Origin of the sequence: Bradyrhizobium sp. IC3123, assembly GCF_020193625.1 — a bacterium.
In the GTDB taxonomy this organism is placed as follows: Bacteria; Pseudomonadota; Alphaproteobacteria; order Rhizobiales; family Xanthobacteraceae; genus Bradyrhizobium; species Bradyrhizobium yuanmingense.
The window spans coordinates 220,614-672,565 of the sequence record NZ_JADYVF010000001.1; the positions used below are offsets into that span (position 1 = coordinate 220,614).

The following is a 451,952-nucleotide window of genomic DNA, read 5'->3' on the forward strand; positions in this document are numbered from 1 at the left end:
GAGCGCGGTCATCGGCTCCTGGAAGATCATCGCCATCTTGGTCGCGCGCAGCTGGCGCAGGCGGCGGTCGGTGGCGGTGAGCAGCTCCTCGCCGACCAGCTTCACGCTGCCGCCGGTTGGCACCAGGGTGCCCTTCGGCAACAGGCCCATCGTGGTGAGCGAGGTCACCGACTTGCCCGAGCCGCTCTCGCCGACGAGGCACAGCGTCTCGCGCTCGCGCACCTGGATCGAGATGCCGTCGATGATGTTGGCGCCTTTCGGCTGCTTGCCGATGGAGACGACGAGATTGTTGATGTCGAGGATGGTGTCGGTCACGTCAATTCTCTCCGTCATTCCGGGGCGCGACAAAGTCGCGAGCCCGGAATCCATCGGGCCGCAGCACGCGTGGTGAAATGGATTCCGGGCTCGCGCTACGCGCGCCCCGGAATGACAACGCTACTTGTTTCACTTCCCCTCCCGCTGCTTCATGCGCGGATCGAGGGCGTCGCGGGCGGCGTCGCCGATCAGGTTGATGCTGAGGATGGCGATGGAGAGCAGCAGGCCCGGCCAGAAGATCAGCGACGGCTTGATCTGGAAGTACTGGCGGCCCTCGGCCATGATGTTGCCCCAGGTCGGCGTCTCCGGCGAGATGCCGGCGCCGAGGAAGGAGAGGATCGCCTCGGTCAGGATGGCGCTGGCGCAGATATAGGTGCCCTGGACGATCAGCGGCGCGATCGTGTTCGGCATCAGGTGGCGCCACATGATCTTCGGCAGGCTCGAGCCGACCGAGATCGCGGCCTCGACATAAGGCTCCTCGCGCGCCGACAGCACGACCGAGCGGACCAGGCGTGCAACGCGCGGAATCTCGGGGATCGTGATCGCGATCAGCACGGTCCAGAGGCTGGCGCCGGACAGCGACACCACGGCGATCGCGAGCAGGATGCTCGGCATTGCCATCAGGCCGTCCATGACGCGCATCATCACGGAATCGACCAGCTTGAAGAAGCCGGAGACGAGGCCGATCGCCAGCCCGATGGCGATCGACAGGATCGCCGCACCGATGCCGATCAGAAGCGAGATGCGGCCGCCATAGATCACGCGCGACAACACGTCGCGGCCGTAGGCGTCGGTGCCGAGCAGGAACTGTGCGGAAGATGGCTTGAGCCGCTGCGACGGGGCGAGCTGGATCGGATCATGCGGCGCGATCAGCGGCGCGAGGATCGAGACCACCACGATCAGCGCGAGCAGGCACGTCGCGGTGGCGATGATCGGGGTCGAGGTGAGGAATCCGAATCGCGGCCGCAGCGGCGACGTGATCGGAATGGAGGACTGGGGAAGGGTATCGACCGACATTTTGTTCTTGTCCTTGCCTCAGTACCGGATCCGGGGATCGAGCAGGGTGTAGGCGACGTCGATGAGAAGATTGACGACGACGTAGATCAGCGAGGTCAGCAGGATCATCGCCTGGATCACCGGATAGTCGCGCGCCAGCACCGCATCGACGGTGAGACGCCCGATGCCGGGGATGTTGAACACGCTCTCGGTGACGACGACGCCGGAGATCAAGAGCGCAAAGCCGGTGCCGATCACGGTGATCACGGGCACGGCGGCGTTGCGCAGAGCATGGCGCATCATCACCGCAACCTCGTTGATGCCCTTCGCGCGCGCCGTTCGCACGTAGTCTTCGCCGAGCACGTCGAGCATCGCCGCACGCGTCATGCGCGCGATCAGTGCGACGTAGATGAAGGACAGCGCGCAGGTCGGCAGGATCATGCGCTCGAAGAACGGACCGAAGCCGTTGAAGATGCTACGGAAGCCCTGCACCGGCACCCAGCGCAGCTCGATCGCGAAGACCTGGATGAGGACATAGCCGACCACGAACACCGGCACCGAGAAGCCGAGCACGGACAGACCCATCACGAAACGGTCGATCCAGGTGCCGTGCTTCCACGCCGCGATCACCCCCAAGGGAACTGCGACGATGACGGCGAGGATGATGGTGCACAGCGCGATCGAGATCGACGGCTCGACGCGCTGGCCGATCATCTTCATCACCGGCAAATTGGAGATCAGCGACGTCCCGAGGTCGCCGTGCAGCAGCTTGTTCACCCAGGTGACGAACTGCACGATCAGCGGCTCGTTGAGGCCGAGCGATTCGCGGATGCGCTCCAGCCGTTCCGGGGTCGCGTTGTCGCCGGCGAGGATCGCGGCGGGATCGCCGGGGGTGAGGCGGAGCAGGAGGAAAACGAACAGCGCGACCACGCCCATCACGGGCACGGCGGCGAGAATTCGGCGAAGGAGATATCCGAGCAAGTTGGATCCGTCAGTTTAGAGTCAAATTGGGCAGGGCTCTTCGGCCAGCCTGCCATCAGCCTAACATTTCAGCAATTCCCGTGCCACGAGGGCCACAGTTTTTGCGGTGCAGCCAATCTTCGTAGGGTGGGCAAAGCGGAGCGTGCCCACCTGCTTTCGGTCGGGAAAACGGTGGGCACGGCGCTTTGCGCCTTTTGCCCACCTACGGGATCGCTTCGCGATCACTCCAGCGTCGCCAGCAGCCCCGCCATCAGCCGTCCTCGCTCAGCGAGACTCTCGACTTCGATATACTCTTCGAGCGTGTGGACATTGCCGCCGCGCACACCGAGGCCGTCGAGCGTGGGGATTCCCATCGCGCCGGTGAAGTTGCCGTCCGAGCCGCCGCCGGAGCTTGCATGCGGTAATTCCATGCCGAGAGATTTGGCAATGCCGCGGGCCTTCTCGTACAGCGCCATGGTGCCGGCATTGGGCTCCCAGACCGGCCGCGTCACGCCGCGCGTGACCTTGAAGCTGACGTCGTTGCTGGTGCCGGACAACGCCAGCATCCGCTCGACGCCGCGGTCGAGATCGGCCTGGCGCTTGGCCATGGAGAGCGCCTCGCCCGTCGCCGTGGTAGCAACGCAATTGACCCATTGGCCGCCATGCACGACGCCGACCGAGAAGGTGCAGTCCTCCGTCGTCATGGCGTCGATCGCGAGGATCTGTCGCGCCATCTCGCGGATCGCCGAGCGTCCCGAGGACAGCGTCGCGCCGGCGTGGCTCGGCCGGCCCGTCGCTTCGAGGTTGAAGCGTGCGATGGCGTAACGTCCGGTGGTGACGCCGTTGTCGGCGCGGCCGGGCTCCGGCACCAGCACGTATTTGTTGCGCGCGGCTTCCGCCTCGATGATGTCGCGCGTGGAGGGCGTGCCGACTTCCTCATCCGGCGTGAACAGCACGGTGATCGGCAATGGGGTCGTGAACGAGGCGCGTGCCAGCTGGCGGATGGCTTCCAGCGAGAGGTAGTTGCCGCCCTTCATGTCGTAGATGCCGGGGCCATAGCACTTGTTGCCCTCGCGCCGCCATTTCAGCTTCTCGATGGTGCCGACCGGGTGGACGGTATCCATGTGCCCGGCGATCAGGATGCCGGGCTCGCCCTGCTTCGGATGGGGGAAACGCGCGCGGATGACCCCGCCGAAGCCCTGGCGGCCGGCGATGCGCTCGATCGTCGCACCCATGATCGCCATACCTCGCGCTGCGATATCGAGCATGCGGTCCACGGCACCGGCATCCCAGGTGGGGCTTTCGCATTCGACCCAGCCGCGCAGGCCTTCGAGCATTGCCTCGGAATCAAAGGGAAGATTGGCAGGATTCATCTCAATGTCTCTCAAGCTTGGAAAGATGGAACGCGCATTGCATTGGCGCGGACGGGACAAGCGGAGGGTGTTGTAGAGCCAAACCGATCTTTGTGGAGCCCGTGCGCGCGCCGCAAGGGCTTGCACCGAAACCGGATTGACGCGCTTCACCCTGTCTGCAAGTCTCGAAAGACGAAGGCATTGCATGAGGTTAGTTCGCCCAACGAACGAACCTCATGCTCAACCAATAACCTGCCTTTGAACAGTTTCACGTCAGGAGAACTTTCTATGTTCCACTTCATGCGCCGGGGGCCTCGCGCGTTCGCCTCCACACTTGCGCTGTCGGTCGTCGCGCTTTCGACCGCGCTGGCCTCGCCGGTGCTCGCGGCCGGCAAGACTCTCACGGCGGTGCTGCATTCGGATTTGCGCATCATCGATCCGATCTTCACCACGGCCTACATCACGCGTGACCACGGCTACATGGTTTACGACACGCTGGTGGCCACCGACTCGAATTTCAAGGTCCAGCCGCAGATGGCGGACTGGAAGGTCTCCGACGACAAGCTCACCTACACGTTCACGCTGCGCGACGGCCTGAAGTGGCATGACGGTGCGCCGGTGACGGCGGAGGACTGCGTCGCTTCGCTGAAGCGCTGGGCTGCGGTCGACGGCATGGGACAGAAGCTCATGGACTTCACCGCCAGCATCGAGGCGACCGACCCCAAGACCATCACGCTGAAGCTGAAGGAGCCCTACGGCCTGGTGCTCGACTCCATCGGCAAGCCGTCCTCGCGCGTCGCCTTCATGATGCCGAAGCGCCTTGCGGAGACGCCGCCGGACAAGCAGATCCCCGAGCAGATCGGCTCTGGTCCGTTCAAGTTCGTGCAGGGCGAATTCCAGCCCGGCGTGAAGGCGGTCTACGTCAAGAACACTGACTACGTGCCGCGCAAGGAGCCGGCGAGCTGGACCTCCGGCGGCAAGGTGGTGAAGGTGGACCGCGTCGAGTGGATCACCATGCCGGACTCGCAGACCGCGGTGAACGCGCTGCAGTCGGGCGACATCGATTTCATGGAGAACCTGCCGTTCGACATGCTGCCGGTGCTGGAAGGCAACAAGGAGCTCACCATCGAGGTCCTGAACAAGTTCGGCTTCCAGACGCTCGGCCGGATGAACTTCCTGCATCCGCCGTTCGACAACGTGAAGGTGCGGCGTGCTGCCTTGCTGGCCCTGAACCAGAAGGACGTGCTCGACGCGCTGGTCGGCAACGCCAAATATCAGAAGATCTGCGGCGCGTTCTTCATTTGCGACACGCCGCTCGCAACCGATGCGGGCTCCGAGACCCTGGTCAAGGGGAACGGCATGGCGCAAGCCAAGAAGGCGCTCGCCGAGTCCGGCTATGACGGCACGCCGATCGTCATCATGGCCCCTGGCGACGTCACGACGCTGAAGGCGCAGCCGATCGTTTCGGCCCAGCTGCTGCGCGAGGCCGGCTTTAAGGTCGACCTTCAGGCGACCGACTGGCAGACCGTGGTGAGCCGCCGCGCCAGCCAGAAGCCGCCGAAGGAAGGTGGCTGGAACATGTTCTTCACCAACTGGGTCGCGGCCGACGTGTCCAACCCGATCGCCAATCTCTCGATCGGCGGCCAGGGCAAGAAGGGCTGGTTCGGCTGGGCGGAGGACGCCAAGATCGAGCAGCTCAAGGACGCTTTCGTCCGCGCGGCCTCGGTCGACGATCAGAAGAAGATCGCCGCCGATATCCAGAAGCAGGCCTATGAGCAGGTGATCTACATTCCGCTGGGGCAGTATCTCATCCCGAGCGGCTGGCGCAAATCGCTGACGGGCGTGCTCGACGGCCCCGCGACGCCGGTGTTCTGGAACATCGACAAGAAGGAATAAAGCATGATCCGGAAAAGTGCGAAGCGGTTTTCCGGAAAGATCACGCGCAAACAACAACCTAAAGCGCGATGACGATCATCCGAATCTCATCGCGCTTTACGCGCCGCGCGCCTTGCAGGTGAATACGAACGGCGCCGCAGTTTCCTGCGGCGCCGTTTTTCTATGAGGCGGTCTGTGATCGCGCTCGTCTAGCAGTGGCTGTCGCGCAGCTGCTCGATCCCTTCACTCATGAATGCCAAGCTCGCGTCCATTCGTTCATCGGAACGAGGCTGCGAAATCGGCTGTTCGATCTCGGACGCGGGCTGATCCGATCTGTTCTCTTGTTCCATCTCGCCAATCCTCTGAATTGCTGCAGTACAACATCGCGAGGGGCGGGAAGTTCCTAGCTGATCGGGCGATGATGCGGCCTGAACAGCCGCCCTTTCTCCACCACCAGCACGATCGCGAGCGCGGCGAGGGTGGATAGGAAAAAGCCGATCGAGAATGGCAGCAGCGTGCCGTCGAAGCTCTGCCCGATTGCCATGCCGACCACGATCCCGATCAGCGTGGTGATCGAGCCGTACAGCGAGGAGGCGGTGCCGGCGATGTGGCCCTGCGGTTCCATCGCCAGCGCGGTGAAGTTGGCGACCATCATGCCGAACGAGAACATCATCAGGGCCGAGAGCACCATGAACAAGGCGAGCGGCAGCACGCCGAGGCTTTCCGTCAGCAGCATCACGCCGGCCACGGCCGTGTAGAGCGTCAGCGCGCCGTGCGAGATCACGCGCATGCCGAGCCGGCCGACCAGCCTCGCATTGAGGAAGCCGGCGATGGCTGTGCCGGCGGCAATCGCGGCGAAAGCCAGCGGGAAATATTGGCCGAGATGATAGATGCCGGTGAAGACCTGCTGGGCGCAGAAGACATAGGCGAACAGCGCGCCGATGACGCTGCCGGCGGCGGTGGCATAGCCGACGGTCTGGCGATGGGTCAGGGTCTGCCGGAATGCCGAGAGCACGTCGGAGGGCGCCAGCGACCTGCGCTTCGACTCGGGAAGCGTCTCGGGCAGCCGCAGCACGCACCATGCGAGCGCGAGCAGGCCGTAGAGCATCAGCACGACGAAGATGCCGCGCCACGCCGTCACCAGCAGCACCGCCTGTCCGAACGAGGGCGCGACCACGGGCACCGCGATGAAGATCATCATGGCGAGCGACATCACGCTCGCCATGCGGCGGCCGACATAGCAGTCGCGCACGATCGAGGTCGCGATCACGCGCGTCGCCGCGGTGCCGAGCCCCTGGAGCGCACGCGCCAGCAGCAGCGTCTCGAACGAGGGGGCAATGACCGCCAGCACGCTCGCCACCGCATAGACCGCCATGCCGCCGAGCAGCACCGGTCGGCGCCCAAAACGGTCCGACAGGGGACCCATGACGAACTGACCGGCGCCGAAGCCGATCAGGAAGGTCGACAGCACCAGTTGCAGGTGGTTCTCGACGGGAATCTTGAAGGCGGCGCCGATATTGGGCAGCGCCGGCAGCATCATGTCCATCGCGAGCGGGTTCAGCGCCATGATGGACGCGATCACGATGACGAACTCCGGAAAACCCATTGGGCGGTGTCCCGAGGACACCCAACCGTCGGCATTGACGTCGGACAAGAAGCTTACCCCTGCAATCAAGCGACTTATCTAGCCCTGGTGCTGCGTTGCACAACCCATGTTTCGGGATGGCTGGCAGGCGGGGCAGGAGCGTCAAAAACGGGTGAGGGCCCATCGCCGGCCTGATGGCCATCCGCGACCGCGTCGCCGCGCACATCGAAGAGTTTTCGGAAGCCGCATCGCCGGAGGGTTGGGCCTGCAACCAGGGATTCACCATAAGATCGGCGCGGCACGCCGGGGAGATGAATCGGCAACCCGTCCTGTCCATTGTGGTCGGACCGGCTGCCGCAACGGCGCCGCGAGAAGCCAAACAGGGTATCGCCCGTGTCCGACATATCAGGTGCAGCACGATGGTTGGCGCCTGCGGCCAAGGCTGCCAGGCGCAACGTCTGGCTTGCCGGCGTGGTCACGCTGACCGCGCTGCTGGTGCTCGGTAATCTCGCCAACGATGCCTCGCTCGACCTGCCCTATGGCTGGGACGTCCGGGTCAATTGCGCGGCGGTCGATGCGCATGCCGACGGGCTCGATCCCTACTTCGTCAAGAACCTGAAGGGCACCACCTATTCTTATCCCTATCTGCCGGTGACGCTGGACGTCTTCCGTCCCCTCTGCGCGGGCGGCGTTCTGCTCGATCATTACCGAAGCATCTTTCTCGTCCTCGCCGTGCTCTGCGCGCTGCTTCTGCCCGGCCTTGGCCGGACGCGTGCCAGCGCGCGCGATGCTGGCTTGAAGGTGCTCTGCGCGCTCGGCGCGTTCGTCGGTTTCGAATTCGTGGTGGCGTCGGGGAATTTTGCGCTGCTGAGCGGAGTGCTGACCGCGATCGCGCTGAAGCTCCTGCTGCGCCCGCTCGCATCCGAACAGAATTCGAACTTTTCCTGGCGCATCGCCGGCGCTGCGCTGCTCGGCCTCGTGACCTCGTTCAAGCTGGTGTTCGTCCCGGTGCTGGCGGCGCTCTATTTCCTGCCGCTGCCGCGTGGCCGCAAGCTGGCCTTGATCGCGGTGGCCGCGTTCGCCTTCGCGTTGCCGCTCGCGCTGTCGCGGTTACTCTATCCAGATCTGTTCGCGAGCTGGCTGCTCGCGATCGCAGGACAAATTCCCGGCCAGCATGCCGTCGGTCTCGTGGAGACCAATCCGTCGCTGTTGCTGCTGGCGCGCGACCTCATGGCCCAGGCCGGCTTCGGTGACGGCAAGCCGTCAATGTTGGCGGCCTACGCGTTCGCGGCACTCGCGCTCGTGCTCGTGCCGTTCGCGCTGTCCGTCCTGCGCGCGGCCGCGAGCGGACCGGTGCGCGAAGGGGCATCGCTGCTGACGCAGCTCGATCGCTGGCTGATGGATCACCCGCGCACGGGCATGCGCATCACGGTGCTCGCCATGTTCGCGCTCTATCTCAGCTCGCCGCGTCTGAAGGAATATGCCTTCTTCGAGCTCGCGCTTCTTGCCGCGATCCTCATCGTCGATCTTCCGTCCCTGGCGCTCGCCGCCATCCTCGGCATCGGCCTCGCCTTTCCGGCACTGGTCTCGCTTCTGGGCGCGCCGATCGAGGGCACCTTCATCCTCCTCGTCACCGCGCTGATCTGCTTCTGGATCGTGCTGCTCGATTTCCGCGCAGAGCCCGAGCGCCTCGAGCAAGGGTGATACAAGCTAGTGGTGCGGGCAGCCGGGGTCGAACCGGCACAGCGCTTGCGCACCGAGGGATTTTAAGTCCCTTGCGTCTACCAATTCCGCCATGCCCGCTTGATCCAACGAGATCAAACACTTAAGTCCGTTCCGGCGGTCTGGAATTGGCGCGTTCGCCGCCGGAGGGACGGTTCTTCCTTAAGCGAGCCGGGGGCACAAGGCAAAGCCTCAATCCGGACATCTGTTGCTGCTTTAGGCATTCTCAATCCACGGGGGCTATTCATTCGGCATGGCTGCTTCGTTTTCCTTTTCGCTGCGCGGCTTTGGCGCGCTGTTCGCGCTGCTTGCGGCTGGCCTCGCGCTGTCCGGCTGCGCCGGCGTGAGCGAGACGATCGCACCGGCTTTTGCCGATCCCGCCAAATACGAATTGTACGATTGCAAGCAGCTCGAGACCGAGCGCAAGGACCTCGCCAAGCGCACCGCCGATCTGCAGAGGCTGATGGAGAAGGCCGAGACCGGGGCCGGCGGGGCCGTCGTGTCCGAACTCGCTTATCGCAACGATTATATCGCCGTGCGCGGGCAGGTCCAATTGGCCGAGGATGCCTGGCGCCGCAACAGATGCCGGGAGACGCCGCCCGAGGCGCCGCCGCCTCCGGCATCGCCCGCGGCCAGCGCCAAATCCGCGTCGAAATCCGGCAAAGCGGCCCGCTGAGGCGCCGCGCCGGCGGCGCGCCGCATCAAGGCCGCCAGCCGTAGATCCAGTCCTGTCGCGCCAGCATGCGCTGCGGGCCGAGCGCGCGGATCGCAAGATCGCGTGCGAGCGCGAGCGGCCCGCTGAGATGATAGATGCGGCCCTGCTGCCGCGCGGTCCGCTGTACCCGCCGCACCCGCGCCTGGCGGGCACGGCCGTATTGCGTCAGCGCGGCGGCAACCGCTTTGCTGCTCTCGGCGGCCTCCAGGCTCAAATGCCGGGCGAGCACGGCGGCATCCTCGATCGCCATGCCGGCCCCTTGAGCTGCGAACGGCAGCATCGCGTGCACGGCATCGCCGAGCAGCGCCACCGAACCTTTGCTCCAAGGGCAGCCGTCCGGCACGCCAAACAGCGCCCATTTGCGCCAGCTGTCGACCGCGGCGAGCAGCATCCGCGCCGTCGGCGGCCAGCGCGGGCCGGCAAAGGCGTCCATCACCTCGCTGATATCGCCGGGCGTGCTCCAGCCCGGCCGGTTCCAGGTGCCCGGCAGCACCGCGACCACATTGATCTGGCGCCCGCCCGCAATGGGATAGGCGACCAGATGGGCGTTCGGTCCCATCCAGAGCTGCACCCGGCGCGCGGTATAGTCCTTCGGCAATTGCGTGGCATCGAGCGTGCCGCGCCAGGCGATCAGGCCGGAAAAGCGCGGCTGCACCTCGGGAAACAGATGCTGGCGCACCGTCGACCAGATGCCGTCGGCGCCGATCAGCGCGCTGGCGAGATCGCTGCGGCGGATCGTGCCGCTGCGATGGACCACGGTCAGGCCCTTGGCGTGAGGCGCGACGTCCTCGAAGGTCGCGCCCAGCTTCAGGTCGATGTCGGGATGGTCGGCGACGGCGCCGGCGAGGGCCGCTTGCAGGTCGGCACGGTGCACCACCCAATAGGGCGCTCCGGCGCGAAGCGAGGCGGCTTCGCCGAGCGGCATGCGCAGCAGCTCGCCGCCGGCGCGCGCGCTCATGATCGAGAGCGCTTCCGGGGTGACGGCGCGCAGCTTGAGGCGTTCGGTGAGGCCGAGCTCGACCAGCACGCGGCTGGCATTGGGCGAGAGCTGCAGGCCGGCGCCGACCTCCTCGAGGCGTTCGGTCTTCTCCAGCACGACGATGCGGAAGCCGCGGGCGGCGAGCGCGAGCGCGGCCGTCAGGCCACCGATGCCGGCACCGGCGACGACAATCGTTCGGGAGAGCGCCACCCCTTAACCGATGGACGCGGTCAGGCCACCTTGTCCTTCAGCACACATTCCGGCGGGCGGGCTTCGCCGGGCTTCAGGTCGGCCGCGAAGCGGTACAGCGTCGAGCAATAGGGGCAGATGATCTCGTTGTCGTTGCCGAGGTCGAGGAAGACGTGCGGATGGTCGAACGGAGGATTGGCGCCCACGCACATGAACTCTTGCGAGCCGATCTCGATGACGGGGACACCGGCATCGTTATGGAAGTGCGGGACGACATGGTCGGACATCGAAGTTCATCCTGGAGTGGCAATGGCGGCAGATACAATCACGAACTTACGCGGCATCTTTGAGGCGCTGCGGACCATACTGGCGGGTACAGGTGATTGCTAGTCCAGCGGAACCGAAAAGCTTCGCAAGCGCCCCATGCTCATTTGCTCATGCAAATTCGACACAATCTTGCGCCCCTAGAGAAGCCCTTCTTTCGTCGGGGACGTTGTGTCGCAATTTTGGCATACTATCTCTGTGGTTGCGTGAAACCGGGACGAAAGACGTAGTGTTCCGCGCAAGCGATCTCAGGGCATCCGGGCTTTTCCACATGAAGTGGCTGCGAATCAGTACGGCGTTGGCGGGAATGGCCGTGTGCGGCTTCGTGCTCGCGCAGGTGGCGCCGCATGCCCGCGAGGCCGGCGCGATCCTGGCCGCCCAGGATGATCCGGTCGCGCTCTCCGAGCTGAAGCTCGATGCACTGCTCCGGCACAACGACCGCCTGGTTCAGGACAATATCGAGGCCGCGCTCGCCGCCGGCGATGCCGATCTCGCCGACAGTTTCGTCACGCTGGCGCGCGAGCGCAACATCGCGCTTCCCGACGACCTCTTGAGCCGCGTCGCTGATGCCGTGAAAGCGGAGAATTCCACCGCGCATTTCGCCAAGCGCTTCGCCACCGGTCTCGTCACCGGCAACGCGGACGATGTCGCCAGCCTGTCCGGGACCGTGGCCGGCGATCTCTTCGTGTTCGGCGACATCAGAGACGTGGTGCGCGAAGGCAAGCACCTCGCCATGGGCGAGGACACCGACCGCCTCGTGCTCTCCCTTGCGGCGGCCGGCCTTGCGGTGACGGCGGCAACCTACATCTCCGTCGGCGGTGCCGCGCCGGTGCGCGCAGGACTGACGCTGGTGAAGGATGCGCGCAAGCTCGGACGGCTCGGCGAGGGGCTCGCCGCATGGGCCGGCCGGTCCGCGCGCGAGGTGGTCGACGCGCCGATGCTGCGGAACGCGGTGGCATCGGGCTCGGTGCTGCGCCCTGGCCAGACCGTGAGCGCGATCAAGGCCGCGTTCCGGGCCGAGAAGGCCGGTGCGCTGGTCCGGCTCGGCAAGGACGTCACGCGCGTCGCCGGAAAGACCGGCACGCGCGGGGCCATGGATACGCTCCGCATCGCCGAGGGTCCCAAGGACGTCGCGCGCGCCGTGCGACTTGCGGAAGCGCAAGGCGGCAAGACGCGCGCGATCATCAAGCTGCTCGGCCGCGGCGCGCTGCTGCTCGTCGGCGGCGCGTTCGATCTGGCGATGTGGCTGTTTGGCGCGGTCGTGACGCTGTTCGGCCTGCTCTCCTCCATCAAGGCGACGACCGAGCGCCTGACCCAGGCCTGGTGCGATCGCAGGCGGGCGCGGCGGCTTCGCCGCGCGCAGATGGCGGCCGACGCTGCTTTGGCCAACGCGGCCGCGACGGCCTGAGGCGCGATCCGCTTCGGGCTATTGTTTGAGCATGATGTTGCCGGAAAACCGCTGCACACTTTGCCGGATCGTGCTCTAAGATCGCGTCATTCCCCTCAACACCTCACGGAACTGCTGATGCCGAGCTTTCACAACGGCGCCGTTGAAATTGCCTATCTCGACGAAGGCGAGGGCGATCCGATCATCCTGGTGCACGGCTTTGCCTCCAGCAAGAACGTGAACTGGGTCTATCCGACCTGGGTGTCGGAGCTGCGCAAGAACGGACGCCGCGTCATCGCGCTCGACAATCGCGGCCATGGCGAGAGCGCAAAGCTCTACGAACCCGCGCAATATTCTATACCCGTAATGGCCGGCGACGTGCTCGCACTGATGGATCACCTCGCCATCCCGCAGGCCGACATCATGGGCTATTCGATGGGCGGGCGGATGACGGCCTGGCTCTCCCTCAACGAGCCGCAGCGCCTGCGCTCGGCGATCCTCGGCGGCATCGGCATCGGCGGCCTGATCGAGGGCAGCGGTCCCGGCGAGAACGTCGCCAAGGCGCTGGAGGCGCCCGCGCTGGACGACGTCACCGATCCCGTCGGCCGCACGTTTCGCGCGTTCGCCGACCAGACCCGCTCCGACCGCCGTGCACTCGCCGCGTGCCTGCGCGGCACGCGCGATCTCATGACGAGGCAGGAGGCCGCGCGCATCGAGGTGCCGGTGCTGATCGCGGTCGGCAGCGCCGACGATGTCGCAGGAAGCGCCAGCGCGCTCGGCGCGATCATACCGGGTTCCGAAGTGCTCGATATTCCCAATCGCGACCACATGCGTGCAGTCGGCGACAAGGTTTACAAGACCGGCGTGCTCGACTTCCTGTCACGCCGCGGCTGAGGCGACAAATCCCTAGGACCTTTAGCTGAGTCTCTTGGCGCGCCTCAATTTCGGTGACGACCGCTGCTTCACACCGCCTTGTCGCTGAACGCGGCGGGAAGCGTGTTGAGGAACGATATGACGCGCTGTGTGCGCAGGGGCGGGCGGCGGCCCGAGGTGCGGAGCATCCATAGGGGGTCCCCAGGCGCGCGCCAGGGCGCAAGCACCTCGACCAGCCGGCCGGCGCGAAGGTCTTCGTTCACCAGCCACGCCGGCCCCCAGCCGATCCCAAACCCATTCGCGATCAGAGCCAGCGAAGCGTGCGCGTCGTCGCAAATGTGCTTGGGCTTGGGCGTGATGCGAATGGGGCCTTTGCCGCGCAGGTCGGCGAAGCGCCAGGTCAGGATCTGACCGCTCGCGGGATTGCGGAAGCCGACGTGCTCGTGCGCGGAAAGCTCGAAGGGAGTGGCCGGCGCGCCGCGCGTTTTCAGATAGGCAGGCGAGGCGCAAGCGATCCAGGAGAAGGTGCAAAGCCGCCGCGCCTGATGACCGGGCGCGCGATCGAGCGGCCCTGTGCGGATCGCGACGTCGACGCCTTCCGCCGCGAGATCGAGAATCTCGTTGCGGAATTTGACCTCGATCTCGATTTCCGGCCGTTCCCGCAGGAACGCGGGCAATCGCGGCAGGATGCAGGCGCGCGCGAACGAGGCGGGGGCGGTCACGCGCACCCGTCCGCCATCGTCGCGCGCGACTTCGCCGAGCGCGGATTGGACACGGGCGAGGCTTTCGGCCAACGCGCGTCCCGCCGACATCAGCCGGTCGCCCTCTTCGGTCAGCGCCAACGAATGGGTGGAGCGATGCAAAAGCCGCAATCCGTGAGCCTGTTCGAAGCGGGCGACCGCCTTGGACATCGCCGATGTGGTCGTCCCCGCCCGCCGCGCGGCTTCGGCGAAGGAGCCTGCCTCGACGACGCGGACGAAGGCGAGGAGGCGCGAAAGGTCGGGAGGCAAAGTCGTTGTGGACATGAAGTCCACATAGCCATGGCCAGACGGTCACTACAAGCCCCATTCGAGAACGGCTAATCGGGGAGTATCAGCACGCATTCTGCGGCGCTGGAAATGCGGGACGTCCGATGAACCCTATCGAAATTACGCTGCAAGCCCTCGACGCCGCCGAGCGCGCGATTCCATCCGGCCAGCCGATCTATATGCTCAATCTGCTGCGCTACCGCGCGCAGGCGCGTTACGAGGACGGCTTTGACGCCGCGCCCTGCTCGGGCCGTGAAGCCTTTCATGAGCGCTACAGGCCGGCATTCCGGCGCCTTGCGGCCGGCAAGCCGATCGCGCCGATGTTTTCCGGGCCGATCCTCGCGAGCCTCGTCGGCTCGCCAAGCGAACGCTGGGACGAAGCGGCGCTCAATGAGTACGGTGACTTTGCCACCTTCCAAGGCGATGTGAAACTATGGCGACAGTGCCAGGCGCCGTCGCTCAACGGCGTCACCGATCTCGGGCCCTATTGTTTCGGTGCTCTGATTTCCCGGACGGTGATTTCGGCCAGAGCGACAGCGTCAGTCACGCCGCGCATGTGAATGTCGATCATCCTCTTGGCGAGAAGATCACAGATCGGATCGCTTCGATCCACCAGGTCGAGCTTGCGCAAGGCATGGTTGAAGGCGAGTTCAAGAACATGTTCCTGTTCGCGGGTGAGATCGACATTCGCAATCAGCCGTAGAATCGGCATGACGCTGCTCCCTGTTGGAGTAGGGCGGGAGCACAACCGGTCTCTCTGTCACCGATTGAAGCCACGGACCGGGCGGTGATGGAACACACTGTTCCTCAACGGCTTGGCAGTCAATGCCGTCAGAGTGCCAAGCAAGCGATATTGCAACTTAATCAGCAGGGCTGCGCTTTTGAGCTTCGAGGTAGTCGGCGCGCAAACGGTATTCTTCGGCGATCTCTAGCAGCGCAGCCTTGGTGCGCCCGTCAGCCGACAGTGCTGCTTGCTCGCGGGCGGCATGTTCGAGGCGGCGGAATTCTCGGTCCATGCGAACAGCCTACCTGACCGAGACGGCTGCCGCATTAAACTGTGCAAATGTGTACACATCGTCCACTCCCTCAGGAGATTGGGAGCGATGAGGCTTCACCCCGATCTCATCCTGCTTTGCCGTCCTCGCCCAGCCGCCGCCCCACGGCCATCAGCACCACGAACGTCGCGACCCACACCATGCGCGCGCCGTAGCGGTCGTGGGGCCCTGAGATCACGCCGCAGATGAAGGCGTTGCCGAGCAGCGCCAGCGTCACCGTCCCAGCCAGCAGCGTCAGATCGTCCAGCCGGCGCCTTGCCAGCGCATGGCCGAGCAGCGCGAGCAGCGCCAGCATCGAGGCCAGCGCGACCGGGACATGCAGCCAGTTCACGACATCGAAATTGACACCCCAGTTCTGCTGCCGCGCCGCGCGCATCGGCGCGGCCTGTGCGGGGATGTAGCGCTCGATGATGCCGCGGGTGTGCGGGATCCAGCCGTTGGTGCCTTCGCCGGTCGCCACGTGCAGCAATTGCTGTCCCATCGCGCGAAGCGCCGCGCCGGCCTGCCAGGCTGGATAATCCTTCAGCGACTGCACGACGATGGTGCCCATCTCCTCATTCATGCCTGCGAAACGGCCGAGCGTGTTGAACACGCTCTTGCCCCACAGGAATTCGTCGGCGCTCGCCGGCAGCTCGTTGCGGTAGGGACAAAGCTTGTAACGTTCGCGCGGGCAACGGTCGTTCAGATATTGCGCGACGATGCCGTCCTGCATCATGCGGCCGAAGGCGACGCCGTAGCCGCCGGGCGTCCAGGCCAGCTTGCCGGACAGCGCATAATTCGCCGACACCAGCATCAAGCCGCCCGCGACGATGGTGAGGCTCGCCTGCAGTAGTCCGGCCAGCGGCAGGCGCGCGCCCAGAAACGGCCGCGCCATCCAGCCCGCGGCGCACAGTCCGAGCAGCACGCCGAGCGTGGCGCTGTGGGTCGCCGCGGCAAAGGCGGTGAAGACAAACAGCGAGATCTTCTCGATCGCCGAGGTGCGGTTTGCGCCGATCACCAGGAGGAACAGCGACAGCACCGCGAGCCCGGCAAAGATGTCGGTGAGCAGCATGCTCGCAAGCCAGGGCAGCGCGGTCGACAGCATCAGGGAGAGGCTGATTGCGACGAAGCGGAAGGTCTGCATCAAACTCAACACGCGAAGAGTGAGCTGCAGCAGCCATAGCGTCGCCAGCGACTGGGCGGCGAGGTTGATCCAGAAGCCGAAACCCTCGCCATAGTGCAAATAGAGGCCGAACACCGTGGAGCGGCTGGGGACGAGATAGCCCTCGTACCAGCGGGCGAGATAGCCGCCGGTATCCCATTGCAACAGCGGATAGCCGTTCCAGACCGCCGGCGCGATCATCAGGAGGGGCAGGGCCATTGCGGCCAGCCGCAGCCAAAAAGAGCCCGCGGCGCGCGCGCGCAGTTGATCGGTGGTGATGGTCAAATCGGCTCTGCCCCCGCTCGGATCATGCCCGCAATAACGGTTGGAGGCGAATTCACCAATAGTTTGACGCCGCCCGGCTTGAATTTGGCGAAACTCTGACCACCTTGAGCCGACCTTGCCGCTCGGGGCGTCAGAAGAAAGTCTTGTTTATCAATGGTTTGGCTTGATCTCCGAGGCAGGGCACTGTTCACTCTCAGGCAAGCCCGTCAGGACTTTGTCGCCTAGACTGTGCTATAGAGCCAACAAAATCAGCCAATTCGAAAGAGCAGATCCCATGGCAGTGCATCAGGTCAATCCGGGAGGAAAGCTCGCATCGCTCGATCCGATCTGGGACCGGATCCGCAGCGAAGCGGAGGACATCGTCCGCCGCGAGCCGGAGCTTGCGACCTTCATCTATTCGGCGGTGCTGCATCACGGCCGGCTGGAGGATTCGGTGGTCCACCGCGTTGCCGACCGGCTCGATCATTCCGCGCTGTCGGGCGACCTCGTGCGCCAGGCCTATATCGAGGCGCTGCGCGACGACCCCGATCTCGGCAACGCCTTCCGCGCCGACCTCGTTGCCGTTTACGACCGCGATCCCGCGACCTCGCGCTTCATCGATCCCTTGCTCTACTTCAAGGGCTTTCATGCCATCCAGACCCATCGCCTCGCGCACTGGCTCTATCTGAGGGGCCGCAAGGATTTCGCCTATTACCTTCAGAGCCGATCCTCGGCGGTGTTCCAGACCGACATCAATCCCGCCGCGCGCATCGGCCGCGGCATCTTCCTCGACCACGCCACCGGCTTCGTCTGCGGCGAGACGGCTGTGATCGAGGACGACGTCTCGATCCTGCACGGCGTCACGCTCGGCGGTACCGGCAAGGAGAACGAGGATCGTCACCCCAAGATCCGCCACGGTGTGCTGATCGGTGCCGGCGCAAAAATTCTCGGCAATATCGAGATCGGCCATTGCGCGCGCATCGCCGCCGGCTCAGTCGTGGTCAAGCCGGTGCCGCACAACGTCACGGTTGCGGGCGTTCCGGCCAAGATCGTCGGCGAGGCCGGCTGCGCCGAGCCGTCGCGCACCATGGATCAGATGATCAACGCGATGGGGCTCTGAGCGGGCCCTTGATGCTGCGAAGGGCCGGATTCTCCGGCCCTTTTCTTCGCCAAATTCTTTGACAATTCGTGCTGGCGGTTCGCCGCATCTCGTCCTAAAACCCGCCGACCATTTTCGATCGGAGACTTGCCGTGGACGTCAAAGAAGTCAGAAAGTTAGATGCGTATCTGAAGCGCGTATTCGGCAATCCCAAGATCCGCGTCGTGCCGCGGCCGAAGAAGGACGATTCCGCCGAGGTCTATATCGGCGAGGAATTCATCGGCGTGCTCTTCGTCGACGACGAGGACGACGATCGCTCGTTCCAATTCCAGATGGCGATCCTCGAGGACGACCTGGTCGATCAGGAGTAGTTGGTCGCGAGCGAAGCGGAGTCTTCGCTCGCGCGCGGCGTTCTCCGTGTCCCGGACGCACTGCAACGCTCCATAAGCGCGTTCACGCGCGTCTTCGACACGCTGTGGCGTTGCAGTGCAGAGCCGGGACCCAGAAGCCACACGGAATATTTCTGCGACATGGGCCCCAGCTCAGCAGAGCATCGTCACTGGACGATGCTTCGCATCGGCAGGGAGACGCTGCGCTGTATCCGGGGTACGCGTCGAGGTTCGAGGCGCACTCTCTCCCCATCGTCATTGCGAGCGCAGCGAAGCAATCCAGGAATTCTTCCGCGCAGGGATTCTGGATTGCTTCGCTGCGCTCGCAATGACGCCGTTAGCTTCGCGATCAAAGGCGAGGGTACCAAGCAGTCGATTCGGCGCAAGGCTTCGTGGTGCTGATGCCATTGGCAACAATCTGTGAGTAGGACGCGCGATCGCGCGCCTCTAGAGTGGCACGTCCCAAGATCATTGCTTCGATATGTTCGGCAAGATGCGGGTCATCATGGCGTACGAGCTGCCGCATCATTCCGATCGGGTACGATCAAGCTTTCATAGTTCTGCTTGGGGTTCTTTCGGCAACACACGCCTCGGCGGTAGCATTGCTGGAGCGGCATCCTGATCAGCTTTACGGGCTCAATTGCAGATTTCAGCGCTCCAGCACCGACGAGGCTGGTCCTCCCAATTGACCTCACCTCCACGCGACAGCCGGGCCTCACCTGCCGACAACCCGTTTGGCTGCAAGCAACCTCCCCTGTGGCCGGCGGCTTCTTAGTTGCAGACTTCAACGAGCGAAGTACCAGTTATTCCGCCTCGCCTCCCCGTATCTTCGAGCCGGCAGCCAGAACGAACTGGACGACAACCGACAGAGTTGCAATAGATCTGACCCGTCGCCTGCGGCTTCGCGGGTGTGGTTTCGACCTTCTTCTTTTCATTGTCTTGCTTGTTGGCATCATCGCGGGTCGCGACCGGCTTCTTGTCCTGCGCCTTCTCGCATTCATTGTCGTCGTTGATGCGATAGCCGGCGCGGCAGGTGATCTTGACGCAAGTGTCGCCGTCCGCCTTGAAGCCGTGATTGCACACGAGCGGGCAGACGCGCCCCGGCTTGGTCTTGATGGCATCGAGCGCTTCGAAGCTCGCGAATTTGGCGTCGAACTTCGTGCCGGCATATTTGTTGAAGAGGGTGAGCGAACGCTGCGAGGTCGCATTCCAGTCGCCGTCCGCATTGCTCGCGAGACAGCCGACGCGGCGGAGTTCTGACTGCACCAGCTTGGCTGTCTCCTGCGGCGACAGACTCGGCGGCGATTGGGTGGGAGCCACGGCCGCGACCTTCTGCTCAGCGTCACGCTGAGCCTTCTCTTTGGCGGCTAGCTCAGCCGCTGCCTTTTCGCTGGCGATTCTCTCGGCCAGCGCCTTCTCGGCAGCCTGCTTGTCGGCCAGTGCCTTGGCAGCTGCTTCTGCATCCTTCCTGCGCTGCTCGGCGGCCGCCGCCTTGGCCTCTTCGATCCGTTTGGCCTTCTCCGCGGCGATCCGAGCATCTTCGGCAGCCTTGGCCGCTGCTGCGGCTTTCTCCTGCTCGGCCTTCTTGGCCCGTTCGGCGGCAAGCTTTGCCTTCTCCTCCTCGGCCGCCCGCGCCTTCTCGGCCGCTGCAGCGCGGGCGTCTTCGGCGGAAATCCGGTTGAGTTGAGCCTTGGCGAGATCGGTATAGAAGCCGCTGGGATAACGATTGAGGAATGCGGTCCAAACGTCGCGCGTGCCGAGCTGGAGCGCCAGTTCGTAGTCGCGCCGGATTTCGCTGTCCGGGTTCGCCTGCGGTCCGGTCGCGACCGGCTTGGCCGGAACCAGGCCACGTCGTCGCCGCCGAGCGAGCCGTACACAAATGGCTCCTGCTTGTAGCCGGTATTCTTGAGCACGTCGTCGCGCACGAAGCCGAACGCCTTGCGCAGATCGAGCCCGGGCGTCGGCAGACGTTCGACCAGAGCCGCCGCGAACGGGCTGTTCTTGGAGTCGCCGTCGGACGCCGTCGAACCCGCTTTCGCCGCGAACGCGATCATCGTATTCGGGCTGGTTGGCTCGACCTTGGCGAGGCCGCGGCCGATGGCACGCGAGGCGATGGTACGCTTCATCGTCTTGGCAAACGGGTTGTCGCGACATGCATCGAGGATGATCAGGCGCAGCTGCTTTGCAGGTTCGACCGCGAACAGCGCGCGGTCCAGCGCGATCGTTTCGTCGAGCACGTCGCTGTCGGTCTCCAGCGTCGCGTCTGTCGGGATCAGATAGTTGACGCCGTCCAGTTCAATGCCATGACCGGCGTAATAAACCACCGCGACCCCAGCATCCCGCGCCTTGCCGCCGAAGTCACGCAGCGCCCGACGCATCTCCGAACCGTTGAGGTCGAGCTTGATGTCGACGGTATCGAACCCGGCCTTCCTGAACATGCCGCCGACCAGGGTGGCATCGTTCGCCGGGTTCGCCAGCCGCGCCACGTTCTTGTAGGCCGAGTTGCCCATCACCAGCGCGACGCGCTTCTCAGCCAGCGCCGGGCCCGCTCCCACGCAGATCGCAAACATCAACAAAACAAACAGCCGAAGCCGCATTCCAGCCCCCGAATGCAATAGCGTCAGATTATTCGCAGCATGGCCAATCGCAATCTGTGCTCAGTGATATCAGTCACACATCCATGCGCCATCCGGGCAACCCCGTGCCAGGCATCACGGCCATCATGCCCTGTTTTGGCCCGATGGGTCAATCGTTATTCGAAAAAAACGAAAAGACTCGATGCTGCCAACGCTTGGCTACTGTGCATGGGGTTGTTTTCGATTTTTTGGTTTGGAGGCTCCAGCCTACAGTAAGCCGACCGCCCTTAGCCACGCGGCCCGCGCAGCTGCGCGGTCAGCCTCTCCATCGCCTCCGCCACTTCGCGCCACTGCGACAGCCAGCTGCGTGGAAAGCGGAAGGTGAGGTCGGCGCCGCCGACGCGGCGCTCGGAGAGGCACATGCCGGGGGTGGCGGCATCGCGCGTGCAGCGCGCGGTGAGCGCGGGGCTCGCAGCCGAATAGAGGTCCTCGCTGCCGTAGGGCGTGTCGGTGCGGAACATGCGCATCGTCAGGCCGTCCGCCGGGCTTGCCGCGGCCTGGTCGAGATAGCGCGGATAGATCGTGGCCGTGCGCTGCTCGGGCGAGAGCGCATCGTGATGGGCCGCGATCGACAGGAAGATGCGGTCGATCGACTGCAGCGCCGCTTCCGCCGTGTCGGAGGTGACGTGCTTGGGCGCGCCGGGCGGCTCCAGCGAGGGATAGAGGAAGTCGAGATCGATGCGCTCCTGCGGCCCCGAGTGCCGCTGGATCTTCATCCGGATCGCAGTCACCGGCAGGTTGAACAACGTGCCGCCGACGCTCACCGGCAGCTTGTCCGGCGCGTTCGCGCCCCGGCTGCCCCAGGTCGGCCACAGCAGATAGGCGACGAGCGCGACAGCTGCGACCGCCGCCGCGCCGCCGAGCACGATCGGCACGACATGCGCCCGGGTGCGCGTGCGGGGGGACCTGAGGGGAGCTGCCGAGAACAATGCCATGAATTGTGCGAGGTCGACCGGAGGTCGGCCGATGGCCGACGAATCAGCGGCGAATATGCCATGCGACGGCGCTTTCGCGCAGCGTTCCCGGCCGCTTGAATCGGGGACGGCCCCTTCACGGGACGGCCGGCCGCGTTAACCTTTCCTTAAGGATAATGTAGCGTTAACGGGCTCTGTTTGTCACAGGAAGGCACGCGCGTTGTGTAAGGGCGGAGCACTTCCGATGACACCTGAAGCTCTCAACACCTTCTTCTCGATCGGCATCGGTTTCGCGCTCGCGGGCGCGCTCGTGAACGGATACCAGGCGCTGGCGCAGCGGCCCGCCGGCTTCGGCCTGCTGCAGGACGGCGTGGCCCCGAAAACCTTCGCGGCAGTTCCCTTCCTGGTGTTCGCGGCGCCCTTCATCATCATGCGCAACACGCTGCGCGGCGTGCGGGTGGAAAGCCGCCGCATGGAATTCGTGATGATGGCAACCGTCATCGCCGCCTTTTGGAGCATGATGAGCGGCACCTTCTTCCTGATGACGCTGCGCGCTGCCGGCATTCTGGTCTGATCCGAAGTGCCTCGAGCGCGGCCGGCCCTTTGCGTCGCGGCTGCCGTTTGGCTATGCCAGTCGTCAATGCGACAGGAGACAGCCAATGGCCATCTACGAGCTTGACGGGCAGGCGCCCGACCTTCCCGCCGACGGCAATTATTTCATCGCCGAGACCGCGACCGTGATCGGCCGGGTGCGCTTGAAGCCGGGCGCGAGCGTTTGGTTCGGCGCAGTGCTGCGCGGCGACAATGAGTGGATCGAGGTCGGCGAGGGCGCCAACGTGCAGGACGGCTCGACCTGCCACACCGATCTCGGCTTTCCGCTTGTCATCAGCAGGAATTGCACCGTCGGCCACAACGTCATCCTGCACGGCTGCACCATCGAGGAGGGCGCGCTGATCGGCATGGGCTCGATCGTGATGAACGGGGCAAAGATCGGCCGCAACAGCATCGTCGGTGCCGGCTCCGTCATCACCGAGGGCAAGGAGTTCCCCGAGCGCTCGCTGATCATCGGCTCGCCCGCGCGCGTGATCCGCACCCTCGACGACGCCCAGGTGCAGAAGATGGGGAGCGCGGCCCGGTTCTACGTGGCAAACGGTCCGCGCTTCAAGCAGGGCTTGAAGCGGATCGGCTGACCGGCCCGCCCGGCCGCGCTTCGCCTCAGCCGTGCCACGGCTCCATACCGTAAAAATACAGCCTGACGCCTTAATCCTCTGCTAGCGCGATCACGCTTATCATCCAGCGTTTTCAACCAGGAGGAGCGGCGCCATGGGAGCTGCGGCGCTGGAATCCGGCTTCAGTGCCGGAACCAAATTCTTGAAGAAATTGGTCCGTTTCGTGCGCGGCGCCGACACGCTGACGGTCGCGGAGAAGGTCTACAGCATCGCCGCCTTCCTGGCGATCGTCACCACTTTCCTGCTGGTGATGTCGGTCCAGTCAGTGCGCCTGCAGACGACGTATCGCCACCTGCATGCCACCTCCGCCGACGCGGCGGTCGGCGTCGGGCGCATCAACGCCCTGATCTACGCCGTCGTGATGGAATCGCGCGGCATCTACATGTCCGCCGATCGTGCCGCGATGAAGCAGTTCGCGGACGGGCTGGTGCGGCGCAACCGCGAGCTCGCCGAGGCCGTGAAGAGCATGGAGCGCACGGTGGGCGACGACGACGCCGAGCTGTTCTCTTCCTTCCGCCAGCGCATCCAGCAATTCATCGACTTCCGCCAGGAGCTGGTGCGCCGCGGCGTCGAGATCAGCCCGGCCGCGGCCCGCGAGTGGGGCGACAACGACGCCAATCGCACCCTGCGCAGCAAGCTCAACAGCGATCTCGAAGCGCTCGAGCGCATCTACGAACAGCGCGCCCGCGAGGCGGACGAACTCGCCGACAGCCACCGCTACGCGGCCGCCTATCTGTTCGCGCTGGGGCTCGTGGCGCTGATGCTCGCGGCGTTGAACGTCGTCGTCATGCGGAACTCGGTGATCGGCGCGCTCGCCGATATCACGCAGGCGACCGACCGGATCGCGCAGGGCGACGTCAAGAGCGAGGTGCCGCATCTGCGCCGTCACGACGAGATCGGGCGCCTTGCGCGCGCGGTGCAGAATTTCCGTGACGCGGTGGCGCGCATCTTCGAGCTCGAGGAGCTCGAGCTCGGCACTGCGCAGGCGCGCGACGCGGCGATGACCGAGCGCGACAAGTTCAACGACAAGTACCAGGCCAAGAAGTGGCAGCTTTCGGCAGCGATCAACAACATGCCGCAGGGGCTGATCATGCTCGACGGCAAGGCCAATGTGGTCGCGATGAACGCCAATTACCGCAGGATCTACAATCTGCCTGAGACGATCCAGACCGGGTCGAGTCTCGAGGAGATCCTCCAGCACAGGGTCGAGAGCGGATTGTTCAGCGGCGACGTCACGAAATACGTCGCGGCGGTGCTCGACCGCATCGCCAAACGCCAGCCGACGTCGTACGAGATCGCGCTGAACGACGGCCGCATCATCAAGATCTACGAGCGCCCGATGGACGGCGGCGGCTGGGTGTCGGTGCAGGAGGACGTCACGGAACAGCGCCACCGCGAACGCATTCTCGAACGGATGGAGCGCTTTCTCGCCACCATCATCGAGAACGTGGCCGAGGGCATCATCGCCAAGGACGCGCGCAATCTGCGCTACGTCTTCGTCAACAAGGCCGCCGAGAAGATGATCGGCATGTCGCGCGGCGAGATCATCGGCAAGACGGCGCGGGAATTGTTCTCCGTGGAGGCTGCCGAATTGATCGAGCGGCGCGACCAGCAGTTGCTCGCACAGCGGCAGCAGCTCGAGCCGATCATCGATACCATCGATAATCCCGTCCGCGGGCGCCGCGTCATCTGCGCCCGCCGCATCCAGGTGGGGGGCGCCGGTGAGGAGTCCCACATGTTCGTGACCATGGTCGAGGATCGGACCGAACGGCCGGCAGCGGCGGCATAGCGGCCGGCGGCAGCTCGCATCTGCCGCGGGCTGCCGATGCTCGCGCGGAAGTGAGACAGTGTGGCTGTCACGAATGACCGACTGACGGTAGCTTGGTCCTGCTTTGAAGCGTGGAGCAACCTCCACGCGGAGGATCGAGTGATGTTACGCAGGATGATGATGACGGCGCTGGCCGTGGCGGCGGTCGGGCTGTCGGCGCCACAAAAGGCCGAGGCGGGCGGCGGTTTCGGACGTGGCGGAGGCTTTCACGGCGGTGGCTTCCATGGTGGCGGCTTCCATGGCTGGGGGTACCGTCATTGGCATGGCGGCGGCTTCTGGCCAGGGATCGGGATCGGGGTGGGTCTCGCCGGCGCCGGCCTGTACGGCGGTTATTACGGCTACGGCTACCCCTATTACGGCGGCCCCACCCTTTATGGCGCCGGCTACAACGACGGTTATGGCGGCTGCTACGTCGTGCGCAAGCGCGTCATGACCCCGTCGGGATGGCGCTACCGCCAAGTCGACGTCTGCGAGTGAGGCGAAATAGCTGTTAAAAAACAAGGTCGTTGACGCAGTATACCGTCAACGACCTTGCCAGCCCCGGATATTGAAATCGGCTCACGCCATCCGGTAACGGCGAGCATCGCGCGGAATCATACCGGCGAATGTGATCCAGTTCACAAGTGGCGAAAATAAAGTTCCCGCACCGTGCCCGGCTCAGCCGCCCGAGCGCTTGCGGGCGCTGGCGTGGACGCGCCGCGCCGGTTTCCTGCGGGTAACCGATGGAGTCTCGACCTCGGTCGCCCGTGCACTGGCAAAGGACTGCCGCAAGCCGTCGATGGATTCGTTCAAGGCCGTCACCTGCTCCGACAGGCGCTTGGTGTCGGCCTGTTGCGCCGCCAGCAGCCGCTTCATCGTCTGAAGCTGGTCCTGCACCACCTGAAGCTGGTCGATCGATTCCTGCTGGGTCGCCTCCAGCCCCTTGGTCTTCTCGACCAGTTGCTCGGAGGCCTGGGCGGTGCGGGCCTGAAGCTGCCGCGAGGCCACCACCCGGTCGCTCTCGGGGGCGGCACCGGTATAGGCCCGCCAGATTGCGATCGACGTCACGCCCGCGATCAGCAGCAGGAGGGCTGCAGCAGTCAGCGCGATCGGCTGGGCGCCAAGGCGAAGGAGGGTGTTGGACGGCCTGTCCTGGGCGAGATCGATCATCGCTGACAAAACCCAAATTGAAACTTGGTGAGTGGCGAAGACCGGCAACCCAGAGGGGTCACCGGGGCGTCCCGAAAGCCTTACGTTTCGGCAAGGAATGGGACCAAAAAGAGGCTGAGCGGCAAAAAACCAGTGATCAGCGGCTCTTGCAGCCCGGGAGCGCCGCGCAGGGGGCAGGGATCAAGGCTGAAATTGCGAGAACGGCCCGGAATAGCTCTTTGCGCGCGGTGCCGCATAGGGCCCGAGCCGGGAGGTCTTCAGTCCAAGTCGCACCAGTGATTCCGCCAGCGTCACCGCGGCCGCGACGCCGTCGACCACGGGAAGGCCGTGCGTGGCGGCGAGCTCGCCTGCGAGATCGGCCATGCCGGCGCAGCCGAGCACGATCGCTTCTGCCCGGTCGTCACGGATGGTGGCGGTGATCTCCGCCGAGATCTTGCCGAGCGCATCAATGTTGCGCTCTTCCAGCGCCAGCACCGGGACCTCGGCGGCACGGACGCGGGCGCAGCGTTCGGCCAGGCCGTACTTGCGCAGATTGTGCTCGAGCGGCACGATGGAGACGCCGAGCGTGGTCACCACGGCAAAGCGCGCCGCGATCAGGCTCGCGAGGTGGAAGCCGGCCTCGCCGATGCCGATCACCGGCGCCTTGGCGGCGGCACGCGCGGCATCCAGGCCGGTGTCGTCGAAGCAGGCGATGATGTGTGCGTCCGCGCCGTCGCGATCGGCCTCGCGGATGCAGCCGAGCATGCCGGGCACCGCGAAAGCTTCGTCGTAAAACCCCTCGATCGAGACCGGGCCCATCGCCGGCTGACGCGCATCGATCACTGTGCCCGCGAGGGCAACGCTGCGCGCGGCAGCGGCGATCTTCGCCGTCATCGACGCCGTTGTGTTGGGGTTGACGACGTGAAGCCGCATTGGAACAGACGAGTCCTTATCTCAGACGAGTCCCTTGCCGGCGTCCGAGCCCTTGGCCGCCTGCCGCTTGTTGAGCACGTGAATGGTGCCGAGCGCAAGCGTGATGACCGTGAACGAGACCGCCGAGATCACGGTGCCGAGCGCGTAGATGTCGGGGTTGGTCACGGTGGTGGTGAGGCCTTGAAGATCCAGCGGCAACGTGTTCACGGCGCCGATCGCCTGGCTGGAGCGTGCGAGCTCGTCCCAGGACAGCGTGAAGCCGAACAGGCCGATGCCGATCACCGAGGGCAGGATGATCGGCAGCACGACATGACGAAAGGTCTGCCACGGTGTCGCGCCGAGATCGCGCGCGGCCTCTTCCAGCCGCGGATCGAAGCGGTTGAAGATCGCGAACATGATGAGCAGCCCGAACGGCAGCGTCCAGGTCAGGTGCGCGCCGAGCCCGGACGTCAGCAGGCCCATCGAGGTCTCGAAATTCTCGTTCCAATGCGCCTTGATCAGGTCGTCGATGATGCGGAACTCGAGCGAGATGCCGAGCGAGGTGATGATCGAGGGCACGATGAGGCTGGCGATCGCCGAGTAGAACAGGATGCTCTGCGCCTTGAACTTGCGCCGGAACGCCATGCCGGCGGCGACCGACAGCACGACGGTGACGATCATCACGACGATGCCGAGCAGCAGCGAGCGGCGGAAGGCGGCACCGAGATCGACGATGCCGGTGCCCTGGAACAATTTTGCGATCCAGAAGGTCGATACGCCGTTCATCGGGAAGGTGAGGCCGCCCTGCGGCCCCTGGAACGACAGCACGTAGATCGCGATCATCGGCCCATAGAGAAACAGCACGTAGGCCGCGAAGAAGATCGCGAGCACGTAGAACGAGCGCGGGCGTCCTTCCTTCATGCTCTAGAGCTCCTTCTTGATGTCGACGATGCGCGACATCATGGTGATGATCAGGAAGGTGATTGCGAGGAGGATCACGGCATTGGCCGCGGCGGCGGGGAATTGCAGCGCGTTGACCCGCGTCTCGATGATCTTGCCGGCGGCGGCGATCTGCTGGCCGCCCATCACGCCGATGGTGATGAAGTCGCCCATCACGATGGTGATGACGAAGATCGAGCCGATCACGATGCCGGGCTTGGCCAGCGGAATGATGACGTTGACGAGGGTCTGGAAACCGCTGGCGCCGGCGTCATAAGCGGCCTCGATCAGCGACTTGTCGATGCGCACCATCGAGTTGAAGATCGGCACCACCATGAAGAAGGTGAAGAGGTGCACCAGTGCCAGCACCACGGAGAACTCGGAGAACAGCAGCCATTCGATCGGATGGTTGATCAGCCCCGTCTTCATCAGGCCGGTGTTCACCAGGCCGTTGCGCCCGAGCAGCGGGATCCAGGCGATCATGCGGATCACGTTGGAGGTCCAGAACGGGATCGTGCAGAGCAGCGACAAGCCCATCTGCCAGGTCTTGGACTTGACGTGGAAGGCGAGGAAGTAGGCGACCCAGAAGCCGATGAAGAGGGTGATGGCCCAGACCAGGAAGCAGAGTTTCAGCGTCTTCAGATAGGTCTTGGCGATGGTGCAGAGCTCAGGGAGCTGCGCAATGCAGCCTTCGAACGTGTCGGTGTAGCCGCGGCCGGAGAAAGCCGGCAGCAGCTGGTATTCGTTGTAGTCCCAGAACGAGACGATGACGACGAAGACGAGCGGAATGAGGAAGAACGCGAGAAACACCAGCATCATCGGCCCGGCCTGGAGCCAGGAGATGAAGGACGGCGACAGGCGCGTCGGCTTTGCGGCGCGCGCTGTGCCCGACCCCGGGATCAAGCCCGGGGCTGCCTGTTGCAGGACCTCTTCCGACATGTCCGTTACGCCGCGATGAACTCGTTCCACTTGCGGACCATGTAGTCGTTCTCGTCCATCACGGCGTTCCAGCACGCGACCCCGCCCATGCGATCCTCGTAGGAGCCGCCGTCACGCACCGCGCCGGCCTTTTCAAGCAGCGAGCCGTCGGGCGCCTTGATGTCCTTCTCGGCCGGTTTGCCTTCCATCCAGTAGGCCCATTCGTAGGGCTCCATGTGCGCCTTCGCAGTGGAGAGCACGGCGGAGTAATAGCCCTGGCGGTTGAGATAGGCGCCGGCAAAGCCCGACAGGAACCAGTTCACGAATTCATAGGCCCATTCGAGCTTGGCACCCGAGACGCCCTTGGACACGCAGAAGCCGGAAGCCCAGGAACGGTAGCCTTCCTTCAGCGGCTGGAAGGTGCAGGGGATGCCCATCGAGCGCACCTTGGTGACCGCCGGCGACCACATCGACTGAATCACGGTCTCGCCCGAGGCCATCAGGTTGACGCTCTCGTTGAAGTCTTTCCAGAAGGCGCGGAACTGGCCGGCCTTCTTGGCCTCGGTCATCACCTTCATGGTGAGATCGATCTCTTCCTTGGTCATGTTGCCCTTGTCGGCATATTTGTACTTGCCGGAGGCTTCCACGACCATCGCGGCATCCATGATGCCGATCGAGGGGATGTTGAGGATCGAGGCCTTGCCCTTGAACTCGGGGTTGAGCAGCTCGGCCCAGGTGGTGATCGGACGCTTGATCAGGTCGGGGCGGATGCCGAGCGTGTCGGCGTTGTAGACGGTCGGGATCAGCGTGACGAATTCGGTCGCCGACGTCGCGAACTTCTTGGAGTCCTTGCCTTCGAGATAGAGCACCTTCCAGGGCGCGGTGCCCTGGCCGCCGATCTTCTTGCCGCCGGGCGTCTCGCCCTTGGTGAAGACGGGCGTGATGTTGCCGAACTCCTTGATCTTCTTGGCGTCGAGCGCAAGGATGTTGCCCGACGGCACCAGCTTCTTCAGCGAGAAATATTCGGTATCAAGCACGTCGAAGGAATTCGGCTGGGTCATCACGCGCTTGGTGACGTCGTCCGTGGTTGCGGTGATGTATTCGATCTTGATACCAGTGTCCTTCAGGCATTGCTTGGCGATGTCGTCGCCCTCGTTCACGGCCGTGCCGAGATAGCGCAGCACCTTCGCATCGGCCGACTTCACGTAAGGAAAGCCGGTGATCGCGCCGGAGCCGGCGGCGAGGCCGGCGAGACCCGCGGTGCCCTTCAATAGCGTGCGGCGGCTGACGCCGGTCTTCCTGGTCGTCTCGGTCATTTCGCTCACTCCTCTGTGTTGCGCATTCCGTGGTGAAGGGTGCTATTGCAGGCGTTGCGCCTTGGCGGGATCCCAGGTCGCCAGCACGCGATCGCCCGGACGGAACGGATGCACGTCGAAGGCGCCCTCGGGAACGTGGGAGAACAGGGCGGTGCCGTCGTCGAGCGTGAGCGAGACGGCGATGTAGGAGCCCTGGTACTCGGTCTGGGTCAGCAGCGCCGGCGCGCCGAAGGCGCCGTCGACGAACGGCACGATGCCGAGCTGATCGGCGCGAACGGCGATGAGATTGCCGGCGTCGCTGAGCACGTTGTGGCCGCCGATGAATCGGGCCACGAATTCGGTGCGGGGACGATGGAAGATGTCGCGCGCCGTGCCCTGCTGCTCGATCCTGCCGTGGTTCATCACCACGATGTGGTCGGCGAGGGCCATCGCCTCTTCCTGGCCGTGGGTAACCTGGATGAAGCTGATGCCGAGCTCGCGCTGCAGCCGCTTCAGCTCGCCGCGCATCTTGACGCGCAGGAACGGATCGAGCGCCGAGAGCGGCTCGTCGAGCAGGAGGATCTGCGGCTCGGTGATCAGCGCGCGCGCGAGCGCGACGCGCTGCTGCTGGCCGCCGGAGAGCTGCGCCGGAAGACGGCCTGCATATTGGCTCATCGCGACCAGCTCGAGCAATTCGCCGGCGCGCTTGTGCCGCGTCGGCTTGTCGATGCCGCGCATCTTCAGGGCGAAGGCGACGTTGTCGAGCACGGAGAGGTGCGGAAACAGAGCGTAGGACTGGAACATCATCGCGGTGCCGCGCTTGGCGGGCTCGAGGTCGGTGACGTTCTGCGCGCCGAGGATGATGTCGCCTTCGCTGACCGCCTCGTGACCTGCGATCATGCGCAGCGTCGAGGTCTTGCCGCAGCCGGAGGGGCCGAGCAGGCAGCAATAGGTGCCGGCCGGGATCTTCAGGTTGACGTTGTCAACGGCCAGCGTGGCGTCGTAGCGCTTGGTGACGGCGACCAGTTCGAGAGCGGCGGGAATGGCCATGGCGTGTCCGAGGAGGGGCGTTGCGTCCCGCCTCTCTCCGCAAGGTCCGTGCCAACAGCCCGCGACGATGCGAATTTCAAAAACTGTGCAGCGGAGTCAGATCGTTAGATCGATTCCGTCCCAATTTGTCGGGCCGTCACCCGTGCAGCCAGCTGCACACAAAACGGGCGAAGATTGTATAAAGTTTCGCCTGTGATTGGATACAGCTCGTCGACTAACATTGCAGGCCGAACGTTCGTCGATCGAGCCCTCACAATCATGGCCGCCAAGACCCGCCAGAAATCCGATGCGCCAGACGCGAGCGATCGCGTCAGCCGTATCCGGGAGGGTGTGACCGCCGCGATCCTCGAGCATCGCCTGCTGCCGGGCACCAAGCTCGGGGAGGACGAGATCGGCGACATCTACGGCGCGAGCCGGACGCTGGTGCGCTCAGCGCTGCAGCAGCTTGCGCATGAGGGCATCGTCAACATCGAGAAGAATCGCGGCGCTTTCGTTGCGCGCCCGACGCCGGCTGATGCCCGTGAGGTGTTCGAGGCGCGGCGCCTGATCGAGCCCAGCATCGTGGACCGCGCCATTGACGCGATCTCGCCGGCCTGGCTCGATCGCCTGCAGCACCATCTCACGGAAGAACGCGAGGCCGAGTTGCGCGGCGATGCCCGCGCCTCCGTCCGTCTATCCGGCGAGTTTCATCGTCTCGTCGCCGAGATGAGCGGCCACAGCATCTATCTTGGCTTCCTGAAGGAGCTGATCGCGCGCTCCTCGCTCATCATCCTGCTGTACCGCCGTCACGACACGCCCGCGTGCGGCACCGATCATCACGCCGGGATCGCCGCCGCGATCCGCAAGCGCGACAAGGCGCGCGCCGGCGCCTTGATGCTGTCGCACCTGAACGAGATCGAGGCGGAGCTGTTCCTGAAGGATCCCGCCGCCGACGAATTGCGGCTGGCGGACGTGCTGGGGGCGTGAGAAGGGCGTCGCCAGCGCACGGGATCGGCGGGTCCGGACGCTATTGTGGCTCCAATCCGAGATTCTTGATCGACTCCAGCCAGACCGGCCCTTCTTTTTCGTAGAGGGCGACCGAGGATGCGCGGTCCATTGCCGGCGCATCGACCCCGAAGGCCTCCAGCAGCTTCTGGACACGCTCGGTCTTGCCGCCTTCGACCATCAGCTTGGCGAGCAGCTCGATCCGGTCGGTCGGCGTCGCAGCGGGCGCCACCAGGGTCGTGAAGCTGGTCAGCTGGAAGACCTTGCCGGTGACCCCCTGCTCGGTGAACGTCTTGGTGTCCGGCAGCTTCTTCATGCGAACCAGTGACGGAACAGCGATCGCGCGGCCGACGCCGGTATCAAGGACCGGAAGCGCGGCTTGGTAGCTGCCGGTCGCGGCCTGGATGACGCCGGCCGCCAGGTCCTGCCACATCGGCGCTTCGCCGCGGTAATGCACGATGGAGATGTCGAGGCCGTATTGGCGATTGAGCTCGGCGATCGCGATGTGCGCGAACGAACCGATCCCATACGACCCGGCCGTGACCTTGTTGCGGCGCGCATAGGCGACGAAATCTTCGATGGACTTTGCACCGGTAGCGGAATGGACGACCAGCGGCAGATGACCCGATGGCGTCATCGCGACGATCGTGAAATCCTTGTCCGGATCGTAGGCGAGCGACTTCAGCAGCAGTCGGTTTCCGAGCAGCGTGGACGAGATCGTGTACATCAGCGTATGGCCGTCCGCCGGCGAATCCTTGACCGATTGGGCTGCCAGCGCGCCGCTCGCTCCCGTCTTGTTTTCGACGACGACCGGCTGTCCGAGCTTCTGAGAGATGTAATCGCCATAGGCGCGGGCGAACGCATCGGTGATGCCGCCGGCGGGCGTCGACACGACGATTTTGATTGCTTTGGTCGGCCAGGCTTCGGCCGCAGCCCCGTCAGCCGTGGCCAGCACCAGGCCTGCAATCGCAGCGCCCAGCATTGCGACGAATGTCCTCACTTGCCCCTCCCGTTTTCTTGCGTCTTTGGGCGCCCTTTGGCCGCCGGGCAGAGATGTCACACGAGCAGAGTCAAATAGAAACAACATTTCATTGTGTGAAATGGTTAGCTCTTGGCGGCCGCGGACGGGCCGGCCGCAGCAAGCCTGGCGCTGAGCGTCTCGGCCAGTGCGGAGGCGACTTTCTTCATCTGAGGCACGAAGCGCCTGAGACCTTCCTCGGTGCTGACGGCCTCGCGCAGCATCATCACGTTCATGCTTGCGAACAGGCGGTTCGGAACAGCGACGGGAACGCCGATCGCCCAGACGGCGCCGCCGAAGATGCGGCGGCTGTAGCTCTCGTCCATCACTGCGAATCCGGCTTTCCGGATCGCGCGCAGCACCTTGGTGAGTTTGGCGGGATTGCGGGCGAGGTCGTTCCAGGGCTCCGGGCTGAGGGCAAGGCGCGCCGCGATGCGCTCCTGCTCGGCCGGTTCGCAAAACGCCAAATAGGCGCGCCCCATCGAGGTGCCCAGCACGGGAAAGCGAAAACCCGGCGGACGGTAGAAGAGCAGCGAACCGCCGATCCGCGTCGTATGCGCGATCACCATGGATTCCTCGTCGAGCACGGCCACGTCCGAGGGCCACTGAATCTGTTGGCGAAACTTGTTGAGCATCGGTTCGGCGATACCGCCGATCCAATTGGGTTCGTCGTAGCCGGCGCTGAGCAGGAGCGCCCGTCCGGTCGGGGCATAGCTGGGCGGCTCGGCGCGCCGCACTACATATCCTTCATGCTCCAGCGTTTCGAGCATGCGGACGATTGTTGCCTTGTTGAGGCCCGTCGCCTTATGCAGCGAGCCTACGGTCGATTGCCGTTCCTGGTTGATGACGCGCAGGACCTCGAGGCCTCTCGACAACGCGATAACGGGACGGAACGAGGGCATGGCAGCTCTTTGTGAGGACCGTGCCGCTAGTCAATGATGTAATCGCCGGATCAGTCAACAGGCCCGACTCCCGGCCGGGAATTGGACGGTGCCGCATCGGCTCCTCAGCGACCGATTTCGCTTTCGGCGGCAAGCTGCCCCTCTGCCGTGATCTCGTATTCGCCGTCGTGCTTGGTCATCCATCCTGACCTGACCATCTCTCGTGCAAGCTGTATCGAGCAGATCGGATGATTGCCGCCCGGGTGATACAGCCTGTCGTTGCGGACGAGCAGGTGCCCGTACAATCGCGCCTGGCGCAGCGCCCTGCGCATCCCCGGTGATGGACTTTTCATGCCGGTTCAAGCGCGAGCACGATGAAGGTTCCTAATGAATGCGGCCATCTCATCGGTCGATAGCGCACATAGGAACCGTCATTCTGCTGCATCGTTTGTTCTTCCGAGGAGTAGCGCCATGAATGTACGGGATGAGCACACGTGGTCCCTCTGGATGGACGTATCTGTCGCCGAAGCTCCGGTGCTGTCGAGTACGGTCGGCGTGGACGTTGCCGTGGTCGGCTCCGGAATAGCCGGGCTTTCGGTCGCATATGAACTTGCTTGCCATGGACGTTCGGTCGCAGTGATCGATCGCGGCCGCATCGGCAGCGGGATGACGGCGCGCACCACGGCGCATCTGGCGACCGCGCTTGATGATGGTTATGAGGCGTTTGTGCGAGTCCGCGGCCCTGACTGTGCGCGGCGTTACTATCAGAGCGTCGCTGCCGCGATCGATCGCGTCGAGGCCATCCAAGGCGCCGAGCACATCGATTGCGGTTTTAAGCGCGTCGATGGCTATTGGGTACTGGCATCCGAAACGTCCGCATCCGAGCTGGATAGTGAATTGGACTGCTGTCGCAAGCTGCAGATTCCGGTCGAAAATTGCATCGAGCGGACACCATTCCATGACAGCGGTCAGACGCGTTCGCTGCGCTTTCCGCGCCAGGCGCGCCTGCATCCGACTAAATATCTCGCCGGTCTGGCGAGCGCACTGCAGCGCCGGGGCGCCCAGCTCTATGCTGACACCTGCGTCGAGAGCATCCAGCAACGCCAGGGTAGCATGGTCGTCACCACCGCCTCAGGCTACGAGGTTCACGCCGCCGACGTGGTGGTTGCGACCAACTCGCCCGTCAATGTTCAGGTGGCGATCCACACCAAGCAGGCGCCTTACCGCACTTATGCACTCGCCGCGAAGATTGCGGCCGGCGCCGTGGAGGATGCGCTCTATTGGGACACGCTCGATCCTTATCATTATGTCCGCCTCCACCCGTTATCTGCCGACGAGGACATCGTGATCATCGGCGGCGAAGATCACAAGTCGGGTGAGGCGAATGATGGCGCACAGCGCCTTGACGCGCTCGAGCGCTGGGCGCGCGAGCGATTGCCGGATTTGCGCGAGGTCACCCATCGGTGGTCGGGTCAGGTGCTGGAGCCGGTCGATTTCGCCGGCTTCATCGGCCGCAGCCCCGGCGAGGAGCATGTATTCGTTGTCAGCGGCGACTCCGGGCAGGGGATCACCAACGGGCTCGTGGCCGGCATGCTGATCGCGGATCTCATCACCAGCGGCGCAAGTGCCTGGGAGGACGTCTACGCTCCGTCGCGGAAGATTCAAAGGAACATCGGCGAGTTCATCAGCGAGAACATCACCCCTATCAAGAATTTCGCGGAGTATCTCACCGCAAGTGAAATCGCGAGCGCTGAACAACTGCGGCCCGGCGAGGGGCGCCTCTTCCGAAGCGGACTGAAGAAGATCGCGGCGTGCCGGGACCGAAGCGGACATTTGCATTTGCATTCGGCGAGCTGCACCCATTTGGGCTGCGTCGTGCACTGGAACTCACTCGAACAGTGCTGGGACTGCCCATGTCACGGATCGCAGTTTGCACCCGATGGCACCGCGCTCAACGGCCCGGCGGTTTCCCCGCTCGGCGAGGCTGAAAAGCCGGCCAATCTTGAAGCGGCAGAATGAGCGGCATCTCTCGGCGTGTCGTAGGGGGCTTGGGCCGGCGGCTGCAGCTTTTACCTGGCGAGCTACATGTGAATCATGATGCGCGCCGATCTGATGTGACTATTCCTCGCAGGCTGTACAGGCTATATCCCTGTCGCCTGTCATTGAACTGTCATGTTACCGCAAATGCTAAAGTCAGATGCTGCGCCGGCTCGCAAGACTCCGGGCGCACCGGAAGCCAATCCTGCTGTTGGGAACACCAAGAGAGCGCAGCTCCTTACCGGCTTCCCGGGGCAACGCGAGGACGTCAGCGTGGAACCCGCGACGGTCGAGGAGCGCGCTGCCATTGAGCAGACGCCATCGCAGGACGTGACGCCCGCGCCGAGCCCGACCCAGCCCGCATCTCCCGCCGCCGAAATCGAGCTCAAGCTGCTCGTTGGTGCCGATCGCATGGCGCATTTCGGCGCAGCGCCCGTCATCGCGGCGAACGCACGCAACAAGGGCACGCGCAAACGTCTCAAATCCGTCTACTACGACACGCCCGAGCGGGCGCTTCGTCGCGCCGGCCTGAGCTTGCGCGTCCGCCAGAGCGGCACGCGTTTCGTGCAGACCGTGAAGACCGAGGTTGCGGACGATCCGTTGCGTCGCGGCGAATGGGAAGCAAGCGTGCCTTCGCTTGCGCCCGATCTCGCTTTGGCGATGCCGTTCATTCCCGAGAAGATTCGCGAGCGACTCAAAGCGCAGCCGCTCGAAGCGGTGTTCACGGCCGATGTGCATCGTCACACGCGCATCATAGACCTGCCATCCGGCACGGTCGAGGTCGCCTGCGACCAGGGCGAGCTGACGGCCGGTGACCGGTCGGTTCCTGTCAGCGAGATCGAGCTGGAGCTGAAGAGCGGCAGCACGAGCGTGATCTACGAGATCGCCCTGCGCCTTGCGGAGCACGGAACGGTGAAGCCGTCCATCCGCAGCAAGTCGGCGCGCGGCTTCGATCTTGCCGCGGACCTGCCGCCGTCGGCTCGCCGGCCGCGCAAGCTTCGTCTCGATCCCTCCGTGACGCTCGACGAAGCCTTCGCGACCATCTTGCGCACCTGCTTCCTTCACCTGCTGCAATCGCTGCCGGCGGCCGAGGACGGCCGCAATCCGGAAGGCGTGCATCAGCTGCGCGTCTCGCTGCGCCGGCTGCGATCCGCGCTCGACCTGATGCGTTCGGTCGGCGCGCTCAGCAATCTCGAGGCGCTGCGTTCGGAGGCCAAATGGCTGGCGCAAGGCCTGTCCGCCGCGCGCGACTGGGACGTGTTCCAGCTCGACACCTTGCCGGCGATCGCAAGAGCCTGTCCTTCGGTCGCGGGCTTCGATGCGCTTGGGCGGGCCGCGGCTCAGCGTCAGGCGGAAGCCTATCGCAGCGCCCGCCACGCGCTCGATGATCGCCGCTGCGCGCTCTTCCTGATCGGCCTCGGTGGTTGGATCGAGACGCGCGGCTGGCGCAACGGCGTCGCGCCCGAAGATCTCGGCCGGCTCGCCGAGCCCGCCCTCAATTTCGCGCAGCGCGTCCTATCGGAACAGCACGCGAAGGTGCTCAAGCGCGGCCGCCGCTTCAAGTCGCTGACGGTCGACGAGCTGCACCGCGTGCGGCTCGCCACCAAGCGGCTGCGCTATCTCAGCGAGTTCCTGCTGCCGCTGTACGAGGATCGCAAGTCCGCGCGAAAATTCGCGCGCCGGCTCGCCGGCTTGCAGGAGGAGCTCGGCGTCTTCAACGACATGGCGGTGACGGCCTCGTTGCTCGACGGGCTCGGCGCTGACGATCGCGACAGCGCCATTGCGGCGGCCGCGATCGCCGGCTGGCAGGCGCGGGCATCGATCGGCGTGCAGCAGGGCTTGCAGGATAGCTGGCGGGATTTTGCCGCCGCACGCGTGCCCTGGTCGCGCCAGGGCCAGCAGAGCTGATCGCGCTTTCCCAAAAAAGTTGCGGCCAGCCATTGGGGGATGGCTGGCCGCGCGCGAACCGGTCTGGGACGGGGAGGGGTGGGGATGTGACCGGGTCGCGTAACCTGTTGTCTCGTTCCTACTGATCTTTCGCGCTGGCGGTGGAGACCGCCGGCTTGGTATCGCCCAGCGAGACCCAGACGTTGGGATCGCTCTGCGACTGGCGCTTGACGAAGCGGTAGCCGGTCTCCGTCCAGGCGAGGACGTTCTCGTTCTGATTGTCGAGAATGAACTCGCCCTTGTCGGTCTTCACCGTCAGCACCGCGTGGCCTTCGCCTTTCTTGTCGCGCACCACGGTGATGAGCAGGGCCTGGCGCGGCCAGCCGGCATCCATCAGCATCTTGCGCTTCAACAGCACGTAGTCTTCACAGTCGCCGTAACCGTCTGACGGCAGCGACCACTTCTCGATCACGCCCCAGTGCTCCTGGTCGGTCAGAGGCTTGACGGTCTCGTTGACCCAGCGATTGACCTTGACGAGGTCGCGCCATGCGGCCTGCGACATCACGATGTCGCGCGGCTGCAGCGGTGCGCCCTGGCACTGGGCAGCATTGTCCGCGCAGAACTCGACCCAGCCGATCGGCGCACGCGTGGTGTCGCCGAGGCTCGCGTAGAGCAGACGGCCTTCGCCGGCCTGCGCTGCCGCGCTGATCCCGAAGAGCATGGCGGCCAGCGCCAGTCCCTTCCCCCGTCCCCTGAAGTCAAACATTGCGGCCCCCGTTTCTTGTTGGGACCACATTTCGCACGGAGCTTTTGAGTTGCCGCTAAGTCGACCAAGTCAAGTCGAGACGAATGCAAGTAAAAGGCGCGGCGAATTCGATCTATACTTGAATAGAATTCGCGTAAAATTGGATATGACTGCAATTGATTCAAATTTTATCTATTAACGCGGAAGCGCTGGGAGGAGCGTTGTTTGCGCTCATCTGCAGCCCCTCCGTTAACCGCTGGCCATTCGCCGCGGGACATGAAAAAGGCGGCGTCCGCATCGCGGAAGCCGCCTTCGAGCCTGGAAATATGGAGGTTTTCGCGTCCTTGCGCTTTACCGCGCGGTAACGCTCTCTTCGAGTGTCTCTGCCGGCTGCTCGTGCATGAACTCCAGCGCGAAGCCGTCCTCGAGGTTTCGGACCACGCGGCCCTGGACCCGGCCGAGCAGAACCGTCGATTTTAGCGGTGGCCGGTTCTCGGCAGCGATCGCCGCGCCCGACAGCGAGAGGTCGATGATGCGGCAGGTCATCTTGGTGCCGTCCTCGAGCGTCAGCACCGCGATCGGGTTGCGCGGCACGATACGGTCGTGGCGGCGGTCCTCCGGCAGATTGAGGATGTCGCGGTTGGCGAGCCAGGTCAGCTGCGCGGCGAGCTTGTCGCGCTTGCGCGGCGTCGCACCGATGGTCATGGCGAAGCCGTTGTCGATGATCCGGGTGATCTTGCCCTCGACGCGGCCGATATGGTCGAGATAGGCGACCACGCGGTCGCCGACATTGCCGATGCCGGGGGCGAGCAAGGCGAGGCCGCCCGGCGACATGTTGATCACCTGGCAGGGGAATTCCCGGCGGTCCGGCAGCATGTAGCGGCCGAGCAGGTGCACCTTCACCCGCTGGAAGCGCCTGCGCTCCTCGGCGGCCGGAAGAAATTTTTTGTTCGCCAACGCCATTTCCAACACCCGACCCCCCGCCCGGGCGGAGTCCTTGCGACCCTAAGGTGCACAGGGTTAATGCCGCGTTAGGATCGGGCGCGCTGGACACGGACAGACACGATGCGCTCGAAAAGCCACACCTTCAGGCGGGGCTCGGCTTCCTCGCGGCGCGCCCATAAAGCAGGCACAGCAGCGCCAGCAGCACGGCGGCCGACAAGCCGAGCGACCAGTGGATGCCGATCGCCGCGCCTGCCACCCCGACCGTGATGCCGCTGAAGGCGCGCATGCCGAGCCCGGCCATGTTGTAGAGGCCGACGACGCGGCCGCGGATGTCGTGCGGGGCGTTCAGCTGCACCAGCGCCTGCGCCATGGTGTTGAACGACAGCTCGAAGAAGCCCGCGAAGAACAATAGCGCGATCGCGACCGGATAGACCGGCACGAGCGCGAAGCCGAGCAGCGCCACGCTCCACAGCATCGCCAGCGTGATCGCGGTGCGCGGGGTGCCCTTCAGCCGTCCCCAGGATTCCAGCGCGATGCCGGCCAGCAATGCGCCGGCCGCGTCCGCGGCGAGCAGCACGCTGTAGGAGACGCCGGGATCGCCATGGCCGAGATCGCCGGCATAGCCCGGCATCTGGGCGTGATAGGCGTTGCCGATCATGAAGGAGGTGAGGCCGGCGAGCCACGTCATCGCCGACAGCACGGGCTGGGTGCCGATCGCGCGGATGGTGAGCACGATGTCGGCGAGGCCGCGCACCGCGAAGCGGCGCGCCGCCACGCTCTTGTCCCTGATCGGGGCCCAGAACAGCCAGAGCAGCATCGGCAGATAGAACAACGTGTTGAAGATGATGCCGTGCGAGGGACCGAGCGTCAGCATGATGAGCCCGCCCACCGCAGGTCCGACCAGGATGCCGAGATAGCGCGCCATCGCGTTCAGCCGCACCGCGCTCGGCAGGTCGGCCGGGCCGACCAGGTCGTAGAGCAAGAGCTGGTTCGGCGTCTGCCAGAGCACGCCGGCGCAGCCATGGATCACCAGAAGCAGCATCGCGTGCCACATCTGGATCGTATCGGTCAGGAAGAAGAAGCCCCAACCGGCGGAGGCGACGATGAACAGCAGCATGCCGCACTGGATGATGCGGCGCGGATCAAAGCGGTCGGCGAGGCCGCCGACCGCGACGGAGAACAGCAGGAACGGCAGCCAGTGCGACAGCACGGCAAACCCGCCCAGCGTCGGCGAATGGAATTTCTGGAACACCACCCAATAGCTGATCACATGCTCGATATTGTCGGCCATCATCGCCAGCACGTAAGAGGCGAACTGGAGACGGTAGGGCACGGACCTCATCGCCGCGAACGATCCGGACGCGGCCACGGGATTTTGGGGAAGGGGATTCACGGGATGACCTGAGGTGAGACTCGTGGCGAGTTACACGCTCGCCGGCCGGCGCTCAAGACAATTGGGCGTGCTGGAACAGCAGCCATGCATGCTTGCCACGAGGCCCCGTGATCTCAGATGCAAGCCTTGTGAGCTCCGGCTCGCTCTCGTCGAGCCGGGGCAGCGACGCAATCCAGACTGCCCCTGTTGAGGGATTCTGGATTGCTTCGTCGCAACAGCTCCTCGCAATGACGGCGCCTGTAGTGCATCGACGTCACCATCGCGATCATCACGCAGCATCGGCGACCCCATCGTCCCGTTTCGCCTCGGTCAATCGCCGCAAGCCGGGCCGCTCCGGCAGGTTGTGCGGCGTCCTGACATTCCAGACCAACCCGATCGCTTCGAGTGATCGGATCAGCCACCAGCCGGGATCGACCTGTCCCGGCAAAAGTCCGAGCTTCGCCGAGCCCGGATAGGCGTGATGGTTGTTGTGCCAGTTCTCGCCCATGCTGATCAGCGCGGCGAGGCGGACATTGTAGCCTTGGGCCGCGACGCCATCGACGCTCCAGATCTGATCGCCGCTTGTGTGGGAGAAGTGGCCGACCAGCCAGCGGCCGGTGACGCAGACGCTGACGCGCACGCAAATGCCCCAGACCAGCCAGTCCAGCCCGCCGATTGCAAAGAAGAGGAGGGCCCAGGGCAATTGCTGCAACATCCATGTGCGTTCGATGAAGGCATAGAACCGGTCACTGGCAAGCGGCGGCTCGAGCCGGAATCTTGGCGGATGGCGCAGCACCAGCCGGCAATGCAATTGCCACCAGGCATCGCGCCAGAAGCCGGCGCCGTGGCGGGAATATTCATGGCACGCGGGCTGGCGCTGCGCCCAGTCGCGGAAATCGTGCAGGCGGATCATGCCGAACGGCCCGGCCATGCCGACGAGCGTGCCGAGATAGACGAAGAGATGTTCCAGCCAGAGTGGGCAGTCGTAGCTCGCATGGATCAGCTTGCGGTGCATGCCGACGGAGTGCCCTGCGCAGAGCGTGACGGCGCTCGCTGCGAGGAAGAGTGCGAATGCCGACCAGGAGAAGCAGAGCGGCGCGAGCGCGATGGCGGCCGTCGTCATGCCCGCGAGCCACAGCGACTTCTGCGGCGCCCATTGCACATATCCGTCTACCGGATCGGTGTCAGAGGCGACAAAAATTCGTTCCGAACCCGGTCGCAAATCCATCTGATGATCCCGGCTGACCGCGGCGCGAGGAGCCGCGCAGGTCCGAAGCAGGCATCGCTCCGGCACACGCAGCCTGCTCACACAACTGCGGCGTGTCAACGCGCCGCGTTGGTATTTCCAATGTCGCAGGGCTGTCATAGGTTGATCGCAGGCCCGCACGATCAAAACACAACAAGCGGGCAGCGAGGAAACAGCCATGCAACAAATCCGCGTCTGCACCCACGCAGGTCCCGGCTCGGAGCCCGTGATCCGCACCGTGCCGTGGCCGAAGGTCGGCCGCAAGGCTGCGCTGATCAAGGTCGGCGCCTGCGGGGTCTGCGGCACCGATCTGCATATTCTGAAAGGACATTGGCCGAAGCCGCTGCCCTGGCCGTTCACGCTGGGACACGAGCTCGGTGGAATCATCGTCGAATGCGGCGACGAGTTCACCGAAGATTTCATGAGCAAGCCGCTCAAAGTTGGATCGAAAGTGATGATCCCGCCCTTGATGCCGTGCGGCCGCTGCTACTATTGCATCCACTATCCGCAAACCGCGAACAAATGCCTGACGCCGGTCTATTACGGCCGCTATCTCGGCTTCGACAAGGCGCCGCATCTGTGGGGCGGCTGGGCTGAATATGTCTATGTCGATCTCGAGATGCTGCCGGGCACCAAGATCTACAAGCTGCCGGACGACATGTCGTTGCGTCTGGGTGCGCTGTCGGAACCCCTGACCTCCTGCATCCGTGCCTTCAATCGCGCGACGCGCGCCGGCGGATTCAGCTGGGGCGACACCGTGGTGATCCAGGGCTCCGGCCCGATCGGCATTCTGGCGGTCGCGGCCGCCAGGGAGATGGGAGCAGGGCGCGTAATCTGCGTCGGCGCGCCGGAGGAGCCGCGGCTCAAGCTGGCGCGTGAGTTCGGCGCCGAGGCGACCGTGAACATCGAGGAGCTGAAATCACCGCAGGATCGCATTGCGCGCGTCCGCGAGATCGTCGGCGGCTTCGGCGCCGATCTCGTGATGGACTGCTCGGGCCACCCCTCAGCCGGCCCCGAAGGCATCGAGATGCTGCGCGACGGCGGCACCTATGTCGAGATGGGCCAGTTCACCGACGCCGGCTCGATCGAGACCTCCTGGCACCGCATCTGCACCAAGGACCTCAACGTGCTGGGGTCGTGGGGCTTCACCGGCAACGACCTCCCGCTCGGCGTCGACATGCTCTACCGCACGCGCGACAAATATCCTTGGGCGAAGATGCAGACGATTTACCCTTTCACGGAAGCAGGCGTCGCGCAGGCGGTGAAGGACGCGGTGGCGATGAAGACGGTGAAGTCGACGATCGTGCCGTGGCCGGAGCTGGTGGAGTAAGAACGTAGCCGAGATGAGCGACCAAATGAAAAACGAAGAGACGGCCGACCCAAACCGGAGCTCCCCCTTCAACGCCATCCGCGCGATCGACTACAGCGTCATCTTCGTGCGCGACATGGCGGCGATGCGCTGCTTCTACGAAGACGTCCTCGCGTTCCCGCTCTCGCGCGAGCTGTCGCCGAACTGGATCGAGTACGGCCTCGGCAGCAACACGTTGGTGCTGGCAAGGCCGAGCCGCACCGCCAGCGATGCACCGACGCCAGCGGGCAGCGCCTCGCTGCAGCTGGCCTTCAAGGTCTCTGCTGCAGAGGTCGACGCGTGCGCCGATGAACTCGTGCGGCAAGGCGTGGCGCTGCTGTCACCGCCGACCAACCAGCCCTTCGGCCATCGCACGCTGTTCTTCCGCGATCCCGACGGGAATCTGCTGGAGGTGTACGCCGAGATCTGAGAAATTCTATTTGACGTATCCCGACAACATGGCGTGCGCCCAGTCCGGACGGTTGTTGGCGAGCGCGCGCGCCGAGGCGGCCTCCCAGTCGTATTCGAGGGCCAGGAGCTCGACCTGCCAGCCCCTTTTGCCCTTGGTGAGGATCGCGTAGCGGGCGTGAGGCGAGCGGTGTTCCAGTTTCGCGGCAAAGGGAATGTCAGCGAAAACAGGGCATCCGACGCTGCCGGGATTGAGGACCAGACATTCGCGCGGCCCGTGAACGACGGCCGGGCGGTGGCTATGGCCACACAGCACCACGCGCGCCGCCGGCTCGCTCGCAAGGCGTGCTTCCAGCACCTCGCGGCGTGCCGGCACGAAGCGGCCGTCGTCGAGTGCGTCCTCCAGCAGGCACGCCGTATCGCTGTCGGGCGTGCCATGGCAGGCCAGGATGCCGTCGTCCAGTCGCAGCTGGGAGGGTAGGTTGTGAAGTGCACGACGCTGCTCTGCAGTCAGTGCGTTGCGCGCAAACAGACCTGCCGGCGAGAGCTTGTCGTCTGGAAACTCCTCGATCCAGCGATCATGATTTCCGCGCACGGTCGGCAACGCCAGCGATTGGAGGAATTCGAACGTTTCCCTCGGCCACAACGGGCTGGTGACGCAGTCGCCGAGGTTGACTATCCGATCGACGCCCCGCGTCTTGATATCCGCCAGCACCGCCTCCAGCGCGGCGAGATTGCCGTGGATGTCGGAAATGACCGCCAATCGCATCTTTATTCCCCATATCGCCAGACGTGAGCGTGGCTCGGCTATAGGCCGATCCCGCCGCGCCAAGGTTAATCGAGCTGGCCGCAAAAATCCGCTGCAAGCTTCAGGCGCGGCTCGCCGTCAAGCCATGCATCACGGCTATGGTGATTTCCGGGCGCTTGGCGTAAAGAGCGCCCAGATCAAATCAGCGTGCGGTCGGGCCGTTTGCCGCGCACGCAGCTCGGGGCGCCGGTTCACCGTTTGCGCGCCTGAATCAAACAAGGTTTCCCATCTCGTGTCTCTTCCGGCCCTGACCCCGCCGCTCGCCCGCGCTTTGGCCGAGCGGAACTATGATTCACTGACGCCCGTCCAGCTCGCGGTGCTCGCCCATGAAGCCACCAGCCGCGACCTCCTGGTCTCGGCCCAGACCGGTTCCGGCAAGACCGTCGCTTACGGCTTGGCCATCGCAAAGAACATCCTCGATGACGCCGAGCAGTTCGCACCAGCGGCCGCGCCGCTCGCCTTGATCGTGGCGCCGACCCGCGAACTCGCGCTCCAGGTTCAGCGCGAGCTGGCCTGGCTCTATGGGCATGCCGGCGGGCGTGTCGTCTCTTGCGTTGGCGGCATGGATCCGCGGCGCGAGCAGCGCGAGCTCGCCGCCGGCGCGCATATCGTCGTCGGCACCCCCGGGCGTCTGTGCGATCATCTGCGGCGCGGCCGTCTCGACATTTCCGAGCTCGCCGCGGTTGTGCTCGACGAAGCCGACGAGATGCTCAATCTCGGCTTTCGCGAGGACATGGAATTCATCCTCGAGACCACGCCGCAGACGCGCCGCACCCTGTTGTTCTCGGCGACGTTTCCCCGTGGCATCGTCGCGCTGGCGCGGCAATATCAGCGCGACGCCTTCCGGATCGAGGTCGCCGGCGACGAGGGCGGCCACGCCGATATCGAATACCGCGCGATCCGCATCGCGCCCGCCGACGTCGAGCATGCCGTCGTCAACGTGCTGCGCTTCTACGAGGCGCCGAGCGCGCTGGTGTTCTGCAGCACGCGCGATGCCGTCAGGCATTTGCAAGCCGCGCTCCTGGAGCGCGGCTTCTCTGTGGTCGCGCTGTCGGGTGAATTGACGCAGAACGAACGCACCCTGGCGCTGCAGTCGCTACGCGACGGCCGCGCCCGCGTCTGCGTCGCGACCGACGTTGCCGCCCGCGGCATCGACCTGCCGAGCCTCGACCTCGTCATTCATGCCGATTTGCCCAACGACGCCGAGGTCCTGCAGCATCGCTCGGGCCGCACCGGGCGCGCGGGCCGGAAGGGGACGAGCGTCCTGCTGGTGCCGCCCGCGCGGCGGCGGCGCGCCGAGCTGCTGCTCGATCTCGCAGGGGTCGACGCGGTCTGGGGCACGGCGCCGCAGGCGGAAGACATCCGCAAGCTCGATCATGCGCGCATGAAGGACGTGCTGTTCACGGAGGAGACTGGTCCCGACGATCTGGCTTTGGCGCAATCGCTATTGGCCGAGCGCTCGGCCGAGGACATCGCCGCCGCGCTCGCGCGGCTTTATCGCGCGCGCCTGCCGTCGCCAGAGGACATCATCGATCCCGGCGAGCGAAGCGGCAGGCCGGAACGCGGGCGTGATAGGTCCGAACAGGGCGAGGACCGCGCCAAGCCGCGGTCGAAGGCTGGGAAATCCTCGAAGCACGCCATGGCGGATGGCAGCGTCTGGTTCCGCGCCGCCATCGGGCGCCGCAAGAACGCGGAAGCGCGCTGGCTGCTGCCGATGATCTGTCGCCGCGGCGGCATCGACAAGCGCGACATCGGCGCCATCAGGATCATGGACACCACCACCGAGTTCGAGATCTCCCAGCGGGTCGCCGAATCCTTTGCGGCGAAGATCAAGCGTCCCGACAAGGAAGACAGCATCCGGATCGAGCCGATGACGGATGCGCCTCACCGGCAAGACGCTCCTCAGGAGCGCCCCCGCGCGCCGCAGCGCGAGGCCGGCGCTCATCATGAACGGCGCGAGAATCGCCCGCGCGAGGCGAGTGGATTCAAGTCGCGCAGCAAGCCTCAGGGCGAGCGCGCGTCGAAATTCGGTGATGCGCGTTCTTTCGCAAAGAAAAAGAAGCACAAGAACAAGCCCGGCCATGCAGAGCCTTCGGTCACGCCGTGGCCTGCGAGGGGCGCGCCCGAGAAAAACGCGAAGAAGAAGCGTCGGGGCTGATCTGCCGCTTTCCGGCCCCGGCCAGACTAACGCCGCCGAAGGCTCGCGCGGTGCGCTATGGCGCAATCAATCAGTAACATGGTGCCATCCGGACGCGCCTGCGAGCCCGCGCCTTCTCGAGTTGGCAGAATCCTTTTCGGCAAACTCAAAGCGGCAAGAGCGGCGCCTGCGGCGAGGCGTCGCTTGAATCGAGTTTAATCAAGTCGAGAGTCTGAAAGCGAACTGAAGGTCCGATCCTGGTTGGTCATAGTTGGCATCGGCAGGGGGGCGAGAGCAGCTCATCAGCAGCATCCCTCCATTTTGAGAGTAGGGGCACTGGTTTCCCGGTGCGGCCCGCACCCGGGAGCTTCTGAGAGTCTTCAATCCAACATCTGGTTTCGCGTGAAAGGATGGAATGACGATGCATGATGCCAATGTGAAAGCCGAGACGAATGCCACTCCCGCGGGTGGGAATGGTGGTGCAAGGCTCAAGTTCGACGTGCCGTTTTTCAATATCCAGGAGATCTTCGGTGATCTTGCCGAGCAGGGCGCCGCGCGGGCCAAGGCAAATCTCGAGCAGATGAAGGCGGCTTCCGAGGAGATCACCGACGCTTTCCGCGAAGTCTGTGCGACCAATGCCACGCGTGCCGCCGACTACGGCACCAAGGTCATCGAAATATCGAAAATCAATACCAGCTCCACCCTGGAATTCCTGTCCCAACTGGCCGATGCGAGGTCGTTTGCGGATGTCGTGAACCTCTCCACCACCCACAGCCGCAGGACCTTTGAAATGGCTTCCGGGCATAACCGGGAGCTTTGGGACCTTGCTCAGAAGGTTGCGACCGAGACGGCCGAGCCGATCAAGAAGAGCTTCAACCGGGTTCTGCACAGGGCAGCTTGAATCGAGGCTATCGGCCGCGTGAATCGGCGGACGAGCGTCTTCGCCAGAAGAGACGCCGTCCGGCTGATGGCGGCGACGCCCTTCCGTGAAGGGATGCCGAGCTGGAGGAAATCAGATGGGTATGGTGATGATCAAGTGCCCGGAAACGGGCCGAGCCATTTCGACCGGCATCGAGATGGACCGCGAACGATTTCGGTGCAGTGCAGTGTTCTTCTCTCGCACCTATTGCGAGATGTGTGCGGCAACGCACGAGTGGTTTGCCAAGGAGGCCTGGGTCTACGAAACGGGAAGTCCGGGGGTAGGCAGTCGTTCCGCGCGGGGGCGGCGTGAAGAAGCAGCCTGACGGCGTCCTGCGAAGCAATCCGATCAATTTGCCCGGGGACGGGCATTACGTCGCGGCGAGGTCGCGCAGCATGTAGGTCGCGCCGTCGCCGTAGGATGCGAGCTTTGCGTGCAACTCGGCGTCCGCCGTCACGGTCCGAAAGCCGACGCGTTCCCATAACGGCGGCGTGCCGTAGACCGAGACCAGCGCGAGCGTTCTGATGCGTGATGCACGCGCCAGCTTCTCGATATCACCGACATAAGCGCGCACGCCGCCGCCGCGGAACTCCGGCAATACGGCGACGTCGTGGATGTAGAGACAGTCGGCGCGATCGGGCAATGCTTGCAGAAAGCCGTCGAGCGGCGGAATTCGGTACCGCATCCAGGGATGTGCCAGTCCGTAGCCGATGATGCCCTGGTCCGTATCGAGCACGCCGCAGCCCTCCGGGCAAAGCCTGATCTTCTCCGCCAGCACCTCTTCGCGTTCGGGCAACGCCGGATGGATGCGTGCCGCAATCGCGCTTATCGCAGGAAGGTCGGAGGCGCGCGCGGGACGCCAATGCGGCTTGCTCATGTCGATCCGTCGTTCCGTGGTGTCCTTCCAATCTATTCCGCCGCGGCGCTGCGCGCAGCGGGAAAGATCCTGGCGGTCGTTATCGCGGATATTCCAGCTGCATCGCCACGAAGTCGGCCGTGCGTGCTCCATAGCGCGTCTCGATCGCGCGCAGCGTTTCGTCCAGCGCCCGCGCCGGCGGCGAGGCGCCGGAATCCGGCACAGCCTGCTCCGCCGGCCAGCTCCCGGCAATGCGGTCCGGCAGGATGCGAAGACCGCTGCGGCTGGTCCGCGCCTCTGCCGTGGCGGCGAAGGTGAGGGCGCGCGAGCGGTAGGTGCGCGACCACGCATCGGCGATCAGGGCGAGCGAGACCTCGTCGACATCAGGCGTCAACGCGATGCCGAGTTGCTCGCGCTTCCAGAATGCGAGCGTGTTTGCGATCGCCGTCAGCGCGAAGGGGCGTGTGAAGCTGAACGCGTCGCTGCGGTGGCGTGCGTCCCATCGCGCAAGGCCGATGTCGCCGGCGACCGCCTCGGCCTTGGCGCGGCCGGCGATCGCCTCGATCAAGGTGAGGGCCATCGGCATGGATGCGGTGATGCCAGTGGTCGTCGCGACGCCCTGGTCGACGACCAGCCTGCGGTCCGCCGCGTAGCGGATCGTCGAATGCTTCTTCAGATCGCCCACGGAATACCAATGCGTCGTGGCCCGCTTGCCGTCGAGCAGCCCGGTGTTGGCAACAACCGTGGCACCGACGCACACGCCGATCACAATCGCGCCCTTGCCGGCTTGGCTCCTGATCCAGTGCAAGACCGTTGCGTCGTCGTCGCGGCTCATCGCCGGCACGATGACGTAGTCGGCGCCATCGGGGTGCGCGGCATCGAACTCGGCGATGGTCGCATGCGGCTGCACCTTGAGGGCGGGATAGAGCGTGACGGGCCCTGGCTGCGTCGACAAGGTGAGGACGTCGGCAATGTCGGCGCGGGCGAGAATGCCGTAGGGCATCAGGTAATCGGTGGTCTCGCTCATGTCGTTGATGCCGACGATGGCGATCAAGGGTCGCTTGCGTTTCGGCGGTTTCAGCGCCGCCAGGGTCGATTCGGTTTCGTCTCTGGAAATCGCAGGCGCGGTTCCCGAGGCTGGCGCGGCTGGCAGCAGGAGCAGCCAGGTCGCGCCGATCCCTGCCAGCAATGTCATGCCGCCGAGGGCAGTCCACGCCAGATTGCGCCAGCTCATCATGATGTCACCCGCTCGTCTCACGCGGCGCGGAAGCTATCCGGTCGCATCGACGTCAGGAATGACGCAAATCCGGCAAAAACGGTCACGCTGCGCGACGATCCATCGCAGGATCGCCGCACGTCTGCAGGGGCTCTATCGCAGCCCCTCATACACCATCAGCCCGCGCGCGATCTGCAATTTGCGGATGGCGCGCGGCAGGAGTTTCTCCGGCTGGTGCAGGTAGCGCCAGGAAGTGAGGGTGAAGGCGGACAACGTGCCGCATTCGTCGTCGAACGGCGCGAGCACGCCGGTGACGCTGACCGGCGTATGCGGGCGGGCGTTGAAGGGCAGCAGCAGGAGCTCCAGATGCGCCTTGCTGCCGTCCTCGCGCGCGGCGGTGACGCCGGCGATCGCGCCCAGCGTCTCGTCGGCGACGATCGTCGTGATCTCCTCGATCTCGCTGCGGCTTGCTTCTGTGAACAGCGCCGCAAAGCTGCGGTCCTTGAGGTCGGTTCCTGCGAGCGCGCAGACGCGCGTGCCGGCGACGCGGAACGGGAAGCCGAGGTTCGGCTCGCAGGACAACACGAAGATGTCGCCGAGCAGGCCGCGGACCGCGGCCGGGTCGATGTCGGCCCGGTCAGGAGCCCGTGCAGTGCCGCGCTTCTTGTCCCAATACGCGAAGAACGCGCGGCTCGACGGATGTTTCATGACTGAACGCTCGCCCCGGGGTGCAACCTCGAAGGGACAGACTTGTCCCGCTTCAGTGCACCCGCGATCCCTTCTGTTGTTGTGCAGGAGGGGATTTGCAGCGTCCATGCCGCCGGCGCGTTTTCAGGCTTCTTGGGCCGGCCTTTACGCCGTTAACGTTAAATTAACTATGAGCTTCGTGCCGGCCGCGCGCCTGCTATGGTGACCGCGGTCGCAAGCCTCGCCGCTTTTCTCCAGGTTCTCGGCGGGGCCTGTACAGGGCGTCAAACAGTTTGGTCACGGGCCGCGGGAGGCGGTGGGGATACGCCTTGTCTCTCCGGCCACCGGAAGACCGACACGGACAGGCAGGGCTTCGGCCCTGCCTTTTCCTTTTGTGCACTTGCGCAGGGACGGCAAAGGCGCCTATCTCCAAGTCTGTCGCCCCGATGTCGCCCGAAAGCGAAGCTGCCTTGGATTCCCCGCAAGATTCGTCGCCGCAAGGTCCTGAGCCGGGCCCGCCGGCCGTCGTGGAGGCTCCGCGCGAGCCGATCCTGACGCTGCCTCCGGCGCTGACCGCCTATATCCTGCTGCTGGCGGTGATCCATCTGCACGTGCTGCTACCGCCCGAGCTCGAGAACTGGACCATCGACGTCTTCGGCTTCATCCCGAAGCGCTACGATTCCTCGCTGCTCAATCTGCAGATCCCGGGCGGGGCGGGGGCGAAGGTCTGGACCTTCGTCACCTATTCGCTGCTGCACGCCAATCTCACCCATCTCGGCTTCAACGTGCTGTGGCTCTTGCCGTTCGGCAGCGCGTTGGCGCGGCGTTTCGGCACCGTCAGGTTCTTCGTCTTCCTGGCCGTGACGGCGGCGGCCGGCGCGCTCGCCCATCTCATCACCCATGAGCATGCGGTGGCGCCGATGATCGGCGCCTCGGCCTCGGTGTCGGGCGCGATGGCGGCCGCAATCCGCTTTGCCTTCGTCCGCGGCAGCTTCCTGTCGTTCAGCCGATCGGATGCCGATACCGCCGCGAAAGTTCCGGCGCTGCCGCTGTCGCGCGCGCTACGCGACGGGCGGGTGGTCGGCTTCCTCGCCGTTTGGTTCGGCATCAACATCATCTTCGGCGTGGGCGCGATCGGGGTCGATGCGGAAACCACGAGCGTGGCCTGGCAGGCGCATATCGGCGGCTTCTTCGCCGGCCTGTTGTTGTTCGCGCTGTTCGATCCCGTGCCGCGCGTGCGAAGCGATGCTGCGGATGCGTCATCACGGGACGTTTCAGACCGTATCTGAAGCGGCGCTTGCGACGCGGCCCGAATTCATCCATCATTCCCGCGAAGAATGTTCCGAAGCGACACGTCCTTAGCGGCGATGCTTCGCAAAGCGCACGAGCGTGAAACCGGCGCTGTAACTGTTAGTTGAAGACTCGCGAACAAGTCCGAACCGCCAAAGGCGGACGGCTCGGATTCAGGGAGGCGACGATGACGGTACGTTCCATTCTGAACACCAAGGGCCACCAGATCATGAGCGTCGAGCCCGACGCCAAGCTGGCGGACGCGATCAAGCTGCTGGCTGAGAAGAAGATCGGCGCGGTGCTGGTGATGAGCCAGAGCCGGCTCGAGGGCATCCTGTCGGAGCGCGACATTGTGCGCGTGCTCGGCGAGCGCGGCGCCGGCGTGCTGGAGGCGCCGGTCTCGGAGGTGATGACCCGCAAGGTCGTGACCTGCAAGGAGACCGACACCGTCGCCGAGCTCATGGAGATGATGACGACCGGCAAGTTCCGTCATCTGCCCGTGATCGACAACGGCAAGGTGGTCGGCCTGATCTCGATCGGCGACATCGTCAAGCGCCGCGTCCAGGAATACGAGAGCGAGCAGGAAGCCCTGCGCGACTACATCAAGACTGCCTGATCAGGCCAAGTCTCCCGCTTTCGGCTCGTCCGCTTTCGGCGCGATGCCCGCGGGCGCCGGCGCCAGCACGTGGATCGCCTCCTGGATGGACTCCAGTGCACGCTCCGCAGCGCGCGTGCCATGTGCGATCAGGTCTTCGGAGCGGTGGAAGTCGAACCAGCCGAACTGACCGACCCGCGGCGTGATCAGCATGTCGGGCGGATCGCCGGCGAGACGGGCGCGGGTGATGCGGTCCTGCATGATGTTGAAGGCGTCCACCATCACCGAGGAGATGCCGGGCCGGCCGTTACCGCCGAAGAACTCGCGCTTCATCGTCTTCTCGGGCGAGAACAGGCGCGGGAAGCGCCGCTTCGCCGTCGGCTCCTCGGCCACCGGTACGACCGGGGCGGGCACTGCGCCGTGCGAATAGATCGTGGTGGAATGGGTGAAGATGTCGCTGGAAAGATTTGCGGCGATGACGATTTCGGCGCCGAGCGCGCGGGCGGCCGAGACCGGTACCGGGTTCACCAGCGCGCCGTCGACCAGCCAGCGGTCGCCGATCAGCACGGGCGCGAAGATGCCGGGCAGGGCGTAGGACGCGCGCATGGCATCGACCACGCGGCCGCGCGTCAGCCAGATCTCGTGGCCGGTGCGAACCTCGGTCGCGACGCTCGCGAACTTGATGGGCAGGTCCTCGATCAGGATCTGCCCGATCGCCTCCTCGAGCCGGGTCGCGAGCTTCTCGCCACCGAGCAGGCCGGAGCCGTTGAGACGGATATCGAGATAGCCGAGAATGTTGCGCATCCCTTGCAGGCTGCGTCCCCATTCCTCGAACGTATCGAGCCGGCCGGCCGCGTGGAGGCCGCCGACCACGGCGCCGATGGACGTGCCGACCACGACATCGGGCACGATTCCATTGGCAATCAGGGTCCTCAGGATTCCGATATGGGCAAAGCCGCGCGCCGCGCCGCCGCCGAGGGCAAGGCCGATCACCGGCCGGCGGATGCTGCCCAGGCCAACTTTTTCGCCGACTTTTTCGCCCACTTTCTCGCCGTTCGAGCCGTTCGCGCCCCGGCCTTTCAATCTGTCCAGCACCGAAACTCTCCTACGCCGGGCCAGCCCGCATCGTCAGACTAGGCATCGCACTTGCGCTTCGCCATATCAGGCGCGAAGCATGGTTTATGCCGCTTTGGAAAGGGCACGGGGCAGGAATATGGCGAGGGCCGGTTGCCACGGGACTAATCACGCAGCCGTCAAGCCGGTTCCACCGAAGGTCCAGGGCCGTATTTCCTGGGGTTTCAGAGGCTTGAATTTGCCGCGTTTTCGGTGAAAAGCAGGAAGCATGACACGCGGGGGTGACGGCATCGGCGGATGGCGGCGCAGCAGCAGGCTGCTGCCGGCGCTCGTCCTTGCCGTATGCCTCTTTACTTCCGGCCGAAATGCCGCCCAGGCGCAGCTTTTCTCGGATCGTCCGCCGCCGGTACCGCCGGCCTCGGTGCCCGACCCAGGCAACGCTGTCAGCCTGGCGCCGCCCTCCGGGCTGGGCGCGGGACCGCCAAGCCTGCCGCCGACCCTGATGCAGCCGGCGACCCCGAGCATGCCACCGCCCGCTGTCTCGACCGTGCCGCCCGCCGCCCCGCTGAATGCGGCCGTGCCCGGACAGGGCGTGCTGTCGCTGACGGCGAAGTACGGCAAGGACTCGGCCCCGATCACCAGCGGCCTGGTCTGGCGCGTGTTTGCCGACCGGCCCGACGAGAACGGCACCTTCAAGCTGATCCGCGAGGACCGCAGCGGGACGCCGAACATCGTGCTGCCGCCCGGCAATTATGTCGTCCACGTCGCCTTCGGCCTCGTCAGCGCGGTGCGCACCGTCAGCCTGAAGTCCGAGACCAATCGCGAATCCTTCGTGCTGCCGGCCGGCGGCCTGCGCATCGAGGGCCGCGTCGGCACCAGCCGCATTCCGCAGAACCAGATCTCATTCGCGATCTACAAGGGCAGCCAGTTCGAATCCGGCGAGCGCGCTTCCCTGGTGCCGAACGTCGCCGCCGGCGACGTCGTGCTGATCCCGGAGGGCACCTATTACATCGTCTCCAACTACGGCGATGCCAATTCGGTGGTGCGCTCGGACATCCGCGTCCAGGCCGGCAAGCTCACCGACGTCACCATCACCCACCGCGCCGCCGTCATCACGCTCAAGCTGGTCAGCGACAGGGGCGGCGAGGCGCTCGCCAACACCGCCTGGTCGGTGCTGACCCCCGGCGGCGACGTCATCAAGGAATCGATCGGCGCGTTCCCGCGCGTCGTGCTGTCCGAAGGCGAGTACCGCGCCATCGCCAAGAACGAGGGCAAGGTCTACGAGCGCGGATTCAACGTCGTCAACGGCGTCGACGGCGAAGTCGAGGTCATCGCGCGCTAAGGGCAGCCGGCGGCGAGAGGCTCCGGCACGACGATTCTCATCGCGCGCACGGATGTGCATCTTCTGTTACCGTCACCGTCAGTGGGTTTCTGCCAGGTAACCTCGGACCCCTCTCTGTGTTCTGTTGTGAACACTGGTAGCGTCATCATTACGTGCAGGGGCCAGCAAACACCGGCGGCATCGGCTTATTCCAGCAGCAGCGCGTCTTGCTTACGATCGTGGACGGTACGTATTTCCGATAATCAATTTTATTCTCTTTCCATCCTGCTGCGCTATATGTCTGGCGTCCGTCCAACGGGGGAAGCCGGAGCAGGCTCATGCCTTGCAGGACCGGCATGGAGCAGGGGACCAGGCTTGTCGACATGTTCGAAGTGATCCTCACCAGGCGCAAGCGGTTCGGCTGGCGGTGGCAGGTGTGCGACCAGTCCGGCAAGATATTTGCCGACGGCTTCGAGCGCACGCGCCCGTCCGCCAAATATCAGGGCGAACGCGCGTTGTTCTTCCTGCTGTCCCAGGCCTATTTGCGCAACCGCTCGGCGGCCTCCAGCGAGGATTAGCGGGGTAGGCCACCATCCCTTGCGTTGCCCGACGGGCAAAACACGCGAGCGCTAGGTCAACGCACGCGGCCCAAATATTTCGCTTTGCCGAAATTCGGAAATCGCGTATGTCTCGCGCAACCCGGCCCAAGGAAGAGGGGCGTATCGCGATCGTCACGAACGCGGGCCGGGGGGCGGTGGACGCTGATGGCGTTGGCGCGAAAGGGTTTGCAGGGCGGAGAGCCGTGAGCAAAGACCTCGCGCATACGACCAGTGTCATCGGCGGACGGCAAAATCGTGTGGTCCTGGCGCCCGGGGTCTGTGCGCCAAGTCTTGCGGTGATGTGGTTGCCCGACCGGGCGATGCGCGTCAGCCATCCGCAAGGCGACGGGGGCAATAGTGCATCGCTCCCCGGGGAGAGCACGACATAAGCCGTAAAGCCACTGCGCAGGGAAGGCCGGATGTTTGGCTTCACCTGTATGCCGCTGTGCAAATTCTTCGTTGCCACCTTTCGCACAGTGGACCGTGGGTGCCCGGCCGGCACCCGGTCTTCCCTGCGCCCTCTTTCAATTATGAGGGTGAGCGAGAAGCAAAGCTCGGGCGAAATGCGCCGCGAGGATGCGGCAGCGTGCCTGCGAGTCACGCGAATTGGAGAGACGCGGTGTCGCAACTTGCTCCGTCATTGCGAGCACAGCGAAGCAATCCAGGAATGCATCCGCGGAAGATTCTGGATTGCTTCGCTGCGCTCGCAATGACGGTGTTGAGGCAGGTGCGCGCCAAAGCTCCGCTCTCGTGCCCCGGCTCTGCGCCGCACCGCTTACGCGTCACGTCCGGGACACGAGAGCAGCTTCGCGCAACCGTCACAGTCTCTAACGCCCACTAACCAACACCTGACTTAAAACTGTCATAATCGCTGAATGGAACCCGCGCCTGCGCGCTTTTTACACGTCGTTAAGCGCGCCTGCATTGGATGCGGCGGGAAAGTGCGTTGGGGACTGCAATGACTGCCGCGAAGAAGATGCCGGGAAAACCGGCCGCCGAAATGTTCGACGACATCCCGGTGCTTCAGCGCAAATGGCGTGCGGCGTTGAAGCCGGGCGAGCGGTTGCCGCGTTACGAGGACGTCATGCTCGGCAGTCTCGGACGGCTCGCCGACCACATCGCGCTCTTAAAGAACGATGGCGTGCTCGAACTGTCGCGCAGCGGACGCTACGTGCAGAAATGGCTCGGCGAGGAGCGCTGGGACATTCCCCTAGCCGAGCTGTCGCCCGATTGCGCCACGGCGCTGTCGGAAGCGGCGGCGAGCGCGCTGGCGGCCGGACGGCCGCACCGGGCGAGCGCGCATTGCGTGCGCGACGGCATGGTCAGGACCTACGACGTGCTGGCGCTGCCGACGTCCTCGCGCTGGGGCGCGACGCTGATCGGCGCCTATGTCAACGAGCGCGGCGCGCAATACAATCTCCTCGACGCCATCTTTTCCGCGACCGACGACGCCGTGGTCTCCCTGGCGACGCTGCGCGATGCCGCCGGCAAGCCGTTCGACTTTCAGGTCGTGCACCACAACAAGAGCGCGGGTGAGCTGCTGAAGGTTGCAGGCGCAAGCCTGTTGTGGCGGCGGATCGGTGAGGGCGGCACGCTGCTGGCTTTGCCCGAGGTGATGGAATTCCTGCTCAAGGCCGTTGCGGGCAGCCGCTGCGAGCAGCTCGAGCTGGAGAGCGAGGGGCGCTACCTCAGGCTCAGCGCCACGGCCTTTGCCGACGTGGTCTCGCTGACCATCTCCGATGTCACTGACCTGAAGCGGCGCGATGCTTCGTTCCGCCTCCTGTTCGACAACAATCCAATGCCGATGTGGGTGTTCGACGCAGAGACCAAGGAGTTCCTCAGCGTCAACGACGCCGCGGTCCAGCACTACGGCTACAGCCGCGCGACCTTCCTGCGCATGAAGCTGCACGAGATATGGCCGGAGGACGAGTGGGACAGCCACGCCGCGGCGCTGGAGCGCCTCGGCGACGCCTACCACTCCTCGCGCAATTGGCGACACTTGCGCGCCGACGGCAGCGAGATCGAGGTGCTCACCTTCGGCCGTCGCGTCGCCTTCGACGAGCGCGACGGCTATCTGGTGGCGGTGGTCGACATCACCGAACGACGCAAGGCCGAAGCGCGCATCGCCTATATGGCGCATCATGACGGGCTCACCGACCTGCCGAACCGCGAACACTTCCAGGAGCGCCTGAAGCAGGCGCTGGACCAGGCCGCGGGAAAACGGGTCGGCGTGCTCTACATCGATCTCGACCTGTTCAAGAACATCAACGATTCGTTCGGTCATCCGGTGGGCGATCGCCTGTTGAAGCAGCTCGCCGAGCGCCTGACCATAGCGGTCCGCGGCACCAATCTCGCCGCGCGGCTCGGCGGCGATGAGTTCGCCGTCATCTTGGCTGCCGACGTCTCGCCGAACGAGGCCAGCGCCTGTGCCTCCCTGCTGATCGACATGCTCAAGGCGCCTTACGACGTCGACGGACAGGAGATGGTGATCGGCGCCAGCATCGGCATCGCGCTGTCGCCGGGCGATGGCACCACGCCTGAAGAGTTGATGCGCAATGCCGACATGGCGCTGTACCGGGCCAAGGCCGACGGCGGCGGCGTGCACCACTTCTTCGAGCGTGAGATGGACCTCCAGGCGCAGAGGCGTCGCGACATGGAGCTGGATCTGCGCCGGGCGTTCGCCAACGGCGAGTTCGAGCTGCACTATCAACCGCTGGTGTCGATCGCCTCCGACCGCATCTCCGGCTTCGAGTCGCTGCTGCGCTGGCGTCATCCGGACAAGGGCATGATCTCGCCCGCGGAGTTCATCCCCGTCGCCGAAGACATCGGCCTGATCACCCAGCTCGGCGAATGGGTGCTGCGCGAAGCCTGCACCGAGGCGGTAAAATGGCCCGTCGACGTCAAGGTCGCCGTCAACCTGTCGCCGGCACAATTCCGCAGCCGCAACCTGGTCCAGGTCGTGATCTCGGCCCTAGCGCAGTCCGGCCTGTCGCCGAAGCGGCTCGAGCTCGAGATCACCGAGTCGATTTTCCTGGCCGAGACCGACGCCAATGTCGCCACCTTGCACCAGTTGCGCGAGCTCGGCGTCGGCATTTCCATGGACGATTTCGGCACCGGCTATTCCAGCCTGAGCTATCTCCGCAGCTTTCCGTTCGACAAGATCAAGATCGACCGCTCCTTCGTCAAGGATCTGGCTGAGCGGCCCGACTGCGGTGCGATCGTGCGCGCGATCTCGGGTTTGGGGCGCAGCCTCAACATCACCACGACCGCGGAGGGCGTGGAGACCGAGGATCAGCTCGACTGGCTGCGCGCCGAAGGCTGCAACGAGGTGCAGGGATTTCTGTTCAGCGCCGCGCGGCCAGCGGCCGAGCTCGGAAAGCTCCTCGCCGATTTCGGCCAGCGCACCTCACGGGCGGCGTAACGCGGGCGGATAGCAATCGTAGACCAGCGCCTTGAACGCGGGGGTGATGCGGCCGCGCTCGTTCTGGGTCTGCTGCATCATGACGTAGACCATGTCGAGCTTGGGATCGACGCCGAAATAGGTGCCGCTCCCCGAGTCCCATTTCAATTCGCCGAGCGAGCCCGGCGGCGGCGGTTTTGCATTGCCGGGATCGGTGCGCACCGCAAGGCCGTAGCCGTAGCCGAAGCCGTCGCCTGGAAAATAGAAATAGTCGCGTCCGACGCCGGAGCCCGGCCCGATCTGATCGGTCGTCATGGCCTTGAACGCGGCGGGGCTGAGATAGCGCCTGCCCTCGAGCTCGCCGCCGTTGAGCAGCATCTGCGAGAAGCGCTGATAGTCGGTGATGGTCGAGAGCAGGCCGCCGCCGCCCGACTGCCATTCTGGATGGTCCAGGCGGTCGCGCTCGCCGGCGAGCAGGATTGTGTCACTCGGCAGCGGCCGCGCCATCCGCGCCAGCTCGTCCTCGGTCGCGAGCGTAAATTTGGTGCTGTTCATGCCGAGCGGATCGAAGATGCGTGCTTTCAGGAAGTCGTACAGCGTCTGGCCCGAGATGATCTCGATGACGCTGCCGAGCACGTCGGTGGAATGGCCGTAGCGCCACAGCGTTCCGGGCTGCCGCGCCAGCGGCAGCTTGGCGATGCGATCGGCGAATTCCCTGTTGTCGAAATGGCCCGCGAAAATGTTGGCCATCTTGTAGGCGTGCTCGACCCATTCGCTGCCGATGTAATCGTAGCTGATGCCCGAAGTATGCCGCAGCAGATCCTCGATGTTGACGGGGCGGTCCGGTGGGTCGAGGTCCAGCTCGACCGTGCCGTTGGGCAGGGTCACCTCGCGGCCCACCTTGGTCCCGGCGAACAGCGGGACGTATTTCGAGACGGGGTCGGTCAGCGCGAGCTTGCCCTCGTCGATCAGCATCATCGCGCCAAGGCACGTGATCGGCTTGGTCATGGAATGGATGGCGAAGATCGTGTCCGGCGTCATCGCGACGCCGCTCCTGGTGTCGCGCACGCCGAAGCACTTCAGGTAGACCGGCTTGCCGTGCTGCTGAACGAGGATCACCGCGCCCGGCAGCCGGCCGCTTGCCACCTCATTGTCGAAGTACGCCGTGATGCGGTCGAGGCCGTCGGGCGAGGGGGCGGGGATGTCCGCGGCCCGGCTTCGCGCCATCGTGCCGGCGAGCATCGCGGCCCCGACCAGAAATTCACGGCGTCTCATCCGCACCTTCCTCCCTCGGCGGGATCAAAGCCGCAAGAGGCTCGATGCGTCAACACAACATCGATTAAAATCGCGTCACGATGTCCGAAAGTGACGGGCGCGGACGGTCCTCGTTCGGCTTGGTCGGCGTGCCGATATGAATGAAGCCGGCGAGCTTCTCATCCGGCTTGAGGCCGAGGCCGTCGAGCACGTCGCGGTCGAAAGAGAACCAGCCGGTCAGCCAGCAGGCGCCGTAGCCGAGTGCGGTGGCGGCGGTGACGATGTTCATGGCGCTGGCGCCCGCCGACAATTCCTGCTCGAACGCCGGCACCTTCGGATGCGGCTTGGTGAAGCTGACGATGCCGATCACCAGCGGTGCGTCCATTAGGCGCTTGCGCTCGGTCTCGACGTCGGCCGCCGGCGCCCCCGGATTCTTCCTGGCGAAGACCCGCGCGATCACCTCGCCGGCACGTAGCCGGGCCTCGCCCTCGAAGATGATGAAGCGCCAGGGCGCGAGCTTGCCGTGATCGGGCACGCGCGCCCCGATGGTGAGGATGGTCTCGAGCTCGGCCGCCGACGGGCCGGGCCCCGTCATCTCGCGCGGCTTGACCGAGCGGCGGGTCTTCAGGAGTTCGATGGCATCGGGCACTGCGATATCCTCTTCAAATGGTCGGCGGGCGTGCCATGCCGAGATAAGCATGCACGCCCGCAACCGGAAGCGAATTTAGATCGATTTCAGGATCAAGCGGCGCCGCGCATTCGCTTCACATCCGGCGGCGTCGCCTCGTCGACCAGGGCGGCGATCGCCTCGGCCGTGGTCATCACCTTCTGGCCGTCGCTGCCGAGCCGGCGGACCGAGACCGAATGCGTCTCAGCCTCTTTTTTGCCGACCACAAGCAGGGCCGGGATCTTGGCCAGCGAGTGCTCACGGACCTTGTAGTTGATCTTTTCGTTGCGCAGGTCGATCTCGACCCGAAGCCCGGCGCGCCGCGCCTGCTCCAGCACCACCTTGGCGTATTCGTCGCCTTCCGAGGTGATGGTGGTGACAACCGCCTGCACCGGCGAGAGCCAGAGCGGGAAGTTGCCGGCATAGTGCTCGATCAGGATGCCGATATAGCGCTCCATCGAGCCGCAGATCGCGCGGTGCACCATCACCGGCGGTTTCTTGCCGCCGTCATGGTCGATGTAGAAGGCGCCGAACCGCTCCGGCAGGTTGAAGTCGACCTGCGTGGTGCCGCACTGCCAGTCGCGACCGATGGCATCGCGCAGAACGTATTCGAACTTCGGCCCATAGAACGCGCCTTCGCCCGGATTGATCTCGGTCTTGATGTGATTGTTCTGCGACTGGATCTCGCGCAGCACCGTCGCCATTACGCGCTCGGCGTGATCCCACATCGCATCGGTGCCGACGCGTTTCTCCGGCCGGGTCGAGAGCTTCACCGTGAGGTCGCCGGTGAAGCCGAAATCGGCATAGGTCGACAGGATCAGATCGTTGATCTTCAGGCACTCCTCGGCGAGCTGATCCTCGGTGCAGAAGATGTGCGCGTCGTCCTGGGTGAAGCCGCGCACGCGCATCAGGCCGTGCATGGCGCCGGAGGGCTCGTAGCGGTGCACCACGCCGAACTCAGCGAGGCGCAAGGGCAGGTCCCGATAGCTCTTCAGGCCGTGCTTGAAGATCTGGACGTGGCCAGGGCAGTTCATCGGCTTGAGCGCAAACCAGCGCTTGTCCTCGGCCTCGTCGCCGGCCGATTGCGCCGCGAACATGTTCTCGCGATACCAGCCCCAATGGCCCGAGGTCTCCCACAGCACCTTGTCGAGGATCTGCGGCGCGTTGACCTCGTTGTAGTCGCCGGAGAGGCGCCGGCGCATATAGGCGATCAGCTGCTGGAAGATGGTCCAGCCTTTCGGATGCCAGAACACGACGCCCGGACCTTCCTCCTGGAAGTGGAAGAGGTCGAGCTCGCGCCCGAGCTTGCGATGGTCGCGCTTCTCGGCTTCCTCGATCTGCTTCAGGTAAGCGTCGAGGTCCTCCTGCTTGGCGAAGGCTGTGCCGTAAATGCGCGTCAGCATCGGGTTGTTGGAATCGCCGCGCCAATAAGCGCCGGCCACCTTCATCAGCTTGAAGGCGCCTCCGACCTTGCCGGTCGAGGTCATGTGCGGGCCGCGGCAGAGGTCGAACCAGTCGCCCTGGTAGTAGATCTTGATCGGCTCGGTGCCGGGAATCGCGTCGACCAGCTCGACCTTGAAGGCCTCGCCCTTGTCGCGGAACACCTGCTTGGTCTTTTCGCGGTCCCAGACTTCCTTGGTGAAAGGCTTGTCGCGCGCGATGATCTCGCGCATCTTCTTCTCGATCGCGGCAAAGTCTTCCGGCGTGAACGGCTCGTTGCGGAAGAAGTCGTAATAGAAGCCGTTCTCGATCACAGGGCCGATCGTGACCTGGGTTCCCGGCCACAGCGTCTGCACCGCTTCGGCCAGCACGTGTGCGCAGTCGTGCCGGATCAATTCGAGCGCGCGCGGGTCGTCGCGATTGACGAATTCGATTCCAGCGTCGGCCTCGATCGGATCGTTGAGATCGGCAAGCGCGCCGTCGAGCGCCATGGCGACCGTGCGCTTGGCCAGCGACGGCGAGATGCCCTTGGCGATATCGAGGCCGGTGATGCCCTTGTCGAACTGGCGCTTGGCGCCGTCGGGGAAGGTGAGGGTGACTTTGGCGGCGGGGGTCACGGGCTTCAAATTGGAGAGGCTGTACTGGAAGCCGGACTCGGATTTGGGCTGGTCGGACATTGCTTTTCTCCTGGGGCTCACTCCTGCGAACGAGCGCAGGTAAGCGGGAACGAGCGATATATCAGGCGATTCGGCCTGCGCAATCCGGCATTTCCAAGAAAGTGGCGCGCAAATCCGGGGGCGGAGCCCGCAACTATTTGACGTTGTACCCTTTAACCGGTCGCAGGCCGCCGCTACATGCGTTTGCATGAAAAGCGCCCCAGCCGCCGGCCGTTTCGCGCCAACCGCCCTGATGCTCGGCAATCTCGTGACCGGCTGCTCGGTGTTGGCACCGGCGGGCATGCTGCCGGAATTGTCGGCGGGGCTCGGGATCAGCATCCACGCGGCCGGGCTCCTGATCACCTTCGGCGCGGTGACGCTGTGCGTCGGCTCGCCGCTGACGGCGTGGCTGACCAGCCGCATCGAACGGCGGATCCTGCTCGCCACGACGCTGGCGGTGCTCGCACTCGGCAATCTCGCCTCCGCGCTTGCGCCCGATTACACCAGCCTGCTGATCATTCGGCTCGCCATGCTCGCAGTCGGCTCGCTCTATACGCCGCAGGCGGCCGGCACGGCTGCGCTGATCGTGCCGGCGGAACGGCGCGGCAGCACCATTGCGTACCTCTTCCTCGGCTGGTCGCTCGCAGCCGCCGTCGGCCTGCCGCTCATCACCTTTATCGCCAGCCGCTACGGCTGGCGCGCGGCCTATGGCGGGGTCGGCGCGCTCAGCTGCGTCAGCTTGCTGCTGTTGCTGCTGCGTCTGCCGGCGGGCCTGCAGGGCGCACCGGTCGATCTGAAGACATGGGCCGCCGTCGGCCGAAGCAGGACGATCCTGCTGCTGCTCGCGATCACGATGCTGCAAATGTCGGGGCAGTTCGTCGTGTTCACCTATATGGGCCCGCTGCTCAACAAGCTCACTGGCGCCGGCCCCGATGCGATCGGCTTGGTCTTCGCGCTGTACGGGATCTGCGGCTTCCTCGGCGTCGTCGTCGCCACCCGCATCGTCGACACTGCGGGGCCCTATCGCACCTCGTTGCTGTTCACCTGCCTGCTGCTTGCCGGGATAAGCGGGTGGGCCCTCGGCGCCGGCTCGCTCGTCATGATGGCGGGCGCGGTGACGATCTGGGGCCTTGGCTTCGCCTCGACCAATTCGATGCAGCAGGTGCGGCTGGTCGCGGCTGCGCCGCCGCTGGCGTCGGCCACCGTCGCCCTCAACACATCCGTCCTCTATATCGGCCAGGCGGTCGGCTCCGCGGTCGGCGGCTTGCTGTTCGCCCGCGAGCTCCTGCACACGCTCGGCTTCGTCGCGGTCGGTTTCGTCGTGCTGGCACTGATCCTGGTGGTCGTGACCCGGCCCAGGCGGGCGGCTGCCGCCACCGCCTGAACGCAGCAGGTCGTGCGCGCAAGGCGCTTGGCAAACCTCGCGCGGGAGCGGTAGAAGGCCGGCGTGGGGATCAAAGAGAGTTGACTGAGATGAGGATGATTCTGGCGGTTGCCGCGGTGCTCTATTCAGCCTCCGCATTTGCGCAGACCGAGAAGCCACCCATGGTGGGGGACAAGCCGCTGGTGCAGGTCAAGCCGAAAGGCGCCAAGGAGGCTGTCGCCGCTCCAAAGGGCAAGCCGCAATCGATCGCGGTCCGCCTCCAGACCTGCCTCGACATCGACGACGGCACCAAGGATCGCCTCAACTGCTACGACGCGGTGATCCCGCCGGCGCCGAAGCCGAAGCCGGCCAAGGCCAAGGGCTATGCCGACTGCCGCTTCTTCAAGGAAGAGGACGAGCGGCTGGCCTGCTTCAACGGCTTTGCCGAGAGCATTCCGAAGCTGCCCAGGAACTGATATTGGGAACTGATATCCCGGCTAGGGATTTGTGGAGGCGACGCGCGTCAGCGCGAGCGACGGCGTCGCCGCCATCTTCACCAGCACGTCCTTGAGCGGATCGCGCGTCCAAGCGCGCGTGACGTAGTCGCGATGGGTGATGCCCTCGCCGGTCTCCACGAACACCACGCTGCCGGGTCGTAGCGGCCCGTCCATGTCCTCGGCGACGCTGATGCCCTTCTGGCGGAGCATGCTCATCAGCTCGCGGTCGCGCCGCGCGGTGTGGCGGGTGTAGGCGCTGACGAAGAAGCCGGAACGGTGGTTCTCGATCCAGGACGCGAATTTGTCCATCTCGCCATAGACCGCATCGAGCAGCACCACGCCGCGCACGCGGTCGCTGATGCCGCCGACCTCGAGGCTCCACGCCGTCGGCAGGAAGCCGCCGCTATAGCCGACGATCACGATCGGCATGTTGGCGAAGGCGCGCGCGCTGTTGGGATCGCCGGTGAGGCGCGCAAGATGGTCGGCCGATTCCGCCATGAAGCGCTTGAAGCCGCCCGGCTGCCAGAATTTTCCGGCGCTGGAATCGGCGGCGTCGACCGCCATCTGCGGCGCGAGCAGGATCGCATTGGCGCCGGAATCGGTGACCTGTTTCGGCACCATCTGCCGGTCGCGGACGTCGCGCTCGAGCGTTGCGCCATTGCCGTGGAAGAACACCACGATCACGCCCGGCTTGCGCAGGTCGAAATGCTCGGGCACGTGCACCAGCACGCGGCTGTCGCTGTAGGTCTCGTCCTGCCAGTAGACGCGGCCGGAATAGCTGCGGTGGCCGCGGCGGTCGCCCTTGGAGATGTTGAGGAAGGGCGCGTCGGAGGCGGGGTTGTTGCCGAAGTAGGGAAAGGCCGACGACTTCATGCTGACGAGTGTCGTCAGATCCTCGCGGGCGGGGCGCTTGTACGGCACTTGCGGCTCGAGCGAGGCCACCTTGTAGGACGCCTGCTCCGGCTGAGACTGCACGGCGCGCTTGGGCGAGAAGTCCGACATCTGCCGCTGCAGGAAGCTCTCACTCGCCGAGGGAAAGCGCTCCTTAAACTGCGGGGCAGGGAAGCGATCCTCGAACCTGTCGCCGCTTGCCACGCGCGCGTTCGAGCTCTGCGAATTGGTCTTGGCGACCACCTGGACATTCGCCTGGGAGTTCGCCGCCAGCGCCGCCGGATCCGGCGCCTTGCCGCATTGAACCAGCGTCAGCGACAACGGCACCATGACTGAGATTAGACCGGCCCGGAGCGCACGATCATGCCGACCGGACATTGTCCGATCGGCACGATCATCAGCTCTCAGTTTAGGAGCGGCCCCGGCCATCCACCCATGACCCCAAAGTCACGACCCAAGTCTTACGTCCCAGGTCACACGTCCAAGTCACACGTCCATCGGCAAACTTGAAACAATTGAGCCGACTGGCGTTTAGGCGACGTTAAGCGTCCGGAGAAACTTCCCCACATCCGGAACGCTCGAAAGGACCATGCAATCGTGTCCTGATTGTGGGGGAGCGGAACGGACAATCCCGGGTGCATCCAGAGACATCGTCCAAAGAAGCGCCTAGGCGGTGGTCAGGTACCTACCTCCGTTGCCTCATTTAACCCTTGTTAACCCTGCTTGAATTGACTGGGCCAAAGTGCACGATCGGCCATTAGGCGAAGCGCCTGAGGTTAAGGACCCCGATGACGGCATCAGATGCGGGTACCCCGCCCTGGACGGACCGGCTGACCGGGAGGGGGGCCGGGGTCTCCGTTCCGGTCGCCACCGCCATCGTCGTCGCCGACATGATCGGGGTCGGCGTCTTCACCAGCCTCGGCTTCCAGGTCAAGGACATCCCGTCCGGCTTCTCGATCCTGCTGCTCTGGACGGTCGGCGGCGTCGTCGCGCTGTGCGGTGTGTTCGCGTACAGCGAGTTGGGCGCGATGTTTCCGCGCTCGAGCGGCGAGTACAATTTCCTCGGCCGTGCCTATCACCCGGCCTTCGGCTTCCTCGCCGGCTGGGTGTCGGCCACGGTCGGCTTCGCGGCGCCGGTCGCGCTCGCCGCGATGGCGTTCGGGGAATATGCCAAGTCGGTCGTACCCGATCTGCCGGCGATTCCGCTCGCCATCGGCGTGGTGTGGCTGGTTTCGCTGGTGCAACTGACCGGCGTCAGGCACTCATCCACGTTCCAGTTGATCTCGACCGTCCTCAAGGTCGTGCTGATCGTCGGCTTCCTGGTCGCCGGCTTCGTCATCGCCGTGCCGCAGCCGATCAGCTTCACGCCGCAGCCCGGCGATATCGCTCACATCGTCAGCGCGCCGTTCGCCATCGGGCTCGTCTTCGTGATGTATTCGTTCTCGGGCTGGAATGCCGCCACCTACATCATCGGCGAGATGAAGACGCCGCAACGGAACCTGCCGCGCGCGCTGCTCGCGGGCACGCTGATCGTGCTCGTGCTGTATGTCGCGCTGAACGCGGTATTTCTCCATTCGGCGCCGGTCAGCGCGCTCGCCGGCCAGCTCGACGTCGCCAGTGTCGCCGGCACGGCGATCTTCGGCACCCTCGGCGGTCGGATCGTCGGCGCCATGATTTGCTTCGGTCTGATCTCTTCGATCAGCGCGATGATGTGGATCGGGCCGCGCGTGATGATGACGATGGGGGAGGACATTCCCGCCTTGCGCGTTTTCTCCAAGCGGTCCGTGAGCGGCGCGCCGGCCTATGCCATCCTGTTCCAACTGGCCATCGCCAATCTTCTGTTGTTCACGCGCAGCTTCGAGGCGGTGCTCGATTTCATCCAGTTCGCGCTGTTGTTCTGCTCGTTCTTCACGGTCGCAGGCGTCATCAAGCTGCGTATCACCGATCCCGATCTGCCGCGGCCCTATCGCACCTGGGGATACCCGTTCACGCCGCTCGTGTTTCTGCTCGTGACCGCGTTCATGATGTACTACCTTCTGACGGAGCGGCCGCTTCAGTCGCTGTCGGGAATGCTCGTCATGCTCTCCGGCCTTTTGATTTACGCTGTTTTCCGCAGGCGGCCCGTCGTCGCTGCCGCATCACCGCATCGCGAATAGACATGCTCCGCCCCCTGAGAATTGCGGCCGTTGCTTTCGTCCTCCTGGCTGCGGCCGTCTCGTCCGCGCGTGCCGCAGACGTCACCTTCGATGACACGGCGCGCTTCCTTGCGGGCATGCAGCCTTCGGCGGACTCGCCGCTGGTGCCGCTCACCAGGGACCCGGCCTGGCAGCGTCACGCCAAATTCTTCGACGGCGCCTTCGCTCAGCTCGAGCAGCGTCAGCTCTCGAAGATCCGCAGCTGGGCCGACCTCAATCTGGCCGCGCCCCGACCGACCATGTTCTATTTGTTCAGCGGCCCCGATTTCCTCTACGCCAACACCTTCTATCCCAAAGCCAGCACCTACGTGCTCGGCGCGCTGGAGCCGGTCGGCGCGGTCCCCGATTTGACGCGGCTGCCGCGCGGTTCGGTCGGCGCTGCGCTCTATAACGTCGAACGCTCGCTTGGCTCGATCCTGAGCTTCTCGTTCTTCATCACCAAGCAGATGAAGGTCGACCTGAGCGCCAACCAGGTCAACGGCACCCTGCCGATCCTCTATGTCTTCCTCGCCCGCTCCGGCAAGACCATCCGCAACGTCGAGATGGTCGCGCTCGACGACAAGGGCGGGCTACATGTCGGCGGCGACAATCCCGGACGGAACGCGACGCGCGGCGTCCGCATCAGCTTTGCCGGCAGCGACGGGGAAGCGCGTACGCTGTATTATTTCGCAACCGACCTCTCAAATTCCGGCGCACGTGCCACGGGCTTCCTGAAATTCTGCGAGACGCTCGGGCCCGGCAACAGCCTGCTCAAGAGTGCGTCCTACCTGTTGCACTCCGGCAATTTCACCGTCGCACGCGACTGGTTGCTCGCCAACAGCGCCACCATCATCCAGGACGATTCCGGCATTCCGCTTGCGAACTACAATGCGCGGCAATGGCGGTTCTTCCCGTTCGGCCGCTATCTCGGCCCCATCGACGAATTCCCCGGCCGCTACCAGGAGCGCTACGCCGAGCTGTTCACGCGCGCCCAGCCGATCGATTTCGGCGTCGGCTATCGCTGGCGCATGCGTGAATCGAATTTGCTGCTGGCGGTGAAGGTGCCGGGCAGCGAGACCGCACCGGCTGCAGAGACCACTTCGGCCGCCGAGCCGGCGCCAAAGGCGCCGCGCCCGAAGCGGCTACGACCGCCGGAGTCGATCCCTCCGTCACAGGGACGGTTCTACTGGTTCCGGTGACTACCAATGCACGCTCTGGCTCGGCACGATGAACGTCGTCGTGCTCGGCTGTGTTGCAAGGCTCCTCTCAAGATACCAGCCTGAGCCGAGGACGAGCGCAAGCAAAGCGATGATGGCGAGCAGGTCGATGGTTCTTGGATCGTGTGCCCTGTGATCGAGATTCGGACCGGGCTTGACGTGATGCGGGCTGATTTTCCAGCGCATTGTTGTTTCCTCCCGTGGGGAGCATCAAGACAACGCGGGCGGAAAGTCTAAGGTTCCGGTCAGGGCGGCGCTGTTCAGAGCACCGCAGGTCAGGACGCGTTAACTCCGCGCCAGCGGCCATAGCGCCAGGGGAGATACCAGCGTGCGCCTTTGGGCGCCGTGAGAGGCACGTTGTCGATGCCGGACGTGCCGAAGGGATGGCAACGGAGCAGGCGCGCGAGCGTCATCCAGCCGCCGGCCCACAGCCCGAACCGTTCGATTGCCTCATCGCCATAGACGGAGCAGGTCGGCAGGTGCCGGCAATTGTAACCGACCAGAGGTGACAGCGTGTGGCGATACAGCCAGATCAGTGCACGGCCGAATCTGCGCGGCAGCCGGAGCACACCATCGACGGAACTGGAACAATGCTCGCAAGCTGAATGCTTCATGTGCGTTGTGCTGCGATGTTGAGCGAAGCTTTGCCCGGTTCCGATGCAGGGAACCATAAGTTATTGTTTCCACGCCATATTTTGCGTGTTTTTTGGGAGCAGTGCAGCAAGAATCTGTGGACGATCTGTATTCGCCCGGATACCATTTTTATGACGGTCGTGTGTAGAAACATACGCCTGTATGATGGACTCAGGTAGCGCCACCGGGGATTGTTTGGGGACCTTGGGGCTTTGGGGCTTGGGGAAGGAACCAGATTGAGACTTCTGAACTCCCTTAAACTTCGCGGCTGGTTGCTGGTGGGAACCGCCGTCTGCGGAGTCGCGCTGGCTGGCGCTGTCGCAACATTCGGATCGTCGGCCCGCGCCGGCGCTGCCCTCGAAGAGCGCAAGCTGCCGATGAAGTTCAGCTGGGTCGCCTGCGAGCCGAACTGCCGCGGCTGGATCAGCGCGGTCGGCATCATCACCGCCGATACGCCCAAAGAATTCGAAGAGTTTTCGCGCGGCCGCCAGCTCGGCGGCGCCACCGTAGTGCTCGATTCCAGCGGCGGCTCCGTCAATGACGCGATCACGCTCGGCCGGCGCTTCCGCAATCTCGGGCTTTTGACCACGGTCGGCGTGAGCCTCCGCGGCGGGCCGTCGACACGGCCGGCCGTCGCGCCGGAAGCGTATTGCGAATCCATGTGCGCCTTCCTGCTGCTGGCCGGCAAGAAGCGTTACGTGCCGGAAGCCGCTCATGTCCGGGTTCACCAGATCTGGATGGGCGACCGCGCCGATGATGCCAAGGCGGCGAGCTATAGCGCGCAGGACCTGATGATCGTGGAGCGCGACATCGGCCGCCTCGCCAAATACACCTTCGATATGGGTGGCGCCGGGGATCTGTTGTCGCTTGCGCTCAGCGTCCCGCCTTGGGAGGACCTGCACGAGCTCGATGCCGGCGAGCTCAAGCTCACCAATCTGGTTACGACCGATCTCGTGGCTGACGTGCTCCCGCACGTGGATATCTCGGCGCCGGCAATGGCGGAGCTTGCACCGAAGACGCAGGCGAGGTTCGGCGCGGAACCGGAGCAGGCTTCCAAGTCGACCAAGACGGCGGAAGCCCTGGTGCCGACCGGTAGTGTTGCCACACCGGCTGCTGCGGCGGCGCCGAAGTAAGCTCTTAAATCTCGGTAGTCATCCCGGGGCGCGCGTCAGCGCGAACCTTGGTGAGCAAGTGCGTACCTGGGGTGCGCAAGTTCGCCCGGAATGACGGAGAGGGGGTCAGCCTTGCGCTGCGGCCGGCTGCTTGGTTCTGGCCTCGATCTGGCCGATGGCATCAACCACGGCATCGAAGGTGAGAAGCGTCGAGGCATGGCGCGCCTTGTAGTCGCGGACCGGCTCGAGGAACTTGATCTCCTCCCATTTTCCTTGAGGAGGCGCACCATTCTCCTTCAGCATCTTGCGAACGGTTTCGCGTAACTCACGGAGTTCGCTCGCAGTCGAGCCGACTACGTGACTTGCCATGATGGATGAAGAGGCCTGGCCCAAAGCGCAGGCCTTCACGTCATGGGCGAAGTCGGTGACGGTATCCCCGTTCATCTTGAGATCGACCTTCACGGTCGAGCCGCACAGCTTGGAATGGGCGGTGGCGGAGGCATCGGGGTCCGCCAACCGTCCGAGCCGCGGAATATTCCCGGCCAGCTCGATGATCCGCTTGTTGTAAATGTCGTTCAGCATGTGATGGAGTCCAACGCGTCACACCCGCTTCCAAGCCGGATCGGCCTTGGCGGGCGCCGCCCACGGTCCTATATAGGGGCGGAACTGGTGGAAAAACAGTCCAGCGGAGCGGTGGCGGTGATCCAGATCTGCGCTGCCGGCTTTGTGACCTTGGGACTTTTGCACCGAAACTGTTCTGTTCAGGCGTCCGGCGGCTTGGCCGCCCCGTCTGCCGGTGACACTCCGGCCGTTAGGCCGTCGAACGGAGAAGATATGGACGCTGCAATCAAATCCATCCGCCCGGGTAAGCCCTCCGACCGGCAGCCCGAGAACCGCCCGGCCGAGCTTGATCCTGCCGAATTCCTCGCGGCCGCCGTCCGCGCCGACCAGCCGCGTCCCGCGCGCGCCGAGGCGGAAGCGGCGGTGAAGACGCTGCTCGCCTATATCGGCGAGAACACCGAGCGCGAGGGCCTGCTCGACACGCCGCGCCGCGTCGTCGAGGCTTTCGACGAGCTCTATCAGGGCTACCACCAGTGCCCGGCCGAGGTGCTCGACCGCACCTTCGGCGAGACGGCGGGCTATGACGATTTCGTCCTGGTGCGCGACATCGAGTTCACCTCGCAATGCGAGCACCACATGATGCCGTTCTACGGCAAGGCGCACATCGCCTATACGCCGGTGGAGCGCGTCGTCGGCCTGTCCAAGCTGGCCCGCCTGACCGACATTTTCGCCCGCCGGCTCCAGACCCAGGAGCACCTGACCGCGCAGATCGCCGCCGCGATCGACGAGGTCCTCAAGCCTCGCGGCGTTGCCGTGCTGATCGAGGCCGAACATACCTGCATGTCGGTGCGCGGCGTCGCCAAGCATGGCGCCTCTACTTTCACCAGCCGCTTCACCGGCATGTTCCGCGACAATCCGGCGGAGCAGGCCCGTTTCCTGTCCCTGGTGCGAGGCACGACGCGCTGACCTCGCGACAAACCGGCGAGAGTTGCTGTGTCCGCTCATTCCCATGAGATCGAGGAGGGCCTCGCCTTCCTGCCCAGATTTGATGCCGCTGGCCTCGTGACGGTCGTCGCCACCGACGTCGCCACCGGCGACGTGCTGATGGTCGCGCACATGAACGAGGAGGCGCTGCGCAAGACCATTGCGACCGGCGAAGCCTGGTATTTCAGCCGCTCGCGCAATGCGTTGTGGCGAAAAGGTGAGACGTCGGGTCAGACCCAGCGCGTGGTCGAGATGCGCACCGATTGCGATCAGGATGCGGTCTGGATCCGCATCGAGCAGATCGGCGCGGCCTGCCATACCGGCCGGCGGTCGTGCTTCTACCGCAAGGTCGAGGCCGAGGGCGGGGGAGCGAGATTGGTCTTCACTGAGGCGGACCGGCTGTTCGATCCGAACGACGTTTACAGGAAGTAGCAGCCTGTCATTCCGGGTTCGCGCTGTCGCATGCCCCGGAATGACGCGGAGCGTCAGTTAACCCCGCCTTAACCATACCTGTCCCACGGTGAGACGATGGGCGCCGAATTGCCGGCGTCGCTCAGCGCCGCGCGGGGCGGGCCCTCCACCATGTCGATCGACAGTTTCAGTGCCACGCAGACGGCCGGCCTTGATCCGTCGCGCGCGCGTGTCGCCGGTGCGATCAAGCAGGCCTCGAACGTCACAGGCGTCAGCTTCCAGTACATGCTGACCACGGCCAAGATGGAATCGGACTTCAATCCGACGGCCGCCGCCACCACCTCGTCCGCGCAGGGGCTCTACCAGTTCATCGACCAGACCTGGCTCGGTACGGTGAAGGAAGCGGGTGCCCAGCTCGGCTATGGCAGCTACGCCGACGCCATCACCAGGACGTCATCGGGGACCTACACCGTCGACGATCCCGTCAAGAAGCGGTCGATCATGAAGCTGCGCGACGATCCCGAAGCCGCTTCCGCCATGGCCGCGGCGCTGACGCAGTCGAACAGCTTCAAGCTCACCGGCCTGCTCGGGCGCAGGCCGAGCGACAGCGAACTCTACATGGCCCATTTCATGGGCGTCCGCGGCGCGGCGAAATTGATCGCCAATGCCGAGGACAATCCGCAAGCCGTCGGCGCGCGGCTGTTTCCCAACGCGGCGGCCGCCAACCGCCCGATCTTCTACGCCAAGGACGGCCGCGCCCGCAGCGTCTCCGAGGTCTATTCGGTCCTGGACAGCCGCTATGCCAGCGCGGCCAATTCAAAGGTAACCCGCAGCGCGATGGCGATGTATGGCGCCACGCCTTCGACCACGCAGGTCGCGAGTGCCAATGCAGTGGTGCCCACTGCGCCTGTCGTGGACAACGCCGCCTATCTCCAGACCTTCCCGAATGCCCGCACAGTGACGCCCGTCAGCGCGACGTCGTCGACACATGTCGCGGACAATCCGACGGGCACGCCGGTGTTTCGTTCGATCTATCAACCCGGCGATGCCACGCAGCCGGTCTCGACCACGGTGCAGAAACTATGGGGCAACAATGCCTCGCTCACCTCGGTCGCAGCGGCGACGCCGGACGTGCGGCCGCCGCAACCGCTCGATCTCTTCAGTGATCGCAGCGGCACGTTCTCGAGCTAGCCGAGATCTCGTGTCCCGGACGCGCTGCGGCGCAGAGCCAGGACCCATGCAACAAAACTGCTCTCGATCATCTGGGCCCCGGCTCAGCAGCGCATCACTTGCGTGCTGCGCTGCGTCCGGGGGCACTCCTGCCAGGCGGCTTTGTTCCCTTAACAAATCATCAATAAAACCAGCCAGTTATGGTGAACGCTTTGTTAAGCGTCGTGGTTTATTTTGTGTTGCAGGTGACGAGCGTCATCGTTTTTCGTTTGTTGTGTAAGCCGGAAGCAGCATGATTGTTCGGCAGTTCATTCATTGGATCAGGACGGCACCCGCAGGCGAGCGGGCCGAGGCAACACGGGCGCTGGCCCGGGCCTGGCTGATCTCGGACCTTTCTGCAGACGATCGCATCGCCGCCGAAGGCGCGCTTCTGATGCTGCTTGACGATGCCTCGCCGCTGGTGCGGCAGGCGATGGCTGAAGCTTTTGCCCGCAGCCTCGATGCGCCGGCCGCAATCGTGCGGGCGCTGTCGGCCGATCAGCCGACGGTCGCGCTGCCGGTGCTCGAACATTCCCCGCTCTTGATCGACGCCGATCTCGTCGACATCGTCGCGACCGGCGGCGAGGAGGTGCAATGCGCAGTCGCGCGCCGCATCGCATTGCCGGTGTCGGTGTGCGCCGCGATCGCCGAAGTCGGCTGCGCGGCTGCCGCGCTGGAGCTGATCGAGAATCCCCATGCCGAGCTCGCCCCGTTCTCCTGGGACCGGATCGTCGAGCGTCATGGCCATCTAGCCGCGATCCGCGAGGCGATGCTGGTGCTGGAGGATCTGCCGGCTGCAACGCGTGCTGCGCTGGTGGCAAAGCTCTCCGAGACGCTGGCGCAATTCGTCGTGGCGCGGAACTGGCTGAGCGCCGACCGCGCCGACCGCATCACCATCGAGGCGCGCGATCGCTCCACCATGAACATCGCGGCGCGCTCGCGCGGCGATGACATGCAGGGCCTGGTCCGGCATTTGCGCATCACCGGCCAGCTGACCGCGGGCCTGATCCTGCGCGCACTACTGTCCGGCAATCTGGGCTTGTTCGATGCGGCACTCGCCGAGCTCGCCGATCTGCCGCTCGCGCGCGTCTCGGCGCTGCTGCACGAGCGCGGCGGCAACAGCGTGCACGCGCTGCTCGGTCGCGCAGGGCTTCCGGAGGCGACATTTGCGGCGTTCCAGGTCGCGCTCGATGCCTGCCACGAGCAGGGCTTCGTCGATAGCGACGACGGCGCGGTGCGGCTGCGCCGGCGCATGGTCGAACGCGTGCTCACCCATTGCGAATCCGATCGCGGCGCCACCGAGCCGCTCATGGTCCTGCTGCGCCGCTTCGCCACCGAGTCCGCGCGCGAAGAGGCACGGCTGTTCTGCGACGAGATTGTCGCGGATGATGTGGTCGATCCGCTCTATGACGATCTGATTGCGGCGTAGTTCGAAGCTCGCGACAAGGCGGGCCGGAAGAGAGACAGGCTCCGTCATTGCGAGCGCAGCGAAGCAATCGAGAATCCCTCCGCGGGGACAGTCTGGATTGCTTCGCTGCGCTCGCAATGACGAGAGGAGAGAGTTCGGCCTTATTCCGCCGGCGCGATGCTCGGCGCCAGGATCACCTCGAGATGCTCGGGGCGGTCGCGGTTGACGTAGGCAAGATAATCATCGGCGACCTTGCGCAGGCGGCGGCTGAGCTCGGCCGAGACGCTGATCCTGTCCAGCCTGGTGTTCTCGTGCACGATGGCGAGAATGGCGTTGATGTGGTGCGTGAACAGCTCGGCCGGCACCTTTTCCAGGTCGGGCGCGTGCTCGATGACGCGGCACAGGCTTTCGGCGATGCCTGCGGCTGAAGGAAAGCCGAATGTCGCCGCATCGCCCTTGATGTCATGCGCGGCGTGAAACAGCTCGTCGCGCAGTTTCTTCGTGAAGCCGTCGTTCTGCACGGCCGTCCAGGCGGCGGACAGTCGCTGGACCTCGATCACCATCCAGTCCTTGAACTCGTTGGAGAGGCGCGCGAGCGCCTGCTCGGCGCGGCCGACCGGGTCGTCCAGGTCTTTTTCTTCGACGCGGCGCAGGACCTTGCGCAGCGGATTGGGCTGCGTGATGACCTGGTGCGTGGCGAAGGCCTTGACCTCGATGTCCTTTGCGCTGTTCTTCGCCATGATGCCTGCCTCGTCTGAAGCGGTTGCGCTAGATGGTGGAGCGGGCCTTGTCGAGCAGCGAGGGCTGCTGCAGCACCTCGTGCTTTTCGCCGACGCGGCGCTCCGGGCCCATATAGGCGGAGTTGGTGTTGCGGCGCCGGTCGGGGCCGAAATAGGTCTTGGTCTTGATGAAGGGGCGGGGATTGGCGACGACGTTGAGGATACGCTGATAGAGCCCCTTGGCCGAGATCGGCTTGGCCAGAAATTCGGTGACGCCGGCATCGCGCGCGACCGTGACGCGACGTTTCTCCGAATGTCCGGTCAGCATGATGATCGGTGCATAGGGATTGCCCTTGGATTCCGGCTGCCGGATCATCTGCGCGAGCTCGAGCCCGTCGAAGATCGGCATGGCCCAGTCGGTGATGACGATGTCGGGCACGTAATGGCTGTACATTTCGAGCGCCGTGGCGCCGTCCTCGGCCTCATAGACCTCGCGCGCGCCGAACGAATGCAGCAGCGTCCGCAGGATGCGGCGCATGTGCGGATTGTCGTCGCAGACGAGGAAGCGCAGCTTGTTGAAGTCGATACGGAACATGACGCCCGGGCCAAAAGCGGGTCAACCTTCGTTAACCATATCGTGCCGGGAGTTAACGAAGGGTTGCGGCCAGGGGTGGGCCGGCAGGACACTCAGTAGCCGAACTGCTCCCGCAGGATACGCTCTTCCAGGCTGTGGCCAGGGTCGAACAGCATCCGCATCGAGATGCTCTTGTCCGAAAGCACTTCGACGCGCCGGACCCTGCGCACCTCCTCGTGGTCGGCGACCGCTGCGACGGGGCGCTTGTCGTCTTCCAGCACCTCGATCACGACATAGGCGGTATTGGGCAGGAGGGCGCCGCGCCAGCGCCGCGGCCGGAAGGCGCTGATTGGCGTCAGCGCCAGCAGGGCGGCGTTGATTGGGAGGATGGGTCCTTGGGCGGAGAGGTTATAGGCCGTCGAGCCTGCCGGCGTCGCGACGATAATGCCATCGGCGATCAGCTCCGGCATGCGTTCGCGCTCGTCGATAAGTATCCGCAAGCGCGCCGCCTGGGAGGTCTGGCGGAATAAGTAGACCTCGTTGATCGCGTGGTGCAGGTGAACGCGGTCGTTGACGTCGGTCGCGCGCATCAGGAGCGGATTGATCTCGGATTCATGCGCCGTCTCGAGCCGTTGGCGCAGATCATGCGTCGAGTACTCGTTCATCAGGAAGCCGACCGTGCCGCGGTGCATGCCGTAGATCGGCTTTCCCGTACGCATATGGTGGTGCAGCGTCTGCAGCATCAGCCCATCGCCGCCGAGTGCGACGACCACGTCGGCCTCATCGGGATCGCAATTGCCATAGTCCCTGGTCAGCTGGCCAAAGGCGGCTTGCGCCTCGTTGCTCGGGCTGGCGACGAAGGCGATCCGGTCGTATCGCGCAGGCTTGGTCATGGCTTCTCGGCAGGGCCGCTGGGTCGAGGAAGGTTCCGCCGGGCTCGTCTATACGAGGTAGGCCCGTATTGTCGAGGATGACCGCCCACCAAAGCTAATGGGGACGGTCCAACCGGACTTAAGCACAGAACCGGGCAATTTGAACCCGGCCGGCCGCTTCAGGGCCCGCACCGCCAATGATTCCCCAAACCGTCGTAATTTGGCGCTACCTTTCTGACTCCCCGGCGGTCACGGCCGGACACGGAGGATGATCATGGTCACGACTTTGCCGGCGCTCCGCCGCGCGGGCCTGGTGTTGGCGGTGTCGGCTTTCGCGTTCGTCGGCCTTGCACACGCAGATGATGCGCCGCAGCCGCGCTCCGAGGCGGCCGCGCCGGCCGGACAGAAGGGGGGCCGCGGCGGTGGCGCACAAGGCGCGCCGCAGACGTCGTCGTCCGCGGCCGAGCCGCACCGTCTGCCGCCGGATTCGACCACGAAACAGACGCTCGATCTGCCCGGCCGGACCCTCAACTTCACGGCCACCGCCGGGTCGATCCGCGTGTTCGATGGCAAAGGCGAGCCGTTGGCCGACATCGCCTATACGTCCTACCAGCTCGACGGTGCCGAGCGCGCCACGCGTCCGGTGACGTTCCTGTTCAACGGCGGGCCCGGTGCGTCCTCGGCCTGGCTTCAGTTCGGCGCGGCCGGACCGTGGCGGTTGCCGCTCGATGGCGAGGCCCTGTCGCCGTCGGCCTCGCCCGAGGTGAAGCCCAATGCGGAGACCTGGCTCGACTTCACCGATCTCGTCTTCATCGACCCCGTCAGCACCGGCTACAGCCGCTTCGTGGCGAGCGGCGAGGATGCCCGCAAATCGTTCTACTCCGTCGATGGCGACGCCAACTCGATCGCGCTCGTGATCCGCCGCTGGCTCGAAAAGCACGAGCGGCTGACTTCGCCGAAATACGTCGCCGGCGAAAGCTATGGCGGCATTCGCGGCCCCAAGGTCTTGCGCCAGTTGCAGCTCCAGCACGGCGTCGGCGTCAGGGGCTTGATCCTGGTCTCGCCGCTCTTGGATTTCCGCGAGTTCACCGGCACGAGCCTCCTGCAATATGTCGCGACGCTGCCGAGCTACGTGGCAGTGGCGCGCGAAGCCAAACGTCCGGTCAAGCGCGCCGACCTCGCCGACGTCGAAGCTTACGCGCGCGGCGAATTCCTGACCGACCTCGTCAAAGGCGAGGCGGACAAGGAGGCAACCACGCGTCTGGCCGACAAGGTCGCCGAACTCACCGGCATCGACCAGGCGGTGAGCCGCCGCCTCGCCGGCCGCTTCGACGTCGGTGAATTCCGCCGCGAATTCGACCGCAAGAACGGCAAGGTGACCGGACGCTACGATGCCTCGGTGCGCGGCTTCGATCCCTATCCGGATTCGAGCAGCTCGCGCTTCGGCGATCCCTCCGGCGATGCGCTCCAGGCACCGCTGACGAGCGCCGCGGTCGACGTGCTCTCGCGCAAGCTCAACTGGCGGCCCGGCGGCTCATATGAAGTCCTGAACGGTGCTGTCGAAGGGCAATGGGATTTCGGCCGCGGCATCAACCCGCCGCAATCGGTCTCCGAGCTGCGCCAGATCCTCGCCACCGATGCGAAGCTGAACGTGCTGGTCACGCACGGCCTGTTCGATCTCGCCACGCCCTATTTTGCAACGAGGCGGGTGCTCGACCAGTTGCCGGCCTTCGTGACGCAGCGCGTGAAGTTCGTGGTCTATCCCGGCGGCCACATGTTCTATTCGCGCGACGGATCGCGGCAGGCGTTCCGAAGCGAGGTCGAGGCGCTCATTCGGGAGTAGGCCGGCGCTTGCGCGGCGGATACCGGCGCGCGATCTCGCGTGCGACGACTTTTTTTGGCTTCACGTTCGCGCCGGCAATCCAGATGTCGCTGATCTTGCCGCGCTTGTCACGGACCCGGCGCACCGGCTCGCCGTGGCTGGAATAGCCGGCAGCCCAGGCGAGCTTGCCGGTGTCGCGGCCGGTCACTTCGATTTCGGCGGCATCCATAAACGGGTTGTTGAACTGCGGGTTGGCGACGAGCACGCGGTTGCCGGCGGGGACGAGATCGGTCGCGCCCCAGATCGTCCACCAGCGCCCGGTCCAGTCGCGCACGCGCCGGTCGGGGGCGCCGCGGGTCTGGAAGACGCGCAGGATCTGCATCGCGCCGTCCATCCAGAACGGCGCCGCGCCGTCGATCGAGTTGCTGAGGATGCTGATTGCAAGCTCGCAAGCGGGAATGGAGCAGGTCCGCGAGATATAGCCCTGGAAGCCGCCGCCATGGCCGAACCAGTCCCAGCCATCGGTCTTGCCGGCATTGACGCCCAAGCCGTAATAGGCCTCGAAGCTCTGCGGGATGCGCCAATGGTTTCGCGTCATCTCGCGGCGGCTGGCGACCGACAGCACGCTCTTCTTGGCGTTGGGCGCCAGCTGCGCGAAGAAGCGGGCGGTGTCGGCGGCGGTGGCGACGAAGCCTGCGGCAGATGCCATTGCATGGGCGGGATTGTCGCCCGGGATCACGCAACGCTCGCCAAAGGGCACCCTGCGCGTGTGGCCGCGCGCGAACGCTGCGCCCTTGGGAAACGGTGCGTCAGGCTCCGTCTCGCGCAGGCCGGCGGGCGCAATGATCTCGCGCTTGATCCAGACGGAGTAGGGCTCCTTCGCAACAGCTTCGATCACGAGGCCGAGCAGGCCAAAGCCGTGATTGGAATATTTGAAGCGTGTGCCGGGGTCAATCGCGGTCGGCAGCTTCAATTCTGCAAGCAGCTCCTTGGCATCGAGATAGGGACGGCTGTCGATGAACTGGCCGGAATCGGCGCCGTCGCGCGTCAGCCCCGCGCTGTGCGACAGCACTTGCGCGATCGTGGTCTCGGCGACGCACGGATCGAGGCCGCCGACATATCGGCCGACATGGTCGTCGAGCCGGAGCTTGCCCTGCTCGCGCAGCTTCATGATGCCAGCCGAGGTAAAGCTCTTGGAGTGCGAGGCGATGCGGAAGCGATGGCGCGGGGTGAGCTTCTCGCCGGTGTCGAGATTGGCGAGGCCGAACGCATGCTCGGCGACGACCTCGCCGCGATGGGCGAAAGCCACGATGACGCCCGGCTGCTGGATCGTCGTCAGCTGGTATTCGATCCAGGAGCCGATGTAGTCGATCGCGGATCGCAGCCACGTGTCCATTGCGCTACCGGTTTGCGAGGGAGGTCGGTGCGAAAGGCTAGCCGAGAAAGCAGAACGGGCACAACCTGAAAGGTTGTGCCCGTTTGCGTCGTTCGGAGATGCGATGTCTCCAGTCTATGCCTTCAGTAGACGAGCGTCGCGCCGGTCGGCTTGTCGAGCGCTTCGGCCAGCGAGCGATATTCCGAGCTGCCGGTGCCGGCGAGCGAGGCGATCTTGTCGAGGTGGTATTGCGCCTGCTCGCGGTTGCCCTGCTCGAGCTGCCAGAGGCCGTAATATTGCCAGGTGCGGACGTGGTTCGGATCGTCCTTCAGCGCCAGCTCATAATAGGCCTTCGACGACTGGTAGTCGCCGAGCTTGCGATAGGAGTAGCCGATCAGGTTGGCGACGTCCGCGACGTCGTTGCGCTTGAGCGACTTCAGCTGGTCGATCGCGCCCCTGTAATCGTGCTTGTCGTAGATCGCGGCGTAGGCGGTGCGGTAGGCCGCGAGGAATTTGGGGTCGCTGACGGAAGAGCTCTTCTTCTTGCCCTTCTTGGTCGAGGTGTCCGATTTCGGCGGCGACGAAGGGTCGTCGCCGGCGGCGGCATACGCGCTGGACAGCACCGGCGCGGCCGCCAGTGTCATAGCGACGAGTCCCGGCACAACGAGCATTGAGAGTTTGCGCATCTAAGTTCTCCGGTATGGAACGTGGCGATCCTACACGATTGCCCGAAGACCGGAACACCTCTCGGGCAAAAACATTCCCGCGTCGCACGATCTATTCGCCCGGCCGTGGATGACAAACGTGTCATCGAGATGAACGGAAGCCTGCAAGGGGCTTCAGATTGGGTTCAGTGCACCCCGCTTATGTTCCTTCCCACGATCGATGGGGGCGAGAGGGCGCCGCCTGATGATCCTTCCAAGAGGAGACCACCATGTTGAAGACCATTTCTGCAGCCTTGCTCGCAACCTCCGTGATCGCAGCCCCGGCGTTCGCCGCCGAGGCCGGCAAGACCACCACAGCCGCGCCGGTGATCAAGGCCGACCAGAGCCAGACCAAGGCGGCGACCACTGCCGCAAAACCGGAAGCCGGCGTCAAGGCCGACGCCAAGACGGACGTGAAGACGACGGACGCGAAGGTTTCCGATGTCAAGACGGACGCCAAGGTGGACGGCAAGTCGAAGGCAATGGACGCGAACGCCGCGGTCACCGCCGACCAGCACAAGAGCGTGAGCAAGCATCGCCATCACGACAAGCAGGTCACGGCCAAGGAGTCGCAGAAGGCGCGGCCGGATGTGACCAGGCCCGCGACGTCTGACAAGCGCAACTGACGACTGATCCCGCGCGGCGGCATCCCTGGCATTGCCCGCCGCCGCGCGCGGACGTCAGGCCTGGCCCGTTGCCACGCCTCGGGCGGAAGCCCGAGATGTCGGCGGCTGGCCGGTGCGCTGTTTGCGCCGCTGCAAGCGAATTCCCTTCATCCCGGCTTGGGGCTAGAACGTCTCCTGATCTGTTCGAGCGGAGAGCGGGGCCTGTGGGGCGATTGGCAAGATGTGCGGTGATCCTGGCGTTGCCGCTGGCGCTTGCGGCATGTTTCGGCAGCGACAGTGACCGTCCGACTTTCATGGGCGGGACCCAGGCCGGCGGGCCGCAGCCGTTTCCCGACAATTTCCGGAACGACACGGTGGCGTTGATGCGGGCCTATCTCAACAATCCGGTCGGCGTGCGCAATGCCGCCATGGCCGAGCCGGTGCAGCGCGAGGTCGGCGGCCGGCAGTTCTATGTGAGCTGCCTGCACTTCACCCCGCGCGAGACGGATGGGAGCTACAAGGGCATGCGCGAGCGGGCCGTGATCTTCGTCAACGGCCGGGCGGACCGCGTGGTTGACCAGACCAGCGATCTCTGCGCCGGTGCGGTTTACGCACCGTTTCCGGAACTGGAAAAGATGATGCGGTAGCGCAAAGGCAGCCTTTATCGCCCGGTGTTAGACAGAAGGAGCCGGAGCCGCTGGATCACATTTCGGCGAGCTTTGAACGGGGTGGTTTCGTCTTGCGACAAATCGTGGCGGCGGCCTTGCGCAGCCGAATTGACGGAACAAATTCGTGTTGTTGCCGCGCCGTCACAGTCACGAACGATCAACGTTCCGGCATTGCCGCGAAGCAACCCAATTCACGCCACGTTGTTTCCCGAGTGTCGTAATGAAAGAACGGGGATGATCATGAAGTCGATCTTGCTGGGTGCAGCAGCTCTGCTGGCGCTGGTTGCGCCGGCCGCAGCGGCCGACATGCAGCCGCGCGCCTATACCAAGGCTCCGGTCACGCCGCCGCAGGTGATCTATAACTGGACCGGTTTCTATATCGGTGGCCATCTCGGCGGCGCGTTTGCCGGCGACAACAGCTTCCAGTCGAGCGACGCGCGTTTCCTGGGCGGCGTGCAGGGCGGCTTCGACTACCAGTTCGCGCCCAACTGGGTGGTGGGTATCGAGGCCCAGTATTCCTGGCTGCCGACCAACAACAATGGCGCCATCTTCCCGCTGGGCACGCAGGTGACATCCAACACCGACCAGATCGGGTCGGTGACCGGTCGCATCGGTTACACCTGGGGACCGACGCTGCTTTACGCCAAGGGCGGTTATGCCTGGCGGAATAACGGCCTTGGCGTGAACATCGCCGGGGTGCCGCAGGCCTTCACCACCACCGGCAACAACAAGGACGGCTATACGGTCGGCGCCGGCCTCGAATACATGTTCGCGCCGAACTGGTCGGCCAAGGCCGAGTATCAATATTACAATTTCGGCAGCACGACCTTCACCTCCGGCCCGGCTGACATCGTCGGCGTTCGTGGCCGGGAGGACGAGCATACCGTCAAGGCCGGGGTGAACTATCGCTTCGGCTGGGGCGGCCCGGCCGCCTCGCGGTACTGACGGTCAGCGCCGACCCAAGACCTGAAGATCCAAGACCTGAACATCCAAGACCTGACAAAGGCCGGCTCCGCCGGCCTTTCGTTTGCCGGCCTGCCGCCTCCGGCGCCTGCTTTCTTTGCATTCCGTGAACCATTTGGCGCGTCATTTGCTTGCAAACGATGCTGGCGCGCCTTCTCACGCGCGTCATGGGGCTGGCGTAAAGCAAAAATAATTTTTGCGGTTTACGGAACTCGCGCTCCGGAACGCGTTATATGACAATTACCGGGCAGGTGGGACGACGGACATGCGTATCTTGGTGTCGGCAGTGGTGCTCTCGTTCTTCGGCTGCCTGCCGTGCTCTGCACAGACAATCCTCAGATCCGAGCCTCTGATGTTGGCACCGTACGAAGTTGCCTTCGTCAAGGACGCTTCATGTCCGTCGGGCAAGGTCATGAAGGTCACCGGCGCCATCCGCGGGCTGCACCGCCGCAAGGCCTGCGTGACTATGCCGGGCGAGCAGGCCTCGCTTGTGGCGGCCACTCCCTGAGCTTTCGCTCCGGCTCCGTGCCGGAGCTCAGGAATTCAGCTCGAGCTCCATTCTGGACTGCCGATCAGCCTCCGCCTTGTTCTTGGCGGGGTCCTCGCCTTGAGCCGCCTGGCACGGCTCGATCTTGTAATCATTGTCGAGCACCCGGCGCGGTCCCGGCCGCTCGTCGTCCGCCGTCACGTCCACGACGAGACCACTCCGCTCGGCGAGCTTCCAGACGTCGGCCTCGCTCGGATAGGACTTGCTGATTTGTGCGTCATTGCAGAAGAGGGCGTAGGGCATGCATCCCGACTCCAGGAATGCCCGTTAACGAGCTTACGGGGGGAGGGTTCCGGCCACCCGCCCGATCACGCGCCCGTGATCGTCGTGGACGGCCCTTGAGTCCTTAACGAGTCCTGAATCCCGGAAAAAAGAATCCCTGGGACTCTTCGGCCGGAATCAGCGGATGTTTTCGGCCATGACGAGCGACCTGAACACATCCTGCGGGCACATGCTCCTGCCGCTCACGCTGGCGCTGTTCGGCGCCTGCGCGGCCAATCTCTGGCTGGTCTGGTCGTGGTTGTAGGGTCCTGGCTGTAGGGCCCTGGCCGGGCCTTATTCGGCCGGCGGACCTGAGGCGTCGCGGATGGCTGCACGCAATTTGGTCAGGGTCGCCGCACAATATTCCTCACGTTCGCGCTCGAAGCGCTCCTGGTGCTTGCGGAAATTGGCGATGCGGGCCTGCATCTCGGCACGGAATTCGCCGCTCGTCCGCGTCGGCAGAGGCGCGGGCCGCGGCGGAAAGGGGGCTTGCGGCGGTTCGATCTCGACGGTGACCGCCTCCACGGTGACGATCTCCATCGCGACGGCCGGGCCAGATGCGGGCGCCTCCGGCTGAAGGACGTCATCCTTCCTGCCGGTCACCGATTGGACGAAAGCCAGCGTCTGCGCGATCAGTGCGTCGCGCTCCCTGATCCATTTCATGATCCACCTCAGCCGCGCGTATTCCAGCAAAGCGGCTGCTTCGAATCAAGGCTGTTTGCAAGGGTTGCATATTTTTCCCGGTAGCCCGACACTGGGCAGATGGATGCATCGAAAGAAAGACCGAACGAGGCGGAGGGCCTGAGGCTCATCCGCGCGTTCCTGACGCTGCCGCCCGACAAGCGGGCGGAGGTGATCGCGTTTGTCGAGGAATTGGCGCGTGTCCACGGCCGACCCGAGCAGGGCGCCAAGGCCTCGCCGAGGTAAGCAAGACCTCGTCGAGGTGAGCGCTACCGCTCGCGCGGATTGACGTTGGGCTCGAACGGCGCGCCGACCACCCGAACCGGGATCTGAGCTGGCGTGCGCGGAGTGGGCTCGATCACGGCCCTATCGGCGACCAGCTTATCGGGCGTCCGTACAGGCGCCGGCTCGAACAGCGCCAACGTCCCGGCCACGGCGCTGCAGCACAGCGTCACCGTCGCCAGCAGAATCATGTTTCGGTTTTCTTCCCGGATCCGCATGCGCCGACAACGGCTGGCGCCGGAGCCGGTTCCAGGCCGGCGATTTTCGATGCGAAAACGGGGGTTTTAGATCAGTGCGACAGCACAAGGCCGAGCGCAAGCACGAACAGCATGGCCTTCTCTTTGGGAGCGGTGGAGCGCATGGTCTCGACCAGACGAATGACGTGCGTAAGTTCGCTGCCATACAATTTCGAACAGTTCGGGTGGATTGTATCGTGTACCCGCGCCGCAAAAGGCTCGCCCAATGACCGCCGATCGTCCCTCCGTGCTCGCGCACGAGCGCTTCGTTGCCGACCGTGACAATTTCTCAGGGCTGGATCTCGCCGCACGGTTCGCGCGGATTGAGCGGACCAACCTCTGGGGCGCGACCACTTCGGTGTCCGGCCTCGGCTCCGAGGATGTCGCCACAGCCGCGATCCAGCAGGCGCTGCCTCCATTGCTGCTACGGCTCGGCGTGCGCTCGCTGCTCGATGCGCCCTGCGGCGATGCAGGTTGGATCGGCCGGCTCGAGCTCGATATCGATTACACCGGCATCGACATCGTACCGGCGCTGATCGAGGCAAACCGCTGGCGTGTCGCAGCTGACGGTTCGTCCGGTCGGTTTCTCGTTGCTGACATCACGCGCGATGCGCTGCCGCACGCCGACGTCATTCTCTGCCGGGATTGCCTGGTGCATCTGAGCTTTGCGAACATCTATCGCGCCCTCGTGCAATTTCGGATGAGCGGCGCGCGCTTCCTGCTCGTCACGACCTTTCCGGAGTGGGACGACAATCACGATTGCGAGGATGGCGACTGGCGCGCGCTCAACATGGAGAAGCCGCCGTTCGGCTGGCCGGCACCGCAGGCGCTGATCAACGAGCGTTGCGAGGAGGGCAATGGCGGCTGGCGCGACAAGAGCCTCGGCCTCTGGCGGATGGATGGATTGCCGGAGAACAGTTGCGCGTCAGAAGCTGGTGCCGGCTGAGGGGATTGAACCCCCGACCTTCGGTTTACAAAACCGCTGCTCTACCGCTGAGCTAAGCCGGCAAGCCTCAAGAGGCAGGGCAGAGCTCGGCTCGCGCCGGGCCCCGTCTACCCGTGCGCGCCGCAATACCAGACTTGATCGGAAAGTGCCAGAACCGGGAGGTCGTCGTCGCAGGACGTGAATCGGGCGGCCGCGCGGGCCGCCCGATGTGTCGCGTTCGGCTCAAGCCGGCTTACTGGCAGAGCTGCCGGCGGCCGTCTGCGCCCTTGAAGTACGTGCCGGGCGTACAGACGAAGCCGTTGCGCTGGGCATAGGTGCGCCTGTCCCAGCTACGATTGTCCCAGCCGCGGTCCCACGAATTGTCATAGGCGTAGGAATTGTCCCAACCTCGGAATGGGGCGGTGGCAATCGCGCCGGCGGTGCCGATCGCGGCGCCCGCGACGCCGGCCGCCGTCCCGACAGCGCCCGCCGCAACGTCGGTCGGCCAGAAGCCAGTGGGGCTTCTGTTCCAGTCGTTATTCCAGTCGCGGTTGGTCTGGCGATAGGCCGCGCGGCGGTGGCGGTAGCCGCTCTCGGTGGTGGCCTGTCCCGGTCCGAAGGTCTGGCAATTGGCGTTCGGGAATTGCGCCGAGCAGCGGCCCTGATTGGTGACGACGGTCTGCGCCATGGCAGAGCCTGCCAGCATGGTCGCTGCGATCGCCGTGGCCCCGAGAAGCTTGATGGTCATGGTTGTTCGCTCCCATTTTGTGGACAGGAGCTAAACGCTGACGGCGCAGGACGTTCCGATGCAACCTTGGGATTTTTCGGATGCGAGCCGTCAAACCGATGTGAGCAGTACGCTGTTCCAGCCGCGGGGTTCCGCGCCGTTAACACTTCACTAGCTCGCCGTGCAACATTTGAGCGGCGCGCAATCCTTGCACGTTAGGCTTACCGGAATTTGGTGAGCAGGCCTTAACTCTCTCTGCGTCGCGATCGGTTAGGTTGCGCCCGGATAACCGGGGTCTCCTCATGCGTGCCGTGGCGCTCGCCGCCTTTCTGATCGGACTGCCTGCAACCGCGTTTGCAGCCGGCTTCGAGATCGTCGTTCCCGGCCGTCCCGGCGTGCCAGTAATCATCAACAACATCGATGCGTCCTACGCCGTCGTCGAGGGCACCTGGGGCCTCGGCAAGGGCCAGCAGGTGCAGCCCACGATCTATGGCGGACGCTATATCGCCGAGCGGCAGCCCGACAACGTCGGCCATTATTATCCGACGCTGGGCCTGCGGCCAGGCTACGGCCGGCTCGAGGTCGAGCCGCCGGCGAACCGCAAATTGCCCAAGCCCGCCGAGAGCTACCACCAGAGCTGGGGTGCCTCGTCCGCGCCGCTGCCGGCGCAGATGGATCCGCCCGTCGATCCGCCGCCGGTGATCTACGCGCCCGAGATCAACGACCGTCCTCGGCCCCCGCGGCCGCGGCCGCGCACAGAGATACCCGGCAGGCCGCCGGGTTGAGAAACGTGAAAACCAAAAACGGAAATCAACAGGAGAGAGTAATGCGTCAAATGATTTCGGGACTGGTCGCGGCAACTGCCGTGATGTTCGCCGCCACCGTGCCGGCCGCGGCCTGCGGCTTCAGCACATGCGCGCCCGTTGCGCCGGTCTATGCCGGCTGCAACACCGGATGCGGCGGATATGGTTATGGCTACGGCTACGGCTACGGCGCCTATGAGCGTCTCGCCGAGCCGACCACGCAGTATTATTACGTCAACCAGGGTCCGACCTATACCGGTCCGGGCGCCTTCGCGCCGTACCCGACCTATCGCGAGGACGCGGTCGTCGCGCCCGCCAATTACGGCTATGGCTATGGCTATCGTGCCGCTGCGGTCGCGCCGCCGGCCGCTTATCCCTATCGCCGCCCGTACTTCCGTCCCTATCGCTACGGCTACGGTCCCCGCTACGGCTATCTGCCGCGCGTTCACTACGGCCATGCTCACCGCTACGGCTACGCCCACCGCCATGCGCCGCGCTATTATGGCGGTCACCGCGTGCTGCGCCGCTATTACTGATCTCTGATCGGTTGAGATTTGCGAAGCGCCCGTTCGCGTGATGCGGACGGGCGTTTTGCTTTCTCTTCAAAACAACCCCATGCACAGTAGCCGGGAACAGTGAAATCAAGGACTTGAAGCGCAATGTGCCCGAGATGAGCGAGCATCGCTCATTAGCTCATTGTTCGAACCCCAAATTTCGGAAAAACAGAGACTTAGATTGATCCGTCGGGCAAAACAGGCGTAGTCTAGCAATCGTCCGGATATGCGCGGCGCCTAAAGCGCTAGCGCTTCATCAGCCCCAGCCGGCTCGCGCCGACATAGAGCGAGAGTACGGCCGCATTCGAGACGTTGAGGCTCTTGATCTCGCCGGGCATGTCGAGCCGCGCCACGACGCTGCAGGTCTCGCGCGTCAATTGCCGCAAGCCTTTGCCTTCGGCGCCGAGCACCAGCGCGAGCGGCTCGCGCAGTGTGACGTTCGAGAGGTCCTCGGTACCTTCGCTGTCGAGACCGACGGTCTGGAAGCCGCGCTCGTTCAACGCCGTTAAGGCGCGGGCGAGATTTTGCACCGTGACGACAGGCACAAGCTCCAGCGCGCCGGAGGCGGCCTTGGCGAGCACGCCCGTCGCCTCGGGGCTGTGACGCGCGGTGGTCACGATCGCCTTCACCGCGAAGGCCGCTGCAGAGCGCAGAATGGCGCCGACATTGTGCGGATCGGTGATCTGGTCCAGCACCAGCACCATGCCTTCCTGCTTGAGCGTCTCGATGTCCGGCGAGGGCAGGGGATCGGCCTCGGCGAGCAGGCCCTGATGCACGGCGTCGGGCGAGAGCAGGCGGTCGATCTCCTGGGGACGGACGATCTCGGGCGCGATGCGGGTCGCGATGTTTTCGTCCGCCAGCCGCCGCGCGGCGTTCTCGGTTAGCGTCAGCTTGCGGATCCGCCGCTGCGGGTTGGCGAGGGCCATGGTGACGGTGTGCCAGCCATAGAGAATGACGGGCCCGTCGGGGTGCGAATCGCGTTCGCGCCAAGCCGGCCGGCCGGTCGATTTCCCTGGTTTGTTGAAGGGCTTAGCCCCCCTGCGGGGGCCCCTCGGGGCGAATTTTTTGTCCTTCATGGGCTCGCTTGTGTCACGGGGACCCCAATATGGCAATTTGAGTGGCTTCGAGGGCGATTTTAGCTGCTTGCCTCGGTTGACTTTGCCCCACCGCTTCGCCCATAAACGCGCCCGGTCGCGCCCCGATACGGGTTGCCGCGGCCTTCACGTTCCATGGCCGTCTTCGGTCCGCCGGCAAGGTCCGGCCCGATTGTGCTGCCGTCGAGCGGGGGAGTGTCCCGAGTGGCAAAGGGAGCTGACTGTAAATCAGCCGCCTCATGGCTTCGCAGGTTCGAGTCCTGCCTCCCCCACCAGCCTTCGCTCGCTTCGAGAGCTACGGCTAGGCAAGCCAGCATAAGTGCTCGTGGCGCGAAGTGAGCGAAGGCTGTCGCGCCGTAGCCCGCAGGGCGTAGGCGGACTGGGACTGTTTCTCAAGCCCGCTACCCCATCATCTCCCGCACCATCGGCACCACCTTCCGCCCGTAGAGCTCGATGCTCCGCATCAGCTTCTCGTGCGGCAATGGCCCCGCCGAATACTTCAACTGAAACCGCGAAAGCCCCAGCGCCTTCGCGGTCTTCGCGATCTTGCGCGCCACCGTTTCCGGCGCGCCGACATAGAGCGAGCCGTGCTCGGCCTCATGGACGAACTCGTCGCGTCCCATCGGGGGCCAGCCGCGCTCCTTGCCGATGCGGTCGCGCATCGCCTTGTAGTCGGGCCAGAGCTCCTCGCGCGCCTGCGCGTCGGTCTCGGCGACGTAGCCCGGCGAATGCACGCCGATCGGCTGGGCCGGGCGACCGAACTCCCTGAAGGCCCGATGATAGAGCTCGACATAGGGCGCAAAGCGCGCTGGATCGCCGCCGATGATCGCCAGCATCAAGGGCAGATCGTAATGCGCGGCGCGCACCACCGATTGCGGACTGCCGCCGACGCCGATCCAGGTTTTCAGCTTGCCGTTCTCGACCGGCGGATAGACCAGCTGATCTTTCAGCGGCGGACGCAGCTTGCCTTGCCAGGTGACCGGCTGCTGCGACAAGAGCGCAGCGAACAGATCGAGCTTCTCCTCGAACAGCTCTTCATATTTGCGCAGGTCGAAGCCGAACAGCGGGAAGGATTCGGTGAACGAGCCGCGGCCGAGGATAACCTCGGCGCGTCCGTTCGAGACCGCATCCAGCGTGGCAAAGCGCTGGAACACGCGGATGGGATCGTCCGAGGACAGCACCGTCACGGCCGAGCCAAGATGGATGCGCCGGGTGCGCGATGCGATCGCAGCGAGCACGGTTTCAGGCGAGGAGATCGCGAAATCGGCGCGGTGATGCTCGCCGAGACCGATGAAATCGAGACCGAGCTCGTCCGACAGCACCGCTTCGTCGACGACGTTGCGGATCACCTGCGCATGCGGAATCATGTCGCCGGACGCATCTCTTGTGACGTCGCCAAAGGTATCCAATCCGAATTCGAGCGGTGGGGTCATCGATCAAGTCTCTGTGGGAGGATCGGCCACATCTAAGGGACCGCAGCCCGGTCACAAGCGCACGTGCGGAAATGCTCGGTTTCCGTTTGTGGATCTTATCGCCCGATGCGCACCACCATCTTGCCGAGCGCAGCGCGCGTCTGCATCGTCTTGAATGCCGCGCGGAAATCCTCGAAGGCGAAGACTTGGCCGACCACGGGCTTCAACTGGTCATCGGCAAGCCAGTCCGTCAATTGTGACATCAGGCGCTTCTGCACATCGGGCTCGCGCGTTGGAATCTGCGCAAGATCGACACCGAGTAAGGCGCCGCCTTTCAGAAGCGGCAGATTGAACGGCAGCGCGGGAATGGCGCCGGCGGCAAAGCCGACCACGAGATGGCGTCCGCGCCAGGCGATGGATCGAAATGCCTGCACCGAGATTTCGCCGCCAACGGGATCGAAGATCACGTCCGCGCCACGTCCTGCCGTCAACTCCGTGAGCGTGTCGCGCCAGCCCGCCTGCGTATAGTCGATCACCGCATCGGCGCCATGCGCCTGCGCAAACTCGCGCTTCTCTGGTGTTGATGCAGCCGCGATGACGCGAGCGCCGAGCAGCTTTCCAATCTGGACGGCCGCAATCCCAGTGCCGCCGGCGGCACCCAGCACGAGAAGCTGCTCGCCTGCGGCCAGCGAAGCGCGCGCGCCCAGCGCATATAGGGCCGTCAGGTAATTGGCGCGAAACGAGGCGGCGACCTCGGCTGCGACGCCATCCGGCAGGGGATGGACCGCTTCAGGCCTAACGACGATCTCTTCGGCCAGTGCGCCCGATCGCGTCATGCCCATCACGCGCATGCCGGGTTGGTAACCCCCCGGTGCGCCGGGCGCGTCCGTCACCACCCCCGCGAACTCCGTCCCGGGAATGAAGGGCAGGGGGTCCTTGGTCTGGTAGCGTCCCTCGATCTTCAGCCCGTCGACGAAGCCAATCCCGGCAGCTTCCACCCGGATGCGCAGCTGTCCCGCCTCCATGGACGGCGGCGGTACGTCCTTCAGCTCGATCTGATCGATGGGGGCGTATTGCTCGACGACAACGGCTTTCATGTCGGACCTCTGTTGTTCCAGTTATCCTGACAGGTCTCGACACTAGCCTCTTGTGTCTACCGCCACATCCCCCGCATCCGCGCCCCGATGTCGATCTTCGGCCCCTGCGCCGCGGTGCGCGCGGCACCGCTTGCTGCCTTCGGCCAGGCGGTGCGCTCGAACAGGTAGACCAATTGCTCCGGGATGAACCGGGTGCGCGAGGCGTAGACGTGGCGGTCGCCCCTGGCGGCCTGACCGTGCACGAAGAAGCGCTGCGGCACGACGAGATGCAGATCGTCCTTGGCGCGCGTCATCGCGACATAGAGCAGGCGGCGCTCCTCCTCGATCTCGGCGCTGGTGCCGGCGCCGAGATCGGACGGCATGCAGCCGTTGACGACGTTGAGCACGAACACCGATTTCCACTCCTGGCCCTTGGCGGAGTGGATGGTGGAGAGGATCAGGTAATCCTCGTCGCGCAGGGGTGGCCCTGATTTGTCGCTGGTCGCATCCGGCGGATCGAGCGTGAGCTCGGTCAGGAATTTCTCGCGAGAGGCATAGCCGCTCGCGATCTGCTCGAGCTGCATCAGATCGGCGCGGCGCGTCTCGGCATCCTCGTGCATGCGATCGAGATGCGGCTCGTACCAGAGCCGCACCCGTTCGAGATCGACGGGCCATTCCGAATAGCGCAGGTTTTCGACCGTGCGGACGAAACAGGTCCAGTCCTCGCCGGTGCGCGCCGGCCCCGGCAGCCGGCCGAGCGCGGCAAGCGGGTCGGTGCTCTCCGCCATCTGGTCCAGCACGCGCTGTGCGGTCGCAGGCCCGATACCCGGCAGCAGGTGCAGGATGCGAAAGCCGGCGACGCGGTCGCGCGGATTCTCGGCGAAGCGCAACACGGCCAGCACGTCCTTGACATGCGCGGCATCCAGGAATTTCAGGCCGCCGAACTTGACGAAGGGGATGTTGCGGCGGGTCAGCTCGATCTCCAGCGGACCCGAATGCGAGGAGGTGCGGAACAGCACCGCCTGGTGCTTGAGCAGCGCGCCTTGCTCGCGGTTCGCCAGCACCGCCTCGACGATGTAGCGCGCCTGGTCGGCCTCGTCGTGCACGGTGACGAGCTGCGGCTTCTGACCTGAGGTGCGGTCGGTCCAGAGGTTCTTGGTGAAGCGCTCGCGGGCGAGGCCGATCACGCCGTTCGCCGCCGACAGCACCGCCTGCGTCGAGCGGTAATTGCGGTCGAGCGTGATCATCTCCGCGCGCGGCGAGAAGCTCTGCGGAAAGTCCAGGATGTTGCGCACGGTGGCGGCGCGAAACGAATAGATCGACTGCGCGTCGTCGCCGACCACGGTGAGGCCGCGGCCGTCGGGCTTGAGCGCCAAGAGGATCGAGGATTGCAGACGGTTGGTGTCCTGATATTCGTCGACCAGCACGTGGTCGAAGCGGCCGCCGATCTCCTGAGCGATCAGCGCATCGCCCATCATCTGCGACCAATACAGCAGCAGATCGTCGTAATCGAGCACGTGCTGGGCCTGCTTGGCCTCGACATAGGCGGCGAACAGACCCTTCAGCTCGGCGGCCCAGCCCGCGCACCAGGGAAAATGCTGGGCGAGCACCTTCTCGATCTCCATCTCGGCATTGACGCAGCGGGAATAGATCGACAGGCAGGTGCCCTTGGCCGGAAAGCGGCTCTCGGTCTTCGACAGGCCGCGCTCGTGCCGGACCAGGTTCATCAGGTCGGCAGAATCCTCGCGGTCATGGATGGTGAAGGCGGGATCGACGCCGATCCGCTCGGCATATTCGCGCAGGAGCCGCGCGCCGATGCCGTGGAAGGTGCCGGCCCAGGTCAGCGCATCGCGCATGATTGCGGCGTTGTTCTCGCCCAGCACCTTGCGCGCGATGCGCTCGACCCTTCCGGCCATTTCCGCCGCGGCGCGGCGGGAGAACGTCATCAGCAGGATGCGGCGGGGATCGGCGCCTGCGACGATCAGATGCGCGACGCGGTGGGCGAGCGTGTTGGTCTTGCCGGAGCCGGCACCGGCGATGACGAGCAGGGGGCCGCCCACGGTTGCGCCGTCGGCCACGCCATGCTCGACGGCGCGGCGCTGCTCCGCATTGAGCGTGTCCAGATATGTCGCCACGAATCGCCCCGGTGAAAGGATGAGACTCGGCGATCCCGGCGCGAATCGCAATGCGGCTGGACGGAACTGGAATTAGGATTTAGGGGGATGACGGCCCTTTGGTTCCAGCACCCCATGGCGAGATGACCGAGCTCAAGCCCGAACAATTCGAGATGCGGCGGCTGGAGTCGCTCAGCAACACCATTTTCGGCGTCGCCATGACGCTGCTGGCCTACGACCTGCCGAAGGCGGCAGTGTTCAGTGGCGCACCCGACTGGAACGATCTCGCGCGGGTGTATTCCGGCAAGCTTGCCGGCTTCGCGCTCAGCTTCATCATCGCCGGGGTGTTCTGGATCAGCCATCACCGCCGGCTGGCACGTCAGCCCGTCGGCAGCCGCGGCATGGTGGTCCTCAACCTTTTCTTCCTGCTCTCGATCGTGCTGCTGCCGGTCACCAATGGGCTCTACACCAACTACGCCATGAGCAGCGCGGTGGCGGTGCTCTACGGCCTGCACCTGACCACGATCGGCGGCCTCAATGCCTTGCTGTGGTGGACCATCCTGCGCGGCTGGGGCCGCGAGATCATGGCTTCGCTGTTTCCGGTCGCCGTGTTCATCCCGGGCACCATCGTTGCGGCGTTTGCGCCGCATATCGCGCCCTACATCTGGTGTTTTGCCTTTGGCGGCCTACTGATCCAGCGCTTCTATGTCGCGCCGAACCCATCGGCCGGCACGTAAAGCTTGACCGGGCGGATCTCGTACACCGCCGTCGGATTGACCGCGCGCAGCTTCCGCGCCGCTTCGATCGCCTCCTCCTCGGTGGCGCATTGCATCAAGTGGAAGCCGAGAAGCTGCTCCTTGGTCTCGGCAAACGGCCCGTCCAGCACCATTCCCGCGCCGGGGCCGCGCAAGGTCCGGGCCTTGCGGGTCTCATCCAGCCGGGCCGCCGGACCAAACTGCCCGCTGGCCCGCAGCGGCGCCTGAACCTCGATGACCTTGGCGACGACCGCGGCGTCCTGCTCCGCCGTCCAGGACAGGACCTCGTCTTCCACGTGATAGGCCAGGATGGCGTACAGCATCGTCACCTCGTTCTTTTCTGCTTTTGTTTCTGCGCAAGTCCTGAGGACGTGGCACGGCGGCCCGTGCCGACACTTCCGAAGCAAAATATTGCGTGGCCCGCAAGCGGCGAAACCGTCCTGAAACCCGATTGCGTCCTCGCCCATGTGAACGCCGCCGGAACTGGTCGCGACTGATGGACCATAAACAACAAGTTCTTTGCTGGAGGCGGCAATGTCGGGTCATACCATCAAGATCATCTGCGACGCGCGGCGGGCAGGGCAGTCGGAGCCGGCCGATCTGCACGACCAGGCCGGCCATCACCGCTATTACGGCAGCTCGGCTGAGAACGGCGGTGAGCGGATCGTCGAGAGCCGGCGCGGCAAACTGCGGCGCGCGTTCAACTTCTTCGGCTTCTGAAGCCTTGCGGCGAGGCGGGCGTTCGAAATGGACGTTCCGCAGATATCGATCGCGGCGATGCCGTTCCTGCTCGCGCTGATGATCCGGACCTCCAAGGCCATCGTCCCGTGCCTTCTGACCAGAGGTTATGTTTGAGCATGATCTTTTCGGAAAACCGCTACACACTTTCCGGATCATGCTCTGGTCACGGTGCTGCTCGGCGAGGAGCCGCACCGCGCGGTCGTGGCCTGGTGCGTCGGCATGCTGATCGCCGCCGTCGCGCTGCGCGAGCGGCTTCGCGCTGGCTGACGCAGCATTCGTCATTGCCCGCTCAAGACCTGCTTGACCAGCGCCTCGCGCAGCGAGGCCAGCTCGCCGCTCGCCTGCATCTGGGCGATGACCTTGCCGACCTCAGGCACCAGATCGCGATGACGTTCATGCAGGTAGTGGTTGCAGGCGATGCGCGCCAGCCGGATCGTGTCCTGCGCCAACGCAGGGTCAGTGGCGAGCAGCGACAGGCAGGCGACGGCTAGCCGCCAAAGTTGGCGCCTGCACACCCGGTCGCAACGATCATTGCGCGCTCGTCCCGCGAGCCATACCGGACTTTCACCGATGACATTTTAGCACGAGCAGTGATAATTTGCCCAGCAGTGCCGCTGCGGGGGCGGAAGACGTGACTTGCCGACTTCGAGCTCGCGGGCCGACGGGACGTCGCTTGCATCGGGTGACGAGACGGGCGCGTCTCAGCCCATGGATTGCTCGAGACTGCAACCGCTCGACCGCAGCAGCGAGCCGCCATTTCGGGAACATGGTGCATGGCCAACGCAGCTGACGAGGACGCCAAGCGCAGCCACGCCATCGCGCCGACGGCGGCGAAGCCTGGTCTGACCGACATCGAGACGCTTGCGGCCATCGCCGAGTACGTCAGCAAATACAGCCTGACCCGGCCCCCACCGCCGTTACGCCTGGAGCGCCGGCCGCCCTCCGATGCCGACGAGCTGGACAAGGTGATCGAGGCTTTCAACGCGATGTGCGCGAACCTCCAGCAGGCCTATGGCGAGCTGCGCGAGGCCAATGCCAATCTCGAGCGCGATTTAACCATCCGCCGGCGCGCCGAAGCGGAGGCGCGGGCGAGCGAAGAGCGTTTCCGCGACTATGCCGAGACCGCGTCCGACTGGTTCTGGGAAACCGGGCCGGACCACTGCTTCACCTACCTCTCTGACCGGGTGATTGCCTTCGGCATGGATCCCAAAGTGCGGATCGGCACGCGTCGCATCGATACTGCGCTCGATCGGGATACCGAGTCTGAAAAATGGCGCGCGCATCTGGCGACGCTGGACCGTCACGAGCCGTTCCGCAAATTCGAGTATCGCGGACGCGACACGCGCGGGCGGATGCATCATTTCAGCGTCAACGGCAAGCCGGTTTTCGACGACGATGGACGCTTCCTCGGCTACCGCGGCTCCGCGACCGACCTCACCGCGCAGCACGAGATCGAGGAGCGGCTGCGTCAGTCCCAGAAGATGGACGCGATCGGCCAGCTCACCGGCGGCGTGGCGCACGATTTCAACAACGTGCTCACGGTTATCACCGGCACGATCGAGATCATCCAGGAGGGGCTTGCGGACAAGCCCGAGCTGGCCGCGATCGCGCAATTGATCGATGATGCGGCCGCGCGCGGAGCGGAGATCACCTCGCAACTCCTGACCTTCGCGCGCCGCCAGCCGCTGGAGCCGCGCGAGATCGACGTCAACGCGCTCGTGGTCGAGACCGCGAAGCTGCTGAGGCCGATGCTCGGCGAGCAAATCGAGATCGAGACGCGGCTCGCCGACGAGGCCTGGTCCGCGATGGTGGATCCGTCGCAGCTGTCCTCCGCGATCGTCAACCTCGCCGTCAATGCGCGCGACGCGATGCCGGGCGGCGGCAAGCTCACCCTCGAAACCGCGAACCGCGAGCTCGACGGCACGGGGACCGCTGGTGAGGGCGTGCGCGGCGCCTTCGTGATGGTTGCAGTCGGCGACACCGGTCACGGCATTCCGGCCGATATCCGCGAGCGTGTTTTCGAGCCGTTCTTCACCACCAAGGGGGTCGGCCGCGGCACCGGTCTGGGGCTGAGCATGGTCTACGGCTTTGCCCGCCAGAGCGGCGGCACTGTTGCGATCGAAAGCGAGGAGGGGCGCGGCACCGTGATGCGGCTGTTCCTGCCGCGGGCAAAGGGCGAGGCGGTGGCCAGGACGGCGCCGGTTCAAGCGCCCGCCACGGCGCGCGGGCGGGAGACGATACTCGTGGTGGAGGACGATCCGCTGGTCCAGGGCTATGTCATCGCGCAACTCGGCGGCCTCGGCTACCGCACGCTCGCTGCGAGCGACGGCGCGTCCGCGCTGGCGCTGGTCGACCAAGGTGCCCGATTCGATCTGCTGTTCACGGACATCATCATGCCCGGCGGCATGAACGGGCATGAATTGGCCGAAGCCGTCAGGCTCCGCCGGCCGGGCGTGAGGGTGCTCTACACCTCCGGCTATACCGACAACACCATCGTCCACGACGGACATCTCGATCCCGGCGTGGCGCTGCTGTTCAAGCCATACCGCAAGGCGGAGCTGTCGCAGAAGATTCGCGAGGTGCTTGCCGGCGAGCCGCCCGCCTGAGCCGCGGCGACAGACGAAAAAGGCGCGGCGGGGAAGCCCCGTCGCGCCCGATTTCTTGCTCGCTGGTCCAGGGCTGAGAGCGCCCCGATGCCAAGCCCTACTCGAAGCTTAGCGGGCGATCCCAGCGAGGTGACAGCGCTTGAGATAAGACACTGGATCACCTCCTTTCGTTGGTTTCGGAAGTCTTCAATATAGGCGGCGATCCCGCCGCTGTTAAGGGGCGGCGGGTCCGCAGGAACCCGGGTGGTTCGCAAGGCCGCCGAAGACGCCGGAAAGCGACCTCCTGGGCAGTTGAGACCGCAGCCCGGCCGTGTTAGGGAGCCCCCAACGCGGGTGTAGCTCAATGGTAGAGCAGCAGCCTTCCAAGCTGAATACGAGGGTTCGATTCCCTTCACCCGCTCCAGAACCTGTTGGACGCGATATCCCAGCAGGGCGTTTCCTCGATAGCCGCCCGTAGCTTGACGGCCGATCAGCTATTCCTCGTCCCGTCGCTCGCGTTCCTTCCGTGCGCGATCGAGCGCGCCGCCTTGAGGCTGTCCGCTGACCTTCACGCCGGGGAGATGATCGACCTTGTCGGCCTCGTCGCCGCGCTGAAGTTCGCGATCAATGATGTCGCGTGATCCTTCGGCCGGTTCCTGTCGAATGGGCTCTTGCTCTCGATGCTCATGAATGATCCTGCTTGACCGCGTTGATTGCTAGGGCAAACCCAGCTCTGCGCTATCGTTCCTGTCCAAAGCAGCCGCTTCGTGCAGGCTCTATCCCCTGTGGTTATCGATTTCGGCGGCGACCTGTCCGTAGTTCAGCAGCGCAACCAGGGTCGTTCCGCCGATAATATTGCCGAGTAGCGTGGGTATGAAGAAGTCGGAGGCATATTGGCTGAACGAGGCCAGGCCGCTCTGCACCAGAAAGGCGCACTCGATCGAACCCGCGACGATGTGCAAGAACTGGCCGAGTGCGACCACATAGGTCATCACTACGATGATGTGTGCGCGCGAGCCTTTGGCAGCCGGAAGAAGCCAGGCCATCGAGGCGATCAGCCAGCCGGCGAAGATGGCCCTGACGAAGGTGCTCGAGAACGTCCCCTCGATCGTCGGCCGGCTGAGATCGATGAAGGCGTCCACGATGCGAGGTTCGAAGATGCTGGTGCGAGCGAGCACGGAGGCGGCTGCCCAGGTCCCTGCGATATTCGAGGCGAGAACCAGGATCCAGAGCTTGAGCACGCTCGCCAAGGTGCCGAGATCCCTGTTGTGCAACAGCGGCAGGATCGGTGTCAGCGTGTTCTCGGTAAAGAGCTGTTGTCGTCCCAGCACGACGACCAGGAAGCCGACGGTGTAGCCGAGCGGAGCAACCAGGCGGCGGGTCGCCTCATCCGAGATCAGCGCATGCAACTCGCCCTGAACGATTAGCGACAGGCTTATCGAAAGGCCGGCAGCAAAACCGGACAGCACGATGGCCCACCATCGCCGCTCCAGCTCCTGCTCGCCTTCGGCGCGGATCGTCTCATGGATCAGCGCGGCGCTTGGCCTGCTCTGGGATTCGATCTGCCTGGTCTGGCGCCGCGACACGCCGTCGAGCTTGGATGCTGGGTTGAATGAGGCGCCGTCGCCAGACTGATCCACGCTGCGGTCTCCGAAAGGCTGATCCAGTCAAGACTTCCGGATGTCCCATTCAGTTCCCCTTGCGCGGTGCAGCCTCGCTCCAGGCGCGGTGCAGCACGCGGAGGAACCTTCGTCATGAGCAGGAGTTCGCCGTGGGGGCAAGGGTGAAAGTCACGAGGCCAACCGTGCAAGACGACGTGCGCGTGCGTTCCACCGCGCAGATCGCGGGTCATCCGATTCATCCGATGCTGGTGCCGATCCCGATTACGTGTTTCGTCGGGGCGCTGCTGACCGACATCGCCTATGTCGCCAGTGCCGAGATCATGTGGGCGAATTTTTCGGCCTGGCTGCTGCTCGCCGGAATCGTCTTCGGCGTGCTGGCGGCGATCGCGGGCCTGATCGACTTCCTCGGCAATCGGCTGGTGCGGGCGCAGGCGCCGGCCTGGCCGCATCTGATCGGCAATGCCGTGGTGCTGATCCTTTCGATCGTCAATCTGATGATCCACATGCGCGATGGCTGGACTTCCGTGTGGCCGAGCGGGCTCGCCTTGTCCGCGCTCACAGTGCTGATCCTGCCGATCACGGGGTGGCTCGGCTGGGCTCTCGTCTATCGCCACGGCGTGGGAGTTGCACGATGACGTCTGCGATGATCCGCGCGCTGTTGTGCGCGTCGCTGCTGGGGCTGGCCGGCTGCAATGACGGCAGCGGCGATCCCAACGCGCAGGTCGGCGCCAATCCGGCACTTCCCGAAATCCAGCAATATCTGCTGCCGCCGGTCCACATTGCCCGCATCGTCGGCTGGAAGAAGGACGAGACGCCGACGGTCGCGCAGGGCCTGCAGGCCAAGGCCTTCGCCACCGGCCTGCAGCACCCGCGCTCGCTCTACGTTCTCCCCAATGGCGACGTGCTGGTGGTGGAATCCAAGGCGCCGAAAGGCGCTCCGATCAAGCGGCCCAAGGAACTCGTGATGGGCGTCATCCAGTCCTGGGCGACCTCCGGCGGCGACAGCGGCGCGAGCAACCGCATCACGCTGCTGCGCGACAGCAACGGGGATGGCGTGGCGGAGACGCAAAGCGTCTTCCTCGACCATCTCAACTCGCCGTTCGGCGTCGCGCTGGTCGGCAACGATCTCTATGTCGCCAACACCGACGCCATCGTCAGATATCCCTACACCGAAGGGGACACGAAGATCACCGCGCCGGGCACGGTGCTGACGCCGCTGCCGGGCGGTCCGATCAACCATCACTGGACCAAGAGCCTGGTCGCCAGCCCCGACGGCTCGAAGCTTTACGCCGGCGTCGGCTCCAACAGCAACGCCGCCGAGAGGGGCATGGAGGCCGAGCACAATCGCGCCGCCATCCTCCAGGTCGATCGCGCCAGCGGCCGCTGGCGCGTGTTCGCAAGCGGCCTGCGTAATCCCAACGGCCTCAGCTTCGAGCCGCAGACCGGTGCACTCTGGGCGGTGGTCAACGAGCGCGACGAGCTCGGTCCTGATCTCGTGCCTGATTACATGACCTCGGTGAAGGACGGCGGCTTCTATGGCTGGCCCTACAGCTATTTCGGCCAGCACGTCGATCCCCGCGTCAAGCCGGAGCGGCCGGATCTCGTCGCCAGGGCGATCGTGCCTGACTACGCGCTGAGCTCGCATGTCGCCCCGCTCGGGCTCGCCTTCAACACCGGCACCAGCCTGCCAGCCGCCTATCGCAGCGGCGCCTTCGTTGGCGAGCACGGCAGTTGGAACAGGCAGGTGCTGAGCGGCTACAAGGTCGTGTTCGTGCCGTTCACGGACGGCAAGCCGAGCGGCCCGCCGCAGGACGTCGTCACCGGGTTCCTCAACAGCGACAATAAGGCGCGCGGCCGCCCCGTTGGTGTTGCCATCGACAAGACCGGCGCGCTTCTGGTTGCGGACGACAGCGGCAACACGGTCTGGCGAGTGAGCGCGACCCATCCGCAGCTGACGCAACGTTAAGCGCGCAGGCGCGTTGTCGTGCAGACCTTTTTTCTGAAATCTAGAGCCAGGAGTTTGGACAATGGGCCTTGCGCAATATGCCATCGTGCCGGTGCGGGACGAATGGGGCGTGCTGCACGACGGCGACGTCAAGAACACCTACGCCACCAAGGAAGCCGCGTTCGAGTCCGCAGTCGCCGCCGCATCCCTCGCGCTGCGTGAGGGACATGAAGTTCAGGTCAGCGTGCCCGGCCGCGAGGCGGGAGGCAACGCGCTCGGCGTCCGGGACAACGCTTGAGAAGGAAGACGCGATGACCAAGCCCCGTGAGCCCAACGGCGTCGAGCCAACCCGCTCCGAGGACGACATCCAGCGCGACCAGCTCGGCCCGCGCGGCGTGCCGGGCGCGCCCGATCCGGCCAAGATGACGCCGCAGCGCGAGAAGAAGACGCCGAAGCACGTGGATCCCGGCCACACCGCGTGAGGGGCTCCGCTGCGGCCAACCGGCCAGACGATCAATCGCCCGCGGCGGGCGGCACTCCTCCGTCATTTCCGTAGCGGCCTTTGAATCGAGGTAGTCGCCTCGAGGTCATCGCGCGCGCCGCCGCCAGCCGCACGGCTACAGCAGGCCAGGCGACCGCACTTCCGACCTGATTCGGACGAAAAGGCCCTGTCGCTGCGATCGACGAATGTTGCGGCGACAGGGTTTCACTTGTAGCAAGACTGGCCGAACGTTATGCGCGCGAGCGCAAAGATCATGAGGTCGCTGGATGAACCCCGCTGTCATTGCCGTCGCCATCACCGGCTCCGTTCCGCGCAAGAAGGACAATCCGGCGGTGCCGATCCTGCCCTCGGAGCAGATCGAATCGACGCACCAAGCCTTCGAGGCGGGCGCCACGCTTGCGCATATCCACGTCCGCAACGACGACGAGACGCCGTCCTCCGATCCCGAGCGTTTTGCCCAGGTGCAGGAGGGGATCAAAAAGCATTGTCCTGATATGATCGTCCAGTTCTCGACCGGCGGGCGTGGCCGTGATCCCTCGGCGCGCGGATCGGCGCTCTACCTCAAGCCTGACATGGCCTCGCTCTCCACGGGATCGGTGAACTTTCCGACCATCGTCTACGAGAACAGCGCCGCGCTGGTCGAGACGCTCGCCACTAGCATGAAGACGAACGGCATCCGGCCGGAAATCGAGATCTTCGATCTGTCGCATCTGCATGGCGCCCGCCGCCTGATCGATGCGGGCCTCATCGACGCGCGTCCGCACGTGCAGTTCGTCATGGGCGTTAAGAACGCGATGCCGGCGGACGAGCATGTGCTCGACATTCTCCTGGGCGAGCTCAGGCGGCTGATCCCGAAGGCAACCTGGACCGCAGCCGGAATCGGCCGCCATCAGGCCGAGGTCATGGGGTGGGCGCTCGCCCGAGGGGCGGACGCGGTCCGCACCGGGCTCGAGGACAATATCCGCATCGACAAGACGCGCCTTGCTGCCAGCAACGCCGAGCTCGTGACCCTGGCCTGCGAGGCGGTCGCGCGCCACGGCCGGCGCGTTGCGACCGCGACTGAGGCGCGATCGCTGCTCGCCATGGCAGGGTAGGGCGACTTCCTCGTCCTCACATGCTCCCGGCTGCCGCCTGCCATTCGGCGGCCGGCGTTCCCGTGCGCCGTTTCTCCGAGTAGACAGGTGCTACAGGCGCAATCTGCGCCTGCCGGGCAGGCGACGTTTGGAATGCAGTTCTTGAAATATGACGGCAGGCTCATCGGGGTCCTGCTGATGCTTGCCACCACGCAGCTGGTCGGATGGGGCACGATCGGGCTTCCCGCCATCGTCGGGCGCGATCTCGCCGCCGATCTCGGCATGAGCCTGCCTGCGGTGTTTGCCGGCACGTCCGTTCTCTACGTCTCGATGGGGCTGTGCGGTCCGTTGCTCGCCAAGTCGTTTGCGCGGCATGGCGCGCGGACGGTGATGATGGTCGGCACGATCGTCACGGCGCCAGGCTTCGTGCTGCTGTCGCTGGCGCGCGAGCCGATGCTCTATTTCGCCGCGTGGATCGTCCTCGGCATCTCCGGCAGCGCCACGCTGTCGACCGGCGCCTATATCATGCTGAACGAGATCGCGGGGCGGCAGGCCAAGAACGCGATCGGCGCGCTGATGCTGGTGACGGGCCTGTCCAGCAGCATCTTCTGGCCGACGACCTCGTTCCTGAGCGGTCACCTCGGCTGGCGGGGGACATGTCTGGTCTATGCGGCGATGATGCTCCTCGTCAGCCTTCCGCTCTATGCGTTCTACGCGCCGCGCCGACAGATCGCAAGGGACGAAGGCGCCGCGCCGGCCACGCGGTCGCCGCCGCCCGCGATTGCGCGGAGCACGTTCGGTCTCGTCGTCGCCGCGATCACGCTGAACGCCTTCGTCAATTTCGGCGTCAGTGCGATCCTGATCGAGCTGTTGCGGGCAGAGGGGCTGGCGCCGGCTCAGGCGCTTTTGTTCGGCTCCATGCTGGGCGTGATCCAGGTCAGCGCTCGCGGACTGGATTTCCTCGGCGGCGGACGATGGGACGGCATCACGACGGGGCTCGTCGCCGGCAGCGCCTTGCCGGTGGCCATGCTGCTGCTGATGACGGGCGAGGGTGCCACCTGGGCGGTGGCGGTCTTCATCCTGCTCTATGGCGCCGGCAGCGGCGCGATGGCGGTGGCGCGGGCGACCATCCCGCTGGTGTTCTACGACCAGGCCGAGTTCGCCAAAGCGATGTCGATGATCGCGCTGCCGCTCAACTTGGCCTCCGCGATATCGCCGCCGCTCCTCGTCGGCCTGCTCACGGCGTTCGGCAGCCGCGGCGCGCTCGGCCTCACGCTGGTGTTCTCCTGCGCGACGGTGCTGATCCTCGTTCTGCTCGCTCGGCGCCGGCCGCGGCTGCCGGTTGTTGTGACCTGAGCCGATCACGCAATCTTCGCCGCGCGGAAAGTTGCTGACGGCGATCACCTCCGGCCCGGCCGGAGATAGCCGTATGCCGCCAGTGCAGTGCTCAGGGCGCGAAAATGGTGGTATCGGCAGGGAGCGCGGCCTCGCGATCCCGCCGCCGCGCCAAGATCCAGTTCTCCGGAGGAAATCGACATGTCTGCCCTGCCGCTCTCAGGCATCAAGATCCTTGATCTCACCCGCGTGCTGGCCGGGCCGCTGTCGGCCCAGATGCTGGGCGATCTCGGCGCCGAGGTGATCAAGATCGAGCGGCCCGGCACCGGCGACGACGCGCGCGCCTTCGGCCCGCCTTACCTGACCGACCCCGAGGGCAAGGCCAACAACAACAATTCGTTCTACCTCTGCGCCAATCGCAACAAGAAGTCGGTCACCGTCAACATCGCCAAGCCCGAAGGGCAGGCGATCGTCCGCGAGCTCGCCAAGGATGCCGACGTCTTCATGGAGAATTACAAGGTCGGCGACCTCAAGCGTTACGGCCTCGACTACGAGACCATCAAGGCGATTAATCCCGGCATCATCTATTGCTCGGTGACCGGCTTCGGCCAGACCGGCCCCTATGCGCCGCGCGCCGGCTACGACGCCATCCTGCAGGCGATGGGCGGCCTGATGAGCGTCACCGGCCATATCGACGGCGAGCCGGGCGAGGGCCCGATGAAGGTCGGCCCGTCGATCGTCGACTACATGACCGGCATGAACGCCTCGATCGGCATTCTCTCGGCGCTCTACCATCGCGACGCCAATGGCGGGCAGGGACAGCACATCGACGTCTGCCTGTTCGATACGGTGATCGCATCGCTGTCGCACTGGCTGCAAATCTATCTCGTCAACGGCAAGATCCCGCCGCGCCGCGGCACCTGGGGCAATGGCGGCATGCCGGCCGGCGTGTTCCGCTGCACCGACGGCGAGCTGATGGTCGTGGTCGGCAATGACGGCCAGTTTCAGCGCACCTGCGCCGTGCTCGGCGCGCCCGAGCTCGCAAGCGATCCGCGCTTCGTCAAGAACAACGACCGCGTCGTGCACGGCAAGGAGATCATGGCGATCTTCGCCGGCCTGTTCCTGAAGCAAAAGGTAGCCTACTGGCTGGAGAAGCTGGAGGAGGCGGGGGTGCCCTCAGGGCCGATCAACAATTTCGAGCAGGTGTTCTCCGACCCGCACGTCCAGTCGCGCGGCATGCGCGTGAAGGTCAACCATCCCTTCGAGCCCGATCTGTCGCTGGTCCGCAACGCGCTGACGCTCTCGGAGACCCCGATCAAGGACTACCGCGCCCCGCCGCTTCTGGGCGAGCACACCCAGGAGGTGCTCGGCGGCAAGCTCGGCTATGATGCCGGCAAGATCGAGCAGCTGAAGCAGCAGGGCATCATCTAGATTCGACGAAGCGGCGCCGGCTTTCCCTCTCCCCTTGTGGGAGAGGGTGGCTCGCCGCAAAGCGGCGAGACGGGTGAGGGTTCTCTCCGCGTGCAAAGCTGCAGTCGAGTTCGTCGAGAGAACCCCTCATCCGGCGCTTCGCGCCACCTTCTCCCACAAGGGGAGAAGGGAAGAGGGCCGCGCTTGCGGAAACGGCGAGAAAAATCGGGGCGCCATGCCGGGGCTTGCGTGAAGCTTGCCCGCAATCCCCAAGTAATCCCGGTCCGTAGTCGCACAGGCTTCCGCTTTGCCTCCGACTCTGATTCGATCTCTCCACTTGAGTTCGGGGAGGGAAGTGAATGTCCTACACGATCGGGTTCCAGGCCAAGGACCAGAAAGCCATTCTGGCGACCGAGGCGGCCACCGCCAATCAGGCCGTCGCCATCATTGCCGCGCTGCGGCAGAGCGCCGACGAGATCAAGTTCATCCGCTCGCCGCAGGAAGGCGAAATGGGCATCGAGATGCTGCTGCTGCTCGCCAAGGAAGAGGCCGAGGAGATGCCGCAGCGGGCGTAGTCCCGCCCACCAATCATTCTTCGACCAGATCGACTGCATCGCCTGTTGTGAGGTGAATGGCGCTGACTTCACCTCTCCCCGCTTGCGGGGAGAGGTCGGATCGCCTCGGCGATGCGAAAGCATCGTCCGGTGCGATCCGGGTGAGGGGGTACAGGTCTCCCCGAAGACCGCACGTGTGGAGAGAGGCCCCTCACCCCAACCCCTCTCAGCGCGAGCAAAGCTCGTCGCGGCCCCGTAAGAACGGGGCGAGGGAGCGCACCGCGAATGCAGCTTCCAGCTCCGTACCGTCAACGCCCATCCGCGCTAACGCGCCGCCACCTTTGAAGAGACCTTCGGCTCCATCCGTCCCGCCGTCAGCGCCATCGTCGCCACGCTGACGACGCGCGTGACCACATCCTCGACGTCGTCGAGGTCGCATTTGCCCTCCGAAAGCTTGGTCAGCCGCTCGCTCTCACGGATGGTGTGATGCGCCATGGCGAGCGCGAAGTTGAGGCCCCAATAGATATCGACGTCACTGCGGTCGGGCAGGGACCGCCGCATCGCGCCGACGAATTTGCGCAAATGGTCGATCTCGCGGTTCTTGATGCGCCGGATCGGCGGCACGGATTCGATCGAGGCCCGGATCATGTAGCGCGCCGCGGTCGAGCGCTGGTTCTCCGGCCCCAGGCAGCCGCGCAAGGTCGGCCCGACCAACGCGCGCAGGATGACCTCGATCGGCGCGCGGCCGCCGCCTTGCTCCTCCGCCGCCTTCAACTCGTGCAGGCGCTCGCGGTTGGTGGCGATCGACCGCGTGACAAACAGTTCCGCGATCAGCTCGTCCTTCGAGCCGAAATGATAGTTCACCGCGGCGAGGTTGACGCCCGCCTCCGCGACGATGTCGCGCAGCGTCACGTCGCCGAAGCCGCGATCGGCATAGAGCCGCTCGGCGGCGGCGAGAATGGCAGACCTCGTATGATCGCTGGCCATGGATGCCCTCGGGGAGGGGAGTTGCAATTCAAACAGTTGTATGAAACTATCGTTTGAAGGTCGGGAAAAGTCAATCCGCAATCGGGACTCGTTCGCAACTGCAGCCGGGTTTCGACAGGTCCGCAAGGACGCGCATTCGCGCTTGCGGGCCGCGCAAAGCGGGAGGACAGTCCGGCGCAAAAGGACCAGTGAGAGAGAGGAGCGTCGCATGGACTTCGATATGTCGCCCAAGCAAAAGGAATGGCTCGACCGCGTGCGGTCGTTCATGGCCAAGCACGTGCGCCCGGCGGTGCCGATCTACGATCAGCAGGACAAGAGCGGCGACCGCTGGAAGGTGATCCCTGTTCTCGAGGACCTCAAGAAGAAGGCGAAGGCCGAAGGCCTCTGGAACATGTTCATGCCGCCGTCCGAGCATGAGGACGATGAATTCCGCGGCGCGGGACTGACCAATCTCGAATACGCGCTTTTGTCGGAAGAAATGGGCCGCATCACCTGGGCCTCGGAAGTGTTCAATTGTTCCGCGCCCGACACCGGCAACATGGAAGTGTTCATCCGCTACGGCACCAAGGAGCAGAAGCGGAAATGGCTGCGGCCGCTGATGGACGGTGAGATCCGCTCCGCCTTCCTGATGACGGAGCCGGCGGTGGCCTCGTCCGACGCCACCAACATCGAGACCCGCATCGAGCGCGACGGCGACCATTACGTCATCAACGGCCGCAAATGGTGGTCGTCCGGCGTCGGCGATCCCCGCTGCAAGATCGCGATCCTGATGGGCAAGACCGATTTCAAGGCGGCCAAGCACCAGCAGCAGTCGCAGATCCTGGTTCCGCTCGACACGCCCGGCATCAAGGTCGAGAAGATGCTGCCGGTGTTCGGCTTCGACGACGCCCCGCACGGCCATGCCCAGGTGCTGCTCGAGAACGTGCGCGTGCCGAAGGAGAACATCCTGCTCGGCGAAGGCCGCGGCTTCGAGATCGCGCAGGGCCGCCTCGGCCCGGGCCGTATCCATCACTGCATGCGAACCATCGGCAAGGCCGAGGAGGCGCTGGAGAAAATGGTGAAGCGGCTTGCCTCGCGCACCGCGTTCGGCAAGAAAATCGTCGAGCACAGCGTGTGGGAGCAGCGCATCGGCGAGGCCCGCACCAACATCGAGATGACGCGTCTTCTGTGTCTCAAGGCGGCCGACATGATGGACAAGGTCGGCAACAAGACCGCGCAGGCCGAGATCGCCATGATCAAGGTCGCTGCGCCCAACATGGCGCTGAAGATCATCGACGAGGCGATCCAGGCGTTCGGCGGCGGCGGTGTGTCGGACGAGGCTGGCCTTGCCAAGGACTATGCGCACATCCGCACGCTCCGCCTCGCCGACGGCCCGGACGAGGTGCACAATCGCGCCATTGCCAGGCTCGAACTTCGGAAGTATGCAAACTCTCCCAATCACTAAGCGGGGGAGCCCTGCGGCGCTCCCGACTTGAAGAAACGACGGGACATGATCCAATTGCGGTAACCGCTTGACGCAAGTGCGTTAGCGGTTACCGATTAGGATGATGTTCGGACTGAAGAGGGAGCGTGACCGTGGCTGACGGCGTCAGGAAAGACGAGGAGTTTTCGGGCACCAAGCCGGTCGAGGAGCGGCATCGCTTCGACGAGATGCGGCTCGAGGCCTGGATGCGCGAGCACGTCGAAGGCTTCGAAGGCCCGCTTGTGGTGCTGCAGTTCAAGGGCGGGCAGTCCAACCCGACCTATCGCCTCAACACACCGAACCGCTCCTACGTGATGCGCCGCAAGCCGTTCGGCAAGCTGCTGCCCTCGGCGCATGCAGTCGACCGCGAGTATCGCGTCATCGCGGCGCTTGGCAAGCAGGGCTTTCCGGTCGCGCGCGCCTATGCGCTGTGCCAGGACGACGGCGTCATCGGCGCGGCCTTCTACATCATGTCGATGGAGGAGGGGCGCGTGTTCTGGGATCCGACGCTGCCGAGCCAGGACAACGATGCACGGCGAAAGATCTTCACCAGCAAGATCGAGACGCTGGCGAAACTCCACATGTTCGATCCTGTTACCATCGGGCTCGGCGATTTTGGCAAGCCCGGCAACTATTTTGCCCGGCAGATCGACCGCTGGACCAAGCAATATCGCGCGTCCGAGACCCAGCACATTCCGGAGTTTGAGAAGGTGGCCGAATGGTTGCCGAAGACGGTGCCGGAGCAGGCGCGCGTCTCGATCGTCCATGGCGACTATCGTCTCGACAACATGATTTTCCACGCGACGGAACCGCGCGTGCAGGCGGTGCTGGACTGGGAGCTGTCGACGCTCGGCGATCCCATGGCCGACTTCACCTATCTCTTGATGCAATGGATCATGCCGGGCCTCGACGGTGCCGACCTCAAGGCGCTCAATATCCCGAGCCTCGAAGAGGCCGCGCAGATCTATTGCAACGTCACAGAGATGACGGTGCCCGATCTCAACTGGTACTTCGCCTACAATTTGTTCCGTCTCGCCGGCATCACCCAGGGCATCGCCGGCCGCGTCCGCGACGGCACTGCCGCCAACGCCAAGGCGCTCGAATCCGCCAAGCGCACCGTGCCGCTGTCGAAGGCTTCCTGGGAATACGCGCAGAAGGCGGGGGCGGTGTAGGAAGAACAAAGGCGCGGCTGATGGCCGCGCCCTTTTTTGTTTTGGTAAGGCGCTGCTCCACACGCGCCGTCATTGCGAGCGCAGCGAAGCAATCCAGATTCTTTCCGCGGTGGCCCCCTGGATTGCTTCGCTGCGCTCGCAATGACGAGGAGGCGGAATCCAAGACTCGCAATTCACACCGCGCAAGTGCCTTTCGCAGCGACCGAGTCCTTGTATCCCTTTGCCCAATCCGCCCCGGGAGACCCGCGCATGATCGACCACACTACTCTCATCACCTACGTCCTCATCGTGCTCGGTTTCGTCTTCATCCCGGGACCAGCGACGCTGCTCACGATGGCGAGGGCGGCAAGCTCGGGAACGAAGGTCGGCATCGCCACGGGTGCGGGAATCGCCGCTGGAGACCTGGTACATACGGGGATGGCGATCGTCGGACTCTCGGCGATCATCGCGACCTCGGCGCTGCTGTTCAGCATCGTCAAATATGCCGGCGCTGGCTTCCTGATCTATCTCGGCATTCGGGCCATGCTGGACAAGGCGCCGATCGCGCTGAACGGCGGCGCCCCTCCGATCGGCGCGGGCCGTGCCTTTCGCGAGGCCGTGCTGACCGAGGTGCTCAATCCCAAGACCGCACTGTTCTTCCTGGCGTTCCTGCCACAATTCGTGAAGCCGGAGCACGGTGCGCCTGCACTTCAGCTTGCCATTCTCGGTGTCGTCTTCGTGCTGCTCGGTCTCGTCAGCACTGTCGTGTTCGCCGTCGGCGCGGGTCGTCTCGGCAACCTGCTGCGCCGCCATCCGGCGGTGGTGAAGTGGCAGGGCAAGGTGGTCGGCGCCATCTACTGCGCCGTCGGCGTGCGGCTGGCCCTGCAGGAGCGCTGAGGCGCGGTGAGGCCGTAGCGGCAATGAGTACAGGCTGACTCTCGTAGGGTGGGCAAAGGCGCGCAGCGCCGTGCCCACCATCTCTCAACTACACGAAAACGGTGGGCACGCTTCCGCCTTCGCTTTGCGAGCTGCGGCGGACAAGTCGCTTTGCCCACCCTACGGCAGCGCCGCCTGAGAGGCGCCCTTCGCACAATGCGCGATCAGCCGCTCCACGAACGCCGCGCATTTCTCGAGCTCCGCCATCTCCACGAACTCATCAGGCGTATGCGCTTGTGCGATCGAGCCCGGGCCGATCACCACGGAGGGAATGTCGGCGATGTCGGCGAACAAGCTCGCCTCGGTGCCGAACGCGACCTTGGCGTGGTCGTTGCGTCCTGCGAGGCTCTTGGCCAGCGTGACGATGGCGGCGTCGGCGGCGGTGTCGAGCGCGGGATAGTCGAGGATCTCCTCGAAATCGATGCCGCAATCGGGATGTCTCGCCTTCATCGCCGGCTCAATCTCGGCCTTGGCCCAGGCGACGATCGCATCGGTCACCTCCTTGGACTCGGTGATCCCGATGCCGCGGCATTCGAAATCCACGGTGCAGGTATCAGGCACGATGTTCAGCGCTGCGCCGCCGTGCACGATGCTGGTGAGCAGCGTCGAATGCGGGACGTCGTAGAGGCTGTCCGTCAACCGCACGGCCGCCAGCGCCACTGCGCGGCGGCGGATCTCGACGATCAGCTCGGCGGCATATTCGATCGCATTGACGCCGTCGGGCGCGATCGAGGAATGACGTGCAAGCCCGTGGAATGTGGCGCGCACGCCGTGCTTGCCCTTGTGGCCGATGATGACCTGCATCTGGGTGGGCTCGCCGATGAATGCGCCGAGCGGCCGGACCCTCTTCTTCGCGACCTCGTGCAGCATCGGCCGCACGCCGACGCAGCCGATCTCCTCGTCATAGGAGATCGCCAGATGAATCGGCGTCTTGAGTCTCGCCTCCACCATCTCCGGCACCATGGCGAGGCACACCGCCACATAGCCCTTCATGTCCGTGGTGCCGCGGCCGTACAGCTTGCCGTCACGCTCCACCAGCTTGAACGGATCATGGCTCCAGTCCTGGCCCACGACAGGCACCACATCGGTATGGCCCGACAGCACGAAGCCCGGCCGATCCTCCGGTCCGATCGTGACCCAGAGCGAAGCCTTCTCGCCGGTCTCGTCGACGATGCGCTCGCCCTTGATCCCGAACGCGGCGAGATAGCTCTCGATATGGGCAATCAGGGGCAGGTTAGTGCGGTCGCTGACGGTGTCGAACGAGACGAGGTCGGCGAGGAGTTTTCGGATACGGTCGGGTCTTGAGCTTGGCATTGTCATGTTCTGTTGGAGAGCAGGAAGGCTGAAGCGCCTGCAGGAACCATACCAACGTGACGGCCGGTCGGGCAAATTAACACCGCAGCCGTCATTCCGGGGCGATGCGCAGCATCGAGCTATGGTGCGCAATTGCGCACCTGAGAATCCATCGGGCCGCATCACCCGCTGCGAAATGGATTCCGGGCTCGCGACTTCGTCGCGCCCCGGAATGACGAGGGGAGGTCTGCGAAACCTTGCGTTGCCCGACGGGCGCTTTACCGAAATTCGGAAATCGCATATTTTTCGCGCAACCCGGCCCAAGGAAGAGGGGCGTATCGCGATCGTCACGAACGCGGGCCGGGCGGCGGTGGACGCGGGTCACACCGGCGCGAAAAGCTTCGCAGGGCGGAGAGCCGTGAGCGAAGACCTCGCGCCAACGACGGGTGCGGTTCGCGTACGGCAAAATCGTGTGGTCCTGGGCGCCCGGGGTCTGTGCGCCAAGTCTTGTGGTGATGTGAGCGGCCCAACCGGGCCACGCGTCAGCCATCCGCAAGGCGAGGGGGGCAATAGTGCATCGCTCCCCGGGGAGAGCACGACATAAGCCGTAAAGCCACTGCGCAGGGAAGGCCGGATGTTTGGCTTCACCTGTATGCCGCTGTGCAAATTCTTCGTTGCCGCCTTTCGCACAGTGGACCGTGGGTGCCCGGCCGGCGCCCGGTCTTCCCTGCGCCCTTTTCATATGAGGGCGAAGCCAAAAGGCAAAGCTCGGGCGAAATGAGCCGCGAGGATGCGCAGGTGTGTCCGCAAATGAGATGCCCGTCGCAGAACGGCGCCGGCGCCACTTGCTCCGTCATTGCGAGCGCAGCGAAGCAATCCAGAGTCTCTCCGCGGATGCAGTCCTGGATTGCTTCGCTGCGCTCGCAATGACGAGGGTGGGACACTGTGCACCAAACGACCGATCGTGTCCCGGACGCAACGCAGCGCCTCCCTGGCGATGCGAAGCATCGTCCGGTTCGGCGGTGCGCTGCAGAGCTGCGGCCCATGTCACAGCGAGCCGTGCAACTAAACCGGCTTGCCCGTATACGGCATCGATGCCGTCAAGCCGCCGTCGACCGGGAACGCCTGGCCGTTCACATACGAAGCCTCGTCGCTCGCCAGGAACAGTCCCATCGCCGCGAGCTCGTGCGGCTGTCCCGGCCGCTTGAGCGGGTTGAGCTGGCCGATCTTGTCTTGGGTGCCGCGCTCCTTGGCGCGGTCGAAGATCGGCTTGGTCATGCCTGTTTCGATCAGGCCGGGGCAGACCGCATTGATGCGCACGCCGGTGCCGGTGAGCGAATACGCCGTGGTCTGCACCAGGCTGATCACGCCGGCCTTGCTCGCGGCATAGGGATGCCCGCTCGCGCCGGCCTTGAGGCCGGCGACAGAGGCGGTCAGCACGATCGCGCCGGACTGCTGCTTGACCATGTGCGGCATTGCGTACTTCACCGCGAGGAACGGCCCGATCAGGTTGACGCGCAGGATTTCCTGCCAATGCTCGACGGTCTGCTCGGCGAGCGGAACGAGTCCGCCGGAGACGCCGGCATTGGCCCAGATCACGTCGAGCCGGCCGTGCGTCTTCACCGCCTTGTCGATCACAGCGATGACGTCTTGTTCGGAGCCGGCATCCGCAACCATCGCTTCCGCGACGCCGCCGGCCTTCTTGATCTCCTCGACCGTCTCCTTCACCGCCTCGGTGCGATCGACCGCGATCAACTTGCCGCCCTCCTTGGTGAACAGCAGCGCAGCCGCGCGGCCGATGCCGCTGCCGGCGCCGGTGATGATGACGGATTTGCCCTGCAGGCGACCCATGCGTTTCTCCCTTTTGTTCGTGCACGACGCTTGCCGCGCGACGGAATTTCAAACAAGATTTCAAACGGCAAAGTGTCTTGAGACGCGTTCACTACTCACGTACAGCGACAATAGACGGGATGGAAGGGTTTCGATGGCAGGTGCAGACAAGCCGAACGTGGTCATCACGCGGTGGTGGTGGGTCCGTCACGCGCCGGTGCGCAACGACGGCGGCAACATCTACGGGCAGAGCGACATCGCCTGCGATACCAGCGATACCTACGTGTTCAACGCTGTTGCCAAGGTGCTGCCACGCGAGGCGGTCTGGTATTCGAGCAATCTGATGCGCACCCATCAGACCGCCGAGGCGATCTGGGCTGCGGGTTTTCCAAGGCCGGCAGCGCTGAAATGGGAGGCGGATCTCGCCGAGCAGAACCTCGGCCGCTGGCAGGGCATGAACCGCGCCCAGTTCATTGCCAGCCGCCCCGTCGGTGCGAGCTGGTTCGCCGACATCAACGAGCCCGCGCCCGGCGGTGAAAGCTTCATGGACCTGTACAACCGCACGCGCCGCACCATCGAGCGGATCAACGCCGAGGCGGCCGGGAAGGACATCATCGCAGTCGCGCATGGCGGCACTATCAGGGCGGCAGTGGGGTTCGCGCTCGGCGGGCAGCCGGAACGCGGGCTGTCGTTCGACATCGATAATTGCTCGGTGACGCGGCTGGATTATTTTGCGAGTCCCGATCGCACGGTCTGGCGGCTGCCGATGGTCAATCAGCAGCCCTGGATCGCCGATCCCGCGCACGCGGCGATGCATCAGCCGGCGGGACCGGAAGTCAAGAAGCTGGCCTGATACTGAATACGAAAATCAAATCTGGGAGAGAAACATGACCTTGTTCGACATGAAGGGGAAAGTCGCCGTCATCACGGGCTCGACGCGCGGCATCGGGCTTGCGATCGCCGAGCGCATGGCCGAGCACGGCGCCAAGGTGGTGATCTCCTCGCGCAAGGCCGACGTGTGCGAGCAGGTGGCGAAAGGCATCAACGACAGATTCGGCAAGGGCACCGCGGTCGCGGTCGCCGCGAACATCTCCTCGAAAGAGAATCTGCAAAACCTCGTCGACGAGAGCAACCGCGCCTTCGGCAAGATCGACGTGCTGGTCTGCAACGCCGCATCGAATCCATATTACGGCCCGCTCGCCGGCATCTCCGACGATCAGTTCAGGAAGATCCTCGACAACAACATCGTCGCCAACAATTGGCTGATCTCGATGGTGGTGCCGCAGATGATCGAGCGCAAGGACGGATCGATCATCATCGTCTCCTCGATCGGCGGCCTCAAGGGCTCGACCATCCTCGGCGCTTACGCCATCTCGAAAGCCGCCGACATGCAGCTCGCGCGCAACCTCGCCTGCGAATACGGCCAGCACAACATTCGCGTGAACTGCATCGCGCCGGGCCTGATCAAGACCGATTTTGCCAAGGCGCTGTGGGACAATCCGGAGAACCTGAAAGCCTCGACCTCGCGCTCGCCGCTCTTGCGCATCGGCATCCCCGACGAGATCGCCGGCGCGGCGGTGTTCCTGGGCTCGAAGGCCGGCGACTTCATGACCGGCCAGACCATGGTGATCGACGGCGGCGCGACGATCAGTTGATGCGTTTGTCGGAAGGGAAAGGGCACGTAGTCCACCCATACACAGCGGTCATCGCCCGCGAAGGCGGACGATCCAGTACCCCGCAGCCGCAGTTGTGTGAACGAATGACCGCCGCGGCGTACTGGATGCCCCGCCTTCGCGGGGCATGACAGTGCGGATGATGATACGGCGTCGCGCGTAAGCGCAGGGCCTCACTCCACCGCCGCGTACACCAGATCCCGCACAAGGGTCCGCGTGTGGTCGCGCTGTCCCGGCCCCTGGCTCATGAACACTGCGAACAGATCCTCCTTCGGATCGATCCAGAAGAACGTGCCGGCAATGCCGCTCCAGAAATACTGGCCGACGCTGCCGGGGAAGGGCGCGATGCCGGCCTCGCGGCGCACGGCAAAGCCGAGGCCGAAGCCATGGCCCGGCGATAGCAGCGTGCCGTTGGTCGGCACGCCTGGCCCGAGGTGATCGGAGGCCATCAGCTCCAGGGTCTTGCGGCCGATGATCCTGTTGCCGTCGAGCGTGCCGCCATTGCGCAGCATGAGGCAGAAGCGGGCGTAGTCCATCGTGGTCGAGACCAGGCCGCCGCCGCCGGACTCCATCACGGGCTGCTCGAGCATGTTGAACAGCGCGACCTTGTCGCCGGTCCACGGGTCGGCCGCGAACGGCTCGGCAAGGCGGCCGGCATTGGCTTGGCTTGTCGAGAAGCCGGTTTCGGCCATCTGGAGCGGCGCAAGCACGCGCTCGGTAAGGAACGCGCCGAGCGATTTGCCGCTGACGACTTCGATGATGCGGCCCAAAATATCTGTGGAGCGGCTGTAGTTGAACTCCGCGCCGGGCTGGCAGACGAGCGGGAAGCTCGCCACCAGCGCGGCATGTTCGGCGTTGGTGATCTTGCGGCTGCGGACGCGGGACTCCTGGTAGAGCTTGTGCACGGGGCCGTCGCCCTGGTGCTCGTAGGTGAGGCCGGAGGTGTGGCGGAGCAGGTCCTGCACGGTCATGGGCCGCGCCGGCGGTACCAGCTCCAACCGGCCGTCCTTGACGGCGCCGACCTGCTGGCTCGCGAACTCCGGTATGAACTTTGCGACGGCATCGCTGAGCAGGAGCTGTCCGTCCTCGACCAGCGCCATGATGCCGACCGAGACGATCGGCTTGGTCATCGAGAAGATGCGGAAGATCGAATCGCGCGCCATGGGCGCCGCGCCTGCCGGGCTCTGCTTGCCGAGCGCCTCGAACCAGCCGATTTGGCCGCGCCTCGCCACCAGCACGGTGACCCCGGGAACGGTTCCCTTGTCGATTTCGCGCTTGAAGGCGTCCGACATGGCCTGGAGCCGCGGCCGCGACAGCCCGAGCGTCTCTGGGCGCGCTTCCGGCAAAGCTGGGGTGTGGGGCGCGTTTGCGGCCTGCGGGGCGGCAGTGGCGGTCGCTGTAGCGGTCATGGGCACTCCCGATTGTTTTTCGTTATGGCCGATGGACTGTGGCCCAGAACCCCCGGCACAAACAAGCGAAGCCGGCGCGGTTCACCCTTGCAAACCGGCCGCTCTCTGTGCTTGAAAGCGCCCCTGATCCGCGGCGACGCGGGTTCGTAGGAGTGTAGCTCAATTGGTAGAGCACCGGTCTCCAAAACCGGGGGTCGCAGGTTCGAGCCCTGCCACTCCTGCCAGCCAAATCAATCACTTAGACTAGATTGCGGCGGGAGGGCGTCCCGCGCGCGCCCGTGCTCTCGCAGCCGCTGTGCTGGAGGTGCCGTGTCGTGGTCCGGCGAGCCCTAGCGCGCCGGGGTCCGTTCCGCGTCGGCGGGAATCTGCCTGAGGTTGACGTTCCGGATGGGAACGCGGCGCAGCAGGGAAAGGATGGTCCCGCCGAGCTCGAGATAGGTGCGCAGCCGCAGCGCGCGCGACGAGCCCTTCAGCTCCGCGTTCAGGCTCACCGGAACCTGGACGTAGGTGAGGCCGAGCTGGAGCAGGGAGATCAGCGCACAGATCTGGTAGCCGTAGCCGTCGGCCTTGACCGCGATCTGGCGCAGCCATTTCACGGGATAGACGATCATGCTGTGATAGTCGGACAGCCAGAAGCCGAACAGGCAGTTCAGGATGAACCGCAACGAATGAGACTGCAACGAGCGGTTGACGGAGCGGTCCGACTGGTTGTCGCGATAGGTGATGACGAGGTCGGCGGCGCCCGCCGCTTTGAACATCCGGGCAACACCCTCGTTCTGGAAGGCGTGATCGCCGGGGATGAGCGTGATGGCATCGAATTTCGCGCGCGACAGCGCATATTCGAAGCCGGCACCGACACCCCGCGGTTCGGCATTGTGATGCACGATGATGCGCGGCTCGCCGGCTGCGAACTCGTCCATGATCGCGCCGGTGGCATCGGTGCTGCCGTCGTCGATCAGGAAGATCTCGAAATCGTCGAGCAGGTCGCGGGCGAGCGGCAGCACGCCGTCGATCGTGTCGGCAATCTTGTCCTGCTCGTTCAGTGCAGGAATGACGATCGTAAGCCTTTTTGCCGCCCTGGAAGGTGTCATTGTATGCGCCCGTTGGCGGGGCCACTCTGTCCCGGTGACCCCATGCAAGTCTAGGTCATCTGAACCGGGCGAACAATGCGGCTCGCCGGTATGCCCACAAGACCGGCGCGAAACCTATGATGTGTGTGTTCCGCGCAACTAGTCGGAAAAATCATAGAGGCTGGTGTCGCCAATGCCGAAGGCGCGGCGCAGCCGTCCGACGTGGCCTGCCATATTCCGGCCCGCCGCCGTCGCCGCGAAGTGCGAATCGGTCCGTTCCACCAAGCCGCCATCGACCAAGTTCCCAATTCGTCCGCGGAACAGATCTGGAACCTGCCCGTCAGCGATCTCCGATAGCGGTGCCCTGCGATCGGGGCGATCGACGAGGCTGAGCAGGATGCCCAGCGAAACCGATTTATACACGGCGCCAAAGGCGAACACGTAAGCCATGACGCAAAATCCGAAAATCGATGCGGCGTCCCAGTACTGAAGCTGCGGGACGAAGAGAATTCCGAGCATCACCCCGAGACCGTGCGAGACAACCGTGGCAATCGCCAGCAGGGTCACGGGTCCGAGCGGCCAAGCGCGTGCGCGGGCCATGAATTGCAGGGCAGGCGCCAGCAGGGCGAACACGGCGACGGCGGCAAGTCCGACAGCAAAGGACATCGACTCACCCAAGGCCTGTCGACAGACGAACGAGCTTGACGAGATGCGCTACCGCAACCCCCTTGGAGGTGGGGGCAAGCCGGCCGTCCGCCGTGATGACCATCCCGGCCCCGATCAGGAGCTTCAGGCGGTTGTGCGTGAAGGTGCCGAGATCTCCACCTTGCATGTAGGCTGTCGCCCATTGCTCCAGGGTGAGAGGATGTCCAGCCTGAACGAGTGCGGTGAGCAGCGTCAGCGTGAAGCCCCAGGCCAGCAGGCTGAACAGGATGTAGCAGAGCATCATTGCGGTCCCGAGCAGGAAGAGACCGCCAAGCACATCGCCGACGTGGCGCTGACCTGGAAGGGCGATACAGGCGACGGCGTAAAGGATGACGACGCTGATGCAGCCCAGCCGGAAGCGACGGCCGGCTCCGCCGGTGGCGGCGATGCGCGCGTAAAGCAGCAACAACAGTGGAAAGGCGAGGCTGACACCAATCGCAGCAGCTTGCGCCGGGCCCGGTAGCAGGTTCATTGCGGAAAATCGTCCCGGACGCCTCTCAGGCCAGTCAGAGCGAAAGTCTATAGGGGGTCGTATTTTTCAGGTCAAGGCAGCCCGGCGCCTTTGACTGGCGATTGTCACGCGGACTCGCGTGTGTCGCGATGGACACGGCTGGCTGCGCAAACTTCCGCATCATGCGATGCCGTCAGCCCGCCGCTTGTAGACCATCTCCGCCAGTGAGATGTCGGTCACCGAGTCCTTGCCGGAGGCGAGGGGGGTGCGTCCCTCGGCGATATCGGAAACGAAGGCGTCGGCCTGGCGCCGAAATGCCCAGCTCTTTTCACCCGTCAGATGCGTGCTTTGACCATCGTGCTCGACGATGACCTCCGCCTCTTGCTCGGCAAAGGGCGGGGGCAGTTTCAAGGTCACCGCGCCGCGCTCGAAATCGATCGTCAGACCCTCGCGCCAGGCTCCCTCGGACCCGTTCACGAGATCCAGCGTACAAGCGATGCTGTCGAAGTCGAGGGTGATGCGCGCGGCTCCCGAAGTTTCGACGGAGCTGTCGGCGAGCGTTGGCGATGATCCGAGCAGGTAGCGCGTCAGATTGATGATATGGCTGAAGACGTTCAGAAAGTTGTCGTAGCCGGCCCGCATCGTGCTCGGCATCCAGTCGGGACCGTCCTTCCAGAGTTCGATCCCGTCCGGCCGTGTTTCGCCGGTCATCACGAAATTGTCGCGCGACCGGCCGGTGTCGCCGCCGAAGCACCAGCCCTTGGCGCGGACCACGCGTCCGAGCGATCGGTCGTTGCGCAAGCGCGTCAGCACATCGAGCGCGCGCGCCACACCGGCATCGTGACGCTTCATGTAGCCGACGCTGTAGACGAGGTTTCGCTGCCGCGCCGCTTCGACCAGCAACGTCGCCTGAGCCGTCGTATAGGCCATCGGTTTCTCCGACAGCACGTGGCGGCCGCTGTTCAACGCGTCCAGCACGATCGGACCGGTGGCTCGCCGCTTTGTCACGACCACGACAGCGGACACCGCAGCGTCCGCGAGCAGCTCCCGATGCGTGCCGTAGACCTGCGAGATGCCGAACTTCTGCGCTGCGGCGGCAGCGAGATCCGGCCGGAGATCGGCGATGGCGACGACGCGGCAGGCGGGATTGGCCACGAAATTGGCGAGGTGGCACATCTGGCCGACCATCCCCGTTCCGATGATGCCAATGCCTGGCCTCACTGGCTATGATCCCTTGAAGCGCTTCCGGATGACGAGGAAATGCGCCGGCTGTCCCCAGGTGTTGATGAATGCCGGATCTGTCTGGGTCAGGGCCGTGACCGCAGGCGCATCGCGTCGCCCGATCGCGGCGAAGATGCGGTGGAAACTGTCGAGCGTCGCAACGATGGTTTCGATGTCGGAAGCATCGTCCGCGAGAATGTCCGTCGTTCGGATCGCCTCGCGTAAGGACGCAAGGCTTGCGATCACGCGCGGCAGGCTCTCGCCGAAGGGGGCGTCGATCATCGCGTCGACGTCGAGAACCAGCGTCTCGATCGATGCCGAAATCGCCGCCACGGCATCGGCCTTGCCGACCAGGTAGAGCTTGCGTCCGCCGAGGAAGCTGAGGCGGCTGCGGTGGAGATGGCGCGCCGCACGCCGCAGCTTCTCGTCGGCGGAGAGAACCTTCTTGTGCCAGTAGACGTCCAGGCTGTCGCGATAGGCTGGCCACGCCGAATGGATGTCGAATCCCTGCTCATGCGCTGCCGTGCACAAGGCGGCTGCGTCGAGGAAGTACCGATGCCGGACGAACGGGTTCTCGAGCACGTCCATCAGCCAGGATTCGAAGCTGCGGGTGTGCGGAATGCTGTTCCATTTCGCGTCGAAAAGCGTCTTCGCGGTTTCGAGTGCGGGACGGCCTGACAAAGCCTTGCCGGCGGCATGGATTGCCTTGAGCGCGAGCTCGAAGAAGCCGCCATAGCGCTCGTAATAGGATACGACGGCGAAACCGTCCGGATGGAGCAGCCGGTCGAAGACGCCGAGCCAATTTTCAGTCGGCTGCACGGTGTAAATGAAACCTTCGGCATCGATGATGTCGTAGCGGCGCTCGCTGCGAAATCCCTCGACATCGGCCAACGCGAGTTCGCGCAGGCGCTCGGTCAGGCCAAAATGCGCGAAATAGGCCTCAATTTTCGGATGCGCATGCCGGTTCGGTTCGGCGAGCGTCATGTTTGCGCCCCAGCCGGCAAACACCAGCGCGTTCTCACCGGAATCAGGACCGAATTCGAGCACCTCCGCATCGCGGAACAGCCGCGGCGGCAGCACGAGCTTGTCTGAAAACAGCTCGCGCCGCTGGCTGGCATATGCATCGAGTTCGGCGGCCGATTTGAAATTCCCGAACGTCGGTAGGACGTCCTGACGTTCGTAGTAATTGAAGAGCTTCTCGTCAGCCATGCCGCGTCCCTAACCCAAGGCCGCCTCGAGCCGGTCGAGCTCGCTCCAGATGTCGGAGGGCGCGAAAATCGAAACGATGTGCAGCGGCCGCTTCACGTTCTCGCGCAGCCGGCTGCTGACCTTGGCTTCGTTTTCCTGGTTCACGGCGAGAAGGCAGACGAGCGGCTCCGACTTGCCGGCGAGTTCGTCCGGCGAACGGATCGGTATGCCGGTGCCGGGCAGGAACAGCCCCTGGCGCTCCTTCTGGTCGTCGACGGAGAGATCGACGAGCTCCGCCAGCTCATGCGCGTTGGTGAAGGTGCAGGCGCGGCAGCCCGCGCCGTAGATGGCAATCTCGGCGCCGTTCGCACGGGCCTTGGCGAGGATCGGCCGCAGGCGCGCGCCGTACTCCCTTGCGCGCTGGCCGAATTTCTCGCCGACGCCGGAGGGCGCAGGCGGCGGCGTCACGTCGCGGGTTGCACGACGGGCGGCGATCGCGAGGCTGCCGCCGCTGAAATTGTATTTCTTCACCGAGACGGCCTCGAAGCCGTGGCGGACCAAGAGCGCGAGTAGCGTCGGCTCGGTGAAGTAGCTGACGTGCTCCTCCCACAGCACGGAGAGGTCGCCCGCCGTTGAACCGGGATCAAAGTCGGGCACGTCGATGAACAGCAGTCCGTCGTCGCTGAGCGCGATCTTCACGCAGTCGAAGAAGTTCTCGAAATCGACGATGTGCTCCAGCACCTGGCGCGAGACCACAAGATCGAACTTGCCGGACTGGGCGACTGCGTCGTGACACAGGGCCGGGCTGATCATGTCGGAATAGACCTTGATGCCGCGTTCGCGGGCAATCTTGCCCGACACGGGGTTGGGCTCCACACCCACCAAGACCTTCGCGCCGCGTTCGCGCAACTTATCCATGAACAGGCCGTCGTTGCATCCAATCTCGAACACGGATTGGTGCTTCGAGAATTTCGCGATGGTGTCGAGCTCGTCGACCTGGTGCGGCTCCGGCTTCCAGCTGCTGAAATTGTAGTTGAACTGGCGATAGAGGATGTCTGGATCAATCGGCTTGACGATCTGCGGCAGGCCGCAGTCGCCGCAGGCGAGGACCTCGAACGGATACCGCTCCTCCTGCTCGTTCCGGCTGCGCCGAAGTCGATGCGCGATTGGCATTTGCCCGAGGTCGATGACCGGTCGCAGGTTGGTCGAATGGCAGAGGCGGCAATGATCGGTCACTGATTATTCTCGCATTTGAGCAGGTCTGACGAGGCGACCTTCAATGGAAACCGGCGTGGCCGGCAACGAGACGCTCCCGGATACATCATAACCGGGTTACGCGGGGCATTCCTCCGGCCTGTGCGTTCTCGGCCAAAGCAGGTAGCAGCCGTGGATAGGTCTTGCAAGACGTGCCGCCGTCCCTCAATTGGAGGTGGATGCGGCCGGCCATGTACGCGCGCGACGACTGCGAGCACGGTCGACGTCAAGGCCGCCGCCGCTCGTAGAGTGTCAAATTACCCCGGGTCTCCACGGCCACGAAATCCCGCTTGATCCGCTTCATGACCTCTTGAACATGGTGGTACTCCGGCCTGCGCTCAACCATGCTGTCGTAGAACAGCCGGTCCGCCGGGTTCATCGAGCGATCCAGGAACCGCGCGTCAAAGGACACCAGGAACGGCATGAAATAGGCCATCGGCGCCCGATGGGCCTGGGCCAGATAGGCCCAATCCCTGAGGGCGATGACCAGAACCCTCTCGTCTGGCCTGGTTTTATCCTGGATGAACTTCGCATCGGCCTCGGTGATCTGATCCAGGTCCTCCTGCCACGTGACCGCCGGGCTCGAGACGAACGGCCACCGCAGAAGGCTGGGATAAGTTGCATACGATCTCAGGCCGTAGAGGTGGGGATTGTTCTTGTCCTGGACGAACAGCAGCGCAAGAACGGTCGCAGCGGCCGTTATGGCGCCGGCGGTTCTTCGGAACGACGGTTGCCACCCCGTTGAAAACTGGCGGATCCACCAGGCCGAGACCATCACCAGCGGCAACGCGTTCTGGTGCCAGACAGCGTCCAGCGTCCGGTTGACCCATTTGATCATCAGCGCCATGCCAATCATCGACAGCGTCAGCAGAATCCCGGTCACGAACCGGTCATGCCAAGAATCGGAGGGCCGTGACAGCCGGATCGCGGCCCAGCCGACAGTGATGCATCCGACGATCTGGAGCGGCAGATTGTAGATGATGCCCCAGCCCAAGTCCCATTTGATGGGCGTGCTTCCCCACCCGGTCCCGTAGAGTACGAGCGGGCGAAAGCATTCGATCAGAAACTCCAGGGAGAAGGCTCTCGTGCCGAACAGCACCAGGCACATTAGGATTGCGGCACCTATCGATGTGACTGCGAACACGAGGGCATTGCGATAGTTCGGAAACCCTCCGGCGATCGCCGCGACGAAGGTACCCGTCACAAGGAAGAACAGCCCGATCTCGGTCTGCCAGAGCAGCGAGACGGCGCACATGATGGCCGATAGGATTAGCCATGTCAGGCGCCCGGGAGCGGTGCAGTGCAGGCTGATCGCGAGCGCAAAGACGATCAAGAGCGGAAATCGCGTCGGGTAGGCAGATGGCGAGTAGAACTGGCCGGTCGTAGAGAAAGCCAGCACGGCGAGCGCCGTGATGACGGCGATCGCGGCAAGCTTCGAGCGGATCAAGTAATACAGAAGAAAGTAGGCCTGGACGTAGGTCGCGAGCGTGACCGCGATGTTCAATCCGACCGCTCGCATCGCCGCCGATTTCCAGTCATCTCCCATGATGAGATGAAAGAACCAGCCGAGCGCAGGGCCGTAATGCGAATGGAAGTCCAATCCGGGAACGAGCCCGGGGGCGTAGCCATAAAGCGCGGGACCGATGAAGTAACTTACCTTGTGCGCTTCGTCCCTCACGGCCGCGGTCAGGCCTTCGAGGTCGGAGGGGATCAGCAGCAGAGCGAGGAATATGATCGCGAGCAGATCGCCGGACCCCACGCTGAACCGGGTGTCGGTCGAGGGTTTTGCAGCAGGAAGGTAATTGTTGGCGTCTCGATTGAGCGCGACGGTGATAGCGGCGACCGCCAGCAGGGCGATCGCGATCCCGGGGCTCCTCCAATCGTTGGCAGCGCCGAGGGCAAGATAGACGAAGCTCGCCGTGATGGCGCTCAGTGCGAGCGAGCCCGATGATCGATACGTCGCGTACAATGCCGCTGCTGCCGCAATCGGCCCGGACAGGAAGAACGAGCCGTAGAACGCCTTCTTGCAGAAATCGCAATTCCTGTCTGCCAAGGCCATGTCGAAGCCTTCGACGAAATTTGATTGAAATGACGGAAGGTGATTTTTCACCAGCAGCAGCACCACGTAGGCGACGGCGCATCCCAGCAGGGCGGCCACAACAGCTCTGGCGGCGATCGAGAATTCCCTTGTGTACTCCACTAGGAGGTCTCGAGGCTAGCTACGATCGAAGTCGGGGAGGAGGCTGCGTCGAACACAGCAGAAAATCTAACTTTCTCTGAAATCACGTCCAGTCCCCAATTGCCTGAACTTCCCGTTGCGAGGCGCTTCTACCACCACAGCGTTCCCTGAACAATCCCGCGAAGCCCGTGGTTGCCTCCGGCATGGCAATGTTTGTGTCTGGACGATGGGCGCTGGAACCCTCCATGGCTGACGCATGCTCTAGCGAACTCCAGAGGCAGCACCTTCACATGCCGGGGCCGGCAGCGCCAGCAACCAGGCTGCGCCTCGGACGCCAGGCCGATTGCAAGGCGGCCGATACTCGGCTCTCGCCACAGGGGCCGGCTCTCCATCCTTCAACTGCATCAGTTCACCGCGGCCCTCCGTGGCCGAGGAGTTATTTCCGAGGGTCGCCGTCAGAAGCTCGATGAATCCAATGTCGTCGGGTCGTGGAATTCCCGGGGCGGCGCGATAGCGCCAGGTCTCGCGACGGGGTGGGCAAGGAAAGGTCTCGAGGTAGGAAACCGGGCAGTTGCCGTTCACAACGAAATGAGGATCAGTAAAATCCCCGCAGTAGTCCGTGTAGATAAACGACCGCTCGCGATTTTCATCCCGCAGGATCGTCTGTGCCACGTTCATGTCATTGCCGCCGAGGCATCGTGAGCGGAACGAGAAGACGTGCGAGTTCTCGAATTGGAGCTTAACGACCTTTGGCTCGGGGTCCGCGAGCAAGGCTGCTCGGACTTGCCGCAGCATGTCGCTGCTGAGCAACCCGTCGTAGAGCAGCCATTTGGAATCGTGAGCCGACGACAAGGCGAAGATCGCGACCAAGCCCCCCGCGACGGCTGCGCGGACGCGCGATCCCGGAATCGCCTGCACAACGGTCGCCATCAGGATCAAGACGCCGAACTGCGAGGGAAAGAGTAGCCTGGACTCGCCCCGCGTCACGTCGCCATAAATTCCGGTAAGAGCGTAGGGCAGCGCGCCGATGAGGGCAATCGCGGCTCCCAGCACCAGCAGCAGAAGCATCGCATTCGTGGTCGAGCGGCCGTTCAGCAGCCAGGGCGTCCACAATGCTGTCGATGAGAACCGGGCAAAGACGGCGATCGTGGCCAATGTCACTGCCGCGGAAACAGGAAGCCCCAGCAGCGCAACCCCGTGAGAATATGCGTAGCTCAGGCCGCTCGGGAAGGCCATGAGGTGCGCATAGAGCGCATTGGCTATGATCGAGAAATCGTTCGCGAAACTGTATTGTCCGGCGTAGTGGCCGCTCTTCCCCAGAATTGTCAGTCGCAGAACGATCATGGCTGCAACGGCCAGCCAGAACGGTACAAGACGCGCGAGTTTCTGCCTCCACCGCTCGGGACCAGACCAGGCGAGCACGACGCGAACCGGTTCGAGGGCGATCAGAGTCTCGAGCGACAACGCGAATAACAGACAAAAAGGTGCGCTCCATCGAAGCGCCCGCACCTTCGAATAGGACAGCTCGTAGGACAGCAGATAGAAGAGCAGGAAGAAGTCGTAGACCGCGTTGAGTGTCAGGCGAATTGCATAGAACGGGCTGAGCAGGAACAGAGCCGTGACAAGACCGGCGATCCGTCTGGTATAGGATGATCGCGACAGGACGGAGTGAAGCAACACGCCGTTGACCAGATGGCAGGCTAGTCCCGCGAGCCGCGCAGAGACATCGGGAGTATCGTTCAAAAGCGCCACAAACAGCGTCATCGGGATTGCGAAGCCGGCGTGTGCCGACTCCCACAGCACGCGAGCGACGCCGGCGGCACCTTGAGTCCAATAGATGTAGTACACAGTCCAATCGTCGCCGAAGACCTCACGCGCGAACAGCGCGGGCACGGCCGTAACAAAGGCGAGAACCAGAGCGACGTAGACGTATCCAATGCCCGCCCGCTCCCGTTGTCGGAGAGCCGCAGCTATCGGGTCTACATTCGTGCGAGTATCACCGAAACCGACGGGCGTGGCCATGGTCCTAAGCTTTGCCTCGTCTCTCCAAATACTCCGTAGCGAGGGTGCCAGTTCTCATCACGTAGTCCTGCACCGCGGCAGCGTCGCTGCCATCAGGCGCCCAATCGGGAAATGCCGTGCGCGAAGGATCGAACGGGCCGGCGGTGGTTTCGTGAAATACCAGCCATTCCGAGGTGATCAGGATCGAGTGGAAGACCTGTTCCGGCATGCGATAATAGCAGCGTTTGCCCTGACCGTAGGGCGCCATCTCGAGCACCTCGCGAATGCCGCCGTCGTCCTCGAAGATCACGACCTGCGCGGTCCCCTCGATCACGTGGAACGATTCAGGTTTGCCAAGGTGCTTGTGCGGCCGCACATAGGCTTCGCGATGGTGCACGATCAGCATCTCGTGCAGTCCGGACGAAGGATCGGGATGCGTGCACAGCCGACTGCGCAGGCGCGGGTTGCCGGCGGCGATGCGCTTCAGCTCCGCGATCGTGGCATCGTCCGCGGTGACGATGGCATCGTCCGAATAGTACACTTCCGGATTTTGCGCGCGCAACGAGGTCGGCCGGTGCAGGCCTGCCTCATTCGAAGAAGATGAACCCATGGTCGCCCCGATACCCGCATTTGTCGTAGATCCAGGCCCATGTTTGCGGGCCGTGGAAGCTCAGGCAGGTGAGCTGCCAGTAAAGCAGATTGGCCTTCTCGCGCTCGTTGCGGAAGGATTCGACCATCAGATATTTCGAGGTGCCGCGTCCGACGCGCTCGATCTCGGGCACTGCGCGGAACACGTCCTCGAGCGGAAGGTTGTGCAGCACGCCGAGCGAGACGACGAGGTCGAAGCTGTGGTCGGGGTAGGGGAGCTCGACGGCGCTGCCGACCTTCAAATGCGGCCGCACCTCCTCCTTGGCGTTGGCGATGCCATACTCGGAGATGTCGATGCCGGCGATCCTGAGATCGGGGACGAGCTGGGTGAACTCATAGAGCAGGTAGCCCTTGCCGCAGCCGACGTCGAGTACGCTCATGCCCGGTTTGATGCCGTAGCGATCGATCAGGGTCTGGGCGAGCGGGCGCCACCGTCCGTCATAGCGATAGCCGCCGTAGCCGTAGCGCCGGTCGCCGTCCCAATAGTCGCGTCCCCATTGCCGCGCCACAGTGGCGGATTCCGCCTTGTCGTGCTCGACCACGCGCTGGACGTAGTCCCGCCTCGTCGATGCGTGCATCGGCTGGAGCAGGTTGATCTCGGTCATGGGGGCCAACCGGTCCGCGGCATCATCACAGGATAGTCGCGAACCTGTTGACGAGCAGGATGTCCTCGACGGCCTGGATGTCCTTCTGAGACGCCAGCGTGATCTCCTCGACCGCTGCATGGAGATCGCAGCCCTCGCGCAGCACGCGGTCGTAGATCTGCCGCCGCCGAGCCTCGTCGGGCGGCAGCATGAAGATGCTGTAGAGGATCAGGCCACGCAGCTGCGGCAGCTCGTCCAGGATGTCTTCCAGCACCATGTAGCTGCCGGGCATGGTGTGCTCGGCGGCGCTCAACAGATAGTGCAGGTTCTTGCGCCGCGCATAGTCGCGGATCACGATGTTCTGGACGTGCTGCGGGGTGCGGCTGCCGTTCAGCGGCCTGGCGCCGATATAGCCGCGGTGGCCGGCTCGCTCAGCCATGGAAGCCTCCCGGCAGCTTGTACTGCATCCCGACACGGGTTGCGGGGCGCAGCAGGATCGGCTCGAAGAACTCGCCGAAGCGCTTGTCCGCGTAGGGCGACATGATGCTCTTGAAGCGGCAGTTCATGCTCCAGCGCGTGCCGGCTTCCTCGTTGACGCGATTGCCGTGCATCAGGGTCTGGTTGAACAGCATGACGTGACCGTAGGGAATCTCGATGAAGGTCGCGTGCGGCTTGATGGTCTTGTAGAGCTCTTCGGCGCTGCGCAAGGCCGCCATCCGGTCCTGCATCTCGCCGTTCAGGGACGGCGGCAGCAGATACATCGACTTGGTGCGGTGGACATCAACCAGCGGCACCCACACCACGACCTCGAACGGCGAGTCGCCCGACCAGACGTCGGAATGGGTGGCGAGCAGCGAGGAGCTGTCGCCGGGAAGCTGGATGCTGAGATTGACGCGGCGCTGCATGCAGAGCTCGTTGCCGACGATGGTCTCGATCGTCGAGCGCGCCAGGCGGAAATAGGTCGGCCGGAACCAGGGCTCGGCGTTGAGGCCGTTGAAGACGTGCAGCCGCAGGCCGTTGAGATCATCCACGCTCACCCGCGTGTGGATGGTGTCGAGCATCGCGTAGGGATCGTTGCTGTGCGGCAGCTTCAGATAGTCCGCCGCGAGCTCGGCAGCACGACGCTGGATCCGGTCGAGCCCGGCGCGATCGTCGGCGGGGGTGGTGACGAAGCCATCGTCGATGAAACGCTGCGCCAGCGCCTGCTCGTCGGCGTGCAGGAAGTCCGTGTCCGTCATGCAAAATACTCCCGGGCGGTCGCGCAAATATAGCTGATGTCGGCGGCCGACAGGAACTGGTTGATGGGAAGCGTGAGGATCTGGTCCGCCTGCCGTTCCGTCACCGGGAACGCGCCGCGGCCATGGCCGAGATGCGCTGCTGCCGGCTGCAGGTGGATCGGGACCGGATAATGGATCGCGGTCTCGATGCCTTTGTCGGCAAGATATTTCTGGAAGTCGTTGCGACGCTCGGTCTGCACCACGAAAGTGTGGAAGGTGTTGAACTCGATGTTCCGGCAGGGCGGAATGAACAGGGGCAGGCCGGCGAGCTCGGCGCGGTATTGCGCGGCGTTGCGCCGCCGGCGTTCGATCACGGAAGAAAGGTGGCGCAGGCGGATGCGCAGCACCTCGGCCTGGAGCGTGTCGAGCCGCGACACGATCCCCCATTCCTGGACGTCGCTGCGGTTGATCAGGCCGTGATTGCGCAGCCGTCGGATTCTTGCGGCAAGCTCGGCGTTGGCAGTGACGAGGAAGCCGGCATCTCCGGCGGCATTGAGATTCTTCAAGGGGTGGGCGGAGAAGCAGCCGAAGGTGCCGATCGTGCCGCTCATCCGGCCGTCATAGGTCGAGCCGACCGCCTGGGCGCTGTCCTCGATCACGGCGAGCGCGTGCTTCGCAGCGATCGCCATCAGCGGAGCCATGTCGGCCATGCGTCCGGTCAGATGCACCGGCATGATCGCCTTGGTCCGCGGCGTGACGGCGGCCTCGACCGCGGCCGGATCGATGTTCTGGTCCGGCAGCACGTCCGCAAACACCGGCGTGGCGCCGACCGCGATGATCGCGGCGGTCGATGCCACGAACGAATTCGGCGGCGTGATCACCTCGTCGCCGGGACCGATGTCGAGCGCCCGCATGGCGAGGATCAGCGCGTCGGTGCCCGAATTCAGCGTCACCACATGCGGCGAGCCGAGATAGGCGGACAATTCCTCCTCGAGCCTTCCGACCGCCGCCCCGCCGATGAAGTCGCCGCGCTGGAACACGCCCTCGACCGCCTGCAGGATCTCGGCGCGCTCTTCCTCGAACTGCGCGGGAAGATTGACGTAGCCGATGCGCCGGCGGCCGGTGTCAGCGTCCATGGCAGAACTTCCTGACGGTCTCGATGACGCGGTCCTGCTGGGCGCGCGTCAGGTGCTGGTCGACCGGGAAGCTGATGACTTCCTTGGCGTGGCGGTCGGTGACCGGAAACGTGCCCGGCGCGTAGCCGAGATGCTTCAGGCCTTCCTGCTGATACAGCGGGATGGGATAGTGGATCTTGGCCTCGATGCCGTTGTCCAGGCAATATTTGTAGAGCTCGTCGCGACGTTCGGCGAACACCATGTAGAGATGGTAGACGTGCTTCACGTTGGGACGGCGCGGCGGGACGCGCAGGCCGGGCAGGCCGGCGAGACCCGCATCGTAGTAGGCCGCATTTTCGATTCTGCGGCGCGTGATCTCGCTGGTCTGGCCGATCAGCCAGTTGCCGACCACGGCCTGCAAGGAATCGAGCCGCGAGTTGCAGCCGAGGATCGCGATCTCGTCGCGGTTCTTCATGCCGTGGTTGCGGATCAGGCGGAGCTTTTCGTTCATGCCGTCGTCATTGGTGACGACGACGCCGGCATCGCCCCAGACGTTGAGGTTCTTGAGCGGATGCAGCGAGAAGCCGGCCGCGATGCCGTGGGTGCCGGAGCGTTTTCCCGCGAACTCCGACAGGATGCCCTGGCAGGCGTCCTCGACCACCGGCAGATTGTGGCGTTGCGCGATCGGCATCAGCTTGCCCATGTCGGTGACCTCGCCGGTCAACTGGACCGGCATGATCGCCTTGGTCTTCCCGGTGATGGCAGCCTCGACCTGGTCCACGTTCATGCAGAAGGAATCGTCGCAATCGACAAGAACCGGCGTCGCGCCGGTTTCCGCGATCGCGCCGACCGTGGCGATGAAGGTGTTCGCGGCGGTGATGACCTCGTCGCCATGACCGATGCCGAGCGCCTTGAGCGGCAGCTTGAGCGCGTCGGTGCCGGATCCGACGCCGATGGCGTGCCGGACGCCGATCAATTCGGCGAAGCGCTTCTCGAACTCGGCGACGGGCTTGCCAAGGGTGAAGTCACCGGTCGCAACCAGCCGGCCGATCTCGGCGAGGATCGGTGCGGGATCCGCGAATTGCTCGAGCAGATAGGAATATCGAACGTCGTACATGTGACCCGTCAGGTGGAATGAAGTTGAGGTGAGGGGGTGTGCGACGCCGCGAGCGCATGCTCGATCGAGGTCGCAATGGCGCCGGCGGAGAGCCCGTGCTTCTTCAGCAGCGAGTCCTGAGAGCCGTAATTGTGCATGAAGCGGTCGGGCAGCGACAGCCGCAGCATCGCAGGGAAACCGGAGCCGAGCTTGTCGATCAGCGCCTCCGCGACCGCGCTGCCGAGGCCGCCGGAGGGCACGTGCTCCTCCAGCGTGGCCACGAGCCTGGTGCCGCGGATCGCCTGCAGCAGCGCTGCGGTATCGAGCGGCTTCACGGTATGCATGTGCAGGATGCCGGCGCGAATGCCTTGCGCGGCCAGCAGGTCGGCTGCGGCGAGGGCGCGCTGGAGCATGATGCCGGTGGTCACCATGAGGACGTCGCCGGGCGGCCGCATCAGGATGGCTTTGCCGATCTCGAAGCCGTGCTCGGCCTTGGACACGATGGCATCGCCGCCCTTGCCGAGCCGGATGTAGATCGGGCCCTTCCAATCCAGCGTCTGCTCCATCATGCGCGCAGCCTCGTCGGCGTCGCACGGGCAGATCACCGTCATGTTGGGCAGCGCCCGCATGATGGCGATGTCCTCGATCGCCTGGTGCGTGGGACCGAGCGGCGCATAGACGAGGCCGCCGCCATTGGCGATCAGCCGTACCGGCAGATTGTGCAGGCAGAGATCGACCGCGACCTGCTCGTAGCAGCGGCGGGTGAGGAAGGTCGCGATGGTGTTGACGTAAGGCACGAAGCCCTCCATCGCGAGACCGGCCGACATGCCGATGATATGCGCTTCCGAGATGCCCTCGATCAGGTGGCGCTTGGGAAACTCCTTGCTCATCGCGCGCAGCGTGCCGGCACCCGGATCGGAGCCGATGTAAAGCACACGCTCGTCGCGCGCGGCGAGCTTGTGGACCATGTTCATCGCGGTGTTGCGCATGGGGAGCCGATCAAAAATCGCCGACGGCGACGCGAATGGCGTCGAGCTCGCTGTCGGTCAGCTTGTTCTTGTGATGCCAATCGGCATTGGATTCCGCAGCCGGAAGACCCTTGCCCTTGACGGTATGGCAGATGATGGCGGTGGGCTTGCCGGCAACGGCCGGGAGCTGCTTCAGGACCGTGCGCAGTGCGCCGACGTCGTGGCCGTTGACCTCCTGCACGGCGAAGCCGAAGCTGCGCCATTTGTCCGCGAGCGGCTCCAGCGGCAGCACGTAGTCGGTTGGGCCGTAGCTCTGCAGCTTGTTGTAATCGATCAGCGCGACGAGGTTGTCGAGGCCGTGCTTGGTCGCGCCCATCGCCGCTTCCCACACGGATCCCTCGTTGATCTCGCCGTCGCCGAGCAGCACGAAGGTGCGGTAGCTGCGCTCGCGCATGCGGGCGGCGAGCGCAAGGCCGACGCCGATCGAGAGGCCATGTCCGAGCGCGCCGGTCGAGGCCTCGACGCCGGGCACCATGCCGTATTCGGGATGTCCGCCCAGAATGCTGTCGGGACCGCAAAAGCCGTCCAGCTCCGACAGCGGGAAGAAGCCGCGGTCGGCCAATAGCGCATAGAGCGCCAGACATCCGTGTCCCTTGCTGAGGATGGCGCGGTCGCGATCGGGATCGCCCGGGTTCTTCGGGTCGATCCGCAGCACGTCGTCGTAAAGCACGCGGACCATCTCGATCAGCGACAGGGCAGGCCCGACATGGCCGCGTCCCGCGGAGCGGACAGAACCGAGGACCAGGCGGCGCAAATAGAGGCTCCGCTCGTCCAGCGTGCAGGTGAGAGCAGCTTCAGCGTGGGGTGAGATCTGGATCACGTTGGCAAATCGTTTGGTGGAGCCGACGGGCTTTGTCGAGCTGGCCGGCAAGGCGGACCGTCAGATCGCCACCTTGCGCAGCCAGGGCACGCCGGGAGCGGCTTTCCGGCAAATAGGCATTCAGGACAATCAGGCACCAAATCGCCCCGAACACAGGATACAGTACGTCAAGGCGGACCGCAAACGCGTCATCCCCAGCCGCGAAAGCGCGCGAGAGCCGCTCGATCAATCGGTTCGCATCGGCCACGGGCAGACCGCTGCCGGGGTGAATCGCGGTGTCGGACACGAGCTTGACCGGGTCGTCCCAGCCGAAATACTCGAAGTCGATGAAGCGCAATTTGCCGTCGTCGGTGCGCAGTGCGTTGTGTAGTCCGCAATCCGACGGGCTCAATGCACGTTGGGCGGGCGCAAGGTCCGCGGCGGGATCCAGGCCCCGTTCCGCATAGCGCCGACGGAGTTGCCGGATCGCGACGGCAGCGGTGGGAACCAGGCTGCCGTCCATGAACGCGCGCAGATCCGGATGATCATCCGAAGTCCGCCTCAGGTCGTCGAGGCGTTGCTCGTACTGGGCGATGGCCGCCTCGGCCGAGAAGATGCTGGCCGACGCATTCCGCAGAGTCTGCGCGCCTTCAGCGTCGTGCAGCTTTTGCAGCTCGATCAGGAAATCGGCCAACTGGTCGGCGTCGTCGGGCTGCGGATGCAGGACCGCGGGTTCACCGTCTAACCATTGATACAGCGCACAGAACGCGGCCGGATCCTTCGCGATCGGCCGCGGCGTCGCATTGATGCCGTGGCGCGAGAGAAACGAGAGCGCGTCATATTCCTGTCCCAGCCGATCGCGCCCGTCGGACGGATAGTGCTTGAGGGCGAGGGGCGGGCCTTCCGCCATCTCCAGCCGAAACACCCGGTTGTTGCCGCCGGCCCGCGCCGGTTGCGCCGCCGCGACCCGCGCCCCGGAGAGGCGGCTGCCGATCGAGACCGCATCCTGTACGCTGAGGTCCGGCTGGCTCATGCCCCGAATACTCCGCGGTGGATATCGGCCCAGGTCGCGAGCGGCTCGCAATGCGCGGGATGCGGCGGCCGCGACTGCGTGAACAGGATCGATCGCGTCGCCTTCGGAAAATGCGGCTGCTCGAAGACGTCGACGAGATCGTCAATGAAGATGTCGAGCTGCAGGCTTGCCAACCGCTCGACCTTGGCCGCCAGCGTGTCCTCGAAATAGACATTGCCCGCCGAGATCGCCGCGTCGGCGGTGTCGATGAGGCCCACGCTCTTCAGCCAGCCACGCGCAGCCTCGCGCAAGTCGACCCGATCGGGATCCTGATGGCCGAACTGCGTCTTGTGGCTGACGATATGGACACTCGCGCCGGCCTTGCGGCACGCGGCAAGGAACTCGCGGACGCCAGGGTTGATCTCGGCGCCGCCGATTCCCTTGCCGTAGACGAAGCCCTGCAGCCCCTGCCAGGCAAGCTCGCCGCCGGCGCGGGATCGCAAGAAATCCCGCACGTCGGTCTTCAGCCCGTCCCAGCCCTCCGGCACCAGCCCGCGCTGGCGCGCGGCCGCGGCAAAGACCTTGTCGTAGCAGATGATCGTGTTGTCGAAATCGATGCCGATCCGCACGCCGCTCACTTCAGGCTGATGTTCTGCATCATCTTGATGTTGAAATACCTGGGATCGTTGAGTGAGTTCGGCAGGCGGCCCGCCCTGAAGGCGTCCACGAGCCCTGACACGGCCTGCTCGATCGTGTGCGTCGGCGCAAAGCCGAGCTCGCGGCGGATCTTCTCCGACGACACGTGGTAGGAACGGAGATCGTCGGTCGGCTCGACGGCCACGTCGACATTGTTGCCGACCACCGATTTGACGATGTCGGCGATCTTCATCAGCGAGTGGTTTTCGTAGCCGATGTTGTAGGTCTTGCCGTCGATCTTCGCATCATCCTGCTGCAGCAGGAACAGATAGGCCGCCGTCATGTCCTGGATGTGCAGATTGGGCCGCTTCTGCGTTCCGCCGAACACGCGGATGCGGCCGGTGTTGACGGCCAGATTGGTCAGGATGTTGACGACGACGTCGAGCCGCTGCCGCGGAGCGTAGCCGCAGACGGTGGCGGGGCGAACCGTGCAGGTGACGAAGCCGGACGCGGCCTCGTCGGCAAGATCGGTCTCGCACATCGCCTTGAACTTGGAGTAGTCGGTGAGCGGCTCGCAGGACAGCTCCTCGGTCACCTCGGCCTCATCCTTGATGCCGTAGACGCTCGAGGAGGAGGCGTAGATGAAGCGCTTGATACCCGCCTTCTTCGCGGCGCGTACCATCGGACGGAAGCAGTCGTAGTTGATGGACTTGCCGAGTGCCGGGTCCAGCTCGAACGAGGGATCGTTGGAGATGCAGGCGAGGTGGATCACCGCGTTGTTGCCGCGCAGGGCCTCGTTGACCGCGGCCTCATCGCGGATGTCGCCCTTGATCAGGCGGAGGTTCGGATTGTCACGAACGGCGTCGAAGACGTCCTCGCCATACATGAACAAGTCGAGCACAGTGACCTTGTGGCCCGCGGCAAGCAATTGCGGAACCAGCACGCTGCCGACGTAGCCGGCGCCACCGGTGACCATCACATTCCATTTCCGATCAATCACTGTCGTTCTCCGGATTCTTCGATCGCGCTACTTCAACAACGCGGTGACGAACTTGACCAGCGGCGCCTTCTCGACCGAGTTGCGGTGACCGACGATGCCGACCTTGATCGCGCCCGCCGCATTGCCAATGAAGGCGACGTCCTCGATGTTGCCGCCGGCCGCCACCAGCGGCGCCGTGATTGTCAGGAAGGCATCGCCCGCACCGACGGTGTCGACGACGGTCTTGGTGAAAGCAGGGACGCGCGCAACACCGGTCTTCGACGAGAAGGGGTAGCAGCCGAAGGAGCCGTGCGTGATGATCATGTTGTCGCAATCGATCTTGCGATGCAGGCCGCCCTCGATCACCGATGCGATGTCGTTGAACTTGTCGGTGGCGGCCAGGCGCGCTTCCGGTGCGTCGATGCAGATGTAGTCGGCCCGCGGATACTTTGTGATCAGGTTGTAGCCGTGGTTGCCGCTGTTGCTCTGGGCGTTGACGGCCAGGAACTTGGAATTCGCGATCAAGGCGTCGATCGTGCTGGATGCGATCATGCCGTGTCCGAAATCGGTGACGATGACGACGTCGGCCCCGCGGACGCGCTCGGCGGTGACGCGATCGATCTCCGTGCGCGCGGCCTCGTCGAGCGGCGTATCGTCCATCGTGTAGACTTCGAACAGCTTGTGCAGATAGCCCATCTCGACGTACCGCAGCTTGCGGGTGGTCGGACGGCCCTGAACGCGGATCGGCGTGAGCTTTACGTTCGGGCGGACATGCGCCCGAATGAACTCTTCGGGGTAGTCGTTGCCACCCAGCGTCGTGACGATCTCGACCGACTTGCAGAAGCTCGCGACGTGATTGGCCGCGGCAATGACGCCGCCGGCAAACTGCTCGCCGTTCTTGAGCAGGGTCGCGACGATGTTCTCCTTGGAGGCCTTCCCGAGCGCCGTGACGTATTGGTATTCGTCGATGATGGTGTCGCCGACCAGCACGACGTGCATGTCCTGGATCTTGTCGATCAGCTTCAGCAGGCGTTCGGCGCCGCCGCCATCGCGCACCTTCTGGAGGTAGTCGCGCAGCGGCGGATCGTAGATGTCGAAATAACGGTTCAGCAGCGACGACGAGCTGAACGTCACGTCCCGCGTGAAGACGATGCGCCCGCCGTGACGCTCGACCGCCTCGCGCTCCACTGCGATCTTGCCGGTCACGTCATCCTCGGGATTCTCGTAGTCCGAGCCCTTCACGTAGATGTCAGGGCGCACGGTATCGAGGACCGGCTCGGCGCTGGAGGTCTGATTGATGCCGACCCAGTCGACCGTGCCGAGCGCGGCCAGCATCTCGGCGCGCATGTTCTCCGGAAAGATCGGCCGTCCCGGGCCCTTGTTGACGTAACGGTCCGCGGTGATGGTCACCACGACGACGTCGGCCTCGTTGCGGGCTGCCAGGATGTGCCGGACGTGACCGAGATGCACCAGATCGAACACGCCGTGGCAGAGCGCAACCGTCAGGCCCTCAGCCTGCGCGGCGCGCGCAATCTCGCCGAGCTCCTCGATCGTCTTGATCTTCTCGTGCGGTGCCGGATGGCCGGCCGGCCTGTCTGTCGCAGCATTACCCATGTGAATGACCCAAGGCGCCGGTCGGTCTCAGTTGGCCGGCCCGGACGTGATCGGCTGGCGGCAAAATTGGGGGGTGAACGAATCTGCTCAACGGCTTGCCTTCTGCGGGGTGACCTTGTCGTCACCGAGATATTTGAACCAGTCCTTGGTGGCGTCGGCGATCTTGTCCACCGTCCAGAGCGGAGCGTCCTTGTACTGGTCCATCGACCTCAACATCGTCGCAACGCCGTCCTCGAACTTCACCTTCGGCGCCCATTTCAGGACCCGCTTGATCTTGCTGATGTCGGCGTAGGTGCAATCGGGCTCGCCCGGGCGCTTGGGAATGTGGACCTTGTCGCCGCCGAGGAGCTCGACCAGGCGGTTCACGCTGTAGGTGTTGTCCGAGCCGACATTGAAGATCTCGTGCGAGACGTCGGAGCGCGCGGCGGTCACGAAGGCATCGGCGACGTCGCTGACGAAGGTGAAGTCGCGCGTCTGCTCGCCGTCGCCGACCACCGTGAAGGGCTTGCCCGCCAGCTTCTGTGCCATGAACACGCCGAACACGGCGCCGTAGGTGCCGGTGGTGCGATGGCGCGGTCCGAACACGTTGAACAGGCGCAGCGCCACGGCGGGCAGCTTGTAGACCTGGCACCAGTGCATGACGCATTGCTCACCGAGATTCTTGGTGAGCGCGTAGGGATACATCGGCCGGATCTCGGAACTCTCCGGCGTGGGATAGACATCCGGAATGCCGTAGCAGGAGGAGGAAGCCGCATAGATGAAGCGGCTGGCGCCCGCGTGCCGCGCCGCTTCGAGAACGTTGACCGTGCCGTCGACATTGGCGCGATGATAGGGGATCGGCGATTCGATCGAGGGTACGATGTCCGCCAGCGCGGCGAGATGGAAGACCCAATCCACCCCGTGGAAATACGGTTTGATCGCGTCCAGATCGGTGACGTCCGCCCGCACGACCTTCAACTGGCTCGAACCGGCGCGTGCGGCGAGGTTTTCAGCGCGTCCGATCACGAAATTATCGAGCGCAATGACCTCATGGCCGTCATCGAGCAGGCGATCGACGAGGTGACTTCCAATGAACCCGGCGCCGCCAGTAACAATGCATTTCATAGGGAACATCCGTGACGCGAATGCCCAGCGAAATAGGCTCGCCAATGTTGAGTGAAACCCGAAAAGCCGACTATCAGCCGCCCGCAAACTTTGCAAGTATTATACCTTTGCAATCCTTGGTAATAGCCGGTATCACCCGGTAATGTTGCAATCGAGCCGTCAGCCCATGCCTGCCGAATCCGTCGATCCCGACCACAAGGCTTTCCTCGACGATTACGTGGGGCGCCTGCATCGCGCGACGGCGGTCGACGACGGTATTTTTGCGAGGATCTCCGCGACGCGCGCGTCCTGGTTACGCACGCGCAAGCAGGGCGGTCGCGTCATCTTCATCGGCAACGGCGGGTCGGCCGGCATCGCTTCGCATTTGGCGATCGATCTGGCGAAGAATGCGTCGGTGCCCGCTCTCTGCTTCAGCGATGCGAGCATGATGTCGTGCCTTGCCAACGATTACGGGTTCGAGGACTGGATCGCGCACGCCGTGCGGCTGAATGCGCGCGCCGGCGATTGCCTCGTCGCGATCAGCTCGTCGGGGCGTTCGAAGAACATCCTCAACGCGGTCACGCAGGCGCGCAAGATGAAGCTCGACGTGATCACGTTGTCGGGCATGAACGCGGACAATCCGCTGCGCAATCTCGGCGACGTCAATTTCTGGGTCGACAGCCGCAGCTACAACATTGTCGAGACCACGCACCAGTTCTGGATGATGGCCGCAATCGACCTCGTCATCGGTCGTGCGGAATATCCGGCGTCCTGAGGCGGGCATCCGATGCAGTCGCGATTCAAGCATGCGGCCCTGTTTTCGGTGAAGCTGCTGCTGTCGATCGCCGTGCTGGTCTACATCGCGCGCGGTCTCGACCTGCGCCAGCTGCGCGACCATCTCGTCTCGGTCGATCCGGTCCTGTTCGTCGTCGCGCTTGCGCTGATCTTCGTCCAGACCTTCGTGCTCAACGGCCGGTGGGAGCTGATCATGCGCGCGCTCGGCGTGTCGCTGGATTGGCTCGCCGGCTGGCGGATACTGATGACCAGCCTCTGGTTCAATCAGGTGTTGCCGTCATCGGTCGGCGGTGACGCGGTGCGGATCTGGCTGCTGCGTCAACGCAGCGTGCAGTGGCCGGAGGCGGTCAAGGGCGTTGCAGCCGACCGCTTCACGGCATTGATCGGACTGGTCGTGCTGATGGTGGCCGGATTGCCGTTTCTGTTGTCGCGCGTGTCGAATCACGCTGCGATCCTGGCGATCGGCGGACTGACGGTGGCCGGCGTCGCCGGCACGCTGGTCCTGTTGACGCTCGACCGTCTGCCGAAACGCTTCATTGCGCTTCCCGCGATCGCGAGCTTCGTGCGGTTCGGAACGCTGGTCAGGTTTTTGCTCCTGCAGTCCGAGCGCCGTGCGCTGCTGTTCGGATCGGCGCTCCTCATCCATCTCGTCACCGCTGCGGCCTGCTACACCTTGGCGCGCGGCGTCGGAGCGCAGCTCTCTGTCCTCGACGCCGGCATTCTGATTCCGCCGGTGGTGCTGTTGACGGCGGTCCCCATCTCGATCAGCGGCTGGGGCGTTCGCGAGGGAGCGATGGTCGCCTGCCTGGGTCTGGCGGGTGTGTCGTCCGAGCAGGCGCTGTCGGTATCGCTCCTGCTGGGCGCCATTAGCGTGATCATCGGGCTCGTCGGTGGCGTAATCTGGCTGGCAAGTCCGGAGCGCGGCTCGTATTCGGCCGACAAGGTGGCCAAGGCAGCGGAGGACGCGCCCGGCTACGGGCTGGGCAACGAGGCCTCGAGCCACCCATGACCCGCTTGAGCCCGTTGCCGATCTGGTCTTCACAGGGTGGGATTATTCCACTCGCGCGCGTATCTCATTCTTCGGTTGCACGATGAAAAACCTGTTCTACGTCCGCAATACTTGCCGCCTCTGTCATTCCGACAAGCAAGAGCTGGTCGTCCCGATGGCAGGCATGCCGATCGGCACGCCGAACTTCCAGGTGCCGAACGCCAGCGTCGACGATCCCGTGTTCCGCGCTGCGGTGCCGATGGCGCTGCATCTGTGCCGGGACTGCGGCCACCTCCAGATTCTCCATGTCGGCAATCCGGAGATCCAGTACCGAAACTATGTCTATACCACCTCGCTCTCGCTCGGCCTGCGCGAGCATTTCGCTACCTATGCCGGCGACGTCGTCAGCCGTTTCGGCATTGCGCCGGGTTCGCTGGTGGTCGAGCTCGGCAGCAATGACGGATCGCTGCTCGGCTTCTTCAAGGAGCGGGGGATGCGGGTGCTGGGTGTTGATCCCGCCGTCGACATCGCGCGGCGCGCCACGGAGGCGGGCATCGAGACCATCGGCGATTTCTTCACCGATGTCGTCGGTCGCCGCATCCTGCAGAGCCATGGCGCGGCGAGCGTCGTGATCGCCAACAACATGATCGCCAATGTCGACAATCTGGATCCGCTGGTGATCGGGGTTCGCGACGTGCTCGCGCCGGACGGATTGTTCGTCTTCGAAACGCAATACGGCGTCGACGTCACCGAGAAAAACCTGCTCGATACCGTCTATCACGAGCATCTGTCGTATTTTAACATCAAGCCGCTGATCCGTTTCTTCGCCCGGCTGGGCATGGAGCTGATCGACGTCCAGCACATCTGGACCAAGGGCGGTTCGATCCGCGTGACCGTGCAGCGCGCCGGCGGCGCCAAGAAACCGTCGGCCGAGGTCGCGCGTTTCGTTGCCGAGGAAGACCGGCTCGGCGTCGATCAGCCGGCCTATTATGTGCCGTACGTGAAGAGGATCGCCGCCATCCGTGACGAATTGGTCGCGATGGCAGATGCCGCCCATGCGCGCGGTGAGCTGGTCGCCGGCTATGGCGTCTCGGTGGGCACCACGACGCTGCTGCCGCAGTTCGGCCTGGAGAACAAGATCGACTTCCTGGTGGACGACGATCCCAACAAGGGGAAGGTGATGGCGGGCCCCGGCTATGACATCCCGATCCTGCCGCCTGCCGCTCTCTACGAGCGCAAACCCGCGTTCGTCGTGGTCTTCGCCTGGCGCTATGTCGACCCGATCCGGGCCAAGCACGCCCGCTATTTCGCCGAAGGCGGGAAGTTCGTGGTGCCGCTGCCGGGGATTTCCATGGTCGACCGGGCCGACTGACGGCTCCCGATAGCCTTGCCGGGGATGGGATGGCGCGTTCCGGGCGGTCGACAAGTCCTTGATCCACATGGCCTCTGCACGACCCTCGGGGGGAGGGCGGCCTGCCCGGGCGAACTCTCTCTACCTTGACCTTTGGCCGCATCCGCAGTAGATACCCGGCACTCGCAGCCGGCCCGTTAGACGCGGATTTCCGGCGCGGCCTTGAAATCCCCGAACAATCGAGCCCGGTTTCCGGCTCATCCTTCGAGACAGAGGGCTGGGCCAACGGCGGCTGTTCGGATCCCTGAAATTCATTTGCGTCTGTCGACGGACGCTGGACCTCAAGCGATGGCAGTCAGCCCGTTCAAGTTCTTGCAGGAAGTGCGCTCGGAGACTGCCAAGGTCACCTGGCCGACCCGCCGTGAGACCACGATCACCACCATCATGGTGTTCGTCATGGTCGCGGTGGCTTCGATCTTCTTCTTCGCCGCCGACCTGATCATTCGCTACCTCGTCACCTTCCTCCTGGGCATTCAATGATGGCAACAGCAACCGCTCAAGTGTCCGACAAGCGCTGGTACATCGTCCACGCCTATTCGAACTTCGAGAAGAAGGTCGCCGAATCGATCCGCGAGCAGGCCAAGCAGCGCGGGCTCGAGGAGCTGTTCGAGCTGGTGCTGGTTCCGACCGAGAAGGTCACGGAAGTGCGCCGCGGCCGCAAGATCGACGCCGAGCGCAAGTTCTTCCCCGGCTACGTGCTGGTGAAGATGAAGCTGACCGACGAGGCGTTCCATCTGATCAAGAACACGCCGAAGGTCACGGGCTTCCTCGGCGCCGAGAACAAGCCGATGCCGATCTCGGAAGCCGAGGCCATGCGCATCCTGCACCAGGTGCAGGAGGGCGTGGAACGGCCGAAGGCGTCGGTGTCGTTCGAGATCGGCGAGAACGTGCGCGTGGCCGACGGCCCGTTCGCCTCGTTCTCGGGTGTGGTCGAGGAGATCGATGAGGCGCGCTCGCGCGTGAAGGTCGCCGTGTCGATCTTCGGCCGCGCGACGCCGGTCGAGCTGGAATTCGGTCAGGTCGAGAAGGTCTGATCGGGTAACGCGGGAGGCTTCGGTCTCGCGCAACAAGAGGCCGTGGGAGGGAGGGGCGGTTGCCAGCCGCATCCGACCCAGACCACGAACCTGAAACCGCCGGTCCTGCCGGCACAACAGGAGTGATACATGGCAAAGAAAGTGACCGGATACCTGAAGCTTCAGGTCCCGGCCGGCGCGGCGAATCCCTCGCCCCCGATCGGTCCCGCGCTCGGTCAGCGCGGTCTCAACATCATGGAGTTCTGCAAGGCGTTCAACGCCCAGACCCAGAAGGAAGAGAAGAACACCCCGATCCCGGTGATCATCACCATCTATGCGGACCGTTCCTTCACCTTCGAGATGAAGACGCCGCCGATGTCCTACTTCCTCAAGCAGGCTGCAAAAATCCAGTCCGGCTCGAAGGCGCCGGGCCGCGACAAGGCCGGCAAGGTGACCAAGGCGCAGGTGCGCGAGATCGCCGAGAAGAAGATGAAGGACTTGAATTGCGACACCATCGAATCGGCCATGAAGATGGTCGAGGGCTCGGCCCGTTCGATGGGTCTGGAAGTTGCGGGGTAAGCGGCCATGGCAATCGGAAAGCGTTTGAACAAAGCCCGCGAAGGCATTGACCGCGAAAAGCTTTACCCGCTCGCGGACGCCATCAAGATGGTCAAGGAACGCGCGAAAGCGAAGTTCGACGAGACCATCGAGGTCGCGATCAATCTCGGCGTCGATCCGCGCCACGCCGACCAGATGGTCCGCGGTGTCGTGACCCTGCCAAACGGCACCGGCCGTACGCTCCGCGTCGGCGTGTTCGCCCGCGGCGCCAAGGCCGATGAAGCCAAGGCCGCCGGTGCCGACGTGGTCGGCGCCGAGGACCTGGTCGAGAAGGTGCAGAACGGCACGATCGATTTCGACCGCTGTATCGCCACCCCCGACATGATGCCGCTGGTCGGCCGCCTCGGTAAGGTGCTCGGCCCGCGCGGCCTGATGCCGAACCCGAAGATCGGTACCGTGACCATGGACGTCACCGGTGCGGTGAAGGGCGCCAAGGGCGGCTCGGTCGAGTTCCGCGTCGAGAAGGCCGGCATCCTGCAGGCCGGCGTCGGCAAGGCCTCGTTCTCCGAGGAGAAGCTGGTCGAGAACATCAAGGCTCTGGCTGACGCGGTCTCCAAGGCGAAGCCGGCCGGTTCCAAGGGCACTTACATCCAGCGCGTTGCAGTGTCCTCGACGATGGGCCCGGGCGTGAAGGTCGAGCCGGGCACCATTCTCGGCTGAGGTTTGGAAATTGCATGAGGCGAGGGGCGGGATCGGGCGACCGATTCCGCCCCTCGTCGTTTGTGGCGGCGCTCTTCGGAAACAACAACAATGGCTGACAAGGTCCTGATCTACTCGCGCTTTCCCAAGTCGATGATGGCGCGCTTCGCCGAGCGGTTCGAGCTGCTCGACACCGGCGGCAAGCCCGTGCGGGAGGTGTTTCCGGCGGAGGAGCTGGGCGGCATCCGCGCACTGCTGACTGCTGGCGGCTCGCCACTCGGTGCGGAGGCGATGGACCTGTTTCCGAAGCTCGGCGCCATCGTCTGCTATGGGACTGGCTATGATGGCGTCGACTTGAAGGCGGCGGCCAGCCGGAACATCGCGGTCGGTCACAGCCCAGGTGCCAACGCGGCTTCTGTCGCCGACATCGCGATGACCTTGATGCTGGCGACGACGCGGCGGATTTTGGTGGCCGACCAATATGTCCGCAGCGGCGATTGGGCGGCCTCGAAACAGTCGCCAATGATGCGTCCCCAGACCGGCATGCCCGGCCGCCGCATCGGCATCTACGGCATGGGTGAGATCGGCCGCAAGATCGCCGCGCGCTGTGCTGCTTTCGAGAGCGAGGTCGGCTATTTCAGCCGCACCCGGTATGATCTGCCCTATCAGTACTTTCAGACCCTGGAGGCGCTCGCCGATTGGTGCAGCGTCCTGATGATCGCGGTGCGGGCAGGGGCCGAGACCCAACATGCCGTCAACGCCGATATCCTCAGGCGCCTCGGGGCGGAGGGCTACGTCGTCAACATCTCCCGCGGCTCCGTCATCGACGAGAAGGCCCTGGTCGCGGCGCTCACCGACAAGACCATCGCGGGGGCGGGCCTCGACGTCTTCGAGAAGGAACCGCACGCGCCTGACGCCCTGACCGAACTCCCCAACGTGGTGTTCGCCCCGCATATCGGCGGCCACACCCTGGATTCGCACGTCGCCATGCAGAACTGCGTGCTGGCCAACCTGACCGCATTCTTCGAGGGCAAAACGCTGCCGTACCGGATCAAATCGGCCTGAATCGGCCCTTGTTGGGCCATCTCAAGGCCAACCGCCAATCGATTGGAACTGGTGTGAATTTTGCTCTTGGCAAGCAGGCTCCGAGCGGTTAAAGAACCGCCTCCGGACGTGCCGGCCTCGGCTGGCGCGTTCGTGCACGCATTCCGAAAACCCGACACGACAGGAGATCATTCCTTTTCAGGACGTCCGTGAGGATTTGCCCGAAAAGGAAGGAAGATCCGTCTTTTGGCAGGGATGCGGGCAGAGGTCGGGCGGTTCGCCGGCTGACCTCGTCCTGTCCAAGACTGCAGGCGCCCGCGGGGAATCTCGATTCCTCAACGGCTTAATCGCATTGCCTGCATAGACGGGTGAAGACCGGATTTCACTTCGCATCCAGCTTTAAGGGCTGGTTTTGCGAAACGGGTCTGGTTCGGACCTCGACACGCCGTGGGCCCTTGGGCTCCCGGAGGGCAGGCTTTGAATGTCGTCTTGCCCGGCGTGTCCGATGGGTTTTTGACCCGGAGGTTCAGGTTTGGGCGGGACGATGGGTGCAACCCGGCGGTCCCGCTTCTCGCGATGACCGCCAACCGGAGAGAGCTTGCTGTGGAACGAGCGGCAAAAAAAGAAGCGGTCGAACAGCTCAACGAGGTCTTCAAGACCACGAGCGTCGCGATCGTTGCTCAATATTCCGGCCTCACCGTCGCCCAGATGCAGAAGCTGCGCCAGCAGATGAAGCAGGCGGGTGCCGCGGTGAAGGTCTCGAAGAACCGTCTCGCCAAAATTGCTCTTGAAGGCACTGACGTCGTTGCCATCGGCCCCATGCTGAAGGGGCCGACCGTGATCGCGACTTCGAACGATCCGGTAGCGGCGCCAAAGGTCGCCATCGAATTCGCCAAGGCGAACGAAAAGTTCGTCATCGTCGGCGGATCGATGGGGAAGACCGTCCTGAATGTCGACGGCGTGAAGGCGCTTGCCTCGCTGCCGTCGCTTGACGAACTGCGCGGCAAGATCGTCGGCCTCATCGTGGCCCCGGCGACCAAGCTGGCCCAGCTCGCCAACGCGCCCGCGGGCAAGCTCGCGCGCGTCATCCAGGCTCATGCCTCAAAGGGCGAAGCGGCCTGACGCCCTTCGCAAAACTCAAACCCGAACCAGACTTACAGTTAAGGAAACTGAACAATGGCTGACCTGCAGAAGATCGTTGACGACCTCTCGAGCCTGACCGTGCTCGAAGCTGCCGAACTCGCGAAGCTCCTCGAAGAGAAGTGGGGCGTTTCGGCTGCCGCGGCTGTCGCCGTGGCCGGCCCGGCCGCTGGCGGCGGCGGTGCTGCCGCTCCGGCGGAAGAGAAGACCGAGTTCACGGTCGTTCTCGCCAGCGCCGGCGACAAGAAGATCGAGGTCATCAAGGAAGTCCGCGCCATCACCGGTCTCGGCCTGAAGGAAGCAAAGGACCTCGTCGAGGGTGCTCCGAAGCCGCTGAAGGAAGGCGTGAACAAGGACGAAGCCGACAAGATCAAGGCCCAGCTCGAGAAGGCTGGCGCCAAGGTCGAGCTCAAGTAAGCACTGCTTACTGGCGGGATCCCGGGCGGGCAACGGCTCTGCCCGGGATCCTGGTCCCCCTTCGAGAGGGTGGACCGGAATGCAAAAGGCGTGCGACGGAACGATCCGACGCAGGCCAAACACGAAAAAGTGTGGGGATTTGAGGGTTTGACCCTCGAATCTGCACTATTGTCGCCCCATATCGGGTCGGCAGCACGAAAGCGCGGTGGGCAGGGATGCCGGATTTCCCTGTAAGCCGTTGGGAGAGCAGGCTATTTCGGGCTTTTGCAGTCCGTGAAGATGATCGTTGTGACGGGCGGGCGCGCATCTGCGCCCCGCGCGTCGTTTTGCGTTTTGAAGGTCTGAAGAACAGATTCAGGACATCGGCGCCTGAAACTGCGTCTCCGGCCCCCCAAGACGGGTTCGAAAATTCAACCCGGAAAGCGGTGGCAGCCGCGGTCCGGACGGTGCGCCCAGGGCGGGCGACGAAAATGAGAGGCCACGATGGCGCAGCAGACATTCACCGGTCGCAAACGCGTTCGCAAGTTCTTCGGACACATCAAGGAAGTCGCCGAGATGCCGAACCTCATCGAGGTTCAGAAGGCGTCCTATGACCAGTTCCTGATGGTGGACGAACCCCAGGGCGGACGTCTCGACGAGGGTCTGCAGGCGGTGTTCCGCTCGGTGTTTCCGATCTCCGACTTCTCCGGCACCTCGATGCTGGAATTCGTCCGCTACGAGTTCGAGCAGCCGAAATACGACGTCGACGAGTGCCGCCAGCGCGGCATGACCTTCGCTGCGCCCCTCAAGGTGACGCTGCGCCTCATCGTGTTCGATATCGACGAGGAAACCGGCGCGAAGTCGGTGAAGGACATCAAGGAGCAGGACGTCTACATGGGCGACATCCCGCTCATGACGATGAACGGCACCTTCATCGTCAACGGCACCGAGCGCGTCATCGTCTCGCAGATGCACCGTTCGCCCGGCGTGTTCTTCGACCACGACAAGGGCAAGACCCATTCCTCGGGCAAGCTGCTGTTCGCCGCCCGCGTCATCCCGTATCGCGGCTCCTGGCTCGACATCGAGTTCGACGCCAAGGACATCGTCTATGCGCGTATCGACCGTCGCCGCAAGATTCCGGTGACGTCGCTGATGTTCGCCCTCGGCCTCGACGGCGAGGCGATCCTGTCCACGTTCTACAAGAAGATTCTCTACAAGCGGACCAAGGAAGGCTGGCGCGTTCCGTTCGACGCCAACCGCTTCCGCGGCTACTCCACGGTCAACGACCTGATCGATGCCGACACCGGCAAGGTCGTGCTCGAGGCCGGCAAGAAGCTCACCGTCCGCGCCGCCCGCCAGCTCCAGGAGAAGGGGCTGAAGGCGCTGCGCATGGCCGACGAGGAGCTGGTCGGCAACTACGTCGCCGAGGATCTCGTCAACCCCAAGACCGGTGAGATCCACGCCGAGGCCGGTGAGGAGATCACCGACAAGCTGATGAAGGCGCTCAACGAGCAGGGCTACAAAGAACTGCCGCTGCTCGACATCGACCACGTCAATGTCGGCCCCTACATCCGCAACACGCTCTCGGCCGACAAGAACATGACGCGCGAGGACGCGCTGTTCGACATCTACCGCGTGATGCGTCCGGGCGAGCCGCCGACGCTGGAATCGGCGCAGGCCATGTTCCAGTCGCTGTTCTTCGACGCCGAGCGCTACGACCTCTCCGCGGTCGGCCGCGTCAAGATGAACATGCGCCTCGACCTCGATGCGCCCGACACCCAGCGCACGCTGCGCAAGGAGGACATCCTCTCCGTCATCAAGACGCTGGTGGATCTGCGCGACGGCAAGGGCGAGATCGACGACATCGACCATCTCGGCAACCGCCGCGTGCGTTCGGTCGGCGAGCTCATGGAGAACCAGTACCGCATCGGCCTGTTGCGCATGGAGCGCGCGATCAAGGAGCGCATGTCCTCGGTCGACATCGACACGGTCATGCCGCAGGACCTGATCAACGCCAAGCCGGCCGCCGCCGCGGTGCGCGAGTTCTTCGGCTCCTCGCAGCTCTCGCAGTTCATGGACCAGACCAACCCGCTCAGCGAGATCACCCACAAGCGCCGCCTCTCGGCGCTCGGACCGGGCGGTCTCACGCGCGAGCGCGCCGGCTTCGAGGTGCGCGACGTGCACCCGACGCATTACGGCCGCATCTGCCCGATCGAGACGCCGGAAGGTCCGAACATCGGCCTGATCAACTCGCTCGCGACCTTCGCGCGCGTGAACAAGTACGGCTTCGTCGAGACGCCGTATCGCAAGGTCAAGGATGGCCGTGTCACCGACGAGGTCGTGTACCTGTCGGCGATGGAGGAAGGGCGCTATTCCGTGGCCCAGGCCAACGTGCCGGTCGACGCCAAGGGCCGCTTCACCGAAGACCTCGTGGTCTGCCGTTCGAGCGGCACCCGCGACGTCGTGCCGATGACGCCCGACAAGGTCGACTACATGGACGTGTCGCCGAAGCAGCTCGTTTCGGTCGCCGCGGCGCTGATCCCGTTCCTCGAGAACGACGACGCCAACCGCGCGCTGATGGGCTCGAACATGCAGCGCCAGGCGGTGCCGCTGGTTCGCGCCGAGGCGCCGTTCGTCGGCACCGGCATGGAGGGCGTGGTTGCCCGTGACTCGGGCGCTGCGATCGCGGCGCGCCGTTCGGGCGTGATCGACCAGATCGATGCGACCCGCGTCGTCATCCGCGCCACGGAAGATCTCGATCCGACCAAGTCGGGCGTCGATATCTACCGCCTCATGAAGTACCAGCGCTCGAACCAGTCGACCTGCATCAACCAGCGTCCGCTGGTGAAGGTCGGCGACGTCGTCAGGAAGGGCGACATCATCGCCGACGGTCCTTCGACCGATCTCGGCGAGCTCGCGCTCGGCCGCAACGTGCTGGTCGCGTTCATGCCGTGGAACGGCTACAACTTCGAAGACTCGATCCTGCTCTCCGAGCGGATCGTGAAGGAGGACGTCTTCACCTCGATCCACATCGAGGAGTTCGAGGTGATGGCCCGCGACACCAAGCTCGGACCTGAGGAAATCACCCGCGACATTCCGAACGTCTCGGAAGAAGCGCTGAAGAACCTCGACGAAGCCGGTATCGTCTACATCGGCGCGGAAGTGCGCGCCGGCGACATCCTGGTCGGCAAGATCACGCCGAAGGGCGAAAGCCCGATGACGCCGGAAGAGAAGCTGCTGCGCGCCATCTTCGGCGAGAAGGCCTCCGACGTCCGGGACACCTCGCTGCGCGTTCCCCCGGGCGTGCAGGGCACCATCGTCGAAGTGCGCGTGTTCAACCGCCACGGCGTCGACAAGGACGAGCGTGCGCTGGCGATCGAGCGGGAGGAGATCGAGCGCCTCGCCAAGGACCGCGACGACGAGCAGGCGATCCTGGACCGCAACGTCTACAACCGTCTTGCCGAGCTGCTCGAGGGGCGGCAGGGCATTGCAGGTCCCAAGGGCTTCAAGAAGGACACCAAGATCACCCGTGCGGTGCTCGAGGAGTATCCGAAGTCGCAATGGTGGCTGTTCGCTTCGCCGAACGACAAGCTGATGGCCGAGATCGAGGCCATGCGGAAGCAGTACGACGAGTCGAAGAAGGGACTGGAACAGCGCTTCCTCGACAAGGTCGAGAAGCTTCAGCGCGGTGACGAATTGCCGCCCGGCGTGATGAAGATGGTCAAGGTCTTCGTCGCGGTGAAGCGCAAGATCCAGCCCGGCGACAAGATGGCCGGCCGCCACGGCAACAAGGGCGTGGTGTCGAAGATCGTGCCGATCGAGGACATGCCGTTCCTCGAAGACGGCACGCATGCCGACATCGTGCTCAATCCGCTCGGCGTGCCTTCGCGCATGAACGTCGGACAGATCCTCGAGACCCATCTCGGCTGGGCCTGCGCCGGCCTCGGCAAGCGTATCGGCCAGACCGTCGATGCGTACCTGTCGAGGCAGGACATCAAGCCGCTGAAGGAGACCTTGAAGAAGGTCTACGGCGAGGACGAGACGATCAAGTCGCTCAACGACAACGAGCTGCTCGAACTCGGCCATAACCTCAGCCGCGGCGTGCCGATCGCAACCCCGGTGTTCGACGGTGCCAAGGAAGCCGATATCGAGGAGATGCTGAAGCTCGCCGGTCTCGACGCTTCGGGTCAGTCGACCGTCTATGACGGCCGCACCGGCGATCCGTTCGATCGCAAGGTGACGGTGGGCTACATCTACATGCTCAAGCTGCACCATCTGGTCGACGACAAGATCCATGCGCGTTCGATCGGTCCGTACTCGCTCGTCACCCAGCAGCCGCTGGGCGGCAAGGCGCAGTTCGGCGGCCAGCGCTTCGGCGAAATGGAGGTGTGGGCGCTCGAGGCTTACGGCGCGGCGTACACGCTCCAGGAGATGCTGACGGTGAAGTCGGACGACGTCGCCGGCCGTACCAAGGTGTACGAGGCGATCGTGCGCGGCGACGACACGTTCGAGGCCGGTATTCCGGAATCGTTCAACGTGCTGGTCAAGGAAATGCGCTCGCTCGGCCTCAACGTCGACCTGCACAACTCCAAGATGGGACCGGCGCCGACGTCGGAAGCGGCCGAGTAATTCGACCTGTCATGCCCGGCCTTCGCGGCCGGGCATCGGCGCCCCGCCCGAGGCCTTGAGGGCAGGGCGCCATGCAGAAGTGATTTTCGAATTTGCGGCCGGAGGCGACCGGCACGCGAGGAGAAGACGATGAACCAAGAAATTATGAATCTCTTCAACCCGACGACGCCGGCTCAGGTCTTCGACCAGATCCGGATCTCGATCGCGTCTCCAGAGAAGATTCTGTCCTGGTCCTACGGCGAGATCAAGAAGCCGGAGACCATCAACTATCGTACCTTCAAACCCGAGCGCGACGGCCTGTTCTGCGCCCGCATCTTCGGGCCGATCAAGGACTACGAGTGCTTGTGCGGCAAGTACAAGCGCATGAAGTACAAGGGCATCATCTGCGAGAAGTGCTCGGTCGAGGTCACGCTGTCGCGCGTCCGGCGCGAGCGCATGGGTCATATCGAGCTCGCAGCCCCCGTCGCGCACATCTGGTTCCTGAAGTCGCTGCCCTCGCGCATCGGCCTCCTGCTCGACATGACGCTGAAGGATCTCGAGCGGATCCTCTACTTCGAATATTACGTCGTGCTCGAGCCGGGCCTCACCGCGCTAAAGGACCGTCAGCTGCTGTCGGAAGACGAGTATCTGAAGGCGCAGGACGAGTACGGCCAGGACAGCTTCACCGCCATGATCGGCGCCGAGGCGATCCGCGAGCTGCTCAAGGGCATGGACCTCGAGAAGCTCGAGGCCTCGCTGCGTGCCGAGATGCAGGAGACCGACTCCGACATCAAGCACAAGAAGCTCGCCAAGCGTCTGAAGATCGTGGAAGCGTTCCGCCATTCCGGCAACAAGCCGGAATGGATGATCATGACCGTGATCCCGGTGATTCCGCCGGATCTGCGTCCGCTGGTGCCGCTGGACGGCGGCCGTTTCGCGACCTCTGATCTCAACGACCTCTATCGCCGCGTCATCAACCGCAACAACCGCTTGAAGCGGCTGATGGAGCTGCGCGCGCCCGACATCATCATCCGCAACGAGAAGCGCATGCTTCAGGAAGCGGTCGATGCGCTGTTCGACAACGGCCGCCGCGGCCGCGTCATCACCGGCGCCAACAAGCGTCCGCTGAAGTCGCTCGCCGACATGCTCAAGGGCAAGCAGGGCCGCTTCCGCCAGAACCTGCTCGGCAAGCGCGTCGACTATTCGGGCCGTTCGGTGATCGTGGTCGGTCCCGAACTGCGCCTGCATCAGTGCGGCCTGCCGAAGAAGATGGCGCTCGAGCTGTTCAAGCCGTTCATCTATTCGCGGCTCGACGCCAAGGGCCTGTCCACCACCGTGAAGCAGGCCAAGAAGCTGGTCGAGAAGGAACGGCCCGAGGTCTGGGACATCCTGGACGAGGTGATCCGCGAGCATCCGGTGCTGCTCAACCGCGCCCCGACGCTGCACCGCCTCGGCATTCAGGCATTCGAGCCCGTGCTGATCGAGGGCAAGGCGATCCAGCTTCACCCGCTGGTCTGCTCCGCGTTCAACGCCGACTTCGACGGCGACCAGATGGCCGTGCACGTTCCGCTGTCGCTCGAAGCGCAGCTGGAAGCGCGCGTCCTGATGATGTCGACCAACAACATCCTGCATCCCGCGAACGGCCAGCCGATCATCGTGCCGTCGCAGGACATCGTGCTCGGTCTGTACTACGTCTCGATCATGCGCGAAGGCCTGCCCGGCGAGGGCAAGGTGTTCGGCGACATGGCCGAGCTCGAGCATGCGCTGCACGCGAAGGTCATCCACCTCCACACCAAGATCAAGTACCGGTGGGAAGGCATGGACGAGACCGGCAAGGTCTCCAAGCGCTGGATCGAGACCACCGCCGGCCGCGTCATGCTCGGCAATCTGCTGCCGAAGAACCCGCGCATCTCCTACGAGATCATCAACAAGCTGATGACCAAGCGCGAGATCTCCGGCGTCATCGACCAGGTCTACCGCCACTGCGGCCAGAAGGAGACGGTGATCTTCTGCGACCGCATCATGGCGCTCGGCTTCTACAACGCGTTCAAGGCCGGCATCTCGTTCGGCAAGGACGACATGGTCGTGCCGCACGGCAAGTGGAAGATCGTCGACACCACTCGTACGCTGGCGAAGGATTTCGAGCAGCAGTACAACGACGGCCTGATCACCCATGGCGAGAAGTACAACAAGGTCGTCGACGCCTGGTCGAAGGCCACGGAAGAAATCGCCAAGGCGATGATGAAGGAGATCTCCGCCACCAAGAAGACGGCGAGCGGAGCCGACGCCGACATCAACTCGATCTACATGATGGCTCACTCCGGTGCCCGCGGTTCGCCGGCCCAGATGCGCCAGCTCGCCGGCATGCGCGGCCTGATGGCCAAGCCGTCGGGCGAGATCATCGAGACGCCGATCATCTCGAACTTCAAGGAAGGCCTCTCGGTGCTCGAGTACTTCAACTCGACCCACGGCGCCCGCAAGGGCCTCGCGGACACCGCGTTGAAGACCGCGAACTCCGGCTACCTGACCCGTCGTCTCGTCGACGTGGCGCAGGACTGCATCATCACGCAGAGCGACTGCGGCACCAAGCTCGGCATCAAGATGCGCGCCATCGTCGACGCCGGTACCGTGGTCGCCTCGCTCGGCTCGCGCATCCTCGGACGCACGGCCTGCGAAGACGTGCGTGACAGCTCGGGCCAGGTGATCGTCAAGCGCGATACGCTGATGGAAGAGAGCCACGTGGATGCCATCCATCAGGCCGGCATCCAGGAGGTGAAGATCCGCTCGGCGCTGACCTGCGAGCTCGTCAACGGCATCTGCGGCAAGTGCTACGGCCGCGACCTCGCCCGCGGCACGCCGGTCAACCACGGCGAAGCGGTTGGCGTCATCGCGGCGCAGTCGATCGGCGAGCCGGGCACCCAGCTCACCATGCGCACCTTCCACATCGGCGGTGCGGCGCAGCTCAACGAGCAGTCCTTCGTCGAAGCCAACTTCGACGGCAAGATCGTGATCAGGAACAAGGCCATCGCCCGCAACAGCGAAGGTCACCTGATCGCGATGGTGCGCAACATGGTTGTCGCGATCGTCGATGCCGACGGCACCGAGCGTGCGACGCACCGTATCCAGTACGGTTCGCGTCTGCACGTCGACGAGGGCGACATGGTCAAGCGCGGCCAGCGCATCGTCGAATGGGATCCCTACACCCGTCCGCTGCTCACCGAGGTCGAAGGAACCATCGGCTTCGAGGATCTGGTCGAGGGGCAGTCGATCTCGGAAACGCTCGACGAGGCCACCGGTATCGCCAAGCGCGTGGTCATCGACTGGCGTTCGACGCGCGGCGGCTCGGACCTGCGTCCGGCCATCGTGGTGAAGGGCAAGGACGGCAAGGTGCTCAAGCTCGCCCGTGGCGGCGATGCCCGCTACATGCTGTCGGTCGACGCCATTCTCTCGGTCGACATCGGAGCCAAGGTCCAGCCGGGCGACATCCTCGCCCGTGTCTCGACCGAAAGCGCCAAGACGCGTGACATCACCGGCGGTCTGCCGCGGGTGGCGGAACTGTTCGAGGCTCGGCGCCCGAAGGATGCGGCGATCATCGCCGAAATCGCGGGCACCATCCGGTTCGGGCGCGACTACAAGAACAAGCGTCGCATCTCGATCGAGCCGATGGACAAGACCGACGAGCCGCGCGAGTACCTGATCCCGAAGGGCAAGCACATCCACCTTCAGGACGGCGACGTCGTCGAAAAGGGCGACTTCATCGTGGAAGGCAACCCGGCGCCGCACGACATCCTCGCGGTCAAGGGCATCGAGGAGCTCGCTGCCTATCTGGTCAACGAGATCCAGGAGGTCTACCGGCTGCAGGGCGTGCTCATCAACGACAAGCACATCGAGGTGATTGTCCGTCAGATGCTCCAGAAGGTGGAAATCACCGACCAGGGCGACACGGACATGATCTCCGGCGAGCAGGTCGACAAGATCGAGTTCGACGCGCTGAACGTGAAGGCCAAGGAAGAGGGCAAGAAGCCCGCCACGGGAACGCCGGTTCTGCTCGGCATCACCAAGGCGAGCCTCCAGACCCGCTCCTTCTTCTCGGCGGCATCGTTCCAGGAGACCACCCGCGTCCTCACCGAGGCGGCGGTCAACGGCAAGATCGATCCGCTCGAAGGCCTCAAGGAGAACGTCATCGTCGGCCGGCTGATCCCGGCGGGCACCGGCGCCTCCATGGCCAAGATCCGCGAAGTCGCCATGAAGCGCGACAAGCTGATCCTGGACGAGCGCGAGAAGCAGGCCGCCGTCGTGTCGCCGGCGCCGGAAGCCGAGCTTCCTGCGCTGCCGCCCGCGGAGTGATCGTTCATCCGTAGGAATACCGAGGACAATGAAAAGGCCGGCTTTTGCCGGCCTTTTTGCTGCTTTATTGCGATGCGGGATCAAGCTTTGTTCATCTTTCCTTCAGCCGCAAAAGCGCTTGTGCTATGGCGCCTTAGACCGGTGGTCCCGCCAAGGGGGCAGGGCCGGAAGACCACGGAACTCTCATGCTTGATCTCGCAATCGTAGGCGGCGGCCCCGGCGGGCTGATGAGCGCCTGGTACCTGAAGCGCAAGCTCGGCGACCTCTGCCGCGTTACCATCTACGAGGCCTCCGACAGGCTTGGCGGAAAGATCGCCACCCGCAAGTTCGATTCGGCGCCCGCGATGTACGAGGCCGGCGTTGCCGAGATCTACGACTACTCGATGACAGGCCCGGATCCGCTGCGCGAGCTGATCCAGCATTTCGGCCTTCAGACCATTCCGATGGATGCCGAGCAGGTGCAGTTCGGCGGTGAGCTGCTCAACGACGTTCCCGGCATGCGCCGCAAATACGGCGCCAAGACTGCCGCCGCGATCGAAGCCTTCCGCAAGCGCTGCGCCGAGGTGATGTCGCCGGTGGAATATTACGAGGGCGTCGGCGCGCACGACAACGAACATCCCTGGGCCTACAAGACCGCCGAGCAGGTGCTCGACGAGGAGGTCGAGGACGTCACCGCAAAGCGCTTCTTCAAGGTGATGGCGCGTTCCGACATCGCGACCGAGAGCCACAACACCAACGGGCTCAACGCGCTCAAGAACTATCTGATGGACGTCGACGGCTATATCGGCCTCTATTCCATCCAGAACGGCAACGAGCAGCTGATCGAATGCCTGCAGTCGGAGGTCAATGCCGACATCCAGCTCAATCACCGCGTGCTCACCGTCGGCAAGGCGCCGACCGGCCGGTATCAGCTCAAGATGATGAACGGCAAGGGGCCGGAGACCCGTGACTTCGATCTCGTGCTAGTCTGCCTGCCGCATTCCTGGCTCGCCACTCTCGGCTGGGAGGGCGAGCAGCTGCGCAGGTCGATGGTCAAGCACGTGGCCTATTTCGACCGGCCCGCGCACTATCTGCGCGTCTCGATCCTGTTCGACGAGCCGTTCTGGGGCGACAAGATTCCGGGCGCCTGGTTCATGTCGGAAGCCTTCGGCGGCTGCTGCGTCTACAACGAGGGCGCACGTCACGACGTCGGCAAGCATGGTGTTCTGAATTGGCTCATTCCCGGCTCCGATGCGCTGGCTTTTGCCAATCTGTCGGACCAGGAGCTGATCGAGGCCGCCCTGAAATCGCTGCCGGCTTCTCTCGGCGATGCGCGTCTGCACTTCATGGAAGGCAAGATCCACCGCTGGCTGTCCTCGGTGAACGCGCTGCCTGGTGGTTTGCCCGCGCCCGACGTCATGACCAATCACCGGCCCGAGCCGAAGGAGCACCCCGGCATCGTGGTGGTCGGCGACTATCTGTTCGATTCGACGCTGAACGGCCTGCTGGATTCCTCGGACGCGGCGACCGACATCATCCTGACCGAGATGATGCGCCTGCGCCGCCAGCGCGCGCAGGACGACAAGCCGCTCTCGGACAAGATCGATCGCAAATATTTCGAGAATTATCGCGGTCTCGGCCCCTATCATCAGGCGTGGCGGCACTTCACCGATCCCGACTACCTGACGAAGCTGATCGGCATCGTCTGGGGCAGGGCGGCGCGCGCCAAGCTGCTGGTCGCGGGCTCCGCCAGCGGCGAACTGGTCGGCGCCCTGCGCGATCGCGGCATCGATGCATGGGGAATCGAAAACAACCGCGCGATCCACGCCAGGACGCCGAAAGCGTTGAAGAAGTACAACAAGCTCGGCACGATCACCGACATGCCGTTCAAGGACGGCACCTTCGACTTCGTGTTCGAGACCAGCCTCTGCCACGTTTCCCCGAAGCAAGTGGTCCGCGCGATCCGCGAGCTCAACCGCGTGGTCAAGACCGGCCTCGTGTTCGGCTCCATCACCTCGGACATGGCGCCGGCATTGATCGACCGCTACGACCTCTTGCGCGGAGTCAAGAAGCTCGGCACCTGGTGGGAATGGTCCGAACTGTTCTTCGGCAACGGCTTCGACCTGTCGATGCACCGCAAGGATTGCACCGATGCGCTGTGGGAGGCGACGCTCGCCGCCAACAAGGGGCCGGGGCAGTGGTACGCCGACGCGGACAGCTTGCGCTACTCCTTCTTCGACAAGGTCGAGGACGAGGACTAGCCCGGGGGACGCCAACCGAATTCGCCAATTGTTTTGCCGAATTCATCTTGATCGCATAGAATCGGTGCAATAGCGGTTGCCGCTATTTCCTGCGTTCTCTGCGGTCATGCCGGCCGTCAGCATCGGTTGGTTTCATGGCATCCAAGCCTTTCTTGCCTGGCGACAAGCCTCTATCTCCCGATCAACAGAAGCTCGCCGCGGAGGAGGCGGCCGGGCTCGATGGCAAGCTCGCCGACGCTGCCAAGCCGGATCTCAAGGACGACGAGGACGCCGAAGACGAGGGGGATGACGAGCTGGAGCTCGACGAGGACGATGAGGACGAGGACCTCGTCGTCTTTACCGCGCGCGAAGCCGCCGGGGCCCTTGCGACCATTGTCGGGTTCGTCAAGCCCTATCTCTCCAACTACAAGCGGATGCTGTCATTCGTGGCATTCGGCGTCGTGGTCGAGACGTTGTTCAACGTCATCATGCCGCTCAGCCTCAAGTTCCTGATCGACGATGCGCTCGGCGAGGAGGATTTTCAGGCGCTCTACAAGATCCTCGGCGTGCTCGCCGTCGCCGGCATTTTCACCTCGATCGTTGCAGTCTGGTACGAACGCTGGGACGCGCGACTTGCCGCTTGCATCATCTCCGATGTCCGCACACGCCTGTTCGAGCACGTCCAGGACCTGCCCGCCGCCTATTTCGGCCGCACCAGGCGCGGCGAGATCCTGTCGCGCTTCTCGGTCGATCTCTCGGCCTTCGAAGGCTCGGTCAAGACGTTCGCCAACAGTGCCGCGCTGCCGTTCCTGGAGCTGATCGCCGGCATCATCCTGATGCTGTTCCTCAACTGGCAGCTCGCCGTCGTCGCGCTGCTGGTGTTCCCGATCACGCTGATCGGCCCGCGGATCCTGACGCCGAAGGCGGTGCAGGCCAATTACGAACAGAAGCTCAATGAATCGGCGTTGCTGGGCCAAGTCCAGGAGAACGTGGCCGCCCAGGCGGTCATCAAGGCGTTCAGCCTGCAACGCAAGATGTTCGGCTTCTTCCGGTTGCGCAACGACGAGACCCGCAACAAGATGGCCTCGGCCACATTCCTCTCGACCATGGTGGAGCGGACAGTCACCATCTCGGTGCTCCTCCTGCACCTTGTGGTGCTCGCGATCGGCGCGTATCTGGCGACCAAGGGCCATATCACCATCGGCACCTTCGTCACTTTCGAGAGCGCGTTCTGGGAGGTCTCCTACAACATCGCCCATGTGATGCATTTCATCCCGGTGTCGATCTCCTCGGCCGCCGCGATCCGCCACATTCAGGAATTGCTCGACGAGCCGACCCGCAGCGCCGATCGGCCGGGCGCGCCCGATCTACCGCGCATCACCCACGACATTACATTCGATCACGTCACCTTCCAGTACGAGGGTGGTCAGACGCCGGTGCTGGACAATCTCAGCCTCAAGCTCGATGCCGGCAAGCGCATCGCGATCGTCGGTCCGAGCGGCTCCGGCAAGAGCACGCTGCTCAATCTGATCCTGCGGCTCTACGTGCCCGACGAAGGCCGCGTCACCATCGACGGCGTCGACGTCCGCAAGGTGACGCTGGACTCGCTGCGCCGGAGCATGGCGGTGGTGTTCCAGGAGAACATGCTGTTCAACATGTCGATCCGCGAGAACATCCGGCTCGGCAAGGAGGGCGCAACCGACGAGGAGGTGGAGGAGGCGGCCAAGAAGGCCGAGATCCACCGCTACATCATGAGCCTGCCGCAGCGCTACGACACGCCGGTCGGCGAGCGCGGTGACACACTGTCGGGCGGCCAGCGCCAGCGCATCGCGATCGCGCGCGCGATCATTCGCAACCCCTCCGTGCTGCTGCTGGACGAAGCCACTTCGGCGCTGGACCAGACCACTGAGGCCGCGATCAACCGCACACTGCTCAAGGTCGCCAAGGGCCGCACCATGATCTGGTCGACCCACCGCCTGACCTCGGTGGTCGAGATGGACGAGATCATCGTGATTTCAGGGGGCAGGGCGATCGAGCGCGGTTCCCATGCCGAGTTGCTCGCCAAGAATGGCACCTATCGCAAGCTGTGGAACGACCAGATCCACCAGCCCCATGGCGCGGCAGCTCACGCCGACGCCGACCGCAATGATGACGACGAGGACGAAGACCTCGATGACGATGAGGACGACGAGGAGGAGTAACCGCGGGCGGTGAGCTTCGAGCGGCCGCGTCTGATCGTCTCGTCTCACGGCAACGCGCGGTTCAGCGTCGACTCGTCGATTCTCTGATGCAAGGCGTTCGGCCGCCGCGCGCCGCGTTTTTTCGCACACATGGTTTGGGGCAAGAGCCATTCGCGGATCGACCAGTCCGGGCTGAAGCCCCGTCACACCGGGCATCGCGGCGGGCCGGGAAAAGCTGGCAGACCGGCCACCAGCCAGCAAACTGAGCGCAGGCAGGAAAAAAGCCCCTCAGTTTGGTAATAAAACTACATTAAACCCGGGTATAATTGTTCTCAGATCTGGCAGGTCAGTCGCCTCGGTCCTATATCAGGCAGGCGCGGGGAGGCGGCGAAGAGGCGATTTTTTGCAGGCGCATGAAGCGCTTTGTGACTGTCGTTTCACCTTGACTTGACCGATTCCCACTTATAGAAAGCGCCTCACTTAACGACAGGCGGTGAGCATCGCCAGCGTCGGAACGGGCCACCCGTTGATCCCCAAAGACTAGATCTGCCAGGGGTCGCAAAGACGGGCACCAACCTCGACGAATGCCGCTCAAACGCTGTCGATCATAGCTAGGCAATGCCAGTGCGACTTTAGTTCTCTCGAGCACGTTCTCTTGAGATCGAATTCGGATGCATGACCTCAGTGCGCGGGCCGCGGCGTTACGCTGAACGGCTTCGAGACTGCGGTCCTCTGTGGCGTCGAAGCGCTTTCCGCTCGTTGATGGAGCGGTTGGCGCAATTTCGCTTTGCGCGGGTCTTTCGCGCCAGGCGGCCCGTTCGGGCGGGTAGCTCGAGCAGAATTTGCGGACCCGGTGACGGGCCGCGGCAAGACAGCGGACCCGAGAGGGGCCGCAGCAGAAAAAGGGTGAAGGCCAGAATGCCGACGATCAACCAGCTGATCGCTCAACCGCGGGAAGTGCAGAAGTCGCGCAAGAAGGTGCCGGCGCTGCAGCAGTCGCCGCAGAAGCGTGGTGTTTGCACGCGCGTCTACACCACGACCCCGAAGAAGCCGAACTCGGCGCTTCGTAAGGTTGCCAAGGTGCGCCTGACCAACGGCTTCGAGGTGATCGGCTACATCCCCGGCGAGGGCCATAACCTCCAGGAGCACTCGGTGGTCATGATCCGCGGCGGCCGCGTCAAGGACTTGCCGGGCGTGCGCTATCACATCCTCCGCGGCGTTCTGGACACCCAGGGCGTCAAGAACCGTAAGCAGCGTCGTTCGAAGTACGGCGCCAAGCGTCCGAAGTAAGCGGGAACCAAGCCTATGTCTCGTCGCCACTCTGCGGAAAAGCGCGAAGTTCTTCCGGATCCGAAGTTCGGGAACATCATCGTCACGAAGTTCATGAACTCGGTGATGTACGCCGGCAAGAAGTCGGTTGCGGAAGGCATCGTCTATGGTGCGTTCGGCATCATCGAATCCAAGACCAAGCAGAACCCGCTCGGCGTGTTCGAGCAGGCGCTCGAGAACGTCATGCCGACCATCGAGGTCCGCTCCCGCCGCGTCGGCGGCGCGACCTACCAGGTTCCGGTCGAGGTCCGCTCGACCCGCCGGCAGGCGCTCGGCATTCGCTGGCTGATCGCGGCTGCGCGCGAGCGCAACGAGAAGACCATGACCGAGCGGCTCTCGGCGGAGCTCTTGGACGCATCGAACAACCGGGGGAACGCCGTCAAGAAGCGCGAAGACGTGCACCGGATGGCGGAAGCCAACCGCGCCTTCTCGCACTATCGCTGGTAACGGCGAAACAAACGGACTCGCAAGGAACACCCTATGCCCCGCCAACATGCCATCGAGGACTACCGTAACTTCGGTATCATGGCGCATATCGACGCCGGCAAGACCACGACGACCGAGCGCATCCTCTATTACACCGGCAAGAGCCACAAGATCGGCGAAGTGCACGAAGGTGCCGCGACGATGGACTGGATGGAGCAGGAGCAGGAGCGTGGCATCACGATCACCTCGGCTGCGACCACCGCGTTCTGGAACGGCAAGCGCCTGAACATCATCGACACTCCCGGTCACGTCGACTTCACCATCGAAGTCGAGCGTTCGCTCCGCGTGCTCGACGGTGCCGTCTGCGTGCTCGACTCCAACCAGGGCGTCGAGCCTCAGACCGAGACCGTCTGGCGCCAGGGCGACAAGTACAAGGTTCCGCGCATCGTCTTCGCCAACAAGATGGACAAGATCGGTGCCGACTTCTTCAAGTGTCTGGCGGACATCGTCGACCGTCTGGGCGCCAAGCCCGTCGCGATCCAGCTTCCGATCGGTGCCGAGAACAACTTCAAGGGTCTCGTCGACCTCGTGAAGATGAAGGGCGTCGTCTGGAACGATGAATCGCTCGGTGCCAAGTTCGATTATGTCGATATTCCGGAAGACCTTGCCGACCAGGCCAAGGAATACCGCGAGAAGATGGTGGAAGCCGCCGTCGAGCTCGACGACGATGCCATGGCCGCCTATCTCGATGGCAAGGAGCCGGACGAGGCGACCCTGAAGCGCCTGATCCGCAAGGCGGTGCTGACCGGCGCGTTTTATCCCGTGCTGTGCGGCTCGGCCTTCAAGAACAAGGGCGTGCAGCCGCTGCTCGACGCCGTGGTCGACTATCTGCCGTCGCCGCTCGACGTGCCCGCGATCAAGGGCACCGACGACAAGGGCAACGAGGTCGTGCGCAAGGCGGACGACAAGGAGCCGCTAGCGCTGCTCGCGTTCAAGATCATGGACGACCCGTTCGTCGGCACCATCACCTTCTGCCGCATCTATTCCGGCATCCTGCAGAGCGGCACCGGCGTCGTGAACTCGACCCGCGAGAAGAAGGAGCGGATCGGGCGCATGCTGTTGATGCATGCGAACAACCGCGAGGACATCAAGGAAGCCTATGCCGGCGACATCGTCGCGCTGGCCGGTCTGAAGGAAGCGCGCACCGGTGACACGCTGTGCGATCCCGACAAGCAGGTGATCCTGGAGAAGATGGAGTTCCCCGAGCCGGTCATCGAGATCGCGATCGAGCCGAAGTCCAAGGCCGACCAGGAGAAGCTGGGCGTGGCGCTGGCCAAGCTCGCCGCGGAGGATCCGTCCTTCCGCGTGTCGACCGACCACGAGTCCGGCCAGACCATCCTCAAGGGCATGGGCGAACTCCACCTCGACATCAAGGTCGACATCCTCAAGCGCACCTACAAGGTCGACGCCAACATCGGCGCGCCGCAGGTGGCGTTCCGTGAGCGCATCACCAAGCGGGTGGAGCACAGCTATACCCACAAGAAGCAGACCGGCGGTACCGGCCAGTTCGCGGCCGTGTCGTTCATCGTCGAGCCGAACGAAGCCGGCAAGGGCTTCGAGTTCGAATCGAAGATCGTCGGTGGCGCGGTGCCGAAGGAATACATCCCGGGCGTCGAGAAGGGCCTGGAGAGCGTGCTGTCGTCCGGCGTGGTCGCGGGCTTCCCCGTGGTCGACGTCAAGGTGCAGCTGGTCGACGGCAAGTATCACGACGTCGACTCATCGGCGCTCGCCTTCGAAATCGCCTCGCGCGCCTGCTTCCGCGAAGCGCTGCAGATGGGCAAGTCGGTCCTGCTCGAGCCGATCATGAAGGTCGAGGTGGTGACCCCGGAAGACTACACCGGCTCGGTCATCGGCGACCTGAATTCCCGGCGCGGTCAGATCCAGGGGCAGGACATGCGCGGCAACGCCAACGTCATCAACGCGATGGTGCCGCTCATGAACATGTTCGGTTACGTGAACAATCTGCGCTCGATGAGCCAGGGTCGCGCGACCTTCACCATGCAGTTCGATCACTACGCAGAAGCGCCGGCCAACGTGTCGGCAGAAGTCCAGAAGAAGTTTGCCTGATTGTCGTCGGTTGAAAGCTGACGATTGAACGGAGAGTCAAATGGCCAAAGCAAAGTTTGAACGTACCAAGCCGCACTGCAACATCGGCACCATCGGTCACGTCGACCATGGCAAGACGTCGCTGACCGCGGCGATCACCAAGGTTCTCGCCGAAGCCGGCGGTGCGACGTTCACCGCGTACGACCAGATCGACAAGGCGCCGGAAGAGAAGGCCCGCGGCATCACCATCTCGACCGCGCACGTCGAGTACGAGACGCCGAACCGCCACTACGCCCACGTCGACTGCCCCGGCCACGCCGACTACGTAAAGAACATGATCACCGGCGCTGCCCAGATGGACGGCGCGATCCTGGTTGTGTCGGCCGCTGACGGCCCGATGCCGCAGACCCGCGAGCACATCCTGCTCGCCCGCCAGGTCGGTGTGCCCGCGCTCGTCGTGTTCCTCAACAAGTGCGACATGGTCGACGATCCGGAGCTGCTCGAGCTCGTCGAGCTCGAAGTCCGCGAGCTGCTTTCCAAGTACGAATTCCCCGGCGACAAGATTCCGATCATCAAGGGTTCGGCGCTCGCCGCTCTCGAAGACTCCGACAAGAAGCTCGGCCACGACGCCATCCTCGAGCTGATGAAGAACGTCGACGAGTACATCCCGCAGCCGGAGCGTCCGATCGACCAGCCGTTCCTGATGCCGGTTGAAGACGTGTTCTCGATCTCGGGCCGCGGCACCGTCGTGACCGGCCGTGTCGAGCGCGGCGTCGTCAAGGTCGGCGAGGAAATCGAGATCGTCGGTCTCCGCGCCACCCAGAAGACCACCGTCACCGGCGTCGAAATGTTCCGCAAGCTGCTCGATCAGGGTCAGGCCGGCGACAACATCGGCGCGCTGCTCCGCGGCACCAAGCGCGAAGACGTCGAGCGCGGCCAGGTTCTGGCCAAGCCGGGTTCGGTCAAGCCGCACACCAAGTTCAAGGCCGAGGCCTACATCCTCACCAAGGAAGAGGGCGGTCGCCACACCCCGTTCTTCACCAACTACCGTCCGCAGTTCTACTTCCGCACCACCGACGTGACCGGTGTCGTGCACCTGCCGGAAGGCACCGAGATGGTGATGCCGGGCGACAACATCGCGATGGAAGTGCACCTGATCGTGCCGATCGCGATGGAAGAGAAGCTCCGCTTCGCGATCCGCGAAGGCGGCCGCACGGTCGGCGCCGGCGTCGTCGCCTCGATCATCGAGTAACAACGCGAATAGGGAATGGCGAGTGGCGAATAGTTTCTATTCGCTATTCGCTACTCGCCACTCACTAAGAAAGATTCGGCAATGAACGGCCAAAACATTCGTATCCGTCTCAAGGCGTTCGACCATCGTATCCTCGATACGTCGACCCGTGAGATCGTGAACACGGCGAAGCGCACCGGCGCGCAGGTCCGCGGACCCATTCCGCTGCCCACCCGCATCGAGAAGTTCACCGTCAACCGTTCGCCCCACGTCGACAAGAAGAGCCGCGAACAGTTCGAGATGCGCACTCACAAGCGCCTGCTCGACATCGTCGATCCGACCCCGCAGACCGTCGATGCTTTGATGAAGCTCGACCTGGCCGCCGGTGTCGACGTCGAGATCAAGCTCTAAGATTTTGGATCCCGTTCGCCAAAAGCGGACAAAGAGAACAGGAAGCAAGCCGATGCGCTCCGGAGTGATCGCACAAAAGGTCGGGATGACGCGGGTCTTCACGGAGGCCGGCGAACATATCCCCGTGACCGTGCTGAAGCTCGGCAATTGCCAGGTCGTAGGCCACCGCACCGAAGAGAAGAACGGTTACGTCGCGCTCCAGCTCGGTTCGGGCAGCCGCAAGACCGTTTACATGCCGAAGGCCGAGCGCGGCCAGTTCGCGGTCGCCAAGGTCGAGCCGAAGCGCCGGGTCGAGGAATTCCGTGTCACCGCGGACGCCATGATCCCGGTCGGCGCCGAGATCCAGGCCGACCACTTCGTCGTCGGCCAGTTCGTCGACGTCACCGGCACTTCGGTCGGTAAGGGCTTCGCCGGCGGCATGAAGCGCTGGAACTTCGGCGGTCTGCGCGCCACGCACGGTGTGTCGATCTCGCACCGCTCGATCGGTTCGACCGGTGGCCGTCAGGACCCCGGCAAGACCTGGAAGAACAAGAAGATGCCCGGCCACATGGGTGTCGATCGCATCACCACGCTCAACCTTCGCGTCGTCCAGACCGATGTCGAGCGCGGCCTGATCCTCGTCGAAGGCGCCGTTCCCGGCTCCAAGGGCGGCTGGATCCGCGTGCGCGACGCCGTCAAGAAGCCGCTGCCGAAGGAAGCCCCGAAGCCCGGCAAGTTCAAGGTTGCTGGCGACGCGGAAGCCGCTCCGGCTGCGCAGGAGGCGTGAGATGGAATTGAAGGTCACCACCCTCGAAGGTAAGGAAGCCGGCTCCGTCCAGCTCTCCGACGCCATTTTCGGCCTCGAGCCGCGCGAGGACATCATCGCGCGCTGCGTGCAGTGGCAGCTCAACAAGCGCCAGGCCGGCACGCACAAGACCAAGGGCCGCGCCGAGATCTGGCGCACCGGCAAGAAGATGTACAAGCAGAAGGGCACCGGCGGTGCTCGTCACGGCTCGGCCCGCGTGCCGCAGTTCCGCGGCGGCGGTCGTGCCTTCGGTCCGGTGGTGCGTTCGCACGCCACCGACCTGCCGAAGAAGGTCCGTGCGCTCGCTCTGAAGCATGCGCTCTCGGCCAAGGCCAAGGACGGCGATCTCGTCGTGATCGAGAAGGCCGCGCTGGAAGCCGCCAAGACCAAGGCGCTGCTCGGCCACTTCTCGGGCCTCGGCCTCACCAACGCGCTGATCATCGACGGTGCCGAGCTCAACAACGGCTTCGCCGCTGCGGCTCGCAACATCCCGAACATGGACGTGCTGCCGATCCAGGGCATCAACGTCTATGACATCCTGCGCCGTCAGAAGCTCGTTCTGACCAAGGCCGCCATCGATGCGCTGGAGGCGCGCTTCAAATGAGCAAGAACATCGAGCCTCGCCACTACGACGTGATCCTGTCGCCGGTCGTGACCGAAAAGGCGACGATCGCCTCGGAGCACAACAAGGTGCTGTTCAAGGTGGCCGCCAAGGCGACCAAGCCGCAGATCAAGGAAGCGATCGAGAAGCTGTTCGACGTCAAGGTCAAGAGCGTCAACACGCTGGTCCGCAAGGGCAAGGTCAAGGCCTTCCGCGGCACCATCGGCTCGCAGTCGAACAGCAAACGCGCGATCGTGACCCTCGAAGAGGGTCACCGGATCGACGTCACCACCGGTCTGTAAGGTCGTACGACGATGGCACTGAAGACATTCAATCCCACGACGCCGGGCCAGCGCCAGCTGGTCATGGTCGATCGTTCGGCCCTCTACAAGGGCAAGCCGGTCAAGGCGCTCACCGAAGGCAAGAAGTCCTCGGGCGGCCGCAACAACACCGGCCGCATCACCGTGCGCTTCCGCGGCGGTGGTCACAAGCAGACGCTGCGTACCGTCGACTTCAAGCGTGAGAAAATCGACGTGCCCGCGACCGTCGAGCGTCTCGAGTATGATCCCAATCGCACCGGTTTCATCGCCCTGATCAAGTATCAGGACGGCGAGCAGGCCTACATCCTGGCGCCGCAGCGCCTGGCGGTGGGTGACACGATCATCGCCGGCAATTACGTCGACGTGAAGCCGGGCAACGTCATGCCGCTCGGCAACATGCCGGTCGGCACGATCATCCACAACATCGAGGTCAAGATCGGCAAGGGCGGCCAGCTGGCGCGTTCCGCCGGCACCTACGCCCAGCTCGTCGGCCGTGACCAGGATTACGTCATCATCCGCCTGAACTCGGGCGAGCAGCGCCTCGTGCATGGTCGTTGCCGCGGCACGATCGGCGCGGTGTCGAACCCGGATCACATGAACACCTCGATCGGCAAGGCCGGTCGTAAGCGTTGGATGGGCCGCAGGCCGCACAACCGCGGTGTCGCGATGAACCCGATCGACCATCCGCACGGCGGTGGTGAAGGTCGTACCTCGGGCGGCCGCCACCCGGTCACCCCGTGGGGCAAGCCGACCAAGGGCAAGAAGACCCGCACCAACAAGTCGACCAACAAATTCATTCTCCTAAGCCGCCACAAGCGGAAGAAGTAAGGAACGCCGGACATGGTTCGTTCAGTCTGGAAAGGCCCGTTCGTCGAGGGTTCTCTGCTCAAGAAGGCAGATGCCGCGCGCGCGTCCGGCCGTCACGACGTTATCAAGATCTGGAGCCGTCGCTCGACGATCCTGCCGCAATTCGTCGGCCTGACCTTCGGCGTCTACAACGGTCAGAAGCACGTGCCGGTGGCCGTGAACGAGGAAATGGTCGGTCACAAGTTCGGCGAGTTCTCGCCGACCCGGACCTTCCATGGCCACTCCGGCGACAAGAAAGCCAAGAAGGCTTGAGGATTAAACGATGAGCAAACCTAAGCGCGAACGGAGCCTCGCCGACAACGAGGCCAAGGCGGTCGCCCGGATGCTGCGGGTGAGCCCCCAGAAGCTCAACCTGGTCGCCCAGCTCATTCGCGGCCGGAAGGCGTCTGCCGCGCTCGCCGACCTGCAGTTTTCGCGCAAGCGGATCGCGGTCGACGTGAAGAAGTGCCTGGAATCGGCGATCGCCAACGCCGAGAACAACCACGACCTCGACGTCGACGATCTCGTCGTGGCGCAGGCCTTCGTCGGCAATGGCCTCGTGATGAAGCGCTTCGCCGCCCGCGGCCGCGGCCGCTCGGGCCGTGTCTACAAACCGTTTTCGCAGCTGACGATCATCGTTCGTCAGGTCGAAGCTGAAGCCGCCGCTTAAGGGCGCAGGAGAACACGATGGGTCAAAAGATCAATCCGATCGGTCTGCGTCTCGGCATCAACCGGACCTGGGATTCCCGCTGGTTCGCCGGCAAGCAGGAATACGGCAAGCTGCTGCACGAGGACGTCAAGATTCGCGAGATCCTGCACAAGGAGCTCAAGCAGGCGGCCGTCGCCCGCATCGTGATCGAGCGTCCGCACAAGAAGTGCCGCGTCACCATCCACTCGGCCCGTCCGGGCGTGGTGATCGGCAAGAAGGGCGCCGACATCGACAAGCTGCGCAAGAGGGTCGCGGACATCACCTCGTCCGACGTCGTCATCAACATCGTCGAGATCCGCAAGCCGGAGCTCGATGCGACGCTGGTGGCCGAATCGATCGCGCAGCAGCTCGAGCGCCGCGTGGCGTTCCGCCGTGCCATGAAGCGCGCCGTGCAGTCGGCAATGCGTCTCGGCGCGGAGGGCATCCGCATCAACTGCTCGGGACGTCTGGGCGGTGCGGAAATCGCGCGCATGGAGTGGTACCGCGAAGGCCGCGTGCCGCTGCACACGCTGCGTGCCGACATCGACTACGGCGTTGCGACCGCGTTCACGACCTTCGGCACCTGCGGCGTCAAGGTCTGGATCTTCAAGGGCGAGATCCTCGAGCACGATCCGATGGCCCAGGACAAGAGAATGGCCGAAGGCGAGACCGGCGGCAGTGGCGATCGCGGTGGCCGTCAGCGCCGCGAGACGGCCGCTGCCTAAGGCCAGACAGGAATTTGAGGGCTTAAAGCCATGATGCAACCTAAGAAAACGAAGTTCCGGAAGGCGCATAAGGGCCGCATCCACGGCGTTGCGTCTTCGGGCGCGACGTTGGCGTTCGGCCAGTTCGGCCTGAAGGCGACCGAGCCTGAGCGCGTCACCGCGCGCCAGATCGAAGCCGCCCGCCGCGCGCTGACCCGCCACATGAAGCGCGCCGGCCGCGTCTGGATCCGCGTGTTCCCCGACGTTCCGGTGTCGAAGAAGCCGGCCGAAGTCCGCATGGGCTCCGGCAAGGGTTCGCCGGAATTGTGGGTCGCGCGCGTCAAGCCGGGCCGGGTGCTGTTCGAGATCGACGGCGTCAACACCCAGACGGCGCGTGAGGCGCTGACCCTGGCGGCCGCCAAGCTGCCGATCAAGACGCGCTTCGTCGAGCGCATTGCGGAGTAATGGCCATGGCACAGATGAAGATCGAAGACATCCGCGCGATGAGCCCCGACCAGCAGGATGAGGCCATCCTGAACCTGAAGAAGGAGCGCTTCAACCTGCGCTTCCAGCGCGCCACCGGGCAGCTCGAGAACACCTCGCGCCTGCGCGAGGCCCGCCGCGACATCGCCCGGATCAAGACCATCGCCGCGCAGACGCGCGCGAAGAAGAAGTAAGAGGCTTACGAAGATGCCGAAACGTACTTTGCAGGGCGTGGTCGTCAGCGACAAGCAAGCCAAGACCATCGTGGTGCGCGTCGACCGCCGCTTCACGCACCCGATCTACAAGAAGACGATCCGCCGTTCGAAGAACTATCACGCGCACGACGAGAGCAACCAGTTCAAGCCGGGCGACATGGTGTGGATCGAGGAAACGAAGCCGATTTCGAAGTTGAAGCGCTGGGTCGTGATCCGGGGCGAACACAAGAAAAGCGCCTGATCTGTTGGCTTTAGCCGACTGACTTCAGGGAAATGTTGAGCGCCGGCTGGGCTGGCGCAAAGAGAAAGAGGACGAGGTGCATCAATGATTCAGATGCAGACCAACCTCGACGTGGCCGACAATTCTGGCGCACGCCGTGTCATGTGTATCAAGGTGCTCGGAGGCTCCAAGCGCCGCTACGCCACGATCGGCGACATCATCGTCGTGTCGATCAAGGAAGCCATTCCGCGTGGCAAGGTGAAGAAGGGCGACGTGATGAAGGCCGTCGTGGTGCGCGTCCGCAAGGACATCCGCCGCGCCGACGGCTCGGTCATCCGTTTCGACCGCAACGCCGCCGTGCTGATCAACAACCAGTCCGAGCCGGTCGGCACCCGTATCTTCGGGCCCGTGCCGCGCGAGCTGCGCGCCAAGAACCACATGAAGATCATCTCGCTCGCGCCGGAGGTGCTGTGATGGCTGCGAAGATCCGCAAGGGCGACAAGGTCGTCGTGCTGACCGGCCGCGACAAGGGCCGCACCGGCGAAGTGTTCGAGGTTCGCCCCGACGCCGGCACCGCGCTGGTGCGCGGCATCAACATGGTCAAGCGTCACCAGAAGCAGACGCAGGCCCAGGAGGGCGGCATCATCTCGAAAGAGGCGCCGATCCAACTGTCCAACATCGCGTATGTCGGCAAGGACGGAAAGCCGACCCGCGTCGGATTCAAGATTCTGGCGGACGGCAAGAAGGTCCGCATCGCCAAGAGCTCGGGAGCTGAGATCGATGGCTGAGGCCGCTTACACGCCGCGCCTGCGCGCGGAATATGACGCGAAGATCCGCACGGCTCTGACCGAAAAGTTCGGTTACGAGAATGTCATGCAGGTTCCGCGCCTGGACAAGGTTGTGCTGAACATGGGCGTTGGCGATTCCGTCAACGACCGCAAGAAGGCCGAGACCGCCGCTGCCGAATTGACCCAGATCGCCGGCCAGAAGGCGATCGTCACCTATTCGCGCATCGCGATCGCGACCTTCAAGCTGCGTGAGAACCAGCCGATCGGCTGCAAGGTCACGCTGCGCAAGGCCCGCATGTACGAGTTCATCGATCGCCTGGTGAACGTCGCGCTGCCGCGTGTGCGCGACTTCCGCGGCCTGAACCCGAAGAGCTTCGACGGCCGCGGCAACTACTCGCTCGGCATCAAGGAGCACATCATTTTCCCCGAGATCGACTTCGACAAGGTCACGGAAGCCCGCGGTATGGACATCACCGTCTGCACCACGGCCAAGACCGACGAAGAGGCGAGGGCCTTGTTGACCGCTTTCAATTTCCCGTTCCGGCAGTGAGACGCTGACTTAGAGCCTCTCAAACGCGGATACCCAGGAGCCAAGCATGGCAAAGAAGAGTTCAGTCGAGAAGAACAACCGGCGCAAGCGGATGGTGAAGAACGCCGCCGCCAAGCGCGAGCGGTTGAAGGCGATCATCGCCGACAAGACGCTGCCGATGGAGGAGCGGTTCGCCGCGACCCTGAAGCTGGCGGAAATGCCGCGCAACTCGTCGGCGACCCGCATCCGCCTGCGTTGCGAGCTGTCGGGCCGTCCGCGCTCGAACTATCGCAAGAACAAGCTGTCCCGTATCGCGCTGCGCGAACTTGGCTCCAAGGGCATGGTCCCGGGCCTCGTGAAGTCCAGCTGGTAAGGAGGGTCGTTTAGATGTCTACGCACGATCCAATCAGCGATCTGATCACCCGTATCCGCAACGCGCAGATGCGTTCGAAGACCAAGGTCTCCACGCCTGGCTCGAAGATGCGCGAGAACGTGCTCGAGGTTCTGAAGGCCGAGGGCTACATCCGCGGTTACGCCACGCTCGAGCACTCCTCGGGCCGCAGCGAGATCGAGATCGAGCTGAAGTATTTCGACGGCGAGCCCGTCATCCGCGAGATTGAGCGCGTTTCCAAGCCCGGGCGCAGAGTCTACGCCTCGGTGAAGAACCTGCCGCGGGTGAACAACGGTCTCGGCATTTCGGTGTTGTCGACGCCGAAGGGGATCATGGCCGACCACAGCGCGCGCGACGCGAATGTGGGCGGTGAAGTCCTCTTCACGGTGTTCTGAGAAGGATTTTTCATCCATGTCACGAGTTGGCAAAAGGCCTGTGGCGGTTCCGTCGGGTGTGACCGCGACCGTCGATGGGCAGACCGTCAAGATGAAGGGGCCGAAGGGCCAGCTTCAGTTCGTCGTCCACGACGACGTCGAGGTGAAGCTCGAGAACGGCCAGGTCAAGGTCAAGCCGCGGACCGAGACCAACCGCGCGCGGGCCCTCTACGGCACCGCTCGCGCCCAGGTCGCGAATCTGGTCGAAGGCGTCACCAAGGGTTTCGAGAAGAAGCTCGAGATCACCGGCGTCGGCTATCGCGCCGCGATGCAGGGCAAGAACCTGCAGCTCGCGCTCGGCTACAGCCATGACGTGATCTACCCGATCCCCGAGGGGATCACGATCACCGTGCCGAAGCCGACCGAGATCACGGTGGCGGGCAGCGACGTCCAGCGCGTCGGTCAGGTCGCCGCCGAGATCCGCTCCTATCGTCCGCCGGAGCCCTACAAGGGCAAGGGCGTGAAGTATGTGGGCGAATTCATCTTCCGCAAGGAAGGCAAGAAGAAGTAACGGAGCCGGTCATGTCGAAAGCCAAGGTTACGAATGCCCGGCGCAAGCGGAGTGTGCGGCTGAAGCTGCGCCGTTCCGCCGGCGGCCGTCCGCGCCTGTCGGTGTTCCGCTCGTCCAAGCACATCTACGCCCAGGTCATCGACGACCTGAAGGGCGAGACGCTGGCCTCTGCTTCGTCGCTCGAGAAGTCGATGCGCGACGGCGGCAAGACCGGCGCCGACATCGATGCGGCGAAGGCGGTCGGCAAGCTGCTGGCCGAGCGCGCTGCAGAGAAGGGTGTCAAGGAAGTCGTGTTCGATCGCGGCAGCTATCTCTATCACGGGCGCGTCAAGGCTCTTGCCGATGCAGCGCGTGAGAGTGGGCTGAGCTTCTAACAGAATTTGAGGATTGAGGCGTAAGTCTCTGAAGGATTAGAAAAATGGCAGAACGCGAACAACGTGGTGGACGCGATCAACGCGGCGGCGGACGTGAACGCAGGGAGCGCGAGGAGCGCGACAGCGAGTTCGTCGACAAGCTCGTCCACATCAACCGCGTGGCCAAGGTCGTCAAGGGCGGCAAGCGCTTCGGTTTCGCAGCGCTGGTCGTGATCGGCGACCAGAAGGGCCGCGCCGGCTTCGGTCACGGCAAGGCGCGCGAGGTGCCCGAGGCGATCCGCAAGGCGACCGAGTCCGCCAAGCGTAACCTGACGCGGGTGTCGCTGCGCGAGGGCCGCACGCTCCATCACGACATCGCCGGCCGTCATGGCGCGGGCCGTGTCTATCTGCGTGCAGCTCCGGCCGGTACCGGCATTATCGCCGGCGGCCCGATGCGCGCCGTGTTCGAGACGCTCGGCGTCCAGGACGTGGTGGCGAAGTCGATCGGCTCGTCGAACCCGTACAACATGGTGCGCGCGACCTTCGACGCGCTGAAGCACCAGGATTCGCCGCGTTCGGTCGCAGCCCGCCGCAACATCAAGGTGTCCACCCTCCAGTCCCGTCGTATCGGCGGCGATGCCGAGGCGGCCGCCGACTAACGGAAGCTTTTCGGAGTAGACTCCCATGGCCAAGGCCGCAAAGACGATCAAGGTCGAGCAGACCGGCAGCGCGATCCGCCGCCATCACTCGCAGCGTTCGACCCTGATCGGGCTCAAGCTCAACAAGATCGGCCGCACCAGCGAACTGCCGGATACCCCGGCGGTCCGCGGCATGATCGAGAAGGTTCACCATCTCGTCCGCATCATCGACGAGAAGTAAGCAAAGGCGCACGGTCCCGGAGAGCGGGAAGCGGTTTTCGGTGAAGATCGTGCGCAAGACACAAGGAGAAGGGCGATGAAGCTCAGCGATATCGCCGACAACGCCGGCTCGCGCAAGAAGCGTATGCGCGTCGGCCGCGGCATCGGTTCCGGCAAGGGCAAGCAGTCCGGCCGCGGCGGCAAGGGCCAGACCGCGCGTTCGGGCGTGCGCATCAAGGGTTTCGAAGGCGGCCAGATGCCGATGCATCGCCGTCTGCCCAAGCGCGGCTTCAACAACATCTTCCGCGTCGAGTTCGCCGAGATCAATCTCGACCGGCTCCAGGAAGCGGTCGACGCCAAGAAGATCGACGCCGGCAGCGTCGTCAATGTCGAGGCCCTGGTGAAAGGCGGCGTGCTGCGCCGCGCCAAGGGCGGCCTGCGGCTGCTCGGCCGAGGCGAGCTCAAGTCCAAGCTCAACATCGAAGTGCACGGCGCCAGCAAGACCGCGATCGCCGCGGTCGAGAAGGCCGGCGGTTCGGTGAAGATCCTCGCCCAGCCCAAGGAAGAAGGCGAGGCGGCGTAACAACTGCGTCATTGGCCCGCGCCTCGCGGGCCTTTACGCATGCGGGACGTGGACTTATCGAAGCCGAGCCCCAGATAATGTCCGGCGTCCGCTAATTCAGCCCGGCCGCGGGCATCAACGGCGCAATAGGCGGCGGGAGAAAGTCCAAGATGGTCTCTGCAGCGGAACAACTGGCAGCCAATCTCAATTTCGGCGCGTTTGCCAAGGCCGACGAACTGAAGAAGCGCATCTGGTTCACCCTGGGTGCGCTGCTCGTTTATCGGCTCGGGACCTACATTCCGCTGCCCGGCATCGACCCGAGCGCCTGGGAACAGGTGTTCCGCTCGCAGGCCGGCGGCATCCTCGGCATGTTCAACATGTTCGCCGGCGGCGGCATCAACCGCATGGCGATCTTCGCGCTGAACATCATGCCGTATATCTCGGCCTCGATCATCATCCAGCTGTTGACCACGGTGTCGCCGCAGCTCGAAGCGCTGAAAAAGGAAGGCGAAGCCGGCCGCAAGACGCTGAATCAGTATACCCGCTATCTCACGGTGATCCTGGCCGCGTTCCAGTCCTACGGCATCGCGGTAGGACTTCAGGGCGCCGGCAATGTCGTCAGCGAACCTGGACTGTTTTTCCTGCTCTCGACCTCTATCACGCTGACCGGCGGCACCATGTTCCTGATGTGGCTCGGCGAGCAGATCACCTCGCGCGGCATCGGCAACGGCATTTCGCTGATCATTCTGGCCGGCATCGTCGCCGAGTTGCCCGCGGCACTCGCCGGCATGCTCGAGCTCGGCCGTCAGGGCGCGATGTCGACCGGCCTGATCCTGGTCGTCATCATCATGGCCGTCGTCGTGATCGCCTTCATCGTCTTCATGGAGCGCGCCCAGCGCCGCCTCTTGATCCAGTATCCCAAGCGCCAGGTCGGCAACAAGATGTTCGAGGGCCAGTCCTCGCATCTGCCGCTCAAGCTCAACACCTCCGGCGTGATCCCGCCGATCTTCGCATCCTCGCTGCTCCTCTTGCCGACGACGGTTGCGAACTTCAACACGGGCAGCGGGCCGGAATGGTTCCAGTGGATCACCACACAGCTCGGCCATGGCCGTCCGCTGTTCCTGATCATGTATCTGGCGCTGATCGTGTTCTTCGCCTTCTTTTACACCGCGATCGTGTTCAACCCGACCGAGACCGCGGACAATCTGAAGAAGCACGGCGGTTTCATTCCCGGCATTCGCCCGGGCGAACGCACCGCGGAATACATCGACTACGTGCTGTCGCGCATCACCGTGCTGGGTGCGATTTATCTCGCCATCGTCTGCTTGATCCCGGAAATCCTGATCTCCTACGCCTCGGTGCCGTTCTATTTCGGCGGCACCTCGCTGCTGATCGTCGTCAGCGTCACCATGGACACGGTGGCGCAGGTCCAGGGCTATCTGCTGGCGCACCAGTATGAAGGTCTGATCCGCAAGTCCAAGCTGCGGGGCCGCCGTAGATGAGCAGGGAGCTCGCGCGCCGAATCGCTTTCACGATCGGCGCGCTGCTCCTTTTCAGGCTCGGCACGCAGATCCCGATTGCGGGACTGAATCTCTCCGACGTCTCGCCGGCGCTGGATCTCGTCTCCCGGCTTTCGATCTTTGCGCTCGGCCTCATTCCCTATCTGACTGCGGCAATCTTGATCCGGCTGCTGTCCATGGTGTGGCGCGGCCTGAGTTCGCTCGAACGATCCGGCGAGGGCGGACGGCGTAAGATCGCACGTGCCACGCTCGGGCTCACACTCGGAATTGCGGCCTTTCAGGCCTACGGCATCGCCTCGGCACTGACGTCGATCCCGGGCCTCGTCAAAAATCCCGACGGCTGGTTCGTGACGACGGCTACGGCCTCGATGGTCGGCGGCGTCGTCGTGCTGGTGTGGCTCAGCGAACAGATGACCCGCTACGGCATCGGCAATGGCTTGGCGCTGATCTTGAGTGCCGGCTTCATCGTCGCCGTTCCGCAAAACATTGCCGGTATCGCGGATCTCGTGCGGAGCGGGACGATCTCGGGCAATCTCGTGCTCGGCCATGTCGTGTTTTGGATCGCGATCGTCGTCGTGATCGTGCTTGTCGAAGGTGCGCGGCGAAATATCCGGGTCCAGTTCGCAGCACAAAGCGTCGGTACGCGGCAACTGCCTGTGCGCGATGCAGTACTGCCGATCAAGCTCAACAGCGCCGGGTTCGTGATTCCCGTCACCGTGGCGCCGTGGATATTCTATCTGCCGCTTGCCTTTGCGGGCTTCATCCTGGGAGGCGATCATCCCCTGGTTGCCGCAACCTACCGGCATCTCCAGCTGGGGCAGCCGGCGCACCTCATTCTCGTGTCGATCGCCGTGTTCGTGCTCGCCTTCGTCTACACTGCTTATGTGATTGATCCCGAATACACCGCCAAATCCCTGACCCGCCATGAGGGCGCAATTCCCGGTGTCGCTCCCGGCGAGGCCACCGCGGATTATCTCGATCGCGTCGTGTCATTGACGACAGTCGTCGGAGCCGTCTACCTGACGGCGTTGCAGTTGATTCCGGAGGTGTTCGAGCTTTACGGGATCGGGCTGCCTTATAGTATGGTCGTCAATGGTGGTGCAGTGCTGGTTGTGGTTTGCACCGTTCTTGATATCAAAACGCAGGTGCGCGAGGTGTCGCTCACCAATCCGGGGGGCGTACGCCGATGAGAATTATACTTCTGGGACCGCCGGGGTCGGGCAAGGGGACCCAGGCCCAGCTCCTGGTGCAGCGCTATGGCATCGTCCAGCTCTCGACTGGCGAGATGCTGCGTGCCGCGGTTGCGGCCGGCACCCCGGTCGGGTTGAAGGCCAAGGAGATCATGGCGAGCGGCGGCCTCGTGCCCGATGACGTCGTGGTGGGAATCATTTCCGACCGCATCGAGCAGCCGGACGCCAAGAGCGGTTTCATCCTCGACGGTTTCCCCCGCACCGTGCCGCAGGCCGAGGCGCTGGACGAGCTGCTCAAGCGCAAGCACCTCAAGCTGGACGCGGTGATCGAGCTCCGGGTCAATGAGAGTGCGCTTCTGAGCCGCGTCGAGACCCGCGTCGCCCAAATGCGGGAGCGCGGCGAGGAGGTCCGGCTCGACGATACCCCGGAGGTCCTGACCAAGCGGCTGGCCAGCTATCGCAGCCAGACGGAACCGCTGATTCACTACTATTCCGAGCGGCGGAAACTCTCGACCATCGACGGCATGATGACCATCGACGAGGTCACCCGCGCCATCCATCGCCAGCTGCTGGCTCTGGGGGCGGTCGAGCCCAAGACGCATGCCCGGAGCGCCGCCAAGGCGGCGCCGGCTAAAAAGGCCCAGGCGGGGAAGAAGGCGGCGGCAAGGCCGGCAAAAACGGTCAAAAAGGGCGTCAAATCGGCTAAAAAGGCCGCCAAATCGGCGGTGAAAGGCCCAAAGAAGGCGGCCAAGAAAGCCTCCAAGAAAGCCGTCAAGAAAGCAGCCAAGAAGTCGGTCAAAAAGGGTGCCAAAAAGGCCGCAAAAAAGGTCACGAAAAAGCGAGCCAAGCGCTAGCAGCGGTTGACGAAAGCCCCCGGAATCCCTTAATAAGCCCCGCATCCAAGTCGGATAGTTTCAGACGATGCCGGGCCCCAGGAAGACCGGGGGTGGGCGTCGTGTTCGCGTTTGTGAACACCTGCCCGAGAAAGCAAGCACTTAAAGCCCGATCCCTGACGAGGGATCGGCAACAGGAGAGAAGGCCGTGGCCCGTATTGCCGGCGTGAACATTCCCACCAACAAGCGCGTGCTGATCGCGCTCCAGTACATCCATGGCATCGGCCAGAAGATCGCTGGTGAGATCCTCGAGAAGGTGAAGATCCCCGTGGATCGTCGCGTCAATCAGCTCAGCGACGCCGAAGTGCTCCAGATCCGCGAAGTGATCGACCGCGACTATCTCGTCGAGGGCGACCTGCGTCGTGAGGTCGGCATCAACATCAAGCGTCTGATGGACCTCGGCTGCTATCGCGGCCTGCGTCATCGTCGCGGTCTGCCGGTGCGCGGTCAGCGGACCCACACCAATGCGCGCACGCGCAAGGGCCCGGCCAAGGCCATCGCCGGCAAGAAGAAGTAAACTGGCGAATTGGACGTGGCGAGTGGCGAGTAGGGGGCTTCCCTATTCGCCACTCGCTACTCGCTATTCGCTTCCATAGGTGTAGCCGCTGGCATTACGGCGGCGTTTGAGATCTTCAGGAAAGGGACTCAATGGGCAAGGAAGCCACCCGCGTTCGTCGTCGTGAGCGCAAGAACATCGCCTCCGGCGTCGCGCATGTGAACTCGTCGTTCAACAACACGACCATCACCATCACCGACGCGCAGGGCAATACGATCGCCTGGTCCTCGGCCGGCACGATGGGCTTCAAGGGCTCGCGCAAGTCGACCCCGTATGCCGCGCAGGTTGCCGCCGAGGACGTGTCCAAGAAGGCGCAGGAGCACGGCATGCGCACGCTGGAAGTCGAGGTCGCCGGTCCCGGTTCGGGACGCGAATCGGCGCTCCGCGCGCTCCAGGCTGCCGGCTTCACCGTCACCTCGATCCGCGACGTGACCACGATCCCGCACAACGGCTGCCGTCCCCGCAAGCGTCGGCGCGTTTGATTTTGACGAGCTGCGGGCGCGTCGGCGCCCGCGGCGACTTTGCAAGAAGCCGCGGGAATGATCTGCGGCCTTTCTCCAACGCCAGTATTTGCACCGTCAAATTGACTGGCCTGTATGGGTGAAACAGTGACGATCCAGAAAAATTGGCAAGAACTGATTCGGCCGAACAAGCTCCAGGTCACGCCCGGCAGCGATTCCTCGCGTTTCGCGACCATCGTCGCCGAGCCTCTCGAGCGTGGCTTCGGCCAGACCCTCGGCAATGCGCTGCGCCGCATCCTGCTCTCCTCGCTCCAGGGCGCGGCGGTGCAGTCGGTGCACATCGACGGCGTGCTGCACGAGTTCTCCTCGATCGCGGGCGTCCGTGAGGACGTCACCGACATCGTGCTCAACATCAAGGACATCTCGATCAAGATGCAGGGCGAGGGCCCCAAGCGCATGGTCGTGAAGAAGCAGGGCCCGGGTGTCGTCACCGCGGGCGACATTCAGACCGTCGGCGATGTGGTCGTGCTCAACCCCGATCTGCAGATCTGCACGCTCGACGAGGGCGCCGAGATCCGCATGGAGTTCACGGTCTCGACCGGCAAGGGCTACGTGCCCGCCGAGCGCAACCGTCCCGAGGATGCGCCGATCGGCCTGATCCCGGTCGACAGCCTGTACTCGCCGGTCCGCAAGGTCTCCTACAAGGTCGAGAACACCCGCGAGGGCCAGATCCTCGACTACGACAAGCTGACCATGACGATCGAGACCAACGGCGCGATCACGCCGGATGACTCGGTGGCCTACGCCGCCCGCATCCTGCAGGATCAGCTCAACGTGTTCGTCAACTTCGAAGAGCCGCGCAAGGAAGTCGCCCAGGAGATCATCCCGGACCTCGCCTTCAACCCGGCCTTCCTCAAGAAGGTGGACGAGCTCGAGCTGTCGGTGCGTTCGGCCAACTGCCTGAAGAACGACAACATCGTCTACATCGGCGACCTCGTGCAGAAGAGCGAGGCGGAAATGCTCCGCACCCCGAACTTCGGCCGCAAGTCGCTGAACGAGATCAAGGAAGTGCTGGCCCAGATGGGTCTGCACCTCGGCATGGAAGTGCCGGGCTGGCCGCCGGAGAACATCGACGAGCTCGCCAAGCGCTTCGAGGATCATTACTGAGCGAATGGCGAGTAGGGAGTGGCGAGTAGGGGAAGAAGATCTATTCGCTACTCACCATTCGCCACTCGCAGCCTAGGGCGAACGCAGGAAGCCCACCTGAAAACCAGTCGCTGAACCACCGCGACACAATCGAAGAAGGACTACACACATGCGTCACGGCAAGGTTCATCGGAAGCTCAACCGCACGGCCGAGCACCGCAAGGCGATGTTCGCCAACATGGCGGCCGCGCTGATCAAGCACGAGCAGATCGTCACCACGCTGCCCAAGGCCAAGGAGCTTCGCCCGATCGTCGAGAAGCTCGTCACCCTCGGCAAGAAGGGCGGCCTGTCGCTGCGCCGTCAGGCCATCTCCGAGCTGCGCGACGTCGACATGGTCAAGAAGCTCTTCGACACGCTGGCGACCCGCTACAAGGACCGCCAGGGCGGCTACACCCGCATCATCAAGGCCGGCTTCCGCTACGGCGACAACGCCGCGATGGCCGTGATCGAGTTCGTCGATCGCGACGTCGATGCTAAGGGCCAGGATTCCGGTCCGGTGCAGGAGAAGGAAGCCGAGGCGGCGTAAAGCCCGATCGGCATGACGTTTCAAGAGCGGCGCCTTTGGCGCCGCTTTTTTGTTGGAACGGTCGGGTGGACAAAGGCCCGCTCTTAGCGCGCCGTGCCCACCATTCACGCTCCTCACGCGTCGGTGAGCCCCGATTGCAGCTGAGGGAGCCGCTTCCGATATCTCCATCCGCATCCATGGAGATATCGCATGAAGATCGACCTTTCCGGAAAAACCGCTCTCGTGACCGGCTCGACCGCCGGTATCGGCCACGCCATCGCCAGGGGTCTCGCCGGCTCCGGCGCCAGCGTCGTGATCAACGGCCGCGGCCAGGACAAAGTCGATGCGGCGGTGCGCAGGCTGGAAGGGACGGGCGGGAAGGTCCGCGGCATCGCGGCCGACGTCTCGACCGCGGCAGGCTGCAAGGCACTCGTTGCGGCGCTGCCCGAGGTCGACATCCTCATCAACAATGCCGGCATCTTCGAGCCCAAGGATTTCTTCGATATTCCGGACGAGGATTGGAGCCGCTTCTTTGAGGTCAACGTGATGAGCGGCGTGCGGCTGTCGCGCGCCTACATGAAGGGCATGCTCGCACGCAATTGGGGCCGCATCGTCTTCATCTCCTCGGAATCCGGGCTCAACATTCCCGTCGAGATGATCCATTACGGCATGACCAAGACGGCCCAGCTTTCGGTGGCGCGCGGCCTGGCGCAGCTCACCAGCGGCACCGGCGTCACCGTCAATTCCGTGCTGCCGGGCCCGACCATGTCGGAAGGCGTCGAGACGTTCGTCAAGGATCTCGCGAAGCAGAACGGCCAGTCCGTGGATGAAGCCGCCGCCAACTTCGTCAAGCAGCATCGTCCGAGCTCGCTGCTGCAGCGCTTCGCCAGCGTCGACGAGATCGCCAACATGGTGGTCTATGTCGCCTCGAAGGAGGCATCCGCCACAAACGGCGCAGCGCTGCGCGCCGAGGGTGGCATCGTCAACACGATCGCCTGAGGCGATGCGCATGGCGGCCTATGTGATCTCGGAGGTCGAGGTGCGCGATCCCGCCGCATTCGAGGCCTATCGCGCCCTGGCTGCCAAGACGATCGCGCAGTACGACGGGCGTTATCTCGTCCGCGGCGGCAAGGCCGAGCTTGCCGAAGGCAATTTGCCGCCGAAAGCCATTATCATCGTCGAGTTCGCGTCGATGGCGCGGCTGAAGGAATGGTACGCCTCGCGGGAATATGCCGAAGCGCTCAAGGTGCGGCAGACGGCGCTGGAGCGGCGGCTGTTGTTCGTTGAAGGGACGCCGGTGCCGTAGGGTGGGCAAAGCGAAGCGTGCCCACCATTGTCGCGACTAGAGAGAGATGGTGGGCACTGCGCAAGTGCGCGTTGCCCACCCGACGAAAGCTACCATCCCTCCAGCACGATCTTGCCGCGCGACTTGCCGCTCTCCAACAGCGCGTGCGCGCGCTTGAGGTTGGCTGCGTTGATTGTGCCGAAGGTCTGGTCCAGCGTGGTGCGCAACACGCCCTTGTCGATGAGGTCGGCGACATCATTGAGCAGATGATGCTGCGCGATCATGTCAGGGGTCTGGAACGAGGAGCGCGTGAACATCGATTCCCAGTGCACCGAGATTGCCTTGCCCTTGAATGCGGCAATCGTGAACTCCGGAGGATCATCGATCAGGCCGAACTTGCCCTGCGGTGCCATGAATTCCGCAATCGCCTTGTAGTGCTGGTCGGTAAAGGTGAGGCTGGCCACGAGTGCGACCGGCGGCAGGTTCAGTTTCTCGATCTGCTCCTTCATCGGCTTGCCATGGTCGATCACCGCATGCGCGCCGAGATCGAGGCACCATTTCTGCGACTCCGGCCGTGTCGCGGTGGCGAGCACCGTCAGCCCGGTGAGGCGGCGGGCGAGCTGGATCAGGATCGAGCCGACGCCGCCGGCGCCGCCCGTGATCAACAGCGTGCGCGGATCGACGCTCTTGCCCGGCACCGCGCCGAGCCGGTCGAACAGCAGCTCCCAGGCGGTGATCGAGGTGAGGGGAAGAGCGGCGGCTTGGGCGAACGACAGGCTCTTCGGTTTGGCGCCGACGATGCGCTCGTCGACCAGATGGAATTCGGCGTTGGTGCCCTGGCGCAGGATCGAGCCGGCGTAGAACACCTCGTCGCCCGGCTTGAACAGCGTCACGTCGGGCCCGACCGCATCGACCACGCCGGCCGCGTCGTAGCCGAGGATTTTCGTCTCGCCCTCGGGTGGGGCGGCGCGCTTGCGCACTTTGTAGTCGACCGGATTGGCCGAGATCGCTTTCACCGCGACGCGGATGTCGCGCCCTTTGGGGTCGGGTTTAGCGGTCTCGAAATCGAACAGTGATTCCGCGTCCTCGATCGGAAGCGATTTCTTGTAGCCGACGGCCTTCATGGCTTGTCTCCATCAGATGGGCTGTTTGCCTGCCGCTCTAACTGTCGCCCTGGCTTCAAATTGGCAAGTACTGTAAATTCGGGGATATAGTCCCTGTTTGGATACTATTGGGAAAATACGCATGAAACGGCGCGATTTTGCCCGGCGCCCGGGCTGCGCGGTCGAAGCGACGCTGGACCTGATCGACGGCAAGTGGAAGGGCGTGATCCTCTACCACCTGCAGAGCGGCACCCAGCGCTTCGGCGAATTGCGCCGCCGGATGCCTGGCATCACCCAGCGCATGCTGACGAAGCAGCTGCGCGCGCTGGAGGAAGACAAGCTCGTCATCCGCAAGGTCTATGCCGAGGTGCCGCCGCGCGTGGAGTATTGCCTGTCTGAGCTGGGCGAGAGCCTGAGGCCCGTGATCGACATCCTGAAGGCCTGGGGCGAGAGCCACCAGGAGCGGTTGTCCTGCGCGCCGCCGCCCGTGGTCGTGAAGAAGAAGCGCGCGGCGTGATTTGGAGAACACAGGCGGTGCGGTTCGTTACCTCTCCCCGACGGGGAGAGGTCGAATTGCGAAGCAATTCGGGTGAGGGGGCGCCGTCATCCTCGATGGAACGTAACCTCTCACCCGCGCCTTCGGCGCGACCTCTCCCAATGGGAGATGTGTAGAGTCTCAGAACGCGAACTGCGTACGCATCGCGACCGCGTCGAACTTCGAGCCGACGTCGGCGGTCGAGATCGGCGAGGCCTGTCGCGACACCGTGCCGTGCAGATAGTCGAGCATGAAGCGCACGTTGCCGTTGACGTACCAGTTGAGCGCGAGCGTATAGACGGTCTGCCGGCCGCCTGCGACGCCGCTCGCGGTCGCGAGCTGATCGTTGAGGTCGATCGTCGAGAACCGTCCTGCGATCTCCCACGCGCCCCAGCCGCCGCCGTCGAGCGAGAACGGGTGCGCCGGCTTGACGCCGCTATAGGCCGCGTTCGCCGCATTGTATGAGCGGCCTTCGCCGGTCAGCACATAGCCGGCCTGCGCGTAGCCGCCTTGGAATTTCAGGCTCGGTGCACCCGTCAGCGGCACGGCCGTGTTGGCGGTACGATCGACATTGTACCAGAAATACTCGCCCTGGACGATGAACGGACCGTAGGTCGCCGCCGCCTCGACGCTGTAGACCTGCGCGCCCGAGGCATTGGCGATAGCGCCGGTCGAGATCAGCGTGGTCGGGTCGAGACGCAATTCCGGACGATCGCTGAGCGTGACCGTCTGGGTGTTGGCGATGAGATTGCGCGGCGGCTGGATCAGCCATTGCGCATTGGCGCCGATATGCACCGAGTAGTCCTTGGTGCTGATCGGATTGCCGGCGACGCGCGCCACGGCACCATATTGCTCGCTGGTGCCGGGCGGCGCCGCGCTCGAGGCGGAATGGATCGCACCGGTCGTCGGTCCCGTGACATAGCCGCCGATCCAGAGCTGGTCGTTGAACCAGCGCGCACCGGCTGCGGAACGGAAGTCACCGGCGGCGATGTTGGTCGCGATCACGCCGGGCGAGGCGCGCTCCATGAACATGATGTCGTTCGAGCTCGTGGCTTCATCCATGGTGTAGGGCAGGTCCATAATGCCAGCCTCGATCGCCATCTTGCCGCCGAACGGCTTCAGGCCGGTATAGCTGATATAGGCGTTCTCGACGCCGGAGACGCCGCCGCCGGGCAGCGATCCCGGCGCGGCGCCGCCAAATCCGTCGGACGAGCCGCCGAAATCGTAGACCAGTGCGAAATTCCAATCGTGGAAGAACTTGCCGGTGACACCGATGCGCGCGCGGCGGACGTTCTGGCCGCTATCGAGCTTTTGCGGCACGGTGGCCGCGGTGTTGGGACGATAGTCATAGCCGCCGACATCCCAATGCAGGCGGCTGGTGATGGCGACGCAGTTGGCCTGGTCGGCGGTGCAGATCGTCGGCCGGTTGTTCGGCATCGTCACGACGACGCCGGACGCCGGCGCCGGCCCCTTGACGGGGATTGCCGCGTTGGCGTTGGCCACCGCGGCCTTTGCCTCCGCGCGCGCCTCGGCCTTTGCCTCTGCCTTGGCTTCGACTTTCGCCTTTGCTGCGGCTGCCGTGTTCGCCGCGGTCTGGCTCTGCAGCTTGTCGAGCTTCTGCTCGAGCATCTTCAACTGCTGCTTCAACAGCGCGATCTCCTGCTCGCTGCTGCTTGCCGACTGGGCCTGGGCCTGCGAGGCCGCCAGCGCGCCGGCGAGACCAATCGCGGTGGCCGCAATTCTTGTTCTGCTCACGTTACGCTCCATCATCTGACTGTTTTCCCCAAGTCGCGAACGGAGAGCCTAGGTGTGATCGATGACTGCCCCGCGACGCTGCGAGCGGTTGCGTCGGTTCCTACTGATGCAAATTCGCCGCAACCGAATCCGCCTCACACCACCATGCAAGATGACGCACATCATGCCAATCCGCCGCCGGGCAAATGGCCGATTCGCACGGCACCCTTGCATCCCGGACACGGCTTCGAGGCGGCCGAATATTGCCCTCCGGCGCTCTTCTATTGGGGGGCGAACGCGCCTATATTCCGGCGTCATTTCCAAGAGGTAGGAATGTTTCGAGCGACCTGGACTGCCGCCCTTACGGCGCTGTGCATAGCCTTTTCGGCCACCTTCAATCCGACTGCAGCGCAGGACCGTCGGGTCCCGTCGTCGCCGGCCGAGCTGCGGATGTCCTATGCGCCGATCGTGCAGCGGGTGCAGCCGGCGGTCGTCAACGTCTATGCCGCAAAGGTGGTGCAGAACCGCAATCCGCTACTGGACGATCCGATCTTCCGCCGCTTCTTCGGCGTGCCGGGCCAGCAGCCCGAGCAGATGCAGCGCTCGCTCGGCTCCGGCGTCATCGTCGATGCCTCCGGCCTCGTCGTCACCAACGTCCACGTCATCGAGGGCGCCGACCAGGTGAAGGTGTCGCTGTCGGACAAGCGCGAGTTCGAGGCCGAGATCCTGCTCAAGGATTCCCGGACCGATCTCGCCGTGCTGCGCCTGAAGGACAGCAAGGAGAAGTTCCCGACGCTGGACTTCACCAATTCCGATGAGCTCTTGGTCGGCGACGTCGTGCTCGCGATCGGCAATCCGTTCGGCGTCGGCCAGACCGTGACCCAGGGTATCATTTCGGCGCTGGCGCGCACGCAAGTGGGCATCACCGACTATCAGTTCTTCATTCAGACCGATGCGGCGATCAACCCGGGCAATTCCGGCGGCGCGCTGGTCGACATGGGTGGCAAGCTCGCCGGCATCAATACCGCGATCTATTCGCGCTCCGGCGGCTCGCAAGGCATCGGCTTTGCGATTCCCGCCAACATGGTGCGCGTCGTCGTCGCCTCCGCCAAGAGCGGCGGCAAGGCGGTGAAGCGGCCCTGGCTCGGTGCGAAATTGCAGGCGGTGACGCCCGACATCGCCGAGAGCCTCGGCTTGCGCTCGCCGACCGGTGCGCTGGTCGCGAGCGTGGTGTCGAACGGTCCGGCGGCGAAAGCCGGCCTGAAATCCTCCGACCTCATCACCGGGATCGACGGCCAGATCGTGGATGATCCCAACGCCTTCGACTATCGCTTCGCAACCCGTCCGCTCGGCGGCACCGCGCAGCTCGACGTGCAGCGCGGCGGCAAGTCGGTGAAGCTCACGGTAGCGCTGGAGACCGCGCCCGACACCGGGCGCAACGAGCTCGTCGTCACCGCGCGTTCGCCGTTCCAAGGCGCGAAGGTTTCGACCATCACGCCGGCCGTCGCCGATGAGCTGCGTCTGGATGCCGACACCGAAGGCGTCGTGATCACCGATATCGGCGGCGATACCGCGGCTGCGAGTGTCGGCTTCCAGAAGGGCGACATCATCCTGGCCGTCAACAATCAGAAGATCAGCAAGACTGGCGACCTCGAGAAGGCTGCAGGTGAACGGGCACGGATCTGGCGCATCACGCTGGTGCGTGGTGGCCAGCAGATCAACGTCACGCTGGGCGGATGAGTCCGAAGCGACCAACGGAGACACCGACTCTCTTTGCTGCGGCGGGGCTCGATCACGATGCTCCGCATCCGCTGCCGGACCGGCTGCGCCCGCGTGCGCTGTCGGAGGTCGTCGGCCAGGATCACATCCTCGGCCCGGATGGTGCGCTGACGCGCATGCTGGAAACGCGCACGCTCGGCTCGCTGGTGTTCTGGGGCCCCCCCGGCACCGGCAAGACCACGGTGGCGCGGCTCCTGGCTGACGCGACGGATCTGCATTTTGAGCAGATCTCTGCGGTGTTCTCTGGCGTCGCCGACCTCAAGAAAGCGTTCGATGCCGCGCGCGCCCGTCGCGAGATGGGCAAGGGCACGCTGCTCTTCGTCGATGAGGTGCACAGATTCAACCGCGCCCAGCAGGACTCCTTTCTGCCGGTGATGGAAGACGGCACTGTCGTCATGGTCGGCGCCACCACCGAGAACCCGTCCTTCGAGCTCAATGCGGCGCTGCTCTCGCGTGCGCGCGTGCTGGTGTTTCGCTCGCTCGATGCCGCCGCGATCGAAAAGCTGTTCGTGCATGCCGAAGCCGTCGAGGGCAGGAAGCTGCCACTCGATGCGGAGGCGCGCGCGGTGCTGGTGCGCATGGCCGACGGCGATGGCCGTGCGTCGTTGACGCTCGCCGAAGAAGTCTGGCGTTCGGCGCGGGCGGACGAGATTTTCAATGCCGCGCAGCTGCAGGAGATTCTGCAGCGCCGCGCGCCGATCTACGACAAATCGGCCGACGGCCACTACAATCTCATCTCGGCGCTGCATAAATCGGTGCGCGGCTCCGATCCCGATGCCGCGCTGTATTACCTCGCGCGCATGCTGGACGCTGGCGAGGACCCGCTGTTCCTGGCCCGCCGCGTCGTGCGCATGGCGGTCGAGGACATCGGGCTGGCCGATCCGCAGGCGCTCGTCATCGCCAATGCCGCCAAGGACGCCTTCGACTTCCTCGGCCATCCCGAGGGCGAGCTCGCCATCGCCCAGGCCGTGGTCTATCTCGCCACCGCGCCGAAATCGAACGCGGTCTACACCGCCTTTGGCAGCGCGATGCAGGTCGCCAAGCAGGCCGGCTCGCTGCTACCGCCAAAGCACATCCTCAATTCCCCGACCAAGCTGATGAAGTCGGAAGGCTACGGCTCCGGCTACGCATACGACCACGACGCGCCGGACGCCTTCTCCGGCCAGGACTACTTCCCGGAGGCCCTGGGACGTCAGACCTTCTACGACCCGCCCGAGCGGGGTTTTGAACGCGAGATCAGGAAGCGGCTGGATTACTGGGCCAAGCTGCGCAAGGAGCGGGGCGGCTCGCCCTAGAAGCGGCCATTTCGTCGTGACGGAAGGCCGCTTTTAGGGTACGCAGGCAACCATGAGCCGCCGCATCAAGAGAATGAACCCAAAGCCGCGCTCGCGTGACGAGCGCGACGACTCGCGGCCGCATCAGGCGCGTAGCGCGAAGAAGGCCGGACCGCGTCCGGGTGGCAAGCCCGGCGGTAAGCCGCCGCGCTTTGTTGGCGAGCGCGCCGAGCGGCGTCCGCCCAAAGCGGTCCAGGAGAGGCCTGCGCCTGAAAAGTCCGTCGAGGCGCTGCTACCGACCAAGGTGCAGACCGTCACGGTCACGGCCGACGAGAACAACATGCGCGTTGACCGTTTCCTGGAAGCGCGCTTTCCCGGCCTGTCGTTCTCCCACATCCAGCGTGTCGTCCGCAAAGGCGAGCTGCGTGTCGACGGCAAGCGCGTCGACAGCAAAGACCGGCTGGAGGAGGGACAGAGCGTCCGTATCCCGCCGCTCAAGCTCGATGCGCCGAAGGTCGTCGGCGAGCTCTCGGAGGCCGCGCAGAAGACGCTGAAGGCGCTGAAGGAGATGACGATCTGGGAGGACGACGACGTCCTCGTCCTGAACAAGCCGGCCGGCCTTGCCGTGCAGGGTGGCTCGGGCATGACGCGGCACATCGACCAGATGCTTGAGGTGATGCGCGATGCCAAAGGCCAGAAGCCGCGTCTCGTCCACCGTATCGATCGCGAGACCTCGGGCTGTCTCCTGATCGCCAAGACGCGCTTCGCTGCCTCACACCTGACCGGCGCGTTCCGCTCGCGCTCGGCGCGAAAGGTCTATTGGGCCTTGGTGCCGGGCCTGCCGAAGCCGAAGCAGGGCCGCATCTCGACCTTCCTTGCAAAGGAGGAGGGCGAGGACGACACCATCATGCGCATCGCCCAGCATGGCGATGAGGGCGCCAGTCACGCGGTGACGTACTACGCCGTGGTCGAGACCGCCGGCAACAAGCTGACCTGGGTGTCGCTGAAGCCGGTGACGGGCCGCACCCACCAGCTGCGCGCCCACATGGCCCATATCGGCCATCCCATCGTCGGCGATCCCAAATATTTCAACATCGAGAACTGGCAGCTGCCCGGCGGCTTGCAGAACCGGCTGCATCTGCTCGCACGCCGGATCGTCATCCCGCATCCGCGCGGCGGCGTGATCGACGCCACCGCGCCGTTGCCGCCGCACATGCAGCAGTCGTGGAACCTGCTGGGTCTGGACGCAACCAGATTTGATCCGATCGAGAACGCGCCTGAAGAATAGTGAGGTTGAATAGGGGCGGCTGGCGCACGACATGTTCCCCCATGAGACGATTGTCGATCTGCTTTGCGCTCTTGGCTACTCTGTTGGTAGAGCCGGCCGCCCGCGCGCAATATGTCTCGCCGGACGCGCGCGGCTCGCTCACCGCTGCCTGCGCCGCCACCGCCGCCGAAGATCGAGGTGCCCAAGGTTCCGCAGTTTGACGCGCCGCCGCGCTACAATTACCAGCCGCCCCCGCGCAATTCGTTCAGCGATCGCGTCATGAAATGTCTTCACGACGGCGCAGCCGCAGGACTGGGGCCGGCCGATCGCGGCACGTACGCGCGCATGTGTGCGAACTAGCAGCACTCCTGGTCCTACTGGCGAGGTCGTGACGACACTGGTAATTCGACTGACGACAGGAACAAAAAAACGACATGCGCGAATTGTTCGAAGAAGCTGCGGGGCAGCCCCCGCCTGATCCCCGGGAATCGGCGCGCGCGTCCGCGCGCACGCCGCTGCGCAAGCGCTTCTACAAGGAGGCCGGCGTCGTCGACGCCGAGGGCGGCTTCGCCATCACTCTCGACGGCAAGCCGATCCGTACGCCCTCCGGCCGCCAATTGGTGATCCCGACGCGCGCGCTCGCAGATAGTGTCGCCGCAGAATGGTCCGCCCAAGGCGAGGCGATCAATCCCGTGACCATGCCGTTGACGCGCATCGCCAACAGCGTGGTCGAGGGCGTTATCGATCGCGTCGAGCTCGTCAGCGACGACCTCGCCAAATATTTCGAGTCTGACCTGCTGTTCTATCGTGCCGGCCATCCTGAGGGACTGGTCGCCCGGGAGGCCGCGCATTGGGATCCTGTGCTGTCCTGGGCGGCGCAGACGCTGGGTGCGCATTTCATCCTGTCCGAAGGCGTCATGCACGTGAAGCAGCCGGACGAGGCGGTGAAGGCCGCACGGGCCGCGCTGCCCGGCGATCCCTGGTCGGTCGCCGCGCTCCACATGGTGACCACCCTGACCGGATCGGCGCTGCTCGCGCTGGCGCTGGACCAGGACGTGCGCGATGCCGACCAGGTCTGGGCCGCCGCCCATGTCGACGAGGACTGGAACGTCGAGCAATGGGGCTTGGACGAGGAGGCGGCCGCCCGCCGCGCCGCCCGCCTGAAGGATTTCCAGGCCGCTGCGACGGTTCTGGCGGCGGTGAAGCCGCCGGCCGTGCCAGGTTAACGAGAGGTTTACGAGGCAGCGGTTACGGTAGCCAGCATTCCCCTAGGGCTGCCGAGATGCCGACGCCGGTCACCCCCATCGCTCCCGTCAACGCTGCCAGCCGCCCGGCTGATGCGGCGACGCCGGATCTCGTGCTGCAAGCCGGCAGTGTCGTCGATGCCAGGGTGGTCAGCGTGCTCGCCGACAATCTGGTGCGGATCGCGATCGCCAACCTGGCGATGGACGTGATGTCGGAGGTGGCGTTGACGCCGGGGCAGAATCTCCAGCTCGCGGTCTCGCAGAGCAACGGCACCATTCGCCTCGCGGTCATGGGTGGGGCAGGCGAGGCGGCGGGAGATCAGGTCACGCTGACGCCGCGCGCGGCCTCGCTGGTGGAGAGCCCGCCGCTGGCGCCGTCGGTGGCCACGGCACGGAACACCCTCACTCCGTCCGAGCAGGTCGCCGTCCAAACGGCCTCTGCCGACGCCGCGACCAAACAGGGCAGCCAGGCAGCGCTGTTCGCCAACCTGGCCTCCGTCGTGACGAACAGCAAACTGCCCGCAGGGCTGAAGCAGGCGGTGCTCGATGTGCTGGCGCAGCAGACGCCGCTCAACACCGCCCTCGACGGCGGTGATATCGAATCCGCCTTCCAGAAATCCGGATTGTTTCTCGAGTCGTCATTGGCCGCAGGCACGACACCGTCCTCCGGCGCGATCCCGGACTTGAAGGCCGCACTGCTGGTGTTGCGCCAGACCCTGGCATCGACCTCCGGCGCGCCGCAAGCAACTGCGCCAGGTGTGGCGCTGCCGGCGAGTGCTGCGGCAACGACGCAGACCGCAGCCTCCGCGCTGGCGGGCGAAACGGCCCAAGCGGCGTTGCCGGAACTCGCCCAACCGGCGCAAGCGTCGCGCGGTGCGCTCGCTGTCGCCGTGCTGGCCCATGCGGCGGGGAACAATCCTCAAGCCTTGGTGTCGCGCACCATGTCCGGGGGCCTTGCCGCGAGCCTGCTGCAGGAGGTCACGGAAAACCTGCCGCGCCTGACCGGCAACGTGCCGGGCTCCAACAAGTCCGTGCCGGACGCCCATATCTTCGAGGCGGCCGCACACCCGACACCTCCACCGGTCCGCGGTGCGCTGCCGGCGCCTCAGTCCATCGCCGCGCCGTCGCTCGCACCGGATACGCCGCTGGCTGCGACCGTGCATCGTCTGCTCGATGACACCGATGCCGCGATCGCGCGGCAGACGCTGTTGCAAATTGCCTCGCTTCCCGATCGCACCGACGCCAGCGGCCACCGCATCGATCCGGCCGTGCTGCAGTGGAATTTCGAGATTCCGTTCGCGACCCCGCAAGGTACCGCGATGGCGCAGTTCGAGATCTCGCGCGACGGCGGCAATGAGTCGGACGATCCCGCCAAGCGCGCCTGGCGCGCGCGCTTCTCGCTCGATGTCGAGCCGGCCGGACCCGTGCATGCGCTGATCACGCTGAACGGCGACAAGACCTTCGTTCGGATGTGGGCGGAGCGGCCGGTCACGGCGCAGCAGCTCCGCGCCGGCATCGGTGAGCTCAGCCAGGCATTGACGAAGGCCGAGCTCAAGCCCGGCGATATCGTGGTCCGCGACGGCACGCCGCCGGCTCCGGCGCCCGCTCGCGCCGGCCACTTCCTGGATCGCGCCACATGAGCGATCCCTCCAAGCTCGCGATCGCGCTGCATTACGAGAAGGGATCTGGCGCGCCCGTCGTCGTCGCCAAGGGCAAGGGCACGATCGGCGAGAAGATCGTCGAGATCGCCAAGGCCCACGACATTCCGATCGAGGAGAACGAGGTTCTGGCCGGCGCGCTGTCGAAGGTCGAGCTCGGCGACGAGATCCCGCCAGATCTCTACAAGGCCGTCGCCGAGGTGCTGGTGTTCGTGCTGCGGCTGTCGGGCCGGGGGCGGTAAACACAACCTGTCATCGTTTCAACACTTAGCGGCTGCATGGTCGCGCTGGTTTTCGCTGCTCACGGATATCGCTTTTGCTGACCCGCCGTTCCACCCTCGGCCTCCTCGCCGCAACCGCGATCCTGCCTCGACGCGCGCGCGCCCATGTCGCGCCGCCGCGCAATGAAATCCGCGACGCTCTTGCAAAGCGCTTCACCGACCTCGGCACGTCGGGCACCTTCGTCGGCTACAAGGTCGAGGACTATCTGATCGTCGCCAGCGACAAGGAGCGCTCGGGCGAGGGCAAGTTGCCGGCCTCGACCTTCAAGATTCCCAACTCGCTGATTGCGCTCGAGGCCGGTGTCGTCACTGACCCCGACAAGGACGTGTTTGCCTGGGACGGCGTCAAGCGGCCGATCGAGACCTGGAACAAGGATCACACGCTGCGCAGCGCGATCGCGGTGAGCGCGGTGCCGGTCTATCAGGAGATCGCGCGCCGCATCGGCGAGGTGCGTATGCAGCAATATGTCGACGCGTTCGACTATGGCAATCGCGACATCGGCGGCGGCATCGACCAGTTCTGGCTCACCGGGGCCTTGCGCATCGATCCGGTCGAGCAAGTCGATTTCGTCGACCGGCTGCGCCGCCGCGCGCTGCCGATCTCGAAGCGCAGCCAGGATCTCGTCGCCGACATCCTGCCGGCGACCAAGGTCGGCGACGCCGTCATCCGCGCCAAATCCGGTCTCCTGGGCGCCGAGCGCGGCGAGCCGTCGCTCGGCTGGATGGTCGGCTGGGCCGAGAAGGGCGAGGCACATACCGTGTTCGCGCTCAACATGGATTTCAAAGAGCCACGGCACATCGAGGCTCGCATGACGCTGACGCAAGCCTGCCTTGCCGAGATCGGCGCGATCTAGCGCGACCGTGTGGTTGATGGAGAAGCAACCCGATCCCACACGGTCAGCTTAAGCGCGCGGTTGCAGATCAGCCGGCACCTGAACCTCGGTCGTCGCAATCAGGCGCCAATCGGCGAGCGCGGCCAAACGGTGGGGCTCGGCCTCACGCCGGTAATCGGAGTTCAAGACGATCGCTCGAAAGGTCGCGAAGTCAGGGTAACGGACGATTGCGGCGTCGTGCCAGGCTTCGCCTTGCGCGGCCACCAGCAGAGCTCCGACAGATCCAAGCCAAGTTGGCCTGACCCCTTGCGGAGTCGCGATCTTGCGAAATGCGGGGACATAGCGCGTAAAATAGGCTTCGCGGCCGCTACAGGCCGGAAGCTCGGACTTGTCCCGGTACAAGGCCTCATTCCGATAACGGAGAAGATTGATCATGAAGATAGGTTGATCTCCGGGCAGGCTCGAGCCTGCCATCGCGAGTGATGCATTATCGATATCGACGAACATTGTTCTCTCCGGTCGCGGGGTCTTGCTGCGCTGATATCGCTTTCGAACGCCCGGCCTTGTAGTGGATTCGGTGTCACCGCTATGATGACGTCATGGCAACACCACGCAGCCATCGGCAACTCCTCGGCTATTCTGAGCGCCAACCCGGCGGTCCAGCTCGAGCTGAAAGTCGACGATTTCGGGGACGGAGTTCAGGCGTTGTCGGGTTTTGCCGTGAGCGCCCGGTCAATCGCAAAGCCGCCGATCTCGCTCATGGCCTGCGAGATCGGATCACCGCGCCGGGCAAAGCCGCTGGAGAGATAATCGAACTGCGTCCGCGCCAGCCGCAGCACTTCGATCGGCACCGAGACCGCGGTCTCGTTGAGGCTGTCGACGGAGGCGCGCAAGCTGTCGAGCTCCGTCGTGAGCTTGCCGATATGTCTCTCGGCATGCTGCATCAGCTCGAGCAGCTTGCCGCGCTCGGCATCGAAGGCGGCGCGCTCGGCTGCGGTCGCGGCGGTGAACTCGGCGAGCTGTGCCCGCAGCGCCGCGATCTGGCCGACCATGGCGTCGGAGGCGAGTTCGGCGGACTCGCGCAGCACGGCGCTGCGCGTGCTCTCTTCCTGCGCCTGATGATAGAGCCGCTCGGCCGACATCGCCCGCTGGCTCAGCGTCTCGATCATGCTGGCTGCGCGCAGCAGCATCTCGCCGTTCCGCCCCGACACCATGCCGGCCATGCGGCGCAGGAAGTCGATCGTTTCGGACGCTGGGTTCGGCGGCAAGGGGACGACCGTCGCGGACATCTCGGTGATGCCAGTAGGTAGATGCTGGAGCTAGGGCATGATGATCACCGCCGTACCGATTGGGCTCACGCAACATTCGGCGCCTGATCTGACTCGGAGCAAGCCTGAATCGGTCGGCCCGGTCAACCTGCCGGGCTGCCAAATGTGAGGTCAGGAGTCCCTCTGCCGCCCGATCCGCCCCAGGTGGGTGAAGCCGAACCCGGCGGAATATTTCAAGCCGTAGCCGAGCGCCCGGTCGATGCCGATATGGGCAAGCCAGATCAAGGCGATGGAGAGGGTGAGGGGCGAGGCGAGGGCGAAGCCCAGCGTCAGCAGCGCCACCGGCGCCAAGTAGCTGTGGGCGGCGTTGTAGACCATCGCACCGAACCTAGCGTCGGACAGGTAGGCCAGGAAACTCAGATCGGGTACGAAGAACAGCAGCGCAAACACCAGCCACGACCCGTCCCAGGCGCATAGAGCGTCACCATTCCTGCAAACAGGGTGAGGCCCTCCAGCCGCAGCAGGATGTTGACGCCGCCTGTTGCAGCGCCCGTCTCGGCCGTTCCTTCGCTCACGCTCGCCTCCCGGGCAAAACTTTGTAATTCCTTGCGCTTTCCCGCTACGGCAGGGCAGCCCTGCGACGGCGAAAGCGGCTTTCCGGGCCGCAAAATGCCGTGTTAGAACCCGCCCATCACTTAAGAACTGGCGGGAGCAAATGAAACACATCCTGGACGCCCTTGAAGATCGTCGTGCCGGCGCAAAGCTCGGCGGCGGGGAGAAGCGCATCGAGGCGCAGCACGCCCGCGGCAAGCTGACGGCCCGCGAGCGCATCGAGCTTCTGCTCGACAAGGGATCGTTCGAGGAGTTCGACATGTTCGTCGAGCACCGCTCCACCGAGTTCGGCATGGAGAAGAGCAAGGTGCCGGGCGACGGCGTCGTCACCGGCTGGGGCACCGTCAACGGCCGCAAGACTTTTGTGTTTGCCAAAGACTTCACGGTGTTCGGCGGCTCACTCTCGGAAACGCATGCGCTGAAGATCACGAAGCTCCAGGACATGGCGATGAAGGCGAGGGCGCCCATCATCGGCCTCTATGACGCCGGCGGCGCCCGCATCCAGGAAGGCGTCGCCGCGCTCGCCGGTTATTCCTACGTGTTCCGCCGCAACGTGCTTGCCTCGGGCGTGATCCCGCAGATCTCCGTCATCATGGGCCCCTGCGCCGGCGGCGACGTCTATTCGCCTGCGATGACCGACTTCATCTTCATGGTGAAGAACACCAGCTACATGTTCGTCACCGGCCCGGACGTCGTGAAGACCGTGACCAACGAGGTCGTCACCGCCGAAGAGCTCGGCGGCGCCTCGGTGCACGCCACGCGCTCCTCAATCGCCGACGGCGCCTTCGAGAACGACGTCGAGACCCTCTTGCAGATGCGTCGCCTGATCGACTTCCTGCCCTCCAACAACACCGACGGCGTGCCGGAATGGCCGAGCTTCGATGACATCGAGCGGGTCGACATGTCGCTCGACACGCTGATCCCCGACAATCCGAACAAGCCCTATGACATGAAGGAGCTGATCCTCAAGGTCGTGGACGAGGGCGACTTCTTCGAGATCGCGGATGCCTTCGCCAAGAACATCGTCACCGGGTTTGGCCGCATTGCGGGCCGCACCGTCGGCTTCGTCGCCAACCAGCCGATGGTGCTGGCCGGCGTGCTTGACAGCGACGCATCGCGGAAAGCGGCGCGCTTTGTTCGCTTTTGTGATGCCTTCAACATCCCGATCGTCACCTTCGTCGACGTGCCGGGCTTCCTGCCCGGCACCGCGCAGGAATATGGCGGCCTGATCAAGCACGGCGCGAAGCTCCTGTTCGCCTATTCGCAATGCACCGTGCCGCTCGTCACCATCATCACCCGCAAGGCCTATGGCGGCGCCTTCGACGTCATGGCCTCCAAGGAGATCGGTGCCGACATGAACTACGCCTGGCCGACCGCCCAGATCGCGGTGATGGGCGCCAAGGGCGCGGTCGAGATCATCTTCCGCAGTGACATCGGCGACCCCGACAAGATCGCCGCCCGGACCAAGGAATACGAGGACCGCTTCCTGTCGCCGTTCATCGCCGCCGAGCGCGGCTATATCGACGACGTCATCATGCCGCACTCGACAAGAAAGCGCATCGCGCGGGCGCTGGCGATGCTGAAGGACAAGAAGACGGAAATGCCGGCGAAGAAGCACGACAATTTGCCGTTGTAATAGGAGGTAGCCCGGATGAGCGCAGCGAAATCCGGCCCTTTGCCGAGGTCCCGCATGTCGCTTTGCTCATGCGGGCGACAGGCTCCTTCTGATTTGGCACGCTCGATCCAATGACCGAAGACGATCCTTCCGACGAAATCTCCGACATCGAAGATCGCATCGAAGAGCTCGCCGAGATCGCTGAGCGGTGCCGCAAGTACATCCTGGCGTCCAAGATCGCGATCGGTGGCGGGGCGGCGCTGCTGCTGGTGACGATCCTCGGTCTGTTCGGATTTGGTCAGACTGCCGCGCTCGGATCGATTGCGCTGGTGCTCGGCGGGATCGTCTCGCTCGGCTCGAATGTCTCGACGTTGCGGCAGACGGACGAGGCCATCAGTGCTGCGGAGGCGCGGCGTGCGGCGTTGATCGGCAGCATTGACCTCAGGGTCGTTGCCGATGCGCCGCTGAAGCTGGTGTGAGGTGTAGGGTGGATTAGCGAAGCGTAATCCACCAAGGTGTGCGTCATCGGATGGAGAAGTGGCGGATTACGCTATCGCTAATCCGCCCTACGCATCAGACGCCTCCAGCGCCAGCAAGCCTCACGCGGCCTGCTTGACTGTCAGCTCCGACAATTCGGCGCGGCATTCGGCGGCGTAGGCCTGGAGCCGGTCGGCGGTCTGCCGGTCGAGGATGGCCTTGGCCAACCGCTCGGCGCGGGCGATCTGTCGCTTGAGATATTCGATGCGGACCATGGGTCACCTGTCGAATTGAATCGTTCCGATGCCGGCGACTCTATGCCAAGCACAGCATCGATTATGTGAGGTGCATCACGCCCCGCGCGCCTTATCCGCCGCGGCGAAATGCGCCAGCTGGTCGGCGTGGGCCTTGGCGAACGCCGGACGTCCGGTGGCGCGCGCGACGTAAGCGCGGCAGGCAGGACTATCCGTCAGCCCGTTGAAACCATCGACGACGCGCAGCACGTCCGCCATCAGGATGTCGGCGACGGAGAAGGAGCCCGCCAACCATTCGCGGCTGGCCAGCACCGCCTCGAGATGCTTGAGCCGAAGCTTGAGGAAGTCGTCCACGAATTTCCATGCTGCCGTGTCGGTCGGATGTCCCATGAAGTTGGACATGCCCCAGGGCAGGCTGGCCATCTCCACCGAATTGAGCGCCGCGAACACCCACTCCGCCGCTTCAGTGCGGCCGCGCTGGTCCTTTGGCATCAGCCTCTCGCTGAGGCCGCCGAGATGCAGTAGGATCGCGCCGGTCTCGAAGATCGAGAGGTCGCCGTCGGTCAGCCACGGAACCTGGCCGAACGGCTGGTGGGCGAAGTGCGCGGGCCCGCGGTCGTCGAATGGCACGCTGGCGACGCGATAGGGCAAGGCGGCTTCTTCCAGCGCCCAGCGCACGCGGAAGTCACGCACGAAGCCTCGCGGCGCTGCGGGAACCCAATCGAAGGTGGTCAGGGTGAGGTCGGCCATTTCCTGTCTCCGTGTCCTGGTTCGATGCAAAGGACGAACGAAGGGCGCCCGTTCCGACACCGGAGGCAACTCTTTTTGTCGCCGGCGGCTTGAGCGGTTAGTCTCGCGTCAAACAACAGGAGGAAACCCGATGCCAGCAGCCTTCTTCGTCGTTCGCGCCATCGTCTCCGACGCCGAAAAGCGCGCTGCTTTCGACCGATGGTACGAGACGGAACATTTGCCCGACGCGGTGCAGGCCTTCGGCGTGAGCAAGGCGTGGCGATTCTGGAGCCTCGACGATCCCTCGCTGCACCAGGCGATCTATCAGTTCGATGACGAGGCCAAGCTGAACGCGATGCTGAAAGGTGACGCGCTGAAAAAGCTCGTCGCCGATTTCAACCGCGACTGGCCCGACGTGAAGCGCTCGCGCGAGACGCTGGTGCTGGCGCAGGAGTTCGCGACGTAGCGAGGTCCTGTAGCCCGGATGGAGTCACGAATTCTTCATCTCGGCTCGCATGAATCTGAACGCCGGCTTCAGCTTCGGTTCATGGCGTTGCAGCGACATTCCTTCCGCATCACGGGTACGATGATCCAAGAAGGAAGAAACGATGGAGCGCCGGAACTTTTTGAAACTTGCTTTGGGATTGACGGCGGGCGCCGCCGCCTTCGCTGCGACGGCCGCGCAGGCCGCGCCGCTGTCACCGCAGCCGCTCGCTGATCCCGCCCGCACGCCGCAAGGCAATCCCGACGCTCATCCCGCCGTCACCACCAGCGAGGAAGCTGCGCAGCTCGCTCCCGAGCAGGTTCACTGGCGTGGGCGTGGCCGCCACTGGGGCTGGCACCGCCGTCATTGGCGCCGGCATCGCCGGCGCTGGCACCGCCGCCATTATTGGTAAGCTCGCGACCATTCGCGGACTCGACGGGGATCGCCGCTGGCGGTCCCCGTTTCGATTTGGGACGTGCTCCGGTTCCGCGGCGGACAGACCGTCAGCAACAAAAATGGCCGCGCAGGCTTTCGCCGCGCGGCCATTTTGTAGCGGAATAGAAGATCAGTACGGGCGGCAGCGGCCGGCGTACCAGCGGAAGCCGTAGGGGCACACGCGCGCACGCGGCACGACGACGACCGGCGCCGGGGCGACTACCACGGGAGCGGGGCGAACCACGACAGGGGCGCGCATCGGACGGCAGCTACCATAGGGGCCGCGATACCAGCCCGGGCCGCAACCTCCGGCGGCGCTGGCCACCTCGCTGAAACCGACGACCGCACTGGCGAGCGTGACGGCGGCTAACAGGTATTTCATTTTGATCTTCCTTCTTGTCCTTAGGGGCAGGCTTCGGGGGATGACGCTGGTGACGCACAATGAGTCAAGAGACACGATTCGACACGTTAAATCTGGGACGTGCCGACACGTCGCGATCCAAACCTGCCAATCATGACCTGAATGCGGCATGAACGTTCGCCGCATTTGGCCTCGGACGACACGCAGCTGTCGCTAGCGGCCGAGAAAGCCCAGCACCAGTTCCTTGTACGTCTCCGGCGCCTCCAGGAACACGAGATGGCCGGTGTCGGGGATCACCTCGGCCCGCGCGTTCGGCATCTTCGCGGCGAGCTGCTTCGCAAGCTCTGCGTTCTGCCCCATCTTGGCCCGCAGCGCCTCCGGCGCGAGCGGCCGGCCCGGCGCGTTGTGGTCGTCCGCACCCATGATGAACAGAGTCGGTGTCGCGATCAGCGGGATCTCGTGCGCCACCGGCTCACGATAGATCATCTGGCCGGAAGAGACGAAGGCGCGCAGCCAGCGCGGATAGTCCGGGCTGCCCTTGATATTGAAGCGGGCCTCGATGAACGGCGTGATCGCCTCGGCCGGCAGCTTGATTGCGTAATTGGTCTGGAGCTGCTTGCGATAGCCGTCGGCGGTGAGCTTGTCCTCGGTCTCGATCATCTTCTCGGTCGGCGTCGGCGGCACGTAGAGGCGGTAGTCCTCGAGCCCGATCGGCGCGGTCAGCACCAGATGGACGAGGCGGTCGGGATAGGCCCGGGCGACGCGCACGCCGAGCATGCCGCCGAGCGAATGCGCGACGATCTCGGCCTTGTCGACTTTGAGGTGATCGAGCAGCGCAATGGTGTTGCGCGCCAGATTGTCGAAATGCAGCTCGCCCGCCGGCTTGGAAGACTTGCCGAAACCGACCTGGTCCGGCACCACGACACGAAAGCCGGCCTCGCTCAGCATCTTGATCACGGGCGCCCAATAGCTCGACGGAAAATTGCGCCCGTGCAGCAGCACGACGGTGCGGCCGTTCGGCCGTGCCGCGGCGACATCCATATAGGCCATGCTGAGCTGCTCGCCGTCGTTGACGACGGGGAGCAAGTGCACGGGGTAAGGATAGGCAAAGCCTTCGAGCGCGATGCCATAGGGCTCGCGGGGCGTGGCATCGGCGGCGTAGGTCGATGTGAGTTGGAAAGTAAGAAGGGCGGCGGCGAGCGCGGCCAGGAAGATGCGGTTCATCACAGTCTCCGTCATGCCCGGGCTTGTCCCGCCTGCGCGGCCGAAGCCGCTTCGGCGAGGCGAAGGCCCGGGCATCCACGTGCCAGCCGCAATAAAGACGTGGATGGCCGGGTCAAGCCCGGCCATGACGGAAGCGAGAGGGCACACGCAAAAGTGTGATCAGTCCTTCCCACCGCCGAAAAGCGCGGCGAACTGCTTCTCGCCGGTGCGGGTGAAATTCACGACGCGGCTGCCGGGCGTGGGATCGCGCGCGGCCCATTTCAACTCGGCGAACCGTTGCATCATGGCCGCGCCCAACGTGCCGGCGAGATGGTGCCGCCGCTCGCTCCAGTCGAGGCAGGCCTTGCAGACCGGGCGGCGCGGATGGCTGAGCATGTCGGGCGAGATCTGCAGGTGCTTCACAAGAAAGCGCTCGCCCTCGGCGGTCAGCTCGATCTCCTGCTTCTTCTGCCTGACCAGATGCCGCTCGCGCAAGGAGTCCAGCATCTGCACGCCGAGGTCGCCGGCGAGATGGTCGTAGCAGATCCGCGCGCGCCGCAGCGCAGGGTCCTTCGGCCCGGTGCGCACGCGCATATGGCCGGTCCGCGCGGCAAGGCCGGCGAGCCCCTCGAGCACGCCGGCGACGTCGTCGTCGGTGAGGCGGTAATAGCGGTGGCGGCCCTGTTTCTCCGGCTCGATCAGGCCGCCGGCCTCGAGCTTCGACAGATGCGAGCTTGCGGTCTGCGGCGTTATGCCGGCCTCCTGAGCCAGCTCGCTCGCCGTGAGCGCACGGCCGTTCATCAGCGCCGTGAGCATATTGGCGCGGGCGGGGTCGCCAACCAGCGAGGCGACCATGGCGATGTCGGGTCCTGATTTCATGCTTCGATGGTAACCGAAGCGTTGGTGTCGGGCAAGGGCGTATCGTGTCACCACGTCGTCATTGCGAGCGTAGCGAAGCAATCCAGACTGCGTCCGCGGAGGGACTCCTGGATTGCTTCGCTATGCTCGCAATGACGGCGAAAACAAAGGAGCCCATCATGTCCGTCACCGTCTTCATCCGCTACCAGCTCGATCCGTTCAAGCGCGCGCAGTTCGAGGAATATTCGAAGCGCTGGCTCACCATCATCCCGAGATGTGGCGGCGAGTTGATTGGCTACTTCATGCCGCATGAGGGCACCAACAACATCGCGTCCGCCCTGATCTCGTTCGAGAGCCTAGCCGCCTATGAAGCCTATCGCAAACGGCTGCGCGCCGATCTCGACGGTATGGCAAACTTCAACTTTGCCGAGGCGGAGAAATTCATCCTCGCCGAAGAACGCACCTTCCTGCGCAAGGTGGTATTGTAGGCCGACCAACAGCAGGAGACGCCCATGATCGCCGTGATCTTCGAGGTCTGGCCCAAGCCGGAACACCGCCAGACCTATTTCGACCTTGCAGCCGATCTGAAGCCGTTGCTGCAGACCATCGACGGCTTCATCTCGGTCGAGCGCTTCGAGAGCCTGACGGAGAAGGGCAAGATCCTGTCGGTATCGTTCTGGCGGGACGAAGCGGCCGTCCAGGCCTGGCGCAACACGATGGAGCACCGCCGCACCCAGGCCAGGGGCAGGGCGCAGATCTTCGCCGATTATCACTTACGCATCGCCAGCGTCATCCGCGACTACGGCATGAACGATCGCGACGAGGCGCCGAAGGACAGCCGCGCCGTGCATGACGCGCACTAGCGGACTCGAAAACGCAGCCTTATCTCTGCGCGGCTAACAAGGGAGAGAAACATGCACGTGACGACCGCTGACAAGCGCGCGACGTTCAGGAAAATGCACGAGAGCGGCTGCTTCATCCTGCCCAATCCGGTCGATGTCGGCAGCGCGAAAGCCTTGCAGCATCTCGGCTTCAAGGCGATCGCGTCATCGAGCGCGGGCTTTGCCTGGACCATCGGCAAGGCCGACAACCACGTCACCGTCGAGGACGTCTGTCAGCATCTGGCAGCATTGAGCTCGGCTGTCGACATCCCCGTGAACGCCGATTTCGAGGGTGGCTTTGCGGTCGAGCCCGACAAGGTCGCGGACAATGTCGAGCGCGGTGTGCGCACCGGCGTTGCGGGCCTCTCGATCGAGGATTCCACCGGCGACAAGGACAAGCCGCTCTACGATCGCGCGCTGGCCGTCGAGCGCATCAAGGCCTCGCGCAAGGCGATCGGCGACAGCGGCACGCTGCTGGTCGGCCGCTGCGAGGCCTATCTGTGGGGCGTGACCGATCTCAAGCTCGTCATCGACCGGCTCACCGCCTATGCCGATGCTGGCGCCGACTGCCTCTATGCGCCGGGTCTGAAGAGCCGCGAGGACATCGCCGCGGTGGTCAAGGCGGTCGCACCGAAGCCGTTCAATCTTCTGATCGGCGGCTCCGGCCTGTCGCTGCAGGAAGCCCAGGATCTCGGCGTGCGCCGCATCAGCGTCGGCGGCTCGCTCGCCCGCGCCGCCTGGGGCGGCTTCATGCGCGCGGCCAAGGAGATGGCGGAGGAGGGGACCTTCACCGAGCTCGGCGGCGGCTATCCCGGCGGCGAGCTCAACAAGATGTTCGGCTAGAGCATGATCCGGAAAAGTGCGTGGCGGTTTTCCGAGAAGATCATGCTCAAACAATAACCTAAAGCGCGATGACGATTCATCCTAATCCCATCGCGCTTTAGCCAAACGAAGAGCGGCGGGATGTTGCATCCCGCCGCTCTCGCGCATCATTACGAAATGTTACTTCGCGCCGTCGGACGGAGCTGGCGTATTCGGGGCCGGCCTGTTCGGCGCTGCACCCGTGGTCACGCCCGGCTCGGTGTTGCTGCGCGGCGTCACGTCACGCATCCCGGGAGGCGCGGCTGGATTGGTCGGCTGTGTCTGCGCCGTCTGCGAGGCCGGGGTGTTGCTGGCCTCGTTGGTTGTGCTGGAATTGTTCAAGCCGTAGAACACTGCGCCCAGCACCAGGGCGACAGCGACCGCAAACAGCGCGATCTTGCCGCTGGAGGCGGGGCCTTCCCCGAGCTCGGGATCGGCCTGCAGGTCGGCATCCCGGCGCGCCGCGCGAGAGTACTCATCGTCGGCGAGGTTCGGGCGGTACGGATCGTTGGGAAAACGGTCGTCTGCCATCGATTTGGTCTCCTCGGTTATGACCCCGGGACAACCCTCAGGTGCGAGATTCTGTTCCGCCGCCTTGGTGCTTTCGTCGCATGTTGCCTCGGCGTGGGGAATCGGGAACCTGTTCCATGGGAACCCACGCCTGAGTTCGAGGGCCATGGAGGAGGGAACACGCGATGTGGAGCCTGCCGCCTACCGATAGCGTGCTGCATTTCCTGTCCCTGGCCGCGGTGGCGGCGCAGGGCATGACGGCTGCGCTCGCTGCCGGACGCCGCAGCATGGATTGGCTGGGCGTCTGCTTCCTCGGCTGCATCACCGCGCTCGGCGGCGGCACGTTGCGCGATCTCTTCCTCGGACATTATCCGCTGGCTTGGGTGCAGAACCCCATCTATCTCGCGCTCGCCGGCGGCGCCGCCTTCCTCACCATCCTGTTTGCGCGCCTCGTGCACCGGCTGAAGGTCGCCTTCATCGTGCTCGATGCCATCGGTCTCGTCGTCTTCACCATGACCGGCTGCGACGTTGCCTGGCAGATGGGTGCTTCTCTGCCGATCGTCATCGTCTCGGGCATGGTGACGGGCTGCGCCGGCGGCGTGTTGCGCGACGTGCTCTGCAATGACGTGCCGCTGCTGTTTCGCTCCGAGCTCTATGCCAGCGTCTCGGTGGTGACGGGACTGTTCTATGCGACCGCGTTCGGTCTCAAGCTCAACGCGGAGCTCTGGACCATTTTGACATTTGTCCTCGGCATCAGCTTCCGCCTGCTTGCGGTGCGCTACAAATGGGAGATGCCGAAATTCGTGTTCACGGGGGATGAAGAGCGGTGAGCGCTGTCGCGCGCGAATGGCGAATAGCGAATGGTTCTGGGCCATTCGCCACTCGCTATTCCCCATTCGCCTCTCGCTTCCTTGCTTTTGCCACCTGTGCCGGTGTCACCAGCGGGCCTGCATTGCCCCAGGAATTGCGGATGTAGTTCGTCACCGCGGCGATCTCGGCGTCGGACAGCTGCTTGGCGTAAGCCGGCATCTCGCCGGTGTTCGGCGCGCGCGGCGTCGTCACGGTGTGGGCACCGTCGAGGATGATGCGCAAGGTCGAGGACGGATTGATCGATTGCAGCAGCGCATTGCCCGGCAGCGGCGGGTAGATGCGCGGGCTGCCTGTGCCGTCGGCCTCGTGGCAGGCGATGCAGAGCTTTGCGTAGACCGCCTGGCCGGCCTTCATCTCGGCTGCGTCCGGCGGCGCCACAATGGTCTCGCGCCGGGCCGGCGGCAGGCTCTTCAGATAGATCGCGATCGCGCGCACGTCGGCATCGCTCATCTTCGAGGTCGAGTTGACGACGACCTCCGCCATCGGCCCGCCGGCGTGGCTTTTGGCGTTGCGCCCGCTTTGCAGGTACTCCGTGATATCGGCCTCGCTCCAGGATTTCAGCCCGGTGCGGGCGGCGCCATCGAGCCGCGGTGCGAACCAGCCGCCGACCGCGTTGCCGGACAGCGCCTGCGCATCCCGGTCGGCGCCGAAATAATTCTTGGGCGTGTGGCAGGCGCCGCAATGGCCGAGCCCGGTGACCAGGTAGCCGCCTCTGTTCCAGGCCGCGCTCTTGGTCTGGTCCGGCTCGAACAGGCCGGGCTTGAAATACATCGTGTTCCAAAGCCGCATCAGGCCGCGATAGCCGAATGGCCAGCGCAGCTCCGGCGGCTTGTTGCGGCTGGTGACGGGCGCCAGCGTGGCGAGATAGGCGCGGATCGCCAGCGTGTCGTCCTTCGTCATCTTTGTGAAGTAGGGGTAGGGAAACGCCGGGTAATAATTCGAGCCGTCAGGCGCGATGCCGGTGCGCAAGGCGCGGGTGAAATCGGCATCCGTCCAGCCGCCGATGCCAGTGTCACGGTCCGGCGTCAGGTTCGGCGCGTAGATCGCGCCAAAGGGCGTGTCGATGCGCTTGCCGCCCGCGGACGGTTTTGCCGGATCCGCAGTGTGGCAGCCCGCGCAGTCGCCGGCCTCGACCAGCGCCTTGCCATAGGCGATCAGCTCGGGCGATGGTCCGGCGGCGCCGGCCGCGCTTGTGACCGTACTTGCAACCGCACTGCACAATGCCAGGCCCACAAGCGCCAGGCCCGTCAGAATCGTCCGCATCGACAGCCTCTCCTGCGACCCATCGACCCTACCTGCGAGAAGGGAAGCGTCGATTCATTTCGCAACGATGGGGGTATGGTGACACAAACTGAAAATCGCCAACGTGTTTCAGGCCACGAAATTGCGATTTTTACCCGAGGCCTCCTTTGGTCCAGAATTGTGATGCGGAGCATGAAATATCCGACATAGAGTGGCGGAGGTGGTCGGCGCGCCCTAGCTAAAACCAACGGGCAGGCAACGACTTAAGTCAGCAAGACCTGAACAGGGCGCGAAGCGAGGACAGCATGGGCATCAACCAGGGTCCGATCAGTCTCGATCAAAAGTACACCCAGCAGACCGGACACGTCTTCACCACGGGCATCCAGGCCCTGGTCCGCTTGCCGATGGCCCAGATCCGGCGCGACCGCGCCAACGGCCTCAACACCGCGGGCTTCATCTCCGGTTATCGCGGCTCGCCGCTCGGCGGCTACGACCAGCAGCTGTTCGCCGCGCGCAAGCATCTCGAGCAGTACAATATCAAGTTCCAACCCGGCGTGAACGAGGACCTCGCCGCGACCGCGGTATGGGGCTCGCAGCAGCTCAACCTCTCGCCCGGCGCCAAATACGATGGCGTGGTCGGCATCTGGTACGGCAAGGGCCCGGGCGTCGACCGCTGCGGCGACGTGTTCCGTCACGGCAATGCCGCGGGCTCGGCCAAGAACGGCGGCGTGCTGTGCCTTGCCGGCGACGACCACGGCGCGAAATCCTCCACTGTCCCGCATCAGTCCGACCATGCTTTCATGTCGGCACTGATGCCGTATCTCTACCCGTCGAGCATCCACGAGATGATCGAGATGGGCCTGCTCGGCATCGCGATGTCGCGCTATTCCGGCTGCTGGGTCGGCATGAAGGTGATCACGGAGACGGTGGAGACCACCGCCGAGATCGACCTCACCGACGAGATGAAGCCGTTCATCATTCCCACCGATTTCGAGCTGCCACCCGGCGGCCTCAACCTGCGCTGGCCCGACGACCGCTTCGAGCAGGACCGGCGCCTGCAGGACTACAAGGGCTTTGCCGCCATCGCCTTTGCCCGCGCCAATAAGGTCAACCGCGTCACCATGGATTCGCCGAACGCCCGTTTCGGCATCATGGCCTCTGGCAAGAGCTACGAGGACGTTCGTCAGGCGCTACGCGAGCTCGGCATCACCGAGGAGGTCGCCGCCAAAATCGGCCTTCGTCTCTACAAGATCGGCATGCCCTGGCCGCTCGAGCCCGAAGGCGTGCATGAATTCGCCGTCGGCCTGGAGGAGATCTTCATCGTCGAGGAGCGGCGCGAGATCGTCGAGAACCAGGTCAAGCAGGTGTTGTTCAACTGGCGCGACGATGTGCGCCCGCGCATCGTCGGCAAGATGGACGAGCACGACAAGCGCTTCCTGACCTTCGCCGCCGAGCTCAGCGTCGCCTCGCTCGCGACCTCGCTGACCGAACGCCTGCTTCGACTTGATCTCAACCCCGAAATCGCGGAGATGCTCCGCGCCAAGGCCGACTGGTTCAACGGCCGCCAGGCGACCCAGATGCAGGCGGTCGCCCCTGTCTCCCGAACCCCGTATTTTTGCTCCGGCTGCCCCCACAACACGTCGACGAAAGTCCCCGAAGGCAGCCGCGCGCTTGCCGGCATCGGCTGCCATTTCATGGCGCTGTGGATGGACCGCTCGACCGAGACGTTCACGCATATGGGTGGCGAGGGCGTGCCCTGGGTCGGCATCGCGCCTTTCACCAACGAGAACCACATCTTCGCCAATCTCGGCGACGGCACCTACTTCCACTCCGGCATTCTCGCCATCCGCCAGGCGATCGCCTCCAAGGCCAACATCACCTACAAGATCCTCTACAACGATGCGGTAGCCATGACCGGCGGCCAGCGTCATGACGGCGATCTCTCGCCGCAGCAGATCACCCAGCAGCTTTACGCCGAAGGCATCCGCGAGCTCTATCTGGTCTCGGAAAACCCCGACGCTTACCCGGCCGATACCATCGCGCCCGGCGTGAAGAAGTATCACCGCGACGAGCTCGACAACGTCATGAAGATGTGCCGCGAGTTCAAGGGCACCTCGGCGATCGTCTTCGTGCAGACCTGCGCCGCCGAGAAGCGCCGTCGCCGCAAGCGCGGCCTGATGGAGGACCCGGCGCGCCGCGTCATGATCAATCCAACCGTCTGCGAAGGCTGCGGCGATTGCTCGGTGCAGTCGAACTGCATCTCGGTCGAGCCGCTGGAGACCGAGTTCGGCCGCAAGCGCGCTATCAACCAGTCATCCTGCAACAAGGACTATTCCTGCCTGAAAGGATTCTGTCCGTCGTTCGTCACCATCGACGGCGGCGCGCCGCGCCACCGCGCGCCAGCCGAGCTCGCTGAGATCGGCACGCTGCCCGAGCCGGCCTCGCGCCCGACGCTCGACAAGCCCTATAACATCGCCGTCGGCGGAGTCGGCGGCACCGGCGTGCTCACCATCGGCGCGCTGCTCGGCATGGCCGCCCACATCGAGGGCAAGGCCTCGATGATCCTGGATATGTCGGGCCTCGCGCAAAAGGGCGGGGCGGTGCTCAGCCATGTGCGGCTATCAGATCATCCGGCCGAGGTGACCTGCTCGCGCATCGTCACCGGCACGGCCGATCTCGTGCTCGCCGCCGACGAAGTCGTCGCAGTCGCCAAGGACACGATCACCCTTTGTGACACCAGCCGCACCCACGGCATCATCAACAGCCACGTCATTCCCACCGCCGATTTCATCCTCAATCGCGATTTCAATTTCCAGACCCGCAAGCTGAACGGGCTCCTGGAAACGGCGCTGCACAAGGATTCGGTGTTCTTCGACTTCACCAAGCCGGCCGAGCAGCTGCTCGGCGATGCCATCGCCACCAACATGATGATGATGGGCTATGCCTATCAGAAGGGTCTGTTGCCGCTCTCCGCGGAAGCGATCGAGCAGGCGATCGAGGTCAATGGCGTCTCGATCAAGATGAACAAGGAAGCTTTCCGCCTTGGCCGTCTCGCGGTCGCCGACCCCAAGCGCCTTGCCGACATGCTGAAGGGCGGGGACGAAGTGGTCGCGCCGAAGGCGCTCGATGCCATGACGCTCGACGAGGTCATCGAGCACCGCGCCAAGCATCTGACCGCCTACCAGAACGCTCGTCTCGCCAGACGCTATCGCAAGCTGGTCGACCAGGTCCGCGATGCCGCCGCGAAGGGCGGCTATGGCGATGCGCTGCCGCGCGCGGTTGCCGTGAATTATGCAAAGCTCCTCGCCTACAAGGACGAGTACGAAGTCGCGCGCCTCTACACCGACGGCGCCTTCGAGCAGCAGCTTCGCGACCAGTTCGAGGGCGACTTCAAGTTCAACTTCAATCTCGCGCCGCCGATCCTCAGCAGCGGTGTCGATGCGCTGGGGCGCCCCAAGAAGCGCGCCTTCGGCCCGTGGATGCTGAAGGTCTTCCGCGTGCTGGCCAAGTTCAAGTTCCTGCGCGGCACGCCGTTCGACATCTTCGGCCGCAGCGCCGACCGCAAGCTCGAGCGCGATCTCATCGCCGGCTACGAGAAGGACGTCGCCACCGTGCTCGGCCTGTTGTCGCCGCTCACGATCGACACCGCGGTCGAATTGCTCTCGCTGCCCGACCGCATTCGCGGCTACGGCCCGGTGAAGGAGAAGGCCGTACACGACGCCAAGGCCCGCTACGCCCAGCTCGCCGCGGACCTCGCCAATCCGCCACCCGCGCCAAGGCAGATCGCGGCGGAGTAGCCGGTCCCGTAGGGTGGGTTAGTCTTGTGAATGCGCGAAGCGCGTTCGCGAGGCGTAACCCACCGCTTTTGCCGCCGCTGAGAGCGAAGCGGTGGGTTACGCCTTCGGCTAACCCACCCTACGACACCACCCCTAGCACTACACGTCGGGCAAAACATCCACGCCATGGTCAATCCGCGCGCGCAAAAACATTCCGCTTTACCGAAATTCGGAAATATCGTATCCGTCAGCCACCTCATCCCTCTCAGAGGGGCGTATCGCGATCGTCACGAAACGCGGGGTGAGCGGCGGTGGACGCGGGCTGCGTCGCGCGAGTCTTTCGCGCGCACGACGGGCGCGGTCTCGCGTACGGCAAAATCGTGTGGTCCTGACGCCCGGGGTCTGTGCGTCAAGTCTTGCGGGTCTCTCTCGCAAGGCGACGGGGGCAATAGTGCATCGCTCCCCGGGGAGAGCGCGACATAAGCCGTAAAGCCACTGCGCAGGGAAGGCCGGATGTTGGGCTTCACCTGTATGCCGCTGTGCATCTGTTTTTCGCGCAATTCGCGCACAGCGGACCGTGGGTGCCCAGCCGGCACCCGGTCTTCCCTGCGCCCTCTGTCTTCGGAGGGAGCAAGACGGGAGCAAAACTCGGGCGAGATGTGCCGCGAGGATGCGGGCGTGTGTCTGCGAGCGAGTCTTGAGTTGAAGCAGCGCCATCAGTGGCAACAAACTCCGTCATTGCGAGCGTAGCGAAGCAATCCAGAATTCCTCAATGGAGGGGCTCTGGATTGCTTCATCGCAAGGGCTCCTCGCAATGACGACGCGGCGGGCAGGTTCGCTTGCTATCTAGGGCGGATTTTCGGATGTGCTCCCCTTGCGCCAATCCGCTACCCTCTCGCGGGGCGGAATATTTCCGCGCTTGCCAATCAGCCCGGTGCGGTTCAGAAAAAAGAGCCAAAAAAAGAGCCACGAACGAGACGCGAGCGGAGACTGAAGTTTTGACCATCAAGGGCAAGGCCTACATTGCCGGGATCTACGAACACCCGACCCGGCATGCGCCGGACAAATCCACCGCCCAGCTCCACGCCGAGGTCGCCAAGGGCGCGATCGAGGATGCCGGGATCAGCAAGGATGATATCGACGGCTATTTCTGTGCGGGCGACGCGCCCGGCGGCGCCTGGCCGATGGTCGATTATCTCGGCCTGAACACCAAGAAGCTTCGCCACATTGATTCCACCGAGACCGGTGGCTGCTCCTACATCATCCATCTCGGCCATGCCGCCGAGGCGATCGCCGCGGGCAAATGCTCGATCGCGCTCGTGACGCTCGCCGGCAAGCCGCGCACCGGCGCGATGCCGCCGCGCGCTTCCGGCGCCGAGGTCGATTTCGAAACCGCTTACGGGGCGACCACGCACAATGCCTATGGCATGTGTGCCATGCGCCACATGCACGACTATGGCACCACCTCCGAGCAGCTCGCCTGGATCAAGGTCGCGGCCTCGCATCACGCGCAGTACAATCCACATGCGATGCTCAAGGACGTCGTCACTGTCGAGGACGTCCTGAACTCGCCGATGATCTCCGATCCCCTGCATCGCATGGATTGCTGCGTCGTCTCCGACGGCGGCGGCGCGCTGATCGTGACGACGCCGGAGATTGCCAAGAGCCTGAAGAAGCCGCTGGTGCGCCTGATCGGCCATGGCGAGGCGATGAAGGGCCCGCGCGGCGGCAAGGATCTCGACCTCACTTACTCCGCCGGCGTCTGGTCCGGTCCGCGTGCGTTCGAGGAAGCCGGCATCACGCCGAAGGACATCAAATACGCCTCGATCTATGACAGCTTCACCATCACCGTGCTGATGCAGCTCGAAGACCTCGGTTTCTGCAAGAAGGGCGAGGGCGGCAAGTTCGTCGCCGACGGCAACCTGATCTCGGGCGTCGGCAAGCTGCCGTTCAACACCGATGGTGGCGGCCTCTGCAGCAACCACCCCGTCAACCGCGGCGGCATGACCAAGATCCTCGAGGCCGTCAGGCAGCTGCGCGGCGAGGCGCATCCGAAGGTGCAGGTCAAGAATTGCGATCTCGCCATCGCCCACGGCACCGGCGGCCTCCTCGGCGTCCGCCACGCCGCCTCGACCGCCATTCTGGAGCGCGTGTGATGAGCGAAGTGAAAAAGTATCCGGCCCCGGTGACGAATCCCGAGACATCAGCGTTCTGGGACGCCGCGAAAGAGGGCAAGTTCATGATCAAGCGCTGCACCGCCTGCGGCGAAGCGCATTACTTCCCGCGCTCGATCTGCCCGTTCTGCTACTCCGACAAGACGGTGTGGGAGCAGGCCTCGGGCGAGGGCACGATCTACACCTACAGCTTGATGCGGAAATCGCCGACCGGTCCTTACGCCATCGGCTACGTCACGCTGAAGGAGGGGCCATCGGTGCAGACCAATTTCGTCGACTGCGATCTGGAGAAGCTCAAGATCGGTCAGAAGGTGAAGGTGGTGTTCAAGCCGACCGACGGCGCCCCGCTGCCGTTCTTCACGGTGGCTTGATTGCTTTCTTCCTTCCCCCTTGCGGGGGAAGGTGGCGCGAAGCGCCGGATGAGGGGTTCTCTCCACGGAGAGAATCTTCAACGTGGAAGCAACCCCTCACCCAAACGCGTATGTGGCCGGCACCTCGGAGCCCTCTCCCGCAAGGGGAGAGGGCGCATCAGTAAGCGCCGGTGAAATCCCGGGAGAAACCAGAAGAATGTCCGCCAGATACGAAGAGCTCAAAGGCCTGAAAAATCTCGGCCAGAAATACGCCTACACCGATCGCGAAGTCATGCTCTACGCCTACGGCATCGGCCTCGGTGCCGATCCCATGGACGAGAACGAACTCGCCTTCGTCAACGAGGGCACGTTCACGCCGCGGCCGCTGAAGGTGGTGCCGACCTTCGCCTCTGTCGCGGCCTGGGGCTCGGGCCCGGGCGAGATGAATCTCAACCGCGTCATGGTGGTCGACGGCGAACGGGACATCACCTTCCACCAGTCGCTGCCGGTCGCCGCCAACATCACCGCCGACTCCTCGGTGCTCGAAGTCTACGACAAGGGCAAGGACAAGGGCGTGGTCATCGTTCACCAGACCGTGCTGAAGAACGAGAAGGGCGAGAAGCTGGCAACGCTGGTCGCCTCGCGCTTTGCCCGCGGCGATGGCGGCTTCGGCGGGCCGAACCTGACCCAGCCCGATCCGCACAAAATCCCATCGCGCGAGCCGGACAAGACCATCGACATCACCACGCGCCCCGACCAGGCGCTGGTCTATCGCCTCTGCGGCGACCGCAACCCGCTGCACTCCGATCCCGAGTTCGCCAAGAAAGCCGGCTTCCCGCGTCCGATCCTGCACGGCATGTGCACCTACGGCATCACCTGCCGCGGCGTGCTCCAGACCTATGCCGACTACGATGCGAGCGCCTTCCGTCAGCACGTCGCGCGGTTCTCCTCGCCGGTCTATCCCGGCGAGACCGTGACCATGGACCTCTGGAAGGACGGCAACGTGATCTCGTTCGAAGCCAAGGTGAAGTCGCGCGGGGTGACGGTGATCAAGAACGGCAAGACGGTGCTGGGTTAGTGGGCACCGGCGTTTCACTCCCTCGCCCCGCTTGCGGGGAGAGGGTGGGGTGAGGGGCTCTCACCACGAGTCGGGACGGTATTGAGACCTGTACCCCCTCACCCGATCGCTACGCGATCGACCTCTCCCCGCAAGCGGGGAGAGGTGGAAGAAAAACAAACAGGGAGACGCCACCATGGGACTACTCGACGGCAAGGTCGCGCTGATCACCGGCGCGGGCGGCGGGCTCGGTGAGGCCTACGCAAAGCTGTTCGCGCGGGAAGGGGCCTCGGTCGTGGTCAACGATCTCGGCGGTCCCCGCGACGGCTCCGGCGCCGACAAGTCCATGGCGCAGCAGGTCGTGGACGCGATCAGGGCCCAGGGCGGCAAGGCGGTCGCGAACGGTGCCGACATCTCCACCATGGAAGGCGGCCAGTCGGTGTTCGACGACGCCATCAAGCACTTTGGCCGCGCCGACATCCTGGTCAACAATGCCGGCATTTTGCGCGACCAGACCTTTCACAAGGCCAGCGAGGCCGACTGGGACAAGGTCATCAAGGTCCATCTGAAGGGCACCTTTTGTTGCACCATGCCGGTGTTTCGCTGGATGCGGGAAAACGGCGGCGGCGTCATCGTCAACACCTCCTCGACATCAGGGCTGATCGGCAATTTCGGCCAGACCAATTACGGCGCGGCCAAGGGCGGCATCTGGGGCCTGTCCAACGTGCTCGCGATCGAGGGCCGCAAGTACAACATCCGGATCTGGACGCTGGCCCCGGGCGCCCTGACCCGCATGACCGCAGACCTGCCCCGCTATAAGGAGAACCCCGGCGCCGCGCTCGGGCCGGACGGCATCGCGCCGGCCGTGCTATACATGGTCAGCGATTTGTCGGGCGACCAGACCGGCAAGGTGCTGGGCGTGTCCGGGCCCCGCGGCGTGCGCGAAATGCGGATGATGGAAATGGAAGGCTGGAAGCCGCCGCACTCGGGCTGGAACGCCCAGGACATTGTCGATCATGCCAAGGAGATCTTCTTCTCCGAGGAGCAGATCAAGATGGGGGCACGGCGGTTTTAGAAGGCCGTCATCTCGGGGCACGCGAAGCGTGAGCCCGGGATCCATACTCCGGATCGTGGTTATGGATTCCGGGCTCGCGATTGCGTCGCGCCCCGGAATGACAGATTAGAGAAAGACGAGGACCGATGAAACTCACCGCCGACGCCAAGGGCACCTTCGCAATCGCGCCGACGCCGTTCCACGACGACGGCCGGATCGACGAGCGCTCGATCGACCGCCTGACCGATTTCTACGAGGAGGTCGGCTGCGACGGCGTCACGGTGCTGGGCATTCTTGGTGAAGCCCCCAAGCTTGATGCCGTCGAGGCCGAGCAGGTCGCGGTGCGCTACGTCAAGCGCGCCAAGAAGATGCAGGTGATCGTCGGCGTCTCCGCGCCGGGCTTTGCCACCATGCGTTCGCTGGCCAAGGCTTCGATGGATGCGGGCGCGGCCGGCGTCATGATCGCGCCGCCGCCCTCGCTTCGCACCGACGACCAGATCATCGGCTATTTCAAGCAGGCGGCGGAAGCCATCGGCCCTGATGTGCCCTGGGTGCTGCAGGACTATCCGCTGACCTTGCAGGTGGTGTTCACCCCCGCCGTGATCCGCAAGATCGTCATGGACAATCCGAACTGCGTGATGCTCAAGCACGAGGACTGGCCGGGCCTGGAGAAGATCTCGACACTACGCGGCTTCCAGAAGGACGGCTCGCTCCGTCCGCTCTCGATCCTCTGCGGCAATGGCGGCACCTTCCTGGACTTCGAGATGGAGCGCGGCGCCGACGGCGCCATGACCGGCTATGCCTTCCCGGAGCTCCTGATCGACGTCGTGAACCTCTCCAAGGCCGGCAAGCGCGACGCGGCACATGACATCTTCGACGCGCATCTGCCGCTGATCCGCTACGAGCAACAGCCCGGCGTCGGCCTCACCGTGCGCAAATACGTGCTGCAGAAGCGTGGTATCATCGCTTCCAGCGCGCAGCGCAAGCCCGGTGCGACGATGACGGCGACGGCGAAGGCCGAGGTCGACTATCTCTTGTCGCGGGTCGCCCGTTTCGACAAGCGCGCCAATCTCGGCCCGCAATCCAGCGCCGCAGGCTAGTTGCATGGCCGAGACATCAGCATCACGCCCGGCCTCGACGATCCTCCTGCTGCGCGACGGCACTAAGGAAATCGAAGTCTTCATGATGGTCCGCCATCATCAGATCGAGTTCAACTCGGGCGCGCTGGTGTTTCCCGGCGGCAGCGTCGATGCCGGCGACAAGGAGATCGTCGCCCGCGCTGATCTGTATTCGGGCGGAGAGGGCCTGAGCGAATCGGACCGCGGTTTTCGGATCGCCGCAATCCGCGAGACTTTTGAGGAAAGCGGCATCCTGCTGGCGCGGTCGAAGCAGACTGGCCAACCGGTCGATGCCAACCGCGCTGGCGAGATCGCCGACGCGCACCGCGTCGCCCTCAACGAGCACAAGATCAGCTTCCTGAAGATCCTCGACGACAACGGCCTCCAGCTCGCGCTCGACACGCTGGTGCCCTACGCGCACTGGATCACGCCGGAGGGCATGCCGAAGCGCTTCGACACCTGGTTCTTCCTCGCCGCCGCACCGCCCGACCAGCTCGGCGCCCATGACGGTCGAGAATCCACTGATTCGATCTGGATCACGCCGCGCGAGGCGGTGGAGGGCGGAGAGAGCGGCCGCTTCAAGCTGCCGTTCCCGACCACGCGCAACCTGATCCGGCTCGCCAAGCAGGGAAGCGTGAGCGCGGCGCTGGAGCACGCCCGCGGCCTCTCGATCGTTACGGTGATGCCGGTGATGACCAAAACCGAAACCGGCCGTCAGCTCCGCATCCCCCGCGAGGCCGGCTATGACGGCGAGGTGTTCGAGGTCGGCCCCGTCGGCTAGCACACTTCGACAGGCGGCGAAGTATCGATGAATCCCGGCGCGCGGGGCAGCCAGCGTCAAACTGTCGTAAAGCTGAAGCGGGCGGCAAGTCCTGATATTAACGATATTCCGCGTCCCGAGGCATGTTCCCCCCGGGCAGGAATACGTCGTATATTGGACCTCCAGCAGTCCGGTCCTCAAACCACCAATGTCCGCCGAATTGACGCCGCCCCCTGAGAAAAGGCGAACCTTCTCGCTCTCCATCGGCCAGCTCACCTTCGGTAGCTTCCTGTTGGTGCTGGCGGTGATCATTGTCACCTCGACTGCGAGCGTGATTGCGATCCGGCACATCGATTCGACCTTCGCCGAGCTGCAGCGGCTGCAGAGCGTCGGTGACCTCGCCGAGGACATCGATCGCCGCATGAACGAACTGCGTCTTGCCGCGCGCGACTTCGTCACAGATCCCGGTGCCGGCATCCAGTTCCAGCAGGTCGGCGAGGCGGCCTCGACGCTCAGCGACATCCTGAAGAAGACCCGCATCGAGCTCGCGCCCGAGCAGCAGGACATGCTCGACGGGGTCACCGAGCGGCTCGCAACCTATCGCTCCGGCCTCGAGCGGATCTCCACGCTGATCGACCGCCGCGCCCAGCTGCTCGCCGGACTGCCGCCGCTGCGCGAACAATTCGACGCAGCGGTTGAAGGCACCGCGGACCGCGAGCTGGCGTCCCGCCTGTCCGAGGCACAGGGCCGGATCGCGATCGGGCTGCTCGCGCGCAACCCGTCCGCAGCCGAGCAGGCTGCACAGGGAATGCGGGGGCTCGATATTGCCGATGCCAAGCTGAACTCGGCGGTGAACGACTATGCCGAGGCGATCATGGCCGTCGCCGTCCGCGAGCGGCAGATCGCCGACATCGATCGCGAGGTGCTGGGAACGGAAGGACGGCTGATCGGCCGCGTCACCGAATTGCTGCGCGAGGTCAGCTCCCGGCGCGGTCACGTGCTGTCGCGCGACTTCGCCCGGACACTGACCGAGGCGCGATGGCAGAGCATCGTGCTCGGCACGGTCGGCGTGCTGATCGGCATCGGCGCTGCCTGGTTCGTGGTGCGCAGGACGGTGCGTCCGCTCGCCCAGATCGCGCGATCCATTCGCGCGCTCGCCGCCGGCCGGAAAGACGTCTCAATTCCGTCCGCCGACCTTGGCAACGAGATCGGCGACATTGCGCGGGCGGCCGAAGTGTTTCGCCGCGCGCTGGAGGAGGCCGACACCGCGCGCGAGGCGGCGGTGCGCGCGCTCACCGAGCAGCGGCTCGCCGAGGAGAGCTATCGAAAACTGTTCGAAGGCTCCATCGACGGCATCTACGTGACGACCCCGGCCGGTGACCTCCTCAACGCCAATCCCGCGCTGGCGCGCATGATGGGCTACGACAGCCCGCAGCAGCTGATCGACAGCATCAGCGACATCGCCCACACGATCTACGTCCACCCCGAGGCGCGCGCCGAATACCAGCGGCTGATGGCGCGCGACGGCATGGTGCGCGAGTTCGAGTATCAGGTGCGCCAGCGCAGCGGCGACATCCTCTGGCTCTCCGACAGCGCCACGGGCGTGCGAGACGAAGCGGGCAACATCATCCGCTACGAGGGCACGCTGCGCGACATCACCGACCAGAAGCGGGCGGAGGAAGCCATCGCCGAAGGCCGGCGCCTGCTCCAGCAGGTCATCGACACCGTGCCGGCGGTGATCAACGTCAAGGATCGCAATCTGCGCTACGTGCTGATGAACCGCTACATGGCCGGCATCTTCGGCATCGAGCCCGGCGAGGCGCTCGGCCGCACCACGGCCGACCTGATGTCGCGCTACGGCGCATCCAAGTCCGACGAGAGCGACAAGCGGGTGCTCAAGCTTCGAAAAGGTCTCGGTTTCTACGAGGAGGAGTATCAGGACGCCTCCGGCAACATGCGGCAATGGCTGGTCAACAAGTTGCCGCTGCTCGACGCCGAGGGCGAGATCGAGCGGATCGTGACCGTTGCGCTCGATATCGGCGAGCGCAAGCGGGGCGAGCAGGAGATGCGCAAGGCCAAGGAAGCCGCCGAAACCGCGCTGCGCAATCTCCGCGAGACCCAGGCCTCCCTGATCGAGGCCGAGAAGCTGGCCGCGCTCGGGCGCCTCGTCGCCGGCGTCGCCCACGAGGTCAACAATCCCGTCGGCATCAGTCTCACCGTCGCCTCCGCGCTGGAGCGCAAGACCGCCATGTTCACCGCCGAAGTCGAGCGCGGCGAGCTGCGCCGCTCCACGCTCAACGACTTCCTCAGCACCAGCCGCGATGCTTCCTCGCAGCTCGTCTCCAATCTCAACCGCGCCGCCGAGCTGATCCAGTCGTTCAAGCAGGTCGCCGCCGACCGCAACTATTCGGATCAGCGTACTTTCGATCTCGGCGACCTCACCGAGCAGGTGGTGATGAGCCTGCGGCCGGGCCTGCGTAAGCACAATCTGACGCTCAACGTCGAGTGTCAGCCGGACCTGACCATGAACAGCTATCCCGGCCCGTACGGCCAGGTGCTGACCAATCTGTTTCTGAACTCGGTGGCGCACGCCTTCCCGGACGGCCGGCCCGGGACGATCGAGATCCAGGTGCGCGAGTCCGGCAAGGACAACGTCGAGATCATCTTCTCCGACAATGGCTGCGGGATGTCGCTCGACGTCCGTCGCCGCGCCTTCGATCCGTTTTTCACCACGCGGCGCGACCAAGGCGGCACCGGCCTCGGGCTGCACATCGTCTACAGCATCGTCACCAACCGGCTCGGTGGCCGGCTCGATCTCGATTCCGAACCGGGTGGCGGTACGCGCATCCAGATGATCCTGCCGCGTGTGGCGCCGCTCGAACAGGCCGCGGAATAGCTAATCGACGTCTGCAAGCTTGTGCAGCGTCGCGCCGAAGATCTGGCTGGCCTTGCCGACCAGCGCGGTGCCGGTCATCTGTCCGCGCGTGTCCGTGAACGTGCCGGTGACGCCGATGCCGACCGGGGCAGGGCCGCCGAACAGCGGATTGTCATCGCCTCGAGGCGAGGTGTGCCGTTGCACCAACACCTCGCCCTTGAAGCTGTTGTTGTCCTTCACCGTGTAGCTGCCGGTGTAATACAGGTAGGCATCGCCGCCGAGAATCTTGCCGTCGCGGAAGAGAATCACGCCGCTGCCCTTGCCGACTCGACCATCGAGCAGGGTGACGTGAATTGAATAGAGGCCGTTTTTCATAACGTCCCGTAGGCCGGCCGCCATCGCCCAATGGCGCAACCGGTCCCGCTTTTATGCCAAAGCCCATCCCTCCGCGCAACGAGGCAGTTTGCCGGCCGGTCGCGGCGGCCTGCGAGCCGTAGTTGTTCCGGCTTGTCCATGACACCGTCATGACGCTCTGATGGTGAGGCGAGGCCCGACGTTGCGAATCAGAGTTGGCCCGCGAAATGCATAACCATTGTTGCACTGGCCGCGGGGTGCTGGAGCAAGACGAACGTGACCAACTGGATCGATTCCGGCGGCGATGAGCCGCGTCTGTACGGTGCGCGTCCCACGAATTGCAAAAGCGAACAACGGCGGATTGGCGATGCGATACGCCGGGCAAACCTCACGAGGCTGGCGCCCGCGTTGGCTTTGATCGCGCTCGCAGCCCCCTCGGGGCACGCGCGCGACCGCGGGCAGTTCGCCAACACCAATCCCGAATTGAAGGCTTGGTTCGACAGTCTGCGCAGCGGCGAGGGGCCCTGCTGTTCCGATGCCGATGGTTCGGCGCTCTCGGACTCCGACTGGGACAGCAAGGACGGGCATTATCGCGTCCGCGTCCCGCGCTATGGCTATGCGCTCGATGGCCAGCAGCAGGAGCTCGTCTGGGTCGACGTGCCCGCGGAGGCCGTGATCTCGGAGCCGAACCGGGTGGGACGCACCATGGTCTGGCCGATCTACGGCTACATGGGTGTCACCATCCGCTGCTTTATGCCCGGTAGCATGACTTAGCCTTCGGGCGTGACGTCGTCGCCGGCTCGGTGCCTGGACGGCGGGGCGCCCCGTCGCGTCAGGTATATTTCTTGTCGCGCTCGAGCAGCTCGATCGAGATGCCTTCGGGCCCGCGGATGAAGCAGATGCGTACGCCGGGACGAATGGTCGTCGGCTCGCGCGTGAACGTGACACCCTTGGCCTTGATCTCGGCGGCGACCGCGTCGATGTCCTTCACCGTCAAGCCGAAATGGTCGAGGCCCTGATGCGGGTGCGGAGGTGGCGGGCTGACGGCGCTGTCGCCCTCGAGTGGCGCGATGAAGATCCTGGCTCCGCCGAGGTTCACGTCGATTCGTCCCGGCGCGCGCACGATCTCGCCACCAAGGATGTCCTGCAGCCAGGCCGCGGTGGCCTCCGGATCGGGGCTGCGCAGATGGACGTGATCCCAAGCGACGGCGAACGGCATTTCATAATCTCCCAACGGGTCTTTTCGATGCTATGGCGCATGCTAGCAGTATCGCCGGTGGCCACCACCGCCGTTGCCGACTCGCATGACGTTGGGGGAACCTTAGTTCGTCGCCCGAATTAAGGTAAGCTGTGACTAAATCCATCTTCGATGGTGCTGCGGTCGCGATCGGTGTGCAACCATGAATGCGAGGCTCGACCGACTCGGATTGGGGCGCTTGGCCGGCACCGGCGAACGACTGGCGCGGGCGGTGACGATTGCGAGCGTCTCATTTGGCCGAAGCCTTCTATGGCTGCTGGCGGCAATCATCGTCGGTTGCGGCATTTGGATGCTGCTACCTCTCTCCAAGGGCAACAGTGCTGAGCCGGTGAGGCCTGAGCTGGCGGCTGTTGAAGCGCCTCCCTCCGGCGATGCGTCCAAAGTAGCCTCGCCAGTGTCCGAAGCTCAGGTGCCGGCGACAGCAGAACTTGGTCGTCTCAGGATTTCATCACAGACCTGGCGTCGCGGCGGCCTCGGCTCCAAAGCCCTGGTGACGTTCACGCTGCGAAACGACAACGACTATGCCGTAAAGGATGTCGAGATCGTCTGCGCCTTCACGCGGCGCGATGGAAGTCATCTGACCGACCGCAGCCGCGTGCTGGCGGATCCGGTCAGCATGAAGAGCCGCAAGACCTTTGTGCGTATCCCGATCGGCTTCGTTAACGTGAATGCCGATCAGGCAAAATGTTCCCCGGTTGCAGCACGCCGTGCTTGAAGGCGACTTGTCCCGGTAGCTGAAAAGTTACCTTCTGCGGTCCTTGGCCGAAAACTATGCATCACCATTTGAACCGAACGGCTGGGCCAGGAACCAATTGGAAGATCGCCTGTTGAGGCGAGCAGAGCCCACGCGGGGATGCGGGGGGCGGAGCGCGGCCAATGCCCATCTTTAGGTATTTCATCTTTGTCGGTGGAGCTTTGCTCACACTGCTGTTCGCGGCGGATTTCGTTTTCCCGGCGGCGCCCGTAGCGCAGGCCGTCGCGACCGCAAGCAACGACCAGCCGCTGATCCGAATCCGGTCCGACCGCCATCTGCCTGAGCGCGTCGTCCTCGACACCAGCCAGCCGACGATTGTCGCACCCGCGGTTCAGACTGCCGCAGTTGCGGCTCCCCAGCCACCGGTACAGGAGAGCCTGTCGCCGGCTTTGGCCGAGATGTCTGCCAAGACGCGGGTGCGCGAGACCTTCGCCCAGTTCACGCCAGAGCCGAGGGCCGGGACCGCCGCAGCGAGGAAGTCCGACGCGGGCCAGCCCCAGACGTTCCAGGCCCAAGCGTCTCCTGTCCAGGCTCAGCCCAAGCGTAAGATCGTCAGGACGCAACCGGCGCATCAGCCGGGCCGCCCCATGATGCTGGTCGCTCAGCAGCCGCATTTCGGCCTCTTCAACACGACCTGGTAACAGCGCCTTCGGCTGCCTCGATCGAGGTGGGAAGGGCTTTTTATTGGCCGGCCTCTCTGCTAATTCGAACCAATCCGACCGCCGTCGGGTGTACTGGCTCCTCGCCAGTGCCGGCCGGCGGATCTCGGTGGCCCGCTACTCGGGCCAGGGCGCTCGTAGCTCAGCTGGATAGAGCATCGGATTTCGATTCCGAGGGTCGGAGGTTCGAATCCTTCCGAGCGCGCCAGTCCTCTTTGTTCCATATATGTTCTAAAGCGGCGAGGATGCCGGGTCACCGCCGCGAGGGCCTGCGGCGTCCATCAGCCTGCCGGGACACCGCTTTGCCGGCCGCGTGCCAGCGTGTCGGAGGGCGCCTCGTGGAAGATCGCGCGGTAGGCTGCGGTAAATTCGCCGAGATGATGGAAGCCTTGGGCACGTGCGCAGGTGGCCACGGTGACGCCACCCTTGAGGAGGCGGGCGCGGGTCGCCCACAGCCTCTTCAGGCGAATGTACTGGTGCAGGCTCATGCCCCGCACCTTGCTGACGGCGCCGCCGAGCGTACGGATCGAGACGTCGAACTCGCGGGCGAGATCGGCTGTATAGATCGGCGCGGTCGGATAGGTAGCGACGTAGTCGTCGATGCGCTGCACGAGCTTGATCGCCCGCTCGCTGTGGACCGAGGTGCTCCGATCCGACGTCGAATCGATTCGAAACAAATCGTCGAGCGCGAGCAGCAGGCCTTCCTGCAGATGGGCCGCAACCTCGGTCGTCTCGAACAGGTCTGGCTGCACTGACGCGGTGCGCAGGATGTCGAGCAGGAGCTGTCGGGTGTGGAGCAGGGCGGGCCGGTTCGCGACATGGGCGCGCAAATGGTCGGCGCGGTCGAACCAGCCCCGGTCTCTCAGCTCGGGGGAGAAGATGATCATGGCGTGATGATTGGTCCGGGGCTCGACGAAATGGCACTCATCGTTGCCGTGGAGGGCAGCGAAGAAGCGGGCGTCGAGATCCACACCTTTGAAGTTGACCTGAAGATCGTCGCTCATCGACAGGATCACCATCCCGCTCGACATGCGATAAGCGGTATCTAGGATCCGCGCGAACGATCTCATCACGATGATGCGGCACGCCGGCAGGGAGACGATGGCTCGGGCCGCCGCGAAGTTCGGGATGTCGAGCGGAATGCTCCTCGCATCCTCCATCGTCTCAATCGGCCGAAACGCATCGACATCGGAGAAGCCGATCAGTTGAAGGGCAGAGGAGGGAGCGAGGTCGTCGAACAACATGATTCTGGCCGGCCGCTGAAATGAGACAATCAAAGGAACATCGCTGCATCATCAATGGCGAAGCATCGAGTTTCAGTAAACCGAATTTCAGGGCCGTAGTATTGCGGACATCATGCCATGAGGTACGTTGGATCATCGCCGTTTCTCAACGCTCTGCACCTTCATGTTGACAGCACCGAAACACGATCGGTTAAATCGTCATAAGTGACCTTTTCGGCTGATCTCATCTTTGATCTAGATCAAACATGAACGGCTTGGGGCCAGTGATCCACTGCGCAAGACATGATCTCGCAAAAGCGAAGGGGCCCGAAGGCCCCTTCAAACGTCACCAGCGGCGATAGCCGTAGTACCCATAATGGCGCGGCCCGTAATAGCGCGGCGGCCCATAGTACCGCGGGCCGTAATAATATGGCCGCGGCCTGTAGTAGTAGCCATAATAGTTCGGCCGCCACCAGCACCGTCCCCAGGCGTCGCAGACCATGCGGACCTGCTCGACGCCGGAGACCTGCGGTGTCGCAGGTGCAGGCGCGATGGGCATGGCGGATGCCGTCGACGATGCAACGAGGGCGCCGAACAGGAACGCGGCCAATCGGCCAGTCGTGAGGTTCATGATGTCTTCCTTCGCTTACGCGATGCAGGATATCGAGGTTGTTCTGATCAAATTGTGGCCGAACCGAAATGTAATACAGATGAACAGGCGAGCTGACCCTTACGTCACGGCTCGGCAGCGGGCCGTAGGCCGGGCAGGCCGTGTCGTGACTTGAGCTTGATCCTGCGCAATTCGCAAGTTTGCCTTGGCTCTTACTGTCGCCGTCATGGCAGCGGCGTGGTGCCTGCTGCCGGGCAAGGTGAGCTGAATGCGAGTCATTCCAGATCTGTCGATCTCGCCGGAGAAGGTGTTCTTCGTCATCTCGAAATCGCGCCGGTCCGACAGCGAAGCGGGCGGGGGTGGCGTCATCCTGGACTTCGGCGACGACGACATGAGCTACGGCCGCGGTGGGCGCGGCGAAACAACCGACCGTGCCGAGCTCGCGGGCTTCATCCGCGCTCTCAATGTTGACGAGCAGATCGATCTCGTGGCGCTGACCTGGCTTGGCCGCGGCGACGGTGATCTCTCCGATTGGCGTCAACTGCGCGCCCAGGCCGCCCAGGCGCACAACCAGCGTACCGCCTCATACCTGATCGGTACGCCAATGCTCGCCGACTATCTGGAGGAGGCGATGACGCAATTCGGCAAGTCCTTCGAGGAATTCGAAGAACAGCTCTGATGCCGGATGCGGCGTCTGCAAGTGAAGGAGAAGTTGCGATGGACAAGATGAGAATGGACAAGGGTGACTGGCTGGTCGTGTGCGACGGGCGCAAGGCGCTCATTCTGGAAAACCTCGGCGACGAGATGTTTCCGAACCTCCACACCAGGGAGGTGCACGAGCAGCCCAATCCCGCGACCGCCGCTCAGGGGGCCGACGCGCCGGGCCGGTTGCATGGCGCGGTCGGCGGCGCACGCAGCTCGGTCGAGCAGACCGATTGGCACGACGAGGCCGAGCGCGCCTTTCTGCGGAGCCTAGCCGGCCGGCTCGATGCCGCCGTCAGCTCCGGTGAGACGACGGCCCTGACCATGGTGGCCTCGCCACGTGCGCTCGGCATGATCCGCGCCGACTATTCGGACGGGCTGCGCAAGGCGCTTCAGGGGGAGGTCGGCAAGGACCTCGTCAAGCTGCCGGTCTACGAGATCGAGAAGCAATTGCTGCGGTCGGGCGCCGCCAAATAGAGGAGCCGCAGCGGCCGCGGCGCCTCAGTAGCAGGGGTGCCGCCGGCCGTCCTGACCAATATAAGCGGCCGCGCTGCGGTAGCAGTGGTTGGTCGCCGGGCCGTCATAGTAGGCGAAGGTGCCGGGGGTGATACCCGGGCCGTAATTGTGCAGGTAGCTGATCGGGTAGGGCAGCGGGCTCGCGTAGGAGCGGTGGTACCGGTGGCGGCCGTTCGCCTCCGCGAGGGCGGGGGCCAGGACCGCAGCCGTCAAGGCCGCAACCGCGGCGACACGCGTCAACTTGCTCATCTCGATTCTCCGGAACCCGCTCGAATGGGTCAGCCTGTTATAGCAATTTCGAGCGGCCAAGCATCGCTCCGGAGGCCAGAAATCAAGGCCAATCCCGCAGATTTCCGGGTGGGTGTGACAGAATTGCCGGACATGCGGCCAAAGCTGCCCATTTTTGGCCTTTTCGGGATGCTTAACGAATTCCCCACACAAGTATGACCAAAGACTATTCGGTTCAGAATTCTTCCGCCGGCCCGGGGGGCATTTGCCGGCCCCTCGAGTCCGGTACATTCCTGAAGGCCTTCGCCGTCATCTCGCCATGCGCATCACGCTTCCGAGTCTGCTGTTGCTCTGCCTCGCCGCCGCCACGCCGGCGCGCGCCGAGCTGCACATCACGCGCGACCACGGCGGCTATGTCGAGGAGTACAAGGCCAAGTACAAGCGGGTGCGCGAAAAGGGCGAGCGGGTCATCATCGACGGCATCTGCAATTCGGCCTGCACGCTCGTGCTCGGCATCGTGCCGATGAACAAGATCTGCGTGACGCCGCGCGCGAGCCTCGGCTTCCACCAGGCCTATTACGACAAGGCGTTCACCTTCGGCATCAAGGTCACCAGCGCTGAGGGTACCTCCGATCTCATGTCCTACTACCCCGACACGGTGAAGGACTGGATTCGCCGCAATGGCGGGCTCACCACGGACATGAAGAAGATCAAGAACGGGGTCGAGCTCTGGAAGATCGTCAATCCCTGCCCGGACGAATGGTGAGCGGCTGAGACGGACCGCGATCCTCCGTCGCAGCGCAGCATATCGTCACCACGAAATTCGCATTGCCGCATGGCCGAGGGTCGGGCAATGAGGGCGGCAATGAACCATAATCAAGAAACCCTGACCGCCCGCGCCGCGCCGATCCTGTTCGTGCTGCTCTGGAGCACCGGATTCATCGGGACCAAATACGTCGTCAACAATGCCGATCCCTTGACCTATCTCGCCATCCGCATGGCGATCGTGGTCGGGCTGATGGCAATCATCGCAGGAATCGCTCGGCCGAAATGGCCTGATAGCGCCGGCATCGCGCACAGCGCGGTCGCCGGCATCCTCGTCCACGGCTTCTATCTCGGCGGCACCGCGATCGCGATCGCGCATTCGATTCCGGCCGGCCTTTCCGCGCTGATTCCGGGCCTGCAGCCGATCCTGACCTCGACCATCGCCAACCGTTGGCTCGGTGAGAAGGTGACGCCGCTACAATGGGCCGGGCTCGTGCTCGGCCTCGGTGGGGTGGTGCTGATCCTGCACAACCGTCCGATGACCGGCGAAGCCGGGCTCGGCTGGCTCGCCTCGGTGGTCTCGCTGGTCAGCATCACGCTCGGCACGCTCTATCAGCGCCGCTATTGCAATCACATCGACTGGCGCGCCGGCAATCTCGTGCAGTACGTGGCAGTCACCATCTTCTTCGCGGTCGGCGCCTTCCTGTTCGAGGATCGCGTGGTGCACTGGACGCGGGAGTTTGTGCTTGCGCTCGCCTGGCTCGCGGTCGCGCTCTCGATCGGATCGATCGGGCTGTTGTACTGGCTGATCCGCCACGCCGCGGCGACCTCGGTCGCGAGCCTGTTCTATTTGGTTCCGGCCGTCACGGCCCTGATGGCCTATCTGCTGTTCGGAGAAAAGCTGGATGCGATTGCCATTGCTGGCATGGCGCTCTGCGCCGCGGCGGTCTTTGTGGTCAATTGGCGGTCCTGACGGCACGCAGTTCGGCTCGCCGGAAACGCGGAAGTGCTTCAACGCCGAGCAAGCGGCGAGGATAGATGCGGGCTGTCTCCGGGCGCGCCCGCACCCGGAGACGTCTTCCGGTGCGATCAGCGCTTGGCCTTCTTGGCCTTCTTCTTCGACTTGCCGGCTTTCTTGGTCGCCTTTTTCGCAGACTTTTTCGCCGCCTTCTTGGACGACTTCTTTGCGGCCTTCTTCGTCGTCTTCTTCGCAGCCTTCTTGGCTTTCTTCTTGGCCGCCTTCTTCGGCGCTACTTTCTTCGCGACCTTCTTGGCGGCTTTCTTCACCTGCTTGACTGCGGTGACTGCCGCGTCCTTGGTCGTTTCCACGGCGCTGGTGATCGTCTCCATCGCCTGTTCGGTGATCGGCTTCTCGTCGTCCATATCGTCCCCCACGGTTTGCATGGAGCGATGACGATAGCGGGTTTCGAAATTGTGTCAAAGCGACGCTCAACCTTTGCGGATCTTTGCGTAGGCGGCGAGCGCGCGTTCGCGTGCCCTGGCATGATCGACGATCGGTTGCGGATAGGTCTTGCCGATCGTGATGCCCGCGCTCGCAAGCTCGATCGGCGTTGCCTGCCAGGGCCGGTGGATCAGCTTGGCGGGCAGGGCCTTCAGCTCCGGAACCCAGCGTCGAACATAGGCTCCATCAGGATCGAACTTCTCGCCCTGGAGCTGCGGATTGAACACGCGGAAATAGGGCGCAGCGTCCGCGCCGCAGCCGGCGACCCATTGCCAGTTGGCAGGATTGCTGCCGGCGTCCGCGTCGACCAGCGTGTCCCAGAACCAGGCCTCCCCCTCGCGCCAGTCGATCAGGAGGTGCTTGACCAGGAAGGAGGCCACCACCATCCGCACCCGGTTGTGCATCACGCCGGTGTGCCAGAGCTCGCGCAGGCCGGCATCGACGATGGGGTATCCGGTGCGCCCGCGCTGCCAGGCGGCGAGCGCTTCTTTTTCGGGCTGCCAAGGGAAGGCATCGAAGTTCGTCTGCAGGTTTTCGGCGGCAAGGTTGGGGTGATCGTGGAGGAGGTGGCGGCAGAATTCGCGCCAGCCGAGCTCGCTCAACAATTTTTCGACGCCTTGCCCGCGTGCCGGATCTTCCGCCGCGGCAAACCGGGCGGCGTGCCAGACCTGACGGGGGCTGATCTCGCCGAAGCGCAGATGCGGCGACAGCCGTGAGGTGCCCTCTCGGTCTGGACGGTCGCGGTCGCCCACATACATTCGAACAGTGTGCTTGAGGAAGTCGCGCAGGCGCAGATGGGCAGAGGCGGCACCGGGGCTCCATGCCTCGCGCAGGCCGCCCGCCCAATCGGGCGTGGTCGGCTCGAGCTTCCAGCTCTCTAGTCCATCGCTCGCGATGCTCGGTGCAGGGCGCAGCTGCTTCGGCGCGGGCAGGGGCTTTGGCGGGTCGCCGAGGGCCAGTACGCGGCGCCAGAACGGGGTGAACACGCGCAGACCCCGGCCGTCCTTGGTGCGTATCGCCGCGGGCGGGACCAGCAGGTCGCCGGGAAAGCTCTGCGCGTGCATGCCCAGCTTTGTCAGGGCCGCTTCGAGCTGTCGTTCAACCGCCTGATGCGGCGCCTGCGCGATCTCGTTCCAGTAGACGGCGCGGGCACCGCTCTGTCGCACCACCTCAGGGATCACCTTGGCCGCCGGTCCTCTGCGCAGGACGAGCGAGCCGCCGCGCGCGGCGATCTCGGCTCCGAGCGCCCGCAGCGACTGCGCCAGCCACCAGCGTGCCGCGCCGCCCGGCGCTCGCCCCGCCGCCTCGTCCAGTACGTAGAGGCAAAGCACCGGCGCTCCGGACTTGGCGGCGGCGTGGAGGGCGGGATGGTCGGACAGGCGGAGATCGTCGCGAAACCAGACGATGACGGGCGGGGTCAGGGAAGGCCTCGTTTACCAATTGGAAACCGTACGGCGTGCGGCGGTGGGAACCCGTCGTTAATGCGGCTGTAAGTCAATTGCACCAATATGCAGGAATTACGGGGGTCATTCCATCCATGTCCAATCTTCTAACGGCGAAGTTCCTGCCGCGGTTCAAGCTCGGCACCAAAGCGGTCCTGTGCGCGGTGCTGCTGATCGCAATGAACACGGCGCTCGTGGTCGGCGCCGGCTATTGGTCACTGACATCCGCCTTCACTGACCGCGCCCTGCGCGACATCGAGGTCAATCTGCGCACGCTGGGGCTGGCCTTTGCGGAGACCGTTCCCGAAGCCAAGATCACGATCCGAGACGGCGCGGTGGTCCGCGCCGAGATCCCCAAAATGCCCGACTTCAGGGATCACGCCATCGTCGACCGGGCGGTGTCCTATGTCGGCGGCAACGCGACCCTGTTCGTGTTCGACGCGGCGAGCGGACAGTTCATCCGCCGCTCGACCAACGTGAAAAAGGAAAACGGCGACCGCGCCGTCGGGACCCAGCTGGCCGCCGATCATCCGGGGCAGGCCCCGCTGCGCCGTGGCGAGGCCTATAAGGGGCCGGCCACGCTGTTCGGCAAGACGTTCATGACCGCCTATTTCCCGATCGCCGATGGCACCGGCAAGGTCGCCGGCATTCTCTATGTCGGCATCCCCATGGTGCAGTTCGAGGGCATGCTGTCCCAGGCGATGGAGAGCATGGCGGCCGCTGCCGGGCTTGCCGCGCTTCTGGTGCTGGTCCTGACCCTGCTGGTCGTCCGGCGCATCACCCGGCCCCTGACCTCGGTGACGCATTCGCTCACCGCGCTTGCCAACGGTCAGAGCGACATCGCGATCGAATGCGAGGACCGTGCCGACGAGATCGGCGAAATCGCCCGCACGGTCGCGGTGTTCAAGAGCAACTCGCAGGAGCGGGCGCGCCTGCGCACTGAGCAGGCAGCGGCAACCGCTGCCGCAGCCGAGCAGCGCAAGGCCGAGCTGCGCAACTTCGTCGAGGGGTTCCGCGGCAGCGTCGGCGGCATTCTCGACAAAGTGCTGGCATCGTCCGGCGAGTTCGAGCGCGCCGCGCGACAACTCACCGACGCCGCGCGCTCCACGGCAGATCTGTCGGCGCAGTCGGCGGGAGCTTCCGAAAGCGCCTCCGAGCATGTGCGTTCGGCGGCGTCCGCTTCCGACGAGCTGTCTCAATCCATCTCCGAGATCACCCGCCGGGTGCAGGAATCGAACGAGATCTCCGCCGAGGCGGTGCGGCAGGCCGAAGCGACGGACCAGCGCATCGCGCAGCTCTCGGAGGCCGGCTCGCGCATCGGCGACGTCGTCAAGCTGATCACCTCGATCGCCGAGCAGACCAATCTGCTGGCGCTGAATGCGACCATCGAGGCTGCACGCGCGGGCGATGCCGGCCGCGGCTTCGCGGTGGTGGCTCAGGAGGTCAAGACGCTCGCCGGCCAGACCGCGAAGGCGACCGACGAGATCTCGAACCAGATCGAGAGCATGCAGCTTGCGACCGAGGAATCGGTCGCAGCCATCAAGGCGATCAGCCAGACCATCGAGCGCATCAGCGGCATCGCAGGCTCGATCTCGGCGGCGGTCGAGCAACAGAAAAGCGCGACGCACAACATCGTGGCCAGCGTGCGCGCCGCGGTGTCAGGCACGGCCGATGTCGCGGTCAATGTCCGTCACGCCGCCAAGGGCGCCAGCGAGACGGGCGAAACGTCGAGCCGCATGTTTGCTTCCGCCCAGGCGCTGTCGGGCGAGAGCCTGCATCTGAAGGCCGAGGTCGAGAGCTTCCTCGACCGCGTGCACGCGGCGTGATTCTGGGTCATCATCCCGGGATGGTCCGAAGGACCAGCCCCGGGATCTCGAGATCCCGGGTTCGATGCTGACGCATCGCCCCGGGATGACTTTTTGGGGCCGCTATCCGCGACCGCCAAAAGTCATCTGGGCTGCGGGACGATGCGGATGTAGGGCTTCGGCTCCTTCCAGCCCTGCGGATAGATCGTCTTGGCCTCGTCGTTGGAGACCGAGCCCGCGATGATGACGTCGTCGCCCTGCGACCAGTCGGCCGGGGTGGCGACGCGATGCTTGGCGGTGAGCTGGAGCGAGTCGATGACGCGCAGGATCTCCTGGAAGTTCCGGCCCGTCGTCATCGGATAGACCAGCACCAGCTTGATCTTCTTGTCCGGGCCGATGATGAAGACGTTGCGGACGGTTTGGTTGTCGGCCGGCGTGCGGGTGAGGGGATCGCCAGAGGTCGAGGCTGGCAGCATGCCGTAGAGCTTGGAGACGTTGAAATCGGTGTCGCCGATCATCGGGTAGTTCGGCGCGGCGCCTTGGGTCTCCATGATGTCTTCCGACCATTTGGCATGACGGTCGACCGGATCGACCGATAGGCCCATCAGCTTGACCCCGCGCTTGTCGAATTCCGGCTTCAGCTTGGCGAGGGCGCCGAGTTCGGTGGTGCAAACCGGCGTGAAATCCTTCGGGTGTGAGAACAAGAGGGCCCAGCTGTTGCCGATCCAGTCGTGGAATTTGATCTTCCCTTCGGTGGTTTCGGCTTCGAAGTCAGGGGCGGTGGCGCCGATCGGAAGTGTCATGATCTTACCTCATCTCATTGAATCTAATCGAGAATTCGTCTCCGGCCGTCACATCCATTATAAGGGCTTCGCCGGCCTAAGTGAACGCCAACTGAACCGGCTCAAGTAAAATGTGAATTCCTTCTTTGAAGAGCCGATTTTCTAGCAACTTATTGTTACAGCGGCAGCTGCGGCGAAACAGCTCCACCCGGGGTCACACGGTCTCGCTCGCCCCGATAATGCCTTTTATGACTTTCATCACGCTCGCCCGGCGCGTTCTAGAACCAGATTGGTCCTGATAGCGACCAATTGGCAACCATCTAGAAAAGTCGCGATCCCCGTATCGAATCGTTAAGCACCCCTTTACGCCGGCATGGAAATGCTGGTCGATCAGAAGAAGTCTGGAAGTGAACTATGTCCGCCGCTGCGCCTAAGCCCACCGAGCCGTCGTCCCTCGTGCCGTCCTGCCGCGATACCGCAGCTCATGCCCTTTCCGTCGTGCGGGACGGCGTGATCACGGGCGAAGGCCCGACCACCAAGGGACGGGTGCATTTCTCCCGTTCGCTCGACGCCGATGACACCGCCTGGTGCGTGCGCATCCTCACCGCCACCGCCGTCAACGACCAGCCGGTCAGCCGCGCCGAGGCCGAAGTTCTGTTCGAGATCAACGAGGCCGCGACGGAGCGCACCGATGGCGGCCGGTTCGACGACCTGCTTGCCAAGGCGGTCGCCCATTATGCCGCGAGCGCCTCGGGCCTGAAGGTGCCGCCGCGCAGCGTCGCGCTGTCGGCCGACACCGAGATCGAGAGCTGGGCGCCGTCCTATGCCTCCAAGGTCAACAGCGAGATGCTGGAGTGGATCGCCGGCCAGATGCGTGGCAAGCGCCAGAACAACCGTCGCCTGATGGCGATGGTGGCGACCTTCCTCGGCGCTACCGCACTGCCTCTGGCGGGCCAATTGCCGAACGTGTTCGACATCGGGATGTAAGGCAAATGGGCCGCGGTCGCGGCTCGCAGCTCGTGTCACGCTTGCGTCCGGGGCACGAGACTACCGTATTGTGACACCGCTGTCTCAACAGCGTCATTGCGAGCGCAGCGAAGCAATCCAGAATCTTTCCGCGGATACATTTCTGGATTGCTTCGCTGCGCTCGCAATGACGGGGCAAGTTGCGACACCGCGTCTCTCCAATTCGCGTGACTCGCAGGCACGCTTCCGCATCCTCGCGGCGCATTTCGCCCGAGCTTTGCCTTGTCGTCCCACCCTCAATTGAAAGAGGGCGCAGGGAAGACCGGGTGCCGGCCGGGCACCCACGGTCCACTGTGCGAAAGGTGGCAACGAAGAATTTGCACAGCGGCATACAGGTGAAGCCAAACATCCGGCCTTCCCTGCGCAGTGGCTTTACGGCTTATGTCGTGCTCTCCTCGGGGAGCGATGCACTATTGCCCCCGTCGCCCCGCGGATGGCTGATGCGCTTGCCCGGTTGGGCCGCAACATCACCGCAAGACTTGACGCACAGACCCCGGGCGTCAGGACCACACGATTTTGCCGTACGCCGATGACACCGGTCGTATGCGCGAGGTCTTTGCTCACGGCTCTCCGCCCTGCAAACCCTTTCGCGCCAACGCCATCAGCGTCCACCGCCCCCCGGCCCGCGTTCGTGACGATCGCGATACGCCCCTCTTCCTTGGGCCGGGTTGCGCGACACATAGGCGATTTCCGAATTTCGGTAAAGTGGAATATTTTGGGCCGCGTGCGTTGACCCATAGATTGGATGTTTTGCCCGTCGGGCAACGCAAGGGATGGTAGCTGCAACCATTCAATCCGGCGCGGTCTGCGCCGCCGGTGGATTCGGTGCAAGCGCCTGCGCCGGCTTCGTCGCGGCCGGATAGAGCTCGGTCTTGGCGAGATCGCGGCGGAGCGACGATGGCGCCGCGTGCAGGGCAAAGGCGATCGCGATCTGCGTTCTGTTCTGAAGCCGGTACTTGCGCATGATGTTGCCGATATGCGCCCGCACCGTGTTCTCCGAGATGTTGAGCTCGTAGGCGATGTTCTTGTTCTGCATTCCCCGCGCGATCAGCGTCATCAGCTCCCGTTCGCGCGGCGTCGGTGCGATCAAGTCCTTCGGATCCGAGCTCATGGCTGATGCCTCCCTGGCCTTTGCGAACATCCCGGCATGCTCTCACTCCGTCTTGAGCGCCTCGATCGGGCTCAGCTTGGACGCCTTGTGGGCTGGATAGAAACCAAAGACGAGGCCGGTCGCGATCGAGAAGACGAGAGACAGGCCGATCGCCTGGCCGTCGATCGAGGTGACCCAACCGGCCATGCGGGCGACCGTCATCGAGAGCGTGATGCCGCCGGCGACGCCGAGCAGGCAGAGGACGAGCGCTTCGGAGAGAAACTGCAGACGGATGTCGCGCATTCGCCCACCGAGCGCCCCGGGCGACGGTCACACCACAATGGTCCAGGACGAGAACGGCACGTCGGTGATCACGCAGAGCGGTGATCCGGCGGAGACCGAGGTCACGATCGAGAAGGAGCCCGGGCGCACGACGGTCACCCGCCGCAGCGGCGGCAACACCGCGATCGTGACACAGGGCAGCGCAAGCCCGCAGGACATGCTCGACTGGCTGCGCAAGCTGCAGGGCCACTGACGCGTGAAGCCATTGAAATAAGAGAGGAATTCCGGGCGTTCTGCCGCACCTTGTTCCCGGCTATTCGCGTGCCTTAACCAATAATTAATTATACGTTTGCGGGTGGGCGACAGCCCGGCCTAGCCTCCTTTCGGGGGGCCGCTATCGCGAAGCCAAACGAGTGTGGTGCGTATCATGATTGCCAGATCATATGGGGCGTTGTTCGCCTCGCTCAGCGCAGCTGCGCTGCTGCTTAGCTCCAGTGACAGTCCTGCCAGAGCTGCTGGCGCCACAGCGTCCGGCGTCGCCGCAGTTGCTGCCCCGCCGGCTGCGGCACGTCCGCCGATCGGGCCGGGCGCCAGGTTCCATCGCCGCAGCGCTCCCTGGGTCTATTGGCCGGGCGGCGGCAGCTACTTCTACGACGGCGCCGGCTACAGCCAGCCCTTCGCCGATGTGAACCAATCGCTCTCCGCCGATGTGCGCTACACCTACACCTATGATGTGCCCTGGGACTGGACGCATCGCTATCCGCCGAACGTCGTGCCGTCCAATCGGCCCTACGTGCCGAGCTGCCCGACGGAGCAGGTGACGGTGCCCGGCCGCGGCGGCAGCGAGCACACCGTCAACATCATGCGCTGCTATTGAGCTAGCCGAGTTCGAAGCTGGTGACGCCGAAGACGCGGTCGATGCGCAGCGGCGCGATCGGCCCCGTATACATCCGCGCCGTCTCGAACACCGGCTCGAGGCCGAGCGCCTCGGCGAGCGCGATCGCGACGGGATTGACGGCGGGGACGTCGAGGAAGACCTCGCCGGCGCCCGCGCTTCCGAGCAGCGACTGCACGACTTGATCCGCGGCGGCGCGATCGTCGGCGACGAGCGGGCCGATCTTGTAGCCCGTCCGGCAGGTCCGGATCACACCCCATGCAGCGAGCCTGCCCTCGCGCAGCAACGCGCGGCCGACATGACCTCGCGTGTTGATCCAGGCGCGCAGGAAGGCGCTACGCGCGGCGGGGAATACGCTGGCGTCATCGGCGTCCACCAGCGCAAACGGGACCTTGTCGAGCGCAACGACATCGGCAGACGGCTTGACGGATCCCGCAACGGTGCCGCCATAGCGGATATTGGCGTAAGCGAGCTGGAAACCCGACTTCTTGTAATTCTCCTGCTGCGCCACCACGCCGTCGAGGCCGATCACGCGCGCGCCTGCATGCGCAATCGCGGCATTCCAGATGCGCAGGCCATGGCCCGCGCCGCGAAAGCGCTCGCGCACGATGTAGAAGCCAAGGAAGGCGAAGCGGTCGTCGTAATTGACGCAGGAGACGGTCGCGACCGGCTCGCCGTCGATCTCGCCGACGAAGAAGCCTCGGGCATCGGGGATCGCGAAGCAGGCCGCATCCGCCAGCCCCGGATTCCAGCCCTCTGCAGCGGCCCAGTCGACGGCGAGGGCGATTTCGTCGGGGCGCAAATTGCGGATCTGCAGATCACTCATTTCAAGCGCCTCATGATGGATGTCTTCGGCCATGGACCTGCCGACGGGTCTGGCTGTAGAAGGCCTCATGATAGGCCGAGCCTGCGGCTCGCCTCAACTAAAGGGATCATCGGATCATGGCAGTAGAGAAGGTTGCGCTCGTCACCGCCGGCGGCAGCGGCATGGGGGCGGGGGCTGCGCGGCGGCTGGCGGCGGACGGGTTTGGCGTCGCGATCCTGTCGTCCTCGGGCAAGGGCGAGGCGCTGGCGGCCGAGCTCGGCGGGCTCGGCGTTACCGGCTCGAACCAGTCGAACGACGACCTGAAGCGCTTCGTCGAGGCTGCGATGGCGAAGTGGGGACGGATCGACGTTCTCGTCAACAGCGCCGGGCACGGGCCGCGTGCCCCCATCACCGAGATCACCGACGAGCAGTGGCACACCGGCCTCGACACTTATCTCTTGAACGTGATCCGTCCGACCCGGCTGGTGACGCCGCTGATGCAGGCGCAGAAGGGCGGCGCCATCATCAACATCTCGACCGCCTGGGCGTTCGAGCCCAGCGCGATGTTCCCGACCTCGGCGGTGTTCCGCGCAGGGCTCGCCGCCTTCACCAAGATCTTCACCGACGCTTACGCGGCCGACAATGTCCGCATGAACAACGTGCTGCCGGGCTGGATCGACAGCCTGCCGCAACAGGACGCGCGGCGCGACAGCGTGCCGATGAAGCGCTACGGCAAGGTCGAAGAGGTCGCGGCGACAATCTCGTTCCTGGCCTCCGACGGCGCCGCCTACATCACCGGCCAGAACATCCGCGTCGACGGCGGGCTGATGCGCTCGGTCTGAGCGGCGGCCTCAATGTGAGGCGATGAGCCGCGCCAGCTCCGGCAGGATCTTGTAGCGGGCGATCTCGTGCGGATACTCGCCGCGATTGGCCAGCAGGACGATGCCGATCCGCCGCGCCGGCACCAGGCCGATATAGCCGGAGGCGTTGTTGAGGCCGCCCGGCTTGTCGACGATGGTGACGCCTGGAAGGCGCACGGTCTCCCAGGCCAGGCCCTGTCCGAATCTTTCGTCGACGCGGAAGGCCTCGCGCTGCGTCAGCCGCAACGCCTCGCGCAAATGCGGGTCGATCGCGCGGCCGTCGACGCAGGCGGCCGCGAAGGCGGCAAGGTCGCGGGCGGAGGCGAACATCTGGCCCGTGCCGGGAAAATCGAAGTAGCTCTGCTGGTTGCCGATCGGCCCGATCGCCATGCCCTGGTCGGAATAGCCCTGGACCACGCGCTGCATCGCCGCCGCGTCCATGACGGCGCGATGGTCCGGACCGCGCTCGGGGAGGAAGGTGGAGCCCATGGCGAGGGGGCGGAGAATGCGGCGCTGGATCAGCGCATGGATCGGCTTGCCGTAGCAACGCTCGAGCACGAGCTGAAGCAGCACATAGCCGGCATGGGTGTAGACGCGTTGCCGGCCGGGTGCGATGCCGGGTGCCGGCGTGAAGGCGTTCAGCAGGGCGATGAACTGCTCGCGCGTAAACTCTTCGTTCGGCCAGGGCGGATGGTCGGTCGGCAGCAGCAGGCCCGACGTGTGCGTCGCCAACTGGCCCACAGTGACGTTGCGGATGTAGTTGCCGCTCAGCTCGGGCAGGTATTTCGGCAGACGATCGTCGAGCCGCAGCTCGCCGCGCAGCACGCCGAGCGCCACGAGCGTGGCCTCGAACGGCTTTCGCAACGAGGCGAGGTTGAACAGCGTGTCGGGCGTCACCTTCCGTCCGGTCGCATCGTCGGCGAACCCATAGCTGAAGAACTCGATATGGCGGCCGGCATAGAGCGCTGCGGCGAGGCCGCCCGCATGGTCCGCCGTCGCGGTCGGCGCCAGCGCGCCGGCGACGATGTCGCGCATTTGCGCAATCATGTCGGAATCGGCCGAGGCGCGGCGCTGGCAAAGCGCCATCGCCATCGCAATGGACGCGGCCTGGGCGAAGACTCGCCGGGTGATCGGGGATGAGATGACAACGGGCGCCACGTGCTCTGATCGATCATGCTGATGCGCCCCGGATGGTTCTAGCGAGGAGGGCGCGAGGTCCCAATTCACGATTGCGCGTTGTGGGTTCCCGTCATCCGGGCTGCGAAACTGAGCCGTTCGGCTAACAATTGTTGACGTCCGCGATCCTGCGTGTATAGTTAGCTTCATGGCTAACCAATTATCCAACCTCGACCAGATCTTCGCCGCGCTCGCCGATCCGACGCGGCGGGCGATCGTGATGCGGCTGTGCGCGGGCGAGGCGTCGGTCGGCGAGCTCGCCGGTCCCTTCGACATGGCGCTGCCGAGCTTCATGAAGCACATCCATGTGCTGGAGACGAGCGGGCTCGTTCAGTCCGAGAAATCGGGACGCGTGCGCACCTGCCGTCTCAGCGCGGATGCGCTGGTCGGCGCCGAGGATTGGTTCCAGCAGCAGCGCGCGGTCTGGGAAGCGCGGCTCGACCGCTTCGAGGCCTATGTGATGAAGCTCAAGAAAGAAAGGGCGGCCGTCAAGCGGCCGTCCCGAACAACCAAACGGAAAGGTTCCTGACAATGACTGGTTCTGCCAACCCCGCTCTGTCGCAATGGTCGCTCGACCGCGAGATCGTGATGTCGCGCGTGATCGACGCGCCGCGCGATCTGGTGTTCGAGGCATGGTCCGACCCGAAGCATCTGCCGCAATGGTTCGGCCCGAAGGGATTCAAGGTCGAGACCTTCGAGATCGACGTGCGCGTCGGCGGCGTCTGGCGCTTCAACATGATCGGGCCCGACGGTACGGTCTATCCGAACCGGATGCGCTTCCGCCGCATCGAGCGGCCTTCGCTGATGGAGATGGATCACGGTACAGACCAGGATGACGATCCCCGCATGTTCCGCTTCACCGTCACCTTTGCCGAGCAGAGTAACGGCAAGACCGTGCTGATGATGCGGCAGCTGGCCTCGAGCACCGAGCAGCGCGATGGCATGATCGGTTTCGGCGCCGTCGAATACGGCTACCAGACGCTCGACAAGCTCGCGGCCTATGTGGCGGGCATGAAGCGGTGAAGGCAGTCCCGCCATTCCCGGGCCCTGAGATGGCGAGCCGGAAATGGCGGCGTGCGCGAACACATTTTGATCAAGCCGCCGTCGAAATGGCGGCTTGCCTTGTACAGGTCAGGTCAGCGCGTTGGTGACCGGCGGCTCCTGCATCTGCTCCACTTGCGCGGCGCTGTCGGGACGTGCGGGTCCAAGCACGGGCTCGTCGCCGAGCGGCTCGAAGGCGGGGCGGAAGCTGAATTCGCCGCGGCCGTCGAGCGAGGGGCCTTCATTGTAGCGGCCCGGCTGGAGCGGCGCACCATTGCGCTCGGTCCCCATGAACATGTAGCTGAACTCGGTCGCTTCCTTGCTCCGGTCGAAGCTGTTCGGAATCGGCAGCGCGGCATCTCCACCCATCTCCTCGATCACGGCGAGCCATTGCTGCTGATGCATGGTGTCGCGCGCGATCAGGTAGCTGAGCATGTCCTGCATGCCCGGATCGCTCGTGGAGTTGAAGAGGCGCACCGCCAGCGTTCGGCCGGTGGCTTCGGCGGCCACGTTGCAATACATATCGGCGGCGAGATTGCCGCTGGCGTAGATGTGCGAACAATCGAACGGGACGCCGTCGGCGTTGGCCGGGAAGGCCGCCATGCCCGTCGACAGGATATGCCGATGCAGCATGCCCTCGATCACGTGTCGCGGCCGCTCGCCGCCGGACATCACCGCGCCGACGATCGGATTGCCCTGCATGCTGCTCTCCTGCATCGTCGCCGGTGCATTTTCCAGGTTCAGGGCGACCGCGGTCGAAAGCATCTCGATGTGGCTGATCTCCTCGGTTGCGGTGTTGAGCAACACGTCGCGATATTTGGCCGGACCGCGCGCGCCCCAGGCCTGGAAGAAATATTGCAGGCAGACGCGGATCTCGCCCTCCACGCCGCCGATCGCCTGCTGCAGCTGGCGGGCGAAGATCGGATCGGGCTTCTCGACCCTGACCGGGTATTGCAGTCGCTTGTCGAAATAGTACATGCGCAACTCCTTTTTGTTCTGTCGTATTGGCGCAATGAAGCCCGTGGGGTTGCGTTCCTAATCATCTGCAATCGCGGTTCAGATCGCTTCGAAATTCGCGGACCGCAAAGCCGAAATTGACGCGGTCCCCCACCACCACTTCTATGCGCGTCGATGGGAAGGTACGGCGACCTCGTCGAACAACTCGGCCAGAGCATCGAGCGCAACGCGCATCGCCGGTCCTTGCATCGCCGCGCCATGGCCGGTCACGACGATCTCGGGAGCAAGCGCGGCAAGTTCGCGCACCGAGGTTTTTGCGCTGGCCCAATCCGGCGTGAAATACATCGGCGGCCCGTGCATCTCTGGCGTTTGCGTCATTGCCGCGTAAACTGACTCCTGCCGGGTGGTGATGAAGGCGTCGCCGGCGATCAGGACGCGGTCGCGCTCACGCCAGAGCGAGACATGACCGGGCGTGTGGCCGGGCGTCGGGATCCACCGCCAGTCTTGCATGAAGGGCACGCTGTGGTCCGAGGGCAGATCATAAAGGCGGGATGCGACGTTGACGGGTCTTGTCGGAAACAGCGGAGAGAGCAGGGCGAGCAAGCCGCCACCGACACTCGGATCGGCTGGCGGATAGGATTGCGTGCCGTCGAGATAGGGATGCTCGGCGTGATGCGCATAAACCGGGACGTCCCACTCGTTCGCCAGCGTCTCGAGCACACCGACGTGATCGAAATGAGCGTGTGTCATGATGATGCAGGCCGGGCGGCCGTGGCCGCCGAACCGAGCCTTGGCGGCGGAGCGAATCGCCGGTGCCGCTCCGGGGATGCCGGCGTCGACCAGTACCCAGTTGCCGTCGCCAGCACCTTCGCGGCCGACAAAGATCACGTTGACGATGGCAAGCTGCCGGTAAGCAACGTCGGCCACGATCTGTCGTGTGTTGTCGTTTCGCTCGAGGTCGAATTCGGGGTTTTCCGCCTCGGCCGCCGGGGAAAGAGGAATTTGCGTCTTGCCGGTCCGTGTCGACCCAGTCTGATGTGTCATCGTTCTATCGTGCCCATCCGCCGGATTTTCTTCTGGAGCAGCATCACGCCGTAGAGCAGCGCTTCCGCGGTCGGCGGGCAGCCGGGGACGTAGATGTCGACCGGCACCACGCGGTCGCAGCCGCGCACGACGGAATAGGAGTAATGGTAATAGCCGCCGCCGTTGGCGCAGGATCCCATCGAGATCACGTAACGCGGCTCGGGCATCTGGTCGTAGACCTTGCGGAAGGCCGGGGCCATCTTGTTGGTCAAGGTGCCTGCCACGATGATCACGTCGGATTGACGCGGTGAGGCCCGCGGCGCAAAGCCGAACCGCTCGGCGTCATAGCGCGGCATCGACATCTGCATCATCTCGACGGCGCAGCAGGCGAGTCCAAACGTCATCCACATCAGCGATCCCGTCCGCGCCCAGGTGATCAAATCCTCGGCGGTGGCGGTGAAGAAGCCCTTGTCCGCGAGGTCATCGCGGATCTGCATGAAATAGGGATCTGAGGCGTTGTCCGGCTGCCCCTGGCCCGGACGCGGCACCGGGAAATTGCTGGCGGGTGAAGGACTGTCGGTCATTAGATCATCATTGTCGCTGGGGTGAGGGCGCAACGTCGCGCTGTGACCACGCGCTGCTGTGAACGGCGGGGCGCAGCCGGCGTTCCCGCGGTCGAAGACCACGTTTGCGTTTGGCTATCGCAGGTTAGCGCTGGGTCCTTCGGCCGGAACAGGCAACGAAGACATGGTCTCTCCTGCGGCAATCAGCGGCCGTGTTAGGAACAATCGCCCGTGCTTCCCGGTTGCGCGAACGACGCCAGTCAAATGGAGAACAGGAAAATGGCCAATGCAGCCCGCGATACGTTCGTGGTGGGACTACGCAATGCGCATGCGATGGAAGTGCAGGCGCGAGAGTTGATGGAGCGCCAGTCGGAGCGGCTGGACGAATATCCCGAGGTCAAGGCGAAGATCACGGCGCACCTTCAGGAGACCAATGAGCAGCTGCGTCGCCTCGAAAAGTGCCTGGAAGCCTGTGGCGAGAGCACGTCGAGCCTGAAGGATACGGCGCAGTCGGTGATGGCCAACATGATGGCCATGGCGCATTCGGTTGCCGGCGACGAGATTCTGAAGAACACTTTCGCGAACAACGCCTTCGAGAATTTCGAGATCGCCGCCTACAAGTCGCTGCTCGCGCTGTGCGGCGCGGCCGGCATGCCGGAGGCGAAGGAGCCGCTCGAGACGTCATTGACGGAGGAGCAGCGCATGGCGGCCTGGATCGATTCCAATGTCGAGAAGGTCACCATGGAGTACCTCACGCATCAGCGCCAGGCCGCGTAGTTCTTCGCGTTCCTCGCTGACAGCGAACCACCGGCGCGCCCCGCGGCCGGTGGTTTTTTCGCGCCGCCGGGTTCCCTGCCATCTGCGCGTGAGCCTAGGAACGATCGCTGCGATCAGGCTTTGGCAGTGATGACGCACATCATCTTCAGCGATTACCGCAATCCGGCGGCGGAGCAGGCCTACGAGATCGCCTGGGACTTTCTTACGCGAACGGGCGCCATCAGCGACGAATTCGACGCCTGCGTGTTCCTGGCGCAGCGCATCACCGTGATGGTCGAGGAGGGACACACGAATCGGATCCGCATGGCCAACCGCGCGATCTCCGAATACCAGCGCCATGCCGCGGAACGCGACGATCTCATCCGTGGCGGCGGCCGTTACGCCGAAAGGCGTTGAGCGCCGGCGAAGCGGGTTCACTCCCTGGCTTCGTCCGTGACGATGTCGCCGAGCTTCTGCCAGCGCTGGCCGTCGAACTGCACCATCTGGAACTGCTTGTTGACGCGATAGTCCGTCGGCGTGGTCGTGACCGAGATCCCCGGGAGCGTCAGGTCGAGCTCGACGTTCTTGAGGTTGGCCGCCTGTCGCATCACGTTCTCGCGGGTCAGATCGTCGCCGCATTGCTTCAGCACTTGCACCAGGAGCTGCGCGGTGATGTAGCCGTAGACGTTCAGGTTCGAATCCTTGTCGCCCTCGGGATAGTACTTGGCCATGAAGGCGAGGTAGCGCTTCATGCCCGGGTCGTCCTTCCATTCGGGATCCGCGGCATCCTTGACGTATCCGACGCTGATGATGCCCTTGGAATTGTCGAGCCCGGCGGGCTTGAGCACGGCGCTGAGCGAGGAGGCGTTGATGTCGATGATGTGCAGCGCCTTCCAGCCGATCTCGGCCATCTTCTTGATGGCCTGCGCGGCCTGCTTCGGCGTGGTCGCGCTGAACAGCACGTCGGCGCCCGCATCCTTTAACCGCAGGATCTGCGAGTCGATCGTCGGCTCGTTGATCTCGTAGGAGGTCTCGGCGACGACCATGTTCGCCTTGTCGCCGAGGCCCGCCTTGAGGCCGGCGAGATAATCCTTGCCGAGATCGTCGTTCTGGTAGAGCACGCCGATTTTGGCGTTCGGATGGTTCTTCAGGAGGTATTGCGCATAGATCCGGCCCTCGACGAGGTAAGAGGGGTTGAAACCCATGGTCCAGGGGAAGTTCTTTGGATCGGTGAAGCGTGCGGCGCCGGTGGCGGCGAAGAGCTGCGGGATCTTCTTGGCGTTGAGATATTTCTGCACGGCGACGTTCGGGGCGGTGCCGATGATCTGGAAGGTCAAAAGCACTTCGTCGCTTTCGACGAGCTTGCGGACCTGCTCCACCGTCTTCGGCGGCGAATAGGCATCGTCATGCTGGATCAGCTCGACCTTGCGGCCGTTCACGCCGCCCTGGTCGTTGATCATCCTCAGATAGGCGGCCTGGGTCTTGCCGATCACCGCGTAGGCCGAGGCCGGGCCGCTGAGCGGCACGGTCTGGCCCACCTTGATCGCGGTGTCGGACGCGCCGGGATCGTATTTCTTTTGTGCCTGCGCTGCCGCGACCGAGAGGAGAAGGGCGGAGGTGGCGATGAATTTGGTGACGACGTTTTTCATGTCGGTTTCCTCCAGCAATCCTCATTCGCCCTTGAGGCCGGCGTCGCGGATCAGCTTGGTCCATTTCTGCGTTTCGGCGTCGATGAACTTGCTGAACTCGGCGGCGGTGCCTGGGCGCACTTCGAGGCCCTGCGCGGTCAGCTTGTCCTTGATCGCAGGCTCGGCGAGCGCCCGCAGAACCTCGGCCTGGAATTTGTCCACGATGGCGCGCGGCGTCGTGGACGGCACCATGAAGCCGTACCAGCCGGCCGCAGCCACATTGGGAAAGCCCTGCTCGCGCAGCGTCGGTGCCTGCGGATACAGCGCGCTGCGCTCGGCCGAGGCGACGCCGAGCACGGTGAACTTGCCGCTCTGGATGTAGGGCAAGGCCGTCGGCAGCGCGGTCAGTGTGGCGTCGACGCGTCCGGCGAGCAGCTCGGTGTAGGAGGCCGCATCGCCCCGGAACGGGATGTTCAAACCCTTGACGCCGGCGTCGCGGAACAGGAGCTCTCCGGCAAGATGCGGCTGCGAGCCGGCGCCTGGGGAGGCGAAGGTGAGGCCGTCGGGCTTGGATTTGCCGTAGGCGATCAGGTCGGGAAGCGTCTTGAACGGCGCGTCGGCGCTGATGATGAGGAACAGCGGCGCGATCACCACCATCGCCACCGGCGCCAGATCCTTGCGCTCATAGGTCAGCTTGCCGAACAGCGCCTCGGCGGTGGCGTAGGGCGCCGCGACATAGAGGATGGTGTAGCCGTCGCCCGGCGCATGGGCGACCATGTCGTTGGCGATGCGCGTGCCGGCGCCCGGCTTGTTCTCGACAATAAACTGCTGACGCAGGCTGCGGCCGAACTCTTCGGCGAGCAGACGCAGCGAGATGTCGTTGGACCCGCCGGGCCCGTAAGGCGAGATCAGACGGACCATGCGCGAGGGCCAGGCGTCCTCGGCATGTGCCCTCATGCCTGAGCCGGCCGCGAGCCCGCCCGCGATCGTGCCCAGCAGAGCTCGCCGCGTCACCTTGAACGATGCCACTGTTGTCTTCCTCCCTGTATTTGTTTCTCTTTTATCTGCCGCTCTTACGACCTCAGATCACCTTTCGTTGGGTGAGCTGCTCGATCCTGGCGTCCGAGAGCCCGAGCCAATCCCGGTAGACCTCGTCATTGTCCTGGCCGACGTCGCCCGCGGCATGGCGCAGGCGCGCGGGATCGACGGTGAAACGCGGCACGACATTGGTCATGGCGACCGTGCCGAAATCCCGGTCGGCAACGCGCGTGATCACCTCGCGCGCCTTCACCTGCGGGTCGTCGGCGATCTGATCTATCGAATAGATCGGGGCGAGCGTTCCCTGCGCGGCGTTGAATCTCGCGAGGACCTCGTCGAGGGGATGCGCGGCGCACCAGGCCGCGAAGATGTCGTTGAGTTCGACGGCGTGCTTGACGCGCTGCTCATTGCCGGCAAAGCGCGGATCCGCGATCAGATCGGGGCGGCCGATCGCCCGGCAGTTCGCTGCAAAGAGCGCGTTGGTCGAACCTGCGAGCGTGACCCAGTGACCGTCGCGGGTGCGAAACACCGCGGCCGGTGCTGAATAACCATTGGCGTTGCCGATGCGGCTGCGAACGGTGCCGAGCTGGTCGTGCTCGATGGCGAGGACGTCGAGCAGGCGGAAGGTGGCTTCGGTCAGCGCGAGATCGATCTCCTCGCCCGGCGCATCCGGGTCGCGCGCCCGCTTCCACAGCGCTGCCAGCACGCCGACGGCGCCGAACAGGCCGCCGATCGAATCCCCGATCGGGTATCCGGGATGGGTCGGTTCGCCGCCGCTCTCGCCGGTGATGTAAGTCAGTCCGCCCATGGCCTCGAAGATGCGGGCGAAGCCGGGGCGCTCGCGATAGGGACCATCCTGCCCGAAGGCGGTGGCGCGCAAAATCACGAGACGCGGCTGGATCGACCACAGCACCTCCTTGGGAAGCCCCCAGCGATCCAGCGTTCCCGGACGAAAATTCTCGATCAGCACGTCGAAGCGTGGAAGCAGCTGCTTGAACAGCGCAAGCCCTTCCGGCGTGCGCAGATCGAGCGTGGCAAACTTCTTGTTGCGGTTGGCGGCCTTCCACCACAGCGGCTTGCCGTTCTTGAACGGCGGAAACGACCGCACCCCGTCGCCGTTCCCGGGCATCTCGATCTTGAGCACGTCCGCGCCGTAGTCGGCGAGCAGCGTGGCGGCGAACGGCGCGGCGATGATCGTCGCGATGTCGAGAACCTTCAATCCTTCGAGCGGCCCAGCCATGTCATGTCCCGCCGCTTGTGATCCTTTTGGTTTTGCGCGGCGGCGTCGTAAGCTCGGCCTGCCCGACGATGGCGCGGATGCTGTCGGCGAGCGCCGCGATGCGCGGACCGATCTCGCTCTCGAGCTGACCTGGCTGGAGCCGGAAGGCGGGGATGCCGCAATTGATCGAGAACGACTGCTTCGATTCGCTCGCATGAAACAGCGGCGCGGCGACGGCATGGATCGAGGCCATGTACTCGCCCCAGCAGGTGCAGAAGCCGCGGCTTTTGCATTGCGCGATGCCGGCGCGGTATTTGTCGCGGAGCGCCGACCACAATCCGGCATCCTCGGCGGCGAGATTGCGTTCCAGCCGGTCTGCATCGGCCGGCGGCAAGGTCGCCGCCGCGGCGCGGCCCATGGCGGTCATCACGACGGGAATGGGCATGCCGATGTCGGGCACGTGCGGGCCGACATCGCCGGAGCGCGCGGTCTCGACATAGATCATCGACGTCGCATCGAGCAGGCCGATCGACACCGTGCCGCGGACGCTGTGCGCCAGCTCCTGCATCATGGGCCGCGCAACTTGGCGGAATTGCATTCCGGCGAGCAGGGGATGCGCCATCCGCAGCGCCCGTGCACCGACGCGGTACTTCGACCGCTCGGCGTCGTAGCGGAGATAGCCGAGCTCGGCCAAGGTATGGGTCAGCCTCGCCACCGTCGGGCGCGGGATGCCGGTCAGCGTCGACAGCTCCATGTTGCCCAGCAGCGTGCTCCCGGCCTTGAACGCCTCGAGCACGACGAGCCCCTTGGCCAGAGTGGTGGCGAAAGCGGCGTCATCCGCGCTCTCGGCCAGCACGGCTGCGGCAGAGGAGAGCGGGCGCTGCGGCTTGGGTGAGTCAGTCGGAGCCATCCCCGAATATCAGACGGACGGATTTCAAATGTCCAATAGATTCGCCATCCATGGGAAAATTGTCCGATATGTGGACACTCGGCTCAGCGCTTCTTGCGCCTTCCGGGCACCGCTGGAACGACCGGGCACACAGATTTTTGTCGTGATTGCCTGTCGTTCCGTGACAGGATTATTACGACGACGTGTCAGATCGATAATTTTGCGGAGCGGTTCATGTTGCAGTGGCAGGCGCGGTCAAATCCCCTGGCGTGGTGGTGGGGATCCCTCACGCTTGTGAGCAGCGCCAATATCCTCGTCTGGTTCATGCTCTATCGTGAGTTCTATCCGACGCCTTCGGCCAGCCTCGGTGGCGGCTCGGACATCGGGCTGATGTTCCTGCTGTGCGCCGGCTATGTGTTCGGCTGCGCCTTCCGTTCGGTGCTGCCGCGCGCCGACGTGCAGCGCATCTGCCTGTTCGACACCTGGCTCTCCAGCGTCGCCGTCGGCCGGACGGTGGCGACGGTGGCCGAGCTCTGCTTCGCCGCGCAATGGGCCATCATCCTGCATCAGCTCGGCAAGATGACGGGCGCGGAGACCGCGGTGAACATCGCGCTCGTGATCGTGCCGATCATCATCATCGCGGAATGCTTCTCCTGGTACGCGGTGGTGACGACCAACTTCCTCTACAACGCGATCGAGAATTCGCTGTGGGCTGTGACCTTCTTCCTGGCCGGCATCGCGCTGTGCCGCCTGATGCCGGAATTCCAGGGCGTGGTGCGCTGGGCGCTGATGTCAGGCATCGTCGGCATCGCCTGCTTCCTCGCCTTCCTCATCACCGTCGATGTGCCGATGTATCTCAGCCGCTGGCGGGCAGGGCATGAAGAGGGCAACACATTCCTCGGCTTCCTCGAAGGACTGCATGACGTCTCGACGCGCTGGGTGGTGACCCATGACATCGCGCACTGGAAGGGCGAGCTGACCTGGATGTTCCTGTATTTCAGCGCCGCGGTGTGGTCGAGCCTCGCGCTCTGCGCGCTCTACGCGATGGAAGGCTATCTGACGCGCTATCTCGCCTGACGGTCAGATTCCAACTTGACGCGTTCTCTGAAGCGAAGCGGTATCCACTTCGCTTCAGAGGCTTTATTTGCCGACCAGGCTGCATTTGCTGCGATCGAGCGGGCGGAAGGCCTGGTCGGGCGGGATCGTCGCGACGAGCTTGACGAAGTCCCACGGGCCCTTGGATTCCTCCGGCGTCTTGACCTGCACCAGATAGAGATCGTGCACCATGCGTTGGTCCTCGCGAATGCGGCCGTTGGGGGTGTAGGCGTCCGACACCGGCGTTGCCTTCATTTTGGCCATCACGACGGCGCCCTCGTCGGAACCGGTGTCCTTCACGGCCTGCAGATAGTGGCGCACGGCGGAATAGACGCCGGCCTGGATCTGCGAGGGCATCGCCTTGCGGCGAGCATAGAATGCATCGGAGAATCTCCGGGCGGCCGGCGAGACATCCTCGAAGAAGGAGGTGACGATGAGATCACCGCGCGTCGCTTTGAGCCCAACCGCCTCGATGTCGACGTTCTGGAACGACATCGGCACGATCTTCATGCCTTGGCTGGCGAGGCCGAACTCCTCGGCCTGCTTGATCGCGGTCGCGTTGTCGCCGGCAACGTTGATGGCCAGGATCTTGGCGCCCGACGACTGCGCCTGGAGTAGGAATGAGCTGTAATCGGGCGTGCCGAGCTGCGCCTTGACGCTGCCGGCGACCTTGCCGCCGAGTGCGGCGATGCGCTCGCGCGCGGTCACCTCGATCGAATGGCCGAAGGCGTAGTCGCCGGTGATGAAGAACCAGGGCTCCTTGCTGGTCTGCATGATGCCGGAGACCACGGCGGTCGCGGTGGAATAGGCGTCCTGGGTCCATTGCACGCTGGTCGGCGCGCACGCTTCATCGGTCAGTCGGTTCGCGCCGGCGCCGGAGATGAGGAATATCTTGCCGTTGCCGCGCACCAGCTCCTGCACCGCCAGCGCTGCGCCGGAGCTGCCGCCATCGGCGACGGCCTGGACGCCGTCGCTGAACCATTTTCGCGCCAGCGATGCGGCGAGATCCGGCTTGTTCTGGTGATCGGCCTGCAAGATCTCGATCGGCTTGCCGTTGATCTTGCCGCCGAACTCCTCGGCGGCCATTCGCGCCGCTTCGACCGAGCCCGGACCCATGGCGGTTGCAAACACGCCGTTCATGTCGGTGAGGACGCCGATGCGGATGGCCTCGCCTTTGATCTCGGCCCGCGCGGGGAGGGGCGCGAGCGCAAGTGCGATCAGGAGGGTGGCGGCGGAGGTGGCGCGGGTCGTGCCCATGGCGTTTCCTTGATGTTATCGTTGATTGATCGATGTTGACGGTCAGGCCGGTTCGGCGATCACCGTGTTGCGCAGGGTGCCGATGCCGGAGATCTCGACCTCGACGGTGTCGCCGGGGCGCATCCACAGCGGCGGCGTGCGCTTGGCGCCGACACCGCCCGGCGTGCCCGTGACGATGACGTCGCCGGGCAGGAGCGGACAGATGGTGGAGATGTAGGCGATCAGCTCGGGGATGGCTGTGATCAGGAGATTCGTCGTGGTGTTCTGCACGACGTTGCCGTTGAGCCTTGTCTGCAAGGTGAGCTTCGACGGATCCGGAATCTCGTCGGTCGTCACCAGCCACGGACCGAAACTGCCGCTCTCGGCAAAGGTCTTCCCGGCGAGGAATTGGCTGGTGTGGCGCTGCCAGTCGCGGATGCTGCCTTCGTTGTAGCAGGAATAGCCGGCGACGTGGTCGAGCGCGCGGCCAGGGGGGATGTGACGGCCCGCCTTGCCGATGACGAGCGCGAGCTCGCCTTCGTAGTCGAAGTCGTCGCTCACCCCAGGTTTGACGATGGGCTGGAGATGGCCGACCTGGCTACAGGCGAAGCGCGCAAACAGCGCCGGCTTTTCGGTGACGGTGCGGCCGGTCTCGGCGACGTGATCGCGATAGTTGAGGCCGACGCAGATGATCTTGCCGGGATCGGGAATCACGGGCGCGAAGTTGATCTTGTCGAGCGGATGATCAGGGGCCGCGGAGGCGGCCAGCCTTGCCGCCTCGGCGAGCTGACCGGCTTCGAGCAGCTCCCGCAGCGTGGTGCACGCCGCCATCCGCGCGCCGAGATCGACGACGCCGTTGTCCTTGACGGCGCCGAAGGAGGGGCGTCCGTCCACACTGAATGAGAGCAGCTTCATGAAATGTCCTTGACACGGTTCGGTCAGGCCGCGGAGGGCGCTTGGGCTGAAGGAATTTGGGTTGGAGGCGCGATGGCGGCGATGAGGCGGTCGAGCTCGGCCTCGTTGCGGGCGGAGCCGCGGATGTAACGGTCGGGACGAACCAGTGCGGCGATGATGCCGTGCTCGCGCAGCCAGGGCCCAAGATCGTTGGCATCGTCGCTGGTCAGGATCTTGATCCCCGTCCGCGACAGCGCGAGACGCGATGAGAGTGCCGCCGCCGTCTCGACGAGCAGCACGTGGTTGTAGCCGGTCCGGTCATCGCTGCGGCTGGCGTCGGTCAACGTGAACTGCGGCGCGAGATGTCCGGCGAGCGGCAGGTCGCCGAACACTAGTCCGGGGCCGAGCAGGGGCTTCTTCACGTCCAGCTTGACCGGCGCGTTCTCGCGCGCTTCGCCGGCGGCAAGGCCGGCCTCGATCGCCTTGGTGTTGATGACACCGCCGAGGCGAATGGCGAGCTCGATGAACGCGCGCACATGCGGCAGCCGTTCGCTCTGATAGGTGTCGAGCAGATCGGGCGCGGCGCCTTCGCGGATCACGCTCGCCAGCTTCCAGGCGAGGTTGGCGGCATCGCGAATGCCGGCGCACATGCCCTGGCCGAGGAACGGCGGGGTCTGGTGCGCAGAATCGCCCGCGAGCAGCAATCGCCCGTTCCGCCATTGCTGCGCGATGACCGAATGGAACGTGTAGACCGCGGCGCGCTCGATCTCGGCATCGGCGGGCGTGATCCAGCGCGACAGCAGCTCCCAGACCTTCGCGGGTTGCGCAACGTCCTGCGAATCCTCGTCCGGGAGAACCGTGATCTCCCAGCGGCGCCGCGTGCCGGTGCCGCGCACGTAAGTCGCGGGCCGGCTGGGATCGCAGTGCTGAAGGCTGTAATCACCGAGGTCGTCGCGCACGCGCTTGAGCAGGACGTCGATCACGAGCCAGCGCTCGTGGAAGCCGAGGTCGTCCATGCCCGAACCGATGAAGCGGCGCACTAGGGAGCGGGCGCCGTCGCAGCCGATCACGTAGGCGGTTCGGACCTCGCTGAGCCTCCCGTTAGAGAGGTCTTCGCAGCGGACGCGCACGCCGTGCTCGTCCTGATCGAGCGCGAACACCTCGCAGCGGTTGCGCAAGGTGACGTGCGGCCAGCGGGCGAGGCCACCGATCAACGCGTCCTCCAGATCCGGCTGGTGGAAGCGGTAGCTGAGATGCCAGCCCATCGGCGTCAGCGTTTGCGGACGGGACCAGTCCAGCAGCATGCGGCCGGCTGCATCGAGAAACAGCATGCCGGGACTGAGAATGACGTGCGGCAGGATCGCCTCGGCAAGCCCGATGGTCTGGAACACGCGCATGCATTCATCGTCGAAATGCACCGCGCGCGGCAGATGATAGGTTCGCGCCTCGCGCTCCAGCACCAGAGTCCGCACGCCGCACAGGCCGAGCAGGTTGGCGAGCGTGGCGCCCACCGGCCCGCGGCCGACGATCACGACGTCAAACTCTTCCGGGGTGGATTTATCTTGCATGGGGTATCTCTTCCCCAAGCAGGGCCGGCGCATCAACGCCGGCGCGGCAAGTGTCCGCCCAGCGGACGGCCTCTATTCCGCAACAGGAATGGCCGACGCCGTTTCCAGCAGCTGGCTCGCAAACTGCGCGACCGCTTCCTCGATCCCAAGCGCCGAGCGGATCCAGATGATCGAGATGCAGCCGAATACGGCGCCGTCCCGCACGATGGCAACGGCAATCGAAGCCGTCTTGGGATTGTATTCGCCCTCGGTTCGGATCGCGTAACCTCGCGCCGCGGTCTCGGCGATCATGCGGTCGAGCCGGCCCTGGTCGAGGAAGGGGCGGTCGTCGGCCTCATCGATGCGGCGGAGATGATTGATGATGAGATCGCGTTCGCGCGCAGGGCAGGCGGCGAGATAGGCGCGGCCCGCAGACGTGCGCAGCATCGGCAGGCGCTTGCCGATCATGCCGCGGTCGATCGAGAGCGGGCTGCGAGAGTGGGTGGTCTCCTGCACCACCATCGCCGCGTTCTCGTAAGTCGAGAGATCGACCGGCCAGACCAGCTTCTTGCTGAGATCGGCGAGATAAGGCGCCGCCGCCTGGCAGATCACCACGCCGGGATCGTAGCCGTCGCCGAGGCTTAGGGCACGCCGGGTGACCCGAAATCGGTCGTCGCTGGCGCTGCGGGCGATATAGCCGAGCTCCTCCAGGGTTTCGAGGAGGCGGTAGACGGTGGGTCGGGGCAGGTCGAGCGCACGGGCGACGTCGCCGGCGCGGATGCCGCCGGAGCGGTTGACCTCGTGCAGCACGTCGAGCCCGCGCTTGAAGGCACGGACGCCCTCAGACTGCCGAGGCTGGCCGTTCCGCGTCCGCTCCTTGGACACTTCCTATTTCCTCCCTTGTGGCACATCGCGGCGCGCTTATTGTCGTTGCGAACGCGAGGCGATTGCGGAACGCCACCGTAGGATCGCGCGCGGCCGGTATCAAGCTCGCCGCAGTACGGCGACCGCGATGCCTCCGGGAGGAATTCGATGGAAATCGCAGCGCTCGGCTATATCGGAATCAGTTCATCCCAGCTCGATCAGTGGAGCCGGATGGCGACCGGGCTGCTCGGCATGCAGCAGGTCGATCGCGGCGGCAAGATGCGGGCCTTCCGCATGGACGACCGCAAGCAGCGGCTGATCGTCGACGGCGGCAGCGATGCCGGCCTTGCGATGATGGGATGGGAAGTTCCTTCGACCGTCGAACTGGATAAGCTGGCAGGACGGCTCGAAAGCCATGGCATCAGGGTGGTCCGAGGTTCGCGCGCACTCGCTGACGAGCGGCATGTCGCCGAGCTGATCGCGTTCACTGACCCCGCCGGCAACCGGCTGGAGGCCTTTTGCAAGCCGGAGCTTGCGAGCGAGCCGTTCAGGCCGGGTCGCCCGATCTCGGGCTTCCGCACCGGCGCGCTCGGCATGGGGCATGTCGTGCTCAATGTGGAGGACGTGGAGCCGCTGTTGCCGTTCTATCGCGACGTGCTCGGCTTTCACGTCTCCGATTTCGGGCTGAAGCCTTACGGGCTTTATTTCTTCCACGTCAACGGCCGCCACCACTCCTTTGCGATGGTCGGCTCGGGGCGGAAGGCGATGCATCACTTCATGGTCGAGCTCGGCTGCCTCGATGATGTCGGGCAGGGCTACGATCTCGCGCAGATGGACGAGGGACGCATCGCCTACACGCTGGGCCGGCACACCAATGATCACATGACCTCGTTCTACGTGAATACGCCGTCCGGCTTCTTCATCGAATATGGCTGGGGCGGACGCGTCATCGATCCCGAGACCTGGCAGCCGCACGAGACCTTTGATGGGCCCTCCCTGTGGGGCCACGAGCGGCTGCATATGCCGGAAGAGCAGCGCACGCGATTGCGCGACATGCGGCTCGACGCGGCTGCCCGCGGCGTGCGCGTCGCCGATCCGCGCGTGCCGCCGCTCAATTGCGCGTGGCTGGACTCGGTGGTCGCGCGTGAGTGATCTGCGGCGACGCCGCGATCAGGCATCGCCGAGATCGACCTCGGTCAAGATGCCCTGGCGCAGCGCTAGGCGGACCAGCTCGATGTCGGAGCCGACGCCGAGCTTGTCCTTGATCAGCGAGTGCAGGTTCGCCACCGTCTTCGGGCTGACATGCAGCGTCTCGGCGATCTCTTCCGTCGTGTTCTCGGCGAGCAGCAGCCGCAGCACCTCGAACTCGCGTGGCGTCAGCACGTCGGCGGCCGAGCTCTCGCCGCTGATGCGGCTCAGCGCAAGCTCGTGGTCGATGTCGGGGCTGATGGCGATCTTGCCGGCGAGCACGTCCTTGACCGCGCGCACCAGGGTCTCGGGCGGGCTGGTCTTGGTGACGTAACCCCGTGCGCCGGCGCGGATCGCCTGCACGGCGAAGCCGGCGTTCTCGTGCATGGTGAAAACGAGAATCCGTGCCGCCTTGTCCCACTGCCTGATCCGCCTGACGGCCTCGATGCCGCCTATGCCGGGCATGCTGAGGTCCATGATGACGAGGTCGGGCGTCTCGGATTTGTAGAGGCGATAGGCTTCCGCTCCGTCGGCCGCCTCAGCGACGACGCGCAGGCCCGGCTGCTTCTGCAGCACCGAGCGATAGCCCTCGCGGACGACGGAATGGTCGTCGACCAGCAGGATGGTTGCATCCGCTGCGCTCATGCAGCGTGCTCCAGGGCCTCAGAGGCGGCAGCCGGGAGCGGAATGAATACGCGCAGCGAGGAGCCCTGAAGGCCGGTCTCGAAGCTGATCCGGCCGCGAAGCGCGGCGACGCGCTCGCGCATGCCCAGCAGGCCCATGCCCGATTTTGCGGAAGCCTCGTTCGGGCGGCCGTCGTCCTCGACCACGAGAGCAATCTCGCTGTCGGCCATGGTCAAATGCAGGCTAACCTTCGTTGCACCGGCATGCTTGGCCGCGTTGGTGAGTGCCTCCTGCACGATGCGGTACAGGTTGGCACTGACGGAGGCGGGCACGCTGTCGAAGGCGCCGTCGAACCGGATCTCGAAGCGCGGCTGGCCGCGGCTGCGGCCGTTCCACCCCGAGATCAGGCCTTCGAGACTGGCGACCAGGCCGAGCTCCTCGACATCGGGCGGCCGCAGCCGGAACAACGCGCCGCGCAGCGTCTCCATCATGCCTGTCGCGGTGCGGGCGATGCTGTCGCATTCGCCGAGCAGGTCGGGACAGTCCTGCGCCGCAGTCTGGCGGGCGGATGCGGCCAGCGCGCGGATCGCGGCGAGGGACTGGCCGAATTCGTCGTGCAGTTCGCGGGCGAGATGGCGGCGCTCCTCGTCCTGGAGCGCGATCAGCTTCCGCGTCAGCTCGTTGCGCTCGGCAAGCGCAGTGTCGAGGCTTTCGGCGAGGTGGTTGAAGACGTCGCGGATGGCGGAGAGCTCGGCGAGATCGAACGGCGGCAGCCGCGTGGTGAGGTCGCCGGCGGCGATGCGTTCGAGGCCGCTGCCGATCATGCGGGTGGGGCGCAGGGCACGGGCCAGTGCGGCATAGACCAGCGCACAGAGCAGCGGCAGCGCGATCGCAAGCGCGATCATCAGGCGGCCGGCCTCATGCCAGGCCTCTGCCGTCTGCACCGCCGGGTCGATCGAGACCACGGTCTCGCCGAGTTTGGTTCCGCGCACGATCACGGGCCGCGCCGCCTCGCGGCCGGGGTCGAACAGGCTGCGATAGAAGGCGGAGAAGGCTTGCGGCGGCGGGCTCGCCGGGGCAGGCGCGCCGCTACAAAAGCGCTGCAGCATGTCGCCGCTCGCGCTGCGGAAGCCGAGGCAGAGGCCGGGCGTCATCACATGGGCCGACACCGGGTCGAGGTCCGGAAAGTCCGAGCGAGGGCTCGCCGCCCACTGCACCTTGCCTTGCTGCAGCTCCAGCGTCTTGGCCACGATGGCGGCGATCCCGTCGATGCGCGCATGCGCGGCGCTATCGGCGGTGACGAGGAAATAGGTCGATATCACGGCGAAGCAGGCAGCCGATATCGCCGCCACGCGCAGCGTCAGACGGACCTTGAGATCGAATCTCGGGCGATTCCACATCGGCTTGCACCTGGTGCGAACGGGCTTGTCGCGCCTCATTAAAGGGCAGAACGCCGGCGGCGGGAAGCGTTCCCGACTTGCCGCACCGCAATGTCGTGAAAATTTCCCGGCATTGGTCGGGATAGTGGCAGCTGCGGGGCCTGAGGCGGCCCGTCCAGATTTTCGTCCCATCCACGAGGTTCGTTCATGCACCGCTGCCGCCTTGTTCTCTCCGCCTGTCTCCTCCTCGTCCTCTCTTGCTCGCCCCTCGCTGCGCAGGCCGCCATCGGCGTCGCCATGGACGATTTCAGCTACACCGACACTTCGGGCGAGCCGACCGACCAGACCGCGGCCCACGAGCGGCGGCTGGCGGCGTTCATGGCCGCGCTTCGAAGGGACATCGAGGCAGACCAGCGCTACCGCTTGGTGCGATCCGTCCAAGACGGAGCGGTGTTCAAGGTGGTCGGCGGCATTCAGAAGACGAGCACGCTGGTGCAATGGGCCAAGGTCGCCGTTATCGACGTCGGCGCCAAGACGCTTGTGCTGGACAAGCTCTACAGCTTCCGCGGCGACAATGACGAGGCATGGGAGCGCGCCCAGATGTTCGTGTCTCGCGAGGTCATGGCCGCGCTCGGCACGCCTGCGCCGGTCGCGCTTGCCGTGTTCGATTTCGAGCTCGAGGACATGACGGCCGCCTCAGCGGGGACGTCCGGTGCGTCGGATGCGTCATATCTCGCGGAGGTCACTGGCGGTGTGCGCGAGGCGCTCGGCCAATCCGGCCGCTATCGCATCGTCGAGGTCGGCGCAGAGGCGGGGAAGGCCGGCGCTTTGCGGGATTGCGGCGGCTGCGAGGTCTCCATTGCGCGCAAGCTCGGCGCGGACCAATCACTGATCGGCGTGGTGCGCCGCGTCAGCCGCACCGAATACACGCTCGGCTTCCAGGTGCGCGATGCCAGGACCGGCGCGGTACTGGCGCGCGGCGACAGCGGCCTGCGCCTCGGTGCGGACTATTCGTGGAAGCGCGGAGCCGTGCGGCTGGTCCGAGAGCGGCTAATCGAGAGTCAGCAGGCCACCGAGGCTGCTAGAAAGTAAGCTGCACCTTCATTGATTGCGAGCGGTCGGTGGCGAGCTCGAAGGCGGCGACGGCGTTCTCGAACGGCATGGTGGCCGTGATCAGCGGCTTGACGTCAATCAGGCCTTCGCCCATCAGGCGCACCGCCAGCTCGAACTCGGGATCGAAGCGGAACGTGCCGCGCAGCTGCAGTTCCTTGGCGACGATGGAGTTGATCGGCAGCGTCATCTCGCCGCCGAGGCCGAGCTGCACCAGCGTCGCACCGGGCCTGAGCACGTCGAGCGCGGTGCGGAGCGCGGCCTGGTTGCCGGAGGCCTCGAACAGCGTGTCGAACACGCCCTTGCCGGCGCGCCAGGGATCGAGCGCAGTGGCATTGGTCGCGACGTTGATCGCATGCGTGGCGCCGAGCTTCTTGGCGACCGCGAGCGGGGCGTCGGCCACGTCGGTGACGACGATCTCCGACGCGCCGCCGAAGCGCGAGACCAAAATCATCAGCGCGCCGATCGGGCCGCAGCCGGTGATCAGCACGCGCTTGCCGAGCAGGGGGCCGGCCTGCTTGCCGGCATGCAGGCACACCGCAAGCGGCTCGGCGACCGCAGCTTCCGCCAGCGACAGCTTGTCCGAGATCGGCACAGCCTGCGTGGCGTCGACGGTGATGAACTCGCGAAAGCCGCCCTGCACATGGGGAAAGCGCATCGCGCTCCCGAGGAAGCGCATGTCGAGGCACTGGTTGCGCATGCCTTCCTGGCAATGCAGGCAAGCCCCGCACGGTCTGCTCGGGTTGACCGCGACGCGCGTGCCCGGCCTCACATTGGCGACGCCGTCACCGACGTCAGCGACGACGCCGGCGATCTCGTGGCCCAGCGCCATCGGTTGCTGGATCCGCACGACACCGAAGCCGCCGTGATGATAGTAGTGCAGATCGGAGCCGCAGATTCCGCCATTGGCGATCTTGACGCGGACCTCGCCTGGACCGGGCGCCGGATCGGCATAATTGTCGATCCGTAGGTCCTTCGGGGCGTGGATGACAACGGCGCGCATGGCTTGCTCCTTCGTAGTCTTGGCGATTACATCGCGGCGATCATGCCGCCGTCGATATAGATGATCTGGCCGTTGACGTAGGTGGACGCATCCGAGGCGAGGAAGATGGCGGCGCCCACCAGCTCATCCGGCTTGCCCCAGCGCTTGGAGGGAATGCGGCCCATCAGCCAATTGTTGAAATCGGCGTTGTTGACCAGCGCCTCGTTCATGTCCGTGAGCATGTAGCCGGGGCCGATCGCATTGGCCTGGATGCCGTGCTGGGCCCATTCCACCGCCATCGATCGGGTCAGGTTCTTGATGCCGCCCTTGGCCGCGGTGTAGGGCGCGATGGTGGGGCGGGCGAGCTCGCTGCCGAGCGAGCCGATATTGATGATCTTGCCGTGCTTTCGCGGGATCATGCGCTTGGCCGCCTCGCGGCCGATCACGAAGGCGCTGGTGAGGTTGGTCTCGATCACCTTGCGCCATTCGTCGGTGGTGAACTCCACCAGCGGCTTGCGATGCTGGATGCCGGCATTGTTGACGAGGATGTCGACGGCGAGGCCTTGTCTGTCGAACTCGTTGAAGGCGGCGACGATTGCGGGCTCGTCGGTGACGTCAAAGGCGGCGCCTTCGGCCTGATGGCCGGCAGCGCGAAACTCGGCGACGGCCTGCTCGACGCGCTTGGGATCGACGCCGTTGATGATGATCTTAGCGCCGGCCTTGGCCATGCCCTCGGCAATGGCGCGGCCGAGACCACGGGAGGAGCCGGTCACGAGCGCGGTGCGGCCGGAGAGATCGAAGAGGGAAGTGCTCATCTCAAGAATTCCTCAGACGTTGGAGCGGCGCACGGTGAGATCGGTGCGCTCGAAGACGGCAGGCAGGAGGTCGACGCCCAGGCCGGGTCCTTCCATTGGGAAGACATAGCCGTCCTTGATGGTGGGCATCGTGGTGACGAGCTCATTGTACCAGCCCTTGTAGAAAGCGCGCACGGATTCCTGGATCAGAGTGTTGGGCTGGCTGAACGACATGTGGATGGCCGCGATGAAGCCGATCGGGCCAATGCAGTCGTGAGGAGCAAAGGGCCGGTGATAGGTCTCGGCCATTGCGGCGATCTTGCGGCCTTCGGTGAGACCGCCGGTCCAGCACAGATCAGCCATCACCACGTGCATGGCGTCGCGGTCGAGCATGTCCTTGTAGGGAAAGCGCGAGCCCAGCGTCTCGCTGGCGCAGACCCAGACGTCGGTCGAGCGGGCATATTCGGCCAGCGCCTGCGGCGAGTTCATCCGGATCGGGTCCTCGTACCAGGTCGGCTTGTAGGGCTCGAGCGCACGGGCGATCTGCTTGGCGGTCGGCAGATTCCAGAGCGAATGGAGCTCGACCATGATCTCCATCTTGTCGCCGACGGCTTTGCGGATCTTCTCGAACGGCTCGATCGCCTGCTTCATCTGTGCGGCGGTGATGTAGAGGCCCTTGTTCTCCTGCGCGGCGGGATCGAACGGCCAGATCTTCATCGCCCAGATGCCGCTTTCGAGCAGGCTTTCGGCGAGCGCATCGGCATGGTTCATGAAGCCGTCGAGATCTTCATAGGGCCCCTTGGAGGCGCCGAGATTCCAATTGGCCACCGGGCTGATATTGGTCGAGCGCACATATTGCGTGCCGGCGCAGGTGTTGTAGATGCGCTGCTTGTCGCGGCAGAGGCCGCCGAGCATCTGGTGCACCGGCTGGCCGCAGACCTTGCCGAACAGATCCCACAGCGCGATGTCGATCGCTGATGCCGCGCGGTATTCGACGCCGGTCGAGGACTGCGCCATCGGCAGGTTCAGCATGTCGCGATGGATCGCCTCGATGTGCAGGGGATTGCGGCCGAGCAGGCGGCCGGCAAAGGTGTCGTGGATCTGCGCTTCGACCGCGCCAGCGCCATAGAAGGTTTCGCCGAGACCGATCAGACCAGTGTCGGTGTGGATGCGGACCCAGATGACGTTGGAAAATTCCTCGGTGCGCAATGTCTCGATCGACGTGATCTTCACAGCAGCTATCCTCCCATCGAAAGGCGCTTTGCACCCGACGTCTGATTTTGCGCTGCAACATGTTGCAGATCGCGCGGACGTCTTACGCCTGCTTGTAATATATCACAACATGTTTTAAGGGTGCCACAAACAACGCGCCACCCAGCAACGAGAGCGCGGCTGACGGGAGAGGACGGCATGGCACGGCGCAAGCGCACACTCGCGGTGGTGAGACACGACGACGGGGAGGGCAGGCCCTCCCGGCGCAACCGTCTCAACTTCTTCGAGCTGGCTTATCAGAGGATCGAGGAGCTGCTCGTTCATTGCGAGCTCAAGCCCGGACAATTCATGACGATGCTGGAATTGCAGCAAATCACCGGCTTCGGGCGCACGCCGGTGCATCACGCCGTCAATCGTCTCTCCGCCGACACCCTCATCATCATCCGGCCGCGTCACGGCCTCCAGATTGCGCCGATCGATCTGGCGCGCGAGCGCATGCTGCTGGCCTTACGCCGCGACATGGAACGCTTCGTGATCCGCCTCGCGGCCGATCGCGCCAGCCTGTCGCATCGCAATCAGGCGATGCACATCGAGCGTCTGCTGCGCGAGCGCCGCGCGAGCCTCACCCTCGACGAATTCAATCATCTCGACCGCCGCATCGACGCGCTGGTGCTGGAGGCCGCCGGCGAGCCGTTCCTGGTGCACACGCTACGGCCGCTGCACACGCTGTATCGGCGCATCGGCTACATCCACCATCGCTTCATGCCGGGGCAGGCGGATCTGTCAGGCACGATCGATCATCATCTCGCCATTCTTGCAGCCGTCGCCAACCGCCGCGTCGAGGAGGCGGTGAAGGCGAGCGACGCGTTGATCGACTACATGGGCGAGATGTTTACGGGCATGGAGGCGGGGATCGATCCGCGCCTGCTCGATTGCAGCATCGAGCCGCTGCTCGGCGCGTAGAGCATGATCCGGACCCGAAGGGCCGCGCTAGCGCAAAGTGTGCGCGGTTCTCCGAAAAGATCATGCTCAAAACAACAAGCTGAAGCGCGATGAGATCCTGATCTCATCGCGCTTCAGCGAGTTCTGAAGAAAGGAAGAAGAATGTCAACGATGGCGATGCCACAGGCGACCGCGAGCGAAGCCGCGGTCCGCTACCTCATCACGAACTACAGTCCCAAAGGCAACAAGGTCGGCTGGCTGATGATGGCCTCGATCCTGGTCGAGGCCTGGGACCTCTATTCGATCGCCTTCGTGCTGATCTTCATCAAGGAGCAGTACAATCCCGATCCGCTGATGCTGGGCCTTGCCGCCGCCGGCACGCAAGGCGGCGCGCTGATCGGTGCGCTGCTCGGTGGCTGGCTGTCCGACAAGATCGGTCGCCGCGTGATGTTCCTGGTGACGATGGTGCTGTTCATCGTGCTGGCGCTGGCGCAGGCCTTCGTGCCCAGCGTCGGCTGGCTTGTCGTGATCCGCTTCCTGCTCGGCATTCCGCTCGGCTCCGACATCTCGACCGGCTACACCTACATCATGGAATCCATGGCCAAGGGCGAGCGCGAGGTCATGGGCAACCGCTGGCAGTTCATGTTCGCCGTCGGTGAAGTTCTCACCATCGGCGTCATCGTGATCTTCCTTCTGGTCGACATGAACCACGAGATGCTGTGGCGCGTGACGCTTGGTCTCGGCGCGGTGCCGGCACTGATCATCCTGATCATGCGTCATGACGTGCCGGAGACGGCGGTGTGGCTGGTGCAGAAGGGCCGCTACCGCGAGGCCAAGCAGGTCGCGCGCGAGATGTTCAACGACAACCTCGACATGCTGCCGGATCGGGACGTGGAGGTGCCGAAGACCAGCACCCGCGCATTCCTCGCCGACCTCAGGAAGGATCCGATTCGCTGGCGCGCCACCCTCTATGGCTGGATCGCCTGTTTCGCCCAGGCGAGCGAGTTCTCGACCTTCGCGTTCTATCTGCCCGTGCTGTTCGTGATGGTCGGCGTCTCGAGCGTGCTCGGCATCAATGTGGTGACGATGGCGCTGTTTTCCTTCGCAGCGCTGTCGGGATGGGTCGGGCCGCTGCTGACGCCGAAAATCGGCCATCGCGGGATCTCCATCGCGGGCTTCTCCATCGTGCTGGTATCGCTGCTGGTCGCCGCGTTCGCGCTCTACACCGACAACAAGATGCTGCTGCCGTTCGCCGCGGCCGGCATGCTGTGGGGCCATTATTGGGACGCGTCGAACTGCATGACCATCCCGACCATGGTCGCCCGTCCGCAATATCGCGGAACCGCCAGCGGCTTCGCCTACATGTTCGTGAAGCTGCCGTCGTTCCTGGCGATCTTCCTGTTCCCGACGGTGTTCGCCGCGATCGGGCAGGCGAATGCCACGCTGATGGTCGCGATCTTCCCGCTGATCGGATTGCTCGCGGCAATCTTCATCCTGCCGGAAGTCTACGGCTACGAGAACGACTGAAGATGAGTGCTATCTGATCGCGGCGGCTAACGCCGCGATCAGGGCCGGCGGCGTCACCAGCAGGCCGAGCTTGAGGAACGGCCAGGCGCCGACCTCGATCTTCTCGCGCCGGAGCGCAACCAGCCAGAGGATGGTGGCGAGCGAGCCGGTGACCGACAGATTGGGGCCGAGATCGACGCCGATCAGGATCGCGCTGACGACGGGCACCGGCAGATGATCGCTGGCAGCGACGGAGCCGGCGACGAGGCCGACCGGGAGATTGTTGGCGATGTTGTCGGCGAGCGCGGTGGCAATGCCCACGCTCCAGGCCGCCTGCGGGACCGATTGAGCCACCGCCTGGTGCAGCAACGCGCTGAGCTGCGCGATCACGCCGGTCTTTATCAATGCCTCCACCATGACGAAGAGCCCGCCGACGAGCGGCAACACGCTCCAGGACACCCCGCGCAGCACGGGCAAGGGTGATTGCCGGCTGAGCAGCAGCACGATCGCGGCCGTCATGCCGCCGCAGATGAAGGTCGGCAGGCCGAGCTGCTTGTCGAGCGCTGACGCCGTGACCAGCACGATGCCGATCGCGACGATGCCTACTGCGGTGAGCTTGCCGCCGCGGCCGAGCTTGGGATGCGGCACGCTGCGCGCGATCGTCTCTTCCTTCAGCGCGTGGTGCTGGGTCAGGCGCAGCACGATGTAGGTCAGCAGGATCGACGCCGCCGAGGGCAAGGCGAACAGGCGTAGCCATTCCGTCAGGTGCGGCATGCGCGCGCCGAACACGACGAGGTTGGCGGGGTTGGAGATCGGCAGGACGAAACTCGCGGCATTGGCGATGAAGGCGCAGACGAACAGATAAGGCAGCGGCTTCGCGCCGGCCGCGCGCGTCGCGGCATAGACGGCCGGCGTCAGCACGATCGCGGTGGCATCGTTGGAAAGCAGCACGGTCACGAGCGTGCCGACGAGATAGATAAGAAGAAACAGCCGCTGCGGCGAGCCGCGTGCGTATTCCACCGCGAGCGCGGCGAGATAATCGAACAGGCCTTCGAGCCGCGCCAGCTCGGCGATCAGCATCATTCCGATCAGGAAGAGATAGACGTCGAGGCCCTTCTCGATGCCGACAAGCGCGTCCTGCCACGGCAGCAAGCCTGATAGCACCAGGGCGCTCGCGCCGATCGCGGCCCAGATCGCCTCGGGCAGGCGAAACGGCCGGATGATGACGCCTGCGGTCGCGACGACAATGATGCTCCAGGCCCAGATGGCGTCAGACGGCACGTTCAGTCCTTGAGGTTCGGTCAGTCATTCGGCATCGATAACCGATGCGGGAACGGCTGTCTTCCCCTAGAGTCTTGCCGCGGCAACGGACTGGAATTCGTGGCTGCTTCTCGCGAATGTGACACTCACCTTGCCACCGACAGCTTCTCCATGATCGCCTTGCGCAGGATGCGCGAGAGCGATTCCACCGAATACGGCTTCTGGATCAGCTCGAATCCGCGGTGGGCGTTCTCGGCGAGCACGTTGCTGTAGCCGGAAGTGAGCACCACGGGCAGGCCCGGATAGCGCTCGCGGATGATGCCGGCGAGCTCGACCCCGTTCATGCCGGGCATGATGACGTCGGAGAACACGAGGTCGACGGCAAATTCGTTCTCGCCCAGGATCGCCAGCGCCGCGTTGGCATTGGCGACGCGGCGCACGACATAGCCGAGATCCTCCAGGAGCTCGGTGGAGAAGCGGCCGACCTCGTCGTCGTCCTCGACCACGAGCACGCGATAACCACGCCCGGTCGTGGCCGCCTCGTGGCTCAGGGCCGCTGCTTCCTTCTCCGTGGTGGGGCTTTGCGCCTGCGGCAGGTAGATGGTGAAGGTGGCACCTTCACCTTGCGTGCTCGTCACCGCAATGTCGCCCTCGGACTGCTTTGCGAAGCCGAAGGCCTGGCTGAGCCCGAGGCCGGTGCCCTTGCCGACCTCCTTGGTGGTGAAGAACGGCTCGAAGATCTGTTCGAGATGTTCCGGCGCGATGCCGCTGCCGGTGTCGGTAACGGAGATCGCGACATAGTCGCCGCGGCGCGCCGATTGTGCGCGCAGGCTCGGTATTCCCGAGACCTTGCGCACGGCGATGGTGAGGCGGCCTTCGCCGTCCATGGCATCGCGGGCGTTGATGGCGAGATTGATCAGCGCGGTCTCGAACTGGGCGATGTCGGCCACCGTGAAGCAACCGGTGTCCCGAACCTCCACGGCGATCTCGATGCGGGCGCCGACCAGCGGCCGCACCAGCTGCGCCACGCCCTCGACCTGGCTGCCGACGTTGAAGATCTGCGGCTTCAGCGGTTGCCGGCGCGCGAAGGCCAGAAGCTGCGCGGTCAGCTTGGAGGCGCGCTCGACCGTGTCTGAGATGGCATCGACGTAGCGTCGGCGGCGCTCCTCCGGCAGCTCGCGGCGGCGCAGGAAATCGGTCGCAGAGCGGATGATGGTGAGAAGATTGTTGAAGTCGTGAGCGACGCCACCGGTGAGCTGGCCGATCGCCTCCATCTTCTGCGACTGCCGCAGCGCTTCCTCGCCGCGGCGCCGCTCGGTGATGTCCACCGCCTCGGGCACGGCGCCGGTGATGTTGCCCTGGCGGTCGAGCACGGGACGCATGCCGAAGTCGAAATCGCGCTCGCCGATCGGAAGGCGCAGGCGCATCTCCAGCCGCACGGGTTCGCCCTTGAGCACGGTGTCGAAGGCCTCGCGCACGGCGGCACTCATGCCCTCCGTGCCGGTGAACCAGGGTGTGTCCCAGAACGGCTTTCCGACCACGTCCGCGGAATTCGCCTTGATGCCGGCGAGCGCGGTCTTGTTGGCGTAGACCAGCTGGCCCTCGAGATTGACCAGGCCCTGATACTGATTGCTGGTCTCCAGGATCGCGCGCAGCCGCGCCTCGTTGGCTTCGAGCTCGGCGGTGCGCTCGGCGATGCGCTCTTCCAGCGTCTCGTTCAGCCGCCGGAGCTCGATCTCGGCCTGCTTGGCGACGGTGACGTCGTGGGCGACGCCGATGAAGCCGATATGCTTGCCGGTCGCATCCCAGCGCGGCTGCGATTCCGAGCGGAGCCAGCGCCATTCGCCGCTGGCGTTCTTGTAGCGCGCTTCCAGCACGAAGGGTTTGAGGGACGCTTCACCCTGGACGGATTGCTGCAGCACGTGCGGCAGGTCGTCGGGATGCAGCACCTTGCGCCAGTCGAAGTCGATGGCCTGGTCGTAGGGCAGCCCTACGAAATCGACATAGGCCTGGTTGGCGAAGGACCGCTTGCGGTCGAGCTTGGTGACCCAGATCGGCACCGGCGCGCTGTCGGCGATCAGCCGGAAGCGCTCCTCGCTTTCGCGCAGCGTCTCGCGCGCCAGCGCCTGATCGGTCATGTCGATATGAGCGCCGACGAGCCGGATGGCGCGGCCGTCCTTGTCGCGCTCGATCTTTGCGACGACCCGGATCCAGCGGGTCTCGCTGTCGCTGGGGCGGATGATGCGGTATTCGGCGCTATAGTCCTCGCTCGCTCCGGCGAGCGCTTCGAAGAAATGCTTGACAGTGGCGTCGCGGTCGTCGGGATGGATACGGTTGACCCAATCCTCGTGCGACTCCTCGGCGGCTTCCGGCGGAAGGCCGTGGATCATCAGATATTCGGGCGAACGCCGGTTCTTGAAGCCTTCGCGGAAATCGACCTCGACGCCGCCGACCTTGCCGATGCGCTGGATGCGCGCCAGCTCGGCCTCGCGCTCCTGCAGCGCGCGATAGGCATTGTCGCGCTCGCGCGCGACGTCTTCGAGGTGCTGGCGCAGCCTTTCGGCGGCGATGGTCTCGGGCAAGGGTTCGTTCAAGGCATCGGCCGTTGTCATGCAGGTGCGCACGTGCCGGACCGATATTCACACAGACGGAGCGTGATGGCCATTGTTTAGAGGGCAGGTGGTGCCGGGAAATGGGGGCGCGCGCCTGAACGCAGAGAAGTACGCGGTGGTAACGTCCGGTCTGGCAATTTGTTCCGAATACTGGAACGATCGGCGGATTGAGGCGTCGTCGCGAGGTGCCAGCGCGCTCATAGGCTTTCCTTTCCCACGAGGCTAAATCTTGAAGCTCTTTATCTGCCAGGCCTGCGGCAACGTCCTCTATTTCGAGAACCGCGCCTGCGAACGCTGCGGCCATCGGATCGCCTTCCTGCCAGAGAAGGAGACGATGTCGGCGATCGAGGCCGACGGAGACGCCTGGAGCATCCTCGCCGACAAGGGCGAGAGCAGGATGCTCTGCCGGAATGCCGAGTACGACGCCTGCAACTGGCTGACCGACGCTGGCGATAGCACCGGCTATTGCCGCGCCTGTCGCCACAACGGGACCGTGCCGAACCTCTCCGATCCGGCGCAGCTCGCCGGCTGGCGCGAGCTGGAGGTGGCCAAACACCGGCTGTTCTATTCCCTGATCCGCTGGAAGCTGCCGCTCCAGACCCGCCAGGACAATCCCGAGCATGGCTTGATCTTCAACTTCCTCGCCGACGATCCGCACAGCGGCGAGAAGGTCATGACCGGCCATGACAACGGCCTGATCACGATCGCGCTGACCGAGGCCGACGACATCGAGCGCGAGCGGCGCCGGCTCGAGATGGGAGAGCCCTATCGGACGCTGCTCGGGCATTTCCGCCACGAGGTCGGACATTACTTCTGGGATGTGCTGGTGCGCGATGGCGGCAAGCTCGACCAGTGCCGCGCCGTCTTCGGCGACGATAGCTCCGATTACGGCCAGGCCCTGCAGCGCCATTATGCCGAGGGCGCGCCGCCGGACTGGCAGCAGAACTACGTCTCGGCCTATGCCACGACGCATCCGTGGGAGGATTTTGCCGAGACATGGGCGCATTACCTCCACATCGTCGATGCCCTGGAAATGGCCGCCGAGTTCGGCATGGAGGTGCGTCCCAAGGTCGACCGCGACGGGGAGCTGACGGCGCGCATCCGCTTCAACCCGTACGAGGCCAGGGATGTCGAGGTGCTGGTGCACGCATGGCTGCCCTTCACCTTCGCCATGAACAGCGTCAACCGCGCCATGGGCCTGCGCGACCTCTATCCCTTCATCCTGTCGCCCGCGGTGGTCGGCAAGCTGGGCTTCATTCATGACCTGGTCCGGGACGCGGCCAAGGCCGGAAAGTCCTAGGGATGCCGCACGGCAGGCGCGCCGGGCCCATTTCGGTCTTGCGCTGGTACGCCAAAGGCGGCCCGATTTAGACCGTTGCCTCCGGCCCATTTTGATGTACCACGGGAGCCACACGGCCCCTCCCAAAGGCCCCAACGGCCAGGGAAGGGTCCCGCCCAAGGTCGAGACTCAAGAAAAGCATGTTCAAACGCATTCTGATCGCCAATCGCGGCGAAATCGCCTGCCGGGTCATCAAGACTGCCCGCAAGATGGGAATTCAGACGGTCGCGGTCTATTCCGAGGCCGACCGCGATGCCCTCCACGTCGAGATGGCCGATGAGGCGGTGCTGATCGGCCCGCCGGCCGCGGCCGAGAGCTACCTGGTGATCGAGAAGATCGTGGAGGCCTGCCGGAAGACGGGTGCCGAGGCTGTGCATCCCGGCTACGGCTTCCTGTCCGAGCGCGAGGCGTTTCCGCGCGCGCTGGAAGCCGCAGGAATCGTTTTCATCGGCCCGAATCCCGGCGCGATCGCCGCAATGGGCGACAAGATCGAGTCCAAGAAGGCCGCCGCAAAAGCAAAAGTCTCGACCGTGCCGGGCTATCTCGGCGTCATCGAGGACGACAAGCACGCGGTGCGGATCGCCGACGAGATCGGCTACCCCGTCATGATCAAGGCCTCCGCCGGCGGCGGCGGCAAGGGCATGCGCATCGCCCATTCCAAAGCCGAGGTTGCCGAGGGCTTCAACCTCGCCAAGGCGGAGGCAAAGGCCTCGTTCGGCGACGACCGCGTCTTCGTCGAAAAGTTCATCGTCGATCCCCGCCACATCGAGATCCAGGTGCTGGGCGACAAGCACGGCAACGTGATCTATCTCGGCGAGCGCGAATGCTCGATCCAGCGCCGCAACCAGAAGGTCATCGAGGAAGCGCCGTCGCCGCTGCTGGACGAGGCGACCCGCCGCAAGATGGGCGAGCAGGCGGTCGCGCTGGCCAAGGCCGTGAACTACGATTCCGCCGGCACGGTCGAGTTCGTCGCAGGCCAGGACAAGAGCTTCTACTTCCTGGAGATGAATACGCGCCTCCAGGTCGAGCATCCCGTCACCGAGCTCGTCACCGGCATCGATCTCGTCGAGCAGATGATCCGCGTCGCGAGCGGCGAGAAGCTCGCCATCGCGCAGAAGGACGTCACGCTGACCGGCTGGGCGGTGGAATCGCGCCTCTACGCCGAAGATCCGTTCCGCAACTTCCTGCCCTCGATCGGGCGCCTGGTGAAATATCGTCCGCCGGCGGAAGCGAGCCACGACGGCATCACCATCCGCAACGATACCGGCGTGCAGGAGGGCGGCGAGATCTCGATCCATTACGATCCGATGATCGCCAAGCTCGTCACCCATGCGCCCTCGCGCGCGGCGGCGATCGAGGCGCAGGCGACTGCACTGGACTCGTTCTATGTCGATGGCATCCGCCACAACATCCCGTTCCTGTCGGCCTTGATGCATCATCCGCGCTGGCGCGAGGGACGGCTCTCGACCGGCTTCATCGCCGAGGAATTCCCCAAGGGTTTTGCGGTGCGTGTGCCCGAGGGCGAGGTCGCGCGTCGCATCGCCGCGGTCGGCGCCGCGATCGATCACGTGCTCGGAGCGCGCAAGCGGCAGATTTCCGGCCAGATGGGCGGCCGCGTCGTGCAGCGCGAGCGGCGTCGCGCGGTTTGGCTCGAGCGCCAGGAGATCCTGCTCGAGGTCGCGCGCGAAGGCGAGGCGATAGCGATCCGCTTCATCGACGCCGACGGCAAGGCCGGCAACACGCATCTGTTGCAGTCGCCGTGGAAGCCGGGCGATCCGGTCTGGCAGGGCACCATCGACGGTCAGTTCGTCGCCGTGCAGACCCGCCCGATCGCCAACGGCATCCGCCTCGCGCATCAGGGCGTCGAGGTGCCGGTCTATGTCTGGACCGAGGCCGAGGCGGCCTCCGCGCGGCTGATGCCGGTGACCACGGCCTCCGACAGCGGCAAGAAGCTGCTCTGCCCGATGCCGGGCCTCGTCGTCTCGATCGCGGTTAGCGAGGGGCAGGAGGTCAAGGCCGGCGAGACCCTGGCGGTGGTCGAAGCCATGAAGATGCAGAACGTGCTGCGCGCCGAACAGGACGGAACCGTGAAGAAGATCCACGCCAGCGCCGGCGCGACACTCGCGGTGGACGCGCTGATCCTGGAGTTTGCGTAAGATAAAAGATGTGAGTGGGGGTCTTGCCGGGCCCCAAGCTCACCGTCATTGCGAGCGCAGCGAAGCAATCCAGACTGCCTCTGCGGAAAGACACTGGATTGCTTCGCTGCGCTCGCAATGACGGAGTACGTTGCGGCTGCGTCGCAATATTGGGAGGGCAACCATGGCCTTTCGTTCCCGCCGCGAGAAACTGCGATCGATCCTGTCGGGCGGGACGTGCGTCCATCCCGGCTCGGTCTATGACGCGATCTCGATCCGCATTGCCGAGGATCTCGGCTTTCCGCTTGGCATGTTCGGCGGATCGGTGGCTTCGCTCGCCGTGCTCGGCGATCCCGATGTCACGCTGATCACGCTCACCGAGCTTGCCGAGCAGATGCGGCGGATGTCGCGGGCCTCGGCGCTGCCGGTGCTCGTCGACGCCGATCACGGCTATGGCAATGCGCTGAACGTGCGCCGCACGGTGCAGGAGCTGGAGACGGCGGGCGCGGCCGGCCTCACCATCGAGGACACGCTGTTGCCCGCCGCATTCGGTGCGACGAAGGCGCAGCTGATCTCGCTGGAGGAAGGCGTCGGCAAGATGAAGGCGGCGCTTGGCGGTCGCGGCGATCCCTCGCTGGTCATCATGGGCCGCACCGGCGCAGCCGCGATCACCTCGATCGAGGATGCGGTGCGGCGCGCCCAGGCTTATGAGGCCGCGGGCGTCGATGCGCTGTTTTTCACCGGCATCAAGTCGCGCGCCGAGCTCGAGGCGATCGTCTCCGCCACGCGGCTGCCGATCGTGCTCGGCGGCGCGTCCGAGGAATTGAGTGGGCTCGATTATCTTGCCGGCCAGCGCGTGCGCATCGCGCTGCAGGGCCATGCGCCGATCGCCGCCGCGACGCAAGCCGTCTACGAGACACAGAAGGCGTTGCGCGAGGGCATGGCGCCAAAAAGCCTCAAGGGCCTGGCATCGTCGGAGCTGATGGCGCGCGTTACGCGCGAGGCCGCGGTCAAGGCGCGCAGCGCCGATTTCCTCGGATCGAAGACATGAGCCGGGCGATTCTCCAGGTCATGGTCCGCGGCCGCGTGCAGGGCGTCGGTTATCGAGCCTGGGTGGAGTCTCAGGCCATCGCGTATGGCCTCGAAGGCTGGGTCCGCAACCGCCGCGACGGCAGCGTGGAAGCGCTGTTCGCTGGCGCCCCGACGCACGTTGCCGACATGGTCGCGCTGTGCCGCCACGGCCCGCCGTCCTCGCGCGTCGACAGTGTCACCAGTGAGACGGCAAGCGTGGATGAGCTGAACTTGCGCAGGGCAGGGGAAGCGTTTTCGGTGCTGCCGACGGTGTAGATATATCGCGCTCTCCCCGCAAGCGGGGAGAGATGAAGAAGCCGTCACCTCGGCAATTTCGCGATCGCCTCGCTCAGCTCGTGGATCTCATAGGGCTTGCGCAGGATCGGGAAATCGCCGCGCACGCCGGCGGCGACCTCGCTGTAGCCGGTGGCGAGCAGGATCGGCAGGCTGGGACGGATCTGACGGAGGTGATGGGCCAGGCTGAGGCCGTCCATCTTGCCGGGCATGACAATGTCCGAGAACACGAAGTCGACGCCATCGCTCTCGAGCTCGCGCAATGCCGCTTCGGCATCGGCGACACGGCGCACCCGGTAGCCGAGCTGCTCCAGAAGACCGATGCTGACCAGCGCGACGTCGGGATTGTCCTCGACCAGCAGCACCGTGCCGCTGCCGCGGAACGCCGCTTCCGGTACCTCCCGCGACGGCACATCTGTGCCGCGCGGCAGGACGATGGTGAATGTCGTGCCCTTGCCGAGCTCGCTCGCGACCTTCACCGTGCCGCCGGCCTGGTGGGCGAAGCCGTGGACCTGCGAAAGGCCGAGGCCGGTGCCCTTTCCGATCGGCTTGGTCGTGAAGAACGGCTCGAAGATCTTGTCGAGAACGTCGGAAGGAATTCCGAGCCCGGTATCGCGGACGTCGATTGCGACGAAATCGCCGATGAGGGGGGCCTCGTTCAGCATGACGTTGCGCGCACCTATCGTCACCGTGCCGCCGTCCGGCATCGCGTCGCGCGCATTGATGACGAGGTTGAGCAGCGCGGTCTCGAGCTCGGAGACGTCGGCCTTGATCGGCCAGGTGCCGGAGTCGATCTCGAAAGCGAGACGCACGGAGCTGCCGACGCCCGCGTCGAGCACCTCGCGAATGGCTGCGATGCGTTCGCTAAAATCAATCGCCTGCGGGTTGACGCTTTGCCGCCGCGCGAAGGTGAGGAGCTGGTTGGTCAGCGCTGCGCCGCGCTTGGTCGCGGTGTCGATCGCCGAGATGGCTCGCTCGAGCTTGGGGTCGTCGGCGGCGCCTTTCTTCAGGATGTGAAGGCTGCCGCTGATGATCATCAGAAGATTGTTGAAGTCGTGGGCGACCCCGCCGGTGAGCTGCCCGAGCGCATCGAATTTCTGCGACTCGGCCAACTGCTTCTGCATCGCCTCGAGCTTGAGCTGGGCATTGCGGCGCTCTGTGATGTCTCGTGTGATCTTGGCGAAGCCGATCAGCCTGCCGTCCTCGTAGATCGGGTCGATCACGACGCTCGCCCAGAAGAACGTGCCGTCCTTGCGGACGCGCCAGCCTTCCTCCTCGTACCGGCCCTTTTCGCGCGCGATTCCGAGCGCCCGCGCCGGCTTGCCGTTGGCGCGGTCGGTTTCGGTGTAGAAACGGGAAAAATGCTGGCCGAGGATCTCCTCGGGGGAATAACCCTTGATGCGTTCGCCGCCGATGTTCCAGCTCGTGATGATCCCGTTAGGGTCGAGCATGTACAAGGCGTAGTCGGCAACCCCCTCAACTAACAGCCGGAAACTGCGCTCGCTCTCGAACAGGTCTCTCTGTTGACTGAACTTTTCGGCCATTCCGGACCCCGCCTCGACGGGAGCAAACGCGGCAATTGCGGGATGGTTCCCGCCCTCTGGGACATTTTTAGGCAGGACTGACGGGCCGCATGCAAGGCGTCTTGACAAGAAAGCGAGTTCGTCAGACAGTTCTGTTATGACAGAAATAACCGGAAAAAAGAAACTTCCCGCTGCCGTCGAGCGCTTCATCCTGCACTGGGGCGACATGGGCGACGAGTGGGGAGTGAACCGCTCGGTTAGCCAAATTCATGGGCTGCTTTATCTCGCCGAGGCGCCGATGACGGCCGAGGACATCGCGGACACGCTCGGCATGGCACGGTCCAACGTCTCCAACTCGCTGAAGGAGCTGCTCGCCTGGAACCTGATCCGGCGGGTGCCGATCCTGGGCGACCGCCGCGACCACTACGAGGCCGAGACCGACATCTGGGAGATCGCCGCGAGGATCGCGGCGCGGCGCAAGGAGCGGGAGATCGACCCGGCGATCGCGGCGCTTCGCGCCTGCGTGTCCGATGCCACGGACGATCCCGGCATCAGTCCCGTTGCAGCCAAGCGCCTCAAGGAGATGCTCGCGTTCTCCGAGCTCGCCGACCACTGGTTCATGCAGATGCTGAAGGTGCCGCGGCCGCGGCTGGTCGCCTTGATGCGACTTGGCGAGAAGATCGCCAACCTGCTGCCGATCGGCAAGGTCAAATAGCATCGAGGAGGTTGCGATGACGTCGGCAAGACTATCGGGCTCCAACGCATCGACCTCCGCTCACGTAAGACTGCTCGACGACCGACGTTTCCGCACGCTGCTGTCGGACGAGGATTGGGGCCGCTTGCCGCTCGCCACCTGGCGCCGCTTCTCGAAACGCGTCGCCGACGGCGACAGTATCGTCTATGTCGGCGTGGTCGACGAGATCGCCTTCAGCGATTTCGGCTGGTGGTTCGCGCAGGCCGCACGCCTGATCGGCGGACCGTTGCCGACCGGCCGCGATATCGGTGTGCCCATGATCGTCACGGTCACCGAGGACGGCGCGACCGGCCAGACCTGGACTCGCATCTGCGCGCGCAAGCGCGGCTTTCCGCAGGTGATCCATTCCGCCAAGCGTTTCGCCGGTCCGACCGGGCTCGAGGAATATGTCGGCTTCGGCGTGTCGATGGCGCTGCGCATCGCGGTCGAGGATCAGGTACTGATCTTTCGCAGCGCCGGCTACGGCCTCCAGCTTGGACGGCTGTGGCTTCCGCTGCCGGGCTGGCTGACGCCGGGCGAGCTCATCGTGACACATCGAGATCTCGGCGAGGGCGCCTTCCGCTTCAGCTTGGATGTCACTCACCCGCGTCACGGTGCGCTGATCCATCAGTCCGTCCTGTTCAGGGAGGCCGTATCATGACGCCGCTGCTGTGGACACTCATCGCCATCCAGATCATGATGGGCGTGTTCGACACCTTCTATCACCACGAATTCACCGAGCGCCTGGCCTGGCGACCGTCGCAGCGCTTCGAGCTGAAGCTGCACGGCATCCGCAACATGCTCTATGCGCTGCTGTTCCTGGTGCTCGGCTGGCTCGAGGTTCACGGCGTGCTGGCGCTGTTGATCGTCGCGGTGCTGGTCGCCGAGATCGTCATCACCTTGATGGATTTCATCGAGGAGGACCTCAGCCGCAAGCTGCCGCCGAGCGAGCGCATCAATCACACGCTGCTTGCGATCAATTACGGCGCCATTCTGGTGCTGTTGATACCCGTGCTAATCGCCTGGGCGATGCAGCCCGTCAGCGTGATCGTCGTCTATCAGGGCCTGCTCAGCATCGCCGCGACCGCCTGCGCATTTGGCGCGGCACTGTGCGGCCTCAGGGATTTCGCGGCGGTGCGGCGGCTCGCCCGCATGCGAAGCGTGCCGGCGGCCGGACTTGTCGAACAGCTACCCGGCCGCAAGACCGTGCTGATCACAGGTGCCACCGGCTTTATCGGCAGCCGGCTTGCGGCAAGCCTCAGCGGGGCAGGACATCACGTCATTGCGCTGATCCGCAATCCCGCGAAAGCCGAGATGCTGCCGCCTCCCGTGACGCTGATCACCAGCCTCGACCAGCTCGCCGCGGACACGCCAATCGACGCCGTCGTCAATCTCGCGGGTGAGCCGATCGGCAACGGCCTGTGGACCGACGCGAAGCGTGCGAAGATCATCGGCTCGCGCATCGACACGACCGGCGAGATCGTCAAGCTGATCGCGCGGCTCGCGCGCAAGCCCGAGGTGCTGATCAGCGGCTCGGCGATCGGCTGGTACGGCCTTTGGGCCGACCAGGTGCTGACGGAATCGGCAAAGTCGCATGCCTGCTTCAGCCACGAGCTGTGCGCGGCCTGGGAGACAACGGCGCGGCCGGCGGAGGAACTCGGCGTGCGCGTGGTGTATTTGCGCATCGGCCTCGTGCTCGGCACGGAAGGCGGCTTCGTCACGCGCATGTTGACGCCATTCGAGTTCGGCCTCGGCGGCCCGCTCGGCACCGGGCGGCAGTGGATGTCCTGGATCGCGCGCGACGATCTGATCCGGCTGATCGCCTATCTGATCGCGACGCCGGATCTGTCGGGTCCCGTCAACGCCACGGCGCCGATCCCCGTCACCAACGCGAAATTCACCGAAGAGCTCGGCCGCCGCCTGCACCGGCCCGTCGTGTTCCGCATTCCCGGCGGCCTGCTGCGCCGGATCGGCGGCGGCTTTGCCGACGAGCTTCTGCTCGGCGGCCAGCGCGTGCTGCCGAACAAGGCGCTGAGCCGCGGCTTCGTGTTCCGCCACGAGACGTTGCGCAGTGCGTTCGAGGCGATCTTGTGAGCGTTCAGGTCGGCGCCACACTCCGAAATGTCGCCGCCACCGCACGCAGCGCCGCGAGTTTCGCAGGATCGCTGACCTTCGAATGCAGCATCACCTTCGAGCTGCCGAGCTTCGGCAGCTTGTGCGCAGGACCGATGTCCATCAGCCCGGGCGGCGCGATACGCCGCGCCAGCGGCGCGATCGCAAGCCCCGCTAGCGCGGCCGCGACCACCGCGGTGACGCCGCCGCCGACGAAGCGCTCGCGCCAGGAGATGCCGGCCTTGTCGAGCGCGCGCACGGCGACGGCGCGGACGCCACAGGGCGGGGCGAGCGCTGCGAGCGGCAACGGCTCCCCTTTCGGCAGGGTGAAGCGGCGTGCGGCGAACCAGCCGAACTCGTCCTCGGCCAATTTTTCGCCGCCGCGGCGGCTGCCTTCCTGGCGCACGATCACCGCATCGAGCTCGCCCGCATCGTAGGCATCCTGCATCTCGCGCGAGAAGCCGATGGTGACGGCGAGGGTGAGGTTGGACGACATGGCGTGCAGGCGCTCAAGTAGCGGCACCAATTCGGGGCCAGCGGCGTGATCGGAGATGCCGAGCGAGAGCGACTGCGCGGCCGGCGCGTCGCCCGACAGCGCGAGATCGTGTGCCGTCATCAACGCGCGGGCGCGATCGAGGAACGCGGCGCCATCGGCGGTAAGGCGGACTGCGCGCGGCGAGCGCTCGACGAGGCGCTTGTCCAGCAATGTCTCCAGCCGCTGCAGCTTGAGACTGACGGCGGCCTGCGTCGTGCCGAGCGCTTCGGCGGCGCGGGTGAAGCTCTGAAGGTCGGCGACCAGAAGGAAGGCCTGGACGGTGGCGATGTCGAGTGTGGGGTTCATTATAAATCATTATCACTGATATCAGGATAGATAAGATACCAAAATGACAGCGACAGGTCTAGTTTCTCCTCCAACGCCGCGCAACTTGCGCAGCTTATCGAGGAGAACGACAATGCCCCTGATCACCGTATCTTACACCACGTCCCGCCAGTCCCCCTCGCTGAAGGCCGATATCGCGAGCGCGGTATCCGAGCTCACAGCAAGTATCCTGCACAAGGATCCCAAGGTGACCGCGATCATCGTGAAGTCGGTCGAGGCAGGCGACTGGTTCGCTGGCGGCAAGTCGCTCGCCGAGCAGAAGCTCGCGAGCTACTGGATCGACATCCACGTCACCGAGGGCACCAACACCAAGGACGAGAAGGCAACCTATCTCGCCGCCATGTTCAAGCGCATGGCCGAGATCCTGGGCCCGCTGCATCCCGAGACCTACCTGCATGTCGACGAGGTCAAGGGCGACGCCTACGGCTTCGGCGGCCTGACCCAGGAGCGACGCTACATCGCAGGCAAGCTCGAGGTTTCGCTGCAGGCGGCGTGATGCGAGAGGCCGCGGGTGAGCCGTCTCACCCGCGGCCTGCAGCCATCAGCTCGCCGCGCGGAATTGCACTTCGGCTTTGTTGATGAAGCATGTTTTGTCGAACAGCGTCAGGTCCAGCGGGTTGGGCAGGCGGACATCGCTGAGATCGGGGCAGGGCTTCGCTGCGGGATCATAGGATCGATCGATCTGCGAGATGAAGACGACGATCAGCCCCGTGTCGCGCGCGAACGACCTCAGCGCCCGCACCTGCACCGTCAGGTCGGGGTTTTCCCGCCTCTGATCGAGCAGTTGCAGATAGTCGATCACGACGAAGGTGCCGCGCGGCGCCGCTTCCATCTGCTTGACGATGTAATCGGCGCTGATTGCGTCCGAGCAATCCACCTCGAACAGCTTGTCGAACTGTGTGGGCTCCACGCCGATCGCACGGAGGCGGTCCAACACATCTCGCTCGGTGTACTCCAGTGAGAAGAATGCGGCGCGATGGCCGGACTTCATGGCTTCGACGGCAAGTTCGAGGCTCATCAACGTCTTGCCCTGGCCGGGACGGGCCCCGACCAGCACCAAATCGCCCGGCCGGAACTGCGCGAACAGTTTGCTCGCCGGCGTCAGTGCGGCTGCTTTCGCCGCGAGCATGCTCCAGGCGGAAAAGCCCTCCGTCGCAGCGATGCGGTCAAGCGCGTCGTGGAGCGGAATGCCGGCCTCGCGGGACAGGCGCCTGGCCTTGCGCTTCAGATGGTAGATGGGCGCAGACAGTTTCATCGTCAAAACCTCCCATTGCGAGCATGGATCGCAACCCCTCCTTGCCTGGCGCTCGAACAGTCGGCCGATGATCAACTCGCCCGGCATGAGGTCTGCTTTCCCGGCGGAGGGAGGAGGCGTGGGCGGCACCGAAATGAAGCGTAGCTGATTCCGCGACGGGCGGAGAGCGGCGCGGTCGGCTCAACAAAAAAAGTATTAGACTGCCGCTTCCGGCAGCAGCGCGCGGGTCGGTCCGAACAGCTCTTCGAACGCCTGCCTGAGCGCGATGTCGACGTCGGCCATGGTCACGAGCTGGCCGAGATCGACCAGCGAGGTGACGCCGTAACGGGGGTCGACGACGCCGCAGGGCACGATGCCGGCGAAATGCGACAGCTCCGGCTCGACATTAATGGCGATGCCGTGAAACGAGACCCAGCGCTTCAGGCGGACGCCGATCGCCGCGATCTTGTCTTCGTGTCCAGGTCCCTTGTCGGGCCGCCTGACCCAGACGCCGACCCGGTCCTCGCGCCGCTCGCCGCGGACGTTGAAGGCGGCGAGCGTCTTCAGGATCAGCTCTTCCAGGCTCGCGACATAGGCCCGCACGTCCGGCCGGCGACGCTTGAGGTCGAGCATGACGTAGGCCACGCGCTGGCCGGGTCCGTGATAGGTGAGCTGCCCGCCGCGCCCTGTCGCGAAGGTCGGGAATCGGGAATCGAGCAGGTCGCTTTCCTTGCCCGAGGTGCCGGAGGTGTAGAGCGGGGGATGTTCCAGCAGCCAGACCAGTTCAGGGGCCTCGCCCGCGGCGATCGCCGCGACACGCGCCTCCATGGCGGCCACGGCCTCCGGATAGGGCACCGGGGCATCCGAAATCCGCCATTCGACGACTTCGCCGCCTGCGGCGGAAAACGACGTCAAATCGAGGTCTTGGCGGTGGCTTTCAGGGGAATTAACCATTGGCTAACCATAACGTGGTGATCATCTCTGGAGCAAATGAAGAGTCCCAAGTCCCAAGTCTCAAGTTGCGGCGGTCCTGACAGTGCCCACTCTCGACAAAGTCACCGTGGATCTCATGGTCGTCCTCGGGACGACCACGATGCCGATCCATCAAGTATTACGTCTTTCCCGCGGCGCCATCATCGAGCTGGACGCAACTGAGGCCGACGAAGTCAAGGTGCTCGCCAATAATCTGCCGGTCGCCTCCGGCGTTGTGCTGGTCGACCGCAACAGAATCGCGGTCGAGGTCAAGCAGATGCTGCCGCGCTCGCCGGGGACGCGGTAGGCCCCCGGTCACACGGGACCGGGCAAGCGGTAGCGGCCTGGGTATCCTATAAGGCCGATCTCCTGGGGAAGGGCGGCGTTTTTCCTGCCAAGCTTGTGGAATTCAGGGCTTTTGCAGGCTTGTATCCCCCTGATGGATTTGTTAGATCGGCGCCGCTGATCCGGCCGCCCGAACGACCTCAGGCCGGCATCTCCTAGCGCTCGTGGCGGAACTGGTAGACGCGCTGCCTTGAGGTGGCAGTGGGTAACACCGTGGGGGTTCGAGTCCCTCCGAGCGCACCACAATTTGCAAATCGCTGGCGGGTTGCCCACCGTGGCGGTGAATACGAGTGTGCAAGAGCCGTCGAAAGTGAACGCAGCTCACTGTGTGGCTTGCTCGTTGCCCTCAAGATTTCACCCCCCATCCTAAGTAATGATGAGTTTCAGCGGAGAGCCGGCCGCAATGATCCCACGCCTGTCGGGCACGTTGCGGACGATTGGGGGCGGGGTAATCCGGGACAATGCCTGGCATGCTCAGTTGCCGACGCTGCTGTTGAGCTCGCCAAACAAGCGGCGGATCGCGTCCACGTTCTTCGTCATCGAGTAGAGGTTGCACACGTTCAGGTCTCGGGAGGTGCCTGGCGAGGACGGTTGTCAGTTGCGAGTTTGGCATGCGCCAGCTCGCGGGTCGGTCAGACATACCCAGCTAGAACATAATGGGAACGAAAGAGGCGATACGGTCGCTCGTTATCGTTCTCCTCGCCCGTTGGGCATCGATGAAGCGGTCCTACACTAACGGGGATCCAGAAGAGCGCTTGCAATTCCATGCTGGCCTTCAACTCCAGGGAGCATAGTCGTCACAATTGCCCCTGAACTGCGGATGCCTTGCGTGCGATGTCTCATGCTCGGCGGCCTCGGGCGCGCGATGCCGACGATGATCGTCGTCTTTGTCCCGAGCGCCGTGCTTCCGCCCTTCTTACTCTCTCGCGGAGCCGCCTCAATTGGGCCAGCAGGCTGACGAGCTCGATTCTTGTGTCACGCAGAACAGCCAGGCTGGAAATCCCACTACTCACTACAACACCCCCAAACAGGCCTTTGCCGAATTCGTGACGGAAGCTCGGATTTGTGGCGACGTGCCAACAACGTCTAAGCGATGGCCACCGGGGGCGTCGGTTCGTTTTACGACAATGCGCGAAAATATTCTAAATGGTTGCAATGCATTGCAACAGCAACGCGCTATCGGAAGGGGAATATCAACACACTCTCCGAAGCGCGCGCGTCATTTGCATCAGCACGTTGGCGCTGTACGAGCTACCTCTACTGTTCTGACGATCGGCTCCTCGACCCAGGCCTCGCGGGCAAACCAGTTGTGATTGGCCCGACAGTCCGGACAAAGAGTATTGCCGAAAAACACGATGCTTCGCAGGAAAGTCTCACGATCGGATTTGATGCCGGTCGGAATCGCGCGGCCGGATTGCGGACACTTGACCATGATCATGCCCATACGAGCCTCCCTGAAACACGTATTTGTCGAGAAAAAGGGCCGGCCGGCTGGAGTGCGCTCTCGTCGGTGCGGGTGACTTGGGGGGCATCGCACCTGGGGTCGTTGTTCGAGCAAAAGGGCAGCTTGCTCGTGACGACGCTTCTCCAACCGACCGGATTCCTGCTTGGCGAATTCTTGGGATAGCTGCGGGCTTTCGCCGCAACTCTGAATAATGTCCGACCTCAACCGAACGCTTCTGGGAGGCGCCTAATAACCGTCATGTCGAAATACCCGCGACTTCGTGTCGAACGTTCCCCCTGCGACAAAACCATCAATTTCCTCTCGACGGACAGATCAGCCAACCGCATCACTGGTGTCACTCCCCTCGGTGCAGTCCATTAACTATTCTCTTTTTTATTATTTGTGCAAATTAAAACTCGCCTTGTCGGTCTGATTTACGACTCTCGGCTGATTTATTTTTTTGCGCGGCGCGATGCATTACCGAAAAACGTCAGTCCCTTTTCTCGTAGGCTTCTGCAGGCCACCATTCTCAAGTCGGTTCGGCACGTGGTTGCGCTTTGTCACGGTATTGAATGCTCGCCCGAGGTTCAAATATGAAACAAATTTTGATTATAAGCAAAATCTGCAAATCTCGTTGGTTAATTGCTGCCGATCACGTAAGGTACACTCGTCCAGGTTTCTTCGGCTGGAGGAGACAATGTGGGAATTAATTCTTAACGAGTACAACCTCACCTCGGAGACGCTGCAGCTGGCTCAGATGCGCGCAGAATTGGTCAGCATTGGCGAGAAGGAACGCATTCTAAGAGAACGGAGTGCCGATCGCGAAGCTTATCGGTACCTATTGGATGCTCATCGGTCGATCGCCAGGCCGAGCCTCATGGGAGAGCAGGGGTTGAACATCTCTCCTCAAGACGGGGGCAAGGACGGTCAGCTCGCGGCATGACCAGCCGGATTGACATGTCCAAACGAGCCGGACCGGTGGCGTGTGTTCGGGTGAACGAAATCGCAGGCGCCGCAGACCGGGCTAGATTGAGTCTCGCAGGTGGCGGCGGGTCCGCTTGTCCGGTGCCGCGACAACATCGCATCCCGGAGGCTGTCGCCGCCTCGCCGGTACAGGCGAGGCAGAATGGTTCACATTGGTGGAAGCCGTGCTGGAAAGATCGTCGGCAGAGATAGTATTGAGACCGGCTCCGGATGCAGTATTCGCGCTGTTGGATGGTCGACCAATGATCTTCAGCGAAGCGGGGCAGAAGATTTTTGAACTCGACCGAGTAGGGGCATTCATCTGGTGCAAGTTAGGGGAAGGCTCCTCGCTTGGAGACATTTATCGGGGGCTTGCGGCGCAAGGCATTGACGAGCACACGGCACGCCAGTTCACGCGACAGGTCGTAGATGTCTGGGTCGATCGAGCGTTGCTCGAAGTCGATTGGCGAATGCCGACCGATTGCGCCTTCTCAGCTCATCTGGGTCGCCACAGAATAGACATCCGGGCTGCAAATCCGGACCTCTTGAGGCGGCTGCTGTCGCCATTCAGTGTGTCGGACCAGAGTGCCGGCGGCGACGGCGACATCGCGATCGAGGCAATGATGCTGGATGAACAAGTGTTCTTGCGCGCAGAAGATTCCAGCATTTCCAGATGCGAAGTCGATGCACTAGCCCCTACGATCAAAGCTCACGTCACCGAGCGGCTTATTCGAAACATTCGCTGGGTGTTCTCCCTTCATGCCGCTTCTCTCGTGAACGACGGCATGGGCCTGTTGTTATGCGGCCATCCGGGAGCAGGAAAGTCTACCCTCACATTGCAGCTGGTGGACGCCGGATTTCGGTACGCTGGCGATGACGTCGCGCTGGTTGGCGGTGACGGAACGATCTGCGGAGTACCGTTTGCGCTCACCCTCAAGGAAGGATCGTGGGACTTGCTCTCGCGACTACATGGCGACCGCTACGATGCGACGCATTGCCGCTCCGACGGCGTTCGGGTGCGGTACGTACCCATTCCTGATGCGCAGAACGAAAGCTTCTCCGCAGGCTGGATCATCTTCTTGAACCGGGTCGCGAGCGGTCCGACCGAACTAACCGAAATAGATCGTCTGGCTTCGATGAAGCGGCTCATCGAGCACGCATTCGCCAGCGATGGTAGACTGTCGCAGACTGGCTTTCTTGCTTTAAGGCGGATTGTCGCGGGTGCGCAATCGCTTCAACTCACCTACTGCGAGGCCGGAGAGGCTCGGCGCCTGCTTGTGGATCTGTGCAATGGCAAGGCATAGCAGCGCGGTCAGGAGCCTCTGCAATTGCTTGCGAGGCATGCCGCCTGTCGACATAGAGTGGACCTCAGTCATCGGGCTCGCAAATCAGACCCTGACGACGCCGGCGCTCATCGACTTTGTCGACAAATTCGCGTCGGTGCTGCCGGAGGACGTCTGCGCCTATATTCGCCATATCCACCGCCGAAACGGGCTGCGCAATAACCGCCTCGTCGCTCAACTCGAAGAGGCCGTCGTTGCGCTGAACGGTCATGGCATTACGCCGGTCCTACTCAAGGGGGCTTCGACACTGGCGACCGCGCCCGAGGCGCGAAGAGGTGTTCGGATAATGTCCGATCTGGATATCATGGTCATGCCGGACGAGGCCAGAACGGCAGTCGCCGCGCTATCTGGAATCGGTTACGATATCCATAACCAGACCCCTCCCGAAAGCCATAGATGGTATGCCGATCTGAATCGCCCCCAGGATGTCGGGTCGATCGACCTGCAGCAGGCAGCTCCAGGTCCTGCGTACCTCTACCAGAACTTCGGGCATGCGCTGAACCATTGTATTCCTGCGCCGCTCGGACGGGCGCGCGTATATATCCCCACGCCAACCTTCCAAGCGCTGATGTTGATCATCCATGATCAGTTTCAAGACTATGGTTATTGGCTCGGCGACCTCGACCTGCGGCACCTTGTTGAATTGCGCGACCTAAGCCATTCAGCCGAGCCTGTCGATTGGGAGAAACTTGCCTCTCGTGTCTCGGGCGACTTGATGAAGAACGCGGTTGAAACCCAGCTGATCGCCGTTGCCGAGCTGCTTGGCGTCGATATTCCACACGCGTTGCGCTCCCGACTGATTCCTCGCCTGCAGTTCATGCGTCAGTTGATGCAAGCACGCTTTCCGGCTACGCGCGTGCCTCTCCTGGCGATGAGCCTTCTGGACTTCAGAAACTACCGCAGAGAGGCAACTATCGTCTCGACAAAAACAGGGGCGAACCGACGGGGATTGTGGACTGTGCCAAGAGCTAGCACCTTACGACTTCTTTTGAACGCGACGACCGCAGCTCGTGCGGGCAAGGTCTAAGGCCAGCGAACGTCATCGCTTTCGCGACTGAGGCGTCGGTTGGCCAAGCGGGTTTTCGATCCGCCGCCTGTTCGAGGTGGAATTCGCCGCTCGGGACGCACGGTGGAAATTCCCAGCTCAATGCGGTGTGTCCGACTTTCGCGCATCTAGGAATGCTCTCGACCACCAGCATTCCGTTCGGACGATTCACCGTTCTCGGGGATCTTGAACTCCTCGAGCGTGTGGCCCGATTGCAGGGCGGCAACGAGCCAGCGGGGCTGCTTACCACGTCCGGACCAAGTCTCTGTTGGCTGAAGCGGATTGAAGTATTTCGGCACGACCTTCGGGTATTTGCGACGAGGCGGCTGGCCTGTTCCCGCCTCAGTCGCCCCGCTTTCAGCTCCGCCGAGTTGATCCGGCTGGTTGAGCTGCGCAAGACGCTTTTCTAGCTCTCGCTTTTCGGCGGTGATCTTTTCGGCGAGAATCTTTGTCAGCTCCTCGTGAAGGAGCCAAAGTTCCTCAAAATCCATGGCTTCGAGATCTTGCCTTCGCATTAGCATTTCTCGACACCGTTCGACTGACCCGTCGTCATCCAGCCATTCTTCGTCCGAGTGACAAATGAATGTTTGACCAAATCAGTGCTCAAATTGACCATGCAATAAATCTATTATATATTATTTAATAATTAATGCGACGGTTATTTTATTAATTGATCTTGGTGGCAAAGAATCTTGCGAAGATGCGTAGAGGAGGCATGGTTTGCTCGAGTATCCTCTTGAACGTCTTCAGGATTCAGTCGGCCGGTTCGCGGCTCCGTCGACCGTGTTGTCCGATATCCGGGCCCTGAGCTTCCAAATCGAGCTCAGACGGCGCGCGCTGAAGGATATTGGGATTATTAGCTGCCGTTTGCGTCTCTGGGGAGGCCGCAAGGCGGTAGGCCAACCGAGGCTTAACAAAAGCAGTCCGGCGCGTCAGCATCTAATGCTGCGGCGTGGCAGGTCCCTGACGGGATCGGCTCATATGCCATCTCTGATGGGGCTTGAGCAGTTCCCGCGCGGTGATTAAGCAAATAGATGTGCGCATCTCCTGTACGCGGTTAAATTGTGCGGATCGCTCATTTTCCCGGCTTGATTATTAACGTGGACCCAGTTATCTGGAGCGCCAGTTCCAGTTCGGTTCCAAACATTCTTCTGGGATAATCGGGCTCTCTGTCTTGATTAATATATCGACAGAGGCAATATTGGGTTGGGCGCAACTACACGGTGAGATCATGGCGGCTAAGAAACTTGAGTTAGAAGCGATGTCCCTTGACGATCTCTGGTCGCTTCATGAGGAAATCAGCGGGATCCTGTCTGACCGGATCAAGGCGGAAAAGAACGAGCTGGAAAAGCGCTTAGCGGCACTTGGGGGCGGGATGGCTGTTTTGGCGGATTCGAGCCCGGCAGGCGCGTCTTCGACCGGCAAGCCGAGACGTAAATATCCTCGGGTGCTGCCGAAATATCGGAATCCGCAGACGGCCGAGACCTGGTCGGGACGTGGTAAGCGGCCGCGCTGGTTGGTTGCCGCAATGAAGTCTGGCCGGAGAATTGAAGAGTTTCGCATTGGCGAAGCAAGTCCGAAGCTTCGCCAGCGTGCGTGACTAATCGGTAATTGGCAGGAGTGTAAGGGCCAATAAGAGGCGCTACTCGCATGATCTGTGCTCTAGTAGGCATTGCGCCCTCGCAAGACCTCTACCGGAGTTCGCAGGAGGATTGCGAGATCCAACCCAAGACTCCAGTTGTCGATGTACCAGAGATCATATTGGACACGTGTTTCGACCATGACTGCTGTGGGAGTGGCGCCCCGGCAGCCATGGACTTGAGCCCAGCCAGTCAATCCCGGCCTGACCCGGTGCCGAAGCGCGTAGTTTCGCACAAGCTTGTCAAATTCACTGTCGTGAGCCACCGCGTGAGGACGCGGGCCCACGAGCGACATGCTGCCATCGAGAACGTTTAGCAGTTGCGGCAATTCATCGAAGCTCATTCGGCGCAGCCATTTGCCGACGCGGGTAACGCGTCGATCGGCGCGGTTGGCCTGAAGGATTAAGGGCCCGTCCTCGAGCACACGCATGGTCCGGAATTTACGGATCGAGAAGATTCGGCCGTTAAAGCCACAGCGTTGCTGCCGAAAGAATACAGGGCCCGGGGAATCTAACTTGATCGCCACCGCGGTGAGCGCAAGCAGCGGGGCGAGCATCACCAATGCGAGGCCCGCACCGATAACGTCAATCGTCCGCTTGATCGCACACTCCAGCGGTGTGAGGGGGCCACGCTGGAGCTCTACACAAACGGCGCTTCCAAGACTCCGCTTGGGGTGTCGAAGCAATTCGGATGTCGTGCCAACGGGCACGAATATAATCGGGAAGGGCAAAACGCGCAGATCAGCAACAAAGGCTCGTAGTTCGGGCCATCGCTCCGGTTCAGCTTCCACCACCACCTGATCAAGATGGCAGGTGCGGATGTAGTCGATGACGCGCGTCGTGAGCCGCCTTCGGCAGGCAGTACCGAAGCCTAACGGAGGCAAGCTGAACCTTTCTTTGACGAGGTACCCGTGCATCGACAAGGTCTCGGACAGCCCCACGTTCTTCGACAAGGGTTGATCGCTGATCAGAACAATATTTGTAGTGGCGAACCTCCTGCCGCTCAGAGCCCTTCCGAGAAGCACCTTGACTCCCCACCGCTCGCCCAAAAGCAAGCTCAGGGCCAAGACGGCGAAGAGCAGACCTGGGTGCTGCGAGGCCTCCGGGCGAATTGCGAAGCCGTACACCGCCAAGATGAAAAGCACTGAAGACATCCAAGCTAAACAAACCGCGCGCATCTGGTTTCGGAGGACGAGGAGCTCAACCGGCTGATAAAGCCGGTAGGTCTTCAGCAGGCAAACGAGACAAGCTGCGCTAACCAGCGCCAAGCCAAGCGCGTTGCCCAAGTTGGCCGCGGCTTGCCCATACCGGGCTTGGTACAGCCATGTAGAGGCGAGGCTCGCAAATAGAATGATCGCAACGTCAGCACCGAGCACCACGTGCTCGACCGCTTCATAACGGAGGGGCCATTTGGGCTCGCGCGATACCGTCGGTTCGGGACTGAGACGATCCGTAACCTCCCGATCGGGGAAATGTCGGTTCACGAAGTTCATGACCGGGCTCTGCGATTTAATATTTAATTATTTATTAACTAATCGCGTTTATCAAGTAAAAACCGCGGTTCCGCCCATTTAATGGCGTGCGCTTCTTTGTCCGATCCGCAATCGCAGTTTGGGCTGAAGTCGCGGCTTTTTAGGTTATCGAGAGCGCCTTCCGGAACTCCTCGCGTAGACCTGGTCCAGGAACGTCGGATCGAGTTCCGAAAGCAGGCCCTCGAGATAGACCTTCCCATCGGCCGAGGCTGACCGGTAAGCGGTCACGAGGGCTGGCTTGAGGGCAGGCCGATGTCTCACGACGAGGTTGACGTCCCGTTTGATCAATTCACGCAGGTCAGGCTCCCGCACAGTGGCATCTGCGGCGAGTGCGATCGATACGCGCAACGGAAGCAGGTCCAAATCATTCGGCGCAGTATAGTATGACATTCTGAGCATCGCTGCCGTGCTGGACTGAGGCGAACTGTGCTTCGACGTCGCCGCGAGCAAGAGCCAAATGTCACCGCGGAGCGGCGAAGAGCGCAATGCACGAGCAAACTCGTCCGAAGACATGGGAGGAGCCGTCCTTTGCTCGTTGGCAGCCAGAGCCGAATCCCGGGTGAAGTTCGATGCCCCTCGGACCCATAAGTCTTCACGCGCTGCCGCAAGGGAAACCGGCTTCGACGTCGCGTCCGGCCAGACTGCTGCAGTTGAAAGAACAGACGGCAAAGACGATCTTGCACCGAAATACCGCTCAGGGAGCGCCATCCATGCTGCCTGCACGATCAACACAATACCAAGCACCATCAGGCTAACGCGGGGCCAAATGGCGACTGACGCTGAGGTCAACGTTCGGCGAGGGGCAGGTGTTTGATCTGCGGTTTGGTCGGACGACGCTTTCGGCTCGGAGGATACGGCGTCACGTCCCGCGCCGGAAACGCTTTGACCGAACGCCAGCCCCAAAAGTGCGGCGAGCAGAAGCGATGCTCCTAAACTCAGAACTCCATGATCGGAAAATGCGAGTATCGCCGCTGCAATCAAGGCGCCGGCGCCTAGCGCTGGGAAGACGTAATCGTAAGCACGTGACAGAGCACGTCTGACCAGAAAGGAAGCGCAGAGCAATGAAGCAATCGCGAGGGCGCAAAGAAAAGCCCACCCCATGTCTATAGCGATGGTGGCGGCGGCGGTTGGCCGTTCTGGCGAGTCGCCAGCTCCGGCGTCCTGGTAAATCGGCAAGAGTAGCGTTGAAGCACCCGCGCCGGATCCTGCCGGCGCCACGTCCTGCAGCACCCGTTCGGTTGCGGCCTGACTGCTCGTTGACAAGACGATCGTGAGATCGGTGTTCGTTCTGAAGGGAAGGACCGTAGCTGTGGCAATGAAGACAATCGTGGCAGTTGCAAGAACGCCAGCACTACCCCACAATCCCGGGAACCACCGGCGAACCGCGAACACCGACAGCAAGATTTCAGAGCCGAGGAGGACCGCGACGACTGCAGTCGAGCTGGCCCGAATGAGCAGCGCGGCCATACAGACAATCATTGCGATGATCGCGGCGGACAGCGCAGGGAGGGGTGCTAGCGCAATTGCTCCTGGCCGACTGCGTCGGAGTAGCTGATCGACCGCACGAATTGCCGTTGCGCAGGAGAGCAACACACCGAGCACCGCGACGGTCGAGCCGTCGGGCCCAGCCGCGCCGGTTATTTCCCTGCCGAACCACATGGCAGTAACGATTGTGGCTATCGACAGCAGAATATGTAGCAGTAGCGCTGCGCGATATCGGTCGAGCGCGACGACGGCAGTAATGAGAGCTGCAGCGAGCACAGCGCAATACTGCACGAGCGAGAACATGGTCGCCATGGTGTCGACCGTGATTCTGTCGGCTAGGCGCTCGTTTAAGGTCGCCGATGCAGTTGCCCAAATGGGATTTCCGAGTTTGCCAATCGGCATCGGCATTGACTGCAAAGCCATCCAGAGCGCCGGAGCCGCGAGTACAACGACGAGACCAGGACGGATTAGTTTGGCAAGCCCGAGGGAGGAGGGCGATAGAAAGATCGCCAAGATCAGCGCCGCTGTTGCGAGTGCCAACAATATCAACACCCAGCCTTGAAGGCTTTCCGGCATTGCGAAGGCCGCGGCAATCGCCACCAACTCGGCCAATATGACAAGCCCGACCATCATGTATACACCGTCGTCTGGTGTGGCCACTCCCCTGGTCCCGCAGACCAGATAACGTGTAGGCCGCTATGAACAGCCTCAAGAGCCAGAAAGACCATAACGGATGTAATGGCTATCATGGTAATAGTAGCTCCGATGACCGTCATATCGAGCCATCGCCTTGGTATCGGTCTTGCTGAGAACTGCCCCAATAAGAGATTCGTGAATGTTTGGTGCCGTGTGCAGTGCGTGTTGCACTACATCGATCTTGGTCCGGCCCCATTCAACAACGAGAATGTAACAGTCGATCAGAGATGAAGTGGCTCGAACATCAACCAACGGTGTCAAGGGCGGAAGGTCAACGATGACGTAATCATACTCGGCCCGTAAACGGTCGAACAGTTTGCTGATCGAGTCCGCGCAAAGAATTTCGCTGGTGTGTAGCAGAGGTCCCCGCCGCACGGCGGGCAGAAATGCAAGATTGGTCGTCGGGTCTCTCCAGATGGCGTCGGCGAGCGGCCGGCTACCGTTTGCAACTTCGATGATTCCGCAGGCCGCCTTGGGCGCAAAGATGCCCGTTAGTGAGGGATTCCTGAGGTCGCAATCGACGATAATAGCTCGTTTGCCGGTGTGCCCGATCAATTGCGCGAGCGAAGCTGCAATCGTGGTCTTCCCCTCGTTCGGTAATGCAGAGGTAATGCCGATGACCTGGGAAGAGATTTTCGCCGGATTGTGGTCGATGGCTAGCTTGATGGAACGAATGGCCTCGGTATATCGAGATAGTGGCATCCCGACCACCGTCTGATGAATTGCGGTTGGAGACAAAGCTATCCGCCGCTGAACATCGTCATCGGTTTTCTGAAGGCGGATTGGTGGCTTGGCAGATTTGCGGGCCGGCAACAACGGGACCAAAGATAGACAAGGCAACTCCAGTACGGATTCCACTTGTGAAGAGGTCCGAAAGACGCGGTCCATGAGGTCTCTGAGGAGCGCCAAGCCAATGCCCAGCGCGAGACCGCCGAGAATGCCAAACGCCAGGATCAGCCTTGTCTTTGGCTTGCTCTTGCTCGTCGGCGGCGAAGCAGGAAAGACTACCCGCGTATCCGAGGTGGGAAACGTCTCCTGCTGTGCGGAGCCCATGTAACGCTGGAGGAAGGTCTCGTACAAGCTGCGTAGGCCCTTTGCTCTGCTTTCCAAGTCCTTGATGGTCAGCTCAGCAGAATTGACCGAACGAGACTGCGAAACGGCTTTGGATAATTGCTTCTCGATCTCCTCCTGGCGCTGCTTGGCAAGCTCGAATTCGCTTCGGCTGACCTCGGCAAGCCTCCTGACCTCGTCGAAAATTGAGACGCGGAACTCCCGCGCGCGGTTCCGGACATTGACGACCGCCAAGTGGTCGCGGCCGACCCTAGCCGCCAACTCGGCCTCACGTCTGGTGAGCTCCAGATATTGCTGGCGCAGCCCCGTAATGATCTGGCTGTTCAGCGCGTCGGCCCCGATAGCATCGAGGTTGTCCATCGAGGACGGCTTTTTCGGATCAACGGCAAGGAGAGCTTCATAGCGAGACAGCTTGGCCGTGGCCTCAGATGTTTGAGTACGTGCGGCGGCCAATCGGTTGTTGATCTCCGTAATCTGTTGCTCATCGATGGGCTTTCCATCCAGGGAAACGATGTTGTTCTGGGCCTTGTAGACGTCGACGGCGCGCTGCGCGGCGAGGGCTTGGTCGCCGAGATCGCGCAACCTTTCCTGCAGCCAGCTCGTTGCCTTGCGATTGGCGTCAAATTTTGCATTGAGCTGGTCTGCAACATAGGTACTCGCTACCGCATTGACGATCTCCGCGGCTCGGGCTGCGTTGCTCGAGCTGAAGCTGATCTCAATGACGTGGCTGTACCCGACACGTTTAGCGGAAAGCCGACTGAGGAACGCGTCTACGAGAGTGTCCGATGGTTCGCCATTCGTCTCGAGTGGCACATCCTTCTTCGATCCAGTCGAGACCCATGACCAAATTCGTTGCGAGAGCGCCTGCAAAGAGAGGCCGGACGCACTAAAGTCCGGATCGTCGGCCAGTTTCAACTGGTCGATTACGGCAACCGCAGCCGCCTTTGATCTCAGGAGTTGAAGCTGGGTCTCGATTTGACTGAGATCGAAAGCCGGCTCGGCGAGGAGTGATTGCTGCTGGACGAATTGAGGCCTTGGATTGGCCAACAGGATCTGAACCTGCGCGGTATAGGTCGGAGAAGCCAGCCGGAGATAGAGCAGGCTGGCCGCGGTGGCGAGAACGGCGGTAACAAGGATCACGAGATACTGGCGCCGTAGCAGCCCGATACCGAAATTGATGACGTCGGTGATCCCTCCGCCGTCTGTCTGCGCGGGGGGAGCCGGTCCGTTCACCGGCAGCCGCATTCTCTCCGCATGTTGAAGATTGTTCTGAAGCATCACTTACCTGTCCGACGATTGGTCACGTTGGGGCTGCCCGCCTGCAGGCGGCATTTAAAGCGATCTGCGAGACAGCGAAAAATTATATAGCTTATAAAAACCGGCTTGCCAAATTAAATAAACAATATATTAATCGAGGCGTGGATGAAAAATGCGGGCGCGGCGGTTTTTCTTAAAGAGGCGTTTTGCGAATTCCAAGATGTTTCCGTGACTTGCAGCTGGTCTATTGGCTTCCGCGAAAATCATGCGACCGTTGTCGTGGTGGATTGTGAGGCTGGAAAATTAATCTCGACGGGAATTATGGTCCGCCTTATCGAAGCTGGATCTGAATTGAGCTCGGGCAGAAGGGTACCCAATGTTGGAACTGCGATCCTTGGCGATCCCAGATGTCAAAGTCATTCGCACAGATCGGTTTTCCGACGCCCGCGGCTACTTCTCTGAGACCTTCCAGCGCTCAGCGTTTGCAGAGAAGGGAATTCTGCATGACTTTGTTCAAGACAATCAGTCCAGCTCGGATCGGATTGGCACGGTGCGCGGCTTGCACTTCCAGCGGCCGCCCTTCGCCCAGGCGAAGTTGATACGGGTATTGAGCGGGGCGATTCTCGATATTGCAGTTGACCTTCGGCGTTCATCGCCCAGCTTCGGCAAGCACATCGCGATCCGGTTGGATAGTGAAGGCGGTGAGCAGGTGTTCATTCCGAAGGGATTCGCGCACGGCTTCTGTACGCTTCAACCCAAGACCGTCGTCTTATACAAAGTCGACCAGATATATGCCCCGAGTCATGATGGCGGAGTCTATTGGGCTGATCCAACATTAGAGATCGATTGGCCCGTTACGCCCTCGGAGGCCCAATTGTCGCGCAAGGACCAGACTCTTCCTACGCTCAGCCAGCTCGGTTGCGTTTTCGACTAGTGGAGGCGGTAGTATGCGCATCTTGGTGACCGGCGGAGCGGGCTTTATCGGTTCTGCGGTCTGTCGCCGTTTGGTGCTCCAGGCGGGTGCCGCAGTGATCAACATCGACAAGTTGACTTACGCAGCCAACCTGACGTCGCTCGCGAGCATCGAGAGGCTGGAGACTTATGTGTTCCTGAAATCCGACATTTGCGATCGGGAGACTATGGATTTTGCGTTCGCCGACTACGAGCCGGATGCAGTCATACATCTGGCCGCGGAAAGCCACGTCGACCGCTCGATCGACGGATCTCAAGCCTTCGTCAATACCAATGTGGTTGGCACCTACACGCTCTTGGAGGCGGCCAGAGCCTACTACGAACGTCAACCGGCCGCGAGGCGGAAGCACTTCCGATTCATCCATGTCTCGACGGACGAAGTCTACGGCTCATTGGGACCAGACGACTTGTTTCGCGAGGATACGCCCTATAGACCGAGCTCGCCCTACTCGGCGAGCAAGGCCGCCTCGGACCACCTCGCGCTCGCGTGGTTTCGAACCTACGGCCTGCCCGTGATCGTGTCGAACTGCTGCAACAACTACGGGCCGTATCAGTTTCCGGAAAAGCTCATCCCGCTGACGATCCTCAATGCGATCGATCGGAAACCTCTGCCGGTCTATGGCGACGGAAGGAATATCCGCGACTGGCTTCACGTCGATGATCATGCCGCGGGCTTGATAAGCCTTTTGCACGAAGGAAGGCCCGGCGAGAAGTACAATTTCGGCGGAGATGCCCAGCGATCCAACCTGGAGGTCGTCACCCGGATCTGTGACGTTGTGGATCGCATATCTCCGGGCGCCGAGTGCAGACGCTCTCTCATTGCGTTCGTGCCAGATCGTCCCGGGCATGATGCCCGCTATGCAGTCGACGCATCGAAAGCACATCGCGAGCTCGGCTGGAAACCGACCAGAACCTTCGAACAGGGTCTGTTCGAAACCGTCGGATGGTATCTCAAGAACCGCGCCTGGTGGGAACGTGCTCGCAGCGGCGTCTATGACGGCTCGCGTCTGGGTCTTCTGGCCGCCCAAAACTGAGGTGGAGATGACAGATCGACCAATCCTCTTTGCCGGACGGAATGGGCAGCTGGCGATGTGCCTTCGTGATCTTGCCACAACGCGCGGTTTGCCTGCGGTCGCTCTCGGGCGCCCAGAACTCGATCTAGAGAACCGGGAAGGGATCGACAAGCTCATTGCGTCGATCGGGCCGTCTGCGATCGTCAACACGGCCGCCTATACGGCGGTAGATCAGGCCGAATCTGAAGCGGCGAGGGCCTTCAGCATCAATCGCGATGGCGCGGCCGCGCTGGCGGATGTCGCGTGGCAAATGAACATTCCGCTCATCCATCTCTCGACCGACTACGTATTCGACGGTGCGAAACCCGATGCGTACGAAGAAAGCGACATTCCAGCGCCGTTGAACGTCTACGGTGCATCCAAGCTTGCCGGGGAGGCTGCCGTATTGGCAGCGCACCCGCTCGCGACCGTGATCAGATGCTCCTGGCTTTACAGTCCCTATGGCAGCAACTTCGTCCGAACGATGCTGCGGCTATGCGAGACGCAGCAGGTCGTAAGGGTTGTCAGCGACCAACATGGTAACCCGACTTACGCTTTCGACCTCGCAGAAGCCGTCCTTCGGATCGCTCAACGATCACTAACGGACGATCGCAGGGCCACGGCCGGCATCTTTCATCTCGGTGGCCAAGGCGAGGCAAGCTGGTACGATTTTGCGCAGGCAATCTTCCACGAGTGTTCCCGTCGTGGAGCGCGGATTCGGGCGCTCGAGGCGATCACGACTGAGGAGTTTCCGACCGCTGCGCGCCGGCCTCTGAACTCGCGTCTGGACTCATCCAAGGCCGAACGCGTGTTCGGGATCCGCTTGGCGCCTTGGCGCCATTCACTCCAAGCTTGTCTGGACCAGTTGGTCGGAGAAGGAGACGCCGATGCTGAAGGGAATCGTGCTGGCTGGCGGCAGCGGAACGCGTCTATATCCGATCACGCGCGTGGTCAGCAAACAGTTGCTCCCGATCTATGACAAGCCGATGATCTATTATCCGCTGTCGACGCTGATGTTGGCAGGGATCCGCGAAATCTTGATCATCACCACGCCTTCGGATCGGTGTCAGTTCGAGCGATTGCTGGGCGACGGAAGCCAATGGGGCATCCGGCTCAGCTACGCGGAGCAAGCCCGACCCGCCGGTCTCGCGGACGCGTTCATTGTCGGGGCCGATTTCATCGGTGGCGATCGCGTGGCGATGGTGCTTGGGGATAATATTTTCTTCGGCGATGGCCTGAGTGAGTTGCTTGCCAGGGCGGCAGGTCGCCCGGAAGGCGCAACTGTCTTTGCCTATCACGTGCGAGACCCAGAACGATACGGCGTGGTCGCGTTTGATGAAGCGGACCGCCCCGTGTCGATCGAAGAGAAACCCAAACGGCCGGCTTCGAACTGGGCAATCACAGGACTTTATTTCTTCGACAATCGCGTGGTCCGCTACGCTCGCCGCGTCGAGCCATCGTCGCGCGGCGAGCTCGAGATTACCGATCTTCAGATGCGTTATCTTTCGGCCAATGCGCTGCACGTCGAGCGCATGGGGCGGGGATTTGCGTGGCTGGATACCGGCACGGTCGAATCTCTCATCGATGCAGGGACGTTCGTCCAGACCCTGGAAAAGCGGCAGGGAATGAAGATTGCGTGTCTGGAGGAGGTCGCGTTCAGACTCGGCTTCATTGATCGCGATCAACTTCTGGCGCTGGCGCAACCGCTCGAGAAGAGCGGCTATGGCAAATATCTGAGCGAAATCATGCGTCTGCCGCAGTTTCTCTCGCATTAGCGCTACTCAACCGATATCAAAAACAATGTTAAATATAAAGTGCATTGAATTGACCGTGGTTTAAAACGCAATTAAAATATTAGAGGCGATTATTATTTAATCGGTATGCTCATGCTGATTCGAAAGGCGAGTGTCTACAGCTGTGGAACTAGACCCGTCAGCTGGGGGGAAGATATTCCAGCCCCTTGGCAGGAATCAACGTTCTGGAAGGCTTTCGCTAGCTACGACCCGCTTGGCCCGTCGGCTCCGCCGCCTCTCAATCAGCCAATAAGCGAGCCGTCCACTCTGCCCGCCCGCGTCGGTGAAGCCTGGTTCTTCGAACGGACGTCTCGTGCCAGCGCGGGTCATTTGTCGGACTTGCTCCGCGTTCCGCCCCGTCTCTTCGCCGCACCTTCCCACTCGCGATTGTCTACGCTGCTGTCTTCGACGTCTTTGACGAGCGGTCAAGGCTTGACGCCAGCGACTGCATCTGTGGCAAGCGCGACGCCGACGTCACAATGGGCTGCCACCGCTGCCGCCACTCACTGGGCTCACCCGACTGACGGAGCCTGGAATGTCGCAACCAACTGGAGCGCCGGGCTTCCGGGGATCACCGATGCAGCTTTCCTAGATGCAGCAGGAACGTATGTCGTCACGAGCTCGGCCAGTGTTGACATTGGGAGCCTGGTCCTCGGTGAAGGTACGACGCTTTTGCTGGGGGCTGGCTCGCCGTTTATCGTCGAGGGCGATGTGCTGAACAACGGGACTGTCGAAGTTGCGGCGTTCCTTGGCAATCGCATTGCGACCGGCGCCTTTAAGGGTGACGTCAGCGGCACTGGGTCGTTCGAGATCGGCGACCAAACGATCATGGAGATCGGAGGTTCCGTTTCGGGCCAGCTCTTGGATGGATCGTTCTCCGGCATAACCGTATCGTTTGACACGGAAGCTGGCACGCTTGTCCTCGAGGACTCGGCCAACTTCGATGGGTTGATCACAGGTCCGTGGCCGGGAGGATCGCTTTCTCCCGGGAATTTGATCGACCTGAAGGATCTAACCTTCACATCGTCGATGTCGGCGAGCGTCCACTACGATACCACCTCAAATATCAGTACGGTCGATTTCAGCAACGGTGCGGCCAATGTCACCTTGCTGTTCTCGGGGATGGACCTGAACTGGAAGTTCAAGAGCGACGGGCAGGGAGGCACCATCGTCTCCGATCCGCCCGCGAACCCCATTGTACTCGAAAATCAGAAGCCAGGCACGCCGAGAAGCGTTTGGGCGATCCAGCCGGGCGACAACTCGACTCTGACCCAGGGGTTTGCGACAGCAATCAGCACCAACGTCGGGGGAACGGTCCAATTCAAGATCAACAACCTGACCGGCAACCCGAATTACCGCGTCGATGTTTACCGGCTGGGCTACTACGGTGGCAACGGTGCCAGACTGATCACGAGCCTGCAACATCAGTCTGCAGCCGCGATCGTTCAACCTGCTCCAATAAGAGATGTTTCGACCGGTCTGGTAGATGCAGGCAACTGGAGCGTAACCGATTCCTGGAACGTGCCGACCGACGCGACCTCGGGCGTCTACATCGCCAACGTTATCAACGGCACCGAAATTTTCCAGATTCCATTCATCATAAGGGATGACGCTTCGCACAGCGATATCGTCCTGCAGACAAGTGATCAAGACTGGCAAGCCTATAATGGTTGGGGCGGGGCCAACCTGTATTTCGGGAACGGCCCGGGAATCAATGGATCGGCCTACGCCGTCAGCTACAATCGGCCCCTTGTAACGCGTGACGGCACCGGTACCTTCTCTGAAGGAGGAGACTCCCCGTTCACGGCCGAGATTGCCGCTATCTATTGGCTCGAGCAGAACGGGTACGATGTCTCTTACATTTCTGGAATAGATGCTGCGACGAACGGCTCGTTATTGCTCAATCATAAAGTCTTTATGGACGCGGGGCATGACGAGTATTGGACCGAAGCTCAGCGCGCCAACGTCGAGGCCGCAGCGCACGCCGGCGTGAACCTTGCGTTTCTCACAGCCAACGAGATCTTTTGGAAAACGAGGTTAGCGCCTAGCATCGACGGCAGCGGGACAGCCAATCGTACGCTGATTAGCTACAAGGACACGCACGCAAATGCGCTGATTGATCCGTCAGGACAGGCAACCGGAAACTTCTCCGACCCGCGGTTCGGGGCGCCTCTTCCATCGAATCAGCTGACCGGTACATTGTTCGCGGTCAACGCGTTTCGCTACGATACGATCACGATACCGTACCCCATGACTCAATTGCGCTTCTGGCGCAATACGACCGTCGCGCAAACCTCACCCGGGCAGACAGCCTCGCTCGTGCCGGGCCTGTTAGGCGTTGAGTGGGATATTGCGCCTGACAACGGATTTCGCCCGGCTGGATTGATCAGCGTCTCATCTTCGACGATCAATGTGGACGGAAAGTATCTGCTTGACTATGGCAACACGTTCGGAGCAGGCACGGCGACCCACAATCTGGTCTTGCATCGGGATCCCGTCAGCGGCGCACTGATATTCTCGGCCGGTTCAATCAACTGGCCGTGGGGGCTTGCTAGCGACCACGACGGACCAGCGACCCCGGTAGATCCTAATGTCCAGCAGGCGATGGTTAACCTTTTCGCCGACATGGGCGTTCAGCCGGGGACGCTGCAGGCAAACCTGACGGCCGCGATTCGGTCGACCGACATTACGGCGCCGACTTCTAGTATCGCCAATCTCTCCGCCGCCAGCGTTGTCGAGGGGCAATCGGTTACGGTGACGGGGGCGGCCACTGATGCGGGTGGAAAGATTGCCGGCGTCGAAATTTCCACGGATGGCGGAACGAGCTGGCATCCAGCGAATAGCAATGTCGGCGCGGCGAATGTCACGTGGTCATATACGTTCGTTACAGGCGCGCAGGGGACATATCGTCTCAAGACCAGGGCGGTCGACGACAGCCTGAATCTGGAAACACCTGGTGCGGGCACGACCTACACGGTTACGCCGTCTTCCAACCTGACGCTCTTCAGTCCGACCGACACGCCTGCGGTGATCTCGAGCAGTGATTCCGGCGCAGTTGAGGTCGGCGTCAAATTCATCCCCGCAGTGTCGGGCAAGATCACCGGCATTCGTTTCTACAAGGCGTCTGATAATACCGGCACCCACATCGGTGACCTCTGGAGCTCCAACGGGACGCTGCTTGCGAGCGCCACGTTTAGCAACGAAACGGCGAGTGGATGGCAGCAGGTTGATTTCGCAACGCCTGTCAATGTGCAGGCGGGTGTCACGTATGTTGCTTCCTATCACACGAACACCGGCCACTATTCCTCGACGGACTACTACTTCATCGACTATGACGGCGTTACCAAAGGCGCGCTCACCGCCCCCGGAAACAGCCTCAACGGCGTCTATGCCTATGGCAGTAGCCCGGTCTTCCCCAGCAACGCCTCCAATATCAAGGCCGCAAATTACTGGGTGGACGTTGTCTTCAACGATTCAGGCTCAACCTCGCCCCAAGCCAATGCGGACAGCGGCTTCACAGTTAGCCAGAATGGGGTGCTGAATATTGCAGCTGCAACTCTGCTCGCGAACGACACCAACGCATCCGGATTGGCTTTCTCGATCACCGGCGTCAGCAACGCTTCCAATGGCAGCGTAAGCTACAATTCGCAGAACCAGACCGTGACCTTCACGCCCACCGCTGGCTATGCCGGCGCGGCGAGCTTCACCTACACGATCACGGACACCAGCGGCCAGAGCGGGTCCGGCCAGGTGTCGCTCAAGGTCAACTATCCGGCCTCGGCGCAGAGCCTGTTCGGCACCAATGATGCGCCAAGCGTCCCCAATTCCGGCGATACCAGCCCCGTCGAAGTCGGAGTTAAGTTCACCGCATCGGTGAACGGGACAATAACCGGCCTGCGCTTCTACAAGGGATCGTTGAATACGGGTCCCCATATTGCGGATCTCTGGAGCTCGACCGGAACCCTGCTTGCAACCGCGACGTTCACGAACGAGACCGCCTCCGGCTGGCAGCAGGTCAATTTCTCCACCCCGGTCGCGATCACGGCAGGGACCACGTACGTCGCGTCCTATCACACCAACGGCAATTATTCCGGTACCCAGAACTATTTCGCGACGTCGCTTGCCAATGGCCAGTTGACGGCACCGGCTGGCGCCAACGGGGTCTATGCCTATGGATCTGGAAGCGCGTTCCCGACGAATAGCTTTAAATCCTCCAACTACTGGGTCGACGTCGTCTTCAACGGATCCGCCGCAGCCAGTGCGCCCCAAGCCAATGCGGACAGCGGCTTCACAGTTAGCCAGAATGGGGTGCTGAATATTGCAGCTGCAACGCTGCTCGCGAACGACACCAACGCGTCCGGATTGGCTTTCTCGATTACCGGCGTCAGCAACGCTTCCAATGGCAGCGTAAGCTACAATTCGCAGAACCAGACCGTGACCTTCACGCCCACCGCTGGCTATGCCGGCGCGGCGAGCTTCACCTACACGATCACGGACACCAGCGGCCAGAGCGGGTCCGGCCAGGTGTCGCTCAAGGTCAACTATCCGGCCTCGGCGCAGAGCCTGTTCGGCACCAATGATGCGCCAAGCGTCCCCAATTCCGGCGATACCAGCCCCGTCGAAGTCGGAGTCAAGTTCACCGCATCGGTGAACGGGACAATAACCGGCCTGCGCTTCTACAAGGGATCGTTGAATACGGGTCCCCATATTGCGGATCTCTGGAGCTCGACCGGAACCCTGCTTGCAACCGCGACGTTCACGAACGAGACAGCCAGCGGCTGGCAACAGGTCAGCTTCTCCACCCCGGTCGCGATCACGGCAGGCACCACCTATGTCGCGTCCTATCACACCAACGGCAATTACTCCGGCACCCAGAACTATTTCGCGACGTCGCTTGCCAACGGCCAATTGACAGCTCCGGCGGGCGCTAACGGAGTTTATGCCTACGGATCCGGAAGCGCGTTCCCGACGAACAGCTATAGATCCTCGAACTATTGGGTCGACGTCGTCTTCAACGGATCCTCCGCCGCCAACAATACGTCCCCCACCGCTGTTGCTGACTCTGCGAATGCTACGGAGAAGGGCGGCGCCAACAACAGCGCTGGCGGTTCACCCGCCACCGGCAACATACTGGCCAACGACACCGATCCCGATTCTGGCGACACCAAGACCGTCACTGCATTCAGCTTTGGCACGACCAGCGGGACGTTCCAGACGCCTCTCGCGGGCGCGCACGGCACGCTCTTGCTCAATGCCTCGGGGGCTTTCACCTACACGGTGAACGAGAACGATCAAGCCGTGCAGGCCTTGCGGCAGTCGACTGATACGCTGAACGACGTCTTCAGCTATACGATGCGCGACGCCGCGGGCGCGGCGTCGTCGGCAACCCTTTCTGTCACCATTCACGGCTCCAACGACGTGCCGGTCCTGGCAATTCAGACCGGCAACCAGGCCGCGACCGTTGGCTCGGCGTTTTCGCTAACGCTACCCGCCGGCACCTTTACCGATGTCGATGCCGGCGACTCGCTCACCTACAGCGCAACCGCTGGTAGTTCAGGGCTTCCGGCCTGGCTCACGTTCACTCCATCGACCCGAACCTTTACCGGCACGCCGACGTCCGCGGACGTTGGCACGTTCAGCGTCACGGTGTCCGCTGCCGATCTCGGTAACCTCACGAGCAGCGAGACATTCAATATCGCAGTTTCGGCGGTTCCTTCGACCGTGAGCCTATTCTCTACCACCGATACTCCGGCGATCCGATCGGGGTCTGACACTTCCCAAGTCAACCTCGGAATGCAATTCACGTCGTCCGTGGCAGGCACGATTACCGGAATCAAATACTACAAGAGCGCGAATGATCCCGGAACCCATACGGGCTCGTTGTGGAGCAGCACCGGCGCGCTGCTGGCGACCGCGACTTTCACGAACGAGAGCAGCAGCGGTTGGCAGACAGTCACGTTCAGCAATCCGGTGTCCATCACAGCCGGCACCACCTACGTCGCAAGCTATCATAGCAACGGCCACTACGCCTCCACCACCAGCTACTTCACCGCCGCTCGCACCAATGGGCCGCTCACGGCTCCCGCGAACATCAACGGCCTCTACACCTATGGAACGAGCAATTTGCTCCCGACCAATACCTATAACGCGAGCAATTACTGGGTTGATGTCGTGTTCAACAGCTCGAGCGGCGGCCCCAACCGGTCACCCGTCGCCGCGAACGACAGCGGCTTCGACGCCACGCAGAACGTGCCTTTCGGGATCCCGGCCTCGGCACTGCTTTCCAACGATACCGATCCGGACGGCAATACGCTTACGATCACGGGCGCGAGCGGTGGTGTGAACGGTGTCGCCAGTTACAACGCCCAAAGTAACAGTGTGATCTTCACACCGACGACCGGTTACACGGGGCCGGCATCGTTCAACTACAGCATCTCCGATGGCCAAGGTGGCTCCGCCAGCGCATCCGTCGCCCTCGACGTGAATGCTGCGTCTTCAACGACTGTGCGCCTGTTTAGCGCAAGTCATGAGCCTAGCATTGTGGCGGCCAATGATCCTAGGTCTGTGGAGCTGGGCCTCAAATTCCAGACCTCGACACCGGGCGATATCATCGGCATTCGCTTCTACAAGGGGCCAACCAACACGGGCGCTCACGTTGCAGATCTTTGGAGCAGCACAGGGACGTTGCTGGCAACTGCGGCCTTTACCAACGAGACGGCGGACGGCTGGCAGCAGGTCAATTTCGCGACGCCCGTGACGATCATGCCGGAAACCACATACATAGCCTCCTATCACACTGCCGGGAACTACGCAGCCGATCCAGGCCTGCTCGCCAACGCAATTACCAACGGACCTCTGACGGCCCCATCCTCGGGATCGATAAGCGGGAACGGTGTGTTTGCATACGGGACAGATAGCCTATTCCCGACCAACACCTACAACTCAACGAGCTATGGCGTAGATGTTGTTTTCAGACCGCAGCTAGCAGCATAGGAGACGTAAAGATGCACGCCGAACTTTATACCGATGGAATCGAAGAAATTACCGTGAGCGGAACCATCGTCCGCATCGATCTGGTCAGTCTTTCACCGACAGAGCGTGACGCCAACAACGCCCCGAAACGCGTGTTTTCCCAACGGCTGATCTTTTCGGTCGAAGCCTTCGCCAATTCGGTCGACGTGATGCAAAAGGCGCTTCAGGGCCTGGTTGATGCGGGCGTGGTCCGGCGGAATCAGCCAGCTGAATCGCACAATGGTGCGTCGGGAGTACGTGATGCGCTCGCGCCCAACACACGGTCTCTGAATGTCTCTTCGAATTTCCGCTGAAATCGACGCTGCTGGCGGCGCGAAGGACCAGGTTGTGGACGCGCCCGCGCCCGGATTGTCAACGCAGACTGCATTGGAATGCCTGTCCAAGGCTTCCGGTCACCATGGCATAGATCTGCCGGTCGAGCGCTTGAAGCACGCCTATGCGGTGGCCGGCCCGCTCTCGTTGAATCTCTTGTTGCGCATGGCGAAGGATGCAGGGCTGCGCGCGAGGAGCACGAAGCTGGATTGGGGCGCGCTGATCCGTCTCGGAGAGGCCTATCCAGCGCTGGTGAGGCTCGCCAATGGCAACTGGATCGTTGTCCTTGGTGCGGGACGGCGAGCTGACGGCACCGAGGTCGTCAACATCTTCGACCCTCTTGCCGATCGCAAGCACGAAGTCTTGGTCGTCGACCGCGACCGATTCTGTGCCCAGTGGGCCGGTGAAACGATCCTGATCAAGCGAGCGCAATTGACGCAGGATGGTGGGAGGAGTTTCGGCCTTCGGTGGTTCGTGCCGGAACTGCTTCTTCAATGGCGGTTGTTCAGGGACGTCGCCATTGCCGCCATCCTGCTCTATGGGTTGGGCCTCGTCGTCCCGATATTCTTCCAGCTCGTCATCGACAAGGTTTTGGTTCACGAGAGCTTCACCACCCTTTACGTACTCGCGGCAGGAGCGGCCGTAGCGCTCGTCTTTGACGCGATATTCGGCTTTCTGCGGCGCTACTTGCTGCTATATGCGACCAACAGGGTCGACATTCGCGTTGCTACGAAGACGTTCGGTCATCTCCTCGGGCTGCCGGTCACGTTTTTCGAGCATATGGCGGCGGGGGTCCTGGTCAAACACATGCAGCAGGCGGCGAGGATCCGTGAGTTTCTGACCGGGCGCTTGTTTCTGACGACCCTCGATGCGCTTTCGCTATTCGTCTTCCTGCCTGTCCTTGCGCTTTATAGCGTCAGATTGACGTTGATCGTCCTGGCCTTCACCGCCGCGAGCGGCGCCGTCGTCGGCCTGCTCATGGGTCCATTTCGGCGACGACTGTACGATCTATACCAAGCGGAAGGTGCGCGGCAGGCTCTCCTCGTCGAAACGGTTCACGGCATGCGCACCGTGAAATCGCTTGGGATGGAGCCAGCGCAGAGCAGGGTTTGGGATAGCCGCTGCGCGCAGTCCGTGACGATGCGATTCGGTGTCGAGAAGATCTCGGCAGGCGCGCAGGCGCTCACCGGATTTCTCGAGAAGATCATGACGCTCGGAATCATCTCCATCGGAGCACTCGATGTCTTCGCCGGCCAAATGACAATCGGCGCGTTGGTCGCCTTCAACATGTTGGCCGGTAGGGTCTCCGGACCCCTGGTCCAACTCGTGACCATGGTGCACGAGTACCAGGAAGTAGCTCTTGCGGTGAAAATGCTCGGCGAGGTGATGAACCAGAAGCCTGAGCGCGACGGTCGGAAAGATGGGCTACGGCCTGACCTTGCCGGAAAAATCGAGTTCGAAAGTGTCTCGTTTCGCTACGGACCCGAGGGATCGCCGGCGCTTGATGATGTCTCCTTCACCGTCGAGCCAGGATCGATCTTCGGGATCGTGGGACGGAGTGGCTCCGGCAAGACGACTCTGACAAGGTTGATTTCGGGCATGTATCCGGTGCAGCAGGGCCTGCTGCGCATCGACGGATATGACTCGAGGGAGTTAGACCTCGCGCATCTGCGCCGAAACCTTGGAATCGTTCTGCAAGATAATTTCCTGTTTCGCGGGACGGTTCGCGAGAATATCGCCTGCGTGAAACGCGATGCCACCTTTGCCGAGGTCGTCGCTGCGGCGCAGCTCGCAGGCGCCGACGAGTTCATCGAACGGTTGCCGCGTGGCTTTGACACCATGCTTGAGGAAGATGCCTCGAACCTATCCGGCGGGCAGAGGCAGCGGCTCGCGATTGCGAGAGCTCTGATCGTCAATCCACGGATCTTGATTCTCGATGAAGCGACGAGTGCCCTCGATTCCGAAAGCGAAATGATCATCAGGCGCAATCTCCGCCGTTTGGCGGCAGGGCGTACCGTCATCATCGTCTCGCATCGATTGTCGATGCTGACGGAAGCAAGCCAGATCCTGGTGATGGACCGCGGCCGAATCGTCGATGTGGATCGCCACGACCACCTCCTGTCGAAATGCACCATCTACCGGCATTTGTGGAATCAACAGATGAAGCAGATTGCATGAGGAAGACAGGGCCATCACGCGCGGGTGTGAAGCCGAACGATCTTGTTCCGGCCAGACCGGTCGAGCGCCGCCGCAAGCTATTCAGGCCGGGGCCGAGGCGAGCATCAGTCATCGCCGAATTCCAGTCCGATGCCGCCGAGGTCGAGCAGCAAGCGCCACCGCGGCTCGCGCGTTTCACCCTTTACGGCGTAATTGCACTGATTGCTTTCGCGGTCATCTGGGCTTCCGTTTCGCAGGTGGAGATGATCGTCACGGCGCAGGGAAAACTGACCACGACACGTCCCAACCTGGTCGTGCAGCCATTGGAAACGTCGGTCATACGCGAGATCCACGTCAAGGCCGGTGATCGCGTCAACCGCGGCGAAGTTCTGGCCACCCTCGATCCGACGTTTTCGCAGGCGGATTTCGACCAACTGCGCGGCAGAGTGGCTGCATTCGATGCGTCAATCGATCGTCTGAGCGCCGAATTGAACGGAATCGAGTATGCCGTCAAAGAGCTGACGAATGCGGATCAAGTCCTGCAAGGCAAGTTGTCTTCGCAGAGGAGAGCCGCCTACGAGGCGCAGATTCAGAACTACGACGCACAGATCGCATCCGCGCAAGCCAATCTCAAGACGGCACAGAACGAAGAGGCGGTTCTCCTTCAGCGGCTCGACACGATGCGTTCGATTGAAGCGATGCGGACCACGCTGATGGATAAGGAGGTCGGTTCGAGGCTGAACTTTCTACTGTCTCGCGATGCTCGGCTCGAGGTCGAAAGCAATCTGGCGCGTGTTCGCGGCAGTATCGCCGATAGTACCCATCGGCTCGAAAAGGCCCGCGCTGATCAGAAAGTGTTCGCCGAGGAGTTTCGTCGCACCACCTATCTGGAACTGGTGGAGACGCTGCCGAAGCGCAATAGCGCAGCAGAGGAATTGAAGAAGGCGGAGCTTCGTCGACAGTTGATCGTCCTGCAGGCGCCGGCAGATGCCGTGGTCCTGGATATCGCGAACCGGACAGTCGGCTCGGTGGTTCGCGAAGCTGAAGCGCTGTTTGTCCTGGTTCCGCGTGACGTGCCGCTTCAGGCGGAGGTCAACATCGAGGGGCGGGATATCGGTCAAGTGGCGCTCGGACAGTCGGTTCGGATCAAGTTCGAAGCGTTTCCCTTCCAGAAGTATGGAACTGCAACGGGAGAAGTCCGCGTCATCAGTCAGGATACGTTCTCGCCGGATGCGAAGGCCGAAGGTGCGCCCCGCGCGCCAGCTCCCTATTACCGCGTACTGGTCGATTTGTCGGACACGCACCTTCGGCTGCCCGCGGAGCGCATTCAACTGATTCCGGGGATGGCGGTGACGGCCGAATTGAAGGTCGGGAAGCGCACCGTGATCTCCTATTTCCTCTATCCATTGCTGCGCGGATTGGATGAAAGCATCCGGGAATATTAACCCGACTTGGGAGGGCGGTTAACATGATCATTCGTCCGAATTTTGGGGTGAAGCTCGTGGTGCCCGCCGCGGCGAGTAAGCTCGCGCACAATTCCCCGCTGGTTGACTATGCACTCAACGGGCTGGAACGTTGTTGGTTACCCGAACACCGCAGGTGGTCGCATATCTACCATCTCGATGGACGTACCTCGCCGAACGAGTCGATCCCACGCAGCGACGTATTTTATACCCTCAACGTTCTACTCGGGATGTCGCGCGTTGCCGCCATTCCGGATGGGATTGATTTGTCCGAAATATTCAATCGCAACGCGTTGCTGCTCACGAAGCTTCCGGTGCGCAAGTACGCGTTCGGTATGGCGCTATGGAGCGCCGCCGAGCTCGGCCTCGAAATGCCGGAACCGGTCAAAACCGAGCTGAGAGCCATCCTTGCCGATGAGGCCCGGTGGAGGAGCTTCCGGGCGCAAGATCTGGGCATGCTGCTCACGGGAGCCGTGGCCCAGGCGAGGGCGGGCGAGAATGAGTGGGCACGCTATGCGCGGCCGCTCTATCGTTTCTTGAAGGACCGCTTTCACAGTGGATCGGGATTGTTCTTCGATGCGCCGTTCGGCTTTCGGCGGCGCTTCTCGACATTTGCGACGCAGACCTATCTCTCAATCGCCTGCTATCAATTTGGCGAATTCGCCGGCGATCCGTCCGCGCTTGTCATGGCCGACACCTGTGTGCGGAATCTGGTTGCGCTTCAAGGCCCACAGGGTGAGTGGCCCTGGTTTTTCGACGCGCAGAGCGGTCGCGTTCTTGATTTCTATGAGGTCTATTCGGTCCATCAGTATGGGATGGCTCCGGCACTGCTGGAATGGGCCGAGCGCTTTGGGCAGCGGGGGGCGCGGGATGCCCTGGTCAAGGGATTCAATTGGGTGCTTGGCCATAACCAGCTGGGCCGGGCCATGCTCGTGCCCGAACTGAGCCTGACCCTCCGTTCGCAGGTTCGCAAAGGTGAACTGACGACCAAGGTGCCGCGGGTCGCGCGCGCACTCAGGAACGCCTGGCTCGGAAGCGAGGAGCGGCTGGTCGACGGCACTGACGTGGAGGTTCGGTTCGAGTGCCGAAGCTACGAACTGGGCTGGATTCTGTGGTCGTTCGGCCGGCGTGCCGACCTGCCGGAGCTGACCCACAATGGTGCCTTCGGCGCCTGACGGAATCGGCGTTGCGCTAGCGATTCCAGGCGACCGCCCTTCGGCCTCGCAGGTGCGAGAGCATCGTGAGGGCGCGGTGCGCTCGGACGGCACACAACACGGCGATGGCCTTGAGGCGAACGCCGGTACCGTGCAGGCGATCGCTGGTCAGCACGGTCACAGCGTTCGGCGCGAGTGATGCGAAGACGAGCAACGCTTGCGCGAGCCAGCGCAAGCGCCAGATGGGTTTGCCTTCCGCCATGTTGCGGTAGTGCGCGATGTGTCGGTCCCATTTGGTGTAGAGCTCCTGGAGAGAGCCCCGGGCCGGGTGGAAGACGATCATTTCAGGGGTGTAGCGAAATCGAAGGCCGACGCGCAACGCGCGCTCCCCCCATTCCATGTCTTCGGCGACATCAATGCCCGCAAAAGGGCCGACGCGGTCGAAGTCGCGGCGAAACACCGCCATGTTGCCAGTGCCAGAATATCCGTGGCGCTCGATATAGAGCTTAAAGCGGTAAGCGAACACGCTTTCGTAAGCCGCAATGGCGTCAAGCTCCGCATCGTCCGGCCGCCAGATGCGGACGTCGCCCCCGAGAACAGTGCCAGCTGGAGACAGGGAAGACCATTTCATTACGCTGCTCAGCCAATCTTGATGGGCCCTGCAATCGGCGTCGATGAAGGCGAGGATCTCGCCGTTGGCAGCGGCGACGCCTGCGTTTCGCGCCGGGCCGGGCCCGGGACGCGGTTCATGCTCCAGCCGTACACCGGGATGACCGGCAACGACATCCATTGGGGGCGTTGCCGAGCCGTTGTCCACCACGATGATCTCGAACGCGTCCCGAGCGAGGGTCTGTGCATCCAGGCTGCGCAAGCAGGCTTCCAGCGCATCGGGCTGGTTGAGGTGGGGAATTACGACTGAAATCATCAGTTAATTCCTCTATTTAATTCCGGCTTCGTCTGTGACCCGCGACCTTACGCGGAGATCCTGTATTCACCGCATGCGGCGAATATTGTCAGATTTAAACATTGCAATTAAATGTTGCATCGGTATTATCTCTATAATAATCTTAAAAGCAAACATTAAACGAGTGGAATTTATGGGAGGTAGGTTCCGATGCGCGCCTCATTTCTGGGATGCCCTGTCGACCTGCTGACAATGGCGGAAACCGTCGATCTTGCGCGCGGGGCCATGCGCAGTCGGCGACGTCTGCAACACGTGGCGCTGAACGTCGCGAAATTGGTGAATATGAGATCTGATCCGGTGCTCGCGGCTGATGTCGCCAACAGCGATGTCGTCGGCCTCGATGGCATGGGGATTGTTTGGGGCGCTCGAGTGCTGGGGCTTCCGCCGACGCCGCGGGTCGCGGGGGTGGATCTCCTCGCCGAGTTGCTCGCGGTATGTGCGCAGGAAGGCTTCAAGCCGTATTTCCTGGGAGCCACTCCCGCCGTGCTGCACGAGGCGATGCAAGCCGCGCGCAAGAAGCATCCTTCACTCGTGTTTGCCGGCTCGCACGACGGCTACTTCAAACGCGAGCAGGAAAATGACGTGGTGAGGGACATCCAATCCAGCGCGGCCGATTGCCTCTTCATCGGCATGCCGACACCCCGGAAGGAGCGCTTCCTCGCCGCCCATCGCGATGAACTTGGCGTTCCCTTTATCATGGGGGTAGGTGGTTCATTCGATATTCTGGCAGGCACCGTTCGGCGCGCGCCGCCGCAGATTCAGAAACTCGGCCTCGAATGGCTCTACCGCATTTATCAGGAGCCTGGCCGGATGTGGTGGCGATACGCCACGACGAACACCCGGTTTGCAGGCATCCTGGCGCAAGCCCTCATGAGGCAGGCGTTTCGGAACCCGCTCGGTGCAGCCAGCGCCGTCCCTCCTGGTCCGAGCCGGATCGGGGGGTGAAGCGTGCGCAAGCATTTTTTCATCCTTCTGGGAACCCGGCCGGAAGCAATCAAGCTCTTTCCGGTGATCAATCGGCTCAAGGCCGAGGCGGGTAAGGACATCGCCGTGACGATCTGTGCGACGGCACAGCATCGGCACCTGCTTGATCAAGTCCTGAAGCTTGCCAAGGTGGTTCCGGATTTTGATCTGAACGTCATGACGGCCAATCAGTCTCTCGATCATCTGACCGCCCGGCTGCTCGGTCAAATTGGCGAACTCCTCGAAAAGGTGAAGCCCACCAGGATTATTGTCCAAGGCGACACGGCGACAGCCATGTCGGGGGCACTGGCATCCTACTATCACCGTATACCGGTCTCGCACATCGAGGCGGGTCTGCGCAGCGGCGACATCTTCGCTCCCTGGCCAGAGGAGGTGAACCGCAAGATCGTCGGCTCGATCGCCGATCAACATTTTGCTCCCACGGAGCGCGCGGCGCGCGCGTTGCGCTCCGAAAATGTCGCGGGCGACCGCATCCACGTGACCGGAAACACGGTGGTGGACGCTCTCATCCTCGCGAAAGCCATGGTCGAATCCGATCCAGGACTCTCGAGTCGGTGGGACGGTATCAAGAAACGTCACGGCAACCGTCGGATCATCCTGGTGACCTGCCATCGTAGGGAAAATTTCGGCGGCGGCGTTGCAAATATCGTGAACGCGCTCGAGACCATCCTGCGCAGGGAGGACGTTGCTGTGGTGCTTCCCGTGCACCCGAATCCGAATGTCCGCGACTTGTTTGCGTCCCGGTTGGCGGACCATCCGCGGGTCGCCCTCATTTCTCCGCAGGAATACACGGATTTCGTGAGCCTGCTCTCGTTGTCATATTTGGTCCTGACAGATTCAGGGGGCGTCCAGGAGGAGGCGCCCACTTTCGGGAAGCCGGTCCTGGTGATGCGCGAGACGACCGAGCGTCCCGAGGGCGTAGAAGCGGGAACGGCGCGACTCGTCGGTGCCGACTACGACAGGATCGTTTCGGAAACATTCCGTCTCCTCGACGATGACGAGACTTACGCTGCCATGGCGCGTTCGCACAATCCGTTCGGTGACGGACACGCGAGCGAGCGGATCGTGAAGGTTCTTCTCGATGCCTGAATTCCAGAAAATCAATGTCATCGGACTTGGCTATATCGGGCTGCCGACAGCGGCTCTGATTGCGAGCCGTGGACTGCAGGTGGTTGGCATCGATACCAGCGAACGCGTTGTCGACACGGTTGCATCCGGCAAAATTCATATCGCTGAGCCCGATCTCGATGGTCTCGTTTCCAAGGTCGTATCGAGCGGTGCGCTCACGACGGCCAGGAAACCGCAGCCGGCGGACGTATTCATCATCGCAGTACCGACCCCGATCGATCACGAGAACCGCCCGGATTTGGCAAGCGTGAATGCCGCAGTCGACAACATCGTGGATCTTCTGGCGCCAGGAAACCTTGTCATCCTTGAATCGACGTCGCCGATTGGGACAACTGAAGCCATCGCAAAGCGGATCGTCGAACGCAGGCCGGAGCTTCACATAGGCGTCAACGGCAAGGAGGATGGAGCGATTTACGTCGCTTACTGTCCCGAACGCGTGTTGCCGGGACGGATCCTGACCGAGCTTATCAACAACGACAGGTGCATCGGCGGAATTACGCCGACCTGCACGCGACGTGCTCAGCGCTTCTACAAGATGTTCGTTCGCGGCGCCTGCGTCGGTACTACGGCGCGTGCGGCCGAGTTGGTCAAGCTGACGGAGAACGCCTTCCGCGATACCAACATCGCATTCGCCAACGAACTCTCGATGATTTGCGACAGGTTCGACATCAACGTCTGGGAAGTGATCGATATCGCCAACCGCCATCCTCGCGTGAACATTTTGCGGCCGGGACCGGGAGTCGGGGGGCACTGTATTGCGGTCGACCCCTGGTTCATCATCGATTCTGTGCCGGATCTCGCGCGGGTAATGCGAACAAGCCGGGAAGTGAACAACGCCAAAACGCAGAAGATCATCGAGCGCACAGAGGCGCTGATCGACGATCATCCTTATGCGAACATTGCCTGCTGTGGATTGACGTTCAAGGCCAATGTCGACGACGTGCGTGAAAGCCCCGCTCTGGAAATTGCTACGCATCTCGCGGCGAAATACGGCGAACGTATCAAGGTTGTTGAGCCGAATCTGCGCCGTCTGCCGCCTCAATTGGCCGATTATCGCGTTGCATTCGTGAACATCGAGGAAGCGCTGCGCAGTTGCGAAATTGCGGTTCTCCTCGTCGACCATGACGAATTCAAAATGGTGCCCTTGGCCGAGCGCCGGCACCTGGACGTCATCGATACGCGGGGCATATGGCAAGATATGCCGGCGCGGACGTAACGAGTAGAAGCGTAAACCCCCGAATGGATCGAGGTCAGTATGCGAGATAGCCAGCTTGGTATCGGGGTCGTGGGATACGGCTATTGGGGTCCCAATCTCGTTCGCAATTTCTCGCTGAACCCTGCCGCCCGCGTCGTCAGCGTCAGCGACCTAGACGCAGGCAGGCTCAGCGCCATAACGCAGCTCTACCCGGGAGTGGCAACCACCACCCGATTTGACGATCTGCTGAAGGACTCCGCGGTCGATGCAATCGCCATCGCGACGCCAGTGCACACCCATTATGAGTTGGCGATGGGCGCGCTAAGGGCTGGCAAGCATGTCCTAGTCGAAAAGCCCCTAGCGCCGAGCACGGGGCTCGTATCTCGCCTAATGGAGGAGGCGGACCGGCGCGGATTGACGCTGATGGTCGATCACACCTTTCTCTACACGCCGGCAGTCCAGAAGATTCGTGAGCTCCTGCAGAAGAGAGAGCTCGGCGACATCTACTATTACGATAGTACACGCTCGAGCCTCGGGCTGTTCCAGAAAGACGTAAATGTGATCTGGGATCTGGCGGTGCACGACATCTCGATCATCCACTATATCCTCGATGAAGAGCCGGTCGCGGTTTCGGCAACCGGCTCGTGCCATATTGCAGGTTCGCCGGAGAACATGGCCCACATCACGTTGTTCTTCGCCAACGCATGCGTCGCCCATGTCAGCGTCAACTGGCTCTCGCCTGTCAAGGTGCGGCAGACGTTCATTGGTGGCAGCAGGAAGATGATCGTTTATGACGATCTCGAGCCGACCGAGAAGGTGAAGGTCTACGACAAGGGAATTACGCTCGACAGCCCTCCCGAAAGCGCGCACCAGTTTCGAATCGGATATCGAGCCGGTGACATGTGGGCTCCGCATATCTCGCCCAAGGAGGCGCTGCAAACGGAGGTCGAGCATTTCGTCGACTGTGTGCGTACCGGAGGGCAGCCGATTTCGAGCGGCATGTCTGGGCTACGCGTGGTCGAGGTGCTTGAGGCAGCCTCGCGATCGATCGCGGAACATGGCAAACCGGTCGAGATCAGGCAGTTGCCGCGCAGGCTGCCGGAGCTGGCCCGAGCCACGGCATAATTGGCGGGTTTGGCCGTGTCTGTTCGCCAGCCGAGCCGCAGCGACGGAGTCGCGATGAGTTCAGTGCAGCGTTCATTCTTTTTCTCCGCTGTCGATCGCTATGCGGGCCTTGTGCTGTTCTTCTTTTCGACAGCAGTGCTGTCGCGTCTGCTGACGCCGGGCGAATTCGGGATCTTTGCGGTTGTCAATGCGCTGGCCGCCGTGATCGCAGCCGCTTTTCAGGAGTTTGGAGGCGCGAATTACCTGCTTCAAAAACATGAGCTGTCGCGCGGGACCATCCGCACGGCGTTCACGGTCACTTGTGTGATCTCACTCGTAGTTGCACTGATCCTGCTCGCCTCGGCCGGCGTTGTATCGCAGATATTTGGGCAGGAGGGCCTAAGGCGAGGTATCCAGGTTTCTGCGCTAAACCTTCTTCTCCTGCCGGTCTCCGGGACGTTGGCCGCATTGTTTCGTCGTGACATGCAGTTCGGGACGCTCGCGATCTGCAATCTCGCTAGCAACGTGACGATAGCGCTGGTTTCGATTGGACTGGCGCTTTTGCACTTCAGCTACATGGCTCCGGTCTGGGGTGGTGTGGCTGGTAGCGTCGTTCTCATGATCATGTTGTTGAGCTGGTATCGGGACTTCCGTGTGTTGCGTCCTTCGCTGTCCGAATACCGAGATGTTCTCAAATTCGGTCTGTATTCCAGCGGCGTCAGTGTTATCAATATCTTCTACAACCTTGCGCCCCAGCTATTTCTCGCGAAGATTCTCGATTTTGCCGCCGTAGGTCTCTATAGCCGGGCGATAAACCTGACCCAGGTCTTTGACAGGCTCGTCACGCAGGTGCTGAATCCGATCATCATGCCAGCGATTGTGTCGAGGCGTGCAGCCGGAGCGGATCTGAAGGGGGTCTATCTGGACGCGGTCCAACTGCTTTCCGCCGTGCAGTGGCCGTTTCTCACGTTCGTAGCGATCATGGCAAAACCGATCGTTCTGATCTGGCTTGGTGGAGCCTGGCTGGAGGTCGTGCCGTTGGTGCGCATTCTTTGCCTTGCCAATCTGGCGCTGTTCGCTGCGTGTCTGACATATCCTATATTCGTGGCCGTTGGACGCGTGCGCGACGCGCTCGTCTCATCCTTCATCTCGTTGCCGCCATCGCTCCTTGCTCTCTTGGGTGCGTCCTTCTTTGGCGTGGAGGCAGTAGCGGCGTGCGCGTTGCTGACGCTGCCGTTCCAGGCGGCAGTGGCGATTTACTATCTCAGTCGGCATCTGGCATTGCGGCCGGGCGAACTTGGCCGTGCCCTCGTAACGAGCGGTGTCGCCACCGTGGCGACCGCCTTGGGCGCAGCCACCTGTGCGGCGTTGATCGAGGCAGGAACTCTCAATCTCGTTGCAGGTCTCGCATCAGCGTTTGTGGTTGGCCCGCTTTGCTGGTGGTGGGGACTGATGGCGACAGGGCATCCTCTGCTGCAGCACCTTCGTCAAGCGGCCGCAGGGCTTGCGGAGATGGCGCCCCGGCTGCTCCCGTCACGCTCGGCGCTGTAAAGGGTTCTTTGACTGTGGAGACAGGGACACTGACATGCCAATAAAGGACACCGAGCTTGGCCGTGATGTCCGTATCCTGCATCCGGATCTGGTCAATCTGTATGGTTGCGCCGTCGGTGATGAGAGCAGGATCGGAACCTTCGTCGAGATCCAGGCCGGAGCAAAGATAGGTGCGCGGTGCAAGATATCGTCGCACAGCTTCATCTGTGAGGGCGTCACGATCGAGGACGAGGTGTTCGTCGGACACGGTGTGATGTTCACCAACGACAAGCACCCGAGGGCGACAACAGTGGGTGGTCGTCCCCAGCAAGCCACGGACTGGACGCTGCAGCGCACGCTTGTCGGCAGGGGCGCTTCCATCGGCTCGAATGCCACCATTCTGTGCGGTGTGACGATCGGCGCGGGAGCCTTCGTAGGCGCGGGAGCGGTGGTCACGAAGGACGTTCCGCCCGGCGCCGTCGTCGCCGGAGTGCCGGCGCGGGTTCTCTCCACCACTGAACACATGGTTGCGGGCATTCGCGCCTCATCAGAGGCGCTTCGCAGATAGTATTATTGCTAATATATATGCGGCTCGCAATTTAATGCTTGATTATATTTGTTAATGAGATTTAAATATTCGATATAATTCAGCCCCAATCCAAGGTTCTGAATCTTGATACCCTTCCTGGACCTCAAAGCGCAATACAGCCAGATCAAGCCGGAAATCGACGCCGCGGTGGCGAGGGTCGTCAGCAGCGGGCACTTCGTGCTCGGGCCCGAGGTCACGGCCTTCGAGGGACGCTTCGCGGATTATTGCGGTATCGCCCATTGCCGCGCAGTGAACAGTGGCACTTCGGCGCTTCACCTTGCACTGCTGGCGGCGGGTGTCGGGCCCGGCGACGAAGTCATCACGGTATCCATGACGTTCGTCGCCACGACCGCGGCCATCCTCTACAGCGGCGCCAGGCCGGTATTTGTCGACGTCGATCCGGTAACATGGACGATGGATCCCGGCTTGATCGAAGCTGCGATGACGCCGCGAACCAAGGCCATTCTGCCGGTTCACCTCCACGGGCTGATGGCCGACATGGATCCGATCATGGCGATCGCGCGTCGCCACGGGTTGACCGTCATTGAGGACGCCGCGCAGGCGCACGGTGCGGAGTACCGCGGGCGCCGCGCGGGCTCGATCGGCGATCTGGGATGCTTCAGCTTTTACCCCGGCAAGAATCTCGGAGCGTTTGGCGAAGGCGGGGCGCTCGTCACCGACCGGATTGAATTTGCGCGCCGCGTGTCACTGTTGCGGGATTGGGGGCAGGAGGCAAAATACGACCACGCCATTCCCGGATATAACTATCGCATGGACGAAATTCAGAGCGCGGTTCTGAACGTCAAGCTGGACCACATCGAGCGCTGGACCGAAGCCCGCCGGTCGCTCGCTAAGCGATACGATGCGCTGCTTGCCGATCTCCCGCTCGCACGACCCGGACCGCCCGCGCACGCCCGCCACGTCTATCACGTCTATGCGGTCAGATCGGAGCGGCGCGATGAGGCGCTGGCGCTGTTGCGTGATGCCGGTATCGGCGCCGGGATTCATTATCCCGTTCCGGTGCATCTGCAGAGAGCCTACGCGGAACTCCGTTATCGCGCTGGTGATCTCCCTGTCACCGAGATGCTCGCGAGGGAGTTCCTTTCTCTTCCCATCTATCCGGAGCTGCTGCCAGAACAGGCAGGCGAAGTTGTCGCCACATTGAGGCGCGCGACGGGACTGCAGCCTAGCGTAGCCGTCAGCACCCGAGCGGAGCATCTACAAAGCGTCTTGACATAGTCCCACAACAGGAGAGCGTCTTGATTGATCTCAAGGGTAAACGCGTTCTGATCACCGGCGGGGCGGGATTCATCGGCTCCCACATCGTCGACCTGCTTTGTGACGAGGGCTGCATCGAGATTGTTGCCCTCGACAACATGATCAGAGGCCGGCCGGAGAATCTCCGGCGCGCGCTCGGGCGTGGGCCTGTACGACTAGTCCACGGCGACATTCGCGATCGCAAACTGATGGAAGCATTGGTCAAGGCGGCTGACATCGTCTTTCACCAGGCCGCGCTCCGCATCACCCATTGTGCAGCCGAACCGCGCCTGGCCAAGGAGGTCATGGTGGATGCCACTTTCGACCTGCTGGAGCTGTGCATCAAGCATGACATCGAGAAGATCATCGCGGCGTCTTCGGCATCCGTCTATGGCATGGCCGAAGAGTTTCCGACGACAGAGCGGCAGAATGCCTACAATAATCGAACTCTCTATGGAGCCGCCAAGGCGTTCAACGAAGGGCTCCTGCGGACCTTTAACGATGCCTGGGGCCTCGACTATGTGGCATTCCGGTATTTCAACGTCTATGGCAGCCGGATGGACATCCACGGACGGTATACTGAGGTCTTGATCCGCTGGATGGAGCGGCTGGAAGCCGGTTTGCCTCCCATTATCTTTGGCGATGGTCGTCAGACCATGGACTTCGTCCACGTCCGCGACATCGCACGGGCGAATATCCTTGCGGCGAGGTCAAAGGTTACCGATGAGGTCTTCAACGTCGGGAGCGGCACCGAAACCAGCCTGACGGAGCTGGCGATGGCGCTTGCGTCCGTGATGGGACGCCGCGGCCTGACACCCGAATTCGCGCCGGAGCGCTCGGTCAATCCAGTGCCGCGACGGCTGGCCTCGACGGGCAAGGCGGAGCGTTTGCTAGGTTTCCGCACTGCGATTTCGCTCGAGCAGGGGCTTTCCGATCTCGTCAAGTGGTGGCGATCCGAACGCGAGCTCGGTTCGGACCATCAGCGACAGGCGGCGGCATCGTGATTCCGATCGCCGCCCCGTTGCTTGCGGACGAAGAGGCCGATGCCGCGCGCGCGGTCGTGCTGTCGGGTTGGGTTTCGCAGGGCCCCCAGGTCGCCGCGTTCGAGCGTGAGTTCGCTGCTCTTGTTGGCGCGCCGCACGCCTGTGCGGTCTCAAACTGTACGACCGCCCTGCAACTCGCCCTGACAGCGCTCGATATCGGTCCCGGCGATGAGGTAATCACGGTCAGCCATTCCTTCATCGCGACCGCAAACGTCATCCGACATCAGGGCGCCACTCCGGTTTTTGTCGATATCGAGCCGGAAACGTACAATTTGGATTGCGCTCGACTGGAGGAAGCCGTCACCGAGCGCACCCGCGCGATCATCGTGGTCCATCAGATGGGCATGCCTTGTGATATGGCAGCGCTGATGGCCATAGCGCGCCGCCGTGGCATCGCCGTCATCGAGGACGCGGCCTGTGCCGCCGGATCGCAGATCCGGATGAACGGAGAATGGGCGCCGATCGGCGCGCCGCACGGAGATATTGCGTGCTTTTCCTTTCATCCGCGAAAGGTGATCACGACGGGTGAGGGTGGAATGCTCACCACTGCGAATGCCGAGCTTGACCGGAAGTTTAAGCTGCTGCGCCAGCACGGCATGAGCGTTCCGGATACGGTACGACACAGCTCGTCGAGCGTGATCTTCGAGGAGTACGTCGTTGTTGGCTACAATTACCGAATGACAGATATGCAGGCCGCCATTGGGCGCAGACAACTCGAGCGACTTCCGGACCTGGTGGCGCGCCGGCGAGCCGTTGCCGCTCGATATGCCGAACAGCTCGGCAATCTGGAAGGACTGCGGCTACCAAGCGAACCGGCGTGGGCCAGATCCAACTGGCAGAGCTATTGCGTTCGTCTCCCGGACCGCCTCGACCAACGCGTCGTCATGCAGCATCTCCTCGACAAGGGCATCGCGACTCGCCGCGGGATCATGTGCGCCCACCGCGAGCAGCCTTATGCGGGCCTCAACAGGAGACAGGATCTACGTCAATCCGAGCTTGCCCAGGATCGATCGATCTTGCTACCCATCTATGCGCAGATGAGCGCGGAAGATACTGCGCGGGTGAGCGCTGCGGTGCGGGCAGAGGTGGAACGATGATCCCGGGGATCGCCGATCGGAAGGCATTGCGACTTTTAGTCGTGATTGCGAGCTATGGGACCGCCAATGATGCTTACCTGGATCGGGTGATCAGGGAATACCGGTCCATGTCGTTCGACGTGGATATCATGATCATATCCAACATCGACAAGAAGCCAGCAGCAGAAATTGAGTGTATCGTTGGCCTTCCCAACAAGAATCCCTGGTCGCTTCCCTTCGTGCACAAAGAGTTGTTTGCAGCGCGAGTTGATCAGTACGACCTGTTCATCTACTCCGAAGACGACATCTTGGTCACTGAAAGGAATATTCGAGCGGTTCTCGACGTGACTGCAGTGTTGGTTGAAGGCGAGGTTGCCGGATGGATGCTCGTCGAGAGAGCGTCAAACGGCGAATTGAATTATCCGCAGGCCCACGGTTCTTTCCACTGGGATTGTACGTCGGTAAGGTCCAGGGGACCTTACCTTCTCGCTCATTTTACCAATGAGCATGCTGCCAGCTATATGCTCACCCAGCAGCAGCTAGCGAGAGCAATTGCGTCCGGCGGTTTTCTGGTCGCGCCCCACGAAGGCAAGTACGACCTGCCTTGCACCGCTGCAACTGATCCATTCACCCAGTGTGGCTTCAAGAAGCTGATACCGATTTCCCATATCGACGACTTTTCTGCCCACCATTTACCGAACAAGTATATCAACCGGCTCGGCGTCGATCGCAAGCAATTGGACGCACAACTGTCCGTCCTGATGCAGATTGCGCGTGAGGGAAACACCGTCATTCCGCTATTCGGTGCCGAGACGAGGCTCTGGCACAGCATGTACTCGAAGGACTACTACGAGCCGGCCAGGGACGAAGTATTGTCCGGTGTACCGGAAAAGGCCGCCGTATTATCGATTGGATCCTGCTCGGCTGCAAACGAGCGCCGGCTGCTGCAGAGAGGAAACCGGGTCGTGGCGGTGCCCCTCGATCCCGTTGTGGGCAACGGCTTGGCCGAGCTCGGGGCTGAGGTGGTGTTAGGGGACGTCATCACGGCCAGAGCAAAAATCGCAACGGAGCGGTTCGACCGGCTGCTTTTCGTCGATGTCTTGCAATTCGTCCGTGATCCGGCACATCTGCTCAGATTGTTTGCTGATCTCTTGGCTCCCGACGGACGGGTGATCATATGCGCGCCAAACCGGCCGTCGCTCCGTTACGCCTGGGAATGCGCGAGATCCAGCAACGTGTTTCGGCGTTGGGGCAGCTTCGATTCAGTGGGGATCCACGACACGACGGTCGGAAAACTTCGAACGTGGTGTGCGCAGGCCGGTCTGGCGATCGAGAAGATTGAACGGTGCGCTCCGGATCGAGTCAGTCCGACGTTCCGATTCCTGTCTCCCATACTTGCGTCAGACCTTGTCGCAACTGCTACAAGGCGTGGATCGCGAAAGCCGTCCGCCCGCGAGGCCCGCGGAATGGAGCAAATGGAGGTTTCCGGAGGGAGCGCCGTCCAATGAGCTTGGAAGCCACCAACCGAATCGAAATCGGCAACATGCGGGGACACGCTGATGCAGCGCAGGGTTCGTATGCAAAGAACTACTATACCCGCTCCCGCCGCGAGATTCGGCCGTTACTGCCGAGCCGCGCCTCTCGCATACTCGAAGTGGGGCCTGGCGCAGGCTTCACTCTGATGTGGCTTAAGTCGATCTACCCCGCCGCTACGACATTCGGGGTCGAGCTCAATCAAGCGCTCGAGGCTGACCTGCAAGAGCATGCCGATGTCGCGATGATCGGAGACATCGACGATTTGATCTCACGCGTGGGTAGCAAGTTTGACCTCATCTTGTTGCTTGATGTCCTTGAACACGTTCCGGATCCAACTCGCACGCTTCAGGCCATCACCAGAAGCCTTCTCATGGATGGTGGGCGCGTGATTGTTTCCGTTCCGAACATCGCGCATCTGAGCGTGACGCTTCCCCTGCTTTTCCGGCGTCGATTTGCGTACGCTGATTCGGGAATCCTTGACCGGACTCATTTGAAGTTCTTTGTCGAAGACAGCGCGGTCGAGCTTCTCAATGACTCAGATTTGGTCGTCAAGGATGGTCTGATTACGGGCATTGAAGGTCCAAAATCCAAGCTGCTGGATAGTCTTACCCTCGGAGTCCTGAGCCATCATTTGGCAAAGCAGTACATCATGGCTGGTGAGGCGACCGGCGGATCTGTTGCGCAACCGAAGATCAATTGGAAGAAGAACCGGTTGATCAGCTAACGGCGGTGAGGGGGCCGCTGGAGGTCTCGAAAAGGCGCCATACGCGTCTGGCCATCGACTACGGGCGACCACAGTCAGCGAATTCACTCTTGATCCCAGACCGTGAAATTACCGAGAGCAGGACCTCCGCATGCCGTTTGGAACATGTGAGAGGATCGAACCGGCGTTTTGCATCCTCCGACAGTTGTCCCCGAATTTCCGACCAATGATCTCGGAGTGCGACGACTGACCTCATAGCCGAGACGAGTTCGTCCTTATTCTTCTGCGGCTGAAATCGCATGAGGCTTGAGTTATGCCAATTCGCGCTTTCGGGATCGCCAACCGGGTTCGCCACAACGAATCCCCGGCTGCCGTCCGAGCCGAGTTGCTCACGGGCACCCCCGACGTCGCTCACAATCGTGGGCAACCCCGCGCTCAAGGCCTCCATGGAGGCCAATGACCATCCCTCAAAGAAGGAATTCAGAACGAAGCAGTCGGCGGCGGCAAGCAGGATGGACGGATCTGGAAACGAATGCCGGAGGTGAATTCGCTGCTTGCAAGGCATCTTGTCGCGAAGCGTGCGCACCTGCCGCATGTATACGGCATCGTCCAGGCGACCGGCGATCAGCAGATGGACCTTGTGGTCCTGCTCTGCGACTTCGGAGAATGCCCGGATCAGGCCGTATGCATTCTTCTGGATCGTGTGACGGCCGAGCGAGAGGAAGAGAAATTCTTCATTGAGGCCGAGCCAGGCCCGGGCTTCCGACCGGTTCACCAACGGGCGGTGGGTTTGGTTGAATGCGTTGGGGATGGTGATAACCGCGCGATCTGAATAGGACGGATTGCCCGACAGGTACTGACGCCTCACGAGGTCGCTGACCGCGACGAAGCAGGTGACGAATTTCGATCGCTGGCCCTCGTCCTTCCAATTCGTGCTGATGGGCGTTGGAATACCGTGGAGCGTCTCCACGATTGGAACGCGGGCGTCATTGGCGGCCTGCAGAAGCCAACCAGGCGGATCGTGCGCGCTGATGACGTCGGGACGGTTCGCTTCGATCCATAGGCAAGCGTCGCCCGGCGAGACGGCAATGACTGCTGCGCCCTCCTTCTGCAAGGCCGTGAACAATTGGCCGACCGGCGCTGACGATGAATGTGCGCACATGACCGTCACGCGAAACCCGAAATGAGGGAGGCGCCGTGCAAGAAAAGCGACAAGTTCATCGAGTCCTCCGGCGTCGAGCACCGGAGTGACAATCAGGCAATGCACACTTCCTGGTGAAACAAGAAGGTCGCCAGGCTTCGACACGTCGCTGTTCGGGTTAGAGGCGGGCACCGCCGGCGCGTTCGGCGCGACCATCGAGTCGTAGGGCACGAGCGGTTTCGACCAGTCGTCGACAAGGCCGTCGCTTCCGGACGTCAGCTGGCTGCCAATGAACAGTTTTTTTGCGATACGCCTTAGGCCTCGGGGCAGTCGCCAGGAGTTTCGCTGTGCCCAAAGGGTCGCACGTCCCCTTAAGGAAAGGTCGTTTTGACTAAGACCCGTCATGGGTTCAAACGCCGCCCGTCTCGATTTCCTGATGGGACAAATAGCACGTCGACCAAGAAATTAAACATATATTGCGCTCACTATAAAATCCAATTAAATAGCTGGTATTATTTTCGTCGATCTGCTTAAGGTGCAGAATCAAGTATGTCACTTCGCGTGAGGAACATCGTGACGCGGAACTCAAGCTTCGTGGAACGTCCGGTCCGGAGACCTCTGGCGGGGGTGGAAACCGTGAGTTCCGTCGATGCGATCATTCCCTGTTACCAGTACGGGCATTTCCTCAAGGAATGCGCCGACAGCATATTGAAGCAGTGCGGATCCGAGTTACGGCTGCTGATCATTGATGATGCGTCGACGGACAACACGCCTCAAGTCGCGCAAGAACTGGTTCGTGCTGATCCTCGGGTCGAGTATCGCAGGCATTCCGTCAATCGCGGCCACATCGCCACCTTCAATGAGGGGATTGCCTGGGCCGCTGCGGACTACATGATCCTGCTCTCCGCGGACGATTACTTGATGCCCGGTGCGATTGAGCGGTCGGTGAGGTTGATGGATGAACATCCGACCGTCGGCCTCACGTTTGGCGGCGCGGTTGCGCTTTATCAGGGGCGTGAGGAGGTCGTGGCTTCGCCTCCGGAACTCGGGTCTGGTACAAAGATACTATCCGGCCGGGACTTCATCAGGATCGGGGGCGCCAGAAACATGGTGGTGGCTCCGACCGTCGTGGTGCGAACGAACCTTCAGAAGAAAGTGGGAGGATACTTACCGGATTTGACGCACAGCGGCGACATGGAGATGTGGTTGCGATTCGCCGCGCATGGTTCCGTCGCTTTTATCGATGCCATCCAGGCCGTTTATCGACGACATTCAACCAACATGTCAGGCGGATATACGGCCGAGCAGGACTTCTTTCAACGCAGGCTGGCGCTTGAGCATTTCCTAGAAACCTGCTCTGAGGTGCTTCCTGACGTCAATGATGTCCGGTCCTGGTTGATGGGCCGCTTGGCGCTCGACGCAATCAGTTGTGCGAGCCGTGCCTTCAATGAGGGCGACGTTGAACTATCGGATCGCCTCTCGGCGATTGCGTCAAAGCTGGATCCTGCGGTCACGAAATCGCGTCGTTGGTGGCTGCTCGCCTGCAAACGGCAGTTGGGATCGCGCGGGTGGCGATTGCTGCGGCCTGCGATCGACCGGCTAAGGACGATGTGACCAGCTCCGGGGCGGCTTCAGAGCTGGCGTTTCGGTCCCGATTCCGAATGGCTTGCTGCGCTTGGACCGCTTGATGGGGCTAAGCCTTGTACATCGAGAACTCCCGCAGCGACGCCCTGATGCCGCTGCAGACGCCCCAGAATATCCAGAGATAGTTCCAGTAGTGGACCGTCAGCCCGGTGAACATGAGCATCACCACCGCGACGGTGAACGCGATGCGTAGATCTGGCGCGCTGGGATACTCCACTGCGCCGTTGAAGCGACTTTTTACGGGGAGGATGCTCGCAATATTCGTCAAGACAAGAAGGAAAATCATAGGAAGTCCGAACCGAAGCGCAAACACCAGCCAGACCGAATCCACCGTGGTATCGAGAATGTCGTGATTAAGCGGGCCGAACGCATATCCAGTGAAAGGAGACTCCATGATCTTTTGTGTGGCGGCATCCCAAATCAACATTCGGAAGTAGCCCGACACCGGATCGAAGGTCAGGTGGGAAATGATCCAGCCAAGCGGGTGATTGGCAACTGCCAGGATCACGAGAACGATCGTGACAAGACACAATTGCAGTGCGCGCCATCGGCCTGGATATTGTTTCAGTCCCGCATCATAAAGGTAGAGCGCCAAGACTATGAAGCACGACAATAGGGGCGCGGAGGACAACGACAAGAGGCAGCCGAAAACACAAAGACCCGCCCAAAGCATCTTCGACAATGGGTGTTGCTCCGAAAACAGGAGGATTGCGCAAGCGACGGTGCAGTAGGTGCCCAACAGAATTGGGTGGTCAAACGTCGAGGCGGCTCTTACCCAATAGAGCCTATAGTCGGGCGAGAGCGTCGTAGAGCTGCCGAAGGCAGCGGAGAACATTTCTTGAACGATGAGCCGGCCCGAAAGATTATCGAAAAGCGCCAGTACGACCACGCAGGCGGTCACCAGCTTGAATGGCTGAATGAAGCTGTAAGTGGCCGCCGGGCCGAAGAAAAATCCCCGCGCCACAAGGTAGCCGCCCAAAAACTCGAGGCTCTCGGCCCCGGTCGACGAGATCGCACTCGGCCCGCTCGTGTAGTAGGCGGCTGCGAACATCCAAGCTGCGACGGCGCATGCAAGATAGTCTGAGGCAAGGGTGTGCCGACCGGCCCTGAACAGTCTTGCCACGGCAGGTATTATGAGGAGCAAGATACCGATCCGTCCTATCGTGAGTTTCGCATCGGCGACGTAAAGCTGGACTTGCGCCGCCGGCAGAATGACGCCGATCAATAGCAGCCAAGCCGGCAGCGTACTGCAGCGCTCGGGGGCTCTCGGCAAAGCCGTACTCGTCAGGCCGAACTCACCGCCGGCAGCCGTGACGCTCATGAGAGAACCGCCTTGTCCGCTGACCCCGCTTCGATCTGGACGCGACGGCTGTGAGCATCAGTCAAATACCACGTGAAAGTGACCGAACGCGGCGCTAGTCCTCTCACGAAGCGTCCGGTCTGGAAGACGTATGGCCGATAACCAATGTCGGCGACGAATGCCGAAAGATCGTCAGATGCAAAGGCGCACATCAGCGCTGGCTTGTGCTGCCTCAGCGTGTGCTCCGATCCTCGCAGGATCTCCAGCTCGGCGCCCTGAGCGTGCACCTTGATCAGGGAGGGCGACAAGGAGAAGGAATCGAGCGTGCGACATTCGATTGTGTGCTCGCCTACAGTCAATTTGGACTGGTCGAACCGGTACATGCGGCCGCTATCGCTCAGCCACTCGGTCGCCGCCTCGCGGGAGGTGGCCGCCATCCCATCGCAGCCCCACCATCCGTATGAAGGAACGAAGAGCGTGATCGTGCCCGGTTTGGCTCCCAAGGCGCAGGAGGCTATCGAAACGGATCGATCTCCGGAGAAGCGGAGTTTGAGCCGCTCGGCCGAGACTGGCTCGGGTTCGAACGCGACGATGCTCGATTTCGGCCGAAACCTCTTGAACGCGTAGATGCTTTGTCCGCGGTTCGCCCCGATGTCGATAATCAAACCATCAGTCCTGGCGGTCCAGATAGCACCCCCGTACTCCGGTTTTGCAAGGTATGAGGCCGTCGCGTCCTTGAATGCAAATCGCGCGGCGGCAACGCCGGGGATGTTCGCATATGCGAAACGAGCAAACGGCTTCAAATTCATGACGACAGGACCTTGCCGGGGCAGACGCCTTTCAATTGCTGCAGATTAAACAAAATAAATCTGATTGCAATGTCGAGCATTTAAAGCTACGAGAAGATATAATAAATTAAATGACCGGGTCGAAAGTTCTCCATGACGGCCGGAATGAAGGTTAGCGAAACTGATGCTTCCTCCGGGCCGGCGGAAAGCCTCGTGTCCGAGGTCGCGGTGCTCATCGTCGGCTATCGCAACTCACAGGACATCGTTGATTGCCTAACGGCGCTATCGCATGCGACGCCTTCGCCGGCATTCGACATCTTCATCTGCGAGAATGGTGGTCATGATGCTTATCACCGCCTGGTTTCCGCGCTGACGAGCGACGGAGGCCCCTGCCTGCGGGGCCAATCCCTTGGTATCGAGATAGACAGCAACACCAGCCGGTTTACCAACGTTCAGCGCCTGGCTCTGCGAGCCAGGTCGTCAAATGTCTGGGTTGGGTGCGCCTCCGATAACCTGGGCTATGCGGGCGGGATTAACGCGTGGCTGCGCCCGCTCTCCGCGATACCCTCCTGGCGGGCCATCTGGGTTCTCAATCCGGATACCCAACCGACCGAGTCCGCGTTAGCGGCGCTACACGAACGGGCGGAGTCCGGCCGGAAGGCGATGGTGGGCAGCACGATCCTCGACAGCCTCGACGCAGCCCACGTGAGATTTCGCGGCGGGCTTTCTTGGCAGAAGCTGGCGGCGAGAGACGTTGCCATCGGCTTGGGAGAACTTCTCAACGTGTCCTGCAACATCGCCGCCGTCGAAGACGCGATGGATAGCCCTTCGGGGGCATCGATGTACGTCACCCGTTGGTGCATCGAGCGGATCGGTTTCATGGATGAAAGCTATTTTCTGTTTTACGAGGATATGGATTGGGGGCTTCGCGCGAGACACTTGGGGCTCGGTTACGCGGCCGATTCGATCGTCGTTCACAAACGAGGCACGACGACGGGATCGGCCGAAGCTTCATCGGCGATCCCGGTGCTCTCCGTCTATCTGCAGCACCGCAATTCCGTTCGCTTCGTGCGACGACATTTCCCGTGGTCGGTGCCTCTTCGAGTCGCGGTTTCCCTGATGTACGCACTGAGGTTCTTGCTGCAGGGCGCGCCAAACAACAGTCGCGCAGCGGTCCAAGGACTTGTCGCGGGGTTGAAAGGCGAGATGGGCCGGCCGAAGGAGCGGATGGCACAATAGCGAACGCAAGTCGGGGGTTCACTTCCAGATGCGGCAGCCGATCATTCTTAAGGCATTTCTATTGTTGGTCGTCGTGTGTCTCGAAGCAGATCGCGTTGTTGCGCGCGCAGCCGAGGGCGACCAGATCTCCAACTCTGGTTGGCCCAACGCAACGAATACGGGAGTGCGTCCGAATGTGAAGCTAACGCCTTCGGGCGACGTCGTGGCAGACCAGGCTGGCGCAACCATTTCGGGCCTCGACATTCAAGGCCGCGTCTATATCAAGGCGCCGAACGTGACGTTGATAGACTCCAAGGTGACGTCAGCCTCATTCTACATCGTCAGGATTGAACCGGGTGTGACGGGCACAGTGATCCGGAATTGTGAGATCAATGGCGTCGGCTCGGGCAATGATGGCTCCTACGGCATAGTAGGTCAGGGTACGTTTGTCGCGAACAACATCTACAATGTGGAAAACGGAATTGGTGTATCCGGGTCAGATACGCTCATCCAGGACAACTACATTCACGATCTGCTTGCGTCCGGTTCTCCGCATTATGATGGCATCTCGATCGATGGCGGCAACTCCAACATCGTTATCAGGCACAACACGGTCATCAATGCGCACACGCAGACGTCGGCGGTCATGATCGACAACTATTTCGGACCGATCTCGAATATCGAGGTCGACGGCAACCTTCTGACGGGCGGCGGATATACGGTTTACAGCTCGGCGCAATTCAATGGCGGCTCGGTCGCTGGAGTTTCCTTTACGAAGAACCGGATGGGCAGAGGGAAGTGGGGCTATAGTTCGATTGTGAAGAACGTTCCGGTCTGGCGGGAAAACGTAGATAGCGCGACTGGCCGCACCATTGGTCCTCGGTAAATCATCTGCGGCCACAGGTCGCCTATTTGTCCACACGCCGGAACCAGAATGATCCTGGCTGCCGCCACGGTTCGCGCATCAGAACCGGACATGCGTCGTTCAGCCGAGCCTTGTGTTTGCGTGCAAGCCAGTTGACTGCGCCAATGATCTCGAAATGTGCGTTGAAACTCAGGAAGGCCTCTAGGAGATATTGCTCATTCCACAGCCAGCGATCGCGAAGGAGCCATTGAGCAGGGTAGTCGTGCGGCGTGAAGACGTCATGGACATGCACAAGCACGTTGTGACGGACGAGGCCGAGTACGTGCAGGTATTCGTGCAGGACGTCGCCCTGCGGGCGAATGATGTGTGAGGAGTCGATGAAGAGGATGTCGTTCTCGCCCAGCGCCTCAAACAGGCTGTCGGGGCAGCACTCGACCTTTCTTCTAAGGACCGTGACACCCGCTGATTCGAGCCACGGTTGCTCAAACGGTTCGATACAGATCTGCTCGCATTGGTAGCCCGGGCTGTCCCTCCCGTTCGCCTCTATCGCGAGGCGGGCCATGAGGGTCGAATTGCCGCTCCCGACCTCGACGATCCGCTTGGGTTTGAAGTGACGTATCATGTTATAGAGAAATTCGGCGTCTCCAGCCTCGAACGAGCCGTTGTGGTACCCGAATTCGTCGGGTCTCTTTTGAACGGTTGGAATTTCGAGCAGTTCGTCGCGGTAGTTGAATTGCTCGATCAGTTCAAGCTGCGCCGCTTCGTTTAAATCCAGTCCGGTGATTTCTCGCGGAAGATCTAGGTCGCGCTTCAGGTCTTTCGCGAGAACGATGGGTTCATAGTAATGATGCCTCACAATGGCGAACTGAAATCTGTCGCATACAGACCTCGACAAGGGAGCTCGATCACGGAGGCGACCCAGGAGGACAGCAAGCGGCGCAAAAAGCAAAACGACGGGCGTCAAAATTAGATCGAGTATTCCGTAAATGGATTTGCGTACATAATGCATGGGTCATCACTTCCGATCGATAGAAATGAAACAATCTGCCGCCTAGCAAAGCTCCACCTCGATGCACGAGAATATTGTGGCCGATTGCCATTCCGCCGTCCAGATCAGACTGCTCGCATGTGAGGTCGTCCATGGCGATGAAAGCCGGCTTCTCTACCAGGTGGAAATGGCTGCATCTTCAAGCGTGCCTTGCCGCGGCAATGCGGCGCGCCTGGTCTCAGCGAACATCAATTGCAGAGCATGAACGGCTCAGCGCGCGCTGCAAGGGAGGCTATGGCTACGCAATCTAATCGCCCGCGCTCAAAATGGCCCCGGACAGACTTCGGCACCACACCCCGAGCGCCGGCATTTCGCAGTCCCTCTGCTGACGTGTTCGTGCGAGGTCGGTTGAACCGAGCGACTCGATTCCATGCCAATCGTGGTCTGGCGGGATCGTGACGGCGATCTTTTTAGTGAGGTCTTAGATTTATATATTGCAATTAAATATGCGGAATATCGATCGATGACGAGAAGCCGGGCGCTCGCTGTCCTCTGCGAAGATTAAAGTGAATAAGTTGGCAGTGTGCTCTTGTGGCAACGCGCGAACACTCGCAATCTGCCGCAGCCTATATGGCGGTGTTACTTCGGGTTTTTTAATCGCGGTTGAATTTGGTCGCGCGTCGTACCCGAAAAATGACCCAAGTGGCGCCGCCATCTTGTCCCAAAAAAGCCCCCGCGGATGGAGCATGACACCGGCCGTGGCGCGCCTTTTTGGGGAGGGCGCACCTACGTGCGCCCTGCACGTCGGATTTAACCGAAGGAGAAAAATATCTTGGCAACTATGACTGCGTGGCCTGATGCTACAAACACTGGGGTGTCGGCGGGTGTGGCCCTCACTCCTTATTACGGGGACCTGGTCATCAATACCGCGGGAGCCGTGATCAGCGGCCTCGACATCCATGGATCGGTTTTCATCAACGCTCCGAACGTCACCTTGGAGAACTGCAAGGTCACGACGAATGCGTTCTACGCCGTGAGGGTTGCGCCCGGCGTTACGGGTGCGGTGATCCAGCACAATGAGATCAATGGCGTCGGCTCGGGCAACGACGGCGACTATGGAATCATGGGTCAAGGAACGTTCATCGCGAACAACATCTACAACGTGGAGAATGGGATCGGCGTGGATGGAGGGAATACCCTCATTCAGGACAATTACATCCACGATATGATCGCATCGGGATCCCCGCACTACGACGGAATCTCGATTGACGGGAACAACTACGACATCACGATCCGCCATAACACGGTCATTAACGACCACACTCAAACGGCAGCGATCATGATCGACAATTATTTCGGGCCTGTCTCGAACGTCGTTGTCGACAATAATCTGTTGTATGGTGGTGGCTACAACATCTACAGCTCGGCCCAGTTCAACGGCGGACCGGTCACGGGAGTCTCGATCACGAACAATCACATGGGCGGAGGTTATTGGGGCCCGACCGCATTCACCGGCAACTCCCCGGTTTACACTGGCAACGTGGATGACAGCGGGAGCCTTATCGCGACCCTCAACACATCGGCGAATAGCGGCTCGGGCCCGACTGTGCCGGATGCTCCCGTCATCGCCTCGTTCTCGACCGACAGCGGCACCGCGGGCGACAAGATTACCAACGACAACACCATCGAGCTCAAGGGCACCGCGGCGGCCGGCAGCACGGTCAAGATCTACGACGGTACGACCCAGATTGGTTCGACGACCACGGACTCGGGCGGCAGTTGGGACTACATCACCAAGGTCCTGACCGACGCCAAACATACACTGACCGCAACGGCGACCAGCTCGTCGGGTCAGACCAGCGCGGCATCATCTGCGTTGGCAATCACCGTCGATACCAAGGCGCCGATTGCGCCGACCATTGCCAGCCATACCGTGAACACCGCCAATCAAGTGGTGATGTCGGGCAGTGCCGAAGCGAGCAGCGTCGTGAAGGTGTTCGACGGCACGACCCAGATCGGGACCGTGACGGCCAACAGCACTGGCGGGTGGAGTTATACAACCAGCGCCCTTGCGGCCGGTTCGCACAGCCTTACCGCGAAGGCAACGGACGCAGCAGGCAATACCGGCGCGGCGTCCACCGCCTTCACTGCCAGCATCAGCGGCGCCTCGGCGCCAACCACACCGACCTCGCCGACGTCACCGACTGCCGGCAAGGTCGTCGAGGCGGCTGGCGCGACGACTCTCGTTGAGAGCGGCGGCAAATACTACCTCAATGGCAGCACCGGATCGGGCCCCACGCTGAAGGATAACGGTGTGGAGTTTGTGAGCGGGTCGGATGGCACCTGGACTCCCATCGGTGCGGAGAAGACGGCGACGGGCTATGCGGTTGCCTGGAAGGAGACCAGCACGGGTCAGTACACGGCGTGGAACACTGACAGCAATGGCAACTACGTCTCCCATGTCAGCTCCCTGACCGGCTCCACGTCGGGCGGCTCGGTGTCAGGGACAGACTCTGGCCTTAAGTCGCTCGAGACGACCTTCCACCAGGATCTGAACGGTGATGGGCAGACCGGTACTTCCACTGCATCCACCCCGACGCCGTCAACGCCGACGACTGGCAAGGTCATCGAATCGGCGGGTGTGACAAGTCTCGTTGAGAATGGTGGCAAATACTACCTCAACGGCAGTACCGGCACCGGGCCCACGCTGAAGGACAACGGCGTGGATTTCGTGAACGGGTCCGATGGCACCTGGACTCCCATTGCTGCGGAGAAGACGGCGACGGGCTATCAAGTTGCTTGGAAGGAGATGAGCACGGGTCAGTACACGGCGTGGAACACGGACAGCAATGGCAACTACGTCTCCCATGTCAGCTCCCTGACCGGCTCCACGTCGGGTGGCTCGGTGTCGGGTACGGACTCGGGCCTCAAGACGCTGGAGAGCAGCTTCCATCAGGATCTGAACAGCGACGGGCAGATCGGTACGTCCAGCGTAGTTACTTCGTCCGATGCAACCAGTGGCAACGCTGCTATTGCGGGCAGTACGTTCATCGCTTCGCCGGGCAACACAACCCTGACGAGCACGTCCGGCAATGACACGTTCGTTGGCAGCAGCCAGGCTGATACTTTCGTGTTTGGCGCAGACTTCGGCAACGACACCATCAAGGGCTTCGTCGCCCGCGGACCTGCTCACGACACGATCGAGTTCAGCAAGAGTGTGTTCGACAGTTTTGCCAGCGTTCTCTCCCACGCGACGCAATCGGGCACCGATGTCGTGATCGCGACGGGGAGCGATACCCTCACGCTGAAGAACACCAAGCTCGGCGCGTTGACCAGTAACGACTTCCACTTCGCGTAGGGGACGGCATCCACACAGACCAGTCTTCAACAACTGCCTTGGGGATCTCCTGGGGGATTTTCCAATGCATGGTTCAAGGGCAGAAAGCCATGATCGACTTTGGACGGCGGGGGGGATTCCCCCCGCCCGCGAATCTCTATCGAACTCCACTTCTTCAACTATCAGGGCTCTGGACGGCCGGGCGGCAGTCTGCGGAAAACACTCGGCTGCAGACGTCGCAACTGATCGGCTGGGCAAAGCGTCTGATTGAAGCACTGCGGCAACGGATATTCGCTGGTCGACCCCGGCCAGTGGATCACTATGACGAGTCGCAGTCAGAGTTGTCGGCTTTCCTGCGGTCTTGCCGCCGGATTTTCTGGGCACTCGCGGCCTTCAGCGGCATGAGCAATCTACTCATGCTCACCGGCTCGTTCTTCATGCTGCAAGTCTATGATCGGGTGCTGCCTGGACGCAGCATACCGACTCTGGTCGCCCTGTTGACTCTGGCGACGGTGCTTTACCTGTTCCAGGGCGGGCTTGATCTGGTCAGGAGCCGGATCAGCGCCCGGGTCGGTCGGTATTTCGATGAAAGTCTCGGGGTTCGCATATTCGACGCCCTTGTTCGCCTGCCTTTGAAGACCAGAGCGGATGGCGACGGCCTGCAGCCGGTGCGGGACCTCGATCAGGTCCGCAGTTTCCTGTCGAGCGGAGGGCCGACGGCGCTGTTCGATCTGCCCTGGATGCCGATCTATCTCGGCGTCTGCTTCCTCTTTCACTTCTGGATTGGTGTCACTGCGCTGGTTGGTGCGGTGGTGCTGGTCGGCATTACGATCCTCACGGAAACGCGCACCCGAGGTCCGGCTAAGGCGAGCTCGCGTCTCGCCGTTTCGCGAACTGCGCTCGCGCTCGAGGGACGGCGCAATGCCGAAGTTCTGCAGGCCATGGGTATGCGGCAACAAGCGGCCTTGCGTTGGCGGGATGTCAACGCGAAGTACCTCTCAGCCCACGAACGGGCTAGCGATGTCGCAAACGGACTCGGTGGTGCCTCGAAGATTTTCCGCGCGATCTTGCAATCGCTGGTTCTTGCCGTTGGCGCCGTTCTCGTCATCAACCAGGAATCAACGGCCGGCATCATCATTGCGGGATCCATCCTTACCGCGAGGGCCCTTGCGCCAGTCGAGATGGCAATTGCGAACTGGAAGGGGTTCGTCGCGGCGCGACAATCGGGACAACGGCTCGATTGCTTGCTGAAACTTCTTCCTCAGGAGGAGGAGCGGTTGGCATTGCCTGCCCCTGTCGAAACCCTGAGCGTCGAGAGCGTCTCTATCGGTGCTCCGAACTCCGAAAGGCCTACTCTCAGCGAAGTGTCATTCCAGCTGCGGAGTGGGCAGGCGGTCGGAATTATCGGTCCGAGCGGATCCGGCAAGTCGACGCTGGCGCGTACGCTGGTTGGGGTGTGGCCGTGCATTCGCGGCAGGATCCGGCTCGACAACGCCGCCTTCGATCACTGGTCTTCGGACGCCCTCGGCAAGCACATCGGTTATCTGCCGCAGGATGTAGAATTGTTCGACGGCAGCATTGCGATGAACATTGCACGCTTCGACCCGAACGCGACCGCCGCCGCTGTTCTGGAAGCCGCCCATGCCGCGGGCGCGCATGACCTCATCCTCTCACTGCCGGACGGGTACAGCACGAAGATCGGCGAGGGAGGGCTGGCGCTGTCGGCGGGACAGCGGCAGCGTATCGGGCTTGCGCGCGCCTTTTACGGTAAACCTTTCCTGGTCGTGCTTGATGAACCCTCTTCCAATCTCGATGCGGAGGGCGAGGAGGCCCTGACCGAGGCGATCATGAACGTGCGACGCCGCGGAGGGATTGTGGCCGTTGTCGCTCATCGGCCGAAGGCGCTGGAAGGTGTGGACCATGTCTTGTGCCTCGGCGGAGGCAGAGTTCAGTCCTTCGGCAAGCGAGAGGAGGTTCTCAAGAAAGTGCTGCGGAATCCGGTGCCGCTGAAGGTCGTCGCGGAAGCTCAAGGAGGCGGCCGATGAACGGTCAGGTAGCGCCGGCGTTGCAGTCCATCCAGCGTTACATTATCGTCGGTATGATCCTGTTCGTCTTGGTGACCTTCGGGGTCGGCGGCTGGGCGGCGACTTCCCAGTTGTCGGGCGCGGTGATCGCCCAGGGCGTGGTCGTGGTGGATTCCAGCGTCAAGAAGGTCCAGCACGCCACTGGCGGAATCGTGGGAGAGCTACGCGTGCGCCAGGGCGATCGGGTCAATGCAGGCGACGTTTTGATCCGCCTCGACGAGACGCAGACGCTTGCGAATGCGACGATCGTCACGAACAGCATCGATGAGCTGCTGGCGCGGCAGGCTCGTCTCGAAGCGGAACGCGATGGTGCCGAGCAGGTCGTGTTTCCCAAGGTGCTGCTCGACCGGGCCAAGGAGAGCAATTCCGAGGCGAATCGTGCGATCGCCGCGGAGCGGAAGCTGTTCGACCTGCGTCGTCAGGCGAGGAGCGGCCAAAAAGCGCAGTTGCAGGAGAAGAGCGCGCAGCTGGAGAACGAGATCAAGGGCTATATGGGGCAGACCGAGGCCAAGCAGAAGGAAGTCGAATTCATCCGCCAGGAGCTGGAGGGCGTGCGTGGCCTCTGGCAGAAGAATCTGGTGCCGATCACGCGGCTCAATTCGCTCGAGCGTGACTCCGCCCGCATCGAAGGTGAACGCAGCCAGCTCGCAGGAATGATTGCTCAGTCGAAAGGCAAGATCTCCGAAATCGGACTGCAGATCATTCAGATCGACCAGGATCTGCGGACGGAGGTCGGCAAGGACCTGATCGAAACGCGATCCAAACTCTCCGAGCTGGGCGAGCGCAAGACTGCGGCGGTCGATCAGTTGAACCGAGTCGATATCAGAGCGCCGCAATCCGGCCGCGTCCACGAGCTGAGCGTCCACACCGTTGGCGGTGTGATCTCTCCCGGCGAACAGATCATGCTGATCGTGCCCGATGCGGATCAGCTTGCGATCGACGTCAAGATCGCACCGCGCGATATCGATCAGGTGTATCTGGGGCAGACCGCGACGATACGGTTCGCAGCGTTCAATCAGAAGACCACGCCCGAAATCGACGGGGAGGTCAGCATGGTCGCGGCAGACATTACGCAAGATCAGCGTGCCGGCACGAGCTACTACACGGGGCGCGTCCTGCTGAAGCCGGAAGAGCTCGCGAAACTCGGGTCGGCCAAGCTGCTGCCCGGCATGCCGGTCGAGGTCTTCATCAAGACAGCCGGTCGGACGGCGCTTTCCTACCTGCTCAAGCCGCTGCACGATCAGGCGGAGCGTGCGTTCAAGGAGCGCTGACCAGGCGCTAGATTGCGGTGCTCGACTGCATGGAGTCAGAGCCGGCGCCCTTGGGCGCCGGTTTTGCGACTAGCCTCTGAAAGCACGGGCGGGCCGGAACCATCGGCCGCGGGCTTGCGGGGACGGCGGAAGCTCGTCTCGAATCGGAACGGCGTCCGCAGTCTGGCTCGAAGGATCCGCCGCCGCATTCTGGTGATATCGACGTGCCGCAAGAGATCCGGTGGGACGTACGCGATGAGATCGCGCCACCTCCTGCTCAACCGCAATAGATGATCGCGCGCCTTTCGAGGGAGCGACCATGGAAGGTGCTTGTTGCGCTCGGGTGAGACTATGGGTTGCTCGAACGATCGTCCGTTGAGCACGTCCATTCGCTTGGCGTGCAAGGTCATCGCGGCCACGTAGCCAAGTATTGAAGCTTCAGCTCCCAGAATGACGAGTAGCTCAACTGGCATATGAAATCGGTCCTGCCCGAGGAAGCTCTGGTAGACGGTTTGGCTCCGGTCCAAAATTAAATCAACAATAAAATCCACGTGGGAGCGGTAAATCGTCGTCTGGGCTGGGCACGGAGCACGTTCGTTCGTGCTGCGCCTTTCGCGCTTTGCATCGAGAGTAGCCTGAACCGGGCGAAGCTTCTCGCGCCCTCCCATGCTCATTCTGCTCTGCATGTTCGCTGCAGTGCTTTGTGATAGTGATCGCCGCGCTATTTAATATCGATATATTGCCAATTGAATTAAATGTAGTTAATATTGAAATATGGAATTAAAATCGTGGTCTCGCGTGGCCACGCTGGCGGCGGACCCGACGGTTTGGCGTTCGGAGCGGGATCGGCAGATGCAGCGAACCTCGGGCCCAGTTATCGCGGCAGCCGTAGCTGCCATGATTGGAGGCGTTCAATGGGCGCGTGCGTCATTGTCGACCGTGCCGCGAGCACCCCAAGCTGACCTTGTGCACATCGAACTGGGACGCCCGACCCTTCCGCCCCTCACTTACACGGTGTTTTGCCTGCGCTATGAGACCGAATGTCGCCCGCGGCGCTTCTTCCGTGGCGGGCCGGTCCGGTTGACAAAGGGGCGATGGGCTGAGCTGAAGGCAGTCAATCGCGCCGTGAACCGTGCCATTGCTCCGCAGCCCAATGAACTCGGCCTTGCAGGCGAGGCGTGGATCGTTAACCCGGATCGCGGTGATTGCAACGACTACGCCGTGAGCAAGCGTCACGAACTGCTGCAACGCGGTTGGCCCGCGCGGGTCCTGTTATTGAGCGAGGTGGTCACCAGTTCTGGAGATCATCACCTTGTGCTGGTGGTGCGCGCCAGAAGCGGCGATCTGGTCCTCGATAATCTGACGCCCGAGATCAAGTCCTGGTCGCAAGTGCCATACGGCTGGGTCCGCATGCAGATGCCGAGCGACAACCGGCTGTGGGCGACGATTGGCCGCCCGGGCGCCTGACTGAGCGGCCGGAGTCATGCCTGGGCTGCGCCGGCGGGACGCCTGAGCCAAGCCGCGCCCGCCGTCATGACGCCGCGAGGCCCAGCGCGTTGGGGGCGGCCGAGGGGTCCACCCAACGTCGGATCGTGCCTTCGTATATGTCGGCACCGTAGAGCCAGCCGTCGGGCCCCTTCTGCAGGTCCACAATGCCTGGTACGTTGTCCACCAACTGGACGCTTGCTATCTGCCGGCTCGCATCCAACGTCGCTGCGAAGATCGTTCCGTTGTAGACGTCGTCGAAGAACATCGTGTTCTGATTGTAGAAATCTCCCGCGGTGATCACGTGGAAATTGTCCGGAGCGCCGTGGCTCAGAGGTAAGATCGGGAATACGGCAGCCGGGTCGGTTGTAAAGTTGCGGTTGCCGTTATTGTAGAAGGTGATCGCCTGGGCGAGGTTCTGGTAGCTCGCGGTTCGGTCCGGGCCTTCGAGATAGGGCCATCCGAAATTCGAACCGGCTTGACCCGTGTTGATTTCATCCCAATTGTTCCAACCCACATCTCCAATCACCGGCAGATTCGTAACGGGATCGAAGCTGAACCGGTATGCGTTGCGGATGCCGTAGTAGAACACTTTTGACTGATTGCTGTTCGGATCGCTGGCCTGATAATACGGATTGCCCGGCGCTCCCTCACCTGTAACAGGGTCGATCCGCAAGAGCTTGCCGGAAAGATTGTGGATGTCTTGGACCCGCACGGCTCGAGGATCGACGAAGTTGTACGAGGTGCCATCCCCGACAGTGAGATAGAGATAACCGTCGGGTCCGAAATGGACGGCACCTATGGAATGCGAATCGCTGTCGGTCGCAAGATAGTCACGGATGTTCTGGTTCTGGATGCCGGCCCTGTCGGGATCGTTGTCCTGCGCTCCTGTCTCGATCTGGCTCGCAGGAGCGGTGATTGTAGTGCCGTTGACGATCCCGGAAGGAACGATGCTGGGATCACCGCCGCTGTTCGCGTCGGGACGGCTAGTATAGGCCCAGATGCTGTTCTTGCCGACCAGCACCACTTCGCTGGACGGATCGGCAATCATCGTGACGGGGTCGACAGTGACCCTCACCAGACGGCTAGGTCGGTTACCACCCCCATCGGCCGCTGCGAGTCCGCTTTGTGTCGCCGTCTCGGGCGGATCGTAAGTGTAGAGCAGGTAGACATAGTGGTTGGTTGCGAAATTCGGGTTCACCGCGATCCCCAGCAGCCCGCGATCGCCGAAATCGTTCACCTCGGTCGAAAGGTCGATGAGCGGGGTCGATCGCAATGTGCCGTTGTCCACCACGCGCACCACGCCGTTCTTCTGCGCGATCAGCATGTAGCGGCCGTCGGGCGTCCAGTCCATTGCCGCAGGCTGATTCAGACCCGTCACCGCCGTCTCGCCCACCAGGTTGCCGAGAGCAGGGTTGTCGTTATCCAGGATATTCACCGTCGTCGTTACCTGGGAACCGAGAGTGGCGCCCGTCGGGTTGCTCAAGGTGACGGTGAAGGTCTCGTCGTTCTCCGGAGTCGTATCATTGACGATCGGCACAGAGACGGTCTGGCTCGCCTGTCCGGCGGCAAAGGTCACCGTACCTGATGTGGTCGTGTAGTCGGATCCCGCGAGTGCGCTGCCGCTGCTCGTCGTGAGGCCCACTGTGGCCGCTTGATTGACGGGCCCGCTGCGGAGCAGCGTGATCGTCGCGGTGGGGCTACTCTCTGCAACGCTCAGCACGACGTCCGCCATTGCGATTGTGGCGGGCGAGTCGTCGTCGACAATGGTGACGAGCACGGTGCGTGGAGCTCCGAGGAATCCGGAGCCCGGATTTTGAAGCCCGATGGCGAACGTCTCGTTGCTTTCGGTGAGTTGATCGTTGGCGATCTGGATGGTGAAGCTCTTAGTGCTCTCTCCCGGTCCGAAGACGACCTGACCGGTGTTCGTCCGACCATTGAAGGTGGGCTGGATGAAATCGGATCCCGCCGTCGCAGTACCGCCGGTGCCGATTTCATTCGTCGTGTATTCAATGGTATTTTGAGAGGCGAGGTCGCCGGAGCGTGTGACGGTGACGGTGACGGTGCCGGCCGTTTCACTGACATAGATCGTAGAAGTGTTGGCGAGTGCGATGACGTTAGACGGGGCGAACACGACGTCGCGAAAATAGTTTGCATTCTGATAGACGGCAGTGGGAAAGACGCCTGCGTCGTAGTCGAAGACGCCGGCGCCGACCGGAGCGTTCAGGCTGCCGTTGCTGGTGCCGAAGGCGAAGCCCTGGGTGGTGGAGACGTAGTAGCTGTTGATGTTGACGGAAACCACGTAGGTGGTGCCGGCTGCGATGGTGAGCGGTGTGGCGAGGGTGGCCTGCTGCCAGCCCGAGGCACCTTCGTTGGTGAACGTGACGGTCGCCAGCTCCTGGCCCGTTGCCGACCAGATGTGGCCGACATGGGTTCCGGTCTCGTTCGAGGCCTTGTAGTACCGGATCGCCTGGATCACGCCGGAGACGTCGCTGGTGAAGCGCATCCCCAGCTCATAGTCCGCCCCAGTCCCGTCGGTGGCATTGGTATTGGTCGGGGTCTGGGTGGTGAACAGGGTGGTGCCACTCGCAGCGCCAACCGTCGACGTGGCCGTGCTGGTCGCGTTCTCGCTGGCACCGAGCAGGTCGGTGTAGGTGGCGTTCACCCGGATCCGCTTGCCGACCAGGCTGCTGTCGAGGGTGAGGCTGGCGGTCGTGGTGGACAGGTTGGTCCAGGTGGTGCCGTCCGGGCTGCTCTGCCAACGATAGGTGATGTTCGCAGGAACGCCGTCAGGATCCGTGACGCTGGCTGTCAACGTCTGGTTCTGGGTCGCCGTGCCGTTGATCGTGACGACGCCGACGTCGTTGACATTGGCCACTTTCGTGGCAGTCGCTGCGCTGACCGGGGTCTCGCTGCTGCCCATCTGGTCCGTGTAGAATGCGGTGACGCGTATGAAGTTGCCGACCTGGGCCTGCGCGAGGGTCAGCGTGCTCGCCGTCGCGCCCGCGATGTTGCTCCATGCGGAGCCGTTCGTGCTCTGCTGCCATTGATAGGCAACGGTGGCCGGCACGCCATCGGCATCGCTCACTGTTGCCGTCAAGGTCTGGTTCTGCGTCGGGGACCCGCTTATGCTCGCCGTTCCGGCGCGATTGTCGGGCGTCGACGAGCTCGCAGCGTAGACGACGTCGCGGAAGTAATTTGCATTCTGATAGACGGCGGTCGGGAAGATGCCCTTGTTGTAGTCGAAGACACCGGCACCGACCGGAGCGTTCAGGCCGCCATTGCTGATGCCGGAGGCGAAGCCCTGGGTGGTGGAGACGTAGTAGCTGTTGATGTTGACCGAGACCACGTAGGTCGTGCCGGCGGCGATGGTGAGCGGCGTGGCCAGCGCCTGCTGCTGCCAGCCCGATGCGCTCTCGTTGGTGAACGTGACGGTCGCAAGCTCCTGGCCCGTTGCCGACCAGATGTGGCCGATATGCGTTCCGGTCTCGTTCGAGGCCTTGTAGTAGCGGATCGCCTGGATCACGCCGGAGGCGTCAGCGGTGAAGCGCATTCCCAGCTCGTAATCAGCCCCGGTCCCGTCAGTGGCGTTGGTGTTGAACGGCGTTTGGGTCGTGAACAGGGTGGTGGTGGCACTGGCGGCTGCAACAATCGAAGTGGCCGTGCTGGTCGCGTTCTCGCCGGTGCCGAGCAGGTCCGTATAGGTGGCATTCACCCGGATCCGCTGGCCGACCAGGCTGCTGTCGAGGGTGAGGCTCGCGGTCGTGGCGGACAGATTGGTCCAGGTGGTGCCGTCCGGGCTGCTCTGCCAACGATAGGTGATGTTCGCAGGAACGCCGTCAGGATCCGTGACGCTGGCCGTCAGCGTCTGGTTCTGGGTCGCCGTGCCGTTGATCGTGACGACGCCGACGTCGTTGACATTGGCCACTTTCGTTGCGGTCGCGGCGCTCACCGGGGTCTCGCTGCTGCCCAGCTGATCGGTGTAGAAGGCTGTGGCACGTATGAAGTTGCCGACCTGTGCCTGCCCGAGGGTGAGCGTGCGTGCCGTCGCGCCGGAGATGTTGCTCCATGTGGTGCCGTTCGTGCTCTGCTGCCATTGATAGGTGACGGTGGCCGGCACGCCATCGGCATCACTCACTGTCGCGGTCAAGGTCTGATTCTGTGTCGGCGTCCCGCTGATGCTCACCGCGCCAGGGTGATTGTCGGGCGTCGAGGAGCTCGCAGCAAACACGACGTCGCGGAAATAATTCGCATTCTGATAGACGTTGGTCGGGAAGACGCCTGCGGTGTAGTCGAAGACGCCGGCGCCCACCGAAGCGTTCAGGCCACCATGGCTTATGCCGGAGGCGAAGCCCTGGGTGGTGGAGACGTAGTAGCTGTTGATGTTGACGGAAACCACGTAGGTGGTGCCGGCGGCGATGGTGAGCGGTGTGGCGAGGGTGGCCTGCTGCCAGCCCGAGGCACCTTCATTGGTGAACGTGACGGTCGCCAGCTCCTGGCCCGTTGCCGACCAGATGTGGCCGACATGGGTTCCGGTCTCGTTCGAGGCCTTGTAGTACCGGATCGCCTGGATCACGCCGGAGGCGTCAGCAGTGAAGCGCATCCCCAGCTCATAGTCCGCCCCAGTCCCGTCGGTGGCATTGGTATTGGTCGGGGTCTGGGTGGTGAACAGGGTGGCCGGCACGGTGATGGCACTCCTGGACTAGTCAGCATAGTCGGCTACGTGACAAACTTGTCGGCCGACCGAGAGACTGGAGGGTCGGCATAAGGCCTTTTTTAATAAATTAAATACCACAAAAAATAATTAAATAAAAATGTTTTTTTTTCCCGTTAGGGAGGATACTGTCCTGTCAATTTCGCTTGAACTGGAAGATGGCGAAATTCCTGCGATACTCGCAAAGATTGTGTATGGATCTTTCGAGAAATGAGATTGCAAGACTTGAATGGGGCGAGCAGCGCACGTCTGCCTCCAACATGCTCGCGATGATTAAGGCTCCATCCGTTTCGCGATCAGATCAGCAAACTCACCAAGGTTCCGGGCTGCCTCGACTTCGCCAATGCGGAATCGAACGCGAAACTTCTGCTCGATGGCGATAACCAGCGAGATCTGCATGAGCGAGTCCCATTCCTCGACGTCGGCTGCAGACAGGTCGGGCTTGGCCGCGACCTTCTCGAGGAAGACGCCGTCGAATACTTCCTGCATCTTCTCCAGTATCTCAGCTTGCTTCATAAGCCCTCCGGGCTACTAGGATCTTTGTCAAGCGCATCTGATACGTCTCAAGCTTGAGCTCGAATTCCTTTCGGGTGACGCAGTCTTCCGTACGCACGAAACCAAACTCCTCGTAGATTCCGGCGACGATCCCGTTTTTGGCCGTTGGGAGATAGATGCCGCGCACTTTCGTGCAGCCGGCAGCCGCTGCGAGCCGGAAAATCTCATTCATGATCTCGTCCTCGACCTGGCGCTTCAGCACGCGGCAACTCATGAGCCAGGTATCGAGAACGAAGACGCCGCCATCGATCTTTGCAATGACTACGGAGATGAGCCCGGAATCACCGAATCTATCCTCGAGCCGCATCGTGAAGCACCGGTAGTCCGGCCTTCCTAGGAGCGCCTTAATCTCAGTCTCGGACCGACGGGCCGTCGTCAGGTTGAACTGGTTGCTGCGCGCGATCAGCTGGGCGATGCGAGGAACATCGAGCGAGTCGAATTCTTTGATCGTGCCTCGCATCTCAAGTGAGGCGAGGTAGGCAGGCATGTCGGTGACGCTCGCTGCGAGCTCCGTACGTCGCCGTTCTTGCCTGTACTGCGCCGTCCGCTCGAGATCCTCCTCGGTGATGGTCCGTGGCTCGAAATGACGTCCGGCCTGGATGCGAACGATGAATTCGGCGGGGTCCGGCCCGAGGAGTACACCTGTAACCAACGGCTGAAACTGGCGCACGATCTCGATTTCCGCCGGGTTGTCGTCGACAAACACGAAGCTGTCCAGGCCAAGGCGGAGTTCCTCCGCGATCCTCTGCAGGTTGTCCGACTTCGGGTCCCAATTGGCTTTGAAGGCCGCGAAGTGCTCCAGCCGGACAACCATCTCAGGATGTTTCTCGAATACCTCGATTGCGCGTGCATGGTCGTTCTTGCTGCATACCGCAAGCAGGACGCCGCGTTGGGAAAGTCCAAGCAGGTACCTCTGGAAAGCCTTGAACGCTTCACCACGGGGGGACGAGTCGCCAAGTTCGATTCCCTCGATACCGTCCTCCGCGATCACGCCGCCCCATAGCGTTTGATCGAGGTCGATCGCCAGGACCTTCTTGGGGCTCTGCTTCCGGGAGGCGATCAGATGGCTTAGCTCTTGCGCGATGTCGACGAGAAAGTCAGGTGAGCCGAGCTGCTTCGATTCATACCACGCTCGCGCATCCGCCGCGGCTGAGATCCCTCGCTGCGCCGAGAGGAACTCGACGTCGCAGATCTGCACCTCAGCTGGGGCCCGAAGCCCGAGCTCGAGATTGACCGCCTTTCGGAAACTCCAGTCGGTGCCAAGCGTACGTGAACGAAACGAGCCGAGATCGAGGCCGTCGGGCAGCGCAAGATTGGCGAGGATCGCCGCCGCACCGGAGCGCACGGTGAAAGTCTGCGCGAGGTTGAGGAGGTGCTCAGCGGCGCGGACTGCGGCTTCGCGCTGATGCTCGACGTCATCGAGGAGCGAGCCTGAAAACCGGCAGTGGCTCGCGTTCGGCAGTATGAAGGCGAGATCCGGCTTGAAGGCGTACAGTGAGCTCGAGCCGTCAAGGATCTCCGAGACGAAATTATCGTACTCGCCGAGGAAACGTTCGCACTCGATCCCACGAATGGCCAGCAGATGTTCAACCAGTTCGTGCAACGGATAAAGGTTGTAGCCGCCTATGAGGGCGAGGCGGAGTCTTGGCTGGACGCTTCCGGGTGCATAAAGCTTCGCCTTTTTTCGAAGCGTCGACAGAAAGAACAGCTCGGAGAAGCTCGTCGCTTGCCGCGAGCGGGCGACAAGATGCCCCCAGGACGTGGCATCGCCTGACAACGCCAGGGACTTGAGTTCGGCATCATTGATGCGCCGGTCCGGCTGGGGTGCTGCAGCGAGAATGGCGAGCCTCCGTCAGGACAGCGACTTGATGTGATTGTCCCCTACGCTAAATGATGATATGGCTCGGGTCAATTAAATGTATTTAAATCACTGATTAAGGTATAATAAATAGATGATGGTGCATATCAGGCCGGAGCCGGTGAGCCCAAGCACGCTTTCCACGAAAGCCGAGAATCTCAAACTGCTTCCCGGAGGAAATAACCTGCTTCTCCGAGAGCTCCGGCTGGAGGACTCCGCGCAAGTCATCGCTTGGCGGAATGATCCCGTTCTCGGTAAGTTCCTGACCCGCGAGAAGCTGACCTTGGCTCAGCAGGAAGAGTTTTTCCGGAACTATCAAGCGAGGGTCGACGATTACTATTTCATTGCCGAATTCAAGCGCTCGAAGAAGCCGGCTGGCAGCATCGCGCTGGCGAACCTGGATTTCGCGGCGGGACAGGGCGAAGTTGCGCGGTTGATCGTCGATCCTGCCGCGCGCCTTTTCCTGGCAGAGATGTTCGACCTTTTACTCGAATTCGCATTCGAGCAGCTGGGGCTTTCGGCCGTCGTGGCCAACGTTCAAAGCCGGAACAAAGCCGCGAAGAACTTTCATATTCGCCTCGGCTTCCAAATTGAAAAGGTTGCGCCGAAAGCTTGGTGGAACGGCGACGACGTGATTACGTTTCGGATGTCGCGCTCAGACTATCCACGGCTAAAACAGGCCTGGTCGGCGCTGCTCCTCGATGCACGAGAGGGTTAAACTGTTTGAGCAACCAGCCAGATTCCGTTCGACGCCGCCCGTCTCCTTAGGCTGCCAGGGAAGGGAGGAGCAGCGCATGGATTTGCACTTTCATCACGTGGGAATGGCGTGTCGAAAGATCGCGGCGGAGCTGCCCGAGCTCGCGGTCGTTGGCTACAGTCCTGAAGGCCCCATGTTCGAGGACCCCATCCAGCAGGTTCGGATTCAGTTTGTATCAGGCGGCGGTCCGCGTCTGGAGCTCATTGAGCCGATCGGCGCACAATCGCCGGTGGCAGGTATCTTGAAGCGCGGCAGCAAGTTCTATCATCTTGCTTACGAAGCAGCTCACTTCGACGACGCGATCGCTTGCTTTAGGTCGGAGCAATATCTTCCTGTATCGTCACCCGCGCCGGCGGTCGCGTTCGACATGCGCCGCATAGTGTTTCTTGCCTCCGCGACGCTCACGCTCGTTGAGCTCATCGAGGCGAGGGCCTAGCGCGAGTTGGCGATTGATCCGGATGCCAGGTAACGATTTGCGCGAGCCCGTCAGACGACACAGCTCCGCTGCGCCGAACCCATTCAGCAGCGCGCAGGCCGCCGGCCTGCAGTCTCACGACCGGCTCGGGGCCAAGCTCGGACAGCAGAATGCCCATGTGCCCTGATCCCGGAGGCGTTGTTGGCCAAACGCCCAACCCATTTTCTGACAATACGGTTCGATCGATGTCGCCCCAAAACTGCACGACAATGGCGCCAGGGGGCGCGCACGCAACGAGGTGAGCTGTTTCCGGCGCGCCGATGCGAGGCTTAGCCGCCGGTCGCAGCGCAACGATGATTGCGTCCCATTGGTCGTGATACAAGCTCTGGACGTCCTCGAAGACGTCCACGCTCGCTCCGGAGCTCACGAGACCGGAGCGAAGCGAGCCAATGAAGTCGTTGTCGCACAGCAGGGCAATGCGATTCTTGTAAGCGGACAAGCCGCTATCGTGCAGTTGCTTCACGCACAGTGGACCGAGAAACGAGAAGACATCGACTGACGGGTGACGTTCGTTCACGCCGACGATTGGAATTCCGCGCCGCAAGCATGCGTCCATGTCGAGGTCCTCGGAGCGAAGTTCCCAGGCCTCGTACATCAAGGCGATGACGGCTTCCTTTGGTAACTCATCAATAAGCGCAGCGGTCAGAGGCCGAAGATGGCCGCTGTTGGTTACGATATCCGTCTGATGGATGATATCGGGGGTGATCTGCTCCAGGATGTCTATGCGATCGGCCACGCCGACCGAATCTGCGAGCTTGAGGGTCTGGTCCATGGCTTCAGCCGAGGTGCCGTGCCGCGTAGTTTTCGTAAAGGCATAGACGTGCCTGGCTCCGGCCATCGCTGCGAGAACGGCCGTCACGGCATAGGCCCCGGTCGCAGCCTCGGTGAGAACCGTTAGTTCCGAAAGGTCTAAGAGAGTTTCGGTGAGGGCGCGGCTCATCAGGGTGCCCAGACGTGGCAATGAGAAGCCTGGTCGTAAGGTGGTGTCGAAGCGAGACCGCAATTGCCCGAACGCTACACCGGACTCGGTCCCGATCATGAAATCGCCTCTCGGTTTCGTCAGGTGGGAAAGCGGTCGCTTGGGCGCATGTGCGGCGACTGCTCTAGCCCCGTTTTGCGCCGAAGCGGCGCTGAAGAGCGATGTGCCGCCTCATTTAATATATTAAAATATAACAGTAACGCGCTTTGTGCATATAGGTCGTTTGGTATAATCTGCCTCTGGACCTCGCTTTGCGCAGGAGTTCACCGATGCGCCGCGACGGGAGCGTCGGCATGCGATAGTACTCAAGGTGTTATTTGCGTAGACAATTTAAAAGGCGAGATTAACATATTTAACTTGCGACACATCCAAAACCGCTTATTTTCTATGACCATCGCAGGGAGAGCGCCGATGAACCCGACTGACTCCAATAGTGAAGACCGCCGTGAGTTCTTGAGAAGCTGCGGAAAATTTGCCGCCGTCACTCCTCCCGTGATGACACTGCTGCTTTCAACCTCTCTGACCTCATCCGCCATCGCTAGTTCTGGCGGAAACGTTGTGCAGGGCAATAATGGCAAGGGCAACGGTGGTGGGGACGGCAGTCCTAACGGGAAAGAAGATAGCACTCGCTAAAGTGACGCCTGGCGGCCCAGCCCTGACACCACCATCCCGGGGACCGGTCGGAGGTTCAGCCGGCCCGGCGGCGCCGTTGTGCGGACGAACGGTCGATCAGGAGATCGTTTAGCTTCTTGCCGGCGCGAAGCTGCGCCTTCAGCCATCGAGGCTGCTTACCACGGCCGGACCAGGTTTCGGACGGGTTCTTAGGGTTCTGATACTTCGGCAGCACGGGAGGGTAGGGGCGGCGTGCACGTCCCTCGGTCTGCCCCCCGGTCTTACCTTCGATCTTGCGAAGCCGCTCTTCGAGCTTGGCTTTTTCCGCGGTCATCCTGCGACTAAGAACAGCAGTGACCTCATCGTAGAGTCGCCACAGCTCAGCTGTGGTCATAGATGCCCAATCATCGTTCTCCATGGAAGCCGTCCCCACTACCTCCGAACCGAAACAGGAGGGGGGCTTATCAGGTCAAACCGGGGTCCGGCAAGCACGATCACCCGTGCCGCTGCGCCAGTGTGCGTGGTGGTCGGAGTTACCGGCTGGGCCCGTGCCTCCGAACCAGCGGTCGCTTCGCCCTCCGCCCCCGGGCTCGTCGCCTCGGCGCAAGCAATCGCTGCTCGGCCTTCGACACGCGGCTACGCAAGTTCTGCAATTCAGTGAATTGAATGATGAGAGCCTGATGAGTTTGACGCAAAACTGCTGAAGAATACATGTGACCACCTACTCATTGCCAACGATGCCCTCCATGACCGCTCATTGAAGTTGCTGAATTGACGAATATGCAGCTCCAATATGGGTGACCGGATTTCGTCGTTGCTACACTGGCTGCGCGACGCAGCCGTTTTCGTGCTTTACTAACCAGCTTCGCCTTGATGAATAGTATTACTTTTCCTCCCTTCAATAACATGGCTTTTTGAACGATCTCGTGTTCGTCGAAACTTCGTCGAATGTTAGATTTGAATCGTGAATGACCCAATATATCGTTGGTAATAACGGTGCCAACGAAGTTAATTGGATGTTGACCATCATGACACAGCAGCCGATCCGTGCGCCTAGACATTCTATGGGAGAATTTTCTGATCGAATCTATCATGCGTTGTCGAAATTTGGCTTTCGTCTACAAGCTTGCGGCCTCGAATGTTGAGCACCGCATTCTTACGGTGCTGCGCATACTTGCCGGTCAAGTTACCGTGGCGCAGTCGTCGAACGTTCGGCTGTCTAGGATTTGAGACTGTGTGACATTGTCGCCGAGCGGACCCGTCATCCTCGCGTTTCGAAGAAATTGTTGGATTAAACGGCTGCACGGGGGGTTGTTAGCGATAGGCAGGGGAAGCATGCACCGCACCAGAATTGTCATCGCGGATCGACATCCGATCGTTTTGCAAGGGATCAGGAGCGTTCTTGCAGCGCAGCGTGATTTTACGATCGTTGCGTCCTGCAGCGATGGCGCAAGCTGCAATGAGGCAATCCGATTTCTTGTGCCGGACGTCGCGCTCGTCGATGCTGCACTGCCTGATGTCAGCCGGCAGCAGATCCTCGCTCCCGCAAACGCTTCAGGCCCAAGTCCCGCGGTAGTCTTTTTCGCCGGTGTCGCGGCGGATTGTGAGTTGCAAAGGCTGGCCTTGGAGGGCGCCTGCATCGTCCTCTCGAAGGATTCGGATGCCGAGATGCTGGTCTCAACCCTGCGGAAAGCCGCCCAGGGCCAAGCAGCGGCCTCGCCGAGCGCATGGCTAGCCAATGATGAGGCCCGCCCCGATGAGAAGCCCCTGGCACAACTGACGGACCGGGAGCGGCAAATCATGCGGCTTGTGTCGGAGGGTCTATCGAACAAGGAGATTGGACGTCGGTTGAACCTTGCCGACGGTACGATCAAGGTCCACCTTCATCATATCTTCCAAAAGCTGGACATCAGCAATCGCACGATTCTCGCGGCATTGGCGATTTCGCGAAACGAGCTGCATGCCGCGTCACGTAAGATGGATCCCCCTGATCTGTTGCATCAGGATCCGGCGAGCGTGAAATAATGGGAGTGTCTGGCTCTTCCGAACGTGCGCGGGGGTTATCGTGGCGCCAGAAGCCCAGCCATGTCGCTGCAGGCCCCTTCGGCCTCGGCTAACGTTCGAAAGGGCGAACCGCCAATCTTGATTGCGGCCTGGTTTTTGTGGAGCGGACGCCAACTCGCCAAATAGCCGGCGCGGCCATGAAAGCCGGGGCCTCTCGGGCTTCCGAAGCTGATCACGAACGAGAAGCCCTCGCTGGTTGCGCTCCAGATCTCCATGTCGCGGACAGACCGGTGGAATTGCAGTGGCATCGTCATCATCCGTTGCAATCGAGCCCTGCGCTCGACGTCCGTTAAAACGCAAATTAATCGTATTAAATGGCGAGCGCAACTCCGAAGCTGCGCCCGAAGGCCAGGAAGTACAGGAACGAGTACGGAAATTGCCCACGATCAATTGACGGCGCACGTCAAGAAACACCACTCACATAAAGAAAATTATCGGTTGAAAATACATTTAATGTATAATACCGTAATTAATATTTTAAACCGAGGAGAGCGTGTTGTGACCCGGGACGGCAACGAAGATGACGACCGGCGGGCGTTCTTGAAAACCTGCGGAAGATTTGCGGCCGTCACACCCCCAGTGATGACTCTGCTTCTATCCACTTCCCTGACCTCAGGAGCCATTGCAAGCTCGGGGGGCCTGCGTGGAGTGACGCAGAAGGATGGGAGGCAATCGTCGTTCTTCGATAACGACCGGTCGTCCGTATCGGGACCGGGGAGCTCCAGCGGCGGGTCAACAGGGGGCGGGGGAGCCCCTGGCGGGGGCTCTGCTAAATCATCTCGCGCCGGAGGAGGGGCAGCCGGTGGCGGATCCGGCGGTAGCGGCGGGTCTGGCGGTGGCGGAGGCAGTGCGAAAGGGCCTTTCGCAACCGGCGGCAGCTCTGGAATTCCAAACGCAAGTGGTGGGCTCGATTGCGCAGAAGAAGACGAGGAAAAGCGCAAGGCCGAGTGTCCGGGAGCTAACACCAGGATTTCGAGTGCAGCCGAATCCAGCCGATAGCAGTCTTCTCAGCCCATGCGTGAGCCTGCGGCGCCGTACGGTTTGGCAGGGCTGGACCTTTCTTAAACTCCGGCCGAGTCGTCCCTTGTTGCACCGCCGCAGCGCGATTTGCGGTGTAAACACTGCCAAATGTTCATGCGATTGTGGTGAATTACATACTTTTCCTGACCTTATGCGACTTCTTCTCAAGACCTCGATCAGGAGCGTGTCATGAATATCCGCGTTCGAGCGGAGAGTCCTGCGGCGCTGCTTCGAGAACGTCTCGAGGCGCTGGTGGCAGAGCTTGCGGAACTTGAAAAGCTCAGAGAGCGGGTAGGTCGAGAGGAGAATCTTCAGCGCAAGCTGCGCAAGGCGGGCAGCGCCAACAACCCCGCTCGGACCGCGGGTGGGCCTTCCGGCTTCGCACAGGCAAAGCTCATGGCCATACCGCTCATTCGCAAGAAGTCGGGCTGTTGTGACGAGCGTCCCAAGGCGAATGGATGACGGGAATTTTCGTCCATTGTTCGCTTCGGCCGGGAGCCGGCCGCAAAGTCGAAAAAAATGCCACGCAGGATCGGACGTTTGCAGCGACTGAGCTTCGCGCGGTTTGCCGGATGGCGCGGGCACATGCGGTGGTTCGCGAAAACGAACTGGTTCTAAGAGCCTGTCCCGGCTATTCGGCTGCCAGGCGAGCGGGAGGCGCTCCGCGCTGGAGGCCTATGAACGAGCCCGACCGTGCTCTGCGAGACGATCCGATCGATGCTGCGGCTCATGACCTTGTAGCATTCGCATGCCATGGCTTCGAGCCGCGGCCGATCGATTTCAAGCTGGCCACGTCGATTGGATCTTAGCGCTCTTGATGTTCGCATTGTGCTCACGACATGTGTGACGGTGGTGCGGCGGACGCCCAGCAATTCCGACAACGTTTCTTGGGTCAGCGGGAGGAGATCGCTGCCATTTGCCCGATCGTGAATGTGAAGCAGCCAGCGCGCCAAGCGGGCTTCGACGGAATGTAATGCGTTGCAGGCAGCCACGTGCTGGAGTTGCGTCAGCAACGATCTCGTGAACACTTGCACCATCGCTGCGACGGCGGGGCTGCAATGTTGCGCTGTCAGGAATTGCGCAGGCGAGATCTGCAGCGCGGTCCCGGCGATGCGAGCAACGGCCGTCACGGGCGAGTGGGATGCGCCAAGCGCTGACGTCAGACCCACAGCCCCTTCATGCCCCACTATCGTCGTGGCGACCGTCTGCCCGTTCGGCAGCTCCATGATAGTGGCTATCGCGCCGCTCAGGGGGAAGAAAAGATGTTCGATCCGATCGCCTGATCGGACGAGCACCGTATCGCGCTCGATGACGATCTTCCGCAGATGAGGTGCAAGCAAAGCAAAATCCGCCGGCGGCAACGCTGCTAACAACCGATTACCAACCCTGGTCGCGTGGTCCATCATGGGATCAACCCCCGACGGATGTTCGGCGCGAGAACTCATGCCGGCTCGTCGAGCTGCTGTCCGGCGTGCAGCTCAACAGCAGTCAACTGGCAACCACAGATATGGTTCCTGCGATGAAGGCTAGCATGCGCTGGTCTGCCAATCGCAGGAACGGCTTGCGCCCGCGACTCCAGCTTGCGCTTATACAGACCTGTCGCTGACCTGCAATTGATGTCGTCGACTCGCCGACGGCAGCCTGCGCTGCGGCTGAACAGCATCCCAGCCAACGATCATTCTCCGAACAGCTGATCGGCCTTGAGTTGTGAAGCGTGCCAGGCGCGGATCGCGAGCGCGCTCTGAAAGTCTCGTCTCAGGGGCGGACAATTTCCAAGATGGCGTTCTGGCCGCCGGGACCAATAGCGTTGGAATGACGGCCGTGAGCCGTTCGTGTGCCCCACTCGAAGCCCACCCAACGGCCTGGCGTCGCCGTACTGTTCGGCAAAAGGCTAGGACTTACGGCAAATGGGCACATTTGCACGTCAAATTCGCGATTTTAGATATGGTTAAACCGGATTAAATCTCTTTCTTTATTCTATTCGTTGTATTTTAATGACTTCACTCGGTCTCGGCTATATGCCGAAGGACATAGACGGCCGGGTCGAGGCAGAGTCCATGTTAGACACGTCTGCGAAACAGCGGATACTCAAGCCCGTCCGGCTTGTGATCGTAGATCGACAGCCGATCGTTCTACGGGGGCTAGAGTCGATACTCGGGGCACAGCCGGACTTCGACGTCATCGCGTCGTGCAGCGACGGGACAAGCTGCATCCAAGCGATGCGGAATTTGACACCCGACGTTGCACTTCTTGCTGACACCCTGCCAGATCTAACGGCATCCGAGATCCTCGTCATTGCGAAAGCTGATCGGCTGCCCACGCGTCTGGTGTTCTTTACAGATTCCGACACGGACCACGATCTAACCTTGGCCATCGCTGCTGGCGCGTGTGATGCAATCGCGAAGCATGTTGCACCGGACGCTGTGCTGCGATCGCTGCGACTGATGACGAAGCGTAGCTTTTTGGAGCAGTCCGATCTCTCGCCAACCGTCGAGAAAACCGACAGCAGCAAAATCGACAACCTACTGGAGCTATTGACGCCGCGCGAACGTCAAATTGTACGACTGGTGTCAGAAGGAATGTCGAACAAGGAGATCGCGCACCAGCTAAACGTTTCAGATGGAACCGTTAAAGTACACCTGCACAACATATTTCAGAAGCTTGAAATAACCAACAGGACGGTGCTCGCCACCCTCGCATTGCTACAACGCCCGTCCGGGTTCGGAATGCTCTCGCTGGCTCTCCTGGCGGTCGCCATTGCGGACGAACTCAAGGCGTCGGAGGCAAACGACATTCTTCCGCATGACGACAGCACCGGCCCCGCGGTGGAGTATGCCGAATATGAGCTCTGGAAGCGAGCTATCCTCCGTCACGCCATCGTCGCGGACTCCGACGAAAAGCCGTCGCTCACTCAGAGAGGCGTTTTTGTCGGGGCGAGCCAAATCTCGACCGCGGCCTCGGCAATGGAAGCGCCTCGCACCGCTGAGCAATCCGCAGGCTCGAAATCGTGGAAGGACTACAGTTCTGTTGGATCAAGCACGCCCGGTTTGGCCACACCTTCCCTGCGAGGAATGAACGACGCGAAGATTGGAGGTGACTCCACCGAGGAACATCTATTCTCGCGGCTGACATCCAATCCGACTTTGATTCACGGAGGGTATGGTACTTTCGCCACTCTCACCGGTGCGTTGATCTACACACTCAGCGATCCCCATTTGGCATTGCCGTCGCATGACCCGGCCAAAGCGCCGCTCGACAGCTTCGTGGACGTTACCGGATACAATGCGGCCACCAAACTGGCTGCGATCACCAATGCCGACGATCATCATGTAGATGATTCAGTCCCGGGTTTCCTTGCGCAGGCTTCTCGCCTGCCTTCCGCGTTTGTGGTCGTTGAAAACGAAAGCGCCGCCGGAGAAGGCACTCGGGGCCACTCGAGTGATGGTACCGTAGGGGAGACTCTCCAAAAACTTGCCGGCCTCGTGCACTTCAGTCACGATGCCGGTAGTAGCGGATATAGCCACGATCAGCTGATGGGCGGCAACGTCGCTGAAAACGTTGTTCATCGCGACCCGACCGATTCCAGTTCTACCTCTTCCGACTCTGTCTTCAACTTCGCGTCTGGGCCGAGCAGGATCAATCTTGCGGCTTTCGGAGCCCTTGCCAGGCTTCATATGACAGCAGCAAGCAAGTCCATACCGCCACACACCGTCGCTTGGATCTTCAACTCCACAACCAATGAAACGATCGTCTATGTGAATGCGACCGATCATGTTCTGGAGATCGGAGACCGCGACCTGTTGGAAATCCATCTGCCGGGAATTGTATCCATCGCAGAATCGGATTTTGTCGGCCAGCCGACAGCCGCGGCGGCCGCTCTCACGTTGGAGCAGCTCGAAGAAGCGCTGACATCCGTGATTGCAATCGAAGCTATTCTGAGTACCGACAGTGCCCATGCAAGTATCGGGACGAGAGAGAGCACATTCGGGACCGCTGGAGTTTGGGACAGTCTGGCTGATGCCGGCTTGAGGACTGAATTCGCGCCGGTCCGCACAACGGAAGAGAGCGTGGATGGGACCGAGGGGTCGGCTCGCATATCACCGATCGTGCTTGCTCATGCTGCAGCGGTAACGGAAGTTGAAAGTCTTACATTGAAGAGTCAGGGGAACGATGCAGGCACCGGCCCCAGCATCGCAGCGGCCGGTAGCGCGGGCGGCAGTAACTCACAGCATGTTCTGGAGCCATGGCCTGCAAAGGAAACAGGTGCGGAGCAGACGGACGGTGGCTTCATACCTGGGAGTGATGTCGGTGATGAGAACGAGCATCAATCCCCGGCTTCGGACCCTTCGGGAAGGTCAGGGAAGACGGCAGAAACAGGCAGCGCGGAACATGGCAAGCCGGTGCATTCAACCTCTAAAAACGCATCGGAAGCAGCCGATTTTGGTGAATCGAGCCTCGCGACAGCGCACAGGGACGACTGCGAAGGGCCGCAGCACGCTCCCGAGCAAATGTCTGCAATGGCCGGCGCCAGAGATACGGCCGACGTGAAGTCCATACCGGGCAATCGCGCTGGCAAGGACAACGCGCATGATTCACCGGCTTCGGACTATTGGTCAGGGCCAGCAAAAGCGGCCGAACCAGGCGGCCGGGACCACAGCAACTCGCACGCGTCGGAGCGAGGGTCGGCAAAGGCAGCCACGGAGACGGCCGAAGCGAAGTCCATGCCGGACAATCGCGCCGGGAAGGACAACGCGCATGATCCACCGGCTTCGGACCGTTCGTCAGGGTCAGCGAGAACGGCCGAACCAGGCGGCCTGGACCACAGCAACTCGCACGCGTCGGAGCAAGGGTCGGCAAAGGCGGCCACGGAGACGGCCGAAGCGAAGTCCGTACCGGGCAATCGCGCCGGCAAGGACAACGCGCATGATTCACTCGCTTCGGACGATTCGTCCGGGCCAGCGAAAACGGTCGAACCAGGCGGCCTGGGCGCCAGCAACTCGCACGCGTCGGAGCGAGGGTCGGCAAAGGCGGCCACGGAGACGGCCGACGCGAAGTCCGTATCGGGCAATAGCGCCGGCAAGGACAACGCTCATGATTCACTGGCATCGGACGATTGGTCAGGGCCAGCAGCAGCGGCCGAACCAGGCGGTCTGGACGACAGCAACTCGCACGCGTCGGAGCGAGGGTCGGCAAAGGCGGCCACAGAGACGGCCGAAGTGAAGTCCATGCCGGGCAATCGCGCCGGCAAGGACAACGCGCATGATCCACTGGCTTCGGACGATTCGTCAGGGCCATCAAAAGCGGCCGAACCAGGCGGTCTGGACGACAGCAACTCGCGCGCGTCGGAGCGAGGGTCGGCAACGGCGGCCACCGAGACGGCCGAAGCAAAGGCGACACCGGGCAATGGCCTCGGCAATGACAACGAGCATCATTCCTGGACTCCAGCCTATACGCGCGAGTCAGCGAAGATGGCAGAGCCCAGCGGCGTGGAGCAGAGTAACAAATGGGAGCATTCGACCTCTGCTCACGGCCCGAAGGCTGACGAAAGTGTTGCAACGGCGGAGCCGGAGCCTGTAAAGGCGACAACCACGGAGTTGGCTGAAACTGTCTTCATGTCCGAGATGAGTGTCGGCGATGGCGACAATCATCGTGCATCGAACGCAAGCGCGTCGGCAGCAGTGGCCACGACAAAACTGGCTGACCTGCAGCATAGCAATTCAGGATACAATTCACACTCGGCCTCCGCAAAGGCATCAGCAGCAGCCGAGATCGCCGAATCGAGCGCCACAAAAGGCGATAGTGCAGGGAACGGAAACTCGCAGCACGCTACGCAACCTGCTGCAATCGCATCGGTGGCCGCACAGCCGGCTAAAGCTGCGTTCGAGACCGGCGGCGCCGATCAAGATCGAGTGTTCCGCTTCGACAGCGACGCAACTCCTTTCACTCCCATCGTCAGGATTGAACCTAGAGAGGTCCACATTCCGCTCGATCCACGCGCCAAGCCCGATCAGGCGGCCACCCTCGATATCCTCGTCAAAATCCTACCCAACGCACTGGACGATCCCGCGGCCAACCATGGCAATAACGGACCCCATCACGCCCCTGTAGCTGCGCATCATGACCTGCTGATTTGAAATGTTGCATTGTCTCGCGAGCAGGACGCAGGGCCGATGTTGAACAGCCTGCTCCGTATACTGGTCGGTTGATATGCGCCCCTTATGCATTGATAGTCCTCGATAACTCATTGAAATCGCAGTAAATGCGACCGCCCTCCGAGCGCACCACCTTCATTTTCATAGCTTTTCTGGGCGGGGTTCGCGCTGCACGCCGCGATTCGGAACCAAAGCCCTCGCCCCGCATTCGCAACTGGTCGCCGAATGCGCTTGAAGGTGGAGGACGATGAGGGACGCTATGTCCGATGTTGCCGAGATCCGCGGCGCCGTTCACCTGTGCATCGACATGCAGAACATTTTCGCCCCCGATGGCCTTTGGGCGACGCCCTGGATGGAGCGGGTGCTGCCGACGGTCGTCTCGGTCGTTGCGCGCCACGCGGAGAGAACGATCTTCACACGCTTCATCACCCCGCAGGATCCGGAGGACCGCCCGGGGCAATGGCAGAGTTATTTCCGCCGCTGGCGCCAGGCGACGCGCAGGCATCTGCCGTCATCGGCTCTGGAGCTCGTGCCGGCCTTGGCACGTTTCGTTCCGCCGGCGGCGATGATCGACAAGTCGGCCTATTCCGCGTTCAGCAATCCCGGTCTTGCGCGCCTGCTGGTCGAGAAGAACGTCGGCACCGTCGTGATATCGGGCGCGGAGACGGACGTCTGCGTGCTCTCGACGGTCCTGAGCGCCGTCGATCTCGGCTTCAGGATCGTCCTTGTCGAGGACGCGCTGTGCAGCTCGTCCGACGTCGGCCACGACGCGCTCATGACGATGTACCGCACCCGTTTCCACGGCCAGGTCGACCTGGTGACAGCGGAAGAGCTGGCCGAGGTCTGGCGGGAGTAGGGTCCGACGTCATTGAGCCGCGCAAGGTCCTCGCGCCCACGAGGCGGATCAAGCGACCGCGACGTCGGCCGCCACCGGTCTCGCATGCGGCGGCCGAGCATCGTCCGCGCCGGACCGCATGCTCAGGTAGGTTGGGTCGAAGCCGGCGAGCCGGACCAGGCCCGGCCAGTCCGTGATGGTCAAGGTCTTGCCCTGCCATTGCAGCAAATGGCAGCGGCGCAGCTCCTGGATGGTGCGGTTGGCATGGACCGGGGAGATGCTGCAGGCTGCGGCGAGGTCGGACTGGGTGAAGGGCGAGGACAACCTGAAATCCCGGGCAAGCCCGACGGTTTGCAGCCGCACCGTGATCTCGCAGAGCAGGTGCGCCACGCGTGTCAACGCGTCCCGGCTGCCGAGGTTCACCGTCCAGTTCCGCTGGATGGCGTGATCGGCAAGCAGCATCAACAGCAAGGCGTGCGACATTGCCGGAGATCGCACCGCGAGCTCGCGAAAGAAGCGGTGCGGCACGAGCGCGACGATTGCGGAACCGAGCGCGGTCAGGTTGCCCTCGATGCGCGGGCGATACAAGCTTTGCAGGTTGGCGATGTCGCCGGGCACGCAGATCGCGGTGATCTGGCCATCTGCGCTTTCGTCATTCTGCCAGGACAGATATCCCTGGAGCACCAGGCAGCATTGCGTTGCCTCATCACCGTGCCGCAGGATGGTCTGATGCGCGCCGAAATGCGCGATGCTGCTCGGCATGTCCGCAAGCAGATCGAGATGTTCCGGGGTCAGTTCGACGAGGCTCGTCAGGCGGTCGGCCAGCCTCGAGAAAGCAAATCCTGCCTGCATTTGATCTCCGACGGCCCCCGTCGGCCCAAGTGTGGCCGATAATGACGGCGGAAAGCATTAACGTTTGATAGGTTCGTCTGGAGTATCGGCGAGGCAGCAGGCCGCTTGCCGATACAAGATCCTCACGTTCAATTGACGTTGTCGCCGAGCATGTTGCGGACGCCTGTGGTCACGGCGGCGAGGCCGCGCGTGCCGTGCATCAGCGCGATCTCGCCCTGCTGCTCGTGGCGGATGGCATGCGCCATGATGCGCAGACGAGGGTCGCCGCGGCTGTGCCACATCTGGTCGGCCATCCTGACCGCACCGCGGTGATGCCGGTTCATCGCCTCGATGAACAGCATGTCGAACTGGTCCGGCGGCGCGGTCTTGACCTGGCGCATCTCGGCCGGCGTCAGGAAGCCCGGCATCGCCGCCCGCTCCTCGGTGCTGCAATCGGGCATCTCCGTGTCGAACCAGCTCAGCCACCAATTCTCGAATATGCGGTTCTCTCCGGTCTGGCTCGCGACCATCAGCATTGCGAGCTTGCGCAGATGCGGATCCTGCGCGCGCTCGGCAGCCGTCCGCGCCAGCTCGATGCCCTGGGCATGATGCGTTGTCATGTGACGGATGTAGGCCTGGTCTTGATCCCTGTCGCGGCCCATCCACGGCAGCTCGTAGCCATGATCGCCGAACAATGCGACCGCCCCGAGCACCGCAATCAAGGCCAGCGCGCCGGTGATCCATATATTCGTGAACCGCACGTCGCTGTCAGGCGCAGTCCCGCGCCTCCAGCGCAGGCGCGCGAACAGGGGATACATCACGGCGGAGGAGCCATGCACCAGCAGCCCGATCCAGTAGGGTTGTTGCAGCGTGAACAGCGGCTGCCAGAATGGAAACAGCGGCACCAGCACGAACCATTCCATGCCTGAAGAGAACGCGGCCCAGGGCAGCGCCAGCAGCAGGATCGTCATCGGCCGCAAGTCGGCCGTCCAGCGTCCGAGCACGCCGAAGAAAACCAACGCCCAGGAAAAATCGGCCCATTGGTGAAAGGCGATCCCGGCCAGGATCGCGCTCCAGGATGGCTCGGAGCTGATCGCCCAGTCGCGCGCAGGAATCGCGGCAACCGTCATCCAATCGACCGCCGCATCGCGGCCGATGCGGGCAGCGAAGAGTTGGCTGACGATGGTCGAAAAGGTGCTGCTGATCAGGCCGAGTGCGGCCGCGGCAATCCAGCGCGAACGCCGCCGCTCGCCGGTGGTGCGCCGCGCCCCAGTCGTGAGTGCTGGTCGCGGCTCGGCGTTCACGTCAGCTGCTTGAGCTTCTTCAGCGGATTGAGTTCGCTCGGCTTGTCCTGTTCGTCGCGCCCGCGCTCGGCCTGCGCCTTGCCGTCATCGTGCAGATCCTGGTCGCCGATGATCTCGCCGACGGCCTGCTTGGTCTTGCCGGCGATCCGCTGCTGCAGACCTTTGGTCTTGCCCATGAGCTGCCTCCGATATGTCCTGCCGTGGCTCACGCCGCTACCCCGGCGCCTGAAGGGGGCGTGGGCGCCGGGGCTGCGGTCTTGCAAATTGCCTCCGGCGGCGGGGGGAGACGCCGGAAGCCTTGATCAGACTCTTCGCGACGCGGATGGTTCCTCCTGACGTCACCGAGGTTCGAGCGCGATGATCACGCCTTCGTTGCCCCGGAGCAGGATGGACGCATCCGGCACCGGCTCGGGCGGCCGATCCAGATGCGTCGACATCAAGAGACGGCCGCGACCTTGCCAATGGAATTTCCGCGGTTCGGCCGCGAGATTGAGCGCGACCAGAATTTCGTTACGGCCTGCCGTCCGTTTAAAGGCCAGGACATCGTTCTGCGAGCGCAGCGGCTCGTAGCCGCCCCGTTGCAGGCCGGCATGCTCGCGCCGCAGCGCCATCAGCGCGCGAAACAGAGCGAGGATCGAGCGCTCGTCGCGCTGCTGTGCGGCGACATTGGCCGCACCATCGGGCGGCTCGAGCGGCAGCCATGGGCGGCCCGTGGTGAAGTCGCCATCGGGGCTGTCATCCCATCGCATCGGTGCGCGTTCGGGATCGCGGCACAGGCCATAGCCGGGCACGAGCTTCTCGAAGGGATCGCGGACGCGGCCCTGCGGAATCGGCACGCGCTTGCGGCCGATCTCGTCGCCCATGAAGAAGAACGGCGTTCCCCGCAGCGTCATCAGCAGCATCGCAAGCACGCGCATCTGCGCCTCGCCGATCTTGCTCGCGATCCGCTGCTTGTCGTGGCCGCCGATGACCCAGACCGGCCAGCCATCGTCAGGGATGGCGTTGAGATAGGCGTCGACCGTGGCCTGCAGCGAGAGGGCGTCCCATTTGGAATCGAGCAGGGCGAAATTGAGCGGCAGATGCAGGCGCGGCCGGTCGTTGCCGTAGAAGTGGCCGATGCGGTCGGTCTTGCCCTGGACCTCGCCGCACAACATCCGTCCGGGATAGGCGTCGATCACCTCGCGGATGAACTCGATGCAATCCATCGTCTCGGGCCGATCGTCGGTGAACACCGTCGTGTGCCGCTGGGGCGGCGGCTTGCCCTCGGCTTGCGGATTCGCCGGATTGTCGCGCAACAGCCGGTCCTTGATCAGGACCGCACTGGCGTCGACGCGAAAGCCGTCGACGCCGCGGTCGAGCCAGAACCGCATGGAATCGGCGATCGCGGCGCGCACTTGCGGGTTGCGCCAGTTCAGGTCGGGCTGCTCCACCAGGAAGGAATGATAGTAATATTGCCGGCGCGCCTCGCACCATTCCCAGCCGCTGCCGCCGAACCGGCTCAGCCAGTTGTTGGGCGGCCCGCCGTTCTCGGCCGGATCGGCCCAGATGTACCAGTCGGCTTTCGCGCTGTTGCGCGAGCTTGCGCTCTCGACGAACCAAGCGTGATCGTTCGCGGTGTGATTGGGAACGAGGTCGAGGACGAGCCGGATGCCCGCACCGTGCAGCGCCTCGAGCAGGCGATCGAATTCCTCGAGGCTGCCGAAGGCGGGATCGATCGAACAATAGTCGGAGATGTCGTAGCCGAGGTCGCGGAAGGGGCTTTTGTAGATCGGCGTCAGCCACACCGCATCGACGCCGAGCCATTTCAAATAGTCGATGCGCGACATCAATCCGGCAAGGTCGCCCTTGCCGTCGCCGTTCGAGTCCTGAAAGGAGATCAGCGCGATCTCGTAGACGACGGCGGATTCCCACCACGCAGCTTCGTCACGGGACTCGTCGCTCATCACCTTGCTTCACCTCGTTTTGCCCAGCGTGCGCTGCGATCTGTCTCGCCGCAGTGCGGACGCTCTCGATGCCCTTGGGAAATCCGCTGCGGTTCGGATAGAGCTTGCGCCGTGCATCGCGCGGCGGGCGGCGTGGCCTGGTGTCCTGCGCGGCGCGGTAGTCGAGCACGGCGATGCCGCCGACCATCAGCAGTGCGAGCGCGACATTGCCCTTCTTGGGATTGTCCGCCGTCAGCCCGGACAGCAGCGCGGCGGCATCGAGGCCGTCGCCGCCGACGCGAGCCCACAGGCCGGCGTTTTTCTCGACCGACAGCGTCATGATCCCGGCCATGATTTCGCGCACGCCGAAGGCGCGGACGAGGGTCTCATGGCCTTCCATGCCCAGCGTGTGCGTGACGCGCCTCGGCGCGAACAATTCGACGACGCCGAGGCCGATGCTGAACCATCCGAGTGCGCGCGCGAGCTGGTCCGCCGGCTGCTTCAGGCTCGGTCCGCCCTCGACGATCTTGGGGTCGCCCTTGGTGCGCACGATGTTGGAGAAATGAAACATGGCTAGCTCCTTCAGGGCTTCAGCACGACCTTGACGCAGGAATCGCGCTTGTCGCGAAACACCTGGTACATCTCCGGTCCCTGGGCGAGCGGGACGGTGTGGGTGATGACGAAGGACGGGTCGATCTCGCCCTCTTCGATGCGGCGGAGCAGGTCGTCGGTCCAGCGGTTGACGTGGGTCTGGCCGGTCCGCATCGTCAGGCCCTTGTTCATGAAGGCGCCCATCGGGAGCATGTCGGACAGGCCGCTGTACACGCCCGGCACCGAGATGATGCCGCCGGGACGGCAGACATAGATCATCTCGCGCAGCACGTGGGGCCGGTCGCTCTCGGCCATCACCATCTGCTTGGCGCGGTCGAGCAGGGTGTCGGGCAGCGATGGCATCACATGAGATTCCATGCCGACGCAGTCGATGCATTTTTCCGGACCCTTGCCGTCGGTCAGCTCCTGGAGCCGCTCCACCACGCTCTCGGTCTCGAAGTTGATCGTGGTGGCGCCGCCGGCCTCGGCCATGCTGAGCCGCTCGGGCAGGCAGTCGATCGCGATCACCTGGTTGGCGCCGAGCAGGATGGCGCTGCGGATCGCCATCTGCCCGACCGGGCCACAGCCCCAGATCGCGACCGTATCGGTCGGCTCGATGTCGCATTGCGCGGCGGCCTGCCAGCCGGTCGGGAAGATGTCGCTGAGGAACAGCAATTGCTCATCCGGGATGCCGGCCGGAACCTTGATGTGGGTGGCGTCGGCAAAGGGCACGCGGAGATATTCGGCCTGGCCGCCGGGATAGCCGCCGGTCAGATGCGTGTAGCCGAACAGGCCCGCCGTCGTGTGTCCGAACACCTTGTCGGCCAGATGACGCTTGCGGTTCGTGGTCTCGCACACCGAGAAATTGCCGCGCTTGCACTGGTCGCATTCGCCGCAAATGATCGTGAACGGCACGACGATGCGGTCGCCCTTCTTCAGCTTGCCGTCGACGCCCGAGCCGACCTCGACCACTTCGCCCATGGTCTCGTGGCCCATGATGTCGCCGGGCAGCATGCCCGGGATGAAATTGTGAAAGAGGTGCAGGTCGGAGCCGCAGATGGCGCAGCTCGTCACCTTGATGATGGCATCACGCGGATCCTGGATCTCCGGGTCGGTGACGGTGTCGCACCGGATGTCCTCCTTGCCGTGCCAGACCAGCGCCTTCATCGTCCGTCCTCCCGGTTGAGCCACGTGCCATCTAAGTCCAGGCACGAACGATGGTTGCTATCGCCGCGCGCAAATTCTTCGCACTGCGCAAATAGGAACGAGGGAGCAGGGCGGCGATTGAGCGTGATCACCTCAATTCCAAGGATGTGCGCATGCCCGCCAATCAACTCGCCGTCGTCACAGGCGCCTCAACCGGTATCGGTCTGGAACTCGCCAGGTGCTGCGCGCAGGCGGGGTTCAACCTCGTCGTCGCGGCCGACGAGTCCCAGATCGAGCAGGTGGCCGTCGATCTCCGGCGGCTCGGCGGCAGCGTGGAGCCGGTCGAGACCGATCTTGCGACCACCGAGGGCGTCGACAAGCTGTGCGCGGCGGTCGGCGACCGGCCGATTGACGCGTTGCTCGCCAACGCCGGCATCGGCCTCGGCAAGGCGTTCCTCGACCAGGACTTTGCCAGGGTGAAACACCTCATCGACACCAACATCACCGGCACGCTGTATCTGATCCACCGCGTCGGCAATGAGATGCTCCGCCGCAATGCCGGCCGCATCCTGATCACCGGCTCGATCGCCGGCTTCATGCCGGGCAGCTTCCAGGCCGCCTACAACGCCAGCAAGGCGTTCCTGGATTCATTCTCGTTCGCGCTGCGTGAGGAGCTGCGCGACAGCGGTGTCACCGTGACCTGCCTGATGCCGGGTGCGACCGAGACCGAGTTCTTCCGCCGCGCCGACATGATGGACACCAAGGTCGGCACCGAGAAGAAGGACGGCGCTTACGATGTCGCCAAGGCCGGCTTCGATGCGATGATGCGCGGGGACGCCGATATCGTCACCGGGCTCAAGAACAAGATCCAGACCACGGTCGCGAACGTCACGCCCAACGAGATGCTGGCCAAGCAGCACCGCAAGATGGCCGAGCCGGGCACGGCAAGGTCGTAGAGCGACGCGCGCGCAATGTTGCGGAGCGCGCGAACCCTTTTGCGAAGAGAAAGCAGACCCCCGATTCACATAGCCTAATGCGCTGCGGCCCTCAAACCGTCAAATTGTGCGGGCTGAAACAAGAGGGGGGCCGCTGTGGCGATGGATCGCATCGAACAGGCCTTTATCGCGACTGCCGTTACGGGTTTTCTCGTGATGATGGTTGCGATCGTCTGGATGATGATGAGCTGAAGGTGGGGAGCTTGCCGTCTTGCGCATCGCGCTACCTTACGCCGCAGTTATCCTGTGCCTGGCGGTGACCGCGTGGCTTGCGTTCGCGCATCTATTTTGATCGTCGCCCGGCTGCGAGCTTTCAACCGCTTTGACTAGACCGGCTGCTCGGCGATGAGTCCGGTGAGCTTCCGTGCCATCGCCGCAAGATCGATCGGCTTTTCCAGCAGCGGCACGTCCTGAAATTCCGGACTGAGCGTGATCTTGTCGTATCCGGTGGTGAAAAGGAAGGGCACGTTCCGCGCTCTCAGCTCGCGGGCGATCGGAAAAACCATCTCGCTGCGGATGTTCACGTCGAGCACGGCGGCGTCCAGGACGGTGCCGTCGTGCAGGATCTTGAGCGCGTCTTCGAGATCGCCGACGGGACCGGCGATCTCGGCGCCCAGCGCGCGGAATGTCTTGCCGATGTCATCGGCGAGAAAATACTCGTCCTCGACCACGAAGATGCGGCGCCCCTTGAGCTCTGCGCGCTGATGCGACGATGTCGCCATGCTGTCTCGGCCTCCAAACGCATAGGAACATAAGCCGGCGATCCGCCTTGGTGCAAACTGCAAACGATGCAATTGGAGGCGGGTTCCATGGGCAACCGCGACATCATTGTCATCGGGGGCTCGGCCGGGGCGACCGCTCCATTGAAGCAGATTCTGGGCCGTCTGCCCGCGGATTTGCCGGCCGCCGTCTTCGTCGTGCTGCACATTCCGGCGCAGGGCATCGGCATCCTCTCCACCGTGGTCGGCAGTGCCGGTCCACTTCCGGTGCGGCAGGCCGAGAACGGCATGAAGATCGAGCCCGGCCAGATCTACCTGGGTGCGCCGGACCATCATCTTCTCGTCACGGAGGACCGCATCTTCCTCGGCCGCGGCCCGCGCGAGAACATGGTGCGGCCGGCGATCGATGCGTTGTTCCGCTCCGCCGCGCTCTATCACGGGCCGCGCGTCATCGGCGTGCTCCTGAGCGGCCTGTTGTCGGACGGCGCTTCCGGCCTCAACGCCATCAAACGCTGCGGCGGGATGGCCGTGGTGCAAGACCCCGCGGACGCGATCTCGGACGAGATGCCACGGCGCGCCATGGAGGCGACCACGGTCGATCTCTGCGTTCCCGGCGCCACCATGGGCGACGTGCTCTCCGAGCTCGTCAGGGAGCAGGCCGGCGCCGCGCTGCCGATTCCGCCCGAGATCAGGCTCGAGGTCGAGATCGCGGCCGGTGAGCGGATCGGAAGCGACAATCTCGCCGCCATGGCTGACCCTGTCGCCCTGACCTGTCCATCCTGCGGCGGGGTGCTCTCGGAGGTCAAGAATGCCCGCCCGATGCGTTTCCGCTGCCAGGTCGGCCACGGCTTCACCGCCGATGCGCTCGCCAAGGAGCAGGAGGGGCGCGTCGACGAAGCCTTGCGCGTGGCATTGCGGATTATCGAGGAGCGGGCGGAGCTGGTGCAGCGCATGGCCGCCGACGGCCGGCGCAGCGGCCGGGCTGCCGTCGCCGAGATGTACGAGGCTCGGGCGTTCGAATACCGCGAATATGCCGACATGATCCGACGCGTCGTGCTAAAGTCGCTGGATCCTTCCGTAGGCAAACGGGAGGCGTAAGGCGCCGCCATGGCCATCCCCCTTGCCCAACGCGTCGCGCAGCTCGATGCCGAGCGACGCCTCCTAGTGAAGGCGGAGCGGGATATCGAGGAAGGCTGGCTGCGGGTCCGCAATCAGGAGGACCGGGTGCGCGAACTCATGGCGGGCGGTCATGACACGTGTCAGGCGGAGCGGCTGGTCGACCTGCTCAAGCAGACGCTGGTCGAATGGGAGCGCCACCGCACCCTGATCGAGCAGCGCGTCGCCTTTCTCCAGCACGAGGTCAATCCGGAAGCGTAGGGCGCGCGACCCCCATCTCTCAAGCTGCGCTGTGCGACGCAGCGCAGCAGCAGGCGGCCCACTCGCGCTTGTCCCCTCAATCGGGCTAGCTGGGTCAAAGAGATGCCCGGGACATTTTTGCCTTTGATGTGTTGGGATAATATTGAATTCTGCTATGTGCAGGACGGGGCGCCCATCGGGTTCCCGCCAGCCAGTGAGCCACCAGAGCCATGACCGAAGTCAGCGACCAGCCGGTCGATGCACAGCGCCAGAGCAGGACCCCGCTGATCATAGGGGTCGGCGCCTCGCCGGGCGCGCTGGACAGCATCGAGCGCTTCTTCGCCAAGATGGCGGTCGCGACCGATCAGGCCATCGTGTTGGCGCTTCAGCACCACGAAGCATTCGACGAGCCGCGGCTGCGCGAGATCGTGCAGAATTCCAACGGCAGCAAGGTGGTCGAGATTGCCGACGGCCGCCCGGTCGAAGGCGGCACGATCTATCTGTGTCCACCGGCCATGATCACCACCATCCAGGGGGACCGCTTCGCAATCCGCAAGGCCGAGCAGGCGCCCGGCGAACGCGCCACGATCGACAGCTTCCTGGTCTCGCTGGCCGAGGAGCGCGCCGAGCAGTCTATCGGCGTCATCCTTGCGGGCACCGGGGGCGACGGTACGCTGGGCACGGCGACGCTGAAGGATCACGGCGGCCTCGCCATCGCCGAGAAGATCGGAAACGCGGAGGAGGCCGGGCATCTCGACGGCAACACGCCCGCTGCGATTGCCGATTATGTGCTTCCGCCCGAGGATATCCCCGAGCACATCCAGGTCTATGCCCGTCATCTCAGGCGTCTGGAGGAGAAGCAGGGCTTCGACGAAGTCCTGGCTGCGGCCGCCACCTCGCTGTCGCGCATCGCCGACATCCTGCGCAACAAGACCGGCAACGATTTCCACGGCTACAAGCAGAACACCTTCCTGCGCCGAGTGCAGCGGCGCATGCAGGTGGTCCGGATCGACGACATTTCCGCTTATGTGGATTTCCTTCGCAACGACAAGGACGAGGCCCAGTATCTCTTCAACGACCTCCTGATCGGCGTTACCGAATTCTTCCGCGACAAGCGCGAGTTCGAGGTGCTGGAGACGCAGATCATCCCGAAGATCTTCGAGGGCAAGGGCGTCGGCCAGCTGGTCCGCGTCTGGGTGCTCGGCTGCGCCACCGGCGAAGAGGCCTATTCGATCGGCATTCTCCTGCGTGAGTATATGGCGCGGATGGATTCCGTGCCGCAGGTGCAGATCTTCGCCACCGACATCGACGGGCGGGCGCTCACGACCGCCCGCGTCGGCCGCTATCGCACCAATATCGAGGCGGACATGACCAGCGAGCGGCTGGCGCGCTGGTTCGTGCGCGAGGGCGATACCTATTGCGTGGTGAAGGAGCTGCGCGAGATGTGCATTTTCTCGCAGCACAACGTCATCAAGGATGCGCCGTTCTCCAAGCTCGATCTCGTCTCCTGCCGCAATCTGCTGATCTATCTCAACGCCGAGCTGCAGAACCGCGTGATTCCGCTCTTCCATTTCGCGCTGCTGCCGGAGCGCTATCTGTTCCTCGGCAATTCCGAGAACGTGACCCGGCATCCGAAGCTGTTCGCGCCGGTCGACCGCCGCGCCCGGATATTCAAGAAGCTCGAGACGGGAACGCGGCTGCCGCCGGAATTTCCGATCACGACCGCGGCCGGCCGGGTGCCGGTCGAGGTGCCGGCGGTTCGCTCGTTCGGGCCCGACGTCGGCCTCGAGCGGCGCGCGCAGCGCATCGCGGAGCGCTATGCACCGGCCTATGTCATCACCGACGAAAATTTCCAGGTCCTGCATTTCTCCGGGCGCACCGGCCGCTACATCGAGCCGACGGCGGGCGCCGCCACGCTCGACCTGCTGCAGCTCGCGCACCGCGATCTCCGGCTGGAATTGCGCACCGCGCTCAGCCGCGCCGCCGAGACCAACGAATCCGTCCATGCCGAGCAGGTGCAACTCGGGGTGAACGGTCACCGCGTCCTGGTGGACATTACGGTCGAGCTGATCCAGGAGGGCGCCGGCGGCCACCGCAATTTCGTCGTCCTGTTCAAGGACGGCCCGGCGCGGACCATCGAGGCCGACGCCGCCAATCCCAACGCCCTGGTGCGCACCGAGCATATCGAGCGTCTCGAGAACGATCTGCGTGCGACACGCGAGCGCCTTCAGGCGACCATCGAGGAGCTCGAGAGCACTAACGAGGAGCTGAAATCCTCGAACGAGGAATATCAATCGCTGAACGAGGAATTGCAGTCGGCCAACGAGGAGCTGGAGACCTCGCGCGAGGAGCTGCAGTCGGTCAACGAGGAGCTGACCACCGTGAACGGCGAGCTCGCGCACCGCGTTCAGGAGCTGACGCGTGCCACCAGCGATCTGAAGAATTTCCTCGAGAGCACACAGATCGCAACCGTGTTCCTCGACAACGATCTGCGCGTGATGAACTTCACGCCCGCGATCACCCAGCTCCTGCATCTGGTCGAGACCGACACCGGCCGGCCCATCAGCCATATCAAGGCACGTATCCCGATCGAGGAGCTTTACGACGACATTCGCCGGGTGCTGCGCACGCTCGCCAGCATCGAGCGCGAGCTGAGCGCGCCGGATAGCGGCACGCGCTACATCGTGCGCATCCTGCCGTATCGCAGCGTCGACAATTTCATCGCGGGTGTCGTCATTACCTTCATCGACGTCACCGCAATCACCCGCGCCGAGGAGCGGCAGCGCCTGCTGCTGGCCGAGCTCCAGCACCGGGTTCGCAACACGCTCGGCGTGGTGCGCTCGATTGCGCGCCGCTCGGCGGAAACGAGCTCAACCGTGGAGGAATACGCCTCCCATCTCGACGGCCGTTTGAATGCCTTCGCCCGCACCCAGGCGCTGGTGACGCGCGATCCCGAGGGCGGCGTCGATCTCGAATATCTCGTGGTCGAGGAACTGCTCGCCTATAATGCCAGGGAAGGCGAGCAGATGCGGGTCTCCGGCCCGAAGGTCCGCTTCCAGCCCAAGGCCGCCGAGACCTTCGCGCTCGCGATCCACGAGCTCGCGACCAATGCGCTCAAATACGGTGCCTTAAGTCAGCCGAGTGGACGTGTCGATGTGACCTGGCGCGTCGATGAGAGCACCGAGCCGGCGGAGCTGGTGTTCGACTGGCGGGAGCGGGGCGGGCCGCCGGTGATGGCTAGGCCGCGCAAGGGATTCGGGACCGAGCTTCTGGAGCGCACGCTGGCGTTCGAGTTGAAGGGGCAGACCACGATGGCATTCAATTCTGCCGGGCTGCAATGCACCATCACCATCCCTTTGACAAAGCGCGCCTTCCACACACCGGTGGTGGCTGCCTGATGCCGCTGTCGACAGCCGATCGCAGCGTTTTGGAGCCGGCCATTCGTCGGCTGAGCGCGCTACGGCCGTTGTCGGCCGAGGCTCGCGCATCGCTGGAATACGCCATGCTCGAGGGCCTCCAGCGCGCCGGATCCGGCGAGGATCTGATCAGCGAGGGTGATTCCGTCGATGCCGTCCGCGTCCTGTTGTCGGGCTGGCTCGGCCGTTACAAGACGCTCGATGACGGCCGGCGCCAGATCGTCAATTTCATCTTCCCGGGCGAAAGCTGCGATGCGCATGCTTACCTGCTGTCGGAGATGGATCATTCCATCGTGGCGCTGACGCCCGTGGTCTATGCCGAGATCAAGCGCGCCCGCTTCGAGAACCTCCTCGCCAACAACCCTACGCTCTCGGAAGCGTTCTGGTGCGAGACTCTGCTCAACAGCGCGATCCAGCGCGAATGGGCGATCAATCTCGGCCGCCGCGTCGCGCTGGAGCGCGTGGCGCACCTGTTCTGCGAAATCTTCGAGCGGCTTCGCCCGGTGGGACTGGTCGACGGCAATTCCTGCCTCATGCCCGTCACGCAAACGGATCTCGCCGATGCGACGGGGCTTTCCGTCGTTCACCTCAATCGGACGCTCCAGGAGCTGCGCGCGGCGAAGCTGATCGTGCTGCGCGAGCGGACCCTGACCATCCCGGACCTCGATGCGCTCAAGAACGCGGCGCTGTATTCGCCTAGCTATCTCGGGATCTACCGGGCGACTGAAGCGGTCCGTTGACGCCGTTCCGTTCCGGCCAGACGAGTCGTTTCGCTGAGATGGGCCGGAACAGGATGTCGTCCTGCTCGCAATCACGCCTGTTTGGGGCGCTGTCCGTCCTGCACATCATCATCGTCTTCACTTGGAAAGGGCTCGTGAGTTTTCCGGCCCAGAAACGTATCCGGTCGAGGAAGCGTCAATACCTCCAGCGATTCACGGATCGCCTTGCGAACCTGCTCCACGTGCTTCTCATCGGACTGCAATGGATAACGAGTCGGCTTCGCCATCAGGCGCTCCCCCGGGTCATGCAGGCGGGAGCACCATCGGTCTCTCAGCCACCGGCGCCTACGGGCAGAGCCACAGCCAGTGATGAGATCACCGTACACCCGCTGTGGCGTTTCAGCTAAGGAAATCGAGGACCTATCGACCGATTCCTGTTCCGGGCTACCGGTACGTGGTTGAGGGCGGTCTGGCGGGTTGTGGCGACTTGATCCAGGTTAAGCGGCGACGCTTTTTGAGCCGTTGGCCCCATTTGAGTAACCTATGCAAGTGCGCGCTCGCGAGCTCTGTTGCATGATGCCTGATGCCAGACACGCTGTTTGCCCGCGCTACGCGCGCTATCGAAGAGAGCCGAGCCCTCCGGGAGCAGCATAGACAAGTTGCGGGCCGCTACGGCGACACCGTGAACGATTTACGTTTGGCCATTATGGACAGCGCCATGCTTCGCTCCGAGATCAGGGCGCGCCGGGACAACGAGGAATCGTAACTCCGGTCTTTTTCCCCAAACAGGCAACCGTTCCCTTTCTGGAACGTTAGATCGTTGGCCAGGCTGTGCAGCCTGGCATCAATACCCGTCGGAACGCAACGGCGCGATCGACCTCATGCACCAGGAGGACGCCTGATGAGGACGCGACATCGATTCAAGCAAGTCGACACTCTGGAAGCGCGGCTCGCCGCCGAGGCGGAGCGGCTACGCGAACAGGCCAGCTTGCTTCCGCCCGGCGCGGCGCGCGACGAAGTCCTGCGCAAGGCGCGTCAGGCGGAAACGGGGTCTCAGATGAGCGAGTGGCTGAGGTCGCCGGGCCTGCAGCCGCCAAGCTAGCCCGGCGCGATGCGCGTCGTCAGCGCCGCTTCGCGGCCTTGCTTCGCCGATTGTACGGGGAGCGGTTGACCGGCCGCAGCGATATTCCCTCGCGTTGCGCCTTGCTGCGAATGGCCGTGACGGGGCGCTGCAGCTTGATGCTCATCACGCCGGTCGGCGTGTTGCCTTTCGCAAGCTGCTTCAGCTTGCTTACATCCGCCGCTGTCCACGGCTCGCGCGCGCGGCGCTTGTAGGCGGGATTTGCCTTGCGCGGTCCTTTGCGGCCGATCGGTGAGCCCGGTCGTTTCCATGCTGCTCTTGCCATGATGATCCTCCTTCAAGTCGTCCTTGAACATACGAATCAGCATTTCGGTTCCGGCGCAGTCCAAACCGATCGGTCCTGCGGTTGTGCTTTGCGCAAAATCGCGCAGCGTTAACTTATTGAAATGCCGGAACCGGCTGTTGCGACGGAAGCTGCGATCGTTGCCGGGCCGAGCCGCCTCGACCGGCAAGCGACTTGAGTGACAAGAGAACCTGGGCCCCGGCGCCCGATCCCCCGCCGGGGCCGATTTCCTTCCAACCGAATTGTCCACGAAAGTTCAAAAGTAAAAATGACCGCCAAACGTAACCGCAGGAAACAGACCCAAACGCTTCAGGAGCGACTGGCCGCTTTTGCCGAAAGCGCGCGCGAGCGCGCCCGCAACTTGCCGCCCGGCAGGGAACGCGAGATGCTGCTGCGTCGCGCCAAGCAGAACGAAGTGACCTCGAACCTCACGGATTGGCTCAGCGCACCCGTCGCTCCAAGGCGAGGACACCTATAGTGGCAAGTATCAAGCACTACCGCGCGTTCCAAATCGATCCGGACGGGCACGTGTTCGGATGCATCAACCTCGTCTGCGACGACGACGAGCAGGCCAAGCGCGAAGCCGCCTCGCTCGTCCTGGTGCATCGCATCGAGCTGTGGCGGCTCGATCAACGGATCGCCAAATTCGATGCGCCGCAGGAGCTTGTTCGCCAGTAAGGCTTGGGAACCGCGCGCTGGGCGCCGGGTTGGGTCGGAGGGATTCGACTTCGCCAGGAGCCAGCATGACGGACGCCGACATTCGCAAGGGGATGCCGCCCGTCAAGCTGTCGCGTGAGGAGTTCGAGCGGCGCTACAAGCGTCAGTTCGTCGATCCCGCCTTTGCTCCGCTTGGGCGCGAGCTCGATGCCATCATCGCTGCGGCCTGGGACGCCTACAGCCATTCGCGCAAGGCACCGTTGACGCGGAAGGCCGGTGCAGGCTTTTCCGACCCGGACTACGATCTCGCCGTCGACTGGCTCGATGCGCGCTCAAAAATCCTGGAGGCGCAGCGTCGCCACGACGATGCCGACGAGACGCCGCGCATCCTGATCATCAACGGCTCGGCCCGCAGCGAGCACACCTGTCCCGGCGAGATGTCCAAGACCTGGCGGCTGGTCAAGCTGGCCGAGCCCGTCTTCATCGAGATGGGATTTGCCGTCGACATCCTCGATCTGTCGCGCCTCGCTTCGGAATTCGGCAAAACCATTCATCCCTGCAAGTCCTGCGTCGGCACCGCCATGCCGCTGTGCCACTGGCCGTGCAGCTGCTATCCGAACTACTCGCTGGGCCAGACCCACGACTGGATGAACGAGATCTATCCGCTCTGGGTTGCCGCCCACGGCATTCTGATCGTGGCGCCCGTGAACTGGTATCACGTGCCTGCCGGTCTCAAGGCGATGATGGACCGCATGGTCTGCGCCGACGGCGGCAATCCCGATCCGACCTCGACCCACGGCAAGAACGCCGCGGAAGCCAAGGCGATCGAGCTGAAGGGCTGGCCCTATCCGCGTCATCTCGCCGGCCGCCATTTCGGCCTCGTCGTTCACGGCGATGCGGTCGGCGCCGAGGGCGTGCGACGGGCCTTGTCCGACTGGCTGACCGACATGCAGCTGATCTCGGCAGGGCGCTACGCCGAGCTCGACGGTTATGTCGGCTACGACGAGCCATACGCCACATCCCATCGTGAGCTCGACGAGGACCGCGAATTCCAGCAGGAAGTGCAGAATGCGGCGCGCGCGCTCGGCAATGCCGTCCGGCTCGCGCGAAGCGGGCGCCTCGATGAGCCCGGCGCCGGTCTTGCGGACCCGAACCCCAAATGACCGGCGCGCCACCCCTTGAATGCCTGATCGTCGGAGGCGGGCCGGCGGGACTGATGGCCGCGATCTATCTGGCGCGCTTCCGCCGCCGCGTCTGCGTCGTGGACGCCGGCGCGAGCCGGGCGGCCCTGATCCCGCGCAGCCACAATGTCCCCGGCTTCGTCCACGGCCTGTCCGGCGCGGAACTGATCGAGCGGATGTCGGCCCAGCTGAACGAGCTCGCCGTCACACGCGTGGAGGCCGAGGTCACGGCGTTGCAGCGTCACGAACACGGCTTTGAAGCGAGCTGGAATGGCCGCGCGCATGCGGCCGCCACGGTCATTCTCGCCTGCGGGATCGTCGATACTCATCCGCCATTCGCGGAGTGGCGCGCGGCGGTCGCGGACGGACTCCTGCGCTACTGCCCGATCTGCGACGCCTTCGAGGCCACCGGCCGCCGCATTGGCGTCGTCGGGCCGCTGGATCGTGCCGCCGCAAAGGCGCTCTTTCTGCGTGGCTATGCGCGCGACGTGACGCTGCTTGCGACCGGCGCGGACGACGCGAAGGCCGCAACGTCGGAGCTGTCCGAGGCGGGCGTCGGAATCGTGTTCGCGCCCGAGCTGCGCCTGGCGCGGCGAGGCGGCGGCGTTGAAGCGGATTTCGCCGACGGACGTACCGCGCAATTCGACATCGTCTATCCTGCGATGGGCGCGGAGGTCCGCTCCCAGCTCGCGATGGCGCTGGGCGCCGACCACACTGCGGACGGTCATTTGAAGGTCGACGATCACCAGCGCACGTCGATCGCCAGGCTCTACGGAATCGGCGACGTCGTCACCGACCTGCACCAGATCTCGGTCGCGTTCGGCCACGCGGCCATCGCGGCCTGCACGATCCACAACAGCCTGCCGCCGCGATTTGCGTGATGGGACGGCGGTGAGCCTCACAATCGACTGGAACCGGGAACGAAGCGCGTTGCCCCGCTTTGGTCGAGCGGAGCGGGGCGCGCAACTGGAGACAACCGATGGCTCAATCCGAAGACATGACCCGCTGCATCGCGCTTTGCATGAGCTGCTACCAGACATGTCTCGGCACGGCGATGAACCATTGCCTCGAGACCGGCGGCAAGCATGTTGAGCCGAAGCATTTCCGCCTGATGATGGCCTGCGCCGAAATGTGCCGGACCGCCGCGCACTTCATGCTGATCAACACGCCGCATCATAAGCACACCTGCGGTGAGTGCGCCGAAATCTGCACCGAATGTGCCGAGGATTGCGCCCGGATCGGCGGCATGGACGAATGCGTCGCGACGTGCCGCTCCTGCGCCCAATCCTGCCGCGCGATGGCGGCTTGAGGAGGTGCCCATGCTGGAAGAGAAACTCAAGGAAGCGATCGTCGGCGAATTGCAGCGTCAGGCCGCCGACCGGCCGCAATCGCTGAAGGTGCAGGGCGCGGGAGACGGAGCGGCCTCGGAGGAGCTGACGGTCAACGGCAAGATCGACCTCGGCGCGCTTGTCATGGTGATCGCAGGATCGGTCGCCGGCGGGCCTTGAGCTCGATCGTCGACCGGCGGCCTCAGCCATACTCCTCGCCGATGCCGTATTCCCGGTAGATCTGCAGCGGGTCGAGCTCGGGAAACAGACGGCATTTGGCCTGCGCAAGATGCAGGCTCACCGCTGCCGGCTCCTTGCCGTTCGCGAGCAGCTTGCGGATGTCTTCCATATGCGCGTTCGGCTGGTGCTTCGGTTCGAGCTGCTCCAGCGCGACCAGGGCGGTCGCGAGTGCCTCGGTCAGAACCCAGTCGTCGTGGCCCGTGATTCCCTTCTTCATCGGAAGAATCCCACATCTGGTGACGGTCACAGTTTACCGCGCCTTCGGCCAAATCGCCATCGAGCCGTTGCGGGCCGTTCGCGCGCGCGAGGCCATGGGCCATGCTCCGGCTTGCCTTATGGCCGCCTCAGGCTAAAAGGCGGCTAGTTGCGGGGGCGGCAGTATCTTTGTTGAAACAAACTTGGCGTAGACGGGCCGTATCCAGGCTCGCCGTTCCGGTCTGGGTCCCGATCCCGCACGTCGCAACACCATGGGGTTGCGACCCCCTCAAGGTTCGAGCCAGCATGGTTTTTCTCAGTTTCGTCTACCGCTTCCTCACCAATTTCGCCTTCATGGCGGTGGTCTATTTCAGCTTGAACTTCATGGAAAAGTATCCGAACCGGGCGATCCTGGCGATCCTGGTGCTGGTCTATGCCGCCATGCGCGCGGCCTCGACGCTGCGGGCGTTCTACTTCTTCCAGAAGATCGAGAAGCTGGAGGCCGAGACCAAGCGCCTTCAGGCTCCGATCAACGACGGTTCGGGCAGCACCACCGCGCGCAAGCAGGTGATCACCGACGTCGCGCGGCTGCGGCGGGACGGCGAGCTCAAGTCCTACATGGACCTGTTCTTCCTGGCGCTGATCGTGCTGCTCTGCGTCGCCGCCATCATGCGGCAATAGCAGCTAAAGCATGATCCGGAAAAGTGCGAAGCGGTTTTCCGAAAAGATCATGCATAAACAACAACCTAAAGCGCGATGATGATTCATCCTAATCTCATCGCGCTTTAGGCGCGCTTTTTCAGGCTGGCGACGCGGGTCGGACGGGGCGGCACGCCCTTGGAGGCCGCGCCATTGGCCGCGGCGCTCTTCGCTGCGGTACTCTTGGGTACGATGTCGACGGGCTGCGCGGCGTGATCCGCTGCAGCCGGCGCCGCCTGGGCGGTACGCCGCCCATGCAGCTTGGCTGTCTTGCCCTTCGCGCCTCTGCCCTGTGCTGCCTTGTCCTTGGCCGGATGTGGCCTCTCGGCCGCCATGGCGAGCCGGGTCGCGGCGCGCCGCGATGAGGTCGTCGACATCAGCACCTCGACCGAGCCTTCCGGAATCGCGAACAGATCGCGACCCGGGACGGGCAGGGTGGATGCGAGGTCGATCTGGCCCTTGCTCCGGCGCGGCAGCAGCGATTGATGTTCGGCCTGCGCATTGAGGTCCGCGAGCGCGGGGGCCGGCAGCGTCCTGGTCTGCGTGAACACGAAATGCGGCACGCGCGGCCAGCGCGCGATCGGCGTCGTCTCGGTTGGCGGATGCAGCAGCCATTCGACCGGCGTGGTCGGCGTCGCCGGCCGCTCGGCCGTGGCGGGCACCACATGCACGATGCGATAGCCGCGCGCCTTGAGGTCGCGGATGATCTTGGGCAGTGCCGCCACCGTGCGGGCCTGAATGTCGTGCAGCAGCAGGATGCCCTTGCCCTTGGCCTCCAGCCGCTGGATCGCGAGCTGGTAGACGCGGTCGGACGACACGTGCCGCCAATCGTCGGCCGGGAAGTCGGCGCTCCAGACCTGGAGGCCGCGCGCAATCAGATGGTTCTCGATGCCCTCGGCGCGCATCAGTCCGGGAATGCGGAAGAACGGGGCGAGCTGCGACGGATCGGTCATCGCGGCCGCGGTCCATTCGATGCCGCCATTGATCTCCGCCTCGGCCTTCTCGATCGGCATCCGGTCGAAGGTCAGCGGATGGTCCATGCTGTGCGTGCCGACGGTATGGCCCGCCGCGACCAGCTTGCGCACGCCTTCCGGATTGGCCTTGGCCTGGTTGCCGACGATGAAGAAGGTCGCCTTGATGCATTCGTCGGCGAGGATCTTGAGCACCTGGTTCGAATATTTCGGGATCGGACCATCGTCGAAGGTCAGGACGACCTCATGGTCCTTCAGCGGCAGCGTCTCGCGGTACTGCATGGTGCCGATCAGCGGATGTTCGCGCGGATCGACAACGAGGGTGCGGGAGGTGCCGAGGGCGTCGGGGTGGCCGGGACAGTCGGCTGCGAGCGCGGCCGGCGAACCGGCGGTGAGCATTCCCAGACAGAGGACGATCCACGATCGCGTCCGCAAAACAACGCTACTTCCGATCATGAACCTCGTCTGCCCCCATGCAATTTGGCGCCCTAGATAGGTCGGAGATGGCTCAAAACGGTTCAGCCGCAGCCGCTCTCATCTTCACGGGGTAGCATGAACAGAGTGTTAATTGGCCCCAAATCACCCCATTTTGCCCGGGCGTGACATTCCGGCATCAGCGCGTATCGGCGCTCTTCTGTGATGTGCCCGCCGGGACGATGTGGACCACCCGATAGTCGTTCTCCCTCAGATACCGTAGAAACGCCGGCATCATTGCGGCCGTGCGCGCCTTGTTGTCGTGGAAGAGGATGATGCCCTTTCCGCTCGCGGCCAGACGCTCGGTGACGAGCTTCAATTGCTGCTCCGGCGTCAACTCCTCCCAGTCGCTGGCCCATAAATCGGCCCCGAACACAATGATGCCGCGCGACTGGAGCAGGTCGAGCTGCGCTTGGGTCGACTCGAAATAGGGAAAGCGGAAGAACGGCGTCGAGGGTGTCGTCGTCGAGACTCCGTGTAGCGCCATTTCGTCTGCGGCAATGCCCCGGTCGATGTCGGCCATGGCCTTCTCGAACGGAATACGCCCCATGAACGGATGCGAGTAGGAGTGATGGCCGACGGTGTGGCCCTCGCGGGCGATGCGCTTGACCATGTCCGGGTGCTCGGAGGCGTGCTGGCCGATCAGGAAAAAGGTCGCGCGCACGCATTCCTGTGCCAGCGCCGCCAGCACTTTCGACGTCGTCGGCGGGTTCGGCCCGTCGTCGAAGGTCAGCACGACCTCGCGATCGGCCAGCGGCAGCGTCTGCGGAAAGCTCTTCAGGCCCACGCGCGGATAGGTCTTGGGATCGACGCTGAGGACGCGCGAGGTGCCGAGCGCGTCCTTGCGCGGGCACTCGGCGGCCTCCGTCTCGGCGGCGCCGATGACGGTCGCGGCATTGCCGATGACGGTTGCGACAAGCGCGCCCGCCATGGTCGAGGTCCACCTTAGTCGCAGCATCTTTGCCATTGCGCTCGGCTTTGCCTTGTGGGTATTGCCTGAAGCCTCAGCTCACACCACCGGTTCCAACCTGTCAAACGGCGAGGCGCGCCATGGATGAACATCTGGACGTTGCCCCATCGGCTGCGGATTCGGTACTCGACCACGTGCCGATGCGCAATGAAGACGGCGATATCAGGCACGAATTCGTCGAGGAGGTCGCCCGTGCGATCGAGGCCGGGGACAGCGCGGCGCTGCGTGCCTGCGTCGCGGAGCTGCACGAGGCCGATCTCGGCGATCTGATCGGCGCCCTCGAGCCCGACGACCGCGTCCGCCTGGTCGAGCTTACCGGCCGCGATTTCGATTTCTCGGCGCTGAACGAGGTCGATGAGACCGTCCGCGAGGAGATCCTCGAGGAGCTGCCGCCGGAGACGGTCGCCGAGGGCGTCCGCGAGCTCGAATCCGACGATGCGGTCGAGCTCTTGGAAACCCTCGGTGCCGAGGAGCAGGAAGAGATCCTGGAGAAGCTGCCACTCAAGGAGCGCGTCGCGCTCGAGCGCAGCCTGCTGTACCCGGAGAACTCCGCCGGCCGCCGCATGCAGACCGAGTTCATCGCCGTGCCCCAGGATTTCACGGTCGGCCAGGCGATCGACTACATGCGCGAGACGCCGGATCTGCCCGACCGCTTCTACGAGATCTACGTCGTCGACAAGGAACAGCACTGGCAGGGCGCGGTGCCGCTCGACGTGCTCCTGCGCACGCGCCGGCCGGTGGCGCTGACCGAACTCACCGACGAGGACCGCCGCCGCGTCTCCGTCCTGGAGGACCAGGAAGAGGTGGCGCGCATGTTCGGCAAATACAATCTCGTCGCCGCGCCCGTGCTCGACACCCAGGATCGCCTCGTCGGCGTCATCACCGTCGACGACGTCGTCGACGTCATCGAGGAGGAGGCGGACGAGGACCTCAAGGCGCTCGGCGGTGTCACCAGCGACGAAGAGCTGTCGGACACGTTCCTCACCATCGCCCGCGGCCGCTTCAACTGGCTGCTGGTGAACCTCGCCACCGCGTTCCTGGCGTCCTCCGTGCTCGGCCTGTTCGAGGGCCAGCTGGAGAAGATGGTCGCGCTCGCGGTGCTGGCGCCGATCGTGGCGAGCCAGGGCGGCAATGCCGCGACCCAGACCATGACGGTGACGGTGCGGGCGCTGGCGACGCGCGAGCTCGGTTCCTCCAACGCCTGGCGCGTGGTGATGCGCGAGGCCCTGGTGGGCCTCGTCAACGGCCTCGCCTTCGCCGTGATCACCGGCATCGCCGCGGTGGCCTGGTTCAAGATCCCGGGCCTCGGCATCGTCATCGGGCTCGCCATCGTCTGCAACCTCGTGGCCGGCGCGCTCGGCGGCATCCTGATCCCGATGGCGCTGGATCGCGTGCGGGCCGACCCGGCGGTGGCGTCGGGCACGTTCGTGACCACCGTGACCGACGTCGTCGGCTTCTTCTCCTTCCTCGGGATTGCGACGCTCTGGTTTGGGTTGAAGTAGGTCTCACCCCATCGTCATTCCGGGGCGCGCCACTTGGCGCGAACCCGGAATCCATTTGTCCGCGTCGACGCTGCACAATGGATTCCGGGCTCGCGCTTCGCGCGCCCCGGAATGACGACAACCGTCTTTAATCCGACTTTAAGCGACCTGCCGCATCATCGCCTTTGCTTGGGGGAATGGGCATGCGGTTGCGGCTGAAGGCGGACGGACGGATCGTCGAATTGCGGAATGGGCAGGAATTTCCGGTCCAGCCGCTTTCGGTTCAGCCGACGGCCAATGCGGCGCCGTCTGACACCGGCCCGCTCGCGGTGCGCGATCTGCGCCGGCGCGCCTGCCTGACCCAGATGGAGTTCGCCGCCAGGCTCGGCGTACCCGTCGAGACCATCCGCAACTGGGAGCAGGGCAAACGCGCCCCGCGCGGCCCGGCCCGCGCACTGCTCACGGTGATCGCGCATGCCCCCGACACGGTGTTCCAGGCGCTCGCCAAGACCTGACGCCAAGACCTGACGCCAAGACCTGACGCACAACCTCCCGTTAGGCCTGCATCGAATATCCCGCCTGGCTGCCGCGGCTTCCGTTGGCAGTATCATCGACCGGGTCCATAATGACGTCTGGGGCTGTCGCAACGGAAGAGGATTCCTCATGCTGTTCGTCGAGGCCAATGGCGCAAGGATTCCGGCGATCGGTCTCGGGACCTGGGAGCTGAGCGGAAGGCCGGCCGCGCGCGTGGTCGAGCAGGCGTTACGGCTCGGCTATCGCCATATCGACACCGCGCAGGTCTACGACACTGAGCGCGAGGTCGGCGACGGCTTGCGCGCCTCCGGCGTGCGCCGCGACGACGTATTCCTCACCACCAAGGTCTGGACCAACCATTTCGCACCCCATGATCTCGAACGCTCGGTGAAGGAGAGCCTCGCTCGCCTGCGGCTTCCCTCGGTCGATCTGTTGTTGCTGCACTGGCCCAATCCTCATGTGCCGCTCGCGGAGACGCTGGGCGCGCTGTCGCATGTAAAGACGATGGGCCTGACCCGCCACATCGGCGTTTCCAATTTCACCGTGGCACTGATCGAGCAGGCGGTCGCGCTGTCGGCGGAGCCGCTGGTCTGCAACCAGGTCGAGTATCACCCCTATCTCGATCAGGCGAAGGTACGGGCGGCCTGCGACCAGCATGGCCTTGCCCTCGTCGCCTACAGCCCGATCGCCAAGGGCCGCATCAAGTCCGACCAGACACTGGCCGAGATCGGTCGCGTCCACCGCAAGACGGCGGCGCAGGTCTGCCTGCGCTGGCTGGTGCAGCAGAATGTCGCTGCGATCCCGCGCACCTCGCGCATCGAGCGCCTGTCGGAGAACATCGAGATCTTCGATTTCGAGCTGTCGGAAAACGAGATGGACCGGATCGCCGCGCTCGCCAATCCGAAGGGACGCCTGACCGACTTTGGCTTCGCCCCGAAATGGGATTGAGAGGGACCCGGGGTATGCTAGGACCGCGGCGGCAACCCAAGATCGGTCGATGGAACTGGGGAAGATCATACGGACGGACATTGCCGCCTCGGCAATCGCCCATCTGACGCTGGTGGCGCTGATCATCGTGATCAGCGAGGTCCGTCCGTTTCATAGCCAGCCGCCCGAAACCGTCGCGGTCGACATCGTCACGCCGGAGCAGGTGAAGCAGGAGGAAACCAAGGCCGAGGAGAAGAAGGAAGAGGCGAAGCCGCCAGAGCCGCTCCCCGATCTGAAGCTGCCGAAGCCGGATATCACCGACAAGGCGGAGGCATCGAAGCCTGCGGCCAGGCCGCAGGCGGCAGCACCATCACCGTCACAGCAGGCCTCGCCCGAGCCGCAGCAGAAGCAGCCGCAGGCCTCGAAGCAGCGTGAGGCCAACGCGCCGCCGCCGCCGCAGGCCGCGCCGCCGCCGGCCTATCAGACGCCGCAACCGGACGTCACCATCAAGTACGGGGTCATGCTGGGCTTGCCGCCCGAATTGCCGGTCGAGCCGAAAGGCGCCAAGGACGACGGCGGGGATGCCAACGATTCAATCGCTGCGAAGCTTCCGCCCGAGGTCATCGCGGAGCTTCGCCGTCACTTGCGCGGCTGCGCCAAGCTGCCGCCCGGCGTCGCACCGACCGACAACGTTCATGTCAAGCTGCGCACCGTGTTCGCCACCGACGGCACGCTGGCGCGCGAGCCCATCCTGATCGAGGCGCCGCCGTCCGCCAAGGGCGTGGCCATCGTCAAGTCCGCAACGAGCGCGCTGCAGAACTGCCAACCCTACAAGATGTTGCCGGCCAATCTGTACGGGGAATGGAAGGTGCTGGATCTGCCGTTCAGCCCGAAGGATTTCGGCGGATAGCGCGTCGTGGTGTAGTCGTGTAGCCCGGATGAGCAAAGCGTAATCCGGGGCTGCTCGCCCGGCAGCTCGAATTGTCCCGGATTACGCTCGCGCTCCATCCGGGCTACGAGAGCAGGGTGTTTCGCTTCTCTGTCAACCTGCCCGCTCTAAAATATTCCACTTTACCGAAATTCGGAAATGGCGTATGTATCGCCCATCCCGGCTCAATCTCGAGGGGCGATCATGAGGTCGTCATTGTCGCGAGCCGGGCTTGCGGTGGACGCGGCAGCGTCGTGTACGAGAGCTGAGGGCAGGGCGGATTGCTCTCCGTGAGCCCGAGGCTTCGTACGGACGAGCGGCGCCGTCAGGTTCGTCGCGCCGGCATTTCGATGGCAACGTGCACAACGCCGTCGAACCCTGCGGCGCCAACGAACCGCGCGTACGGCAAAACCGTGTGGTCCTGGCCGTCGTTGCTACGGCCAAGCTCTGGCGAATGCGGCCCTCGCGTCAACCGGCGCGGTGCCGGCGACTTTCGCGGGAGTGAGGGAGGCCAGAGGGAACTCGGCTCCCGGGAGAGCGCGGCATAAGCCGTCCGACCATCGCGCAGGGAAGGCCGTGTGTTGGGCTTCACCTGTATGCTGCTGTGCGGTTCTTCCTGCGTGTGCTCTAGCGCAGCGGACCGCGGGTGCCGCCGGCACCCGGCCTTCCCTGCGCCCTCTTGCATCTGAGGGCGGCGAGACGAAGCAAAGCTCGGGCGAAGCAGCCGCGAGATCGCGAAGGCATGTCTGTGATCCGATCTCGTGCCCCGGACGCAGCGCAGCGTCCCCCCGGCGATGCGAAGCATCGTCCGGTTCGACGATGCGCTGCAGAGCAGGGGCCCATGCCTCCGAGCAATCCGTGTGGCGCTGGGTCCCGGCTCTGCGCCGCAACGCTTCACGCGTTGCAGCTTGTCCGGGACACGTGGCTCAATGCCCTCGCTTCATCCCCTCACCACCATCCACCGCCCCGGTGCCATCGCGGCCCAGGCGCTGGACGCGAACTGCCGCCGCCAGGTCACGACCACGACCGCTGCCGTGGTCACGAACAGCACCCAGGGGCTGACGAACCAGCCGAGATAGCCGAGCGCGAAGAAGAAGGCACGCTGGCCGCGGTTGAAGTGGCGGCCGGCGGATTCGAACAGGCGCGAGGTGCGGATGACGTGGGCTTCGGCCTCGGGGGTGTCGCGCTGTGAGGCCGGCGGCATACCGCCGAACAGGATCGCGACATAGTTGAACAGGCGATAGGCCCAGGCGAATTTGAAGAAGGCGTAGACGCAAATCAGCACGAGGCCGACGCATTTCAGCTCCCACAAAGCGGGCGAGCAACGATTGATTGGCGGCAGGCGATGGCGCTAAAAGCGGCTGCAACTGCAGGACTCAACGAAGGACCAGTGACATGGCTGCGCTGAAACTCGCGATCGGCAACAAGAACTACTCGTCATGGTCGATGCGGCCCTGGCTCGCGCTCCGCGCCAACGACATCCCGTTCGTGGAGACGCTGATCCCGCTCTACACCGACGATCCCGCCGACAAGGCGCAGATCCTGTCCTTCAGCCGCGCCGGCAAGGTGCCCGTGCTGGTCGACGGCGACGTCACCGTGTGGGATTCGCTTGCCATCATCGAGTACGTCGCCGAGCGCTATCCGGAAGCGAAGCTCTGGCCTGACGACGTCGCCGCGCGCGCGCATGCCAGGTCGGTATGCGCCGAAATGCATTCCGGCTTTGTGGCGCTGCGCAACGAATGCGGCATGAACCTGCATCGGCCGATCCGCGCCGTGGCGCTGTCGGCGGATGCCAAGGCGAACATCGCGCGCATCGAGGAGATCTGGCGCGAGTGCCGCACCCGCTATGGCGCACAGGGACCGTTCCTGTTCGGCCGCTTCGGTGCGGCGGACGCCATGTATGCCCCCGTCGTGCACCGCTTCCGCACCTACGCGATCGAGGTGGCGCCGGACACCAGGGCCTACATGGGGACCATGATGGCGCTGCCGGCGTTCCAGGAATGGACCCGGGATGGACTGGCCGAAACGCTCGTCATCGCCAAGTTCGAGGACGCCTGAGCGGCAGTCCGACCGGCGCCGGCCGGAGGCGGGGACGCCAGCCGATCGGGAGGAGGGTGCGACAGGCCTGCGACAGGTCGGCGGAATAAGCAGCTCCGCCGGTACCATCGCGCCACCGGCTGTCCCGTTATCATCCTGAAATAACTGCAAAAATTGTGCGCGGGCCATGCCGGCATGGCGCTGGCCAAAAGCATCGGACGCGTGCTATACAGCCGCCCGGGTTTCCGGCCGGCCCTCGCAGTGGGACACTGGGCGAGGCGGGCGCTGTTTGAGTAATGGAGAGGGTGTTGAAGCACAAATTCCCCGTGGGAACGCGCGTCCTATTCACGGCCAGCAATGTCGCGCGTCCGGCTGCGAGCGGCGCGTATGAGGTCATCCGTCTGCTCCCGACCGAAGGCGACGACTGCCAGTATCGGATCAAAAGCTCGACCGAAGCCTTCGAGCGCGTCGCCAAGGAAAGCCAGCTCGCGCTCTCCTGAAGGCCGACGCCGTCAGTGCATAGGCGCCTCCCGGGAATTGTACTCTGCCGCCGTCAAAAAGGCCCGCTTCACCTTCACAAGGGTGGGCGGGGGCAGTTGCCGACTCGCGGTGCTCGCTTGACCATCCGCTCTTTGCTCGCGTGAGGGGACGTCGCGCATGAACTGGGCATGGGCCACTTCGCTCGACCAAATCTGGCTCTCGCCGGCCTTCCCGATTTGGATGACGCTGGCGGCTGCCGGATTCTTCGGATTGATTCTGCTGATCACGCTGTTGCGCGCCGACAGATCGGTCGCGAACGGCGCGCTGACCGTCATTACCCTGCTATCCATCGCGATCGCCGGCGCAGCCACGGTGCGTCTCTATGGACCGGACGCGCCGTCCGCTCCGGCCGAGGCGCGCGCGCAAGCTGTGGTGAGCGCGAGTCTGCCTGCGCTGTCCTGTCTCGACGATCTCGCCGGCGATGCCGTTGGCGCCGGCTGCGAGAAGGCGCTGTTCGGCGCGCCTGACGCTGCGGCCGCGGCGGTCTCCTACACCGCCGCCAGGATCGACCGCCTGACCGCGCTCGGCGATGTCGCCACGGCGGAGAAGAGCCTGACCCTCGACATGAAGGTGCTGCGCAAGTCGCTCGAGCGGGATCGTTACGGTCTCGTTGCACATGTGCTGGTGGCGCGTGACGGCTGCACGCAGTTCGATTGCGCCGCGTTCCGCTCGCTGACCGACCAGCAGCAGGTTGCCGCCAACATGGACTCCCATCTCTACGAGACCCTGGTCGCGCGCTATGCGCCGACCTGGAACGCGCCCGCAGCAGCCGCAGCGGCGATGCCCGCCAACGCCGCGCTCGCCGGGCTGCCGCCGTCAATGCCGACGGGCAGGCCGACCAATGCCGAGTTCCCGAGCGCGTCCTCGACGCCGCCGGTGAGCATCATGAATCCGGAGCCCACGGCGGCGACGCGCCAGGCCGCGCCGGCCGCAAATGCGGCGGCAGCACCGCGTGCGCCGGCCGCGGCCTCCGCACAGGCCGCAGCGCCTCCGGCATCGAGCCCGCCGGCTGCGAAGAAGCCGCCGCCCCAAAAGGCTGCGCGTGCGCCTGCGGCGCCGGTTCCGCTCGCGCCGCCGCCGGCCTCGACCGCCGCTCCCGCGCCTGCGGATAACGAGTAGATCGGCATTCCAAATGCTGGGTTGCCCGGCTAATGCTTGGGCATGCCACTCCATCTGATCAAGCTCGCCGTCGGCTGCGACTCCGTCAAGGAATTGAAGGAGTGGGTGGCCGAACGGATGCAGACCGCAAAGAAGAAGGGTCTGCCGCAACATCACGTCCACATCACCCGCATGGTGCCCAAGCGCGACGCCGAGATCCTCGCCGGCGGCTCGCTCTACTGGGTGATCAAGGGCGAGATCGCCGCGCGCGAAAAGATCATCGGCATCGAGCCGTTCCGCGACAAGGACGGCATCGGGCGCTGCCGGATCGTGATGCAGCCGAAAGTGATCTCGGTCTCGCCGCGGCCGATGCGCCCGTTCCAGGGCTGGCGCTATCTGACCGACGATTCCGTGCCGGCCGATCTCGGCAAGTCAGCGGCCGGCTCGATTGCGGCGATGCCGGAGCCGATGCGGCGCGAGCTGCGTGACCTCGGACTGCTCTAAACAGCCATATTGTCGATCAGCCGGGTGGTGCCGAGCTTGGCTGCGACCAGGATCCGCAAGGGGCCGTCCTTGCGCGAGGTGACCGGTGCCAGCGTCTCGGCATGGCGGACCTCGTAATAGTCGAGCACCAAGCCGGCCGCCTTGACCATGTCCGCACCGCCGGCCATGGCCGGCGCGATCGAATCGCCGGCACGGATGCGCCCGGCGCTCTCTCTCATGGCGTGGTAGAGGACAATGGCGGTCTGGCGCTCCTCGGGCGAGAGGTAGACGTTGCGCGAGGACATCGCGAGTCCGTCGCGCTCGCGCACGGTGCGGGAGCCGATCACCTTGACACCGAGGTCGAGGTCGCGCGCCATCTGCGTCACCACGCGCAATTGCTGGAAATCCTTTTCGCCGAAGATCGCGACATCCGGCCGGACTTGCGTGAACAGCTTGCCGACGACCGTGGCGACACCGCCGAAGAAGTGCGGGCGGAAGCGGTCCTCGAGGCCGGCGAGCGCCGGCCCCTCCGGCGCGATGCGGGTGGCAAACCCCTCCGGATACATGGCCGCGACGCCCGGGTGCCAGACGATATCGACGTCCTCGGCCGCGAGCTTGGCGATGTCGGCCTTCCAGGTGCGCGGATAGGCGCCGAAATCCTCGGTCGGAGCGAACTGGGTCGGGTTGACGAAGATCGACACCACGACGCGGCTGGCGCGCCGCTTGGCGAGGCGAACCAGCGACACATGCCCGTCATGGAGTGCCCCCATGGTCGGGACCAGTGCGATCGTGGCCTTTCGCTTGCGGAGATTGTCGACGGCGCGTCGCAGGGCGGGGACCGTGCGGGCGATCAATGGGCTTGCTGACATTGGGACTCGACGATTGGGAAGCGGCGCAGGTGCGGGGCGTCGCGCCCGGCGGCTAACCTTAACAAGCGGAGATCGTGGACGCCATGCATCCGGATGCGGCACAGCATCCCGCGCAAGGCGGCGTAGAACGTCGCGACATTGTGGGCTGGATCACAGACGAAAGACGGCGCCGCGACACATCGTGAGAACGGCGCGTTGCAATTTGCATTTCCTGTTACGCATTTCACTTGACCGCTGACGCGGTCAACTCGAAGATATTCGCAAGGGGTGTTGAGGATCGCCATGCTTGTGCAGGCTAGCCAAGGCCAATCCGGCTCGGCGCACGTGATCGTGCTCGGCAACGAGAAGGGCGGCTCCGGCAAATCGACCACGGCCTTGCACATCGCCGTTGCACTTCTGAAGGCCGGCCAGCGCGTCGCCACCATCGACCTCGATTGTCGCCAGCAGAGCTTCACGCGCTACATCGGCAACCGGTCCGCCTGGGCGCAACGTACCAAGCTCGACCTCGAGCTGCCGGTGCATCGCTGCATCAAGCTCGGCGAGACCATGCAGATTGCCGAGAACGAGAATTCCGAGTTCCAGCAGTTCATGGAAGCCGTCTCCGCGGTCGAGAGCAGCTTCGACTTCATCGTCATCGATACGCCCGGCACCGACAGCTATCTGATGCGGCTCGCGCATTCGATGGCCGACACCCTGGTCACGCCGATCAACGACAGCTTCCTCGATTTCGACGTGCTCGGCACCGTCGATCCCGCGACTTACGCAGTGACGGGCGAGAGCCACTACGCCGAGATGGTGCGTGACGTCAGGCGCAAGCGACGCCAGCTCGACGGCGCAACCACAGACTGGATCGTCGTGCGCAACCGCCTTTCCATGCTCGGCTCGCGCAACAAGCAGCTCGTCGCCGAGGGCCTGAAGGATCTGTCGCTGCGGCTCGGCTTCCGCTACGTCGACGGGTTCGCCGAGCGCGTCGTGTACCGCGAATTCTTCCCACGCGGCCTGACCGCCCTGGACGATATCGACGAGGCCACGCTCGGCATGCGGCCCAATCTCGGCCATCTCACTGCGCGGGAGGAGGTGACGAGCCTGCTCCGCCAGCTCAAGCTCCCGCTCGACGAGCGCGGCCGCCGCCGCGCGGCCAACCGGGCCGAGTGGTTCAGCCAGGTCGACAAGCCGCTCGAGGTCCACGATATCCTCGGCGCCTGACCTCGCGGTATAACGCTACTCCCGGCCAATCCGGGCCTTCGGCTGGCGCGGGAACCGGGACTGCGCCGCGCGCGTTTTCACCCTGCGTTTACCGCGAGTCGAACCCGATCAAGACCGGTTGCGTCGAATAGGGACCTGCACCCTCACGTAGCGGTATGAGAATGGGGTGCTCACCGAACGAGTGCAACGCACAATGAAAGGGCTGCCGATTCACAACATTTAGCCTTCCTGTCACGCTGCTGTGACATATATTAGGGAATAGGCGACAAGGGGACGAAGAGCCCCGGAGAACACGATTTTCAACAGGGATTCAGGCCGCTTAGGCCTGAGGCTGAGGACGAAAATGAAGCGTGGAATTGCCGTTCTGGTTTCGGTCAGTGCCCTCTGCGGCATCGCCTATTTCACGGCGAGCAAGTGGGCGATCAAGCACGAGACCATCACATTCTACGATGCCTCGCGCGATAACCGTCCGGTGCCTGTTTCAATCGCGGTGCGGCGCGACAAGGAAATGCAGGCCAATGCCGGCATGATCAAGCTGCCCGTCGCAGTGATCAATCACGGCAACACCGTCAAGAACACTGAGTACGGCTTCCTCGCCAACATCTTCGCTGCGCGCGGCTACATGGTCATGAGCCCGCAGCACGATCTGCCGACTGATCCTCCGATGGTCACCAAGCCCGGCGAGCTCTATGTCGGCCGGCTGCCGCAGATCCTGCGCGGCGTCGCCAACATCCATCTCGCCGTGCACGAGATGAAGAAGGTTCAGCCCAACGCCGATTACGACAAGGTTACGATGGTCGGCCATTCCATGGGCGGCGACATCACCATGTACTTCGCCAAGCAGTATCCGGATGAGGTCAAGAAGGTCGTCACCCTCGACAATCTGCGCGTGCCCTTCGTTACCGCGGGCAAGTTCAAGATCCTGTCGTTCCGCTCCCAGGATCCGCAGTTCAAGGCCGACGCCGGCGTAATTCCAACCGACGAGGAATGCGAGCAGGCAGGCATTCAGGTCGTGAAGACCGAGTTCCAGCACAACGACATGCGCGATACCGGTCCGGATGTGGCGAAAAGCTCGATCCAGAGCATGCTCGACAAGTTCCTGAGCGCGACCGACAGCGAGATCGCACCGGTCGACACGCAGTCCGCCCCGCCCAAGATCCTGGAGCCGGGCCCGGTCGCCCTGATGGCTCCTGCCAAGAGCTGACGTCCAAGAGCTTACCGAGCTGACGTCGTCGCAAGGCTGCACCAATCGTCGAAGCCTCCGCCGGCGCCCGCCCGCGGAGGCTTTGCGCATTGACCGGGCCGCATGCGCTGACCACATTAGCTGCTGACGCAAGGTGTAGCTGCGATGTCGGGCGAACCCATCAAACCGCGCGGCCGCGATGCCGTCTCGGCGCGAGCAGACGGCGTGCTGCCGCAAGCGCAAACCTCGACCTCGGAAGACATCGCCGCGTTCGTTGCCAAGGCGCGGACCCTCTCGCCGCATGCCCCCGGCGCAAGGGGGCGGCTGATCTTCGCGCTGGATGCGACCATGAGCCGGCAGCCGACCTGGGACTTGGCCTGCGCGCTCCAGGCCGACATGTTTCGCGAGACCGCAGCGCTCGGCAGTCTCGACATCCGGCTGGTCTATTATCGCGGCCTCAACGAGTGCCGAGCCACGGCTTGGATTTCCGACAGCGCCAGGCTGGCGACGCTGATGAGCAAGATCGATTGCCGCGGCGGCGATACCCAGATCGGCAAGGTCCTGAGCGAGGCCAGGCGCGAGGCAGTCGCATCCGGCGTGCGGGCCGTGGTCTTCGTCGGCGATGCCATGGAGGAAGACATCGACGAGCTCTGCGCCAAGGCCGGCGAGCTCGGCATGCTCAAGGTGCCCGTATTCGTCTTTCAGGAGGGCCATGACGCGGTCGCCGAACAGGCCTTCCGCGAGATGGCGCGGCTGACTGGCGGTGCCTGGTGCCGGTTCGATCCCGGTGCGGCAGCGCAGCTGCGCGAGCTGTTGCGGGCAGCTGCGGCCTATGCCGCGGGTGGACGTGAGGCGCTGTTGAAGCTGGCTGGAAGCGTGAGTGGCGCGGCGAAGCTGATCAGCCAGATGAAATAGCGGCCCGGCCGGTGCGGCTTGCGGCGCTGGGCGCCATGCTTTTTGACAACAGCACGACTATATTCCGGCCATGACCCTGATCGCCGGCGCTGTCGCCGTTATCACGCTGTACCTGCTGCTCCAGATGTTCCGCTCCGCCAATCCAGCGGTGCTGGCGCGCACCCTCAAGTTCGGCGGCGGCGTGCTGGCGCTGGTGGTTGCGGCCTTCACCGGCTTGCGCGGCGAGCTGGCGGTTGCGATCCCGCTCGGAATTTTCGGCGCGGGCCTGCTCGGCTGGACACCACTCGCGAATGCCGGCTTCGGCAATGTCGGCGGGCTGTTCGGCGGCGGTGCGACGCGCCCGTCCGGGCAGGCCTCGCGGGTGCGCTCGCAATTCCTGGACATGCGGCTCGACCACGATTCCGGCCAGCTTTCTGGCCAGATCGTTGCGGGGCCTCATGCCGGGCGCAATCTCGACGAATTCGATCTCGCCGGCTTGCTCGCGATGGTCTCGACGTTCGACGCCGAGAGCGTGGCCCTACTTGAAAGCTATCTGGACCGCCGGTTTCCCGCTTGGCGTCAGAACGCGCAGGGCGATACGGCAGGGCGGCAGCGCCGCACGGCGGCGAGCAGCAAAATGACGGCGGAGGAAGCCTATCAGATCCTTGGCTTGCAGCCGGGAGCGGGGCGCGACGACATCAGCCGGGCCCACAAATCCCTGATGAAGAAACTCCATCCCGACCAGGGGGGCTCGACGTATCTCGCTGCCCGGGTAAACGAGGCCAAGGATACTCTGCTTCGCACGCATAACGGCTAACTCCGGCACCAACGCTACAAACGCCCGTACCGCGTGAGCTCCGTTTGCTCTGTCTGCCGTCGCCCGCCCTTGTCGGCGTGGTCGATCCCCTTGAGCAAAGTTTTAACCGTAAATCCTTGACGAGAGGTTGTCGTGGAACAGCCTTGTCCGGAACAGCCTGCGCATCACCGCCTCACCAAAACGAAAATGCCCGCGCAAGGCGCGGGCATTTGGTCTGGAGCGGAGAAGAAAATCAGTTGCGAACGGTGATGCAGGAGATCTCGGCACGTTTCAAGGTGCGGCAGACGGCTTCGGCCTGATCGCGCTCGAGCCCGGCGAAGCGGGCGCGGTAAAGCTTGCGATTGTCCTTGGCGACGACGGGCTCGGTGAACGGGTCCGCCTTGCTGAGCAGGCCGCGGGCCGAGTTGCGGGCCGCATCGATGCGCTGCTGAGCTTCGTTCTCGCTCTCGAGCGCACCGACCTGGACGATCCAGCCGCTGTGGGTGACGGCGGGCTTGGTGGTGGCGCTCATCTGGATCGGCTGCGGTGCCGGGTCGGCCGAGGCGAGCTTGGGGGCGGCGGGAGCCGGTGCGGCGGCGGTTGCCGCCGGCAGCACGCCAAGGATGCCGTTGCCGGTGCCGAAGCCCGCAGGCTGCCGCGGCAGCTCGGTGCGGGCCATCTCGGCCTTCGGCGCGTCCGGCTGGCTCACCGCCTCCGGCTTGTTGATGAGATCTGCCCTGGCGACGACGGCACCTGAGGTTTCCGCGACGTCGGAGCGGGGCGGGACGGTGCTGGTGACCGGCGGCGCAACGACCTGGACACCACCCTGGGCCGGAGCCGCGGAGGCGACCTTCACGGCGCCGGCCTTGACCTGAACGGTCTTGACCCGAACCGGCTTCATCGGCTCGGACGAGCCGGGAATGATGGAGAGCGGCTGGCTCGAGATCACGCCATTGGTGAGCGGCGCCGGCTCCACCTTGGACTCCGTCGGCCGAGCTTCGGGTTTGGAGTGAGCGGGCGGCATCGCCGCAGTCGCTGCGGCCAGCGTCGACAGACGCGCGGCGAGGCGCGACGGGGTTGCTTCGGGAGCAGGGGCCGCCGCTGCCTGGACCGGCAGGGCGGGCCGCGCCGGCGTATCCGAGGCATCGGCGACATCGGTGTTGGCTTCAGTGCCGTTGCGCTCCGTGACCGCGGCGACGGTGCGGACGGTCGCGCCCTTTTCGATGTTCTCCGCGAGCAGGTTGCGCATGATGGCGTCGCGCGAGCCACCGCTGCGGCCGCCGAGCACCACGCCGATCAGGTGGCGGTTGCCGCGGCGGATCGAGCTGACGAGGTTGAAGCCGGAAGCGCGGGTGTAGCCCGTCTTGATGCCGTCCACGCCTTCGACACTGCCGAGCAGGCGATTGTGGTTGCGGATCGACTGTCCGCGCCAATTGAACGTCGAGGTTGCGAAATAGCGATAGTAGCGGGGGAAGCGCTCCTGAATGGCGCGACCCAGCGTGGCCTGGTCGCGCGCGGTCGTGACCTGCTCGTCGTTGGGCAGGCCGTTGGCATTGCGGTAGACCGTCCTGGACATGCCGAGCGAACGCGCCTTGCGCGTCATCATCCGGGCGAAGTCGTCCTCGTCACCGGCGATCGCTTCCGCAATCACCACGGATGCGTCGTTGGCCGAACGGGTGACGAGGCCCTTGATCGCGTCCTCGACGCGAATGGTCTGGCCGGCACGCAGATTCAGCTTGGTCGGATCCTGGTCGGCGGCGTGCTTGGACACCGGCATTTCGGTGTCGAGCTTCATCTTGCCGGATTCGAGGCGCTCGAACAGCAGATAGAGCGTCATGATCTTGGTCAGCGAGGCCGGGTGGCGGATCGCGTCAGGGCTCGTCGCCTGGAGCACTGCGCCGGAATTGCCGTCGATGATGATGGACGCGAATTTCGAGCTGGAGCTCTCGGACACGTCGTGCTGCACCCGGTGGTGCGCATAATGTCGACGATGGCGCCGCGCCTCGGCTGCGTCGGTGGTGAAGATGACTGCGGTGGTGACCGTAAGAAGCCCGAAAACGCCAACCCGCGCCCAGCGCGAGGCAGACAAGTTTTTACGAAGCATGGAACCCCGTCCCCGTTTCTGACTTGATCACCGGCTCGTGAGGCGAAATTGTGCCCGACGGACCCGGGATCATTACCTGCTCAGGCTGTCCCTCCGCTGGTGTTGACCGCGGGGGACGTTGGACCCGAGCCGCTGTTCTGGCTAAGGTGATGTTCTCAAACGGCTTTTGGCCGCTCGCGGAAGTGACCACGTCCAGGGAATCAAAGTAGGGTGGCCCGGTTTCCAAAAGCTTAAGGAACCCTTGCGGGAAACCCCGGGAATCTCAGCGATTTGCGCCGGATTTGTGCGTCGCACAAGATTCTTGACTTTGTTGTGCGTTGCACTAATTTTGGGCGGAGTCAGGGAGCCGGGGCTTCCCGACGCGAGCCAGGGAAAAGGATTCCGAAATGTTCAAGGTTGAAGACTTCCAGAGCTACGGGAAAGAGCAGTTCGAGCAGTGCGTTGCCTCCGCGACCTCGGTGCAGCACGGCCTCCAGGCGATCGCCAGCGCCTATGGCGACTACACGAAGAAGTCGTTCGAAGACACCAAGTCCTTCGTCGAGAAGCTTTCCGGCGTGAAGTCGCTGGACAAGGCGATGGAAGCGCAGACCGATTTTGCCCGTTCCGCCTACGAAACCTTCGTCGCGGAATCGCAGAAGATTGCCGGCCTCTACAGCGACCTCGCCAAGCAGGCGTTCAAGCCGGTCGAGACCATCGTGTCGAAGTTCACCCCGGCCGCTCAGTAACGTCTCGAGACATCCTGGAATCGAAAAGCCCGGCTGAACCAGCCGGGCTTTTTGTTGTGAGCGATGCGACCGTCAGCGTGCGACGCGCAGCTTCGACAGCGAAGTGCCGATATCCTTGAACACCGAGACCGTCTGGCTCGCCGAAGTGACCAGATAGAACTTGTCGCTGCCGCTGGCGCAATATTGCAGCACGCCCGAGGTCGGATCGCCGCCGGTGTTCACCTGCACCGTATAGATCGTGATGTTGTTGGGCTGGGCCTTGGCGTTGTCGCAGAGGACCTTCTGGCGAGCGTCGATCTGCGAAGCACCGCTGTACCAGCGGTTTTGCGTGTTGAGACCGTCGGAGAGCAGGACGATCGCATCCTTGTAGGTGTAGTTCGTGTCCTTGGCCGGGGCATTCATGGGGTCGCCCATCGACAGCGTCATCCAGCCCCAGGCAAGGCCGATGCCCTGGTTGGTGTTGCCGGTCGGAACCAGCTTGTCGATCAGAGATTTGAGCGAGGTCCAATCGTAACTGAGCGGCATGACCGGCTGGATGTAGGCCGAATTGCTGGAGTTGCAGTAGGAATATTGCTCGGCCGGGAAAAGCGTAGCCGAATTGCTGCTCACTGGAGTCGTGTTCTTGGTGTCATAGTCCTGGTCACGATCGGTGACGCACCCGTTCCACGTGTTGTGGTTCCTCGGTGTCCAAATCTTGCCGTTGTTAACGCAGGTCCACTGTCTCGTGTAGGATGTGTTGCTACAGGTCCCGTTCACGGCCTCCCAGTCGGACCAGTCGATCCAGCTCTTCGTGTAGTTGCTGCTGCCGACGTTGACGTCCTTGGCGAACGGCACGATCGAGATGTAGACGTCGCCGTTGGTCTTCGCGAGCGCGCTGAGCTGGTCGACCAGGTTCTTCGCGGCCGTTTTCATCGCCGGCATCTTGTCGTCGTACGCCATCGATCCCGTGACGTCGAGGACCAGGGCCACGCGCATGCGCGTCAGGCCCCAGGCGCTGGTGGATGAGGTGCCGACGTCGAGGGTCGGGAAGCCGGCGATCTTCATGAAGCTCGTCGTGTAGGTGCCGGTTCCGGTCAGCTGGATCGTCGAGCCGATACTGGTGCTCGCGTTGTAGGTGGCGCCGACGCTGACCGAGGGCAGGGTCTTGGTGTCCGTGAACAGAGCGTTGAAATAGGATTGGGCCTTGGTGGAGATCTGAGACGTCGAGATGGTGCCGGCGGACAGGTCCCGTGACAGCATCAGCGCGGTGGAATCGAGGGCCGACTGCATCGCGGTGCGCGCCTGGGCCGCGCGGCTATAGTCGATCGCCGCGCCGACGAAGCTCAGCACTGGAACGAGCGCAATGGCGAAGATCACTGCGATATTGCCTTGCTCGGCCGCTGCGAAACGGGCGAGTTGTCGACCAAGGCGGCTGACGAGGGGCAGACCAGACATGACGATCCCCGAAATCTGTGTTTTGCCCGATTTCGCGCCATGCCATTGAATGGCAGGTAAATTGGACCGTAGAAAAACGGAGCGTCTTGCGGAAAACCGTCGCAGCCGGGTTAACGGCCGGGTTCCTGGTCAACACGTTCTAAACCTGCCGCGCGGAAATTTTTGTCAAATCGCTCCGGATTGATTAACCTGATCAGGATCGCCCGGACCGGGAATCGGGACTGCTGCGACCGCATGGGCTGAACCCCCGCGTGCTTGCGGCGGGCCGGGGGCAGGGCCATATTGCTGGCGAGCGATCCGGCCTCGACCGCATTTGCCGGGAGCGGCGATCCAAGGCGGCGCGCCTGCGCCAGGCTCCGAAGGGCGGGGTCGCGCGGTGACCGCCATTCGCTTCCGTGGGGAATTTGAACGCCTGTGCCATGCTGCAATTGACTTCCAGCCTCGATCTGTCCGCGCCAGCCGCTGCCGACGCGCCTCGCATGAGCAATGACGACAACCGTTCGGGTACTCCCTCGGGTCCGAGCACGTCGGTCATCACCAAGGTCAAGCCCAAGACCAAGCGGCCGAACCTGTATCGCGTGCTGATCCTGAACGACGACTACACGCCGATGGAGTTCGTCGTTCATGTGCTGGAGAAGTTCTTCAACAAGGACATCGAAGCCGCGACCAAGATCATGCTGCACGTCCATCATCACGGGATCGGGGAGTGCGGCGTGTTCACCTACGAGATCGCCGAGACCAAGGTGACGCAGGTGATGGACTTCGCCCGCAAGCACCAGCACCCGCTGCAATGCGTGATGGAAAAGAAGTAAGACGGCTTGCGGCGCGTTTGAAGCCGGCTCTTGTACAAGCCGCACTGTGATTGTCGCGTAGCGGCTGCGCGCGGTGGGCTGCAGCCGGCAAAACTACGGAATTCTGCGCCGGCGCTGATCCCGCCCAAATCGGAACGGGTTTTGCATCGAAAATGCCGCAAGTGTGTCGCCGCCGAGTCGCGGAACCGGTCTTTCGCCGCGGTCTTGTATAACTATATGTGACAAAGGTTGTTGTTGCCTGACCGGGCGATGACGATCATGATGGTGGGGGCCATAGAGGACGCGAATGCCGACTTTTTCCCAAAGCCTTGAACAATCCCTGCATCGTGCGCTGGCGATCGCAAATGAGCGTCATCACCAATACGCGACGCTTGAGCATCTCTTGCTCTCATTGATCGACGACTCCGATGCAGCCGCCGTCATGCGCGCCTGTAGCGTCGATCTCGACAAGCTCCGTACGAGCCTCGTCAACTACCTTGAGACCGAATTCGAGAACCTGGTGACGGATGGCGCCGACGACGCCAAGCCGACCGCCGGTTTCCAGCGCGTGATCCAGCGCGCGGTGATCCATGTGCAGTCGTCCGGTCGCGAAGAGGTGACCGGCGCCAACGTGTTGATCGCGATCTTCGCCGAACGCGAGAGCCATGCCGCGTATTTCCTGCAGGAGCAGGACATGACGCGTTACGACGCTGTCAACTACATCAGCCACGGCATTGCCAAGCGGCCGGGCGTCTCCGAGGCGCGGCCGGTGCGCGGCGTCGACGAGGAGACCGAGACCAAGGGTAACGAGGACGCCAAGAAGAAGGGCGAGGCGCTCGAGACTTATTGCGTCAACCTCAACAAGAAGGCGCGCGACGGCAAGATCGATCCGGTGATTGGACGCAATTCCGAAATCAACCGCGCGATCCAGGTGCTGTGCCGCCGGCAGAAGAACAACCCGCTGTTCGTCGGTGAAGCCGGCGTCGGCAAGACCGCGATCGCAGAAGGGCTCGCCAAGCGCATCGTCGACAGCGAAGTGCCGGAGGTGCTGGCGGCGGCCACCGTGTTCTCGCTGGACATGGGCACGCTGCTTGCCGGCACGCGCTATCGGGGCGACTTCGAGGAGCGGCTGAAGCAGGTGCTCAAGGAGCTCGAGGCGCATCCCAACGCCATCCTGTTCATCGACGAGATCCACACCGTGATCGGTGCGGGCGCGACGTCGGGCGGGGCAATGGATGCCTCGAACCTGCTCAAGCCCGCGCTCGCCTCGGGCACGATCCGCTGCATGGGTTCGACCACCTACAAGGAATATCGCCAGCACTTCGAGAAGGACCGCGCGCTGGTGCGGCGCTTCCAGAAGATCGACATCAACGAGCCGACAGTCGAGGACGCCATCGCGATCCTCAAGGGCCTCAAGCCGTACTTCGAGGACTATCACCGGCTGAAGTACACCAATGAGGCGATCGAGGCGGCGGTGCAGCTCTCATCGCGCTACATCCACGACCGCAAGCTGCCCGACAAGGCGATCGACGTGATCGACGAGTCCGGCGCGGCGCAGATGCTGGTCGCCGAGAATAAGCGCAAGAAGACGATCGGCATCAAGGAGATCGAGACCACGATCGCCTCGATGGCTCGGATCCCGCCGAAGAGCGTGTCGAAGGACGACGCCGAGGTGCTCAAGCATCTCGAGCAGACCTTGAAGCGCACCGTGTTCGGGCAGGACAAGGCGATCGAATCGCTCGCCGCCTCGATCAAGCTGGCGCGTGCCGGCCTGCGCGAGCCGGAGAAGCCGATCGGCTGCTATCTGTTCTCTGGCCCCACCGGCGTCGGCAAGACGGAGGTCGCCAAGCAACTCGCGGCGACGCTCGGCGTCGAGCTGCTGCGGTTCGACATGTCCGAGTACATGGAGCGGCACACCGTGTCGCGCCTGATCGGCGCGCCTCCCGGCTATGTCGGCTTCGACCAGGGCGGCCTGCTCACCGACGGCGTCGACCAGCATCCGCATTGCGTGGTGCTGCTCGACGAAATCGAGAAGGCGCATCCCGACCTCTACAACGTGCTGCTCCAGATCATGGACCACGGCCGGCTCACCGACCACAACGGCAAGCAGGTCAACTTCCGCAACGTGATCCTGATCATGACCACGAATGCCGGCGCGGCGGATCTCGCCAAGCAGGCGTTCGGCTTCACCCGGTCGAAGCGGGAAGGCGACGATCACGAGGCGATCAACCGGCAGTTCGCGCCGGAATTCCGCAACCGTCTCGATGCCATCGTCTCGTTCGGCCATCTCAGCGTCGAGGTGATCGGCACCGTGGTCGAGAAGTTCGTGCTTCAGCTCGAGGCGCAGCTCGGCGACCGCGATGTGACCATCGAGCTGTCCGAGCCGGCGAAGGCCTGGCTGGTCCAGCACGGCTACGACGAGCAGATGGGCGCACGTCCCATGGCGCGCGTGATCCAGGAGCACATCAAGAAGCCGCTGGCCGACGAGGTGCTGTTCGGCAAGCTCAAGGGTGGCGGCCACGTTCGCGTCGTCCTTGTCAAGGACGAGGCCGACGAGACCAAGGAGAAGATCGGCTTCGAATTCGTCGAGGGCCCGGTCACGCCGAAGCAGGAGAAGCTGCCCGGCACCCGCAAGCGCCCGCCGGGCAAATCCAAGCCGGGTGGCCCCGGCGGCTCGAAGGGGCCGACCTCCAAGGGGCCGCTGGTCAAGGTTTGATCGGCACGTGATGAAATCGAAAAGGCCGGCTGCAAAGCCGGCCTTTTTGTTTGCACCGATGTCTGCGCGAGGAGGCCTTACGTTCCGGCCTGCGGTTCGCGCGGTGGCCGCGGCTTTCTCGGTGCGCGCGGTGCTGCGTGCGGGACCGACGGCTGCATCGTCACGATGACCGGATTCGGCTTGTGATCGGTCGCGGCTCCGGTCGCTGCGTCGACGCCCATGCCGACGATACCGCCCAACAGGAGATTGCCCGCAAAACCCGCGGCTCCGCCCGTCTGGACGTCCCGGCTGAGCGGAACGATTTGCGGCTGATAGCCTTCCTTCTGGAAGGTGATCGAGATGTCGGCGTTCCGCTTGACGACCACGGAGCAAGGGGTCGTGCAGGTGGTCGGAACGTCCATTCCGCTGACGACGGCTTCCACGCCTGATGGTGTCGATGAAATGCTGATATTCTCCGTCGTACCGCGCGTGACCGACGCGCAGCCGCCCAGCATGACGCTGAGCGCCACAATTCCAAATGAACGCATGAAATGCCCCTTGTCCCACCGCCACTATGCGCAACCGGGGCGGGAGGGCAATAGGCCATTGCTCCGAATAGTTAAGCCACGCGGAGGTTGTGCACGACTACGCGCGAACCGGGTCGGGTCCGGCTATTCACCCCGCAGGCGCTGATCGTCCTGCACGCGGACGTGCTCGGCACCGCGCGCGCCGGCTGTGGAAAGCCGCAGCATGCTCAGCATCGCGCCGCACAGCGCAAATCCAACGCCGACAAGGAGCGCCAGCCTGGTCCCCTCAAGCGGATACCGTCCGAGCAACAGCGCCACCAGCGCCGCTCCGGTGGTCTGGCCGAGCAGGCGCGCCGTCCCCAGCATGCCGCTGGCGCCGCCGGCGCGCTCGCGCGGGGCGGCTGCGATCATGGTGCGGTTATTGGGGGTCTGGAACAGACCGAAGCCGGCGCCGGCGAGCGCCATCCGCCAGATCACGTCGAGCGGCGTTGGCGTCGCCGGCAGGAAGGCCAGCGCGCCAAGGCCGCAGGCGAATAGCGTGAGCCCAATACCGCCGAGCAGGCCGGCCGGATAATGCTCGACCAGGCGGCCGGCGAGAGGGGCCGCAAACGCCAATGCGATCGGCCATGGCGTGATCAACAGGCCCATATGCACGGCCGAATAGCCGAAGCGGCTCTGGAGATAGAAGGGGATCGCGACGAAGGCCAGCATCTGCCCGCAGAACGATGCGATCGAGGTCGCAATCGACAGCGCGAACACGGGGATGCGCAGCAGGTCGATTGGCAAGAGTGGCGAGGTCATGTGAGTCTCGCGATAGATCAGCAGCGCACCCGCGGCGATCGCGATGGCAAACTGCACGAGACAGGTGATCGCGGCCTCGCCATGACCGACGTTGTCGACCGCCGCGATGCCGACGCCGAACGTGATCGCCGACAGCCCCGCACTCTGCCAGTCGAACGAGCGGCTCGCGGGCTTGGTGTGCGGCAGGCTGCGCAGGCCCAGCACCAGCGTCACCACGCCGAGCGGCACGTTGATCGCGAACAACCAGGGCCAGCTTCCGACCGCGAGGATGCCGGCGGCGAGTGTCGGGCCGATCGCGGCCGAGAAGGCGACGACGAGCGCGTTGAGCCCGATGCCGCGGCCGAGCAGGCTGCGCGGATAGGTGAAACGCACCAGCGCGGCGTTGACGCTCATGATGCCGGCCGCGCCAAAGCCCTGGAGGATGCGCGCGATCGTCAGCAGCGGCAGCGTGTGGGCCAGCGCACAGAAGGCCGAGGCCAGCGTGAACAGCGCCAACCCGACCAGATAGACGCGGCGATAGCCGACGATCTCGCCGAGCGAAGCCAGCGGCAGCAGCGAGATCGTGATCGCGAGCTGGTAGCCGCTGACGATCCAGATCGACAAGGCCGGGGTCGCATCGAGATCGGCCGCGATCGTCGGCAGCGCCACATTGACGATGGTGCTGTCGACCACCGCCATGACGATGCCGAGCGCAATGGTCAGCACCGCCTGATTGCGTTGCGGCTGCGGCAGGCCGTCGGCATGCTCAATGGTGACTGTCGACATCGTGAGCGGCGTATCGTTGGCGAATCGGACTCGGCCACATGCCGAGTATTGCGCCAACAGGGCAGGGCCGCGATAGTTCCGGAACCGGCCGCCAGCGCGCCGGCTTACCCAAGCGCGCTTGATGCAGCTGTCCTACACCGCCGGTGGATTGCGGTCGCTGAAGGTCACGCGCTGGTGCCAGTAGGGATAGGGCAGCGTCACCGTGCTCGCGGCATCGAGCTTTGCGACCTGGTCCTTGGTCAAGGACCAGCCAACCGCGCCGAGATTTTCGCGCAGCTGGGTCTCGTTGCGTGCGCCGATGATCAGCGTCGAGACCGTCGGACGCTGCAGCAGCCAGTTCAGCGCGATCTGCGAGACGCTCTTGCCGGTCTCCTTCGCGATCTCGTCGATCGCATCGACGACACGGTAGACGTGCTCGTCCGAGACGGGCGGTCCGAATTCGGCCGTCTTGGGCAGGCGGCTGACTTCCGGTTTCGGCTGACCGCGGCGGATCTTTCCGGTGAGGCGCCCCCAGCCGAGCGGCGACCAGACCACGGCGCCCAACCCCTGGTCGAGGCCGAGCGGCATCAACTCCCATTCGTAGTCGCGCCCGATCAGGGAATAGTAGGTCTGGTTGGCGACGTAACGCGGAAAACCGTGCTTGTCGGCGACGCCGAGCGACTTCATCAGGTGCCAGCCCGAGAAATTCGAGACGCCGACATAGCGGATCTTGCCGGCGCGCACGAGCACGTCGAGAGTCGAGAGCACCTCTTCGGACGGCGTGAAGGCGTCGAAGCCGTGGAGCTGGAAAAGATCGATATAATCGGTGCCGAGCCGGCTCAACGAACCGTCGATGGCTTTGAGCAGGTGCTCACGCGACGAGCCGATATCGTTGGGACCGTCGCCAAAGCGGAAGGTCGCCTTGGTCGAGATCAGGACCTTGTCCCGGCGACCCTTGATGGCCTCACCGAGCACCCGCTCGGACTCGCCGAGCGAATAGACATTCGCGGTGTCGAACATCGACACGCAGGCCTCGAGGCAGATGTCCAGAAGACGCCGCGCCTCGGTCGCGTCCGTCGTGCCCCATGCCGCAAGGCGGCCGACGCCGCCGAACGTGCCCGTTCCCAGGCTCAAGGCAGGCACCATAAGGCCGGACCGGCCCAAGCGTCGGTATTCCATCGATCTGCTCCTCGGCTGGCCGCTGATGATCGTGGCGGCCTTGGCGGCGGAAGATACTGCAAGCAGGCGCCGTGTCCTATCACCTGCTCACATACCGGCCCTGCTCGGCATGACCTGATCGTGCAGATGACAGCCGACTGGAATGCACCTCAATGCCGCAACTGGCTCTGCCGGAAGTCGCGCGGCGACATCCCGAAATGCTCGCGGAAGACGCGGCCGAAATGCGAGAGGTCGTTGAAGCCCCAGGCGAAGGCGATCTCGCTGATGTGGCGATGGGCGAGCAGAGGCGAGGCGAGATCCCTCCGACATCGGGCGAGGCGTTCGGCAAGGACATGACGCTGGAAGGAGGTGTCCTCGTCTGCGAGAAGATCGTTGACATAGCGCGGCGAGATGCCGAGCGCGGCTGCGGTTTCAGCGACCGAGAGATCGGGATCGGCGAGGTGCGCGCGGATGTGCGCCTTCACTCGGTAGAGCAGGGCCGAGCGGTGGGTCGAGGACGGCAGCGATGACTTGCCGAGCCGCTCGCTCAATGCCATCGCAAGCAGATCAACTGCCTGCTCCGACAGCGCCGTAGCCGTATCCAGAGCCAAGCTATCCGCATTTTGGCAGAGCCGGACAATGAAATCATAGGCGAGCCGCTCGAGCGGTGCGTCGGCGCCAAATGACATTGCTGTCAGCGTCTCGGTGCCGCCGAGCCGCCGCTGCAGCATCTCGCGTGGGACCTTGAAGATGGTCTGCGTAAATCTGTCGTTGAACTTCAGCTCGTACGGGCGCGTCGTGTCGTAGAGCGCGAACTCGCCGGGGTGGATCACGGTCTCGCGGCCGTCCTGTACAACGCCACCGTTGCCGCGATTGCCGAGTGCGACTAGGACGAAACCCTGATCCGAGCGCGCGATGCGCGACGGTGTGCGGAAGACGTGCTGGCGGTCCGAGCAGACCTCGGAGCACACGGCCTTGCCGAGCGAGGCCTGCGTGACCGAGCCATGAAAGGCGCTGCCGAGGTCGGACTTGCAGTCGAGCCCGACGAAGACGTCGCAGACGATGTCCTGCCAGAGCGCGAGCCGCCGGTAGCCGGGACTGCCGTCTGTCGTGAACTGGATTGGCATCAGGACAGCCTCCCTTTCACATCCTGCAAAACCGCATGTTGGCGCAGATCGAGCCTGACCGGAGGCAAATTCCGTACCGGGCGATCCCTTCCAGTCGAGTTTTTGTTCCGCCGTGGTCGAGCGCCTGGCCGCCCAGCTTGGCCAAATAGACTGCATCGGACGTGGCTTGCGATCAACCGGCAATGGAGGCGGCAATGGGCATCGAACATCCGAAATACAAGGTTGCGGTGGTGCAGGCGGCACCGGCCTGGCTCGATCTCGACGCCTCGATCGACAAGTCGATCGCGCTGATCGGGGAGGCCGCGGAAAAGGGCGCCAAGCTGATCGCCTTTCCTGAAGCTTTCATCCCCGGCTACCCCTGGCACATCTGGCTGGACTCCCCGGCCTGGGCGATCGGGCGGGGCTTCGTGCAGCGCTATTTCGACAATTCGCTGTCCTATGACAGCTCGCAGGCCGAACGCCTGCGCGAGGCCGTGCGCAAGGCAAGGCTCACCGCCGTGGTCGGCCTGTCCGAGCGCGACGGCGGCAGCCTCTACCTCGCGCAATGGCTGATCGGCCCTGATGGCGAGACCATTGCAAAGCGCCGCAAGCTGCGGCCGACCCATGCCGAGCGCACGGTCTATGGCGAAGGCGACGGCAGCGACCTCGCCGTGCATGCGCGGCCCGACATCGGCCGGCTCGGCGCATTGTGCTGCTGGGAGCATCTGCAGCCGCTGTCGAAATACGCGATGTACGCTCAGAACGAGCAGGTCCATGTCGCGGCCTGGCCGAGCTTCTCGCTCTACGATCCCTTCGCGCCGGCATTAGGGGCCGAGGTCAACAACGCGGCTTCGCGCGTCTATGCGGTGGAAGGCTCCTGCTTCGTGCTCGCGCCTTGCGCCACCGTCTCGCAGGCCATGATCGACGAGCTCTGCGACCGGCCGGACAAGAATGCGCTGTTGCATGCGGGCGGCGGCTTTGCGGCCATCTACGGCCCCGACGGCAGTCAGATCGGGGAGAAGCTGGCGCCCGATCAGGAGGGCCTGCTGATCGCCGAGATCGATCTCGGCGCCATTGGCGTTGCCAAGAATGCTGCCGATCCCGCCGGACATTATTCGCGGCCCGACGTCACACGGCTGCTGCTCAACAAGAAGCGGTACCAGCGGGTCGAGCAGTTCGCGCTGCCGGTCGACACTGTCGAGCCTATGGACATTGCGGCGGCGGCAAGCTGAACGCGGCGATCACGGGGAGGGCATCGCTATGGAATCCGCAATTCCTGCGCATCTCGAAACGCCACGCACGCGCCACAAGCGCGTGCCGGACGATTACCAGCCGCCATATCCGTCCTTCGTGGCGCGCTACAAGCCTTCGGTCAGCCGGGTCGTGATGGCCTATTTCGGTGTTCAGTATGGCGGTGCGGCACCGGCGGCAGCAATTGACGCGTTGAAAGAACTCGCAGGACTGTTCGCAATGGATGGCGGTCCGTCACATTGGGACCGGGCAAGCTATAGAGATCAGTCCGGCAGCGAGAATGTTGTCACGGTCGCTTATTGGGACGATCTCGCACGCTTTGATGCCTGGTTCGCGCAGGCTCGCGAGATGTGGACGGGGCGGCAACGCGAAGGCATCGGTACCTTCGTCGAGGTGCTGCGTCCTATTGTGGCCCGTCACGAGACGCTGTTCTCCTCGCCCGATCGGCCGGAAGGTGTCGCCGTCGTTGCGGAGGGCATGAGCGGCGAGGTGCAGGAGCACGCCTATTGGGGCGGGATGCGCGACCGTATCCCGCTGTCGCAGACTGATGCGATGGCGCCTGGTGGCGCGCCTGAGCTGATTTGCGACGGCCCGCGGCTGAGAGTCGTGGCGCACGATAATCTCTGCCTGATCCGGTCCGGGCAGGACTGGAGCGATACGGAAGCATCCGAGCGAAAGCTCTATCTCGACGACGTCGAACCGGTGCTACGCGAAGGCATGGACTTTCTGCGCGATGATGGCCTCGCGATTGGCTGCTATGCCAACCGCTACATGCAGGTGCTGGCGGCCGACGGAAGCGCGAGCGAAAAATCCTACGGGCAGAGCTGGTGGAAGAGCCTCGCCGCGCTCGAACGCTGGGCGGAGTCGCATCCGACCCATGTCAGGATCTTCGGCGCGGCCATGAAATATCTGTCGACGCTCGGGCCGTCAGCCAAGCTGCGGCTCTATCACGAAGTGACGGTGGCGGCCGCCGACGAACAGTTCTTCGAATATCTGAACTGTCACCCGAAGACAGGCATGCTAGCGGCGGTCGAAACTGTCAGCACCTAAGCGACACAATGGCCGAGCAGCTCGGGATGTGCCGCGCAGATGTGATGCGCGCCGGCCTCCCGCAGCTCGGCCTCGCTGCCGTAGCCGTAGAGCACGCCGATGGCGGTCATCCCGTTGGTCCTGGCGCCGACCACGTCGTGGCTGCGGTCGCCGATCATGATCGCGCTGTTCGCATCGACGCTGGTCTCGTCGAGCGCGTAGCGAAGCAAGTCGCGCTTGTCGACACGCGTGCCGTCGAGCTCGGAGCCGAACACGCGTTCGAAATACGGCTTCAAGCCGAAATGATCGACGATGCGGCTGGCGTAGACGGCGGGCTTGCTGGTCGCCACGAACATGCGCTGACGTGTCGCTGCGAGCGAAGATAACGTGTCCGTAATTCCGCTGTAAGCCTCGTTCTCGAACAGGCCGATATCGCTAAAGCGCTCGCGATAGAGCAGCAGTGCTCGGTCGGCGAGCTCATCGGCTCCGGTGAGCTTGCGAAGGCTGGCAAGCAGCGGAGGGCCGATGCACCAGGTCAGTTCGTCCTCGCTCGGCACGGGAACGCCGAGCCGTTCCAGCGCATATTGGATCGAGCGGGTGATCCCGGGCTTCGGGTTCGTCAGCGTGCCGTCGAGATCAAAAAAGATTGTCACCATCGGGCATGACCGGTGTTGATACTGCCGTCTGTTGCTAGTTGGCTCTGGTTCCAAGTCAAGGTCCGATTTGTCCGATAGCGTCAATGCCATGCGAATAGCTCGGATCATTACTGTGTTGTGCCAGGCTTTGCTGCTGGCACCGGCGCTCGCGGAGGAGGCACCCTCCACCGATGCGCCTCCGAAGGCCGAGGAACCCGAGAAGCCAGCGGAGAAACCGAAAGATGCCCGCGAGAGCGACACGCGGGAGTCGATCTGCCTGATCGTGGAGGCGGCCGCGCGCGACAATAACCTGCCGCTGGAATTCTTCGCGCGCGTGATCTGGCAGGAAAGCCGCTTCCAGGCCGATGCGGTCGGGCCCATGACGCGCAGCGGCCAGCATGCGCAGGGGATCGCGCAGTTCATGCCGGGCACTGCCAGCGAGCGCGGTCTGCTCGATCCGTTCAATCCGGTGCAGGCTTTGCCGAAGTCGGCCGAATTCCTGAATGAGCTGCGCAACCAGTTCGGCAATCTCGGCCTTGCCGCGGCCGCCTACAATGCCGGCCCCCGGCGCGTGCAGGAATGGCTCGCCGGCACCGGGCCGATGCCGGAGCAGACCCGCAATTACGTGTATGCCATCACCGGCACCAGCGTCGATGCCTGGGCCAAGGCGGGGAGCACCGGCAAGGGACCACCGAGCTCGCCGACGACGAGCTGCCGTGATCTGATGGCGCTGCTCAAGCGTGCTCCCAATCCATTCGTCGCCGAGCTCGAGCAGCATGTCGAGCTTGCAGCCGCAAAGATCTGGGGCGTGCAGCTCGCGGCCGGCTTCGACCGCAACAGGGCGCTCGCGATGTATTCCCGGGCCGTGACGAAACTGAGCACCGTGATCGGCGAGCGTGATCCGAGCCTGCTCTCCTCGGTGATGCGCAGCCGTGGCACGCGCGCGTTCTATCAGGTCCGCATCGGCGCGGATACGCGCGCCGAGGCTGATGATCTGTGCAACCGCATCCGCAAGGCGGGCGGGGCGTGTTTCGTGCTGAGGAACAGGGGTGTGGCGGGGTAGGATGAGTCGTCATTCCGGGTTCGCGCCAAGTGCAGCGCCCCGGAATGACGGCGGTGAGCCTGGCTGTCATGCATGCCAGCCCCGCCGCGCCTTTCCTTGACGCGCGCACCCGTCTCGCCCGTTATGCGGGCACGATTCCTTACCGGCCAAAGCTCCCGTGGCGCTTCCTCCGCTCGATTCACCGCAATGGAATAGTCCCTGGCGCGCCTTCGCGTGGGGACTGCGCTCGATCACGCAGACGATCCTCACCATCGTGCTGTTCGTGACCTATCTCGGCATCGGTGCGCTCGCTCACGACACCCATTTCAGCCTGCTCTGGGCATTGTGCTCGACGCTGTTCGTCTGGGCAGGTCCGGCGCAGATCATCCTGATCACCACGCTCGGCTCGGGCGCCACCATCATCCAGTCGGCGATCGCGGTGACCGTCAGCGCCATCCGCCTGTTTCCAATGGTGGTCTCGGTGCTGCCGCTGATGCGCACACCCACGACCAAGCGGCGCGAGCTGATTTTCGCCGCGCATCTCACCGCAGTGACGCTGTGGGTCGAATGCCACCGCTTCCTGCCGCAGGTGCCGCGCGAACGGCGGATCGCCTTCGTCCACGGGCTCGGCTGCGGGCTCGTCTCCGTGTGCCTTGTCGCCAATATCGTCGGCTATTTCCTCGCCGCCAACCTGACGCAGACGCTTGGTGCGGCGATCCTGTTGCTGACGCCGCTTTCGTTCCTGTTCTCGACGGCGCGCAACAGCCGCGAGGTCGCCGACGTCGTCGCGCTCGTGCTGGGCATCGTGCTCTATCCGCTGGCGGCGAAGATGAACTCCGGCCTCGATATCCTCGTCAGCGGCGTGGTCGCCGGGACGATCGCTTATGGCGTGCACTGGTGGCGGGAGGTACGCGCATGAGCTTTGCGCAAGCGATCGGCGACTGGCACGCCCTGGCCGTCCTGTTCGTCGCCGGCGTCGTTCCCAACCAGATCTGGCGCATGCTGGGCCTGTGGTTCGGCGGCGGCATCGACGAGGGCTCGGAGCTGCTGGTCTGGGTCAGGGCGGTCGCCACCGCGATCCTGGCCGGCGTCATCGCCCAGATCGTGGTCCAGCCGCCGGGGGCGCTGGCCAGCGTGCCTGATGTCCTGCGTTATGGTGCGGTCGGTGCCGGTCTCGTCGTTTTCCTGCTGACCCGCCGTTCGATCTTCGCAGGCGTGGTCACGGGCGAAGTCTTCATGCTGGCCGGCAAGTGGTGGTTGGGCTAAAACCGCCAGCGAACAGCCAGGGAACAGGACATATGGTTCGCGAACAGGAGCTCCGCGAGGGCGAGGTCGCCATCGAGCTGCCGCCGACGCAAGATGCCGGCCTCGTCTTCATCGGCCGGATCCGCACGCCCTGGTCGTCGCGGCTGGAGACGCCGCGGCAGGGACGTCAGGACGGTCCGATCTGCCGCCTCGAGATCTTCGAGCCGTTCGTGCCGGCCATCAAGGGCGTCGACTTCTACAGCAACCTCGAAGTGCTCTATTGGCTCGACCGCTCGCGCCGCGACATCGTCCTGCAGAGCCCGAAGAACAACGAGAAGACCCGCGGCACCTTTTCGCTGCGCTCGCCGGTGCGGCCCAATCCGATCGGCACCTCGATCGTCAAGCTGGTCGGCATCGAAGGCAATGCCATCCTGGTGCGCGGCCTCGATTGCATCGACAACACGCCGCTGATCGACATCAAGCCCGACCGCTGCGAGTTCACGCCGCTGGCCGCGCCGCAGACGGGCGATTTCGAGACGGAGTGAGGGGCCTCCGCTCCAACCTCGTCATTGCGAGCGCAGCGAAGCAATCCAGGATCCCTCCACCGAGGCAGTCTGGATTGCTTCGTCGCAAGAGCTCCTCGCAATGACGAGGATGCAGCGCCGGCTACCCCTTCAACGCCGCCATCAGCTTCGCCGCGTGCTCTTGCAGCACCTTGTCGTCTTCCTTGCGGCTCGCAGGCGGCAGCATGGCGACGGCGTCGTGGCGCGGCATCACGTGCATGTGCAGGTGAAACACCACCTGTCCGCCGGCAGGCTCGTTGAACTGCTGCACTGTGATGCCGTCGGCATTGAACGCCTTCATTGCGGCGGCCGCGATCTTGTGCGCGCCTCGGGCGACATGGGCGTAATCGTCGGGCTTGATGTCGAGGATGTTGCGGGCAGGAGCCTTCGGGATCACCAGCGTGTGACCGGGCACGCGCGGCATGATGTCGAGGAAGGCGAAGACGTGCTCATCCTCGTAGACCTTGTAGCAGGGCAGCTCGCCGCGCAGGATTTTCGCGAAGATGTTGTTAGTGTCGTAGGCGGTCATGGCGGCGGCTCCTCGAACGATTTGCGCTTACTGTCACCAGCCGTGGCGAGGCGTCAAGGCGCCTCGTCGGCCGCTTTGCGGAACGGGCCGAGCTCGGCGAGCTCTCGTCCGGCTTCCGCGACATAGGCGCGCTCGCGCTTGAGGTAATCGTCGATGGCGCGGCGCAGGCCGGGATCGGCGATGAAGTGGGCGGAATGCGTGGTCCGGGGTAGGTAGCCGCGCGCGATCTTGTGCTCGCCCTGCGCGCCGGCCTCGACGTGTTTGAGGCCGCGCTTGATCGCGAAATCGATCGCCTGGTAGTAGCAGACCTCGAAATGCAGGAACGGGTGATGCTCGACCGCGCCCCAGTTGCGGCCGAACAGCGTGTCCGAGCCGATGAAGTTGATCGCGCCCGCAATCCAGCGATTGTTACGGCGGGCCATCACCAGCAGCACGTCCTCGCTCATGGACTCGCCGATCAGCGAGAAGAACTCGCGCGTTAGGTACGGCCGGCCCCATTTGCGCGAGCCGGTCTCCATGTAGAATGCGAAGAAGGCATCCCAGGCATCCTCGGTGATGTCCTTGCCGGTGAGCCAGTGGATCGTGATGCCGGCCGCGAGCGCATCGCGCCGCTCGCGCTTGATCGATTTGCGATGGCGCGAGTTCAGCGTCGCCAGGAAGTCGTCGAAGCTCGCAAAGCCCTCATTGTGCCAGTGGAACTGCTGGTCGGTGCGCTGGAGGAAGCCGTGCTCGGCGAGCAGCTTCCATTCTGACTCCCGCGCGAAGGTGACGTGGACGGAGGAGGCCTTGCTGACGCCGCACAGCGCTATGAGTCCACTCGCCAGCGCCTCGGTGATACGCTCGCGATCGACGCCATCACGCACCAGCAGCCGCGGCCCCGTGGCCGGCGTGAAGGGAACCGAGACCTGGAGCTTCGGGTAGTAGCGCCCGCCGGTGCGCTCATAGGCATCCGCCCAGCCGCGATCGAAGACGTACTCGCCCTGGCTGTGCGATTTCAGATAGCAGGGCACGACGCCAGCCACGCGGCCGCCGAGCCGGGCGACCAGATGCCGGGGTCCCCAGCCAGTCCGGATCGTGGCCGAACCCGATTTCTCGGCCGCAGAGAGAAAGGCGTGGGAGACGAACGGGTTATAGGCGGGTTTTAAGATGCTGGCGGAATCGCCTGGAAGAGCGGATGAGGTTCCCGCGCCATGGCCATTACAAGCTTTGCCCGGATTCGCGCAGGCGTCCCAATTCTCGGGCGAGACTTCGCCGATGGACGGGACGGCCTCGAGCGTGATTTCGGATGATGGCATCGTGCCCAAGATCGTGCATTGCAGCAGCGACTTCAAGGGGTGGAGAAAGCTCGCTCTCGTGCCCCGGACGCAGCGCAGCGCTCCTTCAGCGGGCGCTGCAGAGCCGGGGCCCATGTGGCAGCGCGGTCGTGGAGAGATGGGTCCCGGCTCTGCGCCGCAACGCTGAAGCGTTGCAGCTTGTCCGGGACACGCGAGGTGCTACGGCACGAATCCCTCGAAGATCATCTGGTCCGCATACCGCCCGACCCGGCTCCGCTGCTCCGGGGTGCGGACGGTCCAGCCGAGCAGGGCGCAGCCGAACAGGTTGCGGGCAATCCAGGGGGCGGGGGCCGGGAGGTGGTCGACCTTGAAGGCGACGAAATGCGGCCGGGTTTGCAAGCCGTGGCGCAAGTACAGCATGCTGTCACGCTGCTCTTGGGTGAGGTTGGCCCAGTACTCGTCCTCATAGCTCCGCTGCGCGACGATGCCGCGCGGACGATTGGGCAACAGGTCACGTAGCGCCAGCACCTGGTCGGGATCGAAGGACATGCCGACGGCGGGGCCGTCATACGAGGCCAACACCTCGGCCATCCGCTTCACCAGCTTGCGATCGCCGCCGAAATGGCTCTTCACCTCGATTACCAGGGGCACACGTCCGGCGACCATGGCGCAGAGGTCGGCGAGCGACATCATCCGCTCGTCGGTGTCCTTGAACCTGACGGCCTTCAGCTCGGTCGCGGTCTTTGCGATCACCTCGCCGGTGGCCTCGGTGAGTCGGCCCAGGGCATGGTCGTGATGGACCATGGCCTCGCCGTCGGCCGAGAGCTGGATATCGACCTCGATCGCAAAATTACTAGCAATCGCAGCCTGCACCGCGCCCGGCATGTTCTCGACGATGCCGCGCGAAATGTCATGCAGGCCGCGATGGGCGACCGGCCGCGCTGTCAGCCAATCCGGAGCGCGCATTTGGCGTCAGGCGACCTCGAACACGCCTTCGACCTCGACCGCCGCATCCGCGGGCAGCGAGGCGACGCCGACGGTGGTGCGGGCGTGGCGGCCCTTGTCCCCGAAGGCGGCAACCATCAGGTCGGAGGCGCCGTTGAGCACCTTCGGCCCATCCAGGAAATCCGGGGCCGAGTTGATGAAGCCGCCGAGGCGCACGACGCGTACGACCTTGTCGAGATCGCCGAGCGCCGCCTTGACCTGGGCCAACAGGTTGACGGCGCAGCCGCGCGCGGCTGCGGCGCCGTCCTCGATCGAGACGCCGGCGCCCAGCTTGCCCTTGGCGATCAGCTTGCCGGCGGGGTCGAAGCAGACCTGGCCGGAGACGAAAAGGAGGTTGCCCGTGCGCACAAAGGGCACGTAGTTGGCGACGGGGGAGGGGGCCTCGTGCAGCTTGATGCCTTGCTCCGCCAGTTTCTGCTCGACCGTGCCCGCCATGTCCGACCTCGTTGTCCAAAAATCCTTCGCTCCGGCGCGTCCCCTGGATGGCCGGGCGCGCCCTGTTTCGCCCATCGTGCCGCCACATGCAAGCAACCGGAGGGGCCGCATTTTGTTGAGGCTGGCCGGCAGGTTCAACGTGGAGGGGCAATTTTACGTGGACGGCCTCAGTTGCGGCGCAATGGAACGGTCATTAAAATGTCGAATCTGCGCTTTCCTCAGGGAACAGACATGGTGCATCTTTTCCGGACTTCGCTCGGTGTGATGGCGCTTGCCGCGGCCAGTGTCGGCCTTGGCGGCGTAGCCGAGGCCGCCAACGGTCCGTTTCTCGCGCACCAGGCGCTGTATGATCTCCGCCTCGTCAAATCGCGCACCAATTCGGTCAATAGCGCCCGCGGCCGGATCCTCTACAATTTCACGGGGAACGCCTGCGAGGGCTATACCTCGGAATTCCGCCAGGTCTCCGAGCTCGACAGCGGCGAGGGCAAGGTCACGCTCAGCGACCTCCGCTCCAACTCCTGGGAGGACGCCGCCGGCAAGAGCTACCGTTTCAAGATCGAGACGCGCATGAACGAGACGGATGCCGGCCGCGTCGACGGCTCGGCCGAGCGCGAGGGCGACCACATCAACGTCAAGCTGAAGCTTCCGGCGCCGAAGACGTTCACGCTCGACGGCAAGATCGTGTTCCCGACCGAGCAGATCCAGCGCATCATCGCCGCCGCGAAGGAAGGCAAATCGCTGCTGGAGCTCTCCGTCTATGACGGCTCCGATGACGGCCAGAAGGTCTACAACACGCTGACCGTGATCGGTCAGCCGATCCCCGCCGACCGCGCCACCTCGTCCGATCCGTCGACTGCGGACGAGCACATGAAGTCGCTCAAGCGCTGGCCAGTCACCGTCAGCTATTTCGACCGCGACGCCCAGCAGAAGGAGGGCGAGCAGACGCCGGTCTATGCGATGGCGTTCGAGCTCTACGAGAACGGCGTCTCGCGCCAGCTCGTGCTCGACTACAACGATTTCGTCATCTCCGGCGCCATGGGCAAGTTCGACGTGAAGGACAGCAAGCCCTGTAATTGAGGGCTAGGTCTCTCGTCGCGAGCAGCGTCGTAGGGTGGGCAAAGCGGATCGTGCCCACGCTTTCTCTCGATAATCGTTGATAGATGGTGGGCACGGCGCAAGTGCGCCTTTGCCCACCTTACGAGATCTCTCATGGTCGCTTCGCTCCTCGCAATGACGGGGCTAGCTCTCGTCACACTCTCCCGCTACGCTCCCTCCCAACCACAAATTCGGGGAGCCAGCCCATGCCGAAGCTCGACCATCTCCGCCCCAGCGGCCTGCATCACAATCCAGCCTATTCCCACGTCGTCACCGCGACGGGTGCGCGCACGATCTACATTTCCGGCCAGGTCTCGACCGACGAGGAGGGGCGGATTGTCGGCGAGGGCGATATCGCCGCGCAGACGACGCAGGTGATGCAGAATCTCGGCCTCGCGCTGAAGGCCGCGGGGGCGAGCTATTCCAACATCGTCAAGATCACGACCTTCGTGGTGAACTACAAGCCGGAGCTGCGGCCCATCATCGGCAAGGCCCGCTCGGCCTTCTTCGAAGGCATGGAGCCGCCGGCCTCGACGCTCGTCGGCGTTTCCGCGCTCGCTGCGCCGGAATGGCTGATCGAGATCGAGGCGGTCGCGGTTGCGGATTGAGGTTTTCCTGTAGCCCGGATGAAGCGCAAGCGTAATCCGGGAAGCCTGTCGCCACGGAGCACTGTCCCGGATTGCGCTCCGCTCCATCCGGGCTACAGCTGCTATGAGTGCTTCGCCTCTGACAGCTCTTGTAGAGCCGCCATCGCTTCGTCGGCTCTGTCGGACGGTACGAAGAGATGGTCGTGGTGGAACGCCGACACGGCATTCACGCTGATGCCGGCGTCGGCGAGGCGCGCCGTGATTGCCGCCAGGAAGCCGACCGCATCGAGCGCGGAGTGAACAGTGAGCGTGATCAGGCGTGAGGCGAATTCGTAGCGCAGTCCTGCGCGTTCGGCATCCTCCAGCGGTGCTACGACCGTTGTGCCCTCCGGCTCGCGGAAGATCAGGAGCGGATCGACTGCTGCGGGAATAGTCTCGTCTGCCGCGATCGTGCAAAATACGAAGGTGCCCGGTCGCAGCTCCGGCTTCATCAGTCTCAGCAGCGCATTGAGATCGCGTTCACCCGTCATCACTCCTGCGCCTTCTCCGGGCCCTCATAGGCAATGCCGCGGATCACCGCGGCGCTGCCGAACTTCTTGCGCAGGCTGTCGACCGCGCGTTCGGCGTGGGCGGCGCGGCGGTCGAGCATGTCGGTGTCATCGACCGCCGAGCCCTCGCGCAGCGCGCTGACGCCGGCGCCCATCAGGCGGAAGGCGGTGCCGTCGATTTCCTTGGCCAGCATCTCGCGGCAGATCGAGAAGATCTTCGCGGCCAGCTGCGTCGGGGCGGCGATCGATTGCGAGCGCGTGCGCTGGCGGAAATCGGCGGTCTTCAACTTCAGCGTCACGGTGGAGCCGGCGAGCTCGCTGCTCTTCAGGCGCGACGACGTCTTCTCGCAGAGTCGCCACAGGATCTTCTCCAGCGTCGCGAAATCGCGGATGTCGGTCTCGAACGTCGTCTCGCTTGAAATGGTCTTGGCGCCGCGGTCAGGCTCGACGCGGCGGTCGTCGATGCCGCGTGCGAGCCGCCACAGCCTGCGGCCCTCGCTCGGAAACTGCCGCATCATCTCGATCTCGTCGGCCTTCTGCAGATCGGCGATGATGCGGAAGCCGCGCTGCACCAGGCGTTCCTGCGTCGCGGGACCGACGCCGAAGATGAAGCCGACCGGCTTTTCCGCCAGCATCAACCGCGCTTCCTCCTGGTCGAGCGCGGCAAAGCCTCTGGGCTTGTCGAGGTCGGAGGCGATCTTGGCCAGGAACTTGTTGCAGGACAGGCCGACCGAGACGGTGATGTTGATGTCGCGCTCGACGTCGCGGGCAAAGCGCGCCAGCACCTTGGCGGGGATCATGCCGTGCACCCGCTCGGTGCCGGAGAGATCGAGGAAGGCCTCGTCGATCGAGAGCGGCTCGACCAGCGGCGTCAGCGCCTGCATGGCCTGGCGGACCTCGCGGCCGACCCGGACGTACTTTGCCATGTCCGGGCGGATCACGGTCGCATGCGGGCAGGCTTCCAGTGCCTTGAACATCGGCATCGCCGAGCGAACGCCATAGGTGCGCGCGATGTAGCAGGCCGCCGACACCACGCCGCGCTTGCCCCCGCCGATGATGACGGGCTTGTCGGCGATGTCAGGGTTGTCGCGCTTCTCGACCGTCGCATAGAAGGCGTCGCAGTCGATATGGGCGATGGTCAGGCCGGCGAGCGAGCGGTGGCGGACGAGGCGGGGGGAACCGCAGGCCGAGCAGCGCCGCAGGCCCATATCCAGATCGGCCAGACAATCCCGGCAGAAGCAGCGGGGCCCGGCCGGCTCTGGGACGCTCACGGCACGTCGCGCTCCCAGGAGGGGTCACCGAGCGCATCGCCGAGGACCTGCCGCGCCGCGGCAACGTTGGTCGGGTGCAGTTCCGCCACCTTGGCAAAGGCCTTCACCGTGGCATCGTCCCGCATCACGAAATCGAGCACGCTGAGGAGGAAATTCGGGTCCGCGGCGGCGTTGCGCAGGGTCTCCGGACCGACCCCCGTCTCGGCCAGGAACAGGCCCAGCCGCTCAGGCTCGCCCGCGACGAAGGACAGGGCCTGAATCGCAACGATTTCAGCGACTTCGCGGGGGTTGTGAACAGGCTTTTTCACGGGGACGGTTTGCCTTTCCGTTAACTTTCGGTCTCTAATTTGGAATCATCATGCCCGAGTCTCGTGCTCAAGTCTTCCGGCCCCGGACAAGCAACTGGAAACCACATCGCAGAAAGTGGACCCTCGGGTTTAACGAAACTCAAGCGAATCTGAGGCTAGTTTGAATCCAGTTTTCGAAACGCCGGGAAGCGGCGTCTGAGGCGTCACATGTACCGGTCCTTCGGACCAATCAGGAGGGCGGGATGGCTAAGACCGTCCTGATCGTGGAAGACAACGAGCTCAACATGAAGCTCTTCCGCGACCTGTTGGAGGCGCACGGGTACCAGACCTCCGGCACCAGCAACGGCTACGAGGCGCTCGACCTCGTGCGCAAGATGCGGCCCGACCTCGTGCTGATGGACATCCAGCTGCCGCAGGTCTCCGGCCTCGAGGTGACGCGCTGGATCAAGGACGATCCGGAGCTGCGCGCCATTCCAGTCGTCGCGGTCACGGCGTTCGCGATGAAGGGCGACGAAGAGCGCATCCGCGAGGGCGGCTGCGAAGCCTATTTGTCCAAGCCGATCTCGGTCGGCAAATTCATTGAGACGGTCCGGCGTTTTATCGGATAGGAAGTGAGTTCACAGTGTCCGCGCGTATCCTGGTCGTCGACGACGTCCCCGCCAACGTCAAGCTGTTAGAGGCCCGCCTTTCCGCCGAATATTTCGACGTGATGACCGCCGCGAACGGCACCGAGGCGCTCGCGATCTCAAGGCGTGCCGAATGCGACATCATCCTGCTCGACGTGATGATGCCCGACATGGACGGCTTCGAGGTCTGCCGCCGCCTCAAGACTGATCCGGCGACGCACCACATTCCCGTCGTGATGGTCACCGCGCTCGACAGCCCCGCCGACCGCAACCGCGGGCTCGAGGCCGGTGCCGACGACTTCCTGACCAAACCCGTCTCCGACGTCGTGCTGATCGCGCGGGTGCGCTCGCTGACGCGGCTGAAGATGATGACGGATGAGCTGCGCATGCGCGCCATCACCTCGCTCGAGATCGGCATGCAGGCGCCCGAGCGCAGTGCGATCGCCGACACCGGCAAGGGCGGCCGCATCCTCCTGGTCGACGACCGCCAGTCCTCCTACGAGCGGCTGGCGACGATCCTTGCTGCCGAGCACACCATCGACGTCGAGCCGAACCCGACGGAGGCGCTGTTCCACGCCGCCGAGGGCAATTACGACCTCCTGATCGTCTCGCTCGACCTCAACAATTTCGACGGCCTGCGCCTGTGCAGCCAGGCGCGCTCGTTGGAGCGCACGCGCCATGTGCCGATCCTGGCGATCGCCGACCCCGAGAACTCGACACGGCTGCTGCGCGGCCTCGAGATCGGCGTCAACGACTACCTGCTGCGCCCGATCGACAAGACCGAGCTCTTGGCGCGCGCCCGCACCCAGATCCGCCGCCGCCGCTACACCGATCACTTGCGCGACAACGTGCAGAACTCGATCGAGATGGCGATCACCGACGCGCTGACCGGCCTGCACAATCGCCGCTACATGGAGAGCCATCTGGCGACGCTCGCCGAGCAGGCCGCGACCCGCGGCAAGCCGCTGGCGCTGATGATCCTGGACATCGACTATTTCAAGTCGATCAACGACAATTACGGCCACGATGCCGGCGACGACGTGCTGCGCGAGTTCGCGGTGCGCGTGCGCAAATCGATCCGCGGCATTGATCTCGCCTGCCGTTACGGCGGCGAGGAATTCGTCATCGTGATGCCGGAGACCGATCTCCACGTCGCCGGCATGGTCGCCGAGCGCCTGCGCCGTTCGATAGCGGGTGAGCCCTTCGCGATCCACAAGGGTTCGAAGCGCATCGAGGTCACGATCTCGATCGGGCTGACCACGCTGGAGCGAAAGGGCGAGGCGGTGGCCGACGTCCTCAAGCGCGCCGACACCGCGCTCTACCGCGCCAAGCACGACGGCCGCAATCGCGTGGTGTCGCAGGCGGCGTGAGGGCCGTCCGCGCAAAGTTGCGAAAACAACCCCATGCACAGTAGCCGGCGCGAGCGGGATCAATGGGTTACGCGGGTGACGAGATAATTTGCGCCGGCAGCGGCGTCGTTTGACCCGTCGGGCAAAACAGGAGCATATTGGTAGGGTCGCGAAATGGTCCTGACGGGTAGTCAGGCGCCCGCGCTTTCTCCACAAATCCCGGTGTCATTCCCCGCCTTGTGCGCAGTCGCGCACTGGAGCGGGGAATCCAGTACGCCGCAGCGTCTCGGGTCTAGCTTCACTGTCTCTTGAATACTGGATCACCCGCTTTCGCGGGTGATGACAGCGAGCGATCAGGCGACAGCGGTTAGTCTGGAGCGCGCTTGCTCCGTTTCTCCGCCGGGTTCGCATCCTCGCCCACATCCACCCCCGCATTCCGCAACAACACCTTCGCCGCTTCCTTCGCGGCTCTGGCCATCGCCGGATCATCGCGCACGAGATCCTGCGCGATGGAGCCGTCGACCAGCAGCACCAGCTGCGTCGCGAGCGCGTCCGCTTCGGCAACGCCGAGCTCGGTCAGGCGGTCGCGAAACCAGAGGCGGCGGCTTTCCTTGAAGGCGATCGCGATCTTCTTCACGGCGCGGTCGGTGGGGCCGAGCTCGGCGACCGCATTGACGAATGGGCAGCCGCGAAAGTCTTTCGCCGCGAAGCGCCGCTCCAGCGAATCGAACGTCGCGAGGATCTGCTCGGCGGGCGGCTTGTCGGAGGGGCGTGCGCTGACGAAGCGGCGCTCGAGATAGGCCGCGATCAGCGCGTCCTTGGACGGGAAGTGATTGTAGAGCGTGCGCTTACTGATGCCGACCTCGGCCGCGATGGTATCGACGCCGATGGCGCGAATGCCTTGCAGATAGAACAGCTTGTCGGCGGTCTGAAGGATCCGCTCTTTCATCGTCTGTGGGGCAGGCGGGGGAGCCATGCGGAGCTAAGCGTCCTGTTCGCTTGACAGCCGCTTCCATCTATAGCCTAAGTGCACAGGTCTGTGTACCCAAAAACATCGGCAAAAGCAGACGACGGCACGCGTGCCGCGCCCAAAAGGGAGAAGAAAAATGCCCCTGCTGCAGGTTCTGCGTCCCACCTTGCCGATCCTGATCGGCGCCTCGATCATGCTGACCTTGAGCATGGGGCTGCGGCAGTCGCTCGGTATCTTCATGCAGCCGCTGACGCGCGACATCCACATTTCGATCTCGGATTTCACGCTTGCACTGGCCGTGCAAAACCTCGCCTGGGGCTTCCTGCAGCCGCCCGCCGGTGCACTCACCGTGCGCTACGGCTTCCGCCCGATCATGATCGCCGGCGCGCTGATGTACATCGCGGGCCTCGCGCTGATGGCAACGGCGAATGGGCTTCTCAGCATCATGATCGGCGCCGGCGTGCTGATCGGGACCTCGCTCGCCTGCACCGCGGCGGCGATCGCGATGTCGGTGGCGGCACGTGCGGTGCCGGAGACGGTGCGCTCGACCGTGCTCGGCATCGTCTCCGGCGCGGGCTCGCTCGGCGCGCTACTTTCGGCGCCGATCGGACAGATGCTCAACGAGGGCTTTGGCTGGCGCGTCGGGCTCGCGGGCTTCGTCATCATGTCGGTGCTGATGATCCCTGCGGCCTGGTATGCCGGGCGCGTCGACAAGATTCCGTTGCCGAAGCCGGCGGCCGACGAGATCGATGATGCCACGGCTGCAGCCGCGGCGAGGACCGCGTTCGGCAATGCCTCCTTCGTGGTGATGACCTGCGCCTATCTCGTCTGCGGCATGCAGCTCGTGTTCCTCACCACGCACCTGCCGTCATATCTCGCGATCTGCGGCCTCGATCCGATGCTGAGCGCGCAGACGCTCGGCATGATCGGCGGCTTCAACGTGCTGGGCTCGCTGTTCTTCGGCTGGGCCGGCCAGCGCTGGAACAAGCTGGCGCTCTTGGGCGGGATCTACATCCTGCGCTCGCTCGCGCTCGCCTGGTACTTCATGCTGCCGGCAAGCCCGTTCTCGACGCTGCTGTTCGGCGCGATCATGGGCTTTCTGTGGATGGGCGTCGGCCCGCTGGTCGCGGGCGCGGTCGCCGAGATGTTCGGCCTGCGCTGGCAGGCGATGATCCAGGGCCTCGCCTTCATGAGCCACCAGATCGGCAGCTTCCTCGGCGCTTACGGAGGCGGGCTGCTCTATGACGCGCTCGGCTCCTACACCATGGCCTGGCGCATCGGTGTCGCGCTCGGCCTTGCCGGCGGCATCGTGCAGGTCGCGTTCGCGCTTGTCAGGCCGTCGCAGCCGCCCACGCCAGTGCTGCGGACAGCGTAGGGCGGGGCGGGTGGTCGTTTTCCTTGGCCTTGCACCGCTGCCGTTCTCACAAATTTGCATTTGCCTCAAAGCGCTCGGTTGCTGACGTGCGAGAGAACCTTTCGTCGACTCGGCAGGCGGTCGTTCATGGGCTTGCCAATTTCGCGTTTGGGTCGTGTCAGGCTGTGGTCAGCCTTCTCAGATTGAAAATGGGCTTGAGTTGCAGAGTGTTAGCCAGTTCATAATCCTAATCGCGCCGGCCAGCTTAAGCTTTCGAGACAACCGCTCGGGAGGCAACGATGACGCCCGGCTGGCTCATTTTCCCTGCGACTATCGCCTGTGTCTACTTCCTGGTCATTGTGAGTTTGATCATGCTTGGCGCTTGGTAGGCGGCTGAGGGAAGAGAATCTTGAAAGAGCGCGCTCTCAAGATTCGCCCATAGACCGACGCGAACTCATGTCGGTCGGAATTCGATCGGGTGCGGCCATGGATTGCGCGAATTGCGGCAGAGTCAACCCGGAGGGAACGAAGGTCTGCGGCGATTGCGGCGCGCCGCTGTTCTTTCGCTGCCCTGCGTGCGGGGGCGACAATCCGACAGGCAAGAACTTCTGTGGCGACTGCGGTGCCGCGCTCACGCCGACCGTACCGCCGCAAATGACGAGAGGGGCCGGCGCAGCGACGTCCATCGTGCCACCGGTCACGGAGCGCGCAGGCTTGTTGGCCGCACCAAGTTCTTCCGCCGAGCGTCGTCAGCTCACAGTGATGTTCTGCGATCTCGTCGGCTCGACGGCACTTGCGACAAAGCTCGATCCGGAAGATCTACGGGACATAATTGCTGAGTACCGCGATAGCGTAGCGGCGGTCGTCCGCAAATACGGTGGCACCGTCAGCCGTTACATCGGCGATGGCATGCTCATACTATTCGGTCATCCTTCAGCGCATGAGGACGATGCCGAACGCGCAGTGCGCGCTGCGCTTGAGATCGCCGCGACCAGGCACGCGCCGGGAGCCCCAGCCGAGTTCGAGCTGCGGGTTCGTCTTGGGCTCGCGACTGGCCTCGTCGTCGTAGGTGACCTTATCGGCAGCGAAGCGGCGGAGGCGCAGGCCGTGCTTGGCGAGACGCCGAACCTTGCCGCTCGACTGCAAGCGCTCGCCGAACCGGATGGGGTAGTCATCCCTGAGGACACGCGGCGGCTCATCGGCGGGCTCTTTGACTACGAGAATCTCGGCGCCGTGACGCTGAAGGGCTTCGCCGCACCGGTGCAAGCCTGGCGGGTGCTTCGTGAGGGAACAGCGGAGAGCCGGTTCGAGGCGTTGCACCCTTCGGTCCTCGCCCCGCTGGTTGGGCGTGAGGAAGACCTCGCGCGGTTGGAGCGGAGCTGGCGCCATGCGCGGGCGGGTACCGGTCAAGTCATGCTGCTTGTCGGCGAGGCGGGGATCGGCAAGTCGCGCCTCGTTGCGGCTCTTCAGGAGCGTATCGAGCGAGAGCCGCACACCTGCTTGCGCTACTTCTGCTCGCCTCATCATCAGGAAAGCGCGCTTTACCCCTTCATCGCACAACTCCAGCGAGCGGCTGGCTTCGATCGTGAGGACACACCGACGACCAAGCTCGACAAACTTCGAGCGCTCCTGTCGCCTGCATTGTCGCCCAACGAGGACGCGGCGATCCTGGCGGAGTTTTTGTCGATCCCCAACGATAATCTATACTTACCGGTTACGAGTACGCCGCAACAAAAGAAGGAGAGAAGCTTCGCCGCCCTGGTTCGCCAGCTTGAAGCTCTCGCGCAAAGACGTCCAATCATGATCGTGTTCGAGGACATGCAATGGATCGATCCAAGCTCGCGCGAGCTGCTGGACCGAACCGTCGATCGCGTAGCAAGCCTGCCGGTTTTGGTCTTGATCACCTACCGCCCCGAGTTCCAGTTAGTATGGACCGGAAAGCCGCATGTCAGCTTGCTCGTGCTGAACCGGCTCGACCAGAATGCGGGCGCTGCGCTGATCCGGAGCGTGGCAGGTGGCCAGACGCTGCCGACCGAAATCGTCAATGAAATTGCTGAACGTACGGATGGTGTGCCGCTGTTCGTTGAGGAGTTGACCAAAGCGGTGCTCGAAACAAGCCCCCAGAGTATCGCGCGAGCGATCTCCTTCGCGCCGCTGCCCGGACTTGCCGTACCGGCCACGCTACATGCTTCGTTGATGGCGCGGCTCGACCGGATTGGGCCGATCGCCAAGGAGGTGGCACAAATCGGCGCAGCTATTGGCCGAGAGTTCTCCTATGATCTGCTGGCCTCGGTCGCACAGCGGTGCGACAACGAGTTGCGGGCGGCGCTTGACCGGCTGATCAACACCGGACTCGTGTTTGGGAGTGTCGAGCCGCATTTCTTGTTCAAACATGCACTGGTCCAGGATGCGGCATACGGCACAATGTTGCGCGGTCAACGACGCGAGCTGCACGCTCGGATCGCTGGCGCACTCGAGGAGAGGCTCGCTAGAGGCATCCAAGAGCAGCCGGAAATCCTCGCCCACCACTGCGGACATGCGGGCTTGGCCGAAAAGGCGGTTTCCTATTGGCAGGAGGCTGGTGAGCGTTCAAAGGCTCGATCGGCAATGACAGAAGCAATCGCGCAGATGCGAAAGGCGCTTGATTTGCTATCTCAACTGCCGGATGCTCCCGGGCGCCAGCGCACCGAAACTGAACTTCAACTCGCGCTCGGCGGTGCACTGATCGCCGCGAAGGGCCACGCGGCCGAAGAGACCGGCAGGGCCTACGCCCGGGCGCGTTGCCTCTGCGAGGCACTCAACGACACGCCGAATCTGCTCAAGGCACTCTGGGGCGAGTTCGTGCATTATCACGTCCGTGGTGAAACGGACCGATCGCATCGCATCGCCGAGAATCTGCTCGATTTGGCCGGGCGACAGAACGATGCGGCCATTCTTGTCGCCGGTCATAGGGCAGTCGGCGATAGCTGGCTTCATCGCGGACAATTGGCCTTGGCGCGCACCCATCTCGAGCGGGGGCTCGCCCTTTACGATCCGGCGCAGCAGCGCTCTCTGACAGCCCTGTTCGCAGAAAACGCCCGCGTGGCGATGCTTTCGTTCCTTTCGCTTACGTGTGGCCTTCTTGGCTTCGCCGATCAGGCGCGCGTGCAGAGCAGTGACGCCCTGGCAGAGGCCCGCGATTCGTCGCACCCGATCAGCCTCGCATTCGCGCTGAGCGTTGCCTGCCGGTTGCATTTCGTGCTCGAAGACGCGGGCATGGTTGGGCAACGGGCGGACGAGCTCGTTGCGCTCACCACCGAGCAGCGCTTTGCCTTCTTTCTCGCGATGGGGACGGCATATCGCGGCTGGACGCTGGCCGAAGCCGGCGACCCCGAGGCCGGGGTGGACTTACTGCGGCGCGGCATCGAGGGATTCCAGGCGTCCGGCGCAGCATGGACTCTTCCGTTCTACCTTGCGCAGCTCGCAGCAGCCGAGGCAAAGAGAGCACGATATGAAACGGGGCTCGGCCAACTCTCCGACGCCTTGGCACTAACCCAGAAATCGGGGGTGCGGTGGTTCGAGGCCGAGCTGCATCGGCGCCGAGGCGAGTTGATGCTAAGGGCTCGGCCAGGCGCGGAGGCCGATGCGGAGACCGAGTTTCGCCACGCCATTGCGATTGCTCATCAGCAGGAGGCGAAACTCTGGGAACTTCGCTCCGCCGTCAGTCTCGCCCGGCTCTGGCGTGATCAGGACAGGGGTGATGAAGCACGCGGTCTTCTCGCGCCGGTCTACGGTTGGTTCAACGAGGGCTTCGACGTTCGCGACTTGAAGGAAAGCAAGGCGCTGCTGGAAGAACTCTGAGTGTAACGTGGAGCTTGTCGTAAGCGCGCTCCATTGGAGCTCCGTAACGTTCTCGGGTTTCGCGACTCCGCTGCACCCTAAAGACACGTAAGGGCAACGGTGACCTGCTCGGCGCCGTCAATTCTCGGGTCGGCCCCGTCGCTCCGGTTCGCAGCTGGAGTTGGTCCGCGCTGCTGGTCGCGCTTCGGGTTATTCGCATGACCTCTCCCGGCTTCGCACTTTGTCCTGACCCTTTCCGGTCCGGATCAGGTACTCGACCGCAACCACTGCGAAAAGACCCGAATGGTCCGCGCGCGCGGGTGGCTTGGCCTGCTGACCACATAAAAGCTGTAGCCGGGTAGCTTCAACGAGAATGCCTTCACGAGCGTGCCGGCGGCGAGGTCGTGTGCCACGAGCACATCACTGAAGATCCCGACGCCCTGCCCACTGATCACCGCCTCGATGGCGTGCAGTTCTTCCCGGAAACTCAAGTGCTGCAGGTCCTTGTATTGGGGCACCTCGCGCCACCGGCGCTGGGCCAAACCGAGCCATCTCTGCCACGTCGGTGGCTCACGATCGGCCGGCGACCAATAGGAGTGGATCAGAACGTGCTTTGCGAGGTCGACTGGTCTCTTCAGCCGTCCGGTTGAAAGCAAATCCGGATTGCAGATCGGCCAGAACGTATCGCTGAAGAGTTCATCGACGATTCCGTCTGTCGGCGGTACGCGGCTGGTCGCATAACGGATGGCAACGTCACTGTCTCCGGCCTGCAGATCGAGCACCGTGTCAGTGCCGATCACTTCCAATGGCACGTCAGGATGCAACTTCCGCCACAGGGGCAGGCGGGGCACGAGCCAGCGGCTAGCGAAGGCGTTGGTCGTCGTAACCCGGAGCGGCTGCTCGTCACCTTCCTGCTTGAGGGACGCAATGGCAGCGGCAAACGCCTCGAGTCCGCCGCGAATGGCGGGAAACAGCCGCGCGCCGGCATCGGTCAACGAAAGAGGGCGTGGTCTGCGCCGGAATAGGGCGCGGCCGCAATACTGCTCGAGCAATCCGATCTGGTGGCTGATCGCGGTCGGCGTGACGCCGAGTTCTGCCGCGGCTTTCTTGAAGCTCAGATGACGCGCGGCAGCCTCAAAAGCGCGGAGCTCGATCAGGGGCGGCAGCTTGTGCATGCGGCGAGTGTAGGTGAAATCAGTTCATCGTCACCTGAATTCTTCGGATTTGCTCTGAGACAGCCCGCGATCGAGGATGTGGCGGGCCAAGCTAGGGAGCTCGTGTCATGTCCATCGCATCTGTTGCCAGCGCTGCCGCCGAACTTAGCGCCTCCTTCGGAGGAGAACTGCTCAAGCCAGCGGACGAGGGCTACGACGAGGCGCGCAAGGTTCACAATGGGCTGGTCGACAAACGGCCAGCATTGATTGCCAGATGTCGCAGTGCGGCTGATGTCGTGGATGCCGTGGCACTTGCGACCAAGCTCGGCCTCGAGGTCGCGGTTCGCGGCGGCGGCCACAATGTGGCCGGGCGCGCAACCATCGACGGCGGGATCATGATCGACCTCTCACCCATGAAGGGGGTCCGGGTCGACGCGATCGGCAAGACCGTATGGGCGCAGGGCGGGGTCACCTGGGGCGAGCTCAATCGAGAAACGCAGCTTCACGGACTTGCGGTGACCGGCGGCGTGGTCTCGACCACCGGCATCGCGGGCCTGACGCTCGGCGGAGGACTGGGCTGGCTGATGGGCAAGTACGGCCTCGCGTTGGATAATCTGCGGGCTGTCGAACTCGTCACCGCCGATGGCAAGGTTGTGCGGGCCAGCAAGCAAGAGCAGCCGGATCTATTTTGGGCCGTGCGCGGCGGCGGCGGAAACTTCGGGATTGCCACCAGTCTTGAATACGACCTCCATACGGTAGGGCCGATCATCACCGGCGGCCCGATCGTTCACCCTATCGAGCGTTCCCGCGACGTGCTGGAATTTTTCCGGACCAGCACGCGATCGCTCACGGACGAGCACATGCTGTTCGCATCCCTGACCCATGCGCCCGACGGGTCCGGCAGGGAGGTCGCGGCCCTGGTTACCAGCCACTGCGGTCCAGTCGCCGAGGCCGAACGAGCGATGCAGCCGCTGAAACAGTTCGGGCCTCCCATTCTGGATGCGGTCGGACCGATGACCTATTGCGAGCTCAACCGCATGCTCGACGCCAACTATCCGAAAGGCGCGTTCAACTATTGGAAGTCGAACTTCCTCACGGAGCTGAGCGATGGTGCGATCGCGACGATGATCGAATGCTTCGCCCGCTGCCCGACTCCGATGGGGCAGCTGCTGCTCGAGCACATCCACGGTGCCGCGGCCCGCGTGGGTGCCGGGGATACGGCATTTGTGCATCGGCAGGAGGGCTACAATTTCCTGATCCTCGCGCAATGGACGCAGACCAGCGATACCAGCCGCAGCATCTCGTGGGCACGCGCAACCTATGAAAGGATGCGGCCCTTCTTTGCCTCAGGACGCTATGTCAATTATCTCGACGACGATGAGACAGGCGATCCGGTTGCCGCTGCTTATGGGCGGAACTACAGGCGCCTGCAGCAGATCAAAGCGAAATACGACCCTACGAACTTCTTCCGGATGAACCAGAACATCCGGCCGCTCGCCTGATTGCCGGCTGACGATTTCTCGCTCTCATCAAGATGTGAGTAGAAACTAAGCCGCGACCCGATGCATCGTGGGCGGGGCGAGCTGACGCCCGGGAGGGACTAGAGAATGGCGGTCGTGTGCAGGCCCGCTCGCATCGACGACTTGAAGCAGGCCGATGACATCGTGGTCGCCAGCATCAATGAGCTAACCGAACGGCGGGGGTTCGGGAAGATGGCATCCTCTCGTCCGCCGAATTTTCAGGCCTTCTCGCTCGCGGATGATCCCGAGGGCTTATGGGTGGCCGATGACGACGGAGAAATAGTCGGCTTCGCGTGGAGTTGGGTCTGTGGCGAGCTTTGGTTCCTGGCCCAATTGTTCGTCGCGCCTGATCGTCAGAGCGACGGCATCGGCAATCAACTCATCAACAAGGCATTCGCGCATGCAGAAATGCGCGGAGCACCCATCAAGGCACTGATCACCTTCACGTTCAACAACGTATCTCAAGGCCTCTACATCCGCCACGGACTGTTCCCGCGCTTTCCGATCTACATGGTCAGCGTCCCTCGTGACCGCCTGGCGCCACGGTTGGCTGCGCCGCGGCTCCGTCTTGAATCTCTCACGGCCGACGCGATCCCATACGACAGGCTGGCGCAGATCGATGTCAGCGCAGTCGGCGTTTCCAGGGAGAAGCATCATCGATTTCTCCTTGGCGACAGCACGACGCGCGGATTCACCATCCACGCCGGCAATGAGTGCGTCGGGTACGTCTACATTTCGGGTGGACACATTGGTCCGCTTGCAGTCCACAGGCCAGATCTGGTTGAGTCCGCTTTCGCCGCTGCGTTGTCGTTCGCGGCACAGAGCGATTGTCCGGCCATTTCGGCTTTTGTGCCGGGCGCGAGCGAGCCGGCGCTCAAGGCGGCAATCGACCACGGGATGCGGCTGACGTTCCCGATGCTGCTGATGTCAAATCGACCATTCGGAGATTGGGGTAGCTATTTCCCGCGCAATCCGGGTTTCATGTAGGGGATTCAACCGAGAAGGTCGACGTTGCGGGGCAGGCCGGACGGCACGGAATGATGGCTGGATCGGCGCTCGTCACGGGCCGATCATGCTCTAGCCCTACCGGGGACGCGCGCTGCGGCCTGGAGGGGACGCCCGCTGCACATATGGGTTTTCCAGGCACATCGCCGAACGGCCCGCCGCGCTGGCTCTGCATTCGTCAAATGAACGATACTGGCAAGAGATGTAGGTGCCGCCGCCCCATTCCCACTCCTGCAGACATACCGGAAAATTGCCGCCGAACCGCTGCGCTGCCGCTGGACCGGGCGCGGACATGGTGATCAGGACGAAGAGCAGACAGGCAAGCGCGCGCATCATGATCAGCGCGGCCGCTGCGGAGCGTGCTGCTTGAACCTCACGCGCGGGTTCACATCGCAATAGGTGTTCGATCGCCCGGATGCCGAGGCCAGGCACTGTTCCCGCGTCGAATACATGCAGTCTCCGGAAGCGCCGAGCCCTCCGCCAAATACGCACCAGGGATAGTCATACTGAGCGTTTGCTGCGGAAGAAAATCCGATGACCATAACGACAATGAGCAGAGCGATGCGCATGCGATTCTCCCATCAAGTCAGTTGAGCGGCAACGCAAGAGGTTCGCTCCGAAAGATAGCCGCTTGACGATGCTGGCTCAACAACCACGACTCAAGCGAGTTCCTCTCGTCACGCCGGAGTGTCCCAGTGTGATCTCGCAGAGCCGGTCCGGATTTGCTTCGCTGCGCTAAGCAGCGCAGCGCTGGGTAGCAGGGTACATGAGCAGGGACACGCGAGCCGAAACGACAACGGGGCCCGCAAGGGCCCCGCAAAAATCCTTAGCGCGCTACGCCGCGATCTTACTTGATCTTGGCTTCGCGGAATTCGACGTGCTTGCGCGCGACCGGGTCGTACTTCTTCTTGACCAGCTTGTCGGTCATGGTGCGCGAATTCTTCTTGGCAACGTAGTAGAAGCCGGTGTCGGCGGAGGACACGAGCTTGACCTTGATGGTGACCGCTTTGGCCATGTTCTGAACCTCAGAATATCAGGGGAATCTGGAGCCGGCCAAACGGCCCGCGTTGGCCGGCAACCTAGTCAGAAACGGCGGGAAGTCAAGGTTTCAGGCGGCGGAAACCGCTCAAATCGGGCCCATTAGGCCTCAAAGAACCGGTTTTTCGGCCGCGGCAGGCCCAGATTCTCCCTCAAAGTGGGCCCTTCGTACTCTTTGCGGAAAATCCCGCGCTTCTGCAGCTCCGGGACCACCTTGTCGACGAAATCGTCGAGGCCGGCAGGCAGGAACGGGAACATGATGTTGAAGCCGTCGGAGCCGCGACCGACCAGCCATTCCTCCATCTGGTCGGCGATGGTCTTGGCGGTGCCGACGAAGGACAGGCCGCCATAGCCGCCGACGCGCTGGGCGAGCTGGCGCACGGTGAGCTTCTCGCGGGCGGCGAGATCGACCAGGCGCTGCCGGCCGCTCTTGCTGGCATTGGTCTCGGGAATCTCGGGAAGCGGCCCATCGGGATCGAAGCCGGAGGCATCGGTGCCCAGGATGACGGAGAGCGAGGCAATGGCGCTGTCGTAGTGCACGCGGCTGTCGAGCAAAGCGCGCTTCTCCTTGGCCTCATCGACACTGTCGCCCACAACGACGAAGGCACCGGGGAGGATCTTCAGGTGCTCGGGGTCACGGCCGATCTTCTCCATGCGGCCTTTGATGTCGGCATAGAGTTTCTGGCCGTCGGCGAGGCTGCCGCCGCCGGTGAACACCGCTTCCGCGGTCTCGGCGGCGAGCTGCTTGCCGTCGTCGGAGGCGCCGGCCTGCACGATCAGGGGCCAGCCTTGCACGGGGCGGGCGATATTGAGGGGGCCGCGCACTTTGAAGTATTTGCCCTTGTGGTCGAGGGTGTGCATCCTGGCGGGATCGAAGAACAGCCCGCTCTCGACGTCGCGTACGAAGGCATCGTCGGCGAAGGAGTCCCACAGGCCGGTAACGACGTCGTAGAACTCGCGAGCGCGCTTGTAGCGCTCGGCGTGCTCCATGTGATCGTCGAGGCCGAAATTCAGCGCCGCGTCCGGGTTCGAGGTGGTGACGATGTTCCAGCCGGCGCGGCCGCCGCTGAGATGGTCGAGCGAGGCGAAGCGGCGCGCGACGTGATAGGGCTCGTCGAACGTGGTCGAGCCGGTCGCGATCAGGCCGATGCGCTCGGTCACGGCTGACAAAGCCGACAGCAGGGTGAACGGCTCGAACGAGGTCACGGTGTGGCTGCGCTTGAGCGCGTTGATCGGCATGTTCAGGACGGCGAGGTGATCGGCCATGAAGAAGGCGTCAAACTTGCCGGCCTCGAGCTTTCGGATCAGCGTCTTGATATGGCCGAAATTGAAATTCGCGTGGGGCCAAGCCCCGGGATAGCGCCAGGCGCCGGTGTGGATGCTGATCGGGCGCATGAACGCGCCAAGCTTGAGTTGCCTTTGTGCCATCGCCCGGTGTCCTTCTTGGTGACGCTGGGGAATGACATAGGCATGAAGGGGAACTCCGCCATCGGGGGCGGCGGGAAGAATTTTTTGTTTTTCGTAGCTCTCTCAGCACGTCATTCCGGGGCGACGCGGAGCGGCGAGCCCGGAATCCATAACCACCATCCGGAGTATGGATTCCGGGCTCGCGCCAAGAGGCGCACCCCGGAATGACGGAGGATAGACTTGATCGAACTACGCCCCAGCGCGCCAACTAGCTCAAAACGTCCTTCTGCATCTTGCCGGCGTAGAAGTGGAAGAACGGCACCGGCGCGTCGTGACGGAGCGGGCCGGTGGCGAGGCGGGTGTCGAGCTCGTTGAGCACGTTGCGCGTCATCGGATGCAGATCGGCGAGCGGTTTTGAGCCGAGCTCGACCCAGACCAATTCGACCAGCTCCGCATCGGCATGGATCACGCCTTCGACGCGGTGGGTGATCGCAGAGGCATCGGCGGTGAAGAAACGCGTGTCGAAGCGCTTGACGCGGCCGGGCGGGGTGATCGCGCGCGCGATCAGGAACAGGCTGGAGGGATCAGGCAGCAGGCCCGCATCCGCGAACGGCTGCCAGGGACCTTCGAGTTTCGGCACTTTGCCTTCGGCCTTGCGGCCGAGGCAGAGGCCGGTCTCCTCGCAGGCTTCGCGGATGGCGGCAATGGCGAGCGATTTCGCGCGCGAGGCCGGCGTCTTCGGGCTGCCCTTGGCGAGATTGGCTTCCAGTTCGGCGGTGATGGGCGCAGCGCAGGGCACGCGATAATCGGCCTTGTCGACGCGCCCACCCGGGAAGACGAATTTTCCCGGCATGAACACCACCTTGTCGTGGCGCTTGCCGACCAGCACTTTCGGAATGGCGCCGCTGCGGTCGACCAGGATCAGCGTCGCCGCATCCTTCGGGCGGAAGTAAGGATGATGATCGGCTTCCTTCTCCTCGTGAACCCTGGTCTTCTCCTCGGCCTGCGAAATATCGGTCATGTCCTCACCCGAACTGTTCTTTTACGTGTTTACACAGGCGGAATACCATCGGGAGGGTTGTCGTCAAACCCGTGCATGCGCAGAGCCCATTGCAAGCCGACCACAGCTCCCTTCACGGGCTGCAGCAGCGCGAGCGAGGCGACGAAGGTGAAGGGCAGATAGGCTGCGAAGCTGAGCCAGACCGGCGTCGAATAATTGGTCTCGATCCAGAGGATGGCCGGCACCACGATATGGCCGACGATGACGATGACGAGATAGGCAGGCAGATCGTCGGCGCGATGCGGGGTGAAGTCGAGGCCGCATTTGGCGCAATGGTCGGCGGTCTTCAGGAAGGCGCGGAACAGCTTGCCTTCGCCGCAGCGCGGGCAGCGGCCGCGGAAGCCGCGCTTCATTGCTGACCAGACGTCGCGCTTCTCGACGAGACCGTTCTCGCGCGTCCAGATCTTTGGTGCCGTGCTCATCGTCACCATGCCTTGCCCTTCTTGCCCTTACCCTTGTTCTTTCCTTTGGCCTTCCTTCCCTTGCCGGACTTTTTCTTCTCCGGCTTGCGTTTTCGCTCCGGGCTGCGTCCGGGCTGCGGCTTGGACGATTTGCGCTGCGGACGGAGCGGCCTGCGCTGGCGCGGGCCGCTGTCGGTCTCGGACGACAGCAGCTCGAAACGCAGCGCGCCCGCGATGGGAGCGGCCTCGATCAGGCGGACGTCGACGACGTCGCCGAGCTGGTACATGGTGCCGCTGCGCGTGCCGACGAGGGCATGGCGGCTTTCGTCATAGTTGAAATATTCCGTGCCGAGGGATCGGATCGGGATCAGCCCGTCAGCGCCGGTCTCGCTGAGCTTCACGAACAGGCCGGCGCGGGTGACGCCGGAGACGCGGCCCTGGAAGCTGGCGCCGATGCGGTCGGCGAGGTGATGGGCGATCAGGCGGTCGACGGTCTCGCGCTCCGCCTTCATGGCGCGCCGCTCGGTCAGCGAGATATGCGCGGCGACTTCGCTCAAGCTTTCCGGCGTCTCGCTGTCGGGCAGGGCGCCTTCGCCAAGGCCAAGCGCACGCACCAGCGCGCGGTGCACGACGAGGTCGGCATAGCGGCGGATCGGCGAGGTGAAATGCGCATAGCGGCGCAGGTTCAGGCCGAAGTGACCGTAATTCTCTGAGGAATATTCGGCCTGCGCCTGCGCGCGCAGCACGACCTCGCTCACCAGCGGGTAATAGTCGTGGCCTTCGAGCTGGGCCAGCACGCGGTTGAACGTGGTGGGGCGCAGCGCGCCGGACTTGGCGAAGGGAACGTCCAGTGTCTCCAGGAATTCCGCGAGCGCGTGAACCTTCTCCAAGGTCGGCTCGTCGTGCACGCGGTAGATCAGCGGCAGCGATTTCTTCTCCAATGTCTCCGCTGCGGCGACGTTGGCGAGGATCATGAACTCCTCGATCAGCTTGTGCGCATCGAGACGCTCGGGGACCACGACGCGATCCACGGTGCCGTCGCTCTTCAGGAGGATCTTGCGCTCGGGCAGATCGAGATTGAGCGGATCACGCTCGTCACGCGCGCGCTTGGCGCAGGCATAGGCGGCATGGAGCGGCCTCAGGATCGGATCGAGCAGGGGGCCGGTGGTGTCATCAGGCCGGCCGTCGATCGCGGCCTGCGCCTGCGCGTAAGCGAGCTTGGCGGCCGACCGCATCAGGATGCGATGAAAACTGTGCGAGCGCTTGCGGCCGTCGGGGCCGAGCACCATGCGCACCGCCAGCGCGCCGCGCGGCTCGCCGGGCACCAGCGAGCAGAGATTGTTGGAGATGCGCTCGGGCAGCATCGGCACGACGCGGTCCGGGAAATAGACCGAGTTGCCGCGGTCGAGCGCGTCGCGGTCGAGCGCCGTGCCCGGCCGCACGTAGAAGCTGACATCGGCGATGGCGACGTTGACGATGAAGCCGCCCTTGTTGTTGGGATCCGGATCGGGCTCGGCATGCACCGCGTCGTCGTGATCCTTGGCGTCGGGCGGATCGATGGTGACGAGCGGGACGTCGCGCCAATCCTCGCGGCCTTTCAGATTGGCGGGCTCTGCCGCTTCCGCCTCGCGCTCGGCGGCGGAGGAGAATTGCAAGGGGATGTCGTGGGCGTAGATCGCGATCAGGCTGATCGCCTTTTCCGACTTGACCGAGCCGAGCTTCTCTTTCACCCGGCCGGAGGCGAGGCCAAAGCCGCGGGTGCGGACGATGTCGACGCTGACGAGGTCGCCATCCTCAGCGCCGCCCGTATCGGTCCTCGCGATGTTCAGCTCGCGGTCGGCGAACTTCTTGTCGACGGGGACGAGCCGTCCGCCGCCCTCGGGCAGGCTGCGGAAGACGCCGAGGATGCGGCTCTTGGCCTTGTCGATGACCTTGACGATGCGGCCGCGATAGGCGGGACCTTCATCGTCATCGCTGCGTTCGACGCGCAGCAGCGCGCGGTCGCCGACGCCGGCGGCGGTGCCGGGCCTCGGCCGGCGCGGCATCTCGATGAGGATCTTTGGCGGCTCGCCGTTCTCGACCTCGTCCCATTCGGCGGGGGAGGCGATCAATTCGCCATCGGAGTCGCGGCCGGTGATGTCGGCGAGCAGCGTCGGCGGCAGCGCGTCCGGCTCGGAGACCTTGTGGCGCTTCTTCTTGATGATGCCGTCGTCGGCAAGCTCGCGCAGCATGCGCCTGAGCTCGGCGCGATCGGCGTTCTTCAGGCCGAACTCGCGCGCGATGTCGCGAGTCCCGACCTTTCCTGGATTTGCCTTGATGAAGGCGACGATGGCTTGCCTGTCGGGAAAGCCACGGTCTTTCTTTGGTTTCACTTAACCTCTAATTCTTGATCTCAGGTCTTGCCGGCACTCTTCTTGGCCGGAGTATTTGCCGGATTCTTGGTGGCGGCTGCCTTGGTCGGCGACGTCTTTGCGGTCGACGGCACGGCGGCGCGCGCCTTGCTGGTGGATTCGGATTTGGATTTGGCCGCGGCTTTCTTCGCAGCCGGCTTCTTCGGCTTCGGTGCGGCGTCCTCGCCGTCCGCAGCCTTCTCTGACGCTTTCTTGGCCTTGGCCGGCTTAGCCGCCTTCTTGGCCTTGCCGCCGCCCTTGCCGCCACCCTTGGCGGCGCGCTCGTCGATCAGCGCGATCGCCTGCGGCAGCGTGATGGTGTCCTTCTCGAACTCGGCCGGGATCGTCGCGTTGACGCCGCCCGCGGTGACATAGGCGCCGTAACGGCCGCTCTTCACGGTGACGGTGCCAAGCGTCGGATGATCGCCGAGCGCCTTGCCGGGATCGGCGCCGAAGCGGCGGCTCGGGCCCTTGGCAACCTTCTCCGCGATCAGCGTCACCGCACGATTGAGGCCGATGTCGAACACCTCGTCGCCGGCCTCTAAGCTCGCATAGGTCTTCTCGTGCTTCACGAACGGTCCGAAGCGGCCGAGGCCCGCGGTGATCGGCTGGCCGGTCTCCGGATGCTTGCCGATCTCGCGCGGCAGCGACAGCAGCTTCAGCGCAAGCTCGAGATCGACGTCGCTGGGCGAGGTGCCCTTCGGAATGCCGGCGCGCTTGGGCTTCTCGCCTTCCTCATAATCCTTCTGCTCGCCGAGCTGGATATAGGGGCCGAAGCGGCCGGCCTTGACCCAGACATCACGACCCGTGTCGGGATCCTGGCCGAGCGAACGGTCAGCAGTCGCCTCGCCATCGGCGGCGAGCTGACGGGTGTAGCGGCATTCCGGATAGTTCGAGCAGCCGACGAAGGCGCCGAACTTGCCGGCCTTGAGGTTCAGCCGGCCGGTGCCGCAGTTCGGGCACTGCCTGATATCGCCGCCATCGGCGCGGGGCGGATAGATGTGCTGGCCCAGCATGTCGTCGAGCACGTCGAGCACCTGGGCAACGCGCAGCTCCTTGATGTCGTCGACCGCACCGATGAAGCCGGTCCAAAAGTCCTTCAGAACCTGCTGCCAGGAGATCTCGTTGTTGGAGATGCGGTCGAGCTGCTCTTCGAGGCTCGCCGTAAAGTCGTACTCGACATAGCGGGCAAAGAAGCTTTCGAGGAAGGCGACTACGACGCGGCCCTTGTCCTCGCCGTGCAGACGCTTCTTCTCCAGCTTGACGTAGCCGCGGTCCTTCAGGACCTGGAGGATCGAGGCATAGGTCGAGGGCCGGCCGATGCCGAGCTCTTCCATGCGCTTGACGAGCGATGCTTCCGAGAAGCGCGGCGGCGGCTCGGTGAAATGCTGGGTGACGGACAGGCTCTGTCGCTTCACGGCCTCGCCCTGGCTCATCGCGGGCAGGCGGCGGGAATCCTCGTCCTCCTCGTCGTCGCGGCCTTCCTGGTAGAGCGCGAGGAAGCCGTCGAACTTGACGACCTGGCCGGTGGCGCGCAGCTCCAGCGTACGAGAGCCCGCCTTCGCCGTGATGTCGACGGTGGTCCGCTCGAGCTCGGCGGATTCCATCTGGCTCGCGATGGTGCGCTTCCAGATCAGCTCATACAGCTTGGCCTGATCGGCATCGAGCTTGCGGCTCATGCTGTCGGGGCGGCGCGAGAGGTCGGTCGGGCGGATCGCTTCGTGGGCTTCCTGGGCGTTCTTGGCCTTGGCCTGGTACTGGCGCGGGCTATCCGGCACGTAGGCGTTGCCGTAATCCTCGCCGATCACCTTGCGCGCCTGGGTGATCGCCTCGGGGGCGATCTGCACGCCGTCGGTACGCATATAAGTAATGAGTCCGGTGGTCTCGCCACCGATGTCGATGCCCTCATAAAGACGCTGGGCGATGCGCATCGTATGCGCCGGCGCAAAGCCGTATTTGCGGCTAGCTTCCTGCTGCAGCGTCGAGGTGGTGAAGGGCGCCTGCGGATTGCGACGGGCCGGCTTGGCATCGACCGCGGTGACGGCGTAAGTCGCCAGTTCCAGCGCCTTCTTAAAGTCTTCGGCTTCCGCGCCGGTGCCGATGTCGAGGCGCTGGATCTTCTTGCCGTCGGCGCCGACGAGGCGGGCCTCGAAGGCATCGCCCCGCGGGGTGAGCAGGGTCGCGATCAGCGACCAATATTCGCGGGCTACGAACTTCTCGATCTCGAGCTCGCGGTCGCAGACGAGGCGCAGCGCCACCGACTGCACGCGGCCGGCCGAGCGGGCGCCCGGCAGCTTGCGCCACAGCACGGGGGAGAGGGTGAAGCCGACCAGATAGTCGAGTGCGCGGCGCGCCATGTAGGCGTCGACCAGGGCGCCGTCGATCTCGCGCGGATGCTTCATCGCTTCCGAGACGGCCTGCTTGGTGATGGCGTTGAACACCACGCGCTCGATCTTCTGATCCTTCAGCGCGCGCTTCTCCTTCATCACCTCGAGCACGTGCCAGGAGATGGCTTCGCCCTCGCGATCGGGGTCGGTGGCGAGAATCAGGCGGTCGGCGCCCTTCAGCGACTTCGCGATATCGTTGAGCCGGCCGGCCGCCTTGGGGTCGACCTCCCAGATCATCTTGAAATTGGCGTCGGGATCGACGGAACCGTTCTTCGCCGGGAGATCGCGGACATGGCCGAACGAGGCCAGAACCTCATAGGACGAGCCCAGATATTTGTTGATCGTCTTGGCTTTCGCCGGCGACTCCACAATGACGATATTCATTTAGTTCCAGTGGCTTACGGGAAAATCTTGGGCCGAGAACGAAAGGACTCGGGTCGGCCGTTTCGACCCGAACATGGGTGGTGAGCGGCCCACTGTCAAATCGTGGGGTGTTGAAAGGCGCCGCAATGGGAAAAGTTTCATATCGAAAAAGTTGCAGAATACCACCTTGGAGTTGCGGTTGATGTGGGCGTAATGTCCTGTCGGGGCATGGATTCGGGTGGGGTACTGGTGACCAGGCCAGGAAAAAAACGGGCGCGCGCCGGATCCGGCGCGCCGGGGGGCACGCGTCACGAGGAACCGGGGGAGGGCGGTGCCGACGAGGCCGTGGCCTTCATCGCCGAGCAGACCGGGGCCTTACGCAAGCTGGCCGAGCGCCACAAGCTGGACGTGCTGCATTATCTCTTAGGCATGACCAAGCTCGAGGCCGACGAGCACCTGCGGCTACGGACCAAGCGCAAGCTGTCGTGAGAGTGGCTCCCCGGTGATCGTGAGAGACTTGAGCGCCGCTCTCTCCCCGTCATTGCGAGCGAAGCGAAGCAATCCAGAGTCTTGCCGCGGTGGGATTCTGGATTGCTTCGTCGCAAGGGCTCCTCGCAATGACGTCGTGGGGGCGGTGCGCCACAATCACGCCGACCGACGTCGCGACGACGGTCGTGGCTTCAGCGTGGTCTCCGCCGGCGTGAGCAGGCGGCCATCCTCGGCGCGCATTTCCAGCTTCTTCACCGGACGGCCCTTCTCGCGATCGACCAGCATCGTCGCAATCTCCTCGGGACGGTCGTTGAACTCCTCGCTCCACTGCCGCAGCGCGACCAGGATCGGGAAAGTGCCGCGGCCCTTCGGCGTCAGCACATATTCCTGATAGGCACTGCCGTCGGAGGCGGGGGCGGTTTCCAAAATGCCATGGTCGACCAGCGATCGTAGCCGCGCCGCCAGGATGTTCTTGGCCATGCCGAGCTTGTTCTGAAACTCGCCGAAGCGGCGGACGCCGAACAGCGCCTCGCGGATGATGAGGAGCGACCACCAGTCGCCGAGCGCCTCCAGCGACCGTGCGATCGGGCAGGCATCGCCCTCGAAGCTCGTCCGTTTCACCATCCTCGTCCATCCTGTCGCATTCGCACGGCCCGGGCGCCGATCACGCGCTTGTGTGGTTGCATCATAAAACCAAACGGCCTAGATGGCAATCTAGTTTCATAATGCAACTACTGGAGGCGAGCGTGAGACTGAAGGACAAGACGGCCCTGATCACCGGCGGCAATAGCGGCATCGGCCTGGCAACGGCAAAACTGTTCGTGGCCGAGGGTGCCAAGGTGGTGATCACCGGGCGCAACAAGGAGACGCTGGCGGCGGCCGCGAAGGAGCTCGGGCCGAACGCGCTCGCGCTGCCAGCCGACGCGACGGACATCGCGGCGACGGAAGCGGCGATCAAGCAGGGCGCCGAGAAGTTCGGCAAGTTCGACATCGTGTTCGCCAATGCCGGCATCGCCGGCGGCACGCCGCTGGGATCGGCGACACCAGAGGTGTTCGAGAAGGTGATCAGCACGAACCTCACCGGCGTGTTCTTCACCGTTCAATCCGCGCTGCCCCATCTCAACGACAACGCCTCGATCATCCTCAACGGCTCGGTAATCTCGGTGCTCGGCATTCCCGGCTACTCGGCCTATGGCGCGGCGAAGGCCGGCGTGCGGGCGATGGCGCGGATCATGGCTTCAGAACTGTCGCCGCGCGGCATCCGCGTCAACGTGGTCGCGCCGGGTGCGATCCGCACCCCGATCTGGGGGCCTGCGACCGCGACACCGGAAGCCGAGAAGGTGTTCGAGAAGCGGATCGGGCTGATGACGCCGCTCGGCCGCCTCGGTGAAACCGATCACGTGGCGAAGACGGTGCTGTTCCTCGCCTCCGACGATTCCGCGCATGTGCAGGGCCAGGAAATCTTCGTCGACGGCGGCGCGGTGGCCTCGCCGAGCGGCGCGCCGATCTATCGCGGCTGATCAAATCAAGCGAACCTGCTCGGGCGCAACATTCGCGTTGCGCCCGAAGTGTTAGCCACGGCTAGGCTGCGCTCAGGCTTGTTGCCGATTGGAGCGCACCAGCGATCGCCTTCTCGCGGTGCTCCGGCCCGAGTTGGATACCGTCGGCCGGGATGAATTCGACGCTGGTGATACCCATGAAGCCGAACACCCAGCGCAGGTAGGTTTCGAGATGCTCGCCGGCTGCGTAAGGCGTCTCTGCGCCGTAGTGGCCGCCGCGCGAGATGGCCACGATCACCCGCTTGCCGCCGGCGAGCCCCTCCGGCCCGGCCGCGCCGTACTTGAAAGTCTTCCCCGCCACCAGGATGCGGTCGATCCAGGCCTTGAGCTGGCTCGGAATGGTGAAATTGTACATGGGCGCGCCGATCACGACGATGTCGGCGGCCAGGAACTCCTCCAGCGCCGCCGCGCTTGCGGCAAGGTCGGGCCCGAGTTCCGCCGGCGCGGGGGCGCCTTGCGCGGCGGCGAGGTGCGAGCCGGAGAGATGGGCTAGCGGCGTCTCGGTCAGGTCGCGGTAGACGACTTGAAGCGAGGGCGCCGCCTGCCGGAGCCGGTCGACGATGGCGGCGGAAACCTGCCGGCTGACGGAGTGGGGGCCGAGCACGCTGGAGTCGACATGGAGGAGTTTCATGTGGGGTCACCCTGGTATAAGTTTGTAACCAGCGCTACATGTGTGACTATCGAAATCCCCGCAAGAACGCACTTTTTTGAGCCATGGGCACATCATTGAAACCTGCGCACACCGAATTGCCCGCACCGCCGCGGCCAAATCCGAGACTGGATACCAGGCCCATGCCGGATCCCAACCATGCGGACTGCCGTGGGGTCGCCTCCGTGCTGTCCCGCGTCGGCGACAAATGGAGCGTGTTCGTCATCATGATGCTGAGCGACGGGCCAAAGCGCTTCAACGAGCTCAAGCGCATGATCAACGGCATCTCGCAGCGGATGTTGACCCTGACGCTGCGCGGCCTCGAGCGCGACGGCCTCGTCACGCGCACGATCTTTCCGACCATCCCGCCGCGGGTGGACTATGAGCTGACCGATCTCGGCCGCGGCCTGTCGCGCCCCGTCGAGGCGCTCGGCAAATGGGCGAAGGACCATCTGGATCAGATCGAGGCCGCGCGCACGAAGTTCGACCAGCGCAACGACGGCTAGCGTTGCGCCTCGATAGTTCATCCTGTCATTCCGGGGCCTGAGCGAAGCGAGGGAGCCCGGAATCCATTTGGCCACAGATCAAGTGGATGAATGGATTCCGGGCTCGCGACTTCGTCGCGCCCCGGAATGACACCTGGGGAGGCTAAACCAGCGACACCATCCCGCCGCCGTGACGTTCGAGCTTGCCGGCGAGCTCGAGCTCCAGCAGCACGGTGCGCACGATCGCAGGCGAGGCGCCGGACATCCGGACGAGGTCGTCGATTGTAACAGGGGCCGGGCCGAGCAGGGCGGTGATCTGGTCGCGATCATGGCTTTGCGGGTCGCTCTCGAACTGCTCGCTGTCGGGCTCGCTCGCGGGATGCATCAGCGGCCGCTCCATGATCGGCTGAACCGCGTTGACGATGTCGGCAGCTTCCGTGACGAGCGTTGCGCCCTGCTTGATCAGGTCGTTGGTGCCGGCGGCGCGCGGATCGAGCGGCGAGCCCGGGACGGCGAACACTTCGCGGCCCTGTTCGGCCGCCATGCGTGCCGTGATCAGCGAGCCCGAGCGGTGCGCCGCCTCGACCACGACGACGCCGAGCGAAGCGCCCGAGATCAATCGGTCGCGCCGGGGAAAGTCGCGGGCGCGCGGCTCATGGCCGAGCGGCATTTCGGAGATCGCAGCGCCGGCGTGGTCGAGGATCGCGGCGAGCAGGTCGCCATGCTCGGGCGGATAGATGCAGTCGTGGCCGCCGGCGAGCACCGCGATCGTGCCGCTCTCGACGCTGGTGCGATGCGCGGCCTGGTCAACGCCGCGGGCGAGCCCGGAGATGACCACGAAGCCGGCTTCGCCGAGCTCGCGCGCGAGCTGGCCGGCAAATTTGAGGCCGGCGCCGGAGGCATTGCGCGAGCCGACGATCGCGATCATCGGCCGCACCAAGGCTTTGGTGTCGCCGCGCACCGCGAGCAGCGGCGGCGCATCGTCGATCATCGCCAGCCGCTCCGGATAGCCGTCCTCGCCGGGCGCGCGCCAGGCGATGCCGAACTTGCGGCTCGCGGCGAGCTCGGCCTTTGCTTCATCCGCGCTGCAGATGCGCGCCGATCGCGCCGCGCCGCCGCGGCGGGCGAGATCGGGCAGCCGCTCCAGCGCGGCGCGCGGGCTGCCGAAATGATCGACCAGCGAGCGGAAGGTGCGCGGCCCGACATTGTCGGAACGGATCAGCCGCAGGCGGTCGATCCGCTCGGCCTCGGTCAGCTCCACGCTTGAATTGATGGCGTCCACGGCGTCTCCTTGCAGTGACAGCATGGAACAACCAGAGGGCGTTGCGCAACAGGGACGTGCGCTTGCACGACCTCGCTGCGATGCTAAAAGCGATGCCAATAAGAAGGATGTTGTCATGATCTCACTCGCCGACCTCCAGCGCAGCATTGAAGCGGGGGAGCTTTCGCCCGACGCCGCCATCGCTCAGTCGCATGCGGCGATCGAAGCCAAGGAGAAGGACGTTCAGGCTTTCGTCCGGCACGACAAATCCGCGAGAGCGCAAGCCTCGGGCCCGCTGCGCGGCATTGCCGTCGGCATCAAGGACATCATCGACACCGCTGACATGCCGACCGAGATGGGCTCGGAGATCTATCGCGGCTGGCAGCCGCGCGCCGATGCGCCGGTCGTGATGATGCTGAAGCGAGCCGGGGCCACCATCATCGGCAAGACCACCACGACCGCGTTCGCCTCGAGCGATCCGACGCCGACGCTCAATCCGCACAATACGGCGCATTCGCCCGGCGGCTCGTCCGCGGGTTCGGCGGCGGCCGTCGGCGCCGGCATGATCCCGCTGGCGCTGGGCACCCAGACCGGAGGCTCGGTGATCCGGCCGGCGGCCTATTGCGGCGCTGCCGCGATAAAACCATCGTTCCGGATGCTGCCGACCATCGGCGTGAAGTGCTATTCGTGGGCCCTCGACACGGTCGGCCTGTTCGGTAGCCGCGCGGAAGATCTCGCGCGCGGATTGCTGGCGATTACCGGCCGCACTGAATTCGACGGCATCGGTCCAGCCAAGGCGCCGCGCATCGGCGTGGTCAGGCAGGAATTTGCCGCAGCCGTAGAGCCGGCGGCAGAGGAGGGTTTGCTGGCTGCGATCAAGGCGGCCGAGAAGGCCGGCGCCCGCGTGCAGATCATCGATCTGCCCGAGGCGGTCAAGGAAGCCTGGCGCATCCATCCCATCATCCAGAACTTCGAGGCGCATCGCGCGCTGGCCTGGGAGTTTTCCGAGCGTCACGACGAGATCGCGCCGCTGCTGCGCGCCAGCCTCGATGAGACGGTCGGACTGACATCGAAGGAATACGACGATGCGCGCCGCATCGCCCGCCGCGGCCGCCGCGAGCTCGGCGAGCTGTTCGAAGGGTTCGACGTGTTGCTGACCTATTCGGCGCCGGGCATAGCGCCAGCCAAGGAGCTCGCCTCGACCGGCTCGCCCCGTTACAACCGGCTGTGGACGCTGATGGGCAATCCTTGCGTCAATGTGCCGGTGCTGAAGGTTGGCGGCCTGCCTGTTGGCGTGCAGGTGATCGCGCGCTTCGGCAATGATCCTGTCGCGCTGACCTCTGCCTGGTTCCTGGAGGACGCGCTGGCGAAATCACGCTAGCGCAGGTTCGGAGGGAGCACGGGCCTGAGCGGGCGCTGAGCCGGCTCTTGCACGTTGTCCAAGCCAACGCTCCGCGGCCTCGCGACCGCTCCGGTGCAGCAGGCGAATGAAGCCGCGGCCGAGATCGGTGGATGAGCGCTGCGCCAGGCCGTCAACGGAGTCTTCCGCCGCGATCCTGGTGAGCCGCAGCGGAGAGGCCATGTGCGACTGCGCCCATTCGATCGCGGAGATCTCGGCATTGAGCGCGGCGTTCGCCGCGATCTGGTCGAGCCGGCGGTCGATCGCGGCGAGCGTGATCGGCACATAGCTGTCGCGCGTCGGCGTGACCTGGACCAGCAGCAGATCCGTTGCCGCGGTGTCCTGCACCAGGCGCAGCAGCGGCGGATTGCCGCCGAAGCCGCCGTCCCAATAGGCCTCGCCATCGATCTCGACCGCACAATGGACCAGCGGAGGGCAGGTCGAGGCCAGCGCGACGTCGGCGGTGATGGCCTCGTTGCCGAAAATCTGCTGCTGCCCGTCGCGGATCCGCGTCGCCGCGATCAGCAGTTTTGGGCACCGCGCATGGCGCAGGACGGAAAAATTGATGTCGCGGGAGACCGCCTGCCGCAGCGGATCGAGATCGAACGGATCGAACTGCCCGGAGCGCAGGGTCGGGCCGAACGCGACCGAGCTTCCCGCCGGCGAAAAGCCGCCGATCAGCATCAGTGAGCGGAACGAGGCCTCGTGCATCAGCCGGACCCAGAACCGGTTCAGCCGGGAGCGTGCGCCTTCACGGCCGCCTTCGGCCAGGCCGCAAGCGAGGAGCAGCGCATTGATGGCGCCGGCGCTGGCGCCGCTGACGGTGTCGATCTCGATGGAGGTCTCTTCGAGCAGGCGCTCCAGCACGCCCCAGGTGAAGGCCGCAAAGGTGCCGCCGCCCTGCAGCGCCAGCGAAAGCTTTCGCGGCGGCCATTGCTCGGAACGCGCCCGCGCGGGCGCGACCGGTGCAGCCTTGGCGACGGCGACATCGAGCGGAGCGTCAGGCTTGACTGCAGGCTCCGGCTGCGGCGCTGGCCGTGCAGCGGGCGCGGGCAGCGGCGCGTCGGACCAGATATTGGTCGCCGAGAGCAGCCGGCTTGCTGCAGTGCCGGAAGCACCGAGCGAGCCGATCCCGTCATTCACCCCGACAATCTTCTCGCTCATTCTGAGCAACCGCCTAACGCCGTTTCCCGTATCAGGATGACAGGCATGGAACCAGTTCGCTACAGCCTGCCGTGACTCGCAGGAGAATTGCGAACAGGATTTGGCATATAATGCGGAAGGGGTGCGGCGGTATCCGTACTTTTTCCGACCTCAAATTCTTGTTTGAGGCGTTGTCGCGACGCGAACCGGAATCCAATTCGCTCGAAAACGCTCTAAAGCGCGATGCGATTAGGAATCGTCATCACGCTTTAGATTATTGTTTGAGCATGATCTTTTCGGAAAACCGCTACGCACTTTTCCGGATCATGCTCTAGGCCTTCTCGCCGATCCGGCTTTCCTTGCCCGCTTGCAGGCGCTTGATGTTCTCGCGATGCGCGTAGAACAACAGCAGGGTCAGCACGGCGGCGAGCGCCGACAATGCGAGATGACCGAACCACCAGAGGAACATCGGTGTGATGAACGCCGCCACCAGCGCCGAGAGCGAGGAATAGCGGGTGGTGAAGGCGGTCGCCAGCCAGAGCAGGCAGAACACGACGGCGCCCGGCCAGAACAGCCCCAGCAGGATGCCGATATACACCGCGACGCCCTTGCCGCCTTTGAACTTCAGCCAGACCGGGAAGAGGTGGCCGAGGAAAGCGCCGAGCCCGGCTACCATTGCGGCGTAGGGGCCTGCGATGTAGCCGGCGATCACCACCGCCACGGTGCCCTTGAGCGCGTCGAACAGCAGGGTTCCCGCGGCGAGGCTCTTGCGTCCGGTGCGCAGCACATTGGTGGCGCCGATGCTGCCGGAGCCGATCGAGCGGATATCCTGGGTGCCCGCGAGCCTGGTCAGGATCAGCCCGAACGGAATCGAGCCGAGGAGATAGCCGATGACGAAAGCCACCGGCAGAAACGGTTCAAGTGCCATGGCGGCATCTCCAAAGGCCCATTCTCCACGTCGAACGAAGCCGCACGTCAGACATGCTCATATACCGTTCGTCCGCCGACAATGGTGCGCACCACCCGGCCTGTAAAGCGGGCCTCGTCGAACGGGGTGTTCTTGCAGGGCGACTTGAGGTCGGCGGGATCGACCACCCAGGGCACGTCGGGGTCGATCACGATGACATCCGCGGGGCTGCCGGCGCGCAGGGTTCCGCCCGACAGGCCGAGCAGCTCGGCCGGGCGGGTCGACATCGCGCGGATCAGCGTCTTCAGCTCGATCTCGCCGTTGTGGACCAGCCGCAGGCCGGCCGGCAGCATGGTCTCGAGCCCGACGGCGCCGGGCGCGGCTTCCGCGAACGGCAGGCGCTTGCCCTCGACGTCCTGCGGATTGTGGTCGGACATGATGACATCGAGCAGACCGGAGCCGATCGCCGCCACCAGGGCGCGGCGGTCGTCCTCGGTGCGCAGCGGCGGCGACAGCTTCAGGAACGAACGGTAAGGACCGATGTCGTTCTCGTTCAGCGCCAGATGATTGATCGAGACCGAGGCGCTGACGGCGAGCCCGGCATCGCGCGCGCGCTGAAGGATGTCGAGGGAATCGATGCAGGTCAGCGACGCCGCGTGGTAGCGGCCGCCGGTGAGGGCGACGAGGCGCAGATCGCGCTCCAGCATCACGGCTTCGGCGGCATTCGGGATGCCCATCAGGCCGAGCCGCGAGGCGAACTCGCCCTCGTTCATCACGCCTTCGCCGACAAGATCGGGGTCCTCGGTGTAATGCACGATCAGCGCGTCGAAATCGCGCGCATAGGTCAGCGCGCGGCGCATCACCTGCGCATTGGTCACGCTTCTGGCGCCATCGCTGAAGGCGACGGCGCCAGCGGCTTTGAGCAGGCCGAACTCGGTCATCTCCTGGCCGTGCATGCCCTTGGTGAGGGCGGCCATCGGCTGGATGTTGACGATCGCGGTGTCGCGGGCGCGGCGCATCACGAAGTCGACCGTTGCCGAATTGTCGATCACCGGCGAGGTGTCAGGCTGGCAGATGATGGTGGTGATGCCGCCGGTCGCGGCCGCCTGGCTCGCGGTGGCAAAGGTCTCGCGGTGGCTGAAGCCGGGTTCGCCGACGAAGGCGCGCATGTCGATCAGGCCGGGTGCGACGATCTTGCCGGAGCAATTGACGATGTCGGTGCCCTCGGGGACGCCGGCAGCGCCGATGCCGCGGCGGGTCTCGCGAATGCTGCCGTCGGCGATCAGGACGTCGCCTACCCCGTCGAAATCCCTGGAGGGATCGACGACGCGGGCATTGGCCAGCAGGATGGGGCGGCGATCGGTCAGCATCGGCATCACGCGTTCGGCAGGTTACGGGCGAGCGCTTCCAGCACCGCCATGCGCACGGCGACGCCCATCTCCACCTGCTCGCGGATCAGGGATTGCGCACCGTCGGCGACGGCCGTGTCGATTTCGACGCCGCGGTTCATGGGGCCGGGATGCATCACGAGCGCGTCCGGCTTGGCGTAAGCGAGCTTCTTCTGGTCGAGCCCGAAATAGTGGAAGTATTCGCTCGACGAGGGCACGAAGGAGCCGTTCATGCGCTCGCGCTGCAGCCGCAGCATCATGACGATGTCGGCGCCGTTGAGACCCTCGCGCATGTCGCGCGCGACCTCGACGCCCATGCGCTCGATGCCCGGCGGCAGCAGCGTGGAGGGCCCGACGACGCGGACGCGGGCGCCCATGGTGTTAAGCAGGATGATGTTGGAGCGGGCGACGCGCGAATGCATCACGTCGCCGCAGATCGCGACCACGAGCCCCTCGATCCGACCCTTGTTGCGGCGGATGGTGAGCGCGTCGAGCAGCGCCTGGGTCGGATGCTCGTGCGCGCCGTCGCCGGCATTGATCACGGAACCGTCGACCTTACGGGCCAGCAGTTCCACGGCGCCGGAGGCGTGATGGCGCATCACCAGGATGTCCGGGTGCATCGCATTGAGCGTCATCGCGGTGTCGATCAGTGTCTCGCCCTTCTTGATGGACGAGGAGGCGACCGACATGTTCATGACGTCGGCGCCCAGCCGCTTTCCCGCAAGCTCGAACGAGGATTGGGTCCGGGTGGAGGCCTCGAAGAACAGGTTCACCTGCGTCCGTCCGCGCAAGACGGTGCGCTTCTTGTCAACCTGGCGGTTGAGCTCGACATATTCTTCGGACAGGTCGAGGAGGCCGCTGATGTCGGCCGCGGAAAGGCCCTCGATGCCCAGCAAATGCCGGTGGCCGAGGACGAAGGTCGATTTCGATGTCATTAAAAGCAGAGCTATAGGGGCGGACGGCGGGGGGAGCAAGCTTCAAATCCCGCCGCCGGACTTATCCACGGCGCTTTGCGGCGGAGGCGGCGCCGCCAGCCGGTGTTCGGGGCAGCCGCTTTGCGCTAGACTCGCAACATTGGTTGCGTCACGGGCTGGATCATGACGGGCACGCGGTATTTTAATCGACTGGCGCGCAATGTTGCTGCGCTCGCGACCGCGTGCATGGCTGGCCTTGCGACACCGGCTTGGGCCGAAAAACGCGTCGCACTCGTGATCGGCAACGATCTCTATCCGAACCTGCCGGCCGACCGGCAATTGAAGAAGGCCGCCAATGACGCAACGACCGTCGCCGACGCGCTGAGGTCGCTCGGGTTCGACATCGTGCTCGGGACCAATCTTGGCCGCCAGGGCATGATCGACCGGCTTGCGGATTTCACGTCGCGGCTCGTGCCGGGCGATACCGCCGCCGTGTTCTATGCCGGACACGACGTTGCGATCGCAGGCGTGAACTACCTCGTGCCGAGCGACGTTCCCACCGTGAACGAGGGCGCCGAGGCGCGGGTGCGCGGGGCCTCGATCGCCGAGACCGACGTGATCGCGGAGCTTCAGGCCAAGGCAGTGCGGGTCGCCTTCGTCGTCATCGATGCCTGCCGTGACAATCCGTTTCCACGCGCCGCGGGACGTTCGATCGGGAACACGCGGGGGCTTGCTGACGCCCGGCCCGCGCGCGGGATCTTCACGCTCTATTCCGCAGGCATCGGCCAGACCGCGCTCGACCAGCTCGGCAGCAACGATACGGCGCACAATTCGGTGTTCACGCGGACATTCGTCGAGCAGCTCAAGCGGCCCGAGCTGCATCTCGGCGACCTCGCGGTCGAGGTGCGCGAGCGCGTGGCGGCGCTGGCGCTGACGGCGACGGATGCCGGAGGACAAGCAGCACCGCACGAGCAGACGCCCGCTTATTACGACCAGACGCTCGGCGGGCGCATCTTTCTCTGGAATGCGGAATCGTCGAACGGGGCGCCGAAAGTGGCGGGCATGCTGGCGAAGCCGCCGGCAAGGCCTGCTGTCGCGGAGCGCGCCACCATGCGTCCGCCGCGTCCCTCCGCGGCAGGCGAAAGCTGCGCCCGCAGCGGCTTCGAGACCTATTGCGTCAGCTCGATGCTGAAGCCGCAATTCGGCAATTCGTACGGCGCAGCGAATTTGTTCGACGCCTCGACGGGGACGGCCTGGGTGGAGGGCGCATCCGGCAACGGCATCGGCGAATGGATCACCATCGAGTTCGAAACCGTGCGGCGGGTCAAGTCGATCCACGTGCACAACGGCTACCAGAAAAGCCCCGACATCTTCGCCAAGAACAACAGGGTTCGCCAGATCCGCGTGCTGTTCTCGGGCGGCGAGTCGCAGACCTTCATTCTCGACGACAAGCTGTCGGCGCAATTGCTGACATTGCGGCCGCCGGTGTCGGCCCATTGGATGCAGTTCATCATCGACGATGTCTGGGCCGGCAACAAATATACGGACACGGCGATCACGAAGCTTCTGGTCAACTCGGATCCGATGCAATGACCGCAAGGACCGGAACCGCGGCGCGCGTCGCGCTTGTCGTGCTGCTCGCACTATCGTTTCTCGTTCCCGTGCGGGCGCAGAGCTTGCCCGGTGACTTCGTCTATCTGCGCGATATCGATCCCAGCATCATCCAGGATGTCCGTTACGCCACGTCGAACAATTTCGTCGGCCGTCCGCTCGCCGGCTACCAAGCAGGCGAATGCGTGGTGAAGCGCGAGGTGGGGCTGCGGCTGAAAGCGGTGCAGCAGGAGCTGGCGGCGCAAAATCTCTCGCTCAAGATGTTCGACTGCTACCGGCCGGCGCGGGCCTCGCTCGACATGGTCAAGTGGTCGCAGAACGGCCGCGAGACGGCGTCGGAGCGGCGCTACAATCCGAAGATCCCCAAGACCGAGCTGTTCCGCCTCGGCTACATTGCGAGCCGCTCGCAGCATTCGACCGGTGCGGCACTCGATCTCACGCTGGTCGATCTCAGGGCGGACAATTCTGCCAAATATGATCCAGCCAAGACCTATGCGGATTGCACGGCGCCGGTCGAGGCGCGGGCGCCCGAGGGCAGCGTCGACATGGGCACAGGCTACGACTGTACCGACCCGAAGGGGCACACTGCGGCACCATCGATCACTCCGGAGCAGCGCGCCTGGCGCAAGCGGCTGGTGGCTGTGATGGCCAGGCAAGGCTTTGTGAACTATTCGAAGGAGTGGTGGCATTTTTCGCTGCCGGGGGCAGGCGGGGCGGCCTATGATTTCCCGATCCAGCCGCGACGGAACTGATTCCGCGCCGAGGACGCAAAATGACCCAGCCCACATTTGCGACCCACGAGGTCTTCAACCAGTCGCCGCCGTTCGAGGACGTCGATCTTTTCGCCGTGGACCGACCGCTGGTCGGGGCGGTCAGGGCCAATGGCGGCGCGGCGGCGGAGCGTGAGCTCTCCGAGTTCGGTCGGCATTGGGGCTCGGCGGCGATGGCCGATCGCGGGCGCCTCGCGAACGAGAACACGCCGAAGCTGCGCAGCTTTGATGCCAAGGGCAATCGCCGCGACCAGGTCGAGTTTCATCCCGCCTATCACGAGCTGATGGCGCACAGTGCGCATGCCGGCGTGCACAATTCGACGTGGATGGCGGACGGAAAACCTGCGGGCGATGCCACTGAGGTCATTCGTGCCGCAAAGTTCTACATGGCTGCGCAAGTCGAGACCGGCCACCTTTGCCCGATCACGATGACGCGCGCCTCCGTCGGTGCGCTGGCGATGCAGCCTGAGTTGCTCGCGCGCGTGATGCCGGTGTTGTCGACCAAGAGCTACGATCCGAGCTTTGCGCCGTGGTGGCAGAAACGCGGCATGACGCTCGGCATGGGCATGACCGAGAAGCAGGGCGGCACCGACGTGCGCGCTAACATGACGCGTGCGGTGCGCGACGGGGACGGCTATCGCATCACCGGCCACAAATGGTTCATGTCGGCGCCGATGTGCGATGCGTTCCTGGTGCTGGCGCAGGCCGAAGGCGGGCTGACCTGCTTCTTCATGCCGCGCTTCGCGCCGGACGGATCGGTCAACGCCATTCAGTTCCAGCGGCTGAAGGACAAGCTCGGCAACCGCTCCAATGCCTCATCCGAGGTCGAATTCACGGGCGCCTATGCCGAAAGGGTCGGCGAGGAGGGCAAGGGCATCCGTACCATCATCCAGATGGTGCAGCTGACGCGCCAGGATTGCGCGATCGCCTCCGTCGGCCTGATGCGCTCGGGGCTTGCGCATGCGCTGCACCACGCCCGGCATCGCAGCGTGTTCCAGAAGCATCTGGCCGATCAGCCCCTGATGCAGGCCGTGCTGTCGGACATGGCGCTGCATGTGGAGGCGAGCACGGCGCTGGTGATGCGGCTCTGCCGCGCCTTCGACCGCACGCCGCACGATGCGGCGGAGGCGGCCTATATGCGGCTGCTCACGCCCGCGATCAAATACTGGACCTGCAAGAGCGCGCCGCCGTTCCTGTTTGAGGCGATGGAGTGCCTCGGCGGCAACGGTTATGTCGAGGACGGCATTCTGGCGCGCCACTATCGGGAGTCGCCGGTCAACGCGATCTGGGAGGGCTCGGGCAACGTGATGTGCCTCGACGTGCTCCGCGCGCTCTCGCGCGAGGGCGA

432 protein-coding genes, 7 tRNA genes and 5 pseudogenes (2 of these 444 cut by a window edge) are annotated in these 451,952 nt (G+C 63.7%); 255 read left to right on the forward strand and 189 right to left on the reverse strand.

Annotated elements, in window-relative coordinates:
• The 4 genes from I6F20_RS01155 to I6F20_RS01170 form a co-directional block, all read right to left on the reverse strand.
• Positions 1-315, reverse strand: partial view of an ABC transporter ATP-binding protein gene (locus I6F20_RS01155; protein ID WP_225124813.1) — the 5' end (the start) only. Its footprint begins 1,335 nt before the window's first position; 315 of the gene's 1,650 nt are visible here — the first part of the coding sequence; its start codon is at positions 313-315; its stop codon lies off the left edge, out of view.
• 129 nt (positions 316-444) lie between these two features.
• Positions 445-1,332 (reverse strand): ABC transporter permease, encoded by an 888-nt coding sequence (locus I6F20_RS01160; protein ID WP_036029754.1) that lies wholly within the window; start codon positions 1,330-1,332, stop codon positions 445-447.
• Positions 1,333-1,350: 18 nt separating this feature from the next.
• Positions 1,351-2,292 carry an ABC transporter permease gene (locus I6F20_RS01165; RefSeq protein WP_036029753.1) on the reverse strand — a complete coding sequence of 314 codons (942 nt, stop codon included), beginning with the start codon at positions 2,290-2,292 and terminating at the stop codon, positions 1,351-1,353.
• A gap of 221 nt (positions 2,293-2,513) precedes the next feature.
• Positions 2,514-3,644, reverse strand: a complete 1,131-nt coding sequence (locus I6F20_RS01170; RefSeq protein WP_225124815.1) for a M20/M25/M40 family metallo-hydrolase — start codon at positions 3,642-3,644, stop codon at positions 2,514-2,516.
• Between the two features lie 267 nt (positions 3,645-3,911).
• Here I6F20_RS01170 and I6F20_RS01175 point away from each other — a divergent pair, with 267 nt between their 5' ends.
• Entirely contained in the window at positions 3,912-5,519 is a 1,608-nt protein-coding gene (locus I6F20_RS01175; protein WP_036015319.1) for an ABC transporter substrate-binding protein, read from the forward strand.
• A 188-nt stretch (positions 5,520-5,707) separates the two neighbouring features.
• On the opposite strand, the gene I6F20_RS01180 is transcribed toward I6F20_RS01175, so the two are convergent.
• A complete protein-coding gene (locus I6F20_RS01180) occupies positions 5,708-5,848 on the reverse strand; it encodes a hypothetical protein (RefSeq protein ID WP_225124818.1) in 141 nt (46 codons plus the stop codon).
• Between the two features lie 53 nt (positions 5,849-5,901).
• Complete coding sequence (locus tag I6F20_RS01185; protein WP_420887835.1) at positions 5,902-7,104, reverse strand: multidrug effflux MFS transporter; 1,203 nt, start codon at positions 7,102-7,104, stop codon at positions 5,902-5,904.
• A gap of 372 nt (positions 7,105-7,476) precedes the next feature.
• Between I6F20_RS01185 and I6F20_RS01190 the strand changes: the two genes are divergently transcribed.
• Entirely contained in the window at positions 7,477-8,787 is a 1,311-nt protein-coding gene (locus tag I6F20_RS01190) for a hypothetical protein (protein WP_225124822.1), read from the forward strand.
• Positions 8,788-8,797: 10 nt separating this feature from the next.
• On the opposite strand, the gene I6F20_RS01195 is transcribed toward I6F20_RS01190, so the two are convergent.
• Positions 8,798-8,886: transfer RNA gene (locus I6F20_RS01195), tRNA-Leu, on the reverse strand.
• 172 nt (positions 8,887-9,058) lie between these two features.
• Between I6F20_RS01195 and I6F20_RS01200 the strand changes: the two genes are divergently transcribed.
• Positions 9,059-9,481, forward strand: coding sequence for a hypothetical protein (locus I6F20_RS01200; RefSeq protein WP_036029720.1), 423 nt, complete (start codon positions 9,059-9,061; stop codon positions 9,479-9,481).
• Between the two features lie 25 nt (positions 9,482-9,506).
• On the opposite strand, the gene I6F20_RS01205 is transcribed toward I6F20_RS01200, so the two are convergent.
• On the reverse strand, positions 9,507-10,709 hold the full coding sequence (locus tag I6F20_RS01205; protein WP_225124823.1) for an FAD-dependent monooxygenase: 1,203 nt from the start codon (positions 10,707-10,709) through the stop codon (positions 9,507-9,509).
• Between the two features lie 20 nt (positions 10,710-10,729).
• Positions 10,730-10,975 carry a zinc-finger domain-containing protein gene (locus tag I6F20_RS01210; protein ID WP_008562814.1) on the reverse strand — a complete coding sequence of 82 codons (246 nt, stop codon included), beginning with the start codon at positions 10,973-10,975 and terminating at the stop codon, positions 10,730-10,732.
• A gap of 308 nt (positions 10,976-11,283) precedes the next feature.
• Here I6F20_RS01210 and I6F20_RS01215 point away from each other — a divergent pair, with 308 nt between their 5' ends.
• Both I6F20_RS01215 and I6F20_RS01220 read left to right on the forward strand, forming a co-directional pair.
• Positions 11,284-12,420, forward strand: coding sequence for a hypothetical protein (locus I6F20_RS01215; protein ID WP_225124824.1), 1,137 nt, complete (start codon positions 11,284-11,286; stop codon positions 12,418-12,420).
• 117 nt (positions 12,421-12,537) lie between these two features.
• Positions 12,538-13,293, forward strand: coding sequence for an alpha/beta fold hydrolase (locus I6F20_RS01220; protein WP_036015305.1), 756 nt, complete (start codon positions 12,538-12,540; stop codon positions 13,291-13,293).
• Between the two features lie 68 nt (positions 13,294-13,361).
• Here I6F20_RS01220 and I6F20_RS01225 read toward each other — a convergent pair whose 3' ends face one another.
• Entirely contained in the window at positions 13,362-14,297 is a 936-nt protein-coding gene (locus tag I6F20_RS01225; protein ID WP_225124825.1) for a LysR family transcriptional regulator, read from the reverse strand.
• Between the two features lie 107 nt (positions 14,298-14,404).
• On the opposite strand from I6F20_RS01225, the gene I6F20_RS01230 reads away from it, so the two are divergent.
• Both I6F20_RS01230 and I6F20_RS01235 read left to right on the forward strand, forming a co-directional pair.
• Positions 14,405-14,860 (forward strand): hypothetical protein, encoded by a 456-nt coding sequence (locus I6F20_RS01230; protein ID WP_225124826.1) that lies wholly within the window; start codon positions 14,405-14,407, stop codon positions 14,858-14,860.
• Positions 14,857-15,003: a hypothetical protein gene (locus I6F20_RS01235; protein WP_225124827.1), complete on the forward strand. Its 147-nt coding sequence runs from the start codon at positions 14,857-14,859 to the stop codon at positions 15,001-15,003. Before I6F20_RS01230 ends, I6F20_RS01235 begins: the two co-directional genes overlap by 4 nt.
• Positions 15,004-15,160: 157 nt before the next feature.
• Here I6F20_RS01235 and I6F20_RS01240 read toward each other — a convergent pair whose 3' ends face one another.
• Together I6F20_RS01240 and I6F20_RS01245 are read right to left on the reverse strand one after the other, a co-directional pair.
• Entirely contained in the window at positions 15,161-15,316 is a 156-nt protein-coding gene (locus I6F20_RS01240) for a hypothetical protein (RefSeq protein WP_156447197.1), read from the reverse strand.
• A 106-nt stretch (positions 15,317-15,422) separates the two neighbouring features.
• Entirely contained in the window at positions 15,423-16,781 is a 1,359-nt protein-coding gene (locus I6F20_RS01245) for a hypothetical protein (protein WP_225124828.1), read from the reverse strand.
• Positions 16,782-17,055: 274 nt separating this feature from the next.
• On the opposite strand from I6F20_RS01245, the gene cysE reads away from it, so the two are divergent.
• Both cysE and I6F20_RS01255 read left to right on the forward strand, forming a co-directional pair.
• Positions 17,056-17,880 (forward strand): serine O-acetyltransferase, encoded by an 825-nt coding sequence (cysE, locus tag I6F20_RS01250; protein ID WP_036015299.1) that lies wholly within the window; start codon positions 17,056-17,058, stop codon positions 17,878-17,880.
• A 131-nt stretch (positions 17,881-18,011) separates the two neighbouring features.
• On the forward strand, positions 18,012-18,230 hold the full coding sequence (locus I6F20_RS01255; protein WP_007602550.1) for a DUF3126 family protein: 219 nt from the start codon (positions 18,012-18,014) through the stop codon (positions 18,228-18,230).
• Positions 18,231-19,019: 789 nt separating this feature from the next.
• Here I6F20_RS01255 and I6F20_RS01260 read toward each other — a convergent pair.
• Positions 19,020-20,845, reverse strand: a pseudogene (locus I6F20_RS01260) (caspase family protein).
• 266 nt (positions 20,846-21,111) lie between these two features.
• On the reverse strand, positions 21,112-21,819 hold the full coding sequence (locus tag I6F20_RS01265) for a hypothetical protein (protein ID WP_057029561.1): 708 nt from the start codon (positions 21,817-21,819) through the stop codon (positions 21,112-21,114).
• A 223-nt stretch (positions 21,820-22,042) separates the two neighbouring features.
• On the opposite strand from I6F20_RS01265, the gene I6F20_RS01270 reads away from it, so the two are divergent.
• From I6F20_RS01270 to I6F20_RS01285, 4 genes are all read left to right on the forward strand, one after another.
• Positions 22,043-22,372: a DUF6949 family protein gene (locus I6F20_RS01270; protein ID WP_109143294.1), complete on the forward strand. Its 330-nt coding sequence runs from the start codon at positions 22,043-22,045 to the stop codon at positions 22,370-22,372.
• Between the two features lie 85 nt (positions 22,373-22,457).
• On the forward strand, positions 22,458-22,988 hold the full coding sequence (locus tag I6F20_RS01275) for a gamma carbonic anhydrase family protein (RefSeq protein WP_225124829.1): 531 nt from the start codon (positions 22,458-22,460) through the stop codon (positions 22,986-22,988).
• A 133-nt stretch (positions 22,989-23,121) separates the two neighbouring features.
• A complete protein-coding gene (locus I6F20_RS01280; RefSeq protein ID WP_225124830.1) occupies positions 23,122-24,816 on the forward strand; it encodes a PAS-domain containing protein in 1,695 nt (564 codons plus the stop codon).
• A 141-nt stretch (positions 24,817-24,957) separates the two neighbouring features.
• A complete protein-coding gene (locus I6F20_RS01285) occupies positions 24,958-25,332 on the forward strand; it encodes a hypothetical protein (RefSeq protein ID WP_225124831.1) in 375 nt (124 codons plus the stop codon).
• A 180-nt stretch (positions 25,333-25,512) separates the two neighbouring features.
• Here the strand turns inward: I6F20_RS01285 and I6F20_RS01290 are convergent, their stop codons facing one another.
• The 6 genes from I6F20_RS01290 to I6F20_RS01315 form a co-directional block, all read right to left on the reverse strand.
• On the reverse strand, positions 25,513-26,004 hold the full coding sequence (locus I6F20_RS01290; protein ID WP_057029563.1) for a hypothetical protein: 492 nt from the start codon (positions 26,002-26,004) through the stop codon (positions 25,513-25,515).
• A 180-nt stretch (positions 26,005-26,184) separates the two neighbouring features.
• Positions 26,185-26,916 (reverse strand): aspartate/glutamate racemase family protein, encoded by a 732-nt coding sequence (locus I6F20_RS01295; RefSeq protein WP_225124832.1) that lies wholly within the window; start codon positions 26,914-26,916, stop codon positions 26,185-26,187.
• A 21-nt stretch (positions 26,917-26,937) separates the two neighbouring features.
• On the reverse strand, positions 26,938-27,816 hold the full coding sequence (locus I6F20_RS01300) for an ABC transporter permease (RefSeq protein WP_025037151.1): 879 nt from the start codon (positions 27,814-27,816) through the stop codon (positions 26,938-26,940).
• 3 nt (positions 27,817-27,819) lie between these two features.
• Entirely contained in the window at positions 27,820-28,773 is a 954-nt protein-coding gene (locus I6F20_RS01305; RefSeq protein WP_157280642.1) for an ABC transporter permease, read from the reverse strand.
• Between the two features lie 5 nt (positions 28,774-28,778).
• A complete protein-coding gene (locus tag I6F20_RS01310) occupies positions 28,779-30,068 on the reverse strand; it encodes an ABC transporter substrate-binding protein (RefSeq protein ID WP_036029687.1) in 1,290 nt (429 codons plus the stop codon).
• A gap of 42 nt (positions 30,069-30,110) precedes the next feature.
• On the reverse strand, positions 30,111-31,097 hold the full coding sequence (locus tag I6F20_RS01315) for an ABC transporter ATP-binding protein (protein WP_225124834.1): 987 nt from the start codon (positions 31,095-31,097) through the stop codon (positions 30,111-30,113).
• A 258-nt stretch (positions 31,098-31,355) separates the two neighbouring features.
• Between I6F20_RS01315 and I6F20_RS01320 the strand changes: the two genes are divergently transcribed.
• On the forward strand, positions 31,356-32,063 hold the full coding sequence (locus I6F20_RS01320; RefSeq protein WP_225124835.1) for a GntR family transcriptional regulator: 708 nt from the start codon (positions 31,356-31,358) through the stop codon (positions 32,061-32,063).
• A 40-nt stretch (positions 32,064-32,103) separates the two neighbouring features.
• Here I6F20_RS01320 and I6F20_RS01325 read toward each other — a convergent pair whose 3' ends face one another.
• From I6F20_RS01325 to I6F20_RS01335, 3 genes are all read right to left on the reverse strand, one after another.
• Entirely contained in the window at positions 32,104-33,081 is a 978-nt protein-coding gene (locus I6F20_RS01325) for a Bug family tripartite tricarboxylate transporter substrate binding protein (RefSeq protein ID WP_036029677.1), read from the reverse strand.
• Between the two features lie 104 nt (positions 33,082-33,185).
• On the reverse strand, positions 33,186-34,001 hold the full coding sequence (locus I6F20_RS01330; RefSeq protein ID WP_036015272.1) for a helix-turn-helix domain-containing protein: 816 nt from the start codon (positions 33,999-34,001) through the stop codon (positions 33,186-33,188).
• A gap of 104 nt (positions 34,002-34,105) precedes the next feature.
• Positions 34,106-34,312, reverse strand: coding sequence for a hypothetical protein (locus I6F20_RS01335; RefSeq protein WP_225114709.1), 207 nt, complete (start codon positions 34,310-34,312; stop codon positions 34,106-34,108).
• A 139-nt stretch (positions 34,313-34,451) separates the two neighbouring features.
• On the opposite strand from I6F20_RS01335, the gene I6F20_RS01340 reads away from it, so the two are divergent.
• Together I6F20_RS01340 and I6F20_RS01345 are read left to right on the forward strand one after the other, a co-directional pair.
• Positions 34,452-35,999 (forward strand): FAD-dependent oxidoreductase, encoded by a 1,548-nt coding sequence (locus I6F20_RS01340; RefSeq protein WP_225124836.1) that lies wholly within the window; start codon positions 34,452-34,454, stop codon positions 35,997-35,999.
• A 165-nt stretch (positions 36,000-36,164) separates the two neighbouring features.
• Positions 36,165-37,925, forward strand: coding sequence for a CYTH and CHAD domain-containing protein (locus I6F20_RS01345; protein WP_109143300.1), 1,761 nt, complete (start codon positions 36,165-36,167; stop codon positions 37,923-37,925).
• A 118-nt stretch (positions 37,926-38,043) separates the two neighbouring features.
• Here the strand turns inward: I6F20_RS01345 and I6F20_RS01350 are convergent, their stop codons facing one another.
• From I6F20_RS01350 to I6F20_RS01365, 4 genes are all read right to left on the reverse strand, one after another.
• Positions 38,044-38,670: a transglutaminase-like cysteine peptidase gene (locus I6F20_RS01350; protein WP_225124837.1), complete on the reverse strand. Its 627-nt coding sequence runs from the start codon at positions 38,668-38,670 to the stop codon at positions 38,044-38,046.
• Between the two features lie 330 nt (positions 38,671-39,000).
• Positions 39,001-39,612: a PilZ domain-containing protein gene (locus I6F20_RS01355; RefSeq protein ID WP_026312634.1), complete on the reverse strand. Its 612-nt coding sequence runs from the start codon at positions 39,610-39,612 to the stop codon at positions 39,001-39,003.
• Between the two features lie 124 nt (positions 39,613-39,736).
• Positions 39,737-40,987 carry an MFS transporter gene (locus I6F20_RS01360; RefSeq protein WP_345944171.1) on the reverse strand — a complete coding sequence of 417 codons (1,251 nt, stop codon included), beginning with the start codon at positions 40,985-40,987 and terminating at the stop codon, positions 39,737-39,739.
• Between the two features lie 268 nt (positions 40,988-41,255).
• Positions 41,256-42,194 (reverse strand): acyl-CoA desaturase, encoded by a 939-nt coding sequence (locus I6F20_RS01365; RefSeq protein WP_225124839.1) that lies wholly within the window; start codon positions 42,192-42,194, stop codon positions 41,256-41,258.
• Positions 42,195-42,390: 196 nt separating this feature from the next.
• On the opposite strand from I6F20_RS01365, the gene I6F20_RS01370 reads away from it, so the two are divergent.
• Both I6F20_RS01370 and I6F20_RS01375 read left to right on the forward strand, forming a co-directional pair.
• Positions 42,391-43,542 carry a zinc-binding dehydrogenase gene (locus tag I6F20_RS01370; RefSeq protein WP_225124840.1) on the forward strand — a complete coding sequence of 384 codons (1,152 nt, stop codon included), beginning with the start codon at positions 42,391-42,393 and terminating at the stop codon, positions 43,540-43,542.
• A 25-nt stretch (positions 43,543-43,567) separates the two neighbouring features.
• A complete protein-coding gene (locus tag I6F20_RS01375) occupies positions 43,568-43,990 on the forward strand; it encodes a VOC family protein (RefSeq protein ID WP_225124841.1) in 423 nt (140 codons plus the stop codon).
• Positions 43,991-43,996: 6 nt separating this feature from the next.
• Here I6F20_RS01375 and I6F20_RS01380 read toward each other — a convergent pair whose 3' ends face one another.
• Positions 43,997-44,737: a metallophosphoesterase family protein gene (locus I6F20_RS01380; protein WP_225124842.1), complete on the reverse strand. Its 741-nt coding sequence runs from the start codon at positions 44,735-44,737 to the stop codon at positions 43,997-43,999.
• A 271-nt stretch (positions 44,738-45,008) separates the two neighbouring features.
• Between I6F20_RS01380 and I6F20_RS01385 the strand changes: the two genes are divergently transcribed.
• From I6F20_RS01385 to I6F20_RS01395, 3 genes are all read left to right on the forward strand, one after another.
• Entirely contained in the window at positions 45,009-46,934 is a 1,926-nt protein-coding gene (locus tag I6F20_RS01385) for a DEAD/DEAH box helicase (protein ID WP_225124844.1), read from the forward strand.
• Positions 46,935-47,328: 394 nt separating this feature from the next.
• On the forward strand, positions 47,329-47,814 hold the full coding sequence (locus I6F20_RS01390; RefSeq protein ID WP_225124845.1) for a phasin: 486 nt from the start codon (positions 47,329-47,331) through the stop codon (positions 47,812-47,814).
• 115 nt (positions 47,815-47,929) lie between these two features.
• Complete coding sequence (locus tag I6F20_RS01395) at positions 47,930-48,157, forward strand: hypothetical protein (protein WP_225115087.1); 228 nt, start codon at positions 47,930-47,932, stop codon at positions 48,155-48,157.
• Between the two features lie 45 nt (positions 48,158-48,202).
• Here the strand turns inward: I6F20_RS01395 and I6F20_RS01400 are convergent, their stop codons facing one another.
• The 3 genes from I6F20_RS01400 to I6F20_RS01410 all read right to left on the reverse strand — a co-directional run bounded on the left by I6F20_RS01400 (position 48,203) and on the right by I6F20_RS01410 (position 50,612).
• Positions 48,203-48,709: a GNAT family N-acetyltransferase gene (locus I6F20_RS01400; protein WP_036015246.1), complete on the reverse strand. Its 507-nt coding sequence runs from the start codon at positions 48,707-48,709 to the stop codon at positions 48,203-48,205.
• Between the two features lie 79 nt (positions 48,710-48,788).
• Positions 48,789-49,922: a DJ-1/PfpI family protein gene (locus I6F20_RS01405; RefSeq protein WP_036015286.1), complete on the reverse strand. Its 1,134-nt coding sequence runs from the start codon at positions 49,920-49,922 to the stop codon at positions 48,789-48,791.
• A 135-nt stretch (positions 49,923-50,057) separates the two neighbouring features.
• Positions 50,058-50,612 carry a PAS domain-containing protein gene (locus I6F20_RS01410; protein ID WP_036029643.1) on the reverse strand — a complete coding sequence of 185 codons (555 nt, stop codon included), beginning with the start codon at positions 50,610-50,612 and terminating at the stop codon, positions 50,058-50,060.
• A gap of 449 nt (positions 50,613-51,061) precedes the next feature.
• On the opposite strand from I6F20_RS01410, the gene I6F20_RS01415 reads away from it, so the two are divergent.
• Both I6F20_RS01415 and I6F20_RS01420 read left to right on the forward strand, forming a co-directional pair.
• Positions 51,062-51,880 (forward strand): rhomboid family intramembrane serine protease, encoded by an 819-nt coding sequence (locus tag I6F20_RS01415; RefSeq protein WP_036015285.1) that lies wholly within the window; start codon positions 51,062-51,064, stop codon positions 51,878-51,880.
• Positions 51,881-52,068: 188 nt separating this feature from the next.
• A complete protein-coding gene (locus I6F20_RS01420; protein WP_225124846.1) occupies positions 52,069-52,497 on the forward strand; it encodes a CBS domain-containing protein in 429 nt (142 codons plus the stop codon).
• Here I6F20_RS01420 and I6F20_RS01425 read toward each other — a convergent pair whose 3' ends face one another.
• Positions 52,498-53,571, reverse strand: a complete 1,074-nt coding sequence (locus I6F20_RS01425; protein ID WP_036015237.1) for a patatin-like phospholipase family protein — start codon at positions 53,569-53,571, stop codon at positions 52,498-52,500.
• 247 nt (positions 53,572-53,818) lie between these two features.
• On the opposite strand from I6F20_RS01425, the gene I6F20_RS01430 reads away from it, so the two are divergent.
• From I6F20_RS01430 to I6F20_RS01440, 3 genes are all read left to right on the forward strand, one after another.
• Entirely contained in the window at positions 53,819-54,892 is a 1,074-nt protein-coding gene (locus I6F20_RS01430) for an RgsD C-terminal domain-containing protein (RefSeq protein ID WP_109143309.1), read from the forward strand.
• Positions 54,893-55,209: 317 nt separating this feature from the next.
• A complete protein-coding gene (locus tag I6F20_RS01435) occupies positions 55,210-55,449 on the forward strand; it encodes a hypothetical protein (RefSeq protein ID WP_225115011.1) in 240 nt (79 codons plus the stop codon).
• Between the two features lie 979 nt (positions 55,450-56,428).
• The gene (locus tag I6F20_RS01440) at positions 56,429-58,891 is read left to right on the forward strand and encodes a putative bifunctional diguanylate cyclase/phosphodiesterase (RefSeq protein ID WP_225124847.1); all 2,463 of its coding nucleotides are present in this window, start codon (positions 56,429-56,431) and stop codon (positions 58,889-58,891) included.
• Here the strand turns inward: I6F20_RS01440 and I6F20_RS01445 are convergent.
• The 3 genes from I6F20_RS01445 to thrS all read right to left on the reverse strand — a co-directional run bounded on the left by I6F20_RS01445 (position 58,877) and on the right by thrS (position 62,908).
• Positions 58,877-60,145, reverse strand: coding sequence for a serine hydrolase domain-containing protein (locus I6F20_RS01445; protein WP_225124848.1), 1,269 nt, complete (start codon positions 60,143-60,145; stop codon positions 58,877-58,879). The two genes, I6F20_RS01440 and I6F20_RS01445, sit on opposite strands and share 15 nt — an antisense overlap.
• 64 nt (positions 60,146-60,209) lie before the next feature.
• Positions 60,210-60,773 (reverse strand): nitroreductase family protein, encoded by a 564-nt coding sequence (locus I6F20_RS01450; RefSeq protein ID WP_036010490.1) that lies wholly within the window; start codon positions 60,771-60,773, stop codon positions 60,210-60,212.
• A 92-nt stretch (positions 60,774-60,865) separates the two neighbouring features.
• Positions 60,866-62,908, reverse strand: a complete 2,043-nt coding sequence (gene thrS / locus I6F20_RS01455; RefSeq protein ID WP_225124849.1) for a threonine--tRNA ligase — start codon at positions 62,906-62,908, stop codon at positions 60,866-60,868.
• Positions 62,909-63,095: 187 nt separating this feature from the next.
• Between thrS and I6F20_RS01460 the strand changes: the two genes are divergently transcribed.
• A complete protein-coding gene (locus I6F20_RS01460) occupies positions 63,096-64,271 on the forward strand; it encodes an MFS transporter (RefSeq protein ID WP_225124850.1) in 1,176 nt (391 codons plus the stop codon).
• An 89-nt stretch (positions 64,272-64,360) separates the two neighbouring features.
• Positions 64,361-64,726, forward strand: coding sequence for a hypothetical protein (locus I6F20_RS01465; protein ID WP_225124851.1), 366 nt, complete (start codon positions 64,361-64,363; stop codon positions 64,724-64,726).
• 21 nt (positions 64,727-64,747) lie between these two features.
• Here the strand turns inward: I6F20_RS01465 and I6F20_RS01470 are convergent, their stop codons facing one another.
• Positions 64,748-66,067, reverse strand: coding sequence for an alpha/beta hydrolase (locus tag I6F20_RS01470; protein WP_225124852.1), 1,320 nt, complete (start codon positions 66,065-66,067; stop codon positions 64,748-64,750).
• 359 nt (positions 66,068-66,426) lie between these two features.
• On the opposite strand from I6F20_RS01470, the gene I6F20_RS01475 reads away from it, so the two are divergent.
• Together I6F20_RS01475 and I6F20_RS01480 are read left to right on the forward strand one after the other, a co-directional pair.
• Complete coding sequence (locus I6F20_RS01475) at positions 66,427-67,794, forward strand: APC family permease (RefSeq protein WP_036027723.1); 1,368 nt, start codon at positions 66,427-66,429, stop codon at positions 67,792-67,794.
• Positions 67,795-67,796: 2 nt separating this feature from the next.
• Positions 67,797-69,011, forward strand: coding sequence for a hypothetical protein (locus I6F20_RS01480; RefSeq protein WP_225124853.1), 1,215 nt, complete (start codon positions 67,797-67,799; stop codon positions 69,009-69,011).
• On the opposite strand, the gene I6F20_RS01485 is transcribed toward I6F20_RS01480, so the two are convergent.
• Both I6F20_RS01485 and yidD read right to left on the reverse strand, forming a co-directional pair.
• On the reverse strand, positions 69,012-69,215 hold the full coding sequence (locus I6F20_RS01485) for a hypothetical protein (RefSeq protein WP_225124854.1): 204 nt from the start codon (positions 69,213-69,215) through the stop codon (positions 69,012-69,014).
• 89 nt (positions 69,216-69,304) lie between these two features.
• Positions 69,305-69,643: a membrane protein insertion efficiency factor YidD gene (gene yidD, locus I6F20_RS01490; protein WP_036027721.1), complete on the reverse strand. Its 339-nt coding sequence runs from the start codon at positions 69,641-69,643 to the stop codon at positions 69,305-69,307.
• Positions 69,644-69,898: 255 nt separating this feature from the next.
• On the opposite strand from yidD, the gene I6F20_RS01495 reads away from it, so the two are divergent.
• Complete coding sequence (locus I6F20_RS01495; protein ID WP_036027720.1) at positions 69,899-70,795, forward strand: COG3904 family protein; 897 nt, start codon at positions 69,899-69,901, stop codon at positions 70,793-70,795.
• Positions 70,796-70,900: 105 nt separating this feature from the next.
• On the opposite strand, the gene I6F20_RS01500 is transcribed toward I6F20_RS01495, so the two are convergent.
• Positions 70,901-71,356, reverse strand: a complete 456-nt coding sequence (locus I6F20_RS01500; RefSeq protein WP_036044037.1) for an iron-sulfur cluster assembly scaffold protein — start codon at positions 71,354-71,356, stop codon at positions 70,901-70,903.
• Positions 71,357-71,608: 252 nt separating this feature from the next.
• Here I6F20_RS01500 and folE point away from each other — a divergent pair, with 252 nt between their 5' ends.
• From folE to I6F20_RS01520, 4 genes are all read left to right on the forward strand, one after another.
• Positions 71,609-72,301 (forward strand): GTP cyclohydrolase I FolE, encoded by a 693-nt coding sequence (gene folE / locus I6F20_RS01505; protein ID WP_036027718.1) that lies wholly within the window; start codon positions 71,609-71,611, stop codon positions 72,299-72,301.
• Positions 72,302-72,328: 27 nt separating this feature from the next.
• On the forward strand, positions 72,329-72,751 hold the full coding sequence (gene hisI / locus I6F20_RS01510) for a phosphoribosyl-AMP cyclohydrolase (protein WP_128264665.1): 423 nt from the start codon (positions 72,329-72,331) through the stop codon (positions 72,749-72,751).
• Between the two features lie 96 nt (positions 72,752-72,847).
• On the forward strand, positions 72,848-73,921 hold the full coding sequence (locus tag I6F20_RS01515) for a transglycosylase SLT domain-containing protein (RefSeq protein ID WP_225124856.1): 1,074 nt from the start codon (positions 72,848-72,850) through the stop codon (positions 73,919-73,921).
• A gap of 271 nt (positions 73,922-74,192) precedes the next feature.
• Positions 74,193-75,368, forward strand: coding sequence for a DUF2336 domain-containing protein (locus tag I6F20_RS01520; protein ID WP_225124858.1), 1,176 nt, complete (start codon positions 74,193-74,195; stop codon positions 75,366-75,368).
• Positions 75,369-75,508: 140 nt separating this feature from the next.
• On the opposite strand, the gene I6F20_RS01525 is transcribed toward I6F20_RS01520, so the two are convergent.
• From I6F20_RS01525 to I6F20_RS01535, 3 genes are all read right to left on the reverse strand, one after another.
• Entirely contained in the window at positions 75,509-76,087 is a 579-nt protein-coding gene (locus I6F20_RS01525; RefSeq protein ID WP_225124859.1) for an Hpt domain-containing protein, read from the reverse strand.
• A 28-nt stretch (positions 76,088-76,115) separates the two neighbouring features.
• On the reverse strand, positions 76,116-76,661 hold the full coding sequence (locus I6F20_RS01530; protein ID WP_011088265.1) for a response regulator: 546 nt from the start codon (positions 76,659-76,661) through the stop codon (positions 76,116-76,118).
• Positions 76,662-76,753: 92 nt separating this feature from the next.
• The gene (locus I6F20_RS01535) at positions 76,754-77,533 is read right to left on the reverse strand and encodes an NAD kinase (protein ID WP_036010536.1); all 780 of its coding nucleotides are present in this window, start codon (positions 77,531-77,533) and stop codon (positions 76,754-76,756) included.
• Between the two features lie 253 nt (positions 77,534-77,786).
• On the opposite strand from I6F20_RS01535, the gene I6F20_RS01540 reads away from it, so the two are divergent.
• The gene (locus tag I6F20_RS01540) at positions 77,787-79,355 is read left to right on the forward strand and encodes a S10 family peptidase (RefSeq protein WP_225124860.1); all 1,569 of its coding nucleotides are present in this window, start codon (positions 77,787-77,789) and stop codon (positions 79,353-79,355) included.
• On the opposite strand, the gene I6F20_RS01545 is transcribed toward I6F20_RS01540, so the two are convergent.
• Both I6F20_RS01545 and I6F20_RS01550 read right to left on the reverse strand, forming a co-directional pair.
• Positions 79,342-80,730 (reverse strand): serine hydrolase domain-containing protein, encoded by a 1,389-nt coding sequence (locus I6F20_RS01545; protein ID WP_036010539.1) that lies wholly within the window; start codon positions 80,728-80,730, stop codon positions 79,342-79,344. The genes I6F20_RS01540 and I6F20_RS01545 overlap by 14 nt on opposite strands.
• A 122-nt stretch (positions 80,731-80,852) precedes the next feature.
• Entirely contained in the window at positions 80,853-81,395 is a 543-nt protein-coding gene (locus I6F20_RS01550; protein WP_036010542.1) for a tetratricopeptide repeat protein, read from the reverse strand.
• A gap of 248 nt (positions 81,396-81,643) precedes the next feature.
• Here I6F20_RS01550 and I6F20_RS01555 point away from each other — a divergent pair, with 248 nt between their 5' ends.
• The 4 genes from I6F20_RS01555 to I6F20_RS38345 all read left to right on the forward strand — a co-directional run bounded on the left by I6F20_RS01555 (position 81,644) and on the right by I6F20_RS38345 (position 84,157).
• Positions 81,644-82,039 carry a His-rich protein BRANT gene (locus I6F20_RS01555; RefSeq protein WP_225124861.1) on the forward strand — a complete coding sequence of 132 codons (396 nt, stop codon included), beginning with the start codon at positions 81,644-81,646 and terminating at the stop codon, positions 82,037-82,039.
• Positions 82,040-82,269: 230 nt separating this feature from the next.
• Positions 82,270-82,665, forward strand: a complete 396-nt coding sequence (locus I6F20_RS01560) for a hypothetical protein (protein WP_225125318.1) — start codon at positions 82,270-82,272, stop codon at positions 82,663-82,665.
• 261 nt (positions 82,666-82,926) lie between these two features.
• Positions 82,927-83,631 (forward strand): outer membrane protein, encoded by a 705-nt coding sequence (locus I6F20_RS01565; RefSeq protein ID WP_036010580.1) that lies wholly within the window; start codon positions 82,927-82,929, stop codon positions 83,629-83,631.
• 370 nt (positions 83,632-84,001) lie between these two features.
• Complete coding sequence (locus I6F20_RS38345) at positions 84,002-84,157, forward strand: hypothetical protein (RefSeq protein WP_225124862.1); 156 nt, start codon at positions 84,002-84,004, stop codon at positions 84,155-84,157.
• A 27-nt stretch (positions 84,158-84,184) separates the two neighbouring features.
• Here the strand turns inward: I6F20_RS38345 and I6F20_RS01575 are convergent, their stop codons facing one another.
• Both I6F20_RS01575 and I6F20_RS01580 read right to left on the reverse strand, forming a co-directional pair.
• Complete coding sequence (locus I6F20_RS01575; RefSeq protein ID WP_036010552.1) at positions 84,185-84,439, reverse strand: hypothetical protein; 255 nt, start codon at positions 84,437-84,439, stop codon at positions 84,185-84,187.
• A gap of 312 nt (positions 84,440-84,751) precedes the next feature.
• Positions 84,752-85,120: a hypothetical protein gene (locus tag I6F20_RS01580; RefSeq protein ID WP_036010583.1), complete on the reverse strand. Its 369-nt coding sequence runs from the start codon at positions 85,118-85,120 to the stop codon at positions 84,752-84,754.
• Between the two features lie 99 nt (positions 85,121-85,219).
• On the opposite strand from I6F20_RS01580, the gene I6F20_RS01585 reads away from it, so the two are divergent.
• Entirely contained in the window at positions 85,220-85,384 is a 165-nt protein-coding gene (locus I6F20_RS01585; protein ID WP_225124863.1) for a hypothetical protein, read from the forward strand.
• A gap of 23 nt (positions 85,385-85,407) precedes the next feature.
• Here the strand turns inward: I6F20_RS01585 and I6F20_RS01590 are convergent, their stop codons facing one another.
• Both I6F20_RS01590 and I6F20_RS01595 read right to left on the reverse strand, forming a co-directional pair.
• The gene (locus tag I6F20_RS01590) at positions 85,408-85,611 is read right to left on the reverse strand and encodes a hypothetical protein (RefSeq protein WP_225124864.1); all 204 of its coding nucleotides are present in this window, start codon (positions 85,609-85,611) and stop codon (positions 85,408-85,410) included.
• Positions 85,612-85,709: 98 nt separating this feature from the next.
• Positions 85,710-85,883: a hypothetical protein gene (locus tag I6F20_RS01595; protein ID WP_225124865.1), complete on the reverse strand. Its 174-nt coding sequence runs from the start codon at positions 85,881-85,883 to the stop codon at positions 85,710-85,712.
• On the opposite strand from I6F20_RS01595, the gene I6F20_RS01600 reads away from it, so the two are divergent.
• Complete coding sequence (locus tag I6F20_RS01600) at positions 85,883-86,602, forward strand: class I SAM-dependent methyltransferase (protein WP_225124866.1); 720 nt, start codon at positions 85,883-85,885, stop codon at positions 86,600-86,602. The two genes, I6F20_RS01595 and I6F20_RS01600, sit on opposite strands and share 1 nt — an antisense overlap.
• Here I6F20_RS01600 and I6F20_RS01605 read toward each other — a convergent pair.
• Together I6F20_RS01605 and I6F20_RS01610 are read right to left on the reverse strand one after the other, a co-directional pair.
• A tRNA-Thr gene (locus I6F20_RS01605) sits at positions 86,590-86,664 on the reverse strand. The two genes, I6F20_RS01600 and I6F20_RS01605, sit on opposite strands and share 13 nt — an antisense overlap.
• A gap of 170 nt (positions 86,665-86,834) precedes the next feature.
• Positions 86,835-87,329: a hypothetical protein gene (locus tag I6F20_RS01610; protein WP_057029593.1), complete on the reverse strand. Its 495-nt coding sequence runs from the start codon at positions 87,327-87,329 to the stop codon at positions 86,835-86,837.
• A gap of 281 nt (positions 87,330-87,610) precedes the next feature.
• Here I6F20_RS01610 and I6F20_RS01615 point away from each other — a divergent pair, with 281 nt between their 5' ends.
• Entirely contained in the window at positions 87,611-88,093 is a 483-nt protein-coding gene (locus I6F20_RS01615; RefSeq protein ID WP_109143325.1) for a hypothetical protein, read from the forward strand.
• A 41-nt stretch (positions 88,094-88,134) separates the two neighbouring features.
• On the forward strand, positions 88,135-88,647 hold the full coding sequence (locus I6F20_RS01620; protein WP_225124867.1) for a hypothetical protein: 513 nt from the start codon (positions 88,135-88,137) through the stop codon (positions 88,645-88,647).
• A gap of 263 nt (positions 88,648-88,910) precedes the next feature.
• Here I6F20_RS01620 and rlmB read toward each other — a convergent pair whose 3' ends face one another.
• The gene (rlmB, locus tag I6F20_RS01625) at positions 88,911-89,741 is read right to left on the reverse strand and encodes a 23S rRNA (guanosine(2251)-2'-O)-methyltransferase RlmB (RefSeq protein ID WP_036010853.1); all 831 of its coding nucleotides are present in this window, start codon (positions 89,739-89,741) and stop codon (positions 88,911-88,913) included.
• A gap of 207 nt (positions 89,742-89,948) precedes the next feature.
• Here rlmB and I6F20_RS01630 point away from each other — a divergent pair.
• Positions 89,949-90,034, forward strand: a tRNA-Tyr gene (locus I6F20_RS01630).
• A 126-nt stretch (positions 90,035-90,160) separates the two neighbouring features.
• On the opposite strand, the gene I6F20_RS01635 is transcribed toward I6F20_RS01630, so the two are convergent.
• The 3 genes from I6F20_RS01635 to I6F20_RS01645 all read right to left on the reverse strand — a co-directional run bounded on the left by I6F20_RS01635 (position 90,161) and on the right by I6F20_RS01645 (position 94,382).
• The gene (locus tag I6F20_RS01635; protein WP_036010854.1) at positions 90,161-91,192 is read right to left on the reverse strand and encodes an LLM class flavin-dependent oxidoreductase; all 1,032 of its coding nucleotides are present in this window, start codon (positions 91,190-91,192) and stop codon (positions 90,161-90,163) included.
• Between the two features lie 95 nt (positions 91,193-91,287).
• A complete protein-coding gene (locus tag I6F20_RS01640; RefSeq protein ID WP_225124868.1) occupies positions 91,288-92,268 on the reverse strand; it encodes an NADPH:quinone oxidoreductase family protein in 981 nt (326 codons plus the stop codon).
• A gap of 56 nt (positions 92,269-92,324) precedes the next feature.
• Entirely contained in the window at positions 92,325-94,382 is a 2,058-nt protein-coding gene (locus tag I6F20_RS01645; protein ID WP_036010858.1) for an ATP-dependent helicase, read from the reverse strand.
• A 122-nt stretch (positions 94,383-94,504) separates the two neighbouring features.
• On the opposite strand from I6F20_RS01645, the gene I6F20_RS01650 reads away from it, so the two are divergent.
• Positions 94,505-95,098: a TMEM175 family protein gene (locus I6F20_RS01650; RefSeq protein WP_036010860.1), complete on the forward strand. Its 594-nt coding sequence runs from the start codon at positions 94,505-94,507 to the stop codon at positions 95,096-95,098.
• Here the strand turns inward: I6F20_RS01650 and I6F20_RS01655 are convergent.
• Entirely contained in the window at positions 95,065-95,439 is a 375-nt protein-coding gene (locus tag I6F20_RS01655; protein WP_036010863.1) for a YciI family protein, read from the reverse strand. The two genes, I6F20_RS01650 and I6F20_RS01655, sit on opposite strands and share 34 nt — an antisense overlap.
• A 211-nt stretch (positions 95,440-95,650) precedes the next feature.
• Here I6F20_RS01655 and I6F20_RS01660 point away from each other — a divergent pair, with 211 nt between their 5' ends.
• Positions 95,651-95,836, forward strand: coding sequence for a hypothetical protein (locus I6F20_RS01660; RefSeq protein ID WP_036010865.1), 186 nt, complete (start codon positions 95,651-95,653; stop codon positions 95,834-95,836).
• A gap of 299 nt (positions 95,837-96,135) precedes the next feature.
• On the opposite strand, the gene I6F20_RS01670 is transcribed toward I6F20_RS01660, so the two are convergent.
• Positions 96,136-96,306: a hypothetical protein gene (locus tag I6F20_RS01670; RefSeq protein ID WP_225139857.1), complete on the reverse strand. Its 171-nt coding sequence runs from the start codon at positions 96,304-96,306 to the stop codon at positions 96,136-96,138.
• Between the two features lie 411 nt (positions 96,307-96,717).
• Here I6F20_RS01670 and I6F20_RS01675 point away from each other — a divergent pair.
• Positions 96,718-98,463, forward strand: a pseudogene (locus I6F20_RS01675) (PAS domain-containing hybrid sensor histidine kinase/response regulator); the annotation flags it as partial.
• A gap of 329 nt (positions 98,464-98,792) precedes the next feature.
• Positions 98,793-98,866 (forward strand) — tRNA-Gly (locus tag I6F20_RS01680).
• Positions 98,867-99,218: 352 nt separating this feature from the next.
• Here the strand turns inward: I6F20_RS01680 and I6F20_RS01685 are convergent.
• Positions 99,219-100,082, reverse strand: a complete 864-nt coding sequence (locus I6F20_RS01685; protein WP_036010870.1) for a formate/nitrite transporter family protein — start codon at positions 100,080-100,082, stop codon at positions 99,219-99,221.
• Between the two features lie 164 nt (positions 100,083-100,246).
• Here I6F20_RS01685 and I6F20_RS01690 point away from each other — a divergent pair, with 164 nt between their 5' ends.
• From I6F20_RS01690 to I6F20_RS01725, 8 genes are all read left to right on the forward strand, one after another.
• A complete protein-coding gene (locus I6F20_RS01690) occupies positions 100,247-100,699 on the forward strand; it encodes a DUF2231 domain-containing protein (RefSeq protein ID WP_036010873.1) in 453 nt (150 codons plus the stop codon).
• Positions 100,696-102,030 (forward strand): PQQ-dependent sugar dehydrogenase, encoded by a 1,335-nt coding sequence (locus I6F20_RS01695; RefSeq protein WP_225124869.1) that lies wholly within the window; start codon positions 100,696-100,698, stop codon positions 102,028-102,030. The genes I6F20_RS01690 and I6F20_RS01695 overlap by 4 nt, the downstream gene beginning before the upstream one ends.
• 61 nt (positions 102,031-102,091) lie before the next feature.
• Entirely contained in the window at positions 102,092-102,307 is a 216-nt protein-coding gene (locus tag I6F20_RS01700; RefSeq protein WP_036010879.1) for a hypothetical protein, read from the forward strand.
• A gap of 13 nt (positions 102,308-102,320) precedes the next feature.
• Positions 102,321-102,491 carry a hypothetical protein gene (locus tag I6F20_RS01705; protein ID WP_225124870.1) on the forward strand — a complete coding sequence of 57 codons (171 nt, stop codon included), beginning with the start codon at positions 102,321-102,323 and terminating at the stop codon, positions 102,489-102,491.
• Between the two features lie 286 nt (positions 102,492-102,777).
• The gene (locus I6F20_RS01710; protein ID WP_036027676.1) at positions 102,778-103,605 is read left to right on the forward strand and encodes a 3-oxoadipate:acetyl-CoA acetyltransferase; all 828 of its coding nucleotides are present in this window, start codon (positions 102,778-102,780) and stop codon (positions 103,603-103,605) included.
• A gap of 132 nt (positions 103,606-103,737) precedes the next feature.
• A complete protein-coding gene (locus I6F20_RS01715) occupies positions 103,738-104,940 on the forward strand; it encodes an MFS transporter (protein ID WP_225124871.1) in 1,203 nt (400 codons plus the stop codon).
• Between the two features lie 180 nt (positions 104,941-105,120).
• Entirely contained in the window at positions 105,121-106,350 is a 1,230-nt protein-coding gene (locus tag I6F20_RS01720) for a CaiB/BaiF CoA transferase family protein (protein WP_225124872.1), read from the forward strand.
• 338 nt (positions 106,351-106,688) lie between these two features.
• Positions 106,689-106,904, forward strand: coding sequence for a hypothetical protein (locus I6F20_RS01725; RefSeq protein WP_036010888.1), 216 nt, complete (start codon positions 106,689-106,691; stop codon positions 106,902-106,904).
• A gap of 303 nt (positions 106,905-107,207) precedes the next feature.
• On the opposite strand, the gene I6F20_RS01730 is transcribed toward I6F20_RS01725, so the two are convergent.
• Positions 107,208-107,870, reverse strand: a complete 663-nt coding sequence (locus I6F20_RS01730; RefSeq protein ID WP_225124873.1) for a TetR/AcrR family transcriptional regulator — start codon at positions 107,868-107,870, stop codon at positions 107,208-107,210.
• Between the two features lie 208 nt (positions 107,871-108,078).
• On the opposite strand from I6F20_RS01730, the gene I6F20_RS01735 reads away from it, so the two are divergent.
• From I6F20_RS01735 to I6F20_RS01745, 3 genes are all read left to right on the forward strand, one after another.
• Positions 108,079-109,314, forward strand: a complete 1,236-nt coding sequence (locus tag I6F20_RS01735; RefSeq protein ID WP_036027669.1) for an acyl-CoA dehydrogenase family protein — start codon at positions 108,079-108,081, stop codon at positions 109,312-109,314.
• A 131-nt stretch (positions 109,315-109,445) separates the two neighbouring features.
• Positions 109,446-110,504 (forward strand): phosphotransferase family protein, encoded by a 1,059-nt coding sequence (locus tag I6F20_RS01740; protein WP_109145739.1) that lies wholly within the window; start codon positions 109,446-109,448, stop codon positions 110,502-110,504.
• 249 nt (positions 110,505-110,753) lie between these two features.
• Positions 110,754-111,380, forward strand: coding sequence for a LysE family translocator (locus I6F20_RS01745; protein ID WP_128264692.1), 627 nt, complete (start codon positions 110,754-110,756; stop codon positions 111,378-111,380).
• A 159-nt stretch (positions 111,381-111,539) separates the two neighbouring features.
• On the opposite strand, the gene argE is transcribed toward I6F20_RS01745, so the two are convergent.
• On the reverse strand, positions 111,540-112,733 hold the full coding sequence (gene argE, locus I6F20_RS01750; RefSeq protein ID WP_225124874.1) for an acetylornithine deacetylase: 1,194 nt from the start codon (positions 112,731-112,733) through the stop codon (positions 111,540-111,542).
• Between the two features lie 1,044 nt (positions 112,734-113,777).
• Positions 113,778-114,563: an SDR family NAD(P)-dependent oxidoreductase gene (locus tag I6F20_RS01755; protein ID WP_109143341.1), complete on the reverse strand. Its 786-nt coding sequence runs from the start codon at positions 114,561-114,563 to the stop codon at positions 113,778-113,780.
• A gap of 133 nt (positions 114,564-114,696) precedes the next feature.
• On the opposite strand from I6F20_RS01755, the gene I6F20_RS01760 reads away from it, so the two are divergent.
• Both I6F20_RS01760 and I6F20_RS01765 read left to right on the forward strand, forming a co-directional pair.
• On the forward strand, positions 114,697-115,395 hold the full coding sequence (locus I6F20_RS01760) for a histidine phosphatase family protein (RefSeq protein WP_225124875.1): 699 nt from the start codon (positions 114,697-114,699) through the stop codon (positions 115,393-115,395).
• Between the two features lie 34 nt (positions 115,396-115,429).
• Positions 115,430-116,197 (forward strand): SDR family NAD(P)-dependent oxidoreductase, encoded by a 768-nt coding sequence (locus tag I6F20_RS01765; protein ID WP_036010906.1) that lies wholly within the window; start codon positions 115,430-115,432, stop codon positions 116,195-116,197.
• Between the two features lie 191 nt (positions 116,198-116,388).
• Here the strand turns inward: I6F20_RS01765 and I6F20_RS01770 are convergent, their stop codons facing one another.
• Positions 116,389-117,624: a serine hydrolase domain-containing protein gene (locus tag I6F20_RS01770; protein WP_036027658.1), complete on the reverse strand. Its 1,236-nt coding sequence runs from the start codon at positions 117,622-117,624 to the stop codon at positions 116,389-116,391.
• Between the two features lie 148 nt (positions 117,625-117,772).
• On the opposite strand from I6F20_RS01770, the gene I6F20_RS01775 reads away from it, so the two are divergent.
• Positions 117,773-117,848, forward strand: a tRNA-Trp gene (locus I6F20_RS01775).
• A gap of 105 nt (positions 117,849-117,953) precedes the next feature.
• On the opposite strand, the gene I6F20_RS01780 is transcribed toward I6F20_RS01775, so the two are convergent.
• The 21 genes from I6F20_RS01780 to I6F20_RS01880 all read right to left on the reverse strand — a co-directional run bounded on the left by I6F20_RS01780 (position 117,954) and on the right by I6F20_RS01880 (position 139,525).
• Complete coding sequence (locus tag I6F20_RS01780) at positions 117,954-118,715, reverse strand: glycosyltransferase family 2 protein (protein ID WP_036010911.1); 762 nt, start codon at positions 118,713-118,715, stop codon at positions 117,954-117,956.
• A 138-nt stretch (positions 118,716-118,853) separates the two neighbouring features.
• Positions 118,854-119,360 carry a hypothetical protein gene (locus I6F20_RS01785; RefSeq protein ID WP_109143343.1) on the reverse strand — a complete coding sequence of 169 codons (507 nt, stop codon included), beginning with the start codon at positions 119,358-119,360 and terminating at the stop codon, positions 118,854-118,856.
• Between the two features lie 4 nt (positions 119,361-119,364).
• Positions 119,365-119,871 (reverse strand): hypothetical protein, encoded by a 507-nt coding sequence (locus tag I6F20_RS01790; protein WP_225113242.1) that lies wholly within the window; start codon positions 119,869-119,871, stop codon positions 119,365-119,367.
• 159 nt (positions 119,872-120,030) lie between these two features.
• Positions 120,031-121,071, reverse strand: coding sequence for a Gfo/Idh/MocA family protein (locus I6F20_RS01795; RefSeq protein WP_225124877.1), 1,041 nt, complete (start codon positions 121,069-121,071; stop codon positions 120,031-120,033).
• Positions 121,072-121,074: 3 nt separating this feature from the next.
• Entirely contained in the window at positions 121,075-122,280 is a 1,206-nt protein-coding gene (locus I6F20_RS01800) for a class I SAM-dependent methyltransferase (protein WP_225124879.1), read from the reverse strand.
• 9 nt (positions 122,281-122,289) lie between these two features.
• Complete coding sequence (locus I6F20_RS38150) at positions 122,290-123,495, reverse strand: class I SAM-dependent methyltransferase (RefSeq protein WP_036010928.1); 1,206 nt, start codon at positions 123,493-123,495, stop codon at positions 122,290-122,292.
• A gap of 244 nt (positions 123,496-123,739) precedes the next feature.
• Positions 123,740-125,638: a hypothetical protein gene (locus I6F20_RS01810; RefSeq protein ID WP_225124880.1), complete on the reverse strand. Its 1,899-nt coding sequence runs from the start codon at positions 125,636-125,638 to the stop codon at positions 123,740-123,742.
• A 315-nt stretch (positions 125,639-125,953) separates the two neighbouring features.
• The gene (locus I6F20_RS01815; protein WP_225124882.1) at positions 125,954-127,714 is read right to left on the reverse strand and encodes a hypothetical protein; all 1,761 of its coding nucleotides are present in this window, start codon (positions 127,712-127,714) and stop codon (positions 125,954-125,956) included.
• 4 nt (positions 127,715-127,718) lie between these two features.
• Complete coding sequence (locus I6F20_RS01820) at positions 127,719-128,303, reverse strand: WbuC family cupin fold metalloprotein (RefSeq protein ID WP_225124884.1); 585 nt, start codon at positions 128,301-128,303, stop codon at positions 127,719-127,721.
• Positions 128,281-128,946 (reverse strand): class I SAM-dependent methyltransferase, encoded by a 666-nt coding sequence (locus I6F20_RS01825; RefSeq protein WP_036027638.1) that lies wholly within the window; start codon positions 128,944-128,946, stop codon positions 128,281-128,283. Before I6F20_RS01825 ends, I6F20_RS01820 begins: the two co-directional genes overlap by 23 nt.
• Positions 128,947-128,971: 25 nt before the next feature.
• Positions 128,972-129,364 carry an LIC12192 family sporadic carbohydrate cluster protein gene (locus tag I6F20_RS01830; protein WP_036010940.1) on the reverse strand — a complete coding sequence of 131 codons (393 nt, stop codon included), beginning with the start codon at positions 129,362-129,364 and terminating at the stop codon, positions 128,972-128,974.
• Positions 129,357-130,163: a sporadic carbohydrate cluster 2OG-Fe(II) oxygenase gene (locus I6F20_RS01835; protein ID WP_025037016.1), complete on the reverse strand. Its 807-nt coding sequence runs from the start codon at positions 130,161-130,163 to the stop codon at positions 129,357-129,359. The genes I6F20_RS01830 and I6F20_RS01835 overlap by 8 nt, the downstream gene beginning before the upstream one ends.
• Positions 130,160-131,278, reverse strand: a complete 1,119-nt coding sequence (locus tag I6F20_RS01840) for a DegT/DnrJ/EryC1/StrS family aminotransferase (protein ID WP_057029625.1) — start codon at positions 131,276-131,278, stop codon at positions 130,160-130,162. The genes I6F20_RS01835 and I6F20_RS01840 overlap by 4 nt, the downstream gene beginning before the upstream one ends.
• Positions 131,268-132,374, reverse strand: a complete 1,107-nt coding sequence (locus I6F20_RS01845) for a DegT/DnrJ/EryC1/StrS family aminotransferase (protein ID WP_036041517.1) — start codon at positions 132,372-132,374, stop codon at positions 131,268-131,270. The genes I6F20_RS01840 and I6F20_RS01845 overlap by 11 nt, the downstream gene beginning before the upstream one ends.
• Positions 132,375-132,382: 8 nt before the next feature.
• Complete coding sequence (locus I6F20_RS01850) at positions 132,383-133,342, reverse strand: transketolase family protein (RefSeq protein WP_036010951.1); 960 nt, start codon at positions 133,340-133,342, stop codon at positions 132,383-132,385.
• Positions 133,343-133,352: 10 nt separating this feature from the next.
• Entirely contained in the window at positions 133,353-134,201 is an 849-nt protein-coding gene (locus I6F20_RS01855; protein WP_081493800.1) for a transketolase, read from the reverse strand.
• Positions 134,176-135,213 carry a phosphotransferase gene (locus I6F20_RS01860; protein WP_225124886.1) on the reverse strand — a complete coding sequence of 346 codons (1,038 nt, stop codon included), beginning with the start codon at positions 135,211-135,213 and terminating at the stop codon, positions 134,176-134,178. The genes I6F20_RS01855 and I6F20_RS01860 overlap by 26 nt, the downstream gene beginning before the upstream one ends.
• Positions 135,210-135,821, reverse strand: a complete 612-nt coding sequence (locus I6F20_RS01865) for an HAD family hydrolase (protein WP_225124887.1) — start codon at positions 135,819-135,821, stop codon at positions 135,210-135,212. The genes I6F20_RS01860 and I6F20_RS01865 overlap by 4 nt, the downstream gene beginning before the upstream one ends.
• A gap of 5 nt (positions 135,822-135,826) precedes the next feature.
• On the reverse strand, positions 135,827-136,828 hold the full coding sequence (locus tag I6F20_RS01870; protein ID WP_036010979.1) for an NAD-dependent epimerase/dehydratase family protein: 1,002 nt from the start codon (positions 136,826-136,828) through the stop codon (positions 135,827-135,829).
• Between the two features lie 27 nt (positions 136,829-136,855).
• Positions 136,856-138,421, reverse strand: coding sequence for a PfkB family carbohydrate kinase (locus I6F20_RS01875; protein ID WP_050991860.1), 1,566 nt, complete (start codon positions 138,419-138,421; stop codon positions 136,856-136,858).
• Between the two features lie 87 nt (positions 138,422-138,508).
• On the reverse strand, positions 138,509-139,525 hold the full coding sequence (locus I6F20_RS01880; RefSeq protein WP_036041505.1) for an SDR family oxidoreductase: 1,017 nt from the start codon (positions 139,523-139,525) through the stop codon (positions 138,509-138,511).
• Positions 139,526-139,691: 166 nt separating this feature from the next.
• Between I6F20_RS01880 and I6F20_RS01885 the strand changes: the two genes are divergently transcribed.
• From I6F20_RS01885 to I6F20_RS02120, 48 genes are all read left to right on the forward strand, one after another.
• Positions 139,692-140,279 (forward strand): SIS domain-containing protein, encoded by a 588-nt coding sequence (locus I6F20_RS01885; RefSeq protein ID WP_225124889.1) that lies wholly within the window; start codon positions 139,692-139,694, stop codon positions 140,277-140,279.
• A 12-nt stretch (positions 140,280-140,291) separates the two neighbouring features.
• Positions 140,292-141,308, forward strand: a complete 1,017-nt coding sequence (locus I6F20_RS01890; protein ID WP_057029628.1) for a lysylphosphatidylglycerol synthase transmembrane domain-containing protein — start codon at positions 140,292-140,294, stop codon at positions 141,306-141,308.
• A gap of 82 nt (positions 141,309-141,390) precedes the next feature.
• Positions 141,391-142,659 (forward strand): class I SAM-dependent methyltransferase, encoded by a 1,269-nt coding sequence (locus tag I6F20_RS01895; protein ID WP_225124891.1) that lies wholly within the window; start codon positions 141,391-141,393, stop codon positions 142,657-142,659.
• A gap of 327 nt (positions 142,660-142,986) precedes the next feature.
• Entirely contained in the window at positions 142,987-143,178 is a 192-nt protein-coding gene (gene secE, locus I6F20_RS01900; protein WP_036010992.1) for a preprotein translocase subunit SecE, read from the forward strand.
• Complete coding sequence (gene nusG, locus I6F20_RS01905; RefSeq protein WP_018647229.1) at positions 143,178-143,732, forward strand: transcription termination/antitermination protein NusG; 555 nt, start codon at positions 143,178-143,180, stop codon at positions 143,730-143,732. Before secE ends, nusG begins: the two co-directional genes overlap by 1 nt.
• Positions 143,733-143,861: 129 nt before the next feature.
• On the forward strand, positions 143,862-144,290 hold the full coding sequence (gene rplK / locus I6F20_RS01910) for a 50S ribosomal protein L11 (protein ID WP_011088164.1): 429 nt from the start codon (positions 143,862-143,864) through the stop codon (positions 144,288-144,290).
• 6 nt (positions 144,291-144,296) lie between these two features.
• Positions 144,297-144,989 carry a 50S ribosomal protein L1 gene (rplA, locus tag I6F20_RS01915; protein WP_025037003.1) on the forward strand — a complete coding sequence of 231 codons (693 nt, stop codon included), beginning with the start codon at positions 144,297-144,299 and terminating at the stop codon, positions 144,987-144,989.
• A gap of 90 nt (positions 144,990-145,079) precedes the next feature.
• Positions 145,080-146,033 (forward strand): 2-hydroxyacid dehydrogenase, encoded by a 954-nt coding sequence (locus I6F20_RS01920; RefSeq protein WP_225124893.1) that lies wholly within the window; start codon positions 145,080-145,082, stop codon positions 146,031-146,033.
• Between the two features lie 582 nt (positions 146,034-146,615).
• Positions 146,616-147,134 carry a 50S ribosomal protein L10 gene (gene rplJ / locus I6F20_RS01925; protein ID WP_036010998.1) on the forward strand — a complete coding sequence of 173 codons (519 nt, stop codon included), beginning with the start codon at positions 146,616-146,618 and terminating at the stop codon, positions 147,132-147,134.
• 54 nt (positions 147,135-147,188) lie between these two features.
• Complete coding sequence (gene rplL / locus I6F20_RS01930; protein ID WP_036027614.1) at positions 147,189-147,569, forward strand: 50S ribosomal protein L7/L12; 381 nt, start codon at positions 147,189-147,191, stop codon at positions 147,567-147,569.
• Between the two features lie 483 nt (positions 147,570-148,052).
• Positions 148,053-152,177, forward strand: a complete 4,125-nt coding sequence (rpoB, locus tag I6F20_RS01935; protein WP_036011012.1) for a DNA-directed RNA polymerase subunit beta — start codon at positions 148,053-148,055, stop codon at positions 152,175-152,177.
• Positions 152,178-152,306: 129 nt separating this feature from the next.
• On the forward strand, positions 152,307-156,503 hold the full coding sequence (gene rpoC / locus I6F20_RS01940; protein WP_036011015.1) for a DNA-directed RNA polymerase subunit beta': 4,197 nt from the start codon (positions 152,307-152,309) through the stop codon (positions 156,501-156,503).
• Between the two features lie 185 nt (positions 156,504-156,688).
• On the forward strand, positions 156,689-158,743 hold the full coding sequence (locus I6F20_RS01945; protein WP_225124895.1) for an FAD-dependent oxidoreductase: 2,055 nt from the start codon (positions 156,689-156,691) through the stop codon (positions 158,741-158,743).
• A 134-nt stretch (positions 158,744-158,877) separates the two neighbouring features.
• Positions 158,878-160,923, forward strand: a complete 2,046-nt coding sequence (locus I6F20_RS01950; protein WP_225124897.1) for an ABC transporter ATP-binding protein — start codon at positions 158,878-158,880, stop codon at positions 160,921-160,923.
• A gap of 897 nt (positions 160,924-161,820) precedes the next feature.
• Positions 161,821-162,192, forward strand: coding sequence for a 30S ribosomal protein S12 (rpsL, locus tag I6F20_RS01955; RefSeq protein WP_007603006.1), 372 nt, complete (start codon positions 161,821-161,823; stop codon positions 162,190-162,192).
• A gap of 15 nt (positions 162,193-162,207) precedes the next feature.
• Positions 162,208-162,678, forward strand: a complete 471-nt coding sequence (rpsG, locus tag I6F20_RS01960; RefSeq protein ID WP_018647239.1) for a 30S ribosomal protein S7 — start codon at positions 162,208-162,210, stop codon at positions 162,676-162,678.
• A 33-nt stretch (positions 162,679-162,711) separates the two neighbouring features.
• A complete protein-coding gene (fusA, locus tag I6F20_RS01965) occupies positions 162,712-164,784 on the forward strand; it encodes an elongation factor G (RefSeq protein ID WP_036027596.1) in 2,073 nt (690 codons plus the stop codon).
• A gap of 40 nt (positions 164,785-164,824) precedes the next feature.
• Entirely contained in the window at positions 164,825-166,015 is a 1,191-nt protein-coding gene (gene tuf / locus I6F20_RS01970) for an elongation factor Tu (protein ID WP_025036994.1), read from the forward strand.
• 81 nt (positions 166,016-166,096) lie between these two features.
• Entirely contained in the window at positions 166,097-166,405 is a 309-nt protein-coding gene (rpsJ, locus tag I6F20_RS01975; RefSeq protein ID WP_002712302.1) for a 30S ribosomal protein S10, read from the forward strand.
• Positions 166,406-166,457: 52 nt separating this feature from the next.
• Positions 166,458-167,171 carry a 50S ribosomal protein L3 gene (gene rplC / locus I6F20_RS01980; RefSeq protein WP_025036993.1) on the forward strand — a complete coding sequence of 238 codons (714 nt, stop codon included), beginning with the start codon at positions 166,458-166,460 and terminating at the stop codon, positions 167,169-167,171.
• A gap of 1 nt (position 167,172) precedes the next feature.
• Positions 167,173-167,793, forward strand: a complete 621-nt coding sequence (gene rplD / locus I6F20_RS01985; protein ID WP_225124899.1) for a 50S ribosomal protein L4 — start codon at positions 167,173-167,175, stop codon at positions 167,791-167,793.
• Entirely contained in the window at positions 167,790-168,092 is a 303-nt protein-coding gene (locus I6F20_RS01990; protein WP_025036992.1) for a 50S ribosomal protein L23, read from the forward strand. The genes rplD and I6F20_RS01990 overlap by 4 nt, the downstream gene beginning before the upstream one ends.
• A gap of 12 nt (positions 168,093-168,104) precedes the next feature.
• Positions 168,105-168,938, forward strand: a complete 834-nt coding sequence (rplB, locus tag I6F20_RS01995; RefSeq protein ID WP_024342450.1) for a 50S ribosomal protein L2 — start codon at positions 168,105-168,107, stop codon at positions 168,936-168,938.
• Between the two features lie 12 nt (positions 168,939-168,950).
• Positions 168,951-169,229, forward strand: a complete 279-nt coding sequence (gene rpsS / locus I6F20_RS02000) for a 30S ribosomal protein S19 (RefSeq protein WP_008136357.1) — start codon at positions 168,951-168,953, stop codon at positions 169,227-169,229.
• Between the two features lie 10 nt (positions 169,230-169,239).
• Complete coding sequence (rplV, locus tag I6F20_RS02005) at positions 169,240-169,626, forward strand: 50S ribosomal protein L22 (protein WP_008549264.1); 387 nt, start codon at positions 169,240-169,242, stop codon at positions 169,624-169,626.
• Between the two features lie 17 nt (positions 169,627-169,643).
• Positions 169,644-170,369 carry a 30S ribosomal protein S3 gene (gene rpsC / locus I6F20_RS02010; RefSeq protein ID WP_036011029.1) on the forward strand — a complete coding sequence of 242 codons (726 nt, stop codon included), beginning with the start codon at positions 169,644-169,646 and terminating at the stop codon, positions 170,367-170,369.
• A 30-nt stretch (positions 170,370-170,399) separates the two neighbouring features.
• Positions 170,400-170,813, forward strand: a complete 414-nt coding sequence (gene rplP, locus I6F20_RS02015) for a 50S ribosomal protein L16 (protein ID WP_008136349.1) — start codon at positions 170,400-170,402, stop codon at positions 170,811-170,813.
• 5 nt (positions 170,814-170,818) lie between these two features.
• Entirely contained in the window at positions 170,819-171,025 is a 207-nt protein-coding gene (gene rpmC / locus I6F20_RS02020) for a 50S ribosomal protein L29 (protein ID WP_025036989.1), read from the forward strand.
• Between the two features lie 13 nt (positions 171,026-171,038).
• Entirely contained in the window at positions 171,039-171,287 is a 249-nt protein-coding gene (gene rpsQ, locus I6F20_RS02025; protein ID WP_024342452.1) for a 30S ribosomal protein S17, read from the forward strand.
• A gap of 84 nt (positions 171,288-171,371) precedes the next feature.
• A complete protein-coding gene (gene rplN, locus I6F20_RS02030) occupies positions 171,372-171,740 on the forward strand; it encodes a 50S ribosomal protein L14 (protein WP_007603030.1) in 369 nt (122 codons plus the stop codon).
• A complete protein-coding gene (gene rplX / locus I6F20_RS02035) occupies positions 171,740-172,054 on the forward strand; it encodes a 50S ribosomal protein L24 (protein ID WP_011088142.1) in 315 nt (104 codons plus the stop codon). The genes rplN and rplX overlap by 1 nt, the downstream gene beginning before the upstream one ends.
• Complete coding sequence (gene rplE, locus I6F20_RS02040; protein WP_025036988.1) at positions 172,047-172,604, forward strand: 50S ribosomal protein L5; 558 nt, start codon at positions 172,047-172,049, stop codon at positions 172,602-172,604. The genes rplX and rplE overlap by 8 nt, the downstream gene beginning before the upstream one ends.
• 46 nt (positions 172,605-172,650) lie before the next feature.
• Complete coding sequence (gene rpsN / locus I6F20_RS02045) at positions 172,651-172,956, forward strand: 30S ribosomal protein S14 (RefSeq protein WP_028137018.1); 306 nt, start codon at positions 172,651-172,653, stop codon at positions 172,954-172,956.
• A gap of 14 nt (positions 172,957-172,970) precedes the next feature.
• On the forward strand, positions 172,971-173,369 hold the full coding sequence (gene rpsH / locus I6F20_RS02050) for a 30S ribosomal protein S8 (protein WP_024342456.1): 399 nt from the start codon (positions 172,971-172,973) through the stop codon (positions 173,367-173,369).
• A gap of 16 nt (positions 173,370-173,385) precedes the next feature.
• Positions 173,386-173,919 carry a 50S ribosomal protein L6 gene (gene rplF / locus I6F20_RS02055; protein ID WP_036011036.1) on the forward strand — a complete coding sequence of 178 codons (534 nt, stop codon included), beginning with the start codon at positions 173,386-173,388 and terminating at the stop codon, positions 173,917-173,919.
• 11 nt (positions 173,920-173,930) lie between these two features.
• Positions 173,931-174,293: a 50S ribosomal protein L18 gene (rplR, locus tag I6F20_RS02060; RefSeq protein ID WP_024342458.1), complete on the forward strand. Its 363-nt coding sequence runs from the start codon at positions 173,931-173,933 to the stop codon at positions 174,291-174,293.
• 44 nt (positions 174,294-174,337) lie between these two features.
• Positions 174,338-174,931: a 30S ribosomal protein S5 gene (gene rpsE, locus I6F20_RS02065; RefSeq protein ID WP_025036985.1), complete on the forward strand. Its 594-nt coding sequence runs from the start codon at positions 174,338-174,340 to the stop codon at positions 174,929-174,931.
• A gap of 25 nt (positions 174,932-174,956) precedes the next feature.
• Positions 174,957-175,151: a 50S ribosomal protein L30 gene (rpmD, locus tag I6F20_RS02070; protein ID WP_025036984.1), complete on the forward strand. Its 195-nt coding sequence runs from the start codon at positions 174,957-174,959 to the stop codon at positions 175,149-175,151.
• Between the two features lie 75 nt (positions 175,152-175,226).
• A complete protein-coding gene (rplO, locus tag I6F20_RS02075; RefSeq protein WP_036011044.1) occupies positions 175,227-175,712 on the forward strand; it encodes a 50S ribosomal protein L15 in 486 nt (161 codons plus the stop codon).
• 149 nt (positions 175,713-175,861) lie between these two features.
• The gene (gene secY / locus I6F20_RS02080; RefSeq protein ID WP_036011045.1) at positions 175,862-177,193 is read left to right on the forward strand and encodes a preprotein translocase subunit SecY; all 1,332 of its coding nucleotides are present in this window, start codon (positions 175,862-175,864) and stop codon (positions 177,191-177,193) included.
• Positions 177,190-178,401: a preprotein translocase subunit SecY gene (locus I6F20_RS02085; protein WP_225124901.1), complete on the forward strand. Its 1,212-nt coding sequence runs from the start codon at positions 177,190-177,192 to the stop codon at positions 178,399-178,401. Before secY ends, I6F20_RS02085 begins: the two co-directional genes overlap by 4 nt.
• Positions 178,398-179,255: an adenylate kinase gene (locus tag I6F20_RS02090; protein WP_036011049.1), complete on the forward strand. Its 858-nt coding sequence runs from the start codon at positions 178,398-178,400 to the stop codon at positions 179,253-179,255. Before I6F20_RS02085 ends, I6F20_RS02090 begins: the two co-directional genes overlap by 4 nt.
• Positions 179,256-179,442: 187 nt before the next feature.
• Entirely contained in the window at positions 179,443-179,811 is a 369-nt protein-coding gene (gene rpsM / locus I6F20_RS02095) for a 30S ribosomal protein S13 (protein WP_008549231.1), read from the forward strand.
• A 131-nt stretch (positions 179,812-179,942) separates the two neighbouring features.
• Positions 179,943-180,332 carry a 30S ribosomal protein S11 gene (rpsK, locus tag I6F20_RS02100; RefSeq protein WP_007603045.1) on the forward strand — a complete coding sequence of 130 codons (390 nt, stop codon included), beginning with the start codon at positions 179,943-179,945 and terminating at the stop codon, positions 180,330-180,332.
• A 114-nt stretch (positions 180,333-180,446) separates the two neighbouring features.
• Positions 180,447-181,478, forward strand: a complete 1,032-nt coding sequence (locus tag I6F20_RS02105) for a DNA-directed RNA polymerase subunit alpha (RefSeq protein WP_036011050.1) — start codon at positions 180,447-180,449, stop codon at positions 181,476-181,478.
• Positions 181,479-181,626: 148 nt separating this feature from the next.
• Positions 181,627-182,043, forward strand: coding sequence for a 50S ribosomal protein L17 (gene rplQ, locus I6F20_RS02110; protein ID WP_025036979.1), 417 nt, complete (start codon positions 181,627-181,629; stop codon positions 182,041-182,043).
• Between the two features lie 189 nt (positions 182,044-182,232).
• Positions 182,233-183,021 (forward strand): SDR family NAD(P)-dependent oxidoreductase, encoded by a 789-nt coding sequence (locus tag I6F20_RS02115; RefSeq protein WP_225124903.1) that lies wholly within the window; start codon positions 182,233-182,235, stop codon positions 183,019-183,021.
• 10 nt (positions 183,022-183,031) lie between these two features.
• The gene (locus tag I6F20_RS02120; RefSeq protein ID WP_036027590.1) at positions 183,032-183,328 is read left to right on the forward strand and encodes a DUF1330 domain-containing protein; all 297 of its coding nucleotides are present in this window, start codon (positions 183,032-183,034) and stop codon (positions 183,326-183,328) included.
• Positions 183,329-183,417: 89 nt separating this feature from the next.
• Here I6F20_RS02120 and I6F20_RS02125 read toward each other — a convergent pair whose 3' ends face one another.
• A complete protein-coding gene (locus I6F20_RS02125; RefSeq protein ID WP_225124905.1) occupies positions 183,418-184,431 on the reverse strand; it encodes a zinc-binding alcohol dehydrogenase family protein in 1,014 nt (337 codons plus the stop codon).
• A gap of 121 nt (positions 184,432-184,552) precedes the next feature.
• Between I6F20_RS02125 and I6F20_RS02130 the strand changes: the two genes are divergently transcribed.
• The gene (locus I6F20_RS02130; RefSeq protein WP_225124906.1) at positions 184,553-184,927 is read left to right on the forward strand and encodes a winged helix-turn-helix transcriptional regulator; all 375 of its coding nucleotides are present in this window, start codon (positions 184,553-184,555) and stop codon (positions 184,925-184,927) included.
• Positions 184,928-185,086: 159 nt separating this feature from the next.
• On the opposite strand, the gene I6F20_RS02135 is transcribed toward I6F20_RS02130, so the two are convergent.
• Complete coding sequence (locus I6F20_RS02135) at positions 185,087-186,700, reverse strand: OprO/OprP family phosphate-selective porin (protein WP_074448164.1); 1,614 nt, start codon at positions 186,698-186,700, stop codon at positions 185,087-185,089.
• Positions 186,701-187,012: 312 nt separating this feature from the next.
• On the opposite strand from I6F20_RS02135, the gene I6F20_RS02140 reads away from it, so the two are divergent.
• The 7 genes from I6F20_RS02140 to blaOXA all read left to right on the forward strand — a co-directional run bounded on the left by I6F20_RS02140 (position 187,013) and on the right by blaOXA (position 195,036).
• Positions 187,013-188,419 carry a DegQ family serine endoprotease gene (locus I6F20_RS02140; RefSeq protein ID WP_036027581.1) on the forward strand — a complete coding sequence of 469 codons (1,407 nt, stop codon included), beginning with the start codon at positions 187,013-187,015 and terminating at the stop codon, positions 188,417-188,419.
• Entirely contained in the window at positions 188,416-189,753 is a 1,338-nt protein-coding gene (locus tag I6F20_RS02145) for a replication-associated recombination protein A (protein ID WP_225113222.1), read from the forward strand. The genes I6F20_RS02140 and I6F20_RS02145 overlap by 4 nt, the downstream gene beginning before the upstream one ends.
• Positions 189,754-189,805: 52 nt before the next feature.
• Positions 189,806-191,020 carry an RluA family pseudouridine synthase gene (locus I6F20_RS02150; protein ID WP_036041468.1) on the forward strand — a complete coding sequence of 405 codons (1,215 nt, stop codon included), beginning with the start codon at positions 189,806-189,808 and terminating at the stop codon, positions 191,018-191,020.
• A 413-nt stretch (positions 191,021-191,433) separates the two neighbouring features.
• A complete protein-coding gene (locus I6F20_RS02155; protein ID WP_225124908.1) occupies positions 191,434-192,225 on the forward strand; it encodes an ATP12 family chaperone protein in 792 nt (263 codons plus the stop codon).
• 56 nt (positions 192,226-192,281) lie between these two features.
• A complete protein-coding gene (gene fliK, locus I6F20_RS02160) occupies positions 192,282-193,883 on the forward strand; it encodes a flagellar hook-length control protein FliK (RefSeq protein WP_225124909.1) in 1,602 nt (533 codons plus the stop codon).
• On the forward strand, positions 193,880-194,143 hold the full coding sequence (locus I6F20_RS02165) for an EscU/YscU/HrcU family type III secretion system export apparatus switch protein (protein WP_025036968.1): 264 nt from the start codon (positions 193,880-193,882) through the stop codon (positions 194,141-194,143). The genes fliK and I6F20_RS02165 overlap by 4 nt, the downstream gene beginning before the upstream one ends.
• Before the next feature lie 74 nt (positions 194,144-194,217).
• Positions 194,218-195,036, forward strand: coding sequence for a class D beta-lactamase (blaOXA, locus tag I6F20_RS02170; protein WP_225124910.1), 819 nt, complete (start codon positions 194,218-194,220; stop codon positions 195,034-195,036).
• A gap of 48 nt (positions 195,037-195,084) precedes the next feature.
• Here the strand turns inward: blaOXA and I6F20_RS02175 are convergent, their stop codons facing one another.
• From I6F20_RS02175 to I6F20_RS02185, 3 genes and pseudogenes are all read right to left on the reverse strand, one after another.
• Complete coding sequence (locus I6F20_RS02175; protein WP_225124911.1) at positions 195,085-195,522, reverse strand: hypothetical protein; 438 nt, start codon at positions 195,520-195,522, stop codon at positions 195,085-195,087.
• Positions 195,523-195,713: 191 nt separating this feature from the next.
• Complete coding sequence (locus I6F20_RS02180; RefSeq protein WP_225124912.1) at positions 195,714-196,304, reverse strand: hypothetical protein; 591 nt, start codon at positions 196,302-196,304, stop codon at positions 195,714-195,716.
• A 150-nt stretch (positions 196,305-196,454) separates the two neighbouring features.
• Positions 196,455-196,858 (reverse strand): annotated as a pseudogene (locus I6F20_RS02185) (DUF4260 domain-containing protein).
• Positions 196,859-196,998: 140 nt separating this feature from the next.
• On the opposite strand from I6F20_RS02185, the gene I6F20_RS02190 reads away from it, so the two are divergent.
• The gene (locus I6F20_RS02190) at positions 196,999-198,531 is read left to right on the forward strand and encodes an acyl-CoA carboxylase subunit beta (RefSeq protein WP_225124913.1); all 1,533 of its coding nucleotides are present in this window, start codon (positions 196,999-197,001) and stop codon (positions 198,529-198,531) included.
• Between the two features lie 110 nt (positions 198,532-198,641).
• Positions 198,642-198,989, forward strand: a complete 348-nt coding sequence (locus I6F20_RS02195) for a hypothetical protein (protein ID WP_225124914.1) — start codon at positions 198,642-198,644, stop codon at positions 198,987-198,989.
• Positions 198,990-199,109: 120 nt separating this feature from the next.
• Here I6F20_RS02195 and I6F20_RS02200 read toward each other — a convergent pair whose 3' ends face one another.
• Together I6F20_RS02200 and I6F20_RS02205 are read right to left on the reverse strand one after the other, a co-directional pair.
• The gene (locus tag I6F20_RS02200) at positions 199,110-199,262 is read right to left on the reverse strand and encodes a hypothetical protein (protein ID WP_193374987.1); all 153 of its coding nucleotides are present in this window, start codon (positions 199,260-199,262) and stop codon (positions 199,110-199,112) included.
• 75 nt (positions 199,263-199,337) lie between these two features.
• Positions 199,338-199,991: a glutathione S-transferase family protein gene (locus tag I6F20_RS02205; RefSeq protein WP_225124915.1), complete on the reverse strand. Its 654-nt coding sequence runs from the start codon at positions 199,989-199,991 to the stop codon at positions 199,338-199,340.
• Positions 199,992-200,121: 130 nt separating this feature from the next.
• On the opposite strand from I6F20_RS02205, the gene I6F20_RS02210 reads away from it, so the two are divergent.
• Positions 200,122-200,436, forward strand: a complete 315-nt coding sequence (locus I6F20_RS02210) for a hypothetical protein (protein ID WP_225124917.1) — start codon at positions 200,122-200,124, stop codon at positions 200,434-200,436.
• A gap of 142 nt (positions 200,437-200,578) precedes the next feature.
• A complete protein-coding gene (locus tag I6F20_RS02215) occupies positions 200,579-200,866 on the forward strand; it encodes a twin-arginine translocation (Tat) (RefSeq protein ID WP_109143375.1) in 288 nt (95 codons plus the stop codon).
• A gap of 153 nt (positions 200,867-201,019) precedes the next feature.
• Here I6F20_RS02215 and I6F20_RS02220 read toward each other — a convergent pair whose 3' ends face one another.
• The 3 genes from I6F20_RS02220 to I6F20_RS02230 form a co-directional block, all read right to left on the reverse strand.
• Positions 201,020-201,271 carry a GCG_CRPN prefix-to-repeats domain-containing protein gene (locus I6F20_RS02220; protein ID WP_225124919.1) on the reverse strand — a complete coding sequence of 84 codons (252 nt, stop codon included), beginning with the start codon at positions 201,269-201,271 and terminating at the stop codon, positions 201,020-201,022.
• A gap of 192 nt (positions 201,272-201,463) precedes the next feature.
• On the reverse strand, positions 201,464-202,474 hold the full coding sequence (locus tag I6F20_RS02225; RefSeq protein WP_225124921.1) for an alpha/beta fold hydrolase: 1,011 nt from the start codon (positions 202,472-202,474) through the stop codon (positions 201,464-201,466).
• A 159-nt stretch (positions 202,475-202,633) separates the two neighbouring features.
• The gene (locus I6F20_RS02230) at positions 202,634-203,332 is read right to left on the reverse strand and encodes a winged helix-turn-helix domain-containing protein (protein WP_225124924.1); all 699 of its coding nucleotides are present in this window, start codon (positions 203,330-203,332) and stop codon (positions 202,634-202,636) included.
• Between the two features lie 158 nt (positions 203,333-203,490).
• Here I6F20_RS02230 and I6F20_RS02235 point away from each other — a divergent pair, with 158 nt between their 5' ends.
• From I6F20_RS02235 to I6F20_RS02245, 3 genes are read left to right on the forward strand one after another with little or no spacing between them, the layout of a single operon-like run.
• Positions 203,491-203,799, forward strand: coding sequence for an NIPSNAP family protein (locus I6F20_RS02235; protein ID WP_036011128.1), 309 nt, complete (start codon positions 203,491-203,493; stop codon positions 203,797-203,799).
• Positions 203,800-203,823: 24 nt separating this feature from the next.
• Positions 203,824-204,174: an antibiotic biosynthesis monooxygenase family protein gene (locus I6F20_RS02240; RefSeq protein ID WP_036011104.1), complete on the forward strand. Its 351-nt coding sequence runs from the start codon at positions 203,824-203,826 to the stop codon at positions 204,172-204,174.
• 51 nt (positions 204,175-204,225) lie between these two features.
• On the forward strand, positions 204,226-205,035 hold the full coding sequence (locus I6F20_RS02245; RefSeq protein ID WP_225124926.1) for an isocitrate lyase/PEP mutase family protein: 810 nt from the start codon (positions 204,226-204,228) through the stop codon (positions 205,033-205,035).
• 159 nt (positions 205,036-205,194) lie between these two features.
• Here I6F20_RS02245 and I6F20_RS02250 read toward each other — a convergent pair whose 3' ends face one another.
• Positions 205,195-205,584, reverse strand: a complete 390-nt coding sequence (locus tag I6F20_RS02250) for a hypothetical protein (RefSeq protein ID WP_036011109.1) — start codon at positions 205,582-205,584, stop codon at positions 205,195-205,197.
• 164 nt (positions 205,585-205,748) lie between these two features.
• Here I6F20_RS02250 and I6F20_RS02255 point away from each other — a divergent pair, with 164 nt between their 5' ends.
• A complete protein-coding gene (locus I6F20_RS02255) occupies positions 205,749-206,393 on the forward strand; it encodes a trimeric intracellular cation channel family protein (protein WP_128264739.1) in 645 nt (214 codons plus the stop codon).
• A 55-nt stretch (positions 206,394-206,448) separates the two neighbouring features.
• On the opposite strand, the gene I6F20_RS02260 is transcribed toward I6F20_RS02255, so the two are convergent.
• Entirely contained in the window at positions 206,449-207,696 is a 1,248-nt protein-coding gene (locus I6F20_RS02260) for a c-type cytochrome (RefSeq protein WP_225124927.1), read from the reverse strand.
• A gap of 284 nt (positions 207,697-207,980) precedes the next feature.
• Here I6F20_RS02260 and I6F20_RS02265 point away from each other — a divergent pair, with 284 nt between their 5' ends.
• From I6F20_RS02265 to I6F20_RS02300, 8 genes are all read left to right on the forward strand, one after another.
• Positions 207,981-211,472, forward strand: coding sequence for an indolepyruvate ferredoxin oxidoreductase family protein (locus tag I6F20_RS02265; RefSeq protein ID WP_057029661.1), 3,492 nt, complete (start codon positions 207,981-207,983; stop codon positions 211,470-211,472).
• Between the two features lie 977 nt (positions 211,473-212,449).
• A complete protein-coding gene (locus tag I6F20_RS02270) occupies positions 212,450-213,607 on the forward strand; it encodes a thiolase family protein (protein WP_036011137.1) in 1,158 nt (385 codons plus the stop codon).
• Positions 213,607-213,996 carry a Zn-ribbon domain-containing OB-fold protein gene (locus I6F20_RS02275; RefSeq protein WP_036011139.1) on the forward strand — a complete coding sequence of 130 codons (390 nt, stop codon included), beginning with the start codon at positions 213,607-213,609 and terminating at the stop codon, positions 213,994-213,996. Before I6F20_RS02270 ends, I6F20_RS02275 begins: the two co-directional genes overlap by 1 nt.
• Before the next feature lie 196 nt (positions 213,997-214,192).
• Positions 214,193-215,053, forward strand: a complete 861-nt coding sequence (locus I6F20_RS02280; RefSeq protein WP_225124929.1) for a MaoC family dehydratase — start codon at positions 214,193-214,195, stop codon at positions 215,051-215,053.
• 175 nt (positions 215,054-215,228) lie between these two features.
• Positions 215,229-216,107, forward strand: a complete 879-nt coding sequence (locus tag I6F20_RS02285; RefSeq protein WP_057029663.1) for an SDR family oxidoreductase — start codon at positions 215,229-215,231, stop codon at positions 216,105-216,107.
• 125 nt (positions 216,108-216,232) lie between these two features.
• Positions 216,233-217,186, forward strand: coding sequence for a dihydrodipicolinate synthase family protein (locus tag I6F20_RS02290; RefSeq protein WP_036027535.1), 954 nt, complete (start codon positions 216,233-216,235; stop codon positions 217,184-217,186).
• A 4-nt stretch (positions 217,187-217,190) separates the two neighbouring features.
• Entirely contained in the window at positions 217,191-217,985 is a 795-nt protein-coding gene (locus I6F20_RS02295; RefSeq protein WP_225124931.1) for an NUDIX hydrolase, read from the forward strand.
• Between the two features lie 187 nt (positions 217,986-218,172).
• Positions 218,173-220,860, forward strand: coding sequence for a PAS domain S-box protein (locus tag I6F20_RS02300; protein ID WP_225124933.1), 2,688 nt, complete (start codon positions 218,173-218,175; stop codon positions 220,858-220,860).
• On the opposite strand, the gene I6F20_RS02305 is transcribed toward I6F20_RS02300, so the two are convergent.
• The gene (locus I6F20_RS02305) at positions 220,861-221,214 is read right to left on the reverse strand and encodes a GrlR family regulatory protein (protein WP_036011154.1); all 354 of its coding nucleotides are present in this window, start codon (positions 221,212-221,214) and stop codon (positions 220,861-220,863) included.
• A gap of 255 nt (positions 221,215-221,469) precedes the next feature.
• Here I6F20_RS02305 and I6F20_RS02310 point away from each other — a divergent pair, with 255 nt between their 5' ends.
• Positions 221,470-221,967, forward strand: a complete 498-nt coding sequence (locus tag I6F20_RS02310; RefSeq protein ID WP_036011156.1) for a hypothetical protein — start codon at positions 221,470-221,472, stop codon at positions 221,965-221,967.
• Positions 221,968-222,025: 58 nt separating this feature from the next.
• On the opposite strand, the gene I6F20_RS02315 is transcribed toward I6F20_RS02310, so the two are convergent.
• A complete protein-coding gene (locus I6F20_RS02315) occupies positions 222,026-222,412 on the reverse strand; it encodes a VOC family protein (protein WP_036011159.1) in 387 nt (128 codons plus the stop codon).
• Between the two features lie 181 nt (positions 222,413-222,593).
• Here I6F20_RS02315 and I6F20_RS02320 point away from each other — a divergent pair, with 181 nt between their 5' ends.
• From I6F20_RS02320 to I6F20_RS02330, 3 genes are all read left to right on the forward strand, one after another.
• Positions 222,594-223,166 carry a hypothetical protein gene (locus tag I6F20_RS02320; protein WP_036011161.1) on the forward strand — a complete coding sequence of 191 codons (573 nt, stop codon included), beginning with the start codon at positions 222,594-222,596 and terminating at the stop codon, positions 223,164-223,166.
• Between the two features lie 161 nt (positions 223,167-223,327).
• Complete coding sequence (locus I6F20_RS02325) at positions 223,328-223,846, forward strand: hypothetical protein (RefSeq protein ID WP_036011164.1); 519 nt, start codon at positions 223,328-223,330, stop codon at positions 223,844-223,846.
• A 149-nt stretch (positions 223,847-223,995) separates the two neighbouring features.
• A tRNA-Arg gene (locus tag I6F20_RS02330) sits at positions 223,996-224,072 on the forward strand.
• A 73-nt stretch (positions 224,073-224,145) separates the two neighbouring features.
• Here I6F20_RS02330 and I6F20_RS02335 read toward each other — a convergent pair.
• Together I6F20_RS02335 and I6F20_RS02340 are read right to left on the reverse strand one after the other, a co-directional pair.
• On the reverse strand, positions 224,146-225,108 hold the full coding sequence (locus I6F20_RS02335) for an AraC family transcriptional regulator (protein ID WP_225124935.1): 963 nt from the start codon (positions 225,106-225,108) through the stop codon (positions 224,146-224,148).
• Positions 225,109-225,433: 325 nt separating this feature from the next.
• Entirely contained in the window at positions 225,434-225,718 is a 285-nt protein-coding gene (locus I6F20_RS02340; protein ID WP_036031624.1) for a hypothetical protein, read from the reverse strand.
• 247 nt (positions 225,719-225,965) lie between these two features.
• Between I6F20_RS02340 and I6F20_RS02345 the strand changes: the two genes are divergently transcribed.
• Positions 225,966-226,376: a DUF3775 domain-containing protein gene (locus I6F20_RS02345; protein WP_225113205.1), complete on the forward strand. Its 411-nt coding sequence runs from the start codon at positions 225,966-225,968 to the stop codon at positions 226,374-226,376.
• A 38-nt stretch (positions 226,377-226,414) separates the two neighbouring features.
• On the forward strand, positions 226,415-226,876 hold the full coding sequence (locus tag I6F20_RS02350; protein WP_036011176.1) for a host attachment protein: 462 nt from the start codon (positions 226,415-226,417) through the stop codon (positions 226,874-226,876).
• Between the two features lie 24 nt (positions 226,877-226,900).
• On the opposite strand, the gene I6F20_RS02355 is transcribed toward I6F20_RS02350, so the two are convergent.
• Complete coding sequence (locus tag I6F20_RS02355; protein ID WP_225113203.1) at positions 226,901-227,164, reverse strand: hypothetical protein; 264 nt, start codon at positions 227,162-227,164, stop codon at positions 226,901-226,903.
• Between the two features lie 298 nt (positions 227,165-227,462).
• On the opposite strand from I6F20_RS02355, the gene I6F20_RS02360 reads away from it, so the two are divergent.
• Both I6F20_RS02360 and I6F20_RS02365 read left to right on the forward strand, forming a co-directional pair.
• The gene (locus I6F20_RS02360) at positions 227,463-227,909 is read left to right on the forward strand and encodes a hypothetical protein (RefSeq protein WP_036011182.1); all 447 of its coding nucleotides are present in this window, start codon (positions 227,463-227,465) and stop codon (positions 227,907-227,909) included.
• A 99-nt stretch (positions 227,910-228,008) separates the two neighbouring features.
• Positions 228,009-228,881, forward strand: coding sequence for a DMT family transporter (locus I6F20_RS02365; RefSeq protein ID WP_225124936.1), 873 nt, complete (start codon positions 228,009-228,011; stop codon positions 228,879-228,881).
• 116 nt (positions 228,882-228,997) lie between these two features.
• Here the strand turns inward: I6F20_RS02365 and I6F20_RS02370 are convergent, their stop codons facing one another.
• On the reverse strand, positions 228,998-229,291 hold the full coding sequence (locus I6F20_RS02370; protein ID WP_036031605.1) for a hypothetical protein: 294 nt from the start codon (positions 229,289-229,291) through the stop codon (positions 228,998-229,000).
• A 66-nt stretch (positions 229,292-229,357) separates the two neighbouring features.
• Positions 229,358-230,749: a cryptochrome/photolyase family protein gene (locus I6F20_RS02375; protein ID WP_249787745.1), complete on the reverse strand. Its 1,392-nt coding sequence runs from the start codon at positions 230,747-230,749 to the stop codon at positions 229,358-229,360.
• Between the two features lie 158 nt (positions 230,750-230,907).
• Between I6F20_RS02375 and I6F20_RS02380 the strand changes: the two genes are divergently transcribed.
• Positions 230,908-232,638 (forward strand): methyl-accepting chemotaxis protein, encoded by a 1,731-nt coding sequence (locus tag I6F20_RS02380; RefSeq protein WP_225124937.1) that lies wholly within the window; start codon positions 230,908-230,910, stop codon positions 232,636-232,638.
• 122 nt (positions 232,639-232,760) lie between these two features.
• Here I6F20_RS02380 and I6F20_RS02385 read toward each other — a convergent pair whose 3' ends face one another.
• On the reverse strand, positions 232,761-233,420 hold the full coding sequence (locus I6F20_RS02385; RefSeq protein WP_036011192.1) for a peroxiredoxin: 660 nt from the start codon (positions 233,418-233,420) through the stop codon (positions 232,761-232,763).
• A gap of 393 nt (positions 233,421-233,813) precedes the next feature.
• Here I6F20_RS02385 and I6F20_RS02390 point away from each other — a divergent pair, with 393 nt between their 5' ends.
• Positions 233,814-234,386, forward strand: a complete 573-nt coding sequence (locus I6F20_RS02390; protein ID WP_036011195.1) for a hypothetical protein — start codon at positions 233,814-233,816, stop codon at positions 234,384-234,386.
• Positions 234,387-235,215: 829 nt separating this feature from the next.
• Here the strand turns inward: I6F20_RS02390 and I6F20_RS02395 are convergent.
• The gene (locus I6F20_RS02395) at positions 235,216-235,536 is read right to left on the reverse strand and encodes a response regulator transcription factor (protein WP_225124938.1); all 321 of its coding nucleotides are present in this window, start codon (positions 235,534-235,536) and stop codon (positions 235,216-235,218) included.
• A gap of 42 nt (positions 235,537-235,578) precedes the next feature.
• Positions 235,579-235,818 (reverse strand): ABC transporter permease, encoded by a 240-nt coding sequence (locus I6F20_RS02400; protein ID WP_225124939.1) that lies wholly within the window; start codon positions 235,816-235,818, stop codon positions 235,579-235,581.
• Between I6F20_RS02400 and I6F20_RS02405 the strand changes: the two genes are divergently transcribed.
• Together I6F20_RS02405 and I6F20_RS02410 are read left to right on the forward strand one after the other, a co-directional pair.
• A complete protein-coding gene (locus I6F20_RS02405) occupies positions 235,808-236,050 on the forward strand; it encodes a hypothetical protein (RefSeq protein ID WP_225124940.1) in 243 nt (80 codons plus the stop codon). The two genes, I6F20_RS02400 and I6F20_RS02405, sit on opposite strands and share 11 nt — an antisense overlap.
• Before the next feature lie 174 nt (positions 236,051-236,224).
• Positions 236,225-236,674, forward strand: coding sequence for a hypothetical protein (locus I6F20_RS02410; RefSeq protein ID WP_036013475.1), 450 nt, complete (start codon positions 236,225-236,227; stop codon positions 236,672-236,674).
• 1 nt (position 236,675) lies between these two features.
• On the opposite strand, the gene I6F20_RS02415 is transcribed toward I6F20_RS02410, so the two are convergent.
• Positions 236,676-237,518: a GNAT family N-acetyltransferase gene (locus I6F20_RS02415; protein ID WP_225124941.1), complete on the reverse strand. Its 843-nt coding sequence runs from the start codon at positions 237,516-237,518 to the stop codon at positions 236,676-236,678.
• Between the two features lie 116 nt (positions 237,519-237,634).
• On the opposite strand from I6F20_RS02415, the gene I6F20_RS02420 reads away from it, so the two are divergent.
• A complete protein-coding gene (locus tag I6F20_RS02420; protein WP_225124942.1) occupies positions 237,635-238,339 on the forward strand; it encodes an SDR family oxidoreductase in 705 nt (234 codons plus the stop codon).
• A gap of 9 nt (positions 238,340-238,348) precedes the next feature.
• Here I6F20_RS02420 and I6F20_RS02425 read toward each other — a convergent pair whose 3' ends face one another.
• A complete protein-coding gene (locus I6F20_RS02425) occupies positions 238,349-239,515 on the reverse strand; it encodes a serine hydrolase (RefSeq protein ID WP_518513043.1) in 1,167 nt (388 codons plus the stop codon).
• A 166-nt stretch (positions 239,516-239,681) separates the two neighbouring features.
• On the opposite strand from I6F20_RS02425, the gene I6F20_RS02430 reads away from it, so the two are divergent.
• The gene (locus I6F20_RS02430) at positions 239,682-240,062 is read left to right on the forward strand and encodes an ArsR/SmtB family transcription factor (RefSeq protein ID WP_225124943.1); all 381 of its coding nucleotides are present in this window, start codon (positions 239,682-239,684) and stop codon (positions 240,060-240,062) included.
• 2 nt (positions 240,063-240,064) lie between these two features.
• Positions 240,065-240,556, forward strand: a complete 492-nt coding sequence (locus tag I6F20_RS02435; protein ID WP_225124945.1) for an SRPBCC family protein — start codon at positions 240,065-240,067, stop codon at positions 240,554-240,556.
• Positions 240,557-240,664: 108 nt separating this feature from the next.
• On the opposite strand, the gene I6F20_RS02440 is transcribed toward I6F20_RS02435, so the two are convergent.
• The 3 genes from I6F20_RS02440 to I6F20_RS02450 form a co-directional block, all read right to left on the reverse strand.
• The gene (locus tag I6F20_RS02440) at positions 240,665-241,552 is read right to left on the reverse strand and encodes a manganese catalase family protein (protein WP_225124946.1); all 888 of its coding nucleotides are present in this window, start codon (positions 241,550-241,552) and stop codon (positions 240,665-240,667) included.
• 141 nt (positions 241,553-241,693) lie between these two features.
• Complete coding sequence (locus I6F20_RS02445) at positions 241,694-242,575, reverse strand: MBL fold metallo-hydrolase (RefSeq protein WP_225124948.1); 882 nt, start codon at positions 242,573-242,575, stop codon at positions 241,694-241,696.
• Positions 242,572-243,138, reverse strand: a complete 567-nt coding sequence (locus I6F20_RS02450) for a NuoB/complex I 20 kDa subunit family protein (protein WP_225124950.1) — start codon at positions 243,136-243,138, stop codon at positions 242,572-242,574. The genes I6F20_RS02445 and I6F20_RS02450 overlap by 4 nt, the downstream gene beginning before the upstream one ends.
• Before the next feature lie 258 nt (positions 243,139-243,396).
• Here I6F20_RS02450 and I6F20_RS02455 point away from each other — a divergent pair, with 258 nt between their 5' ends.
• Entirely contained in the window at positions 243,397-243,894 is a 498-nt protein-coding gene (locus tag I6F20_RS02455) for a ferritin-like domain-containing protein (RefSeq protein WP_225124952.1), read from the forward strand.
• Positions 243,895-244,023: 129 nt separating this feature from the next.
• A complete protein-coding gene (locus tag I6F20_RS02460) occupies positions 244,024-244,290 on the forward strand; it encodes a hypothetical protein (protein ID WP_081493004.1) in 267 nt (88 codons plus the stop codon).
• Between the two features lie 17 nt (positions 244,291-244,307).
• Here the strand turns inward: I6F20_RS02460 and I6F20_RS02465 are convergent, their stop codons facing one another.
• Genes I6F20_RS02465 through I6F20_RS02480 form a run of 4 tightly spaced genes read right to left on the reverse strand, consistent with a single transcriptional unit; the run spans position 244,308 to position 248,668 of the window.
• Positions 244,308-245,522, reverse strand: a complete 1,215-nt coding sequence (locus I6F20_RS02465; protein ID WP_225124953.1) for an ABC transporter substrate-binding protein — start codon at positions 245,520-245,522, stop codon at positions 244,308-244,310.
• 21 nt (positions 245,523-245,543) lie between these two features.
• A complete protein-coding gene (locus I6F20_RS02470; protein ID WP_036013495.1) occupies positions 245,544-246,530 on the reverse strand; it encodes a Bug family tripartite tricarboxylate transporter substrate binding protein in 987 nt (328 codons plus the stop codon).
• Positions 246,531-246,582: 52 nt separating this feature from the next.
• Complete coding sequence (locus tag I6F20_RS02475; RefSeq protein WP_225124955.1) at positions 246,583-247,779, reverse strand: CaiB/BaiF CoA transferase family protein; 1,197 nt, start codon at positions 247,777-247,779, stop codon at positions 246,583-246,585.
• A gap of 1 nt (position 247,780) precedes the next feature.
• Positions 247,781-248,668: an IclR family transcriptional regulator gene (locus I6F20_RS02480; RefSeq protein WP_225124957.1), complete on the reverse strand. Its 888-nt coding sequence runs from the start codon at positions 248,666-248,668 to the stop codon at positions 247,781-247,783.
• A 213-nt stretch (positions 248,669-248,881) separates the two neighbouring features.
• Between I6F20_RS02480 and I6F20_RS02485 the strand changes: the two genes are divergently transcribed.
• The gene (locus I6F20_RS02485) at positions 248,882-249,724 is read left to right on the forward strand and encodes a hypothetical protein (protein WP_036013504.1); all 843 of its coding nucleotides are present in this window, start codon (positions 248,882-248,884) and stop codon (positions 249,722-249,724) included.
• 63 nt (positions 249,725-249,787) lie between these two features.
• Here the strand turns inward: I6F20_RS02485 and I6F20_RS02490 are convergent, their stop codons facing one another.
• The 4 genes from I6F20_RS02490 to I6F20_RS02505 form a co-directional block, all read right to left on the reverse strand.
• Positions 249,788-250,999 carry an ABC transporter substrate-binding protein gene (locus I6F20_RS02490; RefSeq protein ID WP_225124959.1) on the reverse strand — a complete coding sequence of 404 codons (1,212 nt, stop codon included), beginning with the start codon at positions 250,997-250,999 and terminating at the stop codon, positions 249,788-249,790.
• Between the two features lie 42 nt (positions 251,000-251,041).
• On the reverse strand, positions 251,042-251,893 hold the full coding sequence (locus I6F20_RS02495; RefSeq protein WP_225124960.1) for a fumarylacetoacetate hydrolase family protein: 852 nt from the start codon (positions 251,891-251,893) through the stop codon (positions 251,042-251,044).
• A gap of 23 nt (positions 251,894-251,916) precedes the next feature.
• Positions 251,917-253,440, reverse strand: coding sequence for a bifunctional 3-(3-hydroxy-phenyl)propionate/3-hydroxycinnamic acid hydroxylase MhpA (gene mhpA, locus I6F20_RS02500; RefSeq protein WP_225124963.1), 1,524 nt, complete (start codon positions 253,438-253,440; stop codon positions 251,917-251,919).
• A gap of 72 nt (positions 253,441-253,512) precedes the next feature.
• Entirely contained in the window at positions 253,513-254,304 is a 792-nt protein-coding gene (locus I6F20_RS02505) for a DNA-binding transcriptional regulator (protein ID WP_036029106.1), read from the reverse strand.
• A 147-nt stretch (positions 254,305-254,451) separates the two neighbouring features.
• On the opposite strand from I6F20_RS02505, the gene I6F20_RS02510 reads away from it, so the two are divergent.
• Positions 254,452-255,435, forward strand: a complete 984-nt coding sequence (locus tag I6F20_RS02510; RefSeq protein ID WP_225124965.1) for a VOC family protein — start codon at positions 254,452-254,454, stop codon at positions 255,433-255,435.
• Positions 255,436-255,453: 18 nt separating this feature from the next.
• On the opposite strand, the gene I6F20_RS02515 is transcribed toward I6F20_RS02510, so the two are convergent.
• Both I6F20_RS02515 and I6F20_RS02520 read right to left on the reverse strand, forming a co-directional pair.
• Positions 255,454-256,116, reverse strand: a complete 663-nt coding sequence (locus I6F20_RS02515) for a response regulator (RefSeq protein WP_225124968.1) — start codon at positions 256,114-256,116, stop codon at positions 255,454-255,456.
• Positions 256,113-257,495 (reverse strand): sensor histidine kinase, encoded by a 1,383-nt coding sequence (locus tag I6F20_RS02520; RefSeq protein ID WP_225114973.1) that lies wholly within the window; start codon positions 257,493-257,495, stop codon positions 256,113-256,115. Before I6F20_RS02520 ends, I6F20_RS02515 begins: the two co-directional genes overlap by 4 nt.
• 186 nt (positions 257,496-257,681) lie before the next feature.
• On the opposite strand from I6F20_RS02520, the gene I6F20_RS02525 reads away from it, so the two are divergent.
• The gene (locus I6F20_RS02525; protein ID WP_225124969.1) at positions 257,682-258,566 is read left to right on the forward strand and encodes a DUF3280 domain-containing protein; all 885 of its coding nucleotides are present in this window, start codon (positions 257,682-257,684) and stop codon (positions 258,564-258,566) included.
• Here I6F20_RS02525 and I6F20_RS02530 read toward each other — a convergent pair.
• From I6F20_RS02530 to I6F20_RS02540, 3 genes are read right to left on the reverse strand one after another with little or no spacing between them, the layout of a single operon-like run.
• Entirely contained in the window at positions 258,556-259,587 is a 1,032-nt protein-coding gene (locus I6F20_RS02530; RefSeq protein ID WP_225124971.1) for an L-idonate 5-dehydrogenase, read from the reverse strand. The genes I6F20_RS02525 and I6F20_RS02530 overlap by 11 nt on opposite strands.
• Positions 259,588-259,613: 26 nt before the next feature.
• Positions 259,614-260,381 carry a glucose 1-dehydrogenase gene (locus tag I6F20_RS02535; protein WP_225124973.1) on the reverse strand — a complete coding sequence of 256 codons (768 nt, stop codon included), beginning with the start codon at positions 260,379-260,381 and terminating at the stop codon, positions 259,614-259,616.
• Positions 260,382-260,393: 12 nt separating this feature from the next.
• Positions 260,394-261,593: a mandelate racemase/muconate lactonizing enzyme family protein gene (locus I6F20_RS02540; protein ID WP_225124975.1), complete on the reverse strand. Its 1,200-nt coding sequence runs from the start codon at positions 261,591-261,593 to the stop codon at positions 260,394-260,396.
• Positions 261,594-261,770: 177 nt separating this feature from the next.
• On the opposite strand from I6F20_RS02540, the gene I6F20_RS02545 reads away from it, so the two are divergent.
• Entirely contained in the window at positions 261,771-262,535 is a 765-nt protein-coding gene (locus tag I6F20_RS02545; RefSeq protein ID WP_225124977.1) for a GntR family transcriptional regulator, read from the forward strand.
• Between the two features lie 141 nt (positions 262,536-262,676).
• Positions 262,677-264,041 (forward strand): MFS transporter, encoded by a 1,365-nt coding sequence (locus tag I6F20_RS02550; RefSeq protein WP_346275341.1) that lies wholly within the window; start codon positions 262,677-262,679, stop codon positions 264,039-264,041.
• 9 nt (positions 264,042-264,050) lie between these two features.
• Here the strand turns inward: I6F20_RS02550 and I6F20_RS02555 are convergent, their stop codons facing one another.
• Both I6F20_RS02555 and I6F20_RS02560 read right to left on the reverse strand, forming a co-directional pair.
• A complete protein-coding gene (locus I6F20_RS02555) occupies positions 264,051-265,301 on the reverse strand; it encodes an arsenic transporter (protein ID WP_225124981.1) in 1,251 nt (416 codons plus the stop codon).
• Positions 265,302-265,426: 125 nt separating this feature from the next.
• Positions 265,427-267,904, reverse strand: coding sequence for a hybrid sensor histidine kinase/response regulator (locus I6F20_RS02560; protein WP_036029124.1), 2,478 nt, complete (start codon positions 267,902-267,904; stop codon positions 265,427-265,429).
• Positions 267,905-268,121: 217 nt separating this feature from the next.
• Between I6F20_RS02560 and I6F20_RS02565 the strand changes: the two genes are divergently transcribed.
• The 4 genes from I6F20_RS02565 (at position 268,122) to I6F20_RS02580 (ending at position 272,713) form a co-directional block, all read left to right on the forward strand.
• Positions 268,122-269,192 (forward strand): zinc-binding metallopeptidase family protein, encoded by a 1,071-nt coding sequence (locus tag I6F20_RS02565; RefSeq protein WP_225124983.1) that lies wholly within the window; start codon positions 268,122-268,124, stop codon positions 269,190-269,192.
• A 179-nt stretch (positions 269,193-269,371) separates the two neighbouring features.
• Positions 269,372-271,387 (forward strand): acetyl-CoA carboxylase biotin carboxylase subunit, encoded by a 2,016-nt coding sequence (locus I6F20_RS02570; protein ID WP_225124985.1) that lies wholly within the window; start codon positions 269,372-269,374, stop codon positions 271,385-271,387.
• A gap of 163 nt (positions 271,388-271,550) precedes the next feature.
• Complete coding sequence (locus I6F20_RS02575) at positions 271,551-272,417, forward strand: isocitrate lyase/PEP mutase family protein (protein ID WP_225124987.1); 867 nt, start codon at positions 271,551-271,553, stop codon at positions 272,415-272,417.
• Complete coding sequence (locus tag I6F20_RS02580) at positions 272,414-272,713, forward strand: acylphosphatase (RefSeq protein ID WP_225124988.1); 300 nt, start codon at positions 272,414-272,416, stop codon at positions 272,711-272,713. Before I6F20_RS02575 ends, I6F20_RS02580 begins: the two co-directional genes overlap by 4 nt.
• A gap of 44 nt (positions 272,714-272,757) precedes the next feature.
• Here the strand turns inward: I6F20_RS02580 and I6F20_RS02585 are convergent, their stop codons facing one another.
• Positions 272,758-274,275 carry a PAS domain-containing hybrid sensor histidine kinase/response regulator family protein gene (locus I6F20_RS02585; protein ID WP_225124989.1) on the reverse strand — a complete coding sequence of 506 codons (1,518 nt, stop codon included), beginning with the start codon at positions 274,273-274,275 and terminating at the stop codon, positions 272,758-272,760.
• Between the two features lie 136 nt (positions 274,276-274,411).
• Here I6F20_RS02585 and I6F20_RS02590 point away from each other — a divergent pair, with 136 nt between their 5' ends.
• Genes I6F20_RS02590 through I6F20_RS02600 form a run of 3 tightly spaced genes read left to right on the forward strand, consistent with a single transcriptional unit; the run spans position 274,412 to position 277,081 of the window.
• Positions 274,412-274,969: a GbsR/MarR family transcriptional regulator gene (locus I6F20_RS02590; RefSeq protein WP_225124990.1), complete on the forward strand. Its 558-nt coding sequence runs from the start codon at positions 274,412-274,414 to the stop codon at positions 274,967-274,969.
• Between the two features lie 16 nt (positions 274,970-274,985).
• Positions 274,986-275,648 carry a DUF4166 domain-containing protein gene (locus I6F20_RS02595; RefSeq protein WP_225124991.1) on the forward strand — a complete coding sequence of 221 codons (663 nt, stop codon included), beginning with the start codon at positions 274,986-274,988 and terminating at the stop codon, positions 275,646-275,648.
• On the forward strand, positions 275,645-277,081 hold the full coding sequence (locus I6F20_RS02600) for a TIGR01777 family oxidoreductase (protein WP_225124992.1): 1,437 nt from the start codon (positions 275,645-275,647) through the stop codon (positions 277,079-277,081). The genes I6F20_RS02595 and I6F20_RS02600 overlap by 4 nt, the downstream gene beginning before the upstream one ends.
• Before the next feature lie 4 nt (positions 277,082-277,085).
• On the opposite strand, the gene I6F20_RS02605 is transcribed toward I6F20_RS02600, so the two are convergent.
• The gene (locus I6F20_RS02605) at positions 277,086-277,940 is read right to left on the reverse strand and encodes a LysR family transcriptional regulator (RefSeq protein WP_225124993.1); all 855 of its coding nucleotides are present in this window, start codon (positions 277,938-277,940) and stop codon (positions 277,086-277,088) included.
• A gap of 112 nt (positions 277,941-278,052) precedes the next feature.
• On the opposite strand from I6F20_RS02605, the gene I6F20_RS02610 reads away from it, so the two are divergent.
• Positions 278,053-278,475 carry a tautomerase family protein gene (locus tag I6F20_RS02610; protein ID WP_036029153.1) on the forward strand — a complete coding sequence of 141 codons (423 nt, stop codon included), beginning with the start codon at positions 278,053-278,055 and terminating at the stop codon, positions 278,473-278,475.
• Positions 278,476-278,520: 45 nt separating this feature from the next.
• Here the strand turns inward: I6F20_RS02610 and I6F20_RS02615 are convergent, their stop codons facing one another.
• Complete coding sequence (locus I6F20_RS02615) at positions 278,521-279,234, reverse strand: DNA helicase (protein WP_036029156.1); 714 nt, start codon at positions 279,232-279,234, stop codon at positions 278,521-278,523.
• Positions 279,235-279,429: 195 nt separating this feature from the next.
• Positions 279,430-280,167, reverse strand: a complete 738-nt coding sequence (lipB, locus tag I6F20_RS02620; RefSeq protein WP_036013562.1) for a lipoyl(octanoyl) transferase LipB — start codon at positions 280,165-280,167, stop codon at positions 279,430-279,432.
• Positions 280,168-280,249: 82 nt separating this feature from the next.
• Here lipB and I6F20_RS02625 point away from each other — a divergent pair, with 82 nt between their 5' ends.
• Both I6F20_RS02625 and I6F20_RS02630 read left to right on the forward strand, forming a co-directional pair.
• Positions 280,250-280,492, forward strand: coding sequence for a FliM/FliN family flagellar motor switch protein (locus tag I6F20_RS02625; RefSeq protein ID WP_018647371.1), 243 nt, complete (start codon positions 280,250-280,252; stop codon positions 280,490-280,492).
• A gap of 196 nt (positions 280,493-280,688) precedes the next feature.
• Positions 280,689-280,773 (forward strand) — tRNA-Leu (locus tag I6F20_RS02630).
• 985 nt (positions 280,774-281,758) lie between these two features.
• Here I6F20_RS02630 and I6F20_RS02640 read toward each other — a convergent pair.
• Positions 281,759-281,974 (reverse strand): hypothetical protein, encoded by a 216-nt coding sequence (locus I6F20_RS02640; RefSeq protein ID WP_074448160.1) that lies wholly within the window; start codon positions 281,972-281,974, stop codon positions 281,759-281,761.
• 697 nt (positions 281,975-282,671) lie between these two features.
• Between I6F20_RS02640 and I6F20_RS02645 the strand changes: the two genes are divergently transcribed.
• From I6F20_RS02645 to I6F20_RS02655, 3 genes are all read left to right on the forward strand, one after another.
• Entirely contained in the window at positions 282,672-282,917 is a 246-nt protein-coding gene (locus tag I6F20_RS02645; protein WP_036013565.1) for a hypothetical protein, read from the forward strand.
• Positions 282,918-283,200: 283 nt separating this feature from the next.
• Positions 283,201-284,241: a PqqD family peptide modification chaperone gene (locus tag I6F20_RS02650; RefSeq protein ID WP_225124994.1), complete on the forward strand. Its 1,041-nt coding sequence runs from the start codon at positions 283,201-283,203 to the stop codon at positions 284,239-284,241.
• Positions 284,242-284,278: 37 nt separating this feature from the next.
• Entirely contained in the window at positions 284,279-285,307 is a 1,029-nt protein-coding gene (locus I6F20_RS02655) for a nucleotidyltransferase family protein (RefSeq protein ID WP_225124995.1), read from the forward strand.
• A gap of 146 nt (positions 285,308-285,453) precedes the next feature.
• Here the strand turns inward: I6F20_RS02655 and I6F20_RS02660 are convergent, their stop codons facing one another.
• Entirely contained in the window at positions 285,454-285,840 is a 387-nt protein-coding gene (locus I6F20_RS02660; RefSeq protein WP_081493007.1) for an H-NS histone family protein, read from the reverse strand.
• A gap of 716 nt (positions 285,841-286,556) precedes the next feature.
• Between I6F20_RS02660 and I6F20_RS02665 the strand changes: the two genes are divergently transcribed.
• Positions 286,557-286,925 (forward strand): H-NS histone family protein, encoded by a 369-nt coding sequence (locus tag I6F20_RS02665; RefSeq protein WP_036013596.1) that lies wholly within the window; start codon positions 286,557-286,559, stop codon positions 286,923-286,925.
• Positions 286,926-286,987: 62 nt separating this feature from the next.
• Here I6F20_RS02665 and I6F20_RS02670 read toward each other — a convergent pair whose 3' ends face one another.
• From I6F20_RS02670 to I6F20_RS02680, 3 genes are all read right to left on the reverse strand, one after another.
• Positions 286,988-288,457, reverse strand: a complete 1,470-nt coding sequence (locus I6F20_RS02670) for an exopolysaccharide biosynthesis polyprenyl glycosylphosphotransferase (RefSeq protein ID WP_225124997.1) — start codon at positions 288,455-288,457, stop codon at positions 286,988-286,990.
• Between the two features lie 144 nt (positions 288,458-288,601).
• Positions 288,602-290,641 carry a DUF2339 domain-containing protein gene (locus I6F20_RS02675; RefSeq protein WP_225124999.1) on the reverse strand — a complete coding sequence of 680 codons (2,040 nt, stop codon included), beginning with the start codon at positions 290,639-290,641 and terminating at the stop codon, positions 288,602-288,604.
• A 48-nt stretch (positions 290,642-290,689) separates the two neighbouring features.
• Positions 290,690-293,026, reverse strand: coding sequence for an AAA family ATPase (locus I6F20_RS02680; protein ID WP_225125323.1), 2,337 nt, complete (start codon positions 293,024-293,026; stop codon positions 290,690-290,692).
• A 355-nt stretch (positions 293,027-293,381) separates the two neighbouring features.
• On the opposite strand from I6F20_RS02680, the gene rfbC reads away from it, so the two are divergent.
• The 9 genes from rfbC (at position 293,382) to I6F20_RS02725 (ending at position 308,961) form a co-directional block, all read left to right on the forward strand.
• Positions 293,382-293,939 carry a dTDP-4-dehydrorhamnose 3,5-epimerase gene (gene rfbC / locus I6F20_RS02685; RefSeq protein WP_036013577.1) on the forward strand — a complete coding sequence of 186 codons (558 nt, stop codon included), beginning with the start codon at positions 293,382-293,384 and terminating at the stop codon, positions 293,937-293,939.
• Between the two features lie 13 nt (positions 293,940-293,952).
• Positions 293,953-295,011, forward strand: a complete 1,059-nt coding sequence (rfbB, locus tag I6F20_RS02690) for a dTDP-glucose 4,6-dehydratase (RefSeq protein WP_036013580.1) — start codon at positions 293,953-293,955, stop codon at positions 295,009-295,011.
• A gap of 7 nt (positions 295,012-295,018) precedes the next feature.
• Positions 295,019-296,008, forward strand: a complete 990-nt coding sequence (rfbD, locus tag I6F20_RS02695; RefSeq protein WP_225125001.1) for a dTDP-4-dehydrorhamnose reductase — start codon at positions 295,019-295,021, stop codon at positions 296,006-296,008.
• Entirely contained in the window at positions 295,917-296,804 is an 888-nt protein-coding gene (rfbA, locus tag I6F20_RS02700; protein WP_036013583.1) for a glucose-1-phosphate thymidylyltransferase RfbA, read from the forward strand. Before rfbD ends, rfbA begins: the two co-directional genes overlap by 92 nt.
• Before the next feature lie 846 nt (positions 296,805-297,650).
• Positions 297,651-303,815, forward strand: a complete 6,165-nt coding sequence (locus tag I6F20_RS02705) for a DUF4082 domain-containing protein (RefSeq protein WP_249787748.1) — start codon at positions 297,651-297,653, stop codon at positions 303,813-303,815.
• Positions 303,816-303,826: 11 nt separating this feature from the next.
• Positions 303,827-304,147 carry a hypothetical protein gene (locus I6F20_RS02710; protein WP_036013607.1) on the forward strand — a complete coding sequence of 107 codons (321 nt, stop codon included), beginning with the start codon at positions 303,827-303,829 and terminating at the stop codon, positions 304,145-304,147.
• A complete protein-coding gene (locus tag I6F20_RS02715; protein ID WP_225125006.1) occupies positions 304,125-306,344 on the forward strand; it encodes a peptidase domain-containing ABC transporter in 2,220 nt (739 codons plus the stop codon). The genes I6F20_RS02710 and I6F20_RS02715 overlap by 23 nt, the downstream gene beginning before the upstream one ends.
• The gene (locus I6F20_RS02720) at positions 306,341-307,768 is read left to right on the forward strand and encodes an HlyD family type I secretion periplasmic adaptor subunit (protein ID WP_225125008.1); all 1,428 of its coding nucleotides are present in this window, start codon (positions 306,341-306,343) and stop codon (positions 307,766-307,768) included. Before I6F20_RS02715 ends, I6F20_RS02720 begins: the two co-directional genes overlap by 4 nt.
• A gap of 23 nt (positions 307,769-307,791) precedes the next feature.
• On the forward strand, positions 307,792-308,961 hold the full coding sequence (locus tag I6F20_RS02725; protein ID WP_225125011.1) for a hypothetical protein: 1,170 nt from the start codon (positions 307,792-307,794) through the stop codon (positions 308,959-308,961).
• A gap of 16 nt (positions 308,962-308,977) precedes the next feature.
• Here the strand turns inward: I6F20_RS02725 and I6F20_RS02730 are convergent, their stop codons facing one another.
• On the reverse strand, positions 308,978-309,865 hold the full coding sequence (locus tag I6F20_RS02730) for a glycosyltransferase family 2 protein (RefSeq protein ID WP_036013610.1): 888 nt from the start codon (positions 309,863-309,865) through the stop codon (positions 308,978-308,980).
• Positions 309,866-310,054: 189 nt separating this feature from the next.
• Between I6F20_RS02730 and I6F20_RS02735 the strand changes: the two genes are divergently transcribed.
• The 11 genes from I6F20_RS02735 (at position 310,055) to I6F20_RS02785 (ending at position 322,070) form a co-directional block, all read left to right on the forward strand.
• Entirely contained in the window at positions 310,055-310,849 is a 795-nt protein-coding gene (locus I6F20_RS02735; protein ID WP_225125013.1) for a WecB/TagA/CpsF family glycosyltransferase, read from the forward strand.
• Between the two features lie 3 nt (positions 310,850-310,852).
• A complete protein-coding gene (gene wecB / locus I6F20_RS02740; RefSeq protein ID WP_036013612.1) occupies positions 310,853-311,977 on the forward strand; it encodes a non-hydrolyzing UDP-N-acetylglucosamine 2-epimerase in 1,125 nt (374 codons plus the stop codon).
• Complete coding sequence (wecC, locus tag I6F20_RS02745; RefSeq protein WP_036013614.1) at positions 311,970-313,232, forward strand: UDP-N-acetyl-D-mannosamine dehydrogenase; 1,263 nt, start codon at positions 311,970-311,972, stop codon at positions 313,230-313,232. The genes wecB and wecC overlap by 8 nt, the downstream gene beginning before the upstream one ends.
• Before the next feature lie 39 nt (positions 313,233-313,271).
• Positions 313,272-314,336 carry a Gfo/Idh/MocA family protein gene (locus tag I6F20_RS02750; protein WP_036013615.1) on the forward strand — a complete coding sequence of 355 codons (1,065 nt, stop codon included), beginning with the start codon at positions 313,272-313,274 and terminating at the stop codon, positions 314,334-314,336.
• A 54-nt stretch (positions 314,337-314,390) separates the two neighbouring features.
• Complete coding sequence (locus I6F20_RS02755) at positions 314,391-315,866, forward strand: oligosaccharide flippase family protein (protein ID WP_036013617.1); 1,476 nt, start codon at positions 314,391-314,393, stop codon at positions 315,864-315,866.
• A gap of 34 nt (positions 315,867-315,900) precedes the next feature.
• Complete coding sequence (locus I6F20_RS02760; protein WP_036013618.1) at positions 315,901-316,413, forward strand: acyltransferase; 513 nt, start codon at positions 315,901-315,903, stop codon at positions 316,411-316,413.
• 105 nt (positions 316,414-316,518) lie between these two features.
• A complete protein-coding gene (locus tag I6F20_RS02765) occupies positions 316,519-317,673 on the forward strand; it encodes a DegT/DnrJ/EryC1/StrS family aminotransferase (RefSeq protein WP_225125015.1) in 1,155 nt (384 codons plus the stop codon).
• A gap of 20 nt (positions 317,674-317,693) precedes the next feature.
• Positions 317,694-318,695, forward strand: coding sequence for an NAD-dependent epimerase/dehydratase family protein (locus I6F20_RS02770; RefSeq protein ID WP_051057145.1), 1,002 nt, complete (start codon positions 317,694-317,696; stop codon positions 318,693-318,695).
• Positions 318,692-319,831: a DegT/DnrJ/EryC1/StrS family aminotransferase gene (locus I6F20_RS02775; RefSeq protein WP_225125017.1), complete on the forward strand. Its 1,140-nt coding sequence runs from the start codon at positions 318,692-318,694 to the stop codon at positions 319,829-319,831. Before I6F20_RS02770 ends, I6F20_RS02775 begins: the two co-directional genes overlap by 4 nt.
• Positions 319,828-321,318, forward strand: coding sequence for a class I SAM-dependent methyltransferase (locus tag I6F20_RS02780; protein ID WP_036013625.1), 1,491 nt, complete (start codon positions 319,828-319,830; stop codon positions 321,316-321,318). Before I6F20_RS02775 ends, I6F20_RS02780 begins: the two co-directional genes overlap by 4 nt.
• On the forward strand, positions 321,315-322,070 hold the full coding sequence (locus I6F20_RS02785; protein WP_225125019.1) for a class I SAM-dependent methyltransferase: 756 nt from the start codon (positions 321,315-321,317) through the stop codon (positions 322,068-322,070). The genes I6F20_RS02780 and I6F20_RS02785 overlap by 4 nt, the downstream gene beginning before the upstream one ends.
• A 58-nt stretch (positions 322,071-322,128) precedes the next feature.
• On the opposite strand, the gene I6F20_RS02790 is transcribed toward I6F20_RS02785, so the two are convergent.
• A complete protein-coding gene (locus I6F20_RS02790) occupies positions 322,129-323,421 on the reverse strand; it encodes a glycosyltransferase family 4 protein (RefSeq protein ID WP_225125020.1) in 1,293 nt (430 codons plus the stop codon).
• Between the two features lie 405 nt (positions 323,422-323,826).
• On the opposite strand from I6F20_RS02790, the gene I6F20_RS02795 reads away from it, so the two are divergent.
• A complete protein-coding gene (locus tag I6F20_RS02795) occupies positions 323,827-324,804 on the forward strand; it encodes a glycosyltransferase family 2 protein (protein ID WP_036013650.1) in 978 nt (325 codons plus the stop codon).
• A 79-nt stretch (positions 324,805-324,883) separates the two neighbouring features.
• Here I6F20_RS02795 and I6F20_RS02800 read toward each other — a convergent pair whose 3' ends face one another.
• A complete protein-coding gene (locus I6F20_RS02800) occupies positions 324,884-326,155 on the reverse strand; it encodes an O-antigen ligase family protein (RefSeq protein ID WP_036013628.1) in 1,272 nt (423 codons plus the stop codon).
• A complete protein-coding gene (locus tag I6F20_RS02805; RefSeq protein ID WP_036013630.1) occupies positions 326,152-326,943 on the reverse strand; it encodes an FkbM family methyltransferase in 792 nt (263 codons plus the stop codon). Before I6F20_RS02805 ends, I6F20_RS02800 begins: the two co-directional genes overlap by 4 nt.
• 132 nt (positions 326,944-327,075) lie before the next feature.
• On the opposite strand from I6F20_RS02805, the gene I6F20_RS02810 reads away from it, so the two are divergent.
• Entirely contained in the window at positions 327,076-328,161 is a 1,086-nt protein-coding gene (locus I6F20_RS02810) for a glycosyltransferase family 2 protein (protein WP_036013632.1), read from the forward strand.
• A 28-nt stretch (positions 328,162-328,189) separates the two neighbouring features.
• Positions 328,190-329,026, forward strand: coding sequence for a right-handed parallel beta-helix repeat-containing protein (locus I6F20_RS02815; RefSeq protein ID WP_157784092.1), 837 nt, complete (start codon positions 328,190-328,192; stop codon positions 329,024-329,026).
• 22 nt (positions 329,027-329,048) lie between these two features.
• Here I6F20_RS02815 and I6F20_RS02820 read toward each other — a convergent pair whose 3' ends face one another.
• A complete protein-coding gene (locus tag I6F20_RS02820; RefSeq protein ID WP_036013634.1) occupies positions 329,049-330,014 on the reverse strand; it encodes a class I SAM-dependent methyltransferase in 966 nt (321 codons plus the stop codon).
• A gap of 820 nt (positions 330,015-330,834) precedes the next feature.
• Here I6F20_RS02820 and I6F20_RS02825 point away from each other — a divergent pair.
• From I6F20_RS02825 to I6F20_RS02840, 4 genes are all read left to right on the forward strand, one after another.
• Positions 330,835-333,351, forward strand: a complete 2,517-nt coding sequence (locus I6F20_RS02825) for an Ig-like domain-containing protein (RefSeq protein WP_225125324.1) — start codon at positions 330,835-330,837, stop codon at positions 333,349-333,351.
• An 89-nt stretch (positions 333,352-333,440) separates the two neighbouring features.
• Entirely contained in the window at positions 333,441-335,375 is a 1,935-nt protein-coding gene (locus I6F20_RS02830) for a type I secretion system permease/ATPase (RefSeq protein WP_225125021.1), read from the forward strand.
• Positions 335,372-336,685: an HlyD family type I secretion periplasmic adaptor subunit gene (locus I6F20_RS02835; protein WP_225125326.1), complete on the forward strand. Its 1,314-nt coding sequence runs from the start codon at positions 335,372-335,374 to the stop codon at positions 336,683-336,685. The genes I6F20_RS02830 and I6F20_RS02835 overlap by 4 nt, the downstream gene beginning before the upstream one ends.
• An 831-nt stretch (positions 336,686-337,516) precedes the next feature.
• Positions 337,517-338,131: a transglutaminase-like cysteine peptidase gene (locus tag I6F20_RS02840; protein WP_249795188.1), complete on the forward strand. Its 615-nt coding sequence runs from the start codon at positions 337,517-337,519 to the stop codon at positions 338,129-338,131.
• 64 nt (positions 338,132-338,195) lie between these two features.
• Here the strand turns inward: I6F20_RS02840 and I6F20_RS02845 are convergent, their stop codons facing one another.
• The 3 genes from I6F20_RS02845 to I6F20_RS02855 form a co-directional block, all read right to left on the reverse strand.
• Positions 338,196-342,833 (reverse strand): DUF4082 domain-containing protein, encoded by a 4,638-nt coding sequence (locus I6F20_RS02845; RefSeq protein ID WP_225125023.1) that lies wholly within the window; start codon positions 342,831-342,833, stop codon positions 338,196-338,198.
• A gap of 303 nt (positions 342,834-343,136) precedes the next feature.
• On the reverse strand, positions 343,137-343,379 hold the full coding sequence (locus tag I6F20_RS02850; RefSeq protein ID WP_036013658.1) for an acyl carrier protein: 243 nt from the start codon (positions 343,377-343,379) through the stop codon (positions 343,137-343,139).
• On the reverse strand, positions 343,366-345,195 hold the full coding sequence (locus tag I6F20_RS02855) for an HAD-IIIC family phosphatase (RefSeq protein WP_225125024.1): 1,830 nt from the start codon (positions 345,193-345,195) through the stop codon (positions 343,366-343,368). Before I6F20_RS02855 ends, I6F20_RS02850 begins: the two co-directional genes overlap by 14 nt.
• A 175-nt stretch (positions 345,196-345,370) precedes the next feature.
• Here I6F20_RS02855 and I6F20_RS02860 point away from each other — a divergent pair, with 175 nt between their 5' ends.
• The gene (locus I6F20_RS02860; protein ID WP_225125025.1) at positions 345,371-345,994 is read left to right on the forward strand and encodes a GNAT family N-acetyltransferase; all 624 of its coding nucleotides are present in this window, start codon (positions 345,371-345,373) and stop codon (positions 345,992-345,994) included.
• Between the two features lie 76 nt (positions 345,995-346,070).
• A complete protein-coding gene (locus tag I6F20_RS02865) occupies positions 346,071-346,469 on the forward strand; it encodes a VOC family protein (protein WP_225125026.1) in 399 nt (132 codons plus the stop codon).
• On the opposite strand, the gene I6F20_RS02870 is transcribed toward I6F20_RS02865, so the two are convergent.
• The gene (locus I6F20_RS02870) at positions 346,450-347,547 is read right to left on the reverse strand and encodes a hypothetical protein (protein ID WP_225125027.1); all 1,098 of its coding nucleotides are present in this window, start codon (positions 347,545-347,547) and stop codon (positions 346,450-346,452) included. The two genes, I6F20_RS02865 and I6F20_RS02870, sit on opposite strands and share 20 nt — an antisense overlap.
• Before the next feature lie 351 nt (positions 347,548-347,898).
• On the opposite strand from I6F20_RS02870, the gene I6F20_RS02875 reads away from it, so the two are divergent.
• Entirely contained in the window at positions 347,899-348,120 is a 222-nt protein-coding gene (locus tag I6F20_RS02875; RefSeq protein WP_081493985.1) for a hypothetical protein, read from the forward strand.
• 55 nt (positions 348,121-348,175) lie between these two features.
• Here I6F20_RS02875 and I6F20_RS02880 read toward each other — a convergent pair whose 3' ends face one another.
• A complete protein-coding gene (locus I6F20_RS02880) occupies positions 348,176-348,517 on the reverse strand; it encodes an H-NS histone family protein (RefSeq protein WP_036013661.1) in 342 nt (113 codons plus the stop codon).
• A 917-nt stretch (positions 348,518-349,434) separates the two neighbouring features.
• Between I6F20_RS02880 and I6F20_RS02885 the strand changes: the two genes are divergently transcribed.
• From I6F20_RS02885 to I6F20_RS02900, 3 genes and pseudogenes are all read left to right on the forward strand, one after another.
• Positions 349,435-350,124, forward strand: a complete 690-nt coding sequence (locus tag I6F20_RS02885) for a LuxR C-terminal-related transcriptional regulator (protein ID WP_057029413.1) — start codon at positions 349,435-349,437, stop codon at positions 350,122-350,124.
• Positions 350,125-350,745: 621 nt separating this feature from the next.
• A pseudogene (locus I6F20_RS38350) lies at positions 350,746-351,006 on the forward strand (hypothetical protein); the annotation flags it as partial.
• 366 nt (positions 351,007-351,372) lie between these two features.
• Positions 351,373-351,645, forward strand: a complete 273-nt coding sequence (locus I6F20_RS02900) for a hypothetical protein (protein ID WP_225125028.1) — start codon at positions 351,373-351,375, stop codon at positions 351,643-351,645.
• A 152-nt stretch (positions 351,646-351,797) separates the two neighbouring features.
• On the opposite strand, the gene I6F20_RS02905 is transcribed toward I6F20_RS02900, so the two are convergent.
• Positions 351,798-352,589, reverse strand: coding sequence for a Crp/Fnr family transcriptional regulator (locus I6F20_RS02905; protein ID WP_225125328.1), 792 nt, complete (start codon positions 352,587-352,589; stop codon positions 351,798-351,800).
• A gap of 651 nt (positions 352,590-353,240) precedes the next feature.
• Here I6F20_RS02905 and I6F20_RS02910 point away from each other — a divergent pair.
• Both I6F20_RS02910 and I6F20_RS02915 read left to right on the forward strand, forming a co-directional pair.
• Positions 353,241-357,317, forward strand: a complete 4,077-nt coding sequence (locus I6F20_RS02910) for a LuxR C-terminal-related transcriptional regulator (protein ID WP_225125029.1) — start codon at positions 353,241-353,243, stop codon at positions 357,315-357,317.
• A 265-nt stretch (positions 357,318-357,582) separates the two neighbouring features.
• Positions 357,583-358,191, forward strand: coding sequence for a cysteine hydrolase family protein (locus I6F20_RS02915; RefSeq protein WP_225125030.1), 609 nt, complete (start codon positions 357,583-357,585; stop codon positions 358,189-358,191).
• A gap of 48 nt (positions 358,192-358,239) precedes the next feature.
• Here the strand turns inward: I6F20_RS02915 and I6F20_RS02920 are convergent, their stop codons facing one another.
• The 6 genes from I6F20_RS02920 to I6F20_RS02945 all read right to left on the reverse strand — a co-directional run bounded on the left by I6F20_RS02920 (position 358,240) and on the right by I6F20_RS02945 (position 363,985).
• Entirely contained in the window at positions 358,240-359,022 is a 783-nt protein-coding gene (locus tag I6F20_RS02920) for a Crp/Fnr family transcriptional regulator (protein ID WP_036013671.1), read from the reverse strand.
• 128 nt (positions 359,023-359,150) lie between these two features.
• On the reverse strand, positions 359,151-360,305 hold the full coding sequence (locus tag I6F20_RS02925) for a DUF305 domain-containing protein (RefSeq protein ID WP_225125031.1): 1,155 nt from the start codon (positions 360,303-360,305) through the stop codon (positions 359,151-359,153).
• A complete protein-coding gene (locus I6F20_RS02930; protein ID WP_027575113.1) occupies positions 360,302-360,481 on the reverse strand; it encodes a hypothetical protein in 180 nt (59 codons plus the stop codon). Before I6F20_RS02930 ends, I6F20_RS02925 begins: the two co-directional genes overlap by 4 nt.
• A 162-nt stretch (positions 360,482-360,643) precedes the next feature.
• A complete protein-coding gene (locus tag I6F20_RS02935; protein ID WP_225125032.1) occupies positions 360,644-362,248 on the reverse strand; it encodes an alpha-amylase family glycosyl hydrolase in 1,605 nt (534 codons plus the stop codon).
• Entirely contained in the window at positions 362,229-362,798 is a 570-nt protein-coding gene (locus tag I6F20_RS02940) for a hypothetical protein (RefSeq protein ID WP_225125033.1), read from the reverse strand. The genes I6F20_RS02935 and I6F20_RS02940 overlap by 20 nt, the downstream gene beginning before the upstream one ends.
• 11 nt (positions 362,799-362,809) lie before the next feature.
• The gene (locus tag I6F20_RS02945; RefSeq protein ID WP_225125034.1) at positions 362,810-363,985 is read right to left on the reverse strand and encodes a zinc-dependent alcohol dehydrogenase; all 1,176 of its coding nucleotides are present in this window, start codon (positions 363,983-363,985) and stop codon (positions 362,810-362,812) included.
• A gap of 152 nt (positions 363,986-364,137) precedes the next feature.
• On the opposite strand from I6F20_RS02945, the gene I6F20_RS02950 reads away from it, so the two are divergent.
• Positions 364,138-364,920, forward strand: coding sequence for an SDR family NAD(P)-dependent oxidoreductase (locus I6F20_RS02950; protein ID WP_225125036.1), 783 nt, complete (start codon positions 364,138-364,140; stop codon positions 364,918-364,920).
• 365 nt (positions 364,921-365,285) lie between these two features.
• Here I6F20_RS02950 and I6F20_RS02955 read toward each other — a convergent pair whose 3' ends face one another.
• Entirely contained in the window at positions 365,286-365,681 is a 396-nt protein-coding gene (locus I6F20_RS02955) for a response regulator (protein WP_225125038.1), read from the reverse strand.
• An 87-nt stretch (positions 365,682-365,768) separates the two neighbouring features.
• On the opposite strand from I6F20_RS02955, the gene I6F20_RS02960 reads away from it, so the two are divergent.
• The 4 genes from I6F20_RS02960 (at position 365,769) to I6F20_RS02975 (ending at position 371,190) form a co-directional block, all read left to right on the forward strand.
• Positions 365,769-366,776 (forward strand): chemotaxis protein CheB, encoded by a 1,008-nt coding sequence (locus tag I6F20_RS02960; RefSeq protein WP_225125040.1) that lies wholly within the window; start codon positions 365,769-365,771, stop codon positions 366,774-366,776.
• Between the two features lie 9 nt (positions 366,777-366,785).
• On the forward strand, positions 366,786-367,055 hold the full coding sequence (locus tag I6F20_RS02965) for a hypothetical protein (RefSeq protein ID WP_225125042.1): 270 nt from the start codon (positions 366,786-366,788) through the stop codon (positions 367,053-367,055).
• Between the two features lie 209 nt (positions 367,056-367,264).
• The gene (locus tag I6F20_RS02970; RefSeq protein WP_225125044.1) at positions 367,265-370,432 is read left to right on the forward strand and encodes a CheR family methyltransferase; all 3,168 of its coding nucleotides are present in this window, start codon (positions 367,265-367,267) and stop codon (positions 370,430-370,432) included.
• Positions 370,432-371,190, forward strand: coding sequence for a Crp/Fnr family transcriptional regulator (locus I6F20_RS02975; protein ID WP_225125047.1), 759 nt, complete (start codon positions 370,432-370,434; stop codon positions 371,188-371,190). Before I6F20_RS02970 ends, I6F20_RS02975 begins: the two co-directional genes overlap by 1 nt.
• A gap of 71 nt (positions 371,191-371,261) precedes the next feature.
• Here I6F20_RS02975 and I6F20_RS02980 read toward each other — a convergent pair whose 3' ends face one another.
• On the reverse strand, positions 371,262-371,456 hold the full coding sequence (locus tag I6F20_RS02980) for a hypothetical protein (protein ID WP_225125048.1): 195 nt from the start codon (positions 371,454-371,456) through the stop codon (positions 371,262-371,264).
• 614 nt (positions 371,457-372,070) lie between these two features.
• On the opposite strand from I6F20_RS02980, the gene I6F20_RS02985 reads away from it, so the two are divergent.
• Positions 372,071-372,271 carry a hypothetical protein gene (locus tag I6F20_RS02985; protein WP_036025636.1) on the forward strand — a complete coding sequence of 67 codons (201 nt, stop codon included), beginning with the start codon at positions 372,071-372,073 and terminating at the stop codon, positions 372,269-372,271.
• A gap of 19 nt (positions 372,272-372,290) precedes the next feature.
• Here I6F20_RS02985 and I6F20_RS02990 read toward each other — a convergent pair whose 3' ends face one another.
• Positions 372,291-372,575, reverse strand: coding sequence for a hypothetical protein (locus I6F20_RS02990; protein WP_036025635.1), 285 nt, complete (start codon positions 372,573-372,575; stop codon positions 372,291-372,293).
• A 286-nt stretch (positions 372,576-372,861) separates the two neighbouring features.
• Between I6F20_RS02990 and I6F20_RS02995 the strand changes: the two genes are divergently transcribed.
• The 6 genes from I6F20_RS02995 (at position 372,862) to I6F20_RS03020 (ending at position 375,939) form a co-directional block, all read left to right on the forward strand.
• Positions 372,862-373,071: a hypothetical protein gene (locus I6F20_RS02995; RefSeq protein WP_036025634.1), complete on the forward strand. Its 210-nt coding sequence runs from the start codon at positions 372,862-372,864 to the stop codon at positions 373,069-373,071.
• Entirely contained in the window at positions 373,071-373,271 is a 201-nt protein-coding gene (locus I6F20_RS03000) for a hypothetical protein (protein WP_036013732.1), read from the forward strand. The genes I6F20_RS02995 and I6F20_RS03000 overlap by 1 nt, the downstream gene beginning before the upstream one ends.
• A 65-nt stretch (positions 373,272-373,336) precedes the next feature.
• On the forward strand, positions 373,337-374,413 hold the full coding sequence (locus I6F20_RS03005; protein WP_225114945.1) for a flavodoxin family protein: 1,077 nt from the start codon (positions 373,337-373,339) through the stop codon (positions 374,411-374,413).
• Positions 374,410-375,312: an NAD(P)/FAD-dependent oxidoreductase gene (locus I6F20_RS03010; RefSeq protein ID WP_225125051.1), complete on the forward strand. Its 903-nt coding sequence runs from the start codon at positions 374,410-374,412 to the stop codon at positions 375,310-375,312. The genes I6F20_RS03005 and I6F20_RS03010 overlap by 4 nt, the downstream gene beginning before the upstream one ends.
• Before the next feature lie 98 nt (positions 375,313-375,410).
• Positions 375,411-375,740, forward strand: a complete 330-nt coding sequence (locus I6F20_RS03015; protein WP_197947764.1) for a four-helix bundle copper-binding protein — start codon at positions 375,411-375,413, stop codon at positions 375,738-375,740.
• 10 nt (positions 375,741-375,750) lie between these two features.
• The gene (locus I6F20_RS03020; RefSeq protein ID WP_225114944.1) at positions 375,751-375,939 is read left to right on the forward strand and encodes a hypothetical protein; all 189 of its coding nucleotides are present in this window, start codon (positions 375,751-375,753) and stop codon (positions 375,937-375,939) included.
• A gap of 22 nt (positions 375,940-375,961) precedes the next feature.
• Here the strand turns inward: I6F20_RS03020 and I6F20_RS03025 are convergent, their stop codons facing one another.
• Positions 375,962-376,216: a hypothetical protein gene (locus I6F20_RS03025; protein WP_036045754.1), complete on the reverse strand. Its 255-nt coding sequence runs from the start codon at positions 376,214-376,216 to the stop codon at positions 375,962-375,964.
• Between the two features lie 284 nt (positions 376,217-376,500).
• Between I6F20_RS03025 and I6F20_RS03030 the strand changes: the two genes are divergently transcribed.
• Positions 376,501-376,875: a hypothetical protein gene (locus I6F20_RS03030; RefSeq protein WP_036013747.1), complete on the forward strand. Its 375-nt coding sequence runs from the start codon at positions 376,501-376,503 to the stop codon at positions 376,873-376,875.
• A 104-nt stretch (positions 376,876-376,979) separates the two neighbouring features.
• On the opposite strand, the gene I6F20_RS03035 is transcribed toward I6F20_RS03030, so the two are convergent.
• Complete coding sequence (locus I6F20_RS03035; RefSeq protein ID WP_225125053.1) at positions 376,980-378,320, reverse strand: polysaccharide deacetylase family protein; 1,341 nt, start codon at positions 378,318-378,320, stop codon at positions 376,980-376,982.
• Between the two features lie 157 nt (positions 378,321-378,477).
• Entirely contained in the window at positions 378,478-379,269 is a 792-nt protein-coding gene (locus tag I6F20_RS03040; protein WP_420887925.1) for a polysaccharide deacetylase family protein, read from the reverse strand.
• 119 nt (positions 379,270-379,388) lie between these two features.
• On the opposite strand from I6F20_RS03040, the gene mgtE reads away from it, so the two are divergent.
• The 4 genes from mgtE to tolA all read left to right on the forward strand — a co-directional run bounded on the left by mgtE (position 379,389) and on the right by tolA (position 383,160).
• The gene (mgtE, locus tag I6F20_RS03045) at positions 379,389-380,810 is read left to right on the forward strand and encodes a magnesium transporter (RefSeq protein WP_225125057.1); all 1,422 of its coding nucleotides are present in this window, start codon (positions 379,389-379,391) and stop codon (positions 380,808-380,810) included.
• A 176-nt stretch (positions 380,811-380,986) separates the two neighbouring features.
• The gene (gene relB / locus I6F20_RS03050; protein WP_036013755.1) at positions 380,987-381,304 is read left to right on the forward strand and encodes a type II toxin-antitoxin system RelB family anti-toxin transcriptional regulator; all 318 of its coding nucleotides are present in this window, start codon (positions 380,987-380,989) and stop codon (positions 381,302-381,304) included.
• A gap of 148 nt (positions 381,305-381,452) precedes the next feature.
• Positions 381,453-382,271: an aldo/keto reductase gene (locus I6F20_RS03055; RefSeq protein ID WP_225125059.1), complete on the forward strand. Its 819-nt coding sequence runs from the start codon at positions 381,453-381,455 to the stop codon at positions 382,269-382,271.
• 49 nt (positions 382,272-382,320) lie between these two features.
• A complete protein-coding gene (gene tolA / locus I6F20_RS03060) occupies positions 382,321-383,160 on the forward strand; it encodes a cell envelope integrity protein TolA (RefSeq protein WP_036013759.1) in 840 nt (279 codons plus the stop codon).
• Positions 383,161-384,104: 944 nt separating this feature from the next.
• Here tolA and I6F20_RS03065 read toward each other — a convergent pair.
• A pseudogene (locus I6F20_RS03065) lies at positions 384,105-384,502 on the reverse strand (DUF599 domain-containing protein); the annotation flags it as partial.
• A gap of 71 nt (positions 384,503-384,573) precedes the next feature.
• Between I6F20_RS03065 and I6F20_RS03070 the strand changes: the two are divergent.
• From I6F20_RS03070 to I6F20_RS03085, 4 genes are all read left to right on the forward strand, one after another.
• On the forward strand, positions 384,574-385,236 hold the full coding sequence (locus I6F20_RS03070; protein ID WP_225125061.1) for a glutathione S-transferase family protein: 663 nt from the start codon (positions 384,574-384,576) through the stop codon (positions 385,234-385,236).
• Between the two features lie 275 nt (positions 385,237-385,511).
• Entirely contained in the window at positions 385,512-385,715 is a 204-nt protein-coding gene (locus I6F20_RS03075) for a hypothetical protein (RefSeq protein ID WP_085969273.1), read from the forward strand.
• 157 nt (positions 385,716-385,872) lie between these two features.
• Complete coding sequence (locus I6F20_RS03080) at positions 385,873-386,874, forward strand: hypothetical protein (protein WP_036025621.1); 1,002 nt, start codon at positions 385,873-385,875, stop codon at positions 386,872-386,874.
• Between the two features lie 42 nt (positions 386,875-386,916).
• Positions 386,917-387,357: a DUF1489 family protein gene (locus I6F20_RS03085; RefSeq protein WP_225125062.1), complete on the forward strand. Its 441-nt coding sequence runs from the start codon at positions 386,917-386,919 to the stop codon at positions 387,355-387,357.
• Here the strand turns inward: I6F20_RS03085 and panC are convergent.
• Positions 387,354-388,205, reverse strand: coding sequence for a pantoate--beta-alanine ligase (gene panC, locus I6F20_RS03090; RefSeq protein ID WP_109143482.1), 852 nt, complete (start codon positions 388,203-388,205; stop codon positions 387,354-387,356). The genes I6F20_RS03085 and panC overlap by 4 nt on opposite strands.
• Before the next feature lie 282 nt (positions 388,206-388,487).
• Between panC and I6F20_RS03095 the strand changes: the two genes are divergently transcribed.
• The 4 genes from I6F20_RS03095 to I6F20_RS03110 all read left to right on the forward strand — a co-directional run bounded on the left by I6F20_RS03095 (position 388,488) and on the right by I6F20_RS03110 (position 392,305).
• The gene (locus I6F20_RS03095) at positions 388,488-389,411 is read left to right on the forward strand and encodes a division plane positioning ATPase MipZ (RefSeq protein ID WP_225125063.1); all 924 of its coding nucleotides are present in this window, start codon (positions 388,488-388,490) and stop codon (positions 389,409-389,411) included.
• A gap of 343 nt (positions 389,412-389,754) precedes the next feature.
• Positions 389,755-390,615 carry an alpha/beta fold hydrolase gene (locus I6F20_RS03100; protein ID WP_036015213.1) on the forward strand — a complete coding sequence of 287 codons (861 nt, stop codon included), beginning with the start codon at positions 389,755-389,757 and terminating at the stop codon, positions 390,613-390,615.
• Positions 390,616-390,759: 144 nt separating this feature from the next.
• Positions 390,760-391,509, forward strand: coding sequence for a hypothetical protein (locus I6F20_RS03105; protein ID WP_036015211.1), 750 nt, complete (start codon positions 390,760-390,762; stop codon positions 391,507-391,509).
• Positions 391,510-391,579: 70 nt separating this feature from the next.
• Positions 391,580-392,305 carry a DnaJ domain-containing protein gene (locus I6F20_RS03110; protein ID WP_036015208.1) on the forward strand — a complete coding sequence of 242 codons (726 nt, stop codon included), beginning with the start codon at positions 391,580-391,582 and terminating at the stop codon, positions 392,303-392,305.
• A gap of 232 nt (positions 392,306-392,537) precedes the next feature.
• Here I6F20_RS03110 and I6F20_RS03115 read toward each other — a convergent pair whose 3' ends face one another.
• Positions 392,538-394,388: a D-alanyl-D-alanine carboxypeptidase gene (locus tag I6F20_RS03115; RefSeq protein WP_225125064.1), complete on the reverse strand. Its 1,851-nt coding sequence runs from the start codon at positions 394,386-394,388 to the stop codon at positions 392,538-392,540.
• Positions 394,389-394,774: 386 nt separating this feature from the next.
• On the opposite strand from I6F20_RS03115, the gene I6F20_RS03120 reads away from it, so the two are divergent.
• Positions 394,775-395,113, forward strand: a complete 339-nt coding sequence (locus tag I6F20_RS03120; RefSeq protein WP_028135884.1) for a phasin family protein — start codon at positions 394,775-394,777, stop codon at positions 395,111-395,113.
• A 72-nt stretch (positions 395,114-395,185) separates the two neighbouring features.
• Here I6F20_RS03120 and I6F20_RS03125 read toward each other — a convergent pair whose 3' ends face one another.
• Positions 395,186-396,547, reverse strand: coding sequence for a vWA domain-containing protein (locus I6F20_RS03125; RefSeq protein ID WP_225125065.1), 1,362 nt, complete (start codon positions 396,545-396,547; stop codon positions 395,186-395,188).
• A 479-nt stretch (positions 396,548-397,026) separates the two neighbouring features.
• Between I6F20_RS03125 and clpS the strand changes: the two genes are divergently transcribed.
• Complete coding sequence (gene clpS, locus I6F20_RS03130; protein WP_036015195.1) at positions 397,027-397,359, forward strand: ATP-dependent Clp protease adapter ClpS; 333 nt, start codon at positions 397,027-397,029, stop codon at positions 397,357-397,359.
• A gap of 286 nt (positions 397,360-397,645) precedes the next feature.
• A complete protein-coding gene (clpA, locus tag I6F20_RS03135) occupies positions 397,646-400,054 on the forward strand; it encodes an ATP-dependent Clp protease ATP-binding subunit ClpA (RefSeq protein ID WP_036015184.1) in 2,409 nt (802 codons plus the stop codon).
• 77 nt (positions 400,055-400,131) lie between these two features.
• Here clpA and I6F20_RS03140 read toward each other — a convergent pair whose 3' ends face one another.
• The 4 genes from I6F20_RS03140 to I6F20_RS03155 all read right to left on the reverse strand — a co-directional run bounded on the left by I6F20_RS03140 (position 400,132) and on the right by I6F20_RS03155 (position 404,390).
• Complete coding sequence (locus I6F20_RS03140) at positions 400,132-400,581, reverse strand: PEGA domain-containing protein (RefSeq protein WP_036025610.1); 450 nt, start codon at positions 400,579-400,581, stop codon at positions 400,132-400,134.
• Between the two features lie 123 nt (positions 400,582-400,704).
• On the reverse strand, positions 400,705-402,126 hold the full coding sequence (locus I6F20_RS03145; protein WP_051057186.1) for an MFS transporter: 1,422 nt from the start codon (positions 402,124-402,126) through the stop codon (positions 400,705-400,707).
• A gap of 132 nt (positions 402,127-402,258) precedes the next feature.
• Positions 402,259-403,284, reverse strand: coding sequence for an aldo/keto reductase (locus I6F20_RS03150; protein WP_225125066.1), 1,026 nt, complete (start codon positions 403,282-403,284; stop codon positions 402,259-402,261).
• 149 nt (positions 403,285-403,433) lie between these two features.
• On the reverse strand, positions 403,434-404,390 hold the full coding sequence (locus I6F20_RS03155; RefSeq protein ID WP_036015180.1) for an AraC-like ligand-binding domain-containing protein: 957 nt from the start codon (positions 404,388-404,390) through the stop codon (positions 403,434-403,436).
• A gap of 194 nt (positions 404,391-404,584) precedes the next feature.
• On the opposite strand from I6F20_RS03155, the gene I6F20_RS03160 reads away from it, so the two are divergent.
• Both I6F20_RS03160 and I6F20_RS03165 read left to right on the forward strand, forming a co-directional pair.
• Positions 404,585-405,601: a carbon-nitrogen hydrolase family protein gene (locus I6F20_RS03160; RefSeq protein ID WP_036015191.1), complete on the forward strand. Its 1,017-nt coding sequence runs from the start codon at positions 404,585-404,587 to the stop codon at positions 405,599-405,601.
• Between the two features lie 28 nt (positions 405,602-405,629).
• Positions 405,630-406,670 (forward strand): phenylacetaldoxime dehydratase family protein, encoded by a 1,041-nt coding sequence (locus tag I6F20_RS03165; protein ID WP_036015179.1) that lies wholly within the window; start codon positions 405,630-405,632, stop codon positions 406,668-406,670.
• Here the strand turns inward: I6F20_RS03165 and I6F20_RS03170 are convergent.
• Positions 406,667-407,305, reverse strand: a complete 639-nt coding sequence (locus tag I6F20_RS03170) for an HAD family hydrolase (RefSeq protein ID WP_036015178.1) — start codon at positions 407,303-407,305, stop codon at positions 406,667-406,669. The genes I6F20_RS03165 and I6F20_RS03170 overlap by 4 nt on opposite strands.
• Before the next feature lie 88 nt (positions 407,306-407,393).
• On the opposite strand from I6F20_RS03170, the gene I6F20_RS03175 reads away from it, so the two are divergent.
• The 4 genes from I6F20_RS03175 (at position 407,394) to tsaA (ending at position 410,116) form a co-directional block, all read left to right on the forward strand.
• The gene (locus I6F20_RS03175) at positions 407,394-408,347 is read left to right on the forward strand and encodes a lytic transglycosylase domain-containing protein (protein ID WP_225125067.1); all 954 of its coding nucleotides are present in this window, start codon (positions 407,394-407,396) and stop codon (positions 408,345-408,347) included.
• 157 nt (positions 408,348-408,504) lie between these two features.
• Positions 408,505-409,245 (forward strand): AzlC family ABC transporter permease, encoded by a 741-nt coding sequence (locus I6F20_RS03180; protein WP_036039333.1) that lies wholly within the window; start codon positions 408,505-408,507, stop codon positions 409,243-409,245.
• Positions 409,242-409,592 (forward strand): branched-chain amino acid transport AzlD family protein, encoded by a 351-nt coding sequence (locus I6F20_RS03185; protein WP_036015173.1) that lies wholly within the window; start codon positions 409,242-409,244, stop codon positions 409,590-409,592. The genes I6F20_RS03180 and I6F20_RS03185 overlap by 4 nt, the downstream gene beginning before the upstream one ends.
• 32 nt (positions 409,593-409,624) lie before the next feature.
• On the forward strand, positions 409,625-410,116 hold the full coding sequence (gene tsaA / locus I6F20_RS03190) for a tRNA (N6-threonylcarbamoyladenosine(37)-N6)-methyltransferase TrmO (protein WP_057029795.1): 492 nt from the start codon (positions 409,625-409,627) through the stop codon (positions 410,114-410,116).
• A gap of 121 nt (positions 410,117-410,237) precedes the next feature.
• Here the strand turns inward: tsaA and I6F20_RS03195 are convergent, their stop codons facing one another.
• The 4 genes from I6F20_RS03195 to I6F20_RS03210 form a co-directional block, all read right to left on the reverse strand.
• Entirely contained in the window at positions 410,238-410,663 is a 426-nt protein-coding gene (locus I6F20_RS03195; protein WP_225125068.1) for an HIT family protein, read from the reverse strand.
• Between the two features lie 53 nt (positions 410,664-410,716).
• Positions 410,717-411,958, reverse strand: a complete 1,242-nt coding sequence (locus I6F20_RS03200; protein WP_225125069.1) for a GNAT family N-acetyltransferase — start codon at positions 411,956-411,958, stop codon at positions 410,717-410,719.
• 198 nt (positions 411,959-412,156) lie between these two features.
• Complete coding sequence (locus tag I6F20_RS03205; RefSeq protein WP_225125070.1) at positions 412,157-412,903, reverse strand: glycerophosphodiester phosphodiesterase; 747 nt, start codon at positions 412,901-412,903, stop codon at positions 412,157-412,159.
• A 6-nt stretch (positions 412,904-412,909) separates the two neighbouring features.
• Entirely contained in the window at positions 412,910-413,377 is a 468-nt protein-coding gene (locus I6F20_RS03210) for a RidA family protein (protein WP_036015166.1), read from the reverse strand.
• 231 nt (positions 413,378-413,608) lie between these two features.
• Between I6F20_RS03210 and I6F20_RS03215 the strand changes: the two genes are divergently transcribed.
• Together I6F20_RS03215 and I6F20_RS03220 are read left to right on the forward strand one after the other, a co-directional pair.
• The gene (locus I6F20_RS03215; RefSeq protein WP_225125072.1) at positions 413,609-414,454 is read left to right on the forward strand and encodes a cell envelope integrity EipB family protein; all 846 of its coding nucleotides are present in this window, start codon (positions 413,609-413,611) and stop codon (positions 414,452-414,454) included.
• A 224-nt stretch (positions 414,455-414,678) separates the two neighbouring features.
• Positions 414,679-415,080: a RidA family protein gene (locus I6F20_RS03220; RefSeq protein ID WP_018646938.1), complete on the forward strand. Its 402-nt coding sequence runs from the start codon at positions 414,679-414,681 to the stop codon at positions 415,078-415,080.
• Positions 415,081-415,181: 101 nt separating this feature from the next.
• Here I6F20_RS03220 and I6F20_RS03225 read toward each other — a convergent pair whose 3' ends face one another.
• The 3 genes from I6F20_RS03225 to I6F20_RS03235 are packed head-to-tail and all read right to left on the reverse strand — an operon-like array spanning position 415,182 to position 417,186.
• Positions 415,182-415,589, reverse strand: a complete 408-nt coding sequence (locus tag I6F20_RS03225; protein ID WP_036015159.1) for an ACT domain-containing protein — start codon at positions 415,587-415,589, stop codon at positions 415,182-415,184.
• A complete protein-coding gene (locus tag I6F20_RS03230) occupies positions 415,589-416,878 on the reverse strand; it encodes a DNA polymerase IV (protein WP_225125073.1) in 1,290 nt (429 codons plus the stop codon). Before I6F20_RS03230 ends, I6F20_RS03225 begins: the two co-directional genes overlap by 1 nt.
• On the reverse strand, positions 416,875-417,186 hold the full coding sequence (locus I6F20_RS03235; RefSeq protein ID WP_036015155.1) for a DUF3572 domain-containing protein: 312 nt from the start codon (positions 417,184-417,186) through the stop codon (positions 416,875-416,877). The genes I6F20_RS03230 and I6F20_RS03235 overlap by 4 nt, the downstream gene beginning before the upstream one ends.
• Positions 417,187-417,428: 242 nt before the next feature.
• On the opposite strand from I6F20_RS03235, the gene I6F20_RS03240 reads away from it, so the two are divergent.
• On the forward strand, positions 417,429-417,794 hold the full coding sequence (locus I6F20_RS03240; protein WP_008566616.1) for a response regulator: 366 nt from the start codon (positions 417,429-417,431) through the stop codon (positions 417,792-417,794).
• 14 nt (positions 417,795-417,808) lie between these two features.
• Complete coding sequence (locus I6F20_RS03245; RefSeq protein WP_036015153.1) at positions 417,809-419,182, forward strand: PleD family two-component system response regulator; 1,374 nt, start codon at positions 417,809-417,811, stop codon at positions 419,180-419,182.
• Positions 419,183-419,528: 346 nt separating this feature from the next.
• On the opposite strand, the gene I6F20_RS03250 is transcribed toward I6F20_RS03245, so the two are convergent.
• Positions 419,529-420,137 carry a TetR family transcriptional regulator gene (locus I6F20_RS03250; protein WP_036039317.1) on the reverse strand — a complete coding sequence of 203 codons (609 nt, stop codon included), beginning with the start codon at positions 420,135-420,137 and terminating at the stop codon, positions 419,529-419,531.
• 130 nt (positions 420,138-420,267) lie between these two features.
• Here I6F20_RS03250 and I6F20_RS03255 point away from each other — a divergent pair, with 130 nt between their 5' ends.
• Both I6F20_RS03255 and I6F20_RS03260 read left to right on the forward strand, forming a co-directional pair.
• Positions 420,268-421,506: an MFS transporter gene (locus tag I6F20_RS03255; RefSeq protein WP_036025577.1), complete on the forward strand. Its 1,239-nt coding sequence runs from the start codon at positions 420,268-420,270 to the stop codon at positions 421,504-421,506.
• 435 nt (positions 421,507-421,941) lie between these two features.
• Positions 421,942-425,325, forward strand: a complete 3,384-nt coding sequence (locus tag I6F20_RS03260; RefSeq protein ID WP_225125075.1) for an adenylate/guanylate cyclase domain-containing protein — start codon at positions 421,942-421,944, stop codon at positions 425,323-425,325.
• A 245-nt stretch (positions 425,326-425,570) separates the two neighbouring features.
• Here I6F20_RS03260 and I6F20_RS03265 read toward each other — a convergent pair whose 3' ends face one another.
• The gene (locus tag I6F20_RS03265; RefSeq protein ID WP_225125076.1) at positions 425,571-426,479 is read right to left on the reverse strand and encodes a LysR substrate-binding domain-containing protein; all 909 of its coding nucleotides are present in this window, start codon (positions 426,477-426,479) and stop codon (positions 425,571-425,573) included.
• 107 nt (positions 426,480-426,586) lie between these two features.
• Between I6F20_RS03265 and I6F20_RS03270 the strand changes: the two genes are divergently transcribed.
• Positions 426,587-427,960, forward strand: a complete 1,374-nt coding sequence (locus tag I6F20_RS03270; RefSeq protein ID WP_225125077.1) for an FAD-binding oxidoreductase — start codon at positions 426,587-426,589, stop codon at positions 427,958-427,960.
• A gap of 105 nt (positions 427,961-428,065) precedes the next feature.
• A complete protein-coding gene (locus I6F20_RS03275; protein ID WP_036015145.1) occupies positions 428,066-428,965 on the forward strand; it encodes a GNAT family N-acetyltransferase in 900 nt (299 codons plus the stop codon).
• A gap of 96 nt (positions 428,966-429,061) precedes the next feature.
• Here the strand turns inward: I6F20_RS03275 and I6F20_RS03280 are convergent, their stop codons facing one another.
• The 8 genes from I6F20_RS03280 to topA form a co-directional block, all read right to left on the reverse strand.
• On the reverse strand, positions 429,062-429,319 hold the full coding sequence (locus I6F20_RS03280) for a DUF3551 domain-containing protein (RefSeq protein ID WP_225125078.1): 258 nt from the start codon (positions 429,317-429,319) through the stop codon (positions 429,062-429,064).
• A gap of 2 nt (positions 429,320-429,321) precedes the next feature.
• Positions 429,322-429,552: a DUF3551 domain-containing protein gene (locus I6F20_RS03285; RefSeq protein WP_074448008.1), complete on the reverse strand. Its 231-nt coding sequence runs from the start codon at positions 429,550-429,552 to the stop codon at positions 429,322-429,324.
• Positions 429,553-429,830: 278 nt separating this feature from the next.
• Positions 429,831-429,998: a 50S ribosomal protein L33 gene (gene rpmG, locus I6F20_RS03290; protein ID WP_007603295.1), complete on the reverse strand. Its 168-nt coding sequence runs from the start codon at positions 429,996-429,998 to the stop codon at positions 429,831-429,833.
• Positions 429,999-430,123: 125 nt separating this feature from the next.
• The gene (locus I6F20_RS03295; RefSeq protein ID WP_225125079.1) at positions 430,124-431,449 is read right to left on the reverse strand and encodes an LLM class flavin-dependent oxidoreductase; all 1,326 of its coding nucleotides are present in this window, start codon (positions 431,447-431,449) and stop codon (positions 430,124-430,126) included.
• Positions 431,450-431,696: 247 nt separating this feature from the next.
• A complete protein-coding gene (locus tag I6F20_RS03300) occupies positions 431,697-432,449 on the reverse strand; it encodes an NUDIX hydrolase (RefSeq protein ID WP_036015119.1) in 753 nt (250 codons plus the stop codon).
• 29 nt (positions 432,450-432,478) lie between these two features.
• Positions 432,479-432,919: a DUF983 domain-containing protein gene (locus I6F20_RS03305; protein ID WP_036015117.1), complete on the reverse strand. Its 441-nt coding sequence runs from the start codon at positions 432,917-432,919 to the stop codon at positions 432,479-432,481.
• The gene (gene rnr, locus I6F20_RS03310; protein WP_225125080.1) at positions 432,913-435,261 is read right to left on the reverse strand and encodes a ribonuclease R; all 2,349 of its coding nucleotides are present in this window, start codon (positions 435,259-435,261) and stop codon (positions 432,913-432,915) included. The genes I6F20_RS03305 and rnr overlap by 7 nt, the downstream gene beginning before the upstream one ends.
• A gap of 20 nt (positions 435,262-435,281) precedes the next feature.
• Positions 435,282-438,050, reverse strand: coding sequence for a type I DNA topoisomerase (topA, locus tag I6F20_RS03315; RefSeq protein ID WP_225125082.1), 2,769 nt, complete (start codon positions 438,048-438,050; stop codon positions 435,282-435,284).
• 228 nt (positions 438,051-438,278) lie between these two features.
• On the opposite strand from topA, the gene I6F20_RS03320 reads away from it, so the two are divergent.
• On the forward strand, positions 438,279-438,518 hold the full coding sequence (locus I6F20_RS03320; RefSeq protein ID WP_036039304.1) for a hypothetical protein: 240 nt from the start codon (positions 438,279-438,281) through the stop codon (positions 438,516-438,518).
• A 156-nt stretch (positions 438,519-438,674) separates the two neighbouring features.
• Here the strand turns inward: I6F20_RS03320 and I6F20_RS03325 are convergent, their stop codons facing one another.
• The gene (locus tag I6F20_RS03325; RefSeq protein WP_225125083.1) at positions 438,675-439,142 is read right to left on the reverse strand and encodes a winged helix-turn-helix transcriptional regulator; all 468 of its coding nucleotides are present in this window, start codon (positions 439,140-439,142) and stop codon (positions 438,675-438,677) included.
• Positions 439,143-439,264: 122 nt separating this feature from the next.
• Between I6F20_RS03325 and I6F20_RS03330 the strand changes: the two genes are divergently transcribed.
• Positions 439,265-440,038 (forward strand): SDR family oxidoreductase, encoded by a 774-nt coding sequence (locus I6F20_RS03330; RefSeq protein ID WP_225125084.1) that lies wholly within the window; start codon positions 439,265-439,267, stop codon positions 440,036-440,038.
• Between the two features lie 61 nt (positions 440,039-440,099).
• Here the strand turns inward: I6F20_RS03330 and I6F20_RS03335 are convergent, their stop codons facing one another.
• Positions 440,100-440,708, reverse strand: a complete 609-nt coding sequence (locus I6F20_RS03335; RefSeq protein WP_225125085.1) for an FMN-dependent NADH-azoreductase — start codon at positions 440,706-440,708, stop codon at positions 440,100-440,102.
• Positions 440,709-440,791: 83 nt separating this feature from the next.
• Between I6F20_RS03335 and I6F20_RS03340 the strand changes: the two genes are divergently transcribed.
• Positions 440,792-441,232: a winged helix-turn-helix transcriptional regulator gene (locus I6F20_RS03340; protein WP_225125087.1), complete on the forward strand. Its 441-nt coding sequence runs from the start codon at positions 440,792-440,794 to the stop codon at positions 441,230-441,232.
• Positions 441,233-441,374: 142 nt separating this feature from the next.
• On the opposite strand, the gene dprA is transcribed toward I6F20_RS03340, so the two are convergent.
• Complete coding sequence (gene dprA, locus I6F20_RS03345) at positions 441,375-442,517, reverse strand: DNA-processing protein DprA (RefSeq protein WP_225125089.1); 1,143 nt, start codon at positions 442,515-442,517, stop codon at positions 441,375-441,377.
• Between the two features lie 91 nt (positions 442,518-442,608).
• On the opposite strand from dprA, the gene I6F20_RS03350 reads away from it, so the two are divergent.
• Positions 442,609-443,853, forward strand: coding sequence for an amidase (locus tag I6F20_RS03350; RefSeq protein WP_225125091.1), 1,245 nt, complete (start codon positions 442,609-442,611; stop codon positions 443,851-443,853).
• On the opposite strand, the gene I6F20_RS03355 is transcribed toward I6F20_RS03350, so the two are convergent.
• The 4 genes from I6F20_RS03355 to I6F20_RS03370 all read right to left on the reverse strand — a co-directional run bounded on the left by I6F20_RS03355 (position 443,845) and on the right by I6F20_RS03370 (position 448,244).
• Complete coding sequence (locus I6F20_RS03355; RefSeq protein ID WP_225125092.1) at positions 443,845-445,035, reverse strand: patatin-like phospholipase family protein; 1,191 nt, start codon at positions 445,033-445,035, stop codon at positions 443,845-443,847. The genes I6F20_RS03350 and I6F20_RS03355 overlap by 9 nt on opposite strands.
• A 310-nt stretch (positions 445,036-445,345) precedes the next feature.
• Positions 445,346-445,942, reverse strand: a complete 597-nt coding sequence (gene plsY, locus I6F20_RS03360) for a glycerol-3-phosphate 1-O-acyltransferase PlsY (protein ID WP_036015094.1) — start codon at positions 445,940-445,942, stop codon at positions 445,346-445,348.
• A 47-nt stretch (positions 445,943-445,989) separates the two neighbouring features.
• A complete protein-coding gene (locus I6F20_RS03365; RefSeq protein WP_036015131.1) occupies positions 445,990-447,291 on the reverse strand; it encodes a dihydroorotase in 1,302 nt (433 codons plus the stop codon).
• 5 nt (positions 447,292-447,296) lie between these two features.
• A complete protein-coding gene (locus I6F20_RS03370) occupies positions 447,297-448,244 on the reverse strand; it encodes an aspartate carbamoyltransferase catalytic subunit (protein ID WP_036015092.1) in 948 nt (315 codons plus the stop codon).
• A gap of 225 nt (positions 448,245-448,469) precedes the next feature.
• Here I6F20_RS03370 and I6F20_RS03375 point away from each other — a divergent pair, with 225 nt between their 5' ends.
• The 3 genes in view from I6F20_RS03375 to I6F20_RS03385 are tightly spaced (at most 20 nt apart) and all read left to right on the forward strand, a layout consistent with a single transcriptional unit that may run on beyond the window.
• Entirely contained in the window at positions 448,470-449,816 is a 1,347-nt protein-coding gene (locus tag I6F20_RS03375; RefSeq protein WP_225125093.1) for an NADase-type glycan-binding domain-containing protein, read from the forward strand.
• Positions 449,813-450,586, forward strand: coding sequence for a M15 family metallopeptidase (locus tag I6F20_RS03380; protein ID WP_225125094.1), 774 nt, complete (start codon positions 449,813-449,815; stop codon positions 450,584-450,586). Before I6F20_RS03375 ends, I6F20_RS03380 begins: the two co-directional genes overlap by 4 nt.
• A 20-nt stretch (positions 450,587-450,606) precedes the next feature.
• Positions 450,607-451,952, forward strand: partial view of an acyl-CoA dehydrogenase family protein gene (locus tag I6F20_RS03385; RefSeq protein ID WP_225125095.1) — the 5' portion only. Its footprint extends 298 nt past the window's final position; the window shows 1,346 of its 1,644 coding nt (coding positions 1-1,346); it begins with the start codon at positions 450,607-450,609; the stop codon falls past the right edge of the window.

Bases quoted from the DNA above. Each gene is read 5' to 3' on its own strand.
- I6F20_RS01160 (WP_036029754.1), bottom strand. From the start codon at position 1,332: ATGTCGGTCGATACCCTTCCCCAGTCCTCCATTCCGATCACGTCGCCG.
- I6F20_RS01170 (WP_225124815.1), bottom strand. From the start codon at position 3,644: ATGAATCCTGCCAATCTTCCCTTTGATTCCGAGGCAATGCTCGAAGGC.
- I6F20_RS01175 (WP_036015319.1), top strand. From the start codon at position 3,912: ATGTTCCACTTCATGCGCCGGGGGCCTCGCGCGTTCGCCTCCACACTT.
- I6F20_RS01180 (WP_225124818.1), bottom strand. From the start codon at position 5,848: ATGGAACAAGAGAACAGATCGGATCAGCCCGCGTCCGAGATCGAACAG.
- I6F20_RS01185 (WP_420887835.1), bottom strand. From the start codon at position 7,104: ATGGGTTTTCCGGAGTTCGTCATCGTGATCGCGTCCATCATGGCGCTG.
- I6F20_RS01200 (WP_036029720.1), top strand. From the start codon at position 9,059: ATGGCTGCTTCGTTTTCCTTTTCGCTGCGCGGCTTTGGCGCGCTGTTC.
- I6F20_RS01210 (WP_008562814.1), bottom strand. From the start codon at position 10,975: ATGTCCGACCATGTCGTCCCGCACTTCCATAACGATGCCGGTGTCCCC.
- I6F20_RS01215 (WP_225124824.1), top strand. From the start codon at position 11,284: ATGAAGTGGCTGCGAATCAGTACGGCGTTGGCGGGAATGGCCGTGTGC.
- I6F20_RS01220 (WP_036015305.1), top strand. From the start codon at position 12,538: ATGCCGAGCTTTCACAACGGCGCCGTTGAAATTGCCTATCTCGACGAA.
- I6F20_RS01225 (WP_225124825.1), bottom strand. From the start codon at position 14,297: ATGTCCACAACGACTTTGCCTCCCGACCTTTCGCGCCTCCTCGCCTTC.
- I6F20_RS01230 (WP_225124826.1), top strand. From the start codon at position 14,405: ATGAACCCTATCGAAATTACGCTGCAAGCCCTCGACGCCGCCGAGCGC.
- I6F20_RS01240 (WP_156447197.1), bottom strand. From the start codon at position 15,316: ATGGACCGAGAATTCCGCCGCCTCGAACATGCCGCCCGCGAGCAAGCA.
- cysE (WP_036015299.1), top strand. From the start codon at position 17,056: ATGGCAGTGCATCAGGTCAATCCGGGAGGAAAGCTCGCATCGCTCGAT.
- I6F20_RS01265 (WP_057029561.1), bottom strand. From the start codon at position 21,819: ATGGCATTGTTCTCGGCAGCTCCCCTCAGGTCCCCCCGCACGCGCACC.
- I6F20_RS01270 (WP_109143294.1), top strand. From the start codon at position 22,043: ATGACACCTGAAGCTCTCAACACCTTCTTCTCGATCGGCATCGGTTTC.
- I6F20_RS01275 (WP_225124829.1), top strand. From the start codon at position 22,458: ATGGCCATCTACGAGCTTGACGGGCAGGCGCCCGACCTTCCCGCCGAC.
- I6F20_RS01280 (WP_225124830.1), top strand. From the start codon at position 23,122: ATGGGAGCTGCGGCGCTGGAATCCGGCTTCAGTGCCGGAACCAAATTC.
- I6F20_RS01285 (WP_225124831.1), top strand. From the start codon at position 24,958: ATGTTACGCAGGATGATGATGACGGCGCTGGCCGTGGCGGCGGTCGGG.
- I6F20_RS01290 (WP_057029563.1), bottom strand. From the start codon at position 26,004: ATGATCGATCTCGCCCAGGACAGGCCGTCCAACACCCTCCTTCGCCTT.
- I6F20_RS01295 (WP_225124832.1), bottom strand. From the start codon at position 26,916: ATGCGGCTTCACGTCGTCAACCCCAACACAACGGCGTCGATGACGGCG.
- I6F20_RS01300 (WP_025037151.1), bottom strand. From the start codon at position 27,816: ATGAAGGAAGGACGCCCGCGCTCGTTCTACGTGCTCGCGATCTTCTTC.
- I6F20_RS01305 (WP_157280642.1), bottom strand. From the start codon at position 28,773: ATGTCGGAAGAGGTCCTGCAACAGGCAGCCCCGGGCTTGATCCCGGGG.
- I6F20_RS01310 (WP_036029687.1), bottom strand. From the start codon at position 30,068: ATGACCGAGACGACCAGGAAGACCGGCGTCAGCCGCCGCACGCTATTG.
- I6F20_RS01315 (WP_225124834.1), bottom strand. From the start codon at position 31,097: ATGGCCATTCCCGCCGCTCTCGAACTGGTCGCCGTCACCAAGCGCTAC.
- I6F20_RS01320 (WP_225124835.1), top strand. From the start codon at position 31,356: ATGGCCGCCAAGACCCGCCAGAAATCCGATGCGCCAGACGCGAGCGAT.
- I6F20_RS01330 (WP_036015272.1), bottom strand. From the start codon at position 34,001: ATGCCCTCGTTCCGTCCCGTTATCGCGTTGTCGAGAGGCCTCGAGGTC.
- I6F20_RS01335 (WP_225114709.1), bottom strand. From the start codon at position 34,312: ATGCGCAGGGCGCTGCGCCAGGCGCGATTGTACGGGCACCTGCTCGTC.
- I6F20_RS01340 (WP_225124836.1), top strand. From the start codon at position 34,452: ATGAATGTACGGGATGAGCACACGTGGTCCCTCTGGATGGACGTATCT.
- I6F20_RS01345 (WP_109143300.1), top strand. From the start codon at position 36,165: ATGCTAAAGTCAGATGCTGCGCCGGCTCGCAAGACTCCGGGCGCACCG.
- I6F20_RS01350 (WP_225124837.1), bottom strand. From the start codon at position 38,670: ATGTTTGACTTCAGGGGACGGGGGAAGGGACTGGCGCTGGCCGCCATG.
- I6F20_RS01355 (WP_026312634.1), bottom strand. From the start codon at position 39,612: ATGGCGTTGGCGAACAAAAAATTTCTTCCGGCCGCCGAGGAGCGCAGG.
- I6F20_RS01365 (WP_225124839.1), bottom strand. From the start codon at position 42,194: ATGGATTTGCGACCGGGTTCGGAACGAATTTTTGTCGCCTCTGACACC.
- I6F20_RS01370 (WP_225124840.1), top strand. From the start codon at position 42,391: ATGCAACAAATCCGCGTCTGCACCCACGCAGGTCCCGGCTCGGAGCCC.
- I6F20_RS01375 (WP_225124841.1), top strand. From the start codon at position 43,568: ATGAAAAACGAAGAGACGGCCGACCCAAACCGGAGCTCCCCCTTCAAC.
- I6F20_RS01380 (WP_225124842.1), bottom strand. From the start codon at position 44,737: ATGCGATTGGCGGTCATTTCCGACATCCACGGCAATCTCGCCGCGCTG.
- I6F20_RS01390 (WP_225124845.1), top strand. From the start codon at position 47,329: ATGACGATGCATGATGCCAATGTGAAAGCCGAGACGAATGCCACTCCC.
- I6F20_RS01395 (WP_225115087.1), top strand. From the start codon at position 47,930: ATGGGTATGGTGATGATCAAGTGCCCGGAAACGGGCCGAGCCATTTCG.
- I6F20_RS01400 (WP_036015246.1), bottom strand. From the start codon at position 48,709: ATGAGCAAGCCGCATTGGCGTCCCGCGCGCGCCTCCGACCTTCCTGCG.
- I6F20_RS01405 (WP_036015286.1), bottom strand. From the start codon at position 49,922: ATGAGCTGGCGCAATCTGGCGTGGACTGCCCTCGGCGGCATGACATTG.
- I6F20_RS01410 (WP_036029643.1), bottom strand. From the start codon at position 50,612: ATGAAACATCCGTCGAGCCGCGCGTTCTTCGCGTATTGGGACAAGAAG.
- I6F20_RS01420 (WP_225124846.1), top strand. From the start codon at position 52,069: ATGACGGTACGTTCCATTCTGAACACCAAGGGCCACCAGATCATGAGC.
- I6F20_RS01430 (WP_109143309.1), top strand. From the start codon at position 53,819: ATGACACGCGGGGGTGACGGCATCGGCGGATGGCGGCGCAGCAGCAGG.
- I6F20_RS01435 (WP_225115011.1), top strand. From the start codon at position 55,210: ATGCCTTGCAGGACCGGCATGGAGCAGGGGACCAGGCTTGTCGACATG.
- I6F20_RS01440 (WP_225124847.1), top strand. From the start codon at position 56,429: ATGACTGCCGCGAAGAAGATGCCGGGAAAACCGGCCGCCGAAATGTTC.
- I6F20_RS01445 (WP_225124848.1), bottom strand. From the start codon at position 60,145: ATGAGACGCCGTGAATTTCTGGTCGGGGCCGCGATGCTCGCCGGCACG.
- thrS (WP_225124849.1), bottom strand. From the start codon at position 62,908: ATGTCCGACCAGCCCAAATCCGAGTCCGGCTTCCAGTACAGCCTCTCC.
- I6F20_RS01460 (WP_225124850.1), top strand. From the start codon at position 63,096: ATGAAAAGCGCCCCAGCCGCCGGCCGTTTCGCGCCAACCGCCCTGATG.
- I6F20_RS01465 (WP_225124851.1), top strand. From the start codon at position 64,361: ATGAGGATGATTCTGGCGGTTGCCGCGGTGCTCTATTCAGCCTCCGCA.
- I6F20_RS01470 (WP_225124852.1), bottom strand. From the start codon at position 66,067: ATGGCCGGGGCCGCTCCTAAACTGAGAGCTGATGATCGTGCCGATCGG.
- I6F20_RS01475 (WP_036027723.1), top strand. From the start codon at position 66,427: ATGACGGCATCAGATGCGGGTACCCCGCCCTGGACGGACCGGCTGACC.
- I6F20_RS01480 (WP_225124853.1), top strand. From the start codon at position 67,797: ATGCTCCGCCCCCTGAGAATTGCGGCCGTTGCTTTCGTCCTCCTGGCT.
- I6F20_RS01485 (WP_225124854.1), bottom strand. From the start codon at position 69,215: ATGCGCTGGAAAATCAGCCCGCATCACGTCAAGCCCGGTCCGAATCTC.
- yidD (WP_036027721.1), bottom strand. From the start codon at position 69,643: ATGAAGCATTCAGCTTGCGAGCATTGTTCCAGTTCCGTCGATGGTGTG.
- I6F20_RS01500 (WP_036044037.1), bottom strand. From the start codon at position 71,356: ATGCTGAACGACATTTACAACAAGCGGATCATCGAGCTGGCCGGGAAT.
- folE (WP_036027718.1), top strand. From the start codon at position 71,609: ATGGACGCTGCAATCAAATCCATCCGCCCGGGTAAGCCCTCCGACCGG.
- I6F20_RS01515 (WP_225124856.1), top strand. From the start codon at position 72,848: ATGGGCGCCGAATTGCCGGCGTCGCTCAGCGCCGCGCGGGGCGGGCCC.
- I6F20_RS01520 (WP_225124858.1), top strand. From the start codon at position 74,193: ATGATTGTTCGGCAGTTCATTCATTGGATCAGGACGGCACCCGCAGGC.
- I6F20_RS01525 (WP_225124859.1), bottom strand. From the start codon at position 76,087: ATGGCGAAGAACAGCGCAAAGGACATCGAGGTCAAGGCCTTCGCCACG.
- I6F20_RS01530 (WP_011088265.1), bottom strand. From the start codon at position 76,661: ATGTTCCGTATCGACTTCAACAAGCTGCGCTTCCTCGTCTGCGACGAC.
- I6F20_RS01535 (WP_036010536.1), bottom strand. From the start codon at position 77,533: ATGACCAAGCCTGCGCGATACGACCGGATCGCCTTCGTCGCCAGCCCG.
- I6F20_RS01540 (WP_225124860.1), top strand. From the start codon at position 77,787: ATGGTCACGACTTTGCCGGCGCTCCGCCGCGCGGGCCTGGTGTTGGCG.
- I6F20_RS01545 (WP_036010539.1), bottom strand. From the start codon at position 80,730: ATGGACACGTGGCTGCGATCCGCGATCGACTACATCGGCTCCTGGATC.
- I6F20_RS01550 (WP_036010542.1), bottom strand. From the start codon at position 81,395: ATGCGCAAACTCTCAATGCTCGTTGTGCCGGGACTCGTCGCTATGACA.
- I6F20_RS01555 (WP_225124861.1), top strand. From the start codon at position 81,644: ATGTTGAAGACCATTTCTGCAGCCTTGCTCGCAACCTCCGTGATCGCA.
- I6F20_RS01565 (WP_036010580.1), top strand. From the start codon at position 82,927: ATGAAGTCGATCTTGCTGGGTGCAGCAGCTCTGCTGGCGCTGGTTGCG.
- I6F20_RS38345 (WP_225124862.1), top strand. From the start codon at position 84,002: ATGTTGGCACCGTACGAAGTTGCCTTCGTCAAGGACGCTTCATGTCCG.
- I6F20_RS01575 (WP_036010552.1), bottom strand. From the start codon at position 84,439: ATGCCCTACGCCCTCTTCTGCAATGACGCACAAATCAGCAAGTCCTAT.
- I6F20_RS01580 (WP_036010583.1), bottom strand. From the start codon at position 85,120: ATGAAATGGATCAGGGAGCGCGACGCACTGATCGCGCAGACGCTGGCT.
- I6F20_RS01585 (WP_225124863.1), top strand. From the start codon at position 85,220: ATGGATGCATCGAAAGAAAGACCGAACGAGGCGGAGGGCCTGAGGCTC.
- I6F20_RS01590 (WP_225124864.1), bottom strand. From the start codon at position 85,611: ATGATTCTGCTGGCGACGGTGACGCTGTGCTGCAGCGCCGTGGCCGGG.
- I6F20_RS01600 (WP_225124866.1), top strand. From the start codon at position 85,883: ATGACCGCCGATCGTCCCTCCGTGCTCGCGCACGAGCGCTTCGTTGCC.
- I6F20_RS01610 (WP_057029593.1), bottom strand. From the start codon at position 87,329: ATGACCATCAAGCTTCTCGGGGCCACGGCGATCGCAGCGACCATGCTG.
- I6F20_RS01615 (WP_109143325.1), top strand. From the start codon at position 87,611: ATGCGTGCCGTGGCGCTCGCCGCCTTTCTGATCGGACTGCCTGCAACC.
- I6F20_RS01620 (WP_225124867.1), top strand. From the start codon at position 88,135: ATGCGTCAAATGATTTCGGGACTGGTCGCGGCAACTGCCGTGATGTTC.
- rlmB (WP_036010853.1), bottom strand. From the start codon at position 89,741: ATGAAGGACAAAAAATTCGCCCCGAGGGGCCCCCGCAGGGGGGCTAAG.
- I6F20_RS01635 (WP_036010854.1), bottom strand. From the start codon at position 91,192: ATGACCCCACCGCTCGAATTCGGATTGGATACCTTTGGCGACGTCACA.
- I6F20_RS01640 (WP_225124868.1), bottom strand. From the start codon at position 92,268: ATGAAAGCCGTTGTCGTCGAGCAATACGCCCCCATCGATCAGATCGAG.
- I6F20_RS01650 (WP_036010860.1), top strand. From the start codon at position 94,505: ATGACCGAGCTCAAGCCCGAACAATTCGAGATGCGGCGGCTGGAGTCG.
- I6F20_RS01655 (WP_036010863.1), bottom strand. From the start codon at position 95,439: ATGCTGTACGCCATCCTGGCCTATCACGTGGAAGACGAGGTCCTGTCC.
- I6F20_RS01660 (WP_036010865.1), top strand. From the start codon at position 95,651: ATGTCGGGTCATACCATCAAGATCATCTGCGACGCGCGGCGGGCAGGG.
- I6F20_RS01695 (WP_225124869.1), top strand. From the start codon at position 100,696: ATGACGTCTGCGATGATCCGCGCGCTGTTGTGCGCGTCGCTGCTGGGG.
- I6F20_RS01700 (WP_036010879.1), top strand. From the start codon at position 102,092: ATGGGCCTTGCGCAATATGCCATCGTGCCGGTGCGGGACGAATGGGGC.
- I6F20_RS01705 (WP_225124870.1), top strand. From the start codon at position 102,321: ATGACCAAGCCCCGTGAGCCCAACGGCGTCGAGCCAACCCGCTCCGAG.
- I6F20_RS01710 (WP_036027676.1), top strand. From the start codon at position 102,778: ATGAACCCCGCTGTCATTGCCGTCGCCATCACCGGCTCCGTTCCGCGC.
- I6F20_RS01715 (WP_225124871.1), top strand. From the start codon at position 103,738: ATGCAGTTCTTGAAATATGACGGCAGGCTCATCGGGGTCCTGCTGATG.
- I6F20_RS01720 (WP_225124872.1), top strand. From the start codon at position 105,121: ATGTCTGCCCTGCCGCTCTCAGGCATCAAGATCCTTGATCTCACCCGC.
- I6F20_RS01725 (WP_036010888.1), top strand. From the start codon at position 106,689: ATGTCCTACACGATCGGGTTCCAGGCCAAGGACCAGAAAGCCATTCTG.
- I6F20_RS01730 (WP_225124873.1), bottom strand. From the start codon at position 107,870: ATGGCCAGCGATCATACGAGGTCTGCCATTCTCGCCGCCGCCGAGCGG.
- I6F20_RS01735 (WP_036027669.1), top strand. From the start codon at position 108,079: ATGGACTTCGATATGTCGCCCAAGCAAAAGGAATGGCTCGACCGCGTG.
- I6F20_RS01745 (WP_128264692.1), top strand. From the start codon at position 110,754: ATGATCGACCACACTACTCTCATCACCTACGTCCTCATCGTGCTCGGT.
- argE (WP_225124874.1), bottom strand. From the start codon at position 112,733: ATGCCAAGCTCAAGACCCGACCGTATCCGAAAACTCCTCGCCGACCTC.
- I6F20_RS01755 (WP_109143341.1), bottom strand. From the start codon at position 114,563: ATGGGTCGCCTGCAGGGCAAATCCGTCATCATCACCGGCGCCGGCAGC.
- I6F20_RS01760 (WP_225124875.1), top strand. From the start codon at position 114,697: ATGGCAGGTGCAGACAAGCCGAACGTGGTCATCACGCGGTGGTGGTGG.
- I6F20_RS01765 (WP_036010906.1), top strand. From the start codon at position 115,430: ATGACCTTGTTCGACATGAAGGGGAAAGTCGCCGTCATCACGGGCTCG.
- I6F20_RS01770 (WP_036027658.1), bottom strand. From the start codon at position 117,624: ATGACCGCTACAGCGACCGCCACTGCCGCCCCGCAGGCCGCAAACGCG.
- I6F20_RS01780 (WP_036010911.1), bottom strand. From the start codon at position 118,715: ATGACACCTTCCAGGGCGGCAAAAAGGCTTACGATCGTCATTCCTGCA.
- I6F20_RS01785 (WP_109143343.1), bottom strand. From the start codon at position 119,360: ATGTCCTTTGCTGTCGGACTTGCCGCCGTCGCCGTGTTCGCCCTGCTG.
- I6F20_RS01790 (WP_225113242.1), bottom strand. From the start codon at position 119,871: ATGAACCTGCTACCGGGCCCGGCGCAAGCTGCTGCGATTGGTGTCAGC.
- I6F20_RS01800 (WP_225124879.1), bottom strand. From the start codon at position 122,280: ATGGCTGACGAGAAGCTCTTCAATTACTACGAACGTCAGGACGTCCTA.
- I6F20_RS01815 (WP_225124882.1), bottom strand. From the start codon at position 127,714: ATGGCCACGCCCGTCGGTTTCGGTGATACTCGCACGAATGTAGACCCG.
- I6F20_RS01820 (WP_225124884.1), bottom strand. From the start codon at position 128,303: ATGGGTTCATCTTCTTCGAATGAGGCAGGCCTGCACCGGCCGACCTCG.
- I6F20_RS01825 (WP_036027638.1), bottom strand. From the start codon at position 128,946: ATGACCGAGATCAACCTGCTCCAGCCGATGCACGCATCGACGAGGCGG.
- I6F20_RS01830 (WP_036010940.1), bottom strand. From the start codon at position 129,364: ATGGCTGAGCGAGCCGGCCACCGCGGCTATATCGGCGCCAGGCCGCTG.
- I6F20_RS01835 (WP_025037016.1), bottom strand. From the start codon at position 130,163: ATGACGGACACGGACTTCCTGCACGCCGACGAGCAGGCGCTGGCGCAG.
- I6F20_RS01840 (WP_057029625.1), bottom strand. From the start codon at position 131,278: ATGGACGCTGACACCGGCCGCCGGCGCATCGGCTACGTCAATCTTCCC.
- I6F20_RS01845 (WP_036041517.1), bottom strand. From the start codon at position 132,374: ATGTACGACGTTCGATATTCCTATCTGCTCGAGCAATTCGCGGATCCC.
- I6F20_RS01850 (WP_036010951.1), bottom strand. From the start codon at position 133,342: ATGCGCAACACCGCGATGAACATGGTCCACAAGCTCGCCGCGCGCGAC.
- I6F20_RS01860 (WP_225124886.1), bottom strand. From the start codon at position 135,213: ATGAGCCAGCCGGACCTCAGCGTACAGGATGCGGTCTCGATCGGCAGC.
- I6F20_RS01875 (WP_050991860.1), bottom strand. From the start codon at position 138,421: ATGGGTAATGCTGCGACAGACAGGCCGGCCGGCCATCCGGCACCGCAC.
- I6F20_RS01880 (WP_036041505.1), bottom strand. From the start codon at position 139,525: ATGAAATGCATTGTTACTGGCGGCGCCGGGTTCATTGGAAGTCACCTC.
- I6F20_RS01885 (WP_225124889.1), top strand. From the start codon at position 139,692: ATGCCTGCCGAATCCGTCGATCCCGACCACAAGGCTTTCCTCGACGAT.
- I6F20_RS01890 (WP_057029628.1), top strand. From the start codon at position 140,292: ATGCAGTCGCGATTCAAGCATGCGGCCCTGTTTTCGGTGAAGCTGCTG.
- I6F20_RS01895 (WP_225124891.1), top strand. From the start codon at position 141,391: ATGAAAAACCTGTTCTACGTCCGCAATACTTGCCGCCTCTGTCATTCC.
- secE (WP_036010992.1), top strand. From the start codon at position 142,987: ATGGCAGTCAGCCCGTTCAAGTTCTTGCAGGAAGTGCGCTCGGAGACT.
- nusG (WP_018647229.1), top strand. From the start codon at position 143,178: ATGGCAACAGCAACCGCTCAAGTGTCCGACAAGCGCTGGTACATCGTC.
- rplK (WP_011088164.1), top strand. From the start codon at position 143,862: ATGGCAAAGAAAGTGACCGGATACCTGAAGCTTCAGGTCCCGGCCGGC.
- rplA (WP_025037003.1), top strand. From the start codon at position 144,297: ATGGCAATCGGAAAGCGTTTGAACAAAGCCCGCGAAGGCATTGACCGC.
- I6F20_RS01920 (WP_225124893.1), top strand. From the start codon at position 145,080: ATGGCTGACAAGGTCCTGATCTACTCGCGCTTTCCCAAGTCGATGATG.
- rplL (WP_036027614.1), top strand. From the start codon at position 147,189: ATGGCTGACCTGCAGAAGATCGTTGACGACCTCTCGAGCCTGACCGTG.
- rpoB (WP_036011012.1), top strand. From the start codon at position 148,053: ATGGCGCAGCAGACATTCACCGGTCGCAAACGCGTTCGCAAGTTCTTC.
- rpoC (WP_036011015.1), top strand. From the start codon at position 152,307: ATGAACCAAGAAATTATGAATCTCTTCAACCCGACGACGCCGGCTCAG.
- I6F20_RS01945 (WP_225124895.1), top strand. From the start codon at position 156,689: ATGCTTGATCTCGCAATCGTAGGCGGCGGCCCCGGCGGGCTGATGAGC.
- I6F20_RS01950 (WP_225124897.1), top strand. From the start codon at position 158,878: ATGGCATCCAAGCCTTTCTTGCCTGGCGACAAGCCTCTATCTCCCGAT.
- rpsL (WP_007603006.1), top strand. From the start codon at position 161,821: ATGCCGACGATCAACCAGCTGATCGCTCAACCGCGGGAAGTGCAGAAG.
- rpsG (WP_018647239.1), top strand. From the start codon at position 162,208: ATGTCTCGTCGCCACTCTGCGGAAAAGCGCGAAGTTCTTCCGGATCCG.
- fusA (WP_036027596.1), top strand. From the start codon at position 162,712: ATGCCCCGCCAACATGCCATCGAGGACTACCGTAACTTCGGTATCATG.
- tuf (WP_025036994.1), top strand. From the start codon at position 164,825: ATGGCCAAAGCAAAGTTTGAACGTACCAAGCCGCACTGCAACATCGGC.
- rpsJ (WP_002712302.1), top strand. From the start codon at position 166,097: ATGAACGGCCAAAACATTCGTATCCGTCTCAAGGCGTTCGACCATCGT.
- rplC (WP_025036993.1), top strand. From the start codon at position 166,458: ATGCGCTCCGGAGTGATCGCACAAAAGGTCGGGATGACGCGGGTCTTC.
- rplD (WP_225124899.1), top strand. From the start codon at position 167,173: ATGGAATTGAAGGTCACCACCCTCGAAGGTAAGGAAGCCGGCTCCGTC.
- I6F20_RS01990 (WP_025036992.1), top strand. From the start codon at position 167,790: ATGAGCAAGAACATCGAGCCTCGCCACTACGACGTGATCCTGTCGCCG.
- rplB (WP_024342450.1), top strand. From the start codon at position 168,105: ATGGCACTGAAGACATTCAATCCCACGACGCCGGGCCAGCGCCAGCTG.
- rpsS (WP_008136357.1), top strand. From the start codon at position 168,951: ATGGTTCGTTCAGTCTGGAAAGGCCCGTTCGTCGAGGGTTCTCTGCTC.
- rplV (WP_008549264.1), top strand. From the start codon at position 169,240: ATGAGCAAACCTAAGCGCGAACGGAGCCTCGCCGACAACGAGGCCAAG.
- rpsC (WP_036011029.1), top strand. From the start codon at position 169,644: ATGGGTCAAAAGATCAATCCGATCGGTCTGCGTCTCGGCATCAACCGG.
- rplP (WP_008136349.1), top strand. From the start codon at position 170,400: ATGATGCAACCTAAGAAAACGAAGTTCCGGAAGGCGCATAAGGGCCGC.
- rpmC (WP_025036989.1), top strand. From the start codon at position 170,819: ATGGCACAGATGAAGATCGAAGACATCCGCGCGATGAGCCCCGACCAG.
- rpsQ (WP_024342452.1), top strand. From the start codon at position 171,039: ATGCCGAAACGTACTTTGCAGGGCGTGGTCGTCAGCGACAAGCAAGCC.
- rplN (WP_007603030.1), top strand. From the start codon at position 171,372: ATGATTCAGATGCAGACCAACCTCGACGTGGCCGACAATTCTGGCGCA.
- rplX (WP_011088142.1), top strand. From the start codon at position 171,740: ATGGCTGCGAAGATCCGCAAGGGCGACAAGGTCGTCGTGCTGACCGGC.
- rplE (WP_025036988.1), top strand. From the start codon at position 172,047: ATGGCTGAGGCCGCTTACACGCCGCGCCTGCGCGCGGAATATGACGCG.
- rpsN (WP_028137018.1), top strand. From the start codon at position 172,651: ATGGCAAAGAAGAGTTCAGTCGAGAAGAACAACCGGCGCAAGCGGATG.
- rpsH (WP_024342456.1), top strand. From the start codon at position 172,971: ATGTCTACGCACGATCCAATCAGCGATCTGATCACCCGTATCCGCAAC.
- rplF (WP_036011036.1), top strand. From the start codon at position 173,386: ATGTCACGAGTTGGCAAAAGGCCTGTGGCGGTTCCGTCGGGTGTGACC.
- rplR (WP_024342458.1), top strand. From the start codon at position 173,931: ATGTCGAAAGCCAAGGTTACGAATGCCCGGCGCAAGCGGAGTGTGCGG.
- rpsE (WP_025036985.1), top strand. From the start codon at position 174,338: ATGGCAGAACGCGAACAACGTGGTGGACGCGATCAACGCGGCGGCGGA.
- rpmD (WP_025036984.1), top strand. From the start codon at position 174,957: ATGGCCAAGGCCGCAAAGACGATCAAGGTCGAGCAGACCGGCAGCGCG.
- rplO (WP_036011044.1), top strand. From the start codon at position 175,227: ATGAAGCTCAGCGATATCGCCGACAACGCCGGCTCGCGCAAGAAGCGT.
- secY (WP_036011045.1), top strand. From the start codon at position 175,862: ATGGTCTCTGCAGCGGAACAACTGGCAGCCAATCTCAATTTCGGCGCG.
- I6F20_RS02085 (WP_225124901.1), top strand. From the start codon at position 177,190: ATGAGCAGGGAGCTCGCGCGCCGAATCGCTTTCACGATCGGCGCGCTG.
- I6F20_RS02090 (WP_036011049.1), top strand. From the start codon at position 178,398: ATGAGAATTATACTTCTGGGACCGCCGGGGTCGGGCAAGGGGACCCAG.
- rpsK (WP_007603045.1), top strand. From the start codon at position 179,943: ATGGGCAAGGAAGCCACCCGCGTTCGTCGTCGTGAGCGCAAGAACATC.
- I6F20_RS02105 (WP_036011050.1), top strand. From the start codon at position 180,447: ATGGGTGAAACAGTGACGATCCAGAAAAATTGGCAAGAACTGATTCGG.
- rplQ (WP_025036979.1), top strand. From the start codon at position 181,627: ATGCGTCACGGCAAGGTTCATCGGAAGCTCAACCGCACGGCCGAGCAC.
- I6F20_RS02115 (WP_225124903.1), top strand. From the start codon at position 182,233: ATGAAGATCGACCTTTCCGGAAAAACCGCTCTCGTGACCGGCTCGACC.
- I6F20_RS02120 (WP_036027590.1), top strand. From the start codon at position 183,032: ATGGCGGCCTATGTGATCTCGGAGGTCGAGGTGCGCGATCCCGCCGCA.
- I6F20_RS02125 (WP_225124905.1), bottom strand. From the start codon at position 184,431: ATGAAGGCCGTCGGCTACAAGAAATCGCTTCCGATCGAGGACGCGGAA.
- I6F20_RS02130 (WP_225124906.1), top strand. From the start codon at position 184,553: ATGAAACGGCGCGATTTTGCCCGGCGCCCGGGCTGCGCGGTCGAAGCG.
- I6F20_RS02140 (WP_036027581.1), top strand. From the start codon at position 187,013: ATGTTTCGAGCGACCTGGACTGCCGCCCTTACGGCGCTGTGCATAGCC.
- I6F20_RS02145 (WP_225113222.1), top strand. From the start codon at position 188,416: ATGAGTCCGAAGCGACCAACGGAGACACCGACTCTCTTTGCTGCGGCG.
- I6F20_RS02150 (WP_036041468.1), top strand. From the start codon at position 189,806: ATGAGCCGCCGCATCAAGAGAATGAACCCAAAGCCGCGCTCGCGTGAC.
- I6F20_RS02155 (WP_225124908.1), top strand. From the start codon at position 191,434: ATGCGCGAATTGTTCGAAGAAGCTGCGGGGCAGCCCCCGCCTGATCCC.
- fliK (WP_225124909.1), top strand. From the start codon at position 192,282: ATGCCGACGCCGGTCACCCCCATCGCTCCCGTCAACGCTGCCAGCCGC.
- I6F20_RS02165 (WP_025036968.1), top strand. From the start codon at position 193,880: ATGAGCGATCCCTCCAAGCTCGCGATCGCGCTGCATTACGAGAAGGGA.
- I6F20_RS02175 (WP_225124911.1), bottom strand. From the start codon at position 195,522: ATGTTCGTCGATATCGATAATGCATCACTCGCGATGGCAGGCTCGAGC.
- I6F20_RS02180 (WP_225124912.1), bottom strand. From the start codon at position 196,304: ATGTCCGCGACGGTCGTCCCCTTGCCGCCGAACCCAGCGTCCGAAACG.
- I6F20_RS02190 (WP_225124913.1), top strand. From the start codon at position 196,999: ATGAAACACATCCTGGACGCCCTTGAAGATCGTCGTGCCGGCGCAAAG.
- I6F20_RS02195 (WP_225124914.1), top strand. From the start codon at position 198,642: ATGACCGAAGACGATCCTTCCGACGAAATCTCCGACATCGAAGATCGC.
- I6F20_RS02200 (WP_193374987.1), bottom strand. From the start codon at position 199,262: ATGGTCCGCATCGAATATCTCAAGCGACAGATCGCCCGCGCCGAGCGG.
- I6F20_RS02205 (WP_225124915.1), bottom strand. From the start codon at position 199,991: ATGGCCGACCTCACCCTGACCACCTTCGATTGGGTTCCCGCAGCGCCG.
- I6F20_RS02210 (WP_225124917.1), top strand. From the start codon at position 200,122: ATGCCAGCAGCCTTCTTCGTCGTTCGCGCCATCGTCTCCGACGCCGAA.
- I6F20_RS02215 (WP_109143375.1), top strand. From the start codon at position 200,579: ATGGAGCGCCGGAACTTTTTGAAACTTGCTTTGGGATTGACGGCGGGC.
- I6F20_RS02220 (WP_225124919.1), bottom strand. From the start codon at position 201,271: ATGAAATACCTGTTAGCCGCCGTCACGCTCGCCAGTGCGGTCGTCGGT.
- I6F20_RS02225 (WP_225124921.1), bottom strand. From the start codon at position 202,474: ATGAACCGCATCTTCCTGGCCGCGCTCGCCGCCGCCCTTCTTACTTTC.
- I6F20_RS02230 (WP_225124924.1), bottom strand. From the start codon at position 203,332: ATGAAATCAGGACCCGACATCGCCATGGTCGCCTCGCTGGTTGGCGAC.
- I6F20_RS02235 (WP_036011128.1), top strand. From the start codon at position 203,491: ATGTCCGTCACCGTCTTCATCCGCTACCAGCTCGATCCGTTCAAGCGC.
- I6F20_RS02240 (WP_036011104.1), top strand. From the start codon at position 203,824: ATGATCGCCGTGATCTTCGAGGTCTGGCCCAAGCCGGAACACCGCCAG.
- I6F20_RS02245 (WP_225124926.1), top strand. From the start codon at position 204,226: ATGCACGTGACGACCGCTGACAAGCGCGCGACGTTCAGGAAAATGCAC.
- I6F20_RS02250 (WP_036011109.1), bottom strand. From the start codon at position 205,584: ATGGCAGACGACCGTTTTCCCAACGATCCGTACCGCCCGAACCTCGCC.
- I6F20_RS02255 (WP_128264739.1), top strand. From the start codon at position 205,749: ATGTGGAGCCTGCCGCCTACCGATAGCGTGCTGCATTTCCTGTCCCTG.
- I6F20_RS02260 (WP_225124927.1), bottom strand. From the start codon at position 207,696: ATGCGGACGATTCTGACGGGCCTGGCGCTTGTGGGCCTGGCATTGTGC.
- I6F20_RS02265 (WP_057029661.1), top strand. From the start codon at position 207,981: ATGGGCATCAACCAGGGTCCGATCAGTCTCGATCAAAAGTACACCCAG.
- I6F20_RS02275 (WP_036011139.1), top strand. From the start codon at position 213,607: ATGAGCGAAGTGAAAAAGTATCCGGCCCCGGTGACGAATCCCGAGACA.
- I6F20_RS02280 (WP_225124929.1), top strand. From the start codon at position 214,193: ATGTCCGCCAGATACGAAGAGCTCAAAGGCCTGAAAAATCTCGGCCAG.
- I6F20_RS02285 (WP_057029663.1), top strand. From the start codon at position 215,229: ATGGGACTACTCGACGGCAAGGTCGCGCTGATCACCGGCGCGGGCGGC.
- I6F20_RS02290 (WP_036027535.1), top strand. From the start codon at position 216,233: ATGAAACTCACCGCCGACGCCAAGGGCACCTTCGCAATCGCGCCGACG.
- I6F20_RS02295 (WP_225124931.1), top strand. From the start codon at position 217,191: ATGGCCGAGACATCAGCATCACGCCCGGCCTCGACGATCCTCCTGCTG.
- I6F20_RS02300 (WP_225124933.1), top strand. From the start codon at position 218,173: ATGTCCGCCGAATTGACGCCGCCCCCTGAGAAAAGGCGAACCTTCTCG.
- I6F20_RS02305 (WP_036011154.1), bottom strand. From the start codon at position 221,214: ATGAAAAACGGCCTCTATTCAATTCACGTCACCCTGCTCGATGGTCGA.
- I6F20_RS02315 (WP_036011159.1), bottom strand. From the start codon at position 222,412: ATGCCGTTCGCCGTCGCTTGGGATCACGTCCATCTGCGCAGCCCCGAT.
- I6F20_RS02320 (WP_036011161.1), top strand. From the start codon at position 222,594: ATGAATGCGAGGCTCGACCGACTCGGATTGGGGCGCTTGGCCGGCACC.
- I6F20_RS02325 (WP_036011164.1), top strand. From the start codon at position 223,328: ATGCCCATCTTTAGGTATTTCATCTTTGTCGGTGGAGCTTTGCTCACA.
- I6F20_RS02335 (WP_225124935.1), bottom strand. From the start codon at position 225,108: ATGTTGTTCGACGACCTCGCTCCCTCCTCTGCCCTTCAACTGATCGGC.
- I6F20_RS02340 (WP_036031624.1), bottom strand. From the start codon at position 225,718: ATGAACCTCACGACTGGCCGATTGGCCGCGTTCCTGTTCGGCGCCCTC.
- I6F20_RS02345 (WP_225113205.1), top strand. From the start codon at position 225,966: ATGCGAGTCATTCCAGATCTGTCGATCTCGCCGGAGAAGGTGTTCTTC.
- I6F20_RS02350 (WP_036011176.1), top strand. From the start codon at position 226,415: ATGGACAAGATGAGAATGGACAAGGGTGACTGGCTGGTCGTGTGCGAC.
- I6F20_RS02355 (WP_225113203.1), bottom strand. From the start codon at position 227,164: ATGAGCAAGTTGACGCGTGTCGCCGCGGTTGCGGCCTTGACGGCTGCG.
- I6F20_RS02360 (WP_036011182.1), top strand. From the start codon at position 227,463: ATGCGCATCACGCTTCCGAGTCTGCTGTTGCTCTGCCTCGCCGCCGCC.
- I6F20_RS02365 (WP_225124936.1), top strand. From the start codon at position 228,009: ATGAACCATAATCAAGAAACCCTGACCGCCCGCGCCGCGCCGATCCTG.
- I6F20_RS02370 (WP_036031605.1), bottom strand. From the start codon at position 229,291: ATGGACGACGAGAAGCCGATCACCGAACAGGCGATGGAGACGATCACC.
- I6F20_RS02380 (WP_225124937.1), top strand. From the start codon at position 230,908: ATGTCCAATCTTCTAACGGCGAAGTTCCTGCCGCGGTTCAAGCTCGGC.
- I6F20_RS02385 (WP_036011192.1), bottom strand. From the start codon at position 233,420: ATGACACTTCCGATCGGCGCCACCGCCCCTGACTTCGAAGCCGAAACC.
- I6F20_RS02390 (WP_036011195.1), top strand. From the start codon at position 233,814: ATGTCCGCCGCTGCGCCTAAGCCCACCGAGCCGTCGTCCCTCGTGCCG.
- I6F20_RS02395 (WP_225124938.1), bottom strand. From the start codon at position 235,536: ATGAGCTCGGATCCGAAGGACTTGATCGCACCGACGCCGCGCGAACGG.
- I6F20_RS02405 (WP_225124940.1), top strand. From the start codon at position 235,808: ATGTCGCGCATTCGCCCACCGAGCGCCCCGGGCGACGGTCACACCACA.
- I6F20_RS02400 (WP_225124939.1), bottom strand. From the start codon at position 235,818: ATGCGCGACATCCGTCTGCAGTTTCTCTCCGAAGCGCTCGTCCTCTGC.
- I6F20_RS02410 (WP_036013475.1), top strand. From the start codon at position 236,225: ATGATTGCCAGATCATATGGGGCGTTGTTCGCCTCGCTCAGCGCAGCT.
- I6F20_RS02415 (WP_225124941.1), bottom strand. From the start codon at position 237,518: ATGAGTGATCTGCAGATCCGCAATTTGCGCCCCGACGAAATCGCCCTC.
- I6F20_RS02420 (WP_225124942.1), top strand. From the start codon at position 237,635: ATGGCAGTAGAGAAGGTTGCGCTCGTCACCGCCGGCGGCAGCGGCATG.
- I6F20_RS02430 (WP_225124943.1), top strand. From the start codon at position 239,682: ATGGCTAACCAATTATCCAACCTCGACCAGATCTTCGCCGCGCTCGCC.
- I6F20_RS02435 (WP_225124945.1), top strand. From the start codon at position 240,065: ATGACTGGTTCTGCCAACCCCGCTCTGTCGCAATGGTCGCTCGACCGC.
- I6F20_RS02440 (WP_225124946.1), bottom strand. From the start codon at position 241,552: ATGTACTATTTCGACAAGCGACTGCAATACCCGGTCAGGGTCGAGAAG.
- I6F20_RS02445 (WP_225124948.1), bottom strand. From the start codon at position 242,575: ATGACACATCAGACTGGGTCGACACGGACCGGCAAGACGCAAATTCCT.
- I6F20_RS02450 (WP_225124950.1), bottom strand. From the start codon at position 243,138: ATGACCGACAGTCCTTCACCCGCCAGCAATTTCCCGGTGCCGCGTCCG.
- I6F20_RS02455 (WP_225124952.1), top strand. From the start codon at position 243,397: ATGGCCAATGCAGCCCGCGATACGTTCGTGGTGGGACTACGCAATGCG.
- I6F20_RS02460 (WP_081493004.1), top strand. From the start codon at position 244,024: ATGACGCACATCATCTTCAGCGATTACCGCAATCCGGCGGCGGAGCAG.
- I6F20_RS02465 (WP_225124953.1), bottom strand. From the start codon at position 245,522: ATGAAAAACGTCGTCACCAAATTCATCGCCACCTCCGCCCTTCTCCTC.
- I6F20_RS02475 (WP_225124955.1), bottom strand. From the start codon at position 247,779: ATGGCTGGGCCGCTCGAAGGATTGAAGGTTCTCGACATCGCGACGATC.
- I6F20_RS02480 (WP_225124957.1), bottom strand. From the start codon at position 248,668: ATGGCTCCGACTGACTCACCCAAGCCGCAGCGCCCGCTCTCCTCTGCC.
- I6F20_RS02485 (WP_036013504.1), top strand. From the start codon at position 248,882: ATGTTGCAGTGGCAGGCGCGGTCAAATCCCCTGGCGTGGTGGTGGGGA.
- I6F20_RS02490 (WP_225124959.1), bottom strand. From the start codon at position 250,999: ATGGGCACGACCCGCGCCACCTCCGCCGCCACCCTCCTGATCGCACTT.
- I6F20_RS02495 (WP_225124960.1), bottom strand. From the start codon at position 251,893: ATGAAGCTGCTCTCATTCAGTGTGGACGGACGCCCCTCCTTCGGCGCC.
- mhpA (WP_225124963.1), bottom strand. From the start codon at position 253,440: ATGCAAGATAAATCCACCCCGGAAGAGTTTGACGTCGTGATCGTCGGC.
- I6F20_RS02510 (WP_225124965.1), top strand. From the start codon at position 254,452: ATGGAAATCGCAGCGCTCGGCTATATCGGAATCAGTTCATCCCAGCTC.
- I6F20_RS02515 (WP_225124968.1), bottom strand. From the start codon at position 256,116: ATGAGCGCAGCGGATGCAACCATCCTGCTGGTCGACGACCATTCCGTC.
- I6F20_RS02520 (WP_225114973.1), bottom strand. From the start codon at position 257,495: ATGTGGAATCGCCCGAGATTCGATCTCAAGGTCCGTCTGACGCTGCGC.
- I6F20_RS02525 (WP_225124969.1), top strand. From the start codon at position 257,682: ATGCACCGCTGCCGCCTTGTTCTCTCCGCCTGTCTCCTCCTCGTCCTC.
- I6F20_RS02530 (WP_225124971.1), bottom strand. From the start codon at position 259,587: ATGCGCGCCGTTGTCATCCACGCCCCGAAGGACCTACGGATCGACAAT.
- I6F20_RS02535 (WP_225124973.1), bottom strand. From the start codon at position 260,381: ATGAGCACTTCCCTCTTCGATCTCTCCGGCCGCACCGCGCTCGTGACC.
- I6F20_RS02545 (WP_225124977.1), top strand. From the start codon at position 261,771: ATGGCACGGCGCAAGCGCACACTCGCGGTGGTGAGACACGACGACGGG.
- I6F20_RS02550 (WP_346275341.1), top strand. From the start codon at position 262,677: ATGTCAACGATGGCGATGCCACAGGCGACCGCGAGCGAAGCCGCGGTC.
- I6F20_RS02570 (WP_225124985.1), top strand. From the start codon at position 269,372: ATGTTCAAACGCATTCTGATCGCCAATCGCGGCGAAATCGCCTGCCGG.
- I6F20_RS02575 (WP_225124987.1), top strand. From the start codon at position 271,551: ATGGCCTTTCGTTCCCGCCGCGAGAAACTGCGATCGATCCTGTCGGGC.
- I6F20_RS02580 (WP_225124988.1), top strand. From the start codon at position 272,414: ATGAGCCGGGCGATTCTCCAGGTCATGGTCCGCGGCCGCGTGCAGGGC.
- I6F20_RS02585 (WP_225124989.1), bottom strand. From the start codon at position 274,275: ATGGCCGAAAAGTTCAGTCAACAGAGAGACCTGTTCGAGAGCGAGCGC.
- I6F20_RS02590 (WP_225124990.1), top strand. From the start codon at position 274,412: ATGACAGAAATAACCGGAAAAAAGAAACTTCCCGCTGCCGTCGAGCGC.
- I6F20_RS02595 (WP_225124991.1), top strand. From the start codon at position 274,986: ATGACGTCGGCAAGACTATCGGGCTCCAACGCATCGACCTCCGCTCAC.
- I6F20_RS02600 (WP_225124992.1), top strand. From the start codon at position 275,645: ATGACGCCGCTGCTGTGGACACTCATCGCCATCCAGATCATGATGGGC.
- I6F20_RS02605 (WP_225124993.1), bottom strand. From the start codon at position 277,940: ATGAACCCCACACTCGACATCGCCACCGTCCAGGCCTTCCTTCTGGTC.
- I6F20_RS02610 (WP_036029153.1), top strand. From the start codon at position 278,053: ATGCCCCTGATCACCGTATCTTACACCACGTCCCGCCAGTCCCCCTCG.
- I6F20_RS02615 (WP_036029156.1), bottom strand. From the start codon at position 279,234: ATGAAACTGTCTGCGCCCATCTACCATCTGAAGCGCAAGGCCAGGCGC.
- lipB (WP_036013562.1), bottom strand. From the start codon at position 280,167: ATGGTTAATTCCCCTGAAAGCCACCGCCAAGACCTCGATTTGACGTCG.
- I6F20_RS02640 (WP_074448160.1), bottom strand. From the start codon at position 281,974: ATGGGCATGATCATGGTCAAGTGTCCGCAATCCGGCCGCGCGATTCCG.
- I6F20_RS02645 (WP_036013565.1), top strand. From the start codon at position 282,672: ATGTGGGAATTAATTCTTAACGAGTACAACCTCACCTCGGAGACGCTG.
- I6F20_RS02650 (WP_225124994.1), top strand. From the start codon at position 283,201: ATGATCTTCAGCGAAGCGGGGCAGAAGATTTTTGAACTCGACCGAGTA.
- I6F20_RS02655 (WP_225124995.1), top strand. From the start codon at position 284,279: ATGCCGCCTGTCGACATAGAGTGGACCTCAGTCATCGGGCTCGCAAAT.
- I6F20_RS02660 (WP_081493007.1), bottom strand. From the start codon at position 285,840: ATGCGAAGGCAAGATCTCGAAGCCATGGATTTTGAGGAACTTTGGCTC.
- I6F20_RS02665 (WP_036013596.1), top strand. From the start codon at position 286,557: ATGGCGGCTAAGAAACTTGAGTTAGAAGCGATGTCCCTTGACGATCTC.
- I6F20_RS02670 (WP_225124997.1), bottom strand. From the start codon at position 288,457: ATGAACTTCGTGAACCGACATTTCCCCGATCGGGAGGTTACGGATCGT.
- I6F20_RS02680 (WP_225125323.1), bottom strand. From the start codon at position 293,026: ATGCTTCAGAACAATCTTCAACATGCGGAGAGAATGCGGCTGCCGGTG.
- rfbC (WP_036013577.1), top strand. From the start codon at position 293,382: ATGTTGGAACTGCGATCCTTGGCGATCCCAGATGTCAAAGTCATTCGC.
- rfbB (WP_036013580.1), top strand. From the start codon at position 293,953: ATGCGCATCTTGGTGACCGGCGGAGCGGGCTTTATCGGTTCTGCGGTC.
- rfbD (WP_225125001.1), top strand. From the start codon at position 295,019: ATGACAGATCGACCAATCCTCTTTGCCGGACGGAATGGGCAGCTGGCG.
- rfbA (WP_036013583.1), top strand. From the start codon at position 295,917: ATGCTGAAGGGAATCGTGCTGGCTGGCGGCAGCGGAACGCGTCTATAT.
- I6F20_RS02705 (WP_249787748.1), top strand. From the start codon at position 297,651: ATGGAGATCGGAGGTTCCGTTTCGGGCCAGCTCTTGGATGGATCGTTC.
- I6F20_RS02710 (WP_036013607.1), top strand. From the start codon at position 303,827: ATGCACGCCGAACTTTATACCGATGGAATCGAAGAAATTACCGTGAGC.
- I6F20_RS02715 (WP_225125006.1), top strand. From the start codon at position 304,125: ATGTCTCTTCGAATTTCCGCTGAAATCGACGCTGCTGGCGGCGCGAAG.
- I6F20_RS02720 (WP_225125008.1), top strand. From the start codon at position 306,341: ATGAGGAAGACAGGGCCATCACGCGCGGGTGTGAAGCCGAACGATCTT.
- I6F20_RS02725 (WP_225125011.1), top strand. From the start codon at position 307,792: ATGATCATTCGTCCGAATTTTGGGGTGAAGCTCGTGGTGCCCGCCGCG.
- I6F20_RS02730 (WP_036013610.1), bottom strand. From the start codon at position 309,865: ATGATTTCAGTCGTAATTCCCCACCTCAACCAGCCCGATGCGCTGGAA.
- I6F20_RS02735 (WP_225125013.1), top strand. From the start codon at position 310,055: ATGCGCGCCTCATTTCTGGGATGCCCTGTCGACCTGCTGACAATGGCG.
- wecC (WP_036013614.1), top strand. From the start codon at position 311,970: ATGCCTGAATTCCAGAAAATCAATGTCATCGGACTTGGCTATATCGGG.
- I6F20_RS02750 (WP_036013615.1), top strand. From the start codon at position 313,272: ATGCGAGATAGCCAGCTTGGTATCGGGGTCGTGGGATACGGCTATTGG.
- I6F20_RS02755 (WP_036013617.1), top strand. From the start codon at position 314,391: ATGAGTTCAGTGCAGCGTTCATTCTTTTTCTCCGCTGTCGATCGCTAT.
- I6F20_RS02760 (WP_036013618.1), top strand. From the start codon at position 315,901: ATGCCAATAAAGGACACCGAGCTTGGCCGTGATGTCCGTATCCTGCAT.
- I6F20_RS02780 (WP_036013625.1), top strand. From the start codon at position 319,828: ATGATCCCGGGGATCGCCGATCGGAAGGCATTGCGACTTTTAGTCGTG.
- I6F20_RS02785 (WP_225125019.1), top strand. From the start codon at position 321,315: ATGAGCTTGGAAGCCACCAACCGAATCGAAATCGGCAACATGCGGGGA.
- I6F20_RS02800 (WP_036013628.1), bottom strand. From the start codon at position 326,155: ATGAGCGTCACGGCTGCCGGCGGTGAGTTCGGCCTGACGAGTACGGCT.
- I6F20_RS02805 (WP_036013630.1), bottom strand. From the start codon at position 326,943: ATGAATTTGAAGCCGTTTGCTCGTTTCGCATATGCGAACATCCCCGGC.
- I6F20_RS02810 (WP_036013632.1), top strand. From the start codon at position 327,076: ATGACGGCCGGAATGAAGGTTAGCGAAACTGATGCTTCCTCCGGGCCG.
- I6F20_RS02815 (WP_157784092.1), top strand. From the start codon at position 328,190: ATGCGGCAGCCGATCATTCTTAAGGCATTTCTATTGTTGGTCGTCGTG.
- I6F20_RS02820 (WP_036013634.1), bottom strand. From the start codon at position 330,014: ATGCATTATGTACGCAAATCCATTTACGGAATACTCGATCTAATTTTG.
- I6F20_RS02825 (WP_225125324.1), top strand. From the start codon at position 330,835: ATGACTGCGTGGCCTGATGCTACAAACACTGGGGTGTCGGCGGGTGTG.
- I6F20_RS02830 (WP_225125021.1), top strand. From the start codon at position 333,441: ATGATCGACTTTGGACGGCGGGGGGGATTCCCCCCGCCCGCGAATCTC.
- I6F20_RS02835 (WP_225125326.1), top strand. From the start codon at position 335,372: ATGAACGGTCAGGTAGCGCCGGCGTTGCAGTCCATCCAGCGTTACATT.
- I6F20_RS02840 (WP_249795188.1), top strand. From the start codon at position 337,517: ATGCAGCGAACCTCGGGCCCAGTTATCGCGGCAGCCGTAGCTGCCATG.
- I6F20_RS02850 (WP_036013658.1), bottom strand. From the start codon at position 343,379: ATGAAGCAAGCTGAGATACTGGAGAAGATGCAGGAAGTATTCGACGGC.
- I6F20_RS02860 (WP_225125025.1), top strand. From the start codon at position 345,371: ATGATGGTGCATATCAGGCCGGAGCCGGTGAGCCCAAGCACGCTTTCC.
- I6F20_RS02865 (WP_225125026.1), top strand. From the start codon at position 346,071: ATGGATTTGCACTTTCATCACGTGGGAATGGCGTGTCGAAAGATCGCG.
- I6F20_RS02870 (WP_225125027.1), bottom strand. From the start codon at position 347,547: ATGATCGGGACCGAGTCCGGTGTAGCGTTCGGGCAATTGCGGTCTCGC.
- I6F20_RS02875 (WP_081493985.1), top strand. From the start codon at position 347,899: ATGAACCCGACTGACTCCAATAGTGAAGACCGCCGTGAGTTCTTGAGA.
- I6F20_RS02880 (WP_036013661.1), bottom strand. From the start codon at position 348,517: ATGGAGAACGATGATTGGGCATCTATGACCACAGCTGAGCTGTGGCGA.
- I6F20_RS02885 (WP_057029413.1), top strand. From the start codon at position 349,435: ATGCACCGCACCAGAATTGTCATCGCGGATCGACATCCGATCGTTTTG.
- I6F20_RS02900 (WP_225125028.1), top strand. From the start codon at position 351,373: ATGAATATCCGCGTTCGAGCGGAGAGTCCTGCGGCGCTGCTTCGAGAA.
- I6F20_RS02905 (WP_225125328.1), bottom strand. From the start codon at position 352,589: ATGATGGACCACGCGACCAGGGTTGGTAATCGGTTGTTAGCAGCGTTG.
- I6F20_RS02910 (WP_225125029.1), top strand. From the start codon at position 353,241: ATGTTAGACACGTCTGCGAAACAGCGGATACTCAAGCCCGTCCGGCTT.
- I6F20_RS02915 (WP_225125030.1), top strand. From the start codon at position 357,583: ATGAGGGACGCTATGTCCGATGTTGCCGAGATCCGCGGCGCCGTTCAC.
- I6F20_RS02920 (WP_036013671.1), bottom strand. From the start codon at position 359,022: ATGCAGGCAGGATTTGCTTTCTCGAGGCTGGCCGACCGCCTGACGAGC.
- I6F20_RS02930 (WP_027575113.1), bottom strand. From the start codon at position 360,481: ATGGGCAAGACCAAAGGTCTGCAGCAGCGGATCGCCGGCAAGACCAAG.
- I6F20_RS02935 (WP_225125032.1), bottom strand. From the start codon at position 362,248: ATGAGCGACGAGTCCCGTGACGAAGCTGCGTGGTGGGAATCCGCCGTC.
- I6F20_RS02940 (WP_225125033.1), bottom strand. From the start codon at position 362,798: ATGTTTCATTTCTCCAACATCGTGCGCACCAAGGGCGACCCCAAGATC.
- I6F20_RS02945 (WP_225125034.1), bottom strand. From the start codon at position 363,985: ATGAAGGCGCTGGTCTGGCACGGCAAGGAGGACATCCGGTGCGACACC.
- I6F20_RS02950 (WP_225125036.1), top strand. From the start codon at position 364,138: ATGCCCGCCAATCAACTCGCCGTCGTCACAGGCGCCTCAACCGGTATC.
- I6F20_RS02955 (WP_225125038.1), bottom strand. From the start codon at position 365,681: ATGGCGACATCGTCGCATCAGCGCGCAGAGCTCAAGGGGCGCCGCATC.
- I6F20_RS02960 (WP_225125040.1), top strand. From the start codon at position 365,769: ATGGGCAACCGCGACATCATTGTCATCGGGGGCTCGGCCGGGGCGACC.
- I6F20_RS02965 (WP_225125042.1), top strand. From the start codon at position 366,786: ATGGCCATCCCCCTTGCCCAACGCGTCGCGCAGCTCGATGCCGAGCGA.
- I6F20_RS02970 (WP_225125044.1), top strand. From the start codon at position 367,265: ATGACCGAAGTCAGCGACCAGCCGGTCGATGCACAGCGCCAGAGCAGG.
- I6F20_RS02975 (WP_225125047.1), top strand. From the start codon at position 370,432: ATGCCGCTGTCGACAGCCGATCGCAGCGTTTTGGAGCCGGCCATTCGT.
- I6F20_RS02980 (WP_225125048.1), bottom strand. From the start codon at position 371,456: ATGGCGAAGCCGACTCGTTATCCATTGCAGTCCGATGAGAAGCACGTG.
- I6F20_RS02985 (WP_036025636.1), top strand. From the start codon at position 372,071: ATGAGGACGCGACATCGATTCAAGCAAGTCGACACTCTGGAAGCGCGG.
- I6F20_RS02990 (WP_036025635.1), bottom strand. From the start codon at position 372,575: ATGGCAAGAGCAGCATGGAAACGACCGGGCTCACCGATCGGCCGCAAA.
- I6F20_RS02995 (WP_036025634.1), top strand. From the start codon at position 372,862: ATGACCGCCAAACGTAACCGCAGGAAACAGACCCAAACGCTTCAGGAG.
- I6F20_RS03005 (WP_225114945.1), top strand. From the start codon at position 373,337: ATGACGGACGCCGACATTCGCAAGGGGATGCCGCCCGTCAAGCTGTCG.
- I6F20_RS03010 (WP_225125051.1), top strand. From the start codon at position 374,410: ATGACCGGCGCGCCACCCCTTGAATGCCTGATCGTCGGAGGCGGGCCG.
- I6F20_RS03015 (WP_197947764.1), top strand. From the start codon at position 375,411: ATGGCTCAATCCGAAGACATGACCCGCTGCATCGCGCTTTGCATGAGC.
- I6F20_RS03020 (WP_225114944.1), top strand. From the start codon at position 375,751: ATGCTGGAAGAGAAACTCAAGGAAGCGATCGTCGGCGAATTGCAGCGT.
- I6F20_RS03025 (WP_036045754.1), bottom strand. From the start codon at position 376,216: ATGAAGAAGGGAATCACGGGCCACGACGACTGGGTTCTGACCGAGGCA.
- I6F20_RS03030 (WP_036013747.1), top strand. From the start codon at position 376,501: ATGGTTTTTCTCAGTTTCGTCTACCGCTTCCTCACCAATTTCGCCTTC.
- I6F20_RS03035 (WP_225125053.1), bottom strand. From the start codon at position 378,320: ATGATCGGAAGTAGCGTTGTTTTGCGGACGCGATCGTGGATCGTCCTC.
- I6F20_RS03040 (WP_420887925.1), bottom strand. From the start codon at position 379,269: ATGGCGGGCGCGCTTGTCGCAACCGTCATCGGCAATGCCGCGACCGTC.
- mgtE (WP_225125057.1), top strand. From the start codon at position 379,389: ATGGATGAACATCTGGACGTTGCCCCATCGGCTGCGGATTCGGTACTC.
- relB (WP_036013755.1), top strand. From the start codon at position 380,987: ATGGGCATGCGGTTGCGGCTGAAGGCGGACGGACGGATCGTCGAATTG.
- I6F20_RS03055 (WP_225125059.1), top strand. From the start codon at position 381,453: ATGCTGTTCGTCGAGGCCAATGGCGCAAGGATTCCGGCGATCGGTCTC.
- tolA (WP_036013759.1), top strand. From the start codon at position 382,321: ATGGAACTGGGGAAGATCATACGGACGGACATTGCCGCCTCGGCAATC.
- I6F20_RS03070 (WP_225125061.1), top strand. From the start codon at position 384,574: ATGGCTGCGCTGAAACTCGCGATCGGCAACAAGAACTACTCGTCATGG.
- I6F20_RS03075 (WP_085969273.1), top strand. From the start codon at position 385,512: ATGGAGAGGGTGTTGAAGCACAAATTCCCCGTGGGAACGCGCGTCCTA.
- I6F20_RS03080 (WP_036025621.1), top strand. From the start codon at position 385,873: ATGAACTGGGCATGGGCCACTTCGCTCGACCAAATCTGGCTCTCGCCG.
- I6F20_RS03085 (WP_225125062.1), top strand. From the start codon at position 386,917: ATGCCACTCCATCTGATCAAGCTCGCCGTCGGCTGCGACTCCGTCAAG.
- panC (WP_109143482.1), bottom strand. From the start codon at position 388,205: ATGTCAGCAAGCCCATTGATCGCCCGCACGGTCCCCGCCCTGCGACGC.
- I6F20_RS03095 (WP_225125063.1), top strand. From the start codon at position 388,488: ATGCTTGTGCAGGCTAGCCAAGGCCAATCCGGCTCGGCGCACGTGATC.
- I6F20_RS03100 (WP_036015213.1), top strand. From the start codon at position 389,755: ATGAAGCGTGGAATTGCCGTTCTGGTTTCGGTCAGTGCCCTCTGCGGC.
- I6F20_RS03105 (WP_036015211.1), top strand. From the start codon at position 390,760: ATGTCGGGCGAACCCATCAAACCGCGCGGCCGCGATGCCGTCTCGGCG.
- I6F20_RS03110 (WP_036015208.1), top strand. From the start codon at position 391,580: ATGACCCTGATCGCCGGCGCTGTCGCCGTTATCACGCTGTACCTGCTG.
- I6F20_RS03115 (WP_225125064.1), bottom strand. From the start codon at position 394,388: ATGCTTCGTAAAAACTTGTCTGCCTCGCGCTGGGCGCGGGTTGGCGTT.
- I6F20_RS03120 (WP_028135884.1), top strand. From the start codon at position 394,775: ATGTTCAAGGTTGAAGACTTCCAGAGCTACGGGAAAGAGCAGTTCGAG.
- I6F20_RS03125 (WP_225125065.1), bottom strand. From the start codon at position 396,547: ATGTCTGGTCTGCCCCTCGTCAGCCGCCTTGGTCGACAACTCGCCCGT.
- clpS (WP_036015195.1), top strand. From the start codon at position 397,027: ATGAGCAATGACGACAACCGTTCGGGTACTCCCTCGGGTCCGAGCACG.
- clpA (WP_036015184.1), top strand. From the start codon at position 397,646: ATGCCGACTTTTTCCCAAAGCCTTGAACAATCCCTGCATCGTGCGCTG.
- I6F20_RS03140 (WP_036025610.1), bottom strand. From the start codon at position 400,581: ATGCGTTCATTTGGAATTGTGGCGCTCAGCGTCATGCTGGGCGGCTGC.
- I6F20_RS03145 (WP_051057186.1), bottom strand. From the start codon at position 402,126: ATGTCGACAGTCACCATTGAGCATGCCGACGGCCTGCCGCAGCCGCAA.
- I6F20_RS03150 (WP_225125066.1), bottom strand. From the start codon at position 403,284: ATGGAATACCGACGCTTGGGCCGGTCCGGCCTTATGGTGCCTGCCTTG.
- I6F20_RS03155 (WP_036015180.1), bottom strand. From the start codon at position 404,390: ATGCCAATCCAGTTCACGACAGACGGCAGTCCCGGCTACCGGCGGCTC.
- I6F20_RS03160 (WP_036015191.1), top strand. From the start codon at position 404,585: ATGGGCATCGAACATCCGAAATACAAGGTTGCGGTGGTGCAGGCGGCA.
- I6F20_RS03165 (WP_036015179.1), top strand. From the start codon at position 405,630: ATGGAATCCGCAATTCCTGCGCATCTCGAAACGCCACGCACGCGCCAC.
- I6F20_RS03170 (WP_036015178.1), bottom strand. From the start codon at position 407,305: ATGGTGACAATCTTTTTTGATCTCGACGGCACGCTGACGAACCCGAAG.
- I6F20_RS03175 (WP_225125067.1), top strand. From the start codon at position 407,394: ATGCGAATAGCTCGGATCATTACTGTGTTGTGCCAGGCTTTGCTGCTG.
- I6F20_RS03185 (WP_036015173.1), top strand. From the start codon at position 409,242: ATGAGCTTTGCGCAAGCGATCGGCGACTGGCACGCCCTGGCCGTCCTG.
- tsaA (WP_057029795.1), top strand. From the start codon at position 409,625: ATGGTTCGCGAACAGGAGCTCCGCGAGGGCGAGGTCGCCATCGAGCTG.
- I6F20_RS03195 (WP_225125068.1), bottom strand. From the start codon at position 410,663: ATGACCGCCTACGACACTAACAACATCTTCGCGAAAATCCTGCGCGGC.
- I6F20_RS03200 (WP_225125069.1), bottom strand. From the start codon at position 411,958: ATGCCATCATCCGAAATCACGCTCGAGGCCGTCCCGTCCATCGGCGAA.
- I6F20_RS03205 (WP_225125070.1), bottom strand. From the start codon at position 412,903: ATGCGCGCTCCGGATTGGCTGACAGCGCGGCCGGTCGCCCATCGCGGC.
- I6F20_RS03210 (WP_036015166.1), bottom strand. From the start codon at position 413,377: ATGGCGGGCACGGTCGAGCAGAAACTGGCGGAGCAAGGCATCAAGCTG.
- I6F20_RS03215 (WP_225125072.1), top strand. From the start codon at position 413,609: ATGGTGCATCTTTTCCGGACTTCGCTCGGTGTGATGGCGCTTGCCGCG.
- I6F20_RS03220 (WP_018646938.1), top strand. From the start codon at position 414,679: ATGCCGAAGCTCGACCATCTCCGCCCCAGCGGCCTGCATCACAATCCA.
- I6F20_RS03225 (WP_036015159.1), bottom strand. From the start codon at position 415,589: ATGACGGGTGAACGCGATCTCAATGCGCTGCTGAGACTGATGAAGCCG.
- I6F20_RS03240 (WP_008566616.1), top strand. From the start codon at position 417,429: ATGGCTAAGACCGTCCTGATCGTGGAAGACAACGAGCTCAACATGAAG.
- I6F20_RS03250 (WP_036039317.1), bottom strand. From the start codon at position 420,137: ATGGCTCCCCCGCCTGCCCCACAGACGATGAAAGAGCGGATCCTTCAG.
- I6F20_RS03255 (WP_036025577.1), top strand. From the start codon at position 420,268: ATGCCCCTGCTGCAGGTTCTGCGTCCCACCTTGCCGATCCTGATCGGC.
- I6F20_RS03260 (WP_225125075.1), top strand. From the start codon at position 421,942: ATGTCGGTCGGAATTCGATCGGGTGCGGCCATGGATTGCGCGAATTGC.
- I6F20_RS03265 (WP_225125076.1), bottom strand. From the start codon at position 426,479: ATGCACAAGCTGCCGCCCCTGATCGAGCTCCGCGCTTTTGAGGCTGCC.
- I6F20_RS03270 (WP_225125077.1), top strand. From the start codon at position 426,587: ATGTCCATCGCATCTGTTGCCAGCGCTGCCGCCGAACTTAGCGCCTCC.
- I6F20_RS03275 (WP_036015145.1), top strand. From the start codon at position 428,066: ATGGCGGTCGTGTGCAGGCCCGCTCGCATCGACGACTTGAAGCAGGCC.
- I6F20_RS03280 (WP_225125078.1), bottom strand. From the start codon at position 429,319: ATGATGCGCGCGCTTGCCTGTCTGCTCTTCGTCCTGATCACCATGTCC.
- I6F20_RS03285 (WP_074448008.1), bottom strand. From the start codon at position 429,552: ATGCGCATCGCTCTGCTCATTGTCGTTATGGTCATCGGATTTTCTTCC.
- rpmG (WP_007603295.1), bottom strand. From the start codon at position 429,998: ATGGCCAAAGCGGTCACCATCAAGGTCAAGCTCGTGTCCTCCGCCGAC.
- I6F20_RS03295 (WP_225125079.1), bottom strand. From the start codon at position 431,449: ATGGCACAAAGGCAACTCAAGCTTGGCGCGTTCATGCGCCCGATCAGC.
- I6F20_RS03300 (WP_036015119.1), bottom strand. From the start codon at position 432,449: ATGACCGATATTTCGCAGGCCGAGGAGAAGACCAGGGTTCACGAGGAG.
- I6F20_RS03305 (WP_036015117.1), bottom strand. From the start codon at position 432,919: ATGGTGACGATGAGCACGGCACCAAAGATCTGGACGCGCGAGAACGGT.
- topA (WP_225125082.1), bottom strand. From the start codon at position 438,050: ATGAATATCGTCATTGTGGAGTCGCCGGCGAAAGCCAAGACGATCAAC.
- I6F20_RS03325 (WP_225125083.1), bottom strand. From the start codon at position 439,142: ATGGTGAAACGGACGAGCTTCGAGGGCGATGCCTGCCCGATCGCACGG.
- I6F20_RS03335 (WP_225125085.1), bottom strand. From the start codon at position 440,708: ATGAAACTCCTCCATGTCGACTCCAGCGTGCTCGGCCCCCACTCCGTC.
- I6F20_RS03340 (WP_225125087.1), top strand. From the start codon at position 440,792: ATGGGCACATCATTGAAACCTGCGCACACCGAATTGCCCGCACCGCCG.
- dprA (WP_225125089.1), bottom strand. From the start codon at position 442,517: ATGCTGTCACTGCAAGGAGACGCCGTGGACGCCATCAATTCAAGCGTG.
- I6F20_RS03350 (WP_225125091.1), top strand. From the start codon at position 442,609: ATGATCTCACTCGCCGACCTCCAGCGCAGCATTGAAGCGGGGGAGCTT.
- I6F20_RS03355 (WP_225125092.1), bottom strand. From the start codon at position 445,035: ATGAGCGAGAAGATTGTCGGGGTGAATGACGGGATCGGCTCGCTCGGT.
- plsY (WP_036015094.1), bottom strand. From the start codon at position 445,942: ATGGCACTTGAACCGTTTCTGCCGGTGGCTTTCGTCATCGGCTATCTC.
- I6F20_RS03365 (WP_036015131.1), bottom strand. From the start codon at position 447,291: ATGCTGACCGATCGCCGCCCCATCCTGCTGGCCAATGCCCGCGTCGTC.
- I6F20_RS03370 (WP_036015092.1), bottom strand. From the start codon at position 448,244: ATGACATCGAAATCGACCTTCGTCCTCGGCCACCGGCATTTGCTGGGC.
- I6F20_RS03375 (WP_225125093.1), top strand. From the start codon at position 448,470: ATGGCTGGCCTTGCGACACCGGCTTGGGCCGAAAAACGCGTCGCACTC.
- I6F20_RS03380 (WP_225125094.1), top strand. From the start codon at position 449,813: ATGACCGCAAGGACCGGAACCGCGGCGCGCGTCGCGCTTGTCGTGCTG.